Source organism: Embleya australiensis (genome assembly GCF_051903075.1).
Classification (GTDB): domain Bacteria; phylum Actinomycetota; class Actinomycetes; order Streptomycetales; family Streptomycetaceae; genus Embleya.
The window spans coordinates 3,741,845-4,198,621 of the sequence record NZ_CP182422.1 but is presented as its reverse complement, the minus strand read 5'-3'; the positions used below and the strand labels follow the sequence as shown (position 1 = coordinate 4,198,621).

At 70.7% G+C, this 456,777-nt stretch carries 417 protein-coding genes, 11 tRNA genes, 3 pseudogenes and 2 riboswitches (1 of these 433 running past the window's edge); of the genes and pseudogenes, 205 read left to right on the top strand and 226 right to left on the bottom strand.

Going from position 1 to position 456,777, the window contains the following annotated elements; genetic code table 11:
* Positions 1 to 33 precede the first annotated feature (33 nt).
* Positions 34 to 816 carry an alpha/beta hydrolase gene (locus ACMXN5_RS18130; RefSeq protein WP_439678033.1) on the bottom strand — a complete coding sequence of 261 codons (783 nt, stop codon included), beginning with the start codon at positions 814 to 816 and terminating at the stop codon, positions 34 to 36.
* 256 nt (positions 817 to 1,072) lie between these two features.
* Between ACMXN5_RS18130 and ACMXN5_RS18125 the strand changes: the two genes are divergently transcribed.
* The 10 genes from ACMXN5_RS18125 (at position 1,073) to pstB (ending at position 12,508) form a co-directional block, all read left to right on the top strand.
* On the top strand, positions 1,073 to 1,786 hold the full coding sequence (locus ACMXN5_RS18125) for a response regulator transcription factor (protein WP_078975999.1): 714 nt from the start codon (positions 1,073 to 1,075) through the stop codon (positions 1,784 to 1,786).
* Positions 1,787 to 2,018: 232 nt separating this feature from the next.
* On the top strand, positions 2,019 to 3,038 hold the full coding sequence (locus ACMXN5_RS18120) for a LacI family DNA-binding transcriptional regulator (RefSeq protein ID WP_078976000.1): 1,020 nt from the start codon (positions 2,019 to 2,021) through the stop codon (positions 3,036 to 3,038).
* A 69-nt stretch (positions 3,039 to 3,107) separates the two neighbouring features.
* Complete coding sequence (gene mshD / locus ACMXN5_RS18115; protein WP_439676138.1) at positions 3,108 to 4,049, top strand: mycothiol synthase; 942 nt, start codon at positions 3,108 to 3,110, stop codon at positions 4,047 to 4,049.
* A gap of 84 nt (positions 4,050 to 4,133) precedes the next feature.
* Complete coding sequence (locus ACMXN5_RS18110) at positions 4,134 to 6,308, top strand: RNA degradosome polyphosphate kinase (RefSeq protein WP_380008809.1); 2,175 nt, start codon at positions 4,134 to 4,136, stop codon at positions 6,306 to 6,308.
* Positions 6,295 to 7,287, top strand: a complete 993-nt coding sequence (locus ACMXN5_RS18105) for a CHAD domain-containing protein (protein ID WP_439676137.1) — start codon at positions 6,295 to 6,297, stop codon at positions 7,285 to 7,287. Before ACMXN5_RS18110 ends, ACMXN5_RS18105 begins: the two co-directional genes overlap by 14 nt.
* Complete coding sequence (locus ACMXN5_RS18100; protein WP_439676136.1) at positions 7,280 to 8,092, top strand: NUDIX hydrolase; 813 nt, start codon at positions 7,280 to 7,282, stop codon at positions 8,090 to 8,092. Before ACMXN5_RS18105 ends, ACMXN5_RS18100 begins: the two co-directional genes overlap by 8 nt.
* 289 nt (positions 8,093 to 8,381) lie before the next feature.
* Positions 8,382 to 9,527 (top strand): phosphate ABC transporter substrate-binding protein PstS, encoded by a 1,146-nt coding sequence (gene pstS, locus ACMXN5_RS18095; protein WP_439676135.1) that lies wholly within the window; start codon positions 8,382 to 8,384, stop codon positions 9,525 to 9,527.
* Positions 9,528 to 9,564: 37 nt separating this feature from the next.
* Positions 9,565 to 10,560, top strand: a complete 996-nt coding sequence (gene pstC / locus ACMXN5_RS18090; protein WP_439676134.1) for a phosphate ABC transporter permease subunit PstC — start codon at positions 9,565 to 9,567, stop codon at positions 10,558 to 10,560.
* Positions 10,557 to 11,666 (top strand): phosphate ABC transporter permease PstA, encoded by a 1,110-nt coding sequence (gene pstA / locus ACMXN5_RS18085; protein ID WP_395796946.1) that lies wholly within the window; start codon positions 10,557 to 10,559, stop codon positions 11,664 to 11,666. Before pstC ends, pstA begins: the two co-directional genes overlap by 4 nt.
* 65 nt (positions 11,667 to 11,731) lie before the next feature.
* A complete protein-coding gene (gene pstB / locus ACMXN5_RS18080) occupies positions 11,732 to 12,508 on the top strand; it encodes a phosphate ABC transporter ATP-binding protein PstB (RefSeq protein WP_078976006.1) in 777 nt (258 codons plus the stop codon).
* Between the two features lie 193 nt (positions 12,509 to 12,701).
* Here pstB and ACMXN5_RS18075 read toward each other — a convergent pair whose 3' ends face one another.
* Positions 12,702 to 13,697 carry an inorganic phosphate transporter gene (locus ACMXN5_RS18075; RefSeq protein ID WP_380008791.1) on the bottom strand — a complete coding sequence of 332 codons (996 nt, stop codon included), beginning with the start codon at positions 13,695 to 13,697 and terminating at the stop codon, positions 12,702 to 12,704.
* A 4-nt stretch (positions 13,698 to 13,701) separates the two neighbouring features.
* Complete coding sequence (locus tag ACMXN5_RS18070) at positions 13,702 to 14,322, bottom strand: DUF47 domain-containing protein (protein WP_020552276.1); 621 nt, start codon at positions 14,320 to 14,322, stop codon at positions 13,702 to 13,704.
* A gap of 385 nt (positions 14,323 to 14,707) precedes the next feature.
* Here ACMXN5_RS18070 and ACMXN5_RS18065 point away from each other — a divergent pair, with 385 nt between their 5' ends.
* A complete protein-coding gene (locus ACMXN5_RS18065; protein WP_380008788.1) occupies positions 14,708 to 15,112 on the top strand; it encodes a metal-sensitive transcriptional regulator in 405 nt (134 codons plus the stop codon).
* 28 nt (positions 15,113 to 15,140) lie between these two features.
* On the top strand, positions 15,141 to 15,302 hold the full coding sequence (locus ACMXN5_RS18060) for a hypothetical protein (RefSeq protein ID WP_439676133.1): 162 nt from the start codon (positions 15,141 to 15,143) through the stop codon (positions 15,300 to 15,302).
* A gap of 184 nt (positions 15,303 to 15,486) precedes the next feature.
* On the opposite strand, the gene ACMXN5_RS18055 is transcribed toward ACMXN5_RS18060, so the two are convergent.
* The 10 genes from ACMXN5_RS18055 to ACMXN5_RS18010 all read right to left on the bottom strand — a co-directional run bounded on the left by ACMXN5_RS18055 (position 15,487) and on the right by ACMXN5_RS18010 (position 25,095).
* Positions 15,487 to 16,374: a hypothetical protein gene (locus tag ACMXN5_RS18055; RefSeq protein WP_439676132.1), complete on the bottom strand. Its 888-nt coding sequence runs from the start codon at positions 16,372 to 16,374 to the stop codon at positions 15,487 to 15,489.
* 89 nt (positions 16,375 to 16,463) lie between these two features.
* Positions 16,464 to 17,171: a GntR family transcriptional regulator gene (locus ACMXN5_RS18050; RefSeq protein ID WP_439676131.1), complete on the bottom strand. Its 708-nt coding sequence runs from the start codon at positions 17,169 to 17,171 to the stop codon at positions 16,464 to 16,466.
* Between the two features lie 28 nt (positions 17,172 to 17,199).
* On the bottom strand, positions 17,200 to 17,835 hold the full coding sequence (locus ACMXN5_RS18045) for a phosphatase PAP2 family protein (protein WP_439676130.1): 636 nt from the start codon (positions 17,833 to 17,835) through the stop codon (positions 17,200 to 17,202).
* 105 nt (positions 17,836 to 17,940) lie between these two features.
* Positions 17,941 to 18,693 carry an ABC transporter ATP-binding protein gene (locus ACMXN5_RS18040; protein WP_395797069.1) on the bottom strand — a complete coding sequence of 251 codons (753 nt, stop codon included), beginning with the start codon at positions 18,691 to 18,693 and terminating at the stop codon, positions 17,941 to 17,943.
* Positions 18,694 to 18,805: 112 nt separating this feature from the next.
* Positions 18,806 to 19,726, bottom strand: a complete 921-nt coding sequence (locus tag ACMXN5_RS18035) for an ABC transporter permease (protein ID WP_126636473.1) — start codon at positions 19,724 to 19,726, stop codon at positions 18,806 to 18,808.
* 58 nt (positions 19,727 to 19,784) lie between these two features.
* A complete protein-coding gene (locus tag ACMXN5_RS18030) occupies positions 19,785 to 20,648 on the bottom strand; it encodes a glycosyltransferase family 2 protein (RefSeq protein ID WP_439678032.1) in 864 nt (287 codons plus the stop codon).
* Between the two features lie 53 nt (positions 20,649 to 20,701).
* A complete protein-coding gene (locus ACMXN5_RS18025) occupies positions 20,702 to 21,484 on the bottom strand; it encodes a CDP-alcohol phosphatidyltransferase family protein (protein WP_439676129.1) in 783 nt (260 codons plus the stop codon).
* Complete coding sequence (locus ACMXN5_RS18020) at positions 21,462 to 22,532, bottom strand: iron-containing alcohol dehydrogenase family protein (RefSeq protein ID WP_439676128.1); 1,071 nt, start codon at positions 22,530 to 22,532, stop codon at positions 21,462 to 21,464. The genes ACMXN5_RS18025 and ACMXN5_RS18020 overlap by 23 nt, the downstream gene beginning before the upstream one ends.
* Positions 22,520 to 23,287: an NTP transferase domain-containing protein gene (locus ACMXN5_RS18015; RefSeq protein WP_439676127.1), complete on the bottom strand. Its 768-nt coding sequence runs from the start codon at positions 23,285 to 23,287 to the stop codon at positions 22,520 to 22,522. The genes ACMXN5_RS18020 and ACMXN5_RS18015 overlap by 13 nt, the downstream gene beginning before the upstream one ends.
* Positions 23,284 to 25,095, bottom strand: a complete 1,812-nt coding sequence (locus ACMXN5_RS18010; RefSeq protein WP_439676126.1) for a DUF5941 domain-containing protein — start codon at positions 25,093 to 25,095, stop codon at positions 23,284 to 23,286. The genes ACMXN5_RS18015 and ACMXN5_RS18010 overlap by 4 nt, the downstream gene beginning before the upstream one ends.
* A 410-nt stretch (positions 25,096 to 25,505) precedes the next feature.
* Here ACMXN5_RS18010 and ACMXN5_RS18005 point away from each other — a divergent pair, with 410 nt between their 5' ends.
* Positions 25,506 to 28,349, top strand: coding sequence for a bifunctional glycosyltransferase/CDP-glycerol:glycerophosphate glycerophosphotransferase (locus tag ACMXN5_RS18005; RefSeq protein ID WP_439676125.1), 2,844 nt, complete (start codon positions 25,506 to 25,508; stop codon positions 28,347 to 28,349).
* Positions 28,346 to 29,512 carry a glycosyltransferase gene (locus tag ACMXN5_RS18000; RefSeq protein ID WP_439676124.1) on the top strand — a complete coding sequence of 389 codons (1,167 nt, stop codon included), beginning with the start codon at positions 28,346 to 28,348 and terminating at the stop codon, positions 29,510 to 29,512. The genes ACMXN5_RS18005 and ACMXN5_RS18000 overlap by 4 nt, the downstream gene beginning before the upstream one ends.
* Positions 29,513 to 29,593: 81 nt before the next feature.
* Here the strand turns inward: ACMXN5_RS18000 and ACMXN5_RS17995 are convergent, their stop codons facing one another.
* The 5 genes from ACMXN5_RS17995 to ACMXN5_RS17975 form a co-directional block, all read right to left on the bottom strand.
* A complete protein-coding gene (locus tag ACMXN5_RS17995) occupies positions 29,594 to 31,192 on the bottom strand; it encodes a glycosyltransferase family 2 protein (RefSeq protein ID WP_439676123.1) in 1,599 nt (532 codons plus the stop codon).
* Position 31,193: 1 nt separating this feature from the next.
* On the bottom strand, positions 31,194 to 33,314 hold the full coding sequence (locus ACMXN5_RS17990) for a hypothetical protein (RefSeq protein ID WP_439676122.1): 2,121 nt from the start codon (positions 33,312 to 33,314) through the stop codon (positions 31,194 to 31,196).
* 74 nt (positions 33,315 to 33,388) lie between these two features.
* Positions 33,389 to 34,711: a PIG-L family deacetylase gene (locus tag ACMXN5_RS17985; protein ID WP_439676121.1), complete on the bottom strand. Its 1,323-nt coding sequence runs from the start codon at positions 34,709 to 34,711 to the stop codon at positions 33,389 to 33,391.
* 145 nt (positions 34,712 to 34,856) lie between these two features.
* A complete protein-coding gene (locus ACMXN5_RS17980) occupies positions 34,857 to 35,285 on the bottom strand; it encodes a DUF2304 domain-containing protein (RefSeq protein WP_439676120.1) in 429 nt (142 codons plus the stop codon).
* A gap of 4 nt (positions 35,286 to 35,289) precedes the next feature.
* Positions 35,290 to 35,976, bottom strand: a complete 687-nt coding sequence (locus ACMXN5_RS17975; protein ID WP_395796916.1) for a glycosyltransferase family 2 protein — start codon at positions 35,974 to 35,976, stop codon at positions 35,290 to 35,292.
* A 460-nt stretch (positions 35,977 to 36,436) separates the two neighbouring features.
* Here ACMXN5_RS17975 and ACMXN5_RS17970 point away from each other — a divergent pair, with 460 nt between their 5' ends.
* Positions 36,437 to 37,636: a lipopolysaccharide biosynthesis protein gene (locus ACMXN5_RS17970; protein WP_439676119.1), complete on the top strand. Its 1,200-nt coding sequence runs from the start codon at positions 36,437 to 36,439 to the stop codon at positions 37,634 to 37,636.
* Positions 37,637 to 37,673: 37 nt separating this feature from the next.
* Positions 37,674 to 38,573: a glycosyltransferase family 2 protein gene (locus tag ACMXN5_RS17965; protein ID WP_439676118.1), complete on the top strand. Its 900-nt coding sequence runs from the start codon at positions 37,674 to 37,676 to the stop codon at positions 38,571 to 38,573.
* Between the two features lie 24 nt (positions 38,574 to 38,597).
* On the opposite strand, the gene ACMXN5_RS17960 is transcribed toward ACMXN5_RS17965, so the two are convergent.
* The 3 genes from ACMXN5_RS17960 to rfbB form a co-directional block, all read right to left on the bottom strand.
* The gene (locus ACMXN5_RS17960) at positions 38,598 to 39,593 is read right to left on the bottom strand and encodes an NAD-dependent epimerase/dehydratase family protein (RefSeq protein ID WP_439676117.1); all 996 of its coding nucleotides are present in this window, start codon (positions 39,591 to 39,593) and stop codon (positions 38,598 to 38,600) included.
* Positions 39,594 to 39,651: 58 nt separating this feature from the next.
* Positions 39,652 to 40,554, bottom strand: coding sequence for a glycosyltransferase family 2 protein (locus ACMXN5_RS17955; RefSeq protein ID WP_395796908.1), 903 nt, complete (start codon positions 40,552 to 40,554; stop codon positions 39,652 to 39,654).
* 62 nt (positions 40,555 to 40,616) lie between these two features.
* Entirely contained in the window at positions 40,617 to 41,594 is a 978-nt protein-coding gene (gene rfbB, locus ACMXN5_RS17950) for a dTDP-glucose 4,6-dehydratase (RefSeq protein ID WP_439676116.1), read from the bottom strand.
* A 108-nt stretch (positions 41,595 to 41,702) separates the two neighbouring features.
* Between rfbB and rfbA the strand changes: the two genes are divergently transcribed.
* From rfbA to ACMXN5_RS17935, 3 genes are all read left to right on the top strand, one after another.
* The gene (gene rfbA, locus ACMXN5_RS17945; RefSeq protein ID WP_439676115.1) at positions 41,703 to 42,602 is read left to right on the top strand and encodes a glucose-1-phosphate thymidylyltransferase RfbA; all 900 of its coding nucleotides are present in this window, start codon (positions 41,703 to 41,705) and stop codon (positions 42,600 to 42,602) included.
* 10 nt (positions 42,603 to 42,612) lie between these two features.
* On the top strand, positions 42,613 to 43,218 hold the full coding sequence (locus tag ACMXN5_RS17940) for a dTDP-4-dehydrorhamnose 3,5-epimerase family protein (RefSeq protein WP_439676114.1): 606 nt from the start codon (positions 42,613 to 42,615) through the stop codon (positions 43,216 to 43,218).
* Positions 43,219 to 43,348: 130 nt separating this feature from the next.
* Positions 43,349 to 45,064, top strand: a complete 1,716-nt coding sequence (locus ACMXN5_RS17935; protein ID WP_395796900.1) for a hypothetical protein — start codon at positions 43,349 to 43,351, stop codon at positions 45,062 to 45,064.
* Positions 45,065 to 45,092: 28 nt separating this feature from the next.
* On the opposite strand, the gene ACMXN5_RS17930 is transcribed toward ACMXN5_RS17935, so the two are convergent.
* Positions 45,093 to 46,355, bottom strand: coding sequence for an acyltransferase family protein (locus ACMXN5_RS17930; protein ID WP_439676113.1), 1,263 nt, complete (start codon positions 46,353 to 46,355; stop codon positions 45,093 to 45,095).
* A 215-nt stretch (positions 46,356 to 46,570) separates the two neighbouring features.
* Between ACMXN5_RS17930 and galE the strand changes: the two genes are divergently transcribed.
* Entirely contained in the window at positions 46,571 to 47,539 is a 969-nt protein-coding gene (gene galE / locus ACMXN5_RS17925) for a UDP-glucose 4-epimerase GalE (protein WP_439676112.1), read from the top strand.
* Between the two features lie 558 nt (positions 47,540 to 48,097).
* Positions 48,098 to 48,282: riboswitch (cyclic di-AMP (ydaO/yuaA leader) on the top strand.
* Between the two features lie 2 nt (positions 48,283 to 48,284).
* The gene (locus tag ACMXN5_RS17920) at positions 48,285 to 49,634 is read left to right on the top strand and encodes a transglycosylase family protein (RefSeq protein WP_439676111.1); all 1,350 of its coding nucleotides are present in this window, start codon (positions 48,285 to 48,287) and stop codon (positions 49,632 to 49,634) included.
* A 796-nt stretch (positions 49,635 to 50,430) separates the two neighbouring features.
* Here ACMXN5_RS17920 and ACMXN5_RS17915 read toward each other — a convergent pair.
* Together ACMXN5_RS17915 and ACMXN5_RS17910 are read right to left on the bottom strand one after the other, a co-directional pair.
* Positions 50,431 to 52,458 (bottom strand): PIG-L family deacetylase, encoded by a 2,028-nt coding sequence (locus tag ACMXN5_RS17915; RefSeq protein WP_439676110.1) that lies wholly within the window; start codon positions 52,456 to 52,458, stop codon positions 50,431 to 50,433.
* 141 nt (positions 52,459 to 52,599) lie between these two features.
* The gene (locus tag ACMXN5_RS17910) at positions 52,600 to 53,790 is read right to left on the bottom strand and encodes a C40 family peptidase (RefSeq protein WP_395796890.1); all 1,191 of its coding nucleotides are present in this window, start codon (positions 53,788 to 53,790) and stop codon (positions 52,600 to 52,602) included.
* Positions 53,791 to 54,025: 235 nt separating this feature from the next.
* Here ACMXN5_RS17910 and ACMXN5_RS17905 point away from each other — a divergent pair, with 235 nt between their 5' ends.
* The 6 genes from ACMXN5_RS17905 to ACMXN5_RS17880 all read left to right on the top strand — a co-directional run bounded on the left by ACMXN5_RS17905 (position 54,026) and on the right by ACMXN5_RS17880 (position 60,228).
* A complete protein-coding gene (locus ACMXN5_RS17905) occupies positions 54,026 to 54,349 on the top strand; it encodes a hypothetical protein (protein WP_078979333.1) in 324 nt (107 codons plus the stop codon).
* Between the two features lie 316 nt (positions 54,350 to 54,665).
* Positions 54,666 to 55,478 (top strand): hypothetical protein, encoded by an 813-nt coding sequence (locus ACMXN5_RS17900; RefSeq protein ID WP_439676109.1) that lies wholly within the window; start codon positions 54,666 to 54,668, stop codon positions 55,476 to 55,478.
* Complete coding sequence (locus ACMXN5_RS17895) at positions 55,468 to 56,805, top strand: hypothetical protein (protein ID WP_439676108.1); 1,338 nt, start codon at positions 55,468 to 55,470, stop codon at positions 56,803 to 56,805. Before ACMXN5_RS17900 ends, ACMXN5_RS17895 begins: the two co-directional genes overlap by 11 nt.
* Positions 56,805 to 58,316 (top strand): SCO6880 family protein, encoded by a 1,512-nt coding sequence (locus ACMXN5_RS17890; protein ID WP_395796884.1) that lies wholly within the window; start codon positions 56,805 to 56,807, stop codon positions 58,314 to 58,316. Before ACMXN5_RS17895 ends, ACMXN5_RS17890 begins: the two co-directional genes overlap by 1 nt.
* A 37-nt stretch (positions 58,317 to 58,353) precedes the next feature.
* Positions 58,354 to 59,709 carry an ATP-binding protein gene (locus ACMXN5_RS17885; protein ID WP_380008685.1) on the top strand — a complete coding sequence of 452 codons (1,356 nt, stop codon included), beginning with the start codon at positions 58,354 to 58,356 and terminating at the stop codon, positions 59,707 to 59,709.
* Complete coding sequence (locus ACMXN5_RS17880) at positions 59,710 to 60,228, top strand: hypothetical protein (protein ID WP_439676107.1); 519 nt, start codon at positions 59,710 to 59,712, stop codon at positions 60,226 to 60,228.
* A gap of 1,468 nt (positions 60,229 to 61,696) precedes the next feature.
* On the opposite strand, the gene ACMXN5_RS17875 is transcribed toward ACMXN5_RS17880, so the two are convergent.
* Both ACMXN5_RS17875 and ACMXN5_RS17870 read right to left on the bottom strand, forming a co-directional pair.
* A complete protein-coding gene (locus ACMXN5_RS17875; RefSeq protein WP_395796879.1) occupies positions 61,697 to 61,981 on the bottom strand; it encodes a hypothetical protein in 285 nt (94 codons plus the stop codon).
* Between the two features lie 48 nt (positions 61,982 to 62,029).
* Positions 62,030 to 62,584 carry a MarR family winged helix-turn-helix transcriptional regulator gene (locus tag ACMXN5_RS17870; RefSeq protein WP_078976038.1) on the bottom strand — a complete coding sequence of 185 codons (555 nt, stop codon included), beginning with the start codon at positions 62,582 to 62,584 and terminating at the stop codon, positions 62,030 to 62,032.
* A 431-nt stretch (positions 62,585 to 63,015) separates the two neighbouring features.
* Between ACMXN5_RS17870 and ACMXN5_RS17865 the strand changes: the two genes are divergently transcribed.
* Positions 63,016 to 64,284 (top strand): MFS transporter, encoded by a 1,269-nt coding sequence (locus tag ACMXN5_RS17865; protein WP_439676106.1) that lies wholly within the window; start codon positions 63,016 to 63,018, stop codon positions 64,282 to 64,284.
* Here the strand turns inward: ACMXN5_RS17865 and ACMXN5_RS17860 are convergent.
* From ACMXN5_RS17860 to ACMXN5_RS17850, 3 genes are all read right to left on the bottom strand, one after another.
* Entirely contained in the window at positions 64,244 to 64,726 is a 483-nt protein-coding gene (locus ACMXN5_RS17860; protein WP_439676105.1) for a hypothetical protein, read from the bottom strand. The two genes, ACMXN5_RS17865 and ACMXN5_RS17860, sit on opposite strands and share 41 nt — an antisense overlap.
* The gene (locus tag ACMXN5_RS17855; RefSeq protein WP_439676104.1) at positions 64,723 to 65,292 is read right to left on the bottom strand and encodes a hypothetical protein; all 570 of its coding nucleotides are present in this window, start codon (positions 65,290 to 65,292) and stop codon (positions 64,723 to 64,725) included. The genes ACMXN5_RS17860 and ACMXN5_RS17855 overlap by 4 nt, the downstream gene beginning before the upstream one ends.
* A gap of 70 nt (positions 65,293 to 65,362) precedes the next feature.
* Positions 65,363 to 65,701 carry an ATP-binding protein gene (locus ACMXN5_RS17850; protein ID WP_439676103.1) on the bottom strand — a complete coding sequence of 113 codons (339 nt, stop codon included), beginning with the start codon at positions 65,699 to 65,701 and terminating at the stop codon, positions 65,363 to 65,365.
* 261 nt (positions 65,702 to 65,962) lie between these two features.
* Here ACMXN5_RS17850 and ACMXN5_RS17845 point away from each other — a divergent pair, with 261 nt between their 5' ends.
* Positions 65,963 to 66,808 (top strand): DUF5753 domain-containing protein, encoded by an 846-nt coding sequence (locus tag ACMXN5_RS17845; RefSeq protein ID WP_439676102.1) that lies wholly within the window; start codon positions 65,963 to 65,965, stop codon positions 66,806 to 66,808.
* A complete protein-coding gene (locus ACMXN5_RS17840; protein ID WP_439676101.1) occupies positions 66,808 to 67,032 on the top strand; it encodes a DUF397 domain-containing protein in 225 nt (74 codons plus the stop codon). The genes ACMXN5_RS17845 and ACMXN5_RS17840 overlap by 1 nt, the downstream gene beginning before the upstream one ends.
* Positions 67,033 to 67,054: 22 nt before the next feature.
* Here ACMXN5_RS17840 and cutA read toward each other — a convergent pair whose 3' ends face one another.
* On the bottom strand, positions 67,055 to 67,558 hold the full coding sequence (gene cutA / locus ACMXN5_RS17835) for a divalent-cation tolerance protein CutA (RefSeq protein WP_439676100.1): 504 nt from the start codon (positions 67,556 to 67,558) through the stop codon (positions 67,055 to 67,057).
* 80 nt (positions 67,559 to 67,638) lie between these two features.
* On the opposite strand from cutA, the gene ACMXN5_RS17830 reads away from it, so the two are divergent.
* The 3 genes from ACMXN5_RS17830 (at position 67,639) to ACMXN5_RS17820 (ending at position 70,860) form a co-directional block, all read left to right on the top strand.
* Entirely contained in the window at positions 67,639 to 68,784 is a 1,146-nt protein-coding gene (locus ACMXN5_RS17830) for an acyl-CoA dehydrogenase family protein (protein ID WP_439676099.1), read from the top strand.
* 64 nt (positions 68,785 to 68,848) lie between these two features.
* A complete protein-coding gene (locus tag ACMXN5_RS17825; protein ID WP_439676098.1) occupies positions 68,849 to 69,889 on the top strand; it encodes a phosphotransferase family protein in 1,041 nt (346 codons plus the stop codon).
* A gap of 518 nt (positions 69,890 to 70,407) precedes the next feature.
* The gene (locus ACMXN5_RS17820) at positions 70,408 to 70,860 is read left to right on the top strand and encodes a universal stress protein (protein WP_439676097.1); all 453 of its coding nucleotides are present in this window, start codon (positions 70,408 to 70,410) and stop codon (positions 70,858 to 70,860) included.
* 72 nt (positions 70,861 to 70,932) lie between these two features.
* Here ACMXN5_RS17820 and ACMXN5_RS17815 read toward each other — a convergent pair whose 3' ends face one another.
* A complete protein-coding gene (locus ACMXN5_RS17815) occupies positions 70,933 to 71,676 on the bottom strand; it encodes a TetR/AcrR family transcriptional regulator (RefSeq protein ID WP_235618601.1) in 744 nt (247 codons plus the stop codon).
* Positions 71,677 to 71,895: 219 nt separating this feature from the next.
* On the opposite strand from ACMXN5_RS17815, the gene ACMXN5_RS17810 reads away from it, so the two are divergent.
* Positions 71,896 to 73,227 (top strand): NAD(P)/FAD-dependent oxidoreductase, encoded by a 1,332-nt coding sequence (locus ACMXN5_RS17810; RefSeq protein WP_380008648.1) that lies wholly within the window; start codon positions 71,896 to 71,898, stop codon positions 73,225 to 73,227.
* Positions 73,228 to 73,450: 223 nt separating this feature from the next.
* Complete coding sequence (locus tag ACMXN5_RS17805) at positions 73,451 to 75,067, top strand: SpoIIE family protein phosphatase (RefSeq protein WP_439676096.1); 1,617 nt, start codon at positions 73,451 to 73,453, stop codon at positions 75,065 to 75,067.
* Positions 75,068 to 75,529: 462 nt separating this feature from the next.
* Here ACMXN5_RS17805 and ACMXN5_RS17800 read toward each other — a convergent pair whose 3' ends face one another.
* Positions 75,530 to 77,461 (bottom strand): asparagine synthase-related protein, encoded by a 1,932-nt coding sequence (locus tag ACMXN5_RS17800; protein WP_439676095.1) that lies wholly within the window; start codon positions 77,459 to 77,461, stop codon positions 75,530 to 75,532.
* A 626-nt stretch (positions 77,462 to 78,087) separates the two neighbouring features.
* On the opposite strand from ACMXN5_RS17800, the gene ACMXN5_RS17795 reads away from it, so the two are divergent.
* A complete protein-coding gene (locus ACMXN5_RS17795; RefSeq protein WP_439678031.1) occupies positions 78,088 to 79,434 on the top strand; it encodes an MFS transporter in 1,347 nt (448 codons plus the stop codon).
* 72 nt (positions 79,435 to 79,506) lie between these two features.
* On the opposite strand, the gene ACMXN5_RS17790 is transcribed toward ACMXN5_RS17795, so the two are convergent.
* Positions 79,507 to 79,580: transfer RNA gene (locus ACMXN5_RS17790), tRNA-Met, on the bottom strand.
* Positions 79,581 to 79,838: 258 nt separating this feature from the next.
* Between ACMXN5_RS17790 and ACMXN5_RS17785 the strand changes: the two genes are divergently transcribed.
* The 6 genes from ACMXN5_RS17785 to ACMXN5_RS17760 all read left to right on the top strand — a co-directional run bounded on the left by ACMXN5_RS17785 (position 79,839) and on the right by ACMXN5_RS17760 (position 88,117).
* A complete protein-coding gene (locus ACMXN5_RS17785; protein WP_439676094.1) occupies positions 79,839 to 81,233 on the top strand; it encodes a cytochrome P450 in 1,395 nt (464 codons plus the stop codon).
* A gap of 86 nt (positions 81,234 to 81,319) precedes the next feature.
* Positions 81,320 to 82,537 carry an L-2-hydroxyglutarate oxidase gene (gene lhgO, locus ACMXN5_RS17780; RefSeq protein ID WP_395796856.1) on the top strand — a complete coding sequence of 406 codons (1,218 nt, stop codon included), beginning with the start codon at positions 81,320 to 81,322 and terminating at the stop codon, positions 82,535 to 82,537.
* 52 nt (positions 82,538 to 82,589) lie between these two features.
* Positions 82,590 to 84,860: an FGLLP motif-containing membrane protein gene (locus tag ACMXN5_RS17775; RefSeq protein WP_439676093.1), complete on the top strand. Its 2,271-nt coding sequence runs from the start codon at positions 82,590 to 82,592 to the stop codon at positions 84,858 to 84,860.
* A 12-nt stretch (positions 84,861 to 84,872) separates the two neighbouring features.
* Positions 84,873 to 85,616, top strand: coding sequence for a tRNA (guanosine(46)-N7)-methyltransferase TrmB (gene trmB, locus ACMXN5_RS17770; RefSeq protein WP_439676092.1), 744 nt, complete (start codon positions 84,873 to 84,875; stop codon positions 85,614 to 85,616).
* Positions 85,617 to 85,755: 139 nt separating this feature from the next.
* The gene (locus tag ACMXN5_RS17765) at positions 85,756 to 87,552 is read left to right on the top strand and encodes a PrsW family glutamic-type intramembrane protease (RefSeq protein WP_439676091.1); all 1,797 of its coding nucleotides are present in this window, start codon (positions 85,756 to 85,758) and stop codon (positions 87,550 to 87,552) included.
* A gap of 76 nt (positions 87,553 to 87,628) precedes the next feature.
* The gene (locus ACMXN5_RS17760) at positions 87,629 to 88,117 is read left to right on the top strand and encodes a YcxB family protein (RefSeq protein WP_395796848.1); all 489 of its coding nucleotides are present in this window, start codon (positions 87,629 to 87,631) and stop codon (positions 88,115 to 88,117) included.
* A gap of 221 nt (positions 88,118 to 88,338) precedes the next feature.
* On the opposite strand, the gene ACMXN5_RS17755 is transcribed toward ACMXN5_RS17760, so the two are convergent.
* The gene (locus ACMXN5_RS17755) at positions 88,339 to 89,976 is read right to left on the bottom strand and encodes an MFS transporter (protein ID WP_439676090.1); all 1,638 of its coding nucleotides are present in this window, start codon (positions 89,974 to 89,976) and stop codon (positions 88,339 to 88,341) included.
* Positions 89,977 to 90,128: 152 nt separating this feature from the next.
* Between ACMXN5_RS17755 and ACMXN5_RS17750 the strand changes: the two genes are divergently transcribed.
* Positions 90,129 to 90,332, top strand: a complete 204-nt coding sequence (locus tag ACMXN5_RS17750; protein ID WP_380003514.1) for a hypothetical protein — start codon at positions 90,129 to 90,131, stop codon at positions 90,330 to 90,332.
* Positions 90,333 to 90,398: 66 nt separating this feature from the next.
* On the opposite strand, the gene ACMXN5_RS17745 is transcribed toward ACMXN5_RS17750, so the two are convergent.
* The 3 genes from ACMXN5_RS17745 to ACMXN5_RS17735 all read right to left on the bottom strand — a co-directional run bounded on the left by ACMXN5_RS17745 (position 90,399) and on the right by ACMXN5_RS17735 (position 92,021).
* Positions 90,399 to 90,683 carry a hypothetical protein gene (locus ACMXN5_RS17745; protein ID WP_380003513.1) on the bottom strand — a complete coding sequence of 95 codons (285 nt, stop codon included), beginning with the start codon at positions 90,681 to 90,683 and terminating at the stop codon, positions 90,399 to 90,401.
* Positions 90,684 to 90,753: 70 nt separating this feature from the next.
* The gene (locus ACMXN5_RS17740; protein ID WP_439676089.1) at positions 90,754 to 91,272 is read right to left on the bottom strand and encodes a nuclear transport factor 2 family protein; all 519 of its coding nucleotides are present in this window, start codon (positions 91,270 to 91,272) and stop codon (positions 90,754 to 90,756) included.
* A 14-nt stretch (positions 91,273 to 91,286) separates the two neighbouring features.
* Positions 91,287 to 92,021: a nuclear transport factor 2 family protein gene (locus tag ACMXN5_RS17735; protein WP_439676088.1), complete on the bottom strand. Its 735-nt coding sequence runs from the start codon at positions 92,019 to 92,021 to the stop codon at positions 91,287 to 91,289.
* Positions 92,022 to 92,243: 222 nt separating this feature from the next.
* On the opposite strand from ACMXN5_RS17735, the gene ACMXN5_RS17730 reads away from it, so the two are divergent.
* Complete coding sequence (locus ACMXN5_RS17730; RefSeq protein ID WP_078976054.1) at positions 92,244 to 92,666, top strand: hypothetical protein; 423 nt, start codon at positions 92,244 to 92,246, stop codon at positions 92,664 to 92,666.
* A 40-nt stretch (positions 92,667 to 92,706) separates the two neighbouring features.
* Here ACMXN5_RS17730 and ACMXN5_RS17725 read toward each other — a convergent pair whose 3' ends face one another.
* Entirely contained in the window at positions 92,707 to 94,770 is a 2,064-nt protein-coding gene (locus ACMXN5_RS17725) for a serine/threonine protein kinase (protein WP_439676087.1), read from the bottom strand.
* 262 nt (positions 94,771 to 95,032) lie between these two features.
* On the opposite strand from ACMXN5_RS17725, the gene ACMXN5_RS17720 reads away from it, so the two are divergent.
* Entirely contained in the window at positions 95,033 to 95,224 is a 192-nt protein-coding gene (locus ACMXN5_RS17720; RefSeq protein ID WP_380003509.1) for a ferredoxin, read from the top strand.
* Positions 95,225 to 95,272: 48 nt separating this feature from the next.
* On the opposite strand, the gene ACMXN5_RS17715 is transcribed toward ACMXN5_RS17720, so the two are convergent.
* Positions 95,273 to 96,298 (bottom strand): RDD family protein, encoded by a 1,026-nt coding sequence (locus tag ACMXN5_RS17715; RefSeq protein ID WP_439676086.1) that lies wholly within the window; start codon positions 96,296 to 96,298, stop codon positions 95,273 to 95,275.
* A 159-nt stretch (positions 96,299 to 96,457) separates the two neighbouring features.
* Complete coding sequence (locus tag ACMXN5_RS17710) at positions 96,458 to 97,561, bottom strand: S1C family serine protease (protein ID WP_439676085.1); 1,104 nt, start codon at positions 97,559 to 97,561, stop codon at positions 96,458 to 96,460.
* Between the two features lie 236 nt (positions 97,562 to 97,797).
* Between ACMXN5_RS17710 and ACMXN5_RS17705 the strand changes: the two genes are divergently transcribed.
* From ACMXN5_RS17705 to ACMXN5_RS17680, 6 genes are all read left to right on the top strand, one after another.
* Entirely contained in the window at positions 97,798 to 98,238 is a 441-nt protein-coding gene (locus tag ACMXN5_RS17705; protein ID WP_078976058.1) for a nuclear transport factor 2 family protein, read from the top strand.
* A 72-nt stretch (positions 98,239 to 98,310) separates the two neighbouring features.
* Positions 98,311 to 98,787: a GNAT family N-acetyltransferase gene (locus ACMXN5_RS17700; RefSeq protein WP_439676084.1), complete on the top strand. Its 477-nt coding sequence runs from the start codon at positions 98,311 to 98,313 to the stop codon at positions 98,785 to 98,787.
* Between the two features lie 106 nt (positions 98,788 to 98,893).
* Positions 98,894 to 99,088 (top strand): hypothetical protein, encoded by a 195-nt coding sequence (locus ACMXN5_RS17695; protein WP_439676083.1) that lies wholly within the window; start codon positions 98,894 to 98,896, stop codon positions 99,086 to 99,088.
* Positions 99,072 to 99,584 (top strand): DUF6879 family protein, encoded by a 513-nt coding sequence (locus ACMXN5_RS17690; protein ID WP_439676082.1) that lies wholly within the window; start codon positions 99,072 to 99,074, stop codon positions 99,582 to 99,584. Before ACMXN5_RS17695 ends, ACMXN5_RS17690 begins: the two co-directional genes overlap by 17 nt.
* Positions 99,581 to 100,447 (top strand): helix-turn-helix domain-containing protein, encoded by an 867-nt coding sequence (locus ACMXN5_RS17685; protein WP_439676081.1) that lies wholly within the window; start codon positions 99,581 to 99,583, stop codon positions 100,445 to 100,447. The genes ACMXN5_RS17690 and ACMXN5_RS17685 overlap by 4 nt, the downstream gene beginning before the upstream one ends.
* A gap of 188 nt (positions 100,448 to 100,635) precedes the next feature.
* Entirely contained in the window at positions 100,636 to 101,856 is a 1,221-nt protein-coding gene (locus ACMXN5_RS17680) for a methyltransferase domain-containing protein (RefSeq protein ID WP_439676080.1), read from the top strand.
* Between the two features lie 54 nt (positions 101,857 to 101,910).
* On the opposite strand, the gene ACMXN5_RS17675 is transcribed toward ACMXN5_RS17680, so the two are convergent.
* From ACMXN5_RS17675 to ACMXN5_RS17665, 3 genes are all read right to left on the bottom strand, one after another.
* Positions 101,911 to 103,170, bottom strand: coding sequence for an MFS transporter (locus ACMXN5_RS17675; protein ID WP_439676079.1), 1,260 nt, complete (start codon positions 103,168 to 103,170; stop codon positions 101,911 to 101,913).
* Between the two features lie 280 nt (positions 103,171 to 103,450).
* On the bottom strand, positions 103,451 to 104,596 hold the full coding sequence (locus ACMXN5_RS17670; RefSeq protein ID WP_380003499.1) for a CapA family protein: 1,146 nt from the start codon (positions 104,594 to 104,596) through the stop codon (positions 103,451 to 103,453).
* An 81-nt stretch (positions 104,597 to 104,677) separates the two neighbouring features.
* Positions 104,678 to 105,214: a hypothetical protein gene (locus tag ACMXN5_RS17665; RefSeq protein ID WP_126636536.1), complete on the bottom strand. Its 537-nt coding sequence runs from the start codon at positions 105,212 to 105,214 to the stop codon at positions 104,678 to 104,680.
* Between the two features lie 237 nt (positions 105,215 to 105,451).
* Between ACMXN5_RS17665 and ACMXN5_RS17660 the strand changes: the two genes are divergently transcribed.
* Positions 105,452 to 106,129, top strand: a complete 678-nt coding sequence (locus tag ACMXN5_RS17660; protein ID WP_439676078.1) for a DedA family protein — start codon at positions 105,452 to 105,454, stop codon at positions 106,127 to 106,129.
* Between the two features lie 138 nt (positions 106,130 to 106,267).
* Here ACMXN5_RS17660 and ACMXN5_RS17655 read toward each other — a convergent pair whose 3' ends face one another.
* Entirely contained in the window at positions 106,268 to 107,494 is a 1,227-nt protein-coding gene (locus ACMXN5_RS17655; RefSeq protein ID WP_078976065.1) for an LLM class flavin-dependent oxidoreductase, read from the bottom strand.
* A gap of 238 nt (positions 107,495 to 107,732) precedes the next feature.
* Positions 107,733 to 108,725 carry a PP2C family protein-serine/threonine phosphatase gene (locus ACMXN5_RS17650; RefSeq protein ID WP_395796823.1) on the bottom strand — a complete coding sequence of 331 codons (993 nt, stop codon included), beginning with the start codon at positions 108,723 to 108,725 and terminating at the stop codon, positions 107,733 to 107,735.
* A gap of 852 nt (positions 108,726 to 109,577) precedes the next feature.
* On the opposite strand from ACMXN5_RS17650, the gene ACMXN5_RS17645 reads away from it, so the two are divergent.
* Positions 109,578 to 109,919 (top strand): DUF2277 domain-containing protein, encoded by a 342-nt coding sequence (locus ACMXN5_RS17645; protein WP_439676077.1) that lies wholly within the window; start codon positions 109,578 to 109,580, stop codon positions 109,917 to 109,919.
* Between the two features lie 208 nt (positions 109,920 to 110,127).
* Positions 110,128 to 113,676 (top strand): DNA polymerase III subunit alpha, encoded by a 3,549-nt coding sequence (gene dnaE, locus ACMXN5_RS17640; protein ID WP_439676076.1) that lies wholly within the window; start codon positions 110,128 to 110,130, stop codon positions 113,674 to 113,676.
* Between the two features lie 129 nt (positions 113,677 to 113,805).
* On the opposite strand, the gene ACMXN5_RS17635 is transcribed toward dnaE, so the two are convergent.
* Complete coding sequence (locus ACMXN5_RS17635; RefSeq protein ID WP_439676075.1) at positions 113,806 to 114,213, bottom strand: winged helix-turn-helix transcriptional regulator; 408 nt, start codon at positions 114,211 to 114,213, stop codon at positions 113,806 to 113,808.
* A gap of 205 nt (positions 114,214 to 114,418) precedes the next feature.
* Between ACMXN5_RS17635 and ACMXN5_RS17630 the strand changes: the two genes are divergently transcribed.
* A complete protein-coding gene (locus ACMXN5_RS17630; RefSeq protein WP_439676074.1) occupies positions 114,419 to 115,279 on the top strand; it encodes an NAD(P)H-binding protein in 861 nt (286 codons plus the stop codon).
* Positions 115,280 to 115,376: 97 nt separating this feature from the next.
* On the opposite strand, the gene ACMXN5_RS17625 is transcribed toward ACMXN5_RS17630, so the two are convergent.
* From ACMXN5_RS17625 to ACMXN5_RS17605, 5 genes are all read right to left on the bottom strand, one after another.
* Positions 115,377 to 116,603 (bottom strand): macrolide family glycosyltransferase, encoded by a 1,227-nt coding sequence (locus tag ACMXN5_RS17625; RefSeq protein ID WP_439676073.1) that lies wholly within the window; start codon positions 116,601 to 116,603, stop codon positions 115,377 to 115,379.
* 770 nt (positions 116,604 to 117,373) lie between these two features.
* A tRNA-Lys gene (locus tag ACMXN5_RS17620) sits at positions 117,374 to 117,446 on the bottom strand.
* 291 nt (positions 117,447 to 117,737) lie between these two features.
* Positions 117,738 to 118,607 (bottom strand): DUF72 domain-containing protein, encoded by an 870-nt coding sequence (locus ACMXN5_RS17615; protein ID WP_439676072.1) that lies wholly within the window; start codon positions 118,605 to 118,607, stop codon positions 117,738 to 117,740.
* Between the two features lie 205 nt (positions 118,608 to 118,812).
* A complete protein-coding gene (locus tag ACMXN5_RS17610; RefSeq protein WP_439676071.1) occupies positions 118,813 to 119,907 on the bottom strand; it encodes a C40 family peptidase in 1,095 nt (364 codons plus the stop codon).
* Positions 119,908 to 119,915: 8 nt separating this feature from the next.
* A riboswitch (cyclic di-AMP (ydaO/yuaA leader) is annotated at positions 119,916 to 120,053 on the bottom strand.
* A 494-nt stretch (positions 120,054 to 120,547) separates the two neighbouring features.
* Entirely contained in the window at positions 120,548 to 121,012 is a 465-nt protein-coding gene (locus ACMXN5_RS17605) for a winged helix-turn-helix transcriptional regulator (protein WP_439676070.1), read from the bottom strand.
* 205 nt (positions 121,013 to 121,217) lie between these two features.
* Between ACMXN5_RS17605 and ACMXN5_RS17600 the strand changes: the two genes are divergently transcribed.
* On the top strand, positions 121,218 to 122,576 hold the full coding sequence (locus ACMXN5_RS17600) for an MFS transporter (RefSeq protein ID WP_439678030.1): 1,359 nt from the start codon (positions 121,218 to 121,220) through the stop codon (positions 122,574 to 122,576).
* Between the two features lie 67 nt (positions 122,577 to 122,643).
* Here ACMXN5_RS17600 and ACMXN5_RS17595 read toward each other — a convergent pair whose 3' ends face one another.
* Positions 122,644 to 124,326 carry an MFS transporter gene (locus ACMXN5_RS17595; protein ID WP_439676069.1) on the bottom strand — a complete coding sequence of 561 codons (1,683 nt, stop codon included), beginning with the start codon at positions 124,324 to 124,326 and terminating at the stop codon, positions 122,644 to 122,646.
* A 245-nt stretch (positions 124,327 to 124,571) separates the two neighbouring features.
* Here ACMXN5_RS17595 and ACMXN5_RS17590 point away from each other — a divergent pair, with 245 nt between their 5' ends.
* Positions 124,572 to 125,063, top strand: a complete 492-nt coding sequence (locus ACMXN5_RS17590; protein ID WP_439676068.1) for a MarR family winged helix-turn-helix transcriptional regulator — start codon at positions 124,572 to 124,574, stop codon at positions 125,061 to 125,063.
* A 57-nt stretch (positions 125,064 to 125,120) separates the two neighbouring features.
* Here the strand turns inward: ACMXN5_RS17590 and ACMXN5_RS17585 are convergent, their stop codons facing one another.
* Entirely contained in the window at positions 125,121 to 126,515 is a 1,395-nt protein-coding gene (locus ACMXN5_RS17585) for an MFS transporter (protein WP_439676067.1), read from the bottom strand.
* Positions 126,516 to 126,671: 156 nt separating this feature from the next.
* Here ACMXN5_RS17585 and ACMXN5_RS17580 point away from each other — a divergent pair, with 156 nt between their 5' ends.
* Positions 126,672 to 127,220 carry a CGNR zinc finger domain-containing protein gene (locus ACMXN5_RS17580; protein ID WP_439676066.1) on the top strand — a complete coding sequence of 183 codons (549 nt, stop codon included), beginning with the start codon at positions 126,672 to 126,674 and terminating at the stop codon, positions 127,218 to 127,220.
* Positions 127,221 to 127,311: 91 nt separating this feature from the next.
* On the opposite strand, the gene ACMXN5_RS17575 is transcribed toward ACMXN5_RS17580, so the two are convergent.
* Both ACMXN5_RS17575 and ACMXN5_RS17570 read right to left on the bottom strand, forming a co-directional pair.
* Positions 127,312 to 128,808 carry an MFS transporter gene (locus ACMXN5_RS17575; protein ID WP_439676065.1) on the bottom strand — a complete coding sequence of 499 codons (1,497 nt, stop codon included), beginning with the start codon at positions 128,806 to 128,808 and terminating at the stop codon, positions 127,312 to 127,314.
* 97 nt (positions 128,809 to 128,905) lie between these two features.
* Positions 128,906 to 129,283, bottom strand: a complete 378-nt coding sequence (locus tag ACMXN5_RS17570; protein ID WP_439676064.1) for a nuclear transport factor 2 family protein — start codon at positions 129,281 to 129,283, stop codon at positions 128,906 to 128,908.
* A 210-nt stretch (positions 129,284 to 129,493) separates the two neighbouring features.
* Between ACMXN5_RS17570 and ACMXN5_RS17565 the strand changes: the two genes are divergently transcribed.
* Positions 129,494 to 132,229: an ATP-binding protein gene (locus ACMXN5_RS17565; RefSeq protein ID WP_439676063.1), complete on the top strand. Its 2,736-nt coding sequence runs from the start codon at positions 129,494 to 129,496 to the stop codon at positions 132,227 to 132,229.
* A gap of 12 nt (positions 132,230 to 132,241) precedes the next feature.
* On the opposite strand, the gene ACMXN5_RS17560 is transcribed toward ACMXN5_RS17565, so the two are convergent.
* Both ACMXN5_RS17560 and ACMXN5_RS17555 read right to left on the bottom strand, forming a co-directional pair.
* Positions 132,242 to 133,012 (bottom strand): hypothetical protein, encoded by a 771-nt coding sequence (locus ACMXN5_RS17560; RefSeq protein WP_439676062.1) that lies wholly within the window; start codon positions 133,010 to 133,012, stop codon positions 132,242 to 132,244.
* A gap of 145 nt (positions 133,013 to 133,157) precedes the next feature.
* Positions 133,158 to 133,736, bottom strand: a complete 579-nt coding sequence (locus ACMXN5_RS17555; protein ID WP_439676061.1) for a TIGR03086 family metal-binding protein — start codon at positions 133,734 to 133,736, stop codon at positions 133,158 to 133,160.
* A gap of 90 nt (positions 133,737 to 133,826) precedes the next feature.
* Here ACMXN5_RS17555 and ACMXN5_RS17550 point away from each other — a divergent pair, with 90 nt between their 5' ends.
* Positions 133,827 to 134,621, top strand: a complete 795-nt coding sequence (locus tag ACMXN5_RS17550; protein ID WP_439676060.1) for an AraC family transcriptional regulator — start codon at positions 133,827 to 133,829, stop codon at positions 134,619 to 134,621.
* Between the two features lie 88 nt (positions 134,622 to 134,709).
* Complete coding sequence (locus tag ACMXN5_RS17545) at positions 134,710 to 135,948, top strand: DUF2786 domain-containing protein (RefSeq protein WP_439676059.1); 1,239 nt, start codon at positions 134,710 to 134,712, stop codon at positions 135,946 to 135,948.
* 24 nt (positions 135,949 to 135,972) lie between these two features.
* On the opposite strand, the gene ACMXN5_RS17540 is transcribed toward ACMXN5_RS17545, so the two are convergent.
* The 3 genes from ACMXN5_RS17540 to ACMXN5_RS17530 all read right to left on the bottom strand — a co-directional run bounded on the left by ACMXN5_RS17540 (position 135,973) and on the right by ACMXN5_RS17530 (position 140,673).
* A complete protein-coding gene (locus ACMXN5_RS17540; RefSeq protein ID WP_126636560.1) occupies positions 135,973 to 136,509 on the bottom strand; it encodes a winged helix-turn-helix transcriptional regulator in 537 nt (178 codons plus the stop codon).
* A gap of 98 nt (positions 136,510 to 136,607) precedes the next feature.
* Positions 136,608 to 138,941 (bottom strand): DEAD/DEAH box helicase, encoded by a 2,334-nt coding sequence (locus ACMXN5_RS17535; protein ID WP_439676058.1) that lies wholly within the window; start codon positions 138,939 to 138,941, stop codon positions 136,608 to 136,610.
* A gap of 208 nt (positions 138,942 to 139,149) precedes the next feature.
* Complete coding sequence (locus ACMXN5_RS17530) at positions 139,150 to 140,673, bottom strand: hypothetical protein (protein ID WP_439676057.1); 1,524 nt, start codon at positions 140,671 to 140,673, stop codon at positions 139,150 to 139,152.
* A gap of 153 nt (positions 140,674 to 140,826) precedes the next feature.
* On the opposite strand from ACMXN5_RS17530, the gene crcB (ACMXN5_RS17525) reads away from it, so the two are divergent.
* Positions 140,827 to 141,210 (top strand): fluoride efflux transporter CrcB, encoded by a 384-nt coding sequence (gene crcB, locus ACMXN5_RS17525; protein ID WP_439676056.1) that lies wholly within the window; start codon positions 140,827 to 140,829, stop codon positions 141,208 to 141,210.
* Positions 141,207 to 141,557: a fluoride efflux transporter CrcB gene (gene crcB, locus ACMXN5_RS17520; protein ID WP_395798915.1), complete on the top strand. Its 351-nt coding sequence runs from the start codon at positions 141,207 to 141,209 to the stop codon at positions 141,555 to 141,557. The genes crcB (ACMXN5_RS17525) and crcB (ACMXN5_RS17520) overlap by 4 nt, the downstream gene beginning before the upstream one ends.
* A gap of 6 nt (positions 141,558 to 141,563) precedes the next feature.
* On the opposite strand, the gene ACMXN5_RS17515 is transcribed toward crcB (ACMXN5_RS17520), so the two are convergent.
* Positions 141,564 to 141,923, bottom strand: a complete 360-nt coding sequence (locus tag ACMXN5_RS17515) for a metallopeptidase family protein (RefSeq protein ID WP_078976134.1) — start codon at positions 141,921 to 141,923, stop codon at positions 141,564 to 141,566.
* Between the two features lie 127 nt (positions 141,924 to 142,050).
* On the opposite strand from ACMXN5_RS17515, the gene ACMXN5_RS17510 reads away from it, so the two are divergent.
* The 5 genes from ACMXN5_RS17510 to ACMXN5_RS17490 all read left to right on the top strand — a co-directional run bounded on the left by ACMXN5_RS17510 (position 142,051) and on the right by ACMXN5_RS17490 (position 143,749).
* Positions 142,051 to 142,123, top strand: a tRNA-Glu gene (locus tag ACMXN5_RS17510).
* A 106-nt stretch (positions 142,124 to 142,229) separates the two neighbouring features.
* A tRNA-Asp gene (locus ACMXN5_RS17505) sits at positions 142,230 to 142,304 on the top strand.
* A gap of 44 nt (positions 142,305 to 142,348) precedes the next feature.
* Positions 142,349 to 142,425, top strand: a tRNA-Phe gene (locus ACMXN5_RS17500).
* Between the two features lie 176 nt (positions 142,426 to 142,601).
* Positions 142,602 to 143,333, top strand: coding sequence for a VIT1/CCC1 transporter family protein (locus ACMXN5_RS17495; protein WP_439676055.1), 732 nt, complete (start codon positions 142,602 to 142,604; stop codon positions 143,331 to 143,333).
* 86 nt (positions 143,334 to 143,419) lie between these two features.
* Positions 143,420 to 143,749, top strand: a complete 330-nt coding sequence (locus ACMXN5_RS17490) for a DUF6401 family natural product biosynthesis protein (protein WP_395798919.1) — start codon at positions 143,420 to 143,422, stop codon at positions 143,747 to 143,749.
* Positions 143,750 to 143,752: 3 nt separating this feature from the next.
* Here ACMXN5_RS17490 and ACMXN5_RS17485 read toward each other — a convergent pair whose 3' ends face one another.
* The 3 genes from ACMXN5_RS17485 to ACMXN5_RS17475 form a co-directional block, all read right to left on the bottom strand.
* Positions 143,753 to 144,526 (bottom strand): mechanosensitive ion channel family protein, encoded by a 774-nt coding sequence (locus tag ACMXN5_RS17485; RefSeq protein ID WP_439676054.1) that lies wholly within the window; start codon positions 144,524 to 144,526, stop codon positions 143,753 to 143,755.
* Positions 144,527 to 145,445: 919 nt separating this feature from the next.
* Entirely contained in the window at positions 145,446 to 145,652 is a 207-nt protein-coding gene (gene bldC, locus ACMXN5_RS17480; RefSeq protein ID WP_020555617.1) for a developmental transcriptional regulator BldC, read from the bottom strand.
* A gap of 534 nt (positions 145,653 to 146,186) precedes the next feature.
* Entirely contained in the window at positions 146,187 to 147,062 is an 876-nt protein-coding gene (locus ACMXN5_RS17475; RefSeq protein ID WP_439676053.1) for a hypothetical protein, read from the bottom strand.
* A 155-nt stretch (positions 147,063 to 147,217) separates the two neighbouring features.
* Here ACMXN5_RS17475 and ACMXN5_RS17470 point away from each other — a divergent pair, with 155 nt between their 5' ends.
* A complete protein-coding gene (locus ACMXN5_RS17470; protein WP_439678029.1) occupies positions 147,218 to 148,318 on the top strand; it encodes a Glu/Leu/Phe/Val family dehydrogenase in 1,101 nt (366 codons plus the stop codon).
* Positions 148,319 to 148,557: 239 nt separating this feature from the next.
* Entirely contained in the window at positions 148,558 to 148,809 is a 252-nt protein-coding gene (locus ACMXN5_RS17465; protein WP_020555620.1) for a DUF3073 domain-containing protein, read from the top strand.
* Positions 148,810 to 149,001: 192 nt separating this feature from the next.
* Here ACMXN5_RS17465 and purM read toward each other — a convergent pair whose 3' ends face one another.
* The 3 genes from purM to ACMXN5_RS17450 all read right to left on the bottom strand — a co-directional run bounded on the left by purM (position 149,002) and on the right by ACMXN5_RS17450 (position 152,578).
* Positions 149,002 to 150,075, bottom strand: a complete 1,074-nt coding sequence (gene purM, locus ACMXN5_RS17460; RefSeq protein WP_439676052.1) for a phosphoribosylformylglycinamidine cyclo-ligase — start codon at positions 150,073 to 150,075, stop codon at positions 149,002 to 149,004.
* Between the two features lie 120 nt (positions 150,076 to 150,195).
* Positions 150,196 to 151,752, bottom strand: coding sequence for an amidophosphoribosyltransferase (purF, locus tag ACMXN5_RS17455; protein WP_439676051.1), 1,557 nt, complete (start codon positions 151,750 to 151,752; stop codon positions 150,196 to 150,198).
* A 37-nt stretch (positions 151,753 to 151,789) separates the two neighbouring features.
* Positions 151,790 to 152,578: a sterol carrier family protein gene (locus ACMXN5_RS17450; protein ID WP_439676050.1), complete on the bottom strand. Its 789-nt coding sequence runs from the start codon at positions 152,576 to 152,578 to the stop codon at positions 151,790 to 151,792.
* Positions 152,579 to 152,726: 148 nt separating this feature from the next.
* Between ACMXN5_RS17450 and ACMXN5_RS17445 the strand changes: the two genes are divergently transcribed.
* Both ACMXN5_RS17445 and ACMXN5_RS17440 read left to right on the top strand, forming a co-directional pair.
* Complete coding sequence (locus ACMXN5_RS17445) at positions 152,727 to 153,101, top strand: hypothetical protein (RefSeq protein WP_439676049.1); 375 nt, start codon at positions 152,727 to 152,729, stop codon at positions 153,099 to 153,101.
* Complete coding sequence (locus tag ACMXN5_RS17440; protein WP_439676048.1) at positions 153,071 to 153,940, top strand: hypothetical protein; 870 nt, start codon at positions 153,071 to 153,073, stop codon at positions 153,938 to 153,940. Before ACMXN5_RS17445 ends, ACMXN5_RS17440 begins: the two co-directional genes overlap by 31 nt.
* A 75-nt stretch (positions 153,941 to 154,015) precedes the next feature.
* On the opposite strand, the gene purL is transcribed toward ACMXN5_RS17440, so the two are convergent.
* From purL to purS, 3 genes are read right to left on the bottom strand one after another with little or no spacing between them, the layout of a single operon-like run.
* A complete protein-coding gene (gene purL / locus ACMXN5_RS17435) occupies positions 154,016 to 156,265 on the bottom strand; it encodes a phosphoribosylformylglycinamidine synthase subunit PurL (protein WP_439676047.1) in 2,250 nt (749 codons plus the stop codon).
* Complete coding sequence (purQ, locus tag ACMXN5_RS17430) at positions 156,265 to 156,942, bottom strand: phosphoribosylformylglycinamidine synthase subunit PurQ (protein WP_439676046.1); 678 nt, start codon at positions 156,940 to 156,942, stop codon at positions 156,265 to 156,267. Before purQ ends, purL begins: the two co-directional genes overlap by 1 nt.
* Positions 156,939 to 157,202: a phosphoribosylformylglycinamidine synthase subunit PurS gene (purS, locus tag ACMXN5_RS17425; RefSeq protein WP_078976147.1), complete on the bottom strand. Its 264-nt coding sequence runs from the start codon at positions 157,200 to 157,202 to the stop codon at positions 156,939 to 156,941. Before purS ends, purQ begins: the two co-directional genes overlap by 4 nt.
* Positions 157,203 to 157,697: 495 nt before the next feature.
* Here purS and ACMXN5_RS17420 point away from each other — a divergent pair, with 495 nt between their 5' ends.
* From ACMXN5_RS17420 to ACMXN5_RS17410, 3 genes are all read left to right on the top strand, one after another.
* Entirely contained in the window at positions 157,698 to 158,024 is a 327-nt protein-coding gene (locus ACMXN5_RS17420; RefSeq protein WP_020555629.1) for a histone-like nucleoid-structuring protein Lsr2, read from the top strand.
* A gap of 214 nt (positions 158,025 to 158,238) precedes the next feature.
* Positions 158,239 to 158,310 (top strand) — tRNA-Gly (locus tag ACMXN5_RS17415).
* Between the two features lie 86 nt (positions 158,311 to 158,396).
* Positions 158,397 to 158,472, top strand: a tRNA-Gly gene (locus ACMXN5_RS17410).
* A 142-nt stretch (positions 158,473 to 158,614) separates the two neighbouring features.
* Here ACMXN5_RS17410 and ACMXN5_RS17405 read toward each other — a convergent pair.
* The 7 genes from ACMXN5_RS17405 to ACMXN5_RS17375 all read right to left on the bottom strand — a co-directional run bounded on the left by ACMXN5_RS17405 (position 158,615) and on the right by ACMXN5_RS17375 (position 166,915).
* Positions 158,615 to 159,517, bottom strand: coding sequence for a phosphoribosylaminoimidazolesuccinocarboxamide synthase (locus ACMXN5_RS17405; protein ID WP_439676045.1), 903 nt, complete (start codon positions 159,515 to 159,517; stop codon positions 158,615 to 158,617).
* Positions 159,518 to 159,590: 73 nt separating this feature from the next.
* Complete coding sequence (locus ACMXN5_RS17400) at positions 159,591 to 160,976, bottom strand: hypothetical protein (RefSeq protein ID WP_439676044.1); 1,386 nt, start codon at positions 160,974 to 160,976, stop codon at positions 159,591 to 159,593.
* A 183-nt stretch (positions 160,977 to 161,159) separates the two neighbouring features.
* The gene (gene purD, locus ACMXN5_RS17395; RefSeq protein ID WP_439676043.1) at positions 161,160 to 162,440 is read right to left on the bottom strand and encodes a phosphoribosylamine--glycine ligase; all 1,281 of its coding nucleotides are present in this window, start codon (positions 162,438 to 162,440) and stop codon (positions 161,160 to 161,162) included.
* A 43-nt stretch (positions 162,441 to 162,483) separates the two neighbouring features.
* Positions 162,484 to 163,086: a hypothetical protein gene (locus ACMXN5_RS17390; RefSeq protein WP_439676042.1), complete on the bottom strand. Its 603-nt coding sequence runs from the start codon at positions 163,084 to 163,086 to the stop codon at positions 162,484 to 162,486.
* An 88-nt stretch (positions 163,087 to 163,174) separates the two neighbouring features.
* Positions 163,175 to 163,897 (bottom strand): GntR family transcriptional regulator, encoded by a 723-nt coding sequence (locus ACMXN5_RS17385; RefSeq protein WP_439676041.1) that lies wholly within the window; start codon positions 163,895 to 163,897, stop codon positions 163,175 to 163,177.
* A 261-nt stretch (positions 163,898 to 164,158) separates the two neighbouring features.
* Positions 164,159 to 165,511 (bottom strand): aspartate aminotransferase family protein, encoded by a 1,353-nt coding sequence (locus ACMXN5_RS17380; RefSeq protein ID WP_439676040.1) that lies wholly within the window; start codon positions 165,509 to 165,511, stop codon positions 164,159 to 164,161.
* A 111-nt stretch (positions 165,512 to 165,622) separates the two neighbouring features.
* Positions 165,623 to 166,915 carry an adenylosuccinate synthase gene (locus ACMXN5_RS17375; protein WP_380003449.1) on the bottom strand — a complete coding sequence of 431 codons (1,293 nt, stop codon included), beginning with the start codon at positions 166,913 to 166,915 and terminating at the stop codon, positions 165,623 to 165,625.
* Between the two features lie 124 nt (positions 166,916 to 167,039).
* Here ACMXN5_RS17375 and ACMXN5_RS17370 point away from each other — a divergent pair, with 124 nt between their 5' ends.
* Positions 167,040 to 167,981, top strand: a complete 942-nt coding sequence (locus tag ACMXN5_RS17370) for a diacylglycerol kinase family protein (protein WP_439676039.1) — start codon at positions 167,040 to 167,042, stop codon at positions 167,979 to 167,981.
* Positions 167,982 to 168,103: 122 nt separating this feature from the next.
* On the opposite strand, the gene ACMXN5_RS17365 is transcribed toward ACMXN5_RS17370, so the two are convergent.
* Both ACMXN5_RS17365 and fbaA read right to left on the bottom strand, forming a co-directional pair.
* Entirely contained in the window at positions 168,104 to 168,520 is a 417-nt protein-coding gene (locus tag ACMXN5_RS17365) for a DUF3151 domain-containing protein (RefSeq protein ID WP_395798949.1), read from the bottom strand.
* An 88-nt stretch (positions 168,521 to 168,608) separates the two neighbouring features.
* Entirely contained in the window at positions 168,609 to 169,631 is a 1,023-nt protein-coding gene (gene fbaA, locus ACMXN5_RS17360; RefSeq protein ID WP_126636586.1) for a class II fructose-bisphosphate aldolase, read from the bottom strand.
* Positions 169,632 to 170,248: 617 nt separating this feature from the next.
* Between fbaA and ACMXN5_RS17355 the strand changes: the two genes are divergently transcribed.
* Both ACMXN5_RS17355 and ACMXN5_RS17350 read left to right on the top strand, forming a co-directional pair.
* On the top strand, positions 170,249 to 170,860 hold the full coding sequence (locus ACMXN5_RS17355) for a SigE family RNA polymerase sigma factor (protein ID WP_439676038.1): 612 nt from the start codon (positions 170,249 to 170,251) through the stop codon (positions 170,858 to 170,860).
* On the top strand, positions 170,857 to 171,822 hold the full coding sequence (locus ACMXN5_RS17350) for a hypothetical protein (protein ID WP_439676037.1): 966 nt from the start codon (positions 170,857 to 170,859) through the stop codon (positions 171,820 to 171,822). The genes ACMXN5_RS17355 and ACMXN5_RS17350 overlap by 4 nt, the downstream gene beginning before the upstream one ends.
* Before the next feature lie 28 nt (positions 171,823 to 171,850).
* Here the strand turns inward: ACMXN5_RS17350 and ACMXN5_RS17345 are convergent, their stop codons facing one another.
* Positions 171,851 to 173,230 (bottom strand): FAD-dependent oxidoreductase, encoded by a 1,380-nt coding sequence (locus ACMXN5_RS17345; RefSeq protein ID WP_439676036.1) that lies wholly within the window; start codon positions 173,228 to 173,230, stop codon positions 171,851 to 171,853.
* A gap of 160 nt (positions 173,231 to 173,390) precedes the next feature.
* Between ACMXN5_RS17345 and ACMXN5_RS17340 the strand changes: the two genes are divergently transcribed.
* The gene (locus tag ACMXN5_RS17340) at positions 173,391 to 174,056 is read left to right on the top strand and encodes a DedA family protein (RefSeq protein ID WP_395798957.1); all 666 of its coding nucleotides are present in this window, start codon (positions 173,391 to 173,393) and stop codon (positions 174,054 to 174,056) included.
* 526 nt (positions 174,057 to 174,582) lie between these two features.
* On the opposite strand, the gene pyrE is transcribed toward ACMXN5_RS17340, so the two are convergent.
* The 3 genes from pyrE to murJ (ACMXN5_RS17325) form a co-directional block, all read right to left on the bottom strand.
* Positions 174,583 to 175,122 (bottom strand): orotate phosphoribosyltransferase, encoded by a 540-nt coding sequence (gene pyrE / locus ACMXN5_RS17335; RefSeq protein ID WP_078976161.1) that lies wholly within the window; start codon positions 175,120 to 175,122, stop codon positions 174,583 to 174,585.
* A 37-nt stretch (positions 175,123 to 175,159) separates the two neighbouring features.
* Complete coding sequence (locus ACMXN5_RS17330; RefSeq protein WP_439676035.1) at positions 175,160 to 175,906, bottom strand: hypothetical protein; 747 nt, start codon at positions 175,904 to 175,906, stop codon at positions 175,160 to 175,162.
* Positions 175,907 to 175,994: 88 nt separating this feature from the next.
* Positions 175,995 to 177,656, bottom strand: a complete 1,662-nt coding sequence (gene murJ, locus ACMXN5_RS17325) for a murein biosynthesis integral membrane protein MurJ (RefSeq protein WP_439676034.1) — start codon at positions 177,654 to 177,656, stop codon at positions 175,995 to 175,997.
* 336 nt (positions 177,657 to 177,992) lie between these two features.
* On the opposite strand from murJ (ACMXN5_RS17325), the gene ACMXN5_RS17320 reads away from it, so the two are divergent.
* Entirely contained in the window at positions 177,993 to 179,186 is a 1,194-nt protein-coding gene (locus ACMXN5_RS17320; protein ID WP_395798962.1) for a lipid II:glycine glycyltransferase FemX, read from the top strand.
* Positions 179,187 to 179,211: 25 nt separating this feature from the next.
* Here the strand turns inward: ACMXN5_RS17320 and ACMXN5_RS17315 are convergent, their stop codons facing one another.
* Positions 179,212 to 180,789, bottom strand: a complete 1,578-nt coding sequence (locus ACMXN5_RS17315) for a polyamine aminopropyltransferase (protein ID WP_439676033.1) — start codon at positions 180,787 to 180,789, stop codon at positions 179,212 to 179,214.
* A gap of 124 nt (positions 180,790 to 180,913) precedes the next feature.
* Positions 180,914 to 181,420 (bottom strand): DUF2617 family protein, encoded by a 507-nt coding sequence (locus ACMXN5_RS17310; RefSeq protein ID WP_439676032.1) that lies wholly within the window; start codon positions 181,418 to 181,420, stop codon positions 180,914 to 180,916.
* A gap of 231 nt (positions 181,421 to 181,651) precedes the next feature.
* Here ACMXN5_RS17310 and ACMXN5_RS17305 point away from each other — a divergent pair, with 231 nt between their 5' ends.
* Complete coding sequence (locus ACMXN5_RS17305) at positions 181,652 to 182,803, top strand: pyridoxal phosphate-dependent aminotransferase (protein ID WP_395798967.1); 1,152 nt, start codon at positions 181,652 to 181,654, stop codon at positions 182,801 to 182,803.
* A gap of 90 nt (positions 182,804 to 182,893) precedes the next feature.
* On the opposite strand, the gene ACMXN5_RS17300 is transcribed toward ACMXN5_RS17305, so the two are convergent.
* The 4 genes from ACMXN5_RS17300 to ACMXN5_RS17285 all read right to left on the bottom strand — a co-directional run bounded on the left by ACMXN5_RS17300 (position 182,894) and on the right by ACMXN5_RS17285 (position 187,256).
* A complete protein-coding gene (locus ACMXN5_RS17300) occupies positions 182,894 to 183,385 on the bottom strand; it encodes a YbjN domain-containing protein (protein ID WP_439676031.1) in 492 nt (163 codons plus the stop codon).
* A gap of 73 nt (positions 183,386 to 183,458) precedes the next feature.
* Positions 183,459 to 184,547, bottom strand: coding sequence for an RNA ligase (ATP) (locus ACMXN5_RS17295; protein WP_439676030.1), 1,089 nt, complete (start codon positions 184,545 to 184,547; stop codon positions 183,459 to 183,461).
* A gap of 1,712 nt (positions 184,548 to 186,259) precedes the next feature.
* Positions 186,260 to 186,379 (bottom strand): DUF397 domain-containing protein, encoded by a 120-nt coding sequence (locus tag ACMXN5_RS17290; protein WP_439676029.1) that lies wholly within the window; start codon positions 186,377 to 186,379, stop codon positions 186,260 to 186,262.
* Complete coding sequence (locus ACMXN5_RS17285) at positions 186,339 to 187,256, bottom strand: helix-turn-helix domain-containing protein (RefSeq protein WP_439676028.1); 918 nt, start codon at positions 187,254 to 187,256, stop codon at positions 186,339 to 186,341. The genes ACMXN5_RS17290 and ACMXN5_RS17285 overlap by 41 nt, the downstream gene beginning before the upstream one ends.
* Before the next feature lie 157 nt (positions 187,257 to 187,413).
* Between ACMXN5_RS17285 and ACMXN5_RS17280 the strand changes: the two genes are divergently transcribed.
* Positions 187,414 to 187,803 (top strand): hypothetical protein, encoded by a 390-nt coding sequence (locus tag ACMXN5_RS17280; RefSeq protein WP_439676027.1) that lies wholly within the window; start codon positions 187,414 to 187,416, stop codon positions 187,801 to 187,803.
* Positions 187,804 to 188,561: 758 nt separating this feature from the next.
* Here ACMXN5_RS17280 and ACMXN5_RS17275 read toward each other — a convergent pair.
* Entirely contained in the window at positions 188,562 to 188,945 is a 384-nt protein-coding gene (locus tag ACMXN5_RS17275; protein ID WP_439676026.1) for a hypothetical protein, read from the bottom strand.
* A 152-nt stretch (positions 188,946 to 189,097) separates the two neighbouring features.
* Between ACMXN5_RS17275 and ACMXN5_RS17270 the strand changes: the two genes are divergently transcribed.
* Positions 189,098 to 189,460: a cupin domain-containing protein gene (locus tag ACMXN5_RS17270; RefSeq protein WP_439676025.1), complete on the top strand. Its 363-nt coding sequence runs from the start codon at positions 189,098 to 189,100 to the stop codon at positions 189,458 to 189,460.
* A 60-nt stretch (positions 189,461 to 189,520) separates the two neighbouring features.
* Here the strand turns inward: ACMXN5_RS17270 and ACMXN5_RS17265 are convergent, their stop codons facing one another.
* From ACMXN5_RS17265 to ACMXN5_RS17250, 4 genes are all read right to left on the bottom strand, one after another.
* A complete protein-coding gene (locus tag ACMXN5_RS17265) occupies positions 189,521 to 190,462 on the bottom strand; it encodes a hypothetical protein (protein WP_439676024.1) in 942 nt (313 codons plus the stop codon).
* A 1-nt stretch (position 190,463) separates the two neighbouring features.
* Entirely contained in the window at positions 190,464 to 191,315 is an 852-nt protein-coding gene (locus tag ACMXN5_RS17260) for a hypothetical protein (protein ID WP_439676023.1), read from the bottom strand.
* Between the two features lie 103 nt (positions 191,316 to 191,418).
* Entirely contained in the window at positions 191,419 to 192,402 is a 984-nt protein-coding gene (locus ACMXN5_RS17255) for a hypothetical protein (protein ID WP_439676022.1), read from the bottom strand.
* Positions 192,399 to 193,502: a hypothetical protein gene (locus ACMXN5_RS17250; RefSeq protein WP_439676021.1), complete on the bottom strand. Its 1,104-nt coding sequence runs from the start codon at positions 193,500 to 193,502 to the stop codon at positions 192,399 to 192,401. The genes ACMXN5_RS17255 and ACMXN5_RS17250 overlap by 4 nt, the downstream gene beginning before the upstream one ends.
* A 282-nt stretch (positions 193,503 to 193,784) precedes the next feature.
* Here ACMXN5_RS17250 and dnaK point away from each other — a divergent pair, with 282 nt between their 5' ends.
* The 5 genes from dnaK (at position 193,785) to ACMXN5_RS17225 (ending at position 199,951) form a co-directional block, all read left to right on the top strand.
* Entirely contained in the window at positions 193,785 to 195,632 is a 1,848-nt protein-coding gene (gene dnaK / locus ACMXN5_RS17245) for a molecular chaperone DnaK (RefSeq protein WP_126636603.1), read from the top strand.
* The gene (gene grpE / locus ACMXN5_RS17240) at positions 195,629 to 196,222 is read left to right on the top strand and encodes a nucleotide exchange factor GrpE (protein WP_439676020.1); all 594 of its coding nucleotides are present in this window, start codon (positions 195,629 to 195,631) and stop codon (positions 196,220 to 196,222) included. Before dnaK ends, grpE begins: the two co-directional genes overlap by 4 nt.
* Before the next feature lie 121 nt (positions 196,223 to 196,343).
* Positions 196,344 to 197,516 carry a molecular chaperone DnaJ gene (dnaJ, locus tag ACMXN5_RS17235; protein ID WP_395798989.1) on the top strand — a complete coding sequence of 391 codons (1,173 nt, stop codon included), beginning with the start codon at positions 196,344 to 196,346 and terminating at the stop codon, positions 197,514 to 197,516.
* A gap of 1 nt (position 197,517) precedes the next feature.
* Positions 197,518 to 197,988 (top strand): heat shock protein transcriptional repressor HspR, encoded by a 471-nt coding sequence (locus tag ACMXN5_RS17230; RefSeq protein WP_395798991.1) that lies wholly within the window; start codon positions 197,518 to 197,520, stop codon positions 197,986 to 197,988.
* Between the two features lie 139 nt (positions 197,989 to 198,127).
* The gene (locus ACMXN5_RS17225; protein WP_439676019.1) at positions 198,128 to 199,951 is read left to right on the top strand and encodes a TIGR03767 family metallophosphoesterase; all 1,824 of its coding nucleotides are present in this window, start codon (positions 198,128 to 198,130) and stop codon (positions 199,949 to 199,951) included.
* Between the two features lie 179 nt (positions 199,952 to 200,130).
* Here the strand turns inward: ACMXN5_RS17225 and ACMXN5_RS17220 are convergent, their stop codons facing one another.
* From ACMXN5_RS17220 to ACMXN5_RS17210, 3 genes are all read right to left on the bottom strand, one after another.
* Positions 200,131 to 200,796 carry a nucleoside/nucleotide kinase family protein gene (locus ACMXN5_RS17220; protein WP_439676018.1) on the bottom strand — a complete coding sequence of 222 codons (666 nt, stop codon included), beginning with the start codon at positions 200,794 to 200,796 and terminating at the stop codon, positions 200,131 to 200,133.
* Positions 200,797 to 201,094: 298 nt separating this feature from the next.
* Entirely contained in the window at positions 201,095 to 201,274 is a 180-nt protein-coding gene (locus ACMXN5_RS17215) for a DUF397 domain-containing protein (RefSeq protein ID WP_439678028.1), read from the bottom strand.
* 5 nt (positions 201,275 to 201,279) lie between these two features.
* Complete coding sequence (locus ACMXN5_RS17210) at positions 201,280 to 202,137, bottom strand: DUF5753 domain-containing protein (protein ID WP_439676017.1); 858 nt, start codon at positions 202,135 to 202,137, stop codon at positions 201,280 to 201,282.
* Positions 202,138 to 202,377: 240 nt separating this feature from the next.
* Here ACMXN5_RS17210 and ACMXN5_RS17205 point away from each other — a divergent pair, with 240 nt between their 5' ends.
* From ACMXN5_RS17205 to ACMXN5_RS17190, 4 genes are all read left to right on the top strand, one after another.
* Positions 202,378 to 202,647 carry a hypothetical protein gene (locus ACMXN5_RS17205; RefSeq protein ID WP_439676016.1) on the top strand — a complete coding sequence of 90 codons (270 nt, stop codon included), beginning with the start codon at positions 202,378 to 202,380 and terminating at the stop codon, positions 202,645 to 202,647.
* On the top strand, positions 202,644 to 202,850 hold the full coding sequence (locus tag ACMXN5_RS17200; protein ID WP_439676015.1) for a hypothetical protein: 207 nt from the start codon (positions 202,644 to 202,646) through the stop codon (positions 202,848 to 202,850). Before ACMXN5_RS17205 ends, ACMXN5_RS17200 begins: the two co-directional genes overlap by 4 nt.
* A 129-nt stretch (positions 202,851 to 202,979) precedes the next feature.
* Positions 202,980 to 203,810, top strand: a complete 831-nt coding sequence (locus tag ACMXN5_RS17195) for a radical SAM/SPASM domain-containing protein (protein WP_439676014.1) — start codon at positions 202,980 to 202,982, stop codon at positions 203,808 to 203,810.
* Between the two features lie 110 nt (positions 203,811 to 203,920).
* Complete coding sequence (locus tag ACMXN5_RS17190) at positions 203,921 to 204,958, top strand: protein-L-isoaspartate(D-aspartate) O-methyltransferase (protein WP_439676013.1); 1,038 nt, start codon at positions 203,921 to 203,923, stop codon at positions 204,956 to 204,958.
* A 53-nt stretch (positions 204,959 to 205,011) separates the two neighbouring features.
* Here the strand turns inward: ACMXN5_RS17190 and ACMXN5_RS17185 are convergent, their stop codons facing one another.
* The 38 genes from ACMXN5_RS17185 to ACMXN5_RS17000 form a co-directional block, all read right to left on the bottom strand.
* Positions 205,012 to 205,272 (bottom strand): hypothetical protein, encoded by a 261-nt coding sequence (locus ACMXN5_RS17185; RefSeq protein WP_439676012.1) that lies wholly within the window; start codon positions 205,270 to 205,272, stop codon positions 205,012 to 205,014.
* Entirely contained in the window at positions 205,269 to 205,541 is a 273-nt protein-coding gene (locus tag ACMXN5_RS17180; RefSeq protein ID WP_439676011.1) for a hypothetical protein, read from the bottom strand. Before ACMXN5_RS17180 ends, ACMXN5_RS17185 begins: the two co-directional genes overlap by 4 nt.
* Positions 205,541 to 206,440 (bottom strand): N-acetylmuramoyl-L-alanine amidase, encoded by a 900-nt coding sequence (locus ACMXN5_RS17175; protein WP_439676010.1) that lies wholly within the window; start codon positions 206,438 to 206,440, stop codon positions 205,541 to 205,543. Before ACMXN5_RS17175 ends, ACMXN5_RS17180 begins: the two co-directional genes overlap by 1 nt.
* 67 nt (positions 206,441 to 206,507) lie before the next feature.
* Positions 206,508 to 207,950, bottom strand: coding sequence for a phage tail protein (locus ACMXN5_RS17170; protein ID WP_439676009.1), 1,443 nt, complete (start codon positions 207,948 to 207,950; stop codon positions 206,508 to 206,510).
* 11 nt (positions 207,951 to 207,961) lie between these two features.
* On the bottom strand, positions 207,962 to 208,816 hold the full coding sequence (locus ACMXN5_RS17165) for a hypothetical protein (RefSeq protein ID WP_439676008.1): 855 nt from the start codon (positions 208,814 to 208,816) through the stop codon (positions 207,962 to 207,964).
* Positions 208,816 to 209,910 carry a hypothetical protein gene (locus tag ACMXN5_RS17160; RefSeq protein WP_439676007.1) on the bottom strand — a complete coding sequence of 365 codons (1,095 nt, stop codon included), beginning with the start codon at positions 209,908 to 209,910 and terminating at the stop codon, positions 208,816 to 208,818. The genes ACMXN5_RS17165 and ACMXN5_RS17160 overlap by 1 nt, the downstream gene beginning before the upstream one ends.
* Positions 209,907 to 210,992 carry a hypothetical protein gene (locus ACMXN5_RS17155; protein ID WP_439676006.1) on the bottom strand — a complete coding sequence of 362 codons (1,086 nt, stop codon included), beginning with the start codon at positions 210,990 to 210,992 and terminating at the stop codon, positions 209,907 to 209,909. Before ACMXN5_RS17155 ends, ACMXN5_RS17160 begins: the two co-directional genes overlap by 4 nt.
* Positions 210,993 to 211,000: 8 nt before the next feature.
* Positions 211,001 to 212,341: a phage distal tail protein gene (locus tag ACMXN5_RS17150; protein WP_439676005.1), complete on the bottom strand. Its 1,341-nt coding sequence runs from the start codon at positions 212,339 to 212,341 to the stop codon at positions 211,001 to 211,003.
* A gap of 2 nt (positions 212,342 to 212,343) precedes the next feature.
* On the bottom strand, positions 212,344 to 214,701 hold the full coding sequence (locus ACMXN5_RS17145; protein ID WP_439676004.1) for a phage tail tape measure protein: 2,358 nt from the start codon (positions 214,699 to 214,701) through the stop codon (positions 212,344 to 212,346).
* 4 nt (positions 214,702 to 214,705) lie between these two features.
* On the bottom strand, positions 214,706 to 214,900 hold the full coding sequence (locus tag ACMXN5_RS17140; RefSeq protein ID WP_439676003.1) for a hypothetical protein: 195 nt from the start codon (positions 214,898 to 214,900) through the stop codon (positions 214,706 to 214,708).
* A gap of 35 nt (positions 214,901 to 214,935) precedes the next feature.
* A complete protein-coding gene (locus tag ACMXN5_RS17135) occupies positions 214,936 to 215,421 on the bottom strand; it encodes a DUF7426 family protein (RefSeq protein WP_439676002.1) in 486 nt (161 codons plus the stop codon).
* The gene (locus ACMXN5_RS17130) at positions 215,421 to 215,951 is read right to left on the bottom strand and encodes a phage tail tube protein (RefSeq protein ID WP_439676001.1); all 531 of its coding nucleotides are present in this window, start codon (positions 215,949 to 215,951) and stop codon (positions 215,421 to 215,423) included. Before ACMXN5_RS17130 ends, ACMXN5_RS17135 begins: the two co-directional genes overlap by 1 nt.
* 9 nt (positions 215,952 to 215,960) lie before the next feature.
* Entirely contained in the window at positions 215,961 to 216,392 is a 432-nt protein-coding gene (locus tag ACMXN5_RS17125; RefSeq protein WP_439676000.1) for a minor capsid protein, read from the bottom strand.
* Complete coding sequence (locus ACMXN5_RS17120) at positions 216,389 to 216,736, bottom strand: hypothetical protein (protein ID WP_439675999.1); 348 nt, start codon at positions 216,734 to 216,736, stop codon at positions 216,389 to 216,391. Before ACMXN5_RS17120 ends, ACMXN5_RS17125 begins: the two co-directional genes overlap by 4 nt.
* Positions 216,733 to 217,053, bottom strand: a complete 321-nt coding sequence (locus tag ACMXN5_RS17115; protein WP_439675998.1) for a hypothetical protein — start codon at positions 217,051 to 217,053, stop codon at positions 216,733 to 216,735. The genes ACMXN5_RS17120 and ACMXN5_RS17115 overlap by 4 nt, the downstream gene beginning before the upstream one ends.
* Positions 217,050 to 217,442, bottom strand: coding sequence for a hypothetical protein (locus ACMXN5_RS17110; RefSeq protein WP_439675997.1), 393 nt, complete (start codon positions 217,440 to 217,442; stop codon positions 217,050 to 217,052). Before ACMXN5_RS17110 ends, ACMXN5_RS17115 begins: the two co-directional genes overlap by 4 nt.
* A 142-nt stretch (positions 217,443 to 217,584) precedes the next feature.
* Positions 217,585 to 218,439, bottom strand: coding sequence for a N4-gp56 family major capsid protein (locus tag ACMXN5_RS17105; protein ID WP_439675996.1), 855 nt, complete (start codon positions 218,437 to 218,439; stop codon positions 217,585 to 217,587).
* A gap of 12 nt (positions 218,440 to 218,451) precedes the next feature.
* Positions 218,452 to 219,123 carry a hypothetical protein gene (locus ACMXN5_RS17100; protein WP_439675995.1) on the bottom strand — a complete coding sequence of 224 codons (672 nt, stop codon included), beginning with the start codon at positions 219,121 to 219,123 and terminating at the stop codon, positions 218,452 to 218,454.
* Positions 219,124 to 219,218: 95 nt separating this feature from the next.
* The gene (locus ACMXN5_RS17095) at positions 219,219 to 219,380 is read right to left on the bottom strand and encodes an Rmf/CrpP fold protein (protein WP_439675994.1); all 162 of its coding nucleotides are present in this window, start codon (positions 219,378 to 219,380) and stop codon (positions 219,219 to 219,221) included.
* A gap of 9 nt (positions 219,381 to 219,389) precedes the next feature.
* Complete coding sequence (locus ACMXN5_RS17090) at positions 219,390 to 221,624, bottom strand: phage minor capsid protein (protein ID WP_439675993.1); 2,235 nt, start codon at positions 221,622 to 221,624, stop codon at positions 219,390 to 219,392.
* Between the two features lie 9 nt (positions 221,625 to 221,633).
* On the bottom strand, positions 221,634 to 223,103 hold the full coding sequence (locus tag ACMXN5_RS17085; protein WP_439675992.1) for a phage capsid protein: 1,470 nt from the start codon (positions 223,101 to 223,103) through the stop codon (positions 221,634 to 221,636).
* Positions 223,093 to 224,349, bottom strand: a complete 1,257-nt coding sequence (locus ACMXN5_RS17080; RefSeq protein ID WP_439678027.1) for a PBSX family phage terminase large subunit — start codon at positions 224,347 to 224,349, stop codon at positions 223,093 to 223,095. Before ACMXN5_RS17080 ends, ACMXN5_RS17085 begins: the two co-directional genes overlap by 11 nt.
* 9 nt (positions 224,350 to 224,358) lie before the next feature.
* Positions 224,359 to 224,874 (bottom strand): helix-turn-helix domain-containing protein, encoded by a 516-nt coding sequence (locus ACMXN5_RS17075; RefSeq protein ID WP_439675991.1) that lies wholly within the window; start codon positions 224,872 to 224,874, stop codon positions 224,359 to 224,361.
* A 20-nt stretch (positions 224,875 to 224,894) separates the two neighbouring features.
* A complete protein-coding gene (locus ACMXN5_RS17070; RefSeq protein ID WP_439675990.1) occupies positions 224,895 to 225,140 on the bottom strand; it encodes a hypothetical protein in 246 nt (81 codons plus the stop codon).
* A 133-nt stretch (positions 225,141 to 225,273) separates the two neighbouring features.
* Positions 225,274 to 226,194 carry a DUF2637 domain-containing protein gene (locus ACMXN5_RS17065; protein WP_439675989.1) on the bottom strand — a complete coding sequence of 307 codons (921 nt, stop codon included), beginning with the start codon at positions 226,192 to 226,194 and terminating at the stop codon, positions 225,274 to 225,276.
* A 76-nt stretch (positions 226,195 to 226,270) separates the two neighbouring features.
* Complete coding sequence (locus ACMXN5_RS17060; protein WP_439675988.1) at positions 226,271 to 226,846, bottom strand: hypothetical protein; 576 nt, start codon at positions 226,844 to 226,846, stop codon at positions 226,271 to 226,273.
* 56 nt (positions 226,847 to 226,902) lie between these two features.
* Positions 226,903 to 228,432, bottom strand: a complete 1,530-nt coding sequence (locus ACMXN5_RS17055; RefSeq protein WP_439675987.1) for a hypothetical protein — start codon at positions 228,430 to 228,432, stop codon at positions 226,903 to 226,905.
* A gap of 141 nt (positions 228,433 to 228,573) precedes the next feature.
* Positions 228,574 to 229,383: a hypothetical protein gene (locus ACMXN5_RS17050; protein WP_439675986.1), complete on the bottom strand. Its 810-nt coding sequence runs from the start codon at positions 229,381 to 229,383 to the stop codon at positions 228,574 to 228,576.
* 12 nt (positions 229,384 to 229,395) lie between these two features.
* Entirely contained in the window at positions 229,396 to 229,839 is a 444-nt protein-coding gene (locus ACMXN5_RS17045; RefSeq protein WP_439675985.1) for a hypothetical protein, read from the bottom strand.
* On the bottom strand, positions 229,836 to 230,102 hold the full coding sequence (locus ACMXN5_RS17040; RefSeq protein ID WP_439675984.1) for a WhiB family transcriptional regulator: 267 nt from the start codon (positions 230,100 to 230,102) through the stop codon (positions 229,836 to 229,838). The genes ACMXN5_RS17045 and ACMXN5_RS17040 overlap by 4 nt, the downstream gene beginning before the upstream one ends.
* 308 nt (positions 230,103 to 230,410) lie before the next feature.
* The gene (locus tag ACMXN5_RS17035) at positions 230,411 to 230,857 is read right to left on the bottom strand and encodes a single-stranded DNA-binding protein (protein WP_439675983.1); all 447 of its coding nucleotides are present in this window, start codon (positions 230,855 to 230,857) and stop codon (positions 230,411 to 230,413) included.
* Positions 230,858 to 230,991: 134 nt separating this feature from the next.
* Entirely contained in the window at positions 230,992 to 231,378 is a 387-nt protein-coding gene (locus tag ACMXN5_RS17030) for a hypothetical protein (protein WP_439675982.1), read from the bottom strand.
* Positions 231,375 to 232,058 carry a zinc finger domain-containing protein gene (locus ACMXN5_RS17025; protein WP_439675981.1) on the bottom strand — a complete coding sequence of 228 codons (684 nt, stop codon included), beginning with the start codon at positions 232,056 to 232,058 and terminating at the stop codon, positions 231,375 to 231,377. Before ACMXN5_RS17025 ends, ACMXN5_RS17030 begins: the two co-directional genes overlap by 4 nt.
* Positions 232,055 to 232,858 carry a hypothetical protein gene (locus tag ACMXN5_RS17020; RefSeq protein WP_439675980.1) on the bottom strand — a complete coding sequence of 268 codons (804 nt, stop codon included), beginning with the start codon at positions 232,856 to 232,858 and terminating at the stop codon, positions 232,055 to 232,057. Before ACMXN5_RS17020 ends, ACMXN5_RS17025 begins: the two co-directional genes overlap by 4 nt.
* A gap of 70 nt (positions 232,859 to 232,928) precedes the next feature.
* On the bottom strand, positions 232,929 to 233,810 hold the full coding sequence (locus ACMXN5_RS17015; protein WP_439675979.1) for a recombinase RecT: 882 nt from the start codon (positions 233,808 to 233,810) through the stop codon (positions 232,929 to 232,931).
* Positions 233,807 to 234,868 (bottom strand): YqaJ viral recombinase family protein, encoded by a 1,062-nt coding sequence (locus ACMXN5_RS17010; RefSeq protein ID WP_439675978.1) that lies wholly within the window; start codon positions 234,866 to 234,868, stop codon positions 233,807 to 233,809. Before ACMXN5_RS17010 ends, ACMXN5_RS17015 begins: the two co-directional genes overlap by 4 nt.
* Positions 234,865 to 235,098 (bottom strand): hypothetical protein, encoded by a 234-nt coding sequence (locus ACMXN5_RS17005; protein WP_439675977.1) that lies wholly within the window; start codon positions 235,096 to 235,098, stop codon positions 234,865 to 234,867. The genes ACMXN5_RS17010 and ACMXN5_RS17005 overlap by 4 nt, the downstream gene beginning before the upstream one ends.
* A 72-nt stretch (positions 235,099 to 235,170) precedes the next feature.
* The gene (locus ACMXN5_RS17000; RefSeq protein ID WP_439675976.1) at positions 235,171 to 235,383 is read right to left on the bottom strand and encodes a hypothetical protein; all 213 of its coding nucleotides are present in this window, start codon (positions 235,381 to 235,383) and stop codon (positions 235,171 to 235,173) included.
* A gap of 228 nt (positions 235,384 to 235,611) precedes the next feature.
* On the opposite strand from ACMXN5_RS17000, the gene ACMXN5_RS16995 reads away from it, so the two are divergent.
* Positions 235,612 to 236,064: a helix-turn-helix domain-containing protein gene (locus ACMXN5_RS16995; RefSeq protein ID WP_439675975.1), complete on the top strand. Its 453-nt coding sequence runs from the start codon at positions 235,612 to 235,614 to the stop codon at positions 236,062 to 236,064.
* A gap of 2 nt (positions 236,065 to 236,066) precedes the next feature.
* Here ACMXN5_RS16995 and ACMXN5_RS16990 read toward each other — a convergent pair whose 3' ends face one another.
* Positions 236,067 to 236,444 (bottom strand): hypothetical protein, encoded by a 378-nt coding sequence (locus ACMXN5_RS16990; protein WP_439675974.1) that lies wholly within the window; start codon positions 236,442 to 236,444, stop codon positions 236,067 to 236,069.
* Positions 236,445 to 236,458: 14 nt separating this feature from the next.
* Here ACMXN5_RS16990 and ACMXN5_RS16985 point away from each other — a divergent pair, with 14 nt between their 5' ends.
* The 5 genes from ACMXN5_RS16985 to ACMXN5_RS16965 all read left to right on the top strand — a co-directional run bounded on the left by ACMXN5_RS16985 (position 236,459) and on the right by ACMXN5_RS16965 (position 245,341).
* Complete coding sequence (locus tag ACMXN5_RS16985; RefSeq protein WP_439675973.1) at positions 236,459 to 238,039, top strand: recombinase family protein; 1,581 nt, start codon at positions 236,459 to 236,461, stop codon at positions 238,037 to 238,039.
* A gap of 119 nt (positions 238,040 to 238,158) precedes the next feature.
* Positions 238,159 to 240,771 (top strand): ATP-dependent chaperone ClpB, encoded by a 2,613-nt coding sequence (gene clpB / locus ACMXN5_RS16980; RefSeq protein ID WP_439678026.1) that lies wholly within the window; start codon positions 238,159 to 238,161, stop codon positions 240,769 to 240,771.
* Between the two features lie 372 nt (positions 240,772 to 241,143).
* Entirely contained in the window at positions 241,144 to 243,372 is a 2,229-nt protein-coding gene (locus ACMXN5_RS16975; RefSeq protein WP_395798999.1) for a (Fe-S)-binding protein, read from the top strand.
* A 142-nt stretch (positions 243,373 to 243,514) separates the two neighbouring features.
* Positions 243,515 to 244,483: a Yip1 family protein gene (locus ACMXN5_RS16970; RefSeq protein WP_439675972.1), complete on the top strand. Its 969-nt coding sequence runs from the start codon at positions 243,515 to 243,517 to the stop codon at positions 244,481 to 244,483.
* Positions 244,484 to 244,738: 255 nt separating this feature from the next.
* Positions 244,739 to 245,341, top strand: a complete 603-nt coding sequence (locus ACMXN5_RS16965) for a bifunctional DNA primase/polymerase (protein WP_126636613.1) — start codon at positions 244,739 to 244,741, stop codon at positions 245,339 to 245,341.
* 33 nt (positions 245,342 to 245,374) lie between these two features.
* Here the strand turns inward: ACMXN5_RS16965 and ACMXN5_RS16960 are convergent, their stop codons facing one another.
* Both ACMXN5_RS16960 and dcd read right to left on the bottom strand, forming a co-directional pair.
* Positions 245,375 to 245,872, bottom strand: coding sequence for a phosphoribosyltransferase (locus ACMXN5_RS16960; RefSeq protein WP_078976193.1), 498 nt, complete (start codon positions 245,870 to 245,872; stop codon positions 245,375 to 245,377).
* 146 nt (positions 245,873 to 246,018) lie between these two features.
* On the bottom strand, positions 246,019 to 246,600 hold the full coding sequence (gene dcd / locus ACMXN5_RS16955) for a dCTP deaminase (RefSeq protein ID WP_020557430.1): 582 nt from the start codon (positions 246,598 to 246,600) through the stop codon (positions 246,019 to 246,021).
* 127 nt (positions 246,601 to 246,727) lie between these two features.
* On the opposite strand from dcd, the gene ACMXN5_RS16950 reads away from it, so the two are divergent.
* Positions 246,728 to 246,801, top strand: a tRNA-Gly gene (locus ACMXN5_RS16950).
* Positions 246,802 to 246,863: 62 nt separating this feature from the next.
* On the opposite strand, the gene ACMXN5_RS16945 is transcribed toward ACMXN5_RS16950, so the two are convergent.
* The 5 genes from ACMXN5_RS16945 to ACMXN5_RS16925 form a co-directional block, all read right to left on the bottom strand.
* Positions 246,864 to 248,018 carry a site-specific integrase gene (locus ACMXN5_RS16945; RefSeq protein ID WP_439675971.1) on the bottom strand — a complete coding sequence of 385 codons (1,155 nt, stop codon included), beginning with the start codon at positions 248,016 to 248,018 and terminating at the stop codon, positions 246,864 to 246,866.
* Positions 248,018 to 248,233 carry a helix-turn-helix domain-containing protein gene (locus ACMXN5_RS16940; RefSeq protein ID WP_439675970.1) on the bottom strand — a complete coding sequence of 72 codons (216 nt, stop codon included), beginning with the start codon at positions 248,231 to 248,233 and terminating at the stop codon, positions 248,018 to 248,020. Before ACMXN5_RS16940 ends, ACMXN5_RS16945 begins: the two co-directional genes overlap by 1 nt.
* 210 nt (positions 248,234 to 248,443) lie before the next feature.
* A complete protein-coding gene (locus ACMXN5_RS16935) occupies positions 248,444 to 248,749 on the bottom strand; it encodes a hypothetical protein (protein ID WP_439675969.1) in 306 nt (101 codons plus the stop codon).
* A gap of 15 nt (positions 248,750 to 248,764) precedes the next feature.
* Positions 248,765 to 249,007 carry a hypothetical protein gene (locus tag ACMXN5_RS16930; RefSeq protein WP_439675968.1) on the bottom strand — a complete coding sequence of 81 codons (243 nt, stop codon included), beginning with the start codon at positions 249,005 to 249,007 and terminating at the stop codon, positions 248,765 to 248,767.
* Positions 249,000 to 249,530, bottom strand: coding sequence for a hypothetical protein (locus ACMXN5_RS16925; RefSeq protein ID WP_439675967.1), 531 nt, complete (start codon positions 249,528 to 249,530; stop codon positions 249,000 to 249,002). The genes ACMXN5_RS16930 and ACMXN5_RS16925 overlap by 8 nt, the downstream gene beginning before the upstream one ends.
* A gap of 175 nt (positions 249,531 to 249,705) precedes the next feature.
* On the opposite strand from ACMXN5_RS16925, the gene ACMXN5_RS16920 reads away from it, so the two are divergent.
* Positions 249,706 to 251,079 carry a hypothetical protein gene (locus tag ACMXN5_RS16920; protein ID WP_439675966.1) on the top strand — a complete coding sequence of 458 codons (1,374 nt, stop codon included), beginning with the start codon at positions 249,706 to 249,708 and terminating at the stop codon, positions 251,077 to 251,079.
* A 7-nt stretch (positions 251,080 to 251,086) separates the two neighbouring features.
* Here the strand turns inward: ACMXN5_RS16920 and ACMXN5_RS16915 are convergent, their stop codons facing one another.
* The 6 genes from ACMXN5_RS16915 to ACMXN5_RS16890 form a co-directional block, all read right to left on the bottom strand.
* Positions 251,087 to 251,923 carry a phosphotransferase gene (locus tag ACMXN5_RS16915; protein WP_439678025.1) on the bottom strand — a complete coding sequence of 279 codons (837 nt, stop codon included), beginning with the start codon at positions 251,921 to 251,923 and terminating at the stop codon, positions 251,087 to 251,089.
* A 275-nt stretch (positions 251,924 to 252,198) separates the two neighbouring features.
* Positions 252,199 to 252,801, bottom strand: a complete 603-nt coding sequence (locus tag ACMXN5_RS16910; RefSeq protein WP_439675965.1) for a hypothetical protein — start codon at positions 252,799 to 252,801, stop codon at positions 252,199 to 252,201.
* Between the two features lie 5 nt (positions 252,802 to 252,806).
* On the bottom strand, positions 252,807 to 253,142 hold the full coding sequence (locus tag ACMXN5_RS16905; RefSeq protein WP_439675964.1) for a hypothetical protein: 336 nt from the start codon (positions 253,140 to 253,142) through the stop codon (positions 252,807 to 252,809).
* A 730-nt stretch (positions 253,143 to 253,872) separates the two neighbouring features.
* The gene (locus ACMXN5_RS16900) at positions 253,873 to 254,709 is read right to left on the bottom strand and encodes a tyrosine-type recombinase/integrase (protein WP_439678024.1); all 837 of its coding nucleotides are present in this window, start codon (positions 254,707 to 254,709) and stop codon (positions 253,873 to 253,875) included.
* Positions 254,710 to 255,602: 893 nt separating this feature from the next.
* Positions 255,603 to 256,154 carry a YceI family protein gene (locus ACMXN5_RS16895; RefSeq protein WP_439675963.1) on the bottom strand — a complete coding sequence of 184 codons (552 nt, stop codon included), beginning with the start codon at positions 256,152 to 256,154 and terminating at the stop codon, positions 255,603 to 255,605.
* Between the two features lie 334 nt (positions 256,155 to 256,488).
* Positions 256,489 to 256,839: a hypothetical protein gene (locus ACMXN5_RS16890; protein WP_439675962.1), complete on the bottom strand. Its 351-nt coding sequence runs from the start codon at positions 256,837 to 256,839 to the stop codon at positions 256,489 to 256,491.
* Positions 256,840 to 257,012: 173 nt separating this feature from the next.
* Between ACMXN5_RS16890 and ACMXN5_RS16885 the strand changes: the two genes are divergently transcribed.
* A complete protein-coding gene (locus ACMXN5_RS16885; RefSeq protein WP_439675961.1) occupies positions 257,013 to 257,945 on the top strand; it encodes an alpha/beta hydrolase in 933 nt (310 codons plus the stop codon).
* A gap of 529 nt (positions 257,946 to 258,474) precedes the next feature.
* Here ACMXN5_RS16885 and ACMXN5_RS16880 read toward each other — a convergent pair.
* On the bottom strand, positions 258,475 to 258,771 hold the full coding sequence (locus ACMXN5_RS16880; RefSeq protein ID WP_439675960.1) for a hypothetical protein: 297 nt from the start codon (positions 258,769 to 258,771) through the stop codon (positions 258,475 to 258,477).
* 1,289 nt (positions 258,772 to 260,060) lie between these two features.
* Here ACMXN5_RS16880 and ACMXN5_RS16875 point away from each other — a divergent pair.
* The 5 genes from ACMXN5_RS16875 (at position 260,061) to ACMXN5_RS16855 (ending at position 264,737) form a co-directional block, all read left to right on the top strand.
* Positions 260,061 to 260,351 (top strand): MTH1187 family thiamine-binding protein, encoded by a 291-nt coding sequence (locus ACMXN5_RS16875; RefSeq protein ID WP_439675959.1) that lies wholly within the window; start codon positions 260,061 to 260,063, stop codon positions 260,349 to 260,351.
* A gap of 535 nt (positions 260,352 to 260,886) precedes the next feature.
* Entirely contained in the window at positions 260,887 to 261,402 is a 516-nt protein-coding gene (locus tag ACMXN5_RS16870; protein ID WP_380003397.1) for a SigE family RNA polymerase sigma factor, read from the top strand.
* Complete coding sequence (locus ACMXN5_RS16865) at positions 261,341 to 262,897, top strand: hypothetical protein (protein WP_439675958.1); 1,557 nt, start codon at positions 261,341 to 261,343, stop codon at positions 262,895 to 262,897. The genes ACMXN5_RS16870 and ACMXN5_RS16865 overlap by 62 nt, the downstream gene beginning before the upstream one ends.
* A 447-nt stretch (positions 262,898 to 263,344) precedes the next feature.
* The gene (locus tag ACMXN5_RS16860; RefSeq protein WP_439675957.1) at positions 263,345 to 264,187 is read left to right on the top strand and encodes a hypothetical protein; all 843 of its coding nucleotides are present in this window, start codon (positions 263,345 to 263,347) and stop codon (positions 264,185 to 264,187) included.
* A 76-nt stretch (positions 264,188 to 264,263) separates the two neighbouring features.
* Positions 264,264 to 264,737 carry an RrF2 family transcriptional regulator gene (locus tag ACMXN5_RS16855; protein ID WP_395795868.1) on the top strand — a complete coding sequence of 158 codons (474 nt, stop codon included), beginning with the start codon at positions 264,264 to 264,266 and terminating at the stop codon, positions 264,735 to 264,737.
* On the opposite strand, the gene ACMXN5_RS16850 is transcribed toward ACMXN5_RS16855, so the two are convergent.
* Positions 264,667 to 265,659, bottom strand: a complete 993-nt coding sequence (locus tag ACMXN5_RS16850) for a LysR family transcriptional regulator (RefSeq protein ID WP_439675956.1) — start codon at positions 265,657 to 265,659, stop codon at positions 264,667 to 264,669. The two genes, ACMXN5_RS16855 and ACMXN5_RS16850, sit on opposite strands and share 71 nt — an antisense overlap.
* A 145-nt stretch (positions 265,660 to 265,804) precedes the next feature.
* On the opposite strand from ACMXN5_RS16850, the gene ACMXN5_RS16845 reads away from it, so the two are divergent.
* On the top strand, positions 265,805 to 266,803 hold the full coding sequence (locus ACMXN5_RS16845) for a nitrilase family protein (protein ID WP_439675955.1): 999 nt from the start codon (positions 265,805 to 265,807) through the stop codon (positions 266,801 to 266,803).
* 13 nt (positions 266,804 to 266,816) lie between these two features.
* Here the strand turns inward: ACMXN5_RS16845 and ACMXN5_RS16840 are convergent, their stop codons facing one another.
* Together ACMXN5_RS16840 and ACMXN5_RS16835 are read right to left on the bottom strand one after the other, a co-directional pair.
* On the bottom strand, positions 266,817 to 267,827 hold the full coding sequence (locus tag ACMXN5_RS16840; protein WP_439675954.1) for a zinc-binding dehydrogenase: 1,011 nt from the start codon (positions 267,825 to 267,827) through the stop codon (positions 266,817 to 266,819).
* A gap of 146 nt (positions 267,828 to 267,973) precedes the next feature.
* Positions 267,974 to 268,498, bottom strand: coding sequence for a PadR family transcriptional regulator (locus ACMXN5_RS16835; protein WP_439675953.1), 525 nt, complete (start codon positions 268,496 to 268,498; stop codon positions 267,974 to 267,976).
* 91 nt (positions 268,499 to 268,589) lie between these two features.
* Between ACMXN5_RS16835 and ACMXN5_RS16830 the strand changes: the two genes are divergently transcribed.
* The gene (locus tag ACMXN5_RS16830; protein ID WP_439675952.1) at positions 268,590 to 269,132 is read left to right on the top strand and encodes a hypothetical protein; all 543 of its coding nucleotides are present in this window, start codon (positions 268,590 to 268,592) and stop codon (positions 269,130 to 269,132) included.
* A gap of 114 nt (positions 269,133 to 269,246) precedes the next feature.
* On the opposite strand, the gene ACMXN5_RS16825 is transcribed toward ACMXN5_RS16830, so the two are convergent.
* The 5 genes from ACMXN5_RS16825 to ACMXN5_RS16805 all read right to left on the bottom strand — a co-directional run bounded on the left by ACMXN5_RS16825 (position 269,247) and on the right by ACMXN5_RS16805 (position 273,951).
* The gene (locus tag ACMXN5_RS16825) at positions 269,247 to 269,543 is read right to left on the bottom strand and encodes a hypothetical protein (RefSeq protein WP_380003388.1); all 297 of its coding nucleotides are present in this window, start codon (positions 269,541 to 269,543) and stop codon (positions 269,247 to 269,249) included.
* A gap of 96 nt (positions 269,544 to 269,639) precedes the next feature.
* On the bottom strand, positions 269,640 to 270,614 hold the full coding sequence (locus tag ACMXN5_RS16820) for a hypothetical protein (RefSeq protein WP_439675951.1): 975 nt from the start codon (positions 270,612 to 270,614) through the stop codon (positions 269,640 to 269,642).
* A gap of 3 nt (positions 270,615 to 270,617) precedes the next feature.
* The gene (locus ACMXN5_RS16815) at positions 270,618 to 270,923 is read right to left on the bottom strand and encodes a hypothetical protein (RefSeq protein WP_439675950.1); all 306 of its coding nucleotides are present in this window, start codon (positions 270,921 to 270,923) and stop codon (positions 270,618 to 270,620) included.
* Positions 270,924 to 271,378: 455 nt separating this feature from the next.
* On the bottom strand, positions 271,379 to 272,335 hold the full coding sequence (locus ACMXN5_RS16810) for a pirin family protein (protein ID WP_439675949.1): 957 nt from the start codon (positions 272,333 to 272,335) through the stop codon (positions 271,379 to 271,381).
* 428 nt (positions 272,336 to 272,763) lie between these two features.
* On the bottom strand, positions 272,764 to 273,951 hold the full coding sequence (locus tag ACMXN5_RS16805; RefSeq protein ID WP_380003384.1) for an ROK family protein: 1,188 nt from the start codon (positions 273,949 to 273,951) through the stop codon (positions 272,764 to 272,766).
* A gap of 216 nt (positions 273,952 to 274,167) precedes the next feature.
* Here ACMXN5_RS16805 and edd point away from each other — a divergent pair, with 216 nt between their 5' ends.
* From edd to ACMXN5_RS16775, 6 genes are all read left to right on the top strand, one after another.
* Positions 274,168 to 276,057 carry a phosphogluconate dehydratase gene (gene edd, locus ACMXN5_RS16800; protein WP_439675948.1) on the top strand — a complete coding sequence of 630 codons (1,890 nt, stop codon included), beginning with the start codon at positions 274,168 to 274,170 and terminating at the stop codon, positions 276,055 to 276,057.
* Positions 276,054 to 277,073, top strand: coding sequence for a glucokinase (glk, locus tag ACMXN5_RS16795; RefSeq protein WP_439675947.1), 1,020 nt, complete (start codon positions 276,054 to 276,056; stop codon positions 277,071 to 277,073). Before edd ends, glk begins: the two co-directional genes overlap by 4 nt.
* Positions 277,070 to 277,690 (top strand): bifunctional 4-hydroxy-2-oxoglutarate aldolase/2-dehydro-3-deoxy-phosphogluconate aldolase, encoded by a 621-nt coding sequence (eda, locus tag ACMXN5_RS16790; protein WP_439675946.1) that lies wholly within the window; start codon positions 277,070 to 277,072, stop codon positions 277,688 to 277,690. The genes glk and eda overlap by 4 nt, the downstream gene beginning before the upstream one ends.
* Positions 277,691 to 277,983: 293 nt before the next feature.
* Positions 277,984 to 278,580 (top strand): guanylate kinase, encoded by a 597-nt coding sequence (locus tag ACMXN5_RS16785; protein ID WP_439675945.1) that lies wholly within the window; start codon positions 277,984 to 277,986, stop codon positions 278,578 to 278,580.
* Positions 278,577 to 279,467, top strand: coding sequence for a DUF1932 domain-containing protein (locus ACMXN5_RS16780; RefSeq protein ID WP_439675944.1), 891 nt, complete (start codon positions 278,577 to 278,579; stop codon positions 279,465 to 279,467). The genes ACMXN5_RS16785 and ACMXN5_RS16780 overlap by 4 nt, the downstream gene beginning before the upstream one ends.
* Positions 279,468 to 279,560: 93 nt before the next feature.
* Positions 279,561 to 279,875 (top strand): hypothetical protein, encoded by a 315-nt coding sequence (locus ACMXN5_RS16775; protein WP_439675943.1) that lies wholly within the window; start codon positions 279,561 to 279,563, stop codon positions 279,873 to 279,875.
* A gap of 7 nt (positions 279,876 to 279,882) precedes the next feature.
* On the opposite strand, the gene ACMXN5_RS16770 is transcribed toward ACMXN5_RS16775, so the two are convergent.
* Positions 279,883 to 280,956, bottom strand: a complete 1,074-nt coding sequence (locus ACMXN5_RS16770; protein WP_439675942.1) for a PP2C family protein-serine/threonine phosphatase — start codon at positions 280,954 to 280,956, stop codon at positions 279,883 to 279,885.
* 238 nt (positions 280,957 to 281,194) lie between these two features.
* On the opposite strand from ACMXN5_RS16770, the gene ACMXN5_RS16765 reads away from it, so the two are divergent.
* Positions 281,195 to 281,821 carry a TetR/AcrR family transcriptional regulator gene (locus ACMXN5_RS16765; protein WP_439675941.1) on the top strand — a complete coding sequence of 209 codons (627 nt, stop codon included), beginning with the start codon at positions 281,195 to 281,197 and terminating at the stop codon, positions 281,819 to 281,821.
* A gap of 109 nt (positions 281,822 to 281,930) precedes the next feature.
* Complete coding sequence (locus ACMXN5_RS16760; RefSeq protein ID WP_439675940.1) at positions 281,931 to 283,634, top strand: N-acyl-D-amino-acid deacylase family protein; 1,704 nt, start codon at positions 281,931 to 281,933, stop codon at positions 283,632 to 283,634.
* Positions 283,635 to 283,872: 238 nt separating this feature from the next.
* Here ACMXN5_RS16760 and ACMXN5_RS16755 read toward each other — a convergent pair whose 3' ends face one another.
* Positions 283,873 to 284,271, bottom strand: coding sequence for an SseB family protein (locus tag ACMXN5_RS16755; protein WP_078976240.1), 399 nt, complete (start codon positions 284,269 to 284,271; stop codon positions 283,873 to 283,875).
* Between the two features lie 255 nt (positions 284,272 to 284,526).
* On the opposite strand from ACMXN5_RS16755, the gene ACMXN5_RS16750 reads away from it, so the two are divergent.
* The 3 genes from ACMXN5_RS16750 to ACMXN5_RS16740 all read left to right on the top strand — a co-directional run bounded on the left by ACMXN5_RS16750 (position 284,527) and on the right by ACMXN5_RS16740 (position 288,676).
* The gene (locus ACMXN5_RS16750) at positions 284,527 to 286,353 is read left to right on the top strand and encodes an acyl-CoA dehydrogenase (RefSeq protein ID WP_439675939.1); all 1,827 of its coding nucleotides are present in this window, start codon (positions 284,527 to 284,529) and stop codon (positions 286,351 to 286,353) included.
* Between the two features lie 140 nt (positions 286,354 to 286,493).
* Positions 286,494 to 287,276 (top strand): maleylpyruvate isomerase family mycothiol-dependent enzyme, encoded by a 783-nt coding sequence (locus ACMXN5_RS16745; protein ID WP_439675938.1) that lies wholly within the window; start codon positions 286,494 to 286,496, stop codon positions 287,274 to 287,276.
* A 113-nt stretch (positions 287,277 to 287,389) separates the two neighbouring features.
* Positions 287,390 to 288,676, top strand: a complete 1,287-nt coding sequence (locus ACMXN5_RS16740) for a M18 family aminopeptidase (RefSeq protein WP_439675937.1) — start codon at positions 287,390 to 287,392, stop codon at positions 288,674 to 288,676.
* Between the two features lie 64 nt (positions 288,677 to 288,740).
* On the opposite strand, the pseudogene ACMXN5_RS16735 reads toward ACMXN5_RS16740, so the two are convergent.
* A pseudogene (locus tag ACMXN5_RS16735) lies at positions 288,741 to 290,189 on the bottom strand (thioredoxin-like domain-containing protein); the annotation flags it as partial.
* A 160-nt stretch (positions 290,190 to 290,349) separates the two neighbouring features.
* On the opposite strand from ACMXN5_RS16735, the gene ACMXN5_RS16730 reads away from it, so the two are divergent.
* The 3 genes from ACMXN5_RS16730 to ACMXN5_RS16720 all read left to right on the top strand — a co-directional run bounded on the left by ACMXN5_RS16730 (position 290,350) and on the right by ACMXN5_RS16720 (position 292,252).
* A complete protein-coding gene (locus tag ACMXN5_RS16730) occupies positions 290,350 to 290,901 on the top strand; it encodes an LURP-one-related/scramblase family protein (RefSeq protein WP_395795850.1) in 552 nt (183 codons plus the stop codon).
* Between the two features lie 101 nt (positions 290,902 to 291,002).
* Positions 291,003 to 291,572, top strand: a complete 570-nt coding sequence (locus ACMXN5_RS16725; RefSeq protein WP_439675936.1) for a SigE family RNA polymerase sigma factor — start codon at positions 291,003 to 291,005, stop codon at positions 291,570 to 291,572.
* Positions 291,548 to 292,252, top strand: coding sequence for a hypothetical protein (locus ACMXN5_RS16720; RefSeq protein WP_439675935.1), 705 nt, complete (start codon positions 291,548 to 291,550; stop codon positions 292,250 to 292,252). The genes ACMXN5_RS16725 and ACMXN5_RS16720 overlap by 25 nt, the downstream gene beginning before the upstream one ends.
* A gap of 52 nt (positions 292,253 to 292,304) precedes the next feature.
* Here the strand turns inward: ACMXN5_RS16720 and ACMXN5_RS16715 are convergent, their stop codons facing one another.
* A complete protein-coding gene (locus tag ACMXN5_RS16715) occupies positions 292,305 to 293,078 on the bottom strand; it encodes a carbon-nitrogen family hydrolase (RefSeq protein ID WP_439675934.1) in 774 nt (257 codons plus the stop codon).
* A 149-nt stretch (positions 293,079 to 293,227) separates the two neighbouring features.
* Here ACMXN5_RS16715 and ACMXN5_RS16710 point away from each other — a divergent pair, with 149 nt between their 5' ends.
* Positions 293,228 to 294,040, top strand: coding sequence for a maleylpyruvate isomerase family mycothiol-dependent enzyme (locus ACMXN5_RS16710; protein ID WP_439675933.1), 813 nt, complete (start codon positions 293,228 to 293,230; stop codon positions 294,038 to 294,040).
* A gap of 55 nt (positions 294,041 to 294,095) precedes the next feature.
* Here the strand turns inward: ACMXN5_RS16710 and ACMXN5_RS16705 are convergent, their stop codons facing one another.
* The 4 genes from ACMXN5_RS16705 to pdhA form a co-directional block, all read right to left on the bottom strand.
* Positions 294,096 to 295,430: an MFS transporter gene (locus tag ACMXN5_RS16705; protein WP_439675932.1), complete on the bottom strand. Its 1,335-nt coding sequence runs from the start codon at positions 295,428 to 295,430 to the stop codon at positions 294,096 to 294,098.
* Positions 295,431 to 295,518: 88 nt separating this feature from the next.
* A complete protein-coding gene (locus ACMXN5_RS16700; protein ID WP_439678023.1) occupies positions 295,519 to 296,895 on the bottom strand; it encodes a dihydrolipoamide acetyltransferase family protein in 1,377 nt (458 codons plus the stop codon).
* Positions 296,896 to 296,927: 32 nt separating this feature from the next.
* Positions 296,928 to 297,929, bottom strand: coding sequence for an alpha-ketoacid dehydrogenase subunit beta (locus ACMXN5_RS16695; protein WP_439675931.1), 1,002 nt, complete (start codon positions 297,927 to 297,929; stop codon positions 296,928 to 296,930).
* A complete protein-coding gene (gene pdhA / locus ACMXN5_RS16690; RefSeq protein ID WP_439675930.1) occupies positions 297,929 to 299,056 on the bottom strand; it encodes a pyruvate dehydrogenase (acetyl-transferring) E1 component subunit alpha in 1,128 nt (375 codons plus the stop codon). Before pdhA ends, ACMXN5_RS16695 begins: the two co-directional genes overlap by 1 nt.
* Before the next feature lie 363 nt (positions 299,057 to 299,419).
* Between pdhA and ACMXN5_RS16685 the strand changes: the two genes are divergently transcribed.
* Positions 299,420 to 300,076 (top strand): response regulator, encoded by a 657-nt coding sequence (locus tag ACMXN5_RS16685; protein ID WP_439675929.1) that lies wholly within the window; start codon positions 299,420 to 299,422, stop codon positions 300,074 to 300,076.
* Between the two features lie 88 nt (positions 300,077 to 300,164).
* On the opposite strand, the gene ACMXN5_RS16680 is transcribed toward ACMXN5_RS16685, so the two are convergent.
* The 5 genes from ACMXN5_RS16680 to ACMXN5_RS16660 all read right to left on the bottom strand — a co-directional run bounded on the left by ACMXN5_RS16680 (position 300,165) and on the right by ACMXN5_RS16660 (position 305,036).
* Positions 300,165 to 301,544 (bottom strand): flotillin family protein, encoded by a 1,380-nt coding sequence (locus ACMXN5_RS16680; RefSeq protein WP_439678022.1) that lies wholly within the window; start codon positions 301,542 to 301,544, stop codon positions 300,165 to 300,167.
* A gap of 181 nt (positions 301,545 to 301,725) precedes the next feature.
* A complete protein-coding gene (locus ACMXN5_RS16675; protein WP_126640305.1) occupies positions 301,726 to 301,935 on the bottom strand; it encodes a hypothetical protein in 210 nt (69 codons plus the stop codon).
* Between the two features lie 90 nt (positions 301,936 to 302,025).
* Positions 302,026 to 302,649 carry a hypothetical protein gene (locus ACMXN5_RS16670; protein WP_126640304.1) on the bottom strand — a complete coding sequence of 208 codons (624 nt, stop codon included), beginning with the start codon at positions 302,647 to 302,649 and terminating at the stop codon, positions 302,026 to 302,028.
* A 176-nt stretch (positions 302,650 to 302,825) separates the two neighbouring features.
* Positions 302,826 to 303,758 carry a metallophosphoesterase family protein gene (locus ACMXN5_RS16665; protein WP_439675928.1) on the bottom strand — a complete coding sequence of 311 codons (933 nt, stop codon included), beginning with the start codon at positions 303,756 to 303,758 and terminating at the stop codon, positions 302,826 to 302,828.
* Between the two features lie 258 nt (positions 303,759 to 304,016).
* The gene (locus ACMXN5_RS16660) at positions 304,017 to 305,036 is read right to left on the bottom strand and encodes a LacI family DNA-binding transcriptional regulator (RefSeq protein ID WP_439675927.1); all 1,020 of its coding nucleotides are present in this window, start codon (positions 305,034 to 305,036) and stop codon (positions 304,017 to 304,019) included.
* A gap of 203 nt (positions 305,037 to 305,239) precedes the next feature.
* Between ACMXN5_RS16660 and hisC the strand changes: the two genes are divergently transcribed.
* The 7 genes from hisC (at position 305,240) to ACMXN5_RS16625 (ending at position 317,068) form a co-directional block, all read left to right on the top strand.
* Positions 305,240 to 306,346 (top strand): histidinol-phosphate transaminase, encoded by a 1,107-nt coding sequence (hisC, locus tag ACMXN5_RS16655; RefSeq protein ID WP_395795839.1) that lies wholly within the window; start codon positions 305,240 to 305,242, stop codon positions 306,344 to 306,346.
* A gap of 274 nt (positions 306,347 to 306,620) precedes the next feature.
* Complete coding sequence (locus tag ACMXN5_RS16650) at positions 306,621 to 308,057, top strand: cytochrome ubiquinol oxidase subunit I (protein WP_439675926.1); 1,437 nt, start codon at positions 306,621 to 306,623, stop codon at positions 308,055 to 308,057.
* 17 nt (positions 308,058 to 308,074) lie between these two features.
* Entirely contained in the window at positions 308,075 to 309,112 is a 1,038-nt protein-coding gene (gene cydB / locus ACMXN5_RS16645) for a cytochrome d ubiquinol oxidase subunit II (protein ID WP_439675925.1), read from the top strand.
* 81 nt (positions 309,113 to 309,193) lie between these two features.
* Positions 309,194 to 312,889 (top strand): thiol reductant ABC exporter subunit CydD, encoded by a 3,696-nt coding sequence (gene cydD, locus ACMXN5_RS16640; protein ID WP_439675924.1) that lies wholly within the window; start codon positions 309,194 to 309,196, stop codon positions 312,887 to 312,889.
* A gap of 117 nt (positions 312,890 to 313,006) precedes the next feature.
* Positions 313,007 to 314,782, top strand: a complete 1,776-nt coding sequence (locus ACMXN5_RS16635) for a GAF domain-containing protein (protein ID WP_439675923.1) — start codon at positions 313,007 to 313,009, stop codon at positions 314,780 to 314,782.
* 164 nt (positions 314,783 to 314,946) lie between these two features.
* Positions 314,947 to 315,969 carry a medium chain dehydrogenase/reductase family protein gene (locus ACMXN5_RS16630; protein ID WP_439678021.1) on the top strand — a complete coding sequence of 341 codons (1,023 nt, stop codon included), beginning with the start codon at positions 314,947 to 314,949 and terminating at the stop codon, positions 315,967 to 315,969.
* A 406-nt stretch (positions 315,970 to 316,375) separates the two neighbouring features.
* A complete protein-coding gene (locus ACMXN5_RS16625) occupies positions 316,376 to 317,068 on the top strand; it encodes a response regulator (RefSeq protein WP_439675922.1) in 693 nt (230 codons plus the stop codon).
* Between the two features lie 52 nt (positions 317,069 to 317,120).
* Here the strand turns inward: ACMXN5_RS16625 and thiC are convergent, their stop codons facing one another.
* The 4 genes from thiC to ACMXN5_RS16605 form a co-directional block, all read right to left on the bottom strand.
* Positions 317,121 to 318,896, bottom strand: a complete 1,776-nt coding sequence (thiC, locus tag ACMXN5_RS16620; protein WP_439675921.1) for a phosphomethylpyrimidine synthase ThiC — start codon at positions 318,894 to 318,896, stop codon at positions 317,121 to 317,123.
* Between the two features lie 151 nt (positions 318,897 to 319,047).
* Positions 319,048 to 319,248, bottom strand: coding sequence for a hypothetical protein (locus ACMXN5_RS16615; RefSeq protein ID WP_395795826.1), 201 nt, complete (start codon positions 319,246 to 319,248; stop codon positions 319,048 to 319,050).
* Positions 319,249 to 319,400: 152 nt separating this feature from the next.
* The gene (gene tenA, locus ACMXN5_RS16610) at positions 319,401 to 320,066 is read right to left on the bottom strand and encodes a thiaminase II (protein WP_439675920.1); all 666 of its coding nucleotides are present in this window, start codon (positions 320,064 to 320,066) and stop codon (positions 319,401 to 319,403) included.
* A 113-nt stretch (positions 320,067 to 320,179) separates the two neighbouring features.
* Positions 320,180 to 320,497 carry a cupin domain-containing protein gene (locus tag ACMXN5_RS16605; protein WP_380030574.1) on the bottom strand — a complete coding sequence of 106 codons (318 nt, stop codon included), beginning with the start codon at positions 320,495 to 320,497 and terminating at the stop codon, positions 320,180 to 320,182.
* An 81-nt stretch (positions 320,498 to 320,578) separates the two neighbouring features.
* On the opposite strand from ACMXN5_RS16605, the gene ACMXN5_RS16600 reads away from it, so the two are divergent.
* The 4 genes from ACMXN5_RS16600 (at position 320,579) to ACMXN5_RS16585 (ending at position 323,676) form a co-directional block, all read left to right on the top strand.
* Positions 320,579 to 320,956 (top strand): phage holin family protein, encoded by a 378-nt coding sequence (locus ACMXN5_RS16600; RefSeq protein WP_439675919.1) that lies wholly within the window; start codon positions 320,579 to 320,581, stop codon positions 320,954 to 320,956.
* A 63-nt stretch (positions 320,957 to 321,019) separates the two neighbouring features.
* Positions 321,020 to 322,141: a cystathionine gamma-lyase gene (locus ACMXN5_RS16595; RefSeq protein ID WP_439675918.1), complete on the top strand. Its 1,122-nt coding sequence runs from the start codon at positions 321,020 to 321,022 to the stop codon at positions 322,139 to 322,141.
* A gap of 74 nt (positions 322,142 to 322,215) precedes the next feature.
* The gene (locus ACMXN5_RS16590; protein ID WP_439675917.1) at positions 322,216 to 323,115 is read left to right on the top strand and encodes a LysR family transcriptional regulator; all 900 of its coding nucleotides are present in this window, start codon (positions 322,216 to 322,218) and stop codon (positions 323,113 to 323,115) included.
* A gap of 99 nt (positions 323,116 to 323,214) precedes the next feature.
* Complete coding sequence (locus ACMXN5_RS16585; protein ID WP_380003345.1) at positions 323,215 to 323,676, top strand: NUDIX domain-containing protein; 462 nt, start codon at positions 323,215 to 323,217, stop codon at positions 323,674 to 323,676.
* 21 nt (positions 323,677 to 323,697) lie between these two features.
* Here ACMXN5_RS16585 and ACMXN5_RS16580 read toward each other — a convergent pair whose 3' ends face one another.
* The 4 genes from ACMXN5_RS16580 to ACMXN5_RS16565 form a co-directional block, all read right to left on the bottom strand.
* Positions 323,698 to 324,366 (bottom strand): response regulator, encoded by a 669-nt coding sequence (locus ACMXN5_RS16580; RefSeq protein ID WP_078976274.1) that lies wholly within the window; start codon positions 324,364 to 324,366, stop codon positions 323,698 to 323,700.
* The gene (locus tag ACMXN5_RS16575; RefSeq protein WP_439675916.1) at positions 324,363 to 325,691 is read right to left on the bottom strand and encodes a sensor histidine kinase; all 1,329 of its coding nucleotides are present in this window, start codon (positions 325,689 to 325,691) and stop codon (positions 324,363 to 324,365) included. Before ACMXN5_RS16575 ends, ACMXN5_RS16580 begins: the two co-directional genes overlap by 4 nt.
* A gap of 23 nt (positions 325,692 to 325,714) precedes the next feature.
* Positions 325,715 to 327,883: an MMPL family transporter gene (locus tag ACMXN5_RS16570; RefSeq protein ID WP_439675915.1), complete on the bottom strand. Its 2,169-nt coding sequence runs from the start codon at positions 327,881 to 327,883 to the stop codon at positions 325,715 to 325,717.
* A gap of 597 nt (positions 327,884 to 328,480) precedes the next feature.
* Entirely contained in the window at positions 328,481 to 329,137 is a 657-nt protein-coding gene (locus tag ACMXN5_RS16565; RefSeq protein WP_439675914.1) for a sensor domain-containing protein, read from the bottom strand.
* Positions 329,138 to 329,378: 241 nt separating this feature from the next.
* Here ACMXN5_RS16565 and ACMXN5_RS16560 point away from each other — a divergent pair, with 241 nt between their 5' ends.
* Positions 329,379 to 329,888, top strand: a complete 510-nt coding sequence (locus ACMXN5_RS16560; RefSeq protein WP_439675913.1) for a nuclear transport factor 2 family protein — start codon at positions 329,379 to 329,381, stop codon at positions 329,886 to 329,888.
* A gap of 21 nt (positions 329,889 to 329,909) precedes the next feature.
* On the opposite strand, the gene ACMXN5_RS16555 is transcribed toward ACMXN5_RS16560, so the two are convergent.
* Entirely contained in the window at positions 329,910 to 331,439 is a 1,530-nt protein-coding gene (locus tag ACMXN5_RS16555) for an MFS transporter (RefSeq protein ID WP_439675912.1), read from the bottom strand.
* 129 nt (positions 331,440 to 331,568) lie between these two features.
* On the opposite strand from ACMXN5_RS16555, the gene ACMXN5_RS16550 reads away from it, so the two are divergent.
* Positions 331,569 to 332,453 (top strand): LysR family transcriptional regulator, encoded by an 885-nt coding sequence (locus tag ACMXN5_RS16550; protein WP_439675911.1) that lies wholly within the window; start codon positions 331,569 to 331,571, stop codon positions 332,451 to 332,453.
* A 12-nt stretch (positions 332,454 to 332,465) separates the two neighbouring features.
* On the opposite strand, the gene dnaB is transcribed toward ACMXN5_RS16550, so the two are convergent.
* Positions 332,466 to 334,859 carry a replicative DNA helicase gene (dnaB, locus tag ACMXN5_RS16545; RefSeq protein WP_439675910.1) on the bottom strand — a complete coding sequence of 798 codons (2,394 nt, stop codon included), beginning with the start codon at positions 334,857 to 334,859 and terminating at the stop codon, positions 332,466 to 332,468.
* Between the two features lie 539 nt (positions 334,860 to 335,398).
* Here dnaB and ACMXN5_RS16540 point away from each other — a divergent pair.
* Positions 335,399 to 336,682 (top strand): MATE family efflux transporter, encoded by a 1,284-nt coding sequence (locus tag ACMXN5_RS16540; RefSeq protein ID WP_439678020.1) that lies wholly within the window; start codon positions 335,399 to 335,401, stop codon positions 336,680 to 336,682.
* 69 nt (positions 336,683 to 336,751) lie between these two features.
* Here the strand turns inward: ACMXN5_RS16540 and ACMXN5_RS16535 are convergent, their stop codons facing one another.
* The 9 genes from ACMXN5_RS16535 to rpsF all read right to left on the bottom strand — a co-directional run bounded on the left by ACMXN5_RS16535 (position 336,752) and on the right by rpsF (position 343,070).
* Complete coding sequence (locus ACMXN5_RS16535) at positions 336,752 to 336,961, bottom strand: heavy-metal-associated domain-containing protein (RefSeq protein ID WP_380003338.1); 210 nt, start codon at positions 336,959 to 336,961, stop codon at positions 336,752 to 336,754.
* 146 nt (positions 336,962 to 337,107) lie between these two features.
* On the bottom strand, positions 337,108 to 338,070 hold the full coding sequence (locus tag ACMXN5_RS16530; protein WP_439675909.1) for a hypothetical protein: 963 nt from the start codon (positions 338,068 to 338,070) through the stop codon (positions 337,108 to 337,110).
* Entirely contained in the window at positions 338,067 to 339,179 is a 1,113-nt protein-coding gene (locus ACMXN5_RS16525; RefSeq protein WP_439675908.1) for a hypothetical protein, read from the bottom strand. The genes ACMXN5_RS16530 and ACMXN5_RS16525 overlap by 4 nt, the downstream gene beginning before the upstream one ends.
* Positions 339,176 to 339,634: a DUF4188 domain-containing protein gene (locus ACMXN5_RS16520; RefSeq protein ID WP_395795813.1), complete on the bottom strand. Its 459-nt coding sequence runs from the start codon at positions 339,632 to 339,634 to the stop codon at positions 339,176 to 339,178. Before ACMXN5_RS16520 ends, ACMXN5_RS16525 begins: the two co-directional genes overlap by 4 nt.
* The gene (locus tag ACMXN5_RS16515) at positions 339,631 to 341,175 is read right to left on the bottom strand and encodes a phenylacetate--CoA ligase family protein (RefSeq protein ID WP_439675907.1); all 1,545 of its coding nucleotides are present in this window, start codon (positions 341,173 to 341,175) and stop codon (positions 339,631 to 339,633) included. Before ACMXN5_RS16515 ends, ACMXN5_RS16520 begins: the two co-directional genes overlap by 4 nt.
* Before the next feature lie 158 nt (positions 341,176 to 341,333).
* Positions 341,334 to 341,780, bottom strand: a complete 447-nt coding sequence (rplI, locus tag ACMXN5_RS16510; RefSeq protein WP_078976286.1) for a 50S ribosomal protein L9 — start codon at positions 341,778 to 341,780, stop codon at positions 341,334 to 341,336.
* A gap of 17 nt (positions 341,781 to 341,797) precedes the next feature.
* Positions 341,798 to 342,034 carry a 30S ribosomal protein S18 gene (gene rpsR, locus ACMXN5_RS16505; RefSeq protein WP_020557174.1) on the bottom strand — a complete coding sequence of 79 codons (237 nt, stop codon included), beginning with the start codon at positions 342,032 to 342,034 and terminating at the stop codon, positions 341,798 to 341,800.
* 68 nt (positions 342,035 to 342,102) lie between these two features.
* Complete coding sequence (locus ACMXN5_RS16500; RefSeq protein WP_078976287.1) at positions 342,103 to 342,705, bottom strand: single-stranded DNA-binding protein; 603 nt, start codon at positions 342,703 to 342,705, stop codon at positions 342,103 to 342,105.
* A gap of 74 nt (positions 342,706 to 342,779) precedes the next feature.
* Entirely contained in the window at positions 342,780 to 343,070 is a 291-nt protein-coding gene (rpsF, locus tag ACMXN5_RS16495) for a 30S ribosomal protein S6 (RefSeq protein ID WP_020557172.1), read from the bottom strand.
* A gap of 247 nt (positions 343,071 to 343,317) precedes the next feature.
* Between rpsF and ACMXN5_RS16490 the strand changes: the two genes are divergently transcribed.
* The 3 genes from ACMXN5_RS16490 to ACMXN5_RS16480 all read left to right on the top strand — a co-directional run bounded on the left by ACMXN5_RS16490 (position 343,318) and on the right by ACMXN5_RS16480 (position 346,152).
* The gene (locus ACMXN5_RS16490; RefSeq protein WP_395795810.1) at positions 343,318 to 343,653 is read left to right on the top strand and encodes a hypothetical protein; all 336 of its coding nucleotides are present in this window, start codon (positions 343,318 to 343,320) and stop codon (positions 343,651 to 343,653) included.
* Positions 343,654 to 343,873: 220 nt separating this feature from the next.
* Complete coding sequence (locus ACMXN5_RS16485) at positions 343,874 to 344,992, top strand: lipid II:glycine glycyltransferase FemX (RefSeq protein WP_395795809.1); 1,119 nt, start codon at positions 343,874 to 343,876, stop codon at positions 344,990 to 344,992.
* Positions 344,993 to 345,120: 128 nt separating this feature from the next.
* Positions 345,121 to 346,152 (top strand): alanine racemase, encoded by a 1,032-nt coding sequence (locus ACMXN5_RS16480; RefSeq protein ID WP_380030588.1) that lies wholly within the window; start codon positions 345,121 to 345,123, stop codon positions 346,150 to 346,152.
* A gap of 127 nt (positions 346,153 to 346,279) precedes the next feature.
* Here the strand turns inward: ACMXN5_RS16480 and ACMXN5_RS16475 are convergent, their stop codons facing one another.
* Together ACMXN5_RS16475 and ACMXN5_RS16470 are read right to left on the bottom strand one after the other, a co-directional pair.
* Positions 346,280 to 347,737 (bottom strand): glycosyltransferase family 87 protein, encoded by a 1,458-nt coding sequence (locus ACMXN5_RS16475; protein ID WP_439675906.1) that lies wholly within the window; start codon positions 347,735 to 347,737, stop codon positions 346,280 to 346,282.
* A 149-nt stretch (positions 347,738 to 347,886) separates the two neighbouring features.
* Positions 347,887 to 350,271, bottom strand: a complete 2,385-nt coding sequence (locus ACMXN5_RS16470; RefSeq protein ID WP_439675905.1) for a transglycosylase domain-containing protein — start codon at positions 350,269 to 350,271, stop codon at positions 347,887 to 347,889.
* A 535-nt stretch (positions 350,272 to 350,806) separates the two neighbouring features.
* On the opposite strand from ACMXN5_RS16470, the gene ACMXN5_RS16465 reads away from it, so the two are divergent.
* From ACMXN5_RS16465 to ACMXN5_RS16445, 5 genes are all read left to right on the top strand, one after another.
* On the top strand, positions 350,807 to 351,466 hold the full coding sequence (locus tag ACMXN5_RS16465) for a PadR family transcriptional regulator (RefSeq protein ID WP_380003328.1): 660 nt from the start codon (positions 350,807 to 350,809) through the stop codon (positions 351,464 to 351,466).
* A gap of 48 nt (positions 351,467 to 351,514) precedes the next feature.
* Complete coding sequence (locus tag ACMXN5_RS16460) at positions 351,515 to 352,594, top strand: inositol-3-phosphate synthase (RefSeq protein WP_439675904.1); 1,080 nt, start codon at positions 351,515 to 351,517, stop codon at positions 352,592 to 352,594.
* 143 nt (positions 352,595 to 352,737) lie between these two features.
* Entirely contained in the window at positions 352,738 to 354,057 is a 1,320-nt protein-coding gene (locus ACMXN5_RS16455; protein WP_439675903.1) for an MFS transporter, read from the top strand.
* A 133-nt stretch (positions 354,058 to 354,190) separates the two neighbouring features.
* Positions 354,191 to 354,691, top strand: a complete 501-nt coding sequence (locus ACMXN5_RS16450; RefSeq protein WP_439675902.1) for an LppU/SCO3897 family protein — start codon at positions 354,191 to 354,193, stop codon at positions 354,689 to 354,691.
* Positions 354,692 to 354,835: 144 nt separating this feature from the next.
* Positions 354,836 to 355,510, top strand: coding sequence for an LppU/SCO3897 family protein (locus tag ACMXN5_RS16445; RefSeq protein ID WP_439675901.1), 675 nt, complete (start codon positions 354,836 to 354,838; stop codon positions 355,508 to 355,510).
* Positions 355,511 to 355,532: 22 nt separating this feature from the next.
* On the opposite strand, the gene ACMXN5_RS16440 is transcribed toward ACMXN5_RS16445, so the two are convergent.
* Positions 355,533 to 357,020: a CCA tRNA nucleotidyltransferase gene (locus ACMXN5_RS16440; protein WP_439675900.1), complete on the bottom strand. Its 1,488-nt coding sequence runs from the start codon at positions 357,018 to 357,020 to the stop codon at positions 355,533 to 355,535.
* Between the two features lie 129 nt (positions 357,021 to 357,149).
* On the opposite strand from ACMXN5_RS16440, the gene ACMXN5_RS16435 reads away from it, so the two are divergent.
* From ACMXN5_RS16435 to ACMXN5_RS16395, 9 genes are all read left to right on the top strand, one after another.
* Complete coding sequence (locus tag ACMXN5_RS16435; RefSeq protein WP_078976297.1) at positions 357,150 to 357,611, top strand: NUDIX hydrolase; 462 nt, start codon at positions 357,150 to 357,152, stop codon at positions 357,609 to 357,611.
* On the top strand, positions 357,608 to 360,028 hold the full coding sequence (locus tag ACMXN5_RS16430) for a DUF6049 family protein (protein WP_439675899.1): 2,421 nt from the start codon (positions 357,608 to 357,610) through the stop codon (positions 360,026 to 360,028). The genes ACMXN5_RS16435 and ACMXN5_RS16430 overlap by 4 nt, the downstream gene beginning before the upstream one ends.
* A 52-nt stretch (positions 360,029 to 360,080) precedes the next feature.
* The gene (gene murJ, locus ACMXN5_RS16425) at positions 360,081 to 362,711 is read left to right on the top strand and encodes a murein biosynthesis integral membrane protein MurJ (RefSeq protein WP_439675898.1); all 2,631 of its coding nucleotides are present in this window, start codon (positions 360,081 to 360,083) and stop codon (positions 362,709 to 362,711) included.
* A gap of 487 nt (positions 362,712 to 363,198) precedes the next feature.
* Complete coding sequence (locus tag ACMXN5_RS16420) at positions 363,199 to 365,004, top strand: protein kinase family protein (protein ID WP_439675897.1); 1,806 nt, start codon at positions 363,199 to 363,201, stop codon at positions 365,002 to 365,004.
* Positions 365,005 to 365,089: 85 nt separating this feature from the next.
* Complete coding sequence (gene sigM, locus ACMXN5_RS16415) at positions 365,090 to 365,803, top strand: RNA polymerase sigma factor SigM (protein WP_439675896.1); 714 nt, start codon at positions 365,090 to 365,092, stop codon at positions 365,801 to 365,803.
* On the top strand, positions 365,800 to 366,771 hold the full coding sequence (locus ACMXN5_RS16410) for an anti-sigma factor family protein (RefSeq protein WP_439675895.1): 972 nt from the start codon (positions 365,800 to 365,802) through the stop codon (positions 366,769 to 366,771). Before sigM ends, ACMXN5_RS16410 begins: the two co-directional genes overlap by 4 nt.
* A 165-nt stretch (positions 366,772 to 366,936) precedes the next feature.
* Positions 366,937 to 367,884, top strand: coding sequence for a thioredoxin-disulfide reductase (gene trxB, locus ACMXN5_RS16405; protein ID WP_439675894.1), 948 nt, complete (start codon positions 366,937 to 366,939; stop codon positions 367,882 to 367,884).
* Between the two features lie 65 nt (positions 367,885 to 367,949).
* Positions 367,950 to 368,276 carry a thioredoxin gene (gene trxA, locus ACMXN5_RS16400; RefSeq protein WP_439675893.1) on the top strand — a complete coding sequence of 109 codons (327 nt, stop codon included), beginning with the start codon at positions 367,950 to 367,952 and terminating at the stop codon, positions 368,274 to 368,276.
* Positions 368,277 to 368,531: 255 nt separating this feature from the next.
* The gene (locus ACMXN5_RS16395; RefSeq protein WP_439675892.1) at positions 368,532 to 369,710 is read left to right on the top strand and encodes an N-acetylmuramoyl-L-alanine amidase; all 1,179 of its coding nucleotides are present in this window, start codon (positions 368,532 to 368,534) and stop codon (positions 369,708 to 369,710) included.
* An 88-nt stretch (positions 369,711 to 369,798) separates the two neighbouring features.
* On the opposite strand, the gene ACMXN5_RS16390 is transcribed toward ACMXN5_RS16395, so the two are convergent.
* From ACMXN5_RS16390 to rpmH, 9 genes are all read right to left on the bottom strand, one after another.
* On the bottom strand, positions 369,799 to 370,023 hold the full coding sequence (locus ACMXN5_RS16390; protein WP_439675891.1) for a hypothetical protein: 225 nt from the start codon (positions 370,021 to 370,023) through the stop codon (positions 369,799 to 369,801).
* A 170-nt stretch (positions 370,024 to 370,193) separates the two neighbouring features.
* The gene (locus tag ACMXN5_RS16385; protein WP_439675890.1) at positions 370,194 to 371,360 is read right to left on the bottom strand and encodes a ParB/RepB/Spo0J family partition protein; all 1,167 of its coding nucleotides are present in this window, start codon (positions 371,358 to 371,360) and stop codon (positions 370,194 to 370,196) included.
* On the bottom strand, positions 371,357 to 372,289 hold the full coding sequence (locus ACMXN5_RS16380) for a ParA family protein (RefSeq protein WP_246126980.1): 933 nt from the start codon (positions 372,287 to 372,289) through the stop codon (positions 371,357 to 371,359). Before ACMXN5_RS16380 ends, ACMXN5_RS16385 begins: the two co-directional genes overlap by 4 nt.
* Positions 372,290 to 372,562: 273 nt before the next feature.
* Entirely contained in the window at positions 372,563 to 373,315 is a 753-nt protein-coding gene (gene rsmG / locus ACMXN5_RS16375; protein ID WP_395795884.1) for a 16S rRNA (guanine(527)-N(7))-methyltransferase RsmG, read from the bottom strand.
* Positions 373,316 to 373,397: 82 nt separating this feature from the next.
* A complete protein-coding gene (locus ACMXN5_RS16370; RefSeq protein WP_439675889.1) occupies positions 373,398 to 373,949 on the bottom strand; it encodes a protein jag in 552 nt (183 codons plus the stop codon).
* Between the two features lie 68 nt (positions 373,950 to 374,017).
* The gene (gene yidC / locus ACMXN5_RS16365) at positions 374,018 to 375,190 is read right to left on the bottom strand and encodes a membrane protein insertase YidC (protein ID WP_439675888.1); all 1,173 of its coding nucleotides are present in this window, start codon (positions 375,188 to 375,190) and stop codon (positions 374,018 to 374,020) included.
* Between the two features lie 2 nt (positions 375,191 to 375,192).
* Positions 375,193 to 375,537: a membrane protein insertion efficiency factor YidD gene (gene yidD, locus ACMXN5_RS16360; protein ID WP_380003311.1), complete on the bottom strand. Its 345-nt coding sequence runs from the start codon at positions 375,535 to 375,537 to the stop codon at positions 375,193 to 375,195.
* On the bottom strand, positions 375,534 to 376,037 hold the full coding sequence (rnpA, locus tag ACMXN5_RS16355) for a ribonuclease P protein component (protein ID WP_126640258.1): 504 nt from the start codon (positions 376,035 to 376,037) through the stop codon (positions 375,534 to 375,536). Before rnpA ends, yidD begins: the two co-directional genes overlap by 4 nt.
* Positions 376,038 to 376,053: 16 nt before the next feature.
* The gene (rpmH, locus tag ACMXN5_RS16350) at positions 376,054 to 376,191 is read right to left on the bottom strand and encodes a 50S ribosomal protein L34 (RefSeq protein WP_010849920.1); all 138 of its coding nucleotides are present in this window, start codon (positions 376,189 to 376,191) and stop codon (positions 376,054 to 376,056) included.
* A gap of 351 nt (positions 376,192 to 376,542) precedes the next feature.
* On the opposite strand from rpmH, the gene dnaA reads away from it, so the two are divergent.
* The 9 genes from dnaA (at position 376,543) to ACMXN5_RS16305 (ending at position 389,402) form a co-directional block, all read left to right on the top strand.
* On the top strand, positions 376,543 to 378,528 hold the full coding sequence (gene dnaA / locus ACMXN5_RS16345) for a chromosomal replication initiator protein DnaA (protein ID WP_439675887.1): 1,986 nt from the start codon (positions 376,543 to 376,545) through the stop codon (positions 378,526 to 378,528).
* Between the two features lie 836 nt (positions 378,529 to 379,364).
* Entirely contained in the window at positions 379,365 to 380,498 is a 1,134-nt protein-coding gene (gene dnaN, locus ACMXN5_RS16340) for a DNA polymerase III subunit beta (RefSeq protein WP_078976313.1), read from the top strand.
* Positions 380,499 to 380,698: 200 nt separating this feature from the next.
* Positions 380,699 to 381,640, top strand: a complete 942-nt coding sequence (gnd, locus tag ACMXN5_RS16335; RefSeq protein ID WP_439675886.1) for a phosphogluconate dehydrogenase (NAD(+)-dependent, decarboxylating) — start codon at positions 380,699 to 380,701, stop codon at positions 381,638 to 381,640.
* Between the two features lie 18 nt (positions 381,641 to 381,658).
* Positions 381,659 to 382,816, top strand: a complete 1,158-nt coding sequence (gene recF / locus ACMXN5_RS16330; RefSeq protein WP_395795790.1) for a DNA replication/repair protein RecF — start codon at positions 381,659 to 381,661, stop codon at positions 382,814 to 382,816.
* A complete protein-coding gene (locus ACMXN5_RS16325; protein ID WP_439675885.1) occupies positions 382,809 to 383,324 on the top strand; it encodes a DUF721 domain-containing protein in 516 nt (171 codons plus the stop codon). Before recF ends, ACMXN5_RS16325 begins: the two co-directional genes overlap by 8 nt.
* A 392-nt stretch (positions 383,325 to 383,716) precedes the next feature.
* On the top strand, positions 383,717 to 385,753 hold the full coding sequence (gene gyrB / locus ACMXN5_RS16320) for a DNA topoisomerase (ATP-hydrolyzing) subunit B (protein ID WP_395795788.1): 2,037 nt from the start codon (positions 383,717 to 383,719) through the stop codon (positions 385,751 to 385,753).
* 81 nt (positions 385,754 to 385,834) lie between these two features.
* On the top strand, positions 385,835 to 388,459 hold the full coding sequence (gyrA, locus tag ACMXN5_RS16315) for a DNA gyrase subunit A (RefSeq protein WP_439675884.1): 2,625 nt from the start codon (positions 385,835 to 385,837) through the stop codon (positions 388,457 to 388,459).
* A 3-nt stretch (positions 388,460 to 388,462) separates the two neighbouring features.
* Complete coding sequence (locus tag ACMXN5_RS16310) at positions 388,463 to 389,278, top strand: DUF3566 domain-containing protein (protein WP_439675883.1); 816 nt, start codon at positions 388,463 to 388,465, stop codon at positions 389,276 to 389,278.
* A gap of 50 nt (positions 389,279 to 389,328) precedes the next feature.
* A tRNA-Ile gene (locus tag ACMXN5_RS16305) sits at positions 389,329 to 389,402 on the top strand.
* 478 nt (positions 389,403 to 389,880) lie between these two features.
* Here the strand turns inward: ACMXN5_RS16305 and ACMXN5_RS16300 are convergent.
* Both ACMXN5_RS16300 and ACMXN5_RS16295 read right to left on the bottom strand, forming a co-directional pair.
* Complete coding sequence (locus tag ACMXN5_RS16300; RefSeq protein WP_439675882.1) at positions 389,881 to 390,246, bottom strand: hypothetical protein; 366 nt, start codon at positions 390,244 to 390,246, stop codon at positions 389,881 to 389,883.
* Between the two features lie 14 nt (positions 390,247 to 390,260).
* Complete coding sequence (locus ACMXN5_RS16295; RefSeq protein ID WP_439675881.1) at positions 390,261 to 391,517, bottom strand: helix-turn-helix transcriptional regulator; 1,257 nt, start codon at positions 391,515 to 391,517, stop codon at positions 390,261 to 390,263.
* Positions 391,518 to 391,996: 479 nt separating this feature from the next.
* Between ACMXN5_RS16295 and ACMXN5_RS16290 the strand changes: the two genes are divergently transcribed.
* Both ACMXN5_RS16290 and ACMXN5_RS16285 read left to right on the top strand, forming a co-directional pair.
* Entirely contained in the window at positions 391,997 to 392,440 is a 444-nt protein-coding gene (locus tag ACMXN5_RS16290; protein ID WP_439675880.1) for a glycine-rich domain-containing protein, read from the top strand.
* A gap of 97 nt (positions 392,441 to 392,537) precedes the next feature.
* Positions 392,538 to 393,422 carry a phosphotransferase family protein gene (locus tag ACMXN5_RS16285; RefSeq protein ID WP_439675879.1) on the top strand — a complete coding sequence of 295 codons (885 nt, stop codon included), beginning with the start codon at positions 392,538 to 392,540 and terminating at the stop codon, positions 393,420 to 393,422.
* Between the two features lie 1,037 nt (positions 393,423 to 394,459).
* On the opposite strand, the gene gcvH is transcribed toward ACMXN5_RS16285, so the two are convergent.
* The 4 genes and pseudogenes from gcvH to ACMXN5_RS16265 form a co-directional block, all read right to left on the bottom strand.
* On the bottom strand, positions 394,460 to 394,879 hold the full coding sequence (gcvH, locus tag ACMXN5_RS16280) for a glycine cleavage system protein GcvH (protein ID WP_439675878.1): 420 nt from the start codon (positions 394,877 to 394,879) through the stop codon (positions 394,460 to 394,462).
* Positions 394,880 to 394,980: 101 nt separating this feature from the next.
* Positions 394,981 to 396,294 carry a hypothetical protein gene (locus tag ACMXN5_RS16275; RefSeq protein WP_439675877.1) on the bottom strand — a complete coding sequence of 438 codons (1,314 nt, stop codon included), beginning with the start codon at positions 396,292 to 396,294 and terminating at the stop codon, positions 394,981 to 394,983.
* 74 nt (positions 396,295 to 396,368) lie between these two features.
* A pseudogene (locus ACMXN5_RS16270) lies at positions 396,369 to 396,614 on the bottom strand (transcriptional regulator); the annotation flags it as partial.
* Between the two features lie 244 nt (positions 396,615 to 396,858).
* Positions 396,859 to 397,836, bottom strand: a complete 978-nt coding sequence (locus tag ACMXN5_RS16265) for a helix-turn-helix transcriptional regulator (protein ID WP_439675876.1) — start codon at positions 397,834 to 397,836, stop codon at positions 396,859 to 396,861.
* 125 nt (positions 397,837 to 397,961) lie between these two features.
* Between ACMXN5_RS16265 and ACMXN5_RS16260 the strand changes: the two genes are divergently transcribed.
* The 3 genes from ACMXN5_RS16260 to ACMXN5_RS16250 all read left to right on the top strand — a co-directional run bounded on the left by ACMXN5_RS16260 (position 397,962) and on the right by ACMXN5_RS16250 (position 399,359).
* A complete protein-coding gene (locus tag ACMXN5_RS16260; protein ID WP_439675875.1) occupies positions 397,962 to 398,774 on the top strand; it encodes an NAD(P)H-dependent oxidoreductase in 813 nt (270 codons plus the stop codon).
* Positions 398,775 to 399,013: 239 nt separating this feature from the next.
* Positions 399,014 to 399,151: a DLW-39 family protein gene (locus tag ACMXN5_RS16255; protein ID WP_170222265.1), complete on the top strand. Its 138-nt coding sequence runs from the start codon at positions 399,014 to 399,016 to the stop codon at positions 399,149 to 399,151.
* Positions 399,152 to 399,286: 135 nt separating this feature from the next.
* Positions 399,287 to 399,359: transfer RNA gene (locus ACMXN5_RS16250), tRNA-Ala, on the top strand.
* A gap of 80 nt (positions 399,360 to 399,439) precedes the next feature.
* On the opposite strand, the gene ACMXN5_RS16245 is transcribed toward ACMXN5_RS16250, so the two are convergent.
* Complete coding sequence (locus ACMXN5_RS16245) at positions 399,440 to 400,048, bottom strand: DUF5324 family protein (RefSeq protein WP_439678019.1); 609 nt, start codon at positions 400,046 to 400,048, stop codon at positions 399,440 to 399,442.
* Between the two features lie 201 nt (positions 400,049 to 400,249).
* On the opposite strand from ACMXN5_RS16245, the gene ACMXN5_RS16240 reads away from it, so the two are divergent.
* On the top strand, positions 400,250 to 400,780 hold the full coding sequence (locus ACMXN5_RS16240; protein ID WP_395795781.1) for a peptidylprolyl isomerase: 531 nt from the start codon (positions 400,250 to 400,252) through the stop codon (positions 400,778 to 400,780).
* Positions 400,781 to 400,842: 62 nt separating this feature from the next.
* Positions 400,843 to 401,724 (top strand): rhomboid family intramembrane serine protease, encoded by an 882-nt coding sequence (locus tag ACMXN5_RS16235; protein ID WP_439675874.1) that lies wholly within the window; start codon positions 400,843 to 400,845, stop codon positions 401,722 to 401,724.
* 255 nt (positions 401,725 to 401,979) lie between these two features.
* Here ACMXN5_RS16235 and crgA read toward each other — a convergent pair whose 3' ends face one another.
* Positions 401,980 to 402,231, bottom strand: a complete 252-nt coding sequence (gene crgA / locus ACMXN5_RS16230; protein ID WP_078976324.1) for a cell division protein CrgA — start codon at positions 402,229 to 402,231, stop codon at positions 401,980 to 401,982.
* A 130-nt stretch (positions 402,232 to 402,361) separates the two neighbouring features.
* On the opposite strand from crgA, the gene ACMXN5_RS16225 reads away from it, so the two are divergent.
* The 6 genes from ACMXN5_RS16225 to ACMXN5_RS16200 all read left to right on the top strand — a co-directional run bounded on the left by ACMXN5_RS16225 (position 402,362) and on the right by ACMXN5_RS16200 (position 407,064).
* Positions 402,362 to 403,111, top strand: a complete 750-nt coding sequence (locus ACMXN5_RS16225; RefSeq protein ID WP_126640326.1) for a DUF881 domain-containing protein — start codon at positions 402,362 to 402,364, stop codon at positions 403,109 to 403,111.
* Between the two features lie 49 nt (positions 403,112 to 403,160).
* Positions 403,161 to 403,856 (top strand): class E sortase, encoded by a 696-nt coding sequence (locus ACMXN5_RS16220; protein ID WP_395795783.1) that lies wholly within the window; start codon positions 403,161 to 403,163, stop codon positions 403,854 to 403,856.
* A gap of 61 nt (positions 403,857 to 403,917) precedes the next feature.
* A complete protein-coding gene (locus ACMXN5_RS16215) occupies positions 403,918 to 404,181 on the top strand; it encodes a hypothetical protein (RefSeq protein WP_395795890.1) in 264 nt (87 codons plus the stop codon).
* A complete protein-coding gene (locus ACMXN5_RS16210) occupies positions 404,178 to 404,816 on the top strand; it encodes an aminodeoxychorismate/anthranilate synthase component II (RefSeq protein ID WP_126640238.1) in 639 nt (212 codons plus the stop codon). The genes ACMXN5_RS16215 and ACMXN5_RS16210 overlap by 4 nt, the downstream gene beginning before the upstream one ends.
* Before the next feature lie 347 nt (positions 404,817 to 405,163).
* Positions 405,164 to 406,228, top strand: a complete 1,065-nt coding sequence (locus ACMXN5_RS16205; protein WP_439675873.1) for a class E sortase — start codon at positions 405,164 to 405,166, stop codon at positions 406,226 to 406,228.
* A 65-nt stretch (positions 406,229 to 406,293) separates the two neighbouring features.
* Positions 406,294 to 407,064, top strand: coding sequence for a class E sortase (locus ACMXN5_RS16200; RefSeq protein ID WP_439675872.1), 771 nt, complete (start codon positions 406,294 to 406,296; stop codon positions 407,062 to 407,064).
* A gap of 276 nt (positions 407,065 to 407,340) precedes the next feature.
* On the opposite strand, the gene pknB is transcribed toward ACMXN5_RS16200, so the two are convergent.
* From pknB to ACMXN5_RS16170, 6 genes and pseudogenes are all read right to left on the bottom strand, one after another.
* Positions 407,341 to 409,239 (bottom strand): Stk1 family PASTA domain-containing Ser/Thr kinase, encoded by a 1,899-nt coding sequence (gene pknB, locus ACMXN5_RS16195; RefSeq protein ID WP_439675870.1) that lies wholly within the window; start codon positions 409,237 to 409,239, stop codon positions 407,341 to 407,343.
* 206 nt (positions 409,240 to 409,445) lie between these two features.
* On the bottom strand, positions 409,446 to 410,978 hold the full coding sequence (locus tag ACMXN5_RS16190) for a peptidoglycan D,D-transpeptidase FtsI family protein (protein WP_439675868.1): 1,533 nt from the start codon (positions 410,976 to 410,978) through the stop codon (positions 409,446 to 409,448).
* 319 nt (positions 410,979 to 411,297) lie between these two features.
* A pseudogene (locus tag ACMXN5_RS16185) lies at positions 411,298 to 412,716 on the bottom strand (FtsW/RodA/SpoVE family cell cycle protein); the annotation flags it as partial.
* Complete coding sequence (locus tag ACMXN5_RS16180; RefSeq protein ID WP_439675867.1) at positions 412,682 to 414,271, bottom strand: PP2C family protein-serine/threonine phosphatase; 1,590 nt, start codon at positions 414,269 to 414,271, stop codon at positions 412,682 to 412,684. The gene ACMXN5_RS16180 and the pseudogene ACMXN5_RS16185, both read right to left, overlap by 35 nt.
* A gap of 5 nt (positions 414,272 to 414,276) precedes the next feature.
* Positions 414,277 to 414,816 (bottom strand): FHA domain-containing protein FhaB/FipA, encoded by a 540-nt coding sequence (locus tag ACMXN5_RS16175; protein WP_078976335.1) that lies wholly within the window; start codon positions 414,814 to 414,816, stop codon positions 414,277 to 414,279.
* Between the two features lie 10 nt (positions 414,817 to 414,826).
* On the bottom strand, positions 414,827 to 415,711 hold the full coding sequence (locus ACMXN5_RS16170; protein ID WP_126640227.1) for an FhaA domain-containing protein: 885 nt from the start codon (positions 415,709 to 415,711) through the stop codon (positions 414,827 to 414,829).
* A gap of 387 nt (positions 415,712 to 416,098) precedes the next feature.
* Between ACMXN5_RS16170 and ACMXN5_RS16165 the strand changes: the two genes are divergently transcribed.
* Positions 416,099 to 416,182 (top strand) — tRNA-Leu (locus ACMXN5_RS16165).
* A gap of 100 nt (positions 416,183 to 416,282) precedes the next feature.
* Entirely contained in the window at positions 416,283 to 417,665 is a 1,383-nt protein-coding gene (locus ACMXN5_RS16160; protein ID WP_395795774.1) for a DUF2252 domain-containing protein, read from the top strand.
* A 452-nt stretch (positions 417,666 to 418,117) separates the two neighbouring features.
* On the opposite strand, the gene ACMXN5_RS16155 is transcribed toward ACMXN5_RS16160, so the two are convergent.
* Positions 418,118 to 418,705, bottom strand: coding sequence for a TetR/AcrR family transcriptional regulator (locus ACMXN5_RS16155; protein WP_439675866.1), 588 nt, complete (start codon positions 418,703 to 418,705; stop codon positions 418,118 to 418,120).
* 182 nt (positions 418,706 to 418,887) lie between these two features.
* On the opposite strand from ACMXN5_RS16155, the gene ACMXN5_RS16150 reads away from it, so the two are divergent.
* The gene (locus tag ACMXN5_RS16150; RefSeq protein WP_395795773.1) at positions 418,888 to 419,694 is read left to right on the top strand and encodes a hypothetical protein; all 807 of its coding nucleotides are present in this window, start codon (positions 418,888 to 418,890) and stop codon (positions 419,692 to 419,694) included.
* A 164-nt stretch (positions 419,695 to 419,858) separates the two neighbouring features.
* Entirely contained in the window at positions 419,859 to 420,191 is a 333-nt protein-coding gene (locus ACMXN5_RS16145; protein ID WP_395795772.1) for a rhodanese-like domain-containing protein, read from the top strand.
* A gap of 42 nt (positions 420,192 to 420,233) precedes the next feature.
* Here ACMXN5_RS16145 and ACMXN5_RS16140 read toward each other — a convergent pair whose 3' ends face one another.
* Positions 420,234 to 420,923, bottom strand: coding sequence for a PaaI family thioesterase (locus ACMXN5_RS16140; protein WP_439675865.1), 690 nt, complete (start codon positions 420,921 to 420,923; stop codon positions 420,234 to 420,236).
* 162 nt (positions 420,924 to 421,085) lie between these two features.
* Here ACMXN5_RS16140 and ACMXN5_RS16135 point away from each other — a divergent pair, with 162 nt between their 5' ends.
* From ACMXN5_RS16135 to ACMXN5_RS16060, 16 genes are all read left to right on the top strand, one after another.
* Positions 421,086 to 422,732: an AMP-binding protein gene (locus ACMXN5_RS16135; RefSeq protein WP_439675864.1), complete on the top strand. Its 1,647-nt coding sequence runs from the start codon at positions 421,086 to 421,088 to the stop codon at positions 422,730 to 422,732.
* 124 nt (positions 422,733 to 422,856) lie between these two features.
* Complete coding sequence (locus ACMXN5_RS16130) at positions 422,857 to 423,678, top strand: DUF5819 family protein (protein WP_439675863.1); 822 nt, start codon at positions 422,857 to 422,859, stop codon at positions 423,676 to 423,678.
* On the top strand, positions 423,665 to 424,960 hold the full coding sequence (locus ACMXN5_RS16125) for an HTTM domain-containing protein (protein WP_439675862.1): 1,296 nt from the start codon (positions 423,665 to 423,667) through the stop codon (positions 424,958 to 424,960). Before ACMXN5_RS16130 ends, ACMXN5_RS16125 begins: the two co-directional genes overlap by 14 nt.
* A gap of 77 nt (positions 424,961 to 425,037) precedes the next feature.
* Positions 425,038 to 425,784, top strand: coding sequence for a TrmH family RNA methyltransferase (locus ACMXN5_RS16120; RefSeq protein ID WP_439675861.1), 747 nt, complete (start codon positions 425,038 to 425,040; stop codon positions 425,782 to 425,784).
* On the top strand, positions 425,781 to 426,647 hold the full coding sequence (locus ACMXN5_RS16115; RefSeq protein ID WP_439675860.1) for an NTP transferase domain-containing protein: 867 nt from the start codon (positions 425,781 to 425,783) through the stop codon (positions 426,645 to 426,647). The genes ACMXN5_RS16120 and ACMXN5_RS16115 overlap by 4 nt, the downstream gene beginning before the upstream one ends.
* 23 nt (positions 426,648 to 426,670) lie before the next feature.
* On the top strand, positions 426,671 to 427,867 hold the full coding sequence (locus tag ACMXN5_RS16110; protein ID WP_439675859.1) for a molybdopterin molybdotransferase MoeA: 1,197 nt from the start codon (positions 426,671 to 426,673) through the stop codon (positions 427,865 to 427,867).
* On the top strand, positions 427,864 to 429,012 hold the full coding sequence (locus tag ACMXN5_RS16105) for a potassium channel family protein (protein ID WP_439675858.1): 1,149 nt from the start codon (positions 427,864 to 427,866) through the stop codon (positions 429,010 to 429,012). The genes ACMXN5_RS16110 and ACMXN5_RS16105 overlap by 4 nt, the downstream gene beginning before the upstream one ends.
* A 9-nt stretch (positions 429,013 to 429,021) precedes the next feature.
* Entirely contained in the window at positions 429,022 to 430,002 is a 981-nt protein-coding gene (locus tag ACMXN5_RS16100; RefSeq protein WP_380003274.1) for an NAD(P)H-quinone oxidoreductase, read from the top strand.
* Positions 430,003 to 430,119: 117 nt separating this feature from the next.
* Entirely contained in the window at positions 430,120 to 430,833 is a 714-nt protein-coding gene (locus ACMXN5_RS16095) for a hypothetical protein (protein WP_439675857.1), read from the top strand.
* 144 nt (positions 430,834 to 430,977) lie between these two features.
* A complete protein-coding gene (locus ACMXN5_RS16090) occupies positions 430,978 to 431,784 on the top strand; it encodes a hypothetical protein (RefSeq protein WP_439675856.1) in 807 nt (268 codons plus the stop codon).
* Positions 431,785 to 431,913: 129 nt separating this feature from the next.
* On the top strand, positions 431,914 to 432,492 hold the full coding sequence (locus ACMXN5_RS16085) for a PadR family transcriptional regulator (RefSeq protein ID WP_439675855.1): 579 nt from the start codon (positions 431,914 to 431,916) through the stop codon (positions 432,490 to 432,492).
* Complete coding sequence (locus ACMXN5_RS16080; RefSeq protein ID WP_439675854.1) at positions 432,489 to 433,250, top strand: ABC transporter ATP-binding protein; 762 nt, start codon at positions 432,489 to 432,491, stop codon at positions 433,248 to 433,250. Before ACMXN5_RS16085 ends, ACMXN5_RS16080 begins: the two co-directional genes overlap by 4 nt.
* Entirely contained in the window at positions 433,247 to 436,111 is a 2,865-nt protein-coding gene (locus tag ACMXN5_RS16075; RefSeq protein WP_439675853.1) for an FtsX-like permease family protein, read from the top strand. The genes ACMXN5_RS16080 and ACMXN5_RS16075 overlap by 4 nt, the downstream gene beginning before the upstream one ends.
* 27 nt (positions 436,112 to 436,138) lie before the next feature.
* The gene (locus ACMXN5_RS16070; protein ID WP_078976350.1) at positions 436,139 to 436,672 is read left to right on the top strand and encodes a bacterial proteasome activator family protein; all 534 of its coding nucleotides are present in this window, start codon (positions 436,139 to 436,141) and stop codon (positions 436,670 to 436,672) included.
* Between the two features lie 217 nt (positions 436,673 to 436,889).
* Complete coding sequence (locus ACMXN5_RS16065) at positions 436,890 to 438,035, top strand: protein kinase domain-containing protein (protein ID WP_439675852.1); 1,146 nt, start codon at positions 436,890 to 436,892, stop codon at positions 438,033 to 438,035.
* Between the two features lie 388 nt (positions 438,036 to 438,423).
* Positions 438,424 to 439,998, top strand: a complete 1,575-nt coding sequence (locus ACMXN5_RS16060; RefSeq protein ID WP_439675851.1) for a protein kinase domain-containing protein — start codon at positions 438,424 to 438,426, stop codon at positions 439,996 to 439,998.
* A gap of 84 nt (positions 439,999 to 440,082) precedes the next feature.
* On the opposite strand, the gene ACMXN5_RS16055 is transcribed toward ACMXN5_RS16060, so the two are convergent.
* From ACMXN5_RS16055 to ACMXN5_RS16040, 4 genes are all read right to left on the bottom strand, one after another.
* The gene (locus ACMXN5_RS16055) at positions 440,083 to 441,057 is read right to left on the bottom strand and encodes a phosphotransferase (protein WP_439675850.1); all 975 of its coding nucleotides are present in this window, start codon (positions 441,055 to 441,057) and stop codon (positions 440,083 to 440,085) included.
* Positions 441,058 to 441,226: 169 nt separating this feature from the next.
* Positions 441,227 to 442,030 carry an HAD family hydrolase gene (locus tag ACMXN5_RS16050; RefSeq protein WP_395795754.1) on the bottom strand — a complete coding sequence of 268 codons (804 nt, stop codon included), beginning with the start codon at positions 442,028 to 442,030 and terminating at the stop codon, positions 441,227 to 441,229.
* Between the two features lie 155 nt (positions 442,031 to 442,185).
* A complete protein-coding gene (locus ACMXN5_RS16045) occupies positions 442,186 to 443,073 on the bottom strand; it encodes an LLM class flavin-dependent oxidoreductase (RefSeq protein WP_439675849.1) in 888 nt (295 codons plus the stop codon).
* A gap of 50 nt (positions 443,074 to 443,123) precedes the next feature.
* Positions 443,124 to 443,723 (bottom strand): TetR/AcrR family transcriptional regulator, encoded by a 600-nt coding sequence (locus ACMXN5_RS16040; protein ID WP_439675848.1) that lies wholly within the window; start codon positions 443,721 to 443,723, stop codon positions 443,124 to 443,126.
* A 196-nt stretch (positions 443,724 to 443,919) separates the two neighbouring features.
* On the opposite strand from ACMXN5_RS16040, the gene ACMXN5_RS16035 reads away from it, so the two are divergent.
* The 3 genes from ACMXN5_RS16035 (at position 443,920) to ACMXN5_RS16025 (ending at position 447,422) form a co-directional block, all read left to right on the top strand.
* Positions 443,920 to 445,311 carry an MFS transporter gene (locus ACMXN5_RS16035; protein WP_439678018.1) on the top strand — a complete coding sequence of 464 codons (1,392 nt, stop codon included), beginning with the start codon at positions 443,920 to 443,922 and terminating at the stop codon, positions 445,309 to 445,311.
* 111 nt (positions 445,312 to 445,422) lie between these two features.
* A complete protein-coding gene (locus tag ACMXN5_RS16030; RefSeq protein ID WP_439675847.1) occupies positions 445,423 to 446,211 on the top strand; it encodes a FadR/GntR family transcriptional regulator in 789 nt (262 codons plus the stop codon).
* Entirely contained in the window at positions 446,208 to 447,422 is a 1,215-nt protein-coding gene (locus ACMXN5_RS16025) for a CynX/NimT family MFS transporter (protein ID WP_439675846.1), read from the top strand. The genes ACMXN5_RS16030 and ACMXN5_RS16025 overlap by 4 nt, the downstream gene beginning before the upstream one ends.
* Before the next feature lie 544 nt (positions 447,423 to 447,966).
* Here ACMXN5_RS16025 and ACMXN5_RS16020 read toward each other — a convergent pair.
* Both ACMXN5_RS16020 and serS read right to left on the bottom strand, forming a co-directional pair.
* Complete coding sequence (locus ACMXN5_RS16020; protein ID WP_439675845.1) at positions 447,967 to 448,764, bottom strand: HAD family hydrolase; 798 nt, start codon at positions 448,762 to 448,764, stop codon at positions 447,967 to 447,969.
* Positions 448,761 to 450,038, bottom strand: coding sequence for a serine--tRNA ligase (gene serS / locus ACMXN5_RS16015; protein WP_439675844.1), 1,278 nt, complete (start codon positions 450,036 to 450,038; stop codon positions 448,761 to 448,763). The genes ACMXN5_RS16020 and serS overlap by 4 nt, the downstream gene beginning before the upstream one ends.
* 130 nt (positions 450,039 to 450,168) lie before the next feature.
* Here serS and ACMXN5_RS16010 point away from each other — a divergent pair, with 130 nt between their 5' ends.
* Both ACMXN5_RS16010 and ACMXN5_RS16005 read left to right on the top strand, forming a co-directional pair.
* Positions 450,169 to 450,984: a phosphatase PAP2 family protein gene (locus ACMXN5_RS16010; RefSeq protein ID WP_395795748.1), complete on the top strand. Its 816-nt coding sequence runs from the start codon at positions 450,169 to 450,171 to the stop codon at positions 450,982 to 450,984.
* Between the two features lie 30 nt (positions 450,985 to 451,014).
* Entirely contained in the window at positions 451,015 to 452,676 is a 1,662-nt protein-coding gene (locus ACMXN5_RS16005) for a diacylglycerol kinase family protein (protein ID WP_439675843.1), read from the top strand.
* 23 nt (positions 452,677 to 452,699) lie between these two features.
* On the opposite strand, the gene pheA is transcribed toward ACMXN5_RS16005, so the two are convergent.
* Positions 452,700 to 453,650, bottom strand: a complete 951-nt coding sequence (gene pheA, locus ACMXN5_RS16000) for a prephenate dehydratase (RefSeq protein ID WP_439675842.1) — start codon at positions 453,648 to 453,650, stop codon at positions 452,700 to 452,702.
* A gap of 116 nt (positions 453,651 to 453,766) precedes the next feature.
* On the opposite strand from pheA, the gene ACMXN5_RS15995 reads away from it, so the two are divergent.
* Positions 453,767 to 454,552 (top strand): ABC transporter permease, encoded by a 786-nt coding sequence (locus ACMXN5_RS15995; protein ID WP_439675841.1) that lies wholly within the window; start codon positions 453,767 to 453,769, stop codon positions 454,550 to 454,552.
* Here ACMXN5_RS15995 and ACMXN5_RS15990 read toward each other — a convergent pair.
* Positions 454,522 to 455,346: a BRO-N domain-containing protein gene (locus tag ACMXN5_RS15990; protein ID WP_439675840.1), complete on the bottom strand. Its 825-nt coding sequence runs from the start codon at positions 455,344 to 455,346 to the stop codon at positions 454,522 to 454,524. The genes ACMXN5_RS15995 and ACMXN5_RS15990 overlap by 31 nt on opposite strands.
* A 339-nt stretch (positions 455,347 to 455,685) precedes the next feature.
* Between ACMXN5_RS15990 and ACMXN5_RS15985 the strand changes: the two genes are divergently transcribed.
* Complete coding sequence (locus tag ACMXN5_RS15985; RefSeq protein WP_439675839.1) at positions 455,686 to 456,015, top strand: type VII secretion target; 330 nt, start codon at positions 455,686 to 455,688, stop codon at positions 456,013 to 456,015.
* Positions 456,009 to 456,777 carry the 5' end (the start) of an alpha/beta hydrolase gene (locus tag ACMXN5_RS15980; protein WP_439675838.1) on the top strand. It continues 848 nt past the right edge of the window, so the window shows 769 of its 1,617 coding nt (coding positions 1-769); the start codon lies at positions 456,009 to 456,011; its stop codon lies beyond the right edge, outside the window. Before ACMXN5_RS15985 ends, ACMXN5_RS15980 begins: the two co-directional genes overlap by 7 nt.

Below are 456,777 nucleotides of genomic sequence, written 5' to 3'. Positions count from 1 at the left end.
GGGACGAGCCCTTCGGTCCGCCCGGCGCGCGGATCACCCTTCGCTGTGCGCCCGGGCCCACCGGCCGATCCGGTCCACCAGCTCGGCGTCGACCGCGTTTTCGGCGTGCCCGAGGCCGGGTTCGATCCACAACTCCTTCGGCGGCCGGGCCGCGGCGTGGATCTGCCGGGGGTGGTCGAGCGGGAAATAGGGGTCGCGATCGCCGTGCACCACGAGCAGCGGCGTGGGCGCGAGCGCGGCGGCGGCCTCGAACGGGGCGAGCGGGACCGGGTGCCAGGGCTCGGCGGAGATCCGGGTGCGAAGCGCGAACCGGGCGAGCACCCGGCCGGTCGGGCGCTCGATCGCGAAGTGCACCCGGCGCATCGGCGCGGTCCCCCGGTAGTACCAGCGGGCGGGCGCGCTGACCGCGACCACCGCCGCGGGCCCGGGGTACAGCGCCGCGTGCCGCAGCACGACGCCGCCGCCCATCGAGAAGCCGACGGTGACCACGCGGCGGTAGCCGAGCCGGCGACCCCAGCCGATCGCCGCCTCCAGGTCGCGCACCTCGCGGTCGCCGACCGTGCTCAGCCCGGTGGACGCGCCGTGTCCGCGAAAGTCGAACCCGATCACCCCGCCGTGCCGGCGCAACCCGCGCAGCACCGTGCGGACCGCCGGTCGCCGCCACGATCCGGTGAACCCGTGGGCGACCACGAAGACCCGATCGAGTGCCCCGGAATCCGCCCCGGACCCCGCTGCGGAATCGGCCGCCGGCCCGTGTACCGCGCTGATCCGCACGTCGTCGTCGGTGCACAACACGGCCTGCTCGGGTGCAGGCATTCCGGTGAACGGCGGGTCGCCGAATGTCGGGTGGGGTGTCCGCAGTGCGGGAAGATCCCCGGGTGGGTCGGTTCCTCGAGACATGTTCGCTATCCTGGCCCCGCAGGCTCTCCTCCGATGACGGGCACACCCCAAGGACCCCGGTAGTGGTTCCCCAACGGTTACGGAATCGGACGAGTCGGCGACCGATGAAGGATCCGGGCGACGATGCCCCGGGTCCTTTCGTGTTTTGTGCCTGTTTTTGGGAGGTGTCCCGTTGAGTGCCCTGCTGCTGCTCACGAACGCGCTCCAGCCGTCTGCCGAGGTGCTGCCCGCGCTCGGACTGCTGCTGCACCAGGTACGGGTGGCCCCGGCCGAGGCCTCCGCCCTGGTCGACGCGCCCGCCGCCGACGTCATCCTGGTCGACGGCAGGCGTGACCTCCCCCAGGTGCGCAGCCTGTGTCGGGTCCTGCGGACCACCGGGGTCGGCGCCCCCCTGGTCCTGGTGGCCACCGAGGGCGGACTGGCCGCGCTGACCGCCGACTGGGGCGTCGACGACGTACTCCTGGACACCGCCGGGCCGGCCGAGGTCGAGGCCCGCCTGCGGCTGGCGATCGGCCGACTCCAGGCGGCGCAGGGCGCGGAGGACGAGCCCACCGAGATCCGCAACGGCGACCTGAGCATCGACGAGGCCACCTACAGCGCGAAGCTGCGCGGGCGGGTGCTCGATCTGACGTTCAAGGAGTTCGAGCTGATCAAGTACCTCGCGCAGCATCCGGGCAGGGTGTTCACCCGGGCCCAGCTGCTGCAGGAGGTGTGGGGATACGACTACTTCGGCGGCACCCGCACGGTGGACGTGCACGTGCGCCGGCTGCGGGCCAAACTCGGGCCGGAGCACGAGTCGCTGATCGGCACCGTGCGCAACGTCGGCTACCGGTTCGTGGTACCCGACCGAGGTGTCGGGGACGTCGCGGTCGCCGAGCGGGTGTGAGCCCGCACACCCGAACGACCCGTGTCCGCGCACCCGGGCGAGCGGCCTTCGGCGTCCGACGGCGGCCGGAGTCCGCAAGTGAACCCCGCCCAGTCGATCGACGCGGCGGAACATCCGGCGCCCATGCCCACAAAACAGACTTATCCGGAAGAACGCGGAGGACCGCCCCGTCCCCGCGTCCAGGTTGTGAACTCCCGTGAGCCGCGCCGGTCCCCGTCCCTACAATGACCGCGTGCCCAAAGTGACCCGCGACGACGTCGCCCGCCTCGCGGGGACCTCCACCGCGGTGGTCTCCTACGTCGTCAACAACGGCCCGCGCCCGGTCGCTCCGGCCACGCGCGAGCGAGTGCTCGCGGCCATAGACAAGCTCGGCTACCGCCCCGACAGCGTGGCCCAGGCGATGGCCAGCCGTCGTACGAACCTGATCGGATTGGTGCTGCCCGACGCCCGGCAACCGTTCTTCGCCGAACTCGCGCACACCGTCGAGCAGGCCGCGTTCGAGCAGGGCCGGCTGGTGTTGATCGGCAACTCCGACTACGAGGACGACCGCGAACTGCACTACGTGCGCGCGTTCCTCGGCATGCAGGTGTCCGGCCTCGTGCTGGTCAGCCAGGGCCCCTCCGAGCGCGCCGCGCGCGAGATCGCCACCCGCGACGTGCGGGTGGTGCTGATGCACCGCCAACCCGACGCGCTGGGCGGCGACGCGGTCATCCTGGACGACGTCCAGGGCGCCTACACGGCGGTCCGGCACCTGGTGGACACGCACGGCTTCACCCGAGTGGACTGCCTCGGCGGGCCGCCCACCACCCCCGACTCCGGCGACCCGGTCACCGACCACGTCACCGGCTGGCGGCGGGCGCTGGCCGAGCGCGGACTGCCCACCGAGGGACTGCTGCACGAGGCGCCGTTCGGCCGCTTCGGCGCCTACCAGGTCGCACTGTCCCTGCTGTCCGGGCCGGACCGGCCCCGGGCGCTGTTCTGCTCGACCGACGACCAGGCGATGGGCGTGCTGCACGCGGCGCGCGAGGTGGGCCTGCGGGTGCCGGACGACCTCGCGGTGGTCGGCTTCGACGACATCGCCGAGGCGGCCATCGCCGACCCGCCGCTGACCACGGTCACCTCCGACCGGCCGGGCATGGCCCGCGCCGCGGTGGAGCTGGCCCTGGAGCGCGAACCGGCCGCCGCCGGGGACCCGCGGGTGCGTACCTTCCCGTCCACGTTGGTGGTCCGGCGCAGCTGCGGTTGCGGCTGACCGTCCCGGACCCGGCCGCGGCCGACGGCCCCGGGACGCCTCCCGGCGTCGCTCAGTACCGTGGACGTCATGGACCTCGCGGATGTGTCGATCGAGACGGTGAATCGGGCCTCGGCGGATGACGCCGCCGCCGTACTGGCCCTGGCGGAGGCGGCGGCCGGCGTCGACGGCGCGGCGCCGTTGTCCGAGCAGTCCCGCCTCGAGCTGCGCCACGGCGGGCCCGCGTCGCGCGAGCTGCTGGCCCGCGACGCCTCCGGGATCGTCGGCTTCGCGCACCTCGACGGCGCGGACCCGGTGGACGGGCCCGCCGCCGAACTGTTCGTGGTGCCGGCCGCGCGCGGCGCGGGCCTGGGTCGGGCGCTGCTCGAAGCCGTGCTCGCCGAGGCCGCGCGGGTCGACGAGCGGGGCCGGTTGCGGGTGTGGGCGCACGGCAAGCTGCCGGCGGCCGGGCGCCTGGCCGAGGCGCTGGACTTCACCGCGTTCCGCGAGTTGTGGCAGATGCGCCGGGTGGCCGACACCCCGGTGCCCGAGGTCGCCACGCCCGCGGACGTGCGGCTGCGCACCTTCCGCCCGGGGGTGGACGACCGGGCCTGGCTCGCGCTGAACGCGAAGGCGTTCGCCCACCACCCCGAGCAGGGCGCGTGGACGGCCGAGGATCTGACCCGGCGGTTCGCCGAGCCGTGGTTCGACCCGGCCGGCTTCTTCCTCGCCGAGGACGCGAACTCCGGCGAGTTGCTCGGCTTCCACTGGACGAAGACACATCCCGCGACGGCGGACTCGGGTCCGCTGGGCGAGGTGTACGTGGTCGGCGTCGACCCCGCCGCGCAGGGTCGCGGCCTGGGCGCGCTGCTGACCGCGGTGGGCCTGCGACACCTGGCCGAGCGCACCGTCGACGGCGTGCCGCTCGCCGAAATACTGCTGTATGTGGACGCGGACAACGAGCCGGCGGTCAAGGTCTATACCCGTTTGGGCTTTCGTGTGCATACAGTCGATGTGATGTACCGACGTTGAACACCGTGTGAAACCTGGCGAACAACTGTTTCGGGTCGCCTTCGTACAGGTGCACATAGACCGTCGCGAAAAGACAATGGTCTGATGAACGCCGAGACTCCCGCCGCACGATCCTCCCGACACCTCACCGTGGCCGTGCCGCCGGCGAAGAACGGCGGCACCGCCGTCACCGCGGCTGCGGTGCACGCGGAGTCCGAGCTGCCCCCGGACCGGTTCCTGGACCGCGAGGGCAGCTGGCTGGCGTTCAACGAGCGGGTGCTCGAACTCGCCGAGGATCCGAGCACCCCGCTCCTGGAGCGGGCTCGATATCTGGCCATCTTCGCGTCCAACCTCGACGAGTTCTTCATGGTCCGGGTGGCCGGCCTCAAGCGCCGGATCGCCACCGGCCTGGCCGTACGCGCGGCGAGCGGACTCCAGCCGCGCGAGGTGCTGGAGAACATCTGGTCGCGCAGCCGCGCGCTGATGGCCCGCCACTCCACCTGCTTCCACCACGACGTGCTGCCCGCGCTGGGCGAGGCCGACATCCAGCTGCTGCGCTTCGACGACCTCACCGACGGCGAGCGGCAGTCGCTCTACGCGCTCTTTCGCGAGCGGGTCTTCCCGGTGCTCACCCCGTTGGCGGTCGACCCGGCACACCCCTTCCCGTACATCTCCGGCCTGTCGCTGAACCTGGCCGTGATCGTGCGCAACCCGCGCTCGGGCAACGAGCACTTCGCCCGGGTCAAGGTGCCGCCGCTGCTGCCGCGCTTCGTGGAGACCTCGCCGGCCCGCTTCGTGCCACTGGAGGAGGTGATCGCCGAGTTCCTGGGCGATCTGTTCCCGGGCATGGACGTGCTCGGGCACCACGCGTTCCGGGTCACCCGCAACGAGGACCTGGAGGTGGAGGAGGACGACGCGGAGAACCTGCTCCAGGCGCTGGAGCGGGAGCTGATGCGCCGCCGGTTCGGCCCGCCGGTGCGCCTGGAGGTCGAGGAGACCATCGACCCGCACGTGCTCGACCTGCTCGTGCGCGAGTTGGGCGTGGGCGAGAAGGAGGTCTACCCGCTGCCGGGGCCGCTGGACCTGACCGGGCTGCACGCGATCGCCGACCTGGACCGGCCGGAGCTGAAATTCGGCCGCTTCGTCGCCGGCACCCACCGCGACCTGGCCGAGGTGGAGACCGCGCAGGCCGCCGACGTGTTCGCCGCGATGCGCAAGCGCGACATCCTGGTGCACCACCCCTACGACTCGTTCGCGACGTCGGTCCAGGCCTTCCTGGAGCAGGCCGCGGCCGATCCGAACGTGCTCGCGATCAAGCAGACCCTGTACCGCACCTCGGGCGACTCGCCGATCGTGGACGCGCTGGTGGACGCGGCCGAATCGGGCAAGCAGGTACTGGTCCTGGTCGAGCTCAAGGCCCGCTTCGACGAGCACGCCAACATCACCTGGGCGCGCAAGCTGGAGCAGGCCGGCTGCCACGTCGTGCACGGCGTGGTGGGCCTGAAGACGCACTCCAAGCTGTGCCTGGTGGTGCGCCAGGAGGGCGACGCGCTGCGCCGCTACTGTCACATCGGCACCGGCAACTACAACCCCAAGACCGCCCGCCTGTACGAGGACCTGGGCCTGCTGACCGCCGACCCGCAGGTCGGCGAGGACATGTCGAACCTGTTCAACCGGCTCTCCGGCTACTCGCGCGCGCAGTCGTTCCGGCGCCTGCTGGTCGCGCCGCACTCGCTGCGCAACGGACTGGTCGAGCGGATAGAGCGGGAGGTGGCCAACCACGAGGCGGGCCTGCCCGCCTACGTCCGGCTGAAGTCCAACTCGCTGGTGGACGAGCTGGTGATCGACGCGCTGTACCGCGCCTCGCAGGCGGGCGTCCCGGTGGACCTGTGGATCCGGGGCATCTGCGCGCTGCGGCCGGGCGTTCCCGGGTTGTCCGAGACCATCCGAGTGCGCAGTATTCTCGGCCGATTTTTGGAACACTCCAGGGTATGGGTCTTCGCCGGCGGCGGTGAGCCCGAGGTGTGGATCGGCAGCGCCGACCTGATGCACCGCAATCTCGACCGCAGGGTCGAGGCCGCGGTGCGGCTGCGCGGCGATCGACACCGCGACGAGATGACGTCCTTCATGGACCTGGGGATGAGCGCGGAGACCGCGTCCTGGCACCTCGACCGGGACGGTACCTGGACCAGGCACGCGACGGCGGCCGACGGCACCCGGCTTCGCGACGTGCAGGAGCACCTCATCGAGACCCGGAGGCGCAGACGTGGCCCGGAGTAGCAAGCAGGCGACGACCATTCCCCGACCGCGCGCGGCGGCCGAGGACACCTCCGCCGGCGAGATCCTGCTCGCCCATCTGGTCGGCGAGGCGGGCGCGTTCATCGACCAGCTGCCCCGCCTGGGCGCGGGCGAGGAGGACGCCGCGCACCAGGCGCGAGTGGCCGCCAGACGCATCCGCAGCGCGCTGGCCACCTGCGCGCCGCTGCTCGACCCGGAACCCGCCACACGCCTGCGCACCCGGCTGCGCGAGGCCGCGGACGCGCTGGCCGGCGAGCGCGACTCCGAGGTATTGCTCGAACGGCTGCTCGCGGACCTGGACGCGCTGCCCGAGCGGCCGGGGACGGTCCGGGCCCGGGCGCTGGTCGGGCGTCGACTGCGCGGCGATCTGGGCTCCGGACGTGCCCGGGCGCTGGCCGCGCTCGACTCGGGACTGTTCACCACGCTGTCCGCCGAACTCGTGGAGCCGGCCCTGGGGCTGACCTTCACCGAGCGGGCGGCGGACCCGGGCACCGAGGTGGTGCCGAAGCTGGTGGCCCGCACGCTGCGCCGACTCGACCGGGCCGCCGACGCGCTGCCGCTGGTCGCGGCGGGGGTGCCGTATCCGGATCCCGTGGACGCCCCGGGCTTCTCGCCGTACGCGGGCACCGACGACGAGGCGTGGCACCGGGTGCGGATCCTGGCCAAGCGGGCCCGCTACGCCGCCGACATGTGCGTGCCCGCGTTCGGCGCGCCCGCCGCCCGGCTGGCCCGGCGGCTCAAGGCGGTCACCGAGGTCCTGGGCATCCACCAGGACGCGTGCATCGCGGCCGGCGCGGTGGCCGAGCTGGCGGCCACGCCCCGGATCGGCGGGCCCGCCTCGTTCGTACTCGGCGAGTTGTACGCCCGCGAGCGGTGGGCGGCGACGGCGCAGCGCCACGCGTTCACCCGGGTCTGGCCCGGGGCCTACGCGCACGACGTCAGGTCGTGGCTCGATGGATGACCCGCCCGGGGCGGCGGAGCCCGCGCACGATCCGGTGCTCGCCGCGGGTGGGGTGTTGTGGCGGCGCACCCCCGACGGGACGCAGGTGGGGCTGGTGCACCGGCCGCGCTACGACGACTGGTCCTTCCCCAAGGGCAAGCTGGAGCCCGGTGAGCCCGCGGTGGTGGCCGCGGTGCGCGAGATCGCCGAGGAGACCGGTTTCCGGGCCGTGCTGGGCCGGGAGTTGGGGGTGCGCAGCTATCCGATGCGCTCGCGCGACCGGGTCAAGATCAACCGCTACTGGGTGGCGGAGGCGGTGTCGGGCGGGTTCACCCCCAATCACGAGGTGGACCGGATGTGGTGGGGCGCGCCGGAGGAGGCCGCGGAGCGCAGTGGGACGCCGGACTACACCGCGTCGTTGATCGAGGCGTTTCGCACCGGGCCGCCGCCGGCGACGGTGCCGGTCGTGGTGTTGCGCGCGGGCCCGGCGTTCGCCCCGGACCTGGTGCCGATGCTGGCCGCGTTCGCGCCGGTCGAGGTGTACGGGTGCGCGGAGCCGGACGCCGCGGCGACGGTGGCGCCGTATGTGGCGGCGGCCGGGGCGCGGGTGCACACGGCCGCCGTGTCGCCCGCCGAGGCGGTGCGCGCGGGTCGGCCCGCGCTGCTGTGTACGCCCGTCCCGGATCTGCCGGCGATCGCCTCCGGGGCCGGTTCGCCCCGGCTGCCGGCGGAGCCGTTGTTGCCCGGCGAATTCGCCGTGTTGCACACGTGGGCGGGGCGGGTGGTGGCCGTGGGCCGATACGCCCCCTATCCGACGGGAAGCTGAGCGCTTGGTCAAGCCGTGATCACGGTTTACCGAACGTAACTCGGCGTCCATCTGAACGCGGGATGAACGTCGCTCGGGCGTCACTCCAAAGCCGCAGTTCGCGGGCGGTAAATGGCCACATGAACGGACAATTCATCCAGCGGTCGGCTTATCTGACTCGACCGTTCGAGTTCACCCTCGGTTCACTTTCCCCGGCGGATCGCTTCATTCACACAGCCTAACTTCGTGCATGACGGCGACCGCTCGGGTCGTCGCGACCACGAGCAGAGTTCGATCGAAAGGGAGCGCCGTGACCATTCGGCCCCGCAGTGTCCGTCGCGGTATCGGCTTCACCGGCCTGGCACTCGCCGGCGCGCTCACGCTGGCCGCGTGTGGCTCCGACGACAACAGCTCGGGTGACGAGAAGAACTCGTCCACGAAGGCTGCGTCCGCCCCCGGCGCGGAGGCCCCCAAGGGTGACTGCGGCACCGGCAAGCTCGCCGCCGCCGGCTCCAGCGCGCAGAAGAACGCGATGGACGAGTGGATCAAGGCGTACCAGGCCAAGTGTTCGGGTGCCACGATCGACTACGCGTCCTCGGGTTCGGGCACCGGCCGCCAGTCGTTCTTCGACAAGCAGGTCACCTTCGCGGGCTCCGACTCGGCGCTCAAGCCGGAAGAGGTCGCCAAGGCCGCCGCCGCGTGCGCGCCGGGCCAGGCGATCAACCTCCCGATGGTGACCGGCCCGATCGCGGTCGCGTACAACGTCTCCGGCGCCAAGGACCTGGTCCTGGACGCGAAGACGATCGCCGGCATCTTCTCCGGCAAGATCACCAAGTGGGACGCCGCCGAGATCAAGGCGCTGAACCCGAACGCGCAGCTGCCCGGCACCGCGATCCAGCCCGTGCACCGGTCCGAGGCGTCCGGCACCACCGAGAACTTCACCAAGTACCTCAAGGCCGCCGCCGGCGCCGACTGGACCTTCGACTCGGCCCAGGACTGGAAGGCCCCGGGTGGCCAGGGCGCCAAGGGCAGCGAGGGCGTCGCGCAGATCGTGAAGTCGACGCAGGGCGCGATCACCTACGTGGAGCAGTCCTACGCGGAGAACGCCGGCCTGAACATCGCCGCGATCAACACGGGCGCGTCGGCTCCGGTCAAGCTCACCCCCGAGGCCGCGGGCAAGGCCGTCGAGGCGGCCAAGATCGCGGGCGAGGGCAACGACCTGAAGCTGTCGGTCGACTACGCGACCAAGGCCGAGGGCGCCTACCCGATCATCCTGGTGACCTACGAGATCGTCTGCGAGAGGGGCACCGCGGCGGACAAGCTCCCGCTGATGAAGTCCTTCCTCACCTACACCTCCAGCGCCGAAGGCCAGAAGGTCCTCGCGGGCATCGGCTACGCGCCGCTCCCGACGACCGTCGCGGACAAGGTCCGCGCCGCCGTGGCCGGTCTGTCCTAGTCCGAGCCCGCTGAGCGACCGACTCGTACGGAGAGAGATGTCCACCACCACCCCCACCGCACCGGCGGACCCCGAGCGCAAGGCCCCCGTGGCCAAGCGCGTCAAGGTCCGACCAGGCGACCGGATCTTCTCCGGTGCCGCCCGCGGCGCCGGCATCAGCCTGCTCGCCATCATGGCCGCGATCGCGATCTTCCTCGTGGTCAAGGCGACGGACGCACTGTCGAAGAACCAGGGCAGCTTCCTGACCGACCAGGGTTGGGACCCGAACGTGGCCAAGCCCGCGTTCGGCGTCGTCACCCTGGTGTTCGGCACGGTTGTCAGCGCCACCATCGCGATGGTCATCGCGGTGCCGGTCGCGGTGGGGGTGGCGCTGTTCATCACGCACTACGCACCCCGGCGGATCGCCCAGACACTCGGTTACATCGTCGACCTGCTGGCCGCGGTGCCCAGCGTGGTCTACGGCCTGTGGGGCTACATCTTCCTGGCCCCCAAGCTGCTCGGCCTGCACACCTGGCTGGCCGACTACCTCGGCTGGATCCCGATCTTCGACAAGGAGCAGCCGGGCGCCACCGCCCGCACGCTGTTCACCGTCGGCATCGTGCTGGCCATCATGATCCTGCCGATCATCGCGGCGGTCACCCGTGAGGTCTTCCTCCAGGTGCCCCAGGCCCACGAGGAGGCCGCGCTCGCGCTCGGCGCCACCCGCTGGGAGATGATCCGGGTCGCGGTGCTGCCCTACGGCAAGCCCGGCATCATCAGCGCGTCGATGCTCGGCCTCGGCCGCGCGGTCGGCGAGACCATCGCGGTCGCGATGGTGCTCTCGCCCAGCTTCGACCTCTCGATCCACATCCTGGACCCGGGCAACACCACGATCGCGGCGAACATCGCGAACCAGTTCGGCGAATCCAACGACATCGGCCGCGGCGCGCTGATCGCCTCCGGTCTGGTCCTGTTCATCATGACGCTGCTCGTCAACGGCGCCGCGCGCGTCGTCATCAACCGGCGCAAGGCGTTCTCTGGAGCGAACTCATGACCGTCCTGGACACGGGCGACAAGCGCCCGGGCATCGGTACGGACGCGGCCGAGAGCGGTCGCGGGGGGCCGGCCGATCCGCGCGTGGCGTCGCTGACCCGGCGGACCCTGCCGCGTCAGGTGCCGTGGGCGATCGCCGGCGGCGGCGTGCTGCTGACGATCGTGTTCAAGCTGACCCTGGACAACTGGGCGCTCGCGGTCTTCCTCGCCGGCGTGATCTTCATCGTCGCGCTCTCCGCCGTCTCGTGGCGCTTCGAGGACGCCCGTCGGGCCCGGGACCGGTTCGCCACCAGCCTGATCTCCACCACGTTCGTGCTCGCCGTGCTGCCGCTGGTCTCGCTGCTCGGCTACACGATCCAGCGCGGCATCGACAAGCTCACCCCGTACTTCCTGTCCCACTCGATGCGCGGCGTGGGCGCCCGGGACGACACCGGCGGCGTCTACCACGCGATCATCGGCACCCTGGAGCAGGTCGGCCTGGCCACCCTGATCGCGGTCCCGATCGGCCTGCTCACCGCGATCTACCTGGTCGAGTACGGGCGCGGCCGGCTGGCCAAGACGGTGACCTTCTTCGTCGACGTGATGACGGGTCTGCCGTCGATCGTCGCGGGTCTGTTCATCTACGCCTTCTGGATCCTGATGCTCGGCTTCGAGGCCTCCGGCTTCGCCGGGTCGCTGGCGCTGATGATCCTGATGCTGCCGACGGTGGTGCGCTCCGCCGAGGAGATGCTCAAGCTCGTCCCGAACGAGCTGCGCGAGGCCAGCCTGGCGCTCGGCATCCCGAAGTGGCGCACCGTGCTCAAGGTCGTGCTGCCCACCGCGTTCGGCGGCATCGTCACCGGCGTGATGCTCTCCATCGCCCGCGTGATCGGCGAGACCGCCCCGCTGCTGCTGCTCGTCGGGCTCACCCAGTCGATCAACACCGACCCCTTCTCGGGGTGGCAATCGGCGCTGCCGCTGTACGTGTTCGACCAGAACCACGCCGGCAACAAGTTCGCCGAGGAACGGGCCTGGGCCGCGGCACTCACGCTGATCCTCATCGTGATGATCCTCAACCTGGCGGCGCGGCTGATCGCCCGCTGGAAGGCACCGAAGGCGGGCCGATGAAGGCCACGACGAGGACCCGTACGGCCGACCGCGGCACCGACATCCGCACCGATCCAGAGGCAGGAATGACCAAGCGCATCGAAGTTGCCGGACTCAACGCCTACTACGGCTCGCACAAGGCCGTCGAGGACATCTCGATGACCATGGAGCCGCGTTCGGTCACGGCCTTCATCGGTCCCTCCGGCTGCGGCAAGTCCACCTTCATCCGCACCCTGAACCGCATGCACGAGCTGATCCCGGGCGCCTCCGTGGACGGCTCGGTCGCGCTCGACGGGCAGGACCTGTACGGCAGCGACATCGACCCGGTGGCGGTGCGCCGCACGGTCGGCATGGTGTTCCAGCGGCCCAACCCCTTCCCGACCATGTCGATCTACGACAACGTCGCGGCCGGGCTCAAGCTCGCCGGGATCAAGCGCAAGGGCGACCTGGACGCGATCGTCGAGCGGTCGCTGCGCGGCGCCAACCTGTGGACCGAGGTCAAGGACCGGCTGAACAAGCCCGGCGCGGGCCTGTCCGGTGGCCAGCAGCAGCGACTGTGCATCGCGCGCGCGATCGCGGTCGAGCCGCAGGTGCTGCTGATGGACGAGCCGTGCTCGGCCCTGGACCCGATCTCCACGCTGGCGATCGAGGACCTGATCGCGCTGCTCAAGGAGCGCTACACGATCGTGATCGTGACGCACAACATGCAGCAGGCGGCCCGCGTCTCGGACAAGACCGCGTTCTTCAACCTGGCCGGCCCCGGTCAGCCCGGCAAGCTGGTGGAGATCGGCGACACCGAGACGATCTTCTCCGCGCCGACCGAGGAATCCACCGCCGACTACATCGCCGGCCGGTTCGGCTGACGGATCGACGCACCGAGCGACGAGTCGACGGATCGCCGACATGGACACGCGAGAGGGCCCGCACCGGATTCGGTGCGGGCCCTCTCGTCCGTTATGCGACACCTGTGCCAACCGTGCCGGCTGTGACATCCGTACCGTCCGGGCCGGATGCCGCGTGCGTCCTGCGTTACGCGCGCGGCGCGCGGCCCCCGGGTCAGCCCACGATCAGGTGGGCGATCCAGTAGGTACCCGCCGCGACCAGACCCGCGGCCGGCATCGTGGTGAACCAGCCGATCAGGATGTTCTTGGCGACACCCCAGCGCACCGCCTTGACCCGCTTGGTCGCGCCCACGCCCATGATCGCCGAGGTGATGATGTGCGTGGTGGAGATCGGCGCCTTGAAGACGTAGGCCGTGGTGTACAGGATCGACGCGGCCGTGGTCTCGGCGGCGAAGCCCTGCGGCGGGTCCAGCTCGATGATCTTGCGACCGAGGGTGCGCATGATGCGCCACCCGCCCGCGTAGGTGCCGGCCGAGAGCGTGATGGCGCAGGCGAGCTTGACCCACACCGGAATGCCGTCGCCCTCGTGGTGGCCGCTGATCACCAGCGCCATCACCACGATGCCCATCGTCTTCTGGGCGTCCTGGATGCCGTGCCCGAGCGCCATGCCGGCCGCCGAGACGGTCTGCGCGAGCCGGAATCCGCGCTTGGCCTTGTGCGGATTGGCCCTGCGGAACAGCCATATGATCCCGACCATCACCAGATAGCCGGCCACCAGACCGACCACCGGCGACAGGAACATCGGGATGACGACCTTTTCCAGCACGCCGTCCCAGTAGACGGTGCTGGAGCCCGCGAGCGCGGCGCCGACCAGGCCGCCGAACAGCGCGTGCGACGAGGACGAGGGCAGCCCGAAGTACCAGGTCAGCAGATTCCAGAAGATCGCGCCGACCAGCGCCGCGAACAGGATGACCAGACCTTGATGGCCCTCGGGGGTGGAGATCAGCCCTTCGCTGACGGTCTTCGCGACGCCTTCGCCGAGGAAGGCGCCGGCGAGGTTCATCACCGCGGCCATGGCCAGCGCCGCCCGCGGGGTCAGTGCCCGGGTGGACACCGAGGTGGCGATGGCGTTGGCCGAGTCGTGGAAGCCGTTGGTGTAGGTGAAGAAGAGCGCGACGCCGATGACGATGATCAGACCAGTGAGTTCCACTGGGTCAGGACTCCTTGACGGCGATCGTCTCGACCGTGTTCGCCACGTGCTCGAACCCGTCGGCGGCCTCTTCGAGCACGTCGACGATGCCCTTGAGCTTGAGCACGGTCAGCGCGTCGTACGCCCCGCTGAACAGGTGCGCCAGCAACTTGCGGTGGATCTGGTCGGCCTGGTTCTCGAGTCGGTTGATCTCGATCCAGTACTCGGTCAGGTCCTTCATCGTGCGCAGCCGGGGCATCGCCTCGGCGGTCAGCTCCGAGGCCCGCACGAGCACCTCGATCTGGTCCGCGACCTGGGGCGGGAGTTCGTCGAGCTGGTACAGCACGACCAGGTCGACCGCCTCTTCCATGTAGTCCATGACGTCGTCGAGTTGCGAGGCGAGCGCGTAGATGTCCTCGCGGTCGAACGGCGTGATGAAGGAGGCGTTGAGCTGGCGCATGATCGCATGCGTGGTGTCGTCACCGGCATGCTCGGCCGCGCGCATCCGTTCGGCGATCTCCGGACGAGCGGAGACCTCTGCGCCGAGCAACTCCGTCAGGAGCTTGGATGCGGTGACCAGGTTGCTCGCCGCTGCGGCGAACATGTCGTAGAAGCTCGTCTCCCTGGGGGTCAGACGCAATCGCACTTGAGGTCTCCGGGATAATGAAGGTGGTCGGCGTCGATGCTAGGCGCTCTTGCGGTCCTGCACGCAAACCGGGGAGTCGACGCGAACCCCGACCGTACCCGGCGGTAATGAGACACACGCGCACAGCGACGAACGGGCATGCGGAACCGCCCGTTCCGCCGTCGAGGACGCCCGTCACACGGCCAGAGTATGGGTCCGCGCACCATTCGAAAGACAGAGCGCCCTACCCTCGATCCATGTCGCCCACATCACACGAACCGAATCCGGGGATCGGCCGGCGCGACGCCCGCCGGAGCCGGTCGGCCGTGGGCGGGGCGATCGGAGCGCTTGCCGGATATACCCCCCGGGGGTAAATTCGAGACGTGGACGGTCACCCGATCGGGCCATGGACAGGTGGGAAACGGCCGCACGGACACGGGAGACGACGGTGGAACAGGATCCGCAGACGCCGGACACGAAGGCGACATCCGGCGCATCGGGGCACGAAACCTCGGGACACGGCGCGTCGGGACACGGCTACAGCGGGCGCAAGGACGAGCACCTGAAGCGGCTGCGTCGGGTCGAGGGGCAGATCCGCGGGTTGCAGCGCATGGTCTCCGAGGACGAATACTGCATCGACATCCTCACCCAGGTCTCGGCGGCGACCAAGGCGCTGCAGTCCTTCGCGCTCAGCCTGCTGGAGGAACACCTCGGGCACTGCGTGGCGAACGCGGTGGAAAAGGGTGGCCCGGAGGCGGACGAGAAGGTCAAGGAGGCGTCCCAGGCGATCGCACGCCTGGTGCGCTCCTGAGGCCGCGGCGACGGGGGCCGGCCCTGCCGTGCGCGCCCGACCCCCGGCCACCGGCCAGGCCGAGCACGGCGTCGATCTGCGCCTGGGTGAGCGGGCCCTCGCTCGCCGAGGCCGCGATCATCAGGTCCCCGTAGAGCTCGATCTCGTCGAGGACGACGTGGTCGTGCACGCGGCGATCGGAGAATCGTGACACTCCCATCGCCTCCTCGCGGCACGCCTCGGACGGTCCTTCGGCCCATCCAGCGTAGGGGCGGCTCCTCGGCGCGACCATGACACGCCTGGGTCATTTGGGAACCGCCCGGAACGACGTCGCGGAGGTGAACGGGGGCCGTCCGGCGGACCGGGCCGAGGCCCGGTCCGGCCGATCGCCGGGTCTAACCGCGTTTCGCCGGGATGCTCGGCGGGGCGGCGGGCGGAGCGGGCGTCACGTAGAGGTCCTTGGCCTCAGGCGGCTTGACGTCGACCACGACGCCGAAGTCGTACAGCTCCGCGGCGGAGAGCACCTTCGTCGTCGGCGCGGACTTGGCCTCGTCCGGACCCATCACGAACACGAACGACTCCTCGACCCTGCGCAGTCGACCGGCGTCGTCGAGGTAGGCGTCGAACGGAATCGGCGCGCCGTCGAAGGTCTTCAGCGCGGCGGCCAACGGGCCGCGCACCTCCGGCGCGGTCAGGTCGTGCGCCTTGCGGATGTCCAAAGTGCCCTTGTAGTGCCGCACGGTGTCCGGGCCCAGCTTCTCGGTGCCCACCAGGACCACGTCGTCGTTGACCCCACGCAGTATCTCGAAGGACGTCCCGGGGTCGGTGCCGCCGCCGCTGACCAGGTTGCCGTCGGCCAGCCCGTCGATCGCGAGGCGCACCCACTTGTCCTTGGGGATGCCGGGCGAGCCGTTCTTCATGTAGAGCGCGTCGGGGGTCAGGATCTCCTGGAGCGGCCCGGCGATGCCGGAGTCCTTGGGCGCGTCCACCGTGAGCGAACCGATGTGCCGGACATAGTCGAACATGCCCTGGCCGGTGAGCTTCACGACCCGGTTGTCGCTCTGCATCGTCATCGTGGTGCGGGTGCGCGAACTCTTCGCGCCGGTGGTGACGTCGGCCGCCTTGCGCACGGCGGCGACCGCGTCCGACGGGCCGCCGCTCGCGGCCCCGCCACTGCCCTTGACCTGCGCTCCCTGCGGTTGCACGTCGTCGCCCTGACAACCGGCGACCCCGGCCAGGACCAGGGCGCAACAGGCACCCGTGAGCGCGGTGCGGACCAACATGTGGGGTTCTCCCGGATGCTCGGAATCCTCGCGTGACGGCCGGCCACGCGGCGTCGGCTCGACGGGACAACGAGCGAGGCGACGCCGGGTTACGGCCGTTCGGGGGATGCCGGGGCGGCGGGGGCGTCCGCGAGGGCGGACGGGCGCGATCGGGCCAGCCGGCGGCGGGTCAGTTCCTCGGCGCCCGCCGCGTCGCGAGCCTCGATCAAGTCGAGCAATCGGTGCAGCTCGGCGGCGATCGAGCCGTGTTCGGCCGCGTCCGCCTCCGGACGGGGACCGTACAGCCGGGCCTGGGCCCGCAACTCGGCGACCACCTTGACCAGGCGCGCGTTCTTGGCCAGGCCGAGCAGGTGCGCGTGGAAGCGGTCCTCGGCGTCCACGCGGTCCGCCGCGCCGGCCCGCGCCGGCGCGTCGGCGATGTCGTCGACCAGCGCGCGCAGGCGCGGCATCTCGTCCGCGCAGCCGTCCCGGGCAAGCCGGGCGACGGTCGGTATCTCCAGGAGTTCGCGCAGGTCGTGCACATCGGCCAGGTCCGCGGCGGACATCGTGCGCACCCGGAAGCCCTTGTTGCGGACCGGTTCGACCAGGCCGTCCTTGGCCAGGTCGAGCAGTGCCTCGCGCACCGGCGTGGCGGACACCCCGAACCGGCCGGCCAGGGCGGGCGCCGAGTAGACCACCCCCGGCTGCATCCGGCCGGTCACCAGCGCGGCCCGGATCGCCCGCGCGACCTGTTCGCGCAGGCTCAGCCGCTCGCCCAGTCGGCCCGCGTCCCGGCCGCCCTCGGTGTCGTTGCCCATCGTGTCCGCCCCCTCGGCCGCGCCGCCGTCATCCCGCCGCACGCGGCGCGGCCGTGACCAGCGGCCGCAGCGGTCCGCGTTCGACCATCCGCACCACCGGCTCCAGGAGGCGGCCGACGAACATCGAGCCGACCAGCGCGACCAGTGCGCCGAGCGCGAATCCGGCGAGCACGTCGGTCGGGTAGTGCACCCCCACGTAGAGCCGGGCGAAGCCGGTGAACACCGCGGCGAGCACCGCGAGCACGCCGATCCGGCGGTCCACCAGCAGGATCCCGACCGCGAGCGCCATCGTGGTCAGCGCGTGGTCGGAGGCGAAGGACGGGTCGGTCTTGCCCTGCACGAGCACGTGCAGCCCGTCGTGGCTCAGGAAGGGGCGCGGCCGGTCCACCCAGTCGCGCAGCGGCGCGTTCGCCAACTCCGCCACCAGGGCCGCGAGCGGGGCCCACACGAGGCCGGCCACGGCCGCGATGTGGTCCGGCCGGGAGCGTACCCGCCACCACGTGAGCAGGCCGAGCACGGCGAGTACGGCGAACATGCCGTACTCGCCCATGAACTCCATGCCGCCGTGCGCCCAGGAGGTGTGTTCGGTGAGTCCGTTGACGTCCCGCAAAACCTCGATGTCGAGGTTGTCGTCGGTACTCTCCGCCAGGACCTGCAAGGACACCGGTGAACCTTCCCTTTGCGTGGTGCTTGTGGTGCTTGTGGTGCGTGTCGTGCCGGCGTTGCCGCCGTGGTGCCGGTGCCGCCTCGGCCCATGTGGGGCCGGGTGCTACTTGCCCTCGTATGCGTCGACAACCTCTGTCGTCGGGCCGTCCATCTTGATCACGCCCTGGTCGAGCCAGATGACCCGATCGCAGGTGTCCCGGATCGACTTCATGCTGTGGCTGACCAGGAACACCGTGCCCGCCTCCTCACGGAGCCGGCGGATCCGCGCCTCGCTCTTGAGCTGGAAGTCGCGGTCGCCGGTGGCCAGCGCCTCGTCGATCATCAGCACGTCGTGCGTACGGGCGGCCGCGATGGAGAACCGCAGGCGGGAGGCCATGCCGGACGAGTAGGTCCGCATGGGCAGCCTGAGGAAGTCCTTGCCGTTGTAGTTGTTCAGCCCGGAGAACGTGGCGATGTCGTCGTACTTGGCGTCGGCCTCGCGCTGGGTCATGCCCATCGCCAGGCAGCCCAGGATGATGTTCCGCTCACCGGTGAGGTCGTTCATCATCGCGGCGTTGACGCCCAGGAGCGACGGCTGGCCGTCGCTGTAGATCTTGCCGGTGGTGGGCGGCAGCAGGCCGGCGATGCAGCGCAGGATCGTGCTCTTGCCCGAACCGTTGCGCCCGATCAGGCCGATCGCCTGGCCCTTGTAGGCGACGAAGCTGACGCCGCGCACGGCGTGCACCTCGGTGATCCCCGCCGCCTTCTTGCGCAGCGCGAGCCGGGACAGCGCGGAGGTGGCGCTGCCCTTGCCCGCGGCGGCGCCGTGCACCCGGTAGATCAGGTGCACGTCGTCGACCACCACGGTCGGCGGCATCTCCTCCTGCGGCTGCTGCGCCGACTGCGCGGCACTCTGCTCGGGCACGTCGACCTCGGACTTCGCGCCGGACGTCGCGCCGGCCTCGGCCAAACTCATGATCGCGGGCTGCTCAGCCACTGCCGTACCTCTCTTCCGCCTTCCAGAAGTACACGTATCCGCCGATGCCCATCACCAGCGCCCAGCCCACCGCGTAACCCCACACGTGCAGCGGGAGCGTGTGGTGGCTGTCGATGAGCGAGTCGCGGATCACCTCGATGTAGACCGCTCCCGGGTTCGCCTCCAGCACCCGGGCCACCCAGCCGGGCGCCTTGTCGGTATAGGAGTCCAGGCTGTAGAACACGCCGCTGAGGTACAGCCAGGTGCGCAGCACGAACGGCAGCAGCTGCTTGATGTCCACCAGCACCGCGCCGATCCGGGCCAGGACCAGGCTCAGGCCGACGTTGAAGACGAACTGCAGCACCAGCGCGGGCACCACCAGGAGCCACTTCAGGGTGAGCGGCTCACCGGTGCCCAGCACGATCGCGCACAGCACGACCATCGAGAACAGCAGCTGCTGGAGCTGCACGATGGTGAACGAGATCGGCAGGCACGCGCGGGGGAAGTGCAGTGCCCGGATCAGATTGAGCTGATCGCTGATCGCCCGGCTGCCCGCGAGCACCGCGCTCTGCGTGAAGGTGAACACGAAGACGCCGGTGACCAGGAAGGCGACGTAGTTGTCGATGCCCTCCTTGGTCTGCACCAGGTAGCCGAAGATCAGGTAGTACACGGCCGCGTTCATCAGCGGCGTGAGCACCTGCCACACCTGGCCGAGCTTGGCCGTGCTGTAGGTGGCCCGGGTCTTGGCGTTGGCGAAGGCCACGATGAAGTGGCGCCGGGCCCAGAGCTGCCCGCTGTACGCGAACAGCCCGGGGCGGGCACCACTGACCGTCAGCTTGTAGCGGGCGGCGAGGTCCGCCAGTGGTTCGCTGGAACCGGGGGGTGCCGACGTCCCCTGTGGGCTAAGGGTGTCGGCCTGCACGCTGTTGGCCACGTTGACACTTTCATGTGCGTCGGGTCGAAATCGATACGGTACGGGGAATTCCAGCCTGTCAGATCACGGGCGGACGGCCGAGCCTGGTCATCCGCCAGACCGTTCGCCAGGACATCGGTCGGCGCGGGCCGGCGGGGGTCCGCCAGCCCTCGCGGAAGCCGGCCGCCCAGGCCTTGGCGTTTTCCTTGGACGGGCGGCGGGCGGCCGTGAGTACCACCCAGGTGCCCAGGTAGGCGGGCACGATCGGCCAGGGCAGATTGCGTCGGGCCAGGTAGACGCGGTTGCGCGCGTTCATCCGAAAGAAGGCCGCGTGCCGGGCCGGGCTGGTCTTGGGGTGCTCGAGCACGATGTCGGCGCGGTACTCGATCTCCCAGCCCGCGTCGAGCGCGCGCCAGGCCAGGTCGGTCTCCTCGTGCGCGTAGAAGAAGTCGTCGGGCAGCCCGCCGACCTCGCGCAGCACCGCCGCGCGCACCGCACTGGCGCCGCCCAGGAACGTCGTCACCGGGCCCGAGCACAGCGGGTCGCCGACCCGGATCCGGGGCACGTGCCGGCGCTGGGTCTCGCCGCTCTCCGGGTCCACGATCCGGAAGGAGACGATGCCCAGGCGCGGGTTGGCCGCGAACGCCTCGCGCAGCAGGCGGCCGGCGTCGGTGCCGCCGAGCCGGCCGTCGTCGTCGAGGAAGAGCACCACGTCGGTGTCGGCGGGCAGGCCGTCGGCGCCGACGTTGCGGCCGGCCGGGATGCCCACGTTCTTCGGCAGGGCGATGCCCACCGCACCCTCGGGCAGCTCCGGCAGCGGGCCGCCGTTGGCGACCACGACCACCGCCATCCGCTCGCCGTCCTGGTCGGCGACCGAGCGCAGCAGGCGCTCCAGCTCCCGCGGGCGATCGCCCATGGTCAGCACCACCGCGCCGAGCACCATGTGTTCGGTGTCGGCGCCGCCATCGGCCCGCTGCCCCTCGGCAGCCTCGGCGGTCACCGGAGCCTGCTCGACATGAGCACGCTGACCAGGTGCAGCACGGTCTGCAGGAGGGCGATGGCGGCCAGCGCGGTGACCGCGATCCGGCTGTAGAGCAGGCCGCCGTCGTCGGCCACCAGGTCGAGCGCGCCCGCCAGGAGCAGGAAGATCGACGCCTCGACGGCGCCGACCAGACGGTGGAACTTGAGCGAGGCGACCATCTTGCGCGCGCTCGCCGCGCCCGAGGAGCGCGGTACGGCGGCGGCGTCCTGTACGGGCGGCAGGCCGCTCTTCGCGCGGGCGCCGTCGACCAGGTCGGTCTCGGACTTGATCAGGATCGCGCCCAGGGCGGCGACCACGCCGAGCGTGGCGTAGCCGTTGAAGCCGCCGCCGTCCAGGACGCCCGCCGCGTGCAGGCCGGCGCCGGAGAGCAGCGCGGCCTCGGACAGGTAGTGGCCGACGCGGTCGAGGTAGACCCCGGTGACCGAGGTCTGCCGGCGCCAGCGGGCCACCTCGCCGTCGACGCAGTCGAGCAGCAGGTAGAGCTGCACCAGGATCAGCGCGGCGAGCGGTCCGGCGATCCCGGGCAGGATCAGCGCGGCGCCGGCGGCGATGCCCGCGAGGATCATCATGTAGGTGAGCCCGTTGGGCGTCACCCGGGTCCCGACGATGCGTCGGGTCACCTGGAGGGAGATCCGGCGCATGTAGATGCGCCCGGCCCAGTGTTCGCCACTGCGCCGGTCGAGCAGACCCTCGGGGTGTACGACCGAGCGAAGCTCAGCCGCCGTAGGTGTGGACATATTCGGTCACCGAATCCCGGATGGCGTCGTGGTCGAGGTCGAGATGTTCGAGGATGGTGAAACGTCCCGGGCGGGTCTGCGGCGCGTGAGTCACCACCGCCGTGAACTCGTCGATGGTCAGGCCGAGATGCTCCGGCACGACCGGCAGCTTGTGCCGCTCGAGGGCGCTCGTCAAGAGCCTGGTCAGCGCCTTGTCGCCGCGCAGGTGGGTGGCGAACGCGGCGCCCAGGCCGACCTGTTCGCCGTGCAGCCCGTCGTGGCCGTCGCGCTCGCCGTAGAGCAGGTCGATGGCGTGCGAGATCTCGTGGCAGGCCCCGCTGCACGGGCGGGTGGTGCCGGCCACCGACATCGCGATGCCGGAGAGCACCAGGCCCTCGGTCAGCGCGACGAGGAAGTCGTCGTCCTCGATGCCGCCCGGGCGGTGCAGCATCGAGTCGCCGGAGGTGCGGGCGAGCGCGACCGCGAGGCCGTCCAGCGGCTCGCCGGTCACCCGGTGGGACAGCTCCCAGTCGGCCACCGCGCACAGGTTCGACAACGACTCGCCGATCCCGGAGCGCACGAAGCGCTGCGGCGCGGCCCGGACCAGGTCCAGGTCGACCACCAGCGCGATCGGCGTGGGCACGCCGTAGGAGCCGCGGCCCGCGTCGTTGTCGAGGATGCTCACCGGCGAGGCGATGCCGTCGTGGGCGAGGTTGGTGGCGACCGCGACCATGGGCAGGCCCACGCGCGCGGCGGCGTACTTGGTGGCGTCCAGGACCCGGCCGCCGCCGAGGCCGACCACCGCGTCGTAGGCCCCGCCGCGCATGCGGTCGGCCAGGTCGACCGCCGCGGTCAGCGTGCCACCGCCCACCGAATACCACTCGGCGCCCGGCAGTTGCGGGGCGAACCGCTCGCGCAGCCCGGCGCCGGAGCCCTCGCTGACCACGACCGCGATCCGGCCCGAGGTGGAGACCCGACGGTCGGCCAGGATGCCGGCCAGGTCGGCGACCGCGCCCGCGCGAATGTCGACGGTGAGCGGTGTGGGGACCAGTCGGGTCAGTACCGGCACGCGATCTCCCGGGCGACCGTCAGGTCCTCGGTGGTGTCGATCTCGGTCCACGGCACCCGGATGTCGGGCGCGCCGATCGGCTGCACGTCGACCCGGCCGCCGCGGTTCACCAGTTCCTGGTAGCCGTCCTCGTAGTACAGCTGCGGGTCGCGTTCGAAGGTGGCCCGGAGCGCGTCGACCAGCGCGGGCGCGGCATGGCCCTCGATCAGCGTGACGCCGATGTACTCGCCGGCCGCCTCGGCCGGGTCCATCAGCTTGGTGATCCGGCGCATCCGGCCGTCGTCGCCGAGGGTGACCTTCATTTCCTCGTCGGCGAGCGGCTTGGCGGTGTCCAGGGCCAGGATGATGCCCTTGTCGCCGCCCCGCGCGGCCAGCATGGTCTCCTGTACCGAGAGCGGGTGCAGCGTGTCGCCGTTGGCGAGCAATACGCCGTCGGCGAGGTGGTCGCGGGCGCACCACAGGGAGTAGGCGTTGTTCCACTCCTCGGCCTTGTCGTTGTCGACCAGGCGCAGCTTGAGGCCGTACCGGCGCTCCAGCAGGTCCTGCCGCTCGCGGATCGCGTCGCCGCAGTAGCCGATCACGATCGCGGCCTCGGTCAGGCCGACCGCGGCGTAGTGGGAGAGCGTGACCTCCAGGATCGACCGCTCGCTGTCCGGCGCACCGGGCGCGCCCACCGGCACCAGGGCCTTGGGCAGCGTGTCGGTGTGCGGGCGCAGCCGGCGGCCGGCGCCGGCTGCGAGAACGAGGCCGATCATGAAAGGTCTCCAGTTCGATCGGGGGCCGCCGCGACGACGGCCTCCAGGGGGCGGTACGACGGTGTGGAGGCCGAGGGGGCGGGGCCCACCGGGGTGGCGTCGTCGATGTCCGGGCGCGCGCCGCGCACCCAGAAGGCGACACTCTCGGCGAGCACGATCGCCGCCAACACGCCGGCCGTGACGATCAGACCGGTGCGCAGGGTGTCCGAACCCGCCGCGGCCAGCACGGTCACCAGGAGCACACGTCCCTCGTGACCGAGCACCGCCCACACCAGCGCCCGGGGCGGGGCCCCGTAGCCGCCGCGCAGGCGATACACCGTGTCGTAGTGATGGTAGGCGGTGGCCGCGACCAAACCGAATGCCACGGCCACCGCGGTGGGCACCACCTGCGCGGCCAGGACGGTGATCGCGGCGTATTCGGCGGCCCGGAAGATCGGCGGCACCACCCAGTCGAGCCGGCGCACCAGCGGGCGGCCGATCGCGACCCCGGCGCACAGCGCGTAGGCGCCCGCGCCGGCCAGGCCCCACCACTCTCCCGCGCCGCCCGCGAGCAGCACGGCGAGCAGGGCGGCGGTGCCAAGCAGCGCGGCCGCGGGGGCGGGCACGCGCAGCCGCAGCCGGGCGACGAGTTCGGCGAGCGGGCCGCTGTCGGCGAGCGCGGCCAGGTGCTCGCCGACCTGCGGGGCGGCCGGCGTGCGGCGCGGCAGCGAGCGCAGGACGCGGCCGAGCGAGGTGTAGCAGGCGGCGAGCACGCAGCCGGTGATCAGCACGACGAAGGTGATCCGCGGCGTGGTGGTCGCGGTGAGCACGGCGATCAGGGCCCAGCGCTCGCCGATCGGCAGGATGATCATCCGCCGGGCCCACACGGTCCAGCCGACCGCGTTCAGCTTGCCGGACAGTTTGGCGCCCGCGCCGCCGTCGGCGCTCTCGTCATCCCCGCCGCCGATGCCGCGCCGGGTCTCGTTGAACGCGAAGTCGACGATGTGCCGGGTGGTCATCACCACCATCGCGACCAGCGCGAGGGTCCACACGTCGTCGTCGTGCCGGGCGGCGCCGAGCGCCAGACCCGCGTAGACGGCGTACTCCTTGGCCCGGTCGAAGGTGGCGTCCAGCCACGAGCCGATCCGCGAATAGCTCACCGCGTAGCGGGCGAGTTGGCCGTCGGTGCAGTCGAGCACGAAGGACAAGTACAGGCCCAGGGCCGCGCCGATGTAGCCGGCGCGGGTGCCGGTGGCCGCGCCCGCCGCCGCGGCGAGCGCAACGAACAGCGAGGCGACGGTGACCTGATTGGGCGTCAGGCCCCGGCGCGCGCACCAGCGGGCCAGGTAGCGCGACCAGGTGCTGACCGCGAACGTGGTGAAGAAACCGTCCCGCGCCTTGACCGCCGAGGTGAGCCGGATGCGCTCGTCGTCCACCGCGGCCACCGCGGCCACCGCCCGGGCGCGCGCGTCCTCGTCGCGCGGCACCTCGGCGACCAGTTCGCCCAGCGGGACCTCGCGCGGCGAGACACCCGCCGCGGCCAGCCGCTCGGCGATCAGGTCGGGCACGCAGTCGTCGGCGGCGGGCCGGTCGAGGCCGGCCGCGATCCGGGCCGCCTCGGCCCTGGCCTCGCCCTCGACGGCGAGCACGCCGGGTACGTGTGCGGCCGGGAAGCGGGTGTCGGCGATCACCAGGCGCAGCGCGTGCCGGTGGCCGACGAACCGCGCGTCGACGAGGGTGATCCGGTCCTCCCCCGCGGCCAACGCGGCCCGCAGCGCGTCCGGGGCCGCCACCTCGATCTCCGGCACACTGCGATCGAGCGCCGACAACTCGGCGAGCAGCGGGGCCGGATCGACCCGATCCGTCGAACCGGGGGCAGCGGGCGCTGTGACGACCAGGGCGGTGGACAGGCGCCATCACTCCTTTGCGTGCTCGCCTCGTGAGGCGATCGCCGCGGCAACGCCGATCGGGTTCGAGCCGATCCGACGGAGGGTATGGGGGATTCCCCGAAACAACGAGACAGGTTAACGGATCACCCGGCGTCGTCCGCCACCTGCGACGGGGATCGTTTGCGACCCCGCTCGCGAACCCGGGCCCGCGGAACCGCCGACCGCCCGTTTCGCGTCCGTATGCTCCCGACGGTCGCCGGATGCCCGTACCCGGCGGGAATTGGCCCGCCGATCGGCCGCCTGGCTAAGCTCGAGGCACCGTTTCGAGTCCCGCCCACGGAGGTGGTCGCATGAGTGTGTCCCGCGCACCCGACGTGAGCGTGATCGTGATCGTCTACAACGACGCGACACGGCTGCCCCGCGCGGTGGACTCGGTCCTGCGGCAGACCCTGGACAACCTCGAGATCCTGATCGTGGACGACGCGAGCACCGACGACAGTTTCGCGGTGGCGGAGCGGTTCGCGGCCGAGCATCCGGGCAAGGTGCGCGCGATTCGGCTGGAGCACAACAGCGGTGGGTGCAGCCGGCCCCGCAACGAGGGCATCGACCAGGCCCGCGGCACGTTCGTGATGTTCCTCGACAGCGACGACACCCTCGACCGGCACGCGTGCAAGAACATGCTGGTGGCCGCCGAGGAGACCGGGGCGGACCTGATCTCCGGGCTGTGTGTGCGCCTGCACGAGGGCCGCAACGGCAAGGTCACCCCGTGGTATCCCGAGCTCTACGCGGAGCGCGCGGTCCTGGAGTCGGCGAGCGAGCGGCCGGAGCTGCTCTACGACACGTTGTCGACGAACAAGTGTTACCGCCAAACCTTCCTGAACGAACACGAACTGCGGTTCCCCGAGGGCCTGCACTACGAGGACCTGCTGTTCTCGGCGCGCGCGTATCTGGCGGCGAACCGGATCACGCTGATCCCGAACACCGTCTACCAGTGGCGGGTGGTCAAGGACGCGAAGGTGCGTTCGATCTCCAACCGACGCGGGGAGTTGCGCAACTTCACCGATCGGCTCGCGATCCACCGCCGGATCGACGAGGAGTTGCAGACCGAGGAACTGAGGTCGCTGAAGCTGCTGAAGGACGTCAAGTTCCTCCAGCACGACCTGGTCCTCTACCTGTGGGGCCTGCCGTTCCAAACCGAGGAATTCCGCCGGGAGTTCATCCCGTTGGCCCAGGAGTACCTGGCCACGCTCGACCCTCGGGCCTTCCGCGAGGCCAAGCACATCCCGGCGCTTGCCGCCTACCTCGTGCTGCGCGACGACTGGCCGAACCTGCTGACCGCGATCGACCTCGTGTTGAACCGGAGCAAGGTGGCGGCGCCGCTGCACCGACAGGACGGCCGGGTCTACTGGTGCGCGGAGCACCTGGACGACGAACTCGGCCGCGCGATCCTGGACGTCACCGACCTGGTGACCTGGGCGAAGCCGCTGGACCAGGTCTGGCTCGGCAACGACCTCGTGCACTACTCGTCCACCGGCGGTTCGGTGCGGCTGGCGGGCCTGATCGTCAATCCGCTCGACCGCATCGAGCCGACCGCGCGGCTCTCGGCCCGCCTGGAGTTCCGCTCCCGGCGCAAGAAGCTGGCGATGACCGCGGTGCACGTGCCGGTGGACTCGATCCGGCACACCCCCGAGGGGTTGGCCTGGGAAACCACCGTGGACCTCACCCGCACGCTGCATCCGGTCGGCGTACTCGACCCGGTGTGGGACGTCTGGATGGACCTGACCGTCGACGGCGTGGTCAGCACCAGTCGCATCTTCGCCACCTCGCTGCCGGAGGATGCCCGTTCGATCCCGATCCGGCCCCGGCTGGGCAAGGCGGTCGGCGACCACGTGCTCCCGTTCATCACGGACAAGGGCCATCTGTCCTTCACCGTCACGCACGAGGGGGCGATCGCCCGCAAGGGCCGCGAACTGGTGCTGCGCACGGCCGACAGCGCCTTCGGTCACAAACTGGTCGCGACCGCCCGCAAGCAGATGACGCGTACGGGCGCCCGCAAGCGGGAGGCGTTCCGGCTGGCGCGGACCGCGCTGGCCAAGCTGCCGGTGCGCAAGGGCCTGGTCGTCTTCGAAAGCCACCTCGGCCTCCAGTACAGCGACAACCCGCGCTACATATACGAGGAACTGCGGCGCTCCGGGGCCCGGTTCGAGGCGGTGTGGGTGTACGCGGAGAGCCGGGCGGGCTTCCCCAAGGAAGCCACCCTGGTCAAGCGCGGCTCGTGGGCGCACTACAAGGCGCTCGCCCAGGCCGAGTTCTGGATCGACAACCAGGGTGTGCTCGGCGACGCGGTGAAGAACCCCGGCACCACCTACATCCAGACCTGGCACGGCTCCGCGCTCAAGCGCATGGGCTTCGACATGCCCTCGGTCAAGCAGTCCGACGCGGCCGCGCAGGCCCGGTTGCAAAAGGGCGTGGACCGCTTCGACTACTTCGTGGTCCGGTCCGAGCACGACGTGGACACGCTGATGGCCGCCTACCGGCTGCGGGCCGAGCCGCTGCGCACCGGCTATCCGCGCAACGACGCGCTGGCCGACGCGGACGCCCCGACCGCCGACGTGGAGGCGTTGCGGGCCGAGTTGGGCCTGGTCGGCGATCCGCGCCGGATCGTGTTGTACGCACCGACGTTCCGGCCTCGCGAGGAGGACGAGGAGTTCGAGATGCCGTTCGATCTCGAACGCTGGGTACGGGAGTTGGGCGAGGAGTTCGTGCTGCTCGTGCGCACGCACTACCTCGACACCGTGGACCTGCCGCCGTCGTTGGCGAAGGACGTGCGCGACGCGTCCGCCACGCACGACGTCACGCCGCTGCTGCGGTTGGCCGACGTCCTGATCACCGACTACTCGTCGCTGATGTTCGACTACGCGCTCCTGGACCGGCCGATGGTGTTCTACACCTACGACTACGAGGCCTACACGCGGCAGTCGCGCGGAGCCTACTTCGAGCTGGCCGACCGGGCGCCCGGTCCGCTGGCGGCGGATCAGGACGCGCTGTTCGCCGCGGTGCGCGAGTCGGGCGCCGAACACGGGCGCTACGCGGACCTGCGCCGGGCGTTCGTGAAGTCCTACGGCGAGTACGACCGCGGCACCGCGGCCAGGCAGATCGTCGAACGCTTCTTCCCGAGGGGGGGCGCGCAGTGAGCGAGACCAGTGTGACGCGCACACCGCGCGACATCTTCATCGTCTGCAACAACATCGAGGAGCTCGGCGGACTCCAGCGCTGGGCGCACCACACCGCCGGGATGCTGGAGGCGAGCGGCCACTCGGTGCACCTGATCGGTGTCGTGCACCCCGAGAGCGTGCACGACTACGGCCGCGATCTGCCGTACCGCACGAGTGTCCTGCATCGGGTGCATCCGCCGTCGGCCTGGGGCCCGCGCACGGTCCGCGATCGGCTCGACGTGGTCGCCCGGCGTCGGGAGGCGCTGCGCAAGGCGTCGGTGCGGCAGGCGGCCGACCGGCTCACCGCGCTGTTCCGCGCCGCGCGGCCCGGGGCGATCGTGATCGTCCCGCAGGTGTGGGCGATGGAGTGGGTCGCCGCGGCCGACACCTCCGGGCTGCGGGTGATCGGGATGAGCCACGAGTCGTTCGAGGCGTCGGCGAACTCCTCGCGGGCCCGCCGGGTGCGCCGCTGGTTCGCCGACGTGGACCGGCTGCTGCTGCTGACCGTCGAGGACGCGGACGCGTGGAGCCGGGACGGGCTCAACAACGTCGACGTGCTGCCGAACCCGCTGCCGATCAAGCCCGAGACGACCTCGGAGCGAACCGCTCCGCTGGTGGTCGCGCTGGGTCGGCTCTCCTTCGAGAAGGGCTACGACCTGCTCCTGGAGGCGTGGGTCGACGTGGCGCGGCGCCGGCCCGACTGGCGGCTGCGGCTGTACGGGTCGGGGCCGGAGGAGGGACGGTTGCGCGCCCGGGCGAGCGAGCTGGGGTTGGCCGACGGCGTCGAGTTCGCGGGCCGCACCGCCGACGTCGAGGGCGCGTTGCGCGATGCCTCGGTGTTCGCGGCACCCTCGCGCGCCGAGGGTTTTCCGATCTCGCTGATGGAGGCGATGGCCATGGGCGTGCCCAGCGTCGCGTTCGACTGCGCACCCGGTGTCCGCGAGATCATCGCGCACGAACAGAACGGCCTGCTGGTACCGCGCGGCAACACCCGGGAGTTCACCGCCGCGTTGGAGCGGCTGATCACGGACCGGGAGTTGCGCGACCGTCTCGGCGAACAGGGCCTCAAGGACGTCACCCGGTTCGCACCGGAGGCCGTCCTGGAGCGCTGGGAACAGATCTTCGGATACGTCTACCGCTAGCGCGTGTCTTCGGAGCCCGACGGGAGATTGAAGACATGTAGCACGTGTCCGCGGGGCGGGCAGGTCCTGCCCGCCCCGGAATCACCCTCGCCGGCGACGCAGTCGGGCACCCAGGACCTCGCGGATGCCCGCACCGCCGCCGGCGTAGCGGATCGCCAGCGACCGGCTCGCGGTCGCGTGGAACTGCACGAACGCGAGCCCGTTGCGCAGATCGGGCCGCATCCGCCGGCCCAGGCCCCGCCCGGCGCGCGCCTTGGTGACGATCGGGGCGCCGGCCGCGTGATGCACCCGGACCCACACGTCCCAGACCGCGAACGGCTCCAGGCCCGCCACGTGCAGCGCCTCGACCGTGACCCGGCCGGTCCACGCGTCGGCGCCGGGCACCGCGCGCAGTCGGCCCTCCCGGACGCCGAGGACCCGGACCTCGTCGCCGTGGCGATCGCGCAACTCCACGTCGATCCGGCTCGGTTCGACCTCGGTCAACCGCCCGTGGAGGTTGTGCACGGTGAGGTCCAGGACGTTGCCGCGCGGGCCGATCACATCCGCCTCGACCACCACCGGCAGTTCGGCCGGCGCGAGGTCGGCGAGGCCCGTCAGCACCACCTCGGGCGCCGTGTCGTCCCACACCGCGACACCCTCGCGAGTGGTGTACGGACCGGTCAACCGCGGCGGCTCGGCGGCCAGTTCGGACAACCGCGCCAGGTCGGTCGGCTCCGGTCGGGCGGCGAGCACGGCGGCGGCCCAGCGCGCGGCCGGGAACGCGGCCCGTACCGCGTCGGGGTCCAGGCCCGCGAGGTGCCTACGGGCCGCGTCCCACCACGGATCCCGGTATTCGGCCGGGCGCTTGTGCAGGTCGCGCAGGTAGAGCCGCAGGTCGTGCTCGACGAACTTGGTCTGCGCCGCCGCCCGCAGCGCGGGTTCGTCCGCCTCGGTGAGGATGTCCACGACCTGTCGGTGCGCGTCGAGGCGATCCAGCCAGTTGCCGATCCGGTCCCGACGCAGCGAGATCGACGGATCGCCGGCCTCGCGACGCACGTGCCAGGTGTAGACGTGATCGGAGATCACCGCGAAGCGCGGGCCGGCCGCGTACACCCGGGCGGTGAACACGAAGTCCTCGTAGTGCCCGGCGCCGTCGGGGAAGCGGATGTCGTGCCCGAGCAGGAACGCCCGGTCGTAGAGCTTGTTGACCGACAGGGTGTCCCACACCGTCTCGGGCCGCTCGGCCGGATTCGCGTAGCCGACCTCGGCGGTGAACAGGTGCGGCTGCCACGGCACGTCGCGGGTGCGCGGCAGCTCCCGCCGTACACACAGGCCGGCGACCACGTGGGCGTCGTGCCGATCGGCCGCGGCGGCCAGCGCGTCGACCGCGCCGGGCGGGAGCACGTCGTCGCTGTCCAGGAAGACGATCCGAGCCGCGCGCGCGGCCGACATCCCGTCGTTGCGCGGGGTGCCACACCCACCGCTGTTGTCCGCGCGGCGCACGATCCGCACGCGCGGATCCTCGGCCGCCAGCCGCGCGCAGACGGCCGGGGTGTCGTCGGTCGAGGCGTCGTCCACGACCACGACCTCGCCGACGACCTCGCCCTGGGCGAGCGCCGAACGCACGGCGTCGGCGAGTCGGTCGGCGTCGTTGTACACGATCACCACCACGCCGACCCGGGGGTCGATGGGCACGCTCATGTCACTTCCTGTCGGGCGCGTCTTGGGGGCTCTTGCACCCGTTGGCCGGGAACGGGATCCTCGGCACCGGCGCCACCCGCTCGCCGGGCTTCGGCGCGGGTTGCGCCTTGAAGTCGTAGGTGCATCGGCTGGGGTTGCTGAACAACACTTCGAGGCCCAGGTCGGGGCGATCCCGGCGCAGGGTCTGCACGGTCGCCAGTATCTCCGGATCGTCGGTGACCACCCGGATCGGCAGCTTGGGGAACTTGACCACGATCCGCTTGGTCAGTTGTTCCGGCGTCTCCTGGGTGCCGTAGTACGGCTTGGCCTGCCACGCGGTGCCCAGGTTGCGCGAGAGCACGTCGACCCACAACGTCCCGTAGTAGTTGGCCTGCCAGTCGTTCTTCATCTGCACTATCGTCGCGTGGCCCCGGGGGTCGGGCTGGGCCTGGATCGTTTTCAGGACCAGTTGGGCGAGCCGGGGGTGGTCCATCTTCTTCGTGAAGTAGCCCACACCCCAACTGAGATCGCGCGGCGGCTTGCGCCACACGTCGCGGTCCGGGTTCGCGTTCAGGGCGAGGGCGGCGAACAGCGCCATCGCCAGCACCAACGCCGGGACGGGGCGGGTGAACGGGGCCGATCGGCGGGCCCGGCCCGCGAAGTGCCCGGGTCGCCAGCGCGGTGCCACGAACCAGGTCGCGCCGAGGCAGACGAGGGCGACCACGATGAGTTGATGCAGCAACTTCTCGTAGTAGTACGAGGTCTCGCCGATGATCGCGCTCTGGTAGACGAACATCAGCGCGACGACCCCGCCCGCGCAGACCATCCACAGGATCGCCATCCGGCGCACCGGGTTGCGCCAGGCCGATCGAGACAGCAGGCCGAGCGCGACGACCAGGACCAGGAGCGCGAGCAGGTGCCGGATGGTGGGACTGATTCCGCCCCCCGCGTTCAGCGAATCCGACTTCACCGACTCGCTGTTGAGGATCGGCAGGTAGAGCGCGCCGAACGCGGTCACCACCACCGCGCCGACGGTCCACAGCGGCTGCCCGAACAGTCGCTTGCGATTGCCGAACATCCAGACCAGGAGCAGCACTCCGGCCAGGGGGAGAAACAGGTAGTAGGTGAAGGACAACCCGACGGTCAGCGCGGCCAGTACGCACATCTGCTCCCGCAACCGGGGCAGCGGCCGGCTGGTGACCGCGACCAGCAGCGCCAGCAGGCCGAGGCCGACGAATTCGCTCGGGAAACCGCGCAGGAACATCGCCATTCCGTCGCCGAAGTACAGATATGCCATGGCCGCCGTACCGACGGCGACGTAGCGCCATGTCGACAGCGCCGTTCCGGCGATCCAGCGCATCGACCACAACACGGCGAAGACGAGAAAGACGAGCGTGGCCGCGTAGAAGTAGACGAAGTGATCCAATGCGGTGGTCGCGGAACCGGCGGCGGTACTCGAACGCAGGAAGTTGTCGAACAGACTCATCCCGAAGTGACTGCCCTGCGGATAACCGAAAAGTTCATTCGTCAGTCCGGTACGCGTTTCCGAACGATTCAAGAACGTGTAACCACCGGCGGTCCTGATCGTGTCGTAGAGCGCGAAGTGTCGGCCGAGATCCTCCGCCACCGCCACCAGGGAAAGCCGGCCGACCAGTCCGCGGCCGAGATAGGGAAACACCGTTCCGATGGTGACCGCGGCGGTCAATGCCACGGTCACCAGATCGGGGAGGTTCACCGTCCGGGGCAACGCGGGGCGCCGCCCGGCGACCACCGCCCCGATCGACACCGCGGTGAAGCCCACCCCGGCCACCGGCACCGGGTGCAGCCCCCAGGGCCAGACCGAGAACACCAGTCCGGCCAGGCAGGTCGCGCCCACTGCCAGCGAGAACGCGAAGACCAGGCGGTCGAGGACGGTTCGCCCCGAGCGCAGCAGGGAGGCCACCAAGCCGATGAACAACACCGGCAAAACGACCGCCGCGTGGGCCGCGTAGGCCACGATCGGCACCAGCCAGGACATCGCCAGCGCCGCGAGCAGGATCAGCAGGCTCCGGCCGAGGCGGGATCCGCGGGCGGGCGACGGTCCCGGCGAGGCGACCGGACCGAACGGTGACGCGGTCGCCCGCGCGCTGTCTGAGACGGTCACGATTCCTCGTTCGGTCCGGTGAAACATACGAACTGGGCGGGCCCACGATATCGCATGGTATAAAGCGATCGAATTCAGACCTTGATGAAGTCCCATTTTTGGACGTCACCACTGCCGAGAGGCGCCTGGAATACATCTCCACCGGGCGCGTGGGCACCGGTGAGCGCCATGCCGGAATGGGCGAAGATCAGGCTGAATCCGGTCGCGACGTCGCCGTGCGCGCGTACCGCCTGGGCCGGGTCGAGAGCCCGCGCGACCAACCGGGCGCCGCACTCGGCGGCGGTGCTCGCGCCCGGGACCGCCACGATGACCTCGCCGCCCACCGGGATCAGCCCCCAGCCGTACCGGATGCCGGCCAGGCGGAACGCGCTGCCCGGTTGCTCCCTGGCCGCCGTGGTGGTCACCGGCGCGTCGGGCTCGGGCCGCGCGCTCAACTCGAGGCCGTTGCCCCGGTTGCGGATGCGGTAATGCGGTCCCAGATACGGATGTGCGGCAACCGGCTCGACGCGGTCGGGAACCGGCATCGGGAGCACCAGATCCCGGCGCCAGGCGGCGTCCACCTCATAGGATTTGCGGAGCCAGGGCCCGTATACCTTGCTGTGCTTGGCGTCCGGATCGTAGTCGGTGTATACGCCGAAGGCCTTCTTCTTCCGCGCCGCCTGTTCGCCGGTGAGATTCACCGGCTCCCGCTCGATCGTGTAATCCCGGTGATATGTGACGGAGCAGGGCTTGGTGTCCTGCTCGAGCGCGTACTTGACCAGGCGGGACACGGCCACGTGATCCTGGTGGAAACCGCCGACCGGATCCGGGTCGCCCTGAAGGTCGGACGTCGGATCCAGGGTATTGACCCGGTCCGGCTTGAATTCGTCCCGCAACCCGCGCAGGAACGCGACCAGGCGGTCCCGGTCGAGGTCCTGCGCGGGAAAAGTGTCACCGGGCCGCGTGGTGACCCGCGTGTTGTCCGCGTACAGACCCCAAAGGCGTTTCGCGCCGAGCGGGGTCCGCATGTACCCGTCGGGAATTCGGGTCTCCAGTATCGAGACCCGTTCGCCCAGGGTCCACAGCGTCGCCCGCACGCCGCCCGACTCGTAGGGCTGCGACTTCCAGTCCCGGAGTTCGGCGCCCAACGTACGCGCATAGGCGTCGCGCAGGCCCTGCTCCCGATCCGTCATGTACTTCGGGTAGCCCTGGTAATCCGACGCGTTGAAATAGACCGACCGCAGGAACGCCCCTGCGGTCAGGTTGTCCAACAATTCCGGGCTGAGGAAGAGCAGATCGTCGTCGTGGTGCGCGACCACGTTGAGCACGCGCGTCGTCGACGAGACGACGGGCGCCGACGCCGGACGGGCGACGGCCCGCGACGGCGCGGACCCGTCGCCCCGATCGAGCAATTCCACCGCTGTGACCACACCCGCGCCGGCGAGGGCGAGGCCACAACCACCGACAAGTACGCTCCTGCGCGATACGACCATCTTCGAACCCGAGTCCACTTCCGTGTACGTGCGGTGGCGGCACGGCCCGGTCGTCCGCTCGAGAACCGGATCAGCTCGTCGAGATGTGCTCCGACGCGGGAACCTCGGCGACCTGTGCGGGCCGGCCGCCGTTCTCCGCGGCCCGAGCCGGCGCCTCCGGCCGGTTCGCGTTGAGCAGCTGCGCCTCGCGGATGGCCACGCTGCGCGCGAGGTCGGTGATCTTCTTCTCCAGGGACCGGAACCGCATGAAGGTGTTCATCGCCATGAAGGCGACACCTACTACGAGTCCGTAGAGGATCAAGTCGGTTCCACGACCGACGCCGACCTTGTGCGCGAGCCACGTGGTGTCGGAGGGACGGATCACCGCGTAGGCGTTGACGCCGACGAACAGCAGGAACGCGATGCGCTTCCAGGCCCGGGTGCGCACCTGGTCCCACTGCAGGACGAAGAGGGCCAGCAGGCCCGCGGCGCCGAGGAGGAGAATTGCCTGGATCAACATACGATCATTTACCCCGCTGCCGAACCGACATGTCAAAGAGGATGTTCACGCCATTGATGAGCGACTGGCCCTTGGCTTTCGAGTATTCGGTGTAACGGACGGACACGGGCATCTCCTTGATGCGCAGACCCGAACGCGCCAGGAAACCGACGATCTCGGATGCGTGTGCCATGCCGTTCATGTTGATGCGCAACCGCGCCGCGGTCTCCCGATTGAAGACCCGCAACCCGTTGTGCGCGTCCGTCAAATGCAGCTTGCGGGACGTGAGACTCACCGCTGCAACGGTCCGCAGCACGATTCGCTTTATTTTGGGAATCTCCGTGCTGGCTTCCAGGAAGCGCGAACCGAGCACGACGTCGACATCACCCATGCGGATGCGTTCGACCATCGCCTCGGCGTCTTCGACCCGGTGTTGCCCGTCGGCGTCGAAGGTGACGAAATACCGAGCGCCCGGCTGGGCGAGCGCGTAGGTGATTCCGGTTTGCAAGGACGCACCCTGGCCGAGATTGACCGGGTGCTTCACGAGGTGCGCAACGGTCCCGAAAATTTCACGGGCCGAATTGTCGGAGCTGCCGTCATCCACACAAACAATGTTCGGGAATACTAGAGATGCATCCGTGACGACTTGGGCGATGACCTGGTCTTCATTGAAGACAGGGATCACCAACCATACGTCGCTGTAGTCCCGCACCAGACACTCCAAGATGAGAGTTTTCGCTACCGCGTCTGATTGTTTCGAGCAACAATCCGAAGAGACGAACCGACGCGCACTCGGCCCGGCCACGCGGCCTCCGGTCGATCATCGGCCGAACCTGTCGCCTCGTATGTCCAGTAGACTCGCGAAGCTATGGGCCCATCACCTCAGAGGATCCTAACCGATCGGCTGCCTGGTGGGTCGCCCATGATCGCCTGTACGGTCCTGTGCTGAGGGCCCGAGCGATCAGATCGGTGGGCGACGCGGGCGGGCCCGATCTCCACGCCGCCTCACTCCATCCCAACTTCGCATCGGCCGGGTCTCCGTGAATCTCGTAGTACGCGCCGTCCGGGCTCTACCCCCGGGCACGCTCCGAGTCGGCATCGGCGTCGTCGTTCTGGGCGCCGCCTCATATGTGCATCTTGCACTCGCCGGCCACACACTGTCGTCCGACGGCATGGCGAATGTGTCGGTTTTGTGGACCATCGCCTTTTCCGTGGGGTATGGATTTTATACCCCGGTCGAACAGGAGATCACTCGAATCGTCGCCGCCCGCAAAATCGGCGGCGAGGGCGCGGCTCCGGTATTGCGCAGGGGCATGGTCCTGGCCGGCGCCATCCTGGCGGCGGTGCTGATCGTGGTCGCGGCCGGCGCCGTACCCATCGCCGACCGGCTGTTCGCCGGGCAGCGCTCCATGCTGATCGCTCTCGCCGGCGCGTTCGTCGGGTTGGCGGCGACCGCGGTGACCCGCGGCATCCTCGCCGGACTCGGCCTGTTCCGGGAGTACGGCGCGCAGTTGGCGATCGACGGCGGCCTGCGGATCGTCTTCGCGTTCGGCCTCGGCATCGCCAAGGTCGAGTCGGCGCTGATGTTCAGTCTGATCCTGACCGCGGCCCCGCTCCTGTCGGTCCTGGTCACCCTGCGCCCGGTGCTGCGGCACGCGCTGCCGGGAACCACGGTGCCGTGGAAGGCGATGTATCGGGGCCTGGCCCTGCTCATCGTCTCCACGATGTTGTCCCAGATCGTGGTGAACATCGCGGTCATCAACGTCAAGCTGCTCGAACCCGGCGAGGTCGAACTGGTCAGCGCGCTGCTGTCGGCGATCGTGCTGGCCCGGGTGCCGCTGTTCGTCTTCAGTTCGTTGCAGACCTCGCTGCTGCCGGGGTTGGCCGGCGCGCACGCCGCCGGTGATCGCGCCGCGTTCCGCCAGCTCGTACTGCGCAGTTGCGGCATCGTCGCGGTGCTCGGCCTCAGCGGCGGAGCGGTGGCCACGATCCTCGGTCCCTGGCTGGTGCCGACCCTGTTCGGCTCGCCCGAGGTGCTCGGCACCGGGGACTTCGCCTGGTTCTCGCTGGGCACGCTGTGCTACATGCTCGCCCTCGTACTCGGGCAGGCGCTGATGGCCCAGGGCGGGCACCGGCACCAGATGTGGTCCTGGGTGATCGGCGTCGCCGCGCTCGCCGCCGTGACCGCGTCGCCGGGTTCCATCCAGATCCGGGTCGAGGCGGCCTACCTGACCGGATCGCTGATCACCGCGCTGGTCATGGCCTTCCTGCTGTGGAGTCTGGGCAAGCGCCGACCAGGGCACCATGTGAGCGACGCCCGGGCGGAGGATGCCCTTCGGGGCACTCCGACCGACAGCGTCGTGCAAGCCTGAAGCACCACGTTCACTCGACTCGCAACCGGAGACTGTGTTGGAAACGATCGACGTCGCGATGCCCTACTACGGCGACGTGGGCATGATGCAACAAGCCGTCCGTAGCGTCATCGCCCAGACCGACCAGAACTGGCGGCTCATCGTCACCGACGACGGCTCCGAACCCGGTGTGCCGGAGTGGTTCGCGAGCCTCCAGGACAGTCGCATCGAGTACCAGCGCAACGAACACCGCCTGGGCGTCACGAAGAACTACCAGAAGGTGCTCTCGCTGGTCGAGAACCCGCTCCTGGTCTTCATGGGCGGGGACGACGTGATGCTCCCCCACTACTTCGCCACCGTGCGGGCCTGCTTCGAGCAGTACCCCGACGCCAAGATCGTGCAGCCGGGGGTGCAAGTCATCGACACCGCCGGGAACCCGGCGATGCCCTTCGTCGATCAGGTCAAGCGACACCTGTTCGCGCCCAAGGTGCAGGGTCGCCGGCTCTTCGGCGGCGAGGACCTCGCGGTCGGCCTGATCCGCGGCAACTGGCTGTACTTCCCCTCGCTGGCGTGGCGCAGCGACATCGCCAAGAAGGTGGGCTTCCCCGACGACCTGGACGAGGTGCACGACCTCGCCATGGTGATCGACGCGCTGTGCCTGCACGCGACGATGGTGGTCGACGACACCGTCTGCTTCCGCTACCGGCGGCACGCGGTCAGCCACTCCTCGGCCGCGGCCGCGAGCGGCCGCCGCTTCGTCACCGAGCGCACCTACTTCACCGGCATGATCGAGCGCTTCGAGGCCCTGGGGTGGCACCGCGCGGCCGCCGCCGCGCGCAACCACGTCGGGTCGCGCCTGCACGCGCTCACGCTGGTCCCCAAGGCGGTCCGCCGCGGGGACAAGAGCTCGGTGCGCAACCTGACCCGGCACGCCTTCGGGAACACGAGCACCCAGTGACACGGGGAGGAGGCCCCCGACGCGTCACGCGTCGGGGGCCTCCTCGCCGTCCCGACCGACGCGCTCCGCCGCGTGCCGGGCCCACAGGCGCCGCATCGCGTGCCCGAGGGGATGAACCGGGCGCCAGCTCAGCACCTCCTCGGCGCGGGCCACGGACATGCACTGCCACTGCTCGTCCGGATCCGGATCGGGGAACTCCTCGATCACCTCGGCCGGGACGCCGCCGGCCTCGACGAGCAGGCGGACCAGATCGCGGGCGGGCACCGCCGCCCCGGCGCCGATGTTGACCACCCCCCGCGCGGTCGATTCCGCGGCGAGGACCACCGCGGCCACCACGTCGTCGAGGTCGACGAAGTCGCGACGCGCACCCAGCGACGCGAAGGCCAAGCGCACCGGCCCATCGGATCCGGCGCCGCGCGACAACCTCGCGGCCACCCCGCCCAGCAGGCTGTGGCCGGGCTGGCCGGCGCCGACCACGTTGCCCACGCGCAGCACGATCGCGTCCAGGCCCGCGTCCGCGGCGGCCGCGCCGATCCGCTCGGTGCAGCGCAGCTTCGCCGTGCCGTACGCGGTGACCGGACGTGCCGGCGAGTCCTCGTGCAGGATCGTGCCGACCGGGACCAGACCGTATTCGTGCACGGTGCCCAGGTGCACCAGGCGGGGGGCCCGATCCGACCGGCCGATCGCCGCGATCACGTTCTCGACCAACGTCAGGTTCGCGCCGACCAGTTCCTCGTCGGTCAGGCCCCACATGCCGCCGGCCGCGTTGATCACGTGGGTCACCCGGTGCTCGGCGAACACCTCGGCCGTCACCTTCGGGGGCGCCTGCTCCACGTCCAGGCGCACGAACGTCGCGGCGACCGGGGTTGCCGGCTCCCGCCGTCCGATCGCCACCACCGCGTGGCCGCGCTCGGCCAGGGCCGCGCACAGCGGGCGGCCGATGAACCCGGTACCGCCCAGGACGGCCACCCGCGCGGGGGTGGCCGGCCCACCCGGCGCGGCGGACAGCGATTCGGCCATGTGCCGCTCTCTTTCCATGGAGACCGGCGAACCCCCCTCGGGGTCGCCGCAACGCGGGTCATCGCGCCCGGCGCACCGAGCCGAACGCGTGCGAGACGATGTTGGTCACACTTTCCATCCGCCCGGTCCGTACCGCACCGGGCAGCAGGGTCAGCGCGTGCAGTCGCGACGCGACGTGGAAACGCGCGGCCCTGGCCGTCCGCGGCCAGCCGTGCTCCTGGGCCACCACGGCCAACTCCCGGAAGAAGTCCCGCTCCTCGGCGAAGCGGGCGCCGTTGACGGCGGTGGCCGACGAGATGCTCGCCGCGTGCCGGCGATACTGGAAGCTGATCGGGCTGGAGACGAGCAACTCCTCCCCCCGAAACAGCAGTTCCAGGACCAGCGCGAGATCCTGGGTGACCCGGAGGTCCTCCCGGAACGGCACCGCCTTGAGCGCGTCGGCGCGCCAGCACACGGACGGGAAGTAGAGCCAGTTGCCGCGGACCAGGCCGGTGGCCAACTCCTGACCGCCCATCAGGCGGTGGCCGTCCACCTTGGGCGCGTAGATCCGCCGTTTGGTCCCGTCCACCAGGGTCTTCACCGGTTGCCCCAGGCCGTCGATGACCTCGACGCCCGGCTGGATCATCGCCACGTCCGGCGCCAGCGCGAGCGATTCACGCATACGTTCGAGGTAGTTCGGCAGCATGATGTCGTCGGTCCCCATCAGGACCACCCGGTCGAACTCGACCAGGTCGATGCACTTGCGGTAGTTGCCCGAGACCCCGAGATTGCGCTCGTTGCGCAGGTAGCGCACACGCGTGTCCCCCAGCGAGTCGAACCACTCCGCGACGCCCTCCTCGCGACCGTCGTCGACGACGGTGAGTCGCCAGTCGCGGTCGGATTGCGTCATGACGCTGCGCACCGCGGCCTGCATCAGCGGAACAGGGCCGTAGTAGGGCAGCATGATGTCGAACGTCGTCATGCGATCAATACACCTAAGTGCTCGGCAACGGATGTCGGTGACGCGTCGAGCGTCCCACCGGATCAGGTGCCCGTCGCCCGCGCCTTCAAGGGTTCCCACCAGGATCGGTTGTCCCGGTACCAGGCTACGGTGTCCGCGAGTCCGCGCTCGAAAGGTACGACCGGGGCGTAGCCGAGTTCGTCCTGGATCTTGCGGATCGACAACGAGTAGCGCAGGTCGTGGCCCTTACGATCCTCGACCGGCCGCACCATCTTCCAATCCGCCCCGCACGCCTCCAGGAGCATCCCGGTCAACTCCCGGTTGGACATCTCGACGCCACCGCCGATGTGGTACGTCTCGCCGGCGCGGCCTTGACGCATCACCTTCTCGATGCCCGCGCAGTGGTCCTTGACGTGCAACCAGTCCCGTACGTTCCCGCCGTCGCCGTACAGCGGGACCGGCCTGCCGTCGAACAGGTTGGTCAGGAACAGGGGGATCATCTTCTCGGGGAACTGGTAGGGCCCGTAGTTGTTGGAGCACCGGGTGAGCACCACGTCCAGGCCATGGGTGCGAAAGGCCGCCAGGGCCAACAGATCGGCCCCCGCCTTGCTCGCCGAGTAGGGGGAATTGGGCGCGAGCGGCCAGTCCTCGGTCCACGAGCCCTCGCTGATCGAGCCGTAGACCTCGTCGGTGGACACCTGGACGAAACGCCCGAGTCGATGCTTCCGGGCGGCGTCGAGCAGGGTCTGGGTGCCGACGACATTGGTCGTCACGAATTCCATCGCGCCGGAGATCGAGCGGTCCACGTGCGATTCGGCCGCGAAGTGCACGATCACGTCGTGGCCCGGCACGACCTGATCGACCAGTTCGATGTCTGTGATGTCGCCGCGGACGAACGTGTATCCCGGGTGTCCCTCCACACCCGCCAGATTCGCGGTACTTCCCGAGTAGGACAGCTTGTCCAACACTGTGATCGAGTCGGACACGCTCGAACGGGACAACAGACCCCGTACGAACTCCGAGCCGACGAAACCGGCTCCGCCTGTGACCAAGATCCGCATGGAAACGGCATTTTACACGTTCCGCCCGAGCGGTATCGGCTCCCGCGCCGGTGGACGGGAGGATCCGCCGCAACCTGGGATTCACCCACACCACGTAGGGTGTGCGCCATGCGCGGCATTCTTCTCGCGGGTGGCACCGGCTCCCGACTGTGGCCTTTGACCCAGGCCGTCTCGAAGCAGCTCATGCCTGTCTTCGACAAGCCGATGATCTACTACCCGCTGTCCACACTGATCATGTCCGGAATCCGCGAGATCCTGGTCATCACCACCCCCCACGACCAGCCGCAGTTCCGACGCCTGCTCGGCGACGGATCGCGGTTGGGACTGAGCATCGAATACGTGGCCCAGGAGCGACCCGAGGGAATCGCCCAGGCATTCGTCCTCGGTGCCGACTTCATCGGCGACGAATCCGTCGCGCTCGTACTGGGCGACAACATCTTCCACGGCGTCGGCCTCGGTCGACAGTTGCGTGGTCACACGGACCTGAAGGGCGCCCGGGTCTTCGCCTGCCCGGTCGCCGACCCGAGCGCCTACGGCGTGGTGGAGTTCGACGCCGACGGTCGCGCCCTGTCGATCGAGGAGAAGCCGGCACGGCCCAAGTCCCGCTACGCGGTGCCCGGGCTGTACTTCTTCGACAACCAGGTCGTGGAGATCGCCCGTGGGCTCACCCCCAGCGCGCGCGGCGAGTTGGAGATCACCGAGGTCATCGCCGCCTACCTGCGCGCGGACCGACTGAACGTGACCCTGCTCGACCGCGGCACGGCCTGGCTGGACACCGGCACCTTCGACTCGATGGTCCAGGCCGCCGAGTTCGTCCGGGTGATCGAGCAGCGTCAGGGGCTCAAGATCGGCTGTGTCGAGGAGGCCGCCTGGCGGGCCGGGTTCATCGACGACGAGGCGGTGCGCGCGATCGCGACTCCCCTGCTCAAGAGCGGCTACGGAAAATACCTGATCGACCTGCTCGCGTACGGTGAGGGCTTGGCCCCCCACCCGACCCCCGTCGACTGAGGAAACCCGCATGGATATCCGCCCGCTCGGCATCGACGGGGCCTGGGAGGTCACGCCCCGTCTGCACGGCGACCCACGTGGCATGTTCACGGAATGGTATCGATTCGATCACCTCGCACAGGCGGTCGGACACCCGCTGAACCTCGCCCAGGCCAACATCTCGGTGTCCGCCCGCGGCGTGATCCGGGGCGTGCACTTCGCCGATGTCCCGCCGGGTCAGGCGAAGTATCTGACCTGTTCGCGCGGCGCGCTGCTCGACGTGGTGGTGGATCTGCGGGTCGGCTCGCCGACGTTCGGTCGCTGGGAGAGCGTGCTGCTGGACGATGTCGAGCACAAGGCGCTGTACATCTCCGAGGGCCTGGGGCACGGATTCTGCGCGCGGTCCGAAGACGCGACACTGGTCTACATGTGCTCGGCCGTGTATGCCCCCGAACGCGAACACACGGTGCATCCCCTGGATGCCCGATTGGCGATCGACTGGCAGACGGACGAGCCGGTGCTGTCCGCGCGGGACGCGGAGGCCCCGTCGCTGGAGGAGGCGGCCCGCACGGGTCTGCTCCCGCAGTACACGATCTGTAAGGACTTCACCGACTCGCTCGGTCTCGTCGGCACCTGACGCCGGCACCGAGAACGTCCCGTGGCGCAACCCGCGACGGGGCCGCCAACGTCTCGACTGCTGTCCTGCCGGTCGACCCCTCGCGGGTCGACCGGCAGGACCTTGCCCGGCCCATTGAAGGAGAAACCAGGTGGAGTGCGCCCCGTCGCCCGAACTCCCTACGTCCTCACCCCCACCGGAGACGGTGCCCAAGAGCGCGGCCGCGACCGCGGCTCCGTGGTGGCGGCGCCCGCTGTTGGTCTGTGCGGAGGGCGCCGTGGCGATGTTCACCGCGCTGGTGTTCGCCATCTGGGCGCGCAACATCCGGGTCAACCCGATCAACCGGATCGGTCAGGTCAGCGGCCTGGCGACGCTCCAGTTGCGGATGACGCTGATCTCGCTGCTGGTCATCGCGGCACTGGTGATCGCCTACCGGCGGTTCGGTCCGACCCTGCAGGCGCTCGTGGTGCGCCTCTCGTGTGCCGTCGTGGCGGGACTGGCCACCGGCTTCGTGGCGGGCGGCACCACGATCGGCCTGCGCGGCACGCCGTGGCCCATCAACGGGGTCGGCGGTGACGTGGGCACCCTCGCCAACTGGGCGGGGGCGATCAACCGGGGCGAGTCGATCCCGTCCGGCGTATACCCGCCGCTGTTCCCGGAGTTCCTGGCCCTGTGGGCGAAGGTGCTCCGGGGCGGGAACACCTCGTACGCCCTCCAGGACATGCAGATCCTGCTGATGGCGATGATCGGCCCGGCCGCGTACCTCGCCTGGCGGTTGTGGTTCCAGCCGCTGTGGGCCCTGGCCATCGGGGTGACCAGCTCGATTCCGCTGTACGAACCGATCAAGCCCTACACGACGATCGTGCTGGTCGTGTTCGTGCCGGTGATCGCCAAGTTCATCCAGGTGCTGCGCAGATCCCCGCAGATGTCGCAGCGCGATCGGCTCGTCACCGGCGCGGCCTTCGGGGTGATGCTGGGCGTAATGATGATCGCCTACTCCGGCTGGTTCGTCTGGTCGGCGGCGGGTGTGCTCGTGACGTGTCTGCTCGTGTTGCCCTGGCGGCGCGGCTTCAAGTCGGCGCTGGTCTTCCTCGGCGCGACGCTCGTCCCGTTCCTGCTGATCAGCGGTCTGTACCTGAAGGACCTGCTGCTCAAGGGCGGCGGCGAGAAGGACTCCTACTTCTACTTCGACACCAAGGTCGACCCCGCCTACTTCCTCATGTGGCGCAGCGACACACCGGGCGAGGTGGGCATGTGGCCGCCGCCGGGCGAACTCGGCGGTGTCGGCGTGTTCATGCTGATCCTGCTGGTGGGGCTCGCGGTCGCGCTCGCCCTCGGCATGCGGCGCTCGCTGGTCCTCGCGCTGGTGGCCTGCCTGGCCAGCTCGTGGCTGATGCGGTTCTGGTTCGCGTCGCACATGTTCCAGAACGACGCGGTGCAGCTGTACCCGCGCACCTCGATCGAGCTGGCCTACGTGATGCTGCTGCTGGTCGGCGTGGCCGTGCACCTGTCCGCGCAACGCATGCGTTCGTTGTGGAACCGGTTCGTCGTGCATCGCGCGGACCCGGCCACCGAGGTCGAGCCGATGCACGTGGGCGCGCGCTGGCGCACCACTCCCGGCATGTCGACCACGATCGGGGCGCTGGCCGCGATGGCGCTGCTGTTCGGTATCGCGGCGTCGTCGGTGTCCGACGACATCATGCCGGTCGACGACACGAGCATCGGTTCGCTGACGTTCCGCTCGCACCAGCTCCAGAAGACCAACGGCGAGTGCCCGAGGTACGCCAAGAACCACAAGTGCCAGCGGCTGGGCACCCCGCCGTGGAAGTCCCCCGTGCACGGCACCCCCGGGGCGAAGAGCGGCTGATCGGGGCCGCCGACCCTCGGGCCGGGGGTCAGCGGTGCATCGTCACGGTCGAGGGCGGCGTCGGGGAGTCCGGCGCCGCCCTCGGCGTGTCCGCGGCGACCTCGGCGGGCTCCCCCGGGACCGGCTCGGGCAGCCGGGAGCGGAACAGGCCCGGGGTCCAGTCCTTGAGCCGCATGGCGGGCTTCTCCACCAGGTACCACGAGGCGGCGGCGAGCACGAGGGTGCCGAGCAGCGACAACCCGAGGTAGGCGAGGAAGCCGTGCCGGTTGTACCCGAGCACCACCAGGAACTGCTCGACCACGAAGCCGTAGATGTAGATGCCGTAGGAGAGGTCGCGCTTGCGACCGACCGATCGGAAGGGCTTCGGCAGGCGCACCACGAGCCACATCAGCGCGTAGGCGAAGGCGGGGAAGCCGAACACGAAGAAGCCGCCGAAGCGCATGCTCGCGACCAGCACGAGGATCGAGACGACACCGAGCACGTCGCTGACCGGGATCCGCTCCCGGTAGAGCTGGAAGAGCATGCCGACGCAGAACAGGAAGCTCAGATAGATCAGGTACTGGCTGTACAGCGGGCCGATGAACCCGCTCAGGACCGGGACGTGGATGTCGACGCCGTCGGTGTTCTGCGGGCCGCGCCAGCCGGGGGCGTGCACCAGGTCCATCACGATCCAGCCGTAGAGCAGGGCGGTCAGCAGCAGTACGAATCGGCGGGATCCGCGCAGGACGCCCGACCAGGCCATCGCCGCGACGACGAGGTAGCAGGTCATCTCGTAGCTCAGCGACCACAGCGCGCCGTCGAATCCGGGATCGAACGCCTGCCCCGACTTCTTGCCGGACGCGAGGATGTTCGAGATGTCCAACTGGCGCAGACCCGTCCACCAGTTGGCGCGGACGTAGCCGAACGGTCCTTCCCCGTGCCGCCAGAAGCCGTCCAGTGAACCCTGCTGGTGCCGGAACATGATCGGCGCCGCCACGAACGCGGTGAACAGCACGCACACCCACAGGGCGGGCAGGATCCGCAACAGGCGATGCCAGAGGTAGCGCCCGGTCGTGGTGCGCATGCCGCTGCGGGTGATCAGGAAGCCGGACAGGACGAAGAAGCCGTAGACGGACATCCGACCGAGGCCGACCTGCTGACCGGTGAAGCCGTTGCCCGGCTCACGCTTGCCGAAGCCGCCCAGGATGTGTGCGTGCGCCACCACGACGGCCGTGGCCAGCAGCAGTCGGATCAGCCCGATGCTGTTGTCCCGGCCCGAGAAACGATCGGCCAACGTCCCCTGTCGGCCCATTGAGAAAACGCGTCGCACGCGTTCCACGCCCTTCCGATGATGCGATTACCGCACAGCAACGTGGGAGCTTTTCCGTGCGATGTGTGAACTCTGTACACGAAATCCCGTGCATGGTAACGGTCGCACCGCCCCCGGGTCGGACATCTCCGCGCCGCCGGGTCCGAGCCCCCGTCGCGGCTCCGCCGCACGTTCGGGATGCCGGATAGGCTCGCGTCATGAAGTGGCTTGTCACCGGCGGTGCCGGGTACATCGGGACGCATGTCGTGCGAGTGTTGCTCGCGGCCGGTGAGGATGTGGTCGTCGTCGACGACTTCTCCTCGGGCGAGCGGAAGCGGGTGCCCGACGGGGTGCCGCTGATCGTCGGGTCGGTCCTGGATCGGGCACTCCTCGACGAGACGTTCCGGACGCACCGGGTCGACGGCGTGGTGCACATCGCGGCGAAGAAGCAGGTGCCCGAGTCGGTCGCGCGTCCCCTCTATTACTACGAGGAGAACGTGGAGGGCCTGCGCACGCTGCTCGCGGCGATGGTCGCGGCCGAGGTGCCCCGGATCGTGTTCTCCTCCAGCGCCGCCGTCTACGGCATGCCCGACGTGGACCTGGTCGACGAGGACACCCCGTGTCTGCCGATCAACCCGTACGGCGAGAGCAAGCTGGTCGGCGAGTGGCTGATCCGGGCCACCGCGCGGGCGCACGGGATCTCCTACGCCTCGCTGCGCTACTTCAACGTCGCGGGCGCCGGCGCGCCGGAGCTCGCGGACGCGGGCGTGTCCAACCTCGTGCCGATGGTGCTGGAGAAGTTGACGGCCGACCGGGCGCCGGTGATCTACGGGGACGACTACGCCACCCCCGACGGCACCTGTGTGCGCGACTTCATCCACGTGGTGGACCTGGCCGAGGCGCACGTGGCCGCCGCCCGCCGGCTCGCCGCCGACCCGGACACGCGCCTGGTGCTCAACGTCGGCCGCGGTCGGGGTACCTCGGTCCGCGAGATGGTCGAACTCATCCGCGAGGTCACCGGTTTGCGCGAGTTCGCGCCCCAGACGCTGCCCCGGCGCGCCGGCGACCCGGCCCGGGTGGTCGCGAGCGCCGAGCGGATCGCGGCCGAACTGGGCTGGAAGGCCCGCCTGGACGTCTCCGACATGGTGGAGAGCGCGTGGGCGGGGTGGCAGGCGCGGCGCGGGTGACGGGCGCGGGACGCGCCACGGGGTGAGCGCCGGGCCGGCCGAACGTGTGCCGCGCGTCCTGTGCTCCCGAATCACCCCGAGCGCCTTCGTGTGCTCCGAACGCCTCGATGCGACGCCGGCTGTCCGGTCGGCGTCGCGGGGAGCGCGTGGAGTGAAGTGCGCCGGGATGAATCGGACTTGGGGCTTTTGTCCTGTGGGCCGAATCACTCCGGCTGCGGGTGCGGACGGGTGCGGCGATGGGTAACGGCGCCATTCCGGACCCGAGACGCGCGATGCGCCTGTGACGAACGGGACTTCGGTGATCATTCGCGGGTGATCCATACGAGGCTCGATCAAGGTTCTCTGTCACCCGATCCGGCCGAATCCACCACGGAACGCCAACTACGGTCCTTTCCGTAAGGGATCATCTACATTGCGCTCAACCGCAAAACGGATAATCGGCTTCTATCCGACACAGACTTGTGATCTTCGGCGGGGCCTGCTTAGCGTTCGATCCGTCCGTATCCCACACGGACCCCGATCGCCGGTACGCCGAATCCTGTCGCCGGCCGTTCGGGAGGCTGACGAGCACCACACGACAGGAGCGGGGGAACCACAGGTGAACCGCCGCGCACGGCACCGATCGAGACGGTCGGCGGCCGTGAACGGCTTGGGGTGAAGCCACGTTCTTCGGAACGTGACCGGGCTATCGATCTCCGGCCCGAATCCGACAGCTCACCTCGTAGGCGTGGGAGAGGATCCAGCCATGCTGTCCGGAACCGGGCGTCATCGCCGTCGCAGCACCAGCAGGACCACGCGTCTGATCGCCGCGGCCGGCGTCGCCGGTGTCGGCGTCGCCATGCCGATCATCGGGGCGGGCACGGCTCAGGCCGCGTCCGTGAGCACCTGGGACAAGGTCGCCCAGTGCGAGAGCACGGGCAACTGGAAGATCAACACCGGTAATGGCTTCTACGGCGGCCTCCAGTTCACCCAGAGCACCTGGAACGAGTTCGGCGGCTCGCAGTACGCCGCGCGCGCCGACCAGGCGACCAAGAGCCAGCAGATCGCGATCGCCGAGAAGGTGCTCAAGAGCCAGGGCCCCGGCGCCTGGCCGGTCTGCTCGGTCAAGGCGGGCCTGACCCGCGGCGGTGCCGCTCCGGACCTCGACACGGGCTCGGCGGGCGGCAAGACCGCGCCGAAGACGGCCCCGAAGACGGAGAGCGCCAAGCCGGCGCCGAAGACCGAGACCGCCAAGCCGAAGATCGAGGTCAAGAGCGAGGCGCCGAAGACCGAGGCGCCCAAGGACGAGACTCCCAAGTCCGAGGCGCCCAAGGCCGAGACGACCGCCAAGACGGACGCGGCGGGCGGCTCCTACGTCGTGGTCGCCGGCGACACGCTGTCGCAGATCGCGAACGCCAGGAACGTGCCCGGCGGTTGGCCGAAGCTGTACGAGGCCAACAAGAGCGTGGTCGGCGAGAACCCGGACCTGATCTTCCCGGGCCAGCAGCTCACGGTCGACGGCAAGGCCGCGCCGGCCGCCGAGACCAAGACCGAAACCAAGACCGAGCCCAAGGCCGAGGCGCCGAAGGCGGAGACGCCCAAGGCCGAGGCCAAGACCGAGGTCAAGCCGGCCGCCGCGCCGAAGACCACGGTCAAGACCGAGAGCACCAAGGCCGACTCCCCGGCCAAGGGCTCCGAGCAGGCCTCCGGTTCGTATGTCGCCCCGGTCTCCGGCGCCACCCTGACCGCGAGCTTCGGCTCGGGCGGGTCGCGCTGGTCCAGCGGCCATCACACCGGCCAGGACTTCGCCGTCTCGACCGGCACCACGGTGCGCGCGGTCACCTCCGGCACGGTCGTCTCGGCCGGCTGGGGCGGCGCGTACGGCAACGAGGTCGTGATCCGGCACGCGGACGGCAAGTACACCCAGTACGCGCACCTGTCCTCGATCTCGGTCAAGGCCGGGATGAAGGTGCAGACCGGCCAGAAGATCGCGCTCTCCGGCGCGACCGGCAACGTCACCGGCCCGCACCTGCACTTCGAGGTCCGCACCACGCCGAACTACGGCTCCGCGGTCAACCCGATGACGTGGCTGCGCAGCCACGGCGTGAACGTCTGATCCACCGCACTCCCGCGCCGAACGGCGGGCGTCCCCTTCGGGGGATGCCCGCCGTTCGCGCGTGCGGGCCGCGCGGGCGCGGGGGTGGGGTGGGCGGGCGCGGGGGTGGGGCGGGCGCGGCGGGCGGGGCGCGGGCGCGGGGCAAGCGGCCGGGCGGGCCTGGAAGGGGGGCTAGGCCGACGCGGGGCGGGTGGACGCGGGGCGAGCGGCAGGCCGGGGGCGGGGGGCACGCGGGGCGGGTGGGTGGCAGTCCCGGGACGTAGGACGATTCCGGCGCGGGGGTTCGGGTGCCGGGGCTTCCGGCGCGGGGGTTCGGGTACCGGAGGAGCTTCAGGCGCGCGGGTTCGGGTGCCGGAGCTTCAGGCGCCAGGGTTCGGGGCGTCGGGGTTCGGGCGTCGAGGCTTCGGGCGTCGAGGCTTCGGGCGCCGGGGCTTCGGGCGCCGGGGCTTCAGGCGCCGGGGTTGGGTGCCGGAGCTTCAGGCGCCAGGGTTCGGGGCGTCGGGGCTTCGGGCGCCGGGGCTTCAGGCGCCGAGGCTTCAGGCGCCGGGGTTGGGGGGGTTCGAGGGTCGGGGTTCGAGGGTCGGGGTTCGAGGGTCGGGGTTCGAGGGTCGGGGTTCGAGGGTCGGGGTTCGAGGGTCGGGGTTCGGGGGTCGGGGTTCGGGGGTCGGAAGTCGGGGCTTTAGGCGCCGGGGCTTCAGGCGCCGGGCTTCGGGCGCCGAGGCTTCGGGCGCCGGGGCTTCAGGCGCCAGGCTTCGGGCGCCGAGACTTCAGGCGCGGGGCTTCGGGGGGCGGGGCTTCAGGGCAGGGGGGTTGTGTGCAGGGTGGTGGTCGGGTCGAGCCACAGGGCGAGTGGGCGGCCTGTGCCGTCGAGGGTGGTGGTCGGGCCGGTCGGGGTCGGGTGGTCGTCGAGCACGAGCGGCGTGGGGGTCGCGCCGAGCACCACAGGGCGGCCCTCGGCGTCCCGAGTCGCGGTGAGCAACGTGCCGTCGGGGCGGGGCAGTTGCCACAGCGGCTCGTAGCCGGCCCCGGCCGTGCGCGTGGCCGTGGGCACCCACGTGTCGGGGCCGGTCTCGGTCGTGCCCGCGATCTCGGCCGTGCCGGCCCGCCGGTAGCCGACCGTGACCCGGCCGTCCGCGCCCACGGACGCGGCGGGCGGCCCGACCGGGTGATCCGCCGCGATCGTGCGCGGCGGGCCGGACCGGTCGCCGACCACGTCCCAGGCGCGGATGCCCTCTCGGGCCGTGCCGAACACGGTGACCCGGCCGTCGGGGCGGGTGACCGCGGTCGGGCCCTCGACGATCTCGGCGCCGCCGAGGTCGCGCCACGGCGACCACACCGTGCTCCCGGCGGGCAGGTACCGCGTGCCGATGCCCTTGGCCCGATCGCGCGCGAACAGGTGCAACCCGCCCGCGCCGTCGGCTTGCACCACCGGTGGGCCCAGGCCCGTCGCACCGCCGTCCGGGCCGCCCAGGTCCTGCCACGGGCCCAGATCGCCGCCGGGCGCCGACTCGATCGCGGTGACGATCGCGAGCCGGTCCCGATCGGCCCGGTCCGCGCCGCCGATCCGCAGCGCGAACACCCGGATCCGCCCGTCCGCCATGCGCACCACGGCCGGGGCCGGGGCGAGTTCGCCGTCGCCGGGGGCGCCCAGGTCGCGCGCGGCGGACCAGACGCCCGCGCCGTCCTCGGCCCAGCGGGTGATCCGGCCGCCGAGCACCGACCAGGCGCTCGATCGACCGTCCGCGCCGAGCACGGGCCTGGGACCCGGGTCGGGGAAGCGGTAGGTGGTGCTCTGCGGCCAGTTGCTGCGGGACGCGGTGTCGCGCACCTTGAGGTCGCCGCAGTCCGCCCGGCCCGGGCAGTGGTGCTCGCGGTCGGTCCAGCCGTAGACCCGGGTGATCGCGTCCTTGCGCTCTCGGGCGACCGGCTCCAGGTTGTGCGGCCAACGCTCGTTGTAGTAGCCGCGATAGGCGATCGCCGCGGCGGCCCCGACGGGCCGGTCGGTGTTGTAGCGGCGCAGCGCCTCCCAGGTGAACCGCGCGGCGGCGGTGTGGTCCTGGTGGTCGGAGACGCCGTGGTTGTCGGCGTGCGCCGGGTGCTCGTCGTCGTGCTTCTGGCGATCGGGGTCCGGGTCGAGCGTGCGCACCACGCTCGGCGCCTGGGCCCGCATCAGGTCGGTCAGGGACCCGATCAGCCCGTCGCGGGTGTACGCGTACGGCCCGCCCGCCGGCTCGTCGAGGGGCGCCAGTGTGTCGAGTTCGCGCTCCTGTCCGTTCCACAGGGTGCGCAGCCGACCCTTCGCGCCGATGCCCTCCTCCTTGCGGGTGTTGAGGAACACCAGCTTGATGTTGGGCGCGTCGACGAGGCGGTCGAATTCGGCGTGCGCGCCGTCGCGCAGGCGGATGCTGTGGCGTTCCCAGCGCGCCGCGCGGTCCCCGAGCGCCATGAACGCGTAGGCGGCGCGCGAGCCGTTGTTGCGCGCCGCCGCGTACGCCCGCACATCCGGACGGCTCCCGGGGCCGTTGCGGCCGTCGGCCTCCCCCGCGGTGAGGAAGACGGTCACGTTGTCCGTGCCGGCGCGCACCGCGTGGTCGATGTCGGGGTTCATGAAGTACAGGTCGTCGTCCTGATGGGCCACCACCTGCATCACCGCGCCGCCGACGCCGGGCACCGGGGCCAGCGCCTCGATCCCGATCGGCAGGGTCGGCGCGTACCGGGTCGGCGATCCGTAGGGGCCGGTCAGCTGTACCACCGCGGCGGTGAACGCGGCGGCCAGCACGGCGGCCACGGCGGTGAACCTGCCGGTGCCGGGGATCATCGCCATCTCGGCCGGGCCTTTCTGCCGTCGAGGCCCGTCCGGCGGATCGGGTCGCGTCGTCGCCCCAGGGCGGACCGCCCCATCATCGCCGCTCGCCCGCCCCCGGCCGCACCCGGCTCGACCGCGCGGCGCGGCGAGCCCCGCCCGTCAGCGCGCGCGGGTGTCGCCCGCGGTCGCCTCGCGCGGCCGGTCGGCGGCGGGCAGTCGCGGCTGCGTCCGAGCGCCGGCCGCACTCCCCGCCTTGCCCGCGCCGGTCGAACTCGCGTTCCCGGCCGCGGTCTTGCCCGGGTCGGCGGCCGGACTGCCCGCGCCCGAGTCGTTGTTCGCCGAGCCGGGGCTGCGGTCGGGCAGCGACTTGGCGCCCTCGGGGGTGACCCGGGTCGCGCCGATGTAGTCGGGCTTGTCTATCGGGCCGAACTTGATCACCGTGCCGGTGTAGGGCGCGTGGATCATCTGGCCGTTGCCGACATACATCCCCACGTGGTGGATGCTGCGCGGGTCGCGCAGGTCGGTGGCGAAGAACACCAGGTCGCCCGGCAGGAGTTGGTCCCGCGAGGGGTGCCGGCCGGCGTTCCACTGGTCGTTGGCCACCCGGGGCAGTGTGATGCCCACCGTCTCGTAGGCGGCCTGGGTCAGCCCCGAGCAGTCGAACCGGCCGCCGTCGGCCGCGGTGCCCTCGCCGCCCCACAGATAGGGCGTGCCGAGCTTGGTCTGCGCCCAGTTGACCGCGCCGGCGGCGAGTGCCATCGGCTGCAGCGGCGTCTGGACCACGCCGAAACTCTGTTCCAGGGCCCGGATGTTCTTCACATAGTCCTGGGTCTGCGTGTACGGCGGGATGCCCTTGTACTGCATCACCCGGTACGCGCCCGCGTTGTACGCGGCGAGCATGTTGTTGGTGCGATCCCCCGGCACGGAGGCGACGTACTTGGCGAGCGAGCAGTCGTAGCGCGCGGCGGCCGGGATGGCGTCGGCCGGGTCCCACGGACTCGCCTGGCCGTCACCGTTGCCGTCGGTGGCCCACTCCGGCCAAGTGGTGGGCATGAACTGGGCGATGCCCTGGGCCCCGACGTTGCTGACCGCCTTCGGGTCGAAGCCGCTCTCCTGGTACAGCTGCGCGGCGAGCAGCGCCGGCGAGATCTCCGGGCACAACCGCCCCCACTTGTCTATCGAGGACGCGTACGCGGCCGGCACCGTGCCGGGGGCGAGCGCCATCGTGCCGCCGGCGCCGGTCTGGCTGCCGGAGGCGGACTGCATCGCACCGACCCCCACCGTGAGCAGGCCGACCAGACCGAAGGGAATCGCGAATACGATGCCACCGGCGACCCAGGCTTTGCGCATCGCGGGTACCCCCCGATTCTCCGCGGCCGGGCGGGGCCGCGACGGACACTCCGAAGCTCATTGTGCGCGCCGTGATTGCTCTGCGCAATCACCCGTGATACACACAGTGAGCAGACACACTTGCCGAGGTGGTAGCCCGATCGGCTTCCCCACAGCACAATAAACGAACGACCCACTCCTGCCGTCGAATGTGACGACAGGCAACCAAAGCCCGACCTCGGGGGCGGTGAAAAACGTGTTTCTTGCAGAAGGCAAAGGCAACGGCGGCAACGGCGACATCAATACGATCATCGGCGGGATAGCTCCGAACTGGGGCCCGTTCGCAAGGCTGGGCGGCGAAGCCCGGATCATGGTCGAGGTGATCATGGCCGTGGCGCTGCTGCTGTGCCTGGCGATCGCGATCTGGGGCGCGGCGAAGCAGCGCATAGGAGCGACCGCGATGCGCGACACGTTCAGCGCGGAGCAGGGCAAGGGCCTCATCATCGCCGGTCTGACCGGCGTGTTCATCATCGGATCGCTCGGGACGCTGTTCACGATTGTGTACGGAATGGCGATCTAGACCGGTTCGCACCCTGCCGTCCCCAAGGTGGCGAATCCCGTGGTGTTTCATCCCGGGCGCGGCGCACTCCGGCGCGTCGTGCGCCCCGAAAACGGAATGCCCCATTCCGCATTCGGGGCAGAGCAGCAATTCCGGTTCCTTTCCCGGACAATCGAGCCTGTGTTCACGCAACAGCGCGGTGCCACCGGTATGACCGCCCATCTGGGAAGATCGTTCCGGCTGCAACCGAACCCCGCGGCGCTCGGCCGTCGGGGACTGTGTTGTGCGCGCAGGTCGCCCGCAACGTCCGGCCTGCCGCGGTAAGGGGGGACAGGCCATGAGCGACGAGGAACCCGCCACGCGTACCCGCCTGCCCAGACCCACCACCTCACCGGAGGGTCCGGAGCCCAGGCGCAACCCCATACTGTCCGGGATCGGCGTCGTGGTGGTGATCGCCGTGGTCATCATGTCCCTGCTCTTCGCCGCGAATCGCTCCGACGACGGCGACAAGGGCGGCGCGGACGACACCGCGAAGAGTTCCTCGGCCGCCCCCGAAGCCCCGGCGGGCGGCCCGCCGCTGTCCGCCGCGCAGGTACCGGAACGCACCGAGTCGGGTGTGCCCGTCGGCTATCCGCAGACCGCCGAGGGAGCCCAGTCCGCCGCGGCCAACTTCGTTGTCGCGTATGGCTCTGCCCGGATGTTCCGCGCCCAGCCGCGCACGGCGATCATCACCACCATCACCGATCCGGCCGTGCGCGACGGCCTGCTTGCCCGGACCGACCAGGTGTTCCGGGCGCAGACCACCGTGTTCGGCCTCCAGCCCGACGGCACCGCGCCCAAGGGGCGCACGTTCGTCTGCCGGGCCGTACCGATGGGTACCAAGTCCATTGCCTACACCCCCGCTTCGGCCACCGTCGAGGTGTGGAGCGTGGGCGTGGTGGGGCTGGCGGGGGCCGACTCCACGAAGCCCGTGGCCGAGGCGTGGAACACCACGACCATGCGCCTGTCGTGGGTGAACGGGGACTGGAAACTGACCGAGTTCAGCCAGAAGGAGGGTCCGACACCGGTGGCCGGACTGCAGGATCCGTCCGGCGCCAACGACATCGCCAAGGCCGACGGGGAGTTCGGGGAATTGCGCCATGCACGCTGACCGGGAACGCCGCAGCCTTCGCACCCGATTCCTGACCGCCGGCGGGGTGTTCGCCACCCTCCAGACCCTCCTCGTGCTCGGCGCCACCCGCGTGTGGGCCGACCCCACACCCGGCGCCACCGCCTCTCCCGGCGCCTCCCCCGGCGCCTCCACGAGCCCCAGCGCGCCGGCGAGCAAGCCGGAGTGCGACCTGCTCACCGGCCCCGCCAAGGACATCTGCAACAACGGCGGCCCGGGCGCGCCGGGTTCGGGCCCGCTCGGCACCGTCACCGACCCGCTCGGCTCGATCGCCAAGGGCTGCGCGGACGCGGCCACCTGGATCATCGACAAGCTGGCCGGGGCGGTCAACGACACCACCCAGGTCGACTTCACCAACCCGGGCTTCCTGCGCCAGTACGCGGTGGTGTTCGCCGCGTCCACCTTCCTGACCCTGATCCTGTGGATCCTGGCGGTGGCCAAGCGCGCCGTGCGCGGCGTCCCGATAGGCACCGCGATCAGCGAGGCGATCGGCTACCTGTGGCTGGCGGTGATCGCCTCCGCGTTCACCCCGCTGGTGCTGTACCTGGCCGTCTCGATGACCGACGCGATCACCGCGGCCATCGCGACCGGCACCCAACAGGACACCAACAAGTTCCTCGGCGGCTTCTCCAAGGCCCTCGATCCGGCGAGCGATCTCGGCGGCGGCCCGGTCATGCTGATCTTCGTGTCGCTGCTGTCGATGGCGGCGGCGGCCGTGTTGTGGGTCGAACTCCTGGTCCGCGCCGCGATGTTGTATGTCGGCGCGATCCTGGGCACCGCGGTGTACTCGGGCCTGGTGGACAAGGCGATGTGGCACCACGTGCGGCGCTGGGCGGGGATCATGATCGCGGTGCTGCTGGCCAAGCCGGTGATCGTGATAGTCCTCGGCCTGGCCACCGCGGTCTCCACGGGCGGCAAGGACGACGCGTTCTCCGCGGTGCTCTCGGGCCTGGCGATCCTGTTCCTCTCCATTTTCGCGAGTGTGCTCATCTACCGGTTCGTGCCCAGCATCGGCGACGACATGGCCGCGCTGCACAGCAGTCGCAAGGCGATGCAGTCGTCCGGACCGGCCTCGGCGGTCAACGGACCTGCCACGTACGTGAAGCAGGGCATCCAGGCACACGCCTCGCGCGGATCGACCGGTTCCGGCGCAGGCTCTGCCCCGGTGACCGCGAACGCCGTATCGTCGGGCATTGCGGCCCATGGCACCAGGGGCGGGGGATCGGGCGGCGCTCCGGCTCCGACGCCGGCCCAACCGCCCACGGCCAGTCCCGCGGCAACGCCTCACGCGAGGAACGGTAAAGAGTAATGACAACGCAACCGGTCGCCCGACGCCGGACCTTCCTGATCGGCAAGGCCAAACCCACCGCGGTCATCGGCAAGAACCGCGAGCCCGGCGAGATCTTCCTGATCATCGCGGCCGGCGGCCTCGCCCTGCTCTGGGGTCTGGTGGTGCCGATCCTGGTGCTGCGCATCGCGGGTCTGGTCGGCTTCCCGTTGCTCGCGTTCGCCGCGGTGTACATGCCGTACAAGAAGCGCACGTTCTACCGGTGGTGGGAGATCAACCGGACGTACAAGCGCACCCTCAAGCGGGGCGCGAAGTATCGTTCGGCGGTCACCGAGGCGGGCACCAAATTGACCGGGCAGGGCGTCGCGGTGGGCGCGCCGCCCGGGGTCGGCCGGGTGGCCTGGACGAGTGTGCCGTTCGGTCCCGACGATCTGACCGTGCTGATGCACCTCGAGCGGCGCACCGTCACCGCCGCGATCGAGATCGAGGGCCCGGGCGTGGGGCTGCGCGACTCGGAGGACCAGGAGGCGCTGGTCGAGCGGTTCGGCACGCTGCTCAAGCACGTGGCCAACGGCGACGGCTTCGTCACCCGCCTCCAGGTGCTGGCCCGCACGCTGCCGGCCGACCCCGACGCGCACGCCAAGGACGTGGCCCGGCGCGGCGACCACCGGGCGCCGGCGTGGGTGCAGGACTCGTACGAGCAGTTGCAGTCGATGGTGTCCACCTCCTCCGAGCAGCACCGCGCCTACCTGATCGCGTGCATGCACTACACGCGCGAGTTGGCGGCCGAGGCGAACGTGATGGGCAAGGGCGACAAGGGCATCGGCGTGGTGATGGCGCGCGAACTCACCGACGTGTGCGCCCGGTTGACCGAGGCCGACATCCGGGTGCGGCAGCCGCTGAACGAGGCCAGGCTGGCCTCGCTGATCCACTCGATGTACGACCCCGAGCACCAGATCGACGCGTTCGAGGGTATGCAGGCCCGCTATGCGTGGCCCGCCGAGTTGGACGCGACGCATCCGAACTACCTGGAGGCCAAGACCCGCGAGTCGGACTCGGCCGAACCGTGGTGCCACGCCACCGCCTGGATCAAGGAGTGGCCGCTGACCCCGGTCGGGGTCAACTTCCTCGCCCCGCTCCTGGTGCACACCCCCGATGTGATCCGTACCGTCGCGGTGACGATGGACCTGGAGCCGACCGACGTCGCGATCGAGCGCATGCTCACCGAGAAGACCAACGACGACGCCGACGCGGCGCGCGCGGCCAAGATGAACCGGGTGGTCGACCCGCGCGACATGGCCCACACGGGCCGGGTCGACCAGCGCGGCGAGGACCTGGCGGGGGGCGCGGCGGGGGTGAACATCGTCGGCTACATCACGGTGTCCTCGCGCAATCCGGACCAGCTCTCCCGGGACAAGCGCACGATCCGGGCCTCGGCGGGCAAGTGTTTCCTGAAGCTGGAGTGGTGCGACCGCGAGCAGCACCGCGCGTTCGTCAACACGCTGCCGTTCGCGACGGGTATCCGCAAGTGAGCGCGGGCGGTTCGGCCGCCCGGGAAGGGGTGAGCGCATGCCGGGTCTGATCTCCACGTTGACCCAGGGCTTCTCGGGCATGATCTTCGGCCGGGGCGAGACCCAGCGCCTGCCGGTGCGCACGTCCACCGGCCAGGCCCAGGCGATCTACCTGCCGACCGCCGCGCCCGGGCTCGGCGACTCGGGCGTGATCATCGGGCGCGAGGTGTACTCGGGCAAGGGCTACATCTACGACCCGTTCCAGCTGTACGGCCAGCAACTGCCCGCCCCGCACTGGCTGGTGCTCGGCGAGTCGGGCAACGGCAAGTCGGCCCTGGAGAAGACGTACGTACTGCGCCAGTTGCGCTTTCGCGACCGCCAGGTGGTGGTCCTGGACGCCCAGGGCGAGGACGGCGTCGGCGAGTGGAACCTGATCGCCGAGGCGCTGGGGGTCAAGCCGATCCGACTCGACCCGAACGACCTCTCCGGCGACGCGGTGCGGCTGAACCCGCTGGACCCGGCGATCGCGGTGACCGGCCAGCTGGCCCTGCTGCGCACGATCATCGAGGTGGCGATGGGCCACGCGCTCCAGGAGCGGGCGGGCTACGCGCTCAAGGCCGCGCACACGCACGTGATGCGCACCGTGTCGGGACGCCAGCCGATTCTCCCGGACATCGTCGAGGCGCTGCGCAATCCGACGCCGGAGTCGTGCGAGTTGCTCAGCCTGGACGTCAAGGACGTCCGAGTCTGGGGCCTCGACGTGGCACTCGTGCTCGACCGCCTCACCGACGGCGACCTCAAGGGCATGTTCGAGGGCCCGACCACGGACGGCATCGACCTCGACTCGCCACTGATCATCTTCGACCTGTCGCACATCGACCGGAACTCGATCGCGATGCCGATCCTGATGGCGATCGTGGGGGTGTGGCTGGAGCACACCTGGATCCGGCCGGACCGGGTCAAGCGCATCTTCCTGGTGGAAGAGGCCTGGCACATCATCAACAGCCCGTTCGTGGCCCAACTCTTCCAGCGCCTGCTCAAGTTCGGCCGACGACTGGGCCTGTCCTTCGTGGCGGTCGTGCACCACCTCTCCGACGTGGTCGACGGGGCGGCGGCCAAGGAGGCGTCGGCGATCCTGAAGATGGCCTCGACCCGCACCGTCTACATGCAGAAGGCGGACGAGGCGCGCGCCACGGGCAAGGTGCTCGGCCTGCCCAGATGGGCGGTGGAGATCATCCCGACGCTGACCCCGGGCATCGCGGTCTGGGACGTGAACGGCAACGTACAGGTGGTCAAGCACCTGATCACCGACACCGAACGCCCGATGGTCTACACGGACCGGGCGATGACCGAGGACGCGGTGGAGGAACGAGTGCGGGCCGAGGCGGCGTTGGCCGACGATCCGGCGGCGTAGATGGCGGGATCGGGACGGCTGCCGGTGCCGCGCGAGCCCACCCCGGGGCGGGTACCGTCGCGGGGCGTACCGGACGGCCTGCTGCTCGCGGGGCTGCTGCTGCTCGTGGCCGGCACCACGGTGATATGGCTGTCCACGGGGCTGGCCGCGCTCGGATCCGGCAAGGACTGGCCGGACCGGGTCACGTACCACGGCTCGGCGCTGGCGGTGCACCCGCTCTTCACCCACCCGGACGACCTCGCCCACGCCTGGCCGGACACCCCACCGGGCCAACTCCCCTCCCCCACCGCGTTCTGGGTGGCCTTCGGCCTGGTATGGCTGCTCCTGCTGACCGCAGCGGCGTGGGTATTCCGATGGTGGCTACGCCGATTGCGACGGCGCGCGGAGGCGACGGCGGCGGAGAGGGCGTCGACGGAGAGGGCGGCGGACCCACCCCTCGAGCAGCCCGCGAACACCCCACCAAAATCCCCGAATTCCCCCACCCCGAAGCGGAATCACCAGCTCCCGAATGGGGAATGATGCACCCGCGCGCCCCACACGGAAGCGCCCTCACTCGTGGCCGGGCCTGGTCGCCGCGTGGCCGTAGGGTCACCCGACGATCGGCCCGACCCACCATGCTCGCGGCCACATGGCCCCGCCGACGACCCAGGCAAGCCGACCGGTCGGCCCCCGCCGGTTGGCCTCAAACGCCGGCCGGGCTGAGGGGTAGGTCCCATCCGCGTTTCGACGTGCGCCCGTCTTCGCGTGCGTCGGTTGGCCTCAAGCGCCGGCCGGGCTGAAGGGTTGGGATCCGTTCACGTTTTGGCGTGCGCCCGTTCTTGCTCCTGTGGGGTGGCCTCAAGCGCCGGCCGGGCTGGGATGGGGTTCCTCCGCGTTTCGTCGTGCCCGGCCGATCTCGCTTACACCGGCTGGGCTTGGCGCCGTCCGCGTTCTGGCCTGTGCCTGGCCGTGAGCGTCCGCCGGGCTGGAGATGGTGCCGTTCGTGATTCGGGTCCTGCTCAGCCCGGCCGCCCTTGAGACCACCCCACGGAAGCAAGGACGCACCCACGCCGGACGCGGAAGCACCCCATCCCAACCGGCGCTTGAGGCCAACCGACACGCGCAAAGACGGGCACACGCCGAAACCGTGAACGGGACCTACCCCCTCAGCCCGGCCGGCGCTTGAGGCCACCCCACGGGAGCAAGAACGGGCGCACGTCGAAACGTGAACGAGGCCCAACCCTTCAGCCCGGCCGGCGCTTGAGGCCAGCCGGCGGGGGCGAGTTCGGGCGCACGCCGAAACGCAGACGGGACCCACCCTCCAGCCCGGCCGGCGCTTGAGGCCAGCCGGCGGGGGCGAGTTCGGGCGCACGCCGAAACGCAGACGGGACCCACCCTCCAGCCCGGCCGGCGCTTGAGGCCAGCCGGCGGGGGCGAGTTCGGGCGCACGCCGAAACGCAGACGGGACCCACCCTCCAGCCCGGCCGGCGCTTGAGGCCAGCCGGCGGGGGCGAGTTCGGGCGCACGCCGAAACGCAGACGGGACCCACCCCCCAGCCCGGCCGGCGTTTGAGGCCAACCGGCGGGGGCGCGGCCACGGGCCCGGCGTAGACCCCTCAGGGCCATGCGGCCACGAGCATCTCAGTCCGTCCATGTTATGCATTCCTCGCACCGATACGCCCGTGGGCCGGACTTGTATTCGACCTTGTCCGACCTCCGGTAGTACTTGCAGGCGCGGTTCTTGCAGACCACCGGATGCCCGTCGACCGCGTCCAAGGGCAACGGCGCCGTGTCGTATGTACATGGCGTCGGGGGCAACTTCTTGTAGTAACCCCCCGTCGCCGGCAGCGCCGTCGGGTCGAACGGGGCGTACGCGGCCCCGTCGGACACACCCTCGGATACGGCCATCCACACGCCTCCCGTAACTCCCGCGCCTCAACGTGTCCTGGGGACGCTAGCCGAGAAACCGCCCCGGTACGGGGGCTTCGGGAGGGTTCACCCCGAAGGGTTCACGCCCGCTCGGGCCGGATCCAGTCCAACAGCCGCGCCGCGTGCGCCCGCACCGGACACGGCGAGGGCACCCCGCACACACAGGTCCCCTCCCCCGTGGGCCGATGCCGCCCCAGAGTCCGGGCAACCACCAGCCGGTAGTCCAGCAGCGCGTCCTCCGCCGACCGCCCGCCACGAGGCCGAGGCGCGCGCAACACCCGCGGCGCCGGTCGCGGCAGCCCCGCCGGCAGCGGGCGGTCCAGCCGCTCGATGTCCGTACGCTGCCTCGGAATACGCACTCGCATCTGCCCAGGTCCTCTTCTCGTCCGCCGGCCCGCCGCAGCCGAACCGCATCACTCCGTGTCGAGCCGCCCACCGGCGTCCGGCTGGGATTCCTCGACCCGCGCCAGCATCCCGCGCAACCCCGCGGCCAGCGCGTGCCGCTCGGCCGGACCCAGGTCCTGGAGCAGACCCGCCTCGAAGACCGCGGCCTCGCGCACCACCCGCAGCCACACGTCGCGCCCCGTACCGGTCAGCTCGACGATCACCCGCACCCGGTTCTGCTCGTCGCGGGTCCGGGTGACCAACTCCTCGGCGACCATCCGGTCCAGCCGGTGGGTCATCGCCGCGGGGGTCAGCCCGAGCCGGCGGGCCAGGTCGCCGGGGCTGAGCCGGTAGGGCCGGCCGACCAGGACCAGGGCCTTGAGCACCTCCCACTCGGCGTTGGTGATGCCGAGGGCGGTGAGCTGGCGACCGTAGGCCACGCTCATCCGGCGGTTGAGTTTGGACAGTGCCGCCACGATCGTCTCGACCTGTGGATCCACCTCGGGGAATTCGCGCTGGAAGACGGCGAGGTATTCCTCGATGTCGCCTTCGTCCGGCGTTGCCTGCTCGGCCCCCTCTGTCATGCGGGGAAGTATCCCATCTCCGCACCCCCGGTCCGTCGCGCGCGGACCCGGTCGGCGGTAGGCGCTCGGGTCCGCGCGGTCGGCGATCGGCGGAGGTTGCCGGCGTCGGGCAGTCCCCGGTAATGCATTGGACGCGAACGCTATAGATCCGTATAGTTTAGCTCTGAAGTCTTCAGGCTTGAGGACTCGGACCATCGGATCAGGCACGGCGGCACCGCCGGCGCGGGCCCGGGACACCCCCGGCTGCCCCCGGCGCACCCGCCTCGACGCGGACCAGGCGATCCCCCTCGCCGGACACGGGCATGCCCCCGTGCCGGCACGGGCCGGATCGGTTGCCCCGTCACGCCCCCGTACCGCCGAGGCCCGCCTGCGGGCCGATCCCCGCGGGCCGGAACGGCCGGGCCGCGCGACCGACAGTCGGGAGGTGTGTGGTGGCAACCCGGGGCGCTCTGCGTCGAATCCAGCTCGGTAACGCGCTCAGCGCGTTCGGCAGCGGCTTCACGGTGCCGTTCCTGTTCGTATACGTGACGCGGGTGCGAGACCTGTCCGCCGGTCAGGCCGGACTGATGTTCAGCGTGCTCGCCGTCGCCGCGCTGTGCGTGCTCCCGATGGTCGGTCCGGCGATCGACCGGCGCGGCCCGCGTCCGGTGCTCGCGGTCGGCGCGACGGTCGCCGCGCTCGGCTCGCTCACCCTGGGCCTGGCGCGCACGGACGTGTTCGTCATGCTCGGCGCCGCGCTGCTCGGTGCGGGCATCGCCGCGATCCAGCCCGCCCTGGCCACGATGATCGTGCGGCTGACGACGGCGCCGACCCGTGCTCGGGCGTTCGCGCTGCAGTTCACCTTCAACAACCTGGGCCTGGGCATCGGCGGGCTGATCGGCGGCCTGATCGTCGACGAGTCGCGGCCCGCCAGCTTCACCCTGCTGTTCGCCATCGAGACCGCGATGTTCCTGGTCCTGGGCGCGGTGTGCGGCACGGTCCGGCTGCCCGCGGTACCGGCGATGCCGGCCGGCACCACGCCGGGCGCGGGCTTTCGGCATCTGCTGCGCAACCGGGCGATGGTTCGGCTGTGCGTGGTGAGCGCGGTCATCTTCTTCACCTGCTACGGCCAGTTCGAGTCGGGCCTGACCGCCTTCGCGACCGAGGTCAGCCGGATCTCGCCGCGCATGCTGGGCGTGGCGCTCGCGGCCAACACCGCGGTGATCGTGCTCGGCCAGCTGACCGTACTGCGCATCACCCAGCGCCGCCGCCGCAGCACGGTGATCGCGGCGACGGGCCTGGTCTGGCTGCTCGCCTGGATCGTGACGGCGGTGTCGGGCCTGGTACACGACAACTCGGTCGCCGCCGCGAGCACGATCGTGCTCACCTTCGCCCTGCTGGGTGTGGGCGAGTCGCTGCTGGCCCCGACGCTCGGCCCGATGGTCGCCGACCTGGCCCCGGCGCACCTGCTCGGTCAGTACAACGCGGCCCAGTCGCTGGTGAAGCAGCTGGCCATGGCGGCGGGCCCGGCCTTCGCGGGCGTGATGGTCGGCGCGGGCCTGTACGCCCCGTACCTGGGCGTGTTGATGGCCTGCTCGATCCTGATCACGGTCCTGGCGCTGCGCATGCGCCACAGCCTCAACCCCACCCAGAACGGCACGGTGGTTGCGGAGTCGACGATCACCCGTCAGCCGGCCACCCCGCAGGCCCTGACGGCGTAGCCGGGCCCGCCGCGCTCCCGTCCCCCGTCCCGGGATCGGGATCGCGGCGGCCCTCGCTCCGCCGGCGTCGGTGCGGCGCGTGGACGGGTCGTCCGGTCCATCCGACGGGGCCGACGTGCGCGGCCTCGTCGGCCCGGTCGCCTGTCGGGGCGAGCCGTGTCCGGGGGCCGTTCGGCGTGAGGTGGTCCTCGCGTCGCAGGATCATCCGTACGTAGCCGGCGGAGAACCCGACGGTGCGGGCGATGGCGTCGACGGGTACGCCGTCGCGGTGAGCGCAGGCGACCGCGACGCGGATCGCGGCGCCGGCGGCTCGGCAGTGGCTGCGGTACGCGCGCTGCTCGTGGTGCGACGTGGTCCGGGGATCCGGGTGCCGGCCCTCGAGCCGGCCGCGCTCGGCGGCGGCTGCGGCAAGCCGCGCGAGGGCGACGCCGGGGCGGTTCACCGAGTCCTGTCCGGCGCGTGGACGTGGCGGGCGACGACGCGGTCGGCGATCGCCGCGCGGATGCCCTCGGCGGACAACCATCGGTCGAGGCGGTCGTGCAAGTCGGCGACCTGGTCGATGGTGAGTCCGGTGACGGGCATCGGGTCGAGGCACAACCGCGGTTCGGGCGTGGTGGTGGTCGGGATCAGGTCCGGTCTGTGCCGCTTGATGTCGTCGAGGAGGACCTGGCGATGGTGCTCCTGGAGGTGGACCACCGCACGCGGTTCGGGCCGCTCCCCGTCGATGGATTCGACGAACACCCGCAACCGCAGCCCAATTCCGTCCCGGATCAGCCGGGCCCGACCGGCTCCCCGATCCTGCGGACGCGGCGGTCGCAACAAGGTCTCGGCGAAGCCCGCCACATCCGCGTCGGTCAGATGAAACGCGACCCGCTGGAGCGCTTCGGGAGCGGTGAAGCACGACGACGCGATGGAAAGCCGCCACGGCCGGGGATGATCGGTGGGATTCAGGTGAATGGTCCGCGCGGGCATGGACACGACCCGCCCACCCGCCTCGAACTCGATCATGCGCGCTCCAATGGGTATGTGGACGTGGACGGTTGGCAAGGGGCGGGTCCGAAACCGCCCGAGTGGCGCGTCACCTGGGCATCGCGAATCCGGCCACGAATGCCTGGTAGCCACCGCGCCGACGTTCGCACCGGAACGTGGTCGTCAGCGCGCGCGTGATCAGCAGGCCCCGCCCGGACTCGGCGTCGGGATCCTCGACGGACGGCGGCAACTCCACCGGAGCCTGCCGGGCGAACACGGTCACCCAGAACACGCCGTCGGCGACGTGCGTGGATACCACGACCGGACTCGTCGGATTCCCGTGCACGAACGCGTTGGTGGCCAACTCGCCGACCACCTCGGCAACATCATCGGCATCGACGCCGGCGATCCGGGCCCTGACGGCGGCGTGTTCGCGGGCGGTCCGCACGGGCCGAGGGCCCCGCAACCGCAGGACGGAAGGAACTTCGCAAGCGTTGGCAGCAGGCACGACTGTCCCCTGACTCTGCGGGGTGCGGGCTGACGATCCTGTGCGCCGTCCGTGAGTCTGCGACCTCATCGGGTGACTGATTCGATGAAACACAAGCGAAATCGCATATGCAAGTAGCTTTGCCAAAGATCCTCCCGACGAGTGCGAGACGGCCCACCGGAGTGATCGATTGGTGCAGACTGACCCGCAGAAAGGAGGCCCATGGCGTCCCACACGCGAAAGCGCATCCGCCTCGGCCGCAGGCTGCGGGAGTTGCGCGAGGCGCGCGGCATCACACTCGCGACCGCAGGCGCGGCCATCCAAGGCGACGGCCCGAAGGTGAGTCGTCAGGAGCACGCGAAGGCATACGTCAGCCCGCACGACCTGGCGACGTACTTCCAGCTCTACGAGGTCCCGCCTGAAGCACAACCGGAGCTGCTGGACCTACTCGTGCAAAAGCGCATCCGCCACTGGTGGCAGGAGTTCGCCAACGACGTCAACGCGAACCTGGCCGAGGTGATCGCTCTTGAGGACGACGCCGAAGAGGAGTGGGAGTACCACCCGAACCTGATCCCGGGACTTCTCCAGACCAAGAATTATGCGAACGCGATCATCGCGACCGGCTTCAACGCCTATGGCGTCGATCAGGTGGAAGCGTTGGTCACCGTCCGGGAAATGCGACAGCGCCTCCTCCGCGACGAAGAGCCACTGACGTACCACGCGATCACCACCGAGGCTGCCTTGCACTTCGACATCGGCGGGCCAAGCGTCATGCGGGAACAGATGCATCACCTGATCGCGGAAATGGCTCTACCGAACGTCACGTTCCAGATCTGCCCGTTCTCGGCCGGACGGATGGCGATCCAGGCAGCAGGATTCACCATCCTGAAGTTCGAGGACACCGACGATCCCGACGCTGCTTGGATGGAGGGCGTCGGCGGTATGATTTCACTTGACTCGAAACGCGAACTCCGCTTGTGCAACAGGCTGTTCAGCGAGATCGCAGCAGCGGCGTTGACGCCGGACGAGACCGCCGCGCTACTACGGGAACGAGCAAAGAGTCTGTGATGGACAAGAACGAGCTATACGAAGCCGACTTGGCGGATGCCGTCTGGATCAAGGCAAGCGCTTCCGACCAGAACGGCACCTGCGTCGAACTCGCGGACATGGCCGGAGGGGTCGCGATGCGCGACTCCAAGAACCCGGATCTCCCCGCACTGCGCTACACGCGCGACGAGCTCGCGGCCTTCATTGCCGGCGCCAAGGCCGGGGAGTTCGATCACCTGATCTGAGAGCCGCGCGCTCGCGTCTCGGTCACCCGACGAATCCAGTGGGTGATCGAGACACCGAAGACGCATCACTCGGCCGGTCCGCTCGGTTCCGCGCGGAACTTCGGGATCTCGGGCGGGGTTTGGTTTCGTCGGTCAGCCATGCCGGATACGCCGCCGATCCGGCGGTGATGGGCAGCTGAATGACCTCGGGCGTGTCGTACGTGTGCGCGCCCAGGATGTAGTCCCGGATGTCCTCGAAGCGGTCGGCCGGCGCCTTGAACCACACTTGATATTCGGGGTCGTCCTGCACCCGCCCGTCCCACCTGTAGACGCTGCGGATCGGCCCGACGATCTGCGCGCAAGCCGCCACCCGCGCCTTCACGCCGCCACGTGCGAGCGCTTCCGCCGCCCCGCGACCTGTCCGGGGACCGGGTGGCGAGGGCCGACGCCGTACGCCCGTGACGGTGGGATTTGGCTGTTCCCGAGACAGCTCCCTCGGAGCCGAAGGACCCGAAGGGTTGATCACCCTCGTGTGCGCGCCTAGCATGCGTGCACGTGGAACCTACCGACCGGTAGGAATGTTCGAACCGGCGTGGTCCGTCCTGGGACCGCAGGGGGAGTGGACACATGAGGGACCGGCACCTCGAACCCGAGCACATCGCCTTTCGGGAGAGCGTTCGGGAGTTTTTTCAGCGCGAAGTCGTGCCCTTCCACGATCAGTGGGAGAAGGACGGGATCGTCGATCGCTCGCTCTGGCTGAAGGCCGGCAAGCAGGGGCTGCTCGGGATCGATGTGGACGAGCGCTTCGGCGGCGGCGGGGTGGCCGATTTCCGCTATCTGGCCATCGCGTCCGAGGAACTGATCCGGGTGGGCGCCTCGGGGGTGGGCTTCGGGCTGCACAACGAGGTGGTCGCGCCGTACCTGAACGACCTCGCCACCGACGAGCAGAAGCAGCGCTGGCTCCCGGGCTTTTGCTCGGGCGAGATCATCACCGCGATCGCGATGACCGAACCCGGCGCGGGCAGCGACCTCCAGGGGGTGCGCACCACGGCACGGCGGGACGGTGACCACTACGTCCTCAACGGCGCCAAGACCTTCATCACCAACGGGATCAACGCCGACCTGGTGATCGTGGTCGCCAAGACCGACCCCGCGGCCAAGGGCAGCAAGGGGATCAGTCTGATCGTGGTCGAGCGGGGCATGCCCGGCTTCGAGCGCGGGCGCAACCTGGAGAAGATCGGGATGAAGGCGCAGGACACCGCCGAGTTGTTCTTCTCCGACGTCCGGGTCCCGGTGGCCAACCTCCTCGGCGAGGAGAACCGCGGCTTCTACCACCTGATGCACAACCTGCCCCAGGAGCGGTTGGGCATCGCGTGCACGGCGGTGGCGGGCGCCGAAAGGGTGTTCGCGCACACCCTCGAATACGTCAAGTCCCGTACCGCGTTCGGCCGTTCGATCGGCTCGTTCCAGAACACGCGGTTCGAACTCGCCGAGATGGACACGGAGTTGGATATCGCCCGGACCTATCTCGACGACTGCATCATGAAGCACATCGCCGGCGAACTGGACGCCGTGGCGGCCTCGAAGGCCAAGTGGTGGACCACCGCGCTGCAGAGCCGGGTGGTCGACCGCTGCCTCCAACTGCACGGCGGCTACGGCTACATGCTCGAATACCCGGTCGCCAAGGCGTTCGTCGACACCCGCGTGCAGTCGATCTACGGCGGGACCAACGAGATCATGAAGGAGATCATCGGTCGTTCCCTCGGCATCTGACGCACCGCGGCCCGCCGGCCGCACCACCTTGACCCCGAGCAGCACCGAAGCGGAGAGTCCCACCATGCCGCAGAGTTCCCCGTCCGAGGCGCTGCGCCCCGAGGCGATCACGACCTGGCTCGCGGAGCGTACGGCCGTGCGGCCGCCGCTCGGCTTCGAGTTGGTGCTGGGCGGGCGGTCGAACCTGACCTACGTGGTCGCCGACGCCGACGCGCGGCGGTGGGTGTTGCGGCGGCCACCGCTCGGGCATGTGCTGGCAACCGCGCACGACATGGGCCGCGAGTACCGGATCCTGGCCGCGCTCGGGGCGGGGCGCACCGATGTGCCGGTGCCGCCGGTGCTCGGGTACTGCGCGGATGACGCGGTCAACGGCGCGCCGTTCTTCGTGATGGACTTCGTCGACGGGCACGTGATCCGCAGCGCCGAGGACGCGAACCGGCTGCTCACCCCGCAGGCCCGCAGGCGGGCGGGGGAACAACTGGCGGACGTGCTGGCCGCGATCCACGCGGTGGACGTGGACGCGGTGGGCCTGAGCGAACTCGGGCGCCGCGAGGACTACATCGGCCGCCAACTGCGGCGCTGGCAGCGCCAGTGGGAGGCCACCCGGGTGCCGGGGATGGACACCATCGACGAGGTGCACCGGGCCCTCGCGGCGTCCGTACCGGAGCAGCAGGGCGCGACGATCGTGCACGGCGACTTCCGGCTGGACAACGTGATTCTGGGCCCCGACGGCACCGTGCGCGCGGTCCTGGACTGGGAGTTGTGCACGCTCGGCGACCCGCTCGCCGACGTCGGCACCACGCTCATGTACTGGGTCGAGGCGGGCGAGGACGGCACGCTGCTGCCGGCGGACGGCACCGCGAGCGAGGGGTTCGTCGACCGGGCCGCGTTCGCCGCGCGCTATGCGGCGGCCACCGGTCGGGACCTGAGCCACATCCGCTGGTACCAGGCGTTCGCGTGCTGGCGGCTGGCCTGCATCCTCGCCGGCGTGCTCGACCGCTACACGGCCGGCGCGATGGGCGACCAGGACACATCCGGCCGCTTCACCCCCGACGGCCTGCGGGCTCTCGCGGAGCGGGCAAAGGAGATTCTGGCCACCGCCTGACCCGCCGGGCACCGGGCCCCCGAGCCTGCTGGATACCGGGCACCGGGCGCCCGAGCCTGCCGGCGTCGTCGTTGCCTGGTACCCGAGTTGATCGGCCCCGGCCACCCGAGCCCCGCTCCCGACGAAGCGCGCTCGAACCGCTGACGCCCGAGCCTGCTGCCAGCGCCCGCACCACCCAACACCCGAACCGCTCGATGCCCGAGCCTGCCGATGCAAGGCCACCCGCGCCAGCGCCGAAACGACGCACGCCCGAGCCGACCGGCACCGTGCCCACCCGCGCCCGCGCCGGTCCGCCCCCGCGCCGAAACGACGCACGCCCGAGCCTGCCCGTGCCATGGCCGGCCGGCGTCCGGACCGGCCCGGGCCCTGCCCACCGCTCGCGCCGCGTCGACGTGCGTGTGTGTCCGCCCGGCGCACGCACCCCGCCGTCCGGGTGGCATTCCGGTGTGGAAGTGAGCGCGCGACGTCCCGGTGGTATTGGGCCCTCCACATCCGGTTCCGGTGGACGAGGAGGGCCCATGACCGACGCTGAGCCGAAGGGCGTCGTGGTCGGCGTGGACGGATCGGAACCGTCCCGGCGGGCGCTGGACTGGGCGATGACCGAGGCCGAACTGCGCGAACTGCCGCTCTACGTGGTGACCGCGCAGCCCGCGACGCCCGGCTACGTGGTGATGGCGCCCGGCCCGCACTACCAGGAGGACCTGGAACGGGCGCTCACCGAACTGCGGATCCGGACCGAGGCCACGGTGAGCGAGGTGAACGGCGAGCGCGAACACACGTTTCGCGGCCGCACGGTGATCCAGGTCCACGCGGGTACGGCGACCGAGGTATTGCTCGGCATGTCCGAACGCCACGAACTGGTCGTGGTGGGCTCACGCGGCTCCGGCGGATTCGCCCGCCTGCTGCTCGGTTCGGTCAGCACGGCGGTGGTACACCATGCCGCGTGCCCGGTCCTCGTGGTGCGCGGCTGAGGCTCTGTACGGTCGGTGGTGGCGGCGGCGGTGTGCGGTGGCGGCGGCGCCGAGTGACGGTCCGACCCCGCCTCAACTCAGGAACAACGTGTCCAACTCGTCCTGCGTGAACGGTTTTCCGGGCAGCGGCGAGGAATGCCCCGCGTGCAGCCCGTCGAGCAGGATCTCCAGATAACGACCGGCGATGGTCAACCGTTGTGGATGCGGCAGCCCCGACGGAGGCAGCAGACACGACATCATCAGCGAGATGTCGGCGTCGGACACATCGGCCCGGAGCAGGCCGCCGGCCTTGGCCCGGTCGACCAACATGCCCACCGCGTCGTTGAGTTCGGCGCGGGAAGTGCTCATTTCCTCGGTGACCGGGACCCGCCCGCTGAGCGCGGGGAACAATCGGCCGGCACCAGAGCCGACCGCGCGACGTAAGTAGCGGGCCAGGGCGGACCACGCGTCGGGTTCCTCGTCCAGCGCGTTCACCGCCTCGGCCGTCAGCCGGTTGGTCTCGGCGATCATGATCCGCTGGACCAGTGCCTCCTTGCCGGTGAAGCGGCGGTAGATGGTGCCCACCCCCACGCCGGCGCGGCGGGCTATCTCCTCCATCGGAGCGTCGTAGCCCAACTCGCCGAACACCTCACGGGCGGCGCGCAGCACCTGCTCCAGATTGCGCCGGGCGTCGGTGCGCAGCTGTGGTGACGGCTCGGCCGGCCTGCTGCGCTGCGGCTTGCGTGCCGATGGAATCGTCGTTGTGTGCCGACCTCCGATGCCGTCGGCTCCGGTGTCCTGCATCTTGGTGGTCCGCGTGCGCGAAGCGCCGCTCATAGCGTCTCCCCCGGAAGGCAAGTGTGTCGATTCCCCCACCAGACCCCGCTTTGCCCAGGGCGTCGAGACTACCCGAACCGACCCCGGCCCAGAAGCGGAATCCGACAGCACGGTTGTGAAGATATCGCTGAACGCTGACGTCTCGTCACCACCAGTACGGACGGTGGAAACCCGTCGAACACCTGGATGCGTCCCCCGGAAAGGGGCAGAGTGGGACGCATGACGACCTCGACTCGGCCCGAGCGCATCCTGATCGTCGGCGGCGGCTATGTCGGCCTGTACACCGCTCTGCGCCTGCAACGAAAACTCAAAACGGGAGAGGCGACGGTAACCGTCGTCGAACCGCAGTCCTACATGACCTACCAGCCCTTCCTCCCGGAGGCCGCGGCCGGCGCCATCTCGCCGCGACACGTGGTCGTCCCCCTCCGGTCGGTGCTGCCCAAGTGCCGGATCGTCACCGGGACCGTCGAGCACGTCGACCACGCGAACAAGACCGCGACCGTCGAACTGCTCGGCGGGGAGACCTACGCCGAGCCCTACGACCTGCTCGTGGTCGCGCCCGGCTCGGTGGCGCGCACGCTGCCCATCCCCGGTCTGGCCGAGTGGGGCATCGGCTTCAAGACCGTGGAGGAGGCCATCGCGCTGCGCAACCACGTGCTGGAGCAGTTGGACACCGCCTCCTCGACCCGCGACCCGTCGATCCGCGACCACGCGCTGACCTTCGTCTTCGTCGGCGGCGGCTACGCGGGCGTCGAGGCGCTGGCGGAGTTGGAGGACATGGCGCGCTACGCCTGCCGCTACTACCACAACATCACCCCCGCCGACATGCGCTGGATCCTGGTCGAGGCATCTCCCCGGATCCTGCCGGAAGTCGGCGAGGACATGGGCCGGTACACGGTTGCCGAATTGCGCCGACGCGGCATCGACGTACGCCTGAACACCCGCCTGGAGTCGGCGGTGAACAGGCACGTGGTGCTCTCCGACGGCACCGAACTCGACGCGAGCACGCTGGTGTGGACCGCGGGCGTCAAGCCCAGCCCGATGTTGCTCTCCACCGATCTGCCGCTGGACGACAAGGGCCGGCTCCGGGCCCGGGCGACGCTGGAGGTGGACGGTGTACCGGGGGTGTGGACCGCGGGCGACTGCGCGGCGGTGCCCGACCTGACCAAGCCGGGCGAGGAGTTCACCGGACCCAGTGCGCAGCACGCGGTGCGCCAGGCGCGGGTGTTGGCCGACAACATCGTGGCCAGGCTGCGCCGCCAACCGCAGCGGCAGTATCGGCACAAGTACGCCGGCTCGGTCGCGTCCCTCGGGCTGCACAAGGGTGTCGCGCAGGTCTACGGGATCAAGACCAAGGGCCTGCCGGCCTGGTTCATGCACCGCACCTACCACCTCAGCCGGGTGCCCACGGTGAACCGCAAGATGCGCATCATGGCGGAATGGACACTGTCCCTGATGTTCCGGCGCGAGATCGTCTCGCTGGGGTCGATCGAGCACCCGCGCGCCGAATTCGAGTACGCCACCCGAGGCGACCGCAGGCGCACCGGGTAGGCACGTGCGACCGCGCGGCTCGTAGGCTGCCGTGTTGTCCGAGGGTTGAGTGTGTCGCGACCGGGTCCCGTACATTGCCACAGCGCACCGCTGCGGTACCCCGAACGGGGGCCCGGTCACGGGACGTGATTCCCTCACGGCCGACTTTCGCCCACACTGGGGATGTCACCTGCGGTATATCTCCATGCGCTTTGCGTGAACGAACTCTCCAGGAAGCGAGCGGTTGAACATCACTCGGTGGGGCGCCCGGCTGGCCGGTGACCGGCGGCGCTCGGTGCCGGCGGCACGCAGCCAGGAATCGAACGACACCTTCCCGCTGCGCGACGTGCTGGCCCACGCGCCCGCGCTGATCGCGGTCACCCGGGGGGCGAACCACGAGCTGTGTTACGTCAACGACGCCTACCGGGCGGTCTTCGGCGCGCGCAGGTCGGGGGTGCCGGCGCGGGACGCGCTGCCCGAACTCGCCGAGCACGGGCTGCTGACCCTGATGGACCAGGTCTATCGGACCGGGCGCGGGCGTACGGTGCGGGCGCGACGGGTGGATCACCGCGGCGAGACGTATCCGGGTATGCCGGAGAGCGAGCGCAGGCACGGCTACTACACGTTCGTCTGCACGCCGGTGCGCCCCGAGGCGGCCGGGCGGGGCGGGGATACGCGCGGTGTGCTGGTGTTCGCGGTCGACGTCACCGACCAGGTCCAGGCCACCGACCGGTTGCGGGAGAGCGAGCGGCGACACCGGCAGGCCGCGGTCACCCTGCAGCGGAGCCTGCTGCCGCAGCGGTTGGAGAACCCCGACGACCTGATCGTGGCCGCGAAGTACCTGCCCGGCGGCACGGACGCGGCGGTGGGCGGCGACTGGTACGACGTGATCACCCTGGGTGCGGGGCGTACCGCGCTGGTGATCGGCGACGTGATGGGTCGCGGGGTGCGGGCGGCGGCGGTGATGGGCCAACTGCGCACGGCGGTGCGGGCGTACGCGCGTCTGGATCTGCCGCCGCACGAGATCCTGCAGTTGCTGGACGAGACCGCGATGGAGATCGACGCCACCCAGATCGCCACCTGCGCCTATGCGGTCTACGACCCGGGCGAGGGCGTGCTGACCTACTCCACGGCGGGCCATCTGCCGCCGCTGGTGCGCGACGGTGACGACGTGATCCACAAGCTGGACGACGCCAACGGGCCGCCGCTGGGCACCGGGGCGAGTTGGCCGCACACCTCGGGACGGATCACCCTGGATCCGGGCTCGACGGTGGTGCTGTACACCGACGGCCTGGTCGAGCGTCGGGGCGAGGACTTGGACGAGGGCATCGACACGCTCGGCGCCGCGCTGCTGTCCTCGGTGGGCGAGCCGGAGGCGGTGCGCGATCATCTGATCGCGCACATGCAGTTGCCCGAGGAGCACGACGACGACATGGCCATGCTGGTGCTGCAGCTGCCGCGGCGGGAGGGGGCGCAGGCGCGGTTGTTCCGGACCGCGTCGCTCGATCTGCTCGGGGGCAGTGAGGTGGCCGCGCGGGGGCGGGCGTTCACGTCCGGGGTGCTGGCGAGTTGGCAGGTGGGCGAGGAGCTGCGCGAGCTGGGGGTGCTGGCGGTGAGCGAGTTCGTGGCGAACGCGCTCACACATGGCGCGGCCCCGATGCGGTTGCGCCTTCGGCGCACGGATCGGCGGTTGATCGTCGAGGTGTCCGACGCGGACGACCACGTGCCGCGGCGGCGGCGGGCGGCGGCCGATGACGAGAGCGGGCGGGGCGTGGCGATTGTGGCGACGATCGCGAAGTCGTGGGGGAGTCGGTTGACGGACGAGGGCAAGACGGTCTGGTGCGAGTTCCCGTTGGGTTGACCGGGGTTTTGGCCTCAAGCGCCGGCCGGGCTGCTTCGCCTCAAACGCCGGCGAGGCTGCTTGGCCTCAAGCGCCGGCCGGGCTGTTTCGCCTCAAACGCCGGCGAGGCTGATTTGTGCTCGCCTGGCGACGCGGTTGGGGCGCCTCGCGCTGTCGGTGGGTTCGGGCGGACTCCGGTGACGGCCGGCCTGAGGCGCCTCCTGTGCTGGGCGGGCTGCCTGGTGGCTGGGACGGAGCCGGACTGCGCTCCGCCACCCTGGTCCCGACAGCCCGGCCGGCGTTTGAGGCCAGGCAGCCTCGCCGGCGTTTGAGGCGAAACAGCCCGGCCGGCGCTTGAGGCCAAAGAGCCTCGCCGGCGTTTGAGGCGAAACAGCCCGGCCGGCGCTTGAGGCCAAAGAGCCTCGCCGGCGTTTGAGGCGGAACAGCCCGGCCGGCGCTTGAGGCCGGCCGGGCCCGATGGCGTCACGCCACTGCGGCGGCGATTCGGATGCCTGGGGCGGAACTGGGCGTGGCGTCCCACCGCATTACTCGGCCCTCCCAGACGCCGCGTAGCCACAACTCGGCCGAGACGATGTCGGCTAGTGGGCCCAGGGGTAGGTCGGGGCGTACGGCCTGGTCGCCCTTGGCCAGGCTGGGGCCGCCGATGGCCAGGTCGAGGGCGTTTCGGACTTCGACCGGGTTCAGTACGCCCAGTTCGCCGAGCAGTGGGTCGGCGAACAGATCCCGTAGCGTGCGTGCGTTGATGCGCAGTCCGCGTCGTTCGGCCTCGGTGTAGTCCGCGCGGTGCACGGTGCCGAGCGCGTGCGGGGGGATCAGCCCATGTACGGCCGCGGTGAGCAGTGCCCTGGGGCCGTCGTCCCGATCCCGCGCCCAGGCCGGCAGCGCGAGTCCGGCGCGCACCACGGCGGTGTCCAGGTACGGCGCCTGGACCCGCACCCCGACCCGCTCGGCGAGTTGCTGGTAGGCCCGTTGCCGTTCGGCCGCCCGGCGGACCGCGACCCATGCGGCGCGGTCCCCCGGACGGCCATGGACAGCCGGATCCGCGGCGACTACGGATCCGGCCGAGACCACCGACTCGCCCGCGAGCCGACGCAGCGATACGGCGAGGCGGTGGCGCATCTCCGGCGTCGTCCAGACCGCCGTGGGGGCCGCGGTGCACCACGCGATGGCGGCGGCCGGCCCCGTGTCCACCCGACCCGAGCCCGCGAACACCTCGGCGAGCCGGTCGAGTGCCTGGGGGAAGGTGGTGCGGGCGACCCGACTCGCGGTACTCGCCAACTCGAAGCCGCTCATCCCCAGGTTGCGCCCCCAGGTGCGGGCGTGCCGGGCGGTGGTGACGCGGCGGCGGTCCATCGCGAGGTCGGCCAGGTAGGCGAGCGGGGTGCCCAGTACGGCGTCGCCGCCGTACCCGGTGATGTGCATGTCGATGCCGGCGTCGCGAACGGCCTCCAGGGTGCGGCCGGTTCGGGCCATCCCGATCAGCGAGAAGCCGGGCTCGTCGGGCATCACCGTGCCGTCGAGCACGTCGGCGAGTCCGGTGTAGGGCAGGTGGTCCACCCCGCCCGGGATCACCAGGTGGCGCAACCGCGCCGAGCGGGCCACGATGTCGGCCGCCGAGGCCGGGTCGCCGGGGGCGCACGGCTCGGCCCAGGTGACCGCGACCAGGTCGCGCGCGGTGCCCTTGGTGAGCGAGCGCGCGCCGAGCAGCGCGAGCACCGCGGAGTCGCGCCCGCCGGACAGATCGGCGCCCGGCCGCTCGGATTTGGCCACGCGCCGACCCACCGCGTCGGTGAGCGCGCGCCCGAGCGCGTCGGCCGCGCCGGGGAAGTCCAGGGGAGAGCGGTGTTGTTCGTAGAGCCGCACCCGGGGCACGCCGTGGGTGAGTTCGAGCGCATGGCCTGGTTCCAGCCGGCTCACGCCGGTGAACATCGAGCGCCCTGCGACCAGTTCGGGCACATCGGGGCAGGCGAGGCGGGCCGCGAACGCCTCGGTGTCCAGGCCCGCCCGGGTCAGGTCGGCGAGCGGGAGCGCGTGCGAGGCGTAGACCACGCCGTCGCCCGGGTCGGCGTGGAACACCTGGCGGACACCGGCGAGATCGCCCAGCACCACGGTACGCCGACCGGCGCGCAGCACCACGTGGTAGCTGCCCGCCCAGCCGGTCAGGTGCCGCAGCGCCCCACCGCGGGCCACCGCGAGGCCGACCTCGAGTTCGGCGTCGGTGGCGCCGCAGACGCCGAGCACGGCCATCTGCCACCTGCCCCGACTGACCACCCGTACCTCGTCGGCGGGCCAATTGCCCACCAGCCACAGCGGATCGGAGCCATCCCACAGCGTCCTGGCCCCGGTCGGCCGGGCCACGCCCGGGCTCTCGGACGTCCCTGCGAACCAGCGCATCTCGACCCCCTTCGGGTAAACGGCACCGCGCAAACCCACCATGGATGCCGGCCGTACAGGTTCCGACGGTTCCATGGAACCAAGGTTAGGCAAGCCTGAGTAGAGCGCATTCGACGGCGCACGGGGACACGCACCCGGCGCATGGTTCCTTTTGACCGTGCCTGCGTACTGACGTGTCGTCAAGTACGGTCTGTCAATGATTGACTCCCCGGCTTGGTGATTGCTTGGCCGAGGGTTGCCCCGCGGGCGGCCCGGAGGGCCGGGTCGGGGGCAACACCTCGGACGACTCCCCGGATTGGCGAATATCTCCCTTACCGAGGGTGGCCGGTCCGGTTACGCTGAGGCGGACGGAGGGTTGCCTTTGGGGGCAAACTATGCGCGGCAGTCCCAAGCAGGATCAGTCGGGGCGTTCGGGCTCCGGCCTCGAGGACCGGGAGGTCCCGGATCCGGGGGTGGTAGGCGGAGGCGTCGGGGCCGGGGCCGACGACTCCTTCGGCGATTCCCCGGCGGGCGCCGGCGTGAGACCCCTCCTCGATTCCCCGGCGTCGCGACCCGCGACCTCCGATCCCGTCGACACCCGTCCCCGGGTCTCGCGCGAACGCGGGCCCAACGGCCGACTCGGCGACCTGCTCGGCGTCGCCGGGGTCAGCAACGCCGGACTCGCCCGCCGGGTCAACGACCTGGGCGCCCGGCGCGGCCTGTCCCTCCGCTACGACAAGACCTCCGTGGCCCGCTGGGTCGGCAAGGGCATGACTCCGCAGGGCCCGGTGCCGCACCTGATCGCGGCCGTGCTCGCGGAGCGGCTCGGCCGCCCGGTGCCGCTGGAGGAGATCGGCCTCGACGACAGTCGGCCGGTGGATCCCGATCTCGGCCTGGCCTTCCCACGCGATGTCGGGGAGGCAGTTCGCACCGCCACCGACCTGTGGAGGCACGACCACGTGAATCGACGCGAGTTGCTGGCCGGGACGTTCGCCGTCACCGCCTACGGCACCCCCATGGCCCGGTGGTTGATCACCCCGGCCGACGCCCGCGCCGAGCATCGCGGAGGCGGCCCGCACGTCGGACACAGCGACGTGACCAAGCTGCGCGAGGCGGCCGAGGAGGCCCGCCGCTGGGACAGCAAGTACGGGGGCGGCGACTGGCGGGCGTCGATGGTGCCGGAGTGCCTGCGCTGCGACGCCACGCCGCTGCTGCGCGGGAGCTACCACGACGACGTGGGCCGTCGGCTGTTCGGCGCGACGGCCGAACTGTCCCGGCTGGCGGGGTGGATGGCGTTCGACACCGGGCAGCACGAGGTGGCGCAGCGCTACTACATCCAGGCGCTGCGGCTGGCCCGGGCGGCGGCCGACGTGCCGCTGGGCGGGTACGTACTGGCCTCGATGAGCCTGCAGGCCACGTATCGCGGCAACCCCGACATCGCGGTCGACCTGGCCCAGGCCGCCATCGAGCGCAACAAAGGCATCGCGACCTCGCGGGTGACCGGTTTCCTGCACCTGGTCGAGGCCCGCGCGCACGCTCGCGGGGGCGACGCGGCCGGGTGCGGGCGGGCGCTGAACGCGGCCGAGGCGCACCTGGAGCGGGCCCGCTCCGGCGACGACGACCCGGAGTGGATCGACTTCTTCACCTGGGACCGGCTGTGCGCCGACGGCGCCGAGTGTTACCGCGACCTCGGCGTGCCCGAGCGCACCCGGCACTTCACCGTGCAGGCGCTGGCCGGGCTGCGCGGCGAGGCGTACCAGCGCTCGCACGGGTTGCGGCTCGCGGTGGGCGCCCAGGCCGAGTTGCGCGCGGGCGAGGTCGAGGCGGCGTGCGCGGCGGGCCGGCAGGCGCTGGAGATCGCCGACCGCGTGCACTCGTCCCGCAACGCGGCCTACCTCAACAACCTGCTGGTCGGCCTCAAGCCCTACGCCGACGTCCGAGCGGTCAAGGACTTCACCGACCGCGCGCGCTTGGTCGCCGGCATCACCGCCTGACCCGACGGTGGTGGATCCGTTCCCAAAAAACGCCGCAGGCCCGACATTTTCATGTCGGGCCTGCGATCCAAGTAGCGGGGACAGGATTTGAACCTGCGACCTCTGGGTTATGAGCCCAGCGAGCTACCGAGCTGCTCCACCCCGCGTCGGTGAACCCAACTGTACGCCATCGCGGACGCGCCCGTGACCAATATCCGCGACGCCCGGCCCGGCCGGCCGCGCACGGCCGCCCTCGAGCACCGACTCCCTTGCGGGAAAAGGCCGTTCCCGCCCGATTCGACCCGGTGGCAATCGGCGACGGGCACGATATGGTTCCGGGCCGTAGAAGGCGGGTCGCCTACCGGGGGCGGGCCGATGTGCGCCGGCGACAGCCGCGGCAGCGGCGGAGCGGGGTGTGTCCCGAGATGACCGAGAGATCCGGTTGCCCGTACGTGGCCCTGTCCGGCCCACGCTTCGAGACCGACCCGGCCGGGCTGTACCGCGAGTTGCGCGAACAACACGGCGCGGTGGCACCGGTCGTGCTGGAGGGCGGCGTGCGGGCGTGGCTGGTCCTGGGCTACGCCGAGGCGCTGGCCGTGCTGCGCGACCCGGAGCTGTTCTCGCACGACTCGCGGTTGTGGCGCGACCGGATCAAGGGCCTGGTCCCGGCCGACTGGCCGCTCGCGTCGATGGTCGAGTATCGCCCGTCGATCCTGTGCACCGACGGGGCCGAGCACCGCCGGCACAGCACGGCCGTCGCGCACAGCCTCGGCCGCATCGACCGGCGGGCCTTTCGCGGCGAGATCGAGCACATGGCCGACTCGCTGATCGACACGTTCGTCGCCCGGGGCGAGGCCGATCTGCTCACGGAGTACGCGCAGCGGTTGCCGCTGCTGGCGATGGGCCGGTTGATCGGCCTGTCCGCCCTGGAGGGACCGCACCTGGTCCGGGTGATCAACGGACTCTTCGACGGCGGCCCGGACGCACCCGAACATCAGCGGGTCCTGCTGCGCATGCTGACCGACCTCGTCGAGGCCAGGCGCGTCACGCCGGGCGCGGACATCGCGTCCTGGCTGATCGAGCACCCCTCCGGGCTGACCGACGCCGAGGTGATCGAGGACCTGCTCGTGATCACCCCGACCGAGCCCACCGTCAACTGGATCGGCAACGCGCTGCGCATCCTGCTCACCGACCACACGCTGCACGCGTCCCTCACCGGTGGCCGGCGAACCACCGACGAGGCGCTCGACGAGGTGTTGTGGCTGGACCCGCCGATGCAGAACGTGGCGGGCCGCTGGGCCACCGAGGACACCCTGCTCGGCCGCACCGCGATCCGCGCCGGCGACTTCCTGGTCCTGGGCCTGGCGGGCGCCAACGCCGATCCCGCCGTGCGTCCGCCCGGCACCGAGCTGACCGGCAACCGGGCGCACCTGGCCTGGGGCGGCGGCCCGCACACGTGCCCGTTCCAGGGGCCCGCGCGGCTGATCGCGCAGACCGCGGTGGACACCCTCCTGGACCGGCTGCCCGACATCCGCTTGGCCGTCCCGCCGCGCAAGCTGACCTGGCAGGCATCCCCGTGGATCCGCGGCCTGACCGAGCTGCCGGTCGTCTTCACCCCGGATCAGCCCGTACACGGCGGCACCCCCTGGCCGGAGCCGGCCGCCGCCACGCCACCCACGCTCGACCCGCCGCCCCCGGCCCCCGCCGAGCCGGCCCCCGAGTCCGCACCCGAGCCCGGCCCGGCCGCAGACCCGCCCCCGACCGCCCCGACCACCTCCACCGCGTGGTGGAGCCCGTCCCGCTGGCTCCGCAACCGCTGACCCCACCCCGCGCCCACCCCCGAGTCCCCACATCCGCCCCGCCGCCGGCCGGCGACCGTCTAGGGTCGAAGGCCGGAGGTGTGCTGATGACGTTGACCTATGACGTGGTGGTGATCGGCGGCGGCATCGTCGGGCTCGCCACCGCCTACGCGCTCACCGAACAGGACCCGGGGCGCACCGTCGCGGTCGTCGAGAAGGAGACCTCGTGGGCGGCCCACCAGACGGGCCGCAACTCGGGCGTGATCCACTCCGGCCTGTACTACCGCCCCGGCAGCCTCAAGGCCCGCTTCGCCGTCGAGGGCGCCCGGCGGATGGTCGACTTCTGCATCCGGCACAGCATCGCGCACGACGTCCCGGGCAAGCTCGTGGTCGCCACGAGCGTGCATGAACTCCCGCGCCTGCGCACCCTGTTCGAGCGCGGCCTGGCAAACGGCGTACCGGTCGCCGAGCTGACCACCGAGCAGGTCCGCGAACACGAACCGCACGTGTTGTCCGTCGGCGGGCTGCACGTGGCCTCCACCGGCATCGTCGACTACTTCGACGTGTGCCGAACCCTGGTCCGCCTGCTGCACGAACGCGGCGTCTCGCTGCGCACCGGCGCGGAGGTGGTCGACCTCGCCGTACACGCCGACGAGGTGGTCGTGCAGACCCGCCTCGGCGAGCTGCGCGGCCGGGTCCTGGTCAACTGCGCGGGGCTGTACAGCGACCGGATCGCCGCCCTCGCCGGCGACCCGCCGCCGGTCCGGATCGTGCCCTTCCGCGGCGAATACCACGAACTGGTGCCCTCCCGGCGCGGCCTGGTGCGCGGCCTGGTCTATCCCGTGCCCGATCCCGCCTTCCCGTTCCTGGGCGTACACCTGACCCGGGGCATCCACGGCGACGTGCACGTCGGGCCGAACGCGGTCCTGGCACTGCGCCGCGAGGGCTACTCGTGGGCCCGGATCGCGCCGGGCGAGCTGGCCGCGACGCTCGCCTACCCGGGCATGTGGCACATCGCCCGCCGGCACTGGCGCTACGGCGCGGGCGAGTTGCTGCGCTCGGTGGCCAAGCCGGCGATGGTGCGCGAGGTACAGCGGCTGCTGCCCGAGGTGACCTCGGCCGACCTGGTCCGGGCGCCCGCCGGGGTGCGCGCCCAGGCGGTGCGGCCCGACGGCGAGCTGGTCGACGACTTCCTCATCACCGGCGGCCGGCGCACGGTCCACGTGTTGAACGCGCCCTCCCCGGCGGCCACCGCCTCGTTGCCGATCGGCGACGAGATCGCGAAGCGTGTCGCGGAACGGCTGGGCGAACTCGCCAAACCGTAGTCGCCCGTGGATCATGGTCGCCGGCCTGCCGATCGGGGGAACCGCCTTGGCCGTGAGACCCGTAGTCCTGCGCGCACTGCTCGCGGGCGTCGTACTGCTGTTGTGCGCACCGCTGTTCGCGCCGCTGTTCGGCGGCGCGACGCCGGCCCGCGCGGACACCCCGGGGGCGCGGTTGACCGTCTCCCCCGGCGGGCCGCTGCGGCCGGGCGACGTGGTGACGGTCCGGGGCACCGGCCACACCGGCTGCCCCACCGGGCGGATCGACCTGATCGGCTTCGACGCGCGGCTGCGCACGAACGTCGAGGGCGCCGACCGCCTGATCGCGGCGGACGTACCGCTGGATCCCGACCACGGCTTCACCGTGCGCTTCACCCTCGACCCGCCGGTCTACCTCGGCAACCAGGGCTTCCGGACGTTGTGCACGAACCGGGGCGCGGAGCCGTTCGCCCCGCCGCTGGCGCAGACCACGTTCGAGTATCCCGCGAGCGAGCAGGGCAACCCGAACGGCTTCCCCGCGCCGGGTCCGCCGCCCGCGAACCTGGCGAGCCGGCGCCTGGTGGTCGAACCGGCCGACGCCGGGCCCGACCGGGTGGTCACCGTCTGGACCGACCTGCGCTGCGGCGCGGCCACCGCCAACCACAACGGCGCACTCCGGTGGGACGGCCGCTTCGTCACCACGTTCTACGCCCCCGCCGAGCCGACCAAGACCCGGGCACTGCGGGTGCACCTCCCGCAGACACCCACCCGGGGCACCCACCGGCTCTCGGTGGCCTGCCTCTCCGACGACGCCCGGTTCGGCGTGGTGGACGCCGGCGTGACGCTCGACGCCCAAGTGGCCTTCGCCCCCGCCACGTTCACCCTGTCCGCCCCGCGCGCCGGCGACGGTGACCGGATCCGGGCGAGCGGGGCCGGGTTCACCGGCTGCGCCGCCCCGATCGACGGCGCGCCGGCCGAGGTGGCGCTGCGGCGCGGCGACCGGGTCGTGGCCCGGGTGCCGGTCGGCGCCGACGGGCGGATCGACGCCGAGCTGACCCTGCCCGCCGACCTCCCGGAGGGGCCGACCGAACTGACGGTCGGCTGTACCGCCGAACGGCTCGACGGCACGGTGCGCTTCGCGTTCACCGTGCCCCCGGGCACCCGCACGGCGGACGCCCTCGCGCCACGCCCCGCCGACCGCGCCGACTCCGCCCTCGACCTGCCCTCCCCCGGCGACCTCCTCGACCACCCCGGCCCGCTGGTGGTGGCCGGCGCCGGCACCGCGCTCGCCCTGCCGCTGGTGGGGTTCGCCGCCGAACTCTTCAACAAGACGATCGAGGAGAACCGGCTGCGGATCCGGCGCCGACTGCGGCCGGGGGCGGCGCGACCACGCTCGATGCCGCGTGCGCCCCGACTCCAGGTGCTCGTCTTCCTCGTGTTGTCCGCGCTGTGCACGGTCGCGGTCGAGCCGACGATCGGCTTCGACCGGGCCACGTACGCGCTGGCGCTGTCCATGCTGATCGCCGTCCCGCTGACCGTGCTCGCCTACTCGGGGCCGGCCGAGCTGTACCGTCGCCGGCTCTCCCGCATCCGCGCCTTCCCGCAGCTGATCCCCGGCGCGCTGGTGGTCGCGGTGCTGCTCGGGGCGGTGTCGCGGACCGCGCATCTGGTGCCGGGTTACGTGTACGGCCTGTTCCTGGCCTTCACCCACGCCGGGCTGCGGCAACTGCCCGCGCGCGAGGAGGGTCGGGCCACCGCGCTCGGCGCGTGGGCACTGGCCGGCCTCGGTGCGGCGGCGTGGGTGGGGCGGATCCCCGTCGAGCGGGTGCTGGCCGGCGACGACTCCCCGGCCTTCGGCTGGGTGCTGGCGGAGAACGTGCTCACCCAGATCTACATCGCCGCGATGATCGGCCTGGTCTTCGGCCTGCTGCCGATCACCTGGCTGGACGGGCAGTTGATCTGGCGGTGGAATCGGTGGGCCTGGGCGGCGGTGTACGCGGTCGCGGTGTTCCTGTTCCTGCTCACCCTGCTCGACCCGACCGGGGTCACCACCGGCGCGACGCGGCAGATGTGGATGCGGGCGGTGTGGGTGTTCGGCGCGTTCTGCCTCGTCTCGGTCGGCTTCTGGGCGGTGTTCCGGCTGCGCCCGGCGCCGCCGCCCGGACCGCCGGGGCCGTGGGGGACGCCGCCCGGGCCGTGGGGGACGCAGTCGGGCTCGGGAGCGCCCGGGCCGGCGACCGCGCCGGGATCGGGTGTACCCCGGCCGGCGACCGCCCCGCCGCCCATGCCGAACGTGCCGCCGACCGTCGGCCGCTCGTCCCCGCCACCGCCGAATCCCGGTCTGTAAAATCCTGGTCTTATGTCCCCTCTTCCCGTAACCCCTCTGCCCGGCGCCTCGACCGTCCCGGACGTCGCGTCGATCGATCCGGCGGAGCGCCACATGGCGACGGTGCGCAGCTTCACCCCGCGTCGCGGCCGGGTCACCCTCGCCCAGCGGGACGCGCTGGACCGGCTGTGGGCGCGGTGGGGCTTCGACGTCGCGGACCGCCGGCTCGACCTCGGCGAGCTGTTCGGTGACGACCGACCGGTCGTGCTGGAGGTCGGCTTCGGGATGGGCGAGACCACGGCGGCGATGGCCGAGGCCGATCCGGACACCAACGTGCTGGCGATCGACGTGCACACCCCGGGACAGGGCAGCCTGCTGCACGACGCCGAGCGCCGCGGGCTGACGAACATACGGGTCGCCAACGGCGATGCCATCGAACTGCTCCGGGACATGTTGCCGCCCGCCTGCCTGGCCGGCATCCGGATCTTCTTCTCCGACCCGTGGCCCAAGACCCGCCACCACAAGCGGCGGCTGATCCAGCCCTCGTTCGCGGCGCTGGCCGCCTCCCGGCTGGTCCCGGGCGGGATCCTGCACTGCGCGACCGACTGGGCGCCCTACGCGGAATGGATGCTGGACGTGCTCACCGCCGAGCCCGAACTGGTCAACACCGTCGAGGGATACGCGCCCAGACCGCAGTGGCGGCCGGTCACCCGCTTCGAGCAGCAGGGGCTGGCCAAGGGCCATCGCGTCGCGGATCTGCTCTTCCGCCGGCGCTGAGCCGAGGGTCGGTTTTCCCCGGGTCCGCGCGTGCGCGGCCGGCGGCGGGCCGATCCGGGCAGGGTCACCCATACCGACCACGTCACAGCCGACCGAGAGAGGCGCGCCGCGGCCCCGCGCGGCGTTATCGTCACCCCATATGGACGCATCGCAAGGACCCGACACGCCGGCCGGTCCCGTCCCCGCGGACCCCGCCGCGTACGAGTTCGCCCTGTACGAACCCGGACCCGCGGAGAAGTCGTGGCCGCGCCGGCTCGTGGCGAACCAGACCGCGCGAATAACCGCGCTCGTCCTGGCGTTGCTCGGCTGCGCGATCACCATCGCGGTGATGCTCGGCGACACCATCGGCGCCCAGGGCCTCCTGGTCGGCGCGTTGTTGGCGCTGGTGCCCACCCCGCTGGTGGTGAGCGCGATCGTGTGGCTGGGTCGGGTCCGGCCGCTGCCCTGGAAGAGCCTGCTCTTCGCGTTCGCGTGGGGCTCGTGCGCGGGCGCCCTGGTCGCGCTGCTGGCGAACAGTTGGTCGTTCGACAAGCTGATGGACCTCAAGGGCCAGGAGGACGCCGAACTGCTCGGGCTGACCATCGTGGCGCCGGTGGTCGAGGAGTGCGTCAAGGGGCTCGCGGTCGTGCTGCTGTTCGTGACCGTACGGCGGGAGTTCCGCGGCGTGCTGGACGGGCTGATCCCGGCCGCGATCAGCGCCGCGGGCTTCGCGTTCACCGAGAACGTCCTCTATTTCGGCCGCGAGTTCGCGGCGAGCGAGGACAACGGCGACGGCCTGGGCACCACGTGGGGCGTATTCATCGCCCGGGGCATCATGTCGCCGTTCGCGCATCCGCTGTTCACGTCGATGATCGGGCTCGGCTTCGGCCTGGCGGTCCTGGCCCGCTCGCGGCCCGCGCGGATCCTGCTCCCGCTCGCCGGGTACGTGTGCGCGGTCGGGCTGCACGCGTCCTGGAACGGCTCGGCCACCCAGGGACTGGCGTTCCTCGGGGTGTACTTCCTGGTGATGATGCCGATCCTCGGCGCGCTGATCTGGTACACGGTGATCGTGCGGCGGGACCAGTTGCGGGCGGTCGAGGACGAGTTGCCGGGCTATGTCGCGGCGGGCTGGTTCCGGCCGCACGAGCCGCTGCTGCTGTCCTCGATGGCGGACCGCTCGCGCGCGCTGCGCACCGCGCGGACCACGCTGGGGCCGGAGGGCGTCGCGCGGCTGCGCGCCTATCAGGCCGATGCCACGCTGCTCGCCGAGCTGCGACGGCGCGCGGGTCGGTCGCGGCGCGGTCCGGCGCCGGAGTACCCCGGGCAGGAACGGGAGTTGCTGGATCGGGTGTGGGCGGCCAAGCCGGCCGTCGCGCGGGTGATCGACCACACGATGCCGTCGCCGAGGTGGCGCTACGTCAAGCCGCCGCCGGGGATGCCGCCGTGGGGGCCGCCCGGGGGGATGCCCTACGGCGCGCCGGGCGGTTGGGGCGCGCCGGGGTGGGGTGCGCCGGGGACGATGCCGTACGGAACGCAGCCGGGGGCGGCACCCTACGGCCCGCAGACAGGCGTGGCACCCTACGGCCCGCAGACCGGCATGGCGCCCTACGGGGCCCCGCCCGGTGTCGCCCCGTACGGCCCGCCGCCCGGTGTGAATCCCTTCGGCGCGCCGCCGCCCGGGTGGGTGCCGCCGGCCCGGCATCCCGCCGCGCATCCCGCGTGGGGTCCCGTACCGCCGAGCGGCCCGCCGCCGTGGGGCCCGCCCCGGCACGCGGCCAACGGCGCCCGGGCCGACCTTCCCGCCCAGTCGACCGCGCCGTGGGGCGCGCCCCCGGCGCAGGTGAACGGCGGCGTCCCCGCCCCGGCCGAACCGCTGGGCCCACCGGCCTGGTACGCCCGCCCCGGCGACTCCCCGAAGCCGCCCGCCGACCCGACCCCGCCCGCGGGAGCCGCCTAGGACGTGTCGCTATGGCCCGGCCCCACGACTCGCAGCCGTAATCGGGCCGGGCCGACCCCCGTGCGACCATGACCGGGTGCATATCTCGACCACCTACATCCCCACCGAGGCCGACATCGCGGAGGGCGTGCTCGCCTTCCGCCGCGGCCTCTTTCGCGGACTGCTCGGCGCCGGTGCGGTGCTCTCGGCCCTCGGGGTGGTGCTGGTGACCCGGGCCCTGCTGAGCGGCACCACGGTGTTGTGGCCGTCGGCCTTCGTGGGCTTCGGCGTCGCGATGTTGGCGCTGCGGTTCTGGGCGCCGATCCAGGCCGCCCGGCAGAACAAGCACATGCACGGTGTGCCCTGCGAGGTCACGCTGACCGACGAGGAATTCGTCACGACGCTCGGCGGAACCCGCAGCGAGACGCCGTGGAGCACCTTCCGCAAGATCCGCCGCGTGGACACCCAGTGGATCTTCGAGTTCGGTCCCACCCAGGCGGTGACCATTCCGAGGCGGGTCTTTACCGACGCGGAAAACCTCGAACTGGAGACGTTTATCCACAGCCGGGGCCGGGCAGCGCGCTGATCTTCCACAAGGAAGATCCACATCCTGTGGAAAACCTGTGCGCAACGGCATTCGGCGCACCGAAGCCGCTCGAAATGGCGAGAAACAATGCCGATTCGACCTGATCGGGTGCGTTTATCCGGTTGCGTGCACACCAATGGCTTTCGTCCATCGGGCATTTCCCACATCAACCACAAAGGCGACCTCTCGCGAGGTCGCCTTCGGGTCCTGCCGGTGGTCCGTCAGCGGCTGCCGACCGCCTCGGCCACGTGCGTGGGGACGACGGTGGCACCCTCGGTGGCCTTCACGATCGTCGTGCCCTCGACCTGCTCCGCCTGCTCGGTCGGGTCCGCCTGCTCGGCCTGCTCCGGCACCGGCACCCCCCGCAGCAGCCAGGTCGCGCCGAGCGCCGCCAGCGTCAGCAGCACCGCGCCGCCGAGGGTGGCGTACTGCATACCGTGCGTGAAGGCGTCCCGCGCGGTATCGAGCAGGTGCTCCCCCGCCCCGCCGGAGACCCGCCCGGCGGTCGCGCTCGCCGCCGCCAGCGTGTCGTTCGCCGCGTGCACCGCGTCGGCCGGCACCCCGTCGAACGTCGCGTCGCGCATGTCCCGCCCGTACACCGCGTCGGCGACGCTGCCCAGGACCGCGATGCCCAGCGCCCCGCCCAACTCGCTGCCGGTCTCCGAGGTGGCCCCCGCCGCACCGGCCCGCTCCGGCGGCGCCGAGGTCAGCACCATCTCGGCGGTCAGCGTGGTCGCGATCAGCACCCCGGCGGCAACCAGACCCGCGCCGACCAGGACCACGACCAACGGCGTACCCGGACGGGCCTGGCTCATCACCACGAAGCCGGCCACCGACAGGAGCAGGCCACCGCAGATCAGGAACCCGGGCCGCACCTTCTTGGCCAGGATCCCGGAGACGGTGAGCGCCACCGTGATCCCGGGCATCACCGTGAGCGACCACAGCGCCGCCGTCAACGGCCGCATGCCGAGCACGAGTTGCATGTACTGGGTGTTGAACAGGGCCGAACCCATCAGCGCCACGGCGGCGATCACGTTGACCGCGATCGAGGCGCTGAACGCCCGGTTGCGGAACAGCGCGAGGTCGATCAGCGGGTCGGCGACGGTGCGCTGCCGGCGCACGAAGAGGTATCCGACGACCAGCCCGACCACGATGCTCGCCAGGTACAGCGGCGTCGCACCCTCGGCCGCCGTTTCCTTGATCCCGTAGATCACCGCGAGCACCGACACCAGCGAGAGCCCGGCACCGACCAGGTCGAGCCGACCGGCCGCGGCGTCCTTGAACTCCGGGAGCAGGAACGGACCGACCGCGAGCAGCAGCACCATCGCCGGCACGTTGAGCAGGAACGCCGAACCCCACCAGAAGTGGTCGAGCAGCAGGCCGCCGGCCACCGGGCCCAACGTGGCGCCCGCGGTCAGCGCGGCGGTCCAGATCGCGATCGCGGTCCGCCGCTGAGCCGGGTCGTGGAAGAGGTTGCGGATCAGCGCCAGCGTGGAGGGCATCAGCGTCGCACCGGCCACACCGAGCAGCGCCCGGGTGGCGATCAGCATCTCGGGGCTGTTCGCGAAGGCCGCGGCCACCGAGGCGGCGCCGAACGCCGCCGCGCCGATCAGCAGCAGTCGGCGGCGGCCGATCCGGTCGCCGAGCGCGCCCATCGTGATCAGCAGACCGGCCAGCAGGAAGCCGTAGATGTCCATCATCCAGAGCTGCTGCGGAGCGGTCGGCTCCAGGTCCTCGCTGATGAACGGAAGCGCGAAGTACAGCACGCCCATGTCCATCGACACGAGCAGGAGCGGGAGGAGCAGGACCGTCAGGGCGATCCATTCCTTACGGCCGGCCTTGGCTGCGGTGGAGGTCATGACAGGAACAGTACAAGCGTCTAAGACGCTTGTCTATGACGCTTGTATAAAAAACTGGCGGTCGGCTCCCGAGGGGTTCCCGCCCCGCCCGCAGCGGGTACCCGGATGCCGTGCGGGGGCACCGACTCCACTCCCGAACGAAGGACGGCGACATGAGTGACGAGCGCATTCCCGTGGACGAGATCCCGGAGGGCGACCGACCGAGGATGGACCTGCGCAGCGGCGCCGAGACCCCCGTGGACCCCGAGGACCTCGTCCTGGCGGAGGGCAAGGACCTGACCGAGAAAAACATCGAAGAGGCCCGCCGCAAGCTCGCCGAACTGGGCCCGGCCGCAGTAGAACGCGTCGTCCCCTGACCCCGACCCCGCAGCCCACAACGAAAACTTCAGCCGTGTGGATGGCAAGGCGCCGTTCCGGACGCGTCAGCGTCCGGAACGGCGCCTTGGGCGCATTTCGACCGGGCGGACCTGATACACACCCCGGTCCCGGTCCCGCTGCTCCTCGGCCACCTGGAGCGCGATCAGGATCTCCAGCGCGCTCCAGGCCATGCCGAGCATGCCGAGCCCGACGAAGAGCATCGCCCACACCCAGAACCAGGTGTGCGCCCAGACGCCGAGCAGCGCGACCATCGCCGCGACGATGGTCAGGGCCAGCAGCACGCCGGTGCGCGCGGCGGCGTTTCTCGCGCCGTCCGGAAGCCTGGCCATGGCCGGTCCTTCCTTCCGCCGAGTGTCCGGTCGATCCTCGCCTGCCCCCTGTGCGGCGAACGGAACCCGCTCAGGCGTCTTCGTCCGGGAATCGATGGAACTCCCGCCAGGTCTCCCAGATTCCCGGCACGGTACCCGAACCGTAGGAGCGCTCCGGCCAGTTGGCCGGCGGCAGTCCGGCGGGGTTGGCGCCGACGTTGGCGCCGTACCAGAGGTCGTGCCGACGGCGCGCGAAGTACCACGTGCCGTCCCGGCGTTCGTACACGTCGCGGTACAGGATCGCCTGGTGCAGCCAGCGCGGCCCCTCCTGGATCTCCCCCTTGCAGTACACGTGTCCGGTCGCGTGGTCCGCGTCGAGGAGATCGATCACGTGGGTGCCCACGTTGAGGATGGTCACCCCCAGGGGCGCGAGTTGGGTCGCGAACGACGCGCGCAGCGCCGCGTGTCCGCTCTCCTCCCGGGTCACCCGCACGTCCGGCACGAACAACGCGCACAGTGCGTCCAGGTCCCGGCTGTCCAGGGCCAGCGCGTAGCGGGCGGCCAGTTGACGGATCTGTTCGTAGGCGAGGAGTCGTTGTACGTCGTCCATGGACCGACACCCTGTCAGGCGGACACGCGGGCGATCTGCTGCGGGTTGTACACGACCTCGACATAGGACCAGCGGCCCTCGCCCGCGTAGTGCAGCACCACGTTGACGTCCAGACCGACGTCGGCCCCCTCGGCGCGGAGCAGGACGGCGGCCCGGTTCCCGTCGACGAGGCGCAACACGACGCGGTAGCCGGTGAACGGCGAGCGGCGCACCCCGTCCAGGATGTACGCGTGCAGCGCGTGCCGGCCCTCGACGAAGCCGACCACGTGGTCGCGCACCCGCACCTCGTCGGTGAACAGCGCCGCGACCGGCGCCCAGTCGCCGTGGGCGGGGGCCGCGGCAAGTCGGCCGGCGAAGTCGGCGAGGGCCCGCTCCACCTCGGCCCGCTCGGCGGCGCGGGGCATCGGCTCGGGTGCCCAGCCGACGATCCCGCGCAACTCGCCGCCGTCGGCCCCGGCGACCGCGCCGCCCGCGGCCCGCCAGCGCGCGATCATCGCGTCGGCGTCGTCGCCGTTGTGGAACTCGCCCACCGTCTCGAAACGATCGCCGATCCGACGCAGGATCTCCGTCCCGGGCAGTGTGTAGCGGGTGGTGCCGCCGGTGGGGTCGGGCAGGTTGTGCCAGACGTAGCGGCAGACCAGGTCGCCGTCGATCATCGTCCACTCGGTGAACCGGGACACCTCGGGAGCCGGGTCGGCACCGCCGATCCGCGCGAGTGCCGCCGCCATCTTGTCCCGGCTGCCGCCCATCGTGCCTCCCCGCAGTCGTCCGGCGAACCCGGCCGCGCGCAAGGATCCGGGCGCAGGTCGCCTCCGGTCCGCGTGATCCTGCCCGCGCCCCGTCGCGAAGTCCAGCCCCGACACGATCGTCGGAACGGAACCGTCGCCGGCTGGTATACGTATTACCGGTCGCAACCAGCCGGCCGGGCTCCGACGCGAGCACGAGACGAAGAAGAAGCGGAGGGGACGCGAGTGATCCGGTACCGGGTCCGGGTGGACTTCTACCAGGACGTCCCGCCGGACCGGCCCCCGACGGGGTACGTGGGCTCGTTGCTCTCGGGCGACTTCGCGGGACCCGCGCTGCCGCGCGGCGGCGACTCCATCTCGGCGATCCCGCTGGGCGGTGCGCACATAGGGCCGTGGACCGGCGGTCCCTACATGATGGTTCACCGGGTCGAGCACCACCCGGTCCCCGTCGACGGCGAGGGACACATAGTGGAGTGGTGGGAGCAGTACCCCCAGCCCTCCGTGCACGTGGTCGTCAACGCCGAGTGGCCGGACACCGAGGAGTCCGAGCACGAGTTGATGAACCTGTACGAGGAGCAGAGCTGGAGCTCGTTCCCGGCGGGCCCGGAGAACCCGTTCCTGCCGGTGGCGGCGGCGGCCGACTTCTAGGCCCGGTGCTTCCGGCTCGTTCCACCCGTGACGCGGCGGGCTATCCCTTGGGCTTCTTGTAGCCCGCCGTGTCCACCGATGCCAGGATCTTGTTCAGGTCGGCGTCGTATTCGCGGGACAGGCCCGCCGTGGAGAACGAGATCACCGACTGCGGCAGCCACCACAGTTGCGGCTGGAACGAGTCGCCGCTCTTGCAGGTCACGCTGTACGACGCGTACTCGTACTTGAGGCTGACCTTGCTCGGCTCGGCGAGCTTCTTGCCCTCCGACTTGCTGGTCGGCGCCGCGGTGTCCTCGGGCTTGGTCACACAGGTCGGCGCGGTACCCAGGGTCCAGCCCGCCGGATCCTTGAAGTCAACCTTGCGCTGATCGTTCTTGCCCACCCAGATCCGCAGCCCCGCGCGCTCGCAGGTGGTGCGCTGGGCGGCGGGCGTGGCGGTCGGCAGCACGCACACCTCCGTGTCGCTGACCTCCTTGAGCTCCCACGTGCTGGGCACCGCGAACTTCACGCCCTTGATGTCCTGGGTGAAGCCGCCCGGTTTGCCGGTGAGTTTCGGCGGTTGCACGACGGGGCTGTTGGTGTTCTTCCCCGCCTTGGGCTTGTCGTCGCCGCCGCCGCGCAGCGCGACCACCGCGCCCGCGCTGATCGCCACCACCGCCACCGCGCCGCCGATCATGATCGCCAGGCGTTTGCGGCCCGGGCGACCGCCGCCGGTGCCGCCCTGCTGCCGGGTCGCGGCCCGACCGGTCGGCGGCGGCGTGTGTCCGCCGTGGGTGGCCGGGGGTGGGGTGAACGTGCCGGAGGCGGGCGGCTGGTGGTGGCCGGCCGGATAGCCCTGGCCGGTGCCGCCGTACTGCCCGGAGTGCGCCCCGTACGCGCCGGACTGCGCGGCGGGGACACCGTGCGTCCCGGAGGGCGCCCCGTACGCCCCCGACTGCGCCGCGGGCGCGCCGTGCGTCCCGGAGGAGTCGCGGTACAGCGGCGGTTGGGTCGGCGAGGCGCCGTAGGGGTCGTGCGTGGGGGTGTTGTACGCGGCCGGCGGCGGGGTCTGCGGTGGTACGACCGGCGCGCCGAACGCGGCGGTGCCGCCGGAGCGCGCGGGCCCGCGCGGCGCCTCGTACACGCGCGGCGGCGGGGTCTGCGGCACCTGCTGCTGCGACTGCTCCTGCACCTGCCACGGGCCGCCGGAGGCCGGCGTGGTCCACAACTGGCCGATCAGCGACGTCGCGTCGGCGACCGGGTCGAGCGAGGGCGCCGCGCCGGTGCCGAGCGCGCCGCGCCACACGTGGGTGACCGAGGCCAGCAACTCCCGGGCCTGCGGCCGGTAGTGCGGCTCCTTGTCACCCGCGCGCTTGACGATCAGCCGCAATACGTCCGGTACGCCGGAAAGGTCGGCCTCCTCCTGGAGCACCCGCAGTGCGACGACCTCGGGCGCGCCCGTACCGAACGGGATCACCCCGGTGGCCGCGTAGGTGACCAGCATCGCCCACGCGTACACGTCGGCGGCCGGCGTGCTGTCGTGGCCCTTGAAGCGTTCCGGGCTCATCCACGCCGGCGAGCCGATCATCATGCCGGTGCGGGTCAGCCCGCTGTCCTCCATCGACCGCGCGATGCCCAGGTCGAGCACGCGCGGTCCGGCGGGCGAGCAGATGATGTTCTGCGGCTTGAGGTCGCGGTGGATCACATCGGCGTCGTGCAGCGCGACCAGCGCCTCGGCGAGCCCGGCCGCGAGGCCCATCAGCTCGTCGCCGCGCATCGGACCGCCCTGGTTCACCCGCTTGTCCAGGGTCGGCCCCGGCACGTACTCGGTGGCGAACCACGGTGTCTCGGCGTCGACATCCGCGTCGAGCACGGGTGTGGTGCACGTGCCCTTGATCGCGCGCAGCAGGTTGACCTCGCGCGTGAACCTGGCCCGGAACTCGGGATCGTCGGCGTACTGCGCGTGCACCACCTTGACCGCGACGCGGCGCTCCAGGCTGTCCAGCCCCGCGTAGACCGCGCCCATGCCACCCGCGCCCAGTCGACCCGTGATCCGGAACGGTCCGATGTGCTGCGGATCGCCCGGACGCAATTGACGTATCTCGGCGCCGCCGTCGGCCGTCATGGACGTGCCTCCCGTGTTGGTTCGCCGGCCCGCCGCTGCGGCCGTACCGGGATGGAATCCTCTCATCCGGTCTTGTGACCTCCCCAGGGCACCGGCTGGTTCCCCGTTCGGGGGAAAAGGCTCGCCTTACCCGTGGGTGGGCGTGATAGGCCAACGGGTGCGCCGGGTGTGGCAACACCGCGGCGTGCGGCGAGCGTTGCCACACCGCACCGGTTGGCAGGCATCCGCCGGATCGCACCGCTTCCACGACGAAGGGCCGGACATGAGGATCGTCGTCGACTTCGACAAGTGCAAGAGCAACGCGCTGTGCATGGCCGAGGCACCCGAGGTGTTCGAGGTACGGGAGGACAACTTCCTCTACATCCTGAACGAGAATCCGAGCGAGGAGTTGCGGCCGCAGGTGGAAGAGGCGATCCGGGTCTGTCCGACCCGGGCCATCTCGATCCTGGATTGAGCCGGCGCGGCCCGGGGCGGGAGTTGCCCGCCCCGGGCCGATCACGGCTCAGGAAGGGTCGTTCGGGCGGTCCGGGGCGGCGCCCCGGCTCGACTGCCAACGGTCGCGGGCGTTGCGGGCCATCGTGGTGGACGCGCCCCGGGCACCCTGCACCATCGCCGCCGAAGCGTTGCGGGTGACCGACCAACCCCGGGCGAGCAGCTTGACGTTGACCACCACGGTGCCGGCGGTACGGTCGTGCCACGTGCGCCGGCGCGGGCCGAGCACGGCCAGCGGGTCCAGGAAGCCGACCAGGGCGAGCAGGGCGAACAACCCGGCCGTGCCCCACTGGCGGAGCGCCACCTCGTACCAGGTGAGCAGGACCGCGGCCCACGGCACCACCACGGCCACCAGCGTGCGCCGAGCCGCCCGCCAGGCGCCGACCGGCACCCGGCCGCGAACGGCCTGTGCCGATGTGCCCGCCGGGACCACCTTCGCGCCGACCATGATCTTGCCCAGCGTGCGGCCGAACCTGGCGTGCATGTACCAGTCGTAGAGCGCGGGCACCAGGAGATGGGCGAGGACCAGCAGAAGCAGCAGCGTCTTGGTGGTCGACCACAGCCCGTCCACCGCCTCCAGCGGCGCCCGTTGCGCCTCGCCGGCGCGCCCGAACACCACGTCCAGGAAGGAGTCGCGGACCACCTTCGTGGGCAGGTCGGCGGCCTTGCCCTGGATGTAGTGGTAGGCCAGGAACCACAGCGGCAGCACCAGGGCGGTGGTGAGCAGGTAGTCCACGGTGCGGGCGATCAGCCGCATGGTCCGGGAGGCGAGCGGGAGTTCGCCGGGCGCCGCGGGCTCGACGCCCGTCGCGGGGTAGGACTGCGGGGGTACCGGTGCGGAGTAGGACGGGGCGGGTGCGGGGTAGGACTGCGGTGGTGCCGGCGGGTGGGCGGGGCCGGGCGGTTGCGCCTGGTCCGGGATCGGGCCCGGTGCGGTGACGGGTGCTTGGTGCCAGGACAGGTGTGGATCACCGTCGACGGAAGGTTGGTCCCCGTACGGCGACCCCGGCCCGCGTGGCGGCTGAGGAATCGTCATGACCGGGACCGTATCGCGCAGATCGTCCCTTCCACCGGGCCGTGGGGGGAGTCGGGGGCACGCGGCGCGCAAAACGGCCGGGTCGCGCCGGGTCCGAGTGCCGTCGAATCGCGTGCAGTTGCCCCGGGTGCCGTTGGGCCGATCGGGCGATCCGGGTGCTCAGCCCTTGAGTTCGCCCAGTGTCACATCGACCGTGGCCTTGTTGCCATTGCTGCCGCGCAGCAGGTTCACCTTGACCCTGTCCCCCGGCTGCTTGCCACCCAGCACCTCGGACAGGGTCGAGACGTCGGTGACCGCCTGGTCGTCGATCGTGGTGATCACGTCGCCGATCTGGATGCCGGCGGCCTTCGCGGCGCCGCCGTCCTGGATCGAGACCACGCCGACGCCCGCGGCCCGGCCGTTCGGGCCGGCCACGGTACGGACGGTGACGCCGAGGGCGGCCTTGCCGGAGTTGTCCACCTTGCCGTTCTTGATGATCTGGTCGGTGATCGACTTGACCGTGTTGGCCGGGATCGCGAAGCCGATGCCCGGCGCCGCGCCACCGTTGGCCTCGGGGTCGGTGGCGGCCAGGGTCGGGATGCCGATCACCTGGCTGTCCAGGTCGACCAGGGCGCCGCCGCTGTTGCCGGGGTTGATCGCGGCCGAGGTCTGGATGGCGCTGGAGATGGTGGCGCCCGGCGAGCCGGAGGTCTCCGGTTCGCTGACAACGCGGCCGACGGCGGAGACGATGCCCTCGGTAACACTGGAGTCCAGGCCGAGCGGGTTGCCCATGGCCATGGTGATCTGACCGACCTGGAGCTTGCTCGAATCGGCGAACCGGGCGGGCTTGAGATCGGGGGGCGGACTGTCGAGGCGGATCACCGCGAGGTCGTCCGGGGCGAAGGCGGCGACGAGCTTGGCGGTGACCGACTTGCTCGCGTTCGGGAGGGTGACCTCGAACGAGGTGTCCTGGCCGATCACATGGGCGTTGGTGACGATGTTGCCCTTGTCGTCGTAGACGACGCCGGAGCCGAGACCGGACTTCGTGGTGATCTGGACCACCGACGGCAGCACGTTGCGCACCACCTGCTGGTACTGCGCCTGGAGGTCGTTCGCCGGTCCGTTGCCCGGCGCCGCCGAGCCGGAGGCGACGTTGCCGTTGCCGTTGCCGCCGTCCGTGTTCCTCTTCGAGCCGTTGTCGTCGCTGCACCCGCTCACCCCGCCGAGCACGAGCACCGCCGCCGTCACCACGACCGTGACCCGTCGCCGCGTCGTCCTGCCCACGATGTCTCCCTCGGTTCGGCGGCTGCCGCCGGCGACGGCTCGGTTGCCGGTACCGGACCGGGTCCCCCGAGCATTCTTCGTACTAACCCCATTGATGGACTTTTCACCGGGTCGCCGAGCCCCTGCCTCTTTCGCCATGTGCTTGTTCGTGTCAAGTTGGGCCCGCACGTCGGCCCGGTACTCCGGGGCGACGCCGAAGACGCACCGAAGAGCCGGAGAGGTGGGCGGGCGCACGCATGCTGACGCTTCAGGAGATCTCGGACCGGATGGAGATCCAGGACCTGATGGTCCGCTACTCGCACGCGGTGGACACGGGCGACTGGGACGCCCTGGACACCGTCTTCACCGCCGACGCGCTGATCGACTACTCGGCGATGGGCGGCTCCAAGGGCGGCCTGGCCGAGACCAAGGAGTTCCTGGCGTCGGTGATGCCCGGCTTCGGCGCCTACCAGCACCTGATCGCCAACTCGTCGATCACGGTCGACGGCGACACCGCCACGGGCCGCACGATGTGCCACAACCCGATGGTGTTCAAGGGCGAGGACGACGAGACGCCGGGCCCGACGATGTTCTGCGGCCTGTGGTACCTGGACACCTTCACGCGCGTCGACGGCGAGTGGCGCATCTCTGCCCGCAGCGAGGAAAAGTCCTACATGTACATCGCACCAACGGCCTGACCGGGGGCGGCCGGGTCGGGGCGGCCGGGAAAATCCCGGGAGCGGCCGGCGGGGCCGAGGTAGCTTCGAGGCATGATCCGCGAAGCCACCGCAGCCGACATCCCGGCCATCCACGCCCTGGTCCGCGAACTCGCTGACTACGAAAAGCTCCTACACGAGGTCAAGGCCACCGAGGCCCAACTCCACACGGCCCTGTTCGGCCCGACCCCGGCGGCCTTCGCGCTGATCGCCGAGGACGACACCACCGGCGAATCGGTCGGCTACGCCATCTACTTCCTGTCGTTCTCCACATGGGAGGGCGTCCACGGCGTCTACCTCGAAGACCTGTACGTCCGCCCCGGCGCCCGAGGCGCCGGCCACGGCAAGGCCCTCCTCAAGCACCTGGCCCAAATCTGCACCACCAGGGGCTACGCCCGCCTCCAATGGGCCGTCCTCGACTGGAACTCCCCAAGCATCGCCTTCTACGACTCCCTAGGCGCAATCCACGAAAAGGAATGGCTCGGCTACCGCCTGACCGGCGAACCCCTGACCACCCTCGCCACCACCTGACCCACCCCGCAGCGGTTTATGCACGAACGCGGGTAACCCTTGCCCGTCTTGCACCCGCCCTTCTAGCGTCCTCTCCAGGTAGTCGACCAACTACGAAGGGCGACATATGAAACTCTCACGCATCGCCGGCGGCGACCCCGAATGCCGTTCGGGTGACTGTCCGACCGTCTACACGACCGACGAAGATGGCACGATCGCCATTCAGGGCTTCCTCGTGGACCACAAAACGCCCACGACCGAGGCCGTCGTGGCCCTGCCGGAAGAAGTACTCCGGGAGGCCGCGCGTGCACTTGGATGGTGAACGCTGGGCCTCGTTCCTCGACACGTTCGAACGCGAGGCCTTCCGCCTCGAGACACTGCCCTCCTACTCCGTACGTGGCGAGGAACTGGAATACGCGGACTTCATGAGGACCGGGCGCCTGGACCTGCCCGACGACGACCCATGGCTGACCAAGCTCGCCCGCTACCGTGCGGACGGGCGCAAGGTCACCCGGGTCCACATCGTCACGCCTCCCTTGTCCGATTATCTCCGCTACGAATTTGCGGCATACCACTACAACGTCGCGGCCGGTGAAGAAGTCAGGATCCTCGACACGACCCGACAGCGGGACGCCCCGCCCATGCCCTCCGATTTCTGGATGCTCGACGACTCGAAAGTCGTCGATATGCAATACGACGAGCACGGCGTCCAGTTGGCACGCGTCCTTCTCGAGTCCCCGGATCTCGATCGCTATCGGCGGGCAAAAGAATCGGCGCTGAACCTTTCCATCCTCTTCACGGAGTATCTCTCGGATTGAACTTCGACCCGCAGCAGGCAGGCCGGGACCGGTTGCGCCTCGCTTCGGCCCTACGGGCCCTGCGTAGCGCAACCGGACTTTCCGGCGAACGTTTGGCGGCTCGCTGCGGCATGTCGCAAAGCAAAATCTCCAGAATCGAGACCGGGCGCACCCTGCCTACCCTCGTGGACGTGCGACATATCCTGACAGCCCTCGGGGTGGATGCCGCGACTGCCGAGGAGATTCGACGTCTGGCGGAAATCGCAAACACCGAGTACGAGGATGTGCGCACATCGGTCAGACGTGGCCTGCACCACCGACAGCGCGAGCTTGCCATGCTCGAAGCCGGCGCCGACCACGTCCGACACTTCCTGCCGACGATGATCACCGGCCTGCTTCAAACGCCGGAGTACATGCGTCGAGCCCTGTCCCCCACCGTCGATCCGACGGCAGGTGACACCACCAAGATGATGGCCATGAAGCTTGAGCGCCAATCGGTGCTTCACGATCGAGAGAAACGCTTCGACTTCCTCCTGACGGAGTCGGCCACCCGCTGGCAACTTTGCCACCCTTCGGCCATGGCATTGCAGTTGGACCATCTCGTGGCGATATCGAGACTTCCCCGGATTCGACTTCACATACTGCCACTTCGGCAACAGATGAACGACGCCCCGTTCAACACATTTGTCATCTACGACAGCCATCTGGTTACGGTCGAACTGTTCAGCGGTCGACTCATCCTCCGGGCCCCCAAGGATATCGCCTACCATCGAGAGCTGTTCGACTATTTTGCAGCCCGCTCGCTGTCCGGTGATGATGCCCGCCGACAGATCGAATCATGGTCCGAATCCTTTCGACAGCAATCCATGCAGGAACGCGACTGAGGTTGGACACCAGCCTGCGGTTTCCCGTATTCATGGAATACGACTCCGGATCCTATTGAAGGGGATTCCATGGGAAAACACCGCGATCCCGCGACCGATGACGGGCACAAGCCGGAGAAGCCGGTGCCGCCGCCGATTCCGCCGGATAAGCCCGCCAACCCCGGGACGCCGAAGGGGCGGTGGGGTGGGTGAGTGCGGAGGCGCGGGCGTTGTGGCGGGCTCGGGTGGCGTTGCTGCGGCGGGTCGAGGAGGTCGTCGGGGAGTTGCCGCAGGTGTGGCGGCAGGCGTTCGTCGGGGTGCCGAGGCATGTGTTCCTTCCCGATGTCGTGTGGTTGCGGCGGCCCGGCGGGGACCGGCACGAGCGGTGCGATCGGGTGCGGGAGCCGGAGCGCTGGTGGGCCGCCGCCTACGCGGACGCGCCGGTCGTCGTGCAGATGTGCGACGGCGGGGCGCCCCGGAGCGGCGGGGCCGAGTGGCCGTCGTCGTCCGCGTCCCAGCCCTCGATCGTGGCGGCCATGCTCTTGGCCCTCGATGTGGCCGACGGACACCGGGTGTTGGAGATCGGCACCGGCACCGGCTGGAACGCCGGACTGCTCGCCCACCGTCTCGACGACGACCGGCGCCTGGTGACCGTCGAGGTGGACGTGAACCTCGCCCGAATCGCCGAAGCCCGGTTGGCGGGCCTGGGCCGGCACCCCACCGTGGTCTGGGGCGACGGCGCCGAGGGGTGGGCGACCGGCGCACCCTACGACCGAATCCTGTCCACCGCCGCCGTGACCCACATCCCACCCGCCTGGATCCGGCAATGCCGACCCGGAGCCGTGATCGTCACACCCTGGGCGAGCGCCTGGACCGCGAACGGCACCCTCGTGGCCACGGTGGACGACCGGGGCCGTGCACACGGCCGATTCCGCGCCGGCGGGGCGTTCATGCACCTGCGCGGACACCGCTCACGCATCACCGACGTGGATCAGGTCTTCGCCCCGGACCACACCCCCGAACCCGGCACCACCACCCTCTCCCCCTGGGACGTGGCCGGCGCCGACCCCGTCGCCGAGTTCGCGATCGGCCTGATGGCGCCCGACATCTGGCACCACTGGGACGAGACCCCCGAGGCCGACGGCGTACACACCCGCCTGTGGGTGGGCGACGAGGCCGGCACCTCGTGGGCGAGCGTCGACTACGACGGCCGGCAACTCACCACCTTCCCCGTCCACCAACACGGCCCCCGCCACCTGTGGACCGAAGTCGAGTCGGCCTGGTCCCGATGGCACACCGCGGGCCGCCCCGACTTCCCAGCCTTCGGCTGGACCGTCTCCCCCAACGGCACCCAACACGCCCGCGTACCCGAGTGCGCCGCCGGCCTCTCCCCCACCCAAGGAGCCGACGAACCGTCATGGACCCTGTGAGGCAAGGCACTTGCCTCTAGGCCAGGACGATCGACACCCCGGAGGAGGCCGGCGTCACCCGACCCGCGCGGGCCTTCGGCTTCGGCCCCCCGTCCCTGCGCCGAAGGCCGTCGCTGCGGCGGTCAGGAGGAGGGGGAGGGCGGTCAGGGGGAAGAGCAGAGGCAGGGGAACGTGGGCGATGAGCGCGCCCGTGGCCGCCGCGCCGGCCGAGGTGCCGGCGTTGAGGGTGGTGTTGACCCAGGCGCCGACCCTGGTGCGGGTGTTCGGGGTCGCGGCGGCGTCGGCGAGCAGGTAGGCCGTGGTGATCGCCGGGGCCACGAACAGGCCGGTGAGCATGGCGGCCGCGGCCAGGACGTACAGGTTCGGGGACAGGCCCGCGGCGGCCAGGGACGCACCCAACCCGAGGGCAAGGAGCGGCAGTCGGTGGTCGGCCGACACCCGCCAGGACACCGCGCCGTGCGCCAGCCCCCCGACCGCGCTGCCCACGGACAGGGCGGCCAGGATCCACGCCACCGCCGCCGACCGACCCCGCTCGTCGGCGAACGCGACCGCGAGCAGGTCGATCCCGCCCAGGGCCACCCCGACCCCGCCGGCCACCACGACCGCCCGCCACAACCCCGTACCACCCGACGCCGACCCGCTCTCGGCCGCCGCCCCCGCCCCGGCCTCGTCGCCGGCCTCCCCCGCCCGCCGCACCGCCGGCGAGCCCACCAGCGCCATCGTCCCGACCACGATCAAGGACGCGGCCAGCACCACCCCGGCCGCCGCCGGTGCCCACCCCACGAGCAAGCCCACCAGCAGCGGCCCGGAGGCGAACACGATCTCCTCGGCCACCCCATCCAGGCTGTACGCCCGCTGCAACAACTCGCGATCCGGAGCCAGTTCGCTCCACACCGCGCGCATCACCGGCCCCACCGGCGGCGTACAGGCCCCGGCCGCCGCCACCGCGAGGCCCACCCACACCCCCGAGGCCCCGGGCCGCCACGTGGCCACCGCGATCCCGACCAACAACACCGCGTACAGCGCGACCATCGGCGGCAACGCCCGCCGCGCCCCGTACCGATCGACCAACCCGGCCCGCATCGGCGACAACAACACACTCGTCGCCCCGAACAACGCCATCACGGTGCCGGCCACCGCATACGACCCGGTCCCGGATTTCACCGCGAGCAACAACGACAACGGGATCGTCCCGTACGACAACCGCCCGAGCATCGCGGCCCCGAACGCCCGCCGGGCATGGGGTATCCGCAACACGGCGGCATAGGAAGGAGCCGACCCGGAACGCGCGTCGGCGGAAGGCATGGCTGCCATGGGGGGAATTCCTCCGAAAAGGTCGGCACGGCCCGGCCGCACCGACGCATCTGCGTGGACGCCGAATCAGCCGCGCAACCCCGTCGACGGGGGCGCGGCCGGTGCGGGGCCCTACGCACACAGGAGGAACATGGCAACCAACCTAGCAATCCGAACCGACCGCCGACACCGGAAATCCGACGACCACGGGCGCGTCCCGGCACGAGGAAGCCCGGGAGGGCGCCGGACGAACCCGGGCACTTCCGGGTCGGCGGAGGCGCGCCGAGTCGTCCCCGACGCGCTACTTCTTCGGCGTCGCCGTCAGCCCCGTGCACGGTCGCAGGGTGTCCCGGCGGTCCAGGATGCGCTTCGCCTCGGCGCCGGTCGCCGGCATCGGCACGCCGCGGTTGTCGATCGAGGCCGGAGTGAACTTCTCCCCGACGACCTTCCCGTCCTTGATGGTCAGCGTCGCGACGCCGGTGTCGTTCGAGTTCGGGTACGGAGAGGTGCCGTACCAGAGGAAGTTGCCGTAGCCGTAGCCCACATACGTGCTGCCCATCCAGCCCGCGCCCTGCATCACATGCGCGTGCGTGCCCAGGACGGCCGCCGCCCCCGCGTCGGCGAGCTTGCGGGTCAGTCCGGTTTGGTCCGTGCTCGGGCACTTGTCGCCCTCGATGCCCCAGTGCATGTACACGATCACCACATCGGCCTGGGCCTTCGCGTCCTTCACCGCCCGCACCAGCCGATCGGCCTGGAGCGCGCTGGCGATGCCGGGCTTGCCCGCCCCGGCCCGGTAGAGCTGGTTCGTGATGTCCTGCACCTGGCTCGCGGCCACGAACGCGACCTTGACGCCCTTCACGTTCTTGATGAACGGGCGATACGCCTGATCGGCGTCCTTGCCGATGCCGACCACGCCGATCGGCGGGTTCTGCACCGCGGCGATCGAGTCGTCCAGGCCGACCTTGCCGTAGTCCACCGCGTGGTTGTTGGCCATGCTGACCACGTCCACGCCGACCGTCTTCAGCTCCGTCAACGCCTTCGCCGGGGCCCGGAAGTGGTACGTCTTGTTCTCCGGCGTACCGCGCTCGGTGATCGCCGACTCCAGGTTGACCATCGCCAGATCCGCGTCCGCGAGGGTGCGACCGATCGGGCCGAGCGCCCCCTCCGCGCCCGCGTTCAGGCGCGGCACGGTGCGCTCGAAGAAGTGCACGTCGCCCGCGAGCGCGACGGTGATCTCCGTACCCGGCGCGGCCTGCGCGGGCGGCGGCGCCGACGCGCCGCCCGGGGCTGCCGAGGACCCCGCCGGATCGGGCACCGCGGCGTTCTCCACCTTCTTCGAGGAGTCCCCGGAGTCGCCCGAATCGGACATCAACCCGCACGAGGCGAGACCGGCGATCAGCAGCGGAGCGAGGCCGAGCGCGACGGTCCGGCGGCGGGGTATATGCACGCGGACAAGGTAGCCCAGCAACGTACGCGCCCGTACGCGCGCCGGAGCGTGACGAGAATTACCCCCTCCGCGTGTGACGCATCAGCCGTTCAGCGCCTCGTAGACTCGGTCGCACAGCTCCGGGTGCATGTCGAAGTAGCCCTCCTCGTCCACCTCGAACGCCCCGGTCCGGAAGCTCTCGGTGACCGTGCGAAGCATCAACGGGATGGACGCGTACACCATCGGCTCGTCCGCGCCCTGGACGAAACTGGCCACCTGCACGTCCGTCCCGTCCCAGATCGCCGCGTAGAAGTCGGCGGCCGGCGACACAAGCAGCGGCAACCACCGCACACCCTCCGGCTGGTCCATCTCGACCTCCTCGCGGAACTCCAGCGCTTCGGCCAGGCTGACCAGGACGTAGCCCGGTATGAACGACGCCTCGTCCACCAACTGGTCCGGCTCCTCACGGGTACCGTCGGCCCAGCCGAACCAGGAGACCAGTTCGGCGGGCACCCCGGCGCCCATCCGGGTGTGCACCGCCTCGGCCGGCAGACCGGGCTCCAGGAGGGCCACCACGGGGCGACCGAGACCGACCAGCTCCGCCCGCACGGCGTCCAGACCTTCGTGAACGGCGTCCATGCCACGTCCCTTGTTTTGTTCGGCTGTGTGTTATTCCGCTGCCGGATCGTTCGGCCGCGTCGATGTCGGGCCGGGCCGGGCCGAACCGAGGGGATCAAGGGTGACAGACGTTCGAGCGATCGGCGCACCATGCCTTGATTCCGCACGCGCGGGGTAGCCGCCGAAGAGAGCGGCCCACCGAACAGACATCCGAGCGGGTCGGGAAACGGCACCGAACACACCGGCGAGGGAGCGAGCGTGGACGCGTGGTTCGACCCGATCATGGACTTCGCGGGCTCTCCCTGGGCCTACCTGATCGTCTTCCTCGCCGCGCTCCTGGACGCGATGTTGCCGATCCTGCCGAGCGAGAGCGCGCTGATCGCGTGCGGCGTGTTCGCCACCGCCGGGGGGTTCTCGCCCAACCTCTTCCTGCTCATCGCGGCCGGCGCGCTGGGCGCCTTCCTCGGCGACAACATCACCTACGCGATCGGCCGCTGGGCCGAGCCGTTCGCGAACAAACACATGCTCAACGGCGAGCGCGGACAACGGGCCCGAAAGCGGGCGGAACGGTGGCTGGCCGAACGCGGCGGCGTGATGATCGTGGTCGGCCGCTACATCCCCGGCGGGCGCACGGCGGTCGCGCTGGTCGCCGGGATGGTGGAGTACCCGGTCGCGCGGTTCCGGGCGTTCACCGCGATCGCGGCGCTGGCCTGGGCGACGTACGGCGTACTGCTCGGCTTCTGGGGCGGGAGCGCGTTCAAGGACAACCCGCTGATGGGCATCGCGGCGGGGCTGGCCACCGCGGCGGGGATCACCGTCCTGATCGAGGTCGTCCGGCGCATCGTCACCGCCCGCAACCGGCGCCGCCGCAAGGCCGCCGGCACGCGGCCGGGCGGCGGCGACACGCGCGAGGGCGCCGAGTCCTCGGTGTCGTAGGCGCCCCGGAACCCGCCCGCACCTCGCGGGCGAGACCGGCGGCCGAAACGCACGAGGCCACCGGGACGCCCCGATGGCCTCGTGCTCGTGCTCGTATGCGTGAGTCGTACTCGTACTCGTGCGACCGATCGCCCTCGGCTACGCCGTGGGGTACGGGAGCGGCAGCACCGCGCTCGTCGGCAGCACCTCGACCTTGAGGTCGGGGTCCGGGCCCGCGCCCTGGAAACGGCCGAACTTCGGCACCGCGTTGCGGCGGTACTTGGTGGTCGAGTGCTCCGGGTCCTTGTCGAACTCCGGGATGACCTGGTTGCCGAAGAGCTCGATCATCTCGAGGTTCTCCTCGTGCGTCATGCCGTCGTTGATACCGAAGACGAGCTGGTCGCAGCCCACCTCCTGGTACGCCTTGACCTGCTCGCACACCTCGTCCGGGGTGCCGACCAGCATGTAGCCGCCCTCGATCAGCTGGTCGAGCAGTTCGTCGCCGCCCATCGAGAGGTCGAAGGTGGGCGACGGCCAGGTGATCGCGTCCGCCGACTTCGGCATGGTGTCGTGGTACAGGTTCACCAGGGTGACCAGGTAGCCGCGGCCCTTGCTGAGCGCGATCTCGCGGGCGCGCTTGCGGTCGGACAGACAGATGACGGCGTTCGTCATCATCACGTTGTTGTTCTGGTAGTCGCCGACGATCTCGACCGGGTTCTCGGCGGCTTCCTTGTATGCCTCGATCCGGCCCTTGAGGTTGTAGACCGGTTCGAAGTTGAACGCGATCGCGCCGATGCCCATCGAGCCGGCCTTGCCGAAGGTGGCCGGGTTGCCGCAGGCCACCCAGATCGGCGGGTGCGACTCGCCGTACGGCTTCGGGTGGATGTCGTGCGGGGTCGGCACGGTGAAGTGGTCGCCCTCGAACGTGTAGTCGGTCTGCGCCCACATCCGCGGGATCTCGCGAACGACCTCGTCCCACTCGGTCTTCGTCGAGTTCTTGTCCATGATGTTGAACGAGGCCATCTCGTGGCTGCCCGCGCCGCGGCCGGTACCCCACTCGAAGCGGCCCTCGGTGATGTGGTCCATCATCGCGGCGCGCTCGGCGTAGCGGACCGGGTGCTCCTTGCGCGGCGACAGGCTGTTGATGCCGGTCGCCAGGTGGATCCGCTCGGTCTTCGCGGCGACGTAGCCGATGACGACCTCGGGGGCCGACATGTGGCTGTACTCGACCAGACCGTGGTGCTCGCCGAACCAGGCGTACTTCCAGTTGTGCTTGTCGGCCTTGATGGCCAATTCCATCTCGCGCATGAGCACCAGGTGCTCGCTCGCGCGATCGTGAGCGGCCGGACCGGGGGTGTACCCGTTCAGGAAGATGCCGAACTCCACGTGGAGCCTCCCAAATCGCCTGGTTCAACCGGCGCTGCGTACGCCTGTATGAGGTCTGCGTACGGGACAGTATGCGAGCGTCGGCCCGAACTTTGTTTACACGTGGCTAACGTCACGTCAGATGCCAGGCGCCGCCCGGGACATCGAGCTGACGCATAGTCAGATCCTCTCGCGACAAAGGCCGAAGTTCCAGCAAACGCGGGCTTTGTGGCCCTCGACACCCCCGGGCGCGGGGAGTTCAGCGCACGGTCGTACGGGCCAGCAGCAGCGTCACGTCGTCCCGGTGACCGGTCAGATCGGCGAGTCCGAACAGGCGCTCCGCCGTCGCCTCCAGGTCCAGGCCGCGGCTGCGCTCGAAGCGGTGCGCCAGGCGTTCCATGCCGCGGTCCAGGGACAGCTGCGGGCCCTCGACCAGGCCGTCGGTGACCAGGACCAGCGTCGCGCCGGGGGACACGGTCAGGGTCGTACACGGATACGCCTGGTCCGCGAGCATACCCAGGGGCAGACCGCCCTCGACGTCCTCGATCCGCGGCGTCCCGGCCGGGTCGGCGAGCAGCAGCGGCGGGTGCGCGGCGCGGGCGACCCGGAGCCGGCCGGTCGCCGGGTCCAGGTAGGCCAGCGTGCAGGTGGCGTGGGCCGGGCCGGGGAAACGGTCCAGGAAGTCGTTCACCAGGGCGAGGGCCCGGCCGGGGTCGGGGGTGACCACCGCGTAGGCGTGCAGCAGGGTCCGGATCCTGGCCATGATCGGCGCCGTGCCCGCGCCGTGGCCCTGGACGTCGCCGACCACGAGCGCGACCTGGCCGTCGTCGAGGGTGAACACGTCGTACCAGTCGCCGCCCACGCCGAACTCGTCCTGCGCGGGCCGATGCCGCACGGCCAGGTCCAGGCCGCCGACCGGTTCCGGATGGGACGGCGACACCCCCGCGCGAAACGCCTCGGCGAAGTCGCGGTACGGCGGCGGCGCGACCGGCTCGGCGCCGAGCGCGCGGCTGAGCCGGCCCGCCACGTCCGGCGGCATCCCACCGGCGGCCGACGCGGCGGCGGCATCCGCGTACCAGTCGGTGCGGATCGCCATGAGCGTATGCGCCTCCTCCTGCCAGGCGTCCGTACTGACGGTGAGGCTGCCGTCCTCCTGCTGATAAACCCGCCAGGCGGTCGCGGGGTCGTACCGGTGATCCCGCGTCCCCGACGAAACCACCAACCGCCCGGCCCCCGAAGCACCGCCGACCACGACCACTCCTCCCAGCCCACACCACCACAAACCCCAACGCCCCAACAGCCCGAAGGCAACGCCCATTACGCCATCGCGGGGTCGCGGGGTCGCGGGGTCGCGGGGTCGCGGGGTCGCGGGGTCGCGGGGTCGCGGGGTCGCGGGGTCGCGGGGTCGCGGGGTCGCGGGGTCGCGGGGTCGCGGGGTCGCGGGGTCGCGGGGTCGCGGGGTCGCGGGGTCGCGGGGTCGCGGGGTCGCGGGGTCGCGGGGTCGCGGGGTCGCGGGGTCGCGGGGTCGCGGGGTCGCGGGGTCGCGGGGTCGCGGGGTCGCGGGGTCGCGGGGTCGCGGGGTCGCGGGGTCGCGGGGTCGCGGGGTCGCGGGGTCGCGGGGTCGCGGGGTCGCGGGGTCGCGGGGTCGCGGGGTCGCGGGGTCGCGGGGTCGCGGGGGAACGACACCTGACAGCCCAAGTCACGGCCTGAGCAAGCCCAATTCAGCCCGTCCGGCGTTTGAGGACAAGGCGGGCCGCAGGCCGGCGCGGAAGCATCAGGCGCCCACAAAGCGACACCATCGGCCCGAGCAGGCCCATTCAGCCCGTCCGGCGCTTGAGGACAGGCAGGCCGCAGGCCGGCACGGGAGCATCGGGCGCCCAGAGCGGACACCGTCGACCCGACCAACCCAGCCCGTCCGGCGCTTGAGGACAAGGCGGGCCGCAGGCCGGCACGGGGCGCACCAGGCGCCCACAGCCGACGCCGTCGACCCGACCAACCCAGCCCGTCCGGCGCTTGAGGACAAGCAGGTAGGCCAGGGACGACACCCGCCCGCCCCCACCGCCGCCCAGGCCACATGTCGGCCACCCCGCCTAGCCTGAAAGGCATGTGCAGAAACATCACGACGCTCCGCGGACTCGACCCCGCCGCCACCGACGTCGAGATCGAAGCCGCCGCCCGTCAATACGTCCGCAAAGTGAGCGGCGTCCAGACCACGTCACCCCGCACAGAGGAGGCCGTGGAGCGCGCCGTCGCCACCATCACCGAAGCCACCAAGGCCCTACTCGCCGAACTCCCCGAACGCCGCCAACCCCCGCCAACCCTGCCCCCACTCCGCCGCCGCGCAGCCGCTGCCCAAGCCACCGAAGCCACCACCCGGACGCCCGCCCACGACCACGATCACACCCACGACCACCCCCACGATCACGCCCCCACCAAAACGGCCTAACTCACCCCAAACCCCACACCAAACCCACCCCAACCGCCCCACAAACCCCGCCGCAGCCCACTCCGGGCCCACCCGGATACGGCCAGGAAACGACTCGGAAAAGCCTTCGCCGAGGCACCGCGGACATCGGCCTCGGACACCCGTTTGCCGCCCCCGGCCGCGTTATGGTGGATGGTCCCCGCCGCCCCTCCGAGGAGCCTCACACACCGTGTCTGACTCGTTCGTTCACCTGCATGTCCACACCGAATACTCGATGCTGGACGGAGCGGCGAAGAACGACAAGCTGTTCGCCGAGGTGGCCCGCCAGGGCATGCCGGCGGTGGCCATGAGCGACCACGGCAACATGTTCGGCGCCTACGAGTTCCAAGGCACGTCCAAAAAACACGGCGTCAAACCGATCATCGGCATCGAGGCGTACGTCGCCCCCAGCACCCGCCACGCCCGCCGCCCCGAGTTCTGGGCCCCCGGCGGCAAACGCGCACCGAGCGAGGACGGCGAGGGCGGCAAGGACGTCTCCGGCGGCGGCCGCTATACCCACATGACGATGTGGGCGGAGAACCCCCAGGGCCTGCGCAACCTGTTCCGGCTCTCCAGCCTGGCGTCCATCGAGGGCTACTACATGAAGCCCCGAATGGACCGCGAGCTGATCGCCCAGCACCACGAGGGCATCATCGCCACCACCGGCTGCCCGTCCGGCGAGGTGCAGACCCGTCTGCGCCTGGGTCAGTACGACGAGGCGATCAAGGCGGCCTCGACCTACCAGGACATCTTCGGCAAGGAGAACTACTTCCTCGAACTGATGGACCACGGCCTCGACATCGAGCGCACCGTCCGTCAGGACCTGCTGCGGATCGCCAAGGAGCTGAACATCCCGCTCCTGGCCACCAACGACTCGCACTACGTCACCGAGGACCAGGCCGACGCGCACGACTCGCTCCTGTGCGTGGGCGTGGGCAAGAACAAGGCCGACCCCAACCGGTTCAAGTTCGCCGGCACCGGCTACTACATCAAGACCTCCGACGAGATGCGCCGGCTGTTCGCCGAGATGCCCGAGTCGTGCGACAACACCCTAGCGATCGCCGAGCGCATCCAGCCCTACGACGAGGTCTTCGCCGAGGTCAACCGGATGCCGCAGTTCGACGTCCCGGAGGGCGAGACCCAGGCGAGCTACCTGCGCAAGAAGATCGCCACGGGCCTGAAGCACCGGTTCGGCGACAACCCGAGCCAGGAGGTGCTGGACCGGATCGAGTTGGAGATGGGCGTGATCACGCCCATGGGCTTCGACTCCTACTTCCTCGTGGTCGCCGACATCTGCCAGTACGCCCGGGACAACGGCATCCCGGTCGGCCCCGGCCGAGGCTCCGCGGCCGGTTCGATGGTGGCCTACCTGACCGGCATCACCGGCCTGAACCCGCTCGACTACGACCTGCTGTTCGAGCGCTTCCTCAACCCCGAGCGGATCAACCCGCCGGACGTCGACATCGACTTCGACGACCGCCAGCGCGACCAGATGGTGCGCTACGTCACCGAGAAGTACGGGTCCGCGTACACCGCGCAGGTCAACACCTTCGGCACGATCAAGGCCAAGGCCGCGATCAAGGACTCCAGCCGGATCCTCGGCTTCCCGTTCGCCACCGGCGACCGCATCACCAAGGCCTACCCGCCGGACATCATGGGCAAGTCGATGCCCCTGGCCGGCATGTTCGACAAGGACCACCCGCGGTACACCGAGGCCGGCGAGATCCGCGCGCTCTACGAGTCCGACCCCGAAGTGAAGATGGTGATCGACACCGCGCGCGGTATCGAGGGCCTGACCCGGGGCACCGGTGTGCACGCCGCGGCCGTCATCCTCTCCTCCACGCCGTTGATCGACCTGATCCCGCTGCACCGGCGGGACAAGGACGGCGTGATCATCACCGGCTTCGACTACCCGTCGTGCGAGGCCATGGGCCTGGTCAAGATGGACTTCCTGGGTCTGCGGAACCTGGGCATCATCGACCACGCCATCAAGATCATCAAGGCCAACCGGGGCATCGACGTCGACATCGAGAAGATCCCGCTCGACGACCCGGTCACCTTCGAACTGCTCTCCCGCGGCGACACGCTGGGCGTGTTCCAGCTCGATGGCGGTCCCATGCGGGCGCTGCTCAAGCTGATGAAGCCGACCGAGTTCGAGGACATCTCCGCGGTCTCCGCGCTGTACCGCCCCGGCCCGATGGGCATGAACTCGCACATCAACTACGCGCTCCGCAAGAACGGCCAGCAGGAAATCACGCCGATCCACCCGGAGTTGAAGGAGCCGCTCCAGGAAGTCCTGGGCCCCACCTACGGTCTGATCGTGTATCAGGAGCAGGTACAGCGCGCCGCGCAGGTGCTGGCCGGTTACAGCCTCGGCCAAGCAGACCTGCTCCGCCGCGCGATGGGCAAGAAGAAGAAGGAAGTCCTGGAGAAGGAGTTCATTCCCTTCCAGGCGGGTTGCCGCGAACGTGGTTACGGCGACGAGGCGATCCAGGCCGTATGGGACGTGTTGGTCCCGTTCGCCGGCTACGCGTTCAACAAATCGCACTCCGCCGCCTACGGCCTGGTGTCCTACCAAACGGCCTACCTCAAGGCGAACTTCCCCGCCGAGTTCATGGCCGCGCTGCTCACCTCGGTGGGCGACGACAAGGACAAGATGGGGATGTACCTGGCCGACGCCCGCTCGGCCGGCATCCGGGTGCTCTCCCCCGACGTCAACGAGTCGGTGGCCGACTTCACCGCCGTCGGGTCCGACGTACGGTTCGGCCTGCGGGCGATTCGCAACGTGGGCGACAACGTCATCAACGACATCGTCGAAGCCCGCACGAGCAAGGGCAAGTTCAACTCCTTCGCCGACTTCCTGACCAAGATCGGCCTGCCCGCCTGCAACAAGCGCGCGGTCGAATCCCTGGTCAAGGCCGGGGCGTTCGACGCGCTCGGGCACACCCGCCGGGCCCTGGTCGACGTGCACGAGCAGGCGCTCGACGCGGTGGTCGGGCTGAAGAAGCAGGAGGCCGCAGGCCAGTACGACCTGTTCGGCGGCGGCGACGAGGCGGCCGACGAACCGGCCGTCGGGCTCGACTTCACGCTCACCGACCAGGAGTGGCCGCGCAAGCTCAAGTTGGCCACCGAGCGCGAGATGCTCGGGCTGTACGTCTCCGCCCACCCGCTCGACGGCGCCGAGCACATCCTGTCCCGACACCGCGACACCTCGATCGCCGAGCTGAAGAACTCCGGCCGGACCGAGGGCAACGTGCAACTCGCCGGGCTGATCACCGGCATCCAGCGCAAGGTGAACAAGAGCGGCTCGCCCTGGGCGATGATCAACCTCGCCGACCACGACGGCGAGATCGAGGTGCTGTTTTTCCCGCAGTCGTACACCCTCGTCGCACACGCCTTGGAGGAGGACGTCGCGGTCAGCATCAAGGGCCGGCTCAACGAACGCGACGGCGCGCTCAGCGTGTTCGGCTCGGAGTTGGTCCCGCTCGACATCGGTTCGGCCGAACACGGCGGCAAGGCGCCGGTGTGCCTGCGGCTGCCCACCACCAAGGTCAACGAGAAGCTGGTGAAGGACATCAAGCGGGTGTTGTCCTCGCATCCCGGCGACAACCCGGTGCACCTGATCCTGGAGAGCGCGCGCATGCGCACCCGCTACAACCTGGACTTCCGGGTCAACCCCGAAGGGGGCCTGGCGGGCGAGATCAAGTCGATGCTCGGCGCGGGCGTCTGGAGCATCTGAGCCGGCCGGGCCGGACCGACCGAGGGGTCGGGACCACGGGATTCACTCCTGTGGTCCCGACCCCTCGGTCGTAGTCGACGCCGGCAATCGCAGTGGACGCCGGTGCCCGCCCGGCGCGGACCGGACGGCTCAGCCGTGGGCCCGGTCGTACTCCTCGCGGGCGAGCAGCACCCGGGACATGTGACCCTCCAGGTGCTCGATCAGGTCGAGCAGCTTGGCCGCCGTCGCACTGCCCATGTCGGTCAGCGTGTACTCGACCCGGGGCGGGATCGTGCTGTGCACCTCGCGGAGCACAAAACCGTCCCGCTCCAGCGCCTGCAACGTCTGCGCGAGCATCTTCTCGCTGACCCCGTCCACCCGGCGACGCAGCGCGTTGAAGCGCATCGGGCCGTCGTACAGCCCGCCCAGGACCAGCACGCCCCAGCGGCCGGTGATGTGCTCCATGGCCGTGCGCGAGCCGCATTCCTTCGCGAAGACGTCGAACTCGAACTCCGGGGTCGGGTCCGGACCGGTCCTGGTCTCGGTCTCGGCTTCCATCGCTACCCCCTTCGTCGACTGCGGCTGCGACTGCACCTGTCGAGGCTACCTCCGAACCAGTGCTTTCAAAAGTGATGCACTCTCCGCATGCAGGCACTCACCAGAAAGCTGCGCCTTCTCATAGGTTGCGCTTTCTAAAAGTTAGTGCCATCGTTTGGATAGCGGCCGGGCGACGGGTTCGGTACGCGGGAGAGAGGAACGCCTCATGATCGTCGTCACCGCAGCCACCGGGCAGTTCGGCCGCCTCGTCATCGACGCCCTGCTCGACCGGGGCACGCCCGCCTCGGAGATCGTCGCGGCGGTGCGCACGCCGGCCAAGGCCGCCGACATCGCCGCCCGAGGGGTCGAGGTGCGCGAGGCCGACTACACCAAGCCCGAGACGCTGGTACCGGCCTTCACCGGCGCGGACAAGCTGCTGTTCGTGTCCTCCACCGGCCCCGAGTCGGACCGGATCGCGCAGCACGCCGCCGTGGTCGCCGCCGCCACCGAGGCCCGGGTCGGCCAGCTGCTCTACACGTCGGTCTACTCCGCGAGCGACAGCCCCCTCGGCCTGTCCCGGGTACACCGCGACACCGAGGCGCGCATCGCCGCCTCCGGCCTGCCCAGCGTGCTGCTGCGCAACGGCTGGTACACCGAGAACTACACCGGCTCGCTCGCCGGCGCCGTCGAGCGCGGCGCGGTCGCGGGCTCGGCCGGCGAGGGTCGGATAGCCTCCGCCGCGCGCGTCGACTTCGCCGAGGCCGCCGCGATCGTGCTGCTCGCCGACGACCAGGCCGGGAAGGTGTACGAGCTGACCGGCGACACCAACTGGAGCCTGGCCGAGCTGGCCGCCGAGGCGGCGCGGCAGAGCGGCAAGGAGGTCGCGTACGCGAACCTGCCGGCCGAGAAGTACAGCGAGATCCTCACCGGTGTCGGCCTCCCGGCGTTCCTGGTCGAACTGCTTGTCGACGCCGACCTGCGGGTCTCCGAGGGCGCGCTCGCGGGCATCACCGGCGACCTGTCCGGCCTCCTCGGCCGCCCGACCACCCCGCTCGCGGACACGGTCGCGGCCGCGCTGAAGGGCTGAGCGGCGACCCGTTCGGGCCCTTTCCACACGAAGAGGCGCCTCGGGCCCGGCTTCGAGCCGGGTTCGGGGCGCCTCGTCGTGCGGCCGGTGTACCGGATCAGCCCAGCTCGGCCTCGATCAGGTCGGCGGCGCGCCCGGTGCCGCCCTCGGCCCGGGCCCGCTCCCGCAGTTCGGCCGAGCGGGCGGCCACGGCCGGGGCGGTGGTCAGCGCGAGGAGGGCGCCGCGCAGGGCCTCGGGTGTGGCGTCCGCGGTGTCCAGTCGACGGGCCACGCCGAGTTCGACGAGGCGATCCGCGTTCGCGAACTGATCGGCGGCCTGCGGCACGGCGATCATCGGCACCCCGGTCATCAGCCCCTCGCCGCACCCGCCCATCCCGGCGTGGGTGACGAATGCGTCGGCCTGTTCGAGGATGGCCAACTGCGGTACCCACGAGTGCAGTTCGACGTTGCCCGGCAACTCGCCTAGATCGGCCGGATCGACGTACCGACCGATCTGCAACACCACGTGCCACCCCGGCAGATCGCCGAACGCGGCAAGGCAGCTCCGATAGAACTCCGGCTGCCGGGTGAAGGCCGAACCCAGCGAAATCAGCAACACCCGCTCCGCGTCGGCGGGGCGAGTCCAATCCCCCTGATCCGCACGGCGACCCAGGCACGGCCCGACGAAGTCGACCACGTCGGTGTCAACGCGGTCGGCGAACGGTTGCATGGCCCGCGACACGGTGGCCACGACCCGTCGCGGCCGGCCGCCGAAGTGGTCCACATCGGTGGTGGTCGCCCCGCAGCCGGCGAGCCAGTCGGCGAATCGGGCCCAGTAGGCATCCGCCCCCGGCAACGCCTTCATCCCGGGCAACACCTCGTCCTCGTAGCCCTTCCAGGCCACATACGTCGGCGACAACTGCACGATCGGCCGCCCCTGAACCTCGGCAAGCGCCCGCGCCGCATAGGCGCCGATGTCGTACAGGTACAGGTCGGCGGGGTCACCGTCGTACGCCGCGCGCAACTGCGGCAACGCCTGGATCGCATCGTCCAGGAAAACCCCCATGGCCCCGATCGCATCATCGGGCCACCCATTGTCCGCAACCGGCAAAGTAGACCGATAAGCCACGAACTCGACCCCGGTCGGCGCAATCAGATCGGCAACGACCGGATCGTTGGCATAGGTCACCCGATGCCCCCGGTCCACCAACTCCCGCAAAACCTCAAGGCTCGGCAACACGTGACTGACAGCAGGTATGCCAATCATCGCAATATGAGCGGTGTGCACGGCATGACCAAAACGACGAGGCATGAGCACTCTCTCTTCGATTGCACGGCGAAACAACACGGCAGCCCAACAGCCCGAACGGCGGCGCAAACCAACCGCGCACGCACGCCCGCTGCGGGCGAATCAGGGGCGAAGCCCCGCCCGTGTCAGCCGTACATCTGAAAGAGGTGCATGCCACCCACCGTACCCGCCGCCGCCGTCACGGCCGATCACGGGCGAACTCACTCGCCATGTGCCGTGCCATGGGGCCCAGGCCATCGTTGGGGAAGGCGTATGCGCCTCCCCAAACGAGGTGCCATCACCAGCCCCCGTGAACAGCGACAGAGGAGATCCGCATGGAGCTCGCCGGGGTGTGCCCGCACCTCGGGATGCGGTGGATGCAAGGACCGCGCCGGGCGGCGTTCAACCACCTCGGCCAAGCGGAGCGCGCGCTCGACCAGGCGACCGGCGGCCCGGAAGTCTTCGGGTCCTACCACCACGCCGCGCTCGCCTTCCACACCGGCCACGCCTGGACGCACACCACGCCACCCTGCGCACCCCGACTCGCACCCCACACCGGCAACACCCGAGCCCGAGCCCTGCTCGCGCGCCGCTTCCAACCGAGGTCCTCGGCCCGTCGACTCGCACCGGACGCGGGAGTCGCGGAGTTCGCGACGAGTTGGTCTTCCGGAGCAAGCGGAGCCACGTCCTTTGTAGCCCCGGCACGAGGCCGTGGCGACGGGTCGCAGGATGGCCGGCGGTGCACTCGGGATGTGCTCGCGGCCTGATGGTACTCCGCAGAGCGGAGCCATCGACCGTCCTGAGCAGCCGGGAAGGGCTCAGCGGGGTGGGCCGTCAGGGGATCGAACCCTGAACCCGCGGATTAAAAGTCCGCTGCTCTGCCAATTGAGCTAACGGCCCCGTCGGGCGTCCGGCGGTGATCCGCGTTTTGCCCACCGGCAGAGTACCGGTATCGGATCGAACATGCTGCGAGTATCCCCGGACACGCCGTGACCTGCGGGGATGTGGGCTCGTACGGGCGGGAGCGTGGGGCGCCGCGAAACGGTCGGAGTGTGCAAAATGGACGCACATGGCTGCCGGCCACCCTCTCGTCGGGCCTCGGTGATTACCATATCGTTACCGTCCGTGGTCGGCCGGTCGATCGGCCGGGCCGGCCGGACTCGTCGCCGTTCGACGACACGGTCCGGGTCCCTACCCGTCGAGCAGGCCGCGCATTGTTTCGGCTGCCCGGGCGGCTGCGTCGGCACAACAATTGTTGAACAACACGTGTATCCGGTCGACGGTTTCGGCCAGCATGCGCACTCGGGGCACCCACTCGGCCAGTTCCGCGCTCGTATAGGTGTGGCGGAACCGTTCTTCCTTCGAGCCGCTTCCCCAGGCCCGGTTGCGGCCGTGGAAACGAACCACCGCCAGTTCGGACGTGGTGGCCACGGCAACCGGGGGGATGGACGTGGGCAGCGACTGCGCCGTGTCGACCGCCACCGCGGCGACACCGAGGCGTTCGAGGAGAGCCGTCGTCGCGGCGCGATGTTCGTCCTGCCACCAGAGCGGATGCCGGAACTCGACGGCGAGCGGCCACCCTTGGGCCCGCTCGACGCAGTCGCGAAGGAAGCGTGTGGCGGCCACACCAGGCGCCAAGGACGGCGGGAACTGAAAGAGCAACGTGCCGAGACGTCCTGCCTCGCGCAACGGCAGCAGCGCCCCGCTGAACCGTTGCCAGACCTCGTCCGACAAACGATCGTCGACAGCACCCGGGCGCACCCGTGGCGGCAGCAGGGACCGCAGCTCCGCCGGCAGCGAACCCGGCCTGGTGGGATGCCCGGTGAGCAGCGAGAACGCCTTGACGTCGAAGGTGAATCCGTCAGGCGTACGGTCCACCCACAGCAGACTGTTGCGGGTGCTGGGCAACGCGTAGTAGGTCGCGTCCACCTCGACCACCGGGAACTGCCGTGCGTAGTACCGAAGTCGGTGTTCCGCGTCCCGGCATTCGGCCGGATACCAACCACTGGAGACCAAGGCGGAGTCGGTCCACGAACAAGTGCCCACCGATATACGACCCATGGTCCACACGCCTACCCCGGTTCCCGGAACCTTCGCCAAGGCAAGGCAAGGCAGGGCAGGGCAGGGCAGGGCAGGGCAACCCGAGATCCCGCGTGCCCCGAAGCACCGGCGGCAACGACGACGGCGATCGGTCCGGGAGTTGGGTGCCGCGCTTCCCTGGACCGATCGCCGTGAACGCGCGCGTGCTCGCGCGCGGTCGTTCGGTCTAGCCCGGGCGGACGGCCGCGTAGAACGGCATGGAGTCCAGAGGGGCCTCGGTTACGTTCTTGCCGGGGCGGGGGGCGTGGATGATCTTGCCGTTGCCGATGTACATGCCCACGTGCGAGTTGTCCGAGAAGTAGAACACCAGGTCGCCCGGCTTGAGCGCGTCCTTGGAGATCCGCGGGCCGTCGTTGACCTGGGTCCACGTGGTGCGGCTGAGCGAGACGTTGGCCGCTCGCCACGAGGCCTGGGTCAGGCCCGAGCAGTCGTACGAGTCGGGGCCCACGCCTCGCGGCGCGTACGGCTTGCCGATCTGGGCGCGCGCGAACGCGATCGCGGCCGCCGCCCGGCCGGACACGGGGACGTCCTTGCCCGTCGTCGGCGGCGGGTCCGTCTTGTCGCGCGAGCTGCGGTCGGTCTCGGTGCGCGAACCGGCGTCGTTCTTGTGCTCGTTCGAGTCGAGGACTTCCTTCTGCTGCTGCGCGGTGAGCGTGTTCAGCAGGCGCTGCGCCTCGGTGAGCTTGTTCTGGATCTCGCCCTTGTGCCGGTTCAGCTCGGTGCGCAGCTTCTCCAGTTCCGCGAGCTGCGAGGAGGCCTCGGTGCGGTCCTGCTGGAGAACTCGGGCCTGCGCCGCGATCTGCTTCAGCTTCGCGGCCTGCTGGCCGTCGAGCTGGGACAACATCTGCGACTTCTGCAGGTAACCCTCGGGGTCGCCGCTGAGCGCGAGCGAGAGGGACGGCGGGAGGCCGCCGCTGCGGTACTGGTTGGCCGCCAGGACACCGATCTGGTCGCGCAGCGTGTTGAGCGCGGCCTGTTCCTCGGTGATCCGGGCCTGGGTCTGGTTCGCGGTGCCCTGCTGCTTGGTGATCTGCTCGTCGACGCCGTTGGCGGCTTCGGTGGCCTTGATCGCCTCGCTGTGCAGCTGGTTGACGCGGTCCTTGGTCTGCTGGAACGACTGCGCGGGGTCCGCGCTCGCGGTGCCGGCGAAGGTCATCACACCGGTCATCGTCGCGGCGGCCGTGACCACGGTCGCGGCGGTACGCATGGCGGTGCGGGGCTTGGGCTTGCGGTGCTGCCCGGATCGACGCTGGGACGCCACTGGCGGCGGTCTCCTTCCTCGGCCGCCTACCGGGTTAGCTGACGGGTTCGGGCGGAAGAAGGCGCCCTACGGTGCCGAAGCACCGATTCACCCCAGGGACTGCGAGGGTCCCCGGTTCCGGCTTCATGTCGCGGCGACCGTGGTTGCCCACCGTCACCGAAACCCGTCACCGAATTCGGCGGAGGCGAACGTGTCGACCGGGTGGCCGACGTGGAGCCGCTCGCCTATCGCAGAACGATAGTCACAGGCGTGTCACGACCCTCACTCCGAGTCTCTACATTACCAAATCTTTGCCAAGAGTTCCGTTTCACCGGTCGTCGTATCACAGGAAAAGCACTCGGAATCCCGAAAGTCGATCTTGGGCTGATTTGGCAACGATTGGCGGCAAGGATCCGCCGTCCGACCTCCACAAACGTCGTCGCATCCGCGAAATGGGCCGACCGCGGGGATACCACCTCCGAGGCTCCGCTGTTTCGCCCGGCTTGCCCGTCCTTTTCGAACCGGACATTCACCGGTCCGGCCGAGCCGAGGCGAATACGCGACATCGAGCGACACCGAACAGGTGTGGGCAGACCCCGAACCCGGATTCGAAAATCGCCCCCGGGCCGGCGCCGCGCCCACTACCCCGGCCTACCCCGGCCTACCCCGACACCGACCGCCCCGCCGCCACCGCCAGGTCGCCTTCCGCTCCCGCACGCGCGTCGTACTCCGCCCGCGCCTCGGCGATGCGTTCCTGATGTTCCTCGGTCCAGGTGACCAGCGAACGGATCGTCGTGTGCAGCGTGGTCCCCATCGGGGTGAGCGCGTAGTCCACCCGAGGCGGCACGACCGGATACACCGTGCGGCGCACCAGGCCGTCGCGTTCGAGCTGGCGCAGCGTCACGGTGAGCATGCGCTGGCTGATCCCGTCGATCTCCCGCCGCAACTCGGTGAAGCGCAACGTACGGCTCTCCAGGATCGCGATCACCAGAAGCGACCACTTGTCCGCGACCCGGTCGAGGATCTGCCGGACCTCGCACCCCTCGCGCACGTCCCACTGGAGGGCGTCGTAGTCCTCCTGGTTACTCGGGCAGGGGGTCGGTTCCTTCGAAGTGCCTTCTTCCATGGAAGTCGATGCTGCCGAAGGATGGGGTCGGTTACAAGAGGGAACCGGGTTCGTCCGAAGAACCGACCCCCGGCACCCCGATCCCACCGCGATCCCACCCACCCGCGTCCCGAGGGGCTGTCGCATGTCCACATCCACGTCCGCACCCGGCAGCGCCGCCGAATCCGCCCCCGAATCCACCCCCGGCGACGCCCCCGCCGGCCGAATGAGCCCCCGCGCCTGGGGCATGCTGCTCGTCCTCTGCGGCGCGATCTTCCTCGAGGGCATCGACATCGCGATGCTCAACGTCGCGCTGCCCACCATCCGCGAGGACCTGGGCATGTCCACTGGTGGCGTGAGCTGGGTGATGAGCGCGTACGTGCTCGCCTACGCCGGCTTCATGCTCCTCGGCGGCCGCACCGCCGATCTGCTCGGCCGGCGGCGGATGTTCCTCCTGTGGCTGACCGTCTTCCTGGTCTTCTCCGGCCTGGGCGGATTCGCCACCGAGGGCTGGATGCTGATCGTGGCCCGCTTCGTGACCGGCGCCTCGGCCGCCTTCATGACCCCCGCCGGGCTGTCCATCATCACCACCGGCTTCCCGGAGGGGCCGCAGCGCAACCGGGCACTGCTCTTCTACGCGGGCACCGCCGCGGGCGGCTTCTCGCTCGGCCTGGTGATCGGCGGACTGCTGACCGCGATCGATTGGCGGTTGGTGTTCTTCGTACCGGTCGCGCTCGCCGCGGTGATCCTGGCGGCGGCGTCGGCGCTGATCCCCCGGGACGAGCGGCCCGAGGCCGGCGGGGGCTTCGACCTCGTCGGCGCGATCAGCGTGACCGGCTCGATGTTGCTGCTGGTCTACGGCGTGGTCCGGCTCGAACACCCCGCCGACGGCCCGGGCCGGACGATCGTGGTCTTCGCGGGCGGGGTCGCCCTCCTGCTCGCCTTCGTGGCCATCGAACGACGCGCGGCGAATCCGCTGGTACGCCTCGGCATCCTGCGCTCGGGCGCGCTGGTCCGGGCGAACCTGGGCGCGATGTTGTTCGCCGGCTCGTTCTTCGGGTTCCAGTTCATCGCGGTCTTCTACCTCCAGGAGATCCGCGGCTGGTCGACCCTGGAGACCAGTTTCGCGCTGCTCGCGGTCGGGGCCGACGCGGTACTCGCGCCGACGCTGACACCGCGACTGGTGGAGCGCTTCGGGAACCTGCGGGTGATCCTCGGCGGGATGGTGGCGGCCGCCGCGGCGTACGCGCTGTTCCTGTCGATCGACGGCGACACCTCCTACATGGCGATGTTCCCGACGATGCTGCTGCTCGGTCTGGCCTTCGCGCTGGCGTACGGCCCGCTCACCATCGCCGCGACCGACGGCATCGACGAGGACGAACAGGGCCTGGCCGGCGGACTCCTGTACACCGCCTTCCAGTTCGGCGCGGCGCTGGGCCTGTCGACGGTCACCGCGGTCCTGGCCGGTGTGGGCGGCTCCGAGTTGAACGGCTTCCGCACGGCGCTGATCGTGCCGCTGGTCGGGGTGGCGCTGGGCGCGGCGGTGACCGCGTTCGGCCTGCGCGGGCGCCGGGCGGCGGCCTAGCCGAGTCGCCCCACAGCCGACGAAGCCGCTCGCCGACGGGCGAGCGGCTTCGTCGTCGCATCGGGACTCAGGCCCCGCTCGAGCCCGCCCCCGAACCGGTACCGGCCGCCACCGTCGCGGCGGAGCCCTGCGCCGGCACCCCACCCGACGTTCCCGGACCCGACGCCAGAACGGCCGTACTCCCGTGCGGCTTCGCCCGCCGCACGCCGATCGTCAGCACCGTGATCACGGCGGCCGCGAACATGCCCACCCCCGCGATCGTCATGCAGACGTGCATCGCGTCCACGAAGCTGTCGCCGATCGCGCCGAGCGCCCTGCCCGTGGGCTCGGGAGCCAGACCCAGGTGGCCGGCCGCCGACAACCCCTCGTCCGACACGGCCGCGCGCACGTGTTCGCGGTCGGCGTCGGCCAGCCCGGAGTCGGCCAGGTGGCCCGGCAGGCCCGCGCTGATCCGGCTGGTCAGGACCGCGCCCAGGACCGCCGGGCCGAGCGCACCGCCGAGCTGGCGCAGCGTGTTGTTGCCCGCGCTCGCCATGCCGGCCAGGTGGTGCGGGACGCTGCTCACCGCGATCGAGGTGATCGGCGTCATGACGAAGGCGAAGCCGATACCGATCACCATCAACGGGGCGATCAGCGTGGTGAATCCGGTGTCCTTGTCCAGCGTGTTCAGAGCCAGCATGCCGATCCCGGTGAGCACCAGGCCGCCGGTCAGCAGCAGGCCCGGGGCGATCCGCCCGACCAGCCGGCCGACCACCGGGCCGAACACCACGCCGAGACCGTTGACGAGCAGGAAGCGGTAGGCGATCTCGAGGGCGCTCAGGTGCTGGACGTTGCCGAAGAACAGGCTGAGCGAGAAGACGATCCCGACCAAGCCGAACATGGTCAGCATGGTCACCACGCCGGCGCCGCTGAAGGCCCGCGAGGAGAACAGGTCCAGCGACAACATCGGCGTCGCCGAACGGCGCTCGACCCACACGAACGCCACCAGGCCCAGCACCGCGAGCGCGAACGCGGCCAGGACCGGACCGTGCGTCCAGCCGCTGGTGCCGCCCTCGATCACGCCGTAGATCAGGCCGGAGATCGCCACGATCGCGGTGAGCTGACCGGGGACGTCGATCGCGCGGCCGTGCGCCGAGCGCGAGTCCTCCAGGAGCACCGCCGCGATCACCGCGCCGATCAGGCAGACCAGCACGGTCGGCGCGAAGATCCAGCGCCAGGAGGCGTGTTCCAGGATCGTCCCGCTCAACAGCGGGCCCAGGGACATGCCCAGGCCCAGGGACGCGGCCCACGCGGATATCGCCTTGGCCCGGGCCCGGAAGTCGGGGTAGGCGTGGCTGATCAGCGCCAGGCTGGAGGTGAGCAGCGCCGCGCCGCCCGCGCCGGAGAGGGCCTGGCCCACCCAGACCTGGGCCACGCTGTGCGCGGTCAGGTTGACGGCCGCGCCGACGGCGAGCAGGCCGAGCCCGGCCAGGAACGCCTTCTTGCGCCCGTACAGGTCGCCGATCAGGCCGAAGGTCAGGATCAGCGCCGCCATCGGCAGGATGAAGAAGTCGCTGATCCACTGGAGATCGCTCGTGGACGCGCCGAGCCCGCGCTGGATGGTCGGCAGGGACACCGCGACCCCGCCGATGGGCACGTACGAGGCGAAGACCCCGAGACAGGCGAGCACCACGGTGAGCGCCGGCCGGGCCACGGCCCCGGTCGGCGGCGGACTCGTTGCGGGCGGGGCGGACTGCGGGGTCGTGGACATGGTGAGACAGCCTTCCAAGTAATCGAAGGCTGTCAAGTTATCAGAAGCCTGCGAACTTGTATGCATACTTAAAACATGAGTGCCTCCTGCGAATATGCGGGTTGTCTGGGAACATGCACCTCACCTGCGAACATGGACGTCGACGTGGCCCGGCCCGGCGACGGACGTGCCCTACGGTGACCGGTGAGGCACCCACGGGGTGCGCACCCCGGCACCCCCGGCCGTACGAAGAAGGGAAACGTGTGATGCCCGCCCACCGGGAAGTCGCCGCCGCCGCGTGGAGCGAGCAGCTGCCCCATCTGCTCTGGCGCGCCCAGCAGTCGGTACAGCGACTGCTCAACGAGCGCCTGGAAGGCATCGGCGTCTCGATCAACCAACTGGGCCTGGCCGGTCGACTCGACGAGAACGGCGCGTTGTCCGCCGCCGACCTCGCCCGCGCGCACCACATCACCCCCCAGAGCGTGACCACCGCGATGCTGGCGCTGGAACGCGTCGGCTGGATCGTCCGCCGCCCCCACCCGGTACACAAGCGGGTGGTGCTCCTGGAGCTGACCGAACTCGGCAGCGCCGGCGTCGCCGAGGGCCGGCGCGTGGTCAAGGACGTCGACGGCATGATCAGCCGGACGATCGGCCCCGAGGCGGCCGAGGTGTTCGCCGACAACCTGCGCATGCTCAGCGCGATCATCGACGGCCCGGACGTCCCGGCGGGCCGAATGTGGCCGGAACCGCCGCACTGAGAAGCGGCCGGGCGACCCGGGCCGCCGCGTCCATCGCGGCTCACCCGGGGGCGCCGCCTAACGTGTCCTCGGCTCCTTCGTCGGCCCTTCCTGCAACCCGGTCTTCTCCGCCCCGGCCTCCTCCGCCCCCATCCCCTCCGCCCCGTGCACGCGGAACGCGGGAGCCAGGCGGGCGTCGGTGACCACCCGCAGGTACGGCGGGATCGTCGCGGCGGCGGCGACGGCGAAGGCCAGGAACGCCACCCGGATACCGAACCACTCGGCGAGCACGCCGATCAGGCCCGCGCCGACGGGGATCGCGCCCCATCCGAGCAGGCGGGCGGCGCCGCTGTAGCGGCCCATCATGTGCTCGGGGACCAGGTTCTGCGCGATCAACCGGGCGTTGACCGACCACAGCGTGCCGCCCAATCCGCCGACGAACGCCGCGCCGGCGATCGCCCACATCGCGGTGGTCACCGCCGGCACCGCCATCATCACGATCGTGGCGATCAGGTCGGCCAGCATCACCCGCCGGTGGCCCAGCAGCCGGTTCAGCCGGCCCACCAGCACCGCCCCGAGCAGTCCGCCGACGCCGAGCGCGCTCAGCACGACCCCGTACTCCCGGGCGGACATGTGCATCGTGTCGTGCGCGACCAGCGGCATCAGCGCCAGCCACGCGCCCCAACTCGCGAACAACACGGTGAGGATCAACGTCATCGTGCGCAGGAGGCGATGCCCCCAGAGGTAACGCAGCCCCTCGGCGATCTGCGCATTGACCGTGGCGGGCGCATCGGGCACATCCGACCCACCTTCGTCCCCGCCCGCCGCCCCCGCCCGCCCGACCACCCGAAACCGCCCGGTCAGCAAAAGCAGCAACAAACTCGCGGCAAGGTACGCCACCCAGGTCGCCCCCAACGCCAGACCGGTGCTCGCGGCCAGCAACAACCCGCCGACGAACGGCCCGGCGAACTCGTTCGCGGCCGTCTCCGCCCCGGTGATCAGCGCGTTGGCCCGCTCCCGATCCGCCCTCGGCACGATCACCGGGACCAGCGCCGCGGTCGAGGTGAGCGCGATCACCTCGGCCACGCCGAGCACGAGACCGCCGAGCCCCAGCACGACGATGCCGGCCTCACCCGCCGAAACGATCGCGAGCAACCCCCCGATCGCCACCAGCCGCAGCCCGCCGGCCAGCCACAACAATCGACGCCGGTCGACCCGATCCACCAGCACACCCACGTGCAACGCGACCAGCAACCACGGCAGCGACAGGGCCAGCGACACCAGCGTGACCAACGCCGGCGAATCGGTGGCCCGGGCGGCCAGCACCGGCAACACGATCTTGGTGATGCCGTCGGCCAGGTTGGTGACCACGGTGAAGGCCAACAGGACGGCGGTGTTCCGCGCCCGAGCACCGCCCTCGCGTGGTGCGGCGGACGCGACGGCCCGCTCGGTTCGCACGCCCCGCAAGGCCATCGCCCACCCCTAACCACCAAAGCCGTTTACCGGTTGACCCGACTCCCGTGGATCCTGGCATCGACCCGCGCGAAGCGTCAACCGGCAAAAGCGATAGCCGGTTAGTCGCAGTAGGATGGGACCTGCGGCCGAATCGACCCGAAGACGGAGGCGCCGATGCCCGAGGCACCCGCCGCGGCCCTGCTCGTCCAGGCGTTCGTCAACACGGTCGACGTCGAACTCGGCACCGACGACGTGGACACCCCCGCCCGACTCGGCGCATGGCTGGCCGAGCAGGGGCTGCTCGATCCCGACGTGCCGATCGGCCCCCCCGAGTACGCCGCCGCGCTCGCACTGCGGGCCGGCCTGCGCGAACGGCTGGGCGTACCCGTCGGGGACGCACCCGACCCGGACCTGCTCCGGCGCGCCGACGAGGTGACCCGCGCATTGCCCCTGGTCGTCGAACTGGGCCACGACGAGCACCCCGCCATCCTCGTGCCGAGCCCCGAACTCCCGCCCGTACAGCGGGCGTTGGCCAAACTGGCCATCGCCTGGAGCACCCTGGTCGGCAGCGGCGAGGCGACCCGCCTCAAGCGCTGCCCGGAGCACGGCTGCCACTGGGTCTTCTGGGACGTCTCCAAGAACCGCAGCCGACGCTGGTGCTCGATGCGCCTATGCGGAAACCGCACCAAGGCCCGCCGCTACGCGGCCAGACACGCCGAGTAAAACCACCCGCAACACCGAACAAAGCGGCGGCGGGACCCATCGGGCCCCGCCGCCGCTCACCACACTCACCCGAAGCCTCACACCGGAGACCTCACACCAGCGCCTCCACCTCGGCCACCGGTTCCCCCGCCTCCGCAGCCTCACCCACCGCACCCGAGCCCGCTCGCCGCCCCGGCAGCAGCTGCACCAGCGCCGCGACCACCGCGCAGAAGGCCGTCAGCAGCCACAGCCCGTTCACGAACGCGTCCCCGAAGGTGCCCGCCGTCGGCGCGTCACCCAGCGTGTCGTAGAAGACGATGCCCACGAGGGCCACCCCCAGCGCCCCGCCCACCTGCTGCGCCGTGGACAGCAGGCCCGCCGCCGAACCGGCATGCCGCGCCCCGATCCCGGCCAGCACCGTCGCCGCCATCGGGCCCATCACCAGCCCCATCCCGAACCCGGTCAGCGCGAGCCCCGGGATCAGCCACAACGTCTCGTGCGTGTTCGACACCGTCTCCACGAGCGCCACCTGCCCCGCGCCCTGCACCAGCGCGCCGAGCGCCAGCACCTGCCGACCCAGCCCCGCGGCGATCCGCCCCGAGACCGCCGAGGACAGGAAGTACCCGACCCCGAGCGCGATGAACAGCAGCCCCGAGTCCAGCGCCGACATCCCGTGGCCCAGCTGCAGGTACAGCGCCAGGATCAGGAAGAACGCCGCGTTCACCAGGCCGTACACCAGCGCCGTCGTGATGCCCACCGAGAACGGCCGCTCCCGGAACAACACCGGATCCACCAGCGGCGCGCCGGCGTTCCCGGCGAGCCGGCGCTGGTACAGCGTGAACGCGCCGAGCAGCAGCGGGGCGACGCCGAGCGACAACCAGGTCCACAGCGGCCAGCCCTGCTCCCGGCCCTGGACCAGCGGCAACACCACGGCGACCAGGCCGAGCGTGACCAGTACGGTGCCCACCGGGTCGAGCCGGGTGCCACCCCCGCCGCGCGTCTCCGGAATCACCCTCGGCACCAGCACCAGCGCGACCAGTCCGACCGGGACGTTGATCCAGTAGATGCTGCGCCAGTCGAGCCCGAACACATCGGCCTGGATCAGCGCGCCCCCGATCAGCTGACCGAACACCCCCGCGAAGCCCATCGCCAGCCCGTACGCGGTGAACGCCTTGACCCGCTGCTCGCCCACATAGAGCACATTGACGATGCCCAGCACCTGCGGCATCAGCAGCGCCGCCGCCGCGCCCTGTACCACCCGGGCCGCGATCAGCGTCTCCGCGTTCCCGGCCAGCCCGCAGCCGGCCGACGCGACGGTGAACAGGGCCAGGCCGATCGCGAACATCCGCCGTCTGCCGTAGATGTCGCCCAGTCGACCGGCGGTGATCAGCCCGGCGGCGACCGCGAGGCCGAAGCCCGCGACCACCCATTGGATCGCGGCCGGGGTGGCATGCAGGTCCTCCTGCGTGGCCGGGATCGCGACGTTGACGATGAAGAAGTCCAGCGTGGTGATGAAGATCCCGGCGAGCAGGACCAGCAGCGCGCCCCACGACTGCCGGGGCGTCGATGTCGCGGCGTCGGGAACGATGGCCGTCGTGGTGGCGGACATGGGTGATTCCTTCCGAAGACGAGAACGTGAAGAAAGAAGAGACGAAGACCCGCGGGGCCGAGCTACCGTCGCCCGGCCCCGAATCCGACGCGGCGACTCACAGCCCCGCCGGCACCTTGTCCAGGAAGCCGCTGACCCGCCCGATCCGGCCGTCCTCGGCGATGTGGATCACATCGAAGCCGACCACGATGGCCTCCGCGCCCGCCGGGCCGAGGTTCCACGTGAAACGCGCCAGGTCGTGGTGCCCGTCGACGGCCCCGCCCAGGGTGAAGACCAGGTTCGGGAACTGGCTCTGCACCGCGCCGAACGTCGCGTCGATCGCGTCGTGCCCGAAGGCCGACACCAGCGGGTCGACGTACCCGGCGTCCTCGGTGTAGAGCCCCTCGACCAGCTTGCGCCGGGCGGCCGGGTCGGTCTCGTTCCACACGGCGATGTAGCGCTCGGCCAGGGCGGTGTAGTCGATGTTCGTGGTCATGGCGACCGTCCTTCGTGGGGTGCTCCGGGCTTCCGGCGGTTCCGGCGAGCTCCGTTGCCCATGAACCTACGGAGCCCCGAACCGACGGGAATCGGTCGCGCATAGGTACTTTGGCGCGCAGGAGTCGGTAGGTCCGTACCGGTATCGACGACCACACACCCGGACGGACGGACCGGCCGCGGAACGGGCGGACATGGGGGACACATCGGCATGTTGTACGGACGAGACGCCGAGCTGGGCACGATCAAGGAACTGCTCGCCGCGGCAGAGGAGGGCCGCAGCGGCGTGCTCGTGCTCCGCGGCGAGCCCGGGATCGGCAAGACCGCCCTCCTGGATCGGGTGATCGCCGACACCGACCTGCGGGTGATCCGCGGCACCGGCGTCGAATACGAGGCGGAACTTCCGTACGCCGGGCTCAGCCTGCTGCTCCGCCCCGCGCTCGGCGGCCTCGACCGGCTCCCCGACCCGCAGCGCCAGGCCCTCGAAGCCGCCTTCGGCCTGTCCGTCGGCGAGCGCTCGGAGCCGATGTTCGTCGGCCTCGCGGTGTTGTCCCTGCTCTCCGAGTACGCCGGCGACGGACCGCTCCTGTGCGTCGTCGACGACGCACAATGGCTGGACCGCGCCTCCGCCGACGCGCTGGTGTTCGCCGCCCGGCGGCTGTACGCGGAGGGCATCGCGCTGATCCTCGCCGCGCGCGACGACCGCGACGCCTTCCCGGTCCCGGGCCTGCCCGAACTGCACCTGCCTCCGCTGCCGCCCGAGCAGGCGGGCGCGCTCCTGGACACCCACGCGGAGGATCTGAGTCCCGCCGCCCGCCACCGCGTGCTCGCCGAGGCCCGGGGCAACCCGCTCGCCCTCCTCGAACTGCCCGTGTCACTGGCCGGCGAACGGGCCGGGGACACCCTGCGGCCGGGGGCGCTGCCGCTGACCAGCCGGCTGCAGATCGCCTTCCACGGCCGGGTCACCCGGCTCGACGAGCGCACCGGGATGTTGCTGCTGCTCGCCGCCTGCGACGACTCCGGTGACCTGGGCGTACTGCTGCGCGCGGGCGCCGCGTTCGGCGCGGGCGCGGCCGATCTGGCCGGCGCCGAGGAGGCGTCGCTGATCGTCGTCGACGACGACCGGCTGCGCTTTCGGCATCCGCTGATCCGCGCCGCGGTACAGCAGCGCGCGCCGATCGACCGGCGCCTGGCCGCGCACCGCGCGCTGGCCGCCGCGTTCGCCGCGCCCGACCACGCGGACCGCCGCGCCTGGCACCTGGCCGCCGCCGCGACCGGCGTGGACGAGGCGGCGGCAAACGCCCTGGAGAGCACCGGCGAGCGGGCCCGCGAACGCAGCGGCCACCTCGCCGCCGCGCTCGCCTACGAGCGGGCCGCCCGACTGACCGAGGACGTCGCGGCGCGCACCCGGCGGCTGACCCTGGCCGCCGAGGCCGCCGCCGAGGCGGGCGAGTCGGACCGGGCCCGCACGTTCGCCGAACGGGCGCTGACCGGCGCCGCGGACGACGCCGTCCGGGCCCGGCTGCTGCACGTCCACGCGCTGGCCGACTTCTGGCAGGGGGCGTTCCCCAGCGCGCACGAGCTGCTGCGCCGGGGCGCCGCGCTCGCCGCCGGATCCGACCCCGAGCGCGCGGCCCGGATGTTGCTCCAGTCCGTGCACACCGCGTGGTACCTGGGCGAGGGGCAACTGCGGGAGAGCGTCGACGAGTTGGCCGCACTGACGCTCCCCCCGACGGCCCCGGTGACGCCGGTCGCCGCGTTCGTGACCGCCGCCTTCCCGGCCGACGAGCACACCACCGAGCCCCCGGTGCTCGGCGACCTGGTCCGGGTCGCCCACGACTTCGGCGGCGACGAACAGGGCGCCCTCCTGCTCGCCTGCGGCGTCGGGCTCACCCTGGGGCAGGACGTCGACGCACACGACCTCGCGACGGTGCTCGCCGCCGACAGCCGGCGACACGGCGGCATCGGTCGACTGCCCACGATCCTGTTCTTCCGGGCCGAGACGGAGATCTTCGAGAGCCGGCACACCGACGCGCTGGCCACCGCGACCGAGGCGCTGCGGATCGCCCAGGACACCGGACAGCGGCAGTGGATCAGCCAGTTCGAGAGCGTGCTGGCCTATCTCGCGGGCGTCGCCGGCGACGAGGAGGCGGCCCACCGGCACGCCGACGCGGCGCTGACCGGCGGCGTCGGCAGCGCGATGCCCGCCGGCGCACCCTGGTCGGCCTGGGCGCTGGGCCTGCTCGACCTGGGCCTGGGCCGCCCCGACGCGGCGCTCAACCGGCTCGAACAGCTCACCCGCGAACCGATGCGCCACCACATCTGCGCGACCCGCTCCGTCCCCGACCTCGTCGAGGCCGCGGTGCGCGCCGGCGACCCCGACCGGGCCCGCGAGCCGCTGGACCGCTTCGAGCGCTGGGCGCACCGGGCCGGCCGCCCATGGGCCGATGCCCTGGTCCTGCGCTGCCACGCGCTGCTCGCCGGCGACGACGCGGCGGAGCGGTCCTGGCTCGCCGCGCTGGCCCGGCACGAGGGCGAGCGCCGGCCGCTGGAGCGGGCCCGGACGGCGCTGCTGTACGGGGAGTGGCTGCGCCGCATGCGCCGCAAGACCGAGGCGCGCGACCGCCTGCGCACCGCCCTGGCCGAGTTCGACCGGCTCGACGCCCGCTCCTGGGCCGATCGGGCCCGTACCGAACTGGGCGCGATCGGCGGCAGCGCCACCCCGCGCGGCCCGCGACCCGCCGGTGTACTCGCCCTGCTCACCCCGCAGGAACTACAGATCACCCGGCTCGCCGCCCAGGGCCTGTCCAACCGCGACATCGCCGCCCAGCTGTTCCTGAGCCCGCGCACCGTCGGACACCACCTGTACAAGGCCTATCCCAAGCTCGGCATCGTCTCCCGCACCGAACTGACCACGATCCCGGAGCTGACCACCTCGACCGGCTGAGCCGGCCGAACCTCAACCACCCACCCGCATCCGGCGCGGCCACCCCGCCACCACCTCGCGCAGCGCCGGATGCTCGGCCCCACCGCCGGCGCCGATGTGCTCGTACACCCCGCGCAACACCTCCGCGCCACCGGCCGCCCACAACTCCTCGGCCGCCCGGGTCAACCGGAAGTGGAACCACGCGAAGTTGACCGCGCCGTGCTCGAACGAGCGCTCCATGTCCGCGAGTTCGCGCAGCGGGGCGACCTCGACCGGCAGGTCGTCCACGGTCGAGGTGAAGGCCCGCAGGACCGGCAGCAGATCCGGCTCGACCTCGTGCGCGTAACCCACCATGGCCAGATTCGCGTGCAGCTCGGCGATCCACATGCCGGGATACGCCGGCCAGACCTGGTCCTGGAACAGGTGGGTCAACTCGTGCACCGCCACCAGGTCGAAGTACGGCCGCAACGCGAGCGGTTCCCCGTACACCTCGCGCAGCCGCCGCACCGTGCCGGCGCCCAGGTGCGGCCGCAGCCCCGCGTACAGGTGTGCCCCGAACCAGCCGTCGTCGGCGGCCACCCGCAGGTGGTCCCCGCTCCCCTGCGGCGTCCCGTACAGCGGCACCGTCGCCACCGTGTCCCAGTCGTCCGCGTCCGCCACCGACAACCGCACGCGCGCCGCGAACCCGAGTCGCTCGCCCAACCACGCCGCGGCCCGGTCGACCCGCCCGGCCACGAACGCGGCCCGCCGCTCCGCTCCCGGGCTATGCCGGACCGTACTCGCGAAGCCGTCGAGTGTCGCCATCGTTGCCACGCATACCTCCGGAAGGGATCGGCGGCCACCATAGGCACAGCCGATCCGCCCCCGCGCGGATTTCCCGACGCCACGACAATTCCGCCCGGTCACCGGCGGAAACGAGCCGACCCGCCTCCGACCGTCCGGCCCCGGGTCAGGGCGTCCAGCGCGGATCCCGCCCCGAGGCGGCCAGCGCCCGCTCGAACGCGCTCGCGTCCGCGAAGCCCGCCACCTCCTCGGCGAAGCCCGCATACTCCCGGTACATCGGCGCGTACTTCGCCACGAAGGCCTCGATCCCCTCGCCCAGCTCGGTCGACACCCGGAAGTCCTGCCCGGTCGCCCGGGCCACGTCCCAGCCGTGCAGGACCAGCTCCGCGAGCAACATCGCGGCGATCTCCGGCGCGGGCATCGTGCCGCCCCCGCCGAAGTCGATCTCGCCCTCCCACACCGCCGGATCGGCCCAGGCCGCCACGCCCCGCCCCAGCTGCGCGGCGTACGCGTCGGCCCAGTCCGGCTCGGCGACGAAGTCGCGCGCGATCAGGTCCTCGGGCAACTCCCGACGCAGCGCCCGATGCTCCAGGCCGTGCGAGGTGTACACCACCCAGTGGTTGATCAGCGCGCGCAGGTCGTAGTCGGTACACGGCGTCGGTCCGGCGGTGGGCGCGGGGGCGACACCGTGGGCGATCCGGTCGGCTTCGGCGGCTGCTTCGACGAACAGGTGGTGAATATTCATGGAAACGACGCTATGGCCCGCTCCCGTGACCGGTCTTGAACAAACGCGACAGCCCGCGCCGATGTCACCGGCGCCGGCTACCGTGGCCGGATGAGGCTTCCCTATCGCCCTCGCGGAGTGCTGCGCGCCGACGGCGCGGCCGGCCATCGGGTGAGCCTCTACGAGCCGGCCGCCGACCTGGCGCCGTTCGTCGAGCACCACTGGATCGTGCACTGGGACCTGCGCGGGCGGGCGCCCGTCCGGCAGAAGGTGCTCTCGCACCCCAACGTGCACCTGGTCTTCGAGCAGCCGTTCCCGGCCGTCTACGGCGTGGTGCGCGACATCTTCGAGCGGGAGCTGAGCGGAGTCGGCCACGTGTTCGGGATCAAGTTCCGCGCGGGCGGTTTCCGGCCGGTCCTGGGCGCCCCCGTGGCCACGCTGACCGATCGGGTGGTGCCCGCGGTCGACCTGTTCGGCCCGACGGTCGTGGCCGCCGGCGAGCGGGTGCTGGGTGCCGCCGCCGAGCCGGAGCGGGTCGCCCTCGCCGAGACCTGGCTGCGCGGCGCGCTGCCGGCGGCCGAGCCCGATCCCGCGGTGGCCGAGACCGCCGCGATCGTCGCGCGGATCACCACCGCCCCGAACCTGTTCCGGGTCGACGACCTGGCCGAGGAGGTCGGCGTCCCGGTCCGCCGGCTCCAGCGGCTGTTCGCCGAATACGTCGGGGTCGGCCCCAAGTGGGTGCTCCGCCGGGCCCGGCTCCAGGAGGTCGCCGAGCGGGCCGAACACGGCGCCGGCATCGACTGGGCGGCGCTCGCGGCCGACCTGGGCTACGCCGACCAGGCGCACCTGACCCGCGATTTCACCGCCGCCGTCGGCACCGCGCCGAGCCGCTACGCCCGCGCCTGAGCGCCCGCCCGCAGCCGTGAACGCAGCCGTGAACGGGGCCACACGCGGACCCGGCTCGTCCGCGCGCCGGAAATGCAATCCTTGACGGGTGTCCTCCACGCTCGTCGAAACCCAATTCCATGCCGTCCTGAGCGCGTCCGACGACGCCCTGGCGGACGCGATCGACCTCGGCGCCTCGCTGCTCGCGGCCTCCGCCGCCGACTGGCCCGACGTCTCGCGCGCGGTGCTCGCGCTGTACGAGCGCACCGCCGACGGCTGCCGCCGCCGCGGCTGGGAACCCGCCGACGTGGTCCGCGCGGTCACCCGCGACCTGGGCGAGCGACACGCCCCGATCGCCGCCGACCTGGTCGCCGCTCAGGCCCGGGGCTACGCGGGCACCGGCCGCCGCTGGACCGCCCAGGTGCGCGAGCTGAACGCGACGACCCCGTGGTGGAGCGCCGACGACGCCTACCTCACCGAATTGGGCGCCCGCGAGGGCCTGGACCGCTTCGGCACCGCCGCGCGCGTGCTCGAACTGCTCCGCTCGATCGCCCGGCTGCCCGCCATCGAACCGCTCACCGCCGCGACCTTCCGGGAACCGGAACGGACCCGCCCGGCGACCGGCGAGGAGCGCCAACTCGGCCGCGTGCGCGCCCTGTTGGCGAAGGCCGAGTCGACCGAATACCCGGAGGAGGCCGAGGCCCTCACGGCCAAGGCCCAGGAGTTGATGACCCGGCACCGGATCGACGAGGCACTGCTCGGCGTCGGCGCGGACGCGGCGCACACCCCCGGCGCCTGCCGGATCGGTGTGGACAACCCGTACGAGGGCGCCAAGGCGCTGCTGCTCGACGCGGTCGCCGACGCCAACGGCTGCCAGGCGATCTGGTCCGGCTCGCTGGGCTTTTCCACCGTGGTCGGCTTCGACTCCGACCTGGACGCGGTCGAGTTGTTGTACACCTCGCTCCTGGTCCAGGCCACCGCCGCGATGAACCGGGCCGGCTCGCACCTGCACGACTCCGGCCGGGCCCGGCGCACCAAGACCTTCCGCCAGTCGTTCCTGATCGCCTACGCCGACCGGATCCGCGAACGGCTCACCGCCGCCGAGGAGGAGGCCGTCGCGGACGCGAACGCGGCCTCCGACAACCGGCTGCTCCCGGCGCTGGCCGCCCGCGAGGTCGCGGTCAAGGAGAGCACGGAGCGCATGTTCCCCACCCGCACCACACACCGCCTGCGCGGCCGGGACGCCGACGGCTGGCGGCACGGCAAGGCCGCCGCCGACCGGGCCGACCTCGGCACCCGCGACCGCCTGGAACGCGGCGACCGCGCCGGCGAGCCGAGCCGAGGCTAGGCAGCGCAGAACGGACGGGCCCCGCTACCAGGGCCCGCGCTGCGCCGGCACCGTCGACGCGCGGGCCCCGCACCGCCCCTCGGCCACCGCCCGATGCGCCTGACGCGGCGTCATGCCCGGTCCGGTCAACGGCTCCACGTCCTCCAGGTGGAGCGGGTCGCCGCATACCGAACAGACCACCTCGGCCTGCGCCTCGTGCCCCTCCGAGCCGCCGTGCCGATAGACCACGGGCGGCCCGTCCTCGTCGGCCAGCCAGGTGTCGCCCCACCGGCCGATCGCCACGAGCACGGGAAAGAAGTCGCGCCCCTTGGCGGTCAGCACGTACTCGTGCCGGGGTCGCCGTTCCTCGTAGGGCACCCGATCGAGCAGACCCTCCTCGACGAGCAGATTCAGCCGCTGGGCGAGCACGTTGCGGCCGATGCCCAGATTCTCCTGGAGATCCTCGAACCGCCGGACCCCGTAGGAGGCTTCGCGCAACACGAGCGGCGTCCATCCGTCGCCGAACAACTCGAGGACGCGGGCGATGGAGCACGGCCAGGTTCCGAACGAGGTCCGCTTCATGCCGCCACATTACTGAGCGGGGCGGGATCGATACGCGATCGATCCCGCCCCGCTCGGTGGTTTGACTACAGCAAGATTACCGTGCGATTACACAGCGCTTACGCGTCACGCTTCCAGCGCGGCTTGCGGTCGCCCGTACCGCCGGCCGGACGGTCGTAGTGCCCCTCCCGACGCGGCGCGCGGTCGTGCGAACGCTCGCCCGAGCCCGAGCCGTACGACGGACGGTCGCCGTAGGACGACCGGTCGTTGCCGTAGGTCGGCCGGTCGCCACGCGGGGCGCGGTCGCTGCCGTACGCGGGCCGGTCGGTGCGCGGCGCACGGTCGCCGTACGACGGACGGTCGCCGCGGTAGCCACCCTCGCGCCGGTCGCCGCCGCCGTAGGACGGACGGTCACCGGTACGCGGAGCCCGGTCCCCGTACGAAGGACGGTCGCCACGCGGGGCGCGGTCGCCGTAGGACGGACGCTCGCCACCACGCGCGGAACGGTCGCCGCCGTACGACGGACGGTCGTTGTACGCGGGCCGGTCGCCACGGGGGCCCCGGTCGCCCTGCGGACGGTCACCCTGCGGACGGTCGCCGCGGTAGCCGCCCTCGCGCCGGTCGCCGCCGCCGTAGGACGGACGGTCGCCGGTACGCGGACCCCGGTCGCCATAGGACGGACGGTCGCCACGCGGCGCACCACCACGACGATCGCCGCCGCGGTCGCCGTACGACGGACGGTCGCCGCGGTCCCCGCGGTAGCCACCCTCGCGCCGGTCCCCGCGGTCACCACGATCCCCGCGGTCACCGCGGTCACCGCGGTCGCGGTCCGGGCGCTCGTAGCGCTCGGTGCGCATCGGGACGTCGCCGTTCTTGGCCGCCTCGGCCAGCTCGGCCGCCTTGCGGCGCAGCTCGGCGGCCTCGGCCTTGAGCTCGACGATGCGAACCGCGAGCCGCTCCGCCTCGGCCTCGGCCTCGACCGCGGCGTCCGCCACGGACTGCGCCTTGACCTCGGACAGCGTGCGCGCGCCGGTCAGCTTGCGCATCTCCGGGTCGTTGGAGCCCTGCACCCGAAGGCGGGTCGGCTCGACGCCGGCGTCCTCCATCAGGCGGTCCACCGTGCGGCGCTGGTGCGGCAGCGCGAGGGTGACCACAGCGCCGGCCTCGCCGGCGCGCGCGGTACGACCCGCGCGGTGCAGGTAGTCCTTCGAGTCGGCGGCCGGGTCCACGTGCAGGACCAGGTCGATGCCGTCGACGTGGATGCCGCGGGCGGCGACGTCGGTGGCGACCAGGACCGGCGTGCGGCCCTCCTTGTACTCGGCCAGGGTGCGGGTACGCGCGCCCTGGGTCATGCCGCCGTGCAGCGCCTCGGCGCGGACACCGGCCTCGCGCAGCTGCTGCGCGACGCGGTCGGCGCCGAACTTGGTCCGCACGAAGATCATCGTGCGCCCGCGACGGGCCGCGATGGCCGCCGTGACGTACGTCTTGTCCTTCGGCTGCACCACGAGCACGTGGTGCGACATCGTGGTGACCGAGGACGCGTGCGGGTCCACCGAGTGGGTGACCGGGTTGTCCAGGTACTTGCGGACGATCGCGTCCACGCCCTTGTCCAGCGTGGCGGAGAACAACATCCGCTGACCGCCGGCCGGGATCAGGTCGAGCAGCGCGGTGACCTCGGGCAGGAAGCCCATGTCCGCCATCTGGTCGGCCTCGTCGAGGATGGTGATCTCGACGTTGTCCAGCACGGCCGAACCGCGGTCGACCAGGTCCTGGAGGCGACCGGGGGTGGCCACCAGGATCTCGACGCCGCGCTCGAGCGCGAAGATCTGCTTCGGCATCGACATGCCGCCGGTGACGGTCTTCATCCGCAGGTCGAGGATGCGACCGTACGGCTCCAGTGCGTCGTGCACCTGCATCGCGAGCTCACGCGTCGGGGTGAGGATCAGCGCGAGGGGGCGCCGGGCACGGGCCTTGCGACCGGAGAGCCGGGTGAGCATCGGCAGGCCGAAGCCCAGCGTCTTGCCGGAGCCGGTACGACCGCGGCCGAGGATGTCCTTGCCGGCCATCGCGTCCGGCAGCGTCGCGGCCTGGATCGGGAACGGGTGGGTCACGCCGCGGCGCGCGAGCGCCTCCACGACGTCCTTGTGCAGACCGAACTCGGCGAAGCTGGGGCCGGTCGGCTCGGGCTTCTCATCGGCCTGAACCTCGACGTCGGCCTCGGTCTCGGCCCGCTCGTCGGCCTCTTCGTCGTCCTCGACGCCCGCCTCGGCGTCGGTGTCGGTGTCGGTGTCCTCGTCGGCGTCCGCCGCGGACACGGTGTCGTCGTCGTTCGCGACGACCTCGTCGGCAATCTCGATGGCGATCTCGGTGATCTCCGAAGCGACCTCGGTCACCTCGGCTGCCTGCGCATCCGCCACACCCTCCTGCACCTCGGCACCTTCGGTACCGGGCATGGGCGTGGCAGTGTCATTGGCATAGGGGGGCATGCAAAACCTTCCGGATGCGGCCCGTCTCGAAGGTCCGCAGCCGAAATGTGGTCGCACGAGAAAGCGACACTTCTGCGGAGCACCAGAACGAGCCTACGAGGCGCCGCGACTCATGGCGGCGCCTGGATATGGGCAAAGCGATTCACCAGCGTACCCGATCACTGCGCGTTTACGCCTATCGGGTGCGTTCGTACTCCACCCTCAGACGTGCGTCCTCGTGCACCACGAGCAGCCTCGGGCGCTGCCACGACCAGTGCTCGGGGAGCAGGAACAGCGTCCCCGGGGCACGCCGCAACAAGCGCAGTCCGGTGTAGCGGTAACGATAGGAAGCGCCGGTTTCTTCCTCGACCGCGATCCCGTCCCCGGACCGCATCCGCAGATCCTGCACCGAGTAGAGCACCACCCCGGTCCGCCGCGGCAGTTGGTGCGCGAAGGCCCGACCGTCGTCCCGCCCCGACACCTTCGCGTACGACCCCGACGCCCAGAACAGACACAGCACCACGACCGCGGCGGTGAGCAGCGACGGCAGCGACCACGGCCGCCCGCGCGTGGCGGAACCGCGCCGGTGCGCGCCGATCCGACGCGAGAGCAGCACCCCGTACGCGCAGATCGACAGCCCGACCGCGAGCGCCCCGGGCAGCAGCAGCGGCGCCCAGCGCGGATCCCGCACCGGCCACCGGTATGCGGCGAGCAGAACCGCACCCGGCACCACGAACCACGCGCAGCGCAGCGAACGAATGCACCACCCGGCGATCCGCCGGTGCCGGCGCAGCCACACCAGCAGCCGGGGGTGCGCCATCCGCGCGGCGAGCATCCCGCCGGTGAGCACGAGCAGCGGCCGGTACAGGGTGCGCAGAGCGTCCGCCGGATACTCCCGGGCCGGCGTGCCCAGCACGCTCTCGTCGAACCCGAGGTAGTCGGACCGGGCCACGGCACGGGTCCAGCCGAAGTAGTACAGCAGGCCCGCGAGGATCAGCGCGGGCACCACGAAGAAGGTCGCGAACTCCCAACCGGCGCCGGTCGATCGTTCCTCGGGCAGCCCGCGCGCGACCTCGGTGCGGGCGGTCTCGGCGACCCGTCGACCCCGGTGCGCGGACCGGTGCCGCCGCGCGGTCCGCCGCTGCGTCGCCACGGCCTCGTGCTCGACGCGGGGCGCGCTTGGGATCACATCGGGTTCGCCGAACCACTCGGCGAGCATCGACATCGGCTCGCCGTGGGAGACCTCCGCCACCTCCGCCACCTCCGCCACCTCGGCCGTGAGGTTGCCGCCGGTGCGGAAGAGGGCGAAGCCCCCCGCCGGGTCGCCGATTCGGTCCGGGTGCGGGACCCGCAGGACCGCGTGCCCGACGGTCCCCGCGTCCCGCGCCTCCGGTTCGGCGGTCGGGTCCGACCCGAACTCCTCGGCGTCACCGGGGCCCGGGCCGGGCCGATCGTGCGGCGGCTCCGGACTCCCCCACGCCTCGCCGGCGACCGGTTCGTACGGGTGTGCGCTCGGTACCGGACGCCGGGCGCCGCGAGCGCGCGGCACGGCCGGCCGGCCCGCGTGCTCCGGCTCGGACCCGGGCCTCCCGGAGTCGCGCGCGGCATCGGCCGACCGCCGATCGGGCTCGCCCACCCGGGTCGCCGATCCGGTTCCGGGAAACTCGGGCTCGTCGTCGGCGAAGTCCGTCATCGGCCCGATGTCCCCCTGCGTGGTCACCGGTTCAGCATGGCCAGGGACCAACTCCCGCTCCAATTCCGGGACACCGCCCGCCACCCATTCGGCGGCGGCGCGTGATGGCACACCGGGAGCGTGCGCAATCCGCCGACGGCAACCGCGGCCGGGGGATCCAGCGCGCGCTAGCGTGGCCGGGTGCCCCCGTTCCGACTCCTCGCCGTGATCTCGCTCGGCGGCGCCATCGGCGCGTTGGGCCGCTGGGGCATCGCGCAGGCGATGCCGCACTCGGGGACCGCGTTCCCCTGGGCGACGCTGATCACCAACGTGCTCGGCTGCCTGTTGATGGGCGTCCTGATGGGCGTGACCCCACCCGACCCGCTGCTGCGCCCGTTCCTGGGCACCGGCGTTCTGGGCGGCTTCACCACGTTCTCCACGTTCGCGGTCGAGACCCGCGCCCTGCTCGCGGGCCACGCGTGGCTCGACGCCTGGCTCTACGCGGCCGGCAGCGTGCTGCTCGGCGCGATCGCGGTCCACCTCGGCCTGGCCGCCGTGCACCGCTCGCGGGGCGCGGCCGGATGATCCCGCTGATGGTGGTCCTCGGCGCCCTGATCGGCGCCCCCGCCCGCTACCTGACCGACCGATACGTCTCCACGCGGTGGAAGTCGGCCTTCCCGTGGGGCGTGCTCACGGTGAACGTGGTCGGCTCGCTGATCCTGGGCATCGTCACCGGCCTCGCCCCCGGGGAGCGGGTGGTCACCCTCGTCGGCACCGGCTTCTGCGGCACGCTCACCACGTTCAGCACGTTCGCCTACGCGACGGTGGAACTGCACACCCTGGGCCAACGCCTGCTCGCCGCCCTGTACGTACTCCTCAGCGTCACCCTCGGCCTGACCGCCGCCGCCCTCGGCTACGCCCTGGCCCACTGACCCGCCTCAGCCGTACCCGTGCTCGTGCAACCACGCGTCCCCGATCCCGAAGTGATGCGCCACCTCGTGCACGACGGTCACCTCGACTTCCTCGACGACGTGTTCGTACGTCTCGCAGATCCGCAGGATCGGGTTGCGGTAGACGGTGATCCGGTCCGGCAGCACCCCGGCGTACCAGTCCCCGCGCTCGGTCAGCGGGATGCCCTCGTACAGACCGAGCAGGTTGGTCCCGTGCTCCCCGGCGGGGTCGGGCTCGTCCTCGACGAAGATCGCCACGTTGTCCATGAGCTTGGTCAACTCGGGCGGGATCCGGTCCAGGGCCTCGGCCACCAGTTCCTCGAACTCCTCGCGCGACATCTCCAACACCCCCTCATTCTGCGGCCTCCACCCCCGCCCCGCGGGGCCTCGGTTATCCGCTTTGCAAGCGCCGGCGAAAACCCCGTATAGTTCGGGACGTCCCCGACGGCAACAAGACGCCGGACACGGCCAACAAGCCCCCATCGTCTAGTGGCCTAGGACGTCGCCCTTTCAAGGCGGTAGCACGGGTTCGAATCCCGTTGGGGGCACGCATCAACCCCCCTCGGGGGCCGCAACAAGCCGGACAGCCAGTACGGTAGGGTTCAACACGAAACACCGCGAGGGAAACCCGGGAAACCGGGAAGAGATCGCAGAGGTCCTGTGGAGCAGTTTGGAGTGCTCGTCACCCTGTCAAGGTGAAGGCCGCGGGTTCAAATCCCGTCAGGACCGCAAGATGGAAGATCGGGGCGCCGAAAGGCGCCCTGATCCATCGAGGCCAGGTAGCTCAGTTGGTACGAGCGTCCGACTGAAAATCGGAAGGTCGGCGGTTCGACCCCGCCCCTGGCCACCAGGCTCATACAGCCACAACGCCCCGAGCGATCAGTTCGCCAGGGGCGTTTTTTGCGTTCCCGGATGGTGCGCTCCCAGGTCGCGTTCGGTGCCGGTGGTTGGGCCGCTCGGGTTCGGGGTGCGGATTCCGGTCGTGTCCGGGCGCTTCGGGGGCGGGCGGATCGTGATACTTCGGGCATGAGTGCCGCTGACGGGTTCGGTCGGGCGTTGCCCACGCACGCTCCACACGACGAGGGCATGGGTACCCGGCTGAACTGGTTGCGGGCGGCGGTGCTCGGGGCCAACGACGGGATCGTCTCCACCGCCGGTCTCGTGGTCGGGGTGGCCGGAGCCACCGACGAGCGGGCGCAGTTGCTCACCGCCGGGCTGGCCGGGCTGCTCGCCGGGTCGTTGTCGATGGCTGCGGGCGAATACGTCTCGGTGAGCACCCAGCGCGACGCGGAGCGGGCCGCGCTGGTCCAGGAGCGCCGCGAGCTGAGCGACGAACCCGAGGCCGAGCTCGACGAGTTGACCGGGCTCTACGAGCAGCAGGGGCTCACCCGAGCGCTGGCGCGCGAGGTGGCCGAACAGCTCACCGAGCACGACGCGCTCGCCGCGCACGCCCAGGTCGAGCTGAAGATCGATCCGGACGAGCTGACCAACCCGTGGCACGCGGCCGGCGCCAGCTTCCTGGCCTTCACCGTCGGCGCGTTGTTGCCGCTGCTCGCGATGGTGCTGCCGCCCGCCTCGATCCGGCTGCCGATCACGGTGGCCGCGGTGCTCGCCGCGCTGGTCCTGTGCGGCTGGAGCGGCGCCCGTCTCGGCGGCGCCCCACCGGCCCGCGGGATCGTCCGCACCACCGCCGGCGGGGCCCTGGCGATGGCGGTCACCTACGCCGTGGGCAGCCTGCTCGGCGCCGACGGAGTCTGACCGGGATCCCGGCGCCGGATCCCCGATGTCTGCTTCGCCACAAAAAGCTGCGGATTGATGCCGAAAAATATGTTTAAAGTGGAGCCATGAGCCAACTCTTCGACGCCGAGCCGCCCCGCTGCCCCCTCGCGGGAGTCGTGGACGCGTACCTGCCCCGGCTCGCGGAGTTCGCCTTCGAGCCGGGGCTGGTCGCCGCCGTGGACCAGCACGCCGCGGCGGTGCGCACCTCGCTGGCCGCCGACGGCGCGGGGTTGATCCCGCGTCAGCTGCGCCGCGAGGACCTCGCCGACTATGTGCTGGGGTTCACCGACGTACTGGCCGAAACCGACTGGCGCGAGCCGGTCGGCTACGACTTCGCCGCGTTGCGCCTGACCGCCGTGTGCTGGCTGGTCCGCGAACACGACCTGCTGGGCTGAGCGTTACCGGCGTTCCTCGCGCGTCTGCGCGGGCTGCCCGGCGATCGCATCACCGCGGCCCCGCTGGTACGCGTTGACGCTGGCCCGCGCGTTGCCCGTCTCGCGCTCGGCCACATCCAGCCAGCGGTCCCACCGCTGCCGCATCGGCTGGACCAGGCCGCCGCCGACACCCACGATCAGGATGCCCGCGATGGTGGCGAGCACCGCGGTGAGCACCGGCCCGGTGATCGCCCCGGCGATGCCGGCCTGGCCGAGCGCGGCGATCACGCCGAGCGTCACGATGAACGCCCAGGCGATGGTGCCCATCGTCCTGCCGTAGGAGACCCCGCCGAGGGCCGAGCGCACGATGTCGCGCACCGCGCCGGCGATCGCCATCGTGATGACCACGATCACCAGCGCCACGATGCCGCGCGGGATCCACAACACGATGGTCTGGAGCATGTCGCTGATCGGGTTCGGTCCGAACACCCCGAAGCCCAATTGCAGCGTCATCAGCAGGATCGCGTAGTAGACGACCTTGGCGATGATCCCGGTGGCGTCGTATTTGGACCCCTCCAGGGTCTTGGCCACCCCGCCGCGTTCGGCCACCTTCTCGAAGCCGACCTTGCGCAGCACCCGGTCGAGGACTCGCGCGATCACCTTCGCGACGATCCAGCCGATCACCAGGATCACGAGGAACGCGATCAGCTTCGGTACGAACGTCGCGAAGGAGGACCACGCGTCCGTGAACCCCTTGCTGAAGTCGACCGACAGCGCAAGATTCTGAGTCTGTGTCATGGCGTCCCTCTTCACTGAGGTCACTGAGGTTTCCGCGCGTCACAGCGGTCACGCGCTCTCCCTCAAGTGGTAACACCGGGTACACGGGCCCGCACGCGGAGCATCGCGCACCTACGCCACAGTGATGACCGGGCCGATCCCGGCCGCATCGCCCCGGGCACACGCGTCGGACCCGGCCGGCCGAGAGTGCTCGCACACAGTCACGAAGGCCGGCGTCGCGGCACGATCCGAATCTTCGCCCGAAACCGCAGATGATCACTCAGCGTGTTCGCTTGCCGATTTCCGCCCCGGCCCGTCGAATCCGTCCCGATCGCCTCGTCCGCCCCGCCCGCGAAGCCCGATCCGGACCGGCTCCCCCGACCCCGCGAAGACCGGCCCGACCGGCGGACGCCACACCCCTCACCACAGCTGCGAGCCCGGCCCGGACGGCCTCGACGCCCGCCCCAAGGCCCCGGCCCGAGCCGCCCGCTCGCACCGGCCCGGCGGGCACCTCACCGCCGTGCCGAAGTGGTCCCGGCCGGCAGAGGTTCGAACCATTGGCGCGAGTCGCCGAGACACCCTCCGCGAGGGCTGCTGTGACCAAGGTCACTGTTTCGACCGGCGATCGTTTTCATCGACGGCCGGAAATCATCCGTGCATTCTATGTGATATTTTACTGGACATCGTCGTGATTCCCTCGTGAAAGCGCCGCCTCGGAGCACTGTCGGCACCCCGACCGCCCCGCGCCCGACCTCGGCGGACGCACCCGGCCGACCTCGCGACACGGTCGCACCACGACCGCGGCCGGCCCGAGCGCACACGGCGGACGGCAGGCTCCCGACGGAGCGGCAGGCGCGGGTACGGGCACACAAAAGAGTGCTGCACCGGACCCGGCGGGATCCGGTGCAGCACTCAGGGGAAAAGCTTTTCGACGCAGCCCTCAGGCTTCGCTGCGCTGCTGCGGAATGCCCGCGAGCAGGGCGCGGACCTCCACCTCGCGGTAGCGACGGTGTCCGCCGAGCGTGCGGATCGACGTGAGCTTGCCGGCCTTGGCCCAGCGCGTCACCGTCTTGGGGTCGACGCGGAACATGCTGGCAACCTCGGCCGGCGTCAGCAGCGGCTCGGCATCAGGCGTACGAGCGGTCATGAGCGGCCTCCTCGGGAGAACCGAACCAACACGGTTCTTTCTTCAAATTCTGCACCTTGACCCACGATGTCCTAAATAGTTCACGAGGGCCAAGTCGGTTATAGGACGAACGGCTTGTCCTTCACAGTACAAGTACACCATCCGTCGCACCCGGTTGGTCAAACCGCCGGAATTGGCATCCCAGGGTTCAAGCCACGCGATCCCGAAGGACCAGGCATAGCGGACAGTCACATGACTGTGACGATGAGTCACACGGGCCCGGCCGTCCTCTCGCGTCCACCCCGCCCCACCAGCAACGAAGTATCCCCGATGACCCGACCCGACCAGACCGACTACATCTGGTTTGTCCTTTTCATCATATACGAACCATTCGCTGGCGTATGCACCTTGTTGTGAGTCGATCTCCGACAACCTGGAGAGCTGGGAGTCCCACAACTCGAACCAGCAGGTTGAGAGGCTTTCAGATCACGGGGTGACTGAACACGAAAGAGTGACGACGGTCACGCCGAAACTTCATGAAATGCGGACGCTTGCTCAGCTCGCGTGCTCCAGGGCGCGTACCGATTGCCAACGCTCCGTAATCCTGCGGTAAGCCGCCGATGCTCGCGCTCCGTCACCGGACCCCAGTGCGGCGATGCCCTCCGCGACGTCCGCGACGGAGGTGTCGGCGGTCGGGTCGGGGGCGACCAGCCGCACCAGGCCGCCGTAGTCGAGCTCGACCATCGCGCGCGGATGGAACTCCTCCAGCCACCGGCCGACGTTCTCCAGGCCGGTGATCAGCGCGCCGTCCTCGACCGTCTCGCGCAGCACCTTCAGCGCCCGGGCGATCCGTCGCCTGGCCTGCACCATGGGGGTCCGGTAGTACAGCTCCCCGGGCCCCGAGCCGCCCTCGGCCGCGGGCACCACGACCCGCTCCTCCGGCGCGAACAGCACGAACCAGCGCACCGGGACGTGCCACGTGCTGCTGTGGATGTGCGGATGCACGTCGGGGTGCGCCGACTTCCACCGCTCGTGCTCCAGGTGCGCCTGGTCGATCACCAGCCGGGGCCAGAACACGTCCAGAACGGTCGCCGGATACTCCCGGCGCAGCTCGGCCAGCGCGGTCCAGCAGCGCAGCCGGGTCTGCCGGGGGCAGACCACCGTGACGCCGTCCAGGACCTGCACGTAGGCGTCCTCGCTCTCGTGCGGCGGCGCGATCACCGGCGGTGTGGCCAGAAGGTTCTCCAGGCCGCTCCGGTGCTCCCGCGCGGTGAGTCCGGCGGGCGAGGGCGGCTCGGCCGCCGCGGAGGTGCCTGACGGCCGCGTGGCGGCATACGCGGCCCACCGGCCGCGTTCCGGCTCGGGAAACGCCGCCAGCGGCTCGTACACCCGCAGATACGCCGCGTAGGGGGCAACCACCGAAGTCCGCACGAACGCATCTTGGCACGTCGCCGATGTCCCGACGTGGCGAAGGTCCAACCCGGTGATCCGCTCGGGTTCTAGGCTTGAACCGCCGCGCAGATCCGCGCGGCGCAGTGTCATCACGTCACCACGAAACCCATGGAGTCACCACAGTGACCGACAGCATGGACGGCCCGCACGACACGACGTCGGGCCTGGTGTTCGGCAGGTCGACCGGCCACGAACAGGTCGTCTTCTGCCAGGACCGCGCGAGCGGACTGCGCGCGATCATCGCGATCTACTCCAGTGCCCTGGGGCCCGCGCTCGGCGGTACCAGGTTCCACCCCTACGACACCGAGGAGGAGGCCGTCGCCGACGTCCTCAACCTCTCCCGCGGCATGGCCTACAAGAACGCCCTCGCCGGCCTCGACCACGGCGGCGGCAAGGCCGTGATCATCGGCGACCCGACCCGGGACAAGACCGAGGTGCTGCTGCGCGCCTACGGCCGCTTCGTCCAGTCCCTGGGCGGTCGCTACATCACCGCCTGCGACGTCGGCACGTACGTCGACGACATGGACGTGGTCGCCAAGGAGTGCGACTTCGTCACCGGCCGCTCCCCCGAGAACGGCGGCGCGGGCGACTCGTCCGTGCTGACCGCGTACGGGGTCTTCCAGGGCATGCTCGCCTCCGCCGAACACCGCTGGGGCGCCCCGACGCTGCGCGGACGCCGAGTGGGCGTGGCGGGCGTCGGGAAGGTGGGCCGGCATCTGGTCGGGCACCTGGTCGCCGACGGCGCCTCGGTGGTGATCACCGACGTCGACGAGCGGGCGGTGGCCCGGGTGCGGCACGAGCACCCCGAGGTGGACTTCGTGGCCGACACCGACACCCTGATCCGCATACCGGACCTGGACGTCTACGCCCCCTGCGCGCTCGGCGGCGCGCTGAACGACGAAACCGTGCCGGTGCTGACGGCGGCCGTGGTCTGCGGCGCGGCCAACAATCAGCTGGCCCATCCGGGGATCGAGAAGGCGCTGGCCGAGCGCGGCGTGCTCTACGCGCCGGACTACCTGGTCAACTCCGGCGGGGTGATCCAGGTGGCCGACGAGCGGCACGGATTCGACTTCGAGCGGGCCAAGCGCAAGGCCTCCGGCATCCGCGCCACCACCGCGCGGATCTTCGCCCTGGCCGACGAGGAGGGCGTGCCACCTGCCGTCGCGGCCGACCGATTGGCCGAGCGGCGGATGGCGGATGTGGGCCGGCTGCGTGACATCTACCTCCAAAGCTGACCGACAGGGTATCGTCAGACCCGGCAAAGGACCCCAGATCAGGCCCCTGACCAGCTGCAACGGCACAGCCCGGTCGGGGTCCGAGCCCCGCTGTCACCCATGCGACGTACCGTCCGGCGGCGGAAGCAGGTACCGTTAATCCCCTACGGGCCGGTTCTCAAGTGCCATCGAACCGTCTCTGACTATGAACGCGTGTCAAGACCCGGGGCCGTGAGCCCCGTCGTTGAGGGGGTCGAGCCATGGGGCGCGGCCGGGCCAAGGCCAAGCAGACAAAGGTCGCCCGCCAGCTGAAGTACAACAGCGGCGGTACGGATCTGAGCCGTCTGGCTGAAGAGCTGGGCGCGTCGTCGCCAACCGACTTGCCGATCGGCAAGCCCGAGGTTGACGACGACACGAGTGAAGACGAGTTCGACGACCCCTACGCGGGGTATTCGGCTCGCTACAACGATGACGAGGACGAGGAAGACGACGGCCGATCGCGCCATCGTTGACCCCGCCCCCGTCGTCGGGCACGGGAGGAAACACCCTCTTCAGCCGGGGTGCCCGTGCACAGTGACACCGCCCGGTCCGGGACCGAGTAGGACGACTACTCGACCCCGGGCCGTTTGGCGTGTTCGCGAACACGCCCACGGCCGAGCCGCCGTCCCGTCGCGGGACGACGGCGAGCGCCGCGGGTGTCTTCGTCATGCCCGGTGATCGCCGCTCAGTACGGCCCGGCCGGAACCGGTGACCACGTCGCCGAGGATCCAGGCCGGCACGCCGCGCTCGGCGAGCACCGCGAGGGCCGCGTCGGCGGCGTCGGCGGCGACCACCGCGACCATGCCCACGCCCATGTTCAGCGTCTTCTCCAGCTCCGACCGGGGCACCTCGCCGAGCGCGCCGACCAGGCCGAAGATCGGGGCCGGGGTCCAGGTCGAGCGGTCCAGGCGGGCGTCCAGGTGGGCCGGGAGCACCCGGGTCAGGTTGGCCTCCAGGCCGCCGCCGGTGACGTGCGAGTAGGCGTGCACGTCGGTGCGCCGGGCCAGGTCCAGGCAGTCGAGCGAGTAGATCCGGGTCGGCTCGAGCAGTTCCTCGCCGAGCGTGCGGCCCAGTTCCGGGACGTCGCGGTCGAGGTTCCAGCCGGCGACGGCGAAGAACACGTGCCGGGCCAGCGAGTAGCCGTTGGAGTGCAGGCCGGAGGCGGCCATCGCGATCACCACGTCGCCCTCGCGCACGCGCTCCGCGCCGAGCAGGCCGTCGGCCTCCACCACGCCGGTGCCGGCGCCCGCGACGTCGTACTCGTTCGGGTCGAGCAGGCCGGGGTGCTCGGCCGTCTCGCCGCCGACCAGCGCGCAGCCGGCCAGGACGCAGCCCTCGGCGATGCCCTTGACGATCGCCGCGACCCGCTCGGGGAAGACCTTGCCGGTGGCGATGTAGTCGGTCATGAACAGCGGTTCGGCGCCGCACACGACCAGGTCGTCGACGACCATGCCGACCAGGTCGTGGCCGATCGTGTCGTGCTTGTCCATCGCCTGCGCGATGGCGACCTTGGTGCCCACGCCGTCGGTCGCGGTGGCCAGCAGGGGGCGCTCGTACCGCTTGAGCGCGGAGACGTCGAACAGGCCGGCGAAGCCGCCCAGGCCGCCGACGACCTCGGGCCGGGTGGCCTTGCCGACCCATTGCTTCATCAGCTCGACGGCGCGGTCACCGGCCTCGATGTCGACGCCGGCCGCGGCGTAGCTCGTGGTGCGGGGGGTGGGGGTGGACTGGTCGCTCACGGCGGCGGCCCTTTCGGGTCGGGGTGGATCCTTGCGGAACGCCCGTCGCGCCCCCGGGAAGGGGGACGCGACGCGGCGCACCGGAAACGGAAACTCGCTGGACTACGCGGACTCGGCGGATCAGGGACGACGGAGCGCGTCCTCCGCGCCGCCGCCGCCGAGGAGGGCCTGCACGCCGTCCACGTCGGTGCGGACGGACTGCTCGATGCCTTCGAGCAGGTGCTTGCCCAACCGCTCGGGGTCGGGCAGCTCGATCGGGTATTCCCCGTCGAAGCAGGCCCGGCACAGGCGGTCCTTGGGAATGGTGGTCGCCTCGACCATCGCGTCGAGCGAGATGTAGGCGAGCGAGTCGGCGCCGAGCGACTTGGCGATCTCGTCCACCGAGAGGCCGTTGGCGATCAGTTCGGCCCGGGTGGCGAAGTCGATGCCGAAGAAGCACGGCCACTTCACCGGCGGCGAGGAGATCCGCACGTGCACCTCGGCCGCGCCGGCCTCGCGCAACATGCGCACCAGCGCGCGCTGGGTGTTGCCGCGCACGATCGAGTCGTCGACCACGACCAGGCGCTTGCCCTGGATGACCTCGCGCAGCGGGTTGAGCTTGAGCCGGATGCCGAGTTGGCGGATGGTCTGGCTGGGCTGGATGAACGTCCGGCCCACGTAGGAGTTCTTGACCAGGCCGTTTCCGTACGGGATGCCGGACTGTTCGGCGTAGCCGATCGCGGCGGGGGTGCCCGATTCCGGGGTCGGCATGACCAGGTCGGCGTCGACCGGGTACTCCTGGGCCAGCCGGCGACCCATCTCGACCCGGGACGCGTAGACGCCGCGGCCCGCGATGGTGGTGTCGGGGCGGGCCAGGTAGACGTATTCGAAGACGCAGCCCTTGGGCTTGGCCTCGGCGAAGCGCCGGGTGCGCAGGCCGTGCTCGTCGACCGCGATCAGCTCGCCCGGTTCGATCTCGCGGATGAACGAGGCGCCGACGATGTCGAGGGCGGCGGTCTCGCTCGCCACCACCCAACCGCGCTCCAGGCGGCCGAGCACGAGGGGCCGGATGCCCTGGGGGTCGCGCGCGGCGTAGAGCGTGGTCTCGTCCATGAAGACCAGCGAGAAGGCGCCCTTGACCTCGGGCAACACCTGCATCGCGGTCTGTTCCAGGGACAGGTCGGGACTGCCGGCCAGGAGCGAGGCGAGCAGGTCGGTGTCGCTGCTGGCCTCGATCCGGCCCTGGTAGGGGTAGTTGAGTTCGCCGCGATCGGGGCCCTGCTCGGCGACCAGACGGGACAGCTCACCCGTGTTGGTGAGGTTTCCGTTGTGGCCGAGCGCGATGCTGCCGGTCGCGGTGGCCCGGAACGTCGGCTGGGCGTTCTCCCAGACGGACGATCCGGTGGTCGAGTAGCGGGCATGGCCTACGGCCATGTGCCCGCGGAGCGAGCCCAGAGTGGTTTCGTCGAAGACCTGGGAGACCAGGCCCATGTCCTTGAAGACCAGGATCTGGGATCCGTTGCTCACAGCTATGCCGGCGGATTCCGTCCCGCGGTGCTGCAAAGCGTAGAGACCGAAATAGGTGAGTTTTGCGACCTCTTCGCCGGGGGCCCAGACGCCGAAGACGCCGCAGGCGTCCTGCGGGCCCTTCTCGCCGGGGAAGAGATCGTGGTTGAGTCGTCCATCGCCACGTGGCACGTGATCGAGTCTACGACAGGGCCGGATCGGTCGCGGATCACCCCATCAGTGGCAGGTATCCGGACAAGTCGCTGCGTTCGCCACTGGCCAGGACTCGGCCGTCGTCGACGGCGTCCGCCCAGGTCAGACGGCCGGTGGCGAGGCGGATCCAGGTCCTTGGGTCGGTCTCGACCACGTTGGGCGGAACGCCCCGAGTGTGCCGGGGTCCTGTGACGCACTGCACTACGGCGAACGGCGGGACGCGGACCTCGACCGCGTGTCCGGGAGCGCGGGCGGCGAGCGCGCCGGCCAGCGCGCGGACCACCGTGCCGAGCGCGTGGCGGTCGTGCGGGAAGGGCTCGCCGGTGGCCCGCTCCAGGTCATCGCTGTGCACCACGCCCTCGACGAGGCGGGTGACGAGCATGTCGGGCAGGCGCATCGGGCCGATCCGGGTGATCGTCGTGCGGGTGTCCGGGACGCCGTCCAGGGCGGCGATCGCGGCGTCGACGCAGTCGGCGGGGGTGCGGCCGGCCTCGGCCATGTCGTCGGCGATGGCGGAGATCACCGAGGCGTGCGCGGCGGTGCCGTTGGCCCACTGCTCGACGGTGATCGGCGGGCCGGTCGGGACGGGTTCGGCGAGCCAGCGCGGGACCGCCTCGACGCTCGCGGCCAGGTGGCCGACCAGGTTGGCGGTGGACCAGCCGGTCAGCCCGGAGGGGGCGGCGAGTTGCTCCGGGGTCAGCCGCGCCGTGACCTCGGCCATCGCGCGCCACTCGGCGATCAGCGCGGTGCGCACCTTGGCCGGATCGACCTTGCGGGGGCGGGGGGCGGCGGGGTGCTTCGTCATGGGTGCAGGTTAGAGGGCGGTGCGGCGGGTGGGGTGGAGGGTTTTCGGCTCGGGTCGGCGGGTTTTCGGTCCGGAGTAGGCGATTCGTTTCTGCACGGATGCGGCGCGGGCTCGCCCGCCGCGGCCGGCGTGCCGTGACGCTGGGGGCATGAGCGATTACGGGGATCCCGGCCGGGTCGAGGCGATCGCGGCCGAGTTGGCCGGGGCGGCGGAGCGGGTGCGGCCCGTCTCGACGGCGGTCGACTGGCGCGGCGGGGCGGCGGAGGCGTTCGCGGCTCGGGCGCAGGTCTGGCGGCGGGAGTGTGCGGCGACGGAGCCGGCGGTGCTGGCCGTGGTCGAGGCGCTGCGGGCGCACGCGGCGGCGATACGGGCCGCGCTGGGCCGGATCGCGGCGAACGAGCGGGCGGCGCGGGAAAGGGCGGGGTCGGTGGCGGGATCGGACGTGGCGGGGTCGGACGCGGCGGAGCGTTTTCCGGCGTCGGGCAGTGCGGCGTGGTTGGACGAGCGGTGGGCGGCGCGGTGATCGCCGGGTTCGCCGCCGCGCCGGGCGCTCTGGTCACGCTGGCGGGTCGGTTGCGTGCGGTGGCGCGGGAGGTGTGGGGGCTGCGCGAGCGGGTGGCGGCGGTCGATGTCGCGGCGAGCCGCCCGTTGGCGCCGGAGACCTTCGAGGTGCTGCGGACCCGGCTTCGGGAGGCGGTGGAGACGCTGGATCGGGCCGAGCGGGGCGGGGTGGACCTGGCCGATCGGCTGGTCGACAACGCCCGGTCCTATGCGGAGGCGGACCACGGCGCGGCCACCCGGCTGCTCGACCTGGCGCCGGCGGGCGGGCCGCGCGCGGGACTCGGGCCGGCCGACGGGTGGGTCCGGGCGGGCGAGCCGTCGTTCGCGCCGCCGGAGGTGTACGACGGGCCGTTCGCGGTCCGGCCGATCGGTCGCGGGGCGGGCGTCGTGCGGGTCGCGGCGCCGGGGCCGGGCGGGGAGGAGATCGTGGCCCGGGCGAAGCGGTGGGCCGACCTGGGGCTGGGCTACAGCATGAGCGGCTTGCACGACGGTTACCGCACGGACTGCTCGGGGCTGGTCTCGATGGCCTGGGGGCTGCCGCCGCCGGGGCTGACCACGGTGACCCTGCCGGAGGTGTCGCACCCGATCGGCCGGGACGACCTGCGACCGGGCGACATCCTGCTCAACACCGCTCCGGGCGCGGCCGGCCACACGCTGATCTTCGCGGGCTGGGCGGACGCGGCGCACACCAGATACCACGCGTACGAGGAGAGCGCGCGCAAGGGCGCACACTTCGACACGATCCCCTACCCCTACTGGCCCGGGCACGGCACGTTCCGGCCGTATCGGCTGGGGAGGTAGGGACGGCGGCGCCGGGAGACGGCGATGCCCGTGAGGGGTGCGCGGAGCACCCCTCACGGGCATCGGAAGGTCGCCTCAGCCGAACAGGGCCTTCAGGGTCCGCTCGTGGGCGGTGCGCAGTTCGTCCAGCGCCACCGTGAAGTGGCCCTGGAAGTCGAGCGTGTCGCCGTCGACCACACCGATCCGGGCGCACGGCAGGCCGCGCACCTTGCACATGTCGGTGAAGCGCATCTCCTCGCTCCTGGGCACCGCGACGATCGCCCGGCCCGCCGACTCGCTGAACAGCGCGACGGTCGGGTCGAGGTCCTCCGCCAGCACCACCCGCGCGCCGTGGCCGCCGGTCAGGCACGCCTCGACCAGGGCCTGGGCCAGACCGCCGTCGGCGAGGTCGTGCGCGGCGTCGATCATGCCGTCGCGCGAGCCCGCGATCAGGATCTCGGCGAGCAGCCGCTCGCGCTCCAGGTCCACCTTCGGCGGCAGGCCGCCGAGGTGGTCGTGGGCCACCTGCGCCCACGCCGAGCCGGACAGTTCCTCGTGCGTGTCGCCCAGGAGCAGGATGATCTGCCCCTCCTCGGCGAAGCCGACCGGCGTGCGCCGTTCGACGTCGTCGATCACGCCGAGCACGCCGACCACCGGGGTCGGGTGGATCGCCGTCTCGCCGGTCTGGTTGTAGAACGACACGTTGCCGCCGGTCACCGGCGTGCCCAGGATCCGGCACGCGTCGGCCAGGCCGCGCGTGGTCTCGGCGAACTGCCACATCACCGCCGGGTCCTCGGGCGAGCCGAAGTTCAGGCAGTCGGTGACGGCCAGCGGCTTGGCGCCGGTGGTGGCCACGTTGCGATACGCCTCGGCCAGCGCGAGCTGGGCGCCGGTGTACGGGTCGAGCTTGCAGAAGCGGCCGTTGCCGTCGGTGGCGAGCGCCACGCCCAGGCCGGTCTCCTCGTCGATGCGGACCATGCCGGAGTCCTCCGGCTGGGCCAGCACGGTGTTGCCGAGCACGTAGCGGTCGTACTGGTCGGTGACCCACGACTTGTCCGCCAGGTTCGGCGAGGCGACCAGGTCGAGCAGGGTCGCCTTCAGTTCCTCGTCCGTACCCGGGCGGGGCAGCCGCTCGGCCGCGTCGGCCTGGAGGGTGTCCTGCCACTGCGGGCGCGCGTACGGCCGCTCGTAGACCGGCCCCTCGTGCGCCACGGTGCGCGGCGGCACGTCGACGATCTGCTCGCCGTGCCAGAAGATCTCCAGCCGGTCGCCCTCGGTGACCTCGCCGACGACGGTGGCGATGACGTCCCACTTGTCGCAGATCTCCATGAAGCGGGCCACGTGGGCCGGCTCCACGACCGCGCACATGCGCTCCTGCGACTCGCTCATCAGGATCTCTTCGGGCGAGAGCGTGTGGTCGCGCAGCGGGACGGTGTCCAACTCGACCCGCATGCCGCCGGACCCGGCCGAGGCCAGCTCCGAGGTGGCGCAGGACAGGCCCGCGCCGCCGAGGTCCTGAATGCCCGCGACCAGGTGCTCGCGGAACAGCTCCAGGGTGCACTCGATCAGCAGCTTCTCCTGGAACGGGTCGCCGACCTGGACGGCCGGCCGCTTGGCCGGGCCGTCCGCGTCGAACGTCTCCGAGGCCAGGACCGAGACCCCGCCGATCCCGTCGCCGCCGGTGCGGGCGCCGTAGAGGATGACCAGGTTGCCCGCGCCGGACGCCTGCGCGAGGTGGATGTCCTCGTGCTTCATCACGCCCACGCACAGCGCGTTGACCAGCGGGTTTCCCTGGTAGCAGGGGTCGAAGACGATCTCGCCGCCGATGTTGGGCAGGCCCAGGCAGTTGCCGTAGCCGCCGATGCCCGCGACCACGCCGGGCAGCACGCGCCGGGTGTCGGGGTGTTCGGCCGCACCGAAGCGCAGCGGGTCCATCACCGCGACCGGGCGGGCGCCCATCGCCAGGATGTCGCGCACGATGCCGCCGATCCCGGTCGCGGCGCCCTGGTAGGGCTCCACGTAGGACGGGTGGTTGTGCGACTCGACCTTGAAGGTCACCGCGTAGCCCTGGCCGACGTCGACGACGCCGGCGTTCTCCCCGATGCCCACGAGCATCGCGTCGTTCTCGGGCATCTTGTCGCCGAACTGGCGCAGGTGCACCTTGCTCGACTTGTACGAGCAGTGCTCGGACCACATCACCGAGTACATGGCCAGCTCGGAGGAGGTCGGCCGGCGGCCCAGGATCTCCCGGATGCGGGTGTACTCGTCCGGCTTGAGGCCGAGTTCGGCGAAGGGCTGCTCGACGTCGGGGTGTTCGAGCGCGTTCTTGACGGTGTCCAGGCTCATCAGGCGTTCACCAGGCGCTTCAGGATCGAGGTGAAGAAGGGGAGGCCCTCGGTCGTGGGACCGGTCAGCGGCTCCACCGCGTGCTCGGGGTGCGGCATCAGACCGACCACGTTCCCGGCCGCGTTGCTGATGCCGGCGATGTCGCGACGCGATCCGTTCGGGTTGAGGTCCAGGTAGCGGGCAACCACCCGACCCTCGGCCTCCAGCATGTCCAGGGTGCGCTCGTCGGCGACGAAACCGCCTTCACCGTTCTTGAGCGGAACGGTGATCTCCTGTCCGGGCTCGAAGTCCGACGTCCATGTGGTGGACGTGTTCTCGATCCGCAGCTTTTGGTCCCGACAGATGAAGTGGAGGTGGTCGTTGCGGGTGAGCGCGCCCGGCAGCAGGTGCGATTCGCAAAGAATTTGGAAACCGTTGCAGATGCCCAATACCGGAAGGCCGGCCTGCGCCTGCTCGATCACCGATTCCATGACCGGCGAGAAGCGCGAGATGGCTCCGCAACGCAGGTAGTCGCCGTACGAGAATCCGCCGGGCAGGACGACCGCGTCGACCTGCTGGAGGTTCTTGTCCTTGTGCCACAGGGCGACCGGCTCGGCGCCGGCGATGCGCACCGCGCGCCGGGCGTCGTGGTCGTCGAGCGAACCGGGGAAGGTGACGACGCCGACGCGGATCGTCACTTCTCCCCCTCCGCCTCGACGCGGACGGTGAAGTCCTCGATCACGGTGTTGGCGAGGAAGGACTCGGCGGCTTCGCGGATGCGGGCGAGGGCGGCCTCGTCGACCGGCCCCTCCAGCTCCAGCTCGAAACGCTTGCCCTGGCGGACGTCGGTGATTCCGTCGAATCCCAGCCGCGGCAGCGCGCGCTGCACGGCCTGCCCCTGGGGATCGAGGATTTCCGGCTTGAGCATGACGTCGACGACGACGCGTGCCACAGGCACTCCCACTGTGATGGTTCGGGCCGGTCGTCCGTATCGCGGGATACGGGGGGTCGGACCCTGCTGCTGGATCGGGTCGGTCGACGCCGGCACCCGATGGATCGGCGGTATCAGGGTACCGGCCGCCTCCGGGCGACCCGCCCCGGCGCCGAGTTATCCACAGCTTTGAGGTTGTCCACAGGGAGGTCGGCCGGGTCCGGATGTCAATAAATCGCCTCCAAACGGGCACTGCGGCCCGGCTGGGCTCATCCGGCGGTCGACTCGGCGTCGCGTTGTCCACAGGCTGTGGATCAAACCGGCCGACACTCGGGACACGCCCGCCCTCGCGCGGCGAGAGGAATATCTCGCGTATCGTGAAAACGAATCGCCGACCGGTAAATTAGCGCTTACCGAACCGGAGAACAGCGGACCACACCGCAACGGTTCGCGTTTAGCGCTTAGACTCGGCAATGTAGTTTTGTTTTTCGCCTCGGTGCTATCACCCGAGAGGACACCGCCATGGCCCAGCGTGTAGTCGTCAGCCTGCACGACGACATCGACGGAAGCGAGGCCACGGAAACCATCCGTTTCGGCCTCGACGGCAAGTCGTATGAAATCGACCTTTCGGAAGAGCACGTTCAGCAGATGCGGGATGCGCTGGCTCCTTATCTCGCGGTCGCGCGACGTACCGCGCGCACCGGAAAGCCCTTCCGCCAGACGACCGTCGCCTCCGACCCCGCGGCGGTACGGGCCTGGGCTCGCGCGCGCGGTATGGACGTACCCGCCCGCGGGCGCATCCCGGCCCGGGTATACGCGGAATTCGAGGCCGCCAACACCGCGAACTGAGCGCGCCTCCGCACCGGCGACCGACACCACACGTGTCCGATCCGGCCACCTCTCGGCCCCCGTCCCCGCCTGCGGCGGAGCGGGGGCCGGCGTCGTTCCGAAAGAACTTTCCCTGGCAAACCCGGACATCCGTGATGATCCGACTCCGGAGCGTACTGGGCACCCTCGGGGGTCCTATAGAGTTCTCTTGCACCCGGGAAACCGGGGAACACACGCAGGCGTAGCTCAGTGGTAGAGCGCCCCCTTTCCAAGGGGGAGACGCAGTGTTCAATTCCTGTCGCCTGCTCTGCTCGACCCCTCGAACCCGGTGGCAACCACCTCCGCGGATCGGGTAGGGTTGGGGACACAACGCGGGGCAGCGCCCCGAGTCGTGCGGACGTGGCTCAGTTGGTAGAGCATCACCTTGCCAAGGTGAGGGTCGCGAGTTCGAATCTCGTCGTCCGCTCCACGAGAAGGCCGGATCACTTATGTGATCCGGCCTTTCTGTCGTGTGCGTGGGGTCGGCCGGGTGCGCGTGGGCCGAATACCGCCCCGGCCGGCCCGACGGGTGTCGGGACGGCCGGGAACCGGCTTCCGGCGGGCTCGACCGATCAGGCCCAGCGGTTGCCGGTCAGTCGCTCGTACACCTCGACGTACTTCTCGTGCGTGCGCGCGACGACCTCCTCGGGCATGTCCGGCGGCGGGGTGTCGGCCACGCGGTCCCAGCCCGACTCGGGCGAGGTGAGCCAGTCGCGCACGTACTGCTTGTCGAAGGACGGCTGGGCGTGCCCCGGCGCCCAGCGGTCGGCGGGCCAGTAGCGGGACGAGTCGGGGGTCAGCACCTCGTCGGCGAGCACCAGGCCGCCCGCCGGGTCGAGGCCGAACTCGAACTTGGTGTCGGCCAGGACGAGGCCGCGCTCGCGCGCGATGCCCCGGGCCCGGCCGTAGACGGAGAGCGTGGCCCGGCGCAGCGCGTCGGCCAGTTCCGCGCCGTGCCGCTCGGCGACGTACGCGAAGGAGACGTTCTCGTCGTGCTCGCCGACCTCGGCCTTGGTGGCCGGGGTGAAGATCGGCTCGGGCAGTTCGGAGCCCTCGGTCAGGCCCTCGGGCAGCGCGACGCCGCACACCGAGCCCGAGGCGCGGTACTCCACGGTGCCGGACCCGGCCAGGTAGCCGCGCGCCACACACTCGACCGGCACCATGTCCAGCCGACGGCACACCAGGGTGCGGCCGGCCCAGTCGGCGGGGGCGCCGGCGGGCACGTCGGTGGACAGCACGTGGTTCGGGTACAGGTCCGCGAGCAGGTCGAACCACCACAGCGACAGGCTCGTGAGGATCCGGCCCTTGTCCGGGATCCCGGGCTCCAGGACCCAGTCGTAGGCGGAGATCCGGTCGCTCGCCACCATCACGAGGTTGTCGTCGGCGTCGGTGTACAGCTCGCGCACCTTGCCGGTGTGGATGTGGGTCAGACCGGGGACCTCGACCGGCTCGGGTTTGGTGACGAATCCGCTCACGGAACCAGCGCTTTCTTGGGGTGTGGTGGGGCAGGGTGAGTCTTTCACGGGCCCCACCACGGACCCGAGGGCGTCAGGCCGCCGAACCGTCGGGGTGGACCGGCTCGCGGGTGGCGATGCCGATCCGGGCCAGCCAGGCGCGCAGCGGGGCGTCGTTGCGTTCGTCGACGGCACGGGTGATCAGCGTCGCCAGGTCGACCGCGCGGCCGGAGCCGTCGACCAGGACCGGGCCGTCCAGCCAGTCCACCGCGGGGTGCATCCGGCCGGTGTCCAGGGCCGCGCACGCCACCACCGCGAACAGGTGGTCGGCGGCCTTGCGGTGGTCCTCGTCCGGATCCCGGCGCAGCACCGCCAGGGCGTCGTCGACGGGGGCCGCGAACGCCGCCGCGCGGGCCCGCCACACCGGCTCGATGACCGCGTCGGGGTAGTCCGCCCAGGAGACCGGTTCGGGGGTGGGTCCGTCGGCGAAGATGCCCGCCGCGAGCCGGGAGATCTCGCCGTCCATGGCGACCGGGTCGGCGAGCAGGTCGCCGGCGGCCCGCTCGGCCAGACGGGCGCCGAACGCGTCGGCGAGCTTGTCCCGCCGGGACAACTCGGTCAGCGCCGAGACCACGCCCGCCATCAGCGCGTCCGGGCGGCGGCCGATGGCCCAGGCGGGGGCGGCGAGCCGGGTCAGCAGGCGGTCCCAGCCGGCGTAGGCCAGGCCGACCTGTTCGTGCGCGGTGGCGCGCAGTTCGGGCTCCAGCGGGATGGCCAGGGCCGCCGCGCCGACCGCGATCTCGCGCTCCATCAGTTCGGCGTGGCCCTGGCACAGGCCGAGTAGTTGGCGGGCGAAGGAGCGGGAGAGCCGGCGGGCCGGGCGCAGCGGGGCCGGGCCGAGTGGGCGGCGTACGTCGGCGACCGCGTCGAGGCGGCGGACCCAGCGGCGGGCGCCGGCGACCACCGGTTCGGCGGACGCCTCGGTGCCCGCCACGACTGGGGCGAGCAGGGCGCGCAGTTCGCCCACCCGCAGCCACCACAGGAACGGCGCGCCGACCACCAGGACGGTGCGTCGGGGTCGGCGGGCGTCGGGTTCCAGCCAGCTGTCGCATTCCGGGCACAGGCGGATGCCGTCGGGCACCGGCACGTTCAGGCGCTCGGCCAGCTCGCGCACCATCGTGTGCAGTTCCGGCGCGTCGTCCGGGGCCAGCACGACCGCCGGGACACCGGTGCGGCGCACCAGCGCCAGGTCGAGCGCGACCCACCCGAGCAGGGCCACGATGGCCACCGCCAGGGCGGCGAGCAGCGTGCCCGGGGCACTCTCGCCGAAGGTGCGCGAGGCCCAGTACACCAGCAGGCCGGCGGCCGTCAGCGCGGCCAGGACGGCACCGTTGCGCACCCACAGCACCGCACGCGCCCGCGCGCGTGCCTCGGCCAGCGCCAGTGGTTCGGCCGACTCGCCCACACGCATCGCCCCCATCCGATCCTGGATCCGGGGATCACTCGTCCGGGTCGTCGGTCACGACCCGCGGTGCTCGCACGATAATGCGACGAGTTCCGGTGTTCAGCCGCTTCGGGCCGAACACCATCCCTGCGAGTGAGATCCGGGGCCGGACGGCTGTGTGGGTTTGAGCCGACCGGTAAGGGGGCCGAACGGCCGAATTCAGCCCCGGGGCCGGTAGCCGGCGACCGAGATCTCGCCCCGGCTCGCCTTGGCGGCGATGTCGGTGCGGTGGTGCGAGCCGGGCAGGCCGATCAGGGCCACCCCCTCGTACGCACGCTCCCGGGCCTGCTCCAGGGTCGCCCCGGTGCCGGTGACGGAGAGCACTCGGCCGCCGGAGGACAACACCTCGCCGGCCTCGCCGCGGCGGGTGCCGCCGTGCAGGACGTAGGTGTGCGGGAGCTTGGCCACCTCGGCCAGGCCCTTGATCGGGTCGCCCGTGCGCGGGGTCGCCGGGTAGTTCTCGGCCGCCACCACCACGGTCACGGCCGCGCCCTCGTGCCAGCGCAGCGGCTCCAGTTCGCCCAGTCGCCCGGTCGCGGCGGCGTGCAGCACGCCGGCCAGCGGGGTGGCCAGGCTCGCCAGCACGACCTGGGTCTCGGGGTCGCCGAAGCGGCAGTTGTACTCGATCACGCGCGGGCCGCGCGAGGTGAGCGCGAGGCCGATGAACAACACGCCGGAGAACGGGGTGCCGCGGCGGCGCATCTCGTCCACGGTGGGCTGGGCGACGGTGCGCACCAGGTCCTCGGTCAGTCCCTCGGGGGCCCACGGGAGCGGGGTGTAGGCGCCCATGCCCCCGGTGTTGGGGCCCGCGTCGTCGTCGCCGACCCGCTTGAAGTCCTGGGCGGGCTGGAGGGCCACCACGTCGTCGCCGTCGCAGAGCACGAACAGCGAGACCTCGGGGCCGTCCAGGAACTCCTCGATCACCACCCGGTCGCAGGACGCGGCGTGCGCGCGGGCGACGTCGAGGTCGTCGGTGACCACGACGCCCTTGCCGGCGGCGAGGCCGTCGTCCTTGACCACGTAGGGCGGTCCGAACGCGTCGAGGGCGCGGTCGGCCTCCTCGGCGGTGGTGCACACGTAGCTGCGGGCGGTGGGCACGCCGGCGGCGGCCATCACCTCCTTGGCGAACGCCTTGGAGCCTTCCAGGCGCGCGGCGGTGCCGGAGGGGCCGAAGCAGTCGATGCCCCGCGCGCGCACGGCGTCCGCGACCCCGGCGACCAGCGGGGCCTCGGGGCCGACGACGACGAGGTCGACGCCGAGGCGCTGGGCGAGGTCGGCGACGTCCCCGGCGTTGAGGGCGTCGACCTGGCGCAGTTCGGCCACCTGCGCGATGCCGGCGTTGCCGGGCGCGCAGTAGACGGCGGACACCGCGGAGTCGAGGGAGAGCGAGCGGCACAGGGCGTGCTCACGGGCACCGCTGCCAATCACGAGGACCTTCACACGGGCAGCCTAGTGGCACGCCCGGCGGCGGTTGCCCCCGCGCTCAGGCGAAGACGACCATCGCGCCCAGGGTCACGCTCTCCTGGGCGGCGGCGTACAGGGTCGCCCAGACGAAACGTTCGCGGGCGAACGGGGCGCCGTCGTAGGTCGGCGTCGGCCTGGGCGGGTCGAGCAGGTCCACGCCGATGTACGGGGCCAGGTCCTCCAGCTCGCGCAGCATGCCCAGGCTGGAGCCGAGCGGCCCGCCTTCCTCGGGCAGCGGGTCGTCCATCAGCGGTTGCGGAAAGTCGATCGGCAGGTAGGCGCCGGCGTGGTCGTAGTGCCACACCAGGTGGGAGAACTGGGCGGCCGCCTCGAAGGTCTCCAGGAGGCGGTCGTAGTCCTCGCCCAGCCGCTCCACCGGGGTGACCGGGAACCCCGTGCGGTGCAGCAGGTAGGCGCGGCGCAGGTAGTGCAGCGATTCGTGGTCGAACGCGCCCGCGAGCCGCACCTCGGCGGTGCCCGGCTGCCAGGTGCGCACCGGCACGGAGGGCAGGCCGTGGCCCACCAGTGCGGCGTCGTAGGCGGCCAGTTCGTCGCGGAACGGATTCTCCGGGTTGTGACACAGCGCGTCCACCAGCGGAACGAGCCAGACGTCGCAATCCACGGTGCAGCTCCCGGTCCTGTCGATCCCACGCGGCGGTTACCGGCGCCACCGTACCGCCACCGCGCCGGCCCGCATCCATGGGCAAGCGTCAGTGCGCGTCCGCGAGTTCGCGGGCGAGCCGGCGACCGGCCGAGGTGTAGTCGCGCATCAGCGCCATCGATCCCTCCGCGTCGCGCGCGGCGACCTTGTCGGCGAGTTCGCGATAGCGGCCCCAGCCCGACGCGGTCGGCGGGGCGTCGCGCAGGTAGGGGACGATGTACATCCAGGCCTGGACCCGAAAGACCGCGAGCACGTCGGCGAGTCGGCGATTGCCGCTCCAGCGGCCCAGTTCGCCGAAGAACCGCCGGTCGAGCAGCGCGACCTCGGACACGTCGCCGTTCCAGTGCGCGCCGTCGAGTCGGTCGCCGAGCGCGCGCAGCGTCGGCATCGCCTCGTCCGGCGCCGTCCGGGCGATCCGGCCGATCAGCGGCACGCCGAGCAGTCGGCGCGACTCGACGATCTCGGCGAAGTCGGTCCAGGTGAACCGGCAGACCTGGAAGCCGCGATGGTGGCCGCCGAGCAGCAGGCCCTGCGCGGCGAGCTGGATCAGCGCCTCGCGCACGGGGGTCGCCGACACCCCGAAACGTTGCGCGGTCTCATTGACGGTGAGCGAGGTACCGGCCGGCAACCGACCCGTCACCAGGTCGTCGCTCAACACCTCGGCGATCTCCTGGCGCAGGCTGATCCGCCGCAACGGGGCCTGAGCACCGCCGGGATCGGCCGGGCCGAGAAGCAGGCCGCCGTCTAAAACACTGCCCTGTGCCGACTGCACGCGGTCTCTTCTCGCCGGCCGTCGGCACCGTCGCGCCGACGGGCACCCGTCCGATCAAGTCGATCGCGTCGATCATATGAACCGATATCCGATTTGGGGAGCAACGTGCCCATCCGATTTCGCCCGGGACGCCGGGAGTCGGCGCCCGAAGGGGTGATCGGGCGGCGAACACCGGGGGCGGAAACGCGAAAAAGCCGTACCCGCGCCGAAGTCGGCGCGGGTACGGCCTGGTTCACGAAGGGCTACATGCGGTGCGAAGGGCTACCCGCAGAACGCGTCGGCGACGGTCAGCGCCTCGTCCAGGATGGCCAGGCCCTCCTTGACCTCGGCCTCGGTGCTCGTGCACGGCGGCACCACGTGGGTGCGGTTCATGTTGACGAACGGCCACAGGCCGCGCGCCTTGCACGCCGCGGTGAACTCGTTCATCGGCTGCGCGGCGGGGCCCGCGGCGTTGTAGGCGACCAGCGGCTCGCGGGTCTCCTTGTTCTTGACCAGCTCGATCGCCCAGAACACGCCGAGGCCGCGCACCTCGCCGACGCTGGCGTGCCGTGTCGCCATCGCGCGCAGTTCGGGGCCGATCACGCTCTCCCCGAGCCGCTTGGCGTTCTCGACGATCTTCTCGTCGCGCATCGCGGTGATCGTCGCGACGGCGGCGGCGCAGGCCAGCGGGTGACCGGAGTAGGTCAGGCCGCCCGGGTAGGGGCGCTCGCGGAAGGTCTCGAAGATCCGGTCCGAGATGATCACGCCGCCGAGCGGGACGTAGCCGGAGTTGACGCCCTTGGCGAAGGTGATCAGGTCGGGGGTGATGTCCCAGTTGTCCACCGCGAACCACGCGCCGGTGCGGCCGAACCCGGCCATCACCTCGTCGGCGATGAAGATGATCCCGTACTTGTCGCACAGCGCCCGCACACCCGCGAGGTAGCCGGCCGGCGGCACCAGGATGCCGGCGGTGCCGACCACGGTCTCCAGCACGATCGCGGCGATCGTCTGGGCGCCCTCGAACACGATGGTGTTCTCCAGGTGCGCCAGCGCGCGCTCGCACTCCTGCGCCTCGCCGTCGGCGTGGAACGCGGAGCGGTAGGCGTACGGACCCCAGAAGTGCACGATGCCGGACACGCCGGTCTCGTTCGGCCAGCGGCGCGGGTCGCCGGTCAGCGCGATCGCGTTGGCGGTGGCGCCGTGGTACGAGCGGTAGGTGGAGAGCACCTTGTGCCGGCCGGTGTGCAGCCGCGCCATCCGGATCGCGTTCTCGTTCGCCTCGGCGCCGCCGTTGGTGAAGAAGACCCGGTTCAGGTCGCCGGGCGCCAGCTCGGTGATCAGCCGCGCGGCCTCGCTGCGGGCGTCGTTGGCGAAGGCCGGCTGGACCATGCACAGCTTGTCGGCCTGCGCCTTGATCGCCGCGACGACCTTGGGGTGCTGGTGTCCGATGTTGGTGTTGACCAGCTGGGACGCGAAGTCCAGGTATCGGTTGCCGTCGTAGTCCCAGAAGTAGGAACCCTCGGCGCCCGCGACCGCCAGCGGGCTGATGAGCCCCTGTGCGGACCAGGAGTGGAAGACGTGGGCGCGGTCGGCGTCGTAGACGGCCTTCCCGGCCGCCGGGTCCAGAGTGCTCATGCGGCCACCCTAAGGCCGGGCAAACGCCGTCCGAAGCGACAGATTGTCAACGATCACGGGGTCCTGCCGACAGTGTGTCGGCAGGACCCCGCGTGGTCTCGAACCCGTGCGCTACTTGCCGCGCAGCAGGCTGTTGATCTCGATGGTCTGCGTGCGGCCGGGGCCGACGCCGATCGCCGAGATCGGGGCGCCGGACATCTCCTCCAGGGCCCGGACGTACGCCTGCGCGTTCCCCGGCAGATCCGCGAAGGTGCGCGCACCGGTGATGTCCTCGGTCCAACCCGGCAACATCTCGTAGATCGGCTTCGCGTGGTGGAAGTCGGTCTGCGACATGGGCAGTTCGTCGTGCCGCACGCCGTCGATGTCGTACGCGACGCAGACCGGGATCCGCTCCCAACCCGTGAGCACGTCCAGCTTGGTCAGGAAGAAGTCGGTGAGGCCGTTGACCCGCGTGGCATACCGCGCGATGACCGCGTCGAACCAGCCGCAGCGCCGGTCGCGCCCGGTGGTCACGCCGCGCTCGTGGCCGATCCGGCGCAGCGCCTCGCCGTCCTCGTCGAAGAGTTCGGTCGGGAAGGGGCCGGCACCCACGCGCGTGGTGTACGCCTTGAGGATGCCGATCACACCGGTGATCTTGGTCGGGCCGATGCCGGATCCGGCGCACGCGCCGCCCGCCGTGGGGTTGGACGAGGTGACGAACGGATAGGTGCCGTGGTCCACGTCCAACAGCGTGCCCTGACCGCCCTCCAACAGGACGACCTTGCCCTGGTCCAGGGCCTGGTTCAGGACCAGCGTGGTGTCGGCGACGTAGGGCCGCAGCTGGTCGGCGTAGCCGAGGTATTCCTCGACGATCTCCTCGACCTTCAGCTCCCGGCGGTTGTACATCTTGACCAGCATCTGGTTCTTGTCCGACAGCGCGCTCTCGACCTTTTGGGTCAGGATGCCCGCGTCGAACAGGTCCTGGACGCGGATCCCGACCCGGTTGATCTTGTCGGCGTAGGACGGGCCGATGCCGCGTCCGGTGGTGCCGATCTTGCGCTTGCCGAGGAACCGTTCCGTCACCTTGTCCAAAGTGCGGTGGTACGGCGTGATCAGGTGCGCGTTGCCCGAGATGAGCAACTTGGAGGTGTCGATGCCACGTTCGACCAGGGTGCTGATCTCGTGCAGCAGCACCCCCGGGTCGACCACGACACCGTTGCCGATGACGGGCGTGCACTCGGGCGTGAGGATGCCGGAGGGCAGCAGGTGGAGGGCGTACTTCTGATCGCCGATGACAACGGTATGGCCGGCATTGTTGCCGCCCTGGTACCGAACCACGTAGTCGACGGATCCGCCGAGCAGGTCGGTAGCCTTCCCCTTGCCCTCGTCTCCCCATTGGGCGCCGACGAGTACGAGTGCGGGCATGAGGCGTACACCCCTTCCAGGCGGGGCATGTTTGACAACGGGAGCCCCGGACGGTCCAAGCCCCTTGACGCGATGCGCGGCAAGGGGCTCTTGCGGGGAGAGGTTACCTGAGGAAGGACGACCGGTGTCGGCCGAGCGCTCGCTGCTCGTGATCACGGACCCTGCGGCTCGCTCGGCGGACGGCGAATCCGTCCGGGTCGCGCTCGATGTTCTGCGGGCCTGCGCCCCCAGCAAGATCGTCATTCCCACCGACCCCGCCGACCTGCAGCGCGCCCTCGCGCGGCGGGGGCGTCGGCGTGTCGTGGTGATCGGCGGGGATGCCGGAGTACACGCCGTCGCGCGGTTACTGGATCGTGCGGGCGAGCTCGGCGAGACCCCGCTGGGCATCGTCCCGATCGACACCGGAAGCGGCCACGGGCTCGCCGAGGCGCTCGGCCTGCCCGCCGAGCCCGCCAAGGCGGCACGCGTGGCGCTGGGCGAGAACGAACGTTCCTTCGACCTGTTGTCGGATGACCTGGGCGGCCTCGCGCTGCGCTCGGTCCGGATCGGACACGGCGTGCGGGCCGGCCGCGGCGGGCCGGCCGCGGGCATGCCCGGACGGGGCTGGCGCGGGTTGTGGGACCAGGCCGCGCGGACCGTGTCGAGCACCGTCGGCGCCGCCGTCGGACCCTCGGGCCACCGGCTGCGGATCGAGGCGGACGGCCGGGTCGTGGTCGACACGGATCGCCCCGTGCTGTCCGTGCACCTGGGCTGCGACGGGTCGAGCACGCCCGGCCCGAGGATGACGGAAGTCACAGTGAACGGGTACAACAGCCGAAACGGGACACACGGGGCAAACGGCTCGAACGGCGCGGGTACCGCGACCGTGATGATCACCGGCCACCCGGGCACGTCCCGCTTCGGCCCCAACCCGGTCCTCGACGCACCGGTACAACTGCGCGCACACGAAATCACGGTCCGCGGCCGCGACTTCACCTACGCCGCCGACGGAATGCCCACCGGCCCGGTCCACCTACGCACCTGGACGGTCCGCCCCACAGGCTGGCGCCTGTTCGTCCCGGCGTAACCGGCAGCCAAAACAAACCCGAAGCCAAAACGCCGGCCGGGGCAGAACAACCAGCCCGGCCGGCGCTTGAGGCCACTCAGCCCGGCCGGCGCTCGAGGCCGCCTCGGCCGCAGGCCGGGGGCTCAGCCCTCCAGGGCGTCGGCCCCCGCCGCACTGCTGTCCCGCAGGAAGATGGTGCAGCGCGAGTACTCCTCCTCCTCACCGATCGCACCCGCAGCCCGCGCAAGCGCATGCAGGGAGCGCAGGAACCCCCGGTTCGGCTCGTGCTCCCACGGCACCGGCCCGTGCCCGCGCCACCCCGCCCGCCGCAGTGCGTCCAGTCCGCGGTGGTAGCCCACCCGCGCGTAGGCGTAGGACTCGATCACGCTGCCCCGGGCGAAGGCCTCGTCGGCCAGGTCGGCCCACGCGAGCGAGAAGGTCGGGAACTTCGCGGCCACCTCGGCCGCCGGCACGCCGTCCACGAGCAGCGCCAGCGGCTCGGGCTCCTCGGGCAGGTAGGTGGGATCGGGTCCGCCGAAAAGGTTCTGGTCGATGGTCATGGACCCCATGATCGCCCATCACGCGCCGAGGCCCGCGACCTCGTGGTCGCGGGCCTCGGCGCGGATCGATGCCGATCGCGGGTGCGGACTACTTCATCCGGGTGCCCGCCGAGCGCAGGTCGCGGCAGGCCTCGACGACCCGCTCGGCCATCCCGGTCTCGGCCGCCTTGCCGTACGAACGCGGGTCGTACAGCTTCTTGTTGCCGACCTCGCCGTCCACCTTGAGCACGCCGTCGTAGTTGCGCAGCACGTGGTCGACGATCGGGCGGGTGAAGGCGTACTGGGTGTCGGTGTCGACGTTCATCTTGACCACGCCGTAGTCCAGCGCCTCGCGGATCTCCTCGAGCAGCGAGCCGGAGCCGCCGTGGAAGACCAGGTCGAACGGCTTCTCCCGGCCGTACTTCGCGCCGACCGCGTCCTGGAGGTCCTTGAGGATGCTCGGCCGCAGCTTGACGTTGCCCGGCTTGTACACGCCGTGCACGTTGCCGAAGGTCGCGGCCAGCATGTAGCGGCCCTGCTCGCCCAGGCCGATCGCCTCGACGGTCTCCAGCGCGTCGGCCGCGGTGGTGTAGAGCTTGTCGTTGATCTCGTTGGCGACGCCGTCCTCCTCGCCGCCGACGACGCCGATCTCCAGCTCCATGACGATCCGCGCGGCGGCGCACTTGGCGATCAGCTCACGGGCGATCTCCAGGTTCTCCGCCAGCGGTACGGCCGAGCCGTCCCACATGTGCGACTGGAACAGCGGGTCCTGCCCCTTGGCCACACGCTCCGCGGAGATGTCGATCAGCGGGCGCATGAACCCGTCGAGCTTGTCCTTGGGGCAGTGGTCGGTGTGCAGCGCGATGTTCACCGAGTACTTCTCGGCGATCACCTTCGCGTACTCGGCGAACGCGACCGAGCCCACCACCATGTCCTTGACGGTGGTGCCCGACAGGAACTCCGCGCCGCCCGTGGACACCTGGACGATGCCGTCGCTCTCCGCCTCGGCGAACCCGCGCAGCGCCGCGTTCAGGGTCTGGGACGAGGTCACGTTGATCGCCGGGTAGGCGAATCGACCGGCCTTGGCCCGGTCCAGCATCTCGGCGTAGACCTCGGGAGTTGCGATGGGCATGCGTGTGCTCCTTGTTGCTCGAGCCGGCGGTGATATGAGGGTTTCGGACACGGATGGCCGTATCCCCGCTTGCCGCCCATCCTGGCAGACCGACTTGATCGACACCGCATCCAGTCCGCCACGTTCGGCGGAGCGGACCGAGGATCCGACGGATCATCGAAGCGGTGCCACAGAGGCCACACCGGACTCGGAAAAGTCTTCCGCACGAACTTTCACTCGGGGCGCAACCATCCCATCGGACACGCGTCTTGGGTATTGAGAGCAGCAAGCGGAGAGCGGCGGATCACAACGCACGGGACCCGACGGCGCCGGCTTTCACGGCGCCCGGGACTCCGGTTCGTCTTCGTTTTCTTCCCACCACCTTCCCCAGGGGACACCCATGTCATGCACATGTCCGCTATGAGCACGTTTGCGAAGGCGTTCGCCGGATTCGCGCCCGCCGACCCGCGCCTCGCGGCCGGGCAAGGCGCCACGAACTGACCTGGCGACACAAGGACTTCGAAGGGCAGGCGCAACCCGTGGCGAGTCGAGACGTCTCCATGACACGGGCTGTGCACAAGGGGTGGGGACGGTCCGATGACAGTGAAGGGGGCGGCGGGGTTGTGGCGCTGCTGAGCATGCCGGCATACGGGGGCGACGAGCGATCGCCGGACTCCGCGCCCGACGACGCGGCGGCCGACGCCGCACCGCGTCGACCGCGGCTTCGCATCCTGCGGGGTGGTCGGGAGGAACCACCTGCCCGCCCGACCCTGACCGAGCTCTACCACGCCCAACGACTGGGCATGGTCCGGCTCTCCATCCTGCTCGTGGACGACCTCGGCACCGCCGAGGACGTGGTCCAGGACGCCTTCACCGCGTTGTACCGCCGCTTCGGCGAGGACCTGGACGACGTCGACAACGCGATGGCCTACCTGCGCACGTCGGTGGTCAACCTCTCCCGCTCGGTGCTGCGCCGGCGCCGCACGGCCCGTGCCTACGTTCCCCCGCACGAGCCGGCCGCCGCCTCGCCCGAGGACGCCGTGGTGCTCTCCGAGGAACACCTGCGGGTGCTCGGCGCGGTGCAGCGCCTGGCCCCGCGACAACGCGAGGTGCTCGTGCTGCGCTACTGGTCGGACATGACGGAGGCGCAGATTGCCGAAACGCTCGGACTCTCCCGTGGAGCGGTGAAGTCCACGGCGAGTCGTGCCATCGACGCCCTCGAAAAACTCATGAAGGACGAACAGTCGTGACCGAACACAATGCGCGCGACGAATCGGTGGAGGACCTGCTGCGCGCGGCGATGGCGGCCCGGGCGGACACCGTCACCGCGCATCAGCTGCGACCGCCGGCCCCGCCGCACGCCGACGGGGCCGCACACTCCCGGTGGAAGACCATCGGGCTTCCGCTGTCCGCGGTGCTCCTGGCCGCGGCGGCCTTCGGCGGGGTGTCCCTGGTGGGGGCTCCCACCACGAACCGGAGCACGCCGCTCCAGTCCCGGGTGCCCACGCCGCCGCCCACCGAGTTCACGACCCCCTCCCCCGCCATGACGTCGGCGCCGCCGACGAACGTCGCCGCGACCGACGTTCTCGAGGCGAACGGGACGCCGGAGTCGAGCACGGCGGAGTCGGAGGACACCCGACCGGACAACCGCCCGACGACCCGGCCGCCGTCCTCGAAGCCGGCGAGCACCGCCCCCGGTTCGTCCACCAAGCCCAAGTCCGACGACGTCTCGGCGGTGAAGTTCCGGACCCCGCCGTCGTGGCGGATCGTGCGGGAGGACGCCCGGCATGAGTGTGTGCTCGCCGATCCCGCGTACACCGGTGACTGCCTGGGTCACGGCGCCTGGGTCAACGTCAAACCCGTCCCGGACGTCTCGGGGAGCTGGCCCTACGAGGGGGCCGTCGACAAGGACGACGGCGGACTGACCCAGCCGTTGTGCATGCGCAACGGCATCCCCGCCGCGCCTCCGGCGTACGGGGAGTTGACCATGCGGCTGACCACCAAGTCGACCGTGACGGTCGCCGGCCACCCCGCGAAGTACCGCTCCTGGACCGTGACATGCGCCAACTCGGGGTCCTACGACATCCGGCTGTGGTGGCTGGTCGACCAGGGCGTCTACATCCACACCACCGGGCTCCCGGCCGACTCCGACATCGCCGACCGGGTGGTCGCGTCCCTTGATCTCTCCGGCTACAAGCCGCCGACGAGCTGACCCCCGGCCGGCGGGGGCCGATCGCCGGTCAGCGATCCTCGGCGACCTTCTGCGCCGCCTTGCGGGCGGCGACCAGGATCGGGTCCCAGACCGGGGAGAACGGGGGCGCGTAGCCGAGGTCGAGGGAGGTGATCTCCTCGACCGTCATCCGGTGGGTGAGCGCGACGGCCGCGGTGTCGATGCGTTTGGCGGCGCCGTCGCGGCCGACGATCTGTACGCCCAGAAGCCGGCCCGTGATGCGCTCGGCGATCATCTTGACCCGCATCGACCGCGCGCCCGGGTAGTAGCCGGCCCGGCCCGTGGATTCGATGGTCGCGGTGACGAACTCGAAGCCGGCCGCCGCCGCGTCCTTCTCGCGCAGGCCGGTGCGGCCGATCTCCAGGTCGCACACCTTGCTGACGGCGGTGCCGACCACGCCGGGGAAGGTGGCGTAGTCGCCGCCGATGTTGGCGCCGATCACCCGGCCGTGTTTGTTCGCGTGGGTGCCGAGCGCGATGTGCCGGCGGCGGCCGGAGACGAGGTCGAGCACTTCGACGCAGTCGCCGCCGGCCCAGATGCCCTCGGCCCCGCCGTCGACGCCGACCCGCATCCGCAGGTCGGTGGTCAGCCCGCCGCTCGCGCCGAGCGGCAGGCCGGCCGCGCGGGCGAGCTCGGTGGCGGGGCGCACGCCCAGGCCCAGGACCACGATGTCGGCGGGGAAGCGGCCGTCGGCGGTCAGTACGGCGCTCGCCCGACCGTCGGTCACCTCGATCCCCACCACCTCGGTCTCGGTCACCACATCGATGCCCATGCCCTCCATGGCCTCGTGCACCAGGGCGCCCATGTCGGGGTCCAGGGTGGACATCGGCTGCGCGGAGCGGTCCACGACGGTGACCGCCAAGCCCTTGCGGACCATCGCCTCGGCCATCTCGATGCCGATGTAGCCGCCGCCGACCACCACCGCCCGGCGGTGTTGGGGGGCCAACCACTCGATCAGCTCGCGGGCGTCCTCCAGGGTCTGCACCCCGTGCACGCCGGGTGCGTCGATCCCGGGCAGCGGCGGCCGGATCGGCACCGCGCCGGTGGCCAGGACCAATTGGTCGAAGCCGATCCGGTCGGCCCTGCCCGTGGTCAGGTCGCGGATCTCCACCGTGCGGTGATCCAGGTCCAGACCCTCCGCCTCGACGCCCAGGCGCAGGTCGATCCCGCGCTTGCGGTGCTCGTCGGGCGTACGTGCGATCAGCGCGTCGGGGCCGTCCACGTCCCCGGAGACCAGATAGGGGATGCCGCACGCGGAGTACGAGGTGAACCGGCCCCGCTCGATCACCACGATCTCCAGGTCGTCCTCGCCGCGCCGCCGCCGGGCCTGCGAGGCCGCACTCATCCCGGCGGCGTCACCGCCGATCACCACCAGTCGCTCGTTGCCCACGTGCTACCCCTGACTCTGTGTGCGTACGTGTGTCCGCGCAGGTGCGGACACCGCCGAAACCGGCCCTCGATCGCCGCCGGACGTCCCGACCCGGTAATGATGCGTGCCCCGGAGTGGGGACGGGTGACCACCCGGGCCGCACGCGCACTACCCTCACAAGGTGGAATTCCAAGCTGTCAACGTCCTCGACGCGACGTCCCTCATCTCGACGTTCGGACTCATCGGCATCCTCGCGATCATCTTCGCCGAGACGGGTCTGCTGGTCGGGTTCTTCTTCCCCGGCGACTCGATGCTGTTCCTGGCCGGCGTCGCCGCGTCCTCGTCGGCGGACGAGATCGTCGGCACATCCATCTCGCTGCCCTGGCTGCTCCTCGGGGCGCCGGTGTGCGCGATCGCCGGTGCCCAGTTCGGCCACTTCCTGGGCGCCCGCTACGGCACGAAGATGTTCAGCAAACCGGACTCGAAGCTGTTCAAGGCCGAGTACGTGACCAAGGCCGAGCAGTACTTCGAGAAGTTCGGCCCGGCCAAGGCGGTGCTGCTGGCCCGGTTCATCCCGATCGTCCGCACCTTCCTGAACCCGGTCGCCGGAGTGCTGGAGATGCCGGCCCGGACGTTCTTCATCTGGAACGTCATCGGCGGCCTGGTGTGGACCGACGGCATCATCCTGCTCGGCTACAAGCTCGGTGACACGATCGGCAGCAGCATCGACAAATATCTTTTGCCGGGCGTTTTCGTCATCGTTCTCATCTCGGTGCTGCCGATCATCATCGAGGTCGTGCGCAGCAAGCGGGAGGCGAAGCGCGAAGCGGCTTCCTCGGGTAACTGAACACATACGCTCCGAAGCGGCGGTGCGCATTGGCGCACCGCCGCTTTTTGTCGTCCCGAAGGACGTTCCGGGTACGACACCGGCAATTGACCGGAATGAAATACGCGGCCGTACAACCTTTCCGCTTCGCCGTGCGTCGGGCCGGCGGACGGTCGGTGCGAGGTGCAATGCGAAACACCCCGCCCCCGGACGGGGACCGGGAGCGGGGTGGACTGGGAGGGTGCCGAAGACGAAGGTGGCCGCCGGGTCGGACGGGGAACCGACCCGGCGGCCCGAGGGGAAAGGGCAGAGGTGTTCAACGCCCCGATCGGCGCGGGACGACTCGGCCGCGAGAGCGCGGCGAGCGCGTGCAGGGCGGCATACACGACGAATTCATACTTCCCCCCCGGGAAGTCCGGTCGGCGGATGCGCCGACGTCGGAACTGGTCCGACAATATCCGAGACGGCGAAAAAAGCAATGGCCGTCCCATGAATGCGCAAGGCATCACACGGGACGGCCGGCGGCGGAATGCGCGGGCGGGGGCCGCTAATTCAGTTCGAGGTCTTCCAGGTGGTAGGCGACCCGATACTCGAGGCCGGCCTTTTCCACGGTGGGCGCGGCACCGCGCTCGACGATCACCGCGACGGCGACGACCTCGGCGCCGGCCTCGCGCAACGCCTCGACGGCGGTCAGCACCGAGCCGCCCGTGGTGGAGGTGTCCTCGACCGCGAGCACCCGGCGGCCCCGCACGTCCGGGCCCTCGATCCGGCGCTGCAGACCGTGCGCCTTCCCGGCCTTGCGCACCACGAACGCGTCCAGCCTGCGGCCCCGCGCGGCGGCGGCGTGCAGCATCGCCCCGGCGACCGGGTCGGCGCCCAGGGTCAACCCGCCGACCGCGTCGAAGTCCAGGTCGGCGGTGAGGTCGAGCATGACCTTGCCGACCAGCGGCGCGGCCTCGCCGTCCAGGGTGATCCGGCGCAGGTCGACGTAGTAGTCCGCCTCCCGACCGGAGGACAGGACGACCCGGCCGTGCACGACGGCCTTGGTCTTGATCTGTTCGAGCAGCGCATCACGGTCGGAGGTCATGGCACGGGAGCCTATCGCCGCGACCGGCCCGGCCCGTTCAGGCTCGGCCGACGCGCTCGCGGCGGGCCCGCACCCGGACCAGGCGCCAGAGCACGACCGCGCCCAGCGCCGGGACCAGCACCCGGATCGCCCGGCGCGCGGCACGGCCGCTGCCGTGTCCGACCTCGGACCACAGGTCCGCCTCGGAGCCGGCCTCGGCCGGACGCGGCGGCAAGGGCCGGGTGCGCGGCGGCGTCGTCGAGAACGGCTCGGCGAGCGGGCGGACCGGCTCGAACGGCGTGTCGGCCGCCGTCTCGGGCGCGAGTTCGTCGGCCAGCGCGGCGGCGAACAGGTCGGCCGCGCGGGCGAACGCGGCCTGCCGCGCGGCCTCGACCGGGCCGAACTCGCCCGGCTCGGCGGCGAACACGATCCGGGTCTCGCCGGCGTGCTCCGCGTCGTCGTCCCCGGCCGCGGCGAGGTCGTACAGCCGCACCGTGAACTCGGCGTCGAGGCGGGCGGCCGGCGGCCCCTCGCCCCCGGCCGCGCCCGGCTCCTCGACCCCGACCACGGTCGCGACCAGCGCCAGCGGCTCGGCCGCGGCGGCGAGCCGCAGCAGGCCGCGGAAGGCGACGGTGTCGGCGTCGACCCGCACCCGCCAGCGGCCGGTGAGCACGACGCCCTCGGTACCCCCGCGGACCGGCTCCTCGGGCGTCAGGCCCGGGATGCACCGCCCCAGGCGTTCGGCGTCGTGGAAGGTCTCCCAGACAGATCGGACCGGGATCGGCACGACGACTTCGTACTGCATCCGTTCTCCCCCGTTCGTGGCGGCGGGCCGCCGTCGGGCGACGTGCCCGCGCACCGACCCGGACGGTCGGTGTGTACCGCCCACCCCATCACACCCGCCGGTGCCGCCCGGTCGGCGCGTCGGGGTCGATCACCCTCGGCATGGCGTCCGGGTCGGGGGCCGGCCGCGCCGGCTCCTCGGGCAACCACAACCGGCGGGCCCTCGGGTAGGCCACGGGCGCCACGATCACCGCGAACACCACGACCGCGCCGGCCAGCGCGACCGCGGCCGCCGGCGGCCCCGAGCCGAGCGTGTGCGCACACCAGCGGGCCAGGAGCCAGGAGCCGCCCGCCGCGCCCGCGGAGACCAGCGCCAGGCCCAGGTGGGTGCGCGCCACCCGGACCGTGTCCAGGCCGCGCAACCGCCGGCGCAGCACCCGGGCCAGCCACACCAGGCCGATCACCTGCGCGACGCTGTATCCCGCGGCCATCCCGGTGACCGCCCACTCGGCGGGCAGCGTCCAGTAGGCGATCAGCGAGAACAGCGCACCGGCCGCGGTCATCGCCGCGTTGGCCCAGAACGGCGTGCGGGCGTCCTGTACCGCGTACAGGCCGCGCTGGATCAGGTATTGCCCCGAGTAGGCGATCAGCCCGGGCGCGAACGCGGTCAACATCAGGCCCATCGCGCGGGTGTCCGCCTCGGTGGTGACGCCGTGCTGGAAGACCACCGCGGTCACCTGCGGGCCGAGGGCGAGGAACAGGAACGACACCGGCACGATCACCAGGGCGTTCAGCCGCAGGCCCCGGGAGACCAACGCGCGGACCGTGGCGGGGTGTCCGTCGGCCGCCGCACGGCTGATCCGGGGCATCAGCATGGTCGCGATCGACACGGTGACCACGCCGTGCGGCACGATCCAGAGCAACTGCGCGTTGGCGTAGGCGGTGTAGCCCACGCCGTGGCCGAGCCCGGACTTCACCGCCTTGTCGGACACCTCGACCGCGAGCCGGGTCACCAGCCAGTAGCCCAGTTGCGAGACGCCGACCATGGCGACCGCCCAGCCAGCCATCCGCAGCGGCGCGCCCAGGCCGTGGCCGCGCCAGTCGAAGCGGGGCCGAAAGCGCACCCCCGCCGCGCGCAGGTACGGCACCAGGGTCAGCGCCTGGACGACGATGCCGAGCGTGGTGCCCAGGCCGAGGAGGCGGACCTGCGCCGGGGTGATGCCCTGCGCGTCCCGCACGTCGTGCGCGACCAGCAGGAAGGACCCGAAGACCGCGATCACCACGACGTTGTTCAGGATCGGCGTCCAGGCCATCGGCCCGAACCGCCCGCGCGCGTTGAGCACTTCGCCGACCAGCGCGAACATGCCGTAGAAGAGGATCTGCGGCAGGCACATCCGGGCCAGCGCGACGGTCAGCGTGCGCTGGGCGCCGTCGTAGTCCGCGTAGGCGGACACGATCGCGGGCGCCGAGAGCACGCCGGCGAGGGTGAGCACGAGCAGCAGGCAGCCCACGGCGGTCAGCAGCCGGTCGGTGTAGCCGGCCCCGCCGTCGGCGTCGCGCCGGGCCGCGCGCACCAGTTGCGGTACCAGGACCGAGTTGAGCGCGCCGCCGACGAGCAGGATGTAGAGGATGTTGGGCACCGTGTTCGCCACGTTGTAGCCGTCGGCGAACAGGCCGGTGCCCAGTGCCGCGACCACGGTGGCGCTGCGGGCGAAGCCGGTCAGCCGCGAGACCGCGGAGCCGAGCGCCAGGCTCGCGCCGCCGCGCAGCATCGATCGGCCGCCGGCTCTTTTGGTTTTGCCCCCTTCGCCCCGATCCGGTGCCCGCTCGATCGGGCGCGCGGGCCCGTGCGCCGGCGTCTCGGACGCGGGTCGGCGATCCTCCGCACGAGCGTGCCGGCCCCCCGGTCGGCCCGAGACGACATGGCTCACAAACGTCTCCAATTCGGCCGCGTTCGGGGTTTCGGACATGCTCCCCCGTTGTCTGAGTGCCTGGGAGGCCACTTCCGTTGCATCCGAATTTCTCGGTGACGAAACCGTTCGCCCACGGGCTCTAAGGGTTTGCGGGGCTTCCCCACCCGCATCACTCCGTCCCCTAGGAGACGTCCCGTGGTCACGCTGCTTCCGGCGCCGCCCGCCCGACCGTCCGTTCCCGCCGCGCCCGCCGGCTCCGTCGCGCCCGCCGGGCCGGCCGACCGGGCGTTGCGGGTCGCTCCGCTGACGCAGGACGCGCACCTGGCGCATCTCGACGGGCGCGGCGACGCGGGGTTCCTGCAGTACCCGTCGTGGGCCGTGGTCAAGGAGGCGTGGCGCAGCGAGGGCATCGGCTGGTTCGACGCGAACGGCGCCGTGGTCGGCACGGCCCTGGTGCTGTACCGCAAGATGCCCAAGGTGCCGTACTGGTTCGCGTACCTCCCCGAGGGCCCGGTGATCGACTGGGCCGACCCGAACCCGCAGCGCTGGCTGGCACCGCTGATCGAACACATGCGCGCCAGGCACGTGTTCACCGTGCGGATGGGGCCGCCGCTGGCCCACCGGCGCTGGCAGGCGCAGACCGTCAAGGACGCGGTCCGGCACGGGCTCAAGCACCTGGATCGGGTCACCCCGGACGAGATCGACCCGCTGGGCGCGACGGTCGCACTGCGGCTGGGCGACCTGGGGTGGCGGTCCTCGGGCGACGGCGCGGACGCGCAGCCCCGGTACACCTTCGAGTTGCCGTTCGAGGGGCGGGCCCTGGACCAGGTCAAGGCGGGCTTCAACCAGGAGTGGAAGCGCGCGATCACCAAGGCGGGCAAGGCGGGCGTGGACATCGCCGTGGGCGGCTACGAGGACCTGCCCGCGTTCTTCGACCTGCTCCAGGTGACCGAGCGCCGCAACGGGTTCCGGCTGGGCCGCGAACTCCCTTACTACCAGCGGCAGTACCGGGCGCTGAACACCGAGGCGGCGGGTCGGATGAAGCTGTACCTGGCCCGGTTCGAGGACCGGCTCCTGGCCGCGCACACGCTGATCACCGCGGGCGAGCGGGTCTGGTACCAGACCGGCGCCTCCACCGACCACGGCCGAGGGGTGCGGCCCAGCCACGCGCTCCAGTGGCGGATGATCCAGGACGTGCACGAGCGCGGCATACCGGTCTACGACATGCGCGGGGTCAGTCCGGTGATCGACCCCGACGACCGACTGTTCGGGGTGCTGCGCTGGAAGCTGGGGACGAACGGGCGCGTGGTGGAGAACCTGGGCGAGTGGGAGTACCCGGTGCAGCCCGCGCTGCACAAGGCGTTCCGCGCCTACATGTCGATCCGTTGAGCGGGTCGGCCATGCGCGGGGCGGGCTACTCGCGGGCGTAGTCGGCGATGCGCGGGTCGTTCAGGGTGGACGGCGGCACCTCCACTCGCGCCTCGTGCGGCGGGAACAGGCTCGCGAGGGCGGGGCGGTCGGCGTCGAGGAACGGTACGACCGCCGGGTCCGGCGCGTCGTCGGCCGGCCGCAACGCGGCTCCGGGCACGAGCGCGGGCGCGGCGAGCAGGAAGCCGCGATCGGCCGGGCCCGGCACGGTGATCCGGTAGGGCAGCGTGCGCAGCCCCGCGGCGCGCAGGCCCGCGTCGGCGCACCAGAACGCCCGACGGTGCGCGTCGGGCGCGGGCGCGCGCACCACGATCCGGCCCGCCGGGCGCAGCACGGTACGGGTCAGGCCGTAAAACTCCTGGGTGTACAGGCGCGCGGCGGCGCCGACGGTGGGTCCGGGCAGGTCGGCGACCACCACGTCGAAGCGCTCGGCGCTCGCCCGTACCCACGCGAAGGCGTCCGCGCCGACCACGCGCACCCGGGGGTCGGCGAACGCGTCGCCGGCGAGGGCGCGCAGGGCGGGATCGGTGCGGGCGGGCGCGGTCTCGCCGAGGTGTGCGACCACGACCACCACGTCGCGCACCGCCGCGTAGCGCAGCACCTCGCGCAGGGCCAGCCCGTCGCCCCCGCCGAGCACGAGCACCCGCTCGTGCCGGCCGGCCATCGCCGGGTGCACCAGCGCCTGGGCGGTCTCGCTCGCCCCCGTGGCCGCCACCCGGCGCTCGCCGGCCACGTACATCTCGGGCCCGGCGGCGGTGTGGGTGACCACCACGTCCTCGTGGGCGGACACCACGTCGCCGTCGTAGAGGGCGTCGCGCGCGGCCCGTTCGAAGGCGGGCGTGTACAGCCAGGTACCGGCGAGCAGTGCGAGCACGGCGCCCACCGCGGCGTACATGCCCATCCGTAGGCGCGCGGGCAGGTCGGCCCGGAACAGCCACAACACCACGAGCGCGCCGGCGATCGCGTTGACCATGCCCGCGAGCACCACGGTGCGCAGTTGGCCCAGGTGCGGCAGCAGCAGGAACGGGAAGAGCAGGCCGCCGACCAGCGCGCCCACGTAGTCGGCCGCGAACAGGTCGGCCACCGCGCTGCCCGCCTCCTGCGGCCGGATCCGCTGGACGAGCGTCATCAGCAGCGGGATCTCGGCGCCGATCAGCAGCCCGAGCACGGCCGCGACGGCGATCATCGGCCAGCGGTAGACGTCGTACCAGGCGAACCCGGCGAACAGCACGGTCGCGCACATCCCGCCGCACGCGGCGAGCAGGATCTCGGCGGCCAGGAACGCCGGTGCGGCGCGGCGCACGAACGGCTTGGCGACGAGCGCCCCGACGCCCATCGCGAAGACCATCACCGACAACACGATCGAGGTCTCCACCACCGGATCGCCGCCCAGCGTGCCGCCGAGCGCGGCCAGCGCGAGTTCGTAGACCAGGCCGCAGGCCGCGCAGACGAGGACGGCGAGCAGGACCACGAATCGCGCGAGCCCGGGGGCGATCGCGGTGGAGGGGGACCGGGCGGCCGACGCGCGCACGATCGTGGCGGTGCGCGGCGCGGGGGAGTTCACTCCGAGCACGCTATGCGCGGAGCGCGCGGGGGTCGCCGAACGCGCCGACGGTTCACCCGATCCGACTACGCGGCGCGGGTGGGCGCGCCGGGCCCGCGCCCGCCGGTCTCGCGCGCGTGCGGCCTCACATGGCGCGGCTCCGGGTGCTCACGATCCGGCATTCCTGCGGGTACGTGTGCCACGTGGACCAGACCGCGCCGGCCCCGCAGCGCTCCACGACCATGGCGGTGACCGCGTACGGCAGCCCCGGATACTCGCCGATCAGGCCGTACCGGTGCCCGGTGGCCAGCGCGACGATCTCGCGCACCCGGGCCGCGAACGCGCTGTCGCCGAGTTGCTGGGTCAAGGCGGTGAACTCGTACTCCCACCGACCGAGCCGGGTCGCCGCCCGGGCGGGCAGCGGGGTGGCCGCGCCCGGCACGCACGCGACCGTCTCGGACACCGGCTCGCCCCCGCCCGGCTCGGGGCCGATCAGCACCTGGTGCGAGGCGCCCAGCAGGCGCAGGTCCAGCTTCAGTCCTCCGAGGTCGACGTCGCGCGCGGCCAACGCGGGAAGCGGCGGCAGGCCCAGGCACCAGCCGAGGGCGTCCGCGCGGGTGTCGGTGTACGTGGTGGTGAGTGTGGCGTGCATGTCTCGCGCTCATCTGTCCGGGCAACGGGGAACACCCTCGGGAGGCTCCCGGGGCGACAATCGGCTGCAAACCAGGGGACATGACTCACCGTAGGCGCCCGAAGGCACACCGTCGTCACCCACAAAGGTGAAAGACAATCACACGAACGGGTGAAGGGCGGCCTGTGAGCGCCGGGGTGTCGCAGGCGAGGATGGGCCCGAAGAGCCGACCCTCGCGAAGGAGCCGTACGGATGAACCGACCCCTGTTGGCCAGACACCTGGACGGCCTCGGCACGACGATCTTCGCCGAGATGTCCGCCCTCGCGCGCACCACCGGCGCGATCAACCTCGGCCAGGGTTTCCCCGACACCGACGGCCCGGCGGAGGTGATCGAGGCGGCCGTCGCGGCGATGCGCGACGGGGCGAACCAGTACCCGCCGGGTGACGGTATCCCGGATCTACGGCTGGCCGTGGCGGAGCACCGGCAGCGCTTCTACGACCAGACGTTCGACCCGGACGGCGAGGTGCTGATCACCACCGGCGCCACCGAGGCGATCGCCGCCGCGCTGCTCGCGCTGCTCGAACCGGGCGACGAGGTGATCGCGCTCGAACCGTTCTACGACTCGTACGCGGCCTGCATCGCGATGGCCGGCGCCCGCCGGGTGGGCGTCACCCTGCGCCCCCCGCACTTTCGTCCGGACCTCGACGAGCTGCGCGCGGCGGTCACCGACCGCACCCGGGTGATCATGCTCAACACCCCGCACAACCCGACCGGCACCGTGCTCACCCGGGCCGAGCTGGAGGCGATCGCCGCCGTCGCGATCGAGCACGACCTGATCGTGGTCACCGACGAGGTGTACGAACACCTGGTCTACACCGGCGAGCACATCCCGATCTCGACCCTGCCGGGGATGCGCGAGCGCACCGTCACCATCTCGTCGGCGGGCAAGACGTTCTCGTTCACCGGCTGGAAGGTCGGCTGGGTGTGCGCGCCGAGGGAGCTGATCGCGGCGGTACGCACGACCAAGCAGTTCCTGACCTACACCTCGGGCGCCCCGTTCCAGCCCGCGATCGCACACGCGCTGCGCCTGCCCGACACGTACTTCGACGGGCTGCGCGAGGACCTGCGACACAAGCGCGACCTGCTCGGCGGCGGGCTGCGGGCGGCCGGACTGACCGTCTACGAGCCGCAGGGCACCTACTTCACCACTACCGACATCACCCCGCTCGGCTACGCCGACGGCCTCGACTTCTGCCGCAGGCTGCCCGAACTGCGCGGCGTGGTCGCGATCCCCGAGGTGGTCTTCTTCGACAACACGGAGGTGGGCCGCCCCCTGGTCCGCTTCGCCTTCTGCAAGCGCGTCGAGGTCCTGGAGGAGGCCGCCAAGCGGCTCGCCGGCTGAGCCCTGCCCAGTGGATCGTGGGTGTGGCGGTTGCGTGTGGCGGTTGCGTGTGGGGGTCGGGTCTGCGGCCCCCACACGCGCGGGTTCCGCCTATACCTCGCCGTCGGTCACCGGCTTGTCCTCGGGGCCGTACTGCTCGGTGATCCAGTTCGCGAACGAGATGCACGTGCTGATCCACGCCCGCGTGGTGAACACGAACAGCTCGCGGTTGATCCCCGGCTCGCAGTCGAGCTGGGCCTCGCCGATCAGCCGCAGCTGTCCCTCGTGCTCGTGCGTGTAGACCTTGGGCCAGAAGAACTGGCGGTGCCACTCGTCCAGCAGCTCCAGGATCCGCGGCCGGTCGGCCGGGTCGAACGCACGGTCCAGGAACATCCGGACCGTGAAGATCTCCTGCTTGTCTCCGCGCAGCATGAAGTAGACGCGGAAGCCATCCCAGGGCGCACAGATGTCGCCCTCGTCGTCGGTGAAATGGTTCACCTGGAGTTCGTCGAGGACCTGGTTGATCAGGTCCGCCGACGGCTTGACGACCGGCGCGGCCGGAACGAAGGTCGACCTCGGAAGCGAGGATGGGTCGATGCTCATGAAGGATCCTCTCCAGACGTATCGACGCCATCCTCTCTCATTCGGCCCAGGGCGGTGGGTCCCGAGGGTGCGCTCATTCGTACTCCGTACCGCCCTTGCGCATCAGGTATGACGCGGAGACGATCTTGCCGATCGCGCGCCCCCCGACCACGGCGCTGTACCGCTCGCGTGCCGGGCGCACCACCAGGCCCTCCCGCAGGTGCGCGGCGGTGCCCGAGACGGTTTCCCGGCCCTCGGCCAGGGCCAGCAGTTCGGCCTCGTCGTAGGGCCCGGCGTACAGGGTCGGTACCACCGGCGGCGCGGTCGTGAGGTCGGCGAGCAGGTCGGCCAACTCCTCGGCGTCGACGTGCCGTACCGCGCCGCTCTCGTCCGCGAGCGCGATGTCGAACACCGCGTAGCCGGGCAGCTCGGACCGCCCCTGCGCGCCGTAGCCCAGATCCTGCACACCCTGCCCGTACACCTCGCCGAACACGCCCACCCGCGCCGCGCCGAACCGCGCGGCCACCTCTGCGGCGACCTCGGGCAGCCGGTGCGCGAGCACGCTGCGCCAGTAGAGGTTGTGCTCGTCCCGGGCCAGCGCCTGCGACCGGGCGCCGAAGCCCTTGGAGGAGACGAAGCTCTCGCCGGTGCGGGTGAGGTAGGTGTAGAGGCAGGCGGTGCCGTGGATCTTCTCGGTGGCCACCACCGGCTCGCCGGCCGTGAACAGGTCCGGGTAGCGCCGGATGTTCTCCATGTCGACCCACGGCAGCAGATCGGGCGCGGCCACGATGTCGCCGCTCATGTGCACGGGGATGGGCGGCACCCATTTGACGATGCCGAGCAGCTCGGCGAAGTCCTTGCCGTCGGCGAGCGCGGCATCGAGGTCGAGGTCGGCCAGCGCGGCCGGCCGACAGACGATGCCCTGCGACAACTCGCCACGCAGCCGGATGGCCCGCACCCGGTTCTTGGCCGAGCCGGCGAGTTTCCCGGTGAGCCCGAGTTCCTCGACGAGGCCATCGGGCAACACGGCCTGCTCCGGGATGTAGAGCGCGACATCGCCGGTGACGTAGGCCCCCTTGGCGACGACGGCCCGGTACAGCCCGACCTGGGCCAGCTCCAACGCATCGGCATTCGGGTGCGGGTGCACCACCAACCACTCGACCGTGACCTTGAGCGCGGACATGGCTGCCCCCTTCCCCGTGACCGCCGAGGCGGCGGCCGCTTCCCCGTCGGCTCTACGGTCCCAAGGGGCTGGGGGAGGTGGCCAACGATTTACGGGCGGGTGGGGCGGAGCCGGGCTGGGCTGGGCTGGGTGGGGTGGGTGGGGTGGGGTGGGGTGGGTGGGGTGGGGTGGGGTGGCGTTTTGGTTGCGGCGTGGGTTCGGCGAGGGCGGGCCGGGTCGGCGGGGCCCTCCCGAGTGGGCTGGGTGCTCCCGGCGGGCGTTGCGCCTTTGGTCGCGGGTGGCCTGGTGTGGGGCTGGTCAGAGTCGGTGATGGGCCGCCGCCGGCGTGCGGGCTCCGAGACTTGGGGCTTTTGGCGAGACGGGTGTGTTGCTCGGCGGGAAAAGCACCCGGCAGCGGCGGGCAGGGTGGGTGGTCGGTTCAGGTCCGCCGGGGAGGCTTCGCGGGCGGTCGGGTGGTTCCGGCGAGAGTCGCGTCTCGGTCGGCTGCACGGGGCCGGTCAGAGTCGTCGAGGTGGGCCGCCGCCAGCGTGCGGGGCTCCGAGATCGGGGGCTCCCGACGAGACGGGTGTGTTGCTCGGCGAAAACCCGGCCGGCAGCGGCGGGCAGGGAGGCGCTCGGGTCGAATCCGCCGGTGAACCTTTCCAAGTGGGCCGGGTGTTCCCGGTGATGGTCACGCCCCTGGTTGCGGAGGGCTGGGCCGGGGTCGGTCAGGGTCGTCGAGGTGGGCCGCCGCCAGCGTGCGGGGCTTGGAGACTCGAAGCTCCTGACGAGACGGGTGCGTTGGTCGGCGGAAAACCGGCCGGCAGTGGCGGGCGGGTGGGAGCTCGGGTTGGGTCTGCCGGGGAGCGTTCCCGGGTGGGTCGGGCGGCCGGGTGTTTTCGGGGTGCGGTGGGCGTGTGGGTGGCGGAGGTTCACGAAACCGGATCCCGTGAGGTGCCGCAGCCTCCGCGCGCGAGAAAACCGCAGGTCAGCGCAAGCGGCTGCCGTTTCGAGTGCCTCGGGATCCGGTTTCGACGCCCACAGGGCACTTTCGGCCGCCGAGAGGCCGCAGCGCCCGAGATCGGCTCCGAATGAGCGGTTTCGGTCTCCCCGCCGGAGTCGAGGGGGCCGGAGCACACGAAACCGCCACTCGACACCCGACTTTCCATCTCGACCCCACAAAACCGCAGGTCACCGAGACTCGAAGCCCACAACCACCCACCGAGGTCCGGTTTCGAACCCCAGCTCTCTCCAGACGCCTCCGAAACACCCCAACCCATCAGGAAGGCCCCTGGGCGCGCTCAACCTGGCCCGTCACCCTGCCCGCCGCTGCCAGCCGCCTTTTCCGCCGAGCAACACACCCGTCTCGTCGGGAGCCCCCCGATCTCGGAGCCCCGCACGCCGGCGGCGGCCCACCTCGACGACTCTGACCGGCCCCGTGCAGCCGACCGAGACGGCGACTCTCGCCGGAACCACCCGACCCCCCGCGAAGCCTCCCCGGCGAACCTGACCCGAGCACCCACCCTGCCCGCCGCTGCCGGGTGCTTTTTCCCGCCGAGCAACACACCCGTCTCGTCGGGAGCCCTCCGCCTCCGAGCCCCGCACGCCGGCGGCGGCCCATCACCGACTCTGACCAGCCCCACACCAGGCCACCACGCAGCCAAAGACGCAACCCCGGCAGGGCAGCAATAAGCCCCGCCGACCGACAACGGCCGACGGGGCGTCAGGTCGCACTAGCCGCGCAGCGCCTCTGTAAGTGCTGTCCACGAAGCCGTAGGGACGACGAGGTGACCCAGGCTTCGATCTTTGCTGTCACGAATCGGAACGGCGTCTTGGGATGTAGCGACTTCCACGCACTCCGCGCCTTGCTGGTTGCTGTAGCTGGAAGTTCGCCAACCGGTGGGGTGCACGATACATACCTTTCGCTACGGATCTGATCATCACTTCGGACTCCCGAGCAGACAGGGCCGACGCCCGAAGTTGCTCGTAGGTTAGGCCAAACGCGTTCACCTCTGACCGCCCCTCCCAGAGTCGCCCATCGAATGCACTTTCGGTATACGCGTATCGGCTACCGTCCACCGTCCGAACGAGTGTCAGAGAGCCACCCATGGCCGCGTGTTCACCCGCGCGGAACGGCAAAATCTGGATCTTGGTACCCGCGTTCGCTTCCTCCAACAGCCGGTCCATTTGGCCACGCATCACGGACTGACTGCCCGCGCTCCGGGCCAGAACTGCTTCGTCGAGGATGACCCGGACACGAGGGGGGTTGTCGCCGCGCAGAATGCGTGCCTGGCGGTCCAAGCGTCGCGAGATACGATCCCGAAGCTCGTCGTCACTGGTCAGCGCTTGCCCAAGTCGGAGCGTGGCGCGTGCGTATGCCTTTGTCTGAAGCAAGCCCGGCACGATCTGCGCGGCGTAGAAACGTAGGTCGGTTGCCGCCTGCTCTCGGTCCATGTACTCACGCACATAATCGGGGACCAGTTCCCGCTGGCTCGCCTTCCACAGGTCCGTGAGCAGGTCATCGGCACCCAGCGCGGCATCCAGGCGCCACGCCTGTTCCCACGTCGGCGGACTGCCCGTGCGCCGTTCGATTTGGGTGATGCGCGTGGGGTGCACGTGGATCAAGGCCGCCAGTTGGGCTTGCGTAAGCCCGCGCAACTTACGCAGCTTCGTCACGCGGGCGGCGAACATATTTGCGGACGATTGTGTTGGGTCGATCGCTTCGGCCAAGTCGTTTAATCCCTCAAGATCATTTATTCCTGATTGCTATGCAAATCAGGTTCTCGCCTGGCCGCATCGTAAGGCGGCGGGTTGATCCTGGGATAGACATTCCGTGTCCACAGAATGTGGCCGGATTTCTACCCGCCACAGCGCGAGAGGGACAGGCATGCCCATGATCGTGACGAGACAACAACCGCCCACAGAAGCCGATTTGCGGCGTCGCCTGGCGGCCTCCGACGAGGTGCGCGTTCGGGACACGCGGAGCGGATACGTGGGCACGCTCTACCGCGTGGCCACCGGCTATGTCGTGGCGCTCACGGCCAACGGCAGCGCCTACACCATTTCCATGGCGCGCCTCGAAGTGGTCGACGACGAGACCGACATCGGACAACCCAACGCGGTCACGCGCGGCGTGCGCGGGCCCGGCGAGATCGTGGCGGCGCAACCGCTGCCGAACGAAGTGCGTTTCCTCATGGCCCGGTTCGGTCCGGATGTCCAGTGGCGCATGCCCTCCGAAAGCGTGCGGCCGACCGGCCAACCGGAAGCCACTCCCTGAACTGCCGTGCCGCCGAATCCATTTGGTCGTGGCTACCGGCGGCGCGGCTTCGAACCCTCTCCGCCTTCCCATGGCCCGGTCGGTGGAGAGGGCCACAAGCGGCATCCAGTCAACAGCCAACCGCCAGGGGCCGGCGCTCGCTCGCCAGTGATCCGCCGGCCCCCGGCCTCCCCACCGAAGCGAGGTCCACATGAAACTACCGATCCCACCGCCGGACGAAACAACCCCGAGCGACTACGGCATCGGGGACAAGGTGAAGCACGCCGTGGACGCGCTCCGGCCCGAACAGCCGCCCGGCGTGGTCGTGCGGGTGGACGACGCCGGCCGGGTGACGGTCCAGCCGTTCGATGCGGCGCGAGCCGAGTGGACCGCCGGCCCGGCGGATGTTGTGGCCGATGACGGGGTTTGGTTCCCGACAGACGGCGCCAGGCCCGATGATCTGATGCCGTTCCCCATGCCCCCTGGCGTGGTCACTCCCAGGACCCTTGGCGGGTTCCGGGTGCCGCGCCCGCCTGGCCGCTAGTCCAACTACATGAGGTCCCAACTCCCGCGCGCTGTACGGGAGTTGTGGCCTCGTTCTGTCCTATCCGATGAGCTGAACAACCGTAACGACCAGTTCGCTGTTGGTGATTTGGTAGATGACGAACACGCTGCCGCACGTCACTTCGCGCCGGTCCTTGTCCCATGTCGGGGATGAGCCGCACCCGTACGGGTCCCCGGCAACGCGGGCCATTCCGTTGATCACGTCATGCTGTTGGCTACTCGTGAGCTTTCGGAGGTCCCTCTCGCAAGCGGGACTCCACCTGATCGAGTACTGCGGCACGGGGTACCCCCATGATCGTGTCGGCTTCCGCTTCCTCGTAGATCTCCTGCACCCAATCGTGAGTGCGTTCCCTGGCTTCCGGGATGGGCGTGTGCTTTTCGGCCCAGTGGTACAGCGCCAACGGCAGCTCCCGCGCCGGGGTGTCCTCGATGGCCTTGGTGAACGCGTCGTGCTCGTCTGCCGGCAGTGATGCCCGGATGCTCGCAATGGTTGCCGGAAGGGTGTATACGACGTCGTCCATCGAGGTGACGAACAATCGCCCTCCCTCGTTGTCGGGCCAACCGGCGTCGGTGTCGGTGCGTTCGGTGTGCTCGTCCATAGGCATCCTTCGCTGCGTCATGAACCGGCTACTCACAGTGTGCATTCCCGGGACATCCGGCGGAAGCCGCGGGTCGACGCGGTCGAGGCCGATTCCCCGTCACCAGGCCAGGCCGTCGACGATTCGGCGGCCTGCTGGGACAGGATGGGACCATGCCGAAATTCATCGAGAAGCCGACCGTCGTCGAGGCGGCCGGGAACATCCCCAAGACCATTCGCGAGTTCGTGGGCCGGGTCAACACCGGCGACGAGGCGCTCAGCATCGCGCACATGACCAGCCCCGGCGGCTGGGAGGAGCCGGGGCAGCGCCCCGAGTTCGACGAGTACACGGTGGTCCTGCGCGGCGTGCTCACCGTGGAGCACGAGGGCGGCACCCACGAGGTCGCGGCCGGCCAGGGCATCCACACCGCCGCCGGCGAATGGGTCCGCTACAGCACCCGAGGCGAAGAGGGCGCCGACTACATCGCCGTCTGCCTCCCCGGCTTCACCCCGAACACGGTGCACCGCGACGAGTAGGCCACGGGCCCCGGCGGGTCGCAACAGCCGCGACCCACCGGGGACACCGGGCGCACCGGGTCAGATCTTGGCGGTGATCGTGGGGAGGAGCTTGGGGAGGAGTTCGCCCTGCCAGCCCTGCCAGGGCGAGTCGGTGCCCTCCTTGCTGAGGGAACCCGAGGCATCGAGCTGGAGGTAGTACTGACCCTTGCGCAGATACAGGCTGTTCACCGCGACGTAGGCGTCCTCGGCGCCGCCCGTGGTACCCAGAGCCTTGAAGTCGGTCTGGACCCGCTGGGCGCCGGTCTTGCTCAGATTCCAGTTGTAGTCGAGCTCCTTGGGAGCATCGATGTTGCGAATCTGGATGGTCAGCTTGATGACGTTGCTGTAACCCCAGCCGCGCTTGGTGTTCACCGTGTACTGGCACGTCGTGCTGCGCAGCGCCGGGCCGCGGGAGGCGTAGGAACCGGACGCCTTCGCGGTGCCCTGTTGCTCCTGGGAGGTGACCTCGGGAATGACCTTGGCCAGCTCCTCCGGGGTGATCAGGTCGCACACGTCCGGCCACGTGGACATGTCGTTCGGCACCGGCGCGAACTTCCCCCCGGACTTCGGCGCCGGCGGGGCCGACGGACGCGAGGCCTCCTTCGACGGGGCCGTCGTCGGCGTGTTGTTCACCGCGTTCGGGTCGAAGCTCTCCAGCTTGCGCACACTCTCCGTGGGCGGGAGCTTCACCGCCTCGTTCTTCTTGCCGTCCGTGCCGTTGATCAGCAGGGCCGCGACCACCGTTGCCGCGGTGCCGCCGGCGACGACGGCCACCCAGCTGAAGATCTGCTTGCGGCGGTTGGGTCGCGGCGGTTGGGGCGGATACGGCGGCGGGTAGCCGGGTGCGCCGTAGCCGGGGGGCTGTTGGCCGTAGCCCGGCGGCGGGCCGTACTGGCCGGGCGGGTAACCGGGGCCCTGGCTGGGACCGGGCCCCTGGCCCGGATACTGGCCGGAGTTCGGGCTGTTGTACTGGCCGGTCATCTCAGTCGTCCGTCATCTTGATGTTGAGGACGCGCACGAGGGCAGGTCCGACCTTCTTGGTCCAGGCGTCCTTCGTTTCGGGGCCGCCCGCCGAGTCCTTGGTGTCCGCCTTGACGTCGATCACCACGTAGTAGGCCGGCGAGTCCGGCTTCGTGCCCTGCTTGAACAGGTTCAGTTTCGTGGTGTCGTTGCGGAAGGCGCTCTGCACGAACAGCTTGTTGGCCAAATCCTCGAAGCCGGTGTACGGGGCCGCCTCACTCTTGGCCTTCTCGTACATGTCCTTGACCGGTCCGGCGTCGCCGATCGCCTTGATCGTCATGGTGAGCTTGGCCGGCGTCGCGGGATCCGCGAGATTGGGCAGCTTGATGTTGACCGTGCACTCGTAGTTCCTGGGAATCTTGCCGGTCTTGCGGCCCTGGCGCCCGCCCACGATGCTCGAGTCGGGGATCGCGTTCTGGATCTCCTTGTCGGAGAGCATGTCGCACGCGTCCGGCCAGGTGCCGGTGTCCCCGCTGGCCCGGAACTTGGCGCCGTCGCTGAAGGCCACGCCCGGCGGCGGGGTGTAGCCGTCGGGGAACGCGATCCCGTTCTCCGCCACCGGCTTGTCGCCCTTGTCGTTCTTCTTGTTGATCTCGTCGACGATGTACGACCCCGCCACCGTCGCCAGCACACCACCCACGACCACGCCGATCCAACCGAGCACGGGCTTGAGCTTGCTGCGGCGCGGCGGCTGGTGGGGCGGCATCGGGCCACCGGGGTACTGCTGCTGGTACATGCCGGGCTGACCGTACGGCTGCTGCTGATGCGGCCCGCCGCCGTACTGGTTCCCCCCGGGGTTCCCGATTCGTACCATCCCCGTGCTCCTCCTGATTACCTGATCCGACGCGCTGTTCCGATGCGCTGTCGCCGCTGCTGCCGTGCCGCGCGGACCGCGGTTACATCCGTTGCATCCGTGTCTACATCCGGGCCACGAGGTAGCCGATGAGCGTCGGCCCGTACTGCTTCACCCCGTCGTCGTCCGCGAGCTTCGCGCCGCCGGGACCGGTCAGCCCGGAGTGGACGTACAACTCCACGAAGTACGGCCCCTTGTAGAAGTAGATGTAGCTGTCGTCACGGAACGCGTCGTCGGTGCCCAGCTTGGTGCCCAGCTCCTCGAACTCGCCGAACGGCTTGCGTGCCCGGTTCTTCTTGGTGTCGCCGTAGTGGCCCTTCGCGGTCGCCGGGGTGCTCACCTCGTGCAGTGTGAGCTCGATCTTGGCGTACGACGGATACTTCGGATTGTTCGGGTCCGGTACGGCCAGGTCGAAGTCGCACTGGTTGTCGGCCGCGCCCGGGAAGTCGTACTTGACCGACACCGTCGTGTCCGGCTTCCTGGTCTTGACCGTGGCGCCCTTGATCACCTTCCCGATCTGCGCGTCGGACAGCATCTCGCACGCCTTCGGCCAGCTCTTGCCGTCGTTGGTCGCATTGAATCCTGGCCCGGCGTCGGCCGGCGGCGCTGCGGGGAAAACCATCGGGCGTTGCAGAGGCGCCGCGCTCTGGCCTCCGGGGCCACCGCTCTTGCCGCCGCCGGAGGCTCCCGGCGCGACGGGGGCGCCGGATGACTGCGAGCCGGACTTCGCGGTGTCCTTCGAGTCGTCGTCCTTCTTCAGGAACAGGAAGCCGCCGACCCCGGCCGCGATCAGAACCAGCACGACCGCGATCCACAACACCGATCGATTGCCCCCGCGTTGCGGCCCCTGCGGTCCGTACGGCTGTCCGGGCGGCCCGTAGCCGCCCCGCGGCGGGTAGCCGGGGTGCTGGGGCGTGTAGCCCTGCTGGTGCGGGACTCCCTGCTGTCCGGCCGGATATCCCGGCTGCTGCGGATACTGCCCTGGTTGGCCGTAACCGCCGCCGTGCTGCCCGGGTTGTTGCGGCTGCTGCTGCCAACCCCCGCTCACAGCTTCTGCCCGACGATCGCCGCCACGGTCGGGCCGTACTGGCGTGCCATCGTGTTGCCCTTGATCGGGTTGCCCTGCGAGTCCTCAAGCTGCGCGGACAGCGTGATCCAGACCCGGAAGCCATTCTTGGAGATCTGCACCGTGCGGTTGTCCCGGAACGCCCCGTCCACGCCGATCTTGTCGGCCGGGATGTCGTCGTACTGATCGGGGAACTGCTTGGAGGTGCGCTCCTGGCTGGTCTTCTCCTTCGCGAAGGAAGCCTTCTCGTCGGCCAACGTCTTGTATCCGTACGAGGTGATGCTGATCTCGGCCGGGTAGTTCGAGGACTGCTGGTTCGGCAGGTCGAGCGTGATCTGGCACTCGTTGTCGTTGACGTTGTTGCCGAACATGTTCGAGATGCGACCCATGCGGCTCTTGCGCTCGCGGATCGTGCCCTCGGGGATGGCCGTCTTGATCTCTTCGTCCGTCAGCAGGTCGCAGGCCTTGGGCCAGGTCTTCGGATCGACCGTGATGCCGGTGATCTTCGGCCCGGTAATCGGCGGCAACGCCGTCGGGATCTTCAGCTCGTTCGACATGTCGGCCTTCTTCGGCGCGACCGCCGCGCTGTTGCTGGGCGCGGCCGTCTTGCCGACCACGATCGGCGCCGGCTTGCTCGCCTCGGCCGACGGGTCCTTCTTGTCCGTCGGGTCGTCGAAGCCGACCATGGCGACGATCACGGACGCGACGATGGCGCCGGTGATGCCGGCGATCCAGGTGCCGATCACCTTGCGGCTGCGCGCCCCCCGCGGCGGACGGCCGTTTGCGTCGAGTTGGATCGGGTTCTGCGCGTACTGCTGGTAGTGGCCATACTCGCTGTACTGCGGGTATGGGTAACCGCCGGTCTCCTGGAAGCCGCCCGGCTGCCCCTGCTGCTGCGGATAACCTCCCGGCTGCTGCGGATAACCGTCCGGAGGCGGCGGGTAACCCCCCTGCGGCGGGCCCGGCGGGCCGGGCGGCATCGGAGGTACGGGCGGATAGCCCTGACCATCGCTCATGGGGGTCCCCCTGGGATCTCGGATTTCGCCCGCCGTCGGCGCGGCAGGCAGCAGGCGCGCGAACATGCTGCCATGTGCACCCGGAGGCCGCAGAGGTCAAGGGTGTCATTTGTGGCGACATTCACCTAGATAAGTCTCCCGAGGCGCACAACGTTTCGATGACGCCAAGCGTCCGAGCCGTTCGGCCGCGTGACATCGAGTGGACACGATCGACGCATGGAACCCGCCCCTCACAGCCTTCGAGGCACTAAAGTTGAGCGAGGAATACTCAAGCGATTTGACCCGTTGAACCGGGCAGCTCATGCTTGAGTGACAAGCGCTCAACTCTTTCCGTGGAGGAACCGAATCATGGCACGTGCGGTCGGTATCGACCTCGGTACGACGAACTCCGTCGTCAGCGTTCTGGAAGGCGGCGAGTCGACCGTCATCACCAACGCGGAGGGGTCGCGGACCACACCGTCCGTGGTTGCCTTCGCGAAGAACGGTGAAGTCCTGGTCGGCGAGGTGGCCAAGCGCCAGGCCGTCACCAACGTCGACCGGACCATCCGGTCCGTCAAGCGCCACATGGGGACCACCTGGTCCGTGGCGATCGACGACAAGAAGTACACCGCGCAGGAGATCAGCTCCCGCATCCTGATGAAGCTCAAGCGCGACGCCGAGGCCTACCTGGGCGAGAAGGTCACCGACGCGGTCATCACCGTGCCGGCGTACTTCAACGACGCCGAGCGCCAGGCCACGAAGGAGGCCGGCGAGATCGCCGGTCTGAACGTGCTGCGCATCGTCAACGAGCCCACCGCGGCCGCGCTGGCGTACGGCCTGGACAAGGCCGACGAGCAGACCATCCTCGTCTTCGACCTCGGCGGCGGCACGTTCGACGTGTCGCTCCTGGAGATCGGCGACGGCGTGGTCGAGGTCAAGGCCACCAACGGCGACAACCACCTCGGTGGCGACGACTGGGACCAGCGGGTCATGGACCACCTGGTCAAGCAGTTCCAGAACGCCCACGGCGTGGACCTGTCCAAGGACAAGATGGCCCTCCAGCGCCTGCGCGAGGCGGCGGAGAAGGCCAAGATCGAGCTGTCCTCCTCGATGGAGACCTCGATCAACCTGCCCTACATCACCGCCTCGGCCGAGGGCCCGCTGCACCTGGACGAGAAGCTCACCCGGGCCCAGTTCCAGCAGCTGACCCAGGACCTGCTCGACCGCACCAAGGTGCCGTTCCAGAAGGTCATCGAGGACGCGGGCATCCCGCTCTCGGCGATCGACCACATCGTCCTGGTCGGCGGCTCGACCCGGATGCCGGCCGTCGCCGACGTCGTGCGCGAGCTGACCGGCGGCAAGGAGCCCAACAAGGGCGTCAACCCGGACGAGGTCGTGGCCGTCGGCGCCGCGCTCCAGGCCGGTGTGCTCAAGGGCGAGGTCAAGGACGTCCTGCTGCTCGACGTCACCCCGCTGTCCCTCGGTATCGAGACCAAGGGCGGCATCATGACCAAGCTGATCGAGCGCAACACCACGATCCCGACCAAGCGTTCGGAGATCTTCACCACGGCCGAGGACAACCAGCCGTCGGTGCAGATCCAGGTGTTCCAGGGTGAGCGCGAGATCGCCGCGTACAACAAGAAGCTCGGCATGTTCGAGCTGACCGGCCTGCCGCCGGCCCCGCGCGGGCTGCCGCAGATCGAGGTCACCTTCGACATCGACGCCAACGGCATCGTGCACGTGTCCGCCAAGGACCTGGGCACGGGCAAGGAGCAGTCGATGACCATCACCGGCGGCTCGGGCCTGCCGAAGGACGACATCGACCGCATGATGCGCGAGGCCGAGGCGCACGCGGAGGAGGACCACCAGCGTCGCGAGGCCGCGGAGACCCGCAACCAGGCCGAGCAACTGGTGTACACCACCGAGAAGTTCATCAAGGACAACAGCGACAAGGTCCCGGCCGACGTGAAGACCGAGGTCGAGACGTCGCTGACCGAGCTGAAGGACGCGCTCAAGGGCGAGGACCTGGCCGCCATCCGCGACGCCGCGGAGAAGGTCAGCACCACGAGCCAGAAGCTGGGCACCGCGATGTACGCGAACGCCCAGCCGGGCACCGAGGGCGCGGCCGGCGCGGGTGACGCCTCGGCCAACACCGCCGACGACGACGTCGTGGACGCCGAGATCGTCGACGAGGACCGCAAGGGCGGTGCTGCGTGACCGAAGGGAACGGCTCGAACCACGGCGCCGTCCCGGGCGACGCCCAAGAAACCGAGTCGAAGCCGGAAACCGGGACCGCCGCCACCGCGGCGGCCCCGGCCCCCGGGGCGGCCGAACTCGCCGAGCTGCGCAACCAAATCGGCGAGCGCACGGCCGACCTCCAGCGGCTTCAGGCGGAGTACGCGAACTACCGCAAGCGGGTCGAGCGGGACCGCAACGTGGCGGGCGAGTCGGCCGCCATCAAGGTGCTGAGCGAACTGCTGCCGGTGCTCGACGACATCGGTCGGGCCCGGGACCACGGCGAACTGGCGGGCGGCTTCAAGTCGGTCGCCGAGTCGCTGGAGTCGATCGTGGCCAAGATGGGGCTGCAGAGCTTCGGTTCGAAGGGCGACCCGTTCGACCCGACGGTGCACGAGGCGCTGCTGCACTCGTACGCGACCGATGTCACCGAACCCACGTGTGTGGAGATCCTGCAGCCCGGTTATCAAGTGGGCGAGCGGATCATCCGTCCGGCACGGGTGGCGGTCGCGGAACCCACGGCGGAGGCCGAGGGCGGTCCGGAGGAGTCGGGCGAAGCGGCCGGCAGCTGAACCGTCACCGGGAACGAGACGACGAGAAGCGGAGAGGAGGGACGCCGATGCGCGGGTGGTGTGAATCCGGAAACGGGCGCTCGGAGCACGAGGGCACCCCGACCCGATCGGCGAGGGGCGCATGAGTACGAAGGACTACCTGGAGAAGGACTACTACAAGGTGCTCGGCGTCCCCAAGGACGCCGGCACCGCCGAGATCAAGAAGGCGTATCGCAAGCTCGCCGTCGAGTTCCACCCGGACAAGAACAAGGGTGACACGAAGGCCGAGGAGCGCTTCAAGGAGATCTCGGAGGCCTACGACGTACTGGCCGACGACAAGCGGCGCAAGGAATACGACGAGGCCCGGACCCTGTTCGGCAGCGGCGGCGGCTTCCGCGGCGCCGGTGGCGGACAGTCCGGCACCGGCGGCTTCCCGTTCGACCTCGGCGACATCTTCGGCGGCCAGCAGGGCGGCGCGGGCAACACCGGCGGCCTGGGCGACATCTTCGGCGGCCTGTTCGGCGGCGGTCGCCAGACCGGGCGCCAGCAGCCCCGGCGCGGTACCGACGTGGAGTCCGAGGTCACCCTCGGCTTCGCCGACGCGGTCGACGGCGCGACCGTGCCGATCCGGCTGACCAGTTCGGAACCGTGTCGGCACTGCAACGGCACGGGCGCGGCCGCGGGCACCACCCCGCGGATGTGCCCGACCTGCGCGGGCTCCGGCAACGTCAGCCGGCCGCAGGGAGGTTTCGGCTTCTCCGAGCCGTGCCGCGACTGCAAGGGCCGCGGGCTGCTCGTGGACGACCCGTGCATCGTGTGCAACGGCAGTGGCCGGGCCAAGAGTTCGCGCACGATGCAGGTCCGGATCCCGGCCGGGGTCCAGGACGGGCAGCGCATCCGACTCAAGGGCAAGGGCGCGCCCGGCGAGCGCGGCGGCCCGGCCGGCGACCTGTACGTCGTGGTGCACGTCAAGGCCCACGCCGTCTTCGGACGCAAGGGCGACAACCTCACGGTCACCGTGCCGGTCACCTTCCCGGAGGCCGCGCTCGGGGCGGACGTCACCGTACCCACCCTCGGCGGCATCCCGGTCACGCTCAAGCTCCCCGCGGGCACGGGCAACGGCCGCACGCTGCGGGTGCGCGGACGCGGGGCGGCACGCAAGGACGGCACTCGGGGCGACCTCCTGGTCACCATCGAGGTGACGGTCCCCCAGCAGCTGAACGACAAGGCGCGCGAAGCGCTGGAGGCGTTCCGCGAGGCGACCGTCGCGCACGATCCCCGAGCCGATCTGTTGGACGCGGCGAAGGGGGCATGACATGCGACCGGGCGGCTTGGGTGGTGGCGGTATCGGCGGTGGGCACGGCTTCGAGATCGACGAGACCTCTCCGGTCTACGTGATCTCGGTCGCCGCCCAGCTGTCCGGCCTGCACCCGCAGACGTTGCGACAGTACGACCGCCTCGGCCTGGTCTCGCCGGACCGTACGCCGGGCCGGGGGCGGCGCTATTCCGCCCGCGACATCGTGCAGTTGCGCGAGGTGCAGCGGCTCTCCCAGGAGGCCGGCATCAACCTCGCCGGGATCAAGCGGATCCTGGAACTGGAGAACCAGGTGCTCGCGCTGCGCATGCGCGTGGCCGAGATGGAGCACGCGCTGCACGAGGCGACGGACGCGAGCGCCCGGCGCGAGGCGGCCGTACACGCGTCCTACCGGCGCGATCTGGTCCCGGTCCGGCCGCAGGCGGGCACCGCGCTCGTGGTGTGGAAGCCGCGGCGCGGGCGCTCGGACTGACGGCCGCGACGACGTCGAGGAGGCGGTGCGGCTCCGGCTGTGCCCCCTCCTCGACGTTTTTTATGCGGTCTCGATGCTTCTTCGACGCAGCCTCGACGCTTCCTTGATGCGGCTCGCTACGCGTCAGTAGGGTCGCCGCATGAAGCCGAATCGTCGGGACGTCCTGAAGTACTCGGCCGCGAGCGCGGCACTGCTCGGAGTGGCCGCGTGCTCCGACGACGACAAGGACAAGCCCGACGGGAAGTCGAGCGACGCACCCAAGTCGGGCGCGCCCAAGCCGGCCGGCGCGGCCGGCACCACCTTGGAGCGCACCCTGGTGCTCGGCCCGCCCGGACCGGGCGGCTACCGCAAGATCGTCGCCGGACCCGGTGAACCGCACCTGCTGCGCAGCGAGTTGATGCCCGGCGGCGGCTCGGGCGACAAGGCGAAGCGGCGTTCCCTGGTCGCGTTCACCCAGTTGACCGACATTCACATCCAGGATTCGCAGTCGACCGCGCGCGTGGACTTCCTCGACCGGCACAGCGACAAGGACCAGCCGTTCGCCAAGCTGCTGCCCTTCCAGTCGGCGTACCGCCCGCAGGAGGTGCTGACCGCGCAGATCGCCGAGGCGATGGTGCAGTCGCTCAACCGGATCGGCAAGGGTCCGGCCCTGGGCGCGCCGCTGGCCTTCACGATCTGCACCGGCGACAACACCGACAACATCCAGTTCAACGAGCTGCGCTGGTACATCGACGTGCTCGACGGCGGCAAGAAGGTCACGCCCGACTCGGGCGATCGCAACAGGTACGAGGGCCCGATGGACGCGGTGGCGTACCACGAGCGCTACTGGCACCCCGACGGCACGCCGCCCGGGCACAAGGACGACGTGCCGCGCTCCCAGTACGGCTATCCCACCGTGCCGGGCCTGCTGGACGCGTGCCGGCGGCCGTTCGAGGCGACCGGTCTGAAGACCCCCTGGTACAGCGCCTACGGCAACCACGACGGCCTGGTACAGGGCAACCTGCCGGTCAGCGAACTGCTGAGCAAGGTCGCGGTCGGCGACGAGAAGGTGCTCGACATATCCCCCGGGCAGACCGTGGTCACGCTGGCCCTCGGACTGCAGAGCGGCAAGCCGGACGCGCTGGCGGCGCTGCTGGCCGGCCCCAAGCGCAAGGTCACCGCCGACCCGGATCGTCGCCTCGTGGACCGCGCGGAGACGATCAAGGAGCACTTCAACACCACCGGCCTGCCCAAGGGCCACGGCTTCACCCAGCAGAACCTGGACACCAAGACCGCGTACTACACCTTCGACCAGGGCCCGGTGCGCTGCCTGGTCCTGGACACGGTGAACTCGTACGGCTCGGACTCGGGATGCCTGGACCCGACCCAGTTCGCCTGGCTGGAGGACCAGCTGGTCAAGGGCAGTTCGAGCCATCTCGACGAGCAGGGCAAGGTGGTCCAGGGCACGGGTCAGGACAAGCTGTTCGTGCTGTTCAGCCACCACACCATAGAGACGATGACCAACAAGACCGTGCCGGCCGGGGAGCCCGCGCGGATCCTGGGACCGCAGGTGCAGGCGCTGCTGCTGCGGTTCCCGAACGTGGTGTTGTGGGTCAACGGGCACACCCACGACAACTACGTGAAGCCCTACCCGCGACCGGCGGGCAGCGCGGTCCCCGGCGGGTTCTGGGAGGTCAACACCGCGTCGCACATCGACTGGCCCTCCCAGGCGCGGATCGTGGAGATCGCCGACAACACGAACGGGACCCTGTCCATCTTCGGCACGATCGTCGACTCGGCGGGCCCGGAATCACACGGCAACAAACTGGACTCCCCCCTGGCCCTGGCCGCCCTGGCCCGCGAACTCGCCGGCAACGACTGGCAGGAGCGGGACCGCCCCGACCCGAAGGTCGACGGCCGCCGAGGCCGCCTGGAGGACCGCAACGTGGAACTCCTGGTCCCGGCCCCGGCATGGCTCAAGTAGCCGAAACCCGGGCCAACTCCAGCCCGTCCGGCGTTTGAGGACAAGCGGGCCGCGGGCCGGCCGACTCCGGGCCACTCCCAGCCCGAGCCAATCCCAGCCCGTCCGGCGTTTGAGGACAGGCGGGCCGCAGGCCGGCCAACCCCGCGCCCGCCCGACCCGCGCCGCCGGCAGGCGCGAGTTCACCACACCACCGTCACCACGCGAGCACAGCGCGACTTCGAGCGTTTGACCAGTTCGCCGTTGGGGCGGTCGCTGCCCGCGACCCAGGCCATCGCCTCGCCGGGGCTGCGGCCGCCCCGGCGCTGGCGCCTGGTCAGCCGCTCGTCGCGGACCCGGTCCGAGGCGTGTACGTACCAGACCTCGGTCATCAGGCAGTAGGCGTCGGCCCAGCCGGGCGCGTCCAGCGCCAGGTAGTTGCCCTCGGTCACCACGATCCGCGTCCCGGGCCGCACCACGTGCCGCGCGGCCACCGGCTCGTGCAACGTCCGGTCGTAGTCGGGCACATACACGTCCCGATCCACCTCCCGCACCACCCGCGCCAGCGTGGTCGCGTAGCCCCACACGTCGAACGTGTCCACCGCGCCCTTACGATGCAGCCGCCCGATCCGCTTGAGCTGCACGTTCGAGAGGTGGAACCCGTCGAGCGGCACGTAGGCGGCGGTACCGGACCCGACCCGCTGCTCGATCGCGCGCACCAACCGACCGGCGAGCGTGGACTTCCCGGCTCCCGGCGGACCGGCGAGACCGAGCACGACCCGCTCGGCCTCGGGCGCCGGCGGAATGAGCCGTACCGCCTCATCCGCGAGCGCGTCGAGTGTTTCGAGAGCACCGGACACATCTGGCATGTCCGCAGTGTAAGCATCCCGGGCATCGCATGGTTGAGTGGAATAGACTCAACTTAGTTGTGGTTGCGATAGTCAACGAACCGTTCGGGTGCGGTACACGCGCGGCACGGACGGGATGATGGCCGTGACAGCGCGTGCCCGAAGCGAAGGAGACGCACACCTCACATGGATGCACAGAAGCTCACCACCGTCAGTGCATCCAATCTGCACCTGCGCTGACCAGCACGAAGGCCCCGCCCATTACCCCGGGCGGGGCCTTCTGTCTTCCTCAAACGGGCCGGGCGTGTCCTGGCTACCGCTAGGCGCGCAGCGCCGCCGTGAGGGCCTCCCATGCCGTCGCGGGCACAGTCAGGTGACCGACGCTCGGGTCTTTGCTGTCGCGCACCGGAACGACAGCGCATCCACCGGCAACTTCGACGCAGTTCCCTTGGTTTCCGCTGTAGGTACTCTTCCGCCACACGGCGCGAGCGTCGTTCATGCTGTTCACGTCATGTCCTTAACGATCTCAAGAATCAAGTCACGAGACTTCTCGGTGTCCAACGCCGAAGCGCGCAACAGATCAAACGCATGGCTGTACGTCGTCAGATCATCGTCTCTTTCGAGGTAGAGACTACTCGTCGGCCCTTCGAGGTACACCAAGTCGAGATCCCCTGGTACGGGGAAGCCAAGATGTACGAACGACCCGAGCAGACCGGCATGCGCCCCTGCTTCGTACGACATCGCTTGGAACGTGATGTGGGGCTGCTCGGTCGCCTCCAAGAGGTGCCGCAACTGCTTCAGCATGACCGGCGGCCCGCCAACCTTGCGGCGGAGCGCGGACTCGTCGACGATGCACCAGAGCTTCAAAGGATCTTCCCGGTTGAACGCTGCGCTTTGCCGCTGAATGCGAACGTCCACAAGCGCGTTCACCTCCGCCACGGTCAGGGACGGTTCCAAAGCTCGCGTGATAGCTCGCGCGTAGTCCGGCGTTTGAAGCAGGCCGGGAATGAGCGCCGCCTCGAAGTTGCGTGCCGACACTGCCTCTGCTTCAAACACGATGTAGGAGCTGTACCGCTGCGTCAGGACGTCGTTGTACGGAGTCCACCACACGCGCACCTTTGCGTTCTTCGACAACTCTGCGAGTCCGTCGCGCACATCGGTGTCGGTGACGTCGTAGGTATCCAAGAGGCGGGTCAACTCATGCGGTCGTACGCCGGATCGCCCCGCCTCGACGCGACTCATCTTCGTCGGGTGCCAACCCATCCGATCTGACGCGTCCTCCGCTGTCAGGTCGAGCCGCTCCCGCAATCTGCGCAGTTCCAACCCAAGCATGCGGCGTCGCACGGTCGGAATCGCAGCCATGGTTACCCCTCTCTCCGGTCGTGCGCACAGTCTGGCGCGCTGAAGCCGTGCGGCGGCGGATCCTCCAAAAGTGCAACCACACTTTCGAGGGTAGACCTTGCACTACTGCTCGTTTCGGAGCACGCTAACTATCAGCGATTCCGCTTGCACGGAACGTCGTAGTTGGCCCTGTGCGCTCCCTTGCTGTGCCGCCAACCGCCCGGAGTCGCTTGGTACTCGTTCGAGCGAAAGGCACGAGGCATGCCCATGACCGTGATCAAGAATCCGCCGACCCCCCTTGACGAGACCGAACTTCGACGACTGTTGAACCAGTCGGACGACGTCCGGGTGAAGGACACCCGCAGCGGGTGCGAGGGCGTGCTGTACCGCGTGGATCGCGCCTGGGTCGTGGCGCTCATGGGGCACATGACGTTTCGCATCCCGTTCGGGCGCCTGGCCCTCGCCGACGACGAGACCGCGGCCGGGGCGGCCACGACCGACGAGACCGCCTCGTCCTCGTCCACGCGGTGAGCACTTACCGCGAGGGTGAGTACGTGGAACCCGTCAACGAGGCGGTACGCGAGGTGCGCCGACCCGGCCAGATCCTCATGGCTCAGCCGCTCCGCGACGCCGAACAGACGCTCACGGTCATGCCGTTCGGCGGCGGCGTCATGTGGTCGATGCCGTCGAGCAGTGTCCAACGGACCACGCCACCGGGCGAGTCGACCCCCTGAACTCCGTACCGCCGTGGTCGTTGATCGCGAGCGGCGGTACGGCTCACGCACACCCCGAGTTCAAACGATCGAAGGGACGACGTGACTACCAGCATCGCACCGACGCAAAGAGCGTTTCCGTATCACTCAATGAGCTTCCTCGAACTGGAAGTGACGGGCCGCTGCCAACTCTTCTGTGACCACTGCTACGCCGAAAGCGGGCCCGCCGGCACACACGGCACGATGACCGCGGCCGACTGGCAGACGGTCATCTCGGACGCCGCCGACCTGAGCATCCGCACCGTTCAGTTCATCGGCGGCGAACCGACCATGCACCCCGCTTTCGGTGACCTGCTCGGGTACGCGCTCGACCGCGGCCTGCACGTCGAGGTGTTCTCGAACCTGTACCGGGTGGGCGAGCAGTTGTGGAAGTTGTACGCGCACGAGCGCGTCACGTTGGCGACGTCGTACTACTCGGACAGCTCGACGCAGCACGACGCGATCACCGGGCGGCCCGGCAGCTACGTCCGGACGCGCGCGAACATCGTCGAGGCGATCGGACGCCGAATTCCGCTGCGCGTCGGCATCGTGCGGATGCGTGACGATCAGCGAGTCGAGGAGGCGCGCGCCGAGTTGAAGACCCTCGGTGTACGCGACATCAAGGTCGACCGCGTGCGCGGTGTGGGACGCGCCAACGCGTTAGGCACGGTTCCACCGGTCCCGAGCATCAGCGAGTTGTGTGGGCAGTGCGGGCGCGGTCGAGCGGCCATCTCGCCCGACGGCACGCTGTCGGCGTGTGTTCTCTCGCGATTCCTGCCTGCGGGCAACGTGCGTGAGGAGCCTCTCGGCGACATCCTGCGGGGGGACACATGGAAGGGCATCGTGAAGTCGATCCCTCCGCCGGCCGCTCTGTGCGCGTCCCAGGACGGCAGCGACTGCGACCCGGCGAGCACGGAAGCGTGTACGCCTGCGTACGACTGAGGAGGGGACAGCACCAAATGAATTGGCACCAACGCGCCGCCTACCTTGCGGCCGTGACGACCCGACCGTCGTCTGTATGGCGGGGAGCCGTGGCCTCGACGCCGCGCCACGTGTTCGTACCGCGATGGTGGGTGGGCCACGCCGACGAGTGGACGCTGCACGACGGCGTGTCGGATCCCGATGCATGGGTGCGCGCGGCGTACAGCGACACCTCGCTCGTGACGCGTGCGGGTGCGCTGCACGCGGACCACGCCGCGGCCACCGATCGACCGCTTGGGGTGCCGACATCGTCGTCGACGCTGCCGAGTCTGCTCGTTCGGATGTATCGGCACGCAGAGGTCGAGGACGGGCACCGCGTGGCGGACGTCGGTACCGGATCCGGTTACGGGGCCGCGCTGTTGGCGTCCGTGCTCGGTGACGACCTGGTCGAGAGCGTCGACGTCGACAGCTACCTGACGAAGGCGGCCGGCGAGCGTCTCGCATCGATCGGGCGACACCCGACGTTGACAACGGTCGATGCCACGGGCCCCCTGCCGGATGAGTACGACCGGATCGTCGCGAGCGTCTCGGTTCGGCCGATCCCGCCGAGTTGGCTCGCCGCGCTGCGACGGGGTGGTCGGTTCGCGACGACGATCACGGGAACCGGACTGATCGTCACGGCCGACCGGACCGACGACGGCGGCGCGGTCGGCGTCGTCGAGTGGGACCGAGCACAGTTCATGGGGACACGAGCGGGCGCGGACTATCCGCCGCGACTACGCGAGTTGTTCGAGCAGGTGCGCGTTCGCGAGGGTGACGACGTGAAGACGGGCCGATACCCCGTCGTCGACGTCGCTCAGGCGTGGGAGTTGGTGTCGATGCTGGAAGTCACCGATCCGGGGATCGAGCACCATTTCGAGGAGACACGCGATCGTCACCGAACCGCGTGGATGCTGCACGCCGACGGATCCTGGGCGTGCGCGTCGGCGCCCTGGGGAGAAGTGCCGACGGTTCACCAGGGTGGCCCGCGCCGACTCTGGGATCTGCTCGACCGACATCGGCACCGCCTCAACGTCGAGGGCCGGCTACCGCTCTACGGGGCCACGGTCACCATCACGCCCGATGGTGCCTGCCGGTTGAGCCGCGGGAGGTGGTCCGCCGACCTGTGAACGCACGAAAGCGCCCCCGCTGCCCGGGAGATGGGCAGCGGGGGCACTTGTGTCTATCGGCCGCTCGCCTGCCACAGGGTGACGGCGAGCGATGCCGCGGCGATCAGCGCGGCGAGGGACGGTAGCGGCCACCGTGACCGCTCGATCGAGTCGAGGCGCGATTCGTGGTCGGCGATCCGCGCGTCGGTCTGGTCGGACCGCTGCACGAGCAGCGCGAGCGACCCGTCGGTGCGGGCGAACCCGACCTCGACGGCGCCGCGGAGCCTCTCCAATTCCAGCGTGACCGCGGCCGGATCGTTGGGGGATGGGATCACGAGCTGTCTCCGGTGTCGGGGTGCTTGCGCAGCAGTGCGCGCAGGTCGCCGTTCGGTACGGGGTCGGTACGCAGCCACGACGGCATGAGCTGCTGCACGACCGGCAGGGCCATCACGCGCGTTACGCCGGCGGCCACGGCCAGGATGACGCCGACGCCGGCCGCCGTCTCCGGGATGCCGGATGCGGTGATGATCAGGGGCAGGCCGGCGGCGAGACCGAGCACGGCCTGCACGACGGTGCGGATGGTGCGGCGCGTCGAGTCGGTCATCAGGCACCGACCGTGAAGCCGTGCGCGTTGCCGAGCTTGCGCAGCGACGTCTCGCCCGGGATGCCGTCGGCGTCGGTGCCGGTGTACCCGAGTCGGCGCTGCCATGCGGCGTATGCCCGAACGGTCGCGGTGCCGTAGTGCCCATCGACGAGCGAGGGATCGAGCAGTCCCTCGGACGCGAGCGAGATCTCGACGAGCCGAGCGGGCGGGTAGGTAACCGGGGTGCCGTTCGCAGCCGGGTTGGTTCGCGCTGCGCTGATGAGCCGGGACAGGGATACATCCGGCCCGGTCGGCGTGGTCGGCTTGGTCGGCGTCGAGCCGAGTCGGGCGGCGACGTCGGCCCGGAACTGGTCCATGCTGAAGCTCGGATCCGGCTTGCGGCGCGTCCATTCCTTGTGGCCGATGATCGAGTTCGCCGACCAGCCATGGGCACGACAGATGCCCGCGGCCCACCGCACGACCTGCTCGTACTGCTCGGCCGGATAGGGGCGAGAGTCTCCCCAGTGCTCGACCTCGATCCCGTAGAGCCGCACGTTGCCGTCGACTTCGTCAGCGCCCGGCTTGTACGGTGCGCCGCTCTCGGCGATCACGCGGTCGAGAACGGCGGCTGAGCCCTTGCCGGCATGGTTGGCCCGGCCGTTGCCAACGAGGTAGATACGAGCGTCGCGCGCGGCTACCGCGTGGCAGACCGGGCCCGGCAGGGACGCGTCGCCGTCGTAGCAGTAGTCGACCATGCCGGAGCCGACGCCGGCCGTGTGGTGAATGATGATGCCGTTGACCGGCCCGAACGCGCCCATGTGGTTGCGGTTGTGGGTGCGCCACGAGCGGTGTTCGACGACGTCGACACCCTCGGCTCGGAGCGCGGCGACCATGCGGTCGGCAGTCAGGGGGGTTGCCACGATGTGACTCCAGACATGAGAAGCGCCCCGGGCGGCTGCCACGGGGCGTGAGGGGTTGCGGGCCGAGTTACGAGATGGCGGCCCAAATGGCGTTGGAGTCCGGCACCAGGGCGGCCGGACTGAACGAGGCCGGCAGGGTCGTTGCGCCGCTCGTGATGGGCGCGCCGAACCGGATGGGGCCAGATCCCCAGCGCGCACCCCCGGACGGCTGTACGCCGAAGCTCGCGCCTCTGGCCAGGATCGGGAACTGAGCCGGTGTGCCGTTCAGCAGGAACGCGACGAAGTACAGGCCGGGCGCCGCCGTGTACGGAGTCGTCAACGCGAACGCGTTTCCGTAGGCCACCCATGACGCATGCAGCGATGCCGTCTGGGCAACGCGCGCGCCGGATGCGTCGTACAGGCCGGCCCAACACGCGTTGGCCGTAAGGCCGCTGCCTGCGAACCCGATTGCGAACGCGTGCACGCGGTTGACGGTCGCCGCCCGGTGGAGCTTGACGGCGACGGTGTACACGCGGCCGGCGGCCGGTGTCTGTCCGTCGCCCGGAATCGCCGGCGTCGAGCCGGAACTGCCCGGGAACTGACTCGCGAGCGCGGGGTCGAATGCCCACGCGAGGAACCCTGAGTCGACCGCTCCCCACTCGCCGGTATCCGGCAGTTGCGTTACGGGCACGGTGCCGGCTGCGTCGAGCGCGGCGACGCCGGACGCTGCGCCGCGCGCCGACAGGTCGAGCGCGCCGACGTCGGCCGCAGCGAGCGAGACGACGCCGGAACGGCCGTTGACCGTGCGGACGTACCGCGCGTCGGCCGCGCCCAGGTCGAGCGCGCCGACCGCGGCGGCGTCGAGCACGACCACCCCGGTTCGCCCGTTGACCGACTCGACCGCGCCGACGATCGGGGGCAACTGCGCGGCGAGCACGCGTCCGTCGCCGCCGAGCTGCGCCACGCCGCCCGGTGCGCCGACCGCGGTCGAGGGGACCGCGCCGACGTCGGCCGCGCCGAGCACGATTGCAGGGGTCGCCTTGCCGTTGACCGACTGCACGAGTCCGTCGGCGCCGCGCGGGCCCTGCTCGCCGCGGTCGCCTTGCGGACCGATGACGCCGCGCTCGCCCTGCGGGCCCTGCTCGCCGCGCGGTCCCTCGGGGCCGACGACCGGCAACCAATTGGGCTTGGTCGGGTCGCGCGGCGCGACGTCGGCCAGGTCGACGCGCGGTTCGGCGCGTGGGAGAAGCAATTGATAGGACCGTTGCTCGGCGACGCCGGCGAGCTGCTCGGCGACGGTGTACGACCATCCGGTCGGCTCCATGCCGGGCGCGTCGGTCGCGGGCAGCGTGACCGTGATCTGTCCCTGTGCGTCGAGCGTCGAGCGCACGGGTCCGCCGAGCAGCACGTCGAACTCGCCGAACGTGAGCATGGCCGGCGCGCGGAAGATGACGTTCCCCGATAGGGGTGTGCCGTCGGGGGAGAGGTAGCGGCCGGTCACGGTGACCGTGGGCAGTCCGGTCGGGAGCATGCCGGGGCCTCCTAGTCGTCGATGCGGCGCAGGCCGGGCGCGGGCGCCTCGTCGGGCGCGGCGGCCGGTTCGGGGTCGGATTCGGCGACGGTCGAGCGGCCGGTCGGCGGTACCGTCGGCGGCGACGGCGCTTCGTCGGCCGAGAACGTGTTCCGCCCGTAGGCGCTGATCAGTCTGGTTTCGACGCTGCCGGACGGGCATTGGTGTTCGATGTTCCACTCGACGACGTCGAGGTATTGGGTGCCGTGCATGGGGTGGGTAATGAACTCTCCCCACCATGTGTTGGCGGCGACGTCCCACTCTTTGACCGTTTGGCGCTCGGCGCCGTTGATGGCCATGGTGAGGCGTACGCGACCGCCGGCCGCGGCCAGGGTCCACACCTCGAACACCGACACGGCGTTGTGCACGCGCGACTTGCCCCACCATGCGAGTTCGTAGTCGCGGGTCGTGCTCTGCATGCGGACGGGGTACATGCCCCAGGGCATCCAGGGGCGGCCTAGGAACCGGTCGGAGTACGCGTCGTCCATGACGAGCACCTCGCCGAAGACTTGGTCCCGGTTCCAGAGCCGCACCATGCCGTCGGCGTCGCCTTCGCCGTATGAGGATCCCTCGATCGTCAGTGCGAGACTTCCGTCTTGCCGGCGTGTCTCCATGCCCCATGAACCGTCGGACCATTGGCCTACGCCGAAGACGGGGCGGGTCGAGCCGGGCGGGTAGACGAGGATTTGGCCACCCTCGCCGATCTTGACGTCGCCGTGCAGGATCTCGTTCAGTGCCGGCCGCATCTGTGCGCGGCCGGTGAGTTCGCGCACTTGGCGCTCAAGCTCGCGTATTCGGTCGAGCAGGTCGAGCGGGATCGCGGCCATTACGGCGCCTCCAGGTAGAGCCGAGCAGTTTCGGGTGTGCCGCGGGACGGTGGAGTGATTGCCATGCCGACCACGCGGTATCGCGCGTCGAGCCCTTGCGGCCACCACAGGTCACGGATGCGGACGCGTACGGTCGCGCCGAGAAGCGCGGGTGTGAGCGTGCCGTCTACGCGCACGGTGATGTCGGGGATGGTGACCGGTGCCAGAGCGCGCGCGTGGTCGGCGCGTGCGTGCGCGTCGAGGGTGCCCTGCTCGATCACGGTTGTGTGGTCGCTCGTGCCGTCGAGCCGGGGCCACCCCTGCTCGATCGACCGCTCATCGACGAGGTCGACCGACATCATGGGCACGCTGTCGGCGGCTTGGTTCGTATTCGTCGACGAGCCGCGCGACTGCCAGACGTTGGCTTGTCCGGTGGCGTCGGTTGCCCAGGTGTACGACAGGATCGGGCCCGGGTGGTCGAGCACGATGTCGCTCGTTCCGCTCCGGATGATCGGGTGTCCGAGCTGCAACCGCTTGATTCTGCGGCCGGTGGTCGGGTCGCGGTGCGATGCGATGCGCCACTCGAACCCGCGCTCGGTGGCGGCGAGTTGGTCGAGCAGGTCGCGAATGGTGGGCAGGTCGTACCGCAGATAGGTGCGGTCGCGCAGGATGCCCGACAGTTCGGTGCCGTACTCGATCCCGATGTCGCCGCCGGGAAGGCCCTGGCTGTACTGGACGAGGCCCCGTGCGATGTCGAACTGATCCGTGCCGGTGGCCTGTTGTGAGTGGTAGAGCACGCGGTGCGCCAGGTAGGTATCCCAGGTTCCGGCCTGCACCTCGACGGCCAGGCGCCCGCGCTCGTCGCTGGTAACGCTCGCCGTCCACGCGACGCCGCCCCACCAGACGTCGCGACCGCGCTCGACCCACACCGCGGTTCGACCGGGCAGGAGCGCGGCGCGTACGCGCGTTGCCACGGCAGCGTTCGGGATGGGGATCGAGCCGCGCAGCGCGCCGGCCTTCCCGATGTAGTCCTCGATCGATACGGACTGGAGAGGCAGTACGTCGAGTAGTTGGTCGGTGCGCAGGTCGCACACGATCACCCGGTACGGCGTCATCCCGTGACCCATGAAGCCGTCAGGGATGCCGTGGTGACAGGGAGAGGTACGCCGCTGCTCTGGTACGCGCCCATGAACACGATCGACCCGGCCGTCAGCGCCACCTCGGTTCCGCAGTGGCCGGCTGCAAGTCCGGCATCCCTGCCGGCGATCGACCATCCGGTGTGACGCACGGCGCCGACGAACCCGTCGGGAGCCGTCGAGGTGTAGATCTGTACGGACCTGTTGCCGTTCGCGTTGGGGCCGAACTCCAGCGATCCGCCGAGACGATAGATGCCGGCACGGTCCACGCGTAGCCCCATGATTGCCGCCGCGGCGGGCGCGCCCGACTTGTTGATCGGGGTCACTCCCGACCGGATCGTCGGCGCGATGTCGAACTGCACGCGTTCGAGTCCGTCGTGACGTACGCCGCCGTTCGCCTTGTCGAGGCGGGCGAACGGCACCGGGCGGGGATCGGCCCACCGCATGCCGATGCCGTCCCATACTTCGAGCCCGGTCGGGCCGTGCCGGTACTGGCCGGTGTAGGAGCCGGCGAACTCGCCGGTGCCCGGGGGGATGATGCCGCCGTACGCCGCGGTGTACTGCCGGCGGTCGGTGACCGCGCTCGACCACGCGATGCCGCCCGTGCCCGCGGAGGTGCCGGCAGGCACGGTGATGTCCCACAGCGCGATTGCCGATGTCGGCAGGTTCGGCGGTGCGGGCGCGGCGGCCGGCTCTCCCTCGACGATCTCGACCGCGGCGCGCGTCTCGTCGCCTTCGTCGTACAGCTCGTCGTACAGGCACAGCGCGACCGTGTCGATACGGGCCCACTGTGCATCGCCGTCGGTGATCGTGACCGAGTCCGCGCTCGTGACGGCGAGAGGGTAGGCGCCCTGTGCGCCGGTGCCCTGCACGATCGCGCGGCCGGGGCCGATCTCGCACGTCATCGTGCCTACGGGCGTGAGCTTCAGCGGGTTGCCGCCGGCGACGACGCCGGGCCTGCTGGTCATCTCGCCAGCCGGCGCCATCACGCCGAGCGGCGCGAGTCGGGTATCGGCCCGGGTCTGTCCCGTCGCCGTGTGCCACACGGTGCGCACGGTCATTGCTGCTCCTACCAGTAGGCCGACCGCCACACCAGGGCGACGGCGGCGTGAGGGTCGTCGGATTCCGGCGCGGCCCGGAACAGCAGGCTGTGCGTACCGGGTTCGAGCGTGAACACCTGCTCGGGAACACTGCGATGGGTCGCGGTGTACAGGCGCGACGCGGTGCCGTTGAGAGTCACGGCGCCGGTGGCCGTGTCGACGAGCAGCTCGTCGGCGCGCGTGAGGTCGATGTCGTACTCGATCGTCTGATCGGTCGACAGGTTGGTGACCGAGGGGCGCGACACAGGGCCGCGGAACACGATCACGGGGTGTGCCGGCGCGTCACCCTCGTTGGTGACGACGACGGCGCCGGTCGAGCCGGCCGACCCCCAGTCGAGGCCCCGTTCGGGCGTGCCGGGCAGGCCCCAGTCGAGAGACTCGCGCGGGCCCACATGCAGCGTGCTCGCGCCGATGCGGATCGGTTCCGCCGACGCCGCGGCGACGCGCACCCATGGCTGTACGAAGGCAACGCCGGCAGGCACGGTGATGTCGAGCGCGACGCCGGGGGTACCGGCCTGCTCGCCGACGTAGCCCCACTCGGACGCGTCCCACCAGTACACGCCGGCCGTTGCGCCGTGCAGCTCGACGAGGTCGGACGCGAACCGAACGCGGTCGCCCGGGGCGCAGCTCCACCCGGACCGTGCTCCCTGCTCGCGCGTCCAATCCAACTCGCCGCCGGCCTGCGTCGGCCGGATGGTCACGGCGCCGTCGACGGCGCCGAGCGTCACCGTGCCGGACACCGACCATTGGCCGGTGGGAGTGCGGCCGGACGCCTGCGCCGCCGGCAGCAGTTGCGGAGGGTCCGCCGTCCATACGAGCCCGGGTTCGGGCGCGGGCAGGCCGGTATCGGTGCGCCGCTCGACGAGCGAGTATCGGCGCGGGTCGGACGCCTCGAACTGGAGGGCCGCGCCCACCACCACGCCGTTCGCGTATCCGCCCACGCCGACCGGGATCACCCGGCGCAGGCAGCGCGCCCAGCACACGAGCGGCGGGGCGTCGTCGAGCACGATCACGAGCGGCAGCTCGGTCTCGCGCACCGCGGTTGCCCGGCGCAGCACAGCGGTTGCGGCGCCCATGGCGCCCGGCTCCGTGCGGATCGTCACGCCGTCGAACGTGATCGTCCGCGGCTGCGCCAGGAGGCTGCCCGGGTAGGCGCCGTGCGCGTCCGCGCGGGTGACGGTGCCCGAGTCGAGCGCCGGTAGTTCCTCCCACCCGGACACCTCGCGCCATCCGTACGGGGTACCGGGGCCGAGCAGGAGGTCGCCGAACTGCACGTGCCCCGGGCGCGTGGCCTCGTCGCCAGCAGGCATGGTCACCCCCCGGCTTTGGCGCGCCACGCGAGCGCGAGCGCCATCTCGTCGGCCGACGCGTCGCCGGCGTACCAGTTCTCGATGTGCACGCCGTTCGACGAGCTGCTGCCCGTGGCGAACGCGCCGCGGTTCGGCGCCGCGGCCGACGTCGTGAGCGCGTCGAGCGTGCTCCGGTTCGGGATCGCGACGAGCCGCTGCATGCTGCGGGTGACCGCAGGCGCGCCGGCGTCGATGCCGTCGACGATGCCCTGCGGGATCCAGCGGCCGACCTGATCACGCATCACGCGCGACGGCGAGTTGATGCCGAGCGCCTTGCGGATCGGTCCCGGGATCTTGTCCTTGACCCAACCCGAGAGCTTCGAGACGAGCCAGGGGCCCATGCCCTCGATCCCGGACCACAGACCGCGCACGGTGTCGCCGCCGGCCGACAGGAGCAGGCGGCCCAGGTCGCCGAGCGAGCTGACCAGCGACCCCGGGAATCCCCGCAGCCACGAGACGAGTTCGTTCGCCTTGGAGACGGCGCCGTTCTTCATGTCCGACATGGCGCCGGTCACGGCGCGGCCGATGCCGCTCGCCTTGTCGCTGACCCATCGACCCGCGGCCGAGAAAGCGTTTTTGATCGCTTCCCACGCGCCCGAGACGATGCCGACGATCCAGCCCCATACGGCTTTGGTCGCGCCGGCGATCTCGTCCCAGTAATAGATCACGAGGCCGGCGACCAGGACGATGGCGGCGATCACCCACGCGACCGGACCCATGGCCAGGATCCAGGCGGCGGCCATCTGGGCACCCCGGATCATGGCCTGAGCGCCCATGAGTGCCCATCCGCCGACGACGACCGCGGCCGAGATGACCGCTTGCGCCGCGGCGGCGATCCAACCGCCGATAGTCGCCCAGTGCGCGGCGACGGAGGTTGCCGCGCTCGTCGTGGCGGTCGTGCGGGTGAGGACCCACGCCACGACCTGTGTCGCCGCGCTCGTGGTCGCGCCGATTGCCGCCGCAATCATGGCCGGCAACAGGAACAGCGTGATTGCCGTTCCGACGGCGAGAATCGGCACCCGGTTGTCGCCGATCCACTTTGCCGAGTCCCGCATCGCGGGCACCAGGTCACCGCGGACCCATCCGGCAATCGCCGACACAGTCGGGCCGAAATGGTCGCGCAGGAAAACCGCGACTTCCTTGATTACAGGCAATGCCTTGGCGCCTAGGAAGTCAACAAATGCTTGACTCACGGCGCGCTTGAACTGCTCGATCTGCGTCGACGCATTGTCGCGCATCGTGTCGCCCGCTTTGGCTGCTGCTCCGGATACGTCACCGAGCGCGGCTACGGCCGATTTCGGGTCGAGCGCATAAAGACTCGCGCCCAAATCCTCGGCCTTCGTGCCGAACAATCCGACCGCAGCAGTGTTGCGCTCTACGGGGTCTTTCATCGCCTTGAGGCGATCGAGCACCGTCTGCAATCCGGCGGACGCCTCCGGGCCGCCCTTGGCTATCTGAGCAGTCATCTTCTCGGCGTCGAGGCCGAGACTTTTGAACGCTTCGGCACTCGACTTCGAGCCGTCGATCGCCCGGATGCCGAATTCTTTCAAAGCGTCGGCGAGGAAGTCGGAGTCCCGCGCGCCGCCCTGTAGACCTTGCTGGAGAAGGCCCATTGCCGTTTGCGCGTCAAGGCCCAGACCCTTGAATACGGTCGGGTACTCCGTGAACGTGTCGAGCAGATCCTCTTGCTTGTTGACACCGTTCTGAGTTCCCTTTACGAGGACGTCGAGAGCGGCCTCTGCGTTGGGTGCAAGCCCATTTTTGAGGATCGTCGATACGGCGCTCGTGGTCTTCCCGAGATCCTCGCCCATGATCTTCGACGTGTCGTAGATCTTGGTCGAGATGGATTCGAGCTGGGCATTCGACGCGTCCGGCGGGAGAATGCCTTTCTGCATGATCCCTTTGATGACCTCGGTACCCTCTGCGAAGTCATCGACAACCGCGCTCGTAAATAGCTTGCCGGCGACGTCGCCGTATTGCTTGGCATTCTTTCCGGTCGCGCCGAGCTGCGCGGCGAGCAGGTCACTGCTCTTGTCCTGGGACATGCTCTCGGCGAGTCCGGCCGTGAGCGCCAGGCCGGCCGCGGCGCCGCCGGCGAGCGCGGCAAGCTTCATCTTGCCCATGCCGCGCTCGACGCCGGCCGCGGCTGCTTCGCCGCCCTGCTGCCCACCCTCGCCGAGTTCGCGCTCGATCGTGTCGCCTGCTGTGTTCGCGGTGCTCTCCGCGCTGCGCATCGCGCTCTCTGCCTGCGCGGCGCCCGTTGTGGCGCCGCTCGCGTCGAGCGTGATCGTCCCGGCCAACTCGCCGACGGAGAGCGCCACGTGATCACCTCCGGGCGGTAGGGCCGCGCGGGCGCGGTGCGTCGTCAGGAGGGTTCAGCAGGCGTGCGAGTCGCGACGCTTCGATCGAGAGCAGGCCCAGAATGCGCACGCGCATCCATCGCCACGAGCGGGCGCGGAGCAGGCCGGGCTCGCCCACGTCGACGCCGTAGTGCTCGTGCAGGTCGGTCTCGACGAGCACCCACTCGGCGAGGATCCTCGACCAAGTGATGGTGGCTAGGCGCGCGGCTTCTTTGCCTTGCCGCGGGCGCCGGCCTTCCGGGTACTCGTACCACTCGTAGAGCCCCGAGACCGGGTCTTGCTCGCCGCACCCGACGGGTTCGCTCGGCGAGCTGCTCGGTTCGGGGCCGCGCGGTTTGGGTCGCCGCCGCTGTTCCAATAGATCTCGGCCGCGGCGCGGTCCTGCGCAATCCACACCATTGCGGTGATCGCAGCGTGCTTGAGCGCCGGCCACTTCACGCCGGCGGCGAGCATCTCGTCGTGCGCTGTGCCGAGTACCTCGCGGTACAGGTCGCGCTCGGCAGCGTCGCCGAGCACCTCCTCGTCGATTCGTCCGCCATCCGCGGCGACCGCGGCGGCGTGGATGAGTGCCTGTGTGCGCAGGCCGATCTCGGCCGACGGAGCGGGCACGACGTACACGCGGTCGCCGATCGGGAGCGGCAGCGTCTCGTCGAGCAGCTCGCCGAGAGCCTCGAACCCCATCAGGCAGCGTCCGGCGACTTGGCGACGCGCAGGCCGGGCGGCTCCGGCGTAACCGGGTTCGCGATCTCGACCAGCGGACCCGAACCGGTCAAGGTCACCTTGACAGTGTCGACCTCGTCGGGGCCTCCGCCGTCCGGCTCCCAGGTGACCAGCGCGGTTCCCTGGTACGCGTCGTCGGCGACGCCGTTCCGGTCGTAGTACCGGACGCGCACGTACGAGGCTGCGCCGAACTTCATGGCGGCCTTGCGCAGCTTCTCCTGTACGGGGTTGAACGCTCCGGTGGTCGGGTGCGCGCGGTGCGCGATGGTCACCTCGACCGACCACGCGTACATGGTGACGGCCTGCTCGACCCAACCCTCGGCGTCGTACGTGGTGACGTCCTGCTGCGTCGGCTCCACTTTCGGAGCGAACTCCGTGATGCCGATCAGCGGCGACCACGTCGCCGCCGAGCTGGTGCCGGTGTCGATGTCGAGGCGGTACCGGCGCGCGAGCGCGGTCACAGTCTCGACAGGCGGCGTCGGTGTGCTCATGCTGTCCCCCTATTCGAGGCGTGGTGATGCCCTGTGCGTTCGGGCGCGGTAGTTGTCGGTCCGTTCCATGCGGCCGGACGCGTCGGCGCCGATCTGGGCACCGGATGCGCGGGTGATGAGCTGCACGCGGACGGCGCCGAGCAGCAGCGGGCCGGCGCCGTGCAGGACGTCGTACGCGTCGTCTGCGAGCTGCTCGACGTCGCGTGGATCCGGGCCCGCGCGGGCCCGCACCTGTACGCCGGTCACGGTGTCCGTGAGCCACGGATCGTCGGTGATCGGGTAGGCGGCGAGCACGAGCAGCCGGTCGGGCGCGGGCGCCGCGTTGCCAATCGTGATTGCTGTCTCGCCGGGCGTATACACACCGTCGGGTCGGTAGGTTGCGACGCCGGCCGCGGCGAGCAGCCGCGCGAGTCCGTCGAGCAGGTCCCTTGTGTAGGTCACCGGAGCGACCTCCGGACCTCCGCGGCGATCAGCGCGGCCACGACCGGGGCCTGCTCGGCGAGCGGCTGTTCGAGGTACTTCGCTTGCCTGCCGGGTGCATGGCGCGCCGTCATGTCCTCGTGGACGCGGACGGCGTACGGAGTGTCGTAGCTGACTGCGGCCGTCAGTTCGGCGTCGTCGACGACCGCAGCCCCGGAGCGTTCGAGAGTGCCCTCGTCGAGGGGGACCAACTTCCGGGACTCGCCGAGCACGTGCTCGGCGGCCACGCGCAGGCCGCGCGCGGCTCCCTCTCGGGTGCCGGCGAGCGCGGCGGCGCCGGTCCAGTTGAGGCGGGCGCGGGTCACTCGACGTTCACCTCGCTTGACGCAGGAACGGGCAGACCGGGCGCGGTGTGCTGGGCACCGGTGATCGCGGTTGTGATTCGGCCGTCGGGCAGGGTCACGCGGGACTCGGCCGGACAGTCCAGGCCGGGCGCGGCGATGATCTGCGCCGAGCTGGTGACCTGCCGGCCGTCGGGTGCACGCACCACGCGCACGGTTTCGTCGACCATCGCCGGTACGTCGACGATGGGCGGGCCGAAGACCTTCCCGTACGCCGACTCACCGCGGTACGGCTCGACTGTGACCCGGTGGCGCAGCAGCCACGCGGGTACCTGGCTCACCACGGGAACACCCGGCCCGGTTCGAGGCCGGCACGGCGCAGCACGCGGTCGGCGCGCGGCGCGAGTTCGACGCCAGCCCCGGTGGTCGGGGCGGCGCGGCCGGACAGCGATACGGGGCCGATGCTGACCGAGTCCCAGCGGCTGGCAGCGCCGGTGCCGTCGTCGCCCGCGGCGAGTTGGTACTCGACCTGGGCGCATGTGGCATTGCTGAGCGCCGTCACGATGTGGGGGTCGGTCGGGTCGCCGTCGTCGTCGACCGCATATACGGCGGTGAGCAGTGCCGAGTCGACGTCTTCGGATGCGCGGGCGAGCAGCCGGTCGGCGTCCGCCGGTGCCGGCTGCCCGGTCCACGCGGCGAGTTGCTCGGGTGTGGCGTACGTCCGCCCCATGGCGCTACCTACCTTCGGGTACGCGAACGGGCCGGAGGTTCGTTCTCCTCCGGCCCGTTGGGCGGTTCCTGCTTGGGTGGCGGCGACGGTTCGGGCGGCTGCTCCTGGTGCTCGTCGTCGCGCCGGTGGTATCGCCGGAGCATCACGCGGCGGCGCCCTTCGTCTTGAGAACGACGATCCCCTCGTCGTCGAGTCGGTGCGTCGCGTAGTGCACGTTCGTGGTGACCACGGTCGTGCGGCGCAGGATGTCGCGGTCCGTCTCGACCATCGGCCGGCGCTTGTAGAGCAGGCCGAGCGCGCCGCGCTTGACCATGAGCGCGTTGTACGTCGGGGTTGCGCCGCCGGACACGGTGACCCGGTCGGACACAATGACGTTGACGCCGCCCACCTGGCCGATGACACCGCGCGGGATCACGGATCCGGCGCCGAGCTTGTCGGCCGAGATGAAGTTCGGATCCTTGAGCAGGGACGCGCGCTGTACCGAGTGGATGACGACGCCGGCCATGTTCGCCGGCTCCCACTCATCCCGGAAAAGCGCGATGCCGTCGACCATGACGTTCCACGACAGGGGCACGGTGGACGCGTCGACCGTGAGCACGCCGGCCGCTTCCGCCGCGGCGGTCAGATCCTTGTCGATCTTGCGGGCGATGAGCACGCCGAGCTGACGCTGCGTCTCGGCGAACGGGTCGCCGAAGGAGACAAGCTTGGCCTTGTCGGTGATCTCGACCGCCTTACCGGCCTCCTTGATGGTGGTCGAGGCGCCCGGGTCGGTGCCGAGCTGATCCGGCGTCATCGCCGTTGCTTCGGTGAGGTCTTCGGCTTCGCCGAGTGCCTTCCACTTCGGGAACTGCACGCTGTCGCCGGGCTTGCCCTCAAGGCTGTTGTCCTCGATGGCGAGTGCACCGATGGCAAGGTTGCCCTTGAACTTGGCTTGCACCATGTCGGCCCAGACGTCCGGGACGATCATCTGTGCCGCGGTGGTGGTTCCAGTGGGCATCGGGTGCCCTCCTTACTCGGTTGCGGCAGAGAGCTGCCGGTACAGGTCGGGGTCGCGGTTGAACAGCTCGACGCGCGCGCCGTAGGCCAGGCCGGCGAACTGCTCGGCGGTGAGCTGCGGTGCGGGCCCGCCGGTGAAGTCGGCGCCGCCGGTGGCGGGCCCGGTGGCGGTCGCGCCGCCGCGCAGGAGCGGGTTCGCCTCGACCGCGGCCGAGATGACCTTGTCGAGCTGCTCGGCGAACTTCGGGTCGGTGGGGTCCAGCGCGGCGAGCTGCTCGGCGACCGCGCGCGAGTCGAGCAGCCGGGCCGGGTCGGCGCCGCCGCGGTGCGCGGCCTGATGGGCGGCGAGTTCCACGCGCAGCCGGCGCGCCTCGTCGCGCGCGCTGTCGCGTTCGGCCGCGGCCTGCTCGGCGAGCTTGGCCGGGTCGGTATCGCCGGCTGCGCCGTCGGGGTCGAGCAGCTTGCGCAGCGCCTCATGCACCTTGTCGCGTTCGGTCGCTGCCTGCTCGGCGGCGCGCTTGGCTTCGGCGAGCTGCTGCTCGACGGCCGGGTCGGTCGCCGGTGCGGCCGGCGTCGTCGGCGGAGTGCTCGGCGCGCCCGGCGCGCCGGTGGTCGGGTCGGCCGGCGCGGTGCCGGTGTCGCCGGTGGCCGGTGCGGTCGAGGCGGGCGACGTGGATTCGGGCATGCGTAATCGGCCCTCCGGGGCGAGATACGGACACGAAAAAGGGCCCGCGGTCGGCGGGCCCTATATAGGGGTGCGGGTGGTGCTGCGGCCGGTCGCTACTCGGCGGCGACCGTGCGCCGGCCGCGGGCGTATCCGCGAACCCACGCGGTCCGCAGCAGGGAGCCGGCCGGGTACGGGCACACGGTCACGGGGTCGCCGTCGGCGCCGGCCTTCTCGCCGGCTTGCATGGCGACGAGCGCAGCCTGTCGCGGTCCCATCCGGGCCCCCTACTGCTTGCGGTTCTGGTTGTCCCTGGCCTGTCGCGCGCGCTCTGCGGCGCCGGTGCGCTGGCCGGTGGTGTGTTCCTCGAACTCTGCCATGGTCATCCTGGGGTTGTCAGCCCAGTACCGGATCAGATCCTCGGACGCTCGCGAGTAGGCCACGTGCGCCGGTCCGGAGAACAGCGATTGCGGGTCGACGCCCGCGAGTTCGGCCTCACGCGAGAGCAGGTTCCCGCGCGTGAAGTCTTCGGCGTCGAGCCACTGTGTGTAGGTGTACTCCTGGTACATCTCGCGTATCTGCTCGCGCGTGTACGCCGTGCGGGCGCCGCGGTCGGCGAGTTCGCGCTCGTAGACCCATCGCTCGGTCGCCGACATGCCCGCGGTGGGGTCGTCGGGCAGGTCGTCGGCCCACGCTCCCCACTCCTCGTCGTGCCGCGGGGGCACGTCGTCGAGTCTCGGCACTGCCTCGTCGAGCGCGGCCCGGTTCGCCTCCCACGCGGCAACGTCGCCGCCGGCTGTGGCGTCCGGCAGTACGTCGTCGTACCGGCGGTCGAGTTCGGCCATGAGGCGCAGCCCATCGTCGGGACTGCCGTACTGAAACGCCCACATGATCGCGTCGTCGCTCGCTCCGGACAGGTCGCCGGCGAGCGCGCCGTCGGGGTACAGCCGCGCGAGCAGCTCGCGCCGGTGTGCCTCCGCGGCGAGTCCCGGCAGGTCATCGGCGGTTGCGCGGGTGAGCGCGTGGCCGAGCTGCTCGTCGGTGAGTTCGAGCAGCTCGGGCGACACGTTCGGCAGCGGCCGGCCGGGCGGCCGGCGGTCGAGTTCGGCACCGACTCGGCGCGCCTGCTCGGGCGACAGCTCGGGCAGGATCCGGCCGAGTTCGTCGTCGCCGACGGCGCCCAGGTCCTCGACGAGCCGGCCGTCGGGCAGCACGCGGTCGTGCAGGTCGCGCCGCTCGAACTCGCCGACCACGCGGGCGGTGTCGCGCGCATCGAGGATGTTCGCGCCGGACGCGTCGACGAGCTGCTGATCGCTCATCTCGCGCAGCGTGTGCTCGTCGCCGTGCCGTACGCGCGCGGCCTCGACCGCGTTCTGCGGCGGCGCCGCCCGGGTGTCCGGTGCGTTGCCTCCGCCCGGCTGCTCGCGCTCGCGCTTGCGGCGCAACTCCGGGTGACGGGCCAGGTGTTCGCGTTGGCGCTTTTGCCACTCGCGCACCTTCGCCTCTGCTGCGCGCCGACCTTCCGGCGTCATGGCGGCGGCGCCGCGGTTCTTCCAGCGGCGGATCTGACGCTCGTTGTGGCGCTGCTCCTGCGACGCCTTGTACCCGTCGGGGTCGGTCGAGTGCTCGACCGGTGCGGTCGTCACGCCCGGCAGGTAGGCCGAAACGGAGTGCCTACAGTTCGGGTGCTGGAACCCGTGGGATCGGGCGCCGTCGATGCTGCCGAGCACGTGCACGCGCACGGTCCGGCCGTCCTCGATCGCGTGCTCGGCCTCGATAGTGCGGGCGCCGTCGGGCCCGTCGAGCGTGAGCACCTGGCCCTCGTACGGCTTGCACAGCGGGCACTCGTGCGGCGCGTTTGACACGATCACGAGGTCGAGGCCGGCGTCGCGCAGACGGTCGCCGTGTGCCTCGACCGCGGCGCGGCCGGTGCTCGTGCGTACGGTCATCTCGGCGTACGACGTCATCGACCACGAGCGGCCGGCGCGGTCGACGAACGACGTCAGTCCGCGGTCGGCGAACCGCTGCATGGCTGCCTGCGACGCCTGCCTGCGGGTGTCCACGCCGAGCAGCGGCGCGGCGGACACTTCGGCGACCACCTGCCGGTATCCGTCCTCGACGCCGCGCAGGATCCCGCGGTGTGTCGCGGTCACAAGCTCGACGGTCTCGACGGCGAGCCGGTCGACCGACCGGGCGTTCGGCGTGGACTCGGCGATGCGGCGCGCGTCGACGTCCGGGAGCGCGCCGAGTTCGGCCAGAGCAGCGCGGCCCCCGGTGTTGTAGGCGTCGGCGACCGCGGCGCGGATCTCGACATCGGCCGTGCGCGCGAGTCCGTCGACAACGGCCTGCGACGCGCGCCGCAACTGCTGAACGTCGACGAGCTTCTGCTGCGCCCAGCCGGGGCCTTCCATGCCTGCGGCGAGTTGCCGGGCGATCATGCCGAGTAGGCGCGTCTCGGCGTCGGCGTACAGGTCACGGGTGCCGATCGACAGGTGGTCGACCATCGACGGATCAACCGGCACCCTGACCCCCTACGCGACGTCGCCGAGCTGCATCGGGTCGGGCACGGCCTGCCCGGTCTCGACGAGAATCCGGTCGACCTCGACGCGTACGCGCTCGTCGGGCCAATCCGGATGCAGGATCCGCACGCGGGTGTCGATGCTCGCCGCCTGCGCCTGCATGAGGAGCGCGAGCGTCTGCGCCGTCGTCTGCGGATCCTCCGACACGGAGTCGCCGAAGCGGACCCGCGGCCGAAGCGGCGTCACGTTCGAGAACCCGAGCGCACGGTCGAGCAACAGCACGACGTGCAGCATGTCGGCGATGACCGGTGCCCAGTAACGCGATTTCTTGTCGCGCGTGATCATCGACCGCCGCTCCCGGGCGCCGACTTCGGTTGCCGTGATGGCGACCGAGTCGCCCAGGCCGAAGGACTGTGCAGAGTAACCGGCGGATCCGACGGCTTGGCGCACGAGCGCGTCGGCCGTCGACTGGTGCTCTGCAACCCGAATCGCGAACTGGGACAGCGTGATCCCGCTGCCCTGCTCGGTCGGGGGGATGTTGAGGGTCTGCCAGATTTCGCGGTCCTCGTCGAACGAGGCGCCGCGGCCGGGCCCGTGGTCGCGCAGGTAGTCGGCCGGCACGATCAGCCGTGCACGAGCGAGTCGGATGTCGCGCATCCACGAAGTCCACACCTCGTCGAGCCCGTCGAACATGTCGTGTGCCGACTGGTAGTCGCTGCGGCCGAGCGGCGAACCGCGGTGCCGGCGGTTCGGCCGGATGTTGGGGACGTAGCCCACCGTGAGTCGGTCGATGCCGGTTGCGATGCTGTCGCCGTCCGCGCCGAGCGACTCGACGAGCCGCGCCGTCTCCGGGTGTTCGGTCAACGGCACGCGCCGACCGATGTTGTCGACCGTGCCCTGATACAGGGCATGCTCGATCCGGCCGCGCTCGTGGCGCTCGACGTGGCGCAGCACCGCGCCGGCCGTCGACAACTCGCGCCAGAACGAGGCGGCGACGAGCACACCGAACCGGAACTCGGGCAGTGCGACGTCGCAGTGCACGACGGTGAGCAGCGGGCGCGCGACGAGTGAGCGGTCCCAGGTCCCCCGGAGGTACACGCCGCCCAGGGCGGCGCCGACTTCGGCCGCTTCAAGGAGGCTGTTCGCGACGCCGTCGTCGGCGACGAGTTCGTCGAGCCGGGCCTGCGCCGCCTTGTCGTCCGGCACGGTGAAGGTCGGCGGTTCGCTGAACAACAGGTCGGCCGACGTCGTCGCGATATCGGCTGGCAAGGGGATGTGCAGCCGGTTGTCGTGCCGGCCGTGATCGTGCTGGCGGTGCCGTCCCCAGAGCCGGCGGCGCCCGTCGTCTCGCTTCGGCTGATCGCGGTACAGCTTGGCGAGCCGCTTCCGGTCGCCGGAGTACCACGCGTCGTCGATGCGCATCTCGCTGTACAACGGCGCCCATTGCGGAGGGGGCCAGGCAGCGCCGTTGTCAGGCAGCACGGGTGACCTCCTCTGCGGTGCGTTCGGGTAGCAGGTGGCGCCACTCGTGAGCGGTCGAGTGAACGGCGTAGCGCAAGGCATCGACGCTGTGGTCGTCCCGCTTCAGGGGCCGGTCTTCGCCCTCGTTGCTGGCTTTCGGATCCCACGCGTAGCCCGGGATCTCGGACAGCAGCCCCTCGCACGAGGTGTGCACGCGCAGCAGGCCGGAGTCGAGCGCGGTTGCAACGCTGCGGATGCCGTCGACGACCGCGTTCGCGCCGCGGGCGACTCCGGGGTGTCCGTCGTGCCAGAGCTGCGCCGAGAACGACGCCGCGCTCGGGTCGACGAACGTCCACTCGGGCGACACGCCGAGCTTGTCGAGCCATGCGCGTATGGCCTTGCTGTACTGCGCGTCGGTCATCTGCCGGCGGACGACCCGCGCGTCGTGGCGCCACTCGGCGACGGCGTACAACCGGTCGTCGGCACCCAGGCCGAGCAGGATCGCACTGGTTGCGTTCGTGGTGCCGTAGTCGATGCCGACCCAATGCCGGCGGATCTCGGGCAGGTCGTCGACGACGTGCTGCTCGTCGGACCACATCTCGTAGACGGCGCCTTCGGCCACGCACCACGCGCCGTCGATCATCCGCCGGCGCCATAGCCCCACGTATTCCGCGGCGAGCGCGGACACGTAGGCGGGCGACAGCGAAGGATTGTCGGAGAGCCGGAAGTGCCAGGCGCGCATGTCGAGTTCGCGGCGCCGGTCGAGGTACCCGAGCTTGAGCCAGTGGCGCGGCGAGTCCGGGTTCGTGGTCGCATACATGCGCGCGCCCGGCACGCTGAGCCGCGCGAGGAGCTGCACGAAGAACGCTTCGGGCAACAAGGTTGCCTCGTCGACGTACACGATGGACGCCGTCAACCCGCGCAGCCGTCCCTCTGCCCGCGCATCGGACGCGCCGATCAGGTGAACGGTGCGGCCGAGCACGGTCGCCACAGACGAGCCGCGGGTGTGTCGAACCTGGCCGGTCAGCGGCCCGAACAGGGACACGTCGGCGAGCGGCTCGAACACGTTCCGCTCGATCGTTTGCAGGCTCCTGCCCACAACGATGATGAGGCCGGTCGGCGGCGCGGTTGCGACCGCAAGTACCCAGGCCAACAGCGATGCAACGGTCTTGCCGCTGCGCACGCTGCCATGCCACAGGTTGATGCGCCTCGTTGCCTGCGCCACCGACCGGAGCTGTTTCCGAGAGAGCGGCAGTTCGTCGAGCAAGGGCACGGTTCACCCCTCCTCGTCGGCCTCCTCGTCGTCGTCGTCGAACGCGCTGCGGATGCCGCGGGCGAGATCGACGAGCATCGACCGGACGCCTGTCGAGTCGTTGCCGGCGTCGACATCGGCGAGTCGCTGCGCCGACGTCAGGTACGAGCCAATGCTCTGCGCGAGGTGGCGCTCGTCCTGCGCGGGTGGGTCGTCGCTGACGACCTCGATCGTCTGCCCGGACATGAGCATCTCGGTACGTACGTAGGTCGGTGCCTCGACGCGTGCGAGCACGTCGGCCGCGCGAGCGTAGAGCCGGTGCTGTAGGTCGAGCCGAACGGCGGCGAGATCGGCGCGTCGCGCCTCGACGGCGGGCGCCGTGGTGGCGGCGCGGTCGAACGTGAGCCCCTCGGCCGCAGCGATCTTCGAGACGGTGCTGCCGGACCGACCGATCTCGCGAGCGATCTCGTTTCGACTGCGGCCGGCGGCGTGCAGCATGCACACGCGGTGCCGGTCCTCGTCGGTGATCGGGTCGGACACGGTCACCCCCTCATGTCGGGTCAGCTCGACGGGTTGGGCTGCTCGGCCGCCACGACCGCGGCGCGTACGAACGCGTCCTTTGCGCGGAGCAGGTTCCGCAGGCCGTCGGTCAGTTCGGGACTGTCCTGAAGGTCTCGGATCATGAGCGCGGCGAGACTCCTGCACGGGCCCGACGCGTACCGCAGGTACTCGGGCAGATGGTCGTCGGCGAACCAGCGGGCTACCTGCTCCGTGGCCGGGTGACGGGTCGGCGGTTCGGGGGACATGGGCACCTCCGGGTGTGTACGGGCACGCGAAACAGCCCGTCACCGGTGAGGGGTGACGGGCTGTTCGCAGCGGGTTGACCATCTCCGGGCACGCCGGGGACGGCTCCAATGCTGCACCCGGTCGCGCCGGATTTCAAACCCTGCTCGCGCGCCATGCCTCGACCGCGGCGCGCACGGTCTGCCCGCGGCTGCGCTTGACGCCGAGCAGCTCGCCGAGTTCGGGTGCGGTCGGCCGGCGGCCGTGCTGTTCGAGCAGCCGCTCGTATGCGTCGAGTTGCTCGTCGCTCGGCCGGCGGATCGGCGCGGCGGCCGGCTCGTCGACGTCTTCGTGCTCCTGGTCCTCGTCGAGCAGTTCGTCGTCGAGCGGCGGCGCCACGAACGCCACGAGCGGCGCCTCGACGGCGGCCTGCGGCGGGCGCGGCGCCACAGCGGCGGCGAGTGCGGCGACGTCGACGACGAGCTGCTCGCCGCCGTCGTCGAGCGGCGGCGCCACCACGGGGAGCAGGCGCGCGCCGGGCGGTACCACGGGCGGTCGAGGCGGCGCCGGCGTGGCGGGTTCGTGTCGGGTGGCGACAGGTGCGGCGGCGCCGGTGGCGGCGAGCGTGTCGGGTGCGGCGGCGCCGGTCGTGGCGGGCGGCGCCGGCAGCAGGCGCACGAGCAGCTCGACGGCGACGAGTTGCGCGAGCGGCGGCGTCACGGCGATTGCGACGCCGGCCGCGCTCCGGTCGGAGTGCGCCACGTTGAACCCGAGCGATGTGCAGGCAAAGACGGCGACGACGAGCCAGTACGGCCAGACGGCGCGGCCGGTGTACTGCGCCATCATCACGCCGGCGGTGCCCACGACGGCGCCGCCGTCGACGAGCGCGGCGAACATCCACACGATGTCGGGCGGCGTTCCGTGCTCGACGGCGAGCGCCGTCAACGACTCGAACGAGAGGCGGAACGCGAGATAGGCAAAGGCCGCAGTGATGGTGCCGGAGGCGAGCGGTGCGGCCCATCGGGCGGCGCCGCCGGCGGTGTGCGGGCGCGCGACAGTAGGGTGAAGGTAGGCCATGGCGGGGGTAGCTCCCGTGGTGGTTTAGGCCCCGGGTGTCGGAGTGGAGTCCGCCCCGGGGTTCGCCTGTGTCTGGTCAGCCGTGGTCGGGGATTTGATCGCCCGGCACGTGAGTGGTGACGTAGAGCGCGTCGGCATCCGCGTCCGGTTCGTCTCGCCAAACGAGCACGCGCACGGGGTTCGGTGGCACCGTGCGCGAGTCGTCCCGGTGTTCTTCGTAGTAGGACGTGATGAGGCTCTCTGCGAATGCGGCGGGCGCTGTGTCCCGGCGAACGACGCTGACGTCGGCATCGCGCTCAACGAAGTCAACATCCTGCTGCACGTCGATGCGCCACGCGTATTGGACGTGCTCTCGCCGCAACCTGTGCACGTAGGACTCGGTCAGGCCGAGTTGCTTGGCAACGTCTGCGGCGGCGCGCCCGCGGGCGAGAGCCTGATACACGATCCGCGGGATATTCGGCTGCACTTGGCGCGCGTCCGCAAGCACTTGAGCAGCGTGGAGCAGTTCGGCGTCGCCGCGCGCCCGGGTGCTCTCCTGCTCGTACTCCAGGGTCAAGCGCAAGACCTCAGCGGCGTACCGCTCGGCCGCGCTGCGCTGCTCCACCTTGTCCAACGACCGAGGGTGCTTGCGTGCGTTCCGCGCCTCGTTCATGTGCTCGGCTCCTCCTGGTGGGCCCGCCCCGGAGGGGCCGGGGCGGGCCGAACGGTCTAGTCAATCGGCGGGGTCAGACAGGCGCGCAACACGTGCGCCTCGTTGCTGGCCGGGTCGACGCTCGCGAGTGCCGACCGTACAACGGCCTCAAAATCCAGCTCGGGCACGATGGCGACGGCGCGGTCGACGGTGTGCGGCTCGATCGTCCATCCGGAGATCCGCAGGGCGTGCGCGTAGGCGCGCAGGTAGCCGGCCCAGGCCGAGCCGTCGCTGCGGTCGGTCGAGCCGAGCACCATGTGCGCGACGGACACACGGCCGGCGCCGTGCGGCTCGACGACGAACCCGGTCGCGTCGCTCTCGCTCCCGTCGCCGACGAGCAGGGCCGGTGTGTGGCCGGCGGCGCGCAGTACCTCGACCGCGGCGCGCACGCTGCCCCGGTCGGCGTGGCACGGCAGGCATCCGGCGGTCATGGGCTCCCGTTCAGGTGCGACGAGCCGAGCGAGCGCGGTCCGCGCGGCGCGCAACGTGGCATCGGTCGCGCTGTCGGCCGGGACCTCGACTACGGCCGACGCTGTGCGGCGTGTGGCGTGGTTGCTCGTCGAGCGCCGAAGCCACGTCCACGGGTCAACCAGTGCGCCGGGGACCGGCTCGGCCGGGGCCGGCTCAACGACGACTCCCTCGACGGCGTGCTGCTCGGCGAGCGCGTCGACCGCAGCGCCGAAGTCTGCAACCTCGACCGCGAGCAGGGCAAGGTCACTGCCGGTCTGCGCGATGTCGGCGAGCAATGCGTCGGCCTCGTCGTGCTGCTGTGCGACGTCCGCGGCGAGACGGTCGAGCCGCTCGTCGCGCGTCGGCTCTACGGGAACGCTGCTGCGCACAACGCGGGTGGTCGTCGTCGCGTCCTGCCCGGGGTAGAGGGTGACGGTCTCCTCGACCATCTCGGTAGGCACGAGATCGAACTCGATCGCCAGGTCGACCATGCTGTCGCAGTACTGGCGCGTCTGGCGACCCGACGGCATGCCGTCGTACCGCAGGAAGTAGTACGTGACGACGGTCGGCTGTCCGGCCTCGACGACCGCGGGCAGCAGCTCGGACGTGTACAGGCGGCGCCGGGCGAACCCACCCTCACGCCGGATGGTGGTCTGTACGGCGGGCAGTGCGTCGGCGGCGCGGGTTGCCTCTTCGGCGGTCGCACCCTCGACGCGGGCGACCTCTTCGCCGGCGCGGTTCGTGATCGTCCACGTGTCCGACGGCTCGTCGGCCGTGGTCGGCTCGGTCTCGACGGCCGGCTCGTCGCGCATGGGCAGCTCGACCTCGACAACGGCGGCCGGCTTGCGCTTCTTGGGGGTCATGGTCTCGACGAGCATCACGCCCGAGGCGAGCGACAGTTCGGCGTGCCGGCGGGCGGTGCGGGTGTTCACGCAGGACTTGCAGTGACGCATGGTCTGCGTGGCCAGGCCGAACGATGCGGCGTCGGCGTCGACGACATGCTCGGCCATGCGGCCACAGTCGGCGCGCCGGCTGTTGATGCCCTGGGAGTGAAGGACGACGCTCTTGGGGGTGCTGGTCGCGTATCGCTTAGCCATGGGGGTAGCTCCCGTGGTTGTGGTGAGTGGGTGTCGGGTGTGGAGCCCGACACCTCGTACTGTACTGAGTTCAGTACTCAGTACACAAGAGGTAACGGGCAAGCCGGGCCCAGCAGTTCGCGCCGGGCCCGGTCCGGTGCCCTACGCTGCGGCGGCGCCGGCGAGATCGGTCACGAGCGCGAGCAGGGAGTCGCCCGCCCAGGTGCGCCGGCCGGCGTCGTCGACCGATGCCGGGGCCGGGCACGCCGCGCCGGTCGCGCACGTGATGCGCTCGGGCTCGCCGCGCCGCGTGTGCAGGGTCAGCACGCCGCCGCACCAGGGGCACGCCGCGGTGCCCGGGGCCGGCCGCTCCTCCATCAGCAGGGCACGCCGGATGCGCTCGGCGCAGCGACGGGCGACCCGGTGCGCCTCGTGCAGCAGGTGCTCGGGCAGCGCGAGGAACAGCGCGGGCACGCGCCGGCCGTCGAGCAGCAGCTCGTCGTCGAGGTCGTCGTCGAGCACGCGACCCTCGACCCACAGGGCGGCGAACTCGGCCCCGTGGGCGCGGCTGCCGGGTGAGGTGGGACTCGGGTAGGCCCAGCGGCGCGGGTCTGCGGCGTCGGCGTCGTCCTGCTCCCAACGCAGCGGCGCGACCTGGGCGCGGGTGATGGGTCGCTGCGCCGCGGCGGCGATCGTGTCGGCGAGGTCGAACAGCGCGCGCTCGACGAACACGCCGGCGTCGAGCGCGTCGAGGTTGGCCGGCGCCGAGTACGGGCGCAGGGTGAGCGGCGCGCGGTCGACGACGAGCAGCGGGTCGCCGCCGTCGACGCCGGCGAACAGGCCGCCGCGGTACTCGCGCGGCGGCCACTCGTCGGCCGGCGGCTGCTCGACCGCGACGAGCAGCGCGCCCCACTCGCCGCGGATGGTCCGCAGCGCGTCGACCGCGGTCCGCACGGTGTCGGTGTACGTCATGGGTGCTGCTCCTCAGTCGGTCGTGTCGGCGAGTGCGCGGTGCGGGGTGATGTCGCCGGCGCACAGACGGCGGATGGTGTCGGCAAGCAGCCATGCGTCGTCGGCGAGTGCGTGATCGGTGAGTGCGTCGGCGAGCTGCTCGGCGACGTCGAGCCGTTCGGCGAGTGCGGCCTCGACGGCGCGTGCCCGGTGGGCGCGGTCGAGCGCACGGCGCAGCGCACGAAGGCGCAGACGCGAACGGCGCGACGTGTCGACCCACCGACCCCACCATCGGGTTTCGCCGGCGCGCGCGTGCAGGTAGCTCCTGTGGGTCTCGTTGACCCGGTCGACGAGTTGATACACGAGGGAGCGCAGCGCGTGCGCTTCGTCGACCAGGAGCACGCCGCGCTCGGCGCAGCCGAGCAGGACGTCGAGGCGGTCGAGGCGGTCGAGGTCGCGCTGTTCGACGGCGCTCACTTGACGATGCTCCGGCCGGTGGCGACGCGCCGCTGCTGCGTCGTCTCGCCGCCCCACACACCCCATTCGGGGTCGCCATCCGGACCGTGCCGGCCACGGTCGCGACAGGCGAGCAGGACGGGGCAGCCGGCACACCGCGCCGCGGCGTCGAGCTGTACGAGGGCGGACGGGTCGAGCCACGCCGTGTCGTCCGCGGCGACGCACGGCCACGTCGAGGGGTCGAGGTCGAGCACGTCGGACGGGGCGGCGAACGGGTCAGTCAAGGGGTGCTCCGGGGGGTCGAGCCGAGAGGGTCGAGAGGCTGCTCGCGCGCGGCGCCGGGTGCGACCGGTCGCGCGGTCGGTCGGGGTCGGCTATTCGTCGCTGTAGGTCACGCCGTTGGTGGGGGTCGGTCCATCCCCATCCCTCGTCGCTCTCGTGCGGGTCGGTGTGGTCGGGGTCGAAGTAGCAGCGGTAAGCAACGCTGTCGCCGTCGACGAGAACGGCAGGGCATTGGACGTTGGGTGCGCAGCGGCAATCGCTGTCGGCGGTGCACCTGGGGGTGTGGGGTGCGGGCATGGCGGGTTGCTCCTTAGAACGGGGGGTTGTTGGGCTGCTGGGGGGTCTGCCATGCGTCGCCGGACGGCTGCTGTCGCTGCTGCGTCGGCTGCTGCCGGTTGGCCTTGACGGGGCGGGCGGTCGCGAACTTGAGCGACGGGCCGACGTTGTCCGCTTCGAGTTCGATCACGGTGCGCTTCTCGCCGGCGCTGGTCTCGTAGGTGCGCTGCTTGAGGCGGCCGGTCACGATCACGGCGTTGCCCTTGTTGAGGCATTCGGCGACGTTCTCGCCGAGTTGGCGCCAAGCCGAGACGCGCATGAACAGGGGTTCGCCGTCGCGCCATTCGTTGGCCTGGCGGTCGAAGGTGCGCGGGGTCGAGGCCACGGTGAAGGAGGCGACGGCGGCGCCGCTGGCGGCGAAGCGCAATTCCGGGTCGGCGGTGAGGTTGCCCTCGATGGTCAAGATGGTCTCTGCGGCCACGTGAGCGCCTATCTCTCTGGCTTGATATTCGTGCTCTCTGGAGAGCACGTTAGCGGCTGTGCGGGGCTTGTGCGGATCTTTTGGGCGTGGTGTGGCGCCGCCCCGGGTTGTGGGTCCGGGGCGGCGCATGCTGCCTAGGCGGCGCGTCGTCCGCCGGCGGTGTGCCGGGCGCGGCTCGGCCGCACGGCGGGACGCTCGCGCATGAGGCGGTCGAGCAGGCGCAGCTCGTGCTCGGCCTGGTCGACGAGCTGTTCGTCGACGACTTGGTCGGCGTCGTCGTCGAGGTCGGGCTCGACCCGGGCGACGGGCTGTTCGGCGGCGCGGTCGGGTACGTCAAGGGTGCGCCACGTACCGCCGCGGTACTCGGCGACGGTGACCCGTGCGCCGCGGGCGGTGTGTTCGCGGGCCACTCGGCGGACGGCGGCGCGGTCGTTCGATGTGAACGGGACCGCGGTTCGCCCGGCCGCCTCCCACGTGGCGGTGACCATGTACCGCGGGCCGGTGCGGGTCGAGCGGCTCATGCGGTTGCCCTCTCCTGCTCGGCCGCGGCGTAGGCGTCGCGGCGTGACGGGTGGGTGTTGTGGTTCAGCCGTACGCCGTCGGGGGTCCGGCACGGGCGCAGCGGCGCGGCGCGGCACTTGTCGTAGGGGCAGGCGACGGACAGCTCGGGAAACCGGCTGCGGCTCGGCGCGTTGCTCACCTGGGCGACCTGATCGCGCGCTGCCTCGTACTGGGCGCGCACGCTCGCCTTGATCATCTCGCCGAGTCGGCGGGTGCCCCCGGCATCGATGGCGGGAGCGTGGTACTCGACCGGGAGCGCGGCGCCGGTAACGACCGCACGTCGGCGCGCGAGCAGGTTCTCGCGATAGCCGATCGCGGTGTACTCGTCGGGGCCGCTGTCGAGTTCGGGTTCAGGGTCGGTGTGCCGGCCCATGAGTTCGGCCCGGTACGGGGCCCACGCGGCGAGCAGGGCCCGCGGCTGGATTGCCCAGTACTTGGCGTCGGTGCTCTCGTAGTAGCCGCGTACGGCGGTCGCGACGTCCCAGTGAACGACCGGAGCCTGCGCGGGGATGTCGGCGAGTGCTTCGGCCCACGTGGCAATGGTGCGCGCGGTCGTCGTCGGGTCGACGAGTTCGCGGGCGACTCGCGTATCGACCGTGCCGGCGTAGTTGAGCAGCGCGGCTACCTCGTTGACGTTCACGCGTGTCCCTCCTGGTGCAGCAGCGCAAGCGCGCCGGCGAGCGTGTTCGTGTGAGTCGGACGCAGGGACCGGTCACCGGGCGGCGCGCTGGCTGCGGGCGTGCTCGGTGCGGTCGTGGTGCCCAGGTCCGCCCACATGCGGAGCAGGTATCGAGCGGTACGCGGCGGGCGCGCCGGATTCCAGCGGGCCCGCACGTGCGCGACGAGTTCGGGCACGCCGTGCCGGGCGACGAGCGCGAGCACGTCGGCGCGTTCGGCCGCGGTGAGCGTCCACGTGACGCCCATGCCGTCGGCGGCGAGCTGCTCGGCGAGCGGGCGCAGCTCGGCGACGCTGCTGCTCTGCTTCTTCTCTTCTCTCTCGTGCTCTCTGTTCTGGGGGCCGGATTCCGGTACCCCCCGGGCCGATTCCCGGTCCCCTACCGGGCCGGTGGTCGGTCCCCCCGGGGCCGATTCCCGACCCGGGCCGGATTCCGACCCGGGCCGGTGGTCGGCCCTGTCAGACGTGGTCGAGTCGGGCATGCCCGGGACGTGTCCGACGGCGTGCGGCAACAGATAGACGGTCTCGCCGCGCGGCCCGACCCGGCCGTCGACGACGACAAGTTCGCCCGACGCGAGCGCGCTGTCGACCGCGGCGCGCACGGTCGAGCGGGCGGCGCCGGTGTAGTGCACGAGTCGAGTGGTGCCGGCGTAGGCGACGCAGTCGGCGCCGACGACGTGCTCGGCGACCGCGAGCAGCACCAGGCGCACGGCGCCGCGGGACGCGGATCGTGTCCAGACCCAATCACGTGCCGCGTGGCTCACCGGACCACCTCCGGTCGACGCGGGAGGGGGCCCGCCCCGGCCGAAGCCGGGGCGGGAACGAGCACCAGGGTCATTGCGTGCCGCCGACCGGGGCGACGTTCGGCCACGCGGGCGCGTCACCCGTGGACTCCTGCTCGGCGGTCGGCTCGTCGGCGAGTTCGCCCTCGATGTACTCGGGCGCGGCGTCGATGCCGTCGAGCGAGGGGTCGCGGCGTACCGCGCCGTCGTGGGCCAGTGCGCGGGCGAGTTCCGGGGACTTCGGCAAGAGCTTGAAGAGTTGACGCACGCAGGTCTTGCGGGCCATCGCGTCGTAGTCGTTGACCCACGGTCCCTTGTTCGCCTGCTTGGATCGCCGGCGGAAGGTCTCGACGTCGTCGACCGACAGCACGACGAAGCCGTTCCCGCCGTTGCTGAGCCTGGCTACGGCGTAGTAGTCCGTGACGGCGCCGCGGTTGCGCCGGGCGGGCTTGTGGCGCAGCACCGGGTCGAGGCCGTACTCGTACTCGAAGTCGTCGTTCTCGCGTACCTCCCGGGCGTCCAAGCCCGCGGCGAGAGGGTGCTGCCAAAACAGCTTGGCCATGCCCTGATATCCGATGACGAGCTGTACCTCGTGCTGCCCGATCTGGTTCGACCAGAACGGCAGCAGGTACGCCTCGCCGCCCACGCCGCCCGGTTCGAGGCCGAGCTGCACGGCGGTCATCATCGCGCCAGCGAACGACGACTGTGTGCACGCGGCCAGGTTCTTGACGCGCATCAAGTCGGTGAGCACGATCCGCGCCATGCGTTCCGACGAGCCGGCCATGTGCGCCGGCAACGCGCGGGCGATCTCGCCGCGCATGGTGTGTACGAACTGGCGCAGGTCCGGCGGGCCGGCGGGACGCTGCTCGACCTGCCCGGCCTGCGGCTCGTTGGTGGCGCGCTGTGCGACGCGTTCGGCAAGTCCGGTGCTCATTTCGTGCCCTTCTTCTTGGTGGGCACCAGCAGGCGCCGGCCGCGGAACTCGCGGTAAAGGGTGGGGTGGTCCGCCGCGAGACGCTTGGTGTCGAACGTGGTCGTGGGGCGGGTGTACTCCTGGGCGAGCAGCGGGTGAGCGTCGGCGAACCTCTTCGAGGCGAAGGTGCCGTTCTGCTTCCAGGTGAACGCGACTTCGTCGCGAACCTTGACGATCTCCGACGGCCCGGCCGTGGCCTTGAGCTGGTTCTCAACCGCGGTGAGGTCGTCCTCGATCTCTTGCTCGCGCTGCTTCAACTCGGCGCGCCGCGCGAGCAGGGGCAGCACCTCGTCGGGGTCCGCCAACGTGACGGCGTCGACCTCAACGTCGTACAGGTGGGCGAGCAGCTCGGCGGTAGCGGCCGATCCGTCGACCGCCGGCGGGCGCTTGTCGAGTACGCCCTGCCAGAACGAGCCGACGATCTGCACGAGATGCTCAATCAGCCCCTCGTTGCGGTCGACCCGGTGAATGATCAGCCGGTTCCCTCCGAGCAGCGCGGCGACGTGCGCGTGCCGGTAGCCGGTGACGGCGAGGTACCACAGGGTTTGGAGCGCAGGCCCGTCCGGCACGCCGTCGAGCCACTCGTCGAGCTGGTATGCGCTCCGGGTCTTGATCTCCAGCAGGCTCGACGGCACGGCGTCACCCTGCTCGAACACGAACCGGTCGACGTTGGCCAGCATCCACCCGCGGTCGACATGGGCCACCATGCCCGGACCCTCGACGACCCGGAGGCCGGTTCGTTCGGTGAACACGCGGGCGATCGTCGGCTCGTGTGCGTGGCCCCAGAACGCCGCCTCGTCGAGTTCCGCCGAGCGAGGAAGGTCGGGCATCTCGCCGACCTTGTCGAGGTAGACGTGCAACGGCCCGCGGTACCGGTCCATGCCCAGGACCGCGGCAACGTCCGACCCGCCGACACCGACCCGACGCGCGTCGAGCCACTGCTCGCGATCGAGGCCGGCCGGAGCGACGACAACCGCCGTCGGGGTGACCGTGCTCGGCCGTTCGGGTGCGATCGTCACAGCACACCGCCGGCGATCAGCGTCCGCGCGACGTCGGCACCTTCGGCGTAGCCGTCGGCGTCGAGCGGCGAACCGTTGTGCGACCGCGACAGCGGGAGGCCGTTCGCGAGTCCCTGCACGAAGGAGCGCATGAACTCGACGCGGTCGGCGGCCGGCATCTCGTTGAGTGCCTCGACGAAGGGCTCGACGAGCGGATCGCGCAGCGCGATCTCGGTAAGCTTGGAGTGCATACAGACCTGTCCTTGATGGGTCGTCCGGGCTCGTCGGGTCGCATCCGACGGGCCCGGTTGCATTTGTGGGAGTCAGGCAGCCGCGGGCAGTGCAGGCGCGGCGTCGACGGTGCGGGCCCGCAGGTCGAGCAGCAACGCCTCGATCTCGTCGGCCGAGAGCGTGCTGCCGTCGGCTGCCTGCTGAGCGGCCACCCGGACGGGGAGCGCATCGCGGCGAGCGCGGGCGGCGTCGAGGACGGCGCGAGCAGCCCGGAAGGCGTCGGCGCGAGGGATCACGGAAGACATACGTTCCTCTCTGCCGAGAGAAGTGATCATCTCTGGCGAGAGAGAAGGTAGTCACACGACTACCTCTCTGGCAAGAGAGCTAACGTCTCCGAGTGTCTCGATCGACTAATCGAGCACCTGTTCGAGAGATCGCGCTATGGTGGACCGACTCAGTGAGACAGGAGGTTGGTAGCTCTCTGATCTGCGAGTATGCCCATGCGAGGGTTGTCGCGCAGGTAGGTTGTCGGCATGCGGACGACCACCCAAGAGAGCACGCCTGAGCAAGACCAGATCAACAGATTCGCCGACTGGTTCGAGCAGCGACTCATCGCTCGTCACTACGACGTAAGCCCGAGGGGAGGCGGGCGAGCCCGTTTCGCGGCCGACGCCAAGATCTCACCGTCGACCGTGTCGCGGATCCTCCTTCGTCAATCCATTCCAGATCCGTCGGTGCTGAAGAAGATCGCCGACGGACTCGGCGACCCCCTTGGCGAGGTACTCCTACGCGCCGGCGTCGTCGACGAGTCACAACTGCAACGGGCGGCACGGCCCGTGCCTATGGCCGATCGGATCAGCCCAGAAGAAGCGGCAGACCGGCTTGGTATCCATAGCGAGGAACGGCGCGACCTGCTGATCTCAATGATCAAAACATTGCAGGAGCAGGAGCAACGTCGCCCATCGACGAGGCGTCGAAGCACATAGGACTACCGAGGAGAGTGCGCCGGATGGAGATCCCGAAAGCGGTCGCGGGGGCCGGTATCGCAGTGCACGCAGGGGGTGCTGCGGTCGTCGTGCTCGCGTTGGCGGCGCCGGTTGTGCACCGCATTGCAGCAGTCGTAGGCGTGGCCCTGATGCTCAGCGGAGGCGCAGCAACGATGCTCGCGTGCCTGCGCATGGCCCAGGTCCGCCGAGACGACGCTCGCGCCGCGCTCCGCACGGAGGGATACCGGACGGCAATCGAGCACATGGGCGCCGGCGACCTGTCGGCGCCTGCTCAACACGTCGACCTCGACGAGTACGAACCGACCGGAACGCTCCACCTGTTCCCACTCCAGGCCGTACAGGAGGTGCGGCCTCGACACGGAAGGGCCGCACGGTGAACCTACTGAGACCAGCCGTCGACGGCGGGATGCTCATCCCGGCTGTCGGGTACGTACGGGTCAGTACGTGGAACGAAGAGAAGATCAGCCCAGAGCTTCAGCGCGCGGCAATCATGGAATGGGCACGCCGCCGCGGTCGCGTAATCGTCGATTGGATCGAAGATCTCGACGCGTCCGGCCGCAACTTCAAGCGCAAGATCATGCAAGCAATCGGGGCGGTCGAGCAGGGCAAAGCCCGAGAGATAGCCGTATGGAAGTACTCGCGCTTCGGTCGCACGAGGCACGGCAATGCCGTCAACATCGAGCGCGTCGAGCGGGCCGGTGGACAACTGGAGTCAGCCACAGAAGAGGTCGACGCACGCACGGCGACCGGCCGATTTCAACGCGGCGTCCTCCTGGAGGTGGCCGCGTTCGAGTCCGATCGCGCCGGCGAGCAGTGGCGCGAGACGCACGACCATCGGCGGGCCCTGGGCCTACCCGCAACGGGCCGGCAGCGGTTTGGGTACCACTGGCACCCGCGGCGCATCCCAGACGGGATCGGCGGCTGGACCATCCAACAGGAGTGGTACGAGCCGATCCGTGACCATCGACCTGTGGTTCGGAACATGTTCCGCACGTACACGGCGCGCGACATGGGCTACCCCGGTGTTGCCGGGTGGCTCAACGAGTGCGGGTACATGACGAGTTGGGGCGGCCCGTGGACCGGTCAGGCCGTCAACGGCTACATGATCAGCGGGTTCGCCGCCGGCCTGTTGCGCGTGCACAGCAAGGAATGCACCTGTGGGAAGCGATCGGGTACGTGCCCGAACCACTACTACATGCCGGGCGCACACGAGGCGATGCTGCTCGACGGAGAGTGGGAGGAGTACCTAGCGACAGTGAAGGAGGTGCGCCGCATTGCACCACGTGCCCGGCGCGGGTCTTACCCCTTGTCTGCGCTGAGCAAGTGCGGGAACTGCCGGCAGGGGGCCACTGCATCCCCGTACCGAGGGATGCGGGGCGGCGTGTACCGCTGCTCGTACAACAGCAAGTCGGCTGGTTCTCTCTGCCCCGGGATATGGATCCTCCGGCCCGTGGTCGAGGCACAAGTCGTTGAGTGGCTCGGCACCGTCGCCGCAAACGTCGACAGCGCGCCGGCCGCGCCGATCGAATCGGTGGAGGCCCGCCAGGTTCGCAAGAGCACGGAACAGAAGCTCAAGGAGGCGCAGGCAACGCGAAAGCGAGCACAGGACGCGTTGACCCGGCTGACCGTCGACCACGCGCTATCGCCGGAGAACTACCCCGGCGACACCTATGCCCACGCGCTCGCCAAGTTGAAGAAGAAGCATGCCGAAGCGGACGCGGTGGTATCCAAGCTCGAACCCAACGTCGAAGTACTCCCGTCGGCCGACGAGCTGCGCCCGATCGCGGTTGGCCTGCTGGCCGAGTGGAAGACCTTGACCGCCAAGGAGCAGAACAAGCTCATGCACAAGCTTGCGCGGCGAGTCGAGATTCGGCGCGAACCCGACCGTTCGATCACTGTCACCGTGCATCCCGTGTGGGAACCTGACGCCTGGGCGGAGAGCAAGGCCGCGTAGAGCAAGGCGCAGCAAACTTGAGTGGAATAGACTCAACTCTGCACCCGTTGTGCTGGCAGGACGGTTGAGGACTCAAGCGCCGCGGACCACACGCGGTAGGAGGTAGCAGAGTGAGCACTTTGGACAAGCTGACCACCAAGGCCCAAGAGGCCCTTTCGGTCGCCATCCGCAAGGCTGCCGCAGCGGGACACCCCCAGGTGGAGCCCGCGCATCTGCTGCTCGCCCTGCTCGAACAGCCCGAGGGGATCGCCGTCCCGCTGCTCGGCGCCGCCGGTGTGGACGTGCCGCTGCTGAAGGTCGCGGTCGCCCAGATCGCGGATCGTATGCCGAGTGCGTCCGGCTCGACGGTGGCCGCCCCGCAGCTCGCCCGGGAGACGATGCTCGCGCTGGACGAGGCGGAGAAGCAGGCCGACAAGCTCGGCGACGCGTTCGTGTCCACGGAGCACGTCCTGGTCGGCCTGGCCTCCGGCCGCTCCGGCGCGGTCGCCGACGCGCTGCGCGAGGCGGGCGCCACCCCGCAGGCACTGCTCGACTCCTTCAAGGCGGTGCGCGGCAGCACGCGGATCACCTCGCAGGACCCGGAGAGCACCTACCAGGCACTGGAGAAGTACGGCCGCGACCTGACCGAGGAGGCCCGGAACGGCAAGCTCGACCCGGTCATCGGCCGCGACTCGGAGATCCGCCGGGTGGTCCAGGTGTTGTCCCGCCGGACCAAGAACAACCCGGTACTGATCGGTGAACCCGGTGTCGGCAAGACCGCCGTCGTGGAGGGCCTGGCCCGGCGGATCGTGGCCGGCGACGTACCCGAGTCGCTGCGCGACAAGCGGCTGATCGCGCTCGACCTGGGGGCGATGGTCGCGGGCGCGAAGTATCGCGGGGAGTTCGAGGAGCGGCTGAAGGCCGTCCTGAACGAGATCAAGTCCAGCGACGGCCAGGTCGTCACCTTCATCGACGAACTGCACACCGTGGTCGGCGCGGGCGCCACCGGCGACGGCTCGATGGACGCGGGCAACATGCTCAAGCCGATGCTCGCGCGCGGCGAGTTGCGCCTGGTCGGCGCGACCACGCTGGACGAGTACCGCAAGCACATCGAGAAGGACCCGGCCCTTGAGCGCCGGTTCCAGCAGGTATTCGTGGGCGAGCCCAGCGTCGAGGACACGATCGCGATCCTGCGCGGGCTCAAGAGCCGCTACGAGGCGCACCACAAGGTGCAGATCGCCGACTCCGCGCTGGTGGCCGCGGCCACGCTGTCCGACCGCTACATCACCGCGCGCTTTTTGCCCGACAAGGCGATCGACCTGGTCGACGAGGCGGCGTCGCGGCTGCGGATGGAGATCGACTCCTCCCCCGTCGAAATCGACGAGCTGCAGCGCTCGGTGGACCGGCTGCGGATGGAGGAGATGGCGCTCGCCAAGGAGACCGACGCGGCCAGCCGGGACCGGCTGGAGCGGCTGCGCAAGGACTTGGCCGACAAGCAGGAGCAGCTCAGCGGGCTGACCGCGCGCTGGCAGCAGGAGAAGGCCGGGCTGAACCGGGTCGGCGAGCTGAAGGAGCGCCTCGACGCGGCGCGCGGTGAGGCGGAGCGGGCTCAGCGCGACGGGGACTTCGAGACGGCGTCGAAGTTGATGTACGGGCAGATCCCGACCCTGGAGCGCGAGCTGGCCGAGGCCGCGGCGACCGAGGGCGATCGGGGCACCGACGGCACGGCGATGGTCAAGGAGGAGGTCGGCCCGGACGACGTGGCCGACGTGGTCTCGTCCTGGACCGGCATCCCGGCGGGGCGGCTGCTCGAGGGCGAGCGCGGCAAGCTGCTGCGGATGGAGGACGAGCTGGGCCGGCGGCTGATCGGGCAGCAGACGGCCGTGACGACGGTGTCCGACGCGGTCCGCCGGGCCCGGTCCGGCATCGCCGACCCGGACCGCCCGACCGGCTCGTTCCTGTTCCTGGGCCCGACCGGTGTGGGCAAGACCGAGCTGGCCAAGTCGCTCGCCGATTTCCTCTTCGACGACGAGCGCGCGATGGTGCGCATCGACATGTCGGAGTACGCGGAGAAGCACTCGGTCGCGCGCCTGGTCGGCGCGCCGCCCGGCTACGTGGGCTACGAGGAGGGCGGCCAGCTGACCGAGGCGGTGCGCCGGCGGCCGTACTCGGTGGTGCTGCTCGACGAGGTGGAGAAGGCGCACCCCGAGGTCTTCGACGTACTGCTCCAGGTGCTCGACGACGGGCGGCTGACCGACGGCCAGGGCCGCACGGTGGACTTCCGCAACGTGGTGCTGATCCTGACCTCGAACCTGGGATCGCAGTATCTGGTGGATCCCATGCTGTCGCCGGAGCGGCAGCGCGAGATGGTGATGGACGTGGTCCGCAACTCGTTCAAGCCGGAGTTCCTGAACCGGCTCGACGACATCGTGCTCTTCGACGCGCTCGGCACGAACGAGTTGGCGCACATCGTCGGCCTCCAGGTGGATCGGCTCGGCGCCCGGCTCAAGGACCGGCGGATCACCCTGACGGTGACCGACGCGGCGCGCGATTGGCTCGCGCTGACCGGCTACGACCCGGCGTACGGCGCCCGGCCGCTGCGCCGGCTGATCCAGACCGCGATCGGCGACAAGCTCGCGCGTGCCCTGTTGGCGGGCGAGGTGAGCGACGGCGACACGGTTTTGGTCGATCTCGACGAAGCGGGCGACACGCTGGTCGTGCAACCTCGAAAGCAGGCCGTCAAGACACTGTGATCGGCCGCCTCGGCGGTCGGTGGACGCGGGCGAAACACACGGCGCCGGGACCTCTTGCGGGTCCCGGCGCCGTGGCATGGCAGCATGCATGTGTACAGATCTGACGGTGCGTCACACAACTGGCGAGCCGGGTGGATCGGTGCGCCGCGTTCGGATCGGCTCGGGAGCCGGTCCGGAGTGGAGTGTGGGGTCCGACAAGATCGTCCGGCGTGGGATAAAGCGGGCAAAACCTGCGAAGCCGATAGCGTCCGGCGTGACAGATATCATCGACGCAGTGGTTAAGTTACCAGTGGGTAAGATGCCCGCACGGCCGTACGCTGTCGGCCGATACACGCCCCGGAAGGGACGTCCCACCGGAGGAGCCGAACGCCCATGCAGCTCGCAGCGATCGTGATCTCGCTGTTCATCAGCGTGATCGGGTTCGCCCTACTCGGGCGCACCGCCGCATACATCTACTCGTTCGTCAAACTCGGACAGCCCGTCCGCGGCCGGACCAATGCGGCCGGCAAGCGTCTGGGCACGATGCTGACCGAGACCGTCGGGCACACCCGGATGCTCCGTTGGGGCATCGTCGGCGCCGCGCACTGGTTCGTCATGGTCGGCTTCGGCGCGCTCATCCTGACCCTGGTCAACGCGTACGGGCAGCTCTTTACGCCCGAGTTCGCGCTGTGGGGGCTCGGCCACTGGGACCCGTTCGAGGTCTTCACCGAGTTCATGGGCCTGATGACCGTGCTCGGCATCCTGGTGCTGATCGTGATCCGCCAGCTCAGCCACCCGCGACGAGCGGGGCGCAAGAGCCGGTTCGGCGGGTCCAACTTCGGCCAGGCGTACTTCGTCGAGTTCGTGGTCGGTTCGGTCGGCGTGTGCATCATGCTGCTGCGCGGCCTTGAGGGCGCGCTGGCGGGGGTGGACTCGTACGAGCCCGGCTACTGGGTCAGCTACCCGCTGGTCTCCGCGTTCGGCGGCCTCTCCGAGAACTCGCTGGAGAACCTGGTCTACCTGGTCGCCACGATCAAGATCGTCATCTCGATGACGTGGGCGATCACCATCGGCCTCACCCCCACCATGGGTGTCGCCTGGCACCGGTTCCTGGCGTTCTTCAACATCTACTTCAAGCGCAACGCCGACGGCACGGTCGCGCTCGGCGCGCTGCAGCCGATGACCTCCGGCGGCGAGCCGATCGACTTCGAGGACCCCGCCGACGACGCGGTGTTCGGCGTCAGTCAGGTCGAGCACTTCTCCTGGAAGGGCCTGCTCGACTTCTCCACCTGTACCGAGTGCGGTCGGTGCCAGTCGCAGTGCCCCGCGTGGAACACCGGCAAGCCGCTGTCCCCGAAGCTGCTGATCATGTCGCTGCGCGAGCACGCCTACGCCAAGGCGCCGTACCTGCTCGCGGGCGGCGGCAAGGACGAAGAGGGCAACGAGAAGGCCACGCCCGAGCAGCTGGCCAAGGTCCCGGCGGCGGCGCTGGCCGAGGCCGAGCGGCCGCTGATCGGCACCGCGGAGGAGAACGGGGTCATCGACCCCGACGTGTTGTGGTCGTGCACCACGTGCGGCGCGTGCGTCGAGCAGTGCCCGGTCGACATCGAGCACGTGGACCACATCGTCGACATGCGCCGCTACCAGGTGCTGATCGAGAGCGCGTTCCCGTCCGAGGCGGCGACGATGCTCAAGGGCCTGGAGAACAAGGGCAACCCGTGGGGCGTGGCCACCAAGGCCCGGCTCGACTGGGTCAAGGAGCTGAAGAAGTCCACCGGCATCGAGGTCCCGATCGTCGGGCAGGACATCGAGCCCGCCGAGCTGGAGTACCTGTACTGGGTCGGCTGCGCGGGCGCGCTGGCGGACGGTCCGAAGAAGACCACCAAGGCGTTCGCCGAGCTGCTCGACATCGCGGGCGTCAAGTACGGGATCCTCGGCAAGGAGGAGTCCTGCACAGGCGACTCGGCACGCCGGCTCGGCTCCGAAGTGGTCTTCCAGATGCTCGCGGCGCAGAACGTCGAAACGCTGAACGCGGCGCTCGAGGACGCGCCGAAGAAGCGCATCGTCACCACCTGCCCGCACTGCTTCAACACGCTGGCGAACGAATACCCGCAGCTGGACGGGCACTTCGAGGTCATCCACCACACCCAGCTGCTCCAGCACCTGATCGACGAGGGCCGGCTGCTGCCGGTCGGGCCGGTCGACGGTCTGGTGACGTACCACGACCCGTGCTACCTCGGTCGGCACAACAAGGTCTACACGCCCCCGCGCGAGATCATCGCGAGGGTGCCGGGCCTGCGGAACGAGGAGATGCACCGGCACAAGGAGCGCGGCTTCTGCTGCGGCGCCGGCGGTGCGCGCATGTGGATGGAGGAGCGCATCGGCAAGCGCATCAACAACGAGCGCATGGACGAGGCGCTGTCGCTCAAGCCGGACATCGTCTCCACCGCGTGCCCGTTCTGCCTGGTGATGTTCACCGACTCGATCAACGCCAAGAAGCAGGCGGGCGAGGCGAAGGAGGAGCTGCAGGTGGTCGACGTGGCGCAGCTGCTGCTCCAGTCGGTCAAGCTGCCGGAGCCGCCGGCCGAGGAGGGCGTCCTGGAGGACGCGGGGGCCAAGTAGCTTTTTCGGGGCGCGCTTCGGCGCGCTCGGTGTGCGGCGAGCGCCGTCGGTTCCCTCGGGGCCGGCGGCGTTCGGTTTTGTGCCCGAATTACCACCGTCCCGCGACGACGGAGGGGGGTGTGGTGCCGGTACCGTCAGGGGTGTGACTGGCAATGGACCCTACGACCCGTACCGGCAACAGCCCCCGCCTGCCGGCCAGGGTTACCCACCACCTCAGTACGGCGGGGCTTACGGCGACGGGTACGGGGGGCAGCAGGGGCAGCCTGGGCAACCCGGGCAGCACGGGTATGGGCAGCCTGGGCAGCAGGGGCAGCCCGGGTATGGGCAGCCCGGGTACGGGCAGCCGGGGCAGCAGGGGTACGGGCAGTCGGTTCCGCCGCCTCCGCCGCCGTCGCCGCAGGGTGGGCAGGGCGGGTCGGGGGACTCGGGTTACGGGCCGCTGTCGTTGCCCGACGAGACGAGTCTGTACATCTACGGCGCGCCGCCGGAGGAGTACACGACGGTGACGCCGTCGGTGCCGCCTCCGCAGCCGCAGCAGTACCAGCCGCCGCCGTACGGTGGGCCGCCGAGGTACCTGCACTGGAAAGAGGTGCTGAGCGGCCTCGTGTTGCGGCCGCTGCGCACCATGAACGAGGCCCGCGACCAGGCGGTGTGGTGGCCGGCGCTGATCATGTCCGCGCTCGGCGGTGTGCTCGCGGTGTTGGCCAACGACGCGTCGCGCAAGGAGATCGTGCACTCGACGCTGAGCACGAGCGTGCCGGCGCTGGGCATCGTCGTGGTCATGGTGCCCGCGTTCTGCGCGCTGCTCGGCCTGGTCTCACACGCCCTGGCCACCCAGTTCGGCGGCAACGGCTCGCCGACGCCGTTCATCACGCTGTCGATGATCGTGGTCTGGATCGCGGACGCGCCGCGCCTGGCGGTGGCGATGTTCGCGCCGGACAAGAACTCGATCGTGACCGGCGTCGGGCTGCTCTCGTTCGTGCTGACCGCGTGGATGTTGACGACGTTGATGATGCGTGTGCACGAGTTGGCGTGGCCGCGTGCGCTGGGGTGTGTGGCGGTCGAGTTGATCGCGCTGTTGTTGGTGTTGAAGCTGCCGTTGACGTCGTGACGTCGTCGCGGGGTTGTGGCGGGGTTGTGGCCTTTTCGGACCCGGGTTCGGGGCGGGTGCGGGGTCTGACGCCTGGTCAGGCCGGCGGCAAAGCGTGCCGGCAGTGGACCAAGCGGACCGCAAGCGGCACGGTCGAGCCGCGTTGCGGATCTGTTCGTGCGCCGTTTCGGGCGGTGTACTCGTAGGAGTACCGGGAGTACACCTGCCGGACCACGACACTTCGCCGTGGTCGCGGTCGCGAGGAACGGAACGGACATGCTTGTGCGGCAACGCACCCGGGCTGCGCTCCAGGCCGCCGCCCTCTTCTACGTCGTGGATCGGGGTTGGCCCGTGCTGCCCGGTGCCTACGTCGAGGACGGCCGATGTTCGTGCGGCGACACCGAATGCCCCGACCCGGGGGCGCATCCCGCCGCCGAACCGGGGCTGACCCGGGCCACCCGGTCGACGGACGACGTGTGGGAGTGGTGGAGCGGCAAGCCGTACACCGTCCTGCTGGCGAGCGGGCTGGAGTTCGACGTGCTGGACGCGCCGGCGCAGGTCGGGTACGCGGCGATCCGCCAGTTGGAGGTGGTCGGATTGCCGCTGGGGCCGGTGTTGCAGCTGCCGGGCGAGCGGTTGTTGTTCCTGGTCGACCCGGGCGCGCGCAACCTGTACTGGTACACGGTGGACCACAACGACACGGCTCGGTTCGACGTCCGGCACCATGCGGTCGGCCACTTCGTACCGGCTCCGCCCTCGTCCACGGCGTGCGGGGGGCGGACCCGGTGGGCGGTGCCGCCGGACCCGATCGAGCGGGGGCTGCCGGGCGCGGTGGACGTACTCGGCGCGTTGATGCGGTTCAGCACGCAGGCGCGGTGACGGGGGCGGAAGTCGTCCCGCACCGCGCGTCGCTCAGGCGTCGAGGATCTGGCCCTGGCGGGTGACGACGGGCGGCTCGACGGACCACGGGAAGTTGATCCAGTCGTCGGTGTGCTTCCACACGTATTCGCACTTCACCAGCGACTGCGGCTTCTCGTACACCACGGCGCAGCGCACCTCGGCCACGTTGCCCTCGCAGAAGTCGCGGACCAGGAGCAGCGTCTTGCCGGTGTCGGCGACGTCGTCCGCGATGAGCACCTTCTTGTTCGAGAAGTCCACCACGTCGGGCACCGGCGCGAGCATGACCGGCATGTCCAGCGTGGTGCCGATCCCCGTGTAGAACTCGACGTTGACCAGGTGCAAATTTTTAACGTCCAGCGCGTACGCGAGCGCGCCGGCCGCGAACACGCCGCCGCGGGCGATCGACAGGATGATGTCGGGCTCGTACCCGTCCGCCGCGACCTGCATGGCCAGCTCGCGCGTGGCCTGGCCGAAGAGCGGCCAGGTGAGGTTTTCGCGCACGTCACTCATGTCCGGGGATGCCTATCTTCTGTTCGGGGGGGCGTCGGTCGCGGGGGCGGGGTTCGCGGGAGCGCGGGGCCGGAGTCGGAGTCGAGGTCGGGATCGAGGTCGGATCGTGCTTGACGGTCGTCCCCGGCCACCCTCGCTCCCTCCTCCTAATCGCGGACGTTCGTGCGGTGGAAGTCCTTGAACGACCGTGAGGGGGTCGGCCCACGCTGTCCCTGATAGCGCGATCCGTACACCGAGGACCCATACGGGAACTCGGCCGGCGACGACAGCCGGAACATGCACAGCTGGCCGATCTTCATTCCCGGCCACAACTTAATCGGCAGGGTCGCGACGTTGGACAACTCCAGCGTCACATGCCCGGAGAAGCCCGGGTCGATGAACCCGGCGGTCGAGTGTGTCAGCAGCCCGAGCCGCCCCAACGAACTCTTCCCCTCCAGCCGCGACGCGACGTCGTCCGGCAGGGACACGACCTCGTAGGTCGAACCGAGCGCGAACTCGCCCGGGTGCAGGATGAACGGTTCGCCCTCCGGCGGCTCGATCATCCGCGTGAGGTCGGGCTGCTCGACGGCGGGGTCGATGTGCGGGTACTTGTGGTTCTCGAAGACCCGAAAGAACCGGTCGAGTCGAACGTCCACACTCGACGGCTGAACCATGGCCGGCTCGTAGGGATCGATCCGAACCCGACCGCAGTCGATCTCCGCGCGAATGTCCTTGTCCGATAGAAGCACGGGCAAAGCGTAATCGCAGCTCCCCGGATCCACCCAAACGCTCCCGCACCCACCGCCGGAACGATGCTGCGACCACACGCGGCCATCCGGTAGAGTGACGGTGCAGCGCTCCAAGGAGCCCTGTGTTGCGGGCGTAGTTTAATGGTAGAACATGAGCTTCCCAAGCTTAGAACGCGAGTTCGATTCTCGTCGCCCGCTCCATATGTGAAGGCCCAGGTCACGGACATGATCCGTAACTTGGGCCTTCGCCGTTCCCAGGCTCGCTACGCCTCGCGTGCCAGATCCGTGCCAGATTGGCGATGATCTTGGCTCTGGGACTTCTTGATCCGCCTCGCGATGGCGTCGGCGATGACTTGGTCTCGGCCGGCGCGAGCGTGCTGGTAGATGAGCGCGGCTCGCGACATCGACTGGCCCATGCGGTCCATCAGCTCGCGGAGAGTGGCGCCGGTCTCGGCGGCGAGGACGTTCCCGGTATGGCGTAGATCGTGGGAGTGGAGACCAGTCACGCCGAGGTGACGGGTCCCGCGTCGCCACACCCGGGTGAAGTTGCAGCGGCGCAGGGCTGCACCCTTCGGACCGACGAAGAGCAAGCCGTCATCCTCCTTCTCGGCAAACCACTCCAGGTGCCGACGGAGGTCGAGGAGGATCGGCGCGGGGATGGTGACGGTGCGCTTGCCGGCGGCCGACTTCGGCGGACCGGTGACGCGCTTGCCGTTGCTCATCTCGATGGCGGAGACGTCGATACGGATCGTGCCTGCGTCGAGGTCCACGTGATCGCGCCGGAGGGCAGCGAGTTCGCCCCAGCGCAGGGAGCCGAAGGCAGCAAGGAGGACGAGAGCTCGGTAGCGAGGGCCGACGCCGTCCGCGAGGGTGAAGACCTGTTCGAGGGTGAGGATCGGGCGTTCGGGAGCCTTCTCGTCACCGCCGCCCTTGATGCGGCACGGGTTGCGGCGGATCAGGCCGTCGTCCACGGCGGTGTTCATGATCGCGCGCATGAGTCGGTACGACTTGGCGGTGGTCGACAGACCAAGCCCGCCTTCCAGGCGCATGGCACGCCAGCGGCGCACGTCGGCCTCCTTGATCGCCGGGATGGCTGCATCGCCGAACGTGGGCTTGAGGTGGAGACGGAGCAGAATGCTGTACAGCTCGCGCGTGCGCGGGCGGAGGTTCGGCCGCTCCTTGATCCAGGCCGTGGCGTAGATGCCGAAGACCATGTCACCGCGTGGGTCGATCCAGTCGCCGCGTCTCATCTCCGACTCGGTGTCGGTCAGCCACTCCTCGGCGGCCGTCTTGGTGGCGAAGGTCTTGTCAGCCGTCCGCAGTTGGCCGTCCGGCCCGGGGTATCGCGCCCGCCACTTCTTGGACGGAAGTTGGCGGACCGCCCCGAAACGACGGCGCCGTCCCTTGCTGTTGGCCATCAGGCTGCCTTTCCATGAGTTCGGCCAGGCTCGACAAGACCGGCGCGAATGAAGGCGTCGACCGCGTCCGCCGAGATCCGGATGTGGCGGCCGATCCGAATGAAGGTGATGCGTCGCTCTGCGATGAGGCGACGGACGAAGCGCTCGCCGACGTTGAGCCGGTCGGCGGCTTGGGGGACGGTCAGGAGCCGTCCGGGAGTGCTCTTCTCGCTCACGAGCAAGTCTGCTCGCAGGTCTTGACTGGTCAGGTCGCGTCCTGTTGGGGCCCGTCTGCGTGGGGACCTCGGCTGGTTGTCTCGACACCGTTGGGCGTTTGGTCGGTGCGAGCCGGCCTGTAGCGGCCGTTGCCGAATATCGGTCGGGTGGTGCGGTGGTCGGCCGGATGCGCGGGAAGCGCTCTGCGCACCCGACCGGGGTGTGTGGGGTCAGGCCGCTTCGTCGTGCGCGGCGAGGTGATCCAGTTCGGCACAGAGGCCGTTGGCGAGGAGCGTGGCCAGGCGGTGGACTGCGTCGGCGGGGACGGGGCCGAGGTTGACCAAGCCGTCACCGTGGACGTTCACTTCCGCCTTGAGCGCTCCGAAACCGACGTCCAGGCTGGCCGTCGTTAGGCGTGCGGCGAGTTCGGTAGTGGCGTTGTTCGCCTTGCTCCAGCCACGGACGTACGGAATGCCGGCGTGCAGCACCTCGGCAGGTTGTGCGCAGGTTCGCGCGTTGTCGGCAGCGGGACGCATGGCGATACCTCCTTGTCAGGCAGGGTTCTTCTCGGCTGCGGCGAGAAGTTCGGCGAGCCGGGTGGCAGCTTCCGGTGTGGTGCGGCCGACTTCGACGAACCCGTGGCCGAAGGCGTTGACGTCGGCACGGAGATAGGGGAAGTGCTCGGCGAGGCCAGAGGCGATCAGGACATCCCGCAGGGCGGCGACCGCGGTTCGCGCTTCGTACCAAGCCGTGGTGTCGATGGGCGACCAGGAAGCCGCGTCCGGATCACTCATCGCCCGTGCCCTCGGCTGCCGCAGACAGGTTGCGCAGCGCGATGAGGAGATGGACGGTGAGCACCGCGACCGCGTCGCGATCGAGGGTGGATTCCTCCGTGGGCCTGCTGAGCCACTGGTGGCGATCTCCGGCTTCGGCATCTCGGCCGGGGACCACCAGATACCCGCCTGTCGAGAGGTAGCGGTACGGCACATCCCCTCGCAGAACCGTCAACGCGCCCGCGAAGAAGGGCTCCCCGACCGGCGCAATGAGGAAGGCGACCTTTCGCGCCTGGTGGTCGATGACGGACGGCGGAGCCAGGGAACCGAGACGCCGATACCAATCGACCGCTTCGATGCCCAGTCGGTCCGCCACGATGACCGCGTCCACGACGTGGCCGGTCGCCCACAGCCGAGGCGCCCGGGGGTGTCCCGTCCCGGCCGAGGTGCCAAGGGCTGCGAGCAGCCAGCCACCGGCGGATTCACTCGCCTGATGAAGCGTCATGTTCATCTCCCGAAGCCCGCCGGTCGTTCCGCCGGGCATCACCACGATGCGACGGCGGCACCGATCCGAGGCAGACGGCAAGGGATGACAAGGGGTGACACGGCCTGTCACCTCGGCGCACGCAAGCAAGGTCAACTCACTGCGATTTTTTGACGACGCTTCGTGTGCGCGAGCATGATGGCTTGATCTGGCTCCGCCTCCGGGGAGGCGATTCGTGGTGTCGACCACCACGCCGTATCAAGCCGATCTCCTACGCGCGGCCCGAACTCACCTCGGCTGGAAGAAGCCCCGTCTCGTCTACGCCCTCCGCCAGGCCGCCGCGCAGGAGGGTCGCTCTCTCCCCACCGACACATCCCTCCTGCGAAGCATCGCCCGCTGGGAGAACGGCCAGACCTACCCCGCCGACTACGTCGAGCTGCTGGTGAAGGTCTACGGCCAGCCGGCACACCGACTCGGGTTGGGCGACGCCCCGGCCGCTCCGGAGACCCCGGGCACGGTCTACCCCAGCACTCCCACGGACGGCATCGAAGCACTTGCAGCGCTGTGGCGTGCCGATCTCGCGCCTGGTAACGACATGCAAGCGCTGACCCCGGACCCGACCGCCTGGAACGCGGCGCCGCTCGCGTGGCTCGTTTCCGGGCAGCAAGAGCAGTTGCCGAATTCACGAACCCGCACCCAGATCGGGATGTCAGACGTCGAAGCCGTCCGTGCAACGGTCGACGTTCACTTGGACAACCGCTTCGGGGGAGGGCACGGCCGCCGAGCATTGATCCAATACCTGGACAGCGATGTCGCCGAATTGCTGACCGCGCGCAGCACAGAGCCCGTGGGCCGCGCCCTGTTCGGCACGGTCGCCGAAGCCACGCTCCTCGCCGGGTGGATGAGCTACGACAGCGGCCACCACGGCTTGGCCCAGCGCTACTTCATCCAGGCTCTCCGCTTGGCCCAGGCCGCCGAGGATCGCCGTCTCGCGGGAAGCGTCCTGTCCGCGATGAGCCATCAGGCCACCTACCTCGGCCGCTTCACCGAGGCAGCCAACCTGGCCCGCGCCGCCCAGCTCGGCACAACAGGCCACGCAACGCCGACCTTGACCGCACAGTTCCTCGCGATGGAGGCCCGAGCGCTCTCCCGCATCGGCGACAACACAGGATGCAAGGCGGCCTTGACCCGTGCCACAACGATCTTCGAACGCACCAACCCGGGTGAAGACCCGGAGTGGATCGGCTACTTCGACCATGCGGAGCTGTCCGCCGAACTCGGCCACTGCTTCCGCGACATGCACCAAGCCCGGCAAGCCACCACATACGCGGAACTGTGTCTCGGCGGTACGGACGGCCGCTACGTCCGCAGCGACTTCTTCGCGACCATGGTCCTGGCGGAAGCCCACCTGACGGCCGGAAATCCCGAACTCGCCTGCCGCAGCACCCTCACGGCACTGAGGCTCGGACGCCAGCTCAAGTCCGCCCGATGCGTGACCTATCTATCCGAATTCCGCACAAAGCTGGCGGCGTTCGCAACCTCAGCTCCAGTTGCCGAATTCCTGGAAGAGGCCGAGAGCCATCGCCTGTGGCAGCAGACCGCGAGTTGATCCGGCCTCAGAACGGCTTCCACCCATGCCGGTCGGCACCGGTCCGCAGGTCCGACATGCGCCGCTCGACCTCCGTCGTCACCGCAGCATCGCCGGCCATGTTCTGCGTCAGCCACACCGTCATCATCAACTCGCGCATGTCCGCCAGGACCGGGTAGCCGTACCAGTTCATGACGTCGAAGCCGTACGCGTTCACGAACGACTCGTACTCGGCCCGGGTGTGCCACCCGTAACGCTCGTAATACATCGCGGTCAGCACCAGGTCCCACTCACGCGGCCCGAGCGCAAACCCGTCCAGGTCGATGAGGACAGCCCGCCCCGCTTCGTCAACGAGCGCGTTCCCGACGTTCGCGTCCCCGTGCACGAGCCCGAAGGGAAGCACGAACTCCAGAGCGTCATACCGCTTCCGAAGCTCCTCTGCTCGCTGCCGAAGAAACCCACGGTCCTCATCGCCCAACGCCACCGCGGCGTCGATCCGCCCCCAGGTCGCCGCCAACGGCTCCAGATACGGCAGCCCCAGCGACTCCGGCTCCTCCAACCAGTGCAACCGCCGCAACAACTCGGCCAACGCGACCACACCCGCGAACCGCTCCTCCTCGGTCACCAGCTCCCAGAAAGTCACCACCCGCCCATCAACCACGAGCGGCTGCCGAATCCGCGAAACAACCCGCACCGCAGGGAACCCCACCTCGGCAAGCCATCGAGCAGCAGCCACGGTCCGCTCATGCTCATCGACTCGGTCCGCCGACCGCGCCACCCGCACCACAATGGGGTCGCCCAACCGAAAGACAGCGTTCTCCCCCAGCCGCAGCAGAGACGCCTTCTCGGCGCTCAACCCGGCCACAGCACAGGCCGAGCCCAACACCTCCCGAGCATGCTCCGCAGTAAACGCCCCTCCGGCCCCAGACACCCCGCCATCCGCCATACCGCGAAGCTACCCGCATCCAGTGCCCTGTCGACCCACCAACGGCGCCCAATTGACCATTGCCGAATTTGGCTCTACTGGATCAAGGGCGCGCCCTGACGGGCGCGTCACCGCCCGGCTGATGGGGGGCCACCGCGCGTGCGGCGTAGCCGCCGGTCACGGCAGCCCCCACCAGCCGGGCGCCTCTTCTCTTCCTATGTCGCGAACGCCGCACGCAGACTATTCACCATCTCTGCATTGTCACGACTGCCGCGCCATCTGATCCAGCGCACACCACCTTCAAGCATCTGATGAGCCGCACCGGAAGGTGCCATATTGGCGATTACAACAACTGGCACAAGGCTCATTTCAGCGAATCGAGCAATTCGATTCAAAGCCGATCGACTGACCCGTGATCTGGGCATGAAATACTTGACTTCAATGGCGATTGTTCGACCGTCATTCCTCGATACCAGGAAATCATATCCACTATCTGCGCGCCCCTCGGCAACGCTAACATCACCTTCCGGAAAGGTCGCAGTCAGCGATACCAGAGCACCAAAGACGCTACGCTCATAAGCTTGAGCATTTACCCAGTCTCCGGGCGGCGGAGGTGGATTAGACGGCGCGTTTAGAGAGTCCAGGGGAAGCGTCACATCGACGGAGTCAACACTAGCCCCGCTCACACCAGGGACCTCAACACGCACCACCACTCGAGGACCGCCGCTCGCCTCGTAGATCCTCAAGACGATGCCCGGCAGTACATCCAGCCCCCACGGCACGTAGACCTCTTCGCCCAGCTTCGGATTCGCCATCATGCTCCTCACCAGGGCCGGAGGCCGACAAGCGTGTTGAAGTAGTCACCGACGACATCATCCATCGCAGGCGCTAACGCGTCGAGTGACCGGCGCCAACGTTTGACCACAGTCAGAGTAATCGGGAAATCACCATCAGCTTTAAGCATGGCGAATTTACTCTGATCATCATGCGCAATTGCATTACGTGCAGTATTCAGAGACTCCAGTTCAGAATTCCAACGAGAGGCTCGACTATTTACATTCTTTAACGCCGGCCACAGCGATAGTCCAAGTCGGAGAAAATCATTGCCCAATCCGCCCGGAGTGGCGTTACCTTTATCCAGAGTTCGATTAAAAGTCAAGTTGCTTCTGATAATTGAACTCAAGGCCGGGTTGGGCTGAAAAGAAGGCGAGCATACGAAATCTGAAGCTTCGTCATGCAGGCCACGACAGAACCCTTGGAATTCCGCTGCCAGCCGAAGGGTAACCGCCCAGTTGAGTTGACTCGTACGCCAACGCCTCCCGGGTCCGCTACCTCCAACGGTTGAATGTGCGGCCAGTAGTTCATCGATCCGATCGCGCCTGGCATTAGTCCAATCAACGTAAGAAAGTGACGGCACGGCATTCCCCACCATGTGTGGACATCTAATAATTGGCTAATGCGCATCCAGCATAGTGCCAGCCTGCGATGGCGTGGAGGCTCAACTATCAACGAGAGCATCGTTCAATCTGTAGCGCCAGTCAGGGCGCAGGAGTCGCGACGAAGGTTGCTGCGGACGCAACCATGGGGCTCTGCCCCGGACCCCGGCCCTCTCTCGGAGGGGTGGGCAGGTCGATCATGCTGCGGTTCGTGGGTGGTCTTGAAGGTCTGGGGGTTCCCTCCTTGATCGGGCACCGGAGGCGTACCCGGAACCCCGGAGGGGCGCAACGGCCGAGCGCGAGCGTCACGGTGTGAGCCGTTGCGCCGCTCCGGGAACCCGGGTCCGTGCAGGCATGCCCGATCGAGGAGGGAACCCCCAGACCGACCACCCACTTGCGGGGCGAAGGCTGGCCCGAGTCGCGTACCAGATGCGTGCCAGAACGGGGCGGGGCTCAGGGGGTCTGACGGGTACTCAGGGGGTGCTCCAACGCGTTGTGCCACGTGGGGACTTGGCGAGGTCGGGAGCAAGATCGCGAGCTTGCCTTCCAAGCTAGGCATTCGCTGTTGTCAGTGTCGTCAGGGCTAGCGCTCCAACCGGGAGATCGGTGCCGTTCGCCGTGCCAGATGCGTGCCAGAACGGGTGGAGACTCGCGGTCATTCAGGGGTACGGAGGGGCTGTCGAGCCGTAAGGGCCGGCCAGGACGCGCGGCAGGTCGCGGGGTCCCTCGCGTACCGGAGGAACGGCGCTTCCCAAGCTTAGAACGCGAGTTCGATTCTCGTCGCCCGCTCGTTGGATGAAGGCCCAGATCACGGACATGATCCGAGACCTGGGCCTTCGTCGTTTCCGGGCTCACTACGCCTCGCGCGCGAGCGTGCTGGTAGATGAGCGCGGCTTTTGACGTCGACTGGCCCATGCGGTCGATCAGGTCGCGGAGGGTAGCACCGGTCTCGGCGGCCAGGACGTTGCCGGTGTGGCGTAGGTCGTGAAAGTGCAGGTCGCTCACGCCGAGGTGACGGGTACCGCGGCGCCAGACCCGGCTGAAGTTGCAGCGGCGGAGGGCCGCGCCCTTCGGGCAGGCGAAGAACAGGCCGTCCGGTTCCTTCTCGGCGAACCACTCCACGTGGCGGCGCAGGTCGAGCAGGATCGGCGTGGGGATGGTCACGGTGCGCTTGCCGACGGCCGACTTCGGCGGGCCCGTCAGGCGTTGGCCGTTGCTCATCTCGATGGCGGACACGTCGATGCGGATCGTGCCAGCGTCGAGGTCTACGTTATCGCGCCGGCGTGTAATGATCTTGGAATTGGGTGGGCCCCGACGCGGTTCAGGTGCTGGTCAGAGCACGATTTCGGGAGTGCGCTCACACCCGCTCCGGAGCCGTTTCGCGAGTGAGGCGTGAACGCCTGGACGACCACACGTCTGTCTGTGAGAGTTCGGCGCATGGATCCCATGGCCGTACGGTCGAATGAGTTGCTGGCCCAGGCAGTCGGCCAGGCGCGGCCCGTCTGGGAGTCGAGCCACGATCATGATGCGTTTCGGCGCTTCTTGGACGCCCAAGATTGGGGTGCCGCCCTGAAGATCGCCGTCATCCGCGGGGTACAGGGAGGCGAACTCAAGGACGCAGCCGACGTCTTCGACTCATACTGTGCGCGCACTCGGAAAGACGCGGCTGGTTCGTAGTGGTCAGGACCACGTGAGGATGGCCGCCGAAGACGCCCGATCGCAGCCGGCGAAGGCCGCGCGGCCTGAGTGCTCGCCCTGCGTCGAACACAATTGTTCGTGCCAGATGCGTGCCAGAAGGGGCGGGGTCTCGCGGTCACTGGCGGACGCTGACGGGCTGTTGCGCTCGTCTTGGCGGTAGGGGGGCTCGGCTGGTCAGGGTGTATTCGAGATCCCTGCGGGAACGGCGCTTCCCAAGCTTGGAACGCGAGTTCGATTCTCGTCGCCCGCTCGTGGGGCTTAGGCCCAGGTCACGGACATGATCCGTGACCTGGGCCTTCGTCGTTTGCCGATCCGCTACGTCGGGCTGCGTTCTTCGGCTGTGGATGTTGCGCGGTTCGCCGGCGACAGGCGGGGGGTGGTTTGGGCCGGGACGGTGTGGGCCTGGAGCGCGGGGGGGCGTGTCGTCCCGGCGGTGTTGTGTGTTGTGGTGCCGCCGGATGGGTGTGTCGATTGGGAGGGCGGCGTCAGGTCTGCTTGATGGCGGAGATGTCGAACTCCAGGACGACCTTGTCGCCTACGAGGACGCCGCCGCCTTCCAGGGCGGCGTTCCACGTCACGCCGAATTCCTTGCGGGAGATGGTCACGGATCCCTCCAGGCCGACTCGGAGGTTGCCGTACGGGTCGACCGCGTTGCCCGTGTACTCGAAGTCGATGGTGACCGGGCGGGTGACGTCCTTGACGGTGAGGTCGCCGGTGACGCGGTATTCGGAGTCGGACTTCGCCTCGACGGAGGTGGTCCGGAAGGTGATGTCGGGGAAGTTGGGGACGTCGAGAAAGTCGTTGGTGCGCAGGTGCTGGTCGCGCTGTTCGACGCCGGTGTGGATGCTCTCGGTCTTGATCACCAACTGGGCACTGGACTTGGTCGGGTCGCTGCCGTCCAGGTGGGCGGTGCCCTCGAAGGCGCTGAACGAACCGCGGACCTTGGTCACCATGGCATGGCGGGCGACGAAGCCGATCCGGGTGTGGGCGGGGTCGAGGACGTAGTCCCCGGTGAGCTCGGGGAGGGTGGCGGTCATGGTGAGCGGATCTCCCTGGGGTGGTCGGGATCCCGGCGGCGGTTCGCCGGGATTGTCTCCTGACCCACGCTAGGCGTGATGGGTGTCTGGGCCGCCCGGACGCGCGGGGAGTGCACTCCGAATGACGACCACGGCCGCCACCACCGCAGCTCGTGGTCGGCACCGATGCGAGAAGCTCGCAGGCGTGGTGGTGGGCCGTTTCCGTTGAAAGTGGGCTGAGGGTGGCCCGCGGGCGTGGGCCGTGGGCCGGGTCTTCGGGGTTCCGTGGGCGGGGCTGCCCTGGAGGGGCGGCGGGCCGACGCCGCTTGGGGTGGCGGGGTGGGTGGGGCTTGGGCTAGTGGAACTCGTGGATCAGTTCTATTCGGCCGACTATGTGGTTGTTGAATTCTGGGAGGTCTTCGGCTGGGACCCAGAGTTCGAGGATGGATTTTCCGCCGGCTTGGCGGACCGGGTAGCGGATTACGTATTCGGTTTCGATGTGGAAGCGGGTTACGTAGCCGGAGCCGGAGGCGGGGACGTTCCAGTCTCGGGCGATTTTGATTGCGTAGTCCTCGTTGAGGACCGGGTAGAAGATCGGCTGGTCGGGCAGCCGGGCCGGCCACGCGGTCCAGCCGGACTCGCGTACGAGCTCCAGCTCGGCCGGTCCGGTCGGCCGCCAGAGGGTCGTCGTGGGGATGGCGTTCATGGGGTTATGGTGCGGCCGCGGGTGGGTGGGGTGGAAACGGATTTCGCAGGTGGGATAGGGCGGGGCGGCGTGGGACGCGGGTGGGCCGGCGGGCGAGTGACTTGCGCCTCGATCGGGTGGGATCTGACGGGGCGTCATGGAAGTTGGCGGCGGGCGCTGCTAGCTTCCGCGGCATGGATCACCGCATAGACCCCGAATTGCTCGCGGTCCTCCCGTATCTGCCGACCGTGGACATCGCCGAGCCGGCGGCGTTTCGGGCTGCGCAGCGGGCTCGGGCCCAGCCTTTGCAGCGTCCGGCCGGGCTTTTGGTCGAGGATCGGGTGGTGGCCGGGGGTGTGCCGGTGCGGATCTATACGCCGACGGCTGCGGTGGAGGCGGCCGGGGCCGGGGCGGGTGGGGCGCTTGGGGTGTTGGTGTGGTTTCACGGTGGTGGGTTCGTGTTCGGGGACATGGACAGCACCGATGGCAGTTGTGTGGCGACCGCCCTTGAGGTGGGCTGCGTCGTGGTGAATGTGGAGTATCGGCTTGCGCCCGAGGATCCCTTTCCGGCGGGCTTCGAGGATGCGTGGGCGGTGCTTCGGTGGGTCGCGGAGCATGCGGCGTCGATCGGGGCGGATGCGGGGCGGATCGCGGTCGGCGGGGTGAGCGCGGGTGGCGGGTTGGCTGCGGCGTTGGCGTTGCGGGCGCGGGACGAGGGTGGGCCGGCGCTGGTGTACCAGGTATTGGACACGGCGGTTTTGGATGATCGGCTGGACACTCCCTCGATGCGGGAGTTCGATGCGACGCCGTTGTGGAGTCGTCCGCAGGCGGAGTTGAGTTGGCGGTACTACCTGGCGGGTGCGGAGGCGAGCGCCTACGCGGCGCCCGCGCGGGCCGAGGATGTGGCGGGCTTGGCGCCCGCGTACATCACGGCGAACGAGTTCGATCCGCTGCGTGATGAGGCGATCGAGTATGCGGTGAGGTTGATTCGGGCGGGTGTTCCGGTCGAGCTGCATCACCGGCCGGGGACGTTCCATGGCTCCAACGCGATCCCGTCGGCGGAGGTCTCGCGGCGGGCTCTGGAGGACATCCGCCGCGCCCTGCGGGCGGCTTTTCGGGTCGATTAGGCGCACGGCGGGGCCGGGGCGTGGAGTGCCGGGTCTCCGGTGACGGCGTCGGGAGTGGGGCGAGACTCGGTCGGGGCTGCGGCATCGATCTCGGCCGTGGGATCGCGGGGGCTGGGCAGCTTCGGGAGTCGGGATTCGGGCTGCCTGTCGCCCGAGGCCAAGGCACGGGCGCCGGTGTCTGCGGCGGGAGGCCGGAGGCCGGGGCACGGCTGCCGGGACGTAGCTGCCGGCGTCGTCGGAAGTCAGAGGCCGGCCTCCGTGTGCCGGTAGCCGGTAGCCGCGGGCCACGGCACGATGGCCGGTCATCGGGGGTTGGGGCTCCGCGGTCGGACGTCGAAGGCTGCGGCATGGTCGCCGGTTGCGAAAGCGAGGGGCTCGGCCGCCGACCGTCAAAACCAAGGGCATGACCGCCAGTCACCGGCGGAGACATGGCCACCGGCCGTCGAGCGCCAAGCACAGCCGACGACCGCAGAAGACGAAGGCATGACCGCCAGTGCCGAAGGCGGAAGCTCGGCCGCCGATGCCGAAGTCACGGCTGCCAACCGCCGCAGGCCAGAGCACAGCGGCCGGTCAGGGTACGGCCGACGACCGTCGAAACCAGAGGCACGATCGCCGGTCGCCGAAGGCGGAAGCTCGGTCGCCGGCTGCCGAAGCCGAAGCCGAAGCCATGGTCGGCAACCGCCACATGCCAGGACACAGCGGCGGTCAGCGTTCGGCCGACGACCGCCGAAACAAAAGGCACGATCGCCAGTCGCCGAAGGCGGAAGCTCGGCGGCCAACTGCCGAAGCCGAAGCCATCGTCGGCAACCGCCGCAGGCCAGGACACAACGGCTGGGCAGGGCTCTGCCGAAGACCGCCGAAGACGAAGGCACGACGCCCACCGCTGAAGCCGAAATCATGGCTGCCGGTCGGCGCAGGGCAGGACACGACGGACGGTCAGGGTTCGGCCGACGACCGCCGAAACAAGAGGTACGATCGCCAGTCGCCGAACGCGGAAGCTCGGCGGCCAACTGCCGAAGCCGAAGCCATCGTCGGCAACCGCCGCAGGCCAGGACACAACGGCTGGGCAGGGCTCTGCCGAAGACCGCCGAAGACGAAGGCACGACGCCCACCGCTGAAGCCGAAATCATGGCTGCCGGTCGGCGCAGGGCAGGACACGACGGACGGTCAGGGTTCGGCCGACGACCGCCGAAACAAGAGGCACGATCGCTGGTCGCCGAAGGCGGAAGCTCGATCGCCGGCTGCCGAAGCCGAAGTCATTGTCGGCAACCGCCACAGGCCAGGACACAACGGCTGGGCAGGGCTCTGCCGACGACCGCCGAAGACGAAGGCACGACGCCGGCCGCTGAAGCCGAAATCATGGCTGCCGGTCGGCGCAGGGCAGGGCACGGCGGACGGTCAGGGTTCGGCCGGCGACCGTCGAAGCGAGGGACACGATTGCCTGTCGCCGAAGGCGGGAGGTCCGTCGCCGGCGGTCGAAGCCCAAGTCATGACCGCCGACCGCCGCAGGCATGAGCACGGTGGCCGGACGTCGGGGGTCGGGGCTCTGCGGGCGGACGTCGAAAGCCGTGGCATGGTCGGTGGTTGCGGAGGCGAGGGTTCGGTCGCCTGCCGCCGAACCGGAGGCACGACCCGCTGTTGCCGAAAACGGGCCGGCCGGCCACTATCCGTCGGACGCCGATGGCACAACCGCCGGTCGCCGAAGCCCAAGGCGTGAGCGCCAGTTGCCGAAGTGGAAGCGTAGTCGCCGAAACCAAGGCATGAACGCCGATCGCCGCAGGCCGGGGGTTGGCCGACGGTTGCCGGGCGCCGCAGCCCAGGGTTCAGGGCTCGGCCACCGATCGTCGACGGTGAAGCACGGCCGTCGGCCGTGGAAGGTTGAGTCATGGGCGCCGAGCGGAGGCCGGTGTGTCGCTGCCGGTTGTTGGAGGCCGAGGCGCGGGCGGCGGATCTCGTGGTGTCCGGCTCCCGGGGCGGGGCGGGGTGGGGTGGGGTGGTTTCGGGTGCGGGTTGGGGGTTGGGGTGGGTGGTTTGGGGGTGGCTGGGGTTTGGGAGGCGGCGTGTGGGGCGTTCTACGCTTGGGGTGTTCGGGGTCGGGATGTGGAGGGTCTTGTTGTGATCGTTGCGTTTTCGGTGTCGCCGTTGGGTGTTGGTGAGGATGTGGGGGAGGCGGTGGCGGCTGCGGTTCGGGTGGTGCGGGCCAGTGGGTTGCCGAATCGCACCGATGCCATGTTCACCTCGATCGAGGGTGAGTGGGACGAGGTGATGGCCGTGGTCAAGGACGCCGTCGAGGCGGTCAAGGCGCACTCGAATCGGGTGAGTCTGGTGCTCAAGGCCGACATCCGCGAGGGGGTCGTCGATGGGCTGACGGCCAAGGTCGAGACGATCGAGCGGTATCTGGCGTAGGTAGGCGGTCGGTTCCGATCGGGCGGCGGGCCGACGGGCGGGCCTGGTGTGTCGGTGGATGGCAGGCGCGTTTGTCTTGGGCTGCGCGGCGTGATGCGGCATTGGGTGGTGATCCCCCACCCCCATCCCCCGTACCGGTGGGCGGCTTCGAGGGTGGTGCCCGGATGTGGCACGACGGGGTCGAGTGCTTCGTCGGTCGTCGGGATGCCGGTGCGGTCCTGCCGGCCGCCGTGTGAGAGCCGGCGGCCGAAACGAGTGCGGTTGAGGGTCGGGCCGGTTCTCGTCGGCGGCCGAGAGTGGCCGGGGCGGGCGGGCGCGATCCGGTGGGCGCCGGCGGGCTTGGCCGTTGACTTCGTTCTTGGTGCGCCGCACAGCGATGGGCTCCCCTTCGGGCATGGCCCACCCGGGCCGGCCGCGGCGCACCCGGCGGGAATTCGAGGGTGGCTTCGGTTGCCTGTTCGGTCGGTGGGGGCGGTGTAACGTTTCGGCTGGCTCGGTCATTTCCCCTGATGACGTCGACGAACGGGGGACATCGATGGCCGGCGGAAGCGATGCGGACTTTCGAGAGTTCGCCGCCACGCACAGCCGCAGGTTGTTCCGTACCGCGTGTCTGCTCACCTCTGGTGACTGGCACGGTGCCGAGGACCTGCTTCAGGAGACACTCGGCAAGCTCTATCCGAAGTGGCGCAGGATCGGCCGGATGGAGTGGCCGTTCGCCTACGCGCACACCACGTTGGTCCGCACCTACCTCGAACAACAGCGCCGCAAGAGTTCCACCGAGCGCGCCACCGACAACGTGCCGGAGCGTGCGGCCCGCCCGACGGGCGATCCCGAGTTGCGGCTCACTCTGCTCGACGGCCTGGCCGAGTTGGCTCCGGGGGATCGGGCGGTGTTGGTGCTGCGCTATTGGGAGGACCGCTCGGTGGAGCAGGTCGCCGAGATGTTGCATCTGTCGGCGGGGGCGGTACGGGTCCGCTCCCATCGGGCGCTTGATCGGCTGCGGGCGGTGCTGGGCGATCAATTGCCGGATCTTGCTCTGGATCGCAGTTGAGCCTCCGCCTCCGCCTCCGTGTGTATGGGTGAACACCGATGGCACTGATGGCGTCGATGGCGTCGGTGGCGCACATGGACGCGCGGGCGTGCGCGACTGCGTGTCCGGCGCTGTGCCGGCGATTCGCTCAACCCTTATGTGCTTCCGTACTCCTAGTGAAAGGACCGGTGATCTCACCGTGCCCTCTGCCGGTTTTGAGTACCACGACCCAGACTTCGAGCAGGCGCTGCCGGGTGCGCTGAATGCCGTGGTCGATACCTTCCCGGCGTACGACCCCGAGGTGATCGCGCGCGGTGTCGCACGCGGCAAGCGGATTCGGCGGGTGCGGCGCATCCGGATCGGGGCTGCCGCGTGTGCGATGGCCGTCACCGTGGTGGGCGTCGGGGTCGTCCTCGACCGGGCGCTGGAGACCGATGCGTCGGCGGCCTCTCGGCCTACGCTGCCGGACGGCGACATGCCCTCGGCCGGGCCGGTGACGGGCAACCAGATGATCGCCGTCCTGGAAAGCCTGCTGCCCGCCAAGGGGAAGGTCAGCGAGGTCTCCGGCGGCGGGACTCAACTGACGCCCCAGGACCCGCCGTTGATCAGTCGGAATCCGTTCGCCCAACTCGTCTACACCGATTCGGGTGGCTCGACCGGAATCCGGGTGATGCTCACGCGCCCGGTGCCCGACAGCCCCGAGAGCCGGATGGCGGACTGTGGTGCCGCCGACGAACGTCAGCCCTACGACGAGTGCATCGGGCACCGGCAGCCCGACGGGTCGAAACTGACCGTGGCCAAGACCGACGGCGACGGGTCGGGCGAGCCCGGGCAGCGGCACTGGCGCGTGATCCTGGACCGACCCGACGGCGGCCGGGTCTGGCTCGACGCCTTCGCCGGCGGCGCGCGGGACCAGAGGATCGACACGAACGCGGGCGGCGTCGGAGTCGGTCGGGACCCACGGCTGACCGTCGACCAGTTGACCAAAATCGTGACGGACCCACGCTGGGCCCGAGGCGCCGCCGCGCTGCCGACGCCGGATCGGCGGGTGCTCGGTGTCCTGGAAAGCGTGCTTCCCGCCGGGCTCGACATCGCGGCCAAGGGGGAAGTGTCATACGGCGCGACGGTCGTGCTGCGGGACGGACAGGGGCTGACCAGCGTATCGGCGAGCGTCCGGATGACCGCCGACCCGCTGGAGTCCTGTGCGGGGATCGCGGATTGCCGCACCCGGACCCTCCCCGACGGCTCCACGACCTTCGCCGCGCGACAGCCGGTGGGCAATGCGCCGCCGGAATTCCTCCAGTGGCGGGTGGCGATACGCCGCCCGGACGGGCGTACGGTCCAGGTCAACGCGGGAAATACCGCCGGTCCGGGGTTGATTCTGATCAACGATGACGACTACCCGGGGCTCGTGTTCCAAGGGTCCCCCGGTACGAGGAAGCCGTCTCGCGTCGAACCGGCTCTGACCCTGGACCAGTTGGAGGCGATGGCCGCCGACCCGCGCTGGACGCGTTGAGGTCCACACAGACGACGCGCGGCGCGTACGGCCGGCGAGCCGGGTGTACGCGCCGCGTCGGGTCCGGGCCGGGACGGGCGGACGGGCCACGTACCGCACCCGCCGAGTGGGCCCTCCGAAGTGCGTGAAACCCGCTGTACGGCACAGGACTTCGTGGCGCGGGCGTTTGTGCCGGTGGGACCGTCGATGCGGTTTTTCGTTATGCGGTGACCGCACCCTCTAGGACCCACTAGGCCGGCCGCCCCGAAGGGGCGGCGGCCGGCCCTAGGTGGAAAACTGCCCGAAAAAACGTCACTCGGGTGGGTGATTGACGGCAACTGCCACAGCACTGTGTGCTGTTCCGTGTCCAAAGCGTGAGTCATCCAAAACGTATTTCGGCCCCCGCTGGTGCAACGAACACCAGTGCGAGGGCCTGACCACTCAACGAGAGGCAGGACCCTCATCGTCATGGCTGATTACCAGAGTACTGATGTCCCCGCTCCTGTCGAGAACCCCGCCGCCGCCGTGTTGGTCCGATTCGGCAGTCTCTCCGGATGGGCGTTCGAAGCCGCCATCCGCTACGAGGCCGCGCCCCCCGGCACCCCGATCTCCATCGAGAGCATCCGCGAACTCCTCGGTGTGGGCACCCACATCGCCCGCCGCGTGCTCCAGGAACTCACCGACGCCGGCATCGCGGTGGCCAAGCGCTTGAGGGACTCGGCGACCGGGCGCCTGCTCGGTCGTCTCACGGAGTGGTCCGGGCCGCGTGCGGTCCGGGGCGCTCCCGAGGCAGGTTCACCCTCCGCCCCGAAGGCCGTGCCGAAGGCTGGGCCCAACACCGCGCCCAACACCACGCCCAACACCGCGCCGACGGCCGGTCCCGAGCCGGATCCCGCCGTACGCGCCCTCGAACTGCTCCGCTCGCTGGCCGACGTCGACGAACGATTGGCCTTCAAGGACCGGGAGTTGCGTACCCTCGTGCCGTTCGTACAGGCCCGCTTCACGGCCGGTGCCACGGACGACGAGGTCTTCCGGGAGTTGACCGACGACCTACCGCCACCGAGTCGCGAGCTCAAGACCGGCCTGCTGCACTTCCGCCTCACCCGTACCCCGCCACCACCGACGGCTCCGGTGATCCCGGCCCAGTCGCGCCGCCCGCGCCTGGTCGAGTGCGCCGACTGCGGGCGCCCCGGACCCGACCTCGTCCCCGGCGCCTTGTGCCACCACTGCCGCACCGGCACCACGCCCGTCCCGCTCGACGGCTTCGCCCGCGCGAAACGGCTGATGCAACTCGCCGGCCTGCCGCTGTGACCGTCGAGGGTGGAGCCATCCGAGGGAGCGGGGGTTGTCCCGGGTATTCTGGATGGGTAGCGTCCAGCATATGCAGATGAGCGAAGGCGTGGAGTGGGCGCTGCACAGCTGCCTGAACCTGGCGTGGGCCGAATCGGGCACGGCGGTGACGGCGACCAAACTGGCCGCCTTCTACGGCCTGCCCGCCGCCTACCTCAACAAGCAGCTCCAGGCCCTCGCCCGCGCCGGCATCGTCACCTCGACCTCCGGCCCACGCGGCGGATTCCGGCTGGCCAAGGCCCTGAAGGACATCACCCTGATGGACGTGGTCGTCGCCATCGAGGGCCCCGACGCGGCCTTCCGCTGCCAACAGATCCTGCGCAGCGGCCCCGACGCCGACCCGACGGCCGACTACCGCACCGCGTGCGTCATCGCGCAGGCGATGTCCCGCGCCGACCTGGCCTGGCGCCGCGAACTCGCCGCGCAGACGCTCGCCGACATCAGGGCGACGGTGGAGTCCCGCTCCCCCGACACCCCGGAGCTGACCCGGAACCGGCTGGCCGCGAAGTAGCCCCACGCCGCCGGACGAGATCGCGCACGACGGCGAGGAAGTTGTCCCGCACCCGCGTGCCCCGCGCCGGATCCCACACCGCGCCGATCCGCCAGGAGACGGCGGCCGAAACGACATCCGAGACCGCGCTCGAAGCACCACCGCCCTCGATCGCCGTCACCACAACCGTCGAAGACGCGATATCGGCCGCCCCCGCCGGCACCAGCGCCACCCCCACCCCCGCCGCAACCAGCGCCAACACGGTCTGGAGGTCGGACGCCTCCTGAACCGGCTCCGACCGAGCATCGAACTCCCGCTCGAACAACTCGATCTGCCGTACCAGCCCCGGCCCCTTCGCCCGGGTGAGCCGCACCACCGCACGCCCCCGCAACCACGCGGCGACCCCCACCGGATCCGTCGGCGGCGGATCCGCGTCCCGGGGCGCCGCAACCGCGAGCGTGTCGGTCAGCACCACCAACCGGGCCAGGTCGTCCGGCGCCGGCAGCCGTACGAAGCCCACGTCGAGGTCGCCCCCGCGGACCGCCTCGATCTGACTCGCGGAGGACATGTCCTCCAACGAGATCTCCACCCCCGGAAAGCGCCGGCGGAAGGCCGCCACGGCCTGCGGCGCGAGATCGATCCCCGACAGCCCGAACCCGACCGCCAGACTGCCCGCCTCCCCGCGCCGGAACTGCCCGGCCCGCCGGGTCAACTGGTCGGCCCGGCGGACCAGTTCGCGGGCCTCCGGTAGCAGCGTGGCGCCCAGCCGGGTCGGCTCGGCACCGTGCCGCCCCCGGACGAACAGGGCGCCGCCGACCTCCCCCTCCAGCGCCCGGATCTGCTTGCTCAACGCGGGTTGGGTGATCGACAACCCCCGCGCCGCGACTCCGAAGGCACCGCAGTCGGCCACCGCGACCAACGCGCGCAGCAGCCGGATATCCATGTCGCGAGTCTAGGCCGCGATCCATTCCGTCCGGTTATCGAAGCACCCCGAAGTTTCATTGGACCGGAATGCCGAGGTACGGCTGTGATGGAGGCCGGGACGACCATCAGCCACCCATCAGCCACCCCACGGACAGGAGTCGTCGATGTCGACGGAGCACCTGCGCTGCGCGTCGGTACAGTTCGAGCCGCGCCCGGACGACAAGGCGTACAACCTGGCCCGCGTCGAAGACTTCACCCGCCGCGCCGCCGCCGACGGGGTACAGCTCGTCGTGGTCCCCGAGATGTCCCTCCTGGGCTACTGGCACCTGCGCCGGCACCCCGCCGAGCGGCTGCGCGAACTCGCCGAGCCGGTCACCGGCCCCTCCGTCACCCGCGTGCGCGAGCTGGCCGTCGAACTGGGCGTGGCCGGCGGCCTGGGCTTCCTGGAGCGGGACGAGGTCGACGGGCGGCTGTTCAACTCGTACGCGGTCTGCCTGCCCGACGGCCGGGTGCACTGCCACCGCAAGCTGCACGCGTTCGAGCACGAGGCCGTCTCCAGCGGCGACCGGTACACCGTCTTCGACACACCGTGGGGCGTGCGGGTCGGCATCCTCGTCTGCTGGGACAACAACCTCATCGAGAACGTGCGGGCCACCGCCCTGCTCGGCGCCTCGATCCTGGTCGCACCGCACCAGACCGGCGGTACCGACTCGCGCAGTCCGCACGGCATGCGGCCGATCCCGCCGGCCGTGTGGGAGAACCGGCACCGGGACCCGGCCGCCGTCGAGGCCGCGTTTCGCGGCGACAGCGGCCGGGGGTGGTTGCTGCGCTGGTTGCCCTCGCGGGCCCACGACAACGGCCTGGCCCTGATCTTCAGCAACGGGGTGGGGCGCGACGACGACGAGGTCCGCACCGGCAACGCGATGATCCTCGACCCGTACGGCCGCATCCTCGCCGAGACCTGGGCCGCGGCGGACACGATGGTCACCGCGGACGTCGACCTGACCCTGATCCCGCTGTCCACCGGCCGCCGCTGGCTCAAGGGCCGCCGCCCCGACCTGTACGGCGTCCTCACCCACCACTTCGGCGACGAACGCGACGCCAGGACCGCCCGCTTCTCGCCGGACCCGGCGGCGGTGACCCCGACGGTGCTCCCGGACTGACCCCGGGGCCCGCTCAGCCCTCCGTCAACCCGACGAGTTTGCCCACCGTACGGCCGAGTTCCATGTCGGAGTGCGCGCGGCGGATGTCGTCGAGAGCGTACGTGTGGATCGGCCCGAGGCTGATCCGCCCGGCGGCGATCTCGTCGAGGTAGCGCTGCAACACGTCGGCGGGCAGATCGCCGCTCTCGCCGCCGTAGGCGGTCAGCCGCACCCCCTTCGGGAGGTAGCCGATCGGATAGAAGTCGGGCACGATCCACTCGTTGGACAACATCCCGGTGAAGCACACCGTCCCGTGCACCCGGGTGGCGGCGAGGGTGTCCGGCAGGGTCGGCGTCCCGACCAACTCCAGTGCCGCGTCGACCCCTTCGGGATACAGCGCGCGTACGGCGGCGGCGACGGCACCGTCGTCGACCAGGACGTGGTCCACCCCCTGGGCCCGCAGCACCTCGACGTTCGCGGCGCGGCGCGTGGTCGCGAGCACCGTGGCGCCGATCCCCTTGGCCAGCGCCGCAGCGGCCAGGCCCACGGAGGAGGTCCCGCCGCGGATCAGCAGGCTCTGCCCGGCGCCCAGGTCCAGCCCGGTGGTCAACGAGCCGTACGCCGTCTGCAACGTCTCCGGAACCGCGCCGATCACGTGCCAGGGCAGGTCCGACACGAACCCGATCACTTGGTCCACGGGTACGAGCGTGTACTGCGCATAGCCCCCGTCGTAGGTCCGCCCCATGTCGCCCATCATGGTGGCCACCTGCTGCCCGACCACGAGGCCGCTGTCGGCGTCGGCCGGATCCAGCGCGTCCACGACCCCGACCGCCTCGATCCCCGGCACCCGGGGAAACGTCACGCCTTCGGCCAGTCCGAGCCGGGTGTGCAACTCCGAACGGTTCAGCCCGAACGCCTTCACCGCGATCCGCACCCACCCCGGACGCACCTCGGGCACGGCCGGGTCCCGCAGCACCAGGTTCTCCACCGGTCCGGGTCCGGTCAGCACCACGGCCCGCATCGTCGCGGCCACTTCCACCTCCATGGCAAAGGATCAAGGCACAACGTCGCAGGCGTAACGGGGCGGGGGGATCCCGGCATTCCGCGAGCGACGGCACGTCGACCCTTCGCCACTCGGCCGCCGTCGATCGGTAGGCGCCCCGTCCGTCGGCAGGCACCCACCGCGCCCCCTCACGTCGTCGGCGGCGCCACCTGTTCCGCCGCCCACTCCGCCCAGTCGCGCTGCATCTGCGACAGGCGCAGGCCGTACTCCAGCGCGACGCGGCCGTACATCGACAGCGGGCTGTCGTCCCAGGGCACGTTCGCCTCCACATCGCGCAGCCCCGCGTTCCGCTCGGCCGCGACCTCGGCCTGGGCGGCCAGGTATGCCCGGGCCTCCGCCGGGGCGAGGGTGTCGAGGAAGAAGACGCGCAGGAGCATGCTGCTGCGCCTGACCCGCTCGGGTTCGACCTCGACCAGCCAGTGGCGCAGTTCGGCCCGGCCGCTCTCGGTGATCGAGTATTCCTTGCGGCCGCGCGGACCCTCCGCGGTCACGTCGAGCAGGCCCTCGGCGGAGAGTTTGCCCAGCTCGCCGTAGACCTGGCTCTGGGTGGCGGGCCACGCGTTGGCCAGCGACGTTTCGAAGGACTTCAGCAGGTCGTAGCCGCTGGCCGAGCGATTCGCGAGGAGTCCGAGGAGTGCGTGACGGAGGCTCATGACGCGAACTTTACCACTCAGGATTGACATGTCGAAGTAGGAACGTCAAAGATTGACCTGTCAGCAGCGGAGTGTCGAGCAGAGGAATCCCATGAACTACGTCCGCAACTTCGCTCCGTGGATCGTCTTCGCCGCCATCCCCTCGACGCACTGGCAGTGGGGCGCGCTCGCCGCGCTGGCCGCCACCGTGCTGATCGCCGCCCAGGACCACCGGGCGGGGCGCGGAGTCGACCTGCTCGCCTACAGCACGGCGGTCTTCTTCCTGGTGCTGACCCCGGTCGCGTTCGCCGTGCCGGACTCCGGCTTCCACCGCTATGTCGGGGCGGCCTCGTTCGCCTGGCTGGCGCTCACCGCCTGGGGCTCGATCGCCGTCGGCAACCCGTTCACCCTCGTGATCGCCCGGCGCTCCACCCCACGTGAGATCTGGGGCCTGCCGATGTTCCGCCGGGTCAATGTGGTGATCGCCGGCGTATGGGCCGCGAGCTTCACCGTCACGGCGGTCGCGCTCTATCTGATCAAGGCGAACGACCTGGCCGGCGGGGTGGCCATCGCCGCCCAGGCGGCCGGATTCGTGCTCCCGGCGATGTTCACCGCTCGCTACCCCGCGCTCGTCCAGGCCCGGTACGCCGGATGACATCGGCCACCCCGCGAACGGCGCAGGACAAGCCGCCGACCGCAGGCACGGTGCGGGTGGAGTGACTCGACGGGCCGGGCGACCCGATTCCGGTGCGGGTCGCCCGGATCCGACTCAGCTGAACGTGTCGCTGACCGCGTTGACGCCGGCCGTCACGAAGTGGTCGACCAGCTCGGAGAGCGAGGACGCGACCTGCGTACCGGACAACATCACTCCGGCCACGAACGCCAGGATCAGGCCCAGGAGTTTGTAGCCCTTGTGCGTGACCATGTAGAAGAGGATGAAGATGATCAGGATCGGGACCCCGACGGTCACCCCACGACCGACACTGCTCGTCTCGGTCGTCACCGCCTGGAAGTTGGCGATGTGTTCGGGCGCGGCAGCGGCCACGGCGCTCAGCGACATGTGCATGATTCCCCTCCGGTCCTGCGGTCGTCCGCCGGTCCCTGTTTGCCTTGGCGTACCCGTGATATGACGGTTCGTAAGCTACTCACGTCGCGCGCACCGTCATCCGCCACCGATGGGGATGGTCGCCCCGGCCATCAGGCCGGCCAACACCCAGGCCCAGCGCATGAGTCGCACCAGGGGCCATTTGGCGCTGATGATCACGATCCAGAAGCCGGCCATCAGCCACAGGCAGAAGGCCGCCATGAAACCCGCCTCATGGGAGCAGTTCACCAGGAGACCGGCGCCGTAGTAGGCGGCCAGGCCGGCGGGAACCAGCATGACCAGGTCGGTACCGCTGAACGGCCGGGAGGGTCCGATCATGCCGCCGGGACCGCCCGGGAACGGCGGCGACACTCCGGGTTTATCCGAAGTCCCGCCCTGTGTGCCGGAATCGGCCGATCCACCGGCTTCGTCCCCGGCCGCCGAGCCGCGGCGGACGAAGCGGGCCAGGCCGGACGCCGGACCACTCGCGGCGGCGGGTGCCGCGTCGCCGGCGCCGAGCGCGCCCGCCGCGCCCGTTCCGGCCGCCTTGGCGGAGCGGCGCCACGGCGGCTTGCGCGCGGGCGGGGTCGAAGTCGCCGGTGCCGCGGGAGCGTTGTTCCGCCCCGGGTCGCGGGGTTTCATCACGTGCCGCACCGTGGGACGCGGGGAACCGCCTGCGGGGTCGGTGCCACGCTCGGCCGGAGCCCGCGTGCTCTCCGAGTACCGGGCCGAGTCGGGGCGTTCGCCGGCGCCGCCCCGCCCGGGGCGCGCGTCGGGACCGCTCTTGCGCTCCGTCGTACGCCGGGACTCGGTCGCGGCCGCCGCGCTCCGCTCGCGCTTCCGACGCTCCCGCAAGTCGCGCCGCCAGGAGGGCTCTTCGTCCTCGTGTCGCGGGCTGCGCGACGCGCGGGCGGATCCGCGCGCGGGTTCGTCCCGGGGCGCGGGGAATGCCGGTTCCTCGTCCTCGGGATCCGAGAGGTGGCGCCATCGCCGCAGGTCGCCGAGCCGAAGTCCGCGTGCTTCGGGGGGCGGTGGCGGTTCGTAGCCGCTCATCGCCTATCCACCTCCCGACTGACGTGGGCACGGCTTGCAGGACCGGCTGTGCCGGTATGCCGCCAGTATCCACGGCACCGCGATCGCGATGGCGAAGAACTCGCCGTCTCGTGCCCGGCCGCGGATATGCAGAACGACCGCGAACACCGCGGCGGTTCCGAGGATGAGCATGGTCAGCGCGTTGGAGTGCACGATGCGCAGTGCCAGCCAGTTCGCGGACGAGGTCCGAGTCTTGACCGTGCGTTCCTTGAACTTCTTGCGCCAGTCGTCGGCCATCAGGGCCTCCGGGACCCGGCGCCGGCGGTCCACGAAAGAATCGCGAAAGCGCCGGTGGACGACCCGAGCGGGAACGGACCGGTTCCGATCGGTCGATCGGCGAAATACGAGGCGTGGGGCGGCCGTCGGTCACCGTCGCCGATGCCGTGTGCCACCCGGGAGGGCCGGAACATACGCGGACTCCTCTCGTCCGGTGTCACATCGCGCCCGTCGACCGGAGCCACAGCGACCCGGCGGCGGAGCTCACGGTGGTGAGGTGACGGCTCCACTCCTGTTTCCGCAGGCCGCGCCCATGGCGCGGCAAACCGTTACGTTCCATTTGACCTTGTTCAGTGTGGCCAGTGGGCGGGACAGCGTCAAGGGGCGACCGGTCGGCTGCATTGCGTAGCCCACGCGCCCGCCCCTTTGAGGCATTCCCTTGCACTCTAAGGGCTCTGACGGTGTGTCAGATCCCCTGCCGATGATCTTCGGCCACTGTTGAGACGTCGTCAGATCCGGTCCGCCGGGATCCGGCCCATGCGACCGGCCTTGAAGTCGTCGAACGCCTGCGCCAGTTCCGCGTGCGTGTTCATCACGAACGGGCCATACCAGGCCACTTCCTCCCCGATCGGCTGCCCGCCGAGAACGATCACCTCGAGGTTGGGCTTGTTCGAATCCTGGCGCGTGTCCGCCTGGAGGTCGATCGTGTCGCCGGCGCCCAGGACCGCGAGCCGGCCGGTTTCGATCGGTCGCCGATCGGTTCCGACGGTCCCGGAACCGGAGAGGACGTACACCAGCGCGTTGTAGTCCTTGCGCCACGGCAGCGAAAGTCGCGCGCCCGGGTTGACCGAGGCGTGCAGCAGGGTGATCGGGGTGTGCGTGATACCCGGACCGTCGAAGCCGCCGACGGAGCCGGCGATCAGCCGGACCAGGGCGCCGCCGTCGTCCGAGGCGAGCAGCTTGACGTCGCCCGCGCGAATGTCCTGGTAGCGCGGGTCGCTCATCTTCTGCACGGACGGCAGGTTGACCCACAGCTGGATGCCGTGGAAGAGCCCGCCACTGGTCACCAGCGCCTCCGGCGGCGCTTCGATGTGCAGCAGGCCGGAGCCGGCCGTCATCCACTGGGTGTCGCCGTCGGTGATCACGCCGCCGCCGCCGGCCGAGTCCTGGTGGACGAACTCGCCGTCGAGGAGATAGGTGACCGTCTCGAAGCCCCGGTGCGGGTGCCACGGGGTGCCCTTGGGCTCGCCCGGCGCGTACTCCACCTCGCCCATCTGATCCATCATGATGAACGGGTCGAGGTAGGTCTGGTTGACGCCCGCGAAGGCGCGCCGCACGGGGAAACCCTCACCCTCGACCCCGCTCGGGGCGGTGGTGACGGCCAGTACGGGACGCGGACGGGCGTCGAGCGCGGGCTCCGGCAGACGCGGCAGAGCCAGCGGGTTGGCAACGGTGACGGCGGGCATGGCCTGCTCCTCGGGACGAGTACGGTCCGGCTTTCCCGGTCCTTGCACGCCTCAACAGTAGTTGCTCGCTCAACATTCCCCGCGCGGAGGGTCTGGTTTGGGGGGTGGTTCCGGGCGGAGCGAGGGGATGGCGCTGTCGTGGCGGCGAGCGGGGGCGCATTGGGGTACACGGGCGCTCCGCGGCCGGGATCGGTCGCCGCGCTGCGCCGTGGTGCGCGTCCGCTACGCGGATGAGGAGCGGGTCGAGGTCGCCGCGAGCGGAGCGGAGCGCGTCCGCTCCGCGGCCGAGGGGCGGGTCTGGGTCGCTGCGAGCGGGTCCGTGTGCCGGGGCGTGGCGGCCTGCGGGACGTGGCACAGTCGCCGCGCCGAGCTACGGTTCGCCACCGCCGCGCGGCCGGGCGGGACCCGGTGAGCGGTCCGGCTCGGGTTCAGGCCGGGAGGGCTCGGTTCACGCTGGGGAGGGCTCGGCCGCCGGCGAGGCGGGCGAGGGTGGTGTCCACCGAGTCCGGGGACAGGATCTGGTCCAGGGCCATGAACGCGCAGCCCGTGAGGCCCGCGGCCTCGCCCAACACGCTCGGCACGATGCGCAGTTCGCGCGTGGCCACCGCCGTGGACCGCCGATAGACCACCTCACGCACGCCGGCCAGCAGCGGATCACCCGCGTCGGCGAGGTCGCCGCCCAGCACGACCACCGCCGGATTCAGCACGTTGACCACGCTCGCCAGCACCTCGCCGAGCATCCGCCCCGACTCGCGCACCAGCCGCACCGCCTCGGGCTGGCCGGCCGCCGCCAAGGCCACCACGTCGCGCACGCTGGAGACCTCGCGGCCGTCCGGGAAGCGTGCCCCGTGGGCGGCCAGCGTCTCGATCAAGTGCCGCCCGCTGGCCAGGACTTCGAGGCAGTCCACGTTGCCGCACCAGCAGCGCACCCCGGTACCGCCGGCGACCGGGATGTGGCCGATCTCGCCGGCCGCGCCGAGCGCGCCCCGGTAGACCTTGCCGTCGGCGACTATCCCCGCGCCGATCCCCGTGGACGCCTTGACGAAGACCAGGTCGCCCGCGTCGGCCCGGGCCCGATACTCGCCCAGCGCCATCACGTTCACGTCGTTGTCCACGTACACCGGTACCGGCAACCGGCGTTGCAGGGTCGGCGCTATCGCCACCCCGTCCCACCCCGGCAGCGTCGGCGCACCCGCGGCGCGCCCGGTGTCCAGCTCGACCGGCCCGGGCACGGCGACCCCGACCCCACGCACGCGCGCCGGGTCGAAGCCCTCCTCGGCGAGCATCGTGTCGATCCAGTCCGGCAGTCCGGTGAGCACCGCGTCGGGGCCGCCCTGCGCGGCCATCCGGGTCTCCCGGCTGGCCAGCACCCGGCCGGTCAGATCGCAGACCGCGAGTTGGCCTCGGCTGCTGCCGAGCGAGGCGGCCAGTACCAGGCCGCCCTCGGGGTTGAGTTCGAGGCGGATCGGGGGCCGGCCGCCGGTGGACACGCCGTCGGCGCGTTCGGCGAGCAGTCCGGCGTCCACCAGTTCGTCGATCCGGGCCGCCACGGCGGATCTGGACAGCCCGGTGAGCCGGGCGACGTCCGCCCGGGTCTCGGCATCACCTTCACGCACCAGGCGAAGTACCTCGCCTGCACTGCTGTGCGGGATGGGATTCGCGCGTCGGGCCATGTCGTCCAGTGAACCAGGGCGGCTTTCCCTCGGTCAAAGCCCTAAGTTCACTACTTCGACACCCGAGCGTCACTCTTTTGCTTGCCAAGAAGCAAAAGTACCCCTAGTTTGGTACCCGAACCGGCAGAGCCCGCCGAAGACAGCAGGGGCACGAAGATCGTGAGCGAGCAGAGGATCCACCCGACGGTGGCCGCAGTGACGGAGCGCATCGCGCGCCGCAGTGCCGCCACGCGTTCCGCCTACCTGGAGCGGATCCGAGCGGCGGCCTCCGAGAAGCCCGCCCGCGGTCAGCTCGGCTGCGCCAACTTCGCCCACGGCTTCGCCGCGTGCTCGCCGAGCGAGAAGCTGGGCCTGCGCGGCACCGGCCCGCAGGGCCCGGTCAAGCCGAACGTCGCGATCGTCTCCTCCTACAACGACATGCTCTCCGCGCACCAGCCGCTGCGGACCTACCCCGAACAGCTCAAGGCCGCGGTCGCCGCGGCCGGCGGCGTGGCCCAGTTCGCCGGCGGCGTACCCGCCATGTGCGACGGGATCACCCAGGGCCGCGCGGGCATGGAGCTGTCCCTGTTCAGCCGCGACGTGGTCGCGATGGCCGCCGCCGTGGCGCTCGCGCACGACATGTTCGACGGCGCGCTGATGCTCGGCGTGTGCGACAAGATCGTCCCCGGCCTGGTGATCGGGGCGCTGTCGTTCGGACACCTGCCGACCATCTTCGTGCCCGCCGGTCCGATGTCCTCGGGCCTGCCGAACAAGGAGAAGGCCCGGGTCCGGCAGCGCTTCGCCGAGGGCAAGGTCTCCCGCGAGGAACTGCTCGACGCCGAGGCCGGCGCCTACCACGGCATCGGCACCTGCACCTTCTACGGCACCGCGAACACGAACCAGCTGGTGATGGAGGTGCTCGGGCTGCACCTGCCGGGCGCCAGCTTCGTGCACCCCGACCAGCCGCTGCGCAAGGCGCTGACCGACGAGGCGGGCCGCCGGGTCGCGGCCACCACCTCGCTCGGCGACCCGACCTCGCTGGTCCGCGACTACACGCCGATCGGCGAGGTGCTGGACGAGAAGGCCTGGGTCAACGCGGTCGTCGCGCTGCTCGCCACCGGCGGCTCCACCAACCACACGCTGCACCTGGTCGCGATGGCCGCCGCCGCCGGGATCACGCTCACCTGGGACGACTTCGCCGAGTTGTCCACGGCGGTGCCGCTGCTGACCCGGATGTACCCGAACGGTCCGGCGGACATCAACCACTTCCACGCCGCGGGCGGCACCGCGTTCCTGATCGGCACGCTGCTCGACGGCGGGCTGCTCAACGAGGACGTGCGCACCGTGGCCGGCGACGGGCTCGCCCGCTACCGCCGCGAGCCGCAGCTCACCGAGGACGGCTCGATCGTGTGGGTGGACGGCCCGACGGAGAGCCTGGACCTGGACGTACTGCGGCCCTACGACAAGCCGTTCGCGCCCGACGGCGGACTGCGGATGTTGCACGGCGACCTCGGTCGCGCGGTGATCAAGGTGTCCGCGGTCGACCCGTCGCACCACGTGGTGAGCGCGCCCGCGCGGGTGTTCGACGGACAGGCCGACTTCCTGGCCGCGTTCGAACGCGACGAGTTGAACCACGACCTCATCGCGGTGCTGCGCTACCAGGGACCGCGCGCCAACGGCATGCCGGAGCTGCACAAGCTGATCCCCGCGCTCGGCGTGCTCCAGGACCGGGGCCACCACGTGGCGCTGGTCACCGACGGCCGGCTCTCCGGCGCGTCCGGCAAGATCCCGGCGGCGATCCACTGCACGCCCGAGGCGGCGGTCGGCGGCCCGATCGCGCTGATCCGCAACGGTGACATCGTGACCGTGGACGCGGTGGCGGGGACGCTGACCACCGAGGCCGACCTGAGCGGACGGCGGCCCGAGGGCGCGGCCCCGACCGACGCGGAATGGGTCGGCACCGGGCGCGAGTTGTTCACCGCGCTGCGCGCCGGGGTGGGCCCCGCCGACCTGGGCGCGGGTGTGTTCGGCGCGGTCGCGCCCGCGGCTTTCGACGGAGCGAGCGCGTGAACCCGACCGTGGCCCCACCGACCCCCGACCGCCCGTGGCTGGTCGCCGACATCGGCGGCACCAACGCCCGCTTCGCCGTGCTCACCGAGCCCGGCGGCCGACCCGAGCACGTGCTCGGGCTGCGCAGCGAGGACCACGTGGACTTGGCCGCGGCGATCGAGGACTACCTGGACCGCTCCGGCGCGGCCCGGCCGAGCGCGATCTGCGCGGCGGTCGCGGGCCCCGTGCACGGCGACCGGTTCCGGCTGACCAACGGCGCGTGGGTGTTGTCCGTCGCGGAGACCCGGGTCAAGCTCGGCGTGCCGGACCTGTACCTGATCAACGACTTCGAGGCGCTGGCCCTGTCGCTGCCGCACCTGGCGGGCGAGGACCTGATCGTCGTCGGCGACCGACTCCCCGACCCGACGCTGCCGATGGCCGTACTCGGCCCCGGCACCGGACTCGGCGTGGCCGGCCTGGTGCCGATCCCGGGCGGCGGCTGGGTGCCGCTGCCGGGCGAGGGCGGGCACGTCCTGCTGCGCCCGGCGCACGGCCCCGACGCCGCGGCCCTGGAGGTGCTGCGCGACGAGCGCGGCGGCCTGGGCACGGTCACCGCCGAACACGTGCTGTCCGGCCCGGGACTGTGCCGGCTGCACCGCTGCACGGCGGCGGTACACGGGGTCGTGGCCGAGGCGCTGAGCCCGGCCGACATCTCGGCCCGCGCGCTCGACGGCTCCGACAAGGTGTGCGTCGCGACGGTCGAGACCTTCTGCCGACTGCTCGGCACCTTCGCCGGTGGGGTGGCCCTGACGATGGGCGCTCGCGGCGGTGTCTTCCTGGCCGGGGGCATCCTGCCCCGGATCACCGAGATGCTGCTGGAGAGCGAGTTCCGGATGGGCTTCGAGACCAACCCGACAATGGCGCCGTACCTGCACCGCATCTCCACCGCGCTCGTGGTGGCCCCGCATCCGGCTCTGCGCGGCGCGTCCGCGTGGCTGGAGGCGCGCAGCACTCGACCCATGGAGGTGGCGGCGTGAGCACGTCCGCTCTTGACCTGGCACCGGTGATCCCGGTGGTGATCGTGGACGACGTGGAGTCGGCCGTACCGCTGGCGCGCGCGCTGGTGGCGGGCGGGCTGCCGGCCGTCGAGGTCACCCTGCGCACGCCGGCCGCCCTCGGCGCGATCGAGCGGATCGCGGCCGAGGTCGAGGGTGCGTTCGTGGGCGCCGGTACGGTCCTGACGCCGGACCAGGCGAAGGCGGCGGCCGACGCCGGCGCACGCTTCCTGGTGACGCCGGGCTGCACCGAGACCCTGTACGGGGCCCTGGTCGACACCGGCCTTGCCATCCTGCCGGGCACGTCGACCGTGTCCGAGGTACTGGCGCTGCGCGAACGCGGCGTCCGGGAGATGAAGTTCTTCCCGGCCGAGGCCGCGGGCGGCGCGCCGTTCCTGAAGTCGCTGGCCTCGCCGGTGCCGGACGTGCGCTTTTGCCCGACGGGCGGAATCACCCCGGCCTCGGCCCCGACCTACCTGGCGCTGCCCAACGTGGCCTGCGTCGGCGGGTCCTGGATGCTTCCCGCGGACGCGGTCGCCTCGCGCGACTGGTCCCGGGTGGAACAGCTCGCCCGCGAAGCCTCGGGGCTGCGCGGGTAGCAAAAACGTCCCCTGGCGCGCTCTGCCCTGAGGTGCGCCAGGGGCACGGACCGCGGATGGTGGGTCGTATGAGGGTTCGACCCACGAACGAGCAGGTCGTATGAGGGTTCGACCTGCGGAGACCGCGAATAGGGACCCGCTCTTCGGCGAGGAGAGCGGGTCTCTTCCTTTGTCCACGTCGGGGTCGCCGACGGCGCTCCGGAACAGTGCGTCGAGCGTGTCGAGCCGCACGAGTACCGTTGCCTCGTGGGAACCGCATGGGACAACTCGGAGCTCATGGGCGGTGGTCGGTGGTGAAGCCGCCATCCGCCGTGGTTCTGTACGGCCCGCCCGCATCCGGCAAGGACACGATCACGGGCGCCTTGGCCCGAGCGGATGACGCGTTCGTGCACTTCCGGCGGTTGAAAGCCGGGTCGGGCCGGACCACCGGGTACCGCATGACGGATGCCGAGACATTGGCGGACCTGCGGCACCGCGGACTCGTCGTCCATGGCAATCGGCGGTACCAGGCCGAGTATGCGACCGATACTCCCGAGCTGGACCGGCTCACGGCGCAGGGAAGCATCCCCGTGGTCCACGTCGGACAGGTCGAAGCGCTCTCCGCGCTCGCGGCCTATCCGGCGACGTGGACTCGGGTCCTGCTCTGGTGTCTTCGGGACGTCACCGCGAAGCGCTCGGCAAACCGAGGGGACTCCGACGGCGACGCCCGACTGAGGGCGTGGGCGGACACCTACGCAGACCTCGAAGCCCATCGCGACACGCTGTGGTCCCTGATCGTGCGGACCGATCACACGTCGGTGGAAGCCTCCGCCGAACTGATCAGGCAGACCGTGCGGGGCAGGGGGCCGGACCGGTTCACCGCTGTCCACCTGCTCGAGGGAGTCGGATGACCACGGTCGGCATCCTTCACCCGGGCAGCATGGGCGCGGCGGTGGCCGGCGAGCTGACCGCTCGCGGGATCACGAGCCTGTGGTGTCCCGCGGGCCGCAGCGCAGCGACGAGAGCACGGGCGATCAGGTTCGACCTCGAGCCTGTCGAGGAGCTCGGCGAACTGCTCGATCGCAGCGCGTGTGTGATCTCGGTCTGCCCACCCGGAGCGGCGGAATCGGTGGCTCGTTCGGTGGCCGAACGGCACTACTCCGGGCTCTACGTCGAAGCCAACGCGGTCAGCCCGGAGCGCATGGAACGCATGGCCTCATTCCTCGCCGCTGGAGGCGCCACCGTGGTCGATGGTGGCGTAGTCGGGTCCCCGCCTTCAAAAACCCGCTCGCCCCGGCTCTACCTGTCCGGCAGGGAGGAGGACGTGACTCGGGTCGCCGCTCTGTTCGCCGACACCCGGGTACAGGTGAAATGCCTTCCGGGCGGAATCGGGCAGGCATCCGGCCTGAAGCTGTCGTTCGCGAGCTACCAGAAGGCAAGCAGGGCTCTGGCCGCCTTGGCTCATGCCATGGCAGACGAGTATGGGGTCGGCGCCGAACTTCTGGACATCGCCGAGCATCACTCCGGGCGGCACCTCGCAGACCCGGACTACATCACCGATGTGGCCGCCAAAGCATGGCGGTGGGAAACGGAGATGAGAGAGGTGGCCGCAGCTCTGACCGCAGTCGGTCTGCCTGCCGGGATGGCCATCGGCGCGGCTGACGTCCTCTCCCGATGGGCGCCCGTGAGGGACGCCGAGCTCGACCCGATCGAGGCGATCAAGCAGCTGCGTACTGGGCTGTCCGACCGTCCGGATACGGCTGTGACCAGCGCAAACGTACCGGACAGCATCGAGTAGCGTTGTCCGCCCCGTCCCAGAACCCCGGGTCGGGGGATTGCTGGAACACCGGGATGCTTCCGCAATCCTCCGGGCCCGCGAGACGCTGGTCGGGTGATCGCGATCCCGGTCGGGCTGCTGACGCCGCCGATCGCCCGGGCCCAGGAGCAGGCCCAGGAGTCGCTGGGCCGGCTCGGCGGCATCCTCGGGGGCGGCCTGCGGGTGATCCGTACGGTCAAGGCCGCCGGTGCGGAGCGGCGCCAGGGCAACCGGGTGGTGGCCGAGGCTCGCGAATCGGCCCGGCACAGCGTGCGCGCGGTACGCACCGAGGCGATCGCCCGGACCATCGCCGGCAGCGGCATCCAGGCGGCTCGACCGGGTGTCGACCCGGTCGCCGCCCTGCGGATCGCCGACGGGCCAGCGGGCTGACCACGGGTTACGCCGACTGGTGGGTCGGCTCCAGGGCGCGGGCCGGCTTGACCACCTTCAGCAGCGGGCCGGTCAGGGTCACCGCCAGCATCGCCGCGTCGTCCTCCAGCTTGCCGCCCACGTGGGCGATCAGGGCCTGCTCGACCGCGTCCAGCATCCCGGCGGCGTCGTTGTGCGCGTAGGTCGCCAGATGTCGGCCCAGCGGGTAGAACACACCGGACGTGTCCCGGGCCTCGGTCACCCCGTCCGTGTGCATCAGCAGCACATCGCCCGGCCGGAACGGGACCGCCTCCACCGCCCGCGCCGTGGCCGCCGGCAGCAGGCCCATGCCCAGCGGCAGACCCGCCTCGCCGATCACCTCGCCCACCGTGCCGCCGCGCACCAGCAGCGGCGACGGATGGCCGCACGCCAGCACCTGCATCGTGCCCTCGCCGGGACACAGCTCGACCATCACGGCGGTCACGAAGTCCTCGGTGCCCAGTTGCCGGTTCAGGCTGCGATCCACCCGGGCACCGACCTCCGCCAGCGTCGGCGCGTCGTAGGCCGCCTCGCGGAACGCGCCGAGCGTACGGGCCGCCATGTCCACCGCCTCGAGCCCCTTGCCGCGCACGTCGCCGAGCAGCACCCGCACCCCGTACGGGGTTTCCAGCACCTCGTACAGGTCGCCGCCGATCGACGCCTCCTCGGCCGCCGCCCGATAGCGCACCGCGAAACCGAACCGGCCGATCGCCCGGGGCACCGGCCGCAGCAGCGCCCGCTGGGCCACCTCCGCCACCGACTGCACACGATGCAGCCGGGCGTCCTGGCGCCGCCGCTCCCAGCCGACCCAGCACCCGAACAGCGTCACGATCAGGATGGCCGCCGAGACGCCGGTGGTGGACTTGTCCCCGCCGCCGCCGTACACGTGCGGGTTCAGCAGGAGCCGGGTCGCCAGCGCCACCACCCCGGCCGTCGCGGTCAACCACGGCCGATAGGCCATCGCCACCACCGCCGGGACCGCGATCAGCACCGCGTGCATGTCCAGGTAGTCCGGGGCGAACGCCCGACTCACCAGGACCGCCACGTACAGGCCCACTGCCACCGGAACTGCTCGACGAGCGGGAAGCGCCAGGGCAGGCATGTATCGGGACCTTTCGTTGTCGCGCAGGAGGGGACGGGCCGACGACCGACGCGATCCATGGTCACCCGTACCGAGGTACGCGGACAGGGGCGAAGGTCCCATTAGGTTCAAAACGTATCGAAACCTGGCCAAACAGGCACTTGACAGTGCCGCCATTCGGGTCGGAGGCCGGGCCCCGACCAGGCCCTATGCTGCGCCCATGCCCCGTGACTCCGGCCCCACCAGGCGCCGCATCGTCGAGGCCGCCGAGATCCTGTTCGCGCGGCACGGTCTCGACGTGCCGTTGCAGGACATCACCCGCGCGGCGGGGCAGCGCAACGCCGGCGCGATCCACTACCACTTCGGCGGGCGCGAGGGTTTGTTGCGGGCGATCGTCGAGCAGCACGTGCCCGTCGTGTACGCCCGCCGCCAGGCGCTGCTGGCCGCGGCCCGCGAGCGGCCGGAGCGGCTGTCCGGGTTTGCCCGCGCGATCGTGCTGCCGATCACCGAACTGCTGAACGGCTCGCCGGCCGACCGGGCCTACCTCCAGATCTCGGTGGAATTGCTGCGCGACACCACCTCGCCGGTGACCCCGCTGCTCGGCGGCGAGGACGTGCAGGACGTGGTGGACGCGGTGGCCGCGGCCCGCCCCGACCTGCCGGCGACCGCGCTCCAGGCCCGCACCTTCCTGGTCACCCAGATGGTCGGCATGTTGTGCGCGGCGCGCGCGGCCCGGCACGACAGTCCGCCGCGCCCGGACGGCATCGCGCCGACCGGGCTGCTCGGCCCGGAGGCGTTCGACGACCACCTCACGGCGATCGTCGCCGGCGCCCTCGCCGGCGACTGAGTCGCGCCTACTCCCCCTGCGGAATCCCTTGACTCCTTCGACCCCTCGTATTAAACACACATTTTAATTAACCGGATCAAGGGCTGTGCCGAGGGAAGGTACGAACGTCATGGCGAACCACGACCTGGTCATCAAGGGCGGCATCGTCGTCGACGGTTCCGGCAACCCGCGCGTTCGCGCGGACGTCGCGATCACCGACGGCGTGATCACCGCGATCGGGCGCGTCCCCGCCGAGGACGCGGATCGGGTGATCGACGCGACCGGACTGATCGTCGCGCCCGGCTTCATCGACCTGCACACGCACTACGACGGCCAGGTCTTCTGGGACCCGTACCTGACCACGTCCGGCCCGCACGGGGTGACCTCCGTGGTCACCGGCAACTGCGGCTTCGGCTTCGCCCCGGTGCGCGAGGACATGCGCGATCGCGCGATGTTGTCGATGACCGCCGTCGAGGACATCCCCACCGAGACCCTGCGCGAGGGCATGCCCTGGGACTGGGTCACCTTCCCCGAATACCTGGACAGCGTCGAGCGCACCCCCAAGGCGGTCAACGTACTGCCCTACGTTCCGGTGAACCCGCTGCTGATCTGGGTGCTCGGCCTGGAGCGGGCGAAGGCGGGCGCGCTGCCCACCGACGCCGAACACGCCGAACTGGCCCGCCTGTTGACCGAGGCGATGGACGCCGGCGCGGGCGGCTGGTCGGCGCAGTGCCTGGGCGAGCCGGGCAACCCGAACGGCCGGCTGATGCAGGGCGACTTCGACGGTACGCCGATGCCCACCGACATCATGTGGCCGCAGACCCGGCTGGCCCTGGCCGAGGCGCTGGCCGGACAGGGGCGCGGCTTCATGCAGGTGTCCGGCACGCAGATCACCGAGGAGGAGTACGAACACCTCGTCGAGGTCAGCGGCCGGCCGCTGATCTGGAACGCGGTGATCGCCAACTCGCGCAGCGGCGGCCTGTACAAGCGCAAGATCGAGTGGCTGCGCCGCTGCCAGGAGCGCGGCATCCCGATCTACGGCCAGGCGATGACCACCGACGTCCCGGTGCCGTTCAGCTTCCTGTACGGCGGCGTGTCCACTCGCCCGCCGGTGGCCACGATCTTCGCGGCCGAGACCGTGGAGGCCAAGATCGCACTGCTGAACGACCCGGCAATCCGCGCCGAACTGCGGGAATTCGACCCGCTGTTCTACCACCTGTACCCGGACATGAAGCTGCACCGCACCTTCACCGAGGAGTACAAGCAGTACGAGGGCCTGTCGTTCAAGGAGATCGGCGCGCGGCTCGACCGGCACCCGGTGGACGTGCTGTGCGACGTCACCATCGCCGACGGTCTGACCACGGAGGTGCACACCGGCCAGTTCAACGCCACGCTGGAGGGCCTGAAGGAACTCGTGGACTACGAATACCTGTTGCCCGGCCTGTCCGACGGCGGCGCGCACCTCAAGACGCTGAGCGCGGGCATGTACGGCACCGAGTACATCGTCGAGTACGTCCGCAAGCACGCCTGGACCTCACTGGAGCAGGCCCACTGGCGGTTGTCCGGTCTGCCCGCCCGGTGTGCGGGCTTCACCGACCGCGGCGTGCTGAGCGTCGGTGCCGCGGCCGACATCATCGTCTACGACTACGACGAACTTGCCTACGGTGACCCGAAGTTCGTCCACGACCTGCCCGGCGGCCAACTGCGTACGGTGATCGACGCGAAGGGCTACCGGCACATCCTGGTCAACGGCCGGGTAACGGTCGAGAACGACGAGCCCACCGGCGTGCACAGCGGTCGACTGCTGCGCCACGGAAAGGCGAACCCCCGCTGACTTGAACGCCCCCGCCGACTCGTACGCATGGATCCGGTCCGCGCCCGGGTAGGCATGCGACACCGCGAACACGGACGAGCAAGGGGGCGCGATGTCGAAGAAGACCCGCAAGCGCAAGTCCCGTCGCAAGCACCGGGCCAACCACGGACACCGCCCGGCCTGATCGCACCACCGACCCGGATGCGCCGGCCGTCATCGAGGATGACCGCCGGCGCGTCCGGCCGTTCCGGGGCCGCCGTCAGCCGTACATCCGCCGCATCGCGAAGGCGATCATCTGCTCTATGGCCTTGGCGTCGAACATCACCCGGTGCTCGCCGTCGAGGTCGAGCACGAAGCCGTAGCCGTTGGGGAGCAGGTCGAGCACCTCGGCACCGGTGACGGTGAAGTGTCTGGACTCCTCGCCGGCGTACTTCTTGAGTTCGGCGAGGGAGCTGAACATCGGGATCACCGGCTCGGGGGTGTTGTGCAGGGCCAAAAAGCCCGGGCGATCCCCCCTCGGGCAGAAGACCTTCGACGCGATGAAGATGGACTGGAAGTCCTCGCCGTTCATGACGCCCGTGGCGAACGCGCGCACGGCGTCGGTGAGCGCCGGCGCCTCCGCCCGGGCCTGGGGTTCCTCGGTTGCGTAGCCGTACACACCACGAGGCTAGCGGGTCCGCGGCCCGGGTTTGAGCCCTCCGCCCGGACGGTCATGGATACCTGATGGCAACGCGATGGGAACCTCTCGGGGATTGAAAAAGTTACCCATGGGTACGATCATTATGTTACCGACCAGTACACTGGGTTTCGGATCGCTTCGGTCGGTCGCTCGATTCTTCGGGTCGAGCCGCCGATCCGTCGGGCAGTTTCAGTCAGCGCAGTACACCGGACGCAACCACGGGCGGAGCCTGTCATGGGTCACTACAAGTCGAATCTCCGCGACCTGGAGTTCAACCTGTTCGAGGTCTTCGGGCGCGAGCAGGTCTATGGCACGGGTCCGTTCGCGGACATGGACGTCGAGACGGCCAGGTCGATCCTGTCCGAGGTCGAGCGCCTCGCCGTGAACGACCTCGCCGATTCCTTCGCGGAGGGCGACCGCAACCCACCCGTGTTCGATCCGGCGACGCACTCGGCCACGCTGCCCGAGGCGTTCAAGAAGTCGTACAAGGCCTACATGGACTCCGAGTGGTGGCGCCTCGCGCTCCCGGAGAGCATGGGCGGCACCAACTGCCCGCGTTCGCTGCGCTGGTCGGTGGCCGAGCTGGTGCTCGGCGCCAACCCGGCGCTGTGGATGTACGCGGCGGGCCCCGACTTCGCCCAGGTGCTGCACACGCTCGGCACCGAGGAGCAGCGCAAGGTCGCCGGCTTCATGGTCGACCGCCAGTGGGGCTCCACGATGGTGCTCACCGAGCCCGACGCCGGTTCCGACGTCGGCGCGGGTCGGACCAAGGCGGTGCGGCAGGAGGACGGCACCTGGCACATCCAGGGCGTCAAGCGCTTCATCACCTCCGGTGACCAGGACATGACCGAGAACATCATCCACCTGGTGCTGGCGCGCCCGGAGGGTGCGGGCCCCGGCACCAAGGGCCTGTCGCTGTTCGTGGTGCCGAAGTTCCACTTCGACCCGGAGACCGGCGAGCTCGGCGAGCGCAACGGCGCCTTCGTCACCAACGTCGAGCACAAGATGGGCCTCAAGGTCTCCACGACCTGCGAGCTCACCTTCGGCGAGCACGGCGTCCCGGCCGTCGGCACCCTGGTCGGCGAGGTGCACAGCGGCATCGCGCAGATGTTCAAGATCATCGAGTACGCCCGGATGATGGTCGGCACGAAGGCCATCGCCACGCTGTCCACCGGCTACCTCAACGCGCTCGAGTACGCGAAGGAGCGCTTCCAGGGCGCCGACCTCGCGCAGATGACAAACAAGGCCGCGCCGCGTGTGTCCATCACGCACCACCCGGACGTGCGCCGCTCGCTGCTCACCCAGAAGGCGTACGTCGAGGGCATGCGCGCACTGGTGATGTACACCTCCTCGTGGCAGGACCGGATCGAGGGCGCCGCGCTGACCGGCGACACGGACGCGACCGCGGACCGGGTCAACGACCTGCTGCTGCCGATCGTCAAGGGTTACGGCTCGGAGAAGTCCTACGAGCAGCTCGCCCAGTCGCTGCAGACCTTCGGCGGGTCGGGCTTCCTGCAGGAATACCCGATCGAGCAGTACATCCGCGACGCCAAGATCGACACACTCTACGAGGGCACCACCGCGATCCAGGGTCAGGACTTCTTCTTCCGGAAGATCGTCCGCGACCAGGGCAAGGCGCTGACCGTGGTGGCCGGCGAGATCCAGGAGTTCATCGCCGCGCACGCCGAGGGCGAGCTGGCCGCCGAGGTCAAGCTGCTCGCGACCGCCGCCGAGGACGTCCAGGGCATGGTCGCCGCGATGATCAACCAGCTGATGGCGTCCGAGCAGGAGATCGACTCGATCTACAAGGTCGGCCAGAACACCACCCGCCTGCTGCTCGCCGCCGGCGACCTGGTGGTCTCGTGGCTGCTGCTGCGCCAGGCGTCGGTGGCGCTGGCCAAGCTGGCCGGCACGCCCGGTCGCGACGAGGCGTTCTACCAGGGCAAGGTCGCCGCCGCGAAGCACTTCGCGCGGGAGATCCTGCCGCTGCTCACCCCGCAGCGGCTGATGGTCGAGCAGATCGACAACGCCCTGATGGACCTCCCGGAGGCGGCCTTCTAGTTCGGGCCGCTCGGACCGCACGAGGCGCCGTCTCCCGCTCCCGGGCGAGAGGCGGCGCCTCGCCGTGTCGGGCGCCGTCCCCTCCCCCGAGTGGGTTGCCATCGGTGCCGACGATTGCCTCGGGCCTCTACCGTGAGGCCATGACTTCGCTGAGCCACGACCGCCACTGCGCCGAGATCGTCGCGCAGACCGATCTGCTTCGGGCCACGATCGAGGGGGCCGACCTGACCGTGCCCGTGCCGTCCTGTCCCGGGTGGAACGTCGGGCAGTTGTTGCGGCATCTGGGCGGCGGGCAGCGCTGGGCGGCGAAGACGGTCCGGAGCCGGGCCGCCGAGCCGGTCGCCGATCAGGACTTCCGCGACCTGGCCGCGTACACCCACGAGGATCCCGCCGTGCTCGGGCCGTGGCTGGCCGAGGGGGCCGCGGCGTTGGCGGAGGCGTTGCGCGAGGCCGGGCCCGACACGGCGCTGTGGACGCCGGTCACCGGCGGCACCGCGACGTTCTACGCCCGGCGCTTCACCCACGAGACCGCGCTGCACCGGGCCGACGCGACGCTCGCGCTCGGCGCGGACTACGTCCTGGACCACGAGGTCGCCGCGGACGCGCTCGACGAATGGATGGAACTCGGCGCGCTGCCCATGCACTTCGAGGTCCACCCGCGGATGCGCGAACTGCTCGGCCCCGGCCGCACCGTGCACCTGCACGCCACCGACGTCGCGGACGCGGAGTGGGTGCTCGACCTCACCGGCGACACGATCACCTGGCGGCGGGCGCACGAGAAGGCCGCGGTGGCGCTGCGCGGGCCGCTGGTCGAGTTGTTGCTGGTCACCTACAAGCGGCGCACCCCCGCCGAGGCGGACGTCGAGATCCTCGGCGACGCCGACCTGCTCGCGTTCTGGCTCGACCGGGTCAGCTTCGGCTGAACCGCGCCCACCGGGTCGCCGCTCCGGGCCGCGCCGGGGGCGGGGCGTAGGCTCGTCGGCGGACAACCGCCACGATCCTCGCGGCCGAGCGGGCCGCGCACCTTGGAGTATGCATGCCCTCGCCGCGCTTCGACCGGAGTCACACCGATGATCTGATCGCGTTCATCGGCGCCAGCCCGTCCCCCTACCACGCGGCCGCGAACGTGGCCGAGCGGCTGGAGGCGGCGGGCTTTCGGCGGCTTGAGGAGACGGCCGCGTGGGACGGCGAGGCGGGCGGGCGCTACGTGCTGCGCGGCGGCGCGATCGTGGCCTGGTACGTGCCGGAGGGCGCGGAGAGCACCCGCGGCTTCCGGATCGTCGGCGCACACACCGACTCGCCGACGCTGCGGGTCAAGCCGCTGCCCGACACGGGCGCGGCCGGTTGGCGGCAGATCGCCGTCGAGGTGTACGGCGGCCCGCTGCTGAACTCCTGGCTGGACCGCGACCTCGGCCTGTCCGGCCGGATCGTGCTGCGCGACGGCCGCGAGCGCCTGGTCTTCGTCGACCGGCCGCTGCTGCGGGTGCCGCAGTTGGCGATCCACCTGGACCGCGCGGTCAACGAGGCCGGGCTGCAACTGGACAAGCAGCAGCACATGACCCCGATCTGGGGCCTCGGCCCGGTCGACGAGGGCGCGCTGATCCGATTCGTGGCCGAGGAGGCCGGGGTGCCCGCCGGCGACGTCACCGGGTGGGACCTGATGGTCCACGACGTGCAGAAGCCGAGCTACCTCGGCCGCGATCGCGAACTGCTCGCCGCACCGCGCCTGGACAACCTGCTGTCGGTGCACGCGGGGCTGGCCGCGCTGCTCGCCGCCGCGCACGAGGGGGCGGCGCACATCCCGGTACTCGGCGCGTTCGACCACGAGGAGACCGGCAGCGACTCCACCACCGGCGCGGGCGGGCCGCTCCTGGAGACGGTGCTGACCCGGATCGTCAGCGGGCGCGGCGGCTCGCTCGACGACCGCGCGCGGGCGTTCGCCGACTCGTTCCACCTCTCCAGCGACGTCGGGCACGCGGTACACCCGAACTACGTCGGTCGACACGAACCGGGCCACCACCCCGTACCCAACGGCGGCCCGATCCTCAAGGTCAACGCCAATCAGCGCTACGCGACCGACGCGCGCGGTCGGGCCGTGTGGACCGCCGCGTGCGAGCGTGCGGGGGTGCCGGCGCAGGTCTTCGTGGGGATCAACTCCCTTCCCTGCGGCACCACGATCGGCCCGATCACCGCGACCCGCCTCGGCATCGAGACCGTGGACGTCGGCGCGGCGTGCCTGTCGATGCACTCCTCGCGCGAACTCTGCGGCGCCGACGACCCGTTCCTGCTCGCCTCGGCCGCCGCGGCGTTCCTGGAGGGCTGAGCACGAGCACCCGGGGAGCGGCCGCGATGCGCGCGGCCGCTCCCCGGATCCGCGGCTACGTGTGCGGCAGGCGGAATTTGCGGACCCGGTGGGCCGAGGACTCGACCACGGTCAGGTACAGGTCCTCGTCCATGTCGGCCACCACCGCCACCGCGGCCGGCTCCTCCAGACCGGTGAGCAGGGTCGACACGAACCCGTCCGAGGGGTCGTAGCGCCGCACGGCGCCGTTGTAGGTGTCCGCGACCACCACCGAGCCGTCCGGCAACGTGTCCACGCCCAGCGGGTGTTGGAACAGCGCGTGCTCGGCCGGGCCGTCGCGCAGCCCGAAGTCGAACAGGCCGCGCCCGACCACCGTCTCGATGCCGCCGTCCACGAGCCGGCGCAGCGCCGAACTCTCCGCGTCCACCAGCCACAACGTGTGGCCGTCGGGGGAGACCGCCAGGCCCGAGGGCTGGGCGAGGCAGGCGGTGTCCACCGGGCCGTCCTCCATGCCCTCGTCGGTGGTGCCGGCCAGCACCCCGACCCCCTCGCCCACCGGGTCGAACTCCCAGAGCTGGTGGACCCCGGCCATCGCCACGATGATCCGGCCGCCGAACCACGCCACGTCCCACGGGCTGGAGAGGTCGATCGTGCGGGCCGCGCCGTGGTCCTCCGCGCCGCGGCGGCGCTGCCGGCCCGTGCCCGCGACGGTCCGGATCGACCCGGTGGCCAGCGAGACGCCGCGCAGCGCGTGGTTGGCGGTGTCGGCGACCACCACGTCGTAGCGCACGTGTGCGGCCACCTCGGGCGGCAGCAGCGCCATGCCGTGCGGCTCGGCCAGCATCGCGTGCCGGGGTCCGCCGTCGAGCAGCCCGCGCCGCCCGGTCCCGATCCGGCGCAGCACCGTGCGCCCGTCGTCGGAGAGTTCGGCGAGCGAGTGGTGGCCGGTGTCGGCGACCAGGAGCGCCCCCGACGGCAGCCGGAGCACCTGGCCCGGGAAGCGCAGGTCGGTGCGCGGGGTCTCGGGCCGGTCGACCTCCTCGGCGGACCGGCGCAGCGTGCCCTTGCCGTCGTGCTCGGCGACCAGGTCGGCGATCAGCGTCTCGATCTCGCCCGCGTGACCCTCGCCGGACAGTTGCGCGACCACGTAGCCCTCGGGATCGACGACCACCAGGGTCGGCCAGGCGTGCACCGCGTACTGCTTCCAGGTGCTCAGCTCCGGGTCGTCCAGGACCGGGTGGCACACCTCGTGCCGCTGTACCGCGCACACCACCGTGCCGTGTTCCGCCTCGTGTTCGAACTTGGGCGAGTGCACGCCGATCACGGTCAGCACGTCGCGGTGGCGATCCTCCAGGCCGCGCAACTCGGCCAGCACGTGGTGGCAGTTCACGCAGGCGGAGGTCCAGAAGTCCAGCAGCACGATCCGCCCGCGCAGCGCGGCCAGCGTCGGGCCCGGGCCGGCGGTGTTGATCCAGCCTCCGGAACCGGACAACTCGGGGGCCCGGACCCTGGCTCGACGCGCGGTGCTGCTCATGATTCGAAGTGAACCATCCACCTCGGTCGCGAGCCGCCGGCCCGCGCGGGTACGGGCCGCACCCCACCCAACCGGGTGTATCCGTACCGCCGCACGCCGGCGTGCCGAAGACGACTGAACGCCGCCATATCGGGCAGTCTGCCGACAAGGTGAGGCGACCGTGGAGGCACCAGTGTTCGGGGACGAGTACGACGGCAGCACCCAGCTCTACCCGGGGATTCCGCCCGGCCGCTATCTCGTGCGGGAGAAGATGTTCGCGATCGGCGACGACTTCTGGGTCACCACCGAGGACGGGGAGAAGGTCTATCTGGTCGACGGCAAGGCACTGACCCTGCACGACCGGCTGGAGCTCAAGGATTCCGCCGGCACGGTGTTGGCGACCGTGAAGAAGAAGATCGTCAGCATCCATCATTCGATGAAGGTGCAGGACGCGACCGGCGAGACGGTCGCCACGGTGCGCAAGAAGATGTTCACCCCGCTGCACGAGGCGTTCACGGTGGAACTCGCGGTCGGGGCCGAACTCACGGTTCGCGGCGACATGTTCCACCACGAGTACGGGATCTCCGGACCGAACGGGCCGGTCGCGCAGATCACCCGCAAGTGGCTGCGGGTGCGGGACACCTACGGCATCGACATCGCGCCCGGCTGGGATCATGCGTTGATCATCGCGATCGCGGTGTGCGTGGACCGGTTGAGCGACGACGAGGACTGAGCCCGCGTGGAGCCCGCCGACCCGCCGACCGCCGACGGTTCGGCGGGTTCGGCATAGAACCGCCCGCCCCCACACGTCTGTTCGGGTGAAAGGGGGCACGGTTGAGATCCCAACGGGAAGAAGACGAGTTCCGCGTCTTCGTCGAGGCCCGGCGGACGGCTCTGGTGCGCACCGCGTACCTGCTGTGCGGCGATCGCGACGAGGCCGAGGACCTGGCCCAGGCCACGCTGACCAAGGCGTATACGTCCTGGACCCGCGTGTCCGCGGCGCAGAGCCCCGACGCCTACGTGCGGCGGATCATGGTGAACACCCATCTGTCCCGGATCCGGGTCCGCCGGGTGACGCACTTCCTCACCGACCGGCTGCCGGATCGGGCCGGGCCCGACTCGATCGGCGCGGTGGCCGAACGCAGCGTGCTGATGGCCGCGTTGGGCCGGTTGCCGGCGGGTCGGCGGGCGGCGGTGGTGCTGCGCTACTGGGAGGACCGTCCGGAGTCCGAGGTCGCGCAGATCCTCGGTTGTGCGGTCGGTACGGTGCGAAGCCAGACGTTCAAGGGACTCGCCCAACTTCGCAGGGATCCCCAACTGACCGATCTGTTCCCGGAACAGACGGAATCCCCCTCGACTTCGGATACGGAGGTGCGGCCATGGCCGACGACGGCACCGCACTGAGGGAGGCGTTCATGGCAGAGATCGAGGCGGCGCGGTTGACCCCGCCGACGGCCGACGCGGCGATCCGCGACTCGCGCAAGCGCCGTTGGCGCGGGTTCACGTTCGGCGCGGCGACGGTGACCGCGCTGGTGTTGGGCGGCGGCGGCGCGGTGATCGCGGGGGGTGTGCTGGACGAGGACGGCAATTCCAACGACATCGTCTCCGTCGATGCCGGCACCCGCCCTCCCGGTGCTTCGCCCGACATCGTGGGCACGGGCGTGGTGGCGGGGAGGTCGTGGACGTACCGGGCCTGGACGGAGGGTCCCGAGCGCACCTGCTTCGAGGAAGTCGAGAAGCATTTCGTCGGAGACTTCGGGACGGCGTGCGACGTCCGCCCGGGGCGGACCGCGAAGGACAAGGCGAACGACCACAACCGGTTCGGCGGCGGCGGCTCCCTCGGCCCCGTCGAGGGCGAGAAGGATCTGTACGCGGCGGCGTTCCAGGCCGAGGTCTCCCCCGACGTCGCCTATCTGGAGGTCACCTGGCGGGGGCACAAGGACCCGGTGGTGATCCACCCCGTGCAGATCGACCCCGAGACGCGCGTCTACGTCCTGGTCGTGACCGCACGCAAGGCGACGCCCGCGTACGAACTCAAGGCGTACGACGCGGCGGGCAAGGAGATCAAGAACATCTACCTGTGAAGCCGGGCCCACGGCATCGCGCCGCGGGCCGGCTCCCGACGAATTCCGCGGCTCAGAACACCCGGTTCTGCAGGACCGGGAAGTCCTCGCGGGTCTTGGCGACCAGCGCCGGGTCGATCTCGGCGGTCAGCACGGTCTGTTCGGTCCCCGCCTCGGCGACGATCTCGCCCCACGGGTCGATCACCATGCTGTGCCCGCCCATCGCCTGACCGCCCTGCTCGCCGGTGACGTTGCAGGCGAGCACGAACATCTGGTTCTCGATCGCGCGGGCGCGGGACAACACGCGCCAGTGCTCGACCCGCCGCGCCGGCCACGCGGCGGGCAGCACCAGCACCTCCGCGCCCGCGTCCAGGATGCGCCGGAACAACTCCGGGAAGCGCAGGTCGTAGCACGTCGCCAGGCCCACCTCGGCCCACGGCATGCGGACCTGCGCGGTCTCGGTGCCGCGCGAGATCAGCGCGGCCTCGCCGCCGGTGAAGCCGAAGCGGTGGATCTTGCGGTAGGTGCCTCGCAACGCGCCGTCGGGGTCGAAGACCAGCGACGTGTTGTAGAGGTTGTCGTCCGGGCCGCGTTCGATGATGCTGCCGGCGTGCAGCCAGACGCCGGCGTCGCGCGCCGCGCGGCCCATCGCCTGGGCCACCGGACCGCGTACCCCCTCGGCGTCCGTCTCCCAGTCGTCGTAGACCCAACCCGTGTGCAGCCACAGTTCCGGCAGCACCACGAGGTGGTCGCCGCGTCGGCCTCGGACCAGCGCGGTCACCTCGGCCAGGCGCTCGCGGGCGGGCACCGCCGGGTCGACGTCGAGTTGTACGAGCGAAACGCGCACTTTCCCCTCACCTACACCGCTTGCTTCCCGCGAACGGGCTGACCGCAGGATCTTTGGCAGCGTAACGTGCCTGCCAGGATCCCGGACCACGTCAAAGCAACGGTCGCTCCCCTCCATTCGACCGGTGACGCAGCGACGAGAGGTAGTACGTGACCATCGACCTGAAAACGCATGTCGACGCCTGGGAGCACTCGGTGCGCTCCCTCAAAGATCTGGTCTCCACCCTGACCGAGGGCCGGTGGAGCAGCCCGACCGAGTGCCCGGGCTGGTCGGTCCGGGACGTGGTGTCCCACGTGATCGGCATCGAGTCGGAACTGCTCGGCGATCCGCGGCCGATCCACACGCTGCCGCGCGATCTCCGACATGTGCACGACGAGTTCAGCCGCTACACCGAGATACCGGTGGACGTGCGGCGCTGCCACACCTCGCCGGAGATGACCGGCGAACTGGAGTACGTGATCCTGCGCCGGCGCCGGATGCTCGACGAGTGCGACCGGGCGCCGGACGACGAGGTGCGCGGCATCATGGGCCGCAGCGTCCCGTACCGCTTCCTGCTCACCCAACGGGTGTTCGACGTATGGGTGCACGAGCAGGACGTGCGGCGCGCGATCGCGGAGCCCGGCAATCTGGACTCGCCGGCCGCGCTGATCACCCGCGACTTCCTGCTCGCCGGGCTGGCCCGGGTGGTGGCCAAGGACGCCAAGGCGCCGGCGGGCGCGTCCGTGGTGTTCGACGTGACCGGGCCGGTGGAGTTCATGCGCACGGTCACGGTGGACGAGAACGGCCGGGGCCGGCTCGACGGCCGGGTCCCGCTGGGGCCGCTGGTGTCGATCGCCACCGACTGGGAGACGTTCGTGCGGTTGATGTGCGGTCGGGTCGCGCCGAACCGGGCCGAGGTGCGGATCGAGGGCGACCCCGACCTCGCGCAGCGCATCCTGGGCAGCATGGCCGTCACGCCCTGAGCCGTCGCCCGCCCGCGAGGATGTCCGGAGTGCGGTGGGGCGATCGGGCGCGGCCTCAGCCCGCGTCGGACACGCTCTCGCGCTCGGGCACGCGCCGGGCCACCACGCACACCGGTTCGGGCCGCCGTTCGCGGCCCGCGGCCTTGCGGGCGTAGCGCAGCACCTGTACGACACCCAGGAGCAGCGGCACGGCCTGCACCGCCATCGCCACGCGGTACGCGTTCAGGCCGTGCTCGCCGCCGCCGGGCTCGACCAGGTCCAGGACCAGGCCGATGGCGAACAGGCACAGGGTGGCGGCGGCGAATCCGCCGACGTTGACGATGCCGGACACGGTGCCCAGGCGCTGCGGCGGATTGCCCGCCCGGGCGAACTCCATGCCGACCAGGGACAACGCGCCGCCGGGCCCGATCACCAGGGCCAGCAGGACCAGGAGCCACAGCGGCGAGGGTTCGCTCGGGATCAGTACCGCAGCCCAGGCCGCGACGGCGAGCACGGGCTGTCCCACGCACAACACGAGCCGGCTGCCCGGCCGGCGGGTCACCAGCGGGCCGACCACCAGGCACGCGAGCATGTTGATCACGATCGCGACGGTGAGCAGCGCGCTCGCGGCCCCCTTGGACAGGCCCTGGCCCTCGACCAGGAACGGGAAGCCCCAGAGCATCAGGAACACCTGCGGCAGGCATCCGCAGGCCCAGTGCGCCCACAGGCCGAGCCGGGTGCCGGGCTCCGCCCACGCGGCGCGCACCTGGGACCACATGCCGGGACCGCCCGCCGGCCGGGTGCGCACCGAACCGCCGGGGTTGTCGCGCAGTACGAGCAGGAGCACCACCAGGACCAGCACGCCGACCCCGGCCGAGACGGCGAAGGTGCGGCTCCAGCCGAACGCGTGCAGCGCCCCGGCGAGCGGGGTGGCGCCGGCCAGGTTGCCGGCCATCCCGAGCAGCGCGGTCAACTGGGTCAGCACCGCGACCCGGTTCGGCGGGAACCACACCGCCACCACGCGCAGCACGCTCACGAAGGTCATCGCGTCGCCCATGCCGACCAGGACCCGGGCGAGCACCGCGCCAGGGAAACCGTGCGCGAAGGCGAAGGTGAACTGTCCCGCCGTCATCAGCACCAGACCGCACCCGAGCACCCGCTTGGCGCCGAACCGGTCGGTGAGCGCGCCGACGGGTATCTGCAGGCCCGCGTAGACGAGCAGTTGCAACATCGGGAAGAGGGAGAGCTGCGACGCGGAGACGTGGAAGCGCTCCTGGGCCTCGATCCCGGCGACCCCGAGGCTGCTGCGATGGAACACCGCGACGACGTACACCGAGGCCGCCACCGCCCACATGATCCAGGCGATTCGGCCGCCGAGCCGGGTGGGCACTGGGTCCGCGGTTGGCTTCACAGTACACATACATTATCGGACGCCGTCGGACATACGTCCGGCCGGGCCCCGAACAGGGCCCGGCCGGACGAAGTCCGCAACCCGCGGATCAGCCGCGTACGAACAGCAACTTCGGCCGCTCCAGCATCTGCGCCACGTCGGCCAGCACGCGCGAGCCCAACTCGCCGTCCACCATGCGGTGGTCGAACGACAACGACAGCGTGGTCACCTGCCGGGGCTTGACCTTGCCCTTGTGCACCCACGGCTGCTCGCGAATCGCGCCCACCGCCAGGATCGCGGCCTCGCCCGGGTTGAGGATCGGGGTGCCGCCGTCCACCCCGAACACACCCACGTTGGTGATGGTGACCGTGCCGCGGGCCAGGTCGGCGGGCGAGGTGCGGCCCTCCCGCGCGGTGGCCACCAGCTCGGTGAGCGCGCCGGCGAGCGCGGTCAGGCTCTTGCCGCCCGCGTCCTTGATGTTCGGCACGATCAGACCGCGCGGGGTGGCCGCGGCGATGCCCAGGTTGATCCGGTCCCGGACGACGATCTCCTGGTTCGCCTCGTCCCAGGAGGCGTTGATCTCCGGGTGCCGGGCGATCGCCACCAGCAGCGCCCGGGCGACCAGGAGAAGCGGGCTCACCTTGGTGCCCGCGAAGTCGGGCAGCTCGCGCAGCTTGCGCACGAGTTTGACGGTGCGGGTCACGTCCACCGTCACCCACTCGGTGACGTGCGGCGCGGAGAACGCGCTGGCCACCATCGCCTGCGCGGTGGCCTTGCGCACGCCCTTGACCGGGATGCGCCGCTCGCCGGCGATCGTCTCGCCCGGTCCGGTCGCCCGGAACGGCTGCGCCGCGGGCGCGGGCGTCGGGCGGGCGGCGGCGTGCACGTCCTCGCGGGTGACGGTGCCGCCGGGGCCGGAGGGCTGTACCGACGCGAGGTCCACGCCCAGGTCCCGGGCCAGCTTGCGGACCGGCGGCTTGGCGAGGGCGAGGGAGCCGCCGGCGGGGGCGGGGCGGGCCGCTCCGTTCGTCGGCGCCACGGAGTCGGTCCTGCGGGGTCGCCGTTTGCCGCTGCTGGTGCGTACGCCGTAGCCGACGAGCACCGCCGTGCGGGTCTCCTTGCCCTTCTCCTTGGCCGCCTCCTCGGTCGGGGCCGGCGCGACGCTCGGGGCCGGCGCATCGGCGACCGGCTCGGCGACCGGCTCCGGGACGAGGTCGGCCGCGAGGGCCTGCTCCCGCTCCGGCTCGGCCGCGGCCACGGCGGTGCCCGCGGGCGCGACCGCGATGATCGGCGCCCCGACCGCGACCGTGTCGCCCTCGGCGGCCAGCAGTTCGGTCACCACCCCGTCGTACGGACACGGCAGCTCGACCAGCGCCTTCGCCGTCTCCACCTCGACCATGACCTGGCCGTCGTGCACCGCGTCGCCGACCTTGACGTGCCAGACGACGATGTCGGCCTCCTCCAGGCCCTCGCCGACGTCGGGCATCAGGAACTTCTTCACCTCGGACACGGGGTTCCTCACCAGGCCAGGGAGCGGTCGACGGCATCGAGCACACGGTCGAGGTCGGGGAGGTACTCCTCCTCGACACGGGACGGCGGATACGGCGTGTGATAGCCGCCGACCCGCAACACCGGTGCCTGAAGGTGGTAGAAGCAGCGCTCGGTGATGGTCGCGGCCACCTCCGCGCCGATGCCCAGGAACGACGGGGCCTCGTGGACGACCACCAGGTGTCCGGTGCGCTTGACCGACTCCTCGATCGTGTCGAAGTCCAGCGGGGACACCGAGCGCAGGTCGATCACCTCCAACTCGCGCCCCTCCTCGGCGGCCGCGGCGGCGGCCTCCAGGCAGGTGGCCACCATCGGGCCGTAGGCGACCAGGGTGCACGCGTCGCCGGAGCGCACCACGCGGGAGTCGTACAGCGGTCCGGGGGCCGCGGCGGTGTCCACCTCGGCCTTGGTCCAGTAGCGCCGCTTGGGCTCCAGGAAGATCACCGGGTCGTCGGAGGCGATCGCCTGCTGGATCATCCAGTAGGCGTCCACCGGGTTCGAGCACGAGACCACGCGCAGGCCTGCGGTGTGCGCGAAGTACGCCTCCGGCGACTCGCTGTGGTGCTCGACCGCGCCGATGCCGCCGCCGAACGGGATGCGGATCACGATCGGCAGCCGCACGTAGCCCAGGGAGCGGGCGTGCATCTTGGCGAGCTGGGTGACGATCTGGTCGAAGGCGGGGAAGACGAAACCGTCGAACTGGATCTCCACGACCGGCCGGTAGCCCGCGAGGGCGAGGCCGATCGCGGTGCCGACGATGCCGGACTCGGCCAGCGGGGTGTCCACCACCCGGTCCTCGCCGAAGTCCTTCTGCAGGCCGTCGGTGACCCGGAAGACACCACCGAGCTTGCCGATGTCCTCGCCCATGATCAAAACCTTGGGGTCGCTCTCCAGGGACCTGCGCAGTCCCGTGTTGAGCGCCTGCACCATCGACATCTGACGGGTCGTGCCCGTCGACTGTGCGGGAGCCATCAGTGCCCGTCCTCCCCGGCGTCGACGAAGGACGCGTGATAAGCCTCGAACTCGGCCCGTTCCCGTTCCACGAGCGGGTGCGACTCGGCATAGACATTCGCGAACATGGAGGCCGGATCCGGGTCCGGCATGGTGCGCACGCCATTGCGCACGCGCTTGCCCAATTCCTCGCTCTCCGCCTCCAGATCGGCGAAGAACCCGGGGTCGCCGATGCCCTGCTTGTGCAGGAACGCCTTGAGGCGTTCGATCGGGTCCTTGAGCTTCCACTCCTCGAGTTCCGCGCTCAACCGATAGCGGGTCGGGTCGTCGGAGGTGGTGTGCGCGCCCATGCGGTAGGTGAACGCCTCGACCAGCATCGGGCCCTCGCCGCGCCGGGCCCGGTCCAGGGCCGCCCTGGTCACCGCCAGGCACGCGAGCACGTCGTTACCGTCGACCCGAACTCCGGGAAAGCCGAATCCGGCGGCACGCCGATACAGCGGCACCTTCATCTGGCGTTCGGTGGGTTCGGAGATCGCCCACTGATTGTTCTGGCAGAAGAACACCACGGGGGCGTTGAACACGGCCGCGAAGGTGAATGCCTCGTTGACGTCGCCCTGGCTGGAGGCGCCGTCGCCGAAATAGGTGACGACCGCGCCATCGGTTCCCTCGCGCTGCATGCCCATCGCGTATCCGACGCCGTGCAGACTCTGTGCGCCGATGACGATCGTGTAGAGATGGAAATTGTTCTCGCGTGGATCCCAACCGCCGTTGTTGACGCCGCGGAACATCCCGAGCAGATTCAGCGGATCGACACCGCGACACCATGCGACGCCGTGTTCACGGTACGTGGGAAACACATAGTCGTTCGAACGCAGCGCGCGCCCCGAACCGATCTGCGCGGCCTCCTGGCCGAGCAGGGAGGCCCACAGGCCCAACTCGCCCTGCCGCTGGAGGGCGGTGGCCTCGGCGTCGAAGCGGCGCACCAGCACCAGGTCGCGGTACAGCGCCAGGTATTCGTCGTCCGAGAGATCGACCGCGTAATCCGGATGCTCGACCCGCTCGCCCTCCGGGGTGAGCAACTGGATCAGCTCGGGACCGGCTCCGGAATCGGGCGGAAACAATGTCCCGTCCGTACTGTCCACTGCCACGTTCTCTCCTCCGTCTGTCCGGTCCGCGGGGTCGCCGTGGACCGGGTCCGGATCGCCGGGCCCGGTTCCGCGCGGGGTGTGCGCGGCTACCTTGATGTGCAGACACGGCGATTGGTGGCTGTACTTCCTAGGATTTCCTAGGAATTCCCGAGTGAATCCGGGAGGCGCCTGCGCACAGGCATGCGGTTCGGAAACCGCACACCGCAACGTTACCCATCGGTCCGGCCGGGACGTAGTGGCGACCGGCCCGAACGTGGCGGCCCCCTTTGTGGTTCTCCGACAAATGGCCGGCATGTCGGACCCGAACCGCCCGTGCGGCGGCATCACAGAGCGACCGCCGAGAGTGCGTGGGAACCTGTACAAGTGACTGATCAGGGAAGCATCCGGGTATTTCTCCTCGATGATCACGAAGTGGTACGCCGGGGCGTCCACGAGTTGTTGTCGATCGAGGCGGACATCGACGTGGTCGGCGAGGCCGGCACCGCCGCCGAGGCGCTGGTGCGCATCCCGGCGACCCGGCCGCAGGTCGCGGTGCTCGACGTCCGACTGCCGGACGGCAGCGGGGTCGAGGTGTGCCGCGAGATCCGCTCGCAACTACCCGACGTGCGCTGTCTGATGCTCACCTCGTTCTCCGACGACGAGGCGCTGTTCGACGCGATCATGGCGGGCGCGTCCGGCTACGTGCTCAAGGACATCCGCGGCTCGGACCTGGTCGGCGCGGTCCGCGACGTGGCCGCGGGCAGGTCCCTGCTCGACCCGGCGGCCACCGCCCGCGTGCTGGAACGGCTGCGCGGCGGCGATCGCGGCGACGAACGCCTGGCCGCGCTCAGCGAGCAGGAGCGCCGGATCCTGGACCTGATCGGCGAGGGCATGACCAACCGCCAGATCGGCGCCGAGATGCACCTGGCCGAGAAGACGGTCAAGAACTACGTCTCCAGCCTCCTGGCCAAACTCGGCATGGAACGCCGCACCCAGGCCGCCGCGTACGTGGCCCGCCAAAAAGCCGAGAAGCGCCGGTAGCCGACGGCGCCGCCATCGGGTCCGGAGCAAGGGCACGGGGCCGACGGCCGGGCCCCGATCGCGGGGTCCGGCCGGGTGGGCGTGCGGGTCAGTTTTCCGCGGACTTGATGAGGGGTTCGGGGATGGGGGGCTCGTCGATTTCGACCTCGATGCGGACCGAGTCGGTCGGGTGCGGGTCGGGCTTGGGGGCGGTGCCGTTGGTGCCGTTGGTGCCGTTGGTGTTGGACAGGAGTTGGCGGGCTATGCCGAGGCCGGTGCCGCCCATGGTGAGGGCCTTGGCGAAGAGGTCGCCCAGGCCGTCGCCGCCGTTGAGCAGGACCATGTGGTCGACGTTGCCGAACGCCTCGGCGCCGGCGCGGACGATCTCCGGCCAGTTCTCGGCGAGTTGCTGGGCGACCACGGCCTCCTGGTTCTCCGCGAGCGCCGCCGCGCGGGCCGCGATGGCCGCCGCCTCGGCGAGACCCTTGGCCTTGGCCGCCTCGGCCTGCGCCTTGCCGGTGGCCAGCGTGGCCTCGGCGGCGGCCAGACCGCGTACCTTGGTCGCCTCCGCGTCGGCGATCGCGGCCAGTTCGGTCTCGCGGGCGTTCGCCTCGGCCGCCGAGATCCGCGCGTCGCGCTCGGCCTGGGCCCGGGTGCGGATCTCGTACGCCTTCGCGTCGGCCGGCTTGCGTACGTCCGCCTGGAGCTGTTGCTCGCGCCGCATGGCCTCCAGCTCGGCGACCCGGGTCTCCTGGACCACCACCTCCTGCTTGGCGGCGGCGTCGGCCAGCGGGCCCGCCTGCGCCGCGCGCGCGGTGGCCTCGTCCCGCTCGGCCTGGTAGCCGGCCTGCTGGATCTCACTGTCCCGGGTGGCCTGGGCCATCCGCGCCTTGGCCTCCTGCTCGGCCTCGGTGGCCTTGCGGGTGGCCAGCGCCTCGGCGATCCGCGCGTCGCGGACCACCGCCGCGGTGTGCGGCGCGGCCATGTTCTTGATGTAGCCCGTCGGGTCCTCGATCTCCTGGATCTGCAGGCTGTCCACGATCAGCCCGAGCTTTTCCATGTCCGACCCCGACGCCGCGCGCACATGCGCGGTGAGCTTCTCCCGGTCCCGGATCATGTCCTCGACGGTCAGCCCGCCGACGATCGAGCGCAGATGGCCGGCCAGCACCTTGCGGACCCGGGACTCCATCTGCTTCTGCTGGTCCAAAAAGCGCCTGGCCGCGTTGGCGATCGAGACGTAGTCGTCGCCGATCTTGAAGATGACCACACTCTGCACCCGCAGCGGGATGCCCTGCGTGGTCACACATTCGACGCTGAGCTCGGCCTCGTTCAGGTCGAGCGAGAGCTTGCGTACGGCCTGCACGAACGGCAGGACGAGCGTGCCGCGCCCGGTGACGATGCGAAACCCCATGCCCTCGCCGAGTCCCTCGGTGTGATGCCGGGAACCGGAGATGACCAGCGCCTCGTTGGGCTCGGCGACGCGCCACATGAGCTTGAAGACCACGACCAGGACGATGAGCAGACCGAGCACGATGAGCACGGTGTAGAGCACGGAGCATTCCCCCTTCGGCCTGACTCGGAGTGTCCTCGCCGGGCCGAAGGCCGCCAAGAGGGAGCTCCCCAGGGGCAGTTGCCGCCCGTCGCGAAGCCGGGCCGCGCCGAACCGCGGCTCAGCCGAAGGCCGACGCCACGTACACCGTGCGCGGCGGCAGATACTCCACGATCACCACCAACTCCCCCACGGCGTGCTCCTCCCCGGGCAGCGCGGAGTACGCGAGGAACGCCTCCACCCCACCGCGTACCTCGATCATGACCTCGCCCACCAGACCGGGGCCGATTCCCCCGGTGACCTTGCCGCGTTTGCCGACCATGTCGCCCATTGTGTGGCCCGGTCGCCGACTCGGTGCCGCCGGGCGCGATCCGGCCCGCCCACCCGGGGCGGGTGGGCGGGCGGACCGGTGCCGGCGGTGTCAGCCCAGGAGCGTGGTGCCCTCGTCCGAGCCCTCGCGCAGGCGCGAGCGCATGAACGGCAGGATGCCGCGGTGCAGGATCGCCCGGCGCCATTCCTCGCGCGCCAGGTACACCTCGACCTCCCCGGTCGGCCGCGCCCGGTTGCGCGCGGCCACCGCGAGCATGGCGAGTCCCCCGATCGCCGCCGCCCCGAGCGAGATGCCGATCGCCGCGATCGAGGCGAGTTGCATCGTGTGCTGCATGCCCGGGTCGTCCATCGTGAGCGGCAACAGCACGTAGCCCACGATCAGGAAGACGACCGCCGAGATGCCGGCCACGATCACCGCCATCGCCGTGGCGAGGGCGAACCAGCCGAAGCTCTCGCCGGCCTCGATCATCGAGGCGCCGAAGTCCGGTCGGATGCCCGACTCGAAACGCTGCTCCGTACGTTCGTACCGGTCGTATTCGTCGCGCGCCGTCTCGGCGATCGACGGGGTCGCGTCCAACGTGGCCGTCCGCAGTTGCTCGACGTTCAGGTTGGGTACCGCCGCGAGACCGGAGAGGGTTTCCTCCAGGTGCAGTGCGTCGTCGACGAACTGCTCGTACTGGCGGCGGTGCTCGTCACTTCCAAACCAGTGTTGCATCGGATCCCCCGAATGAGGCCGCGCGGGCGTTTCCCGCGTCCGCCGGGCCCGTCAGGGGACCCGTGCAAGCTGTCGGTGGATCAACGACCCGCAAAAGCACCTGACGGTGTCGAGGCGGATACCTATTGATGATAGGGTGCACCTCCGCCTTTTGGGCAGGGAGTTCCCTACGACGGTCACTCGTCCCCGGGGTCGGCGGCCAGGTCGCCCAGGTCGTACACCCGGCCCTGCGTCTCCTCCAACGCGCTGGGCAGCACGCCCGGTTCGGGGGTGGCCAGCGGCAACCGCGCGACCAGGCACGGGCCGCCGAGGTAGATCCCGCCGTCGAGGTTGACCACCTGACCGTCCGCGTACACGCGCGGTCCGGCGATCGTGGAGGGGTCCTCGCCCGTCTGGTACGGGATCGGGGTGTGTCCGTGCACGATCCGCCGCCCGCCCAGTTCGCTGAGCAGATCGGCCGCCGCGTACGGGCCGACCTCGCCCATGAACGCGCCGCGCCGGGTCAGGTTGCGGAACAGGTCCCACCACGAGAGCGGGTCCGGCTCGCGCAGTATGTCCGCGACGGCGCCGTCCACCTCCTCGATGGTGTCGCCGTATTCGAGGTAGGCGTTGCTGTCGGAGTGGATCAGCAGGTGCCCGTCGACCACCGCGGCCACCGGCTGCCCGGCCAGCCAGTCGGCCTGTTCGTCGGTGAAGCGCTCCAGGTCGGACTGCATGCCGCCGTTGCGCAGCCAGATCTCGCGGAAGGTGGTCGAGCCGCCCGCGACCGGCACCGGGTGATCACCGAAGCGGAACACGCCCAGGAGCAGGATCTCGTGGTTGCCGAGCAACATCCGGGTGCTGCCGCCGGCCTCGGCCGACTCACGGGCCAGCGACATGGCCAGTTCGACCACGCCGATGCCGTCGGGGCCGCGGTCGGTGAAGTCGCCGAGGAACCACAGGCGCGAGCGTCCGCCGCTCCAGTGCGCGTCCTCGTCGATCAGGTCCCGGGCGCGCAGGGCGGCCTTGAGCTCCTCCAGATGACCGTGGACGTCGCCGACCACGTACAGCGGGGCGTCCTGCTCCGCCGCGGCGCCCGTGGGGGCCGGTGTAGCCGAGACGTTGCTCACCAGAAGGGTCCTTTCTTCAGATCGGCACCACCGTACGGCGGCGGTTCCGACACCCGGTTGTGAACCAAGACGCACAACAGCCGGGTTCGGCTGCGGCTCACCCGGTCCGATTCGGATGATTCCTGGACCGTATCTCTCGTGCGGGCACGGTGGAACGGACCACGCTCAATTGTGCGTGGACCCGCGACCGTGTACCCCGGCGCCCCCACCCCCGGGTGCGGCCGGGCACCGGGCGGCGGATCGGGTCGAACACACCGGTCAGCGGCGCGTGGAGGAATCCCGGACGGAGAGCCGGGTGGGCACGGTGCGCTGGGCGGGCAGCAGCGGCCCCGCCCCGGCGTCCTCGATCACCCCGACGAGCAGTTCCACCGCCCAGGCGCCGGCCAGGGCCGGTTGCAGGCTCAGCGAGGTCACCGACGGGTCGGCCCCCTCGCCGCAGCAGGCCAGGAGCAGATCGTCGGGCACCCGCAGGGCACGCTCGCGGGCCGCGTCCAACAACTCGGCCGCACAGCCCTCGTGCAGACCGAACACCGCGTCGGGCCCCCGGTCGAGCAGGCGGGCGGCGGCGGCCCGGCCCGCGCCGGGGGTGCGGGCCTCGTACTCCTCGGTGATCGCCGGCACACCCCGGTCCGCGCACCACGCCCGATAGCCCGCGACCCCCTTGTCGGCCCCGGGCCCGTCGGCGGCGGCGAGCAGGCCGATCCAGCCGGCGCCCGCGTCGGCGAGATGGTCGAGTACCGAACGCACGGCCGCCACGTGGTCGTTGTCCACCCAACCGTAGACCGGGGTGGAGCCGGGGTGGCCGCCGCTGACCACGGGCACGCCCCGACGCAGCAGCTCGTGCACGAGCGGATCGTCGTCGGCGGGGTCGACGACGATGGTGCCGTCGAGCGCGACGTTGCCCCAGACGTCGTGCGGCGAGGACGCGGGCAGCACGACGAGCGCGTAGCCCAGGTCGAGCGCGGTCGCGGTGGCCGAGCGCACCAGCTCGGCGAACCAGGCGAACTCGGTGAGCGCGAACGGCTCGGTCGAGCGCATGGTCGTGGTCAGCCCGAGCAACCCCGACCGGCCGGTGCGCAGGGTGCGCGCGGCGGCCGACGGGCGGTAGCCCAGCCGGTCGGCGACCTCGCGCACGTGCACACGGGTCGTGTCGGGCAGTCGGCCCTTGCCGTTGAGCGCGTCGGAGACGGTCGTGATCGACACCCCGGCAGCCGCTGCGACGTCCCGGATGCCCACCCGGATCCGCCGCCCCACACGCGGTACATCTGGCGCTGTCATCGTCACGACACTAGGGCGAATGGGCCGCCCTGGCCGGGTTCATGTCATTGCTTTACGAAGAAACGTATCGCCCCATACCTGCCCCTGAACGTTCGGCGAAGGGCGCCCTCCGTCCGGGAATCCCCTCCGGGCCGGCGGATCATAGAGTGAGACGACCGGGACGTGCGCCCAGGCACCCCGACCAGTATGCGAGGAGGACGGGCGTGACCGAGCACAACGCCCCAGGCACCGACGACGGCACCACCCCCCGGTTCCGGGCCGCCCTGGCGGCGGTGCCCGCCTACAAGGCGGGTCGACCGCCCGCGCCGGCCGAGGGTCTACCGGCGTACAAGCTCTCGTCCAACGAGAACCCGTACCCGCCGCTGCCCAGCGTGCACAAGGTGGTGGCGGACGCGGTCGGCGAGATAAATCGCTACCCGGACCCGGCGAACGCGGAGCTGGCCGAGACGCTGGCCGAGCGGTTCGGGGTGCCCGCGTCGCACATCGTGGTGGGCAACGGTTCGGTGACCGTGGCCCAGCAGTTGGTCAACGCGACGGCCGGCGAGGGCGACGAGGTCGTCTTCGCGTGGCGCTCGTTCGAGGCGTACCCGATGCTCGTGCTGCTCGCCGGGGCGACGCCGGTGATGGTCCCGCTGCTCGCCGACGAGAGCCACGACCTGGACGCGATGGCCGCCGCGATCACCGAGCGGACCCGACTGGTCTTCGTGTGCAACCCGAACAACCCGACCGGCACGGTGATCCACCGCGCCGAGCTGGAGCGGTTCCTGGACCGGGTGCCGCGCCACGTGGTGGTCGTGCTGGACGAGGCGTACCGCGAGTTCATCCGGGACGAGCGGGTGCCGGACGGGGTCGAGCTGTACCGCGAGCGGCCGAACGTGGTGGTGCTGCGCACGTTCTCCAAGGCGTACGGGCTGGCCGGCCTGCGGGTGGGCTTCGCCATCGCGCACGAGGCGGCGGCCGACGAGCTGCGCAAGACCGGGATGCCGTTCGCGGTGAACCGGCTCGCCCAGGTGGCGGCGATCGCCTCGGTCGGCGCCGAGGCCGAACTCCTGGAGCGGGTCGAGGCGTTGGTCCAGGAGCGGACCCGGGTGCTGGAGACGCTGATCGGCCAGGGCTGGACGGTGTTCGACTCGCAGGCCAACTTCGTCTGGCTGCGGCTCGGCGAGCGCACCGGCGAATTCGCCGCGATGTGCGAGGCGGCCGGGGTGTCGGTGCGCCCGTTCGAGGGCGAGGGCTGCCGGATCACGATCGGTGAGACCGAGGCCAACACGATCTTCCTGGAGCAGGCGGCGCGATTCATGGAGAAGTAGCGCCCGAGAGCCGAAATGAGCCCCTTCGGGCACCCCCCTCCAGGGTGCCCGGAGGGGCTCGCTAGTGTTTGTGAACGGATGCACAAGCTCGACTTTGTGAACCCATTCACAAAGTCGTGCGCGTCGGAACCCGCGCATCCATCCCGGTTCATCCGGGTTCGTCCGGCGGAGTGTCGGGCGAGAGGCGCGGGGACGGCGTGTGCATCGTGAACCAAACGTGCCTCGCGCGCTCGCGGGCGGGGCACGACCGGCGATCAGGAGGAATGAGGGGCCCATGGACCTCGCCGTCGAAACACTCGACGTAGCCCGGTGGCAGTTCGGCATCACGACCGTCTACCACTTCCTCTTCGTGCCATTGACGATGGGTTTGTCCATCCTCGTCGCCTGCCTGCAGACCGCGTGGGTGCGTACCGGCAAGGAGCACTACCTCCGGGCCACCAAGTTCTGGGGCAAGCTCTTCCTGATCAACTTCGCGCTCGGCCTGGTGACCGGCATCGTGCAGGAGTTCCAGTTCGGGATGAACTGGTCCGACTACTCGCGCTTCGTCGGCGACATCTTCGGCGCCCCGCTGGCGATCGAGGCGCTGGTCGCGTTCTTCCTGGAGTCGACCTTCCTGGGGTTGTGGATCTTCGGCTGGGACCGCCTGCCGAAGAAGATCCACCTGGCCACCATCTGGGCCGCCGCGATCGGCACGATCCTGTCGGCCTACTTCATCCTGGCCGCCAACTCGTGGATGCAGCACCCGGTCGGGTACAAGATCAACCCGGAGACCGGCCGTGCCGAGCTGACCGACTTCGTGGCGGTGCTCACCAACAACACCGCGATCGCCGCGTTCCTGCACATCCTCCCGGCCGCGTTCCTGGTCGCCGGCGGCTTCCTGATCGGGATCAGCTGCTGGCACCTGCGCAAGCGCAACGAGGTCGCGGTCTTTCGCCCCTCGCTCCGGCTCGGCCTGTGGGTCTCGGTCCTCGCCGGCGTCGGCCTCGCGCTCACCGGTGACATGCAGGGCAAGCTGATGTACGACCAGCAGCCGATGAAGATGGCCTCGGCCGAGGCGCTGTGGGAGACCTCCAAGCCCGCGCCGTTCTCGATCTTTTCCTACGGCGACGTGCAAAAGGGTCACAACAAGGTCGCCATAGAGGTCCCCGGCGCGTTGTCCTTCCTGGCCAAGAACGACTTCGACGCGGAGTTGCCGGGGATCAACGACCTCCAGGAGCAGTCGGTGGTCAAGTACGGCCCCGGCGACTACCGGCCCAACATCTTCGTCACCTACTGGTCGTTCCGGCTGATGATCGGCGTGGGCATGGTCACCGCGGGCATCGGCCTGATCGGGCTGTGGCTGACCCGGCGCAAGCGGGAGCTGCCGAGCAACCCGTGGGTGTACCGGGTCGGCCTGTGGACCATCGCGTTCCCGTTCGCGGCCAACTCGTTCGGCTGGATCTTCACCGAGATGGGCCGCCAGCCGTGGCTGGTGTTCGGGGTGCTCAAGACCGAGGCGGGAGTGTCGCCGAGCGTGTCCACGGGTGAGGTGCTCACCTCGCTGATCGTGTTCACCCTGCTCTACGGCGCGCTCGCGGTGGTCGAACTCGGCCTGATCCGGCGCTACGTCAAGGCCGGACCCGAACCGATCAAGCCGGCCGCGGACAAGCACCCCGACGATCCGTCGGGCGGGGGCGAGGACGCCGACCGGCCGCTCGCCTTCGCGTACTAGGGGAGAGGGAGAGGGTCATGGGACTCAACGAATTCTGGTTCCTGCTGATCGCCGTGCTCTGGATCGGCTACTTCTTCCTCGAGGGCTTCGACTTCGGCGTCGGCATCCTGACGAAGCTGCTGGCCCGGAACGAGACCGAGCGCCGGGTGCTGATCAACACCATCGGTCCGGTCTGGGACGGCAACGAGGTGTGGCTGATCACCGCGGGCGGGGCGACCTTCGCGGCGTTCCCCGAGTGGTACGCGACCCTGTTCAGCGGCTTCTACCTGCCGCTGCTGCTGATCCTGGTGGCGCTCATCCTGCGCGGGGTGGCGTTCGAGTACCGGGCCAAGCGCGACGAGGACCGCTGGAAGCGCGGCTGGGAGCAGGCGATCTTCTGGGGCTCGCTGGTGCCGGCGTTCCTGTGGGGCGTGGCGTTCGCGAACATCACGCGCGGGGTGAAGATCGACGGGAACAAGGAGTATGTCGGCGACGTGTTCGACCTGCTCAACCCGTACGCCCTGCTCGGCGGCGTGGTCACCACGGCGCTGTTCACCTTCCACGGCGCGGTGTTCGTCGCGCTCAAGACCGACGGCGACATCCGGGGTCGGGCACGCGCGCTGGCCGGGCGCCTCGGCCTGGTCACCGCGGTGCTCGCGGCGGCGTTCCTGATCTGGACCCAGGCCGCGCACGGCAACGGCCGTACGCTGGTCGCGCTGATCGTCGCGGTCGCGGCCCTGGTCGGCGCGCTGGCGATGAACCGGATCGGGCGCGAGGGCTGGGCGTTCGCGATGTCGGGCGTGACGGTGATCGCGGCGGTGGCGATGTTGTTCCTGTCGCTGTTCCCGAGCGTGATGCCCTCCAGCCTGGACCCGGCGTGGGATCTGACCATCCACAACGCGTCCTCGACGCCCTACACGCTGAAGATCATGACCTGGGTCGCCGCCTTCATGACCCCGGTCGTGCTCTGCTACCAGGCGTGGACGTACTGGGTGTTCCGCAAGCGGATCAGCATCAAGAGCATCCCGACCAAGCCGGCGTTCGGGGCGGCGGCGGCCGATCTGGTGGGGAAGTAGGGGTTCGGCGCAGGGGCCGGCGCGCCGCCGGCCCCTGCGCGGCGACCCGACGACGCAACGACGTAGCGAAGAGAGCGGATCGTGAAGCCTGTTGACCCGCGCCTGCTGACCCACGCCCGAGCCACCCGGGGCTTTCTGGCCCTGACGGTGGTGCTGGGCACGGCGGGCGCGGGTCTCGTGCTCGTCCAGGCGGCACTGCTCGCCCGGGTGATCGTGGCGGCCTTCGAGGAGGGCGCCGGGGTCGGCGACCTGTGGCCGGAGCTGGGCCTGCTGGCCGGCGTGGTCGCGGCCCGCTCGGCGATCTCCTGGCTCACCGAGGTGGTCGCGCACCGGACCTCGGCGGCGGTGAAGTCGCAGTTGCGCTCGCGGCTGCTCGCGCACGTGGTCCGGCTCGGTCCGGCCTGGCTGAACCGGGAGCGGTCGGGTGAGCTGACCACGCTCGCCACCCGGGGTGTGGACGCGCTGGACGGCTACTTCGCGCGTTATCTGCCGCAACTGGTGCTGTCCGTCACGGTGCCGGTGGCGGTGCTCGCGCGGGTGGTGTTCGGCGACTGGATCTCGGCCGCCACGATCGTGGTCACCCTCCCGCTGATCCCGCTGTTCATGGCGTTGATCGGGATGGCCACGCAAAAGCACATGGACCGGCAGTGGAGCGTGCTGAACCGGCTGGCCGGGCACTTCCTGGACGTGGTCGCCGGGCTGCCGACGCTGAAGGTGTTCGGGCGGGCCAAGGCCCAGGCCGCGTCGATCCGGGCGATCACCGACGACTACCGTCGGGCCACCCTCAAGACCCTGCGGATCGCGTTCCTGTCCTCGTTCGCCCTGGAACTGCTCGCCACCATCTCGGTCGCGCTCGTCGCGGTCGGCGTGGGCCTGCGCCTCGTCGACGGGGACCTGGGTCTGGAGACCGCGCTCGTGGTGCTGATCCTGGCGCCCGAGGCGTATCTGCCGCTGCGTCAGGTCGGCGCCGAGTATCACGCGAGCGTCGAGGGGGTCAGCGCCGCGGAACGGGTGTTCGAGGTGCTGGAGACCGCGCCGGACGCTCCGGCCGGGACCGCGCCGGTGCCGGATCCGCGCTCGGCCGACGTGGTGCTGCACGGGGTGACGGTGCGGTACGAGGGACGCGCGGACGCCGCGCCGGCGGACGTGGACCTGACGGTGCGGCCCGGCGAGACGGTGGCGCTGACCGGTCCGAGCGGATGCGGGAAATCGACCCTGCTCGCGGTGCTGCTCGGCTTCGTGCGGCCGACGTCGGGGCGGGTCACGGTGGGCGGGGTGGACCTGGCCGATCTGGATCCGCGGGCGTGGCGGGCGCACATCGCGTGGGTGCCGCAGCGGCCGTACCTGTTCGCGGGCACGATCGGGGCGAATGTACGGCTGGCCCGGCCGGACGCGAGCGACGCCGAGGTGGACCGGGCGCTGGCCGACGCGGGGGCGGCCGACTTCGTGGCGCGCGCGGGGGGCCTCGACGCGCCGCTGGGCGAGGACGGGGCGGGCCTGTCCGCCGGGCAGCGGCAACGCCTCGCGCTGGCCCGGGCGTTCCTGGCCGACCGGCCGATCCTGCTGCTCGACGAGCCGACCTCGAACCTGGACGGGGACAGCGAGGCGGCCGTCGTCGAGGCGGTCGGCCGGCTGGCGGTGGGGCGCACGGTGATCCTGGTGGCGCACCGGCCCGCGCTGTTGCCGTTGGCGGATCGGGTGGTGGGGGTGGGGGGCTCGGCGGCGGGTGCCACGGGTGCCTTGGGTGCCACGGATGCCTCGGGTGCCACGGATGCCACGGATGCCTCGGGTGCCACGCTCGCCGAGGGCGCGTCGGCGGGGGACTCGGTCGGGGCGCACGCGGCGGTCGGGGCTCGGGCTCGGGTGGACACGATGCGCGCGGCGGAGGCGGCGGGTGACGTCGCGGCGGTGTCGTCGGAGGTGGCTGCGGAAGCGGTGGGGTCGGTCGGCTCGGTGACTTCGGGGGCCTCGGGCTCGGGCGGTTCGTCCGCCGTACCGTCCGACGCGCCTGCCACGGCTCCCGCGCCGGCCGGTCCCGGGCGGCGGCTGCTCGCGCTGGCCCGGCCGTTGCGGGGGCGGCTCGCGCTGGCGGTGTTGTGCGGGGCACTCGCGCTCGGTAGCTCGGTCGGGCTCATGGCCACCTCGGCGTGGTTGATCTCGCGGGCCTCCGAACATCCGCCGGTGCTGACGCTGATGGTCGCGGTGACCGGGGTTCGGGCCTTCGGCGTCTCGCGTGCGGTGTTCCGGTATGCCGAGCGGCTGATCGGGCACGACGCGGCGTTTCGGATCCTGGCCCGGCTGCGGGTTCGGGTGTACGAGCGGCTGGAGCGGCTGGCGCCGACCGGGCTGCCCGCCTTCCGTCGGGGGGATCTGCTGTCCCGGCTGGTCGCCGACGTGGACGCGGTGCAGGACTTCTTCCTGCGGGCGCTGTTGCCCGCCTGTGTGGCGGCGGTGGTCGGCGCGGGCGCGGTACTGACCGTGGCCCTGGTGCTCCCGGAGGCCGGCGCGGTGCTGCTGGTGGGCCTGCTCGCCGCCGGCGTGCTGGTCCCGTGGCTGGCCGCCCGGGTCGCCCGGCGGGCCGAGCGTCGGGTCGCGGCCGTCCGGGGCGAGCTCTCCGCCGCCGTGGTCGACCTGCTGCGCGGCACCCCCGAATTGATCGCCGCCGGCCGCGCCCCCGCCCGACTCGCCGAGGTGGCCGAGGTGGACGCCCGGCTGCGGGCGACCGAGGCGGGCCAGGCCCGGGGCGCGGGCGTCGGCGCGGGCCTGGCCGCGCTGGTGGCCGGCGCGACGGTCTGGGCCTCGGCCCTGGTCGGCGTCGCCGCCGTGCACGCCGACCGACTCGGCGGCGTGCTGCTCGCGCTGGTGGTCCTCACCCCGTTGGCCGCTTTCGAGGCCACCGTCGTGCTGCCCGCCGCGGGCCGGCACCTGGAGGCGTCGCGGCGGGCCGCGGCACGGGTGTTCGAGGTGCTGGACACCCCGGAGCCGGTGCGCGAACCGGCCGCGCCCGTCGCGCTGCCCGCCGCGCCGCGGCCGTTGCGGGTGCGCGACCTGTCCGCCCGCTGGACCCCCGACGGCCCGCCGGCCCTGGTCGGGGTCGACCTCGACCTGACGCCCGGCAAGCGGCTCGCGGTGGTCGGACCGAGCGGGTCGGGCAAGACCACGTTGGCCAACGTGCTGCTGCGCTTCCTGGAGCCGGCGGCGGGCACGGTGACGTTGGGCGGGGTACCGCTCGGCGAAGCGGCCGGGGACGACGTGCGCCGGGTGATCGGGCTGTGCGCGCAGGACGCGCACGTCTTCGACAGCTCGCTGCGGGAGAACCTGCGGCTGGCCCGGCCGGCCTGCGACGAGGAGGCGATGCGGGCGGCGCTGGCCCGGGCCCGACTCCTCGACTGGGTCGACGGCCTGCCCGAGGGGTTGGACACGATGGTCGGCGAACACGGCGCCCGGCTCTCCGGCGGCCAGCGGCAACGGCTCGCGCTCGCCCGCGCGCTGCTCGCCGACTTCGAGATCCTGCTTCTGGACGAGCCGGCCGAACACCTCGACCTGCCCACGGCCGACGCGCTGACCGCCGACCTGCTCGACGCCACCCGGGGCCGGACCACCCTCCTGGTGACCCACCGGCTCACCGGTCTGGACGCGGTGGACGAGATCGTGGTCCTGGCCGAGGGGCGCATCCGCCAGCGCGGCACGTGGGCGGAACTGAGCACCGCACCCGGGGAGTTCCGCACGCTCCTGGACCGCGAGCACGCGGCGGCGCCGGTCGCGGCGGGCGCCTGAGCGGGACATCCCACCCGGACGTACCGAGTCGGCGCGGAACGGGCCGGCCGCGGATCCGTACGCGTGTCCGTGCGGTTTGACACCTTTCCGGCCGATTCACACCCGTACGCTTTACCCATGGCGAACGGCGGCGACAGCCCGGAGGAACCCGAGCGGACCGAGCGCCCCGACCCGCCCCGGCGCCCCGACCGAGCAGACGACACCCGCGACACCCACCGACCCCCCGCGTCGGCCCCGCTCGCCCTGGACGACATCGTCGCCGAGGTGGTCGAACGGCTCGGCTCGGCCGCGGCCACCGGGGACCGGCTCCAGGGCCTGCTCGAAGCGGTGATCGCGGTCGGCGCCGACCTGGACCTGCACACCACGCTGCGCCGGATCGTCGAGGCCGCGGCCGATCTGGCCGACGCCCGCTACGCCGCGCTCGGCGTGATCGGCAGCGACAACAACCTGTCCGACTTCATCACCGTCGGCATCGACCCGGCCGACCGCGAGCGCATCGGCGAACTCCCGCACGGCCGGGGCATCCTGGGCCTGCTGATCGACCGTCCCGAACCGCTGCTGCTCGACGATCTGACCCGGCATCCGGCCTCCTACGGCTTCCCGCCGAACCATCCGGCGATGCACTCGTTCCTGGGCGTGCCGATCCGGGTGCGCAACGAGGTGTTCGGCAATCTGTACCTGACCGAGAAGCGCGGTCGACCCGACTTCGGCATCGAGGACCAGCAGGTGGTCCGGGCACTCGCGGCGGCGGCCGGCGTCGCGATCGAGAACGCGCGCCTGTTCGAGAGCGCGGCCCGCCGAGAGAAGTGGATCATGGGCTCGGCGGACGTCACCACGGCTCTGCTGACCGCGCAGGACCCCGACGAGGCGCTGGTCGTGGTGGCGGAGCGGGCCCGCGGCCTGGCCGAGGCGGACTTCGCCGCGATGTACCTGCCCCAGCCCGACGGCTCCTACCTGGTCGAGGTCACCTCCGGCGAGGACCTGGCGGGCCTCGGCGGCACGGTGATCGAGAAGGGCACCCCGCTCGCGGAGGCGATCAACGCCGGGCGCAGCATCTTCATCGAGGACATGAGCACCGACCCGAACGTGATGGTGGCCAAGTCGCGCTGCTTCGGTCCGGGCCTGTTCGTACCGCTGATCGCCAGCGATCGCATCCTCGGCGCGCTGGAGTTGGACAAGCGTGTCGGCGCGGTGCCGTTCAACGCGACCGAGCGCTCGATGGCGCAGGCGTTCGGCGGCCAGGCCGCGATCGCGCTGATGCTGGCGGGCGCGCAGCGCGATCGGGAACGGCTGGCGGTGTTCGAGGATCGCGACCGGATCGCCCGGGACCTGCACGACCTGGTCATCCAGCGGCTGTTCGCGACGGGGATGATGCTCCAGGGCGCGGCCCGGCTGGCCAAGGTGCCGGGTGTGGTCACCCGGGTCAATCAGGCGGTGGACGAACTCGACGCGACGATTCGTGAGGTGCGCAGCACGATCTTCGCGCTGCGGAATCCGCCGCGCGAAGGGGCGACCGGGGTCCGGGGGCGGGTGTTGCGCGAGGCGAGCGCGGCGGCGCCCGCGCTCGGCTTCGATCCGACGGTCACCTTCGTCGGACCGGTCGACTCGACCGTGCCGGACGAGGTCGCCGAGCAGCTTCTCGCCGCACTGCGCGAGATCCTGTCCAATGCCTCCCGCCACGCGCACGCGTCGCGCGTCGAGGTGAGCCTGGTGGTGGCCGGCGGCCACGTCGCCCTGGCGGTCACCGACGACGGGGTGGGCATCCCGCCGGGCGGTCGGCGCAGCGGGCTGGCCAATCTGGCGGGCCGGGCCGAGGAATTGGGCGGGCGGGCGGACTTCGGCCCGGGGCCGGAGGGGCTCGGGACGACGGTGACCTGGTCGGCGCCGATCTGACCGACGTGTTTCACGGGAAACCTTGACGGACTACAGGCATGCACTTAAGTTAGAGGCTATAACGAAGGTGATTGAGAGTCACTATCCCGGGAGATGCCATGACCATCAGTGCGATCGAGACCACGTCCGTGTCCACGCCCCAGGGCCGGCCCCCCGCCGAGACCATGACCGAAATCGTGCTCCCGGGCGTCGTCGAGCCCTCGGGTCTGCAGGTGCGCGAGCGCCCGGTGGCCGAGCCGGGCCCCGGGGAGGTGCTGCTCGCGGTCGAGGCGTCGGGCGTGTCCTTCGCCGAGCAGCAGATGCGCCGGGGCAAGTACTACGACCAGCCGCCCTTCCCGTTCGTGCCCGGCTACGACCTGGTCGGCACGGTGTCGCGGGTGGGCCCCCGGGTGAACGCCTCCCTCGTCGGCCGCCGCTTCGCCGCGCTGACCAAGGTCGGCGGCTGGTCGAGCCGGATCGTGCTCCCGGTCGCCGACCTCGTCGAGGTGCCCGAGGAGGTCGACCCGGCCGAGGCGGAGACGGTGGTGGTCAACGGCATCACCGCGTGGCAGATGTTGCACCGCGTGGCGAAGGTGCGGCGGGGACAGACGATCCTGGTACACGGCGCCAACGGCGGCGTGGGCTCGACCCTGGTCCAGCTGGCCACGCACGCGGGCATCCGGGTGATCGGCACCGCGTCCCCGCGCCACCACGACGCGGTACGCGCGCTCGGCGCCGTCCCGCTCGACTACCGCGCGCCCGATCTGCCGTCCCTGGTGCGCGAGTCGGCCCCCGACGGCGTCGACGCGGTGTTCGACCACGTGGGCGGGGACGGCATCGTCGACTCGTTCCGACTGCTCGCCCGGGGCGGCACGCTGGTCTCCTACGGAACGGCGGCCACGAAGGACCGGCCCGGCTCGTCCCGGCTCCCGGTGCTGGGGCTGATCGCCCGCCTGCTGTGGTGGAACCTGCTGCCCAACGGGCGGCGCACGCACTTCTACAACATCTGGGCCGGCAAGCGCCGCCCGGCCGCGTTCCGGGCCCGCCTCCGCGCCGACCTGACCGAGGTCCTGGCCCTGCTCGCCGAGGGCACCATCACCCCCCAGGTAGCCGCCCGCATCCCGCTGACCCGGGCCGCGGAGGCGATGACGCTGGCCGAGTCGGGCACGATCACCGGCAAGGTCGTCCTGATCCCGGACCCGCGCTGACCGCGACGCCCCGCCCCGCCGCTCCTCCGCAAGTGGCAGGTCGGGTTCGGTCCTTCGACCGAAGACCGGGAGATCGGCGGCGTCGATGCTTTCGGCATGACTTCGACGCCCCCACACACCCCGGCGATAGCGGTCCACGAACTGACCAAACGCTACGGCCGCACCACCGCGGCGGTACCCGCCCGTTCGGGCCGAGGAACCCGGTCACCACCCTCGACTTCGGCGCCACCCATCTGCGGGTCACGATCGTCAACGACGGCGCACCGGCGGCCGAACCCGCCCCGGGCGGCCACGGCCTGGTCGGCATGCGCGAGCGGATCGGCGTGCTCGGCGGCGAACTGGAGGCCCGGCCCGACGCGGACGGCGGCTTCCGGGTCGCGGCCCGCCTGCCGCTGGGGGATCCCGCGTGAGCGCCGGGAGCATCCGCCTGCTGATCGTCGACGACCAGGAGTTGATCCGCACCGGCCTGCGCCTGTTCCTGCAGACCCGGGACGAGTTCGACGTGGTGGGCGAGGCCGAGGACGGCGACGAGGCCGTCGAACTGGCCGCCACGCTGCGTCCGGACGTGATCCTGATGGACATCCGGATGCCGCGCGTGGACGGCGTCGAGGCCACCGCCCGCCTGCACGCCGCCGGGATCTCGCCGCCCCCGCGCGTACTGATCCTGACCACGTTCGACCTGGACGAGTACGTCTTCGGCGCGTTGCGCGCGGGCGCCGCGGGATTCCTGCTCAAGGACGCCTCGCGCGCCCGCCTGGTGGAGGCGATCGACGTGGTCCACGCCGGGGAGGGGCTGCTCTCGCCGTCGATCACCCGGCGCCTGATCGAGAACTTCGCCGCCCGCACCGACCCGCTGCGGTCCCCGCCCGGGCTCCTGGCGGCGCTGACCCCGCGCGAACGAGAGGCCCTGCTCCTGGTCGCCCGCGGGTTGTCCAACAGCGAGATCGCCGCCCACCTCGTGGTCACCGAGGCGACCGTGAAGAGCCACGTGGGCGGCATGTTCGCCAAGCTGGGCCTGCGCGATCGGGCGCAGGCGGTGGTGTTCGCCTACGAGCACGGCATCATCGTCGCCGGCGAGGGCCCGGCCCTGCCCGCCTGACGACGCCCCGGGGCAGGACCCGGCCCCGAGACGTCGTCCGGCGACCCGAACGTCAGTCGGCCAGCGGCAGGTAGACCCGGTTGCCCGCGGCCGCGAACTCCGCCGACTTGGCCCGCATCCCGGCCTCGGCCTCCTCGGCCGACGCGACGGCGGCGGAGTCGGTGGCAGCGGCGGCGCCGTCGCCGTGTTCCGCGCGGATGTCGTGGGAGATCCGCATGCTGCAGAACTTCGGCCCGCACATCGAGCAGAAGTGGGCGGTCTTCGCCGGCTCGGCCGGCAGCGTCGCGTCGTGATAGGCCCGCGCCGTGTCCGGGTCCATCGCCAGGTCGAACTGGTCCTGCCAGCGGAACTCGAACCGGGCGTCGGAGAGCGCGTCGTCCCACGCCTGCGCGCCCGGGTGGCCCTTGGCCAGGTCGGCCGCGTGCGCGGCGATCCGGTACGCGATCACGCCCGCCTTGACGTCGTCCCGGTCCGGCAGGCCCAGGTGCTCCTTCGGCGTCACGTAGCAGAGCATCGCGGTGCCCCACATGCCGATCATCGCCGCGCCGATCGCCGAGGTGATGTGGTCGTAGCCGGGCGCCACGTCGGTGGTCAGCGGGCCCAGGGTGTAGAACGGCGCCTCGTCGCAGATGCGCTGCTGGAGGTCGACGTTCTCCTTGATCTTGTGCATCGGCACGTGGCCGGGGCCCTCGACCATCACCTGGACGTCCATCGACCGGGAGATCCGGCCCAGTTCGCCCAGCGTCTCCAACTCGGCGAACTGCGCCGCGTCGTTGGCGTCGGCGATCGAGCCCGGCCGCAGGCCGTCGCCGAGCGAGTAGGTCACGTCGTACGCGCGCAGGATCTCGGTCAGCTCGGCGAAGTGCGTGTACAGGAAGTTCTCCCGGTGGTGCGCCAGACACCATGCGGCCATGATCGAGCCGCCGCGCGAGACGATCCCGGTCTTGCGCCGCGCGGTCAGCGGCACATAGCGCAGCAGCACGCCGGCGTGCACCGTCATGTAGTCGACGCCCTGCTCGCACTGCTCGATCACGGTGTCCCGGTACAGCTCCCAGGTCAGTTCCTCGGGTTTGCCGTTCACCTTCTCCAGCGCCTGGTACAGCGGCACCGTGCCGATCGGGACCGGCGAGTTGCGCACGATCCACTCGCGCGTGGTGTGGATGTCCTTGCCGGTGGACAGGTCCATCACCGTGTCCGCGCCCCAGCGGATCGCCCACACCAGCTTGTCGGTCTCCTCCTCGATCGAGGAGGTCACCGCCGAGTTGCCGATGTTCGCGTTGACCTTGACCAAGAAGTTCTTCCCGATCGCCATCGGCTCGATCTCGGGGTGGTTGATGTTCGCGGGCAACACCGCCCGCCCGGCGGCGATCTCGTCGCGCACCACCTCGGGGGTCAGGCCCTCGCGGACGGCCACGAACTCCATCTCCGGGGTGATCAGCCCGCGCCGGGCGTAGCCGAGTTGGGTCACCGCCTCGGATCCGGCGGCCCGCCGCGGACGCACCCCCGCACCCGGCACCGCGAGCCCGGCCGGGGTGAGGTCGGCGATCCGGCCGTCGTAGCGCTCGGTGTCGCCGCGCTCGTCGATCCACGCCTCGCGCAACGCGGGCAGACCGCGCCGCACGTCCACCTCGAAGGCGGGATCGGTGTACGGGCCGGACGTGTCGTACAGGCGAACCGTCTCGCCGTTGGTCAGGTGCACCGTACGCACCGGGACGCGCAGGTCCTCGCGCGATCCGGCGACATAGCCGCGGTGGTGGGCGGGGGAAATCGGACCGCTGGTGACCGTCTGCGCGGTGGCAGCGGACAGCGAAGTGTCGTGCGAGGTCATGGAAAGGCTCCCTACGCCGGCATTACCCGGTCAGGTTCTGCGGTCGGCGCGGCCTCAGCGCCCTCTCAGCCCGGTGCCCCGAGCTCCCGTGTATCTCCGTGTGGTGCGCCCCCACCCTGGCACACCGCCGACCGCACGACCAGCGCCGGGTTCACCCCAGCGGATCGCGCGGTCCCCGACCGGCCACCGCCGTACGCGCGAGCACGACCATGCCGATCACCACGAACAACCCCACGACACCCTTGACGAGGAGCATCAGGAAGGCCGAGAACAGCCAGATCAGCAACCAGCACAGCAGCACCAGCGCCACCACCGGAACGCCGATGCGCGCCCACTGCGGCCATGTCTCCATCGTCCAACCCCCAAGTCACGCGAACCCACGCGAGACGTGCACACCCGGGGAGCACATTCCCCGGCAGGACACGCCCTACCCGGGAAGCCCGGTTCCGCTCCGCGCGACGGCGTCCCGACGTGCGCCGGGCCGCGCTTCGCCGCCCCCCGTGCTCAGACCGGCCAGCGCTCGCCTCGCCACGCGGCGTCCCAGAACATCCACTCGTAGCGCGCGGTGGTCGCGAAGTGTTCCAGCATCCGGGCCCGTTCGCCCGCCGACAGGTCCTCGCCGATCCGGTCCACCAGATCCAGGACCGCGCGCACCGTCTCCTGGAACTCCTCGGCGCCATACGTGGCTATCCACCGCCTGTACAGCTCGTCGGGCGAACCCTTGGCGAGCAGCGCGTCACCCACCCGGGCGTAGATCCAGTAGCAGGGCAGCACCGCGGCCACACCCTCGGCGAACGAGCCGTTGTGCACGGTCGCCATCAGGTAGCTGACGTAGGCGCGGGTGCTGGGCAACACCGGCTCGGTCGCCGTCGCGTCGGCCACCGAGCTGCCGAAGTCGACCATGAAGCCCTCGTGCAGCGACCGCTCCGCCGCGATCGCCCCGGCCGCGTCCTGCGCGAACTGTACGGTCGTCGCCTCGTCCGGCGCCTTGGCCGCGCACACCGCGAGCGCCCTGGCGTAGTCGCGCAGGTAGTGCGAGTCCTGCACGACGTAGTGCCGGAACGCCTCGCGCGGCAGCGTGCCGTCGGTGAGTCCGTGGATGAAGGGGTGGTCGAGGATCGCCGCGTAGACGTCCTCGATCGACGCCCAGAGTTCGTCGCGCAGTGCCATCGGATGTACTTCCCATCGTCGGATCCCGAGATGTGATTGTCGTACACCGCCCGGTCGGTGGGCGGAGCCGCCGGGGCCAGGGCGGGGCCGCCGTCGGCCGGTGGCCCGCCCGCTCACGCCTCCGGCGGGGAGAAGAACACCAGCACGCGCAGCGGTTCGGTGATCCGGTGGAAGTGGTGCGGCACCTTCGCCGGCACGTACACCACACTGCCGCGGGCGACGGCGGTCGACTCGTCACCCACGGTCAGCGTGGCCCGACCGCTGATCACCACGTACGCCTCGTCCTGCCCGTGCGGCTTCTGGGTGTCGCTCTCGCCCGGCTCCAGGGCGTACAGGCCCATCGAGAAGTTCCGCTCGCGCAGGAAGCTCAGATACGCGCCCTGTTCGAAGGCGCGTTCCGCGTCCAGGTCGTCGAGGCGGAAGACCTTCATGTGACCAACTCCTTACCGACACGAACAGACTTATCGTCCAGGCACGAGCGGGAGGGGGCCGCCGGGTGCCAGCATCAAGATATGAAAAGCCTGCTCATCAAACTTGTCGCCAACGCACTGGCCATCTGGTTCGCCGGCTGGTTCGTGTCCGGAATCGATCTCGCCGACGGTGCCTCGGCCGGCACCAGGGCCAAGACGATAATTTTCGTCGCGCTCATCTTCGGGATCGTCAACGCGATAATCAAACCGATCGTGAAGCTGCTCTCCCTACCGCTGTTCGTACTCACCCTGGGCCTGATCACGTTCGTGATCAACGCGCTGATGTTGTGGCTGACCGAGGCGATATCCAACAAGCTCGATCTCGACTTCCACATCGACGGCTTCGGGGCGGCCCTGCTCGGCGCCCTGGTGATCGGCCTGGTCAGCTGGTTCCTGAGCCTGGTCCTGGACCGCGACTGACGGCCGTCCGCCACGATGGCTCGGTACGAGGTTTCACGTGAAACAGGCAGCGAGGGAGTCGTGATGTCCGACGAATGGAGCGACGGGACGCGCGCGGTCCGGGTGGGCAGCCCCGGCCACGCCCCGGGCGACCCCTTCCTGCCCGGGCCGGTGTTCGCCGGCACCTACCACCTGCCCGGCGAGCCGGTCGGGCCCTACCGGTACGGGCGCTACGCCAACCCCACCTGGACCGGCCTGGAGACCGCGATCGGCGCGTTGGAGGGCGCCGCCGGCACGGTGACGTTCGCGTCCGGGATGGCCGCGGTCTCGGCCGTCCTGCTCGGCCTCACCGGGCCGGGCGACGTGGTCGTGCTGCCCTCCGACGGCTACCCCGCCACCCGCACGGTCGGCGCGCACCTGGCCGAGCGCGGGGTCGAAGTGCGCACCGTGCCGACCGCCGGGGACGAGCTGGAACGGGCCCTGCCCGGCGCCCGACTGGTGTGGCTGGAGACCCCGAGCAACCCGGGTCTGGACGTGTGCGACATCCGCCGCGTCGCGGAACTCGCGCACGCCCGGGGCGCGCTGGTGGCGGTGGACAACACGCTGGCCACACCGCTGGGCCAACTCCCGCTCGCGCTGGGCGCGGACATCTCGGCGGCGAGCGGCACCAAGGCGCTGACCGGGCACAGCGACGTGCTGCTCGGCTACGTCGCCTGCGCGAGCGCCGAACTGGCCGAGCGGGTCCGGTCCTGGCGCTCGCTCACCGGTGCGGTGCCCGGGCCCATGGAGGCCTGGTTGGCGCATCGTTCGTTGTCCACCCTCCAGTTGCGGGTGGATCGGCAGGGGGCCAACGCGCTGGCCGTGGCCGAGGCGCTGCTCGCTCGTCCCGAGGTCACCGACGTCCGCCACCCCGCGCTGAAAGGCGATCCGTCCTACGATGTGGCCACCCGTGTGATGCGGCGGTTCGGCTGCGTCGTGAGCTTCACGCTCGCCGACGCGGACACCGCTCGTCGCTTCCTGGGCGCCCTCGAACTGGTCGCCGAAGCCACCAGTTTCGGCGGCGTGCACAGCATGGCCGAGCGACGTGCGCGCTGGGCCGGGAACGATGTCGCGGAGGGGTTCGTCAGATTCTCGGCGGGCTGCGAGGACACCGCGGATCTCGTCGCCGACCTGCTGCGCGCCCTGGACGCCGCCTCCCCGGGCTGACCTGCGACTTCGGGCAAGATCACGTGATGTCCCCGGCTCTCGGGAGTGGCCGGGGGACACGAGACGGGGGACCCGTGGACCTGACGCTGTTGCGCACTTTCCTGGCCGTGCACCGCGCGGGCTCCTTCACCCGGGCCTCCGCGTCGCTCGGACTGTCGCAACCGGCGATAACCGCGCAGATCCGCACCCTGGAAAAGCAGGTGGGCAAGCAGCTGTTCGAACGGCTGCCGCGTGGGGTGGCGCCCACCGGCCCCGCCGACGAACTGGCCCGCCGACTCGCCCCGCACCTGGACGCGATCGAGGAGATCGCCGCCCGCGAGCTGCGCGGCACCGACCCGATGCGGCGCACGGTGCACCTGGGCGGCCCCACCGAACTGACCGCGCTGCGCGTGTTGCCGTCGCTGGCCGACCTGGTCCGGCGCGGCCTGCGGTTACGGGTGACCCTGGGTGCCGGCGACACGCTGTTGGCCGGGCTCGCCGCGGCCCGGCACGACCTGGTCATCTCCGACGTGCGCCCGCGCGCCCGGGGGATCGTCGGTACACCGCTCACCGACGAGGAGTACGTCCTGGTCGGTGCGCCGAACTGGGCCTCGCGGCTGCCGCAGAGCCGGATCCGGGCACAGGGCCCGGCCGCCCTGGACGGGGTGCCGCTGGTCGGCGAGGCCGAGGAGCAGCCGCTGATCCGGCGCTACTGGTCCACCGTGTTCGACGCCAAGCCCACCGCGCCCGCCGCGGTGACGGTGCCCGACCTGCGCGCCGTCCTGGAGTGTGTGCGCGCCGGGCACGGCATCGCGGTGCTGCCGCGCTACCTGTGCGCCGAGGCGCTGGACCGGCGCGCGGTGGTGGCCCTGCTGGAGCCCGAACTGCCGCCGTTGCACACGGTGTTCCTCGCGGTGCGCGAGGGCACGCTGAGCCAGCCGCACATCGCGCATCTGCACGGCGAGCTGATCGCGCGCGCCGCGCGCTGGGCATGATCCCTTCGCGTGGGGTGAGACAGGCATAAACCGGCCGCTCCGTCGGAAAGCAAGTCTCAGACGGGGGGCCACGCCTGGCGAGAAAGCAGAGGCACGACGATGCGTTCAGTGGTGAAGCGGACGGCACGCGCGATCCTCCTCGACGAGGAGGACCGGATGGTGCTGATCAAACGCACGAAGCCGGGCAGTTCCCCGTACTGGATCACCCCCGGCGGCGGCGTCGAACCCGAGGACACCACGGTCACCGAGGCGCTGCGGCGCGAGGTGTTCGAGGAGTTGGGCGGCAAGATCGGCCGACCGGTGCCCGCGTTCGTGGACACCGTGCCCGAGCCCGGCGGGGTCAAGGTCCAGCACTTCTTCGCCTGCCGGCTCGAATCGATGGACCCCGCGCTGCGGCACGGGCCCGAGGTGGACGAGCCGAACGGCGAGTACGACATCGTGCGCGTGCCGTTCACGCCGGCCGGACTGGCCTCGGTCGGGCTGGTGCCGGCCAGCCTCGCGGCCTATCTGCGGGCCAACGTCGAGGGCATCCACACCCTGCTCGCGGGCGATCTGGGCTGACGTGCGCCGGGACGCGGGAAGTCAGCCGCGTCCCGGTCGAACCATCCCCGACTCGTAGGCGATCACCACGAGTTGCGCCCGATCGCGCGCGCCGAGCTTGACCATCGCCCGACTGACGTGGGTCTTGGCGGTCAGCGGTGACACGAACAGGTGCTCGGCAATCTCGTCGTTGCTCATCCCGGCCGCGACCAGCGACAACACCTCGCGCTCGCGGTCGGTCAGCGCCTCCAGCCGGTCCGGGGCGGCCACCTTGGGCTCGGGCTGGGACAGGAAGCGGGCCACCAGGGCGCGGGTGGCGCCCGGCGAGAGCAGCGCGTCTCCCGAGGCGACGGTCTTGATCGCCTTGAGCAGGTCCTCGGGATCGGTGTCCTTGACCAGGAACCCGCTGGCCCCGGCCCGCAGCGCCTCGAACACGTACTCGTCGACCTCGAACGTGGTCAGCACCAGCACCCGCACCCCCGCGAGATCGTCGTCGCGCACGATCCGCCGGGTCGCCTCCAGGCCGTCCATGCCGGGCATCCGGATGTCCATCAACACCACGTCCGGGGTGGTCTCCCGGGCCAGCGCCAGCGCCTCGGTGCCGTTCGCCGCCTCGCCGACCACCACCAGCTCCGGGTCGCTGCCGACCAGCACCTTGAAGCCCGAGCGCACCAGCAGTTGGTCGTCCGCGATCAGCACGCGCACCGTCATGAGGACTCTCCTTCGCGGCGCGCCGCCGGCGCGCCCTTGTGGTGCGGCAGCACCGCGTGTACCGAAAACCCGCCGTTGGGGCCGGGGCCCACCGCGAGCGAGCCGCCCACGGCGACCGCCCGTTCCCGCATGCCGAGCAGGCCGTGGCCGGTGCCGTCGGCGCCGCCCGTGCGCCCCGGCTCGGGGGTGCCGCGACCGTCGTCGAGCACGTCGACCTCGACCGCGTGCTCCCCGTAGACCACCCGCACGATCGCCGTGGCCCCGTCGCCGGCGTGCTTCATCGCGTTGGTCAGCGACTCCTGGACGATCCGGTACAGGGCCAGGCCCACCGGCGCGGACGGGGTCCGATCCTGGCCGGACTCCTCGAGCAGCACCGGCAGCCCCGCGTTGCGGTAGGACGCCACCAGCGACTCCACGTCGTCCACCCCGGGGGTCGGCTCGGTGGGCAGGTCGTTGTCGCCGTCCTGGCGCAGCACGCCCAGCGTGGTGCGCAGTTCCGCCAGCGCGTCACGGCTGGCCACCTTGATGTGTACCAGCGCCTCCTTGGCCTGCGGCACGTCGCGATCGATGACGTGCGCGGCCACGCCCGCCTGGATGTTGATCATCGCGATGCTGTGCGCGACCACGTCGTGCAGCTCGCGGGCGATGCGCATACGTTCGGCGGTGACCCGGCGCCGGGCCTCGTCCTCGCGCTCCTGCTCGGCGCGGGCGAGGCGGGCCTGTACCTCCGCCCAGTAGGCCCGCTTCGCGCGGACCGCCTCGCCGATCGCGACCGGCAGATACATCCAGATCCCGGACAGGTACTTCTCCGGGGACAGGAACCCGTCGGGGGTCAGCCCTATCCGCATGCCGGTGTGCAGCAGGGCCACGGCCGAGGCGATCAGCACCGAGCGGCGCAGCTGACCGCGGGCGGCCACGGTGTACAGCGCCACCATGGTCGGGATCAGGATCGGCCCGTCGAGGCCGTCGGCGGCCAGGTAGAAGATCTGGCCGGCCTCGGTGAGCACCAGCACGGTCAGCGGCCAGCGCAGCCGGCCCAGCAGCAGCAGGCAGGTGAGCGCGGCGATGGCCAGGTTGAACGCGTCCGGGCTGCCGGTGGTCTCCTGCCGCTTGGTCGACCCGATCGCGCCGCCGATCACGCACAGCAGTACCGCGACGACCAGCAGCAACTCGCCCAGCCACGGCCGACAGGTCAGCCGCCGCGCGAACGGCTTGGGCAGCGGCATCAACCAGGGCTCGACCGACTCGCCGGTCCGGGTGCCGGTTCCGGCCCCGGACGCGGGAAGACCCCGCACGGCAACTCGCGCGGGGCCTTCCGCGGCCATCTGCTCTCCTCGGTCCTACCGGGTCACCGGTCCCCGGCGAACACCGGCTTCCTGTCCTCCTCGCCCCGGCCGACCCGCCCCGTCGCCCGGTCGCCGTGTCCCGGCCACCACGCGGCGTGCCCGATCAGGGCGGTCACCGAGGGCACCAGGAACATCGACATCACGAACGCCGAGATGCAGATCCCGACCGAGACCGCGAAGCCCATCTGGGTCATCATGTCGATGCCCGCCATCATGAGCGACGCGAACGTCCCTGCCAGGATGACACCCGCGGCGGCGATCGAGGGACCCGCGTGCTCGACGGCCAGTGCGGCGGCCTGCCTCGGCTCGTGTCCCTCCTTGGCCTCCTCGCGCAGGCGGGCGACCATCAGGATGTTGTAGTCGGTGCCGATGGCGACCACGAACATGTAGATCATCACCGGCAGCATGAACATCACGCCGGAGTTGCCGGCCAGCGTCTGGAAGACGAGGACCGTCGCGCCGATCGTCGAGATGAAGCCCAGGACCACCGCCAGCATCAGGTACCACGGGGCCACCACGCTGCGCAGCAGCAGGCCGAGCACCAGCGCGATCAGCAGACCGGCGACCGGGAAGATCACCGACAGGTCGCGGTTGGTGGCCTCGCGGATGTCGGTGAAGGCCGCGGTCTGGCCGCCCACCATCGCCTTGGTGCCCTCCGGCTGGTGGGCGTGCGCGAAGTCGCGCAGCGGGTCGATGCTGTCCAGCGCCTTGTTCGCGAACGGGCTCTCCTTGAGCACGATGGCGATCTCGGCGGACATCCCGTCGCCGCTGACCTTGACGTGCGAACCGTTCGCGTCCTCGCCGGCCTCGTTCAGGTCGCCGACACCCTCGACGCCCTTGAACGACAGGGCGAAGCGCTCCGCCGCGCCCTTGTCGATCGGCTTGCCGTCGGTGCTCTTGAGGTAGATCTGCGTCGGGTTGAGCGTGCCCGCCGCGAAGTCGAGCTGCATGTCCTTCATCGACTTGGCCGACTCGGTGTCCCCGGGCAGCTGACCGAGCTGGTCGTAGTCGGCCTTGAAGTTCAGCGCGCCGGCGGCGAAGGCCACCATGACCACGCCGGCGACCAGGGCCACCGCGACCGGCTTGCGCCCGACCAGGCCGCCGATCCGGTGGAAGGCGGTGCCCTTGGGCTGGTGCTGCCAGGTCTTGGACGGCCAGAACACCTTCGGCCCGATCAGCGACACCACGGCGGGCACCAGGGTCAGCGCGGCGATCGCCATTACGATCACCGCGATGGCCAGACCCGGGCCCATCGACTTGAACGAGCCGAACGTGGCGAGCAACATCGCGCCGAAGGCGATGACCACGGCGCCGGCGGCCGAGGCGATGGCCTCGCCCACCCGCTCGACGGAGACGATCATCGCCTCCTTCCTGTCGTCACCCGCGCGCAGTCGTTCCCGGTAGCGGAAGAGCAGGAAGAGGATGTAGTCGGTGCCGATGCCGAACAACACCACGATCAGGATCGTGTTCAGCGACTGGTCCACCTGCAGGCCGGTGGCCTTGCCGACGATGGCGATCACGGGCGAGGCGACCATCGACACCAGCGCGACCATGAGCACCGGCAGTAGGGCCGCGATCGGACTGCGGTAGATCGCCAGGAGCAGCACGATGATCAGCACGATCGTGACGATGCCGACGATCGCCTCGGCCTTCTTGAAGGCGTCCTCGTTGTCGACGTTGATCGCGACGCTGCCGGTGAAGCCGAGCTTGAGGTCGGTCTTTTCGACCATCGGCTTCGCCTTGTCGCGGAGCTTCTTCAGCGCCTCGTTGACGAACTTGTCCTGCTGTTCGCCCTTGATGTAGGCGGTGCCCAGGGCGATCCGGTCCTTGGCGGCGCCCGCCTCGACCTTGCTGACGTGCTCGACGCCGGCCGCGCCCAGCCTGCCGGTGATGTCCTTGACCGTGCTCTTGTCGGCCTCGGTCAGGTTCTTGCCGTCGGCACGCTTGAAGACCAGCAGCGCGGTCTGCTCGGTGGACTGCGGGAAGGCCTTCTCGGCGAGGTCTTGGGCCTGTACGGACTCGTACTTGCCGGGCAGGAAGCTCGACTGGTCCTGGTTGGTCAGGTCGCTCAGCTTCGGCGCGAACATGACGAGGGCGATCGCGGCTATCAGCCAGGCCGCGATCACCTTCCAGGGGTTGTGGACGACGAGCCTGCCGAGTCGTCCGAACATTGATCTCTCCTCGGTCGCGTGGGCGATCCCACGGTGTGACCGGCCCCCGAGGACGCCTTGTGATCCGATTCACAAGGCGTGCCGATCGCCGCACGAACCGAGAGAACGCTGGTGGTGTCAGCTTCGACGGTAGGCAGGCGGCGCCGACCACTTCAAACGAAATCGGGCCCCCGAGCACAAGTTCCGCCCCGGGGACTACGGCCGTGCACCGCCCTCGCAGACGCCTCCACGACCTCCTACTCCAGCGGGAGTAGACGCATCTCGTGCCCGGGGATGAACGTCTTTGCACGCGGGTTCGCACGAACATCCGGCACGAAGACCCGCACGAAGACCAAGCACGAACCCACCGCACACCAAGCGCGACCGGACACGATCACATCCATGCGGCGGGCCCGAACAGACCCCGTGCCCCGGGACCCGCCGTAGGGGAAGCGAGCGGTCCGCGGCCTTCCGGGGGAGGGAGCCCGTGGACCGCCGCCGCCTCCCCGGTACACCCGCCGCTCGCCGGGGACCCGGCCACGCACGCCGCCGCCTGCCGGGGCGGAGGGCGTCCCGGCGGGCGGCGGCTGTCGGAGGGTCGGGGTGCGCGAGCGCGAGCTACGCGGCGGCGGGGTACGCGACCGGCATCACGCCCTGCTCCTTCGCGGACACCGGGCCGAGCAGGCTCCGCGTCCACAACGCGTGCGCCCGCAGCAGGGCCGGGCCGGACAGGAAGCCGACGACCAGCACCGCCGCGCCGAGCGGCACCGCGTACAGCGCGTCGGTCGCGTCCCGAACGTGGATGAAGCCGTACCAGAGCGAGCCGCCGGCGTTGCCGATCGGCTCCCGGATGAACGGCATCGCCAGGCCCTCGACACCGAACACGAGCAGCGTGAGCGGCAGGATCGCGAGCAGCGTGCCGATCACGGGGTTCAACAGCGTCCACAGCAGGTCCCGCCAGGTCGCCGGGTCGGCCAGCAGCGCCGTGTTGCGCCGCCACAACCCGGCGATCCCCCGGGCGGGCGGCACGGCGCGGTACGGCTGTTCGATCTCGACACCCGACCAGCGCCCGGCCCGGCCGCGGGCCTGCCGGGCGAGCAGCCGGGTGGCGTAGACCACCGGCGGCAGCAGGAGCAGGCCCACCCCGGTGGGGATCACCCCGATCGCGACCGCGGTCACCGTGAACAGCGCCACCTGCGGCACCGCCTGCGGCACCATCGCCAACCCGCGCAGCGGTGCCGCGGCCCTCGCACTCAGCGTCCCCGTGCCGTCCATGATCGCGATGTCCTCTCGCCGTCCGTCCCCGCCGGCCCCTCCGGCCCCGCATCCACGAGTCTGGTTCCGCACGACCTCGGAAACACTGCGCCGGACCCCCGACCCGAGGTGGGCCCAGGCCCACCTCGGCCTGCTCACCCCCGGCGCCGGACCGATCACCCCCTCACCCACCCCCACTCACCCCCGATCCGCACCGAGGCTGGAGAGGAGCCCGACCAGAGCCACCACCCGAGGAGTCCGGATGTTCGTCACCCGCCCCACCGCACTCACAGCCGGCGCCACGACCGACACCGCCACGATCGTCCGCGAACTGCGCGACCGGGCCGAGATCGTGGACGCGCTGCTGCGCTTCGGCCTCGGCTTCGACCTGAAGGACCGGGACCTGTTCCGGAGCGCCTTCACCCCGGACGCCGAGTTCGACTTCCGCCCGGTCGCCGCCGAACTCGGCCTGGAAGTACCGGTGATGGTCGGCATCGAGGCGATCGAGGCGGTGCACTTCAACCCGGACGTCCGGCTCGACACCACCCACACGGTGGACAACACGCGCATCGAGATCACCGGCGACCGGGCCCGCCTGACCGCCCTGGTCGAGGCCCAGCACCTGCCGACCGGCGACCACGCGCGACACCTGCTCCTGAAGAACCGGTACGCCGTCGACCTGGTCCGCACCGGCGACGCCTGGGCAATGCGTCACCTGTACGTGGAAAACATCTGGCACACCGGCGACCCGAAGGTCCTGATCGGCGCCTGACCCCCACCGGCCGGGGCGGCGTCAGCCCGCCGCCGGCGACGCGAGCCGGGTGGCCTCCTCGGGGGCGGTCGCCGGCTTCCGGCCGGGCCGCATCAGGATCGTGACGAGCACCGCGGCCACCACGCCGACCAGGCCCGCCACGAGGTAGGTCGCCTGGACACCGGCCACCGCCGCCGAGTGCGCCGCGCCGTCCACCAACATTCGGCGCTCCGGCGGGGCGGCGTGCACGAGGGCGGGCATCTGCCCGCCGGCAATCGTATGCGCGGCGCCCGCCGGGTCGACCAGGCCGCGCCCGGACAGCTCGGTCCGCACCCGGGCGGTGAACACGCTGCCCAGGACCGCGATACCGAAGGCGAAGCCCAACTGTCGGGTGGTGTTGACCGCGCCGGCGGCCATCCCGCCCCGCGTCGCCGGCACCGACGACATCGACACCGAACCCAGGATCGGCGTGGCCATCCCCACCCCCGCGCCGACCAGCGCGAAGCCCGGCACCAGCGCCGGCCACCCCGCCGAGCCGTGCACAAGCGCGGCGGTCAGCAATCCCCCGGCGCCGACCGCGAGCAGCCCACCGCCGATCACCAGATCGGGACGCCGACCGTGCAGCACCCGACCGAGCCCCGCGGAGACCGCGAACGCGACGATCGACATCGGCAGCCCGGTCAGCCCCGCGCCGATCGGGCTCATCCCGCGCACGGTCTGGAGCCAGATCGAGGTGTAGGAGAAGCCGGCGAAGGCCGCGAAGGTGAGCAGCAAGCCCGCGAGCAGAACCCCGACGAACGTCCGGTTGCGCAGCAGCGCGAGGTCGAACAGGGGGTACTGGGAACGCACTTCGATCACCGTGAAACCGGCGAGCGAGACGACCGAGGCGGCGAGCAGCCACCGGACTCCGGCGTCCGACCAGCCGTCCTCGTTCGCCCGGATCAGCGCGTACGTGGCGGCGGCTGCCGCGAGGGTGAAGCCGACCATGCCGGCGAGGTCGAGCCGACCCGCGAACGTCGGCCGTACGGGCGCCAGGACCCGCAGGCACAACACGATGGCCACCGCGCCGACCGGCAGGTTGACGAAAAAGATCCAGCGCCACGACACCCCCTGGGTGAGCAGCCCGCCCAGGATCGGGCCGATCGCCGCCGAGGCGCCCGCGACCGCTCCCCACACGCCGTACGCGCTGCCCCGGTCGCGCCCGGTGTAGGCGCCGTCGAGCAGGGCGAAGGTGGTGGCGAACATCGCCGCCGCGCCCACGCCCTGCACGGCCCGGGCACCGATCAGCACCCCCGTACCGGGCGCGAGCCCGCAGGCGAGGGACGACAGCGCGAAGAGCGCGAGTCCGCCGACGTGGATCCGCCGGTGGCCGAAGCGGTCGGCGATCGAGCCCGCGCCGAGCACGAGCGCGGCCAGGGCGAGGGCGTAGGCGTCGACGACCCATTGCAGCGCCCCGAAGGACGCGTCCAGGTCGCCGACCATGTCCGGGAGCGCGACGTTCACGATCGTGACGTCGATGAGCAGCATGAACGTGCCCAGGCACACCGTGATCAGAGGCAGCCACTTGCGCATGTCGATACCTGTTTCCGGCGAAGGCGACGGGGCGGGGGCAGGCCCGGTGCGGCTCCCCGGCACCCAGTCTGGGCAGCGCTCTGCCAGAAATCCAACAGATTGGAATTCTGAAAGCTAGAATCCACAGTCATGGAACTGAGGCAGCTCGAATACTTCGTCGCGGTCGCCGAGGAGCGCAACTTCACCCGGGCGGCCGAGCGGGTGCACATCAGCCAGTCGGGGGTCAGCGCGCAGATCCGACAGCTGGAACGCGAGCTTGGCGCCGAGCTGTTCGAGCGCTCGGCGCGCGGCGTCACACTCAGCGTGGCGGGCAAGGCCGCGCTCGAATACGCCCGCGCCGCACTGGCCGCCGCCCGGTCGGTCGGTCAGGCGGTCGGCGAGGTGACCGACCTGATCCGGGGCCGGGTCACCGTCGGCATGGTCATCGGCTGCACCATCACCCCGCTGTTCGACGCCTTGGCCGCCTTCCATCGGGCGCATCCCGGGGTGGAGATCGCGCTCCAGGAGGACAACTCCGACTCCCTCACCCACGACGTCCGCACCGGCGCCACCGACCTGGCCCTGATCGGAGTCGCCGCCACCACGCCCGAGGACCTGGAGGCCATGACGATCATCAACGAACGCCTCGTCGCGATCTTCCCGCCCGACCACCCGCTGGCGGCCCGCTCCCGAATCACGCTGTCCGACCTGACCGCCCACCCGATCACCTGCATGCCCCCGGGCACCGGCCTGCGCACCGTCCTCGACCGGGCATGCGCGGCCCGCGACCTGCACCCCAGGATCGCGCTGGAGGCCGGCGCGGCGGACGCGATCGCCGACCTCGCCGCCCGCGGCCTGGCGGTCGGCGTCCTCAGCCAATCCATGGCCGCCCACTACGCCGACCGCCTGCTCGCCCGCACCATCGCCGACGTACAAACCCCGGCCCTGTTGGCCCTGGTCTGGAAACACACCCACAACCCGGCCGTCCGCGAACTCCTCGCCCACACCCGCAGGGCCTTCACCCCAGTCCCGTGACCGGCCCGGGTCTCAGCTCTGGGCCATGTCCACGAAGCGCGAGTAGTGCCCCTGGAACGCCACGGTGATCGTCGCCGTCGGGCCGTTGCGGTGCTTGGCCACGATCAGGTCCGCCTCCCCGGCCCGGGGCGACTCCTTCTCGTACGCGTCCTCACGATGCAACAGGATGACCATGTCGGCGTCCTGCTCGATCGAACCACTTTCACGAAGGTCGGAGACCATCGGCTTCTTGTCGGTGCGCTGCTCGGGGCCACGGTTGAGCTGGGACATCGCGACCACCGGGACCTCCAGCTCCTTGGCCAGGAGCTTGAGGTTTCGCGACATCTCGGAGACCTCCTGCTGGCGGTTCTCGGCCCGGCGCGAGCCGCCCGACTGCATCAGCTGGAGGTAGTCGATGATCACCAGACGCAGGTCGTGCTTCTGCTTGAGCCGGCGGCACTTGGCCCGGATCTCCATCATCGACAGGTTCGGCGAGTCGTCGATGTACATCGGCGCCGCGGTGACCTCGCCCATCTTGCGCGACAGCCGGGTCCAGTCGTCGTCGGTCATGCTCCCCGACCGCATGTGATGCAACGCGACCCGCGCCTCCGCCGACAACAGACGCATCATGATCTCGTTGCGCCCCATCTCCAGCGAGAAAATCACACTGGAAAGCCCATTCCTGATCGAACACGCGCGCGCGATGTCGAGGCCGAGGGTCGAATTGTGGGTCGGGATCCACGCCCGGCCCGCCAGGTAGAGATGGTCCGCGTTGTCCACCTCGACGCAGCGCACCGACACCGAGTCGATCCGCCGCACCGCGGCGATGTAGCGCAGCCGGGTGGTCGGGTAGGCGAGGGTGCTCTGCCGGGCGATCTTGCGGGTCAGCCGAAAGACCTTGTCCGCGGGCGTGAAGTTCACCTGGTAGCGGATCGACGTGTCGGCGTCGCGCCCCTTGACCGGCTCGGTACGCATCGTCGCGCGATAGCCCAGGCTCAGCACGAGTTCGAGAGTTCCCTCGGCGAGCCTGCGGTTGGTCACGGCGAACCGCACGGTCCCACTCGGACTCACGTGGCCGTCGGTGTCGAGCAACCCCGCGAGGAGAGCTCGCCGCTGCGCTTCGGACGCCCGCAGGTAGTCCTCGGGAATGTGCTTGTCGTCCAAGACCCCGAGCGTGCTCAGGATCGCGTCGACAGCCCCGGGGTCCGGGAGGCAGAGGTTGAAGGACATCGGGCTCGAGGTCGGGACGGCGCGGATGCCCTCGCGTTCGATGTTGTCGATCATCTCGGGATCGGCCGTGGTGAATCGGCTGCCCGCGCTGTGTCCGTCGCCCAGCCACGCGCCGAGCACGTAGGGCGGCAACGGGAGGTCGCGTTCCGGGAGGCACGCCGGGGCGGCGACCCGGACGGCGTGGTTCAGTCGGCGATCGGCCGTCGCGCACCGCACGGTGGCCGCGATCTCCTCCGTGGTACGCACCGCGCCGCGGCTCGCTTCCGGGGCGTGGTCCCGCACCGCGCGGCGCTCGGCCCGGGTCTCGGTCACCCACTGGTGGGCGCCGTCCGCGACGATCACCGCGCCGTCGGAGAACTCCACCTCGTAGCACGGCCGATCGTTCAGCACCTCGGTGGCCGCCACCACACGCGTCGGCGCTCCGTCGGCCCCGATCAACAGGTCGCCGACCCGCACCTCGCCCATCGTGGTCCAGCCGGTGGGCGTCGGTAGCGGAGTGTCCAGCGCCAATGCCTTGCCCATGGCGGGGCGGGCGGCGATGACGATCATTTGGCCGGCGTGGAGGCCGTTGGTGAGGGAGTCCAGGTCGGTGAAGCCGGTGGGGATGCCGGACATCTGGCCGCCGCGGGAGCCGATCGCCTCGATCTCGTCGAGGGCGCCCTCCATGATGTCGGCCAGCGGAGCGTAGTCCTCGGTGGTGCGCTGCTCGGTGACCTTGTAGACCTCGGCCTGGGCGTTGTTGACGATGTCGTCGACCTCGCCGTCGGCCGCGTATCCCATCTGCACGATCCGGGTGCCCGCCTCGACCAGGCGGCGCAGCACCGCCTGTTCGCGCACGATCCGCGCGTAGTACTCGGCGTTGGCCGCGGTCGGCACGGACGAGATCAGGGTGTGCAGGTACGGGGCGCCGCCCACCCGGCCGATCTCGGTGCGCTTGGTCAACTCGGCGGCGACGGTGACCGCGTCGGCCGGTTCGCCCCGGGCGTACAGGTCCAGGATCGCGTTGTAGACGAGTTCGTGGGCGGGCCGGTAGAAGTCGACCGGCTTGAGGTTCTCCACGACGTCGGCGATCGCGTCCTTGGACAACATCATGCCGCCGAGGACCGACTGTTCGGCCGCGATGTCCTGCGGCGGGGTCCGCTCGAATCCTTCGCGGGCCGGTTCGGGCCGGGCCTCTTCGAACTCGGAGACGCTCATGCCCGGGGTCTCCTTTCGACAAGGCTCGTGCGAGATCGCACCGCAATCACCGTGTCCTTCATACGCCACACGGCCGACAGAATCGCCGCACGACGCGGCATGCGGCCCTTCACCGTACGGGTGGACCCCCGACCGGCCAAGGCGGTCATACACAGGGCCTGTGGATAACTGTGGACAACCTGTGGAGAGGGACGGGTCCAGCTGTGTACAAGCTGTGCGCAGTCGGCCGTCAACGCTTCGCAATCATGTCCACAAACCGGCTCTGACCTGCGTCTTCTCTATCCACCGGCTGTGTATGTGAAAAACTGTTGGGCGAATCATGCGGCTATCGCCCCACGTGTGCACCCGCGTACGCCCCGCGCTCGCCGGTAATGACCAGAACGGCATTGTGACCCTTACCTGTGGATGACTACCGTGGACGGGTGCCGTCCACCCCCTCCTCGCCGACGAACCCTCCGGCGGCCGATCCACAGCAGCTCGATCCACACCCCGACACCGCGCCCACCCCCACGCCCCGGCCCCGAGCGCACGACCGCGACATCCTGCGCCTGGCCGTCCCCGCGTTCTTCGCCCTCGTCGCCGAGCCGCTGTTCGTGCTCGTCGACTCGGCGATCGTCGGCCGCCTCGGCACCCCGCAGCTGGCCGGACTCGGCGTCGCGGGCGCGATGCTGACCACCCTGGTCAACCTGTGCGTGTTCCTCGCCTACGCGACCACCGCCGCCGTCGCCCGGCTGCTCGGCGCCGGCGACCCGCGCGCCGCGATCCGCCAGGGCCTGGACGGCGTCTGGCTCGCCGCGCTGCTCGGCCTCGCGCTGACGGTGGTCGGCCTGGTCACCGCCCCGTGGATCGTCGCCGCCTTCGGCGCCTCCGACAGCGCGACCCCGCACGCGGTGACCTACCTGCGGATCGGCTCGCTCGGCGTGCCGGCGATGCTGATCGTGCTGGCCGCCACCGGCGTGCTGCGCGGCCTCCAGGACACCCGCACCCCGCTCCTGGTGGCGGTCCTCGGCTTCACCGCCAACCTGCTGCTCAACCTCGGTTTCGTGTACGGCCTGCACTGGGGGATCGCCGGATCCGCGTGGGGCACGGTGATCGCCCAGACCGGCATGGCCGCGGTCTACCTCGTCACCGTGGTGCGCGGCGCCCGTCGGCACGGCGCCTCGCTGCGCCCCGACCTCGCCGGCATCCGCGCGTCGGCCGGCGCGGGCGCACCGCTGTTCGTGCGCACCGTCAGCCTGCGCGCGATCCTGATCGGCGCCACCGTGGCGGCGACCCGGATGGGCGACACCTCGATCGCCACCCACCAGGTCGCCTGGCAGGTGTGGACCTTCCTCGCCTTCGCCCTCGACGCTCTCGCGATCGCCGCCCAGGCGATCGTCGGCCGGGCCCTGGGCGCGGGCGACGCGACCGGCGCCCGCGCCGCCACGCGCCGGATGCTGGTGTGGGGGGTGTGGACGGGGGCGCTGTTCGCGGTCGTGGTGGTCGCGGCGCGTCCGCTGTACATCCCGCTGTTCACGGCAGACCCGGCGGTGCGCCACCTGCTGGCCGGCGCGCTGCTCGCGGTCGCCGCGCTCCAGCCGGTGGCCGCCGCGGTGTTCGTCCTGGACGGCGTGCTGATCGGCGCGGGCGACGGGCGCTACCTCGCGCTCACCATGCCGCTCGTGCTGGCCGCGTTCTGTGCGGCCCTGGGCACGGTGCTGGCCCTCGGCGGCGGCCTGATCGCGATGTGGTGGTGGGCGATCGGCACCTTCATGCTCGCCCGGGTGATCCTGCTCGGCCATCGGGTCCGCGCCGACGCGTGGCTGGTGACCGGCCGCCGCTGAGCACGCCCGCGCCGATCCACGAAAGCGAACCCGCCGTCCCGCCGGCGCGACGGACGGGACGGCCTCGCCTCACGCGCCGACGACCTCGTAGCCCGCCTCGACGACCGCCGCGCGCACCGCGTCCGGGTCCACCGGCTGCGCCGACGTCACGGTGACCAGACCCGAGGCCAGTTCGACCACGACATCGGTCACGCCCGCCACCTCGGAGACCTCCTCGGTGACGGAGGACACGCAGTGACCGCAGGTCATTCCACTGACGGTGAAGGTGGCGGTGCTCATGACGGTGATCCTTTCCTCGACGCGGAGGCCATCGTCGGCTCCACGATCACCAAGCTATACCCCCTAGGGGTATCAAGCAAGCCGGCTCGATCCTCTTTCGAGCGATTCCACAACCCGCCCGACCTCTGCCGGGCCCGTCCGCCCCTTCAGTCCGTCAGCCGCGCCGACCGCACCGGCTCGCCCACCGGCCGCCCCACCCGGAACACCGCCAACGGCACCGCCCCCACCAGGCCCGCCACCTCCTCGGCCGTCCGCGCACAGTCGATCAGCTGGCTCAGCGGATGCGTCGCGTAGCCGTGCCGGGCCAACGTCAACCAACACCGGAACAACCCCCGCCCCGGCTCCAGCAGCTCGGCCGGATCCCCGGGCGCGGCCGGCGCGGTCACCACCAGCACACTCCCGTCGTAGCGCAACACCCCCCGCGAGGACGCCGCCAGCGCCCGCGCCAACCCCACCGGCCGCAACATCCGATACGCCCCCGGCCGCAACACCGCGTGCAGCGCCCGCGCCTCCACCCCGGACAACGCCAACGCCCGCCAGGTCAGCCCGTCCCGCGCCGACTCCCGCCCCGCCCGCAACCGCAACCACCGGCGCAACTCGCCGACCAGCGCCGGATCCCCGAACATCCACCGATCCGCCTCGTCGAGCAGCGGCGCCAGCACCCGGGTCCCACCCCGCCACAGGCCCGCCGACCCGGCGAACGCGCCCACCGCCTCCGCGAACACCGCGTCGGGCAGCACGCCCGGCTCGTACGCCCCTCGCGCACTGCGCCGCCCGGCCAGCTCCGCCGCCGTGAACGGCGTGCGATAACACTCGTCCGCCCGAACGAACCGGGCCACCACCCCCCGCTCCCGCTCCGGCGCCCCCGCGTACTCCACCCGCAACGGCACACCCAGCGCCGCCGAGGCGATCGAGAACGCCTCCACGAACGCCCCCAGCCCCAGGAACAGGTCCCGCCGCCCGGGATCACCAACCGGCAACGCCCGCGCCGGATCCCAGGACAACGCGTAGCCCAGAGCGCCACTCGGCGCCACCGTCCACGGCTGGGTGTTGTGCGCGCTCGGAGCCCGCCCGGCCAGCCGGAGCAGATCCGCGAGTTCGGTGCTCATCGGGCGCTCCCGACCGGCTTCGCGTAGAAGGTGTGCCCGTGCAGCTCCCGCCCGCCGATCCGGCGGTACTGCGCCGCCGACGCCTTGTTGTCCTCCTCGACCCACGTGCTGCGCAACGTGTCGTAGCCGCCCGCCCGCAGCGCCCGATACTGCTCCCGCGCGAGCAGGGTGAGGTAGCCGCGCCCCTGGGCCCCGGGCACCGTGCCCTTGATGATCAACACCGCCTCCCGGCGATACCGCCCCCGGGTCGCCAGCAGCCGCACCTGGTTGCCCAGGTGCAGGTCGCCGCGGATCCGGATCAGGAACTCCGAGATGTCCGGCACCGCGAGGGTGAACGCGACCGGCTCGCCGGCCCGCTCCAGCCACAACAGCAGCGACTCGTCCAGCAGATACGCCAACCCCTCGGTCTGGGCCCGCAGTTCGTCCAGGGCGATCGGCGTGTAGTAGCCCAGCTGCGCGAAGCTCGCGTTCAACATCGTGTGCAGGATCGGCAGTTGCTCGTCGAGCCGACGCCGCGACCCGCGCCGGATCACCAGTCGCTCGGCGGCGATCCGCGCGTCGTCGAACACATACGTCGCCGCCGGATCGTCCACCCGCTCGGCCAACCCCGGACAGATCCACGTCGACGCCGAGAACCGCCGGGCGAATCCGGCCCGTTCGTAGGTCTCCGGATACCGCGCCGGATTCCACGCCGAGTCCACGAAGCCCCGCTCGGTGAACCCCGACGTGATCACCCCGCCGGTCTGGTTCGGCAACAGCGCCACCGGCCCGAACAGGCTCTCCGCCCCCGCCCGCACGGCCCGCTCCTCGATCAGTTCCACCAGCCGGGCGAACACCGCCGGGTCCTCGGCGAACTCGGTGAGCCCGAACAGCTGATGCCGCCCGCCCAACTTGGCATCGAACCGCGCCTCGGTGTGCGTACAGGTGCGCCCCACCACCCGCCCGGCCCGATCGCGCACCAGATACAGCTCGACCCCGGCCCGCACCCACCGCCGCACCTGATCGCGCAGCACCGGCACATAACGATCCCTCGGGTGCAGCCGCATCGGCAACGCGCAGAAGTCGCGCAACGCGCGCCGGGACCCCACCCGCTCCACGGTGAGCGTCACGACCTCTTCGCCTTCCGGTGCACCGGCGGGCCGCTCTCCTCGCGCCCGATCGGGGTGAACTCCTCGATGTGCGCCATCTCGCGCCCCTCGGCCCGCCACTCGCCGTTGCTGTACCCGCCGGGCTGCGCGTCGAAGAGCCGGATGAACCCCGCCGTTCCGTTGCGATCGCCCCGATCGGTCATCCAGCACATCAGATCGCGGTGCGCGGTCGTACGGGCGAACCGCATCAGCGCCTCACGGTCGGCGAACACCGCGATGGTGCCCAGCGTGAACGGCCCCTGCAGATAGACCTTGTGCCAGCGGTAGCCGTCCATGCGCTTCATCGTGCGCACCATCCGCAACCACGGCCGGGCCAGCGAGAGCAGCGAACGCAGACCGCTGTAGTGCGTGGCCCCGATGAACATCGCCTCGCCGCGCGCCTGCGGCGGCGCCGCCGAGAAGTCGGTGGTCCTCATCCCTGCTCCCCTTCCACGAGATAGACGTTCTTGATCCGGGTGGTGCCCCGCAGGAACGGCCCGGTCCGGAAGTCGTGGACCAGCACCCGTACATCGGCCGCCGTCGGATCCTCCGCGAGCGACTGCGCGAAGTCCCGGCTGACCCGGGCCAGATGCCGCACCACACCCTCCCGGCACACCAGGGCGAGCTTTTCCCGATCCGCCTCGTCCAGCGAAGTCCCTTCGCGCAGTTGCAGATTGACCACCGGACGGCTCTCCAGGTCGGCGTACTCGTCGACGGTCAGGCAGAACCCCTCCAGGTGCGCCGCCATCGGGTTGTCCCGGTAGAGCCCGTACTCGACGTCCTGCGGATAGATGTTCGCGCCCATGTAGGAGACCGTGCTGTCCTTGCGGCCGAACAGCAGCAGCAGCGGCAGCCGCATGCCCTCCACCCGCGCCGCGCGCTCCCAGTCGGCCCACGCCTCGCGGTCCGGCCGGATCATCTCCTCGACCTCCGGGAAGGTCAGCAACCGGCCCTCGTCGCCGATGTTGTAGCGCACCTTCGGACTCATCACCGCGGTCGAGTTGATCGTGCAGATCACCTCGTCCTCGGCGTTGGTCTCCAGGTAGGTCTCCAGCGGGTTGTACTGGAACACCATCGGCACCCGGCCCTCGTCCGGCCCCAGCATCCGGGTGCGCAGCCGCTCGTCGGTCAGCAGCCGCTTGCGCAGCCACACTGTCGCGTCGCTCTCGCCGGCCATCCCTATGGTCAGGTCGGAGGCGCCGTAGCCGGAGCGCACCTTGACGAAGCGCTCCTCCAGGTAGTCGCGCAGCGCCTCGGTCATGCCCTCGCCGCCGACGAAGCCGTACATCCGGTGCCGGGTCCAGTCGAAGCCGTCCGCGTCCAGCCGGTCGCGCAGGTGCTTGAGGAACGGCGGGTACGCGGTGACCAGGTAGGTGAAGCGCGGCCCGAAGTGGCGCAGCGTGTCCACGATCTTGTCGATGTCGGGGCCGGTGTTCTTCACCATCGCCACCCGCGCCATCGCGATTCCGGTGTTGGTGCCGGTCGCCCACGCGCCCATCGAGTAGGCGTTGATCACGAACAACTTGCGCCGGGGAAAGACCATCGACGTGTAACCGGCCACGTTGCGGTGCACCGACTTGAGTTCGCGGCGCGAGCGCAGCCAGTTGTGCGGCGTCCCCGAGGAGCCCGAGGACTCGTCCACCACGGTCCCGGCCACCTCCAGGGCGCCCAGCCAGCAGCGGCTGTCCTCGGGATACGCCTTGACGTAGTTCTCCTTGGACGTCTCCGGATACGACGCGAGGTCGAACCAGCGGAAGCGCCACCGGTGCCGGCGCAGGAAGTCGCGGTAGGCGGGCACGTCGAGCGCGGCGAACTGGCAGGTCATCCACGCGTGTCGACGGGCGAACCGCTGCATCCACGGCCGATAGTGGGTGGCGGTCCAGCGCCACACCACGGGATGGACCCGGTAGAGCTGATACAGCCCGGTCAGCGCGAAGCTGACCACGCGCAGCAACCACTGTCGGATGAATCTGGCCATGACCGCCCGCCCCTTTGCCTCGCCGGCCCACCCGGCGTGTATCTCCAGACTGGGCCTCGGGGGGCGGGCGCGACATGAGTACCACTACTCATTCGGTACTCGGAAAACGCCGAACGGCCCGATCCCGCAAGGGGATCGGGCCGTTCGGGTGATTCGGGTCAGGCGGGCACGACGTCGAGGTCGAGCGCGGCCGACACCTCCTGGTGGAGGCGAACCGTGATGCGGTGCGACCCGACGGTCTTGATCGGAGTACCGATCTCCACGCGCCGCTTGTCGATGTCCGGACCGCCGGCGGCCTTGATGGCCGCCACGACGTCCGCGACGGTGACCGAGCCGAACAGGCGGCCCGTGTCGCCGGCGCGCGTCTGGAGCGTCACCTTGAGACCCGCGAGCCGACCCTTGACCTCGGTGGCCTGGTCGAGCGTGCGGATCTCGCGAACCTTGCGGGCGCGACGGATGGCCGCCACGTCCTTCTCCCCGCCGCGGCTCCAACGGATCGCGTAGCCGCGCGGGATGAGGTAGTTGCGGCCGTAGCCGTCCTTGACCTCGATGATGTCGCCGGGCTCACCGAGACCGGTCACCTCGTGGGTGAGGATGAGCTTCATGACAAGATCACCCTTTCTCAGCGAGCAGTGCTGGTGTACGGCAGCAGCGCCATCTCGCGGCTGTTCTTGACGGCCACGGCGACGTCACGCTGGTGCTGCGTGCAGTTACCGGTCACGCGACGAGCGCGAATCTTGCCACGGTCGGAAATGAACTTCCGCAGCAGGTTGGTGTCCTTGTAGTCCACATAGGAGATCTTCTCCTTGCAGAACACGCAGACCTTCTTCTTAGGCTTGCGCGCAGGCGCCTTCGCCATTGTGCTCTCCAGATCGTTTCAGAAGTCTTCAGCTCGGGTCGCGACCCGCCCCTGGTGCCGTCTCCGGCCTAGAAGGGGGGTTCGTCCGAGTAGCCGCCCGGCGGGGGACCCCAGCCCCCCGCGCCGCCGCCGCCCTGCTGCTGGCCGCCCCCTGCGGGAGTGGCCCACGGGTCGTCGGCGGGTGCGCCACCGCCCTGCTGGGGACGACCGCCGTAGCCGCCGCCTCCCTGCTGACCGCCGCCCTGCTGACCGCCGTAGCCGCCACCCTGCTGACCGCCGCCGTAGCCACCCTGGCCGCCGCCTCCGCGGCTCGCCTTGGTGACCTTGGCGGTCGCCCACTTCAGGGTCGGGCCGATCTCGTCGACCTCGAGCTCCACGACGGTGCGCTTCTCGCCCTCTTTGGTCTCGTAGGACCGCTGCTTCAGCCGGCCCTGGACGATGACGCCCGTGCCGCGCTGGAGGGATTCCGCCACGTTCTCGGCCAGCTGCTTCCAGGCCGAACAGCGGAGGAACAGCGCTTCGCCGTCCTTCCACTCGTTCGTCTGACGGTCGAACGTGCGCGGCGTGGACGCCACGGTGAAGTTCGCGACGGCGGCACCGCTGGGCGTGAAGCGCAGTTCCGGGTCGGCAGTCAGGTTCCCGACAACAGTGATGATGGTCTCGCCTGCCATGCTGACCCCTTCGCTGATTTCAGCGCAGTGCTGCGTTTCGTCGTGCGGTGCGGTTGGTGGTGCGCGAGCTCGGACTAGCGCTGGTCGGGACGCAGGACCTTGGTCCGCAGCACCGACTCGTTGAGGTTCATCTGACGGTCGAGTTCCTTGACGGTCGCGGGCTCCGCGGCCAGGTCCACGACGGCGTAGATGCCCTCGGACTTCTTCTTGATCTCGTACGAGAGCCGACGACGGCCCCACGTGTCGATCTTCTCGACCTTGCCACCGTCGTTGCGGATGACATTGAGGAACTGCTCGAGCAGCGGCGTGACCGCGCGCTCTTCGAGGTCCGCGTCGAGGATGACCATGAGTTCATAGCTACGCATGTGAACACCCACCTCCTGTGGACTGAGTCGGCCACGGGATCTCCGTGGCAGGAGGGCTTGCGTAATCGCCGCCACGCCAAGGCGGCCCCTTGGGCAAAACGCTCAGGGGGTGCCGAGAGTGCAGCGGACGGTACAGCGTACCCGGACCGGCAGACAGTCTCGAAATCCGAGCATGACGGCGGTCACGCCAGGGGATGGATATATGGACAAATTGGTCCGTCCCGCAGTCACTCACCGGAGGTGTGCGATGGCACATACGATCCGCCGCACAGCGTCCGCCGCACCCGCGGCGCCCGCCGGGGCGCACCGGCCCCGGCTGACCCTCAACTCCGACGGCCGTGCCCATCCGCGCGAGAACGCGCTGGTCGCCGCCGTCGTGCTGTTCGCGCTGGTGGCCGGCATCTGCGCGTTCTTCAAGGGCATGCACATCCTCGGCGCGTGGACCGCGCTGGCCGGTGTGGTGACCGGCCTGGTCAGCCAGATGTTCTCGGCGACCACGGAGGAGCGGGTGGTCACCGTGCTCGCGCTCGGCGTCTCGGCCGTCGCACTGTTCATGAACATGTTCCACGGCGGCCTGTACTGACCCGCCGCACCGCCCACCCGAAGCGGCCCGCCGGACCGGGATCCGGCGGGCCGCTCGCGGATTCCGACCCCGTCGCGCGGGGCCGATCCGGGCGCCCGCTTCGCCGGTGAAGGTCCGCATCGCCCCCGTACCGTCCCGCCTGCGACGCCCGACACGATCCATGGCGCCCGCAGGCGCAGTAACCTCTGTCACGGCCGAACCGATATCGAGGAGCTCTTACATGTCTTTGCGCCTGAGGACGCTCACCGCCGAGGAGCACCTGGCCTTCATCAAGGGCAGGCCCTCCGTGAGCTTTCTTCAGTGCCCCTCCTGGGGTGCGGTGAAGAGTGAGTGGCGATCCGAGAGCATCGGTTGGATCGACGAGTCGGGCGCCGTCGTGGGCGCGGCACTCGTGTTGTACCGGCAGTTGCCGAAGATAAAGCGTTACCTCGCCTACATGCCCGAGGGCCCGGTCATCGACTGGTTCGACGGCGACCTGCGGCGATGGCTCGACCCGATGCTCGCGCACCTGAAGAGCCGGGGCTCGTTCTCGGTCAAGATGGGCCCGCCCGTGGTGATCGCCCGCTGGGAGGCGGAGACGATCAAGAAGGCGATAGCGGGCAAGTCGGCGAACCGGCTGCGCGACCTGACCCCCGACTGGACCGACGAGCGCGGCTCCGAGCTGGAGCGGCAACTGCGCGGCCTGGGCTGGCAGCAGGACGCCTCGGGCGGGGCCGGGTTCGGCGACGTGCAGCCGCGCTACGTCTTCCAGGTGCCGCTGGTGCGGCGCAGTCTCGACGACGTGCACGCGGGCTTCAACCAGTTGTGGCGGCGCAACATCAAGAAGGCCACGAAGGCCGGTGTCGACGTGGTCCAAGGCGGCTACGACGACCTGCCGGTGTTCCACGAGGTCTACAAGGTCACCGCCGTGCGCGACCACTTCACCCCGCGCCCGCTGGCCTACTTCCAGGGCATGTGGAAGGCGCTCAACGCCGAGGACCCCGAGCGCATGCGGCTGTACCTGGCCAAGCACGAGGGGGAGGTGCTCGCCTCCACCACGATGGTCACCGTGGGCGACCACGTCTGGTACTCGTACGGCGCGTCCGCCAACCACAAGCGCGAGGTCCGGCCCTCGAACGCGATCCAGTGGCGGATGTTGCGGGACGCGTACGCGCTGGGTGCCTCGGCCTACGACCTGCGCGGCATCAGTGACACCCTGGACGAGAACGACCACCTCTTCGGGCTGATCCAGTTCAAGCTCGGCACCGGCGGCCAGGCCGTCGAATACCTCGGCGAGTGGGACTTCCCGCTCAACAAGATGCTGCACAAGGCACTCGACATGTACATGTCACGCCGCTGACGCAAGGCCGGCGGCGCCCCGAGTCGCCGGCCGTCCGTGATCACCGCGACGCGGCCCACGTCGCGTGCTCCGCCTTCGCCCCGCGTCCCCCAAGGCACGCCCCACACCCGGAAGGCCCCGAAACGCCCATGTCGCTCACGCTCTACGTCGATGCCGCCCGGTGGCGCAAGCACCAGGACGAGGTCCGCGACACGTTCCCGGGCCTGGTGCCGGTGATGAAGGGCAACGGGTACGGGTTCACCAATCCGAGGCTGGCCGAGGAGGCCACCCGGATGTGCGTGGACACCGTGGCCGTGGGGACCACCTACGAGGCCGCGCTGGTCAAGGACTACTTCGACGGCAAGGTCCTGGTGCTCACGCCGTATCTGCGCGGCGAGGAGGCGGTGCCGCTGCCGGATCGCACCATCCGCACGGTCTCCTCCGTGCAGGCCGCGCGGGACCTGGTGGGCTGCCGGATCGTGGTCGCGTGCATGACGACGATGAAGCGCGACGGGGTCACCGAGGAGGAGTTGGTCAAGCTCCGCACCGGGATGGACGACGTCCGCCTCGAGGGCTTCTCGCTGCACCTGCCGCTGGACCACCCGGACGGCTACGACCCGGTCGTCGAGGTGGTGGGCTGGGTGGAGCGGCTGCGCGCGGCGCGCCTGCCGGTGCGGACGATGTACGTCAGCCACCTGACCGCGGCCGAGTTGGGGGTGCTGCGCGAGCGGTACCCGGACACCGAGTTCCGGCCGCGGATCGGCACCGACCTGTGGCTGGGCGACCACGACGCGCTGGCCAGTCGGGGCACGGTGCTCGACGTGGTGCGGATCGCGCGCGGCGAGCGGTTCGGCTACCGCCAGCGCAAGGCGCCGAGCGACGGACACCTGGTCGTGGTCAGCGGCGGCACCGCGCAGGGGGTCGGCCTGGAGGCGCCCAAGACGGTGCGCGGGGTGATGCCGAGGGCCAAGGGCGTCGCGCGCGCCGGGCTGGCCACCGTCAACCGCTCGTTGTCCCCGTTCACCTGGGCGGGCAAGCAGCGCTGGTTCGCCGAGCCGCCGCACATGCAGGTCAGCCTGCTGTTCCTGGCCAACGACGTGGCCCCGCCCAAGCCCGGCGACGAGCTGGAGGCGGCGCTGCGGCACACCACGACGCACTTCGACCGGATCGCGATCCGCTGACCCGACGGGCGCGTCCGCCGAGCCGGCAGCACCCGAAGGACCTGAAGGACCCGACAAAGCCGAACGGCCTTGGGGCGGCGATCCCACCGCCCCAAGGCCGTTCGTCGTCTCGCCGCCGCGCCGTCGCTCAGTGGCTCGCCCGCGCCGGGATCGCGCCGGGCACGAACACGTCGGGCGCCCGGTCCAGGACACCCCCCGAGGGGTCGTCGCTACCGTCCGCGCGCACCGGGTCCCGCTCCGGGCGCAGGATGTCGCGCGCCACCACCAGGCAGATGTACGCGGTGCCGAGCAGGTGCAGCAGGATCACCACGTGGTACGCGTTCTGCGACAGGCCCTTGCCGGAGAACGAGGCGATGTACATCCACACGCCCAGGAAGTACGTCACCTCGCAGGCCTGCCAGATCAGGAAGTCGCGCCAGCGCGGCCGGGCCAGCACCACCAGCGGGATCAGCCACAACACGTACTGCGGCGAGTAGACCTTGTTGGTCAGGACGAACGCGGCCACGATCAGGAACGCCACCTGGGCGAAGCGCGGCCGGCGCGGCGCGAACATCACCAGCGCGGCGATCGCGAGACAGCACAGCACCAGGCTCAGCGTGACGTAGGTGTTCAGACCCTCCAGGGTCTTGCCGTCGCGCTGCTGGATGATCAGCCAGACCGATCCGTAGTCGGCGGGTCGGTCCTGGCTGAACGTGTAGAACAACTTCCAGCCCTCGCGGATGTACCAGTCGTGCCTGTTGTACCAATGCCCGTCGTACACCAGCATCACCGGCAGATTGACCACCAGCCAGGACACCACCGCCGCGGCGGCCGTCTTGGCGAACGCGACGAGCCGTCCCGAGCGCAGACACAGCAGGAACAGCGGCGCCAGCAGAAGCACGGGATACAGCTTCGCCGCGGTCGCCAGGCCGATCAGCACGCCGGCGACCACCACGTTGCGCCGCGCCCATGACCACATGGCCACCGCGGTCAGCGCGACCGCGACCAGGTCCCAGTTGATCAACCCGTTGAGCGCCAGCGCCGGCGCGCACGCCACCATCGCGGCGTCCCAGGGTCGGCGCCCCGACGTGCCCTTGACCGCAATCACGGTGACCACCGCGCAGGCCATCATGATCAACGCGTTGATCATCACGAACCACAGCTGTTCGTCCCGGAGATCGCCGTCGGTGAGGTCCCCGGCGGCCCGGGCCAGGGTGCCCGCGAAGGCCATCACCCCGCCGGTGATCACCGGATACTCCAGGAACTTCATGTCCTTGTCGCCGGTCTCCTGGAAGTACGGGATCTTCCCGTCCGCGAGACCACGATTGACGTACAGGTGCGGCATGTCGCTGTAGCAGGCGTGCGAGTACTGCGTGCTGCCGGCGAACCAACCGCCGTCGTAGCAGGGCTTCTTCTGCACGATCCCGAGCGCGAAGCACGCCACCGCGAGCAGGACGAGCACCCGTACGGGGCTCCACCAGCGGTTGCCCACGAATCGGATCCGGCGCCCGGCCGGCCCGCCGACGACCTCGCTGCCCGCCCGGACCACCGGGTCGTCGAGGCTCGGCAGGACGGGTTCGGTCGATGTCGGCGTCATGGCGCCCATCCTCTCGCGCTCCACGAGGAGGCTGCCCTCGCTGGCCGGATAACGACAACGCGTGCCCCACCGCTGCTGCGGTGGGGCACGCGTAAGGCTAGGCCCTGTCCGGAGGGGTTCGCCGATTTCCCGGCGTCCGGTACGGCGGCCGGGCGGGTCTAGCCGCCACTGGATCGACCGCCGATGATGAAGCCGTTGGCACCACCTCGGGTGCCGGGTCCACCGGGCCCGCCGGGCTCGGTGTTCGTCGGTTTGCCGGTGTTCGTCGGCTTGCCGGTGTTCCCGCCCCCACCGGGATCACCACTGCTGCCGTGCGAGCCGCCTCCGGGCGCGGTCGTCGTCGCCGGCGGTGTGGTCGGCGGTGCGCTGGTCGTCGGCGGCGGGGTGGTGGGCGCCTTGGTGGTCGGCGGTGCGGTGGTCGGCGGTGCCGACGTCGCCCTGTCCCTGTTTTCGAATTTCTCGCCGGGCACGCTGAAGTCCATGGACGGCATGCCTTGGAGGGCGCCCTTCATGTACGCGGTCCAGAGCTTCGTGGGGATGCCACCACCGTGCACTGATTCGTCCCCACCGCCCAAGCCCTTGAGGGAGAGGTGGCGGTGGGTGTTCGGGTCCTCGCGGAACAGCGCCACCGACGTTGCCAGATTGGGCGTGTAACCCACGAACCACGCGGAGAGGTTGCTGTCCGTGGTACCGGTCTTGCCGGCCACCGGTCGGTTCAACGCCTTCGCCTCCCGGCCGGTGCCGTCGTTCAGCGGCGGGTTGTCGACGACCCGCCGCATGACCTGGTTGACCGTGTCCGCGACGTTCTTGTCGAAGACTTGCTCGGTCTTGGCCTTGGGCAGATCGACCTTCGAACCGTTGTGCGTGACTTCCTTGACGAAGTACGGGTCCGCGTGAACCCCGCGCGCCGCGAAGGTCGCGTACGCCTCGGCCATGTCCAACGCGCTCGGCTGGGTGACGCCGAGGGTCACCAGCGGGGTCGTCACGAAGTCGTCGAGGTTGGGCGGTAGGCCGGCGTCGATCGCGGCCTTCTTGACGTTCTCGGGTCCCACGTCGGCGGCGAGTTGGAGGAAGACGGTGTTCGCCGACTTCTCCATGGCTCTGGTGATCGGGATGTTGCCGTACATCGTGTCACCCTCGTTGGGGGTGAGGACGTCCTTGCCCGTTTGTGGGTCCTTGTAGTTCTGCCCGTTTCGCATCTTGATCGGGATCTTGCTGTCACCGTTGTAGACGCTGTCCGGGCCGATGGGTTTGCCGTCCGCGCCGCCGTTGCGCAGCGCCGTCGCGAGGGTGAACAGCTTGAACGTCGAACCGGCCTGGACGTCGCGCCTGATCGCGTCGTTGAACTCCTGCTGGACGAAGTCGGCGCCGCCGTACAGCGCGACCACGGCGCCGTCGCCGGGCACCACCGAGGCCAGGCCGGTACGGACGTAGCGGTCCGACTCGCGTTCCGGTTTCAGATCCGCCCTCAGTTCGTCGTTGACCGCCGCGACCGCCGCGTCCTGCTTGCCCTTGTCGAACGTGGTGACGATCTTGAACCCGCCGCGGGCGAGCTCCGCCTCGGGAATCACGTTGTTGGCCTTGAGGTACTGGTCGGTCACCTTCATCAGGTAACCGGCCTGACCGGCCTTGTTCGCGGCGGGCTTGGGCTTGATCGGCATCGGGAACTGAAGCGTGTCGCGCTCCGCCTTGGTCAGCCAGCCCTCCTTGACCATGCCGTCCAACGCGTACGCCCAGCGGCCCTTGACCTTCTCCAGCTGGCCCGGGAACTCGATCACGTCGTAGATGCCCGGCGCGTTGAGCAGGGTGGCCAGGTAGGCGCCCTCGGCCACGTTCAGGTCGCCGACGTTCTTGCCGTAGTAGGCCTGCGCGGCGGCCTGGATGCCGTACGCGTTGCGGCCGTAGAAGGCGGTGTTGAGGTAGCCGACCAGAATGTCGTCCTTGCGCATCTGCCGGTCGACCTTCAGCGCGATGAAGATCTCGCTGAACTTGCGCTTGAAGGTGCGCTCCTGGGTCAGGTACGTGTTCTTGACGTACTGCTGGGTGATCGTCGAACCACCCTGCGTGTCACCGCCCTTGACCATGGTGACCCCGGCGCGGAGCAGACCCTTGGGGGAGACGCCCGAGTCGCTGTAGAACGACCGGTTCTCCGCCGCGATCACGGCCTTCTGCACGTGCTTGGGGATCTGGTCCACCGTCACGTTCTGCCGGTTGACCTGCCCGGTGCGCCCTATCTCGGTGACACCGTCGGAGTAGTAGTAGATGTTCGACTGGTACGTCGTGTTCGCGTTCGGGTCGGGCACCTTGACCATCGCGTACGCCAGGGCCGCGAGCCCCATCAGCGACGCGAAGAAGAACAGGATCATCGCCAGGATCTGCTTGATGGACGGCAACCAGCGACGAATGCCGGTCTTGCCGAACCTCGGGTAGTCGATGAACCGCTTCCTCCGGGGCGGACCGGCCTCGGATCGGGATCGGCCGCCGGCCGCCCCGCCGTTGGCGGCCCGCCGGCCCCCGCCGCGGGCGGCCGCTCGGGCCTCCACGCGCGAAAGCGGGCGTTCCTCGTCGCCCTCTCCGGGCCCGTCGGGCAACGACGAGCCGCCGGGTGGCGTTCCGCCGCCCCCGGACCCTCCCGCGCCCCCCGAATGCGAGCCACCGCGCCCCTCGGGACGCGGCTGCGGTGATCTACGGCGATGTTCACTCATGCGTTCGCTACTCCTCGGCCGTACGACACGGAGGTCGGACGCACGGGTCGTGGCTCTCCGCTCCCCAGGACGCAGGCGCACGGGAAGCGGTTCCGCAGGAAGCGGGGCTTGAGGTACCACACGGCGGAACAGACTACGCGGATCCGCTTTCGCGACCTCACTGTGACCTGCCTGTGACCCGAGTCACCGGCGGCCGCCTTGCCACCACACGGCAAGGAGACCTATCGTCTCGATGTATCGGTTCGATACATCGGGCCGGTACATCGAGCCGGGGGCACAGGAGCCCCGGCCGGACGAAGGTCGGCTGTGACCGTATCCCACGGTCGTGTCCGTGCCCATGTCCGGCCCGGTCCGCAGTGGATGGAGGAAGGCGATGAGCAGGCGCGGTGGCGTCCTCGAATTCGCGATCCTCGGTCTGCTGCACGACTCCCCCATGCACGGCTACGAGTTGCGCAAGCGGCTCAACACCGTGCTCGGTTCGTTCCGTGCCATCGCCTACGGCACCCTCTATCCGTGCCTGAAGTCCCTGCTGGAGCGGGGTCTGCTCGCGGAGGAGATTCCGGAGGTGACGGCACTCGCCGGCAGCAAGCGGTCCCGGATCGTCTACCAGCTGACGGCACAGGGCAAGGAGCACTTCCAAGAACTGCTGTCCGAGTCCGGGCCCTCGGCCTGGGAGGACGAGAACTTCGGCGTGCACTTCGCCTTCTTCGGTCGAACCGACCACGAGGTGCGCATGCGTATCCTCGAGGGTCGGCGCAGCCGGCTCGAGGAGCGCCTCGACCGGGTGCGCGGGTCGCTGACCCGGACACGGGAGAAGCTCGACGGTTACACCCTCGAGTTGCAGCGACACGGCTTGGAGTCGGTCGAGCGCGAAGTGCGCTGGCTGAACGAGCTCATCACCGCCGAGCGGCACGCCGGAGCGACTCCGGACGCCCCCGGCCCCGAAACCCCGGTCGACCCGTCGAAGGACGCCGACCGGCTTCGGACCCCCACCCAGGACGTGGCCTCGGACCCGTCCGCATCCAACAACTGAGGTCGCCGGTTCGTGGCGACTTCGTCGAGATCACAGGGAGCAACCGGAATGGGTTCGGTTCGCGTAGCCATCGTCGGCGTGGGCAACTGCGCCGCTTCGCTGGTGCAGGGCGTCGAGTACTACAAGGACGCCGACCCGAACAGCCGCGTCCCCGGCCTGATGCACGTGCAGTTCGGCGAGTATCACGTGCGTGACGTCGAGTTCGTGGCCGCTTTCGATGTGGACGCCAAGAAGGTCGGCTTCGACCTGTCCGACGCCATCGGTGCCAGCGAGAACAACACGATCAAGATCTGCGACGTGCCGCCGTCGGGCGTCACCGTGCAGCGTGGGCACACCCTGGACGGTCTCGGCAAGTACTACCGCGAGACCATCGAGGAGTCGACCGACGCCCCCGTCGACGTGGTCAAGGTCCTCAAGGACCAGGCCGTCGACGTCCTCGTCTGCTACCTCCCGGTGGGCTCCGAGGACGCGGCGAAGTTCTACGCCCAGTGCGCCATCGACGCCAAGGTCGCGTTCGTCAACGCCCTCCCGGTCTTCATCGCCGGCACCAAGGAGTGGGCGGACAAGTTCACCGAGGCGGGCGTGCCGATCGTCGGCGACGACATCAAGTCGCAGGTGGGCGCCACGATCACGCACCGCGTGATGGCGAAGCTCTTCGAGGACCGCGGTGTCCTGCTCGAGCGCACCATGCAGCTGAACGTCGGCGGCAACATGGACTTCAAGAACATGTTGGAGCGCGAGCGCCTGGAGTCGAAGAAGATCTCCAAGACGCAGTCGGTCACCTCGCAGGTGGACCGCGACCTCGGCTCGGACAACGTGCACATCGGCCCGTCGGACTTCGTCGCGTGGCTCGACGACCGCAAGTGGGCGTACGTGCGCCTCGAGGGGCGCGCCTTCGGCGACGTGCCGCTGAACCTGGAGTACAAGCTCGAGGTCTGGGACTCGCCGAACTCGGCCGGTGTCATCATCGACGCCGTGCGCGCCGCGAAGATCGCCAAGGACCGCGGCATCGGTGGCCCGATCCTGTCGGCGTCCTCCTACTTCATGAAGTCGCCGCCGGTGCAGTACTTCGACGACGAGGCCCGCAACGCCGTCGAGGCCTTCATCAAGGGCGACATCGAGCGCTGACCCGCTCCGCTCGGCCCGCACCCCCGCGGTGCGTTCGAGTGACCCAAGGCCCGGCTCCCCTCCAGGAGCCGGGCCTTCGGCGTACCCGCGCGCGGCGGTGCCCGTTTCGGGTGCGGCGCCTGCCGCCGGCTACGGTGGGCGCCGTGGCCCTCATCCGTGATCTGCGCTCGTTGTTGAAGCTGCGCGACTTCCGTCGGCTCTTCGCCACCCGGCTGACCTCGCAGCTGTCCGACGGCGCCTTCCAGGTCGCGATCGCGGGGAAGGCGTTCTTCTCGCCGGAGAAGCAGACCTCGGCCGCGGCGATCGCGACCGCGTTCGCCGTGCTGCTGCTGCCGTATTCGCTGGTGGGGCCGTTCACCGGGGTGCTGCTCGACAGGTGGCGGCGGCGGCAGGTCCTGGTGCGGTGCAATCTGCTGCGCGCGGTGCTGGTGGCGGTGACGGCCGCGCTGGTGCTGATCGGGGTGCCCGATCCGGTCTTCTACGCGGCGGCCCTGGTGGTGCTGTCGGTGAACCGGTTCGTGCTCGCCGGGTTGTCCGCGTCGCTGCCGCGCGTGGTGCCGGCCGAGCGGCTGGTGACGGCGAACTCGGTGTCGCCCACGGCCGGCACGGTGGCGGCGGCGGTCGGCGGCGGGGCCGCGGTGCTCGTGCACGCGCTCCTGGCCGAGGGTTCGGGGGCCACCGCGCTGGTGATCGTGGTGTCGGGCCTGCTGTACCTGGGCTCGGCGGCGGTCGCCGCGACGATGCCGAGCGATCTGCTCGGGCCCGATCCCGACCGGGTGTTGCCGGATGTGCGCGAGGCGCTGCGCTCGGTGGCCCGGGGGCTGCGCGAGGGGGCGGTGCATGTGTGGCGGCGCCGGGCGCCCGCGCACGCGTTGGCCGCGATCACCGCGATGCGGTTCTGCTACGGCGTGCTGACCGTGATGACGGTGCTGCTGTGCCGCAACACGTTCAACGATCCGAACGACACCGACGGCGGGCTTGCGACCTTCGGGATCACGGTGAGCGTGTCCGCGCTCGGCTTCTTCGTGGCGGCCGTGATCACGCCGGGGGTCACCGCGCGGATCGGCGTCCCGGCCTGGATCGGCGCGTGCGCGCTGGCCGGGGCGGTGTGCCAGGCGGCGCTCGGGCTGCCGTTCCTGTTCGCGCCGATGGTGGTGGGCGCCTTCCTGCTCGGGGTGACCTCGCAGGGCGCCAAGATCGGGGTGGACACGATCGTGCAGACCACCGTCGACGACGCGTACCGGGGTCGGGTGTTCTCCGTCTACGACGTGCTCTTCAACGTCGCGTTCGTCGGCGCCGCCGCGGTCGCCGCGCTCGGGCTGCCCGACGACGGTCGGTCCCCGGCGGTGCTGCTCGGGGTCGCCGGGGTGTACGCGCTGACCGGAGTCCTGTACGGCCTGGCGTCGCGCCGCCACCCTCCGGTGATCATCGAGGGCTCACCGGCGGGCAACGGCCGGCCGTGATGTCCCTTTCATAACCGGACGAGGCATTCAAGCAGCCGCACATCTCCAAGAAATTACCCGTGGGTAGTGCAATGACGAGGCCGAGGTTCTAATCTGCACATCCAGCGATTTTCGGCACCTCTGGAGATACTCCATGTCCAACGACGCCGGTCCGGGTGAAAACAATCCTTTGCCGTACAGACCGGCATGGACCGAGAACACTCCGCCGCACGGACACGAGTTCGCCGCCCGCGAGCCGGCCGCCCCGCACGTCCCGGTGGTCCGTCGGCCGCAGGTCGACGGACGCGCGAGCCGGCGGGCGGCCGAACGCCCGCGGCGCGGCCGCGCGGCGCTGATCGCGGCCCTGGCGGTGCTGCTGATCGGCGGCGGGACGGCCGCCGGGGGCTGGTGGTACGTGCACAAGAACGACGCCGACGGGATCCGCATCCACGAGGGCGACTGCCTGCGGGACAAGACGAGCGTCGACGCGGACCCGGTCCCGTGCGAGGACCCGCAGGCCCGCTTCATCGTGGTCGAACGGGTCCAGGGCACGACGGACACCGACGTCTGCGATTCGCTGCCGGGCGATCCGATCGCGCTGGTCTCGGATCCCGGGCAGGACCGCTTCGTACTGTGTCTCGGGGTCCGAAAGTAATCCGCGTCACCTGTGAATAGCGCTTTATGCCCGTTATTCCGCTCACATTCGACCGATGTAAGGGGAATCCCCGCTGCGCGTGTCCGGCCGGACCCCTAGTGTTCCGGACTGTCTCACCAGTCCCCTGCAACGGAGATCGCCCCCATGTCCAATCCCTTCCCGCCCGACCCCAACGGCCCGCAGCAGCCGAACCAGGGCTGGAACCAGCAGCCCGGTCAGCAGCCGCCGCCGCAGGGCGGGTGGCAGCAGCAGCCGGGCCAGCCGCAGCAGGGTTGGGGGCAGCAGCCCGGTCAGCCGGGCGGATACCCGCCCGCCGGTCAGCCGGGCTTCTACGGCGGCCCGCCGCCGCCCCCGCCGCGCAAGAGCAAGCTGAAGAAGATCCTGATCCCGATCGCGATCCTGGTCGTCCTGGCCATCGCGGGTGTCGTGGTCAAGGGTGTGCTCAGCAAGGACGCCGTCGACAAGGCGAAGGTCGGGGACTGCATCACCAGCACCAAGAACAAGAGCCCGAAGGTGGTCTCCTGCTCCGAGTCGGGCGCCGTGTTCAAGGTCGTCGCCAAGTTCACGGACACCTCTGACACGAGCAAGTGCGACGACGAGGAAGTCGCGCGCAAGGGGTCGGTGCTCGGCCTCTACCGCAAGGGCTCCGACAAGGGTCTGTTGTGCGTCACGGTCACCGAGCACACGACGCCCGACTCCTTCTCGGGTGTCCCCGGTGCCTCCGCGACGTTCACCTCCTCCGTGATCGCGAAGCTGCAGAAGGTCGTGGCCGACGGTCAGGTCACCGACGACGAGCTCCAGGAGCTGGGCCGGAAGTAGCCCTACTCCGGAGGTGGTCCGCTCACGCGTCCCCGTGGGCGGACCACCACTCGCGCAGCGCGGCGACGGCCGTCTCGTGGTCCATCGGGCCGTGTTCGAGGCGCAGCTCCAGCATGTGCTGGTAGGCCTTGCCGACCAGCGGGCCCGGCGGCACCTCCAGGAGCTTCATGATCTCGTTGCCGTCCAGGTCCGGTCGGATCGAGTCCAGCTCCTCCTGCTCGGCGAGCTGCGCGATCCGCTCCTCCAGCGAGTCGTAGGCCCGGGCCAGCGTGGCCGCCTTGCGCTTGTTGCGGGTGGTGCAGTCCGAGCGGGTCAGCTTGTGCAGCCGATCGAGCAGCGGGCCCGCGTCGCGCACGTAGCGGCGCACCGCCGAGTCGGTCCACTCGCCCGTGCCGTAGCCGTGGAAGCGCAGGTGCAGCTCGACCAGGCGGGTGATGTCGTCGGTGACGTCCTTCGGGTACTTCAACGCCTTGAGCCGCTTGCGGGACATGTGCGCGCCGACCATCTCGTGATGGTGGAACGAGACCCGGCCGTCCGCCTCGAAGCGCCGGGTGCGCGGCTTGCCGATGTCGTGCAGCAGCGCGGCCAGGCGCAGCACCAGGTCCGGCTCGCCCGGCGGCTCCAGCGCCATCGCCTGTTCGAGCACGATCAGCGTGTGCTCGTACACGTCCTTGTGCCGGTGGTGCTCGTCCACCTCCAGGCGCAGCGTCGGCAGCTCGGGCAGCACGTGCTCGGCCAAGCCGGTGGTGACCAGCAGCTCCAGGCCCTTGCGCGGGTGATCGGACACGATCAGCTTGTTCAGCTCGTCGCGGACCCGCTCGGCGGAGACGATCTCGATCCGTTCGGCCATGTCCGTCATCGCCGCGACCACCTCGGGCGCGACCTCGAAGTCGAGCTGCGCGGCGAAGCGCGCGGCCCGCATCATCCGCAGCGGATCGTCGCCGAAGGACGCCTCGGGCGTGCCCGGGGTGCGCAACACGCGCGCGGCCAGGTCGGCCAGCCCGCCGTGCGGGTCCACGAACGTGATCCCCGGCAGCGCCACCGCCATCGCGTTGACCGTGAAGTCGCGCCGGACCAGGTCGTCGTCGATCGAGTCGCCGTAGGAGACCTCCGGCTTGCGCGAGGTGCGGTCGTACGCCTCGGAGCGGTAGGTGGTGATCTCGATCTGGTAGTCGGGCGAACCGGCGAGCCTCTTGCGGCAGCCGACCGTGCCGAACGCGATGCCCACGTCCCACACCGCGTCCGCCCAGGGGCGCACGATCGCCAGCACCTGTTCGGGGCGCGCGTCGGTGGTGAAGTCGAGGTCGTTGCCCAACCGGCCGAGCAGCGCGTCCCGCACCGAGCCGCCGACCAGCGCGAGCGTGTGCCCGGCCGCTTCGAAGCGGCGGGCGAGGTCGTCGGCGACGGGGGCGACGCGCAACAGTTCGGTGACGGCGCGGCGCTGGACGGCGCTCAGCTCGCCGCCGGCCGGCGGGTCGTCCGGGAGGGGTGTGTTCTTGGCGTTCGGCACGGGAGACAAGGTTACGGGTCGAGGCCGCGGCTCTCGCGCGCTTTATGCCGGGGCCGCCCTCGCGCACGGTCGGCGTGCCGGCGTGATCATGGCGTGATGGCGTGGCGCATGTCGCACTAAGCTTGGCGGATGCCTTCCGAGACCACGCCGCCGCGCCGTCGGCTGCAGGTGGTCGAGGAGACCTCGGCGGGTGGTCTGGTGATCGATCGGCTCACGTTGCGCGCGGCGTTGATCGCCCGCCGTGATCGACGCGGCCGACTGCTGTGGTCGCTGCCCAAAGGGCACATCGAGGACGGCGAGAGCGTGGTGGACGCCGCGCTGCGCGAGGTCGAGGAGGAGACCGGCATCGTGGGTCGGGTGCTGGCTCCGCTCGGCGTGATCGACTATTGGTTCACCGCGCCGGACCGGCGGGTGCACAAGACCGTCCACCACTACCTCATGGAGGCGGCGGGCGGGGATCTGTCGGACGACGACATCGAGGTCGAAGCGGTGGCTTGGGTTCCGCTCGGCGCGCTCTCCGCGCGCCTCGCCTACCCCGACGAACGACGGTTGGCGACACTCGCCCCGGAGCTGTTGGCGGACAGCGCGTGAGCGATCGCCGGATCCGCTCCGAGGCCGGGATGCCGCCGCGACGCGGTCGAGTGGCCGGTGTGCTGCTTTTGGCCCTGCTGCTCGCCGTCACACTGCTCGGCGCGCTGCCACCGACGGTCGTGCGCGCCGCCGACGGCGACGGCGTCCGAATCCTGATCACAAAAATGACCCCGATCGCCAAGCCCGGCGGCACCATCACCGTCGAGGGCCAGGTGCTGAACAGCGGCTCCAAGCCGCTCGACACGGTGGAGCTGGCGGTGCGGATGCGCACCTCTGAACCGCTCTTCCGCAGCGGCATCTCCTCGCCCGAGGAGGGCCAGTCGAACGGCTCCCTGGTGCGTGACGTCAAGCCGGTGACCGTACAGGTGCCGGCCTCGGGACCGGGCCGGCCGTGGTCGTTCAACATTCGCGCCGACGCGCTCAATCTCGGCGAGGCCGGCGCGTACCCGCTCGCGGTCGAGGCGCGGGTCGGCGGCCGGATCGTCGGCTCCACCCGCACCTTCCTGCCGTGGGTCGGCAAGAACGGCCTGAAGAACGTGCCGAAACTGCGGGTCGGCATGGTCTGGCCGCTGGTCGACCGACCGCACCGCGACGGCACCACGCTCGGCGACGAGGGTCAGACGCCGGTGTTCCGCGACGACGAGTTGGCCGCGCTGTTCGCCCCGGGCGGGCGGCTGTACGAACTGGCGGCGATCGGCGGCGGGATGAAGGTCGACTGGGCGATCGACCCCGAACTGCTCGACTCCGCCGCCGAGATGGCCGGCGGCTACCGCGTCGCGCCGCCCGGCAGCCTGGAGCCGGGCAAGCCGAAGAAGACCAAGGACGGCAAGCCGCCGCCCGAGGAGGACACGGCCAAAGCGACGCCGAACCAGATCTCGAACACCCTGGCGGGCGGCGGCGGTCCGACCGCCGCTGGATGGCTGGACCGGCTCAAGGGCGCCATCGGCCCCCAGCCCGTGATCGGCCTCCCGTACGGCGACACCGACATCGCCGCCGTGGCGCACGCGCTCGACGCCGGCAAGGCGGACCTGCGCCCGCAGTTGGCCGAGGCCCAGCTCCAATCCTCCGCCGTATTCCAACGCACCCTGGGCAGGGCCGCGCGCGCCGACGTCGTCTGGCCCGCCTCCGGCGCGCTGGATCCCTCGATCGTCTCCCTGGCCGGCAGCAGCGGCGCCGGCACGGTGATCACCGCCGGCACGAGCCTGCCGCCGACCAAGGACCTCAACGTCACACCGCTGGCCACCGCGTCCCTGCCGGGCGCCGACAAGGGCACCGCGCTGGTCACCGACCCGGACATCGACACGCTGCTGGCCGCGGACACCAGGGCGCCGGGCCAGGCGGTGCTGACCACCCAGCAGTTGCTCGCCGAGTTCCTGACCATCGTGTTGCAGGAGCCCACGCTCAAGCCCACCCGCAGCGTGCTGATCGCCCCGCCGCGACTGATGGACACCGCGCTGGCGGGCGTGCTGCGCGACGTGATGGCCGCGTCGGCCGAGTGGACGCAACCCACCGGCCTGAGCGAGTTGGCCGCCGAGCCCGGTCCGCTGCCCGCCCGCAAGTCGGCCGCCTACCCCAAGGGCGTCCGCGCCTCCGAGCCGAGCGCGCAATACCTGGCGGAGACCGACAACCTGGCCGGGTCGATGCAGACCTTCGCCTCGATCCTGACCCGGCCGGAGCGGGTGACCGGCCCGTTCGACCCCGCGCTGCTGCGCATGTTGTCCACCTCGTGGCGCGGCGACACGCAGGGGGCGGATCGTTACCGGTTGGGCGTGACCCGGGGACTGCGCGAGCTGGAATCGCTCGTCTACATCATCCGCAGAACCGGGGTGACGCTGTCCGGCGACGAGGGCAACATCCCGGTGACCGTGGTGAACAATCTCCAGCAGCCGATCAACGTGCGGGTGGTGGTCACCTCGCACCAGCCCAACCGGCTCAGGCTGGGCGACCCGGCCACCGTGACGGTGCCCGACGGTCGCCGGCTCGAAGTGCCGATCTCGGCGAAATCGGCTGCGAACGGCAAGGTCATGGTCGACGTGGCGCTGCTCACCCCGGACGGGCGGGCGGTGAATCCGGCGCAGTCGTTCTTCGTGAACACCACCACGATCGACGCGCTGACCCGCTGGATCATCGGCGGCCTCGCGTTCCTGCTCGCGGTGTTCTCGCTCCGCGCGTTCCTGCGCAAGCGCCGGGAGGCGGCCCTTGCCGGGGACACGCACGGCGAGGATGGTGAGGACGACGTCGATCCGCCGGCCGAATCCGATCCCCCGGACGACGCCGACGGGGACCGGATCCGGCCGATATCGGGGTGGTCGCCACCCCGTCCGACGCACCCGCACGCCGGCGGGAACCGACCGCCCGATCCGGCCGACCCGCACGGACACACACCGTTGGGATCCACGACCGACCGCCCCGAATGAGAAAGTGGGCACCGGACACTCAACCTGACCGAGAAGACGAGGGCCCGCCCGCATGAGCGACCGGAGCGACGAACGTCAGCCGTACACCGGCGGCTCCGCCGAGCCGGACGACGGCGCGCACGACGATCCCTACCGGGGTCGGCCGCCCGCCGACCCCTACCTGCAGCAGTACGTCGATCCGTACGGGCAGCCGGCCGATCCCTACGCCGCGCAACCGCCGGATCAGTACGCGCACCCCGGGGAGCAGGGCTATCACGACCCCAACGCTCACCCGGGCTACGGCGAGCCCGAGTACCCGCAGCAGGGCTATCCGAGCCAGGGCGGCTACGGCGCGGGCCCCGAACCGGCCTACGGGGACCCCTACGGCGCGCAGTCGGGCGGCGGCTACGACCCCTACGGGCAGCAGCAACAACAACAGCCCGCGCAGGACGGCGGGGCGTGGTTCCGCGACGAGTTGAGCGACCCGCCCGGCAACGACCCGTACGTGGGCGTGGACGAGATCTTCACCCCCGAGCCGGCGCCGTACGACCCTTCTCGGCAGTACGACCCCGCGCAGCACTACGACCCCTCCGGCGCGCCGCAGCAGTACGGCGACCACGGCGGCTACGGCTCCGGCGACCCGTACGGGCAGCAGCCACAGGCCCCACAGGCGCAGAACTACGCGCAGCAATCGCAACAGCAACACCCACAGCAGGCGTACCAGCAGCAGTCGTACGTCCCGCAGCAGCCGAGCCCGCAGCAGGGCCAGGGCGGCTGGGGCGACTACGACCGCCCCGGCGGCTGGCTGATGGACCAGACGCTGACCGGCATCAACCTCGGCCTCGCCGGCGACGTCGCGGGCATGCCCTCGTACACCGAGGCGTACCAGCGCTACGAGACCCAGCACCGGGCCGAGGCGGCCGCCGCGTCGATGTCGGCGAGCGCCGTCCTCGACGCCCCGCCGGTCCCGGTGAACCCGTCCACCTCGCCCGTCTATCGGATGCCCGGCTCGGGCGCCGAGGAACGCATGGCCGGCATCCCGGTCGGCGGCGGCGGCCGGAAGGGCAGCAAGCTCGGCGGGATAATGCGGTCCTCCGCCGTGATGGCGGCGGGCACCATCGTGTCCCGGATGACCGGCTTCGTCCGCAACCTGGTCGCCGCGGCGGCGCTGGGCACCGCGATCCTGGCGAACACCTACAACGTCGCCAACACGATGCCGACGCTGCTGTACATCCTGGTCGGCGGCGGCGCGCTGAACGCGGTGTTCGTACCGCAGCTGGTGCGGGCCATGCGCCAGGACGACGACGGCGGCGAGGCGTACGCGAACCGCCTGCTCACGCTGGTGATGACGGTGCTGGCGGGGTTGGTGATGCTGGCCTGGTTCGGCGCGCCGCTGCTGATCCGGGCGTTCGCGAACTCGCTGGCCAAACATCATCAGGACTACGAGCTCGCGATCACCTTCGCGCGCTACTGCCTGCCGATCATCTTCTTCATGGGTCTGCACGTGCTGTTCGGGCAGATCCTCAACGCGCGCGAGCGCTACGGCCCGATGATGTGGACCCCGGTCCTGAACAACATCGTCATCATCGCGACGTTCGGCCTGTACATCTGGGTGGCCGGCACCCAGAAGAACACCGGGCAGAACTCGGACACCATCACCCCGGACGAGATCCGGCTGCTGGGTCTGGGCACGCTGCTCGGCATGGTCGTGCAGTCGATGGCGATGATCCCGTATCTCAAGTCGGCCCGGTTCCGCTTCCGGCCGCGCTTCGACTGGCGCGGCTCGGGGATGGGCAAGGCGCTCGGGCTGGCCAAGTGGACGTTCCTGTTCGTGCTGGCCAACCAGGCCGGCTACCTGGTGGTGACCCAGCTCGCCACCGCGATCGACGTCGACGCGCGGGACCAGAACATCCAGTTCGGCGTCGGCTTCACCGCCTACAGCAGCGCGCTGCTGATCTGGCAGCTGCCCCAGGCGGTGATCACCGTGTCGGTGATGACCGCGATGTTGCCCCGGATGAGTCGCGCCGCCGCCGACGGCGACGAGGCCAGCGTGCGCGGCGACATCTCCTCCGGGCTGCGTCTGTCGGCGGTGGCGATGATCCCCTGCGCGGTGATCTTCGTGGCCCTCGGCCGGGACATCGGCGGCTTCATCTTCGCGCCCACCGGCGAGCAGAGCGCGCACTGGATCGGCTACATGCTGATGGCGCTCGGCCTGGGCCTGATCCCGTACTCGGCGCAATACGTGCTGCTGCGCGGGTTCTACGTGTACGAGGACACCCGGACACCGTTCCTGAACACCGTGTGGATCGCGGGCGCCCAGGCGGCCTTCGCCGGCCTGGCCTATCTCGCGCTGCCCACCAAGTGGGCCGGTGTCGGCATCGCGGGCGGCTACAGCCTCGCCTACCTCGTCGGCGTGGTGCTGGCCGCGCAACGGCTGAAGAAGCGGCTCGGCGACCTGGACGGCCGCCGGGTGACCCGGACCTACACCCGGCTGCTGATCGCCGCCGGGATCGGCGGCGCCGCGGCGTTCTTCGTGGCCCGGGTGTGCACCGGCCACTTCGGCTCGGCCATGGGCGGCTCGGCGATCGCGGTCGGCGCCGGGATCGTGACCATGTTCGTGGTGTTCTTCATCGCGGCGAACCGCATGCGCGTCGAGGAGATGAGCGCGATGACCGGGATGATCAAGGGCCGACTCGGCCGCTGACCGCGTCACGCGCGCGGCCGTACCACCCCCGCCCGCCGAATTCCCACCGGGAATTCGGCGGGCGGAACGGTGTGGGATGCACCACCATGGTGCGAGTGAGGGTGTGGCTCACGGCGAAACGGGGGTAATGCTCCCGATACGCCGCTCTCGGTTTCCTTTTCGGATCTTACGAGGAGGCAACCCGAAGTGGGGTCCGGGAGTCTCAAGGTATGTAGAGGTCGTCCCTGACCAACGGCCCGAGAAGCCTCACCTCTACGATGAGTGTGCCGACGAGGAGGATGAGGCCGAGGTGACGGACCGAACCGCAGGATCCGTCGACCTAGCGACGGATGAGGCAAACCCCGTACCGACAAAGGCTTCTGACGCATCGTTGGACAAACGTGTCGGTTCGGACGAGAAGACCTCCGGAACCACCACCACGGTTTTGCCCATCGGTTCCGAGCCCGAACCCGACGCCGGCTCCGAACCCGGGTCGCCTTCCGGCCCTTTGTCCGACGAAGAGGCGGCGACCGAGACCGCCGAGCCGACCGAGACCGCGAAGAACACCGAAGCGGCGGTCGAGGCAGCGGCCGAACCGGCCGTGCGGAAGCCGGCCGACGACGGCGATGCCGAGGGTGACCACGGCGACGGCAACGAGGGCGACCCGGACACCGGCAGCACGCCGGCCGAGCCCGCGCCGGCCCCGGAGCCCCCCGCCCCCCGGGTCAGCCGAGGCACCCGACTCGCCGAGCGCTACCGACTCGAACACCGCCTGTCCCAGAACGGCCGCAGCGAGACCTGGCGCGCGGTGGACGAGAAGTTGCGGCGCGCGGTGGGCGTACACATCGTCCCCGCCGGCGGTGAACACGGTCGGGCGGTGATCGCCGCCGCCCGCGCCGCCGCGCTGATGGGCGACCCCCGCTTCGTCCAAGTCCTCGACTGCGCCGAACAGGACGGCCTGATCTATGTGGTGAAGGAGTGGCTGCCCGACGCGGACAACCTCACCAAGGTCTTCGAAAGCGCCCCGCTGCCGCCGCACGAGGTCTACGAACTCACCCGCGCGCTGGCCCAGGCGATGTCCGTCGCACACCGCGCCGGCCTGTCGCACCTGCGGCTGACGCCGGAGAACGTGCTGCGCATGCACACCGGCCAGTACAAGATCGTCGGCTTGGCGGTCGAGGCCGCGCTGTACGGACACGACACCACCGACGCGGCCCGCGACGACACGCACGCGGTCGGCCGGCTGATGTACGCCGCGCTGACCCGACGCTGGGTCGAGGGCACCGAATACGGCTTGCAGGCGGCGCCGTTCACCGGCGGCAGGCTGTGCGCGCCCGGCCAGATCCGGGCCGGTGTGGACGACACGCTCGCCGCCCTGGCGATGCGCGCGCTCGGCCACGAGGTCAAGCACGAACCGGCGTTCGAGACACCGGGAGAGCTGTCGGCGGCGATCACCGCCATCCCGGAGATGCACCCGCCGGAGCAGAACACCATCGTCGGCGGCCCGGAGCCGGACGAGTACCCGATCTACACCCCGACGCCGAACCGGACGGTCTACGCCTCGGCGGGCTACTCCGGCGGCCGCGGCCCGACCGGCCCGGCCCGACCGCCGGTCACCCCGCCACCGCCGCTGGGCGGCCGGTTCGGCGCCGCGGTCAAGGGCTCGGTCGCGGTCCTGGTGGTGCTCGCCATCGTGCTGGTGACGTGGCAGGTGGCCAGCCACGTGGGCGACGGCGAGAAGAAGAAACCGCCGTTGGAGGGGCAGAGCGGCAGCCAGTCGAGCACGCCGACCCAGGCACCGGTTGCTCCGGCACCCACACGGCAGGCCGTCCCCAAGCGCGGCACGGAGATCTCGATCGGCGGGACGCCCGTCGACCCGGACGACGTGGTCAAGACCTACGACGAAAACCGCGACACGTACTGGCAGACCAACATGATGAAGGACGGACCGACGGTCGACTACAACGGCCGCAAGGGGTACGGAATCATCTACGACCTCGGCGAACCGATGGACGTCCGCGGCCTCGACCTCGCGCTCGGCACAGGCGGAGCCGGCACCACCATCACGCTCAAGGCCGCGCCGGGTGCCACGTCGATGCCGTCGAGCCAGGACGCCTTCAACGCCACCGTGGGCACCAAGTCGACCGATGCGGCCGAGGTGCGCATCCGTTCCGACAAGGCGGTCAAGACCCAGTACGTACTGGTCCTGATGACCGCGATGCCCAAGGTTCTCCAGGACGTCGACGGCTACCACATCTACACGCCGGGGCATCAGAACGCCTGGCGCGAGATCACCTTCACGGTCAACAGCTGACCTTGTCCGAACGATCGAGCCGGACCTGCCTCCGGCGCCGCCGCATCGCATGCCAGGATGACCCCGGGCCCAGGGGAGGTAGGCGGTGAGTACCGAGCGCAGCGGATCGGCGTACGCGGACGTCACCGACGCCGATCTGCTCACCCGGCACACCCACGGCGACCCCGACGCGTTCGGCGAACTCGTACGCCGGCACCGCGATCGGCTGTGGGCGGTGGCCCTGCGCACCCTGGGGGACCGCGAGGAAGCCGCTGACGCCCTCCAGGACGCCCTGGTTTCCGCCTACCGGGCCGCAGGACGGTTCGAGGGCCGCGCGGCCGTCACGACGTGGCTGCACCGGATCGTGGTCAACGCCTGCCTGGACCGGGCCCGCCGCCGCGCCGCCCGCCCGGCGGTACCGCTGCCCGAGGATCTGGACCAGCGGCTGCCCGCGCCCGCGCAGGAGGATCCGGCGGTCCGGGGCGAGACCCGCGAGGCGCTGCTCGCCGCGCTGGCCACCCTCCCCGCCGAACAGCGCGCCGCGCTCGTCCTGGTGGACATGGAGGGCTATCCCGTCGACGAGGCGGCCAGGATCCTCGACGTCGCGTCCGGCACCATCAAGAGTCGTTGCGCCCGCGGTCGGGCCAAGCTCCTGCCCCTGGTGCGGCACCTGCGCGAGAGCGGGCCACCGGGCCCGGCCGGGTCCCCGGGGAACCCCGCGGCCGGACAATCCGTCCCATCGACGGACGACCGCCCACGAGCCGGCGGTCCGACCCCCGATACGGGCGGCACGAGCATGGAGGGAGGTGGCACACGATGAGCGAACACATCGACGTCGAGGTGCTGTCCGACCTCGTCGAGGGACTGCTCACCACGGCCGAGGCGGCCGCGCTCGACGCGCACCTCGCCGAGTGCGCCGAGTGCCGCGACACCCGCGACGCGCTCGTGGAGGTGCGCGAACTGCTCGGCGGACAACCGGCCGAGCCGATGCCCGCCGACGTGATCGCCCGGATCGACGACGCGCTGGCCCTGGCCGCGCTGCCGCCGCCGCGCCCCGCCGAGCCGCCGAAGCCGCTGCCGATGCCGGTATCGGTGGTGTCACCGCCGCGCGCGCCGAGCACCCCGCCGACCGAGCACGGCGCGCCGCCCACCGAGCAGGGCGCGCCGCCCACCGAGCACGTCGTCGTCCCGCTCGACCGGGCCCGCCGTCGGCGGCGCGGTCCGCTGCTCCTGATCGCCGCCGCCGCGGCCGCGGTGGCCCTGGGCGTCACGATCGTGGTCGGCACCGGGGACGACGGCGACTCGGACCACCGGTCGAGCGCCGTCAAGAGCAACACCGACGCGTCCGCGCCCAAGGCCGCCGCCCCATCCGGCAAGTCGGGCGAGCGCCCCGGGGCGAACGCGGAGGAGCACACGCCGCAGACCCCGCTGACGTCGTCCACCGCCGCGCCGACGGTGTACACCGCCGCCGGACTGGCCGACCAGGTCTCGCTGCTTCTGCACCGCGCCGACCGCGCGCCGCGCGAGCTGCCCGCGTGCGTGGCCGCCGCGGTGGGTCCCGACGCGCCGCGGGCGTTGGCCGCCGACCCCGGCAGCTACACCGGCAAGCCCGCGTGGGTGGTGGTCCTGCCCGGCTCGAACACCGACCGGGTCCGGGTGTACATCGTGGACGCGTCGTGCGTCCCGCGCTCCACCGCCGACACCTCGGCGAGCCCGCCGGCCGCCGTACCCCCCTCGACCGCCTTCGCCGGCGCGCTCCTGTTGAGCACCGAGGTACCGAGAAGGTGATCCCCGGCACGCCGCACACGCGGCGTTGTGACCCGGGAATGGTGCGCGCCTAGGATCCGTTGTCGAACGAGACACCGCATCTCTCGGGGCGCGGGTTTCGCAGACCCGCACAGCCGACGCCGACCTCCGGCACGAGGCTCGACAAGGAACCAGGGAAGGCTCAGCGTGAGCGACGTCCGCAACGTGATCATCATCGGATCCGGTCCGACCGGGTACACGGCCGCCGTCTACGCAGCACGCGCGGACCTGAAGCCGTTGGTCTTCGAAGGCGCCGTCACCGCGGGCGGGGCGCTGATGAACACCACCGAGGTCGAGAACTTCCCCGGCTGGCCGGACGGCATCATGGGTCCGGACCTGATGGACAACATGCGCAAGCAGGCCGAGCGTTTCGGCGCCGAGCTGGTGCCGGACGACATCGTCGCCGTCGACCTCGCGGGCGACGTCAAGACGGTCACCGACAGCGCGGGCACCGTGCACAAGGCGCGCGCGGTGATCCTGGCGACCGGGTCGGCCTACCGCAAGCTTTCCCTGCCCAACGAGGACGCGCTGTCCGGCCGCGGGGTGTCCTGGTGCGCCACCTGCGACGGCTTCTTCTTCCGCGACCAGGACATCGCGGTGGTCGGCGGCGGCGACTCGGCGATCGAGGAGGCCACGTTCCTGTCCCGCTTCGCCCGCTCGGTGACGGTGATCCACCGCCGCGACGAACTGCGCGCGAGCAAGGCGATGCAGCATCGGGCGTTCGCGAACGAGAAGATCTCGTTCGCCTGGAACAGCGAGGTCGCGGAGATCCGGGGCGACGGCAAGCTCAGCGGCGTGCAGCTGCGGGACACCGTCACCGGCGAACTGCGCGACCTGGCGGTCACCGGCCTGTTCATCGCGGTCGGCCACGACCCGCGCACCGAGCTGGTGCGCGGCCAGATCGACCTCGACGACGAGGGCTACATCAAGGTCGACGCGCCGACCACGCGGACCAACCTCACCGGCGTCTTCGCGGCGGGCGACGTCGTGGACCACACCTACCGCCAGGCGATCACCGCGGCCGGCACCGGCTGCGCGGCCGCCCTGGACGCCGAGCACTACCTCGCCTCGCTCGGCGACGGCGTGAGCGCCTGACCCGCGCCCGCACCCCTTCGTCCGTCCTTCGTCCGTCCCACCCCCAGCACACCGAGGAGCAACCCATGGCAGGGGCCACCACCACAGTCACCGACAAGACCTTCGACACCGACGTCCTGATGAGCGACAAGCCCGTGCTCGTCGACTTCTGGGCCGAGTGGTGCGGCCCCTGCCGCCAGATCGCCCCGGCGCTCGAGCAGATCGCGGCGGAGAACGGCGACAAGCTCTCCGTGGCGAAGCTGAACATCGACGAGAACCCGGAGATCACCACCCGCTACGGCGTGCTGTCGATCCCGACCCTGCACGTGTTCCAGGGCGGCCAGATCGTCAAGACGATCGTCGGCGCCAAGCCGAAGGCGGCGCTCCTGCGGGAGCTCGACGGGCTCATCTGAGTCGATCGCATCGGCCGTACGCGAAGGGCGCTTCCCGGAATCGGGGAGCGCCCTTCGCGCGTGTCAGGGCGTACCGGCCGGGCGGCGACGAACGGGCCGCGCGCCACGGGCCGCGCACCGCCGCACCGCGCCCCCGACCCGCCCCCCGGCGCGCGGTGCGGAATCGAGGCCCCCGGACCCCCGCTCCGGTACGGGAACGACCGGATGCGCGCGTACGATCGAGTGTTGCGTCAAAACTCGGGAGGACTTCTTTCCATGACCATGCAGCGGCGGTACCGACGCGGTGACACCGGCCCCGCAGTGGCCGAGATCAGGTCCAAACTGGTGCTGCTCGGCCTCCTGCCCGCCGGTGCCCCCAGGCCGACCGACACCGGCGGTCCGGACGACCTCGGCGGCTACGCGGACGCGGTGTTCGACCACTCCGTGGACCTCGCCGTCCGGCACTTCCAGCAGCAGCGCGCGATGACCGTGGACGGCGTCGTCGGCCCGGAGACCTACCGTCACCTCGACGAGGCACGGTGGCGCCTCGGCGACCGCATGTTGTCCTACTCGGCCGGCCACCCCACCGTCGGGGACGATGTGGCCACCCTCCAGCAGCGGTTGCTCGACATGGGCTTCGACTGCGGCCGGGTGGACGGCATCCTGGGCCCGGCCACCGAGCGCGCCCTGCGCGAATTCCAACGCAACTACGGACTCGGCGCGGACGGTACGTGCGGACCGGCCACGTTCCGAGCCCTCGACCGGCTCGCGCGCACGGTCGTCGGCGGCCAACCACACGCGATGCGCGAGTCCGAACTGCTGCACCGCTCCGGCCCGTCGCTGGCCGGCAAGACCGTGGTGATCGACCCGGGCCACGGCGGCGCGGATGCCGGTGTGGTCGCACACGGGCTGACCGAGGCCGAGGTGATGTGGGACCTGGCCCGGCGCCTGGAGGGCCGCCTGTCCGCCCTGGGCGTGCGCGCCTACCTCACTCGCGGACCCGCCGAGGACGGCATCGGCGAGGAGGAGCGGGCGGCCTTCGCCAACGCCACCGACGCCGACCTCGTGATATCCCTGCACGCGGACCGCAACGACAGCCCGCGTGCCGCCGGGGTCGCGTGCTACTACTACGGCAGCGGCAGTGACCGGTACGGGCGACGCTCGCCCACCGGGGAGCACTTCGCGAGCCTGGTCCAGCGCGAACTCGTGGCGCGCACCGGCATGGTGGACGGCCGCACCCACGGCAAGGCGTGGACACTGCTGCGGCGCACCCGGATGCCCGCCGTGCGCATCGAGATGGGCTACCTCACCAACGTGGACGACGCGGCCCGGCTGGCCTCCTCGGAATTCCGCGACCACGCCGCCGAATCGGTCGTCGTGGCCCTCCAGCGGCTCTACCTGCCGCCGGACGAGGACGTGCCCACGGGGATGTTGCGGCTGCCCGTCTTCACCTGACCGTCCGCGCCGGAGCGGGCGGCGGACGATCACCACACACCGGATCGATCCCTTCCCCGGCCTGCCCCCGCGCCCCCACCGATCGCGGCTACCCGCCCGGCCGCGCCCGGGCGGTCCGATCCGTCGGGCCGCCCCGATCCACCGGCCACCGTGAGCCCTGCGGCAGCGCATGGACCGGGATCGCGGGACCCGCGGGCGTCCACGGCGGCGGACCGGGCACCCGGGACCGCGGCGAGCCACCGAGCAGGCCGCCGACGAACCCGCCGACCGCGCCCACGCCCAGACCCGCCAGGACCCAGCGCTTCGACCTCATCGTCCCTCCAGGGGTGCGGACAGGTTTCACGTGAAACACCGGCACACCGCGATCTCCGGCGGCGACGCGTTTCACGTGAAACACAAGCAAGGAAGGGGCCCGCGGTCAACGACCGCGGGCCCCTTCCCACCTTCCTTTGCCGAGCCGCTACGGGCCCATGGCGATGCCGCCTACGGGACGAGCACCGAAGTCTCCGCGTCGTCCGCGTCGTTCGCGGCGGCCGACGTCGCCTCGGCTCCCGCCTCCTCCGCCGGACCCGTGACACCGGCCGCCGCCGCGCCGCGGGCCCGCCCGGCCTGGCTGGGCACCTCCCGCTCGGCGAGCTGCTTGGCGAACTGGTCACCCTCGCCGGGTGCCATCGAGGCGAGAATGCGCTCCAGATCCTCGACCGAGGCGAACTCGACGACGATCTTGCCCTTCTTCGGACCGAGCACCACCTTCACCTCGGTCTCGAACCGGTCCTTGAGCCGATCCGCGAGATGGTTCAGCGCGGGTGCCACGATCGCGCCCGGACGCGGCTTCTGCGGCCTCGGCTTCGCCGCCGGCTCCTCGTTGTTGATCGTGCGCGCGATCTCCTCGACCGTACGCACCGTCATGCCCTCGGCGATGATCCGCTTCGACAGCTTGATCAGCTCGTCGGGCCGATCCAGCAGGGCGAGCAACGCGCGCGCGTGCCCGGCGAGCAACGTGCCCGCCGCCACCTTGGTGCGCACCTCCATCGGCAACCGCAGCAGCCGCATCGTGTTGCTCAGATGCGAACGCGAACGACCGATACGATCCGCCAGCTCCTCCTGCTTGCACCGGAACTCCTCCAGCAACTGCTGGTAGGCCAACGCCTCTTCGAGCGGGTTCAGCTCGGCGCGGTGCAGGTTCTCCAGGAGCGCGTCGAGCAGCATCTTGTCGTCGTTGGTCACCCGCACGATCGCCGGGATGCGGGTCAGCCCGGCGATGCGGGAGGCCCGCAACCGGCGCTCGCCCATCACCAGTTCGTAGCTGCCCTCGTTGGTCGAGCGCACCACGACCGGCTGGAGGACGCCCACCTCCCGGATCGACTGCACCAGTTCGGCCAGCGCGTCCTCGTCGAACACCTCGCGCGGCTGCCGCGGGTTCGGCTCGATCAGATCGACGAGCAGTTCGGCGTACAGCGCGGCCGGCGGTGCCGGTTCGGTCTTCGGCGCATCCTGCAACGGCACCGAGGTCGGCGACAGGGCCGACTCGTCCGTCGCTATCTCCGCCATCTTCCGCAGGGTCGCCGCGGCGGAGGAGGACGGCTTCAACGGCCGGGCCGGGATGAGCGATTCGAGCCCCTTGCCCAATCCCCTGCGTTGTCCGCTCATACTTCCTCCTTCGCCTTCGCCACACCGCGCAGCGCCATCTCCCGAGCCGCTTCAAGATACGACAACGCTCCGGTGGACCCCGGGTCGTAGGTCATCACGGTCTGCCCGTAGCTGGGCGCCTCGGAGATGCGGACCGAACGCGGGATCGCGGTGGGCAACACCTCGTCCGGGAAGTGGTCGCGCACCTCCTGGGCCACCTGCGAGGCCAACCGGGTCCGGGCGTCGTACATCGTCAGCAGGATCGTCGAGACGCCGAGGTTCGGGTTCAGGTGTGCGCGGACCAGTTCCACGTTGCGCAACAACTGGCCCAGCCCCTCCAGCGCGTAGTACTCGCACTGGATCGGGATGACCACCTCGGCGCCCGCGACGAGCGCGTTCACCGTCAGCAGTCCGAGCGAGGGCGGGCAGTCGATCAGGATGTAGTCCAGCGGCTGCTCGTAGGCGGCGATCGCGCGTTGCAGCCGGCTCTCCCGAGCAACCAGCGAGACGAGTTCGATCTCGGCCCCGGCGAGGTCGATCGTGGCCGGGGCACAGAACAGTCCCTCGACGTCGCGCACGGGCTGCACGACCTCGGCCAGATCGCGACCCTCGACCAGCACCTCGTAGATCGACGGCGTGCCGGCGTGATGGTCCACCCCGAGCGCGGTGGAGGCGTTGCCCTGGGGGTCGAGGTCTATCACCAGCACGCGCGCGCCGTGCATCGCCAGCGCGGCCGCGAGGTTCACGGTCGACGTGGTCTTGCCGACGCCGCCCTTCTGGTTCGCGACCACCATGACGCGGGTGCGCTCGGGGCGGGGCAATCCCTCCGAGGCGCGCCCCATCGTCTCCACGGCCTGTCTGGCCGCTCGGGCGATCGGGGTGTCTTCGATACCGGGCGCCTCTGTTTCACGTGAAACGTCGACGGCGGCACCCACACGGGGCGCCGGCATCGAGGCTGTCGGATACTCGGACGGCAACGGTCCACTCTCCTCTCCTGCCGCGGCGACATGGGAACTCGGGCCGACGGAATGACCACGCACTGCGGCGGCACCCTCAGAGGGTGTCACGTTCCGGCGCGCCTCAGGTGAGTAGAAGCGTTTCCACGGAAGGCGTTTCACGTGAAACACGATCCCGGGTGTGGTCGGGGGACGGCGTTCACGACACACCCCGAGCGGGCAGGAACGGCGTTTCAGCCGTCCGGCCCAACCCGTGAGCGAGTTCGCCTACTTGGCGGGGCGCCGCCGGGCCGGCTTGGCGGTTCGGCGCGCCTTGGCCGCCTTCGACTCCTTGGGCGCGACGGTGCCGATCCGTACCCGGACGACAGTGGTCAGCGGATCCACGATCCCGGCACCCGCGTGCGCGACCGCCCACGACACCGCGCCCAGCTTGCGCAGATCCGCCTCCGACTCCAGCAGTTCGTCGGCGGCCGAGTCGCCCTTGAGCGCCAACATCTCGCCGCCGGAGGCAAGCAACGGCAGCCCCCATCCGGCGAGCTTGGCCAGCGGCGCCACCGCGCGCGCGGTGACCACGTCGGCCCAGGTCTGCCCGCGCACCTCCTCGGCACGGCCGCGCAGCACCCGTACGTTGTCCAGGCCCAGCTCGTCGACCACCTCGTCGAGGAACGTGGTGCGCCGCAGCAGCGGCTCGACGAGGGTGATCCGCAGGTCCGGACGGACCAGGGCGAGCGGAATGCCGGGCAGGCCACCACCCGAGCCGACGTCGTGCACGATCGCGTTCTCCGCGATCAGTTCGGCGACCACGCCGCAGTTGAGCAGGTGCCGCTCCCAGAGCCGGCCGACCTCACGCGGGCCGACCATGCCCCGGCGCACGCCGGGGCCGGCCAGCATGTCGGCATAGCGGATCGCGCGGTCGAGGTTGGCCCCGAAGAGCCGCCCTGCCGCTTCCGGTGCCTCGGGCGCGCGTTCGTCCGCCGGCGGGTCGGGGGTCGTGTCGTCCTGACGTTTCACGTGGAACATCATCCCAAGAACGGCGCCGGCCCCACCTGTGGTGCAGGTGGGGCCGGCGCGACGGTTGGCGGAAACGGATCCAGGGATCCGATCAGGCGGGCAGGACGACGACGCAGCGATTGGGCTCCTCGCCCTCCGACTCGCTGCGCAGTCCGGCCTCCGCGACGGTGTCGTGCACGACCTTGCGCTCGAACGGGGTCATCGGCTCGAGCTTGAGCGAGGTACCCGCGGCCTTGACCCGTTCCACCGCTTCACCGGCGATCCGCGCCAGGTTCGCCCGCTTGGCGGCACGGAACCCGTCCACATCCAGCATCAGCCGGCTGCGCTCGCCGGTCTCCCGGTGCACCGCGAGTCGGGTCAGCTCCTGAAGGGCCTCCAGGACCTCACCCTCCCGACCGACGAGGCGCTTGAGGTCGGCGCCGGAGGATTCGCTCTCCTCGCCCGCGATCACCGAGACCGACGCGCGCCCGCCCTCGACGTCCATGTCGATGTCGCCGTCGAGGTCGGCGATGTCGAGCAGGGCCTCCAGGTAGTCCGCGGCGATCTCACCCTCCTGTTCCAGACGGCTGATCTCCTCCGCGGTGAGCGTGATCCGACGCGACGCGGCGGGTGAGTCGACGGCGGGGGTCGTGCCTTCCGTCACAGGGGAACTCCTTTGTGGACGAGTGAGCGAGTCGTGGGGGTGGGCGGCGGCCGGCCCGTCGAGGGCGGTCACTTCTTCCTCGGGTGCTTCCGGCCCTGGGGCTGCCGGCGCTGACCGGCATTGCGCGCACCGGAGTGCGGTGTCCGCGCAGTAGAGCCCTTGACCGCGCCGTTCGACCTGGCGGGTGTAGCCGAGCCGTTGCGCGTCGCGGTGTCGGCGTCGGCGTCGGGGCTCTCCTCGGCGTCGGCACCGGCCGCCTCCGCCTCGTCCCGGGCCCGAGCCTTGCGCTGCGACTTGGTCAGTCGGGTGGGCTGTTGGCGCCGGGCGGCTTGGGCCTTGAGCTCGGCCTGCTGGGCGTCGTACTCGGCCTGGTCCATCAGCTTGCCGTCGGGCAGCAGCACCTTGCCCTGCTTGCGCGCCTTCTCCGCCAGCTTCTCCTGCCGCACCTTGAACGCCGGGCTGCCGGGGGTGGGGTTGCGGTTGATCACGAACAGCTGCTGACCCATCGTCCACACGTTGGTGGTGAGCCAGTAGACGAGCACACCGACGGGGAAGTTGATGCCGAAGACCGCGAACATGATCGGGAACGCGTACATCATCAGCTTCTGCTGCTTCGCGAACGGGTTGCCCACGAGCGAAGCGGGGTCGGTGTTCTTCGTCATCAGCTGGCGCTGGGTGAAGAACTGCGACCCGGACATCAGGATGATCATCACGACCGTGACGATGCGCACCGTGGTGAGGTCGGCCCCGAGGGCTTCGATCTTGGCCGCCGAGTCGGTGAACTTGGCGGCGATCGGCGCGCCGAAGATGTGCGCCTGCTGGGCGCTGTTCACCAGGTCGCGGTCGATGACACCGACCGTCTTGTTCTGCGACACCCGCTGGAGCACGTGGAACAGGGCGAAGAAGAACGGCGACTGCACCAGGATCGGAAGGCAGCTCGAGAGCGGGTTGGTGCCCGTCTCCTTGTAGAGCTTCATCATTTCCTGGGACTGCCGCTCGCGGTCGTCCTTGTACCGCTTCTGGACTTCCTTGATGCGCGGCTGCAGCGCCTGGAGTCCACGGGTCGCCTTGATCTGCTTCACGAAGAGCGGGATCAGGCAGATCCGGATGACGACCACGAGGCAGACGATGGACAGCCCCCACGACCAGCCGCTGTTCTTGCCGAAGATCGGGCTGAACAACGAGTGGAATTGGACGATGATCCACGAGACGGCGGTATATAGGGGGTTAAGAATCCCCACGGTCAAGCTCCTCGGGCGGTGGTGTTCGCACCGGGCGCGGGCTCGGTACGGCCGGTGCTGGACGTCTGCTGCCGCTCCTGCGGCTCCGACTCCGAGCGCGACTTCCGCTCGGGAAGTCGCCACGGTCGGCGTGTGCGCGGCGGCACAGGATCGACACCGCCAGAGTTCCAGGGGTTGCAGCGCAGGATGCGCCACACGGTGAGATAGGTGCCCTTGACGGCACCGTGCACGGACATCGCCTCATACCCATAATGCGAGCACGACGGGTAGAAGCGACACACCGGCCCCAGCATCGGGCTGATCGTCCACTGATAGACCCGAATGAACCCCATGAACAGGTACTTCACGCCGTCGCTCCCGGCTTGGCCGCGGGCCCATCCGCTCGAACCGCGACGGGGCGCCCGGCCCGGCCCAGGAGCCGGTCGAACGCTGCGTCCAGATCCCGTGCCAGGTCGGAATGGTCCGCCTGGGCTGCGGGTGGCAATGCCCGTACCACGACCAGGCTACCTGCCGGGAGCAGGGCCATCCGATCGCGTATGAGGTGGCGTAGCCGACGCTTGACGACGTTACGGACAACAGCGGGACCGACGGCCTTGCTCACGACGAAACCCGCACGCGGTGGTGGAGCGTGCTCCACTTCCGCGTGCGGGTCCTCTGCCACAGATTGGCGCAGGGTGTCCGGCTCGGACGGCTGCGCGGTCGCCGGGGTGTGCGTGGGCGCGCCGAGTCCGCTCGTCTCCTGGCGATGCAGGTGGACGACCAGGCTCGGACGGCCGGCTCGACGCCCGCGGCGAACCGCGATCGCGAAGTCCTCGCGCCGCCTCAGCCGGTTATCGGCAGGCAGCACGGAGAGATCCGCGAACTCAGGCGGAAAGCTCCGCGCGGCCCTTGCGGCGACGGGCAGCAAGGATGGCGCGACCGGCACGGGTGCGCATGCGCAGCCGGAACCCGTGGGTCTTCGCCCGGCGACGGTTGTTCGGCTGGAAGGTGCGCTTGCTCACTCGGGGGCTCCAGGATTTGAATCGTGGGCCGGCAGAAAAGACCGCCGGCCACCACCGTACGTCCGCATCGACATGATCTCGGACATGCGGCAGCGGTCGTCAGACAACTAGACCGGCCCACGGTACGTACCAACAGGGGACGGGGTCAAATGGGGGATCCGGGGCACGTCGCCCACCTGCGGAAACGCCCTGTCGGGCAGGCTGTACACAGGCTGTGGACAACGGCTTGAGCGGGTGGATGGCCGCCACTACCGTGAACTGGTGGAGTCGGACCGGAGCGCTCGCTCCCGGGGTCCGGGACACTGGGAGCCCTCCCGAGACCTGCGTCGATGCAATGAAAGAGCGTGCACTGTGGCTGACATCACCAGCGACCTCGCCGCAGTCTGGGCACGGTTCCTGGAACGACTGGCCACCGACGACTCGGTCACGGCCAAGGACAAGGGATGGCTCCAGCGCACCCAGCCGCTGACCCTCTTCTCCGACACCGCACTGCTCGCGGTGCCGAACGAGTTCGCCAAGGAAGTGCTGGAGACCCGGCTCCGCCAAGTGGTGACGGACGCGCTGAGTCACGGTTTCGGGCGGCCGATCCGCTTCGCGGTCAGCGTCGAGCCGGGTGCGGGCGAGCCGGAGCAGGTACCCGAGCGGCACGAGCGCTCGCCGCGGCACGACGACTACAACCCCGGTCCGTACGGGCGTCCCGCCTACGGCGACCGCTACGGCCGCGACGGCTACCCCCAGGAGCCCTACCCGCAGGAGCCGTACGGCCAGCAGCCGTATCGCCAGGACCGCGACCCGTACGCCGAGCCGCAGTACCAGCAGGACTACGAGCGCTACGCGCCCGGACCGTACCGGGACCAGCGTGATCCCCGGGAGACGCGTGATCCCCGCGAGTCCCGCGAGCCGCGTGATCCCCGGGAGGCGCGCGAGGGCCGGGACGGTCGGGATCCGCGTGATCGCGACCACCGGGACTCCCGCGATCCGCGCGATTCCCGTGATCAATACGGATATGGCGGCGGGCCGGGCGGCTCGTCCGATCATCCGGGAATTCCGCCGTCCGACGGAACACTCTTCGCCGATCGCGAGGACCTGTTCGGGGCACCCGGCTTTTCCACACCTCCCGTCCACAGCTTTGTGGATACTTCGACACATCAATCCGGCGACAGAGAGCCGGTGTCGGGCGCCCCGCAACCGCCGCAGCAGTCGCCGCCCCACCAGCCGCCCTCGGTCCCGCCGGCCGACGTGCCCGGGAACCGGCCGCTGCGGCTGGCCCGGCCGGGCACCGGCCGCGAGCACGGGGTGGTCGAGCACGAACCGGCCGCGCGGCTGAACCCCAAGTACCTGTTCGAGACCTTCGTCATCGGCTCCAGCAACCGGTTCGCGCACGCGGCCGCGGTAGCCGTGGCCGAGGCGCCCGCGAAGGCGTACAACCCGCTGTTCATCTACGGCGAGTCGGGGCTGGGCAAGACCCACCTGCTGCATGCGATCGGGCACTACGCGAAGAGCCTGTATCCGGGCACGCGGGTGCGCTACGTGAGCTCGGAGGAGTTCACCAACGAGTTCATCAACTCGATCCGCGACGGCAAGGCCGACGGCTTCCGCCGGCGTTATCGAGATGTCGACGTTCTGCTGGTGGACGACATCCAATTCCTGGAGACCAAGGAGCAGACCCAGGAGGAGTTCTTCCACACCTTCAATACGCTCCACAACGCGAACAAGCAGATCGTCATCTCGTCGGACCGGCCGCCCAAGCAGCTGGTGACCCTGGAGGATCGACTGCGCAATCGTTTCGAGTGGGGGCTGTTGACCGACGTCCAGCCGCCCGAATTGGAGACCCGGATCGCGATCCTGCGCAAGAAGGCGATCCAGGAGGGGTTGAACGCGCCGCCGGACGTGCTGGAGTACATCGCCAGCAAGATCTCGCGGAACATCCGCGAGCTGGAGGGCGCGCTGATCCGGGTGACCGCGTTCGCGAGCCTGAACCGGCAGCCGGTGGACCTGCAGCTGACCGAGATCGTGCTCAAGGACCTGATTCCGGACAGCGCGGGGCCCGAGATCACGGCGACCACGATCATGGCGCACACCGCGGCCTACTTCGGGCTGTCCGTCGAGGACCTGTGCGGCACCTCGCGCAGCCGGGTGCTGGTGACCGCGCGCCAGATCGCCATGTATCTGTGCCGCGAGCTGACCGATCTGTCGTTGCCGAAGATCGGCGCCCAGTTCGGCGGGCGCGATCACACCACCGTGATGCACGCCGACCGCAAGATCCGCTCGCTGATGGCCGAGCGGCGGTCGATCTACAACCAGGTGACCGAGTTGACGAACCGGATCAAGAGCTGATTCGAGCCCCGATCACCCGCTCGGGCCGGCCGGCGTTCCCTTTTCGGGGCGCCGGCCTTCTTGTGTGCGATGTGACCTTCATCTCATCGGCTCCGATGTGGGTGAGTTATCCACCGATCGGCGCCGAGTCGGGCATCCACACCATGGGGACGACCTGTTTACCGTCGAGTTCCCCACAATGGCTGCGGGAACCTGGGGAAAACGCCGGCGAGCCGGCAGGTCAGGTTCCTGTGGTGATGTGGAGCGGAGTCCTCCACAGACTGTGGATAACTTTCCCGTGGCGCACCGTCCATCGTCGTGTTGTCCGGTTGTCCACGTCCCGTCCACCGGAAATCGCGGCTTGTCCCCAGGTTGTCCACGGATCTGTCCACAGTCGGGCCGGTTTCACCCCTTACGGTGAATCCCGAGCCGAATGGCGTCCGCAGGGGGTGGGGACAAGTGGCCCCCAACCTGGGGATTGTTTGGGGACAACCGGGGGTACGGCTGGGGACGACCTGTGGAGCCAATTCGGGCATCCACAGACACAGGGGGTTTATCCACGGGTTCACCCACACCCCGAAGTGGATAAAAAAGCGGGTCTGACCTGCGCATATACCGGTTATCCACGGTATCCACACCCCCTACTACTACGACCACGCGTAGTTCAAGATCGATCCACGGAAAACGGTCGGGGCGGGCCGAATCTGTGGACTGCGGGTTTGCCGGGGGCTGCGCGGGCTGTCGGCGCGGTGCGTCAGACTGTGTCCCGGTGGTAGGCCCCGACGGCCCGACACCGACGCCGAAACGAACGGCGACCAAACGACAGACGGCCGGCAACGGCAGGAGGCGGTGAACCGGTGAAGTTCCGGGTCGAGCGTGACGTTCTCGCTGATGCGGTGGCGTGGACCGCGCGGAGTCTCCCGGCGCGGCCGGCGGTTCCCGTCCTCGCCGGATTGCTCCTGGAGGCGGCCGACCAGCGGCTGACGCTGTCCAGCTTCGACTACGAGGTCTCCGCCCGCGGTGGCGTCGAGGCCGAGGTGGACGAGCCGGGCCGGGTGCTGGTGTCCGGGCGACTGCTCGCCGACATCTCCAAGAGCCTGCCGAACCGCCCCGTCGAGGTGTCCACCGACGGCGCCAAGGTGACCGTGGTCTGCGGCAGCGCCCGCTTCACGTTGCCCACACTCCCCGTGGAGGACTACCCGGCGCTGCCGGAGATGCCCACCGCCGCGGGTGCCGTCGAGGGCGACGTCTTCGCCGCCGCCGTGGCCCAGGTGGCCATCGCCGCCGGCCGCGACGACACGCTGCCGATGCTGACCGGCGTCCGGGTCGAGATCGAAGGCGACCTGGTCACCCTGGCCGCCACCGACCGATACCGGCTCGCGGTCCGCCAGTTCCACTGGAAGCCCGAGGCCGACGGCCTCTCCTCGGCGGTGGCCCTGGTGCCCGCCAAGACGCTCAACGACACCGCCAAGTCGCTGACCCAGGGCGACAGCGTGCAGATCGCGCTGTCCGGGGACAAGATCGGCGAGGGCATGATCGGCTTCGAGGGTTCGGGCCGGCGCACCACCACCCGCCTGCTCGAAGGCGAATTCCCCAAGTACCGCGCGTTGTTCCCGGAGCAGTCGGAGACGGTCGCCACCGTCGAGACCGCGCCGTTCGTGGACGCGGTCAAGCGCGTGTCCCTGGTCGCCGAGCGCAACACCCCCGTGCGGCTGTCCTTCTCCGACGGCCGACTCGTGCTCGAAGCCGGCTCCGGCGACGAGGCCCAGGCGTCCGAGGCGATCGAGGCGGGCCTGGAGGGCGAGGAGATCTCGATCGCCTTCAACCCGACGTTCCTGCTCGAGGGACTGAGCGCGATCAACTCCCCCGTCGCCCAGATCTCCTTCACCACGTCCACGAAGCCCGCCGTGATGACCGGCAAGCCCGACGTGGAGGCCGAGGCCACCGACGAGTACCGCTACCTGATCATGCCGGTGCGGCTCTCCGGCTGATCCGGGCGGCGTCGAACCGGGCCGGGGCACAACCGGGTTCGGCCGACGCGCCGGTGCATACCCCGCGGCCGCACGGGCAACCGCTACCCGCGTACCGTCGACGCGGTGAAAGCCCCCGCCCCTACGAGGGCGCCGGGGGCGCGGAAGCGGCCTCGGCGGTGCCCCACCCGGCATCGCAGCAGCGAACGAAGGATTTCAGGATGCAGCTCGGACTCGTCGGCCTCGGCAAGATGGGTGGCAACATGCGCGAGCGGTTGCGCCGCGCGGGCCACACGGTGGTGGGCTACGACCGCAACCCCGACGTGGCGGACGTCCACAGCCTGGGGGAACTTGTGGACACGCTCACCGAGCCGCGCGTGGTGTGGGTGATGGTGCCGGCGGGGGCACCGACCCAGGCCACCATCGACGAGCTCGGCGAACTGCTGTCCCCGGGCGATGTGGTCGTCGACGGCGGCAACTCGCGCTGGACGGACGACATCAAGCACGCCGAGGCGCTGGCCAAGAAGGACATCGGCTTCGTCGACTGCGGCGTCTCCGGCGGCGTGTGGGGCCGGGACAACGGTTACGCGCTGATGTGCGGCGGGGACGCGGCCGACATCGCCAAGGTGCAGCCGATCTTCGACGCGCTCAAGCCCGAGGGCCCGGCCGGCTTCGTGCACGCGGGCAAGGTCGGCGCCGGGCACTTCGCCAAGATGGTGCACAACGGCATCGAATACGCGCTGATGCAGGCCTATGCCGAGGGCTGGGAACTGCTCGAGGCCGCCGACGTGGTCACCGACGTGCGCGAGGTCTTCCGCAGCTGGCAGGAGGGCACCGTCATCCGTTCCTGGCTGCTCGACCTGGCCGTGCGCGCGATGGACGACGATGAGCACCTGGAGGGCCTGCGCGGCTACGCGGAGGACTCCGGCGAAGGCCGCTGGACGGTCGAGGCGGCGATCGACCACGCCGTACCGCTGCCCGCGATCACCGCGTCGCTGTTCGCCCGGTTCGCCTCGCGTCAGGACGACTCGCCGCAGATGAAGATGGTCGCCGCGCTGCGCAACCAGTTCGGTGGGCACGCGGTCACCGCCGCGTCGACGCACAAGGGCGCCGACGCCCCCGGCGCCGACGTCACGCCGCCGAAGGAGGCCGACGCGGGCTGACCGGCAGCCCGCCCGCCCATGCATGTAGCGCACCTGTCACTCGTCGACTACCGGTCGTACGCCCGGGTCGAGGTTCCCCTCGAACCGGGCGTGACCGCGTTCGTGGGGCCCAACGGCCAGGGCAAGACCAACCTGGTCGAGGCGATCGGCTACCTGGCCACGCTCGGCAGCCACCGGGTCGCCTCCGACGCGCCCCTGGTCCGGCTCGGCGCCGAGCGGGCCTATGTCCGCGCGAGCATCGTCCGCGAGGACGGCCGCAGCGCGCTGGCCGAGTTGGAGATCAACCCCGGCAAGGCCAACCGGGCCCGGATCAACCGCTCGGCCGCCACCCGGCCGCGCGATCTGCTCGGGCTGCTGCGCACCGTGCTGTTCGCGCCGGAGGACCTGGCCCTGGTCAAGGGCGACCCCGGGGAACGCCGCCGGTTCCTGGACGAGTTGTTGACCGCGCGCACCCCTCGGCTGCTGGGGGTGCGGCAGGACTACGACCGGGTGCTCAAACAGCGCAACACGCTGCTGCGGACCGCGGCGCTGGCCCGTCGGGCGGGCGGCGGCCGCAGCGGGGCGCTGAGCACGCTCGACGTGTGGGACGAACATCTGGCCGCGACCGGCGCCGAGTTGACCGCGGCCCGGCTCGACCTGGTCGCCGCGCTGCAACCCCTGGTGGACAAGGCGTACGACGCGTTGTCCACAGGCGGTGGACCGATCGTGCTCGACTACCGCAGTTCGATGTCCGAGGACCCGCTGCCCTCGGACCGGGCCGGGATCCACGCGGTGCTCACCGCCGCGATCGCCGCCGGTCGGGCGGCGGAGGTCGAGCGCGGACAGACCCTGGTCGGCCCGCATCGCGACGATCTCGTGCTGCGCTTGGGCCCGTTGCCCGCGAAGGGCTACGCCAGCCACGGCGAGTCCTGGTCGTACGCGCTGGCGCTGCGGCTGGGCTCCTACGAACTGCTGCGCGCGGACGGGGGCGAGCCGGTTCTGGTGCTCGACGACGTGTTCGCCGAGCTGGACGTCACCCGGCGGGCGCGGCTGGCCGAGATGGTCGCGCACGGCGAGCAGGTGCTGGTCACGGCCGCGGTGGCCGAGGACGTGCCGCCCGCGCTCGTGGGCGCGCGCTACGACGTCGCCGCCGGCGAGGTGCGCAAGGTCGAGGGGACGGGGGTCGAGGGTGAGTGACGAGGGCCACATCCCGCCCGTCGCGGGCGACGCCGGCGCGGCCGAGCCGACGCGCGGCATCGACCTGGCCCGCGCCGCGCTGACCCAGGCCCGGGCCCAGGCGCGCACCCGGTACGACCACCGGCAGGACCAGGATCGGGCCCGGCGTGGCTTGAAACGCAGCGGTTCCGGACCCGACGACCGCGACCCCCAGCCGCTGCGGCAGATCATGGGGCGCCTGGTCAGCGAGCGCGGCTGGCAGACCCCGGCGGCGGTGCACGGCGTACTCCAGCGCTGGCCGGAAATCGTCGGCCCCGCGCTGGCGGCCAACTGCCGTCCGGAGCGGTTCGAGGACGGCGAACTCGTGGTGCGCGCCGAATCCGACAACTACGCCACCCAATTGCGCTGGCTCGCGCCGAAACTGCTCGCCCGGCTCAACCAGGAGCTGGGCGACGGCACCGTCACCTACATCCGCGTCCTCGGTCCGGCCCAGGAGCGCCGCCGGGGCGCGTGGCGCGCCCAGCCGTAGACGGTTTCCGGCCACGGGCCACACGGTCCGCGCCGATCCGGGCGGGTGCGCCGGCCGCCGGCGACCGCGTCGGCGGGGGCGATGTGTCCGGTGTCATACCGGTCTGACACGCTGTCACCATCCGAGTCGCCCGCGCCGCGTGGACAGGCATGAGAGCGATTCGGGACCCCGGGGCAAGTGGGGGGACATGCGACAGGGCACATCAGGGCGCCACACGCGGACACAGGGCCCTTGGGAACCCATCTTTGTGTCGCCCCGACCGGTAGACTGAACCAGCAATACCGCTCATGCGGATCCTGTTTCGACTTCCGCGGCTCCGTGCCCGGGGGCGTGTCGGACCGGCTGCCTGCCCTTCGACGCACCCTGCCGTTCCTGCTCCCGGGCAGGGAGCCGTGCTGTGCCAGAAAGGGCGCTTCGTGGCCGATTCCGGCAACCCCAAGGAGAATGACGTGGCCGGCTCGCCGGAAACCTCTGCCGCGAGCAACGGGCAGTCCTACGGCGCGAGCGACATCCAGGTCCTGGAGGGCCTCGACGCGGTCCGCAAGCGCCCGGGCATGTACATCGGTTCCACCGGTGAGCGCGGTCTGCACCACCTCGTCTACGAGGTCGTGGACAACTCGGTCGACGAGGCGCTGGCGGGGCACGCGACGCACATCGAGGCGACGATCCTCGCCGACGGCGGCGTGCGCGTGGTGGACAACGGCCGCGGTATCCCGGTCGACATGCACCCGGTGGAGAAGAAGCCCGCGGTCGAGGTCGTCCTGACCATCCTGCACGCCGGCGGCAAGTTCGGCGGCGGCGGCTACTCGGTCTCCGGCGGTCTGCACGGCGTCGGCGTCTCCGTGGTCAACGCGCTGTCCTCGCGCCTCGCGGTGGACATCCGCCGCGACGGCTACCGCTGGACGCAGGACTACAAGCTGGGCACCCCCACCGCGCCGCTGGAGCGGCACGAGGCGGCCACCGAGACCGGCACCACGGTCACCTTCTGGGCCGACCCGGACATCTTCGAGACCACGGTCTACTCGTTCGAGACGCTCTCTCGGCGCTTCCAGGAGATGGCCTTCCTCAACAAGGGCCTGACCATCTCGCTCCGGGACGAGCGCCCGGACCATGTGGACGAGAAGGGCGAGCAGCTCTCGGTCACGTACCACTACGAGGGCGGCATCGCCGACTTCGTGCGCTACCTCAACTCGCGCAAGGGCGAGCTGGTCCACCCCTCGGTGATCGACATCGAGGCCGAGGACAAGTCGCGCACCATCTCGGTGGAAGTCGCGATGCAGTGGAACTCGCAGTACACCGAGGGTGTGCACAGCTTCGCGAACACGATCCACACGCATGGCGGCGGCACCCACGAAGAGGGCTTCCGGTCCGCGCTGACCGCGCTGATCAACCGCTACGCGCGGGAGAAGAAGCTGCTCAAGGAGAAGGACGAGAACCTCGCCGGCGAGGACATCCGCGAGGGTCTGACCGCGATCATCTCGGTCAAGCTCGGCGACCCGCAGTTCGAGGGCCAGACCAAGGACAAGCTGGGCAACACCGAGGCGAAGACGTTCGTGCAGCGGGTGGTGCACGAGCACCTCACCGACTGGCTCGACCGCAACCCGAGCGAGGCCGCGGACATCATCCGCAAGGGCATCCAGGCGGCCACCGCGCGGATGGCGGCGCGCAAGGCGCGCGACCTGACCCGGCGCAAGGGTCTGCTGGAGACCGCCTCGCTGCCGGGCAAGCTCAGCGACTGCCAGAGCAACGACCCGTCCAAGTGCGAGATCTTCATCGTCGAGGGCGACTCGGCCGGCGGCTCGGCCAAGTCCGGCCGCGACCCGATGTACCAGGCGATCCTGCCGATCCGCGGCAAGATCCTGAACGTCGAGAAGGCCCGGATCGACAAGATCCTGCAGAACACCGAGGTCCAGGCGCTCATCTCGGCCTTCGGCACCGGTGTGCACGAGGACTTCGACATCGAGAAGCTGCGCTATCACAAGATCATCCTGATGGCGGACGCCGACGTCGACGGTCAGCACATCAACACCCTGCTGCTGACCTTCCTGTTCCGCTTCATGCGCCCGCTGGTCGAGGCCGGCCACGTGTACCTCTCCCGGCCGCCGCTGTACAAGATCAAGTGGAGCCGGGACGACTTCGAGTACGCCTACTCCGACCGCGAGCGCGACGCGCTGCTCGAACTCGGCCGACAGGCGGGCAAGCGGGCCAAGGACGACTCGATCCAGCGCTTCAAGGGCCTCGGCGAGATGAACGCCGAGGAGCTTCGGGTGACCACGATGGACATCGACCACCGCGTCCTGGGTCAGGTCACCCTCGACGACGCGGCCCAGGCCGACGAACTGTTCTCGGTGCTCATGGGTGAGGACGTCGAGGCTCGTCGCTCGTTCATCCAGCGCAACGCCAAGGACGTCAGGTTCCTGGACATCTGACCGGCCGGGGCATCCGCCTGCCGGCGGATATCCACATCCGAGTCGGCCCCACGTCACAGCTCGAAAGGACATTGACCAGCAATGGCCGATGAGAACACCCCGGCGCCCGAAGGCGACCAGGAGGACGCGGTGAACAGCACCGGCGGCCTGCGGATCGAGCCGGTCGGGCTCGAGACCGAGATGCAGCGCAGCTACCTCGACTACGCGATGAGCGTGATCGTCTCGCGCGCCCTGCCCGACGTGCGCGACGGCCTCAAGCCGGTGCACCGGCGCGTGCTCTACGCGATGTACGACGGCGGCTACCGGCCCGAGAAGGGCTTCTACAAGTGCGCCCGCGTCGTCGGTGACGTCATGGGTACGTACCACCCGCACGGCGACACCTCCATCTACGACGCGCTGGTGCGCCTGGCCCAGCCGTGGTCGATGCGCATGCCGCTGGTGGACAGCAACGGCAACTTCGGCTCGCCGGGCAACGACCCGGCCGCGGCCATGCGGTACACCGAGTGCAAGCTCAAGTGGCTGTCCATGGAGATGCTCCGGGACATCGACGAGGAGACCGTCGATCTCCAGGACAACTACGACGGCCGCAACCAGGAGCCGACGGTCCTGCCGGCCCGGTTCCCGAACCTGCTGGTCAACGGGTCCGCCGGCATCGCGGTCGGCATGGCGACCAACATCCCGCCGCACAACCTGCGCGAGGTCGCGTCGGGCGCGCAGTGGTTCCTGCAGAACCCGGACGTGTCCGCGGAGGAGCTGCAGGACGCCCTGATCGAGCGGATCAAGGGCCCGGACTTCCCCAGCGGCGCACTGGTCGTCGGCCGGCGCGGCATCGAGGACGCGTACCGCACCGGGCGCGGCTCGATCACCATGCGCGCCGTGGTCGAGGTCGAGGAGATCCAGAACCGGCAGTGCCTGGTGGTCACCGAACTGCCCTACCAGGTCAACCCGGACAACCTCGCGCAGAAGATCGCCGACCTGGTCAAGGACGGCAAGATCGGCGGCATCGCCGACGTGCGCGACGAGACCTCCTCGCGTACCGGGCAGCGCCTGGTGATCGTGCTCAAGCGCGACGCGGTGGCCAAGGTCGTGCTGAACAACCTGTACAAGCACACCCAGCTGCAGGACACCTTCGGCGCGAACATGCTCGCGCTGGTGGACGGTGTGCCGCGCACGCTCTCGATCGACCTGTTCATCCGCAACTGGGTGGACCACCAGATCGAGGTGATCGTCCGGCGGACCCGCTTCCGGCTGCGCAAGGCGGAGGAGCGCGCGCACATCCTGCGCGGTCTGCTCAAGGCCCTCGACGCGATCGAGGAGGTCATCGCGCTGATCCGGGCCTCGAACACGGTGGACGAGGCGCGGACCGGCCTGATCGGGCTCCTGGAGATCGACGAGATCCAGGCCAACGCGATCCTGGAGATGCAGCTGCGTCGCCTGGCCGCCCTCGAGCACCAGAAGATCACCGCCGAGCACGACGAGCTGATGGCGAAGATCACCGACTACCAGGCGATCCTGGCCTCGCCGGAGCGGCAGCGGCAGATCATCAGCGAGGAACTGGCCGCGATCGTCGAGAAGTTCGGCGACGACCGGCGCAGCCAGCTGGTGCCCTTCGACGGCGACATGTCCATCGAGGACCTGATCGCCGAAGAGGACATCGTCATCACCATCACCCGGGGCGGCTACGTCAAGCGCACCCGGACCGACCTGTATCGCTCGCAAAAGCGCGGCGGCAAGGGCGTGCGGGGGGCGCATCTGAAGCAGGACGACATCGTCGACCACTTCTTCGTGACCACCACGCACCACTGGATCCTGTTCTTCACGAACAAGGGCCGGGTGTATCGGGCGAAGGCGTACGAGCTGCCGGACACCGGTCGCGAGGCGCGTGGGCAACACGTGGCCAACCTGCTGGCGTTCCAGCCCGACGAGAAGATCGCCCAGGTGCTCGACCTGCGCGACTACGAGGTCGCGCCGTATCTGGTGCTCGCGACCAAGGCCGGTCTGGTGAAGAAGACCGCGCTCAAGGAGTACGACACCAACCGCTCGGCGGGCGTGATCGCGATCAACCTGCGCTCGGACGAGGCCGGTGACGACGACGAGGTGATCGGCGCCGAGCTGGTCTCCGCGGACGACGACCTGCTGCTGGTCAGCAAGAAGGCGCAGTCGATCCGGTTCACCGCCACGGACGAGTCGTTGCGGCCGATGGGTCGCGCGACGTCCGGGGTGAAGGGCATGAGCTTCCGCGAAGGCGACGAACTGCTGTCGATGAACGTGGTGCGCGAGGGCACGTTCGTGTTCACCGCCACCGATGGCGGCTTCGCGAAGCGAACCAGTGTGGACGAGTATCGCGTCCAGGGTCGTGGGGGCCTCGGCATCAAGGCTGCCAAGATCGTCGAGGACCGCGGTTCACTCGTCGGGGCGCTCGTGGTGGACGACACGGATGAAATCCTGGCCATCACCCTCGGCGGCGGAGTGATCCGTACCCGCGCCGCGGGTGTCCGGCACACCGGACGTGACACGATGGGTGTGCAGCTGATCAACCTGGGTAAGGGCGACGCCGTTGTCGGCATCGCACGTAACGCCGAACCTGAGCCCGAGGCCGAGATCGACCCTGAGGTCGATGGGGCCGAAGCCGGTGCGGCCGATGGCACGCACGAGCCGACCTCCACCATCGCAGGGGAGGTCGCGCCCGGCGGGCAGGAAGGGTGACGCGTGAGCACAGACCGGAAGTCGGCCGGCGGGAGAGGCGAGCGCGCCGACCGGGGTCGAACCGGCGGGCGCGCTGACAGCACGGGTCGCGGCGAGGCGGTGCCGCCGGACGCGGTGCCGCCGAGGCCGGCCGGTCCACCCCCCGCGCACGGGGCCGGGCCCTCCCGGGACGCGGCGGCGCATCCGCCGCGTCCCGCGGGGCCGACCCCGTTCGCGTCCCCCTTCCCTCCCGCGGCTGCGGCGAGCGAGGGTACGGAGCGGCCGCCGGCCGCGGTCAACGGCAGGCCGGTCGCGGCCCGTCCGACGGCGGGCGGCACGATCACCACGCCGCGCCCGATCCGGGGCGCCGGCGGGGCTCCGTCGGCCGCCCACCAGCCGGGGCAGCCGATGGCGCAGCAGGGGGGCCGGCCCGGTTCGGGCCCGGAGCCGCAACCACGGCCGAGCGCGCGCACGAGGCGGGCCCGACTGCGGGCGGCGCGGGTGGATCCGTGGTCGGTGATGAAGGTCGGTTTCCTGCTGTCCCTGGCACTGGGCGTGGTGCTGATGGTGGCGGTGACCGTGTTGTGGCTGGTGCTGGACGGCCTCGGAGTATTCACCTCGGTCGGCGACACGGTGAAGGAGGCGACCCAGTCGGAGAACAACTCCGGCTTCGACCTCCAACACTTCCTGTCCCTGAAGAACACGCTCTTCTTCAGCGGCATCGTGGCCATCGTCGACGTCATCCTGGTGACCGCACTGGCCACCCTCGGCGCCTTCCTCTACAACCTCACCGCATCCTTCACCGGAGGCATCGAGGTCACCCTGGCGGAGGAGGACTAAGGATTTTGGTGGCGGGCAAGCGGTGCGGTACGCTCTCTGAGCACGCACGCGGGCCTATAGCTCAGACGGTTAGAGCGCTTCCCTGATAAGGAAGAGGCCACAGGTTCAAGTCCTGTTAGGCCCACTCACGTACATGCAGATCAAGGGCCCTTCCCCGTTGTCCGGGGAAGGGCCCTTGGTTAACTTAGGGGTCATATAGGGCTGAAGCCGATCAGGCCGCCCGCCCCTCTCGGTAGCGCGGCGATGACCGGCCACGGATGCGGGAAAACGGGCTGTAAGCCGGGCGCGTTCGTCGTCGAGCGCGAGCAGCGAGGCATCCCAGCGGGCTTCGAGGGCGTTTGTGACATGCGTAGACCCACGCGATCCCCAACATCCCGTGGCCGAGATGAGCGTGCCGAGCTACCTCCGCTACCTGGTCCTCGGTGAGCCAGGCCGAGACCGATCAGACCAGTGTGCGTTCAAGCTTTCTCTACGTGTTCAAGGCGGCCCCGCACGCGGGGCCGCGCGGTACTCAGCCGCCGGCGCGGCCCCCGCCTCCGCCTTCGGCCCAGCGGGAACCGCGCCGGCGGCCAAGAACCGCGAAAGAGGGCGACGGGCTCTGACTAGCTCTGGGAACTTTCGATTGCTTCGAAAATGTCGGAGTCGGTCTCCTGCTGCCAATCCGGCAGATCCGACCAGTCCGCGACGTAGCCGGGCTTCGGGTCTTCGAAGTGCTTGAACATCTGGGCTGTCCAGCAGGTCGCGACGAAGCGTCCTTTCTGTTCGCGCGTCAGCCTGGCCGCGTGGCCGGCACTGACTTCCAGGAACTGACGGACCTGGTCGAAGACGGCGCCCGCGGCTTCCCGTTCCCACTCCGGGGTGTCGTCCCAAGGAGTTACGTATCCCGGCTTCGGTTCGCCCGGGAAGTACTTGTGAACGCTTGAGATCCACGTCTCGCGGAACAGTCGTGCCCCATGGTGCTCCGACATGTCTACCCCTCTCGTCACGCCATGTTCAGTGCGATGATCTCGGCTTGCAGGTCGGCAATGCGACCGTCATGAGCCGGTTGACCGAACTCGCCCAGCAGCCCTTGGAGCCTACGGGCGACGTATCCGGACGAGGACTCACGGGCGAGCTGAAGAGCTTCCCGACCGTAGGTGACCACTTGGTCCGGGTCTCGACGCTTCGCGCCGATTGCGGCAAGGTCCGTCAGTACGGCTGCGCGTCGCCGGAAGGATTGCCCTGGTGCGAGCGCGCCTTGAGCCAAGGCGCCGACCAGGACGTTCTCCGCTCGGTCGAGGTGCCCGAGTTGTACGTAGCGGGCACCGCGTTCCTCTGCGAGCCGGGAGCCATCGAACCGAAGCCAACCGCCGTTGTGGCTGGGGCCGTTGAGTTCGGCTACTTGCTCCGCGTCGTCGAGCGCACGTTCGCAAGCTGCCATTTCGCCGAGACCGGCGTACGCCTCGGCCTGGACGCAGGCAACCCAATGCCGTGTCGAGAGCGAACTGTCCCCGCGGCGTGCTACTTGCTCAGCGCCCGACAGCGTTCGGGCCGCTTGCCGGTAGTGGTGCTGGTACAGCTCGACGTAGGCGTGGCGCACCAGCGCACATGCCCACAGGTCGAAGGACCCCGCTTCCCTGCTGGCGACCGCGGCGAGGGTGTAGGAGGCCGTGGCATCGGCGTAGCGATCTCCGTCGAAGGCGAGTTCACCGGCCAGTTGGAAGAGATCACCCGCAGCCCCACACAGTCCCTGGAGTTCGGCGGTCGACCCACCGTCCATCGAACTGTTCAGCGTGGAGAGCTGATCCCGCACGATCGGGCGCACCGATCCCTTGGTTCGGGCGCGCAGGTACACCTGCCACAGATGATTGTTCATCTGTAGGAAGTCAGTAGTGCGACCCCGCCGGGCTACCTCTGTGAGTGCTTCGGCGTTCTGAACGGGGAGGCCGACGAGGGCACTTGTCACGGCTATCGCGCGCAGGAAGTCGCGTCGAATCATGTCGTCAATGCTCTCCAGGCCGGGGCGGTCGCCTGCCGGCGACCCGGTGGGTCTCTCGGAACCCGCCTGTAAGGGGATCACCAGAGCATCGAGTCCGGCAAGATCCACTTGCAGCAATTTGGCTGCTTTGGGCCGTAGTTGAGGTTGGGGTGCGGTTTCCCCCCGCTCCCAGCGCCCCACCGTTGTGCGGTCGACACCGAGTGCATGTGCGAATGATTCCTGACTGTAGCCCAGGAGTTTGCGGCGATCTGAAAGGCCCACGCGGGCCTCCTTCCCCTGTCTCACCGTGAACTACCAGGTGGCACGGCCTGTGCATCCGATGTGCATCAAGAGTGCCGCTTCGATGCGGTGGAGAAGCCCAACTCCAGACGGTTCGCTGAAGCCATGACGGTTGTTCACAATGCGGGACCGATGGTGCTGCCCGTTGGGCACGAAATGTCGCTCCTCGTCTACCGACTGACGCCTGACGGAAGCCGAAGCGACGTACGTGCCCCTGAGACCTTCACGAGCTACGCCATGCCGCGGGGTGGCACGCCCGAGCCTCCATGCCGATGCCCTCTCGCGAGTTGCCCCCTGCCGCGCGGAACTTGAGCGGCGCTGAAGCGGCCCGCGGTTGAGCAACCTCCTGGCTGCGTCGGCCCAATGACGCGGCTCCTTTGATCGGACCCGCTCGACTCCTGCGGGATGTCGGGCGGATCCCGCGCCACACCAATTCAAGTCTGGCGAAGGGTGGAACGAGCATGACAAGCACGCTGTCACCGAAGGCTGCGACAGGGGTACTCGTCCCTGCCGCGGTTCGCGCAAGGCTTACGGCACGCATCCGAGCGGACCGTCCCGAGATCGACGCCGATCTCGCCGACCGGATTGTCACCGGGACCGCCGAGTTCCTTACGGTCAGCGCGGCCGACCCCAGGGCGCGCATGGTTCCGTCGGCCCTCATCGACGTCGGTTGGCACGCGTGGGTGCTCCACACGGTCGACTACGCCGAGTACTGCGACCGGATCGGCCGGTTCGTTCATCACGTGCCGGACACCGGGTCACGCACCATGGCGCAGGGTCGGGACGACGTTGTCCGCACGGCCGAGGCGATCAAGGCAGCCGGCTTTGAGGTCGATGCCGAACTGTGGGCGGTTGCCGCGGCCGACTGCTCCCAGTGCCACGCGGGATGCCACGACAGCCCGTGACCACACGTAGGTGAGGAGCGCCCCCGGATCGGCATCGTCGCGGGCGGGGGCGCCCCTTCGTTCATCCCGTCCGCCCCGAAGCGAGAGAGCATCGACAATGCCCCGTCGCCATGCCTGGACCGAACTACCCAAGTCGGTCCGGGAGAAGATCCAGCAGTACACCGGCCCCATTCGTTCGATGCACGCCCCGGAGTTCGGCAAGTCGTCGGAGTTCTCGGCGACGCTCGAAACGCGGGATGGTCGGGTGTTCTGCAAGGGGGTCCGTGCCGACCGGCCGTACGCGTGGACGCACCGCAACGAAGCCGCCGTCGCGCCGTTCCTGCCCGTGTCCCTTGCCCCGGCACTGTTGTGGAGTGTGGTGCAGGAGGGGTGGCACATGCTCGGGTTCGAGTACGTGCCCGGACGTTACCCGTCGCTGTCGCCGACGTCCGGCGACTTGGACGTGATCGGCGACCTGGTCGTCACCATGGCCGAAGCGTTGACGCCTTGCCCATCAGCCGCGCTCCACTCGATCGCCGACCGATGGGGCAGCGCTCCCGGGTGGGCCGCCATTTACGCGAAGTCACCCGACGACCTCGATCCCTGGGCGCGCGCGCACATAGGGGTGCTCGCGACGCTCGAACTGGGCGCAGCGTTGGACGGGGACACCCTCGTTCACTCGGACCTGCACCCGGCGAACATGCTCACCCGGGACGACCGGGTGCGCGTGATCGATTGGGCATGGTCGGCGCGAGGTGCCGCATGGATCGATGCCGCGTACGTGGTCGTCCGTCTCATGCACGAGGGCCACACGCCCGAAGCGGCCGAAGCGTGGGCTGTGCACGTGCCCGCGTTCGCCAAGGCGCCCGACCCGGTGATCGACGCGTTCGCCGCGAAGCTGTCCGGCATGTGGGAGTTCATCACCCGATCCCCCCGGGCACGGCCGCACTCCCGGGCACTCGCCGACACCGCCCGTGCATGGGCCCGATACCGACTCGACTGACACCACGACCGGTGAACCGAAGCGCCCGGAGGCCGTCGCCTAACGACCCCCGGGCTGAGCCGATCAGCGATCCCTGAAGAGGAGCTGACAAGCCATGAAAGAGCTTATTGCCCGCCTACTCGCATGGGTGCTCGGACGTCCCGCCCCGATGCCGGCAACCGGCATGCGCCGCAGCGGCCGACCGAATCGCCCCCGCCCCGCAGGACCGAGCAGGCCCAGGCGCACGCGGAAGGCCAGTGCTGCTGTGGCTTGGCGCGACTTCACCCCGCCGACGTCCGGGGATGTAGCTAGCCGTGAGCCGGCTGTGGTCGCGGCCCGAGTCCCTGCGCCCGCCGTGCCGGCTGACCCCGAGTTCGAGCCCGACCATGTGCTCGTACGTCCGTTCGTAAATCGGCTTTGGGACGAGCGAGCCCGGAAACAGGCCGAGGAGGATGCCTACTGGGTACGCCGCGGCGAACAGATGGACCGGGAAGCCGCCGAGAGAGAGCAGCGAGAAGCAGCGGGAGCCGTTGCCCGTGTCGGACGCGGCCGACCCTTCACCATCACGGCCCGAGAGACCGCTCACGTATGACGCTGTCTCAACCCGCACGCAAACACTTCTGCCATCGCTGCTCGGAGATGCGTGATGACGTCGAGGTTGTCCGCCGTGTCGTCACCGCGAGCGGACCCGGGTGGAGCGAGTACGCGTGCCGACGAGGCTTTGATCGGACCGGGGCCGAAGGTACCCGGGAAGCCGAGGTGCCCCCGTCGAGCCGAGCTTGTGAGGCCGACCTTGCCCCCTTATATGTAGGGGCGATTTAGGGGTGAGGAACGGAGCGGAAGGCGCCGGAACCGGTCGCAACCCGGGGCAATGGGCCGTGTGACGCAAGGGTCCTCTACGTCTGCCCAGGTCAGAGAGGCGCCCGAGCATCGCTGATAAGGAAGAGGCCACAGGTTCAAGTCCTGTTAGGCCCACTTACGTACTGCGGATCAAGGGTCCTTCCCCATTCACCGGGGAAGGGCCCTTGATTGGTTCCGGGGCGAAATAGGGGCGCGGGTCAGTCCGATGCTTCTTCTTTGATGTAGTCGGCGTACTGGTCTGCGGTGAGCAGGTCGTCGGTCTGTGCTGATCCCGCCGTGCGGAGGCGGATGGTCCAGCCGTCGCCGTAGGGGTCGTCGTTGACCTGTTCCGGGCTGTCGTTCAGGGTTTCGTTCACCTCGACCACCTCGCCGGTCACGGGTACGTAGACCTCGCTTACGGCCTTCACCGACTCCACGTTGCCGAACGGCTGGCCCGCCTCGAAGCGGTCGCCCACGCCGGGTAGCTCGACGAAGACGACGTCGCCGAGTTGCTTTTGGGCGTGATCCGTCAGGCCGACCCGCACCAGGTCGCCCTCGACCTGGGCCCATTCGTGGTCCTTGCTGTACAGGCGATCGCTCGGGATGTTCGCCATGTCGGCCTCCGGGGTCTTCTTCATCGCTTCGTGGGTGGCGATGGCAAGCCTGCTACACACCCGTCCCGGGCGGAACCGGACACACTCGTACGAGTGACGACGGGCACCGGGAGCACGGCGAGGCTTCAGACCGTGGAGTTCGAGGGCCCTACCGCCGGCATGCCGGCATGGTTGGTGGACTGCCGGGTCTGCCGGCCGAGGTAGGCGGACCAGGCTTCGGGCCCACGGCGCATCTGCACCTCGGGATCGTCGTCCCGGAGTCGGACCAGGTGGCGCCGCGCGGCCGAGAGCGCCCCGCCGGGGCCGGGTACGAGTTCCCGGAGGGCGACGATCGACGGCCCCACTCGGCGCGCGTCGTCCCCGTTGGTGATGCGCAGCCACGCGGCATGGGCGCAGTCGGTGGGGCCGACGACGGTCGCATGGTCGTGGGGCAGGCCCCGCATGCGTCGCCGGGCGACGTCTCGGTACAGCTCGCAGGCATGCAGGTAGCGGCCGGCCATCGCCGACGCCCAGGCGTGGACTTCCCGAGCGGCCCATGAATCGGGGTGATCGAACCCCAGGGTGGTGGCCAAGCGGTGGTCCAGCTCTTGAGCCAGGAGGACGGCGACCGTGTGGTCACCCGCTTCACTCGCCGTGCGAATCCGCGTGAGATCCCCCGTGTACATCGCCGGGTCGGACGGTTGCAGGAGTATCTGTGCGGGCGTCTCGGCGGTCGTGACCTCGGAGGGGGCGAGCGCGGCCGGCGGCGCCCCGGGGTGGACGTTCTCCAGCCGCAACCCGGGCACATCGGGTACGAGTTCCACGGTGTCGACCGCCAGGCCGGCCCGCTCGACCACCGCACGGTGGATGTCGGACGGATGCACCTCGGCAGGCACCCGAGGTATGCCCTGCGGTAGCACGGCGGACAGCGCGCGGGTGAAGGGGCTGGTGCCGTCCGCCGACTTGGCCGGCGGGTTGATCACGCCCCACACCGGGATGCTGTTCGTCAGTGACGCCGGGGTGCCGTCGTGAAGTCGGGCCCAGCTCTGTGCGTCGGTGGCGAAGTCCACGATGACCAGTGTCCGGCTGCGAGGCCGCGAACGAAGCGCGTTCACCAGCCACTCCCACGGCAGCCCGTCATAGCGCACACTGCGCGGCGTGGAGTCCCGCAGCCCGAGATGCGCGGCGCCGGTGCGATCGAACATCAGCAGACCCGAGACGTACACGACCACGGGCCCGGGGATGCGCGCCGCCGCCTTGATGCGGCTCAACACCGCGTGAGGGTTGACCGCATCATCGATCTGGACAACGTCGACACCCGAGGCGCGAGGAGCGAAGCACGCCGGAGGTATCTCGGTCATCGCGCCCAGGTTGGCGCCGGTGCCGCGCAGCTGTCGACGGGACGCACGACCCCGTGCGCTCTCGATCAACAAGAGGTGGCCCCGTACAGCAAGGGTCATCTTCACCCTCCGTTGCTGAGATCAAGAGGAGAGCGAAGCTATCAAGTGCCGTCGCCGTTGGGTAGCGATGTGGATTCGGCCAGGTCGAGTCGGCCCAGCTGTACATACCGGGCACCGCGTTCTTCGGCGAGTCGAGAGCCGTCGAAACGGAGCCAACCGTTGTTGTGGACGGGGCCGTTCAGTTCGGCGACCCTCTCCGCCCGGTCGAGTGCCCGTTCGCAGGCCGCGAAATCCCCGAGCCCCGCGTACGCCTCAGCCTGGACTCAGGCGACCCAATGGCGCGTTGACAGGGAACTGCCCCCCCGGCGTGCAACCCGCTCTGTGCCCAGCCACGCACGGGCACTCGCCGACACCGCCCGCCGGTGGGCGCGGTACCGACTGGGCTGACGCGAGCGCGCTCGGCCTTACCGCCGCTGCGCGCCTTCGGCCGCCGGAGCCGATCTTGTCCTCTTATATATGTGGGCGACTCGGGGCGCAGAAGCGGGCGTAACGCGTCGCAGCTCGATACAACCGGCCTGGCTCAAGCGGTGTTGGGTTCACTCTCGCTGGACGACGGGGCCCGGGTCAGAAGGAGGAGGCTTCGATGGGCTCGGCAAGGTCGGAGGTGGTCGCCCGGTCGACGAGTGCGGCCAGGTGGGACAGCGCGGTTGCCGACGGGGTGTTCGGGCGGGCGCGGAAGACGTGGATTTCCAGGGCGGTGTCGCCGGTCGGGGTGGGGACGCGCAGGGTTTCGTAGTCCAGGTGCATCGAGCCGACCGCCGGGTGGTGCACGCTCTTGTGGCCGGCGCCGCAGACCAGCACCTTGCCGGTGGCCCAGATCCGCCGGAAATCGGCGCTGTGGGTGGAGAGTTCGGTGATCAGCGTGGCCAGCTCCGCGTCGTCGGGGTAGCGCCCGGCCGAGACCCGCAGCTGGCCCACCGCGTCCTCGGCCCGCTCCTCCCACTCGGGGTACACGCGGCGGGAGGAGGGGTCGAGGAAGAGGAACCTGGCGTTGTTGCGGTCGCGGCGGCTCGGGTCGGCCAGGCCGCCGACGAGTTCGGCACCCAAATCGTTCCAGGCCACCGTGTCCAGGCGGTGGTTCGTGGCGAAGGCCGGGAGCCGGGTCAGCGAGTCCAGGATCTGCTGGATCAGCGGGCTGACCCGGGCCGTCGGCGCGGGGACGCGGCGGGTGCCGGCCAGCGTGATCAGGTGCCGGTGCTCGGCGGCGTCGAGGCCGAGCGCCCGGGCGAGTGCGTCGAGCACCTCGGGGGAGGGCTGGGTGGCCCGACCCTGTTCGAGGCGTACGTAGTAGTCGACGCTGATCCCGGCGAGCTGGGCCAACTCCTCGCGGCGCAGGCCGCGGACCCGGCGTCGCCGGCCGCCGACGAGTCCGACGTGCTCCGGTGCGACGCGGCCTCGGCGGGCCCGCAGGAAGCCGCCCAGCGCGCGCCGGGCGTCGCCGACGCCCTCGACCGCGTCGTCGGTGTGCGCGGCGGGCGCGCCCGCCGTCCCGGTGCGCCGCTCGGTGGCGGTCGTACGCTCGCCCTGCTCCACCCCGTTCATGCGGTCAAGTATGCGCGGGCGCCGGGCGGATCGGTCCTGTGTGGTTCTCGCAGTACCAGGAACGGGGTTCCGCCGGTTGAACCGGGTCCTGGCTACCCGTTCGCGCCCGGAGGAGCGTTGGCTCCATGAACCCCACCACACCGCAGTCCGGCCGGCCCACGTCGTCGCTCCGCAAAGTCCTCGTCGTCGCCGCCCATCCCGAGCCGCGCTCGCTCAACGGCGCGCTGACCGAGTTCGCGGTCGAGCGGCTGCGGGCGGCGGGACATCACGTGCGGGTGTCCGACCTGTACGCGATGAAGTGGAAGGCGGCGGTGGACGGCGACGACTTCCCGGAGCACGTCGCGGACCGCCGCCTTCGGGTGATGGCCGAGTCGCAGCGGGCCACGCTGACCAAGCGGCTGGCCCCGGAGATCGCCGCCGAGCAGGAGAAGGTGCTCTGGGCGGACGCGGTCGTCCTGCAGTTTCCGATGTGGTGGTTCTCCGCACCGGCGATTTTGAAGGGCTGGATCGACCGGGTGTTCACCGCCGGATTCGCCTATGGCCCGGAGGTTCCGCCCCCGTACAGCGAGGGCGCGTTGGCCGGGCGGCGGGCATTGTTGTCGGTGACGGCCGGCGCCCGGGAGACCGCGTTCTCCGACCGGGGCATTCACGGGCGGTTGGCGGAACTGCTCTTCCCGCTCCAGCACGGGTTGTTCTGGTTCGCCGGCCTGGCCCCGCTGGAGCCGTTCGCGGTGTTCGGCTCGAACGACGTGTCGCCGGAGCGGTTCGAGGCGGCGAAGGAGGAGTACGGCCGACGGCTCGACGGGCTGTTCACCGACGAGCCGGTGGCCTTCCGCGCGCTCGGCGGCGGCGACTACGACCGTGAGATGCGGCTGCTGCCGGGCGTCGAGGAGCCCGGGACGAGCGGGATCGACATACATGTGCGGTCGGGTGCCTGAGCCCGGGGGCCGGTCGCGTCCGACTCCCCCGTACGCGGGGGCGGTTCGGGGCCGCGAAACGGGCGGCGACCTGCGCGGACCGGCTCCGCCGGGGGCCGACGACCGGCGCTCGGACCACGACTTTCGGTATTGGTCGGCCCCTCGGTCCACCTGTTATTGTCGAGCCCGACCCGACCGCAGCGCCCACGGCACGCGGACAGGTGCACGAACGTCACTCGCAGGACGGAGAGGCCACGCTGATGAAGAAGCTGATCCTGGTGGCTTTGGCCGCTGTAGCCGGCCTGTTGGTCTACCGGCAGATTCAGGCGGATCGGGCCGAGCAGGATCTGTGGACCGAGGCGACGGACGCGGTTCCGGCGGGCACCGGCACTCGCTGAACAGATCGTGCGGGAGACCCCGTAGAGGCTTGACCCACCCTGGGAAGTGTGACGTTTCACGTGAAACGTCACACTTCCCAGGGTGAGGTGTCGTGAAATCGCGGCCCGGTTGCCGCTAATCTGGTTCGGTACCGAGGGGCCTTAGCTCAGCTGGTAGAGCGCTGCCTTTGCAAGGCAGATGTCAGGGGTTCGACTCCCCTAGGCTCCACAAGGATCCACATCCACGACTCGCGATACGAACGAAGGGCCCGGCGCGATGCCGGGCCCTTCGTCGTGTATTCGGGCGGGTCAGTCGGTGTCCCGCTTCGGGGCGGCCGAGCGGAACTCGTCCTCGGTCAGCTTGACCTCGTCGTCGAGGGACGCGGGGGACTGCGGGGTGGTGGCGGAGCCCTGCGGGGCCTCGTCGGGCTCGTCGGTCAGCCACTCGGGCCGGGCATTGCGGCGGCGCCACCACGAGAAGGCCGCGAAGCCGCCACCCGCGACGACCGTGATCAGCAGGATCCGGCGGCGGCGGGCCCGGCGCCGCTTGGCCCGGCCGACCCGGGCGACGTCCTCGGCGCTGATCTCGCCCTTGAGGACGGACAGCGCGGCGCCGGCCCGCAGGAGTGCCTCGTCACGGACGGGTTCGGCGGCGCCCCGCGCCTGGTCGACCGCCTGGTATACGCGCGGAACCACGTCGTTGCGGACCCGGTGGCGGGCCGTCTCCACGACGTGCTCGACGTGTGGTGCGGCCGTGTCCTTGGCGTTCACCAGTGCGGGTACGACCTTCTCGCGGGTGGTCTCGACCGCTCGCTCACGGGCCGCGCCCGCGTAGTGGATCGCCGCCTCCTTGGCGTGCGCGGCGTGTGGGGCAAGCCGGTCCCTGGTCCTGCCGGTCGCCTCGCGGACCGGATCCATACGGGTCACGACATCCTCCTCCTCGCCGGGTTCATCCGCTATCTGTTCCCGACGATCCCGGGATCATGCGCCGCGTATCGACGCGGGATCCGTACGGTGGAACGGTGTCCGCGGTGGTCTCGTGGCAGGAGCCGCCCGCGGCATGCGAGGATTTCGAGGATTCAAGAAGACCGTCCGTGTAACCGTAGGGAAGGCACATCAGTGGCCGAGGAACTTTTCGCCACCATCAAGACCAACCACGGGGACATCCGCATCCGGTTGTTCCCGAACCACGCACCGAAGACGGTCGCGAACTTCGTGGAGCTGTCGCAGGGGCAGCGCGAGTGGGTCCACCCGGCCAAGGGGCAGAAGACCACCGACCGCCTCTACGACGGCACCGTGTTCCACCGTGTCATCTCCGGCTTCATGATCCAGGGCGGTGACCCGCTGGGCACCGGAACCGGCGGCCCGGGCTACCGCTTCGCCGACGAGTTCCACCCGGACCTGGCGTTCTCCAAGCCGTACCTGCTGGCGATGGCCAACGCCGGACCGGGCACCAACGGTTCGCAGTTCTTCATCACCGTGGGTGCCACGCCGCACCTGAACAACAAGCACACCATCTTCGGTGAGGTCGCCGATGCGGAGAGCCGCAAGGTCGTCGACGCGATCGCCGGTACCCAGACCGACATGCGCGACCGTCCGGCCTCCGATGTCGTGATCAACACGGTCGAGGTCGAGACCGTCTCGTCCTGAACCCCGAGCGCACGGGCCGGGGCCTTCGGGTCCCGGCCCGCGGCGCGTGCCTGAAGGTGAGCATGAGCCCCGACGAGCAGCAGCCGAGTGCGACCGGACCGGCCGGTCCGCCCGTGTGTTATCGGCATCCCGATCGGGAGTCGAACATTCGCTGTACGCGCTGCGAGCGGCCCGTCTGCGGCGATTGCATGGTGAGCGCGTCCGTCGGGTTCCAGTGCCCGGACTGTGTCCGGCAGGGCAGTCGCCAGGTACGCGAGGCGCGCACCGTGGCGGGCGGCCGAGTCGCGCCCACCACGGCGACCGCGATCGTGACCAAGACCCTGATCGGGCTCAACCTCGCCGTCTTCGTGCTGGTCCAGGTGGTCGGCAACACGTTCGTGGACCGGTGGATACTGGTCGGCCGCTTCTTCATGGGCGGCGAGTGGCAGGGTGTCGCCGAGGGCCAGTGGTACCGCCTGCTCACCGCGACGTTCCTGCACCAGCAGTTCTGGCACATCGGGTTGAACATGCTCGGCCTGTGGATGCTGGGGCCGCCGCTCGAGGCGGCACTGGGCCGGACCCGGTTCGTCGCCCTCTACCTGGTCGCGGGCCTGGGCGGCAGCGCGCTGTCGTATCTGATCGCCGAACCGAACCAGGGCTCGCTGGGCGCCTCGGGCGCGTTGTTCGGGCTCTTCGGCGCGATGATCGTGCTCGGTCGGCGGATGAACTACGACCTGAAACCGCTGATCATCCTGCTGGCGCTGAACCTGATGATCACGTTCCTGAACATGAGCACGATCGACTGGCGCGCACACCTCGGGGGACTGGTCGCGGGCACCCTCGCCGCGATCGGCGTGGTCTACGCGCCGGCGCGGCAGCGGACCCTGGTCCAGGTGGGCAGCCTGCTCGCGGTGCTGGCGGTCGTCGTGGCGATCGTGCTGATCCGGACCGCGCAGATCGTCTGAGGCACGAGGGCACGAGGGCACGACGGCGCGAGACAACAGGCAACAGGTATGCGACCCGGGTCCGACGCCCAAGCATGGTCACCCTGTGAATCGTACGAATGACCCGGAGTGATGAATCCGGGATGCGAGCCGTTACCCACATCCCGGCCGGTCGTTGGACCGTAACGGGTTATCCACAGGATCCGCCCAGTTATCCCCACTGTGGATAACTCTGTGGAGTCTCCCCGGGAAAACTCGCTGAGCTGCGCGTATGCGCTACTTCCACTGAGTGGACACGCCGAAGCCGGCGGCGATGAAGCCGAAGCCGACGACGATGTTCCAGTTCTTCAGGGACTCGATCGGGAAGCGCATGTCGGTCACGTAGAAGACCACGATCCACAGCAGGCCGATCGCGAAGAGGGCCAGCATGAACGGCGCCACCCAGCGGCGCGAGTCCAGCTTTATGGTCGTCTTCTTGACGGGCGGCGGGGTGAAGTCGTCCTTCTTACGGATCCGGGACTTCGGCACGAGAGTCTCTCCTGTCGATGTAGCCGGACGAGTGGGTGCGCAGCACACGCGACACGATCCGGTGATGTGTCGGTTAGCGTAGTCGCTGTCAGGTCCGGAAGGAGGGTACGGCGACGTGCGTATCTTCGCCATGCGGCCGTCCGGGATGTCCTGGCGTGCGATCGTACCCCGATTGTCCGCACTTGTGGTGTTCGCCCTGGCCGGTCTGCTCTTCTGGATCAGCGCCGACACCTCCCACGGCACCAATCTGCGCAGCGACGCGCAGATGCTCAAACTCTCCGACGTGATCCGGGACCAGGGTCGGCGCAACGAGAGCGCCCAGCAGGACCTGTCCAAGCTGCAGCGGGACGTGGACGGGCTGGTCCAGGAGCAGGCCAACGACCCTCAGGCGCGCGGTCGCATCGACGCCGTCGCGGACCCGGCCGGGGTCACACCCGTCTCCGGCGAGGGCCTGACGGTCACCCTGACCGACGCCCCGCCGGACGCCAAGTCGCGCGTACCCGGCGTGCGCGAGCCCACCGCCGACGACCTCGTGGTGCACCAGCAGGACATCCAGGGCGTGGTGAACGCGCTGTGGAACGGCGGCGCGCGGGCGATCCAGATCATGGACCAGCGGATCGTGGCCACGTCCGCGGTGCGCTGCGTCGGCAACACGCTGATCCTGCACGGCCGGGTGTACTCGCCCCCGTACGTGATCTCGGCGGTCGGCGACATCGGCGCCCTGCGGCGCGCCCTGGATCAGAGCAAGAGCGTGTCCAACTACACCGACTACGTCGAGGCGTTCGGCCTCGGGTGGAAGGTCGAGGACCGCAAGCGCATCGATGCGCCGGGGTATACGGGCCCGCTGGGCCTGGAGTATGCGAAAGTCTCCGGGACGTGATCGGCAGCGGTGAATCGAGGGGAGTCTGACGACAGTGTTGCGGACCACGATGCGAGGCCTCGGGGAGGTCTTCATCACACTGGGCGTCGTCATCCTCTTGTTCGTCGTCTATCAGCTCTACTGGACCGGCGTGCTGGCCGATCGTGCGCGGGCCGACGAGATGCACAAGCTCGACGAGGCCCGCAAGCGGATCGGGGCGAGTGTGCCCAAGGACGTGCCGGTCGCCCAGGCACCCGCGGCGCAGGCCCCGTACGAGGACGGTGAGCCGTTCGGGACCATGTACATCCCCCGTTTCGGTGACGGCTGGTACAAGACGATCCGGCCCGGGGTCACGCCCAAGGAACTGCAAAAGGGCCTGGGTTGGTACAAGGGCAGCGCGCAGGCGGGTCAGGACGGCAACTTCGCCATCGCCGGGCACCGCAAGACCTACGGTGACCCGTTCCTGAACGTGCCCAAGCTGCAGGTGGGCGACAAGGTCGTGATCGAGGGCATCACCGAGTGGTTCGTCTACTCGATCGACAAGCCGGTCAGCCTTCCCGGGGACAAGGCGGTCCTGAAGACCGTTCCCGAGGATGTGCACGTGCTCGACCCGGTGCCGGCGAAGGCCTATACGGCGCCCGGGAAATACATCACCCTGACCACCTGCGAACCCGAGTTCGGCAGCACGCACCGGTTGATCGTCTGGGGCCACCTGGAATCGCGGACCCCGCTGTCGTCCGGTCGACCGGCGGCGTTGCAGGGATGAGCGGGGCGGGGATGAGCGAGTCGGGCCGCGCGGGCGGCGAGCGAGAGAGGGCCTGGGCCTGATGTACGGCTGGATCTGGCGCACCCTGCCGGGGAACGTGTGGGTGAAGCTCCTGCTCTCCCTGGTCCTGGTGCTGGCCATCGTGTACGCGCTGTTCACGTGGGTCTTCCCGTGGGCCGAACCCCTGCTGCCGTTCAGCGATGTGACGGTCGATCAGGACAACGTGACGAACACCACCGGGCCTGGCGGCGTACCGCTTCCGGCGGGTGCGACCTCGGGGTCGTCCGGGTCACCCTCTTCACTGCCGGGAGGACTGCCGGGATGAGCGCGCGCATTCTCGTCGTGGACAACTACGACAGCTTCGTCTTCAACCTCGTGCAGTACCTCTACCAACTCGGCGCGACCTGCGAGGTGCGGCGCAACGACGCGGTGACGGTCGAGGAGGCCGAGGAATTCGACGGCGTACTGCTGTCCCCGGGACCCGGTACGCCCGAGGGCGCCGGGATCTGCATGGAGATGGTGCGCCGCGAGGGCGGCCGGGTGCCCGTCTTCGGGGTGTGCCTGGGGATGCAGTCCATCGCGGCGGCGCACGGCGCTACCGTTGGCCGGGCGCCCGAGCTTCTCCACGGCAAGACCAGCCCTGTGGTGCATGAGGGGGCGGGCGTCTTCGCCGGCCTGCCGTCGCCGTTCACCGCGACGCGCTATCACTCGCTCGCGGTGGATCCGGACACGATTCCGGCCGAACTGGAGGTGACCGCATGGACCGGGACCGGCGTGATCATGGGCCTGCGGCACCGCGACCGACCGGTCGAAGGCGTGCAGTTCCACCCGGAGTCGGTGCTGACGGAGTACGGCCACCGGATGCTGGCGAACTGGCTGGTGAGCTGCGGGGATCCGACGGCGCCGGACCGGTCGGCGGGTCTGGCACCCGTCGTCGGGCGCACGCCGCTCCCGGCCTGACCGAGGGGTCGATACCCGACGGCGGGTACGGGGCGGCCGAGGCCGGGCCCTACGGGCCGGGGGGTGTCCCGTACGGGTCGGGTGAGGGCGGCTCGGATGGGCCGGGCGGTTCCCACGCCTTGGGCGGGGGCGGACGGCACGGGGCGGGTGGCGGGCGGCACGGAGCGGGTGGGCAGGCCCCGTATGCGCCCGAGGACTATGCGCGGGACCTGGTCGACCCCGGCTTCACGGCACCGCCCACAGCGGCCCTTCCGGCCGTTTCGGATCCGGTTCCGGGCGGGCGCGCGGCCCGGCGGCGGGCCGCGCAGCGGCAGCGGGCCGAGTCGGTCGAGCAGACGGCGGTCCACATGCCGCCGGCAGCGATGGTGGAGGCGCCTCGGGCGCTGCCGGGTGCGCCGGACGTGGTGGGCGCGGCGGACGCCGTGGACGCGTCCGACGCGATGGATGCGTGGTTTCGGGCCGACGCGGGGGTGGTGGGCGCCGATCCGGTGCTCGACCCGGCGTACGCGCCCGCTCCGGAGGCTGTTCCGCGGTCGACACCGACGCCGAGCGCGGCGGACGGCGGCGCGGTCGTACCCGGCGGGCGGGCGGAGCGGCGCAAGGCGCAGCGCAAGAAGGTCGGCCGGGGCGGTTCCCGTCCGCCCGCGCGCCCGGAGCCGGCCGAGGGCGCCGGACGAGCGGCCCGGCGGCGGGCGGCCAAGCCGTCGACGGGCGCGCGGATACTGACCGCCGGCGCCCGCCTCGTGGGCGAACTCGCGATGACGGTGGGCGTACTCCTGGTCCTGTACGTGGTGTACCTGACCTGGTGGACGAACATCGTGGCGGCGGAGAAGGCCCGGAACGAGGCGCACGACATACAGCAGAGCTGGAACAACACGCCCGGCCAGGTGGTCGACCCGCGCAACCCCGGCCAGTACATCGCCCCGAACAAGGGGTTCGCGCTGCTGTACATCCCCCGGATCGGGATGGAGAAGCAGGCGATAGCGGAGGGCACCGACCGGGGCAAGGTGCTCAACAACGGCCTGGTGGGCCACTACACCGACCCGAAGACGGCGATGCCGTGGGACGTCCAGGGCAACTTCGCGGTGGCCGCGCACCGCAACGGGCACGGCGAGCCGTTCCGCTACATCAACAAGCTCAAGCCCGGCGACAAGGTGGTCGTGGAGACCGCGACCACGTACTTCACGTACACCGTCGACGCGGACCTGCCGCAGACCTCGCCGTCGCACATCCAGGTGATCGATCCGATCCCCGACAAGGGGCCGTACACCAAGCCCGGCCGCTACATCACGCTGACCACGTGCACGCCGGACGGCGCCTCGACGTATCGCCTGATCGTCTGGGGCCACCTGGAGGAGGAGCGGCCGCGTTCCCAGGGCAAACCGGACGCGCTGCTGGCCGGGGCGAAGTGACGGCGCATCACATTCCGGTCTCCGGGTCCTGACCGAACTTCTTGTCTGTGCCAAGCTGTCGACCCATGGGCGCTGTACGCAAAACCATTCGCGTCGGGGCGGAACTCCTCCTGACCCTGGGCCTGGTCGGTCTGCTGCTGTGTGTGCACCAGCTCTACTGGACCAACTTCGAGGCCCGGGCCGAGGCCCGCAGCGAGGTGGACCAGCTGCGCAGGGACTGGGCCAGACAGGGCACCGAGGGCCCCGAGAGCACCGAACCGCCCGCCGCGCAGCCGCCCACCGACGTCCTCAGCGGCCCCACCGACGTGAGCGTGGACGGCGGCAAGGACGGCCAGAAGGTGGTGGGTTCGCACACCATCCGCGGCGAGACGCTGGCCATCCTGTGGATCCCCAGACTCGGCTCGGGCTGGTACCAGCCGATCATCGAGGGGTCGAGCCTGGCCTCACTCTCGAAGGGCGTCGGCCACTACACGTACCCGCCCTACGTCGGCCCCGGCGGCGCCGGCAACTTCGGCCTCGCCGGCCACCGCAACGGACACGGCGAGCCGTTTCGCCACCTGAACAACCTGCGGGCGGGCGACAAGGTCGTGGTCGAGACCAAGACCCAGTGGTTCACGTACACGATCGTCAAGGGCCCGTTCATCACCAAGCCCTCCAACGGCTCGGTCCTCACCGCCCGACCCCCGGACCTGGGCGGCCCGACCGGGCGCAGCCTGATCACCCTGACCACGTGCGATCCGGAGTTCACCTCCAAGAACCGCATGATCTACTGGGGCGAACTCACCACGACCGACCCGAAACAGGGCGATACAAAGCCGGCGGCCCTACGCCGCTGACCGCGGGGCGGGTGCGGGGCGCCGGGAGGGTGTCGTCACGGTTGGGTACCGCCGACGATCGTGCGCCGCGGCGCCGATCGAGTTCGCCGAAAGCGAGCCGAGCGACGCCGTAATACCGGTCCTGGGCGCCTTGTTCGCCGTCGTGGACACAACCGAGGGTCTCCGGAGGTAGCTCCTGCCCAAGCCCCGCGTCCACGCCCCCCTGTGCGTCGGCAGGAAAAGGCCGAGGCCCCGGGAGGATCGGCTCTCGGGGCCTCGGTTCAGGGTGCCTTCGGGTCAGTTCGGCCAGTTGCCGTGGCCGCCCCTCAGGTCGCCGCCCAACACCGGGTTGCCGCCGCCGTTGCCCTGGTTGTTGCCGCCGGTCGGGGGCGGGCTGCTGGAGCCCGTGTTGCCGCCCGGGGTGCCCGTGGCCGGGGGGGCCGTGGTGGCCGGGGTCGGGCCCTTGGAGACGGTGAGGTTGATGGTGCCGCCCTCGTTGATCTTCGAGCCCGCGGTCTCGCTCTGCTTGAACACCTGGCCGGCCGGCTTCTCCGTCGTGTACTGGTCGGGGGACTTGGTGACCCTGAACCCGAGGTTCTCCAGCTTGGCCTTGGCGTCGTCGTAGCTGAGGCCGGCCACCTGCGGCACCTGCACCTGGGTCTTGCCGGTGAAGATGTTCAGCGTGACCTTCTCGCCCACGCTCAGTTCGGCGCCCGCGTCGGGGCTGGTCGAGCAGACGGTGTCCCGAGTGCAGTTGTTCAGCGTCTGGCTGCGCACGGGGTCGGCCACCAGGCCGGCGTCCTTGAGCTTCTTGGTCGCCTCCTCCTCGGTGGCGCCCTTGAGGCCCGGCGGGACGGTGGTCTTCTTCGGGCCGCCGAAGGCCCAGACCTGGATGGTGTCGCCCTTCTTGGCGCTCTCCCCGGCCGCCGGGGTCTGCTTGCAGATGGTCCCCTTGGCCCCGGTGGCGTCCTTGGGGCACTGCGACGGATCGTCGTTCATCTTGATCTTGAATCCGGCGTTGTCCACCGCCTTGGTGGCATCCTCCAGGGTCCTGCCGGTCAGGGGAGGCACCGCCGCCGACTTGTCCTCGCCGTCGCCCATCAGGGTCTTGCCGATGAAGAACGCGGCGACCAGGACCGCGATGCAGGCCAGCGCCAGCAGGATCCAGGCGCCGCCGCGGGACTTCCTCGGCTCGTCCCGACGACGGTCGTTGTCGTCGAGCTCGTACTGCCCCGTGGCCGGACCCTGGCCGTGCGCCGGGATGACCTGGGTCGCCCCGCCCGCCGTCGGCGGCAGGTACTGCGTCGCCGGGTCGGCCCCCATCGGCGCCGCCATCACGCTCGGCGCGCCCACGGGCAGGCCGTGCAGCGCCCGCTCGATGTCGGCCCGCATCTCGTCGGCGCTCTGGTACCGGTTGTCCGGGTTCTTCGCCAGCGACTTGAGCACGATCGAGTCGATGGTCGGCGAGACCTCGGGGTCGAACGTGCTCGGCGGCAGCGGGTCCTCGCGGACGTGCTGATAGGCCACCGCGACCGGGGAGTCGCCGATGAACGGCGGGCGTTCGGTCAGCAGCTCGTAGAGCAGGCAGCCGGTGGAGTACAGGTCGGTCCGGGCGTCCACGGTCTCGCCGCGGGCCTGCTCCGGGGACAGGTACTGCGCGGTGCCGATCACGGCCGCGGTCTGCGTCATGGTCATGCCGTTGTCGGCCATCGACCGCGCGATGCCGAAGTCCATCACCTTGACCGTGCCCTGCCGCGTCAGCATGACGTTCGCGGGCTTGATGTCGCGGTGGATGATGCCGTTGCGGTGGCTGTACTCCAGCGCCTGGAGCACGCCGGCGGTCATCTCCAGAGCCCGTTCCGGCAGCAGCCGGCGGCCCGAGTGCAGCAGCTCGCGCAGCGTCGAGCCGTCCACGTACTCCATCACGATGTACGGGATCGAGATCCCGTCGATGTAGTCCTCGCCGGTGTCGTAGACCGCGACGATCGCCGGGTGGTTCAACGAGGCGGCCGACTGCGCCTCGCGGCGGAACCGGGCCTGGAACGTTGGGTCACGGGCGAGATCGGCGCGCAGTGTCTTGACCGCCACACTGCGTCCCAGACGAATGTCACGGCCCATGTACACCTCGGCCATGCCACCACGGCCGAGGACCGCGCCGATCTCGTACCGGTCGCCGAGGCGACGCGGCTCTTCCATAACTTCCAGCCCTTCCCTTACCGGTCCACGGCCTTCGGTCTTCGGCCGGCCGGCACCGCGGCGATTGCCCCAACGGTCCGGCGCGTTCTCCGACACGGTACCGGTGCGGCGGCCCGGCGAGCCGTCACACCCGAGCCACGAGGGCACGTCGATATCTGATTGCAGTAGTGGTCGGAGTGACTAGTGGAGTGGTCGTGTGCCATGGCTCACTTCTTGACCACGGCTTCCATGATTGCCTTGGCGATCGGGCCGGCGAGCTGCCCGCCGGCGATGTCGCTGCGGTCGATCTCGGTGTCCGGCTCCACCACGACCGCGACGGCGACGTTCTTGCCGTCCGGGCCCTTGGCGTACGAGACGAACCATGCGTACGGCTTCTTGCCGTTGTTGAACCCCTGCTGCGCGGTGCCGGTCTTGCCGCCGACCTCGACGCCCGGGATCGCGGCGGGCTTGCCGGTGCCGTCCTTGACCACGGCCTGCATCATGTCCCGCAGCTGTGCCGAGACCTCGGGCGAGACCGCCTGGCTGATCATCTGCGGTTGGGTCTTCTCCAGCACCGAGAGGTTCTGCGCCCGCAACTCGTCCACCACGTACGGCTTCATCACCTTGCCGTTGTTGGCGATCGCGGCGGCGACCATGGCCATTTCGATCGGGGTGGACGCCACGCTCTCCTGGCCGATCGAGGCCCGCATGAGCTGCCCGCCGTCGTTGCTGCCCGGGAACACGCTGGGCTTGGTCCGCATGGGGATGTCGAGTGGGTTGTCGTTGAGGCCCTTGCCGAAGTTGTTGAAGCCGAACTTCTCGGCCTGCTCCTTGAGCTTCGCCTCGCCGACGTCGGTGCCGAGTTGGGCGAAGACGGTGTTGCAGGACAGTTCGAGCGCCCGCTGCAGGGTGGCGCCGACACAGCCCGGGTGCGAGGCCTCGCTCAGGCCCTGGTTCGAGGACGGGTAGAACAGCGTGTCACCGCCCTTGAGCGGAACCACCGGCGCCTCGTTCGGCTTGGCCTTGCCCTCGGACAGCGCCGCCGCCGCGGTGATCAGCTTGAAGGTCGACCCGGGCGGATAGGTGTAGCGCAGCGCCCGGTTGTCCATCGGCATCTTTGGGTCGAACTTGGTGTCCGGCTTCTTGCGCTTCGGGTTGGTGTCCAGGGTGAGCTGGTCGTACGTCTCGGCGACCGCGTTGCGGTCGTTCTGGGCCAGTACGTTCGGGTCGTAGGACGGCGTGCTGACCATCGCCAGCACCTTGCCGGTGTCCGGGTCGATCGCCACTGCGGCGCCGGTCTTGTCCTTGAGGCCGTTGTACGCGGCCTCCTGCGCCTTGGCGTTGATCGTCAGTGCGACGTTGCCGCCCCGGGTGCCCTTGTTGGTCACGGTGTCGAGCACCTTGCGGACGAACAGCCGGCTGTCCTTGCCGCTGAGGATGTCGTCGTCGAGGTTCTCCAGCAGGTTGCTCCCGACGAACGGCGAGATGTAGCCGGTGACCGGCGCGTACATCGGGCCGAACTCGTACTTGCGCAGGAACTCGTACTGCTTGTCGTCGGTCTTGACCGAGCTGGTGATCGGCTTGCCCTCGACGAGGAAGTCGCCGCGCGGGTGCGAGTACTTCTCGTAGATCGCCCGCTTGTTGTGGCTGTTGTTCGCGTAGTCGTCGGCCTTGACGACCTGGACCCAGTTGGCCCGCAGCATCAGTGCCGCGACCAGGATCAGGCAGAAGACGGAGACCCGCCTCAACGGCTTGTTCACGGTGTTTCCCTCCCCTGGACGTGCGTTGCGGCGGTCACGGGTTCGGCCCGCCGGAGCCGCCCTGGCCCGGTGGGCCGAACGGGGCTCCGCCGCCGGGGTTCGGCGGGGGCGCGAATGGTCTGGGTGGCGTCCCGGAGCCACCCGGAGGCGGGGTACCGGGGGCGCTGGGCACCCCGCCCGCCACGGTCAGCGCCTCGGGATCGGGAGCGGACGAACCGTCGGCGGGCGTCGCGTTCGGCGGCGGGGTGGTGCCGCCGGACGGTGTGCCGTCGCGGCCGGAGGCGTGCGAGCCGCGCCGGGGGGCCACTCCCGCGCCCGGGTCGAAGGTCCCGGCGGGCGGCGCGGGGCGGCGGGCGGTGTCGCTGATTCGGATCAGGATCGCCACCAGCGCCCAGTTGGTGATCACGGACGAACCGCCCTGGGCCAGGAACGGCATCGTCATACCGGTGAGCGGGATCAGGCCGGTGACGCCGCCCGCGACCACGAAGACCTGGAGCGCGATGGTGACCGACAGGCCGGCCGCGAGCAGCTTGCCGAACGGGTCGCGCGCGGCGAGCGAGGTACGCAGACCACGCTCGATCAGCAGCGCGTACACCATGAAGATGGCCATCATCCCGGCCAGGCCCAACTCCTCGCCGACCGTGGTCAGGATGAAGTCGCTGCGCGCGGCGAAGCCGATCTCGGTCGGGTGGCCCTGGTTGAGGCCGGTGCCGAGCAGGCCGCCGGTGCCGTAGCCGAACAGGGCCTGGGCCAGCTGCTCGGACTGCACCGATCCGCTGCCGTTGTAGGCGGCCAGCGGATCCAGCCAGGCCGCCACACGGTCGTGCACGTGCGGTTCGAGCGTGCCGACCACGACCGCGCCGCCGACCGCCATGAACAGACCGAACAGCAGCCAACTCGTGCGCTCGGTGGCCACGTAGAGCATGACCACGAACAGGCCGAAGAACAGCAGCGAGGTGCCGAGGTCGCGCTCGAACACCAGGATCAGGATGCTCAGCAGCCAGACCACCACGATCGGGCCCATGTCCCGACCGCGCGGGAAGTACAGCCCCATCACCTTGCGGCTGGCCAGCGCGAGCGCGTCGCGCTTGGCCATCAGGTAACCGGCGAAGAAGATCGTCAGCACGATCTTGGTGAACTCGCCGGGCTGGAAGTTGAACGGGCCCAGCCGGATCCAGATCTTCGCGCCGTACATGTCGCCCGGGAACGGGATCGGCGACACGAGCAGGACCAGCGCGAGCGCCATGAACGTGTACGTGTAGCGCTGGAGCAGCCGGTGGTCCTTCAGGAGCACCACGATGCCCACGAACAGCCCGATGCCGATCGCCGAGTACATCAGCTGCGAGCCGGCCGCCGCGGTGCCGTGCCTGCCGCCCAGACCGATGCCCTTGACGATGTCCAGGTCGAGCCGATTGATGAACATCAGGCCCATGCCGTTGAGGAACGTGGCCAACGGCAGCAGCAGCGGGTCGGCGTACGGCGCGAACTTGCGGACCAGCAGGTGCGCGATTCCCGCGAAGACGCCGAGGCCGAAGCCGTACTTGATCAGGCTGCCCATGGGCAGTGACCCGTCCCCCGCCAGTCCCACGTTGGCGTAGGCCAGCATCGGCACCAGGACCGCGAATCCGAGCATCATCAACTCGGTGTTGCGGCGATTCGGTGCGGCTTGGGGGGTGATCGTCGTGTTGCTCACGGCGCTCCCCTCAGTTCGTTCCGGCGGTTCCGGCCGGTCGCGGATAACACTGCTTGGCCAGCTCGGCCTCTTCGGCGCTCAGCCCCGCCCCGGGTGCCTCCGGTGTCGCCGCCGGTGGTGTCGTACTCGGTGGCGCCGAACTCGCCGGGGCACTCGGGCTCATGGTCGTGCCGCCCTTGCCCCGGCCACCCGGCTCGGTGGGCGGCGCGGTCGAACTGCGGTTGCTGCGCGAGGCCGTGGTCGAGGTGTGCTTGGCGGCCGGCAGGTTGGTCTGTGCCGCCCCCGGGAGGCCCTGGACCTGCTGGGGGAACGCGTCCACGCTGCCCGCCGGCTGGGCGCCGGGGTTGCCGGGAGTCTCGGTCTTCTTCATGTCCTGCGCCGAGTACGACCTGCGACACACGTCGGCCTGGCGCTTGAGCCGGTCGATGGTGTGCCGTGCGTCGCTCAGGCTCGTCGCGTCGAGCGTGCTGTTGACCGCGTCCCGATTGGGCTGACCGATCAGGGACAGCTTCACCTCGTCGTAACTCTGGTACGTGCTCGCGAGGTTGATGCCCAGGATCTTCGAGTCGATCCCCCGGTAGATCGCTACGTGGTCTCCTTTGTCGGCCACGAAGTATTGCGTCTGGGTCCAGTAGTAGGCGCCGCCGAGCGCCGCCACCAGCACCGCGACGCCGCCCCAGATGGGCAGCGTCTTGCGCAGGGTGGACTTGGGCTTGGGCTTGCGCCGGCTGCCCGGCTCGGAGACCAGGGCCTCGGTCTCGTACTCGCCGGCGGTCAGCTCCCGGGCCCGGGAGGCCGGGGTGGTCGGCAGCGTCGTGGTGTCGTCCACCACGGCCGCGACCGCTCCCACCACGATCGGGCTGTCGGAGGGCTGGTCGGAGGGGTCGACCACGTCCGCGACGATGCAGGTGATGTTGTCCGGACCGCCGCCGCGCAGCGCGAGCTGGATCAGCTCCTGGACCGCGTCGTTGGGATTGCCGTAGGTGAGGAGGGTGGTCTCCATCGTCTCCCGGCTGACCACCCCCGACAGGCCGTCGCTGCAGATCAGGTAGCGATCGCCGGGCCGGGCCTCGCGCACCGACAGGTCCGGCTCGACGTGGCCGCGCCCGTCCAGCGCGCGCATCAGCAGCGAGCGCTGCGGATGGTGGTCGGCCTCCTCCTCGGTGATCCGACCCTCGTCGACCAGGCGCTGCACCCAGGTGTGGTCCTGGGTGATCTGCTCCAGGGCGCCGTCGCGCAGGAGGTAGGCACGGGAGTCGCCGATGTGGGCGAGGCCGAGTCGGCTCCCGGTCCACAACAGCGCCGTCAACGTGGTCCCCATGCCCTCGAGCTGGGGATCGTCGTCGACCATCACACGCAGTCGGTCGTTGGCGCGATCGACCGCCGAACGCAGCGCGTCGAGCAGGTCGGCCCCGGGCACGTCCTCGTCGAGTTCGACGATGGTGGACAGGACTTCGGAGCTGGCGACTTCGCCCGCTGCCTGCCCGCCCATGCCGTCGGCGACCGCGAGCAGGCGAGGACCGGCATACCCGGAGTCCTCGTTGCCTTCTCGGATCATGCCCTTGTGGGATCCGGCGGCGAAGCGGAGAGAGAGGCTCATTCAGGCTACCTGCGCAGCTCGATAACGGTCTTGCCGATGCGGATCGGCGCACCGAGCGGCACGGGGGTCGGACCGGTCAGGCGCGTACGGTCCAGGTAGGTACCGTTCGTCGACCCGAGGTCTTCGACCACCCAGCTGCCGTCGGGCGCAGGGTAGATGCGGGCGTGCCGACTCGACGCGTAGTCGTCGTCCAGCACGATGGTCGAGTCGTGCGCCCGGCCGATGGTGATCTGCTGATCCGTCAGATTTATCGTCGTGCCGGTCAGCGAGCCTTCGGTGATCACCAGTTTGCTCGGGCTGTTGTTGCGTTGGCCGCGGCGGGGCCGGGCCTGCTGCCGCTGCGGAGGCGGGGCCGGCTGCGCCTGCGGAGGCGGAGTGGCACCTCCTCCGGCTGCGGCCGGCGCGGCGGTTCTGCGCCGCGTGGGTCGTTGGGTCACGCGTGTGCCGAAGAGGTCGCTACGGATCACCTGTACGGCGACGATCACGAACAACCACAGCACAGCGAGGAAACCCAACCGCATAACGGTGAGGGTCAGCTCAGACATGCGCCCGTTGTCACCCCTCGGCTTGGCGGAACACGACAGTGGTGCTGCCGAGCACGATGCGCGATCCGTCCCGCAGGCCGGCACGTTGGCAGTGCTGGCCGTCGACGACGATCCCGTTGGTCGAACCGAGGTCCGTGATCGACGCCGGGGCGCCTACGCGGATCTCGGCGTGGTGCCGCGAAACGCTCGGATCGTCGACGCGAACTTCCACATCGGTGCTGCGGCCCAACTTCACGACCGGGGCGGTGAGCTCGTGACGCACCCCGTTGACCTCCAGCCAGGTACGCAGCCGTGGTGCCGGCGGCGGAGTCTGACCGTAGCCGGCCTGCTCCCCCGGCTGTGGCCGGGGCGGCGTTCCCGGGGTCCCGGGCGGGCCGAAGGGGGGCGGTGCGGGCACCCCGGGCGGGGGTGGCCCGCCGGGTCGACCGTATCCATAACCCTGCGGCGGCTGCTCGGGTTGCGGCCCCCCGCCCGGGAAGGGCGATGCCTGCGGGGGCTGCTGCTGGTCCAGGTGGGACTGGCTGCCCGCGAGTGCCTGACTGCGCACCCGGTACAGACCCGTGTCCAGATCGTCGGCATGTTCGAAATGGACCTCGACGGGGCCGATGAACGAATAGCGCTGCTGTTGCGCGTAGTCGCGCACCACGGTCGCCAGCTCACCGCCGAGTTGCTGCACGTACGGGCTCAGGCGCTCATAGTCGTGTTGTCCGAGCTCGACGACGAAGTCGTTCGGGACCATGGTGCGGTCTCGGTTCCAGATCGTCGCGTTGTTGTCGCACTCGCGCTTGAGGGCGCTGGCGATCTCGACGGGCTGGACATCGGACTTGAACGCCTTGGCGAAGGCGCCGTTGACCAGGCCCTCGAGCCGTTGCTCGAACTTCTTCAGGGGACCCACGGGCACCTCCTTCCGTACGCGATCGGCCGGTCCGGTCCTACAGTCTGCTCACTGATCGTATCCACGCGTGGGAAACGGGCGCGGTTCCCTACCGTGGCCACTGTAAGGAGTGTTGGCTTTCACAGGGATTCCTACACCCTGTCGACCCCTCGGTGGCTCGCTTGCAGTAGTTGTGCCGCGACCGTGTGCGTGGCCCGGGCCGAAGCCCGTTCACCGTACGGTGCAGGGCAAGCATGCCGGAGAGGCGGGGGTCGTGGGGATCCCGGTACGGAAAGATGAACCGTTGGTTGCTCTGAGTGGCCATACAGGTGCTCATGGTGTGAGCCGTGGGGGCTGCGGGTAAGGATTCGTAATGGGCCTCGGGCCCGTGCTAATCTTTGATTGCTCGCGCGGGTGGCGGAATAGGCAGACGCGCTGGATTCAGGTTCCAGTGCCCGAAAGGGCGTGGGGGTTCAACTCCCCCCTCGCGCACCGAGCAAAGGCCCCAGGTCATCGACCTGGGGCCTTTTCGTATGTCGGGCCGTGTGTCGTGCATGGCCGGTCGTGGGCTGGGTCCGGGGAGGATCGGTACATGTCGGGGACTTCGGTGGGGCGGGAATTCATCGTTCCGGGTTTTCGGGACAGGTCGGATGTGGCGTCCAAGGCGCTGGGCAAGGGCCTGCGCGAGCGGGTCTCGCGGTCCGCGCACGCGGCGTTCGAGCCGGCGGTGGATCGGCCGGACGTGGTGGAGAGCGTCGAGCGCTCCAACGTCGGGCGACTCGAACACCTGGTGCCGTTGCGGATCGGGCGCATGGCGGCCTCGCCGTTCGCGTTCCTGCGCGGGGCGGCCGGGTTGATGGCGGCGGACCTGGCGGCGGAGCCGGTGACGGGGCTGACCGCACAGATATGCGGTGACGCGCACGCGGCGAACTTCGGGGTGTTCGGTACGGCCGAGGGTCGGCTCGTGATGGACCTCAACGACTTCGACGAGACCGTGCAGGGACCGTGGGAGTGGGACCTCAAGCGGCTGGTGGCCTCGCTCGTGGTGGCGGGTCGGGTCGGCGGGCTCGACGAGGACGCGTGTCACGCGGCCGCCTACGACGCGGCCGCGTCGTATCGCAAGACGATGGCGCTGCTCGCCAAAATGCCGGTGCTCCAGGCCTGGAACGCGATCGCCGACGACTCGCTGGTGGCGCACGCGGACGCGGACGAGTTGTCCGGATTGCTGGCGCAGGTCACCGCGAAAGCGCGGCGCAACACCAGCGCGCGGTTCGCGGCCAAGTCGACCGCGCGGCGCTCCGACGGCACCTGGCACTTCGTGCCCGATCCGCCGGTGCTCACCGAGGTGGACGACGACCTCGCCCGTGCGGTGGCGGGCGGCCTGGAGAGCTACGTGGACACCCTCTCCACCGAGCGGCGGCCGTTGTTGGCCCGGTTCGCGGTGGAGGACGTGGCGTTTCGGGTGGTCGGCACCGGCAGCGTCGGTACCCGGGCCTATGTGGTGCTGCTCCTGGGCAACGGCGACGAGCCGCTGGTGCTGCAGGTGAAGGAGGCCCGTCCGTCGGCGCTGGCGCCGTATCTGCCGCCCACCCGGGTCGAGCACGAGGGGCGTCGGGTGGTGGTCGGGCAGAAGTGGATGCAGGCCGGCACCGACGCGCTGCTGGGCTGGACCTCGATAGACGGGCGCGACTTCATGGTGCGGCGGTTCCGCAATATGAAGGGCAGCATCGACGCGACGCTGCTGGCCGCGCACGAGATAGACGACTACGCGCGGATGACCGGCGCGCTGCTGGCCCGGGCGCACAGCCACTCGGTGGACCCGCAGGTGTTGGCCGGTTACTGCGGGAAGAACGACCGGCTGGAGGACGCGTTCGCGCGGTTCGCGGTGCGGTACGCGGATCGTACGGAGGCCGACCACGAACAACTGCTGGCCGCAGTGCGGTCGGGCCGGCTGCCGGCCGAGACCGGCGTCTGACCCGGCGGGGGTGAAGCCCCGGGGGGCGGGACGAGCTTGGCCGATTCCCTCGTTGCGATGGGGCGAGCGTCCACTCATCCGGGGTGAAGCCCCGGGGGGCGGGACGGCCCTGGCCGATTCCCTCGTTGCGATGGGGCGAGCGTCCACTCATCCGGGGTGAAGCCCCGGGGGGCGGGACGGCCCTGGCCGATTCCCTCGTGCGCGTTGCCGCGCACGAGGGCTTCGTGTCGTGGACCGGCCGGCGGGGTGTTCCGGCTCGGTCGCCGCTCCAGGGCGGGGGGACCGGGTGTGCGGGCGGCGGGGGCATGGGGTGTGCCGGCCGCCGCGCGTGCGGGGTGCCCGGGGGGAGGGCCTACCCCGGCCGTGCCTTCCTTCGAGGAGAGCGTGCCGGAAGGACGGCACGTTCGTGGGCATGCCGGATGAAGGGTGGACCCTTCATCCGGCCGTGCGCACTATGACTGCTTCATCGACGCGATGGACGCTCGCGTGAACTCGATGAGGTGCTTGCGCCGGTTCGCCCGGGCCTCCTCGGACTCCGAGTCGGCCCCGAGCAGTACCCGCGACAGCTGCGGCATCGTCTGTTGCCAGGCGGCGACGCCGATGAGCGAGTAGAGCAGCTGGGCGACGTCGGGCGAGGGCTTCACGCCGAGGTGATCGGCGAACTCCTGAAGTTTCGCGGCGTAGCTCGTGACTCGCCGCTCCTCGTCCGGGACCGGGTCGTGCCCGTAGTACAACGCCTCCCACACCAGCAGCCGGAGCAATTCCGGGCGGGCGCAGTAGAAGTCGTACACCTGGGCGATGTACTCGGCCGGGTCGTCGTTGGGCATCGTGACGACCGTGTTGAGCTCCTGGAGCGACTCCGTCAGCACGTGCTGGAAGAGCTGCTCCTTGTTCCCGAAGTACGCGTAGATGCGCTCCTTGTTCACCCCGGCGCGCAGGGCGATGCGGTCGACGCGGGCGCCGGCGATGCCGTGCTCGGCGAACTCCGCGCGGGCGGCGTCGAGAAGTTTGGCTCGGGTGCGTGCGGTGTCGGGCGGCATGGCTGGATCTTATCCCCTCTAGCCAACTGCTTTGTTGGATCGACTGGCCAGGGACGGCCTGACCATGCTGCCCTACCACATAGGCTGCTGGGGGGTGTTGCGAGTGATTTGATCTTCAAAGTCCGGCAGACGCGCCCGCCGGCCGGTGTCGCGCGGGAACAGAACAGCACACAAGGGACGTGATGGACGAGGTCAGCGCGCCGACCCCCTGGTCGGACCCCGAAATCGCCGAGTTGGAGCGACAGGTCGCCGCCGAGGAGACCGCCTTGCTCGACGACGAAGTGGATGTGACGACCCTTCAGGTCGAGCTGGACAACCTGGCGATCGTGCACCACCGCCGGCTCGGTCCGCTCTACGAGCGGCTGGACGAGTTGGACGCCTTGATCGCGGAGGCGATCGCGGCGCACACCGGCGATCCGGCGGACATCCGGCGCGCGGTCGAATTGCGTGGTGTGGTCACGGACATGCCGGACTTGGACTCGCTTTTGGGTGCCCTCGACGGGGCGCCCGGCGCGGAGGGCGGTTCGGCCGAGGAGTCGATGCCGGTGCCTGAGGTGCACCGGGTCAGCCCCGGCGCCGAGGCGCGCAAGCTGTTTCGCGAGCTGGCCCGCCGGGCGCACCCGGATCTGGTCCAGGACCCGGAGGAGAAGCAGCGCCGGGGTGCCTTCATCGCCAGGGTGAACGCCGCGTACGCGCGGGGCGACGTGACCGAGCTGCTGGCGTTGGGTACGGAATGGGCCACGTCCCCGGAGGGCGCGAGCGAGGCGGGTACCGAGGGCCGGGGGCAGTGGTTGCGCAGCCGGCTGGCCTGGCTCACCCATCGCCGCACCGAGCTGGCCGGCCTGCGCGAGGAGCTGATGGCGGGTGCGATGGGGCAGCTGCTCCAGCTCGCCCCCGACGATCCGGACGGCCTGCTCGAACATCTGGCCGACCAGCTCCTGCACGACATCGCGGAGAAGGAGAAGGTGCTCGGCACGCTGGTGCCGTGATCGGCCGCCGCGGCCGGTGCCCGGCCGCCCCCGCCTGCGCGTGTGTCGGGGGTGACGAGCGGGCGGTTCGCCCGCTCGGGGCACCTGTGCGCGGCGCCGATGACCGACAATGTGCGATGAGCGCGGCCGGACGGGTTCCGGACGCCTGACCTCCCGGAGACCCGATGCACCTGTCGCCCCCGCCGGCCGTGGCCGCCGCCGCGGTTCCCGACGACGCCTTCGTACTGGACGTACGGGAGGCGCACGAGTGGGACGCCGGTCATGTGGCCGGCGCCCGGCACATCCCGATGAACACGCTGCTCGACCGGATCGACGAGGTGCCGCACGACACCCGGGTGTACGTGATGTGCCGGGTCGGCGGCCGGTCCGCGCAGGTCACCCACTATCTGGGCCAGCAGGGCTGGGACGCGGTCAACGTGGACGGCGGGATGCTCGCCTGGGAGGCCGCGGGGCGGCCGATGGTGAGCGAGACCGAGGCGGCTCCGGCGGTGGTCTGAGGCCCGCCGCGCCACTGCCTCCGGCCGGGACCGTCGTTCGGTTCAGGACCGCCGTTCCGCGATGAACACCGCGGTCGCCTCGGCGGTCACCTGCCCGTCGGCGCGGATCTCACCGGTCGCGAAGCTCTTGCGTCCTTCGCGGCCGGTCCAGCGCCCGGTCAGCTCCAGCGGTACGTCGTAGGGCGTCGCCCGGCGGTAGCGGATGTCGAGGCCGGCGGTCAGCCCCGGCGCACCGGCCGCGGACGCGGCCACCCCGAGCAGCTGGTCCAGGATCACCGCCACGATGCCGCCGTGCGCGCGGGCGGGCGGGCCGCCGTGTGCCGCGGTCAGCGTGCATCGGGCGTGGATCTCCACCGACGCGGGCTCCGCCGTCGGGTCGGGCCTGGGGGTGACCTCGGCGAACACCAGCCGGGGCGCCTGCGGGTTGAGCCGTCCCGAGCCCATCTGGGTCAGATGTTCCAGCCGGCCGTCCGGATACCGGATCAGCGAGACGGCCTGCGGGCGGCGGGCCGCGCCGAGCAGCGCGGTCAGCTCGGCGATCCGCCCGGCCGCGTCCGCGCGTACCGCGGCATCCACGTCGGTCCACACCACCGCCTCGACCAGATCCCGCACCCGGTCCGCGAGGTCGAGCGCCTCCGGGGTCACGCTCTCCGGTCCGGGCAGGGTGCCGGCCATCAGTTCGGCGAGGGCGGTGGCCGAGGCCGGCGGCAGCGGCCCGGTGTTCGAGTTCATACCCGTCCCTTCGTGACACTTTGCTGGAACCTGCCGAGAATGCCCATCCTTCGCGACGCGGTTCTTGATCTTGCCAAGAATGCGGGCCAAGAATATGACGGTGCATCAGATCTAACGGTCTATCAGATCCGGCGTGGCCGGATCGCGGTGAGGGAGTGCGGCATGGTGACGATCGCGGAGCTCGTACATCGCCAATGGGGCGACGAGCGGACCGGGCTGCACTTCGAGGACCTGACCTGGACGCACGACCGGATCGCCCGCGACGCCGCCGCCCGGGCCGCGCTGCTCGCCGACCTGCTGCCGCGCGGAGTCGAGCCGCACGTGGGGGTCCTGCTCGACAACGTGCCCGAATTCCCGCTCTGGTTGTCCGCCGCGGCGGTGGCGGGCGCCACCCTCGTGGGAGTGAACTCGACGCGCCGCGGCGCGGAGTTGGCGCGCGACATCACCCACGCCGAATGCGCCGTCCTGGTCACCGAGCGGGCGCACCTGCCGCTGCTCGACGGATTGGACCTGGGCATCCCGGCGCAGCGCATCCTGGTGGTCGACGACCCCGGCTACGCCGACCTGCTGCGGCCCTACGCGGACGCCGCGCTGCCCGCCCTGACGGTCGACCCCTCGGATCGGCTGCTGATCGTGTTCACCTCCGGCTCCACCGGCGCGCCCAAGGGGGTCATCTGCTCGCAGGGCCGGTTGGCCGGCGCGGGCACCGCGCTGACCGCGCAGTTCGGCTTCGGCCCGGACGACGTCAACTACGTGTGCATGCCGATGTTCCACGGCAACGCGCTGATGGCGAACTGGGCGCCGGCGCTGCGCGCGGGCGGCGCGGTCGCGCTGCGCCGCCGGTTCTCCGCGTCGGCGTTCCTGCCCGACGTCCGCCGCTACGGCGCGTCCTACTTCACCTACGTCGGGCGTGCGATCTCGTATCTGCTGGCCACCCCGGAGCGGCCCGACGACCGGGACAACCCGTTGCGCGCCGGGTTCGGCACCGAGGCGGGCGCGGTGGACATGGCGCGCTTCGAGGCGCGCTTCGGATGCGCGCTGACCGAGGGGTACGGCTCCTCGGAGGGCGGGATGAGCGTCAACCGGCGGCCCGGGACGCCCCCGGGCGCGGTCGGGCCGTGCCCGGAGCACGCCGCGGTGCTCGATCCGGCGACCGGCGAGGAGTGCGCGCGGGCCGAGTTCGACGCGGCGGGTCGGCTGGTCAACGGCGACGCCGCGATAGGTGAGCTGGTCAACACCGGGCGCAGCGGATTCGAGGGCTACTGGCGCAACGAGCAGGCGTCGGCGGCCCGGTCCCGGGACGGCCGCTACTGGACGGGCGACCACTTCTACCGGGACGCGGCCGGATACCTCTACTTCGCCGCGCGGGCGGACGACAAGCTGCGGGTGGACGGGGAGAACCTGGCGGTGGCCACGATCGAGGGCATCCTCGCCCGCCACGAGCCGTTCGAGGTGGTGGTCGTGTACGGGGTGCCGGACCCGGTGACCGGGGACCTGGTGATGGCGGCCGTGCAGATGCGTGAGGGGGCCGCCTTCGACCCCGGGGAGTTCGCCGCGTTCATCGCCGAACAGCCCGACCTGGGCACCAAGATGGCGCCCACGTTCGTGCGGGTGGTGGACACGGTGCCGACCACCGCGACCAACAAGGTGCACAAGGTCGGATTGCGCCGCGAGGGATTTCGTACGGCGGACGAGGTGTGGTGGCGTCCCGAGCGCGAGGGGGCGTATCGCCTCCTCGACGACGCCGGGCGACAAGAGCTGATCGAGCGCTACCGCGCGCACGAGCGAGAGCACGTGCTGGACCTGTGAGCCGCGCTCGCGGAAGCCGTCGGGAACGGGTGGTCGGCGGTGGTTTCGGTACGCCCCGCCGACCGGACCCGGTAGCGTGCCGGGCGCACGGGTCCGGATCGGACCCATCGACCACGGGAGAGGCATGCAGTCGCCTGACGACGCGGTGCCCGGGCAACCGGTGGATCGGTCGAAGCCGGTAGTCGAGTCCGGGGCGGCGGTGGGCACCGCGACCGGCGGACCGACGACCGATTCGGGTCCGGCACCCGGCACACCATCGCCCGCCGTCCGCATCCCGGAACAGGCGGGGGAGCGTTCCCCCGTCGACGTGCCGACGGACACGGCGGTGCCCGCCGACGAGCGCCGGTCGACCGCGGTGCGCTCGGTCACGGCGGTGTTCGCCGTCCTCGCGATCCTGGTGACCCTCGTCCACGTCTTCTTCGTGTTCCTGCACGTGGCGCCGAGCAACGCGCTGAGCCAGGAGTACCAGAAGGAGACCGGCACCTGGATCTACCCCTACTTCGAACAGAACTGGGCGCTGTTCGCGCCGAATCCGATGTCGGAGAACTTCCGCGTGCAGGCACAGTCGCGGGTGCGCGGTCCGGACGGTCGGGTCGTCGAGTCGGACTGGTCCGACCTGACCCTGGACGACCTGAACCACATCCGGGGCAACCCGTATCCGAGCAAGGCCGACCAGAACATGATCCGGCGCGCCTGGTCCAGCTACTCCGACAGCCACGACGCCAAGGACGAGTCGGCGATCGGCAGCCGCGGCCCGCTGACCCAGCGCTACCTGCGCCGGATCGTGGTGCACCGCTTCCAGGACGCGGGCCTGAACCGCTCGCTGGAGTCCATCCGGATCCGGGTCGCGACCACGGCGATCGGCAAGCCCGACGCGAGCCCCGAGCCGACGACCTCGTACCGCACGCTCGGCTGGTGGGAGACGAAGCCCGATGACTTCCGGTGAGGTGCGGCCGCCCGGCGCGGCGAGCCCGTGGCGCCGCGGGGAGGACGCCGTCGGCCGCGCGCTGGTCGGGGCCCTGGACGCGGTCGGTACACGTACCTTCGCGGTGCACCAGGCGGCGCTGCTGCGGATCGGCTACGGCCTGGTGTTCCTGGTCAGCCTGCTGCGCGAATACCTGAACCGGCGGGAGATCTGGGGCGATCAGTCGGCCTGGTCGCCGGACATGGCCCGGGAGCTGCTGAACGGCATCCAGGGCGTGAGCCTGCTGCTCGAAAGCGACTCGCGCTGGTGGTTCGAGGGCGTCTACCTGGCCGCCATCGTGGTCAGCGCGCTGTTCGTGCTCGGCTGGCACACCCGGGCGACGAGCATCCTGTTCGCCGTCATGGTGGTGTCGTTCAACAGCCGCTCCATCCTGATGACCGACGGCGGCGACACCGTCCTGCTGCTGATGTCGATCTACCTCGCCTTCACCGCCTGCGGTCGGGTGTGGTCGCTGGACGCCCGTCGGGCCCGGCGCACCGGGGTGCGCCCCGGCACCGGTCCCGGGCATGAGGTCGGGGTGCTCGTCGGGCTGATCGCCATGGTCGTGCTCGGCACCACCTGCCGGGGCGACTCGTGGGCCCTGCACCCCAAGTTCTCCTTCGCGTTCGTGTGCCAATGGATCTGGCTCCCCGGGATCCTCGTGGTCTTCGGCGCGCTGTGGCGGCTGCCGCGCGAGGTGGAGCAGGTCCGGGCCGGCCTGGTCACCGCGGTGCACAACTGCGCGCTGTTCGTGATCGCCGCCGAGGTGTGCTTCATCTACGGCGCGGCCGGTCTCTACAAGGTGCAGGGCTCGTACTGGCAGGACGGCACGGCGATGCACTACGTGCTGAACCTGGAGTACTTCGCGCCCTGGCCCGGGGTCAGCCACACGCTCGCCGCGAACACCGAGATGGGCGTCGTGCTGGCCTACCTCACGGTGTTCATCCAGGTCGGCTTCGTCTTCATGCTGTTCGCGAAGCGGGTCAAGTACGTCGCGATCGTGATCCTGCTCGGCATGCACTTCGGCATCGCCGTCCTGCTCGGCCTGCCCGCGTTCTCCGCGTCGATGTCGGTGGGCGACGCGCTGTTTTTGCCCACCGCGTTCCTGATCTGGACCCGCTCGCGGGTGATCGGGCGGCTCACGGCGCGGCTGCGGCGCGGGCCCGCCGCGCCGGCACAGGTGCCGGCCGATCCCGGGCCGCCGGCCGTGCCGCCCGCGTCCGAGGGGCCGGCGGGGTTGTCGCCGACCGCGAGTCGGGCCTGACCGAGGCACTCGCGCCCCCGTCCCGACCCGCGCCACGCCGGTCGGGGCGGGGGCGCGCCGGGTTCTAGGCTGCTGCCATGGACCCCCACGACGTCGATGCCCGGGTGCGCCGGTCGGCCGCGGCGCCCGGGACGGTGCTGCTCGACGGCTTCCACGCGGTCAAGCACGCACTGCGGTTCGGCGCGGACGTGGCCCTGGTGGTGACCACCGACCGGGCCGCGGTTCGCGCGCTCGCCGACGAACTCGCGGCTGACGTGGGCGAACACCTGGACGAGACGGCGATCGAGGTGTCGGAAGCCCTGCTGCGCGAACTGGTCCCGCGCGGCAGCCCTACCGGGGTGCTCGCGTTCGCCCGGCGTCCCGAACCGGCGCCCCTGGGCGAGCGCGCCGCGCCCGTCGTGCTCCTGGAGAACCCGCGCAACCTGGGCAACGTCGGGGCGGTGATCCGGCTGGCCGCCGGGTTCGGCGCCGCCGCCGTGCTGACCACCGGCGACCTCGACCCGTGGCATCCGCACGTGATCCGGGGCAGTGCGGGGCTGCACTTCGCCACCGAGGTCGCCCGGGTCGGCCCCGACGAACTGCCCGACGGGCCGCTGTTCGTGCTCGACCCCGAGGGCGACGACCTGCGGGCCACCGACATTCCCGACGACGCGGTCCTCGCCTTCGGCACCGAACGACACGGCGTCTCCGCGGCGTTGCGCGGGCGGGCGGATCGACGGGTGGCCATCCCGATGCGGCCCAGGGTCTCCAGCTACAACCTGGCCACCAGCGTCGGGATGGCCCTCTTCCGCTGGTCCTGCACCTCCGCGAACGCGCCGGCATGAGCGGCCACGACGCCATCGTGCTCGCCGGCGGCGCGGCCCGGCGGCTGGCCGGCGCGGACAAGCCGGGCCTGCTCGTGGCCGGTGTCCCGCTGCTCGACCGGGTGCTCGCCGCGGCGGCCGGCGCCGAGCGCACCATCGTGGTGGGCCCGCGCCGGCCGACCCGCCGCGCGGTGGTGTGGGTGCGCGAGGACCCGCCCGGCGGCGGCCCGGTGGCCGCGCTCGCCGCCGCGCTGCCGGTCGTGCGGGCCGACGCGGTGGTCCTGCTCGCGGCCGATCTGCCGTTCCTGTCCGCCGCGTTGCTCGACCGCCTGGTGGCCGCGCTCGGCCCCGACCGGGGGCCGGACGCGCCGGCCGGCGTGGTCGCGGTCGACGCCGACGGGCGCGACCAGTACCTGCTCGCCGCCTACCGCACCGCCGCGCTCCGCACCGCGCTGGCCGGTCTGGGCGAGCCCGCCGGGGCGGCGCTGCGCCGGGTGGTCGGCCCACTCGCGACGCGCCGGATCCAGGCCGGTCCCGACGCCGCCTTCGACTGCGACACCTGGGCGGATGTGCGCGACGCGCGAGCACGGTCGGGGAGGATGGACACAGCCCCGAAGAGGAGAGAGATGACTGGCCTGGACGAGTGGACCGAAGCGGTCAAGCAGGAACTGGGCATCGAGTTGGACGTGGACATCGCGGCGCTGCTCGACATGACCCGGGTGGCGGCGCACAACGTGCAGCGACCCGCCGCGCCGCTCACCTCCTTCCTGGTCGGTTACGCCGCAGCCATGCGCGGCGGCGGCGCCGACGCGGTGGCCGAGGCGTTGCGCCAGGCGCGCGAACTCGCCGAGCGTCGGGGCCCCGACGCCGAACCGGACGCCTGATGGTCCCTCGGGAGAGCCGGACCGTGCCGCGCCCCGAACCGCACGCACCGGTGCCGTCGGCGCTCGGCTGGCCGGAGGCTCGGGCCACCGCCCGCGCGGCCGGGCGACCGCTGCCCGCGGTCTCGCGCACCCTGCACCACGCGCGTGATCACGTGCTGGCCCGGCCCATCGTCGCGCTCACCGACCTGCCCTCCTTCGACACCTCGGCCATGGACGGCTGGGCGGTCGCCGGGCCCGGGCCGTGGCGGGTGCGCGGCCGGTTGCTCGCGGGCGACTCGGGCGGGGAGATCGGGGTGATGCGCGACGGGGACGCGGTGGAGATCGCCACCGGCGCGCGGGTGCCGCACGGGGCCACCGCCGTGCTGCGCAGCGAGCAGAGCCGGGTCGAGGGCCGCACGCTCTTCGCCGACGCGCACCTCCAGCAGGGCACCGACATCCGCGCGTGCGGGCAGGAGTGCCGACGCGGCGACGAACTGCTGCCGGCGGGTACCACGGTCACCCCCGGGGTGACCGGCCTGGCCGCCGCGTCCGGCTACGACGAACTGGTCGTGGTGGACCGGCCTCGGGTGGAACTGCTGGTGCTCGGCGACGAGTTGCTGGACTCCGGACTGCCTCGGGAGGGCCGGATCCGGGACGCGCTGGGCCCGCTGATCACGCCGTGGTTGCGCACCCTGGGCGCCGATCTGCTGCGGGTGCGCCGGGTCGGGGACAACCCGGACACGCTGCGCGCCCACGTGAGCGGGTCGCGGGCCGACGTGGTGATCACCACCGGCGGGACCGCCGACGGCCCGCGTGACCACGTGCACGGGCTGCTCGCCGAGTTGGCCGCGGACGTCCTCGTGGACGGCGTTGCGGTCCGCCCCGGCCATCCGATGTTGCTCGCCCACCTGCCCGGCGAACGCCCCGGCGCCGGGCGGTATCTGGTCGGCCTGCCGGGTAATCCGCTGGCCGCGGTCGCCGGCATGCTCACCCTCGCGGTGCCGCTGCTGCGCCGGTTGTCCGGGCGGCCCGAACCGCGCCCGCGCCGGATCCGGGCGGGCGCCGACATTGCCGGCCACCCGCACGACACCCGCCTGGTGCCGATGCGCGGGGATCGGCCGTTGGCCTTCGCCGGACCGGCGATGTTGCGCGGGCTCGCGGTCGCCGACCGGATCGCGGTGGTACCGCCGGGCGGGGTGCGCGCGGGCGATCCGGTCGAGGTGCTGGCGGCGCCCCGGTGAGGACGGTGCGTTTTCCCGACGACCGCCCGGCCGATCGGCGCGGGCCGCGCGGCGCGCTGACCCGGCCGCTGCCGAAGCTGCGCAAACCACCCGAGGGGCCGGCGGGCCTGGCCGGTCAGGCGGGCGCGAGCGTACACATCCCCAAGGACCGACCCGGGCCGCTGGCGCAGGTGTTGCGCCGCTTCGGGATGGCGCTGCTGGTGCTGGCGGCGACGATCCTGGTCGTCTACGTCGACAGCGACGGCTATCGCGACACCGTGGACGAGCACGTCTCGTTCCTCGACGCGGTGTACTACGCGACGGTCACCCTCTCCACCACCGGCTACGGCGACATCACCCCCGCGAGCGACAGCGCCCGCCTGGTGAACGTGGTGCTGATCACCCCGCTGCGGGTGGTCTTCCTGATCATCCTGGTCGGCACCACCCTCGAGGTGCTCACCGAGCGCACCCGGGAGCAGTTGCGGCTCAACCGTTGGAGGTCCACGTTGCGCGACCACACCGTCCTGGTCGGCTACGGCACGACGGGATACAGCGCGGTACACACGCTGATGGCGCAGGGCGTCTCGCGCGGGAACATCGTCGTGGTCGACTCCGACCCCGAGGCGGTTGCCGAGGCGAGCGACGACGACGGACTCGTGGTGGTCTCCGGCGACGCGACCCGGGCGGAGGTGCTGCGCCGGGCCGAGGTCGAGCGGGCGCGGAACATCATCGTGTCGGTCAACCGGGACGACACCGCGGCCCTGGTCACGCTGACCGCACGGCAGTTGAACCGGCGCGCGTGGATCGTGGTCGCCGTGCGCGAGGACGAGAACGCGCCGCTGATCCGGCAGAGCGGCGCCGATTCGGTGGTCACCACCGCCAGCGCGGCGGGCCGGCTGCTCGGGGTCTCCATGCTCAGCCCGAACGTGGGCGAGGTGATGGAGGACCTGATGCACTACGGCGAGGGCATGGACCTGGTCGAGCGGCCGCTCGAGAAGCACGAGAAGGGCAGGTCGCCGGGCGAGTGCGGCGATCTGGTGGTGGCCGTGGTGCGCGGACACCGCACGCTGCGGCACGACGATCCGGAGGCGGCGGTGCTCGGCGCGGGTGACCGACTCGTGGTGATCAAGACCCATAAGCCCCGTCCCAAGCCGGGTGACTCATAGGCTGGAGCCATGTACGCCATCACGATTGCCGAGCCGGGCGGACCCGAGGTACTGACCTGGGGCGAGGTTCCGGACGAGAAACCCGAACCCGGCGAGGTTCTGGTGGAGGTGGCCGCCACGGCGGTCAATCGGGCCGACCTGATGCAGCGACAGGGGTTCTACCGACCGCCGCCGGGAGCCTCCGAATACCCCGGCCTGGAGGCGTCGGGCCGCATCGTCGAGGTCGGCGCGGGCGTTTCCGGCTGGGCCGTCGGCGACGAGGTGTGCGCGCTGCTCGCGGGCGGCGGTTACGCCGAGCGGGTGCGGGTGCCCACCGGCCAACTGCTGCCGGTGCCCGAGGGGGTGGACCTGATCTCGGCGGCGGCGCTGCCCGAGGTGGTCTGTACGGTCTGGTCGAACGTGTTCATGGTGGCCCACCTGCGCAAGGGCGAGAACTTCCTGGTGCACGGCGGATCCAGCGGCATCGGGACGATGGCGATCCAACTGGCGAAGGTGGCCGGCGCGCGCATCCTGACCACTGCCGGATCGGCCGCCAAGCTGGAGCGCTGCCGCGAGTTGGGCGCCGACGTGACCATCGACTACCGCGGCGAGGACTTCGTGGCCCGGGTCGCGGAGGCCACCGGCGGCGCCGGGGTCGACGTGATCCTGGACAACATGGGCGCGAAGTACCTGGACCGCAACGTGGACGCGCTCGCGGTGAACGGGCGACTCGTGGTGATCGGGCTCCAGGGCGGCACGCGGGGCGAGTTGGACCTCAACAAGCTGCTGATGAAGCGCGCCGCGGTGGCCGCGACCTCGCTGCGGGCCCGGCCGATCGCGGAGAAGTCGGCGATCGTGGCGGCGGTGCGCGAGCACGTGTGGCCGCTGGTGGCGGCCGGCCGGGTCGTGCCGATCGTGGACCGGGTGATGCCGGTGGCCGAGGCGGCCGACGCGCACCGCGTGCTGGAGGAGAGCGGACACATCGGCAAGGTCGTGTTGCGGGTGCGCTGACGGGAGCTTGCCGGGGGTGGGCCGACCTGCCGCCGGACGAATGAAAATCGGATGAACAGACCGGTGCGGCGTATGTCGCTGGATGGGTCTTTTGTCGATTTTCCTTAATCTGACGACATGCCTACCCCCGGCGGCTTCGCGCGTCGACTGGCTGCCGGGTGTGTGTTCGCGGCGGTCCACGTCCTCCCCGGCTTCGGCGTGCTCGCGAGCGCGGCGCCCGTACCCCCGCCCGTCCCGGTCGACGGATCGGCGCCGCCGGCGGAACGGGCCGTCGACGACGCGGGATCGACCGCGGGCCCACGCGGTCGAGCGCCCGCCGCACCCGGGTTGCGGCCCGATCCGCCGGTGCCGCCGCAGGAGCCGGTGGTGCCCACCACGCCGGCCAAACCCGCGCCGATCACCGACGCGCCCACCCAACAGGAGTGGGACCGGCTGCTCGACCGGCTGGCCCGACATGGCGCCCGGCCGGTGACCGACGAGTCGGGGCAGGCGGTCCTGGACGTCGAGCGGGAACTCCTGCTCACCGGGGGGACCGAGGGTCTGGACGCGCTCCGATCCTGGGGGGCGGAGATCACCGGGGACGATCGACCCGGGGTGTACGCCGTGCGCTCCGGCGGGCGAGTCGTCGCGCGGTATCTGGTGGAGACCGAGCCGAACACCTCGACCGACGCCTCCGCTCCTGTCACCCCTCCGGTCTTCGATGCGCCGCCCACCCTGCCCAAAACCGGCCCATCCGTTGTGAATTTGACTCTGATCGCCCTCGGAGGAGCCGGTATCGTCTGCGCCGGTGGACTGCTCGTCCGGTGTTCCCCTGCGCCGCGACGACGCTGAGCGGCGGGACGGGCGTCGGTCCCGCCGGGCAGACTGGGTGTCTGGCGCATCGCGGATGAAGGGTGCAGGCTCGTCGAGGATGCGGATCGGGATACGGGGTTACCTTCCGGCAACGTCCGTCCGATGGTGGGGGGAGGAGGCGTGATGTGGTCGATCCGCGGGTTCCACCGGCGGATTCCGCTGGGACCGACGATCATCGCGTTGGCCCTCATCACGCTGCTCGTGCTCACCAACGTCTGGGGCGCCGGCCCCGGGATCCGGGCCCGGCACGACGGGGCCGCGCCGAGTCCGGCCGACATCCCGCCGCAACTGCCCGCTCAGGACCAGAGCATCGAGGCCACCCCGGCGCCGAACGGCGGCACCCCGGCGCCCGCCGGGCAGCCGAGCGCCGGCGGTCAGCCGGTCCCGGTGCCCACGGTGACGGTGACCGAGACGGTGGCCCCGCGGGCCGCGCCGGACAGCGGCTCCGGCAACCGGCCCGGGACCGGCGGCGCCACCTCGCCCCCGGTCGGCGAGCCCACCACCGGCGGATCGGTCGCCACCCCCACCACCGGCGGCGGCGATCCGGGCAGCCCGCCCCCGCTGGGCCAGCGCTTTCGGGTGACCGACCTGCGGATCGTCGCGGACCGGGCGAACGGCTCCTACGTATGGTGCAACGGCCTCGAACAGATACAGCTGATCGGGACCGTGCTCGTGGACGGGGTCGGCCCCGGCGACGTGGTCTATCAGTGGGTCTACGACAAGGTGCGGGTGTTCCCGCCGGACATCATGCGCTTCACCGGCTCGGGGCCGCGCCAGCAGAGCCTGTCCGTGCCCTGGCCGATCCCGCCGCAACTGCTCGGTGAGGTCAGCGGTGTGGTGCAACTGCTGATCCTGCAGCCGGTGGCCAACGCCCAGACCCAGCGCTACACGTTCGACTTCCGCTGTCGGGGCCCGTTCTCCGGCAACTGACCCCGCGCCGCCCGGTGATCGGGTTTTCGTCGTAGGTCCCTCCCCTGCCCGGCGGCCGTCCCCGTCCGCTCCCGCTCCCACGGGTGTCGGCCTTGCGTGATGAGCATACCGGGTATACACATACTCGGTATGTCCATCAAACACGGCCTGCTCGCACTGCTCGACCAGGGTCCCCGATACGGCTATCAGCTCCGAAGCGAATTCGAGTCCCGGACCGGATCCACCTGGCCGCTGAACGTCGGCCAGGTCTACACCACGCTCGGCCGGCTGGATCGTGACGGCCTGGTCGCGCCCGACGGCGAGGACGCCGAAGGGCACGTCTTCTACCGGATCACCGAACCGGGCCGCGCCGAGTTGCGCGCCTGGTTCGACGCACCGGTCTCGCGCACCAACCCGCCCCGGGACGAACTCGCGATCAAGCTCGCGATGGCGGTCACCGTGCCCGGGATCGACATCGGCACGGTGGTCCAGGCCCAACGCGCCCACACGCTGCGCGCGCTCCAGGACTACACCCGGCTCAAGACGCGCGCGGCCGAGGACGACCTGGCCTGGCAACTCGTCCTGGAATCGCTGATCTTCCACGCGGAGGCCGAGGTGCGCTGGCTCGACCACTGCGAAACGCGCCTGGCCCGCCGGGCCGCCGAGCGCGCGCCGGCCCCGGCGGTCGAGCGGCCCGTACCGCCGCGCGAGCGCGGAGCGCGCCGATGAACGGCGCCGAGCACACGGATCCGGGCGCCGGGCCGATGCCGGTGCTCGAACTGCGGTCGGTGGGCCGGATCCACGGCCGGGGCGAGGTCCGGGTGGAGGCCCTGGCCGAGGTGAACCTGAGCGTCGTACCGGGCGAGATGCTGGCCGTGATGGGCCCCAGCGGGTCGGGCAAGTCGACCCTGCTGATGCTCGCCGGCGGACTGGACACGCCCACCGGCGGCGAGGTCCTGGTCGAGGGGCAACCGCTCGGCGCGCTCAATCGGCGCCGGATGGCCGCGCTGCGCCGCCGCAGCATCGGCTACGTCTTCCAGGACCTCAACCTGGTCCCGGCGCTGACCGCTGTGGAGAACGTCGCGCTGCCGCTCGAACTCGACGGCACGTCGATCCGCCGGGCCCGGCAGGCCGCGCAGGCGGCACTGACCGAGGTCGGCCTCGAACACTTCGGCGACCGCTTCCCCGACGACATGTCCGGCGGACAGCAACAACGCGTGGCGATCGCCAGGGCATTGGTGGGCGAGCGCCGGCTGCTGCTGGCCGACGAGCCGACCGGCGCGCTCGACTCGACCACCGGCGAGGCGGTGCTGCGGGTGTTGCGCGCGCGAAGCGACGCGGGCGCGGCGGTGGTCCTGGTGACCCACGAGGCCCGGCACGCGGCCTGGGCGGACCGGATCGTGTTCCTGCGCGACGGCCGCCTGGTGGACGACACCGGATCCGCGTCCTCCGCCGAGTCGTTGCTCTCCCGGGGCGGTGCGCGATGAGCGTCGGCTCGTGGCGGGCCTGCCTGCGGATCGCCCGGCGGGACGCGCTGCGGGCCAAGGGGCGCAGCGCCCTGATCGTCGCGATGATCGCCATCCCCGTGCTGGGGATGAGCGCGGCCGACGTGACCTGGCGCAGCGCGCAACTCGACACCGACGAGGTGATCTCGCGCACGCTCGGACAGGCGGACGCGCGGGTGCGCGATCCCGCGTATGAGACCGGCTCGAGTATTTCCCGGCAGCCGGCGGTTCCGATCCCGATCCGACAGGACGTCGAGGGCCACGACTGGCAGACCGCGTCGCTCCCGTCGTCCGGCGCCTCGCTCCCGGGGTCGGAGTCGGGGAACGCGGGCTCGGGGAGCGCGGCGTCGACGAGTGCGCCCGCGCAACGGGACCCGGGCTCGGTGATACGGGGGATCACCGAGACCCTGACCGACCGGACCGCCTACGTGACGCTGTCCACCGCATACGGCCGAAGCAGTGTGGCGGCCCGCGAGTTCGAGTACACCAAGCCGCTCGCGAAGGGGATGGTCGTCCAGCGCGAGGGACGGGCTCCGAGCGCCCGGGACGAGGTGGTCGTCACCGAACGACTGCGCCGCTCGGCCGGCTACCGCATCGGTGGACAACTGACCGCGTTGGGCACCGGACGCACCTATCGGATCGTCGGCACCGTCGACCTGCCGCAGGACCTGCGGGCGAGCACGGTGTTCACCGTGCCCGGCGGTCTGCTCGACGGGCTGACCTCGCGCACTCCGGCGAACAGGTCCGACGAGGCGGTGACCGCCACGTTGATCCGAATACCGGGCGGCATGCCCTGGAGCCGGGTCCTGGAGGCGAACAGGGAGGGACTCCTCGTCAGGTCCGCCGCCGTACTGCGGCATCCCCCGGCCGAGTCGGAGCAGCCGTATCGGACCCCGCGACAGTGGGCCGACTCGCACGCGCTCCGGCTCGGCAGCATCGGCCTGGGGCTCGGGCTGCTGGAGATGATCCTGCTGGCGGGCCCCGCCTTCGCCGTGGGCGCCCGCCGCAGGCGGCGCGAACTCGGACTGATCGGTGTGGCGGGCGGCGGCCGTCGGCACATCGGCGGCGTGGTCCTCGGCGGCGGACTGGTGCTCGGCGCGGTCGGGGCGCTGCTCGGCACCACGCTGGGCCTGGTGGTCGCGGCCCTGATGCGGCCGTGGTTCGCCGAGCGCACCGGGCAACTCCTCGGTCACTACGACGTGCGCGTGCTCGAACTGCTCGGCATTGCCGCGGCCGGGGTCGCGATCGGTGCGCTCGCCGCGCTGGTCCCGGCCTGGCTCGCGGCCCGCGAGGACGTCGCCGCGTCGTTGACCGGCCGCCGCGGGGTCCGGCGCGGCTCGCGCCTGATGCCGATCGCCGGGACGACCGGTGTCGCGCTCGGCGCCGCGATCGCGCTGTACGGCGCGGACCGGGCGGACGAGACGATCATCGTCGTCGGCGTCGTGGTGGCCGAACTCGGCCTGGTCGCGTGTTGTCCGGCGCTGATCGGGCTGACCGCGCGGCTCGGCCGGTTCCTGCCGCTGAGCCCCCGGCTGGCGCTGCGCGACGCGGCCCGTAGCCGACCGCGCAGCGCGCCCGCGATGGCCGCGGTGATGGCGGCGGTGGCGGGTTCGGTGGCGGTCGCGGTGGTGTGGTCGAGCCAGACCGCCGACGAGCGCAACGCGTACCGCCCCAACGCCCTGACGAACCACGTCCTGGTCGGCTTCCACGACAGCGACCCGTTTCCCGGCCGGCCGGTCGGTGAGCCGGTGACCGCCGGGCAGATCGAGGAGGTGCGCCGCGTGGTGGAGCGGACCCTGCCCGGCGCGAAGGGCGGTGCGCTCGGCTCGCTGATCGGGCCGTGTACCCCGGACCGGTCCGAGTGCGCCGGCTACCGGGTGCGGAAGCTGTCCGAGTTCCGGTGTCCGATCCAGGACGGCGGCGACCCGGCGCGGTGGCACGCCGATCCCAGATGCACGTTCTCCTCGCCGGGCAACGGCTTCTTCCGATCGGTGGTCGGCGACGCCGACACGCTGCGCGAACTCACCGGCGCGGACGATCCGCGCGCGGCCGAGGTGTTGGCCCGGGGCGGCATCGTGCTGTTCGAGGACGGCTACATCGGCCCGGACGGCACGGCCGAGGTGGTCACGTACCGCAACGGTGTCGATCCGGGCAGGATGTCGGCCATGGAGAAGCCGGACCCGGCGCGGCCCGTGGTGCGGCTACCCGCGGTGATGGTACGGGCGCCGTTCGGGTTGGCCGGTGGCATCTTCGCCTCCCCGGCGGCGGCGGCCACCCTCGGCGCGACCCCCGAACCGGCCGGTGCGGTCTACGACGCCGGGCGCTCGCCCTCGGACGCGCAGAAACAGCGCCTGGAGGAGAGCCTGGCCCGGATCTCCGACCGCGCCTTCCTGTTCATGGAGCGCGGATTCCAGGGCAGGGACGACGTGCGCCTGCTGCTGCTCGCGGTGTTCGCGCTGGTCATCACCATCGGCGCCTCGGGGGTGGCCACCGGCCTCGCCCTCGCCGACGCGCGGCAGGACCTGGCCACGCTCGGTGCGGTGGGCGCGCCACCGGGTGTGCGGCGCCGGTTGTCCGCGTTCCAGAGCGGGGTGATCGCCCTCCTGGGTACCGTGCTCGGCCTGGTCGTCGGGGTGCTCGCGGGAGTGGTCGTGCGCCGGGGCCAGCGCGCGGCCCTGTGGGACACGCTGCCCCCCGACATCCGTGGGAGGCTGCACCCTCCCACGTTGGTCGTCCCGTGGTCGCGGCTCGGTCTCGCGCTCGTCGCGCTGCCGCTGCTCGCGGGCCTGCTCGCGGCGCTTTTGACACGATCGCGTGCGGTGCTGCGCGGGAGGACGGCATAACCCTCCGGCGCTCCTAGGATGAGATGCATGGATACGCCGAACAGCGAAGCGAATGGTGAGAACCCGCAGGTGGTGATCGTCGGGCCGGATGGCATGGCGCTCGGCGGCGGCCTCGGTGAAGAGGGCGGTGAACTCGCGGTGACCGACATGGTGGAACAGCCCGCGAAGGTCATGCGCATCGGAAGCATGATCAAGCAGCTCCTCGAGGAGGTGCGCGCGGCCCCCCTCGACGAGGCGAGCCGGGTGCGCCTGAAGGAGATCCACGCCAGCTCGATCAAGGAACTGGAGAAGGGGCTCGCCCCGGAACTGGTCGAGGAGCTGGAGCGCCTGTCGCTTCCGTTCACCCACGACTCGGTGCCCAGCGAATCCGAGCTGCGGATCGCGCAGGCACAATTGGTGGGATGGCTCGAAGGGCTGTTCCACGGCATCCAGACCGCGCTGTTCGCCCAGCAGATGGCGGCGCGCGCACAGCTGGAGACGATGCGTCGGGCGCTGCCGCCCGGCGTGGGACCCGGGGGACAGGGCGAGCCGCCGCACACCCAGTCGGGTCCGTATCTCTAGCCTTCGGCATCGTCCGGGGCCCTCGGGATCGTCCGGACGACGAATCCGGACGCCCGTCCTCGCGGGGCGGATCGGGGCGGCGCCTGCCCGGCGCTGCCCCGGTGCGCTCGCGTCGGGTCTCTGACAGGCTGTCGGCGGTACGACGGGAGCGCTGTTCGGTAGGTCGACTCGCGGGGGCGTCGTGCCCGAGTCGTGAAGCGTGGAGGGCGGCCTGACGGTGACCGTTTCGGGGGACCCGGCTCGGGCGAGCGGGCGCGTCTTCGGTGGCGGGCGGTATCGCACCGGACGGCGGATCGGCGGCGGCGGGATGGCCGTGGTGCACGAGGCGCACGACCTGGTGCTCGACCGGCTCGTCGCGGTCAAACGGCTGCGCAGCGACCTGGCCGAGGACACCGTCGCGCGTTCGCGCTTCGCCCGCGAGGCCGAGCACGCGGCCGGGCTGGACCATCCCACCATCGTCCGCGTGTTCGACACCGGTGCCGACCCCGGCGAGGACGGGGTCCTGGTGCCGTGGATCGTGATGGAGCTGGTGCGCGGGATCACCCTGCGCGACCTGCTGGAGGCGCACGGCCCGGTGCCCTGGCCGCGCGCGCTCGCGATCACCGCCAAGGTGCTCGACGCGCTGGAGTACAGCCACGATCGCGGCCTGGTGCATCGCGACATCAAGCCGGTCAACGTGATGATCACCCCGGACGGCGCGGTCAAGGTGATGGACTTCGGCATCGCCCGCGCCCTGTTCGTCACCGACGGCGCGCTGACCGACCCCGGTCGGATCATGGGCACCCCGCAATACTTCTCGCCCGAGCAGGCGTTCGGGCATCCCGCCTCCACCCGCAGCGACCTGTACTCGGTGGGCTGTCTGCTGCACGAGCTGCTGGTCGGCGTGCCGCCGTTCGACGGCGGTACCGCGGTGCACATCGCCTACCGGCACATGCGCGAGGACCCGACCCCGCCGTCGGCGTACCGCCCGGACCTGCCCGGAGCGGTCGACGATCTGGTGCTGCACGCGCTGCGCAAGGACCCGCACCTGCGCTTCGACACCGCCGGGCGGATGCGCGAGTCGGTGCGGCGGATCCTGCCGGAGAACGTCTGGGACTCGGTCCTGTACGGCGCGGGCGGCCCGCCGCCGGCCGGGCCGGGGCCGGCACCGACGCCCGCGCCGATGGGGCACCGCCCGGGCCGCCCGCCGATCGGCGGGCCGCCGTGGGCGCGGGTGTTGTCCGGATTCGGGCCGCGGGCCCGTTCGGCGGGCGCGCACAGCGCTCCGGGCGGGCACGGTCGCCGGGCCGGCGCCGGTGCCGCGTTCGCGGCGACGGTGCTCGGCGTACTGGCCGTGCTCGCGTCCATCCTGATGTTGCGCTGAACCCGGCGCCGCGCCGAGCGGGTCGTCCGGCCCACGGAAGCCCTCGGCCGGGAATCCGGAATCCCGTTACCATGGCCTCTCCGCACCGGAGTACCGCCGATCCCGGTATCGTTTCGGGACTTGACGCGAGGATGCACCACATTTCATCAGCACATGGGCGCGGGCCCCAGACCCGGCGCCACGTGAGGGGACTGTCGAGGATGATCGCCGAGTCCCCGGTCACAACCCCGACGCCCGAGACGGCGTGCCTTTGTGGCCGGCCGATCGTTGGAACCGTCGTGCTCCCCCGCTCCCGTGGTGTTTTCCGCTCCCCCCTGCTCGCGGCGGACCGCATCGCCACAGTTCGGCGCCCCCGAGCGGGTCGCCCCGACGCGCAGGGCGAGGAGCGATGACCGCGCCGCAGGGACCGGACGACCGCGAGGCGTCCGGCACACAGGTGAAGACGGTCGGATCCGGCCGCTACGAACTCGGTCGCCAGCTCGGTCGAGGCGGCATGGCCGAGGTGCTGATGGCCCACGACGTGCGGCTCGGCCGTACGGTCGCGGTCAAGACGCTGCGCCCGGACCTGGCCCAGGACCCGGTCGCCCGCTCGCGATTCGGCCGCGAGGCGCAAAACGCCGCGTCGCTGAACCACCCCGCGATCGTGTCCGTCTACGACACCGGCGAGGACCGGGTCGGCGACGAGTTGGTGCCGTTCATCGTGATGGAGTGCGTCGAGGGTCGCACCGTCCGGGAACTGCTCGGCGAAGGCAACCCGATACCGCTGGAACAGGCGCTGCGGGTCACCGAGGGGATCCTGGAGGCGCTGGAGTACAGCCACCGCCACGGCATCATCCACCGCGACATCAAGCCCGCGAACGTGATCATCACCAACTCGGGCGCGGTCAAGGTGATGGACTTCGGGATCGCCCGCGCGATGCACAGCGCGGCGACCACGATGACTCAGACCGGCATGGTGATGGGCACGCCGCAGTACCTGTCGCCGGAACAGGCCCTGGGCCGGACCGTCGACGCGCGCAGCGACCTGTACTCCAGCGGTTGCCTGCTCTACGAACTGCTGGCGCTGCGTCCGCCGTTCAACGGGGATACCCCGCTGTCGGTGGTGTACCAGCACGTGCAGGACGATCCGCGTCCGCCGTCGATGATGGATCCGCGCGTGCCGCCGCACCTGGACGCGATCGCGTTGAAGGCGCTGGCCAAGAACCCCGACGATCGTTACCAGACGGCCGACGAGATGCGGATGGACATCCGCCGCGCGCTGGCCGGTCAGCAGGTGTCGGTGGCGGTTCCGCCGCGGGTGCCGACCCAGCAGGGTCAGCGGCCCGAGTTCGGCTCGTGGAGCCAGGTGGCCCCCGGGGCGACGGCGGTGTCGCCGCAGACCGGATCGACCGAGGCCACCGCGGCGATGCCGCCGTTGGCGGGCCGGCCGCCGGGCGGCGGGCAACAACCGGGCGCCAACGACGGCGGCACCGGGCAACTGCCGATCGTGACGCCCGCGTCGGAGCGGCCCAAGCGCAAGCTGCCGCTCTACCTGGTAGCCGCGCTCGCGGTGGTCCTGATCGCGATCGGCGCGGTGTTCCTGGCCAAGGGATGGCCGGGCGGCGGCGACAGTCCGTCGAAGACTGACGAGAAGCAGAGCGGCCAGACCACCGGCGGCGAAGGCGGGCAACCGGCGGCGTCGGTCGGCACCACTCCGGACACCAACAACAAGTCGACCGCGAGCACGCCGCCGAGCAGCCCGCAGCAGACCTCGCGGAGCACCTCGACGCCGACGAGCACGTGGCGCGATCCGGGCGGGGCCTCGTCGGGGCAGACCCACGCGCCGAGTTCGCCGCCGCCCACCAAGCCGTCGAAGACCGGCGAGCCGACCTCGTCGGCCTCCGCACCGTCCGGTGGCGATCCCAAGGGCGGTTCCTCCAGCGGGAATTCGCCGCCGCCGGCGACCGGTGGTACCACCAACTGAGGTCCGAAAGCCCGGAACCCGCGCGGATCATGATCGGTGATCCGCGCGGGTTCTCGGCTTTCGGGAAGGGCGCCGCCCGGCCGCTCAGCCCAGGAAGGCTTCCAGCACCTCGTCGTAGGCCATCGTCCACCACACGATCAGCGCGGCGGAGGCGGGAAACAACGGGGCACAGCGCGGGTCGTGTTCGAGGTAGTGCCGGGTGAGCATCCAGAAGTCGTTCAGCCGCTCCCACCACAACCGGTGCACGGCGGCGGCGAGTTGGGTCGGCCCCGGGTCCAGAATCGCCCGGTATCCGGCGACGAAGCCGCGCACCCGGTCGAGGTCGAGCGTGCCCGAGATGCGGTCGGTGAAGAAGATCAGCGCGGCCCGGACCAGTTCCTCGGTGTGGGGCAGCGCGGCGAGCCGGTCCCAGTCGATGATCGCCACCGGGTCGTTGCCCTGATAGAGCACGTTGAGCGGGTGGAAGTCGCCGTGCACGTAGCCCGTATGCGGTGCGTCGTGGTCGCGCGGTCGCCGGTGCGCGTGCCGCAGCAGCAGTGCGCGCCGCTCGATCAGGCGCAGTTCGGCGAGCCGGTCGAAGGAGTCGCTCTCGGGTCGGGCCCGGATCCTGGTGAGCAGGCGCTCGATGGTGGCCAGGGATTCGTGCGGGTCGGCGGTGGGGACGAGGAGCGGCTGCTGGATGGGAGGCAGCAGGCGCGGCAGCGTGACGTGTACGCCGCCGAGCAGCGCGCCCACCCGCGCACACCCCCGGGCGTCGAGGTCGGCGCCGCGCCGATGGATGCCGTCCACCCACGGATACAGGGCGAACCAGCGGCCGCGCGAGGACAGTACGGTGCGCCCGCGCCGGTCGGTCACCGGCGCGATCGCGGGTATGCCGCAGGCGGCGAGCCGCTGCGTGGTCCGGTGCTGGAACCGGATCGTGTCGGGTCGTTGGTCCAGATAGTGCTTGAGAAACCAGCGTCCCCTGGTGGTGACGACCTCGTAGCCTCGGTTGAGCAGGCCCTCGGCGATGGGCCGGAACGAGAGAGCCTGGCCGACCCGATAGCGGTCGATCGTCACAGCCAGTGGGGACCCTGGCCGGGAGGGGGAATACACGGCGTCAATCTATGTTACGGAAAGCAATCAGGTAACTACTCTGTGCAACCTTCACGCGTAAGCGTGGCCCCGGCGTCACGCGTTCGTGGAGCCGGTTGGTCCGTACACCGAAACCGGCCGCCATGCCGCCCTCTCAGCCGAACAACTTTTCCAATACCTCGGCCACGCCGTCGTCCTGATTGCTCCCGGTATGCCGGGTCACCGCCGCCAGTACGTCGGGATGTGCGTTGGCGACGGCGTACGCCTGTCCGGCCCAGGCGAGCAGCGGCAGGTCGTTGGGCATGTCGCCGAACGCCACCACGTCCTCGGTCCGGATACCGCGCTGCGCGCAGAACCAGGCCAGGGTACTGGCCTTGCTGATGCCGAGGGCACTGATCTCCACGAGAGCGATCGAGGAAGAGTGGGTGAACTCCGCGTACGCTCCGGCCCGGTCGCGGGCCAGCGCGAGGAACACGTCGGGGTCGAGGCTGTGGTGTCGGGCGAGCAGCTTGAGCACCGGGCCGGTCAGCAACTCCTCGACCGGGCCCACCGCGTGCACGATCGACACGTCGCGTTCGAGCGCGGGATAGGTCGGCTCGTGCATGAAGCCGGTCTCGGTCTCCACGGCGAAGCTGACGTCGGGCACCGCCTCGCGCAACAGCCGGCTGACCTTGCGCGCGGCGGTGACGTCCATCGTGTGGGTGCCCACCACTCGCTCGCTGCGCAGGTCGTAGACCACCGCGCCGTTGCCGCAGATGGCCAGCCCGCGGTGGCCGGTGACGTCCGCGACGCGCTTCATCCAACGGGGCGGGCGGCCGGTGACGAAGACCACCTCCGCGCCCGAGGACTCGACCAGCTCCAGGGCGGCGAGCGTGCGCGCGGAGATGGACCCGTCGTCACGCACGATGGTGCCGTCGAGGTCGGTGGCCACTAGACGTGGGCGATTCGTGATGGTCACGGGTACATCCTCGCTCGAAAACGATTCCCCCCTCGCGCCGGTCCCCACCCCGCCCGCCCCGTTGCGCGTCAGCGCCCCCGACCCCTCGCGAGCCGGTGCGAAGCGCCCAACAAGCAGCCCCGCGCGCCGGCGCCGCGAAGCGCCCAACAAACACCTCAACCCAGCTGCCGCAGCCCCTCCTGCGCGATGCGCTCGAACAGGGCTTGATCAGCGGCGAAGACCGAGTCCGGCACCGGCCAGTGGATCACCAGCTCCGTGATGCCCAGCTCCCGGTAGCGCCCCGCATAGTCGACGAACGCGTCCATCGAGTCGAGGGGGCGCTCCAGGGTCGAACCCTGGAGGAGGACCCGCTCCAGCTCCTCCGGCTCGCGGCCCTCGCTCGCGCAGATGTCGGACAGCCGGGCCAGTTGCTCGGCGATCACCTTCGGGCAGACCTCGGCCGGCACCCCCTTGGGGTCGCGGGTGTCCCCGTAGGTGATCCACCCCTGGCCGTGCCGGGCGGTCAGGCGCATCCCCCGCGGACCGGTGGCCGCGAGATGGATGGGTACCCGGGGCCGCTGCCGGCCGCCGGGGATCATCCGCACGTCCTCGGCGGTGTAGTAGGTGCCCCGGGAGGTCACGGCCGGCTCGGACAGCAGCCGGTCGAGCAGGGGGACGAACTCGGCGAGCCGATCCGCGCGCTCCTTCGGGGTCCACGGCTGCCCGCCCAGGGCGGTGGCGTCGAAGCCGTTGCCGCCCGCGCCGACTCCCGCGATCAACCGGCCGCCGGAGATGTCGTCGATGGCCGCCAGGTCCTTGGCGAGGGGCACCGGGTGGCGGAAGTTGGGCGAGGTGACCATCGTGCCCAGGCGCAGCCGCTCGGTGACCGCCGCGGCGGCGGTGAGGGTGGGGAGCGCGCCGAACCAGGTGCGGTCCCGGAAGCTGCGCCACGACAGGTGGTCGTAGGTGTACGCGGCGTGGAAGCCCAGGTCTTCGGCCTGTCGCCAGATCTTCCGGCCTTCGGTCCAACGGTGGATCGGGAGGATCACAGTGCTCAAACGCATCCATCGACCATACGTGCCCGGTCGGCACGACCCCGCGGGCCGGCCCGCCGCTACCGCACGAACGCCCCCGCCCGGGTGGCCGCCTCGGCCGCCGCCGCCGCGCGGTCCGCGCTCGCCTCGTCGAGCGGGTCGCCACTGGCCAGGAGTCGGTAGTACAGCGGCGCCGACACCGCCCGGATCACCTCGTGCGGATCGGTGCCCACCGGCGCCTCGCCGCGCTCGATCGCGGCCGTCACGCAGGGCGCCCATTCGTCCACCCGCGTGGCGTAGAAGGCGTGCAGCGCCGTCGCGGTCCGTGCGTCGCAGGTCGCCGCAGCGATCACCGCCTTAAACAAAGCGCCCTGGCGCTCGTCCACCAGCGTGCGGCGCACCAGGTGTGCGTTGGTCCGCAGGTCGCCGAGCAGTGAGCCGGTCTCGGTGCGCGACACCGAACTGTCCGCCATCTCGACCAGCAGGTCCGCGACCAGGCCGGTGGCGCTGCCCCAGCGCCGGTACACGGTGGTCTTGCCGACCTCGGCGCGCTGTGCCACCTCGGCCAGGTCCAGCCCCGCGAAGCCCCGCTCGGCGAGCAGGTCCCCGGCCGCGCGCAGGACCGCCTCGCGTACCCGGGCAGTGCGTCCACCGGGGCGGACGGTGCCTTCCGATGTCATAACGGGACTCCTGTTCCATTAAGTTGATCCACCGTGCTACCTTCTGAGCATCTTAACGGGAAAGAAGACCCGTTAACACTCCGGATCCGCTCGGGAGGCGCACATGTCCACGCTCGATCACCGCACCAGGCCCTTCGAGGCCTCACCCGCCACCCCGGTCGAGCCGACCGACGCGGCCGGCTCGACCGCTGCCCGGATGACCGGGCAGCAGAAGCTGGTGCTGACCCTGCTGCTCGGCGCCCAGTTCATGATCGCGGTGGACTTCTCGATCCTGAACGTCGCGCTGCCGGTGGTCGGCGAGGGCCTGGGCTTCTCGCTGAACAACCTCCAGTGGGTGGCCACCGCGTTCGCGCTGACCGCCGCCGGCTTCACCCTGCTGTTCGGTCGGGTGGCCGACCTTTTCGGCCGCAAGCGCCTGTTCCTGGGCGGCATGGCCCTGCTCGGCGCCTCCTCCGCCCTGGGTGGCTTCGCCACGTCCCCCGAGATGTTGCTGATCGCCCGGGTGCTCCAGGGGCTGGCCACCGCGGCGGTGACCCCCGCCGGTCTGTCGCTGCTGACCACCGCGTTCAAGGAAGGACCCCAGCGGGATCGGGCGCTGGGTCTCAACGGTGCGCTGATGTCGGCCGGCTTCACCGCCGGCGCGGTGCTGGGCGGGCTGCTCACCGATCTGCTGTCCTGGCGCTGGGCCTTCTTCGTCAATGTGCCCGTCGCCGCGCTGGTGCTGATCCTCGCGCCGTCCGCGATCACCGACTCGCGGCCGGGCGGGCGGCCCCGGCTCGACGTGCCCGGCGCGATCGCGGTCACCGGCGGTCTGCTGGCCCTGGTGTTCGGCCTCACCCAGGCGGGCGCCGAGGGCTGGGGAGAGCCCACCACACTCGGCGCGCTGGCCGCCGGCGCGGTGCTCCTGGTCGCCTTCTGGTTCATCGAGCAGCGCTCCGCCTCGCCGCTGGTCCCGGTTGGCATCATGAAGCGCCGCACCGTGCTGTGGGGGAACATCACCGGCCTGATCGCCTTCGTCACCGAGACCTCGTTGGTCTTCCTGCTCACGCTCTACCTGCAGGAGGTCCTGGGCTACTCGCCGCTGGCCACCGGGCTCGCCTTCGGTGTCCTGGGCATCGGCACCGTGCTCGGCGGCACCCTCGGCGGCCGGGTGGTGGGCCGCTTCGGCACCCGTACCACGATCGTCGCGGGCGGCGTGGTCCAGGCCCTGGCCACCCTGTCGCTGGTCGCGCTCGGCAGCTCCGGCGGCTGGATCTGGCTGCTGCTCGCGGCCACCTTCGTCGGCGGAGTGGGCAACATGCTGATGATCGTCGGCTTCATGATCACCGCGACCTCCGGTCTGCCGGACGCCGAACAGGGCCTGGCCACCGGCCTGGCCACGATGACCCAGCAGGTCGGCATCACGATGGGCATCCCGATCATGAGCGCGATCGCCACCGCGCGGATGAGCTCGCTCGGCGACACCGGGCCCGACGCGGTGTTGTCCGGGGTCGCCGTCGCGATCCTGGTCGACTCGGCCCTGGTCCTGCTCGGCGCCCTGCTCGCGGCGGTGTTCCTGGCGCCGCGCCGGGACCGCGACCGGGTCTGAGGGTGGGGGCGGACCGAGGTGGGGGTCGATCCCGGCCCCCACCTCGATTTCGCATGTGGTGTGCAGCTACTTGTAGGATGACTGGGCAATCCCACGAATCCAGGAGGGTCCATGTCGCTCCAGGCCGCCGGCAGACGTTCGCTCGTCGACGACGCGATCGACCAGCTCCGCGCCCAACTCACCGCCGGGACCTGGCCGGTCGGGTCGCGCATCCCCAGCGAGAGCGTGATCGCCGAGCGGCTCCGGGTCGGCCGGAACACGGTGCGCGAGGCGATCCGGGTGCTGGTGCACGCGGGGATGCTGGAGTCCCGCCAAGGCGACGGGACCTATGTACGCTCCCTCACCGACCCCGGCGACCTGGTTCGCCGGATCGAGCACGCGGACCTGCGGGACATCTTCGAGATGCGCCGGGCGCTGGACGTGGAGGCCGCCCGGCTCGCCGCCCAGCGGCGCGACCTCGCCGACCTGGAACGGATTCGCCGCGCCCTGGCCAGGCGCGGCGCGGCGGACGGCAGCGCGGACACCCCGGAGCCGCACGACTTCGACCGCGGCGACGTCGCCGAGGGCGAGTTGGACGACTTGGTCGAGCAGGACGTGGCCTTCCACACCGCGATCGCGATCGCGTCGCACAACTCGGCGATGGCGGCCACGTACCGCTGGTTCAGCGACTCGCTGTGGCGCGCCATCCGGACGGTGGTCGGCGACGGCACCCTGCCGGACGCGTCGCACGCGCTGCACGTGGCCCTGGCCGACGCGATCGAGGCGGGCGATCCGGACGCGGCCGAGCGGGCCGTACGGGACATCCTCGAGCCCGCCGTCGTGGCCCTGGACACCCTGCTGCACGACCGTGCCCCGCACGACCACCCGACCGAGCACCATCCGATGGAGCACGACGCATGAGCACGACCGACCTGCGGATGTCCCCGAACGCCAAGACCACCGCGAAGGCCGGTGGCGGCGCGCTGTTGCTCGCGGGCATCGTGTTGATCGCGCTGAACATGCGGGCCGGACTGTCCAGTGTGTCGCCGCTGGTGGGCGAACTGCGCGACGTGTTCCACCTGTCCGCGACCACGGGCAGCCTGATCACCGCGATACCCGTGCTGTTCCTGGGCCTGATCTCGCCGCTCGCGCCGGTCGCGGCACGGCGGTTCGGCGCCGAACTCGTGCTGCTCGGCGCGCTCGTCGTGGTGGGCGCCGGAATCCTGCTGCGGATGGTGCCCGCGTTGGGCGCGCTGTTCGCGGGCGGTGCGCTCGTGGGCGGCGGGATCGCGGTGCTGAACGTGTTGATGCCGGGCGTGGTCAAGTGCGAGTTCCCGGACCGGGCGGCGGTGATGATCGGGGTCTACAGCGCGGCCATGGTGCTGGGCGCGGCGGTCTCGGCCGGGGCGACGGTGCCGCTGGAGAACGCGATCGGACACGGCTGGCAACCGGCGATGGGCTGCTGGGCGCTGCTCGCCGTCGCGGCGGTGGCGGTCTGGCTGCCGCACGTGCGGCGCCGGCGCGGGGCCGCGGCGGTCGCGATGCCGCGTGTGGCGGGGTTGTGGAAGTCGCCGCTGGCCTGGTTGGTGACGGGCTTCATGGGTCTGCAGTCGTTGCTGTTCTACGTGCTGCTGGCCTGGATGCCGACGATCCTCACGGACCACGGGATGAGCAAGGGCACCGCGGCGGCGATCTTCGCGTTCAACACCTTCGTGCAGATCCCGTCCTCGCTCGCGGGGTCGATCATCGCCGGCCGTATGCGCAACCAGAGCGCGCTGGTGGTCGGCTCGGTCGGTCTGATCGCGGCCGGATACGTGGGGCTGATGCTCGCGCCTACGGGCGGGGCGTGGCTTTGGGCGGTGTTGTTGGGGCTGGGTCAGGGGGGTGCGGTGTCGCTGGCGCTGACCCTGATCGTGTTGCGGTCGCCCGATCCGCATACGGCGGCGCAGCTGTCCGGGATGGCGCAGGCGGTCGGCTACGTGGTGGCCGCGTTCGGGCCGTTGGCGGCCGGGGCGCTGCGGCAGGTCACCGGGGGGTGGACGGTGCCGATCGTGGTGATGCTGGTGCTGTGCGCTTGTGCGGTGGGGTGTGGGGTGGGGGCTTCGCGGCCCGGGCATGTGCGGGTGGGGTGAGGGGTTTTGGTGCCCACCCGCCCGGCCCGTTGCGTAAGCCGGGAAGGCTGCGGGATTCGGGCATCGGGGGCGCCCACGGGGGCCTCGCGGCCGGATGAGGTGCCTCGGGCCTCCGGCCTGGGCTCGGGCTCGGTGTTGGACGCCGGGCTCGGGTGTTGGGCTTGGGCTGTCGCACTCAGGGGCTGGGCTCGGGCATTGGGCTCCGGCTCGGGCCCAGGTGTCGGACTCGGGCCCAGGTTTCGGGCTCGGGTTCAGGCTTCGGGCTCGGGCGTTGGGCTCAGGCTTCGGGTCCGAGGGTTGTGCTTGGGTTCAGGCTTCGGGCTCGGGTGTTGGGCTTGGTTCCGGGCTTGAGTTGAGGCTTCGGCCTCGGGTTTCGGGCTCGGATGCAGGCTTCGGGCTCAGGCTTCGGGTCCGAGGGTTGTGCTTGGGTTCAGGCTTCGGGCTCGGGTGTTGGGCTTGGCTCCGGGCTTGAGTTGAAGCCTCGGCCTCGGGCTTCGGGCTCGGGTGCGGGCTGCGGGCCGTGGCGTTGGGCTTGGGGTTTGGGTCAGGGGGTGGGGAACAGGCGTTCCAGGACTACCGCTACGCCGTCTTCCATGTTGGACAGGGTTACCTCGTCCGCGACGGCCAGTAGGTCGGCGTGGGCGTTGGCCATGGCTACGCCGTGGGCTGCCCAGCGGAACATGGTGACGTCGTTGGGCATGTCGCCGAAGGCGATGGTGTCCGCGGCCTTGGCTCCCAGCCGGCGTGCCGCCAGGGACAGGCCGACCGCCTTGCTCAGGCCCACCGGCAACGCCTCGACGATGCCGGTGCCGGCGTGCGTGACGTCGACCAGACCGGCGCAGATCTTCCGGGCGCACGCGGTCAACCGGTCGTCGTCGTAGTCCGGGTGGTACAGGTAGAGCTTGAGGATCGGCTCGGACCACAGCTCCTCCCGGTCCGCCACGGTGTACACCGGCAGCAGGGATTCGTAGCGGTAGCCGTCCTCGATCACCACCCGACCGGCGAGACCGTCGCGGCTGACCGCGAACCGTACCCCGCCCAGTTCGGCGGTGAGTCGTTCCACGGCCAGCCGGGCCAGTTGCCGGTCCAGGGTGACCGAGGTCAACAGCCGGTCCTCGCCCGCGTGGTAGACCTGCGCGCCCTGCCCGCAGACGGCGAGCCCCCGGTAGCCGAGCGCGTCGAACACCGGACGGGTCCACCCCACCGCGCGGCCCGTCACTATCACGTGCCGCGCACCGGCCTCGGCGACCCGGACGAGCGCCGCGCGATTGCGCGCGGAGACCGTGTGGTCCTCGCGCAGGAGCGTGCCGTCCAGGTCGGTCGCGATCAGGGTGAAGGTCACGCCTGCACCGGTTCGAGGACCTCACGACCGCCGAGGAAGGGCCGCAGCGCCTCGGGGACGACCACCGAGCCGTCCTCACGCTGGTGGTTCTCCAGGATCGCCACGATCGTGCGGGGCACCGCGCACAGCGTGCCGTTGAGCGTGGCGAGCGGACGGGTGCCCTGCTCGTCGCGCATCCGCACCTGGAGCCGGCGGGCCTGGAACTCGGTGCAGTTCGAGGTGGACGTGACCTCGCGGTACTTGCCCTGGGTCGGGATCCACGCCTCGATGTCGAACTTGCGCGCGGCGGAGGCGCCGAGGTCGCCCGACGCGACGTCGATCACCCGGTAGGGGAGTTCGAGCCGGTTCAGGAACTCCTTCTCCCACGCGAGCAGGCAGCGGTGCTCCGCCTCGGCCTCCTCCGGCGCGACGAAGGAGAACATCTCCACCTTGTCGAACTGGTGCACGCGGATGATGCCGCGCGTGTCCTTGCCGTACGTCCCGGCCTCGCGGCGGAAGCACGGCGAGAAACCGGCGTAGCGCAGCGGCAGTTCGGCGGCCGGGATGATCTCGTCCATGTGGTACGCCGCGAGCGGTACCTCGGCGGTGCCCACGAGGTAGTAGTCGTCGGCCTCCAGGTGGAACACGTTTTCCGCGGCCTGGCCGAGGAACCCGGTGCCCTCCATCGCCGCCGGACGCACCAGCGCCGGCGTCAGCATCGGCGTGAAACCGGCCTCGGTCGCCTGCGCGACGGCCATGTTGACCAGCGCCAGTTCGAGCAGCGCGCCGATGCCGGTGAGGTAGTAGAAGCGCGAGCCGGACACCTTCGCGGCCCGCTCGACGTCGATCGCCTTGAGCATGCGCCCGAGTTCGACGTGGTCGCGCGGCTCGAAGCCCTCGACCGCGAAGTCGCGCCGGGCGCCGATCTCCTCGATCGTGACGAAGTCCTCCTCGCCGCCGACCGGTGCGTCGGGGTCGATGAGGTTGGCCAGCGACTTGAGCAGCCGGTCGGTCTCCGCCTTGGCCTCGGCCTGCTCGGCGTCGGCCGCCTTGACCTCCGCGGCCAGCGTCTGGGCCCGGGTCAGCAGTTCCTGCCGCTCGTCGCCCTTGGCCTTGGAGACCTGCTTGCCCATCGACTTCTGCTCGTTGCGCAGCGCGTCGAACCGGGAGCCGGACGAGCGGCGGAGCTCGTCCGCGGCGAGCAGCGCGTCGACGATGGTCTCGTCCTCGCCTCGGGCACGCTGCGAAGCGCGGACACGGTCGGGATCCTCACGGAGCAGTCGCAGGTCGATCACGGGCAAAGCCTACCGGGGCCCCGCCAACGGATTTCGCGACCACGGGGCCCCGGACGATTCCGGGCGTGCCGTGTGCGACTTCGGCTGCGGAAGTGAACGTACGGGACCGGATTCGGGTTATGAATGAACAATGACCTCCTCCCCAGGCTGGGTCGGCAGGCGCCTCGACCCCGACCGGCGATTCGGACTCAGGATGACCCTGGCCGCGCTCGCCCTGCTCGTCGGCGCGTTGCCGTTCGGGGTGCTCGCGGCCCTGGTGGAGACCAAGTGGTCGCCGCTGCTCGACCTCGACCGGGACGTCGCGACCGACCTCAACGACTGGGTCCGCGCACACCCCGCCTGGCAGCACACGCTGCTGTTCCTGACCGACTGGGTCTGGGATCCCAACGTGTACCGGGTGCTCGTCGCGATCATGTGCGGGTGGTTGTGGTGGCGCGGCGCGCGGCGGCTCGTGGTGTGGGCCGCGACGAGCATGCTCGTCGCCGGGCTGCTCGGCGCGCTGCTCAAGTTCGTCTTCACCCGGGCCCGGCCGGACCTGCCGCATCCGGTGCACCACTCCGCCGGCTGGTCCTTCCCGTCCGGGCACGCGCTGACCGGCGTGGTCGGCCCCGGCGTGCTGCTGCTGGCGCTGCTGCCGCTGATCCCCCGGGTGTGCCGGCCGTTCGCGTGGGTGCTCGCGATCGGCTCGGCGGTGGGCGTCGCGTTCACCCGGGTCGCGCTCGGCGTGCACTACGTGACGGACGTGGTGGGCGGCGCGGTGCTCGGCCTGATCGTGCTCGCGGTGACCTCCGCGGTGTTCGAGTGGTGGCGCCGCGACGCCGGACTGCGCCCGGTGGACGCCACCGACGAAGGCTTGGAGCCGGAACTCGACGGAGACGATCCGGACCCGGAGATTGCGCACATTCGTCCCGGAACCGACCGTGACTCCCCGCACGGGCGGAACTGAACGATCCGCGGCCGGGTAAGAATGTCGGTCATGCTGACCGAAGCAGGACGGTTCCTGCGCCGTATCGTCCTGCCCCTCGCCATATTGACGTTCGTCATGGTGGGTCTCGGTCTGCTCATCACCAGGACGCTCGACGGCGTGTGGCCGTTCACCGCCGAGGACGACCTGGAGCGCACCCTCGCCGAGCACCGCTCGGGGACCTGGAACGACGTCACCCACGCGTTCTCCACGCTGGCCGACACCGGTGTGATCATCGCCACCACGCTCGTCGCGATGGTGGTGCTCCGGATCGTCGGCCGCTCCTGGCGCGGCCCGCTGTTCCTGGCCGGGGCGGTGGCCGGGCAGGCGCTGGTGTTCTGGTTCGTACAACTCTTCGTCTCGCGCGATCGCCCGGGGGTCCCGCGCCTGGAGCAGGCCGCCGCGACGTCGAGCTTCCCGTCCGGGCACACCGGCGCCGCGTTCGCGCTCTACGGCGGGCTGGCCGTGCTGCTGGCGAGCCGGCTGCGCCCGCGCGCGGCGGTGGTGTCGGTCTGGGTGCTGCTCGGCGCGATTCCGCTGGCGGTGGCCGGGAGCCGGATGTACCGGGGCATGCATCACCCGAGCGACGTGCTGTCCTCGCTGCTCTACGCGGGCGTCGTGCTGGTCGTGATGAACCGCGCGCTGCTGTCGCCGAAGTCGATCTGGGGGCACTGGGGACGTCGCGCCCGGCGCGAGGCGCCGACGGGGGCCGACGGCGGGCGGCCGCGGGCGGCCGTGGTGGTCAATCCGATCAAGCTCGACATCGCCGAATCACGCACCCGGATCGACCGGATCATGCACGACACGGGCTGGGCCGAGCCGCTGTGGCTGGAGACCACGGTGCTCGATCCGGGGGCCGGGGTGACCGCGAAGGCGCTGGCCGAGGGTGTGGATCTGGTGATCGCGGCCGGCGGCGACGGCACCATCCGCGAGTGCGCGGGCGCGCTGGCCGGTACCGACACCCCGCTCGCGGTCATCCCGGCCGGCACCGGGAACCTGCTCGCCCGCAACCTCGGCCTGCCGATCGACATCGCCGACGCGCTGCACGTGGCCCTGCACGGGCGCGATCGGCGGATCGACCTGGGCATGGTGGAGGCGAACGCGGACGCGGACGGGGACGCCGGGGCGGGCGAGGCCGAATCCCGCTGCTTCACCGCGATGGCCGGCATCGGCCTGGACGCGGCGATGGTCGCGGACGCGCCGGACGCGCTCAAGAAGAAGGTCGGCTGGCCCGCCTACGTGGTCTCCGGTGCCCGGCACCTGCGCGACCGGCGGATGCGGGTGACGCTGACCGTGGACGACGGCGAGCCGATCCGCCGGCGCGCCCGGATGGTGCTGGTGGGCAACGTCGGCGCGCTCCAGGCCGGCATGCAACTGCTGCCCGGGGCCGCGCCGGACGACGGGCTGCTCGACGTCGTGGTGTTCGCGCCGTACGGGATGACCGGCTGGGCGCACGCCACGGTCCGGGTGATAGGCCGGCGGCGCGACCAGGAACCGGCCGTGGTGCCGGTCAAGCAGCAACGGCTGCGCCCGATCGAGCATTTCACCGGTCGTACGGTGCTGATCGAGACCGATCGTCCCGAGCCGCGCGAGGTGGACGGCGACCCGATCGGGCCCGGCACCCGACTGGCGGTCCGGGTCCGGCCCGGGGCGCTGACGGTGCGCGTCCCCTGAGCCGGCTCCGGCGGGTGGTCGGGTCAGATCTCGCCGCCGCCGCGAGCGCGCGCGAGCCATTCGGCGGCGTTCGCGAACTCGGCGTCGGAGGTGCCGCGGCGCAGTTGCGGACGGACCCGGTCGGCACGCGGGTAGGAGCCGAGGAAGCGCACGGCCGCGCACACCCGGCGCAGCCCCATCAGGGCCTCGCCCACCCGGGCGTCGGCGACGTGCCCCTCGGCGTCCATCGAGAAGAAGTAGTGGCCGAGGCCGTCCCCGGTGGGGCGCGACTCGATCCGGGTCAGGTTGACGCCGCGGACCGCGAACTCCTGGAGGATCTCCAGGAGCGCGCCGGGGTGGTCGTCGACGATGTAGGCGACGACCGTGGTGCGGTCCGCGCCGGTGGGCACGGTGGGCCGGTCCGGGCGCTCGACCAGGACGAACCGGGTGACCGCGCCCTCGACGTCGTGGATGTCGGTGACCAGCGGCACCAGACCGTACGGGCCGGCCGCGAACTCGCCGGCCAGGGCCGCGTCGTAGCGGCCGTCCTGGACCAGGCGCGCGGCGTCGGCGTTGGACGCGGACGAGAACCAGTGCGCGTCGGGCAGGTTGGCCGCGAGCCAGTTGCGCACCTGCGGCTGGGCGTGCGAGTGGCTGGAGATGGTCTTGATGTCGTCCAGCGCCGTGCCGGGACGGACCAGCAGCGCGAAGGCGATCGGCAGCAGGATCTCGGCGGTGATCACCAGCGGCGCGCCGGTGGCCAACTCGTCCAGCGTGATGGACACCGCGCCCTCGACCGAGTTCTCCAGCGCGACCACGGCGCCGTCGGCGTCGCCCCTGCGGACCGCGTCCAGGGCGACCGGCACCGACTCCATCGGCATGGCCTCGGCGTGCTCCGCACCGGGCAGCATGCGCAGGGCGGCCTCGGTAAAGGTGCCCGAGGGGCCGAGGTAGGTCCAGCGGGGCGCGGCTGCGGGGGTGGGGGCGTCGGACATGTCGTCACTGTACTGAGCCGGCCGGTGTGCTCGTCGTGCGTTCCGTGGTGTGGACGCGGGGACGCGATGGGGTCGCTCGCACTGCGCGGTACCGCCGAGGGGGTGAGGCTGGGCCTGTGGAAAACGCCTCGACGTTGTTGCCGGTGACACCGGCCCTGGGGGTCGTCGCCGTGGTGCTCCTGACCGCCGCGACGGCGGTGGCCGCACTGGCGCGGCTCGGCCACGGGCGGGCGGTGGTGCTGTCCGGGGTGCGCGCGACGGCGCAGTTGCTGGCGGTGTCGTTCGTCATCACACACGTGGTGGACCGGCTCGGGTTCGCGGCGCTGTTCGTGGTGATGATGTACACCGTCGCGGCGCTGACCGCGGCCGGGCGGGTGACCGCGACGCGCCGGTTGTTCTGGCCGGCGGTGCCGATCGTGGCGGCGACGGGGCCGACCCTGGTGCTGCTGTGGGCGAGCGGACTGGTGCCGGCGAAGGGCATCGTGCTGATCCCGATCGCGGGGATCCTGATCGGCGGCGCGATGACCGCGACGGTGCTGGCGGGGCGCCGCGCGCTGGAGGAGTTGACACAGCGTCATGGCGAGGTGGAAGCCGCTCTGACCTTGGGTTTCACCGATCGGGACGCGGCGATGGAGATCTGTCGCCCGGCCGCTTCGGGGGCGCTGATCCCGGCCCTGGACCAGACCAGGACGGTGGGGTTGGTGACCCTGCCGGGGGCCTTCGTGGGGATGCTGCTCGGGGGTGCGACGCCGTTGCAGGCGGGGGCGGTGCAGCTGTTCGTATTGATCGCGCTGCTTCAGGTCCAGGCGGTCGCGGTGGCCGTGACGATCGAGTTGGCGGCGCGGGGGCGGCTGGTGCGGGCGGCCTCGGGTCAGGGGGACAGAGGCGGCTCGGGCACGTAGCGGTAGGTCTGCCCGCGCACCGCAGAGCGCATGGTCGAGTCGCTCACGCCGTACTCGCGGGCGAGCCGGTAGACCGACACCCCGTCCCGGGCCCGACGCCGGCAGGCGGCCACGGCGTCGGGGGTGAGGCGACGTCGATCGCCGGGTGTGGGGAAATCCACGGGCCTGTGGATAACCCTGTGGAAATCGTTGTGGACAACCTGGGGATCGCTGTGGGTTTCCGAGGTGGGAGGGGTCGTGTCACGAGTGTCTGTGGACAACGGGGTGACCGACTCGAAGCCGGCGGTGAGGCGGGCGACGGCCATGGTGTTGATCTCGACGGCCTTGGTGAGATCGCCGGTGCGCTCGGCGAGATCGGCGATCGAGCCGATGGCGCGGGAGAGCAGGGCGTCCATGTTTTCGCTGGTGGCGGGCGTGTAGCGGCCGGTGCGGCGGATGGTGGGGAGGACATCGTGGGTGACCCAGCGGCGGAAGGGCTTGGCCTCGGGCTTGTTGCTGCGCAGGATCAGGGTGTAGAGGCCGGACTCGCTGACGAAGGTCATGTTCGGGTTGCCGCCGGGATCGGAGGTTCCGTAAGGATTGCTTACGGAACCCCTCTGAGCTGCGGGTTTCTCAACACGGAGGCTGGTCTTTTCGTCCTGGTCGAGGTTTGCCACCGCCATCCGCGAGTTGGTGTGGTTCAGCACCGCACACACGTCGATGGCACAGAACCATGGGTCGCCGTCGATCACGGCGACGCGTACTTGGCTCTCCGGTCCGTAGGTGAAAACCTCGATGATGTTCTCGTGGTTCATGCCGGCTCCCTCGGCTCTGGGTCTGTGCTGTTTTGCCCTGATCAATTCCGTACGGATTTGACACGGTATTCGTCTGACCTGCGGATTTGGCGACTTTTCGCGGTCGCCACGATGCACTCGCGCAGCCGCCTTCGTTCTTGCTCGGTGGATTCACCGTGTCCCCCGAACGGCTGATTGCGTTCGCCCATACGTATGAACGATCGGGGTGTGGTTCGGTCACGCGTTGGTTGGTGGGTTTGTTCGCTCTCCGGGGATTCGCGGGATCCGATGGCCGGATGAGAGTTTCCTGCGGTTATCGTTTGGTCTCGATGCGTGACCAGACGACCACGGGGAGGGGTCATGGCTGGTGGCAGCGGGGGCGACAAGGGAAGTTCGGGGCGGATCCGGGTCGAGACCGGGGCGTTGCGGCAGGGGGCCGGGGTGGCCCGTGACGCGGCGGAGGCTTTGCGGCGGGCGGCCGGTGGGCCGAGCGGGGTGGTGGCCGGGTGTCCGGGGTTCGCGATCGTGGCGGCGGTCGAAGCGGTGACCGCCGCGTGGGTGGCGCACCTGCGGGGGCTCGCCGATGGTTATGCGGGAATGGGTGACCTTCTCGTGGCCAACGCCGACGCGCATGATCGGGCCGATCGGGCGGCGGCGGGTGTGTTCGCCGAGGGTGGGCGCCGATGGTGACGGTGTCCGGCCTGCGGGACGCGGCTTTGGGCGGGCTGGATCGGGTGGTGGCCGAGTGGGCCGAACTGGCCGCCGCGTTGGACGCGTTGGCCGGGCGGGCGACGACCGGTGTGGGCGGACCGTTGCACGCCTCGCACTGGGCGGGCGCGGATGCCGACGCGGCGGCGCGGGCGGTGGCCGGGCGGGGCGAGCAGGTCGCGGTGGCGGCGCAGGAGGCGCGGTGTGTGCTGACCGTCCTGGACACGGCCGCCGAGCAGCTGCGGGCCGCGCAGCGTGAGGTGCGGGTCGGTTTGGCGGAGGCGGCGAGCGCCGGGTTCAGCCTGTCCGAGGACGGGCGGGTCCTGCGAGCCGACCCGGGCCGGGGGGCCGATGTGGCGACGGTCGAGCGGCGCCTGGCCGAGCCCGTTCGGCGGGCGGCCGAGATCGACGACCGCTGCGCGCGGGCGCTGGGCCGGTTGTATCCGACCCCGGCGGCCGACTGGGCGGATACGGCCGCGGATCGGATGGCCGTGACGGCCTTGGCGGGGGTGCGTCCCGGCACGATCCCGAAGGGCGATCCGGCTGCGGCGGCCCGCTGGTGGGCGGGGCTGAGCGCGACGGACCGGGCGCGGTACCAGGCGGCGTACCCGGCGCTGCTCGGCGCGACGGACGGCCTGCCGACGGAGGTGCGGGACCGGGCCAACCGGGTCGCGCTGGCCGAGGCGAAGGCCGCCGTGACCGCCGAACTCGCGACGGCCCGGGCCGAGCGGGACGCGGCGGGCC

Bases quoted from the DNA above. Each gene is read 5' to 3' on its own strand.
- ACMXN5_RS18130 (WP_439678033.1), bottom strand. From the start codon at position 816: ATGCCTGCACCCGAGCAGGCCGTGTTGTGCACCGACGACGACGTGCGG.
- mshD (WP_439676138.1), top strand. From the start codon at position 3,108: ATGGACCTCGCGGATGTGTCGATCGAGACGGTGAATCGGGCCTCGGCG.
- ACMXN5_RS18110 (WP_380008809.1), top strand. From the start codon at position 4,134: ATGAACGCCGAGACTCCCGCCGCACGATCCTCCCGACACCTCACCGTG.
- ACMXN5_RS18100 (WP_439676136.1), top strand. From the start codon at position 7,280: ATGGATGACCCGCCCGGGGCGGCGGAGCCCGCGCACGATCCGGTGCTC.
- pstC (WP_439676134.1), top strand. From the start codon at position 9,565: ATGTCCACCACCACCCCCACCGCACCGGCGGACCCCGAGCGCAAGGCC.
- pstA (WP_395796946.1), top strand. From the start codon at position 10,557: ATGACCGTCCTGGACACGGGCGACAAGCGCCCGGGCATCGGTACGGAC.
- pstB (WP_078976006.1), top strand. From the start codon at position 11,732: ATGACCAAGCGCATCGAAGTTGCCGGACTCAACGCCTACTACGGCTCG.
- ACMXN5_RS18065 (WP_380008788.1), top strand. From the start codon at position 14,708: ATGGACAGGTGGGAAACGGCCGCACGGACACGGGAGACGACGGTGGAA.
- ACMXN5_RS18055 (WP_439676132.1), bottom strand. From the start codon at position 16,374: ATGTTGGTCCGCACCGCGCTCACGGGTGCCTGTTGCGCCCTGGTCCTG.
- ACMXN5_RS18050 (WP_439676131.1), bottom strand. From the start codon at position 17,171: ATGGGCAACGACACCGAGGGCGGCCGGGACGCGGGCCGACTGGGCGAG.
- ACMXN5_RS18040 (WP_395797069.1), bottom strand. From the start codon at position 18,693: ATGCCGCCGACCGTGGTGGTCGACGACGTGCACCTGATCTACCGGGTG.
- ACMXN5_RS18030 (WP_439678032.1), bottom strand. From the start codon at position 20,648: ATGGTGCTCGGCGCGGTGGTGCTGACCATGGGCGATCGCCCGCGGGAG.
- ACMXN5_RS18025 (WP_439676129.1), bottom strand. From the start codon at position 21,484: ATGTCCACACCTACGGCGGCTGAGCTTCGCTCGGTCGTACACCCCGAG.
- ACMXN5_RS18015 (WP_439676127.1), bottom strand. From the start codon at position 23,287: ATGATCGGCCTCGTTCTCGCAGCCGGCGCCGGCCGCCGGCTGCGCCCG.
- ACMXN5_RS18005 (WP_439676125.1), top strand. From the start codon at position 25,506: ATGAGTGTGTCCCGCGCACCCGACGTGAGCGTGATCGTGATCGTCTAC.
- ACMXN5_RS17995 (WP_439676123.1), bottom strand. From the start codon at position 31,192: ATGAGCGTGCCCATCGACCCCCGGGTCGGCGTGGTGGTGATCGTGTAC.
- ACMXN5_RS17980 (WP_439676120.1), bottom strand. From the start codon at position 35,285: ATGTTGATCCAGGCAATTCTCCTCCTCGGCGCCGCGGGCCTGCTGGCC.
- ACMXN5_RS17970 (WP_439676119.1), top strand. From the start codon at position 36,437: ATGGCGAATGTGTCGGTTTTGTGGACCATCGCCTTTTCCGTGGGGTAT.
- ACMXN5_RS17960 (WP_439676117.1), bottom strand. From the start codon at position 39,593: ATGGCCGAATCGCTGTCCGCCGCGCCGGGTGGGCCGGCCACCCCCGCG.
- ACMXN5_RS17955 (WP_395796908.1), bottom strand. From the start codon at position 40,554: ATGACGACGTTCGACATCATGCTGCCCTACTACGGCCCTGTTCCGCTG.
- rfbB (WP_439676116.1), bottom strand. From the start codon at position 41,594: ATGCGGATCTTGGTCACAGGCGGAGCCGGTTTCGTCGGCTCGGAGTTC.
- rfbA (WP_439676115.1), top strand. From the start codon at position 41,703: ATGCGCGGCATTCTTCTCGCGGGTGGCACCGGCTCCCGACTGTGGCCT.
- ACMXN5_RS17940 (WP_439676114.1), top strand. From the start codon at position 42,613: ATGGATATCCGCCCGCTCGGCATCGACGGGGCCTGGGAGGTCACGCCC.
- ACMXN5_RS17930 (WP_439676113.1), bottom strand. From the start codon at position 46,355: ATGGGCCGACAGGGGACGTTGGCCGATCGTTTCTCGGGCCGGGACAAC.
- galE (WP_439676112.1), top strand. From the start codon at position 46,571: ATGAAGTGGCTTGTCACCGGCGGTGCCGGGTACATCGGGACGCATGTC.
- ACMXN5_RS17920 (WP_439676111.1), top strand. From the start codon at position 48,285: ATGCTGTCCGGAACCGGGCGTCATCGCCGTCGCAGCACCAGCAGGACC.
- ACMXN5_RS17915 (WP_439676110.1), bottom strand. From the start codon at position 52,458: ATGGCGATGATCCCCGGCACCGGCAGGTTCACCGCCGTGGCCGCCGTG.
- ACMXN5_RS17910 (WP_395796890.1), bottom strand. From the start codon at position 53,790: ATGCGCAAAGCCTGGGTCGCCGGTGGCATCGTATTCGCGATTCCCTTC.
- ACMXN5_RS17900 (WP_439676109.1), top strand. From the start codon at position 54,666: ATGAGCGACGAGGAACCCGCCACGCGTACCCGCCTGCCCAGACCCACC.
- ACMXN5_RS17895 (WP_439676108.1), top strand. From the start codon at position 55,468: ATGCACGCTGACCGGGAACGCCGCAGCCTTCGCACCCGATTCCTGACC.
- ACMXN5_RS17890 (WP_395796884.1), top strand. From the start codon at position 56,805: ATGACAACGCAACCGGTCGCCCGACGCCGGACCTTCCTGATCGGCAAG.
- ACMXN5_RS17885 (WP_380008685.1), top strand. From the start codon at position 58,354: ATGCCGGGTCTGATCTCCACGTTGACCCAGGGCTTCTCGGGCATGATC.
- ACMXN5_RS17880 (WP_439676107.1), top strand. From the start codon at position 59,710: ATGGCGGGATCGGGACGGCTGCCGGTGCCGCGCGAGCCCACCCCGGGG.
- ACMXN5_RS17875 (WP_395796879.1), bottom strand. From the start codon at position 61,981: ATGCGAGTGCGTATTCCGAGGCAGCGTACGGACATCGAGCGGCTGGAC.
- ACMXN5_RS17870 (WP_078976038.1), bottom strand. From the start codon at position 62,584: ATGACAGAGGGGGCCGAGCAGGCAACGCCGGACGAAGGCGACATCGAG.
- ACMXN5_RS17855 (WP_439676104.1), bottom strand. From the start codon at position 65,292: ATGATCGAGTTCGAGGCGGGTGGGCGGGTCGTGTCCATGCCCGCGCGG.
- ACMXN5_RS17845 (WP_439676102.1), top strand. From the start codon at position 65,963: ATGGCGTCCCACACGCGAAAGCGCATCCGCCTCGGCCGCAGGCTGCGG.
- ACMXN5_RS17840 (WP_439676101.1), top strand. From the start codon at position 66,808: ATGGACAAGAACGAGCTATACGAAGCCGACTTGGCGGATGCCGTCTGG.
- cutA (WP_439676100.1), bottom strand. From the start codon at position 67,558: ATGCTAGGCGCGCACACGAGGGTGATCAACCCTTCGGGTCCTTCGGCT.
- ACMXN5_RS17830 (WP_439676099.1), top strand. From the start codon at position 67,639: ATGAGGGACCGGCACCTCGAACCCGAGCACATCGCCTTTCGGGAGAGC.
- ACMXN5_RS17825 (WP_439676098.1), top strand. From the start codon at position 68,849: ATGCCGCAGAGTTCCCCGTCCGAGGCGCTGCGCCCCGAGGCGATCACG.
- ACMXN5_RS17820 (WP_439676097.1), top strand. From the start codon at position 70,408: ATGACCGACGCTGAGCCGAAGGGCGTCGTGGTCGGCGTGGACGGATCG.
- ACMXN5_RS17815 (WP_235618601.1), bottom strand. From the start codon at position 71,676: ATGAGCGGCGCTTCGCGCACGCGGACCACCAAGATGCAGGACACCGGA.
- ACMXN5_RS17810 (WP_380008648.1), top strand. From the start codon at position 71,896: ATGACGACCTCGACTCGGCCCGAGCGCATCCTGATCGTCGGCGGCGGC.
- ACMXN5_RS17800 (WP_439676095.1), bottom strand. From the start codon at position 77,461: ATGCGCTGGTTCGCAGGGACGTCCGAGAGCCCGGGCGTGGCCCGGCCG.
- ACMXN5_RS17785 (WP_439676094.1), top strand. From the start codon at position 79,839: ATGACCGAGAGATCCGGTTGCCCGTACGTGGCCCTGTCCGGCCCACGC.
- lhgO (WP_395796856.1), top strand. From the start codon at position 81,320: ATGACGTTGACCTATGACGTGGTGGTGATCGGCGGCGGCATCGTCGGG.
- trmB (WP_439676092.1), top strand. From the start codon at position 84,873: ATGTCCCCTCTTCCCGTAACCCCTCTGCCCGGCGCCTCGACCGTCCCG.
- ACMXN5_RS17765 (WP_439676091.1), top strand. From the start codon at position 85,756: ATGGACGCATCGCAAGGACCCGACACGCCGGCCGGTCCCGTCCCCGCG.
- ACMXN5_RS17755 (WP_439676090.1), bottom strand. From the start codon at position 89,976: ATGACCTCCACCGCAGCCAAGGCCGGCCGTAAGGAATGGATCGCCCTG.
- ACMXN5_RS17750 (WP_380003514.1), top strand. From the start codon at position 90,129: ATGAGTGACGAGCGCATTCCCGTGGACGAGATCCCGGAGGGCGACCGA.
- ACMXN5_RS17745 (WP_380003513.1), bottom strand. From the start codon at position 90,683: ATGGCCAGGCTTCCGGACGGCGCGAGAAACGCCGCCGCGCGCACCGGC.
- ACMXN5_RS17740 (WP_439676089.1), bottom strand. From the start codon at position 91,272: ATGGACGACGTACAACGACTCCTCGCCTACGAACAGATCCGTCAACTG.
- ACMXN5_RS17735 (WP_439676088.1), bottom strand. From the start codon at position 92,021: ATGGGCGGCAGCCGGGACAAGATGGCGGCGGCACTCGCGCGGATCGGC.
- ACMXN5_RS17725 (WP_439676087.1), bottom strand. From the start codon at position 94,770: ATGACGGCCGACGGCGGCGCCGAGATACGTCAATTGCGTCCGGGCGAT.
- ACMXN5_RS17720 (WP_380003509.1), top strand. From the start codon at position 95,033: ATGAGGATCGTCGTCGACTTCGACAAGTGCAAGAGCAACGCGCTGTGC.
- ACMXN5_RS17715 (WP_439676086.1), bottom strand. From the start codon at position 96,298: ATGACGATTCCTCAGCCGCCACGCGGGCCGGGGTCGCCGTACGGGGAC.
- ACMXN5_RS17705 (WP_078976058.1), top strand. From the start codon at position 97,798: ATGCTGACGCTTCAGGAGATCTCGGACCGGATGGAGATCCAGGACCTG.
- ACMXN5_RS17700 (WP_439676084.1), top strand. From the start codon at position 98,311: ATGATCCGCGAAGCCACCGCAGCCGACATCCCGGCCATCCACGCCCTG.
- ACMXN5_RS17695 (WP_439676083.1), top strand. From the start codon at position 98,894: ATGAAACTCTCACGCATCGCCGGCGGCGACCCCGAATGCCGTTCGGGT.
- ACMXN5_RS17675 (WP_439676079.1), bottom strand. From the start codon at position 103,170: ATGGCAGCCATGCCTTCCGCCGACGCGCGTTCCGGGTCGGCTCCTTCC.
- ACMXN5_RS17665 (WP_126636536.1), bottom strand. From the start codon at position 105,214: ATGGACGCCGTTCACGAAGGTCTGGACGCCGTGCGGGCGGAGCTGGTC.
- ACMXN5_RS17645 (WP_439676077.1), top strand. From the start codon at position 109,578: ATGTGCAGAAACATCACGACGCTCCGCGGACTCGACCCCGCCGCCACC.
- ACMXN5_RS17635 (WP_439676075.1), bottom strand. From the start codon at position 114,213: ATGGAAGCCGAGACCGAGACCAGGACCGGTCCGGACCCGACCCCGGAG.
- ACMXN5_RS17630 (WP_439676074.1), top strand. From the start codon at position 114,419: ATGATCGTCGTCACCGCAGCCACCGGGCAGTTCGGCCGCCTCGTCATC.
- ACMXN5_RS17615 (WP_439676072.1), bottom strand. From the start codon at position 118,607: ATGGGTCGTATATCGGTGGGCACTTGTTCGTGGACCGACTCCGCCTTG.
- ACMXN5_RS17605 (WP_439676070.1), bottom strand. From the start codon at position 121,012: ATGGAAGAAGGCACTTCGAAGGAACCGACCCCCTGCCCGAGTAACCAG.
- ACMXN5_RS17600 (WP_439678030.1), top strand. From the start codon at position 121,218: ATGAGCCCCCGCGCCTGGGGCATGCTGCTCGTCCTCTGCGGCGCGATC.
- ACMXN5_RS17595 (WP_439676069.1), bottom strand. From the start codon at position 124,326: ATGTCCACGACCCCGCAGTCCGCCCCGCCCGCAACGAGTCCGCCGCCG.
- ACMXN5_RS17590 (WP_439676068.1), top strand. From the start codon at position 124,572: ATGCCCGCCCACCGGGAAGTCGCCGCCGCCGCGTGGAGCGAGCAGCTG.
- ACMXN5_RS17585 (WP_439676067.1), bottom strand. From the start codon at position 126,515: ATGGCCTTGCGGGGCGTGCGAACCGAGCGGGCCGTCGCGTCCGCCGCA.
- ACMXN5_RS17580 (WP_439676066.1), top strand. From the start codon at position 126,672: ATGCCCGAGGCACCCGCCGCGGCCCTGCTCGTCCAGGCGTTCGTCAAC.
- ACMXN5_RS17575 (WP_439676065.1), bottom strand. From the start codon at position 128,808: ATGTCCGCCACCACGACGGCCATCGTTCCCGACGCCGCGACATCGACG.
- ACMXN5_RS17570 (WP_439676064.1), bottom strand. From the start codon at position 129,283: ATGACCACGAACATCGACTACACCGCCCTGGCCGAGCGCTACATCGCC.
- ACMXN5_RS17565 (WP_439676063.1), top strand. From the start codon at position 129,494: ATGTTGTACGGACGAGACGCCGAGCTGGGCACGATCAAGGAACTGCTC.
- ACMXN5_RS17560 (WP_439676062.1), bottom strand. From the start codon at position 133,012: ATGGCGACACTCGACGGCTTCGCGAGTACGGTCCGGCATAGCCCGGGA.
- ACMXN5_RS17555 (WP_439676061.1), bottom strand. From the start codon at position 133,736: ATGAATATTCACCACCTGTTCGTCGAAGCAGCCGCCGAAGCCGACCGG.
- ACMXN5_RS17550 (WP_439676060.1), top strand. From the start codon at position 133,827: ATGAGGCTTCCCTATCGCCCTCGCGGAGTGCTGCGCGCCGACGGCGCG.
- ACMXN5_RS17540 (WP_126636560.1), bottom strand. From the start codon at position 136,509: ATGAAGCGGACCTCGTTCGGAACCTGGCCGTGCTCCATCGCCCGCGTC.
- ACMXN5_RS17535 (WP_439676058.1), bottom strand. From the start codon at position 138,941: ATGCCCGGTACCGAAGGTGCCGAGGTGCAGGAGGGTGTGGCGGATGCG.
- crcB (WP_395798915.1), top strand. From the start codon at position 141,207: ATGATCCCGCTGATGGTGGTCCTCGGCGCCCTGATCGGCGCCCCCGCC.
- ACMXN5_RS17495 (WP_439676055.1), top strand. From the start codon at position 142,602: ATGAGTGCCGCTGACGGGTTCGGTCGGGCGTTGCCCACGCACGCTCCA.
- ACMXN5_RS17490 (WP_395798919.1), top strand. From the start codon at position 143,420: ATGAGCCAACTCTTCGACGCCGAGCCGCCCCGCTGCCCCCTCGCGGGA.
- ACMXN5_RS17485 (WP_439676054.1), bottom strand. From the start codon at position 144,526: ATGACACAGACTCAGAATCTTGCGCTGTCGGTCGACTTCAGCAAGGGG.
- bldC (WP_020555617.1), bottom strand. From the start codon at position 145,652: ATGACCGCTCGTACGCCTGATGCCGAGCCGCTGCTGACGCCGGCCGAG.
- ACMXN5_RS17470 (WP_439678029.1), top strand. From the start codon at position 147,218: ATGGACGGCCCGCACGACACGACGTCGGGCCTGGTGTTCGGCAGGTCG.
- ACMXN5_RS17465 (WP_020555620.1), top strand. From the start codon at position 148,558: ATGGGGCGCGGCCGGGCCAAGGCCAAGCAGACAAAGGTCGCCCGCCAG.
- ACMXN5_RS17450 (WP_439676050.1), bottom strand. From the start codon at position 152,578: ATGACGAAGCACCCCGCCGCCCCCCGCCCCCGCAAGGTCGATCCGGCC.
- ACMXN5_RS17445 (WP_439676049.1), top strand. From the start codon at position 152,727: ATGAGCGATTACGGGGATCCCGGCCGGGTCGAGGCGATCGCGGCCGAG.
- purL (WP_439676047.1), bottom strand. From the start codon at position 156,265: ATGAGCCTGGACACCGTCAAGAACGCGCTCGAACACCCCGACGTCGAG.
- ACMXN5_RS17420 (WP_020555629.1), top strand. From the start codon at position 157,698: ATGGCCCAGCGTGTAGTCGTCAGCCTGCACGACGACATCGACGGAAGC.
- ACMXN5_RS17400 (WP_439676044.1), bottom strand. From the start codon at position 160,976: ATGGGGGCGATGCGTGTGGGCGAGTCGGCCGAACCACTGGCGCTGGCC.
- ACMXN5_RS17380 (WP_439676040.1), bottom strand. From the start codon at position 165,511: ATGAGCACTCTGGACCCGGCGGCCGGGAAGGCCGTCTACGACGCCGAC.
- ACMXN5_RS17375 (WP_380003449.1), bottom strand. From the start codon at position 166,915: ATGCCCGCACTCGTACTCGTCGGCGCCCAATGGGGAGACGAGGGCAAG.
- ACMXN5_RS17365 (WP_395798949.1), bottom strand. From the start codon at position 168,520: ATGACCATCGACCAGAACCTTTTCGGCGGACCCGATCCCACCTACCTG.
- fbaA (WP_126636586.1), bottom strand. From the start codon at position 169,631: ATGCCCATCGCAACTCCCGAGGTCTACGCCGAGATGCTGGACCGGGCC.
- ACMXN5_RS17355 (WP_439676038.1), top strand. From the start codon at position 170,249: ATGCCGGCATACGGGGGCGACGAGCGATCGCCGGACTCCGCGCCCGAC.
- pyrE (WP_078976161.1), bottom strand. From the start codon at position 175,122: ATGACCTCCGACCGTGATGCGCTGCTCGAACAGATCAAGACCAAGGCC.
- ACMXN5_RS17330 (WP_439676035.1), bottom strand. From the start codon at position 175,906: ATGCAGTACGAAGTCGTCGTGCCGATCCCGGTCCGATCTGTCTGGGAG.
- murJ (WP_439676034.1), bottom strand. From the start codon at position 177,656: ATGCTGCGCGGCGGCGCGAGCCTGGCGCTCGGCTCCGCGGTCTCGCGG.
- ACMXN5_RS17310 (WP_439676032.1), bottom strand. From the start codon at position 181,420: ATGCACGCCACACTCACCACCACGTACACCGACACCCGCGCGGACGCC.
- ACMXN5_RS17305 (WP_395798967.1), top strand. From the start codon at position 181,652: ATGAACCGACCCCTGTTGGCCAGACACCTGGACGGCCTCGGCACGACG.
- ACMXN5_RS17300 (WP_439676031.1), bottom strand. From the start codon at position 183,385: ATGAGCATCGACCCATCCTCGCTTCCGAGGTCGACCTTCGTTCCGGCC.
- ACMXN5_RS17295 (WP_439676030.1), bottom strand. From the start codon at position 184,547: ATGTCCGCGCTCAAGGTCACGGTCGAGTGGTTGGTGGTGCACCCGCAC.
- ACMXN5_RS17280 (WP_439676027.1), top strand. From the start codon at position 187,414: ATGCCCATGATCGTGACGAGACAACAACCGCCCACAGAAGCCGATTTG.
- ACMXN5_RS17275 (WP_439676026.1), bottom strand. From the start codon at position 188,945: ATGGACGAGCACACCGAACGCACCGACACCGACGCCGGTTGGCCCGAC.
- ACMXN5_RS17270 (WP_439676025.1), top strand. From the start codon at position 189,098: ATGCCGAAATTCATCGAGAAGCCGACCGTCGTCGAGGCGGCCGGGAAC.
- ACMXN5_RS17265 (WP_439676024.1), bottom strand. From the start codon at position 190,462: ATGACCGGCCAGTACAACAGCCCGAACTCCGGCCAGTATCCGGGCCAG.
- ACMXN5_RS17260 (WP_439676023.1), bottom strand. From the start codon at position 191,315: ATGGTACGAATCGGGAACCCCGGGGGGAACCAGTACGGCGGCGGGCCG.
- ACMXN5_RS17250 (WP_439676021.1), bottom strand. From the start codon at position 193,502: ATGTTCGCGCGCCTGCTGCCTGCCGCGCCGACGGCGGGCGAAATCCGA.
- dnaK (WP_126636603.1), top strand. From the start codon at position 193,785: ATGGCACGTGCGGTCGGTATCGACCTCGGTACGACGAACTCCGTCGTC.
- dnaJ (WP_395798989.1), top strand. From the start codon at position 196,344: ATGAGTACGAAGGACTACCTGGAGAAGGACTACTACAAGGTGCTCGGC.
- ACMXN5_RS17230 (WP_395798991.1), top strand. From the start codon at position 197,518: ATGCGACCGGGCGGCTTGGGTGGTGGCGGTATCGGCGGTGGGCACGGC.
- ACMXN5_RS17225 (WP_439676019.1), top strand. From the start codon at position 198,128: ATGAAGCCGAATCGTCGGGACGTCCTGAAGTACTCGGCCGCGAGCGCG.
- ACMXN5_RS17220 (WP_439676018.1), bottom strand. From the start codon at position 200,796: ATGCCAGATGTGTCCGGTGCTCTCGAAACACTCGACGCGCTCGCGGAT.
- ACMXN5_RS17215 (WP_439678028.1), bottom strand. From the start codon at position 201,274: ATGAACGACGCTCGCGCCGTGTGGCGGAAGAGTACCTACAGCGGAAAC.
- ACMXN5_RS17210 (WP_439676017.1), bottom strand. From the start codon at position 202,137: ATGGCTGCGATTCCGACCGTGCGACGCCGCATGCTTGGGTTGGAACTG.
- ACMXN5_RS17205 (WP_439676016.1), top strand. From the start codon at position 202,378: ATGCCCATGACCGTGATCAAGAATCCGCCGACCCCCCTTGACGAGACC.
- ACMXN5_RS17195 (WP_439676014.1), top strand. From the start codon at position 202,980: ATGAGCTTCCTCGAACTGGAAGTGACGGGCCGCTGCCAACTCTTCTGT.
- ACMXN5_RS17180 (WP_439676011.1), bottom strand. From the start codon at position 205,541: ATGACCGACTCGACGCGCCGCACCATCCGCACCGTCGTGCAGGCCGTG.
- ACMXN5_RS17170 (WP_439676009.1), bottom strand. From the start codon at position 207,950: ATGCTCCCGACCGGACTGCCCACGGTCACCGTGACCGGCCGCTACCTC.
- ACMXN5_RS17165 (WP_439676008.1), bottom strand. From the start codon at position 208,816: ATGGCCGCGATCCCGCTCGACCTGCTCGACCGAATACGCGAGCTTGAG.
- ACMXN5_RS17160 (WP_439676007.1), bottom strand. From the start codon at position 209,910: ATGACGCCGTACCGGGTGATCGTGTGCGACCTGCGCACCGACCAACTA.
- ACMXN5_RS17155 (WP_439676006.1), bottom strand. From the start codon at position 210,992: ATGACCGTGCGCACCGTGTGGCACACGGCGACGGGACAGACCCGGGCC.
- ACMXN5_RS17150 (WP_439676005.1), bottom strand. From the start codon at position 212,341: ATGCCTGCTGGCGACGAGGCCACGCGCCCGGGGCACGTGCAGTTCGGC.
- ACMXN5_RS17135 (WP_439676002.1), bottom strand. From the start codon at position 215,421: ATGGGGTTCGAGGCTCTCGGCGAGCTGCTCGACGAGACGCTGCCGCTC.
- ACMXN5_RS17130 (WP_439676001.1), bottom strand. From the start codon at position 215,951: ATGAGCACACCGACGCCGCCTGTCGAGACTGTGACCGCGCTCGCGCGC.
- ACMXN5_RS17110 (WP_439675997.1), bottom strand. From the start codon at position 217,442: ATGGGGCGGACGTACGCCACACCCGAGCAACTCGCCGCGTGGACCGGG.
- ACMXN5_RS17105 (WP_439675996.1), bottom strand. From the start codon at position 218,439: ATGCCCACTGGAACCACCACCGCGGCACAGATGATCGTCCCGGACGTC.
- ACMXN5_RS17100 (WP_439675995.1), bottom strand. From the start codon at position 219,123: ATGCCCGAATCCACGTCGCCCGCCTCGACCGCACCGGCCACCGGCGAC.
- ACMXN5_RS17095 (WP_439675994.1), bottom strand. From the start codon at position 219,380: ATGGGACCGCGACAGGCTGCGCTCGTCGCCATGCAAGCCGGCGAGAAG.
- ACMXN5_RS17070 (WP_439675990.1), bottom strand. From the start codon at position 225,140: ATGTCCCCCGAACCGCCGACCCGTCACCCGGCCACGGAGCAGGTAGCC.
- ACMXN5_RS17065 (WP_439675989.1), bottom strand. From the start codon at position 226,194: ATGGCCTACCTTCACCCTACTGTCGCGCGCCCGCACACCGCCGGCGGC.
- ACMXN5_RS17060 (WP_439675988.1), bottom strand. From the start codon at position 226,846: ATGAACGAGGCGCGGAACGCACGCAAGCACCCTCGGTCGTTGGACAAG.
- ACMXN5_RS17055 (WP_439675987.1), bottom strand. From the start codon at position 228,432: ATGGCTAAGCGATACGCGACCAGCACCCCCAAGAGCGTCGTCCTTCAC.
- ACMXN5_RS17050 (WP_439675986.1), bottom strand. From the start codon at position 229,383: ATGACGTACACCGACACCGTGCGGACCGCGGTCGACGCGCTGCGGACC.
- ACMXN5_RS17030 (WP_439675982.1), bottom strand. From the start codon at position 231,378: ATGAGCCGCTCGACCCGCACCGGCCCGCGGTACATGGTCACCGCCACG.
- ACMXN5_RS17015 (WP_439675979.1), bottom strand. From the start codon at position 233,810: ATGAGCACCGGACTTGCCGAACGCGTCGCACAGCGCGCCACCAACGAG.
- ACMXN5_RS17005 (WP_439675977.1), bottom strand. From the start codon at position 235,098: ATGCACTCCAAGCTTACCGAGATCGCGCTGCGCGATCCGCTCGTCGAG.
- ACMXN5_RS17000 (WP_439675976.1), bottom strand. From the start codon at position 235,383: ATGTCTTCCGTGATCCCTCGCGCCGACGCCTTCCGGGCTGCTCGCGCC.
- ACMXN5_RS16995 (WP_439675975.1), top strand. From the start codon at position 235,612: ATGCGGACGACCACCCAAGAGAGCACGCCTGAGCAAGACCAGATCAAC.
- ACMXN5_RS16975 (WP_395798999.1), top strand. From the start codon at position 241,144: ATGCAGCTCGCAGCGATCGTGATCTCGCTGTTCATCAGCGTGATCGGG.
- ACMXN5_RS16965 (WP_126636613.1), top strand. From the start codon at position 244,739: ATGCTTGTGCGGCAACGCACCCGGGCTGCGCTCCAGGCCGCCGCCCTC.
- ACMXN5_RS16960 (WP_078976193.1), bottom strand. From the start codon at position 245,872: ATGAGTGACGTGCGCGAAAACCTCACCTGGCCGCTCTTCGGCCAGGCC.
- ACMXN5_RS16945 (WP_439675971.1), bottom strand. From the start codon at position 248,018: ATGGCCAACAGCAAGGGACGGCGCCGTCGTTTCGGGGCGGTCCGCCAA.
- ACMXN5_RS16935 (WP_439675969.1), bottom strand. From the start codon at position 248,749: ATGCGTCCCGCTGCCGACAACGCGCGAACCTGCGCACAACCTGCCGAG.
- ACMXN5_RS16930 (WP_439675968.1), bottom strand. From the start codon at position 249,007: ATGAGTGATCCGGACGCGGCTTCCTGGTCGCCCATCGACACCACGGCT.
- ACMXN5_RS16925 (WP_439675967.1), bottom strand. From the start codon at position 249,530: ATGCCCGGCGGAACGACCGGCGGGCTTCGGGAGATGAACATGACGCTT.
- ACMXN5_RS16910 (WP_439675965.1), bottom strand. From the start codon at position 252,801: ATGATGGCGAATCCGAAGCTGGGCGAAGAGGTCTACGTGCCGTGGGGG.
- ACMXN5_RS16895 (WP_439675963.1), bottom strand. From the start codon at position 256,154: ATGACCGCCACCCTCCCCGAGCTCACCGGGGACTACGTCCTCGACCCC.
- ACMXN5_RS16890 (WP_439675962.1), bottom strand. From the start codon at position 256,839: ATGAACGCCATCCCCACGACGACCCTCTGGCGGCCGACCGGACCGGCC.
- ACMXN5_RS16885 (WP_439675961.1), top strand. From the start codon at position 257,013: ATGGATCACCGCATAGACCCCGAATTGCTCGCGGTCCTCCCGTATCTG.
- ACMXN5_RS16870 (WP_380003397.1), top strand. From the start codon at position 260,887: ATGGCCGGCGGAAGCGATGCGGACTTTCGAGAGTTCGCCGCCACGCAC.
- ACMXN5_RS16860 (WP_439675957.1), top strand. From the start codon at position 263,345: ATGGCTGATTACCAGAGTACTGATGTCCCCGCTCCTGTCGAGAACCCC.
- ACMXN5_RS16855 (WP_395795868.1), top strand. From the start codon at position 264,264: ATGAGCGAAGGCGTGGAGTGGGCGCTGCACAGCTGCCTGAACCTGGCG.
- ACMXN5_RS16850 (WP_439675956.1), bottom strand. From the start codon at position 265,659: ATGGATATCCGGCTGCTGCGCGCGTTGGTCGCGGTGGCCGACTGCGGT.
- ACMXN5_RS16845 (WP_439675955.1), top strand. From the start codon at position 265,805: ATGTCGACGGAGCACCTGCGCTGCGCGTCGGTACAGTTCGAGCCGCGC.
- ACMXN5_RS16840 (WP_439675954.1), bottom strand. From the start codon at position 267,827: ATGGAGGTGGAAGTGGCCGCGACGATGCGGGCCGTGGTGCTGACCGGA.
- ACMXN5_RS16835 (WP_439675953.1), bottom strand. From the start codon at position 268,498: ATGAGCCTCCGTCACGCACTCCTCGGACTCCTCGCGAATCGCTCGGCC.
- ACMXN5_RS16830 (WP_439675952.1), top strand. From the start codon at position 268,590: ATGAACTACGTCCGCAACTTCGCTCCGTGGATCGTCTTCGCCGCCATC.
- ACMXN5_RS16825 (WP_380003388.1), bottom strand. From the start codon at position 269,543: ATGCACATGTCGCTGAGCGCCGTGGCCGCTGCCGCGCCCGAACACATC.
- ACMXN5_RS16820 (WP_439675951.1), bottom strand. From the start codon at position 270,614: ATGAGCGGCTACGAACCGCCACCGCCCCCCGAAGCACGCGGACTTCGG.
- ACMXN5_RS16810 (WP_439675949.1), bottom strand. From the start codon at position 272,335: ATGCCCGCCGTCACCGTTGCCAACCCGCTGGCTCTGCCGCGTCTGCCG.
- ACMXN5_RS16780 (WP_439675944.1), top strand. From the start codon at position 278,577: ATGACCACGGTCGGCATCCTTCACCCGGGCAGCATGGGCGCGGCGGTG.
- ACMXN5_RS16765 (WP_439675941.1), top strand. From the start codon at position 281,195: ATGCCCCGTGACTCCGGCCCCACCAGGCGCCGCATCGTCGAGGCCGCC.
- ACMXN5_RS16760 (WP_439675940.1), top strand. From the start codon at position 281,931: ATGGCGAACCACGACCTGGTCATCAAGGGCGGCATCGTCGTCGACGGT.
- ACMXN5_RS16750 (WP_439675939.1), top strand. From the start codon at position 284,527: ATGGGTCACTACAAGTCGAATCTCCGCGACCTGGAGTTCAACCTGTTC.
- ACMXN5_RS16745 (WP_439675938.1), top strand. From the start codon at position 286,494: ATGACTTCGCTGAGCCACGACCGCCACTGCGCCGAGATCGTCGCGCAG.
- ACMXN5_RS16740 (WP_439675937.1), top strand. From the start codon at position 287,390: ATGCCCTCGCCGCGCTTCGACCGGAGTCACACCGATGATCTGATCGCG.
- ACMXN5_RS16720 (WP_439675935.1), top strand. From the start codon at position 291,548: ATGGCCGACGACGGCACCGCACTGAGGGAGGCGTTCATGGCAGAGATC.
- ACMXN5_RS16700 (WP_439678023.1), bottom strand. From the start codon at position 296,895: ATGCCCGACGTCGGCGAGGGCCTGGAGGAGGCCGACATCGTCGTCTGG.
- ACMXN5_RS16695 (WP_439675931.1), bottom strand. From the start codon at position 297,929: ATGGCTCCCGCACAGTCGACGGGCACGACCCGTCAGATGTCGATGGTG.
- ACMXN5_RS16680 (WP_439678022.1), bottom strand. From the start codon at position 301,544: ATGTGGCGCGTCGCCGAGCCCAACGAGGCGCTGGTCATCTCCGGTTCC.
- ACMXN5_RS16675 (WP_126640305.1), bottom strand. From the start codon at position 301,935: ATGGGCGACATGGTCGGCAAACGCGGCAAGGTCACCGGGGGAATCGGC.
- ACMXN5_RS16670 (WP_126640304.1), bottom strand. From the start codon at position 302,649: ATGCAACACTGGTTTGGAAGTGACGAGCACCGCCGCCAGTACGAGCAG.
- ACMXN5_RS16660 (WP_439675927.1), bottom strand. From the start codon at position 305,036: ATGACAGCGCCAGATGTACCGCGTGTGGGGCGGCGGATCCGGGTGGGC.
- ACMXN5_RS16650 (WP_439675926.1), top strand. From the start codon at position 306,621: ATGGACCTCGCCGTCGAAACACTCGACGTAGCCCGGTGGCAGTTCGGC.
- cydB (WP_439675925.1), top strand. From the start codon at position 308,075: ATGGGACTCAACGAATTCTGGTTCCTGCTGATCGCCGTGCTCTGGATC.
- ACMXN5_RS16635 (WP_439675923.1), top strand. From the start codon at position 313,007: ATGGCGAACGGCGGCGACAGCCCGGAGGAACCCGAGCGGACCGAGCGC.
- ACMXN5_RS16630 (WP_439678021.1), top strand. From the start codon at position 314,947: ATGACCGAAATCGTGCTCCCGGGCGTCGTCGAGCCCTCGGGTCTGCAG.
- thiC (WP_439675921.1), bottom strand. From the start codon at position 318,896: ATGACCTCGCACGACACTTCGCTGTCCGCTGCCACCGCGCAGACGGTC.
- ACMXN5_RS16615 (WP_395795826.1), bottom strand. From the start codon at position 319,248: ATGGAGACATGGCCGCAGTGGGCGCGCATCGGCGTTCCGGTGGTGGCG.
- tenA (WP_439675920.1), bottom strand. From the start codon at position 320,066: ATGGCACTGCGCGACGAACTCTGGGCGTCGATCGAGGACGTCTACGCG.
- ACMXN5_RS16605 (WP_380030574.1), bottom strand. From the start codon at position 320,497: ATGAAGGTCTTCCGCCTCGACGACCTGGACGCGGAACGCGCCTTCGAA.
- ACMXN5_RS16600 (WP_439675919.1), top strand. From the start codon at position 320,579: ATGAAAAGCCTGCTCATCAAACTTGTCGCCAACGCACTGGCCATCTGG.
- ACMXN5_RS16595 (WP_439675918.1), top strand. From the start codon at position 321,020: ATGTCCGACGAATGGAGCGACGGGACGCGCGCGGTCCGGGTGGGCAGC.
- ACMXN5_RS16585 (WP_380003345.1), top strand. From the start codon at position 323,215: ATGCGTTCAGTGGTGAAGCGGACGGCACGCGCGATCCTCCTCGACGAG.
- ACMXN5_RS16580 (WP_078976274.1), bottom strand. From the start codon at position 324,366: ATGACGGTGCGCGTGCTGATCGCGGACGACCAACTGCTGGTGCGCTCG.
- ACMXN5_RS16575 (WP_439675916.1), bottom strand. From the start codon at position 325,691: ATGGCCGCGGAAGGCCCCGCGCGAGTTGCCGTGCGGGGTCTTCCCGCG.
- ACMXN5_RS16570 (WP_439675915.1), bottom strand. From the start codon at position 327,883: ATGTTCGGACGACTCGGCAGGCTCGTCGTCCACAACCCCTGGAAGGTG.
- ACMXN5_RS16565 (WP_439675914.1), bottom strand. From the start codon at position 329,137: ATGGACGGCACGGGGACGCTGAGTGCGAGGGCCGCGGCACCGCTGCGC.
- ACMXN5_RS16560 (WP_439675913.1), top strand. From the start codon at position 329,379: ATGTTCGTCACCCGCCCCACCGCACTCACAGCCGGCGCCACGACCGAC.
- ACMXN5_RS16555 (WP_439675912.1), bottom strand. From the start codon at position 331,439: ATGCGCAAGTGGCTGCCTCTGATCACGGTGTGCCTGGGCACGTTCATG.
- ACMXN5_RS16550 (WP_439675911.1), top strand. From the start codon at position 331,569: ATGGAACTGAGGCAGCTCGAATACTTCGTCGCGGTCGCCGAGGAGCGC.
- dnaB (WP_439675910.1), bottom strand. From the start codon at position 334,859: ATGAGCGTCTCCGAGTTCGAAGAGGCCCGGCCCGAACCGGCCCGCGAA.
- ACMXN5_RS16535 (WP_380003338.1), bottom strand. From the start codon at position 336,961: ATGAGCACCGCCACCTTCACCGTCAGTGGAATGACCTGCGGTCACTGC.
- ACMXN5_RS16530 (WP_439675909.1), bottom strand. From the start codon at position 338,070: ATGAGCACCGAACTCGCGGATCTGCTCCGGCTGGCCGGGCGGGCTCCG.
- ACMXN5_RS16520 (WP_395795813.1), bottom strand. From the start codon at position 339,634: ATGAGGACCACCGACTTCTCGGCGGCGCCGCCGCAGGCGCGCGGCGAG.
- ACMXN5_RS16515 (WP_439675907.1), bottom strand. From the start codon at position 341,175: ATGGCCAGATTCATCCGACAGTGGTTGCTGCGCGTGGTCAGCTTCGCG.
- rplI (WP_078976286.1), bottom strand. From the start codon at position 341,780: ATGAAGCTCATCCTCACCCACGAGGTGACCGGTCTCGGTGAGCCCGGC.
- rpsR (WP_020557174.1), bottom strand. From the start codon at position 342,034: ATGGCGAAGGCGCCTGCGCGCAAGCCTAAGAAGAAGGTCTGCGTGTTC.
- ACMXN5_RS16500 (WP_078976287.1), bottom strand. From the start codon at position 342,705: ATGGCAGGCGAGACCATCATCACTGTTGTCGGGAACCTGACTGCCGAC.
- rpsF (WP_020557172.1), bottom strand. From the start codon at position 343,070: ATGCGTAGCTATGAACTCATGGTCATCCTCGACGCGGACCTCGAAGAG.
- ACMXN5_RS16490 (WP_395795810.1), top strand. From the start codon at position 343,318: ATGGCACATACGATCCGCCGCACAGCGTCCGCCGCACCCGCGGCGCCC.
- ACMXN5_RS16485 (WP_395795809.1), top strand. From the start codon at position 343,874: ATGTCTTTGCGCCTGAGGACGCTCACCGCCGAGGAGCACCTGGCCTTC.
- ACMXN5_RS16480 (WP_380030588.1), top strand. From the start codon at position 345,121: ATGTCGCTCACGCTCTACGTCGATGCCGCCCGGTGGCGCAAGCACCAG.
- ACMXN5_RS16475 (WP_439675906.1), bottom strand. From the start codon at position 347,737: ATGGGCGCCATGACGCCGACATCGACCGAACCCGTCCTGCCGAGCCTC.
- ACMXN5_RS16465 (WP_380003328.1), top strand. From the start codon at position 350,807: ATGAGCAGGCGCGGTGGCGTCCTCGAATTCGCGATCCTCGGTCTGCTG.
- ACMXN5_RS16460 (WP_439675904.1), top strand. From the start codon at position 351,515: ATGGGTTCGGTTCGCGTAGCCATCGTCGGCGTGGGCAACTGCGCCGCT.
- ACMXN5_RS16450 (WP_439675902.1), top strand. From the start codon at position 354,191: ATGTCCAACGACGCCGGTCCGGGTGAAAACAATCCTTTGCCGTACAGA.
- ACMXN5_RS16445 (WP_439675901.1), top strand. From the start codon at position 354,836: ATGTCCAATCCCTTCCCGCCCGACCCCAACGGCCCGCAGCAGCCGAAC.
- ACMXN5_RS16435 (WP_078976297.1), top strand. From the start codon at position 357,150: ATGCCTTCCGAGACCACGCCGCCGCGCCGTCGGCTGCAGGTGGTCGAG.
- murJ (WP_439675898.1), top strand. From the start codon at position 360,081: ATGAGCGACCGGAGCGACGAACGTCAGCCGTACACCGGCGGCTCCGCC.
- ACMXN5_RS16410 (WP_439675895.1), top strand. From the start codon at position 365,800: ATGAGCGAACACATCGACGTCGAGGTGCTGTCCGACCTCGTCGAGGGA.
- trxA (WP_439675893.1), top strand. From the start codon at position 367,950: ATGGCAGGGGCCACCACCACAGTCACCGACAAGACCTTCGACACCGAC.
- ACMXN5_RS16395 (WP_439675892.1), top strand. From the start codon at position 368,532: ATGACCATGCAGCGGCGGTACCGACGCGGTGACACCGGCCCCGCAGTG.
- ACMXN5_RS16390 (WP_439675891.1), bottom strand. From the start codon at position 370,023: ATGAGGTCGAAGCGCTGGGTCCTGGCGGGTCTGGGCGTGGGCGCGGTC.
- ACMXN5_RS16385 (WP_439675890.1), bottom strand. From the start codon at position 371,360: ATGAGCGGACAACGCAGGGGATTGGGCAAGGGGCTCGAATCGCTCATC.
- ACMXN5_RS16380 (WP_246126980.1), bottom strand. From the start codon at position 372,289: ATGCCGGCGCCCCGTGTGGGTGCCGCCGTCGACGTTTCACGTGAAACA.
- rsmG (WP_395795884.1), bottom strand. From the start codon at position 373,315: ATGTTCCACGTGAAACGTCAGGACGACACGACCCCCGACCCGCCGGCG.
- gnd (WP_439675886.1), top strand. From the start codon at position 380,699: ATGCAGCTCGGACTCGTCGGCCTCGGCAAGATGGGTGGCAACATGCGC.
- recF (WP_395795790.1), top strand. From the start codon at position 381,659: ATGCATGTAGCGCACCTGTCACTCGTCGACTACCGGTCGTACGCCCGG.
- gyrA (WP_439675884.1), top strand. From the start codon at position 385,835: ATGGCCGATGAGAACACCCCGGCGCCCGAAGGCGACCAGGAGGACGCG.
- ACMXN5_RS16300 (WP_439675882.1), bottom strand. From the start codon at position 390,246: ATGTCGGAGCACCATGGGGCACGACTGTTCCGCGAGACGTGGATCTCA.
- ACMXN5_RS16290 (WP_439675880.1), top strand. From the start codon at position 391,997: ATGACAAGCACGCTGTCACCGAAGGCTGCGACAGGGGTACTCGTCCCT.
- ACMXN5_RS16285 (WP_439675879.1), top strand. From the start codon at position 392,538: ATGCCCCGTCGCCATGCCTGGACCGAACTACCCAAGTCGGTCCGGGAG.
- gcvH (WP_439675878.1), bottom strand. From the start codon at position 394,879: ATGAAGAAGACCCCGGAGGCCGACATGGCGAACATCCCGAGCGATCGC.
- ACMXN5_RS16275 (WP_439675877.1), bottom strand. From the start codon at position 396,294: ATGACCCTTGCTGTACGGGGCCACCTCTTGTTGATCGAGAGCGCACGG.
- ACMXN5_RS16265 (WP_439675876.1), bottom strand. From the start codon at position 397,836: ATGAACGGGGTGGAGCAGGGCGAGCGTACGACCGCCACCGAGCGGCGC.
- ACMXN5_RS16260 (WP_439675875.1), top strand. From the start codon at position 397,962: ATGAACCCCACCACACCGCAGTCCGGCCGGCCCACGTCGTCGCTCCGC.
- ACMXN5_RS16255 (WP_170222265.1), top strand. From the start codon at position 399,014: ATGAAGAAGCTGATCCTGGTGGCTTTGGCCGCTGTAGCCGGCCTGTTG.
- ACMXN5_RS16245 (WP_439678019.1), bottom strand. From the start codon at position 400,048: ATGGATCCGGTCCGCGAGGCGACCGGCAGGACCAGGGACCGGCTTGCC.
- ACMXN5_RS16235 (WP_439675874.1), top strand. From the start codon at position 400,843: ATGAGCCCCGACGAGCAGCAGCCGAGTGCGACCGGACCGGCCGGTCCG.
- ACMXN5_RS16225 (WP_126640326.1), top strand. From the start codon at position 402,362: ATGCGGCCGTCCGGGATGTCCTGGCGTGCGATCGTACCCCGATTGTCC.
- ACMXN5_RS16220 (WP_395795783.1), top strand. From the start codon at position 403,161: ATGCGAGGCCTCGGGGAGGTCTTCATCACACTGGGCGTCGTCATCCTC.
- ACMXN5_RS16215 (WP_395795890.1), top strand. From the start codon at position 403,918: ATGTACGGCTGGATCTGGCGCACCCTGCCGGGGAACGTGTGGGTGAAG.
- ACMXN5_RS16210 (WP_126640238.1), top strand. From the start codon at position 404,178: ATGAGCGCGCGCATTCTCGTCGTGGACAACTACGACAGCTTCGTCTTC.
- ACMXN5_RS16205 (WP_439675873.1), top strand. From the start codon at position 405,164: ATGCCGCCGGCAGCGATGGTGGAGGCGCCTCGGGCGCTGCCGGGTGCG.
- ACMXN5_RS16200 (WP_439675872.1), top strand. From the start codon at position 406,294: ATGGGCGCTGTACGCAAAACCATTCGCGTCGGGGCGGAACTCCTCCTG.
- pknB (WP_439675870.1), bottom strand. From the start codon at position 409,239: ATGGAAGAGCCGCGTCGCCTCGGCGACCGGTACGAGATCGGCGCGGTC.
- ACMXN5_RS16180 (WP_439675867.1), bottom strand. From the start codon at position 414,271: ATGAGCCTCTCTCTCCGCTTCGCCGCCGGATCCCACAAGGGCATGATC.
- ACMXN5_RS16175 (WP_078976335.1), bottom strand. From the start codon at position 414,816: ATGTCTGAGCTGACCCTCACCGTTATGCGGTTGGGTTTCCTCGCTGTG.
- ACMXN5_RS16160 (WP_395795774.1), top strand. From the start codon at position 416,283: ATGTCGGGGACTTCGGTGGGGCGGGAATTCATCGTTCCGGGTTTTCGG.
- ACMXN5_RS16155 (WP_439675866.1), bottom strand. From the start codon at position 418,705: ATGCCGCCCGACACCGCACGCACCCGAGCCAAACTTCTCGACGCCGCC.
- ACMXN5_RS16150 (WP_395795773.1), top strand. From the start codon at position 418,888: ATGGACGAGGTCAGCGCGCCGACCCCCTGGTCGGACCCCGAAATCGCC.
- ACMXN5_RS16145 (WP_395795772.1), top strand. From the start codon at position 419,859: ATGCACCTGTCGCCCCCGCCGGCCGTGGCCGCCGCCGCGGTTCCCGAC.
- ACMXN5_RS16140 (WP_439675865.1), bottom strand. From the start codon at position 420,923: ATGAACTCGAACACCGGGCCGCTGCCGCCGGCCTCGGCCACCGCCCTC.
- ACMXN5_RS16135 (WP_439675864.1), top strand. From the start codon at position 421,086: ATGGTGACGATCGCGGAGCTCGTACATCGCCAATGGGGCGACGAGCGG.
- ACMXN5_RS16130 (WP_439675863.1), top strand. From the start codon at position 422,857: ATGCAGTCGCCTGACGACGCGGTGCCCGGGCAACCGGTGGATCGGTCG.
- ACMXN5_RS16125 (WP_439675862.1), top strand. From the start codon at position 423,665: ATGACTTCCGGTGAGGTGCGGCCGCCCGGCGCGGCGAGCCCGTGGCGC.
- ACMXN5_RS16120 (WP_439675861.1), top strand. From the start codon at position 425,038: ATGGACCCCCACGACGTCGATGCCCGGGTGCGCCGGTCGGCCGCGGCG.
- ACMXN5_RS16115 (WP_439675860.1), top strand. From the start codon at position 425,781: ATGAGCGGCCACGACGCCATCGTGCTCGCCGGCGGCGCGGCCCGGCGG.
- ACMXN5_RS16100 (WP_380003274.1), top strand. From the start codon at position 429,022: ATGTACGCCATCACGATTGCCGAGCCGGGCGGACCCGAGGTACTGACC.
- ACMXN5_RS16095 (WP_439675857.1), top strand. From the start codon at position 430,120: ATGCCTACCCCCGGCGGCTTCGCGCGTCGACTGGCTGCCGGGTGTGTG.
- ACMXN5_RS16090 (WP_439675856.1), top strand. From the start codon at position 430,978: ATGTGGTCGATCCGCGGGTTCCACCGGCGGATTCCGCTGGGACCGACG.
- ACMXN5_RS16085 (WP_439675855.1), top strand. From the start codon at position 431,914: ATGTCCATCAAACACGGCCTGCTCGCACTGCTCGACCAGGGTCCCCGA.
- ACMXN5_RS16080 (WP_439675854.1), top strand. From the start codon at position 432,489: ATGAACGGCGCCGAGCACACGGATCCGGGCGCCGGGCCGATGCCGGTG.
- ACMXN5_RS16075 (WP_439675853.1), top strand. From the start codon at position 433,247: ATGAGCGTCGGCTCGTGGCGGGCCTGCCTGCGGATCGCCCGGCGGGAC.
- ACMXN5_RS16070 (WP_078976350.1), top strand. From the start codon at position 436,139: ATGGATACGCCGAACAGCGAAGCGAATGGTGAGAACCCGCAGGTGGTG.
- ACMXN5_RS16060 (WP_439675851.1), top strand. From the start codon at position 438,424: ATGACCGCGCCGCAGGGACCGGACGACCGCGAGGCGTCCGGCACACAG.
- ACMXN5_RS16045 (WP_439675849.1), bottom strand. From the start codon at position 443,073: ATGCGTTTGAGCACTGTGATCCTCCCGATCCACCGTTGGACCGAAGGC.
- ACMXN5_RS16040 (WP_439675848.1), bottom strand. From the start codon at position 443,723: ATGACATCGGAAGGCACCGTCCGCCCCGGTGGACGCACTGCCCGGGTA.
- ACMXN5_RS16035 (WP_439678018.1), top strand. From the start codon at position 443,920: ATGACCGGGCAGCAGAAGCTGGTGCTGACCCTGCTGCTCGGCGCCCAG.
- ACMXN5_RS16030 (WP_439675847.1), top strand. From the start codon at position 445,423: ATGTCGCTCCAGGCCGCCGGCAGACGTTCGCTCGTCGACGACGCGATC.
- ACMXN5_RS16025 (WP_439675846.1), top strand. From the start codon at position 446,208: ATGAGCACGACCGACCTGCGGATGTCCCCGAACGCCAAGACCACCGCG.
- ACMXN5_RS16010 (WP_395795748.1), top strand. From the start codon at position 450,169: ATGACCTCCTCCCCAGGCTGGGTCGGCAGGCGCCTCGACCCCGACCGG.
- ACMXN5_RS16005 (WP_439675843.1), top strand. From the start codon at position 451,015: ATGCTGACCGAAGCAGGACGGTTCCTGCGCCGTATCGTCCTGCCCCTC.
- pheA (WP_439675842.1), bottom strand. From the start codon at position 453,650: ATGTCCGACGCCCCCACCCCCGCAGCCGCGCCCCGCTGGACCTACCTC.
- ACMXN5_RS15990 (WP_439675840.1), bottom strand. From the start codon at position 455,346: ATGAACCACGAGAACATCATCGAGGTTTTCACCTACGGACCGGAGAGC.
- ACMXN5_RS15985 (WP_439675839.1), top strand. From the start codon at position 455,686: ATGGCTGGTGGCAGCGGGGGCGACAAGGGAAGTTCGGGGCGGATCCGG.